Raw genomic sequence first — 461373 nt, forward strand, 5'->3', positions numbered from 1 at the left:
ATTTTATCCTATTGAGAATCTTGTCCTGAATTGGGACGAAATAGGCCATTATGAGTGGGGAGACAACAATATGCCTGTAATGGCAGACGGCACCAAGCCACCTTACTTCACAGCGGGGACTGCTTACCGCATCTTCGGATCACCGGGTGCATGGCAATATTGGTGGGGCAACCTGTCCAACAAAGGCAATTACCCCACAATAACTACAATACCCGCCAATACGCCTATTAGCAGTCTTGTACTGCGCTTTGAATGCTTCCTTAATGAGCCTCTGGAGACGGCGACATTTGACCTACAGCTCAAAGGCAACGGGGATAAAATGGTGTTAGATTATGTGCCACGCGACCGAAACAGCAACAAAACAAATCTTGGAAAATGGATGACCTGTGACATCCTTCTCAATAGGTTTACGACAGTTGCCGACTACGGAAGTTTTGCTGCCATAGCCAGCTCGGAACTGAGCATTTTCACAAAAAATAAAGCAGACAATGCCAATGTCAAGGTAGACATCTATTTCGACAATTTTAGAATTATAGACACAAGCAAAAACTAAACCCATTTACAACAAATACGCACTTTAAAACTAGGCCGGATACACGAGCAATCGTTAATAACGGCCTTTAGTAACCAATCATCTTTCACAAACACACACATGAAATTTAAAAAGTCAATTTACGTCATTATCTCCGCCCTATTTTCCATTGCCTTTCATTATGTCATTGCACAAACTGGCTTTTCAAATCCTATTATCAAAGGGTTCAATCCGGATCCAAGTATCTGTCGTGTAGACGATGACTATTACCTAGTTACTTCGTCCTTTGAATATTTTCCGGGCCTCCCGATTTATCATAGTAAGGATCTTGTCAACTGGGAACAGATAGGTCACTGTCTCACCCGGGATGCCCAGCTACCGCTGGAAAAGGCAGCTGCTTCAGGCGGCTTATTTGCCCCTTCGATCCGCTATCACGATGGCCTGTTTTATGTCATCTGTACCAATGTATCATCAGGCGGCAATTTCTTTTGCACGGCGACTGATCCCACTGGCCCCTGGAGTGATCCGATCTACGTTGCCATCGAGAGTATCGATCCTGATATATTTTGGGACGAGGACGGTAAAACCTATTTTGTCACGCAAGGAAATGAAGGGATTCGGGTGACGGAGATTGATATCAAAACCGGCAAGGTCATAGGCCCCGAACACTTAGTCTGGAGCGGTATCGGTGGGCGTTTTCCCGAAGCTCCACATCTCTATAAAAAAGACGGGTTTTATTACCTGCTTCTGGGGGAGGGCGGTACCGAATACATGCATAGCGCAACAATTGGGCGAAGCAAAAATATCCTTGGGCCCTATGAATCCAGTCCACTGAATCCGATCCTGACGCATGCCAATAGAATTGGACAGGCAAATCCCATTCAAGGTGTAGGGCATGCAGATCTGGTCCAGGCCAAGGATGGCAGCTGGTGGCTGGTTTGCCTCGGTTTCAGGGTTACACAGCCCTACAGCTATTACCACGTCCTGGGGCGTGAAACTTTTCTTGCTCCTGTGGACTGGCCGCAAGGAGGATGGCCACAGGTCAATGGCAATGGAACAATCAGCCTCGACATGAAAACGGCAACTTTGCCGTTGAAACCGTTCAGCAAACCTGCTATTCGAAACGATTTTGACAAGCAACAACTTGGTTTTGAATGGCAATATTTAAGAAATCCGCTACGGGACAATTATTCCCTATCCGAAAAAAAGGGATGGCTCACGATAAAAACTACCCCAAATACGCTAAACGATGCCAAACCGATCTCAGCAATCCTAAGAAGACAAACGGAACACAATTTTACGGCTACTACACTACTGCAATTTGAATCTTCAAAGGAAAATGAAGAAGCTGGAATAACATTAATCCAAAACAACAACCATCATTATGATTTATTGATCATAAAACACAAAAAACAGAATATCATTCAATTACGCGTTAAAGTAGGTTCACTGAGCTACATCGCCGCCGAAAGAATAGTGCAGGGCAATCAACAAAAATTAAGAGTAGAAGGAACTCCACAACAGTATATCTTTTCGGTAGCTAATCCCGATAGTGAAAATTACAGCGAAATCGGCAAACTGGACACACGGTATCTTGCAACCGAAGTTGCTGGCGGCTTTACTGGCGTAATGATAGGGCTTTATAGCACCTCCAATGGCATTCCGACTAACGCAAAAGTATTCTTTGACTGGTTCGACTATAAAACAATATAAAATATGAATCTAAAACATCTCCCAATTTTCATTGCTTTTTTCTTACATGCGTTTCTATTAAAAGCTGAGCTTAGGCTTCCCGCTATATTTGGCGACAACATGATCCTACAACGGGACAATCCCATAAAATTATGGGGATGGGCTGAAAAAAATGAAACGATCCATGTCCAGTTTATGCAGCAAAACCTGAATACAAAGGCCGATAAAAATGGTCAATGGAAACTCACCTTAGCCCCTACTTCACACGGAGGACCGTATCGTTTAAAAATAAAAGGCCGTAAGGAACAGATCCTATTAAAAAATATCTTGGTCGGCGAGGTATGGCTTGCTTCCGGCCAATCTAACATGGAATGGATCGTAAAAAATTCCAATAATGCCACCGGCGAAATCAGGCAGGCAAATTATCCGAACATTCGGGCATTCAATGTCGAAAAGAATATGAGTGATGTGCCCAAACTAGATCTTAACGGGAAATGGGAAATATGTTCCCCAGCCACCGTGGGCGATTTTTCAGCTGTAGGATACTTCTTTGCCCTTAAGCTCTATCAGGAACTAGGTATACCCGTCGGAATAATAAATTCTTCCTGGGGTGGTACAGGTGTCGAGACCTGGACCAGCGGAAACAGCTTTAACAAACTGCCTGCACATTTTAACGCCCCCTACAAACAAGCTTCCACAGGCGATCTAAAGAGTTTTATGAGCGAAAACGAATTAAAGAAACAGGCCTATCAACAGGCTTTAGCGAACGATCCGGGGATAGCCGAGAAATGGTACGAAAACAATACGGGCTTATCAACATGGGGAAAAATGAATGTCCCACAATTATGGGAACCCAAATTGGATAATATCGACGGCATTGTTTGGTTCAAACGTAGCATTCATCTTCCAAAGGGTAGTGCCAGCAAGTCCGCGTCTATACATCTTGGAACCATTGATGACAATGATATCTGTTGGATAAACGGCGTAAAAGTGGGTGAAACAAAAGGATATACCATTCCTAGGAGCTACAATATCCCAAAAACTGTTTTAAAGGATGGTGAAAATATTATTACCCTAAAAATTATGGATACCGGTGGCGGTGGCGGATTTTACGGAAATCCTGCCCAGCTATATCTCGAAATTGAAGGAGAGAAATCCCCCCTTGATGGCGAATGGAACTATAAAGAGGCCATCACAACCAAGCAGCACGGCTATAAAGAAGTTTCGCCAAATATGTTTCCATCTTTGCTCTTTAACGCCATGATCAATCCCATTATCCCGTATACCATTCGGGGTGTCATCTGGTACCAAGGCGAACATAATGCCGGCCAGGCTTATGATTACCGTACCCTCTTCCCCAATCTAATACAGGATTGGCGATCACTTTGGAAATTTGATTTCCCTTTCTATTGGGTGCAATTGGCCAATTATATGGCCAAAGATAAAACCCCTGAAGATAGTGACTGGGCAAAGCTGAGAGATGCACAGACTCGGACCCTCCGTCTTGTACATACTGGTCAGGCTGTAATTACCGATATTGGTGAAGCAGATGATATCCATCCGCGCAACAAGCAGGAAGTCGGCCGACGACTCGCTTTAATTGCATTGGCCAAAGATTATGGCAAAAAAGAGCTTGTCTATTCGGGGCCGATGTTCAAATCGATGGTAAAGGAAGGCAATAAACTGGTTATATCTTTTGATGCTACCGGAGGAGGACTCGTGGTTGACAACAAATACGGTTATGTGGAAGGTTTTGCCATCGCTGGAGCAGATAAAAAATTTGTATGGGCCAAAGCGCATATAGAAGGCAACAAATTAATTGTCTATGCCGATCAGGTTTTAAATCCTGAGTTTGTTCGCTATGCATGGAGTAATAACCCAGATGTCAATTTATTCAATAAGGAGGGCTTACCTGCTGTGCCTTTCAGTAATGAGTGACTAAAACGTTAGACCATAAGTTGCATAATTTAATCAAAAAATAAATATAAGAATTGATCCAATGAAAAAGTTATTGAGTTACATCATCATGCTGTTGATACTTCCAGCATGCTCTAATAAAGAGATTAAGGCCAATACAGAGTTGCATACACCTGAACAGAAAGAGGAACTAAAACCTGCTTACAGTAAATTCGCAATTCGTGAAAATTTCAGTACCAGGCAATTGGTTGATGAAATGGGTTTAGGGATCAATCTAGGCAATGCCTTGGATGCGACAGGCAGCTGGATCAACCCAAGCAATATCTCCAATTACGAAACGGCATGGGGCAGCCCGCTCATTACAAAAGAAATGATTGAAGGGTATGCTGAAGCCGGTTATTCTTCACTGAGAATTCCAGTCACCTGGAGCAACATGATGATAAACGAGGAAAATTACAGGATCCATCCGGATCTGCTGAACAGAGTCGAATCGATCTTAAATTGGACACTTGATTGCGGTTTGGTAGCTATTATAAATGTGCACCATGAGAATGAATGGGTCAAAAAAGTCCCAACAGACAATGAAGCCAAGAAAAAGTTCACTTCCATCTGGGAACAACTCTGTAACCGATTTGAGAAATATGGTGATCACCTGATCTTTGAACCCATGAATGAAATCGGCTATGATGAGATATGGACTCCTTGGAATGGAGGACAGACCGAAAAAGCAAAAGCATTCGGCTATGTAAATGAACTTAATCAACTTTTTGTGGACATCGTCAGAAAATCGGGCGGTAACAATGCAAAACGCCATCTTCTGGTCGAAATTTACAATACTGGTCTGGAGTATGCTTTTGACCCACTCACCAAAATTCCTACCGATCCGGCAAAACATCTTGCGTTAACCGTACATTATTATACTCCGCCATTATTTGCCATATTAGGCAATGGTGAAGATGCAGGATGGGGAGTTGGTGTCCCTTCTTGGGGTACGCCGCAAGAATTTAAGGAACTTAACGACAACATGGATCTGCTAAAGAAAAATTGTGTCGACAAAGGGATACCGGTCGTCATTGGCGAATATGCCTGTTCCTCCAAGAATAGAACGCAGGAAGTGGTGAGATTGTTTAACGTTTCTGTTACTGAAGCCATCTATTCTCGTGGCATGTGTCCGATGCTTTGGGATGTTCAGGGAGCAGGGCAATATGATCGGACAACCAGTACATTTAAAGATCCCGTCTTTTTGGAACAAATGATGACAATACCTACTAAATACCCGCGCAATAAAAAATAAAGTTTGCCTTTCGCAACTTATGGATCACGCACAACAATGAGCTTTTGAATACATTGACCCATAGAGACGTACAATGTGCGTCTCTAACTTTTAACATAATCAGATACTAAAACCAATGACACCAAAAAACATTTTACTTTTTTGCCTGATGTTTCTGACAGCCCTACTTGTGGAGGCACAATATAAGTTTGATCGCCCCCTTTACGGTGCGGCCTACTATCACGAGTATATGCCGAGCGAGCGACTGGAGGAAGATATCCGTTTAATGAAAAATGCAGGGCTCAACGTCATACGTATAGGCGAATCTGCCTGGGGTCTATTTGAACCACGGGAAGGCATATTTGAATTTGAATGGATGGACCGCATCATCGACAAAATGCATCAGGCCGGTATCAGCATCATACTGGGAACACCGACTTATTCGATTCCCGCCTGGCTAGCCCACGCACATCCCGAAGTATTGGCAGAATATCAGCGCGGTAATAAAGCTTATTATGGTATCAGACAGAATATAGATTTTACCAATCCCACTTTTAAATATTACAGCGAACGCATCATCCGCAAGTTAATAGAAAGATATGCAAAGCATCCTGGGGTAATTGGCTATCAGGTAGACAATGAAACAGAAGCGCGTGGTGTAAATAATCAGGATTATTTTATCGGATTTCGAAATTACATAAAGAACCGTTTTAACAATGACCTCAATTTACTCAACAAAGCATGGGGTATGAACTACTGGGGAATGAATATTCGGACTTGGGAAGAATTCTATACCCGCGATGGCGTCACCAATCCCTCCTATAAAAACGAATGGGAGCGGTACAACCGCAAACAGGTCGCTGACTTTCTCAACTGGCAATGCGACATTGTCAATGAATATAAGCGCAAAGATCAGTTTATAACCCACTGCTTTATGCCTGATTTTCACAATATAGATCAGGTGGAAAGTTTTCGTCAGATGCAATATCCTGCCATCAATATTTACCATGACGTACAGGATAAACAAGATGGGCAGCGCATCGCTTATGCAGGTGATTTTGTACGCACTGTCGGCAAGAATAATTACATCGTGATGGAAACCAACGCTCAGGGAATAGGTTGGGACGCGCGCACCCAGTATCCACCCTACGACAGACAGTTACGGCAAAACGTGTATGCCCATTATGCCTCAGGTGCCAATATGGTGGAATACTGGCATTGGTCTACCCTACATTATGGACAGGAAACCTATTGGCGCGGCATATTGGGACACGATCTGCAGCCGAATCGAATATACAATGAGTTTAAAACTACTGCAGAAGAGCTGGCAAAAATCGGGGATCATATTATCGACTTGAAAAAGAAAAATAAAGTAGCAATCTTGTATAGCCACGATTCATACCACGCACTGAACTTTATGCCTTATACCTATAAAAACAATTACCCCATCGACATGGTCCACAAATCACTATACTTTCAAAATATTGAAGCAGATATTATCCCATGCGATAAAATTTATGATTTTAACGGCTATGCAATGTTGGTTATCCCTCCGCTTTATGTCGCTACGGATGAACTGCTTCAGGCGATTGATAAATTTGTAAAAGAGGGCGGCCATGTCGTCATGATGCACAAAAGCGGCTATTGCGACGAGCACTCGGCCGTTAGGGCCACGGCAGCACCCGGACCATTGCGGAAAGCCTGTGGATTCTACTATCAAGAGTTCTCCACAATCGGCGATATGCAGCTGAAAGATAATCCTTTTCAATTGACCAGCAAGAACCAAATAGGCGACTGGTACGAGTTTTTACAAACTGAGACTGCCAAACCCTTGGCCTATGCCGAACACCCCTTCTTTGGAAAGAGGCCCGTGATCACAGAAAATACATACGGCAAAGGAAAGCTAACCTATATCGGAACCTATCCTTCACAGGAATTGCTCAATGCGATTATCCGAGAAACGGCTACGGCGGCCAAGGTTACCGCCGTCAACAGCTACACTTTCCCAATCATTCAGCGTTCGGGAACGAATAAATGGGGCAAGGCGATACATTACCTATTTAATTATAGTGCTCAACCAAAACAGATTACATATACAGGTGCTCCAACGAAAGAACTTATTTCGGGCAATGTGGTGCAAGCAGGTCAACAGATCTTATTAGGCCCTTGGGACGTGTATATCATGGAAGAAAAGTAATTCACATTCCCTTATCAACATATTCACTAATTATCATGAGAGCATTTATCATCATTCTATTTCTCGCAATATCGTTGGGCCTCTCGGCACAGACTTACACAATAAAATCCCCTGACGGAAAAATTTGTTTGGACATTGACCTATCCGATGGGCTCTCCTACTCCGTATCCTACAGGGACAAGCAAGTCATACACCCTTCGCCAATGGGTTTTCAACTACAGGATGAACCTGCCATGCATAGAGGCTTTACCTTGCTAAGCACTCCTAAAACCAGCAGTCAACGCGATTCTTGGAGACCAGTCGTAAAGAATAAACACGCCCATATCGACATGCAGTGGAACGAAACTCATCTTGCCCTGATCGAAAAGGAAGGCGAGAAACGACGGATGGACCTCTTCTTTCGGGCCTATAACAATGGGGTAGCCTTTCGCTATCAATTGTACAGCAGCCCGAAAATAGGCAACAGAGCCATCACCAGCGAAATGACCGGCTTTTCAGTCGCTGGTCAGGCTCACGCTTGGGCAGCAACATATAAGCTACGTTATACCTCTAGCCAGGAAAGCGAATTCAATAAAGTTCCCTTGGCCGGATTCAGCGATCAGACCCTGACCGGACTTCCTTTATTGATTGAAGTTGACAGGGAAAACTATCTGGCTATCACCGAAGCGAACATAGACAATTATCCCGGATTTTATATCGGTAGCAGCTCCGCTGATGCTAAAGGACAGGCACTGCTCACAACCAAACTTTCTCCGTTGCCGGGTGAAAAAGAAGATGGTATCAAAGCCCGTTTTGCAGACAAAATAAAGACTCCTTGGCGTGTGGTAATGATTGGCGATAACCCTGGACGATTTATCGAATCCGAAATTGTTCAATCGCTCAACCCACCCTGCGCAATCGAAGACCCCACATGGATAAAACCGGGACTTTGCGCATGGGACCACTGGTGGAGCGGCGAAGTGAAAATGGAGACCGCCGTTATCAAAGAATATATAGATTTTGCTGCTGCACAGGGATGGCCTTATATGCTGATCGACTGGCAGTGGTATGGGCCGTTCAACCAAGCCCAGGCCGATATTACCAAACCGGCATCCCAAATCAATATGCCCGAAATACTCGATTATGCCCGAAAGAAAAATGTGCGTCTCTGGTTGTGGCTGTACAGCACCGATGCCAACCGCAACAACGCCTTCGAAAAAGCCTTTGAACTATACGAGCGCTGGGGGATCGCCGGCGTAAAAATAGATTTTATGGACCGCGACGATCAGGAGATGGTAAACTGGTACCATAAAGTGATCAAAAAAGCAGCCGAGCACCGACTCATGGTCAACTTCCATGGTGCCTACAAACCCGATGGCATCGAACGTACCTACCCCAATATGATCACACGTGAAGGTGTGCTGGGTGAAGAGTACGCCAAATTTTCTGACCGTATCATCCCTACACATAACGTTACTTTACCTTTTACGCGCATGCTGGCAGGGCCTATGGATTATACGCCAGGGGGTTTTCTCAATGTGAGCGCAGCCCAGTTTAAGAAGCAGTCACCAACCATGATAATGAACACCCGTTGTGCCGAACTCGCCAAATTTATACTATATGAAAGTCCCTTGACTGTGTTCTGCGACCACCCCAAGCATGTTTTAGGCCAACCTGGAAGTGATTTTTTGCAGATCGTACCCACAGTATGGGATGATACACGTTTCATAGACGGTTACCCCGGGGAATTTATTGTGATGGCCAAACGTTCGGAAACAAACTGGTTTATCGGTGCCATGACCAACAACATGGCCCGCACCATTACGATACCGACCAATTTCCTGCCTACAGGCAAATATGTGCTGGAATATTGGCAGGATGCAAAAGATGCGGCAACAACACCTACAAAGCTTGATAAAGAAACACTGGTATTCGAGGCTGGAAAGTCAATAAAAATATCAATGGTCAATGGTGGCGGATATGCCGCGGTTATCAAACCACAGTAACATTAACAGATTAAATACACTATTCAACATAAAAATACAGCATACGATGAACAAGAATATTTTTAAAACACTATTACTTTTTACAGTCCTCGGAACGGCGTTAAATGCGTCCGCCCAACAAAAAAGAGAAACGGCCTCCTCTTCGGATAAATTTCAGCCTACCTGGGAATCCCTGGCGCAATATGAAGCGCCTGAATGGTTTCGCAATGCCAAGTTCGGAATCTGGGCACACTGGGGACCTCAATGTCAGCCCGAACAGGGTGATTGGTATGCCCGCGGCATGTATGATGAAGGCAGCTGGCAGCATAATTCGCATCTAAAAAATTATGGACATCCTTCTGTGGCTGGATTTAAAGATGTTATCAATACCTGGAAAGCTGAAAAATGGGATCCTGAAAGACTTGTCGCATTGTACAAAAAGGTCGGGGCACAATATTTCTTTGCAATGGGAAACCATCACGACAATTTCGATCTGTGGGATAGCAAATATCAAAAATGGAATTCGGTCAATATGGGGCCCAAACGTGATATCCTCGCCGCCTGGTCAAAGGCCGCGAAGAAAAATAGCCTTCCCTTCGGTGTAAGCATTCATTCCTCCCATGCATGGACATGGTATGAAACAGCTCAACGAGCGGATCAATCTGGTCCACTCAAAGGCGTTCCCTATGATGGTAACATGACAAAAGAAGATGGAAAAGGTAAATGGTGGGAAGGCTATGACCCCAAAGAACTCTACCGTCAAAATCATCCCCTTAGCAAGGGAAGTGAGGATGTGAAATCTTTATGGGCGCAGTGGGATTGGCATAATGGAGCCTCCATACCGACGCAGGAGTATATCGATAATTTCTATCAACGAACAGTCGACATGATCGACACCTATCAACCCGACCTGCTCTATTTTGATGATACGACACTCCCTTTGTGGCCTATCAGTAATGTTGGACTCGATATTGCCGCCCATTTTTATAATAGTAACGCCAAGAAAAACAAAGGAAAGGTCGATGCAGTACTGTTTGGAAAAATTTTGTCCGAACAACAAAAAGAGTGTTTGGTATGGGATGTCGAACGTGGCGTGCCCGATCAAGTTCAAGAAAAAGCCTGGCAGACATGTACCTGTCTGGGTAGCTGGCACTATAATAAAGCTGACTACGAAAACAACACTTACAAGTCCAGTAAAAAGGTCATTCATATGCTTATTGATATTGTCAGTAAAAATGGTAACCTCCTGCTTAACGTTCCGATCAAGGGAGATGGCAGCATAGACGATAAAGAAGAGAAAATTCTACATGAGATAGGCGACTGGATGCAAATCAATAAAGAAGGAATCTTTGATACCCGCCCCTGGAAAATATATGGTGAGGGACCAAGTACAGTAGAAAAGAGCCCTTTGAACGCGGCTGGATTCAATGAAGATAAGGACAATGCCTATACCGCAGAAGATATCCGTTTTGTACAGAAAGGAGACGCCATTTATGCCCATATCATGGCTTGGCCAACCGATGGAAGAATTTTGATAAAGTCTTTGGGAAAGAAAAATAAAACAGTTCCTTCACTGCGCGTTAAAACCGTATCACTATTGGGCCATAAGAAAAAACTGATATTCCATCAAAATGAAGAGGCACTTTCCGTCACCTTGCCGGTGGAGATGCCAAATCAAATTTCGCTGGTTTTGAAGATTTACTAAACCGTTTCTTCGGACTATAAAAATAATACAGCAAGGCTTTCTCCGGACATCGGCTAAGAAATTAGAAAATTAAAACTATGTGCAACATGAAAATTATATTAGCATTATTACAGTTATTCCCGCTCCTATCGTTTGCTCAATCCGCAATGATCCATATCGAAGGGCGGCAAAGCAGCAGCCTAAATGGTTTATGGAATGTCATTATAGATCCCTTCGATGCCGGGTCTGGAGATTGGGCTGCCTATTATAAAGATCGAAAGCCTTTAAAAAACACCGATTTTGTCGAATCCGCATTTGAAGGTGGTCCTCAGCTTTATGTGCCCGGAGATTTCAACTCCCAACTTCCTGAGCTCAACTATTATGAAAGTAGCATCTGGTACAAACGCTCGTTTAACGTACAAAAAACTGAAGATCGCCGATTTTTTCTCCATTTCGCCGCAATAAACTATAAGGCAGAAGTTTATTTGAATGGCAGCAAAATCGGTGAACATGAAGGTGGTTTTACACCTTTCCAATTTGAAGTAACAGACCTGCTAAAAGGTGGGGAAAATAGTCTTATTGTGAAAGTAAATAATCAGCGCATGAAGGATGGTATACCCGGACTTGGCTTCGACTGGTTCAATTACGGTGGGATAACACGTGATGTCGACCTCGTACAGACTCCAAAAACCTATATTAAGGATTACTTTATTCAACTGGCACAGCATAATGAAAATACCATTGACGGATACGTCTCCCTTGATGGCCCTTCAAAAGAACAAGATATAGAAATAAACATTCCAGAATTACATGTCAGGTTTAAAACCAGAACAGATAAAGAGGGAAAAGCTATACTCAAATTTCCTTTTCGGAAGAAGACCTTGTGGACACCGGAAAATCCAAAGTTATATGAAGTACGTGTCTCCGCAGAAACGGATCACATAAAGGAGCAAATTGGATTTCGAACAATAAAAGTTGATGGAACAAATATTTTATTGAACGGCAAAGCAATCTTTTTAAAAGGGATTAATATTCATGAAGAAGTTCCGCAACGTCGCTCCCGTGCCTATAGCGAAAGCGACTATCAAATGCTTTTGGAATGGGCCAAGGATTTAGGCTGTAATTATGTGCGTCTGGTACATTATCCACATCATGAAAAGATGGTAAAAATGGCGGAGAAAATGGGCCTGATGGTTTGGGAAGAACTGCCTATTTACCAGGGAATAGACTTTACAAATGCAGACATGAAAGAAAAAATGAACTTGATGCTTAAAGAGATGATTGCCCGGGATAAAAACCGGGCTGCAACCATCATATGGAGTCTCTCGAATGAAACATACTCCTCGCCGCCAAGAGACAGTTCGCTCACAGCATTGTATTACCTAGCAAAATCGTTGGACAATACGCGTCTCGTGACTTCAGCGTTTAATAATATGCGCTTTGAGGGCAACAAGGCCTATATTGAAGATAAACTCAATAGTTTGATGGACGTCATGGCGATCAATCAATACCTCGGCTGGTATAAACCATGGCCCGAAACAGATAAAGAAGTCGAATGGATATCCAAATTCAATAAACCGCTAATCTTTTCGGAATTTGGAGGTGAAGCAGTTTTCGGAAACAATATCGATCCAAATCGAGCAAGCAGCTGGAGTGACGATTACCTGGCGGATATTTATATGCGCCAATTTAAAATGTTCAAGAACATACCTTTTCTAAGTGGAGCAACGCCATGGCTCCTAGTAGATTTCCGTTCTCCGGGGAGAGCCCATCCCATTTATCAAAAGGGCTGGAACAGAAAAGGATTGTTATCTGATCGGGGAGAAAAAAAGAAGGCTTGGTACATTGTAGCAGATCAATTCATAAACAATTTCAATTAGTTAAATCGGAGCGTAAAAGCAAATCTTCCCAATTCATCGGGAAGATTTGCTTTTATGCAAAGTGAAATAGTCAAATTTAGCCATAATTGACTTCCATCCTCTGATCTTACTAAATGTGGAAAGCAAAATAAAACTATTGGCAAGAAGAAGCGCAAGCGCATGATATAGGTCATTCGCGAATTCAACAAAATCATTATTTAGGAGGATAAACCATTTATAGGTTTGATATGTCCGTTTTCATCATATTCAATTTCAACAACTTTCATACTTCTTAGCCAAGTTTTTCCGCCCGACGGAACGGAATCATGGTAAAAAAGGTACCATTTGCCCTTGAACTCCAAAATACTGTGGTGAGTCGTCCAGCCTACAACTGGGGATAGAATAACGCCCTGATAGGTGAACGGTCCATAAGGATTATCTCCTATTGCGTAACAAATTAAATGGCTATCACCCGTGGAATAAGAAAAATAGTACCTTCCCTTATATTTATGCATCCAGGACGCTTCAAAAAATCGTTTTTCGGTATCCCCTTGTCTTAAGGCCGTACCATTTTTATCCAAGATGACAAGATCACGCGGTTGCTCGGAAAATTCAAGCATATCGGCAGATATCTTAACGACCTTTGGCGTTAATGCCGGTTCATCTGCCTTAGGCAATTCATTTGGTACAACAATTTTATTATTTCGATAAAATTGAAGCTGCCCACCCCAGATACCGCCGAAATAGAGATAATAGCATCCATTCTCATCTTTAAACGCACAGGGATCGATGCTGTAACTTCCCTTGATCGGATCAGACTGCGGTATAAATGGCCCGTAGGGTTTGTCCGCTAATGCAACACCAAGTCTAAAAATATCGTTTTTGTCTTTCATGGAAAAATACATGTAGTACTTGCCATCTTTCTCAGTAACATCTGAATCCCAAAGTTGCCGGCCGGACCAAGGAATATCTTTTACATCCAATACTTTCCCGTGGTCAACGACTTCGTCCTGCACATCTTCCAGTGAAAAAACATGGTAATCTCGCATGTCGAAATGATCGCCATTGTCATTTTCAGGAATACCACTCTCGCGGTCATGAGATGGATAAATATAGATTTTATTTTCAAAAACATGGGCCGATGGATCAGCCATATAGTCACTTGGATATAAGTATTTACTTTTGTTCATTTTCTTTATTACTTTTTTTTGAGTCAATCCTATAATATCTTTTACAAATGGTTTGGGCTGATAATGACGGTCAAACAAAAGTGGGTAATCCGTACGTCCCGGAATAGGCCAGCCGTTCTTCCATGAATCGCCATCACCAACGCCCCATAAGGTCACACGGGATATTTTATCTTGATGCTTGAGATATAGGTTAAAAAAGTCAACATATCTTTTGCCAAGTTCCGCCATCTTGCCCGGAGGCAATCCTTTTTCATAGGGGTCTGTTTCTTTACTGTAGGCATAGCGTTCTCCAATTTCTGCGCCCATGTTGGGTCGAATATGTGGAAGCACAGAAATATCCATCTCAGTCACCATAACTTTCACACCGAGGCCTGCAAACCCCAAAATGGTCTTTTCAACCTCTTCCAGTGGCGGATTGTCCAGCGCATTATGCTCCTGCATACCAATCCCACTTATATGTCCGCCGGCTACCTTCACCTGTTGTACCATAGCCATAATTCCTTTTCGCTTTTCGGGAATGGCCGTTGAATAGTCATTATAATACAATTCAGCGTTGGGGTCCGCCTCATGGGCAAATTGAAAAGCCAATTGTATAAATTCTGGCCCAATAATCTGATAAAATTTGCTTTTACGCCATTCGCCATTATCCAATATAGCTTCATTCACGACATCCCAGCCAAAAACGCGACCTTTATAGCGGGAAACGACAGTTTGTATATGCTTACGCATACGTTCAATCAACACCTCGCGAGATACATCTTTTCCTTTTTTATCAACAAAAAACCAAGCTGGTGTCTGTGAATGCCAGATTAATGTATGGCCAATAACTTGCATTTTGTTCTGTTCTCCAAATGCAACAAAACGATCCGCGTCTTTAAAATAAAACCGCCCTTCCTGAGGCTGCAAAAACATACTTTTCATGCAGTTCTCAGCGACAATGGAATTGAATTGTTTTTTGACGACAGCTACAGCTTTAGTGTCTCGCTCCCATATCTGATCAAGGTTGAGTGCCGTGCCTATAAAAAATTTATCTTTAAAAACCTCTTTCAACGTCAGTGAATCAGGCTCCCGATTCATACCTTGCATAGCTGGGGAGACAGGGTTAAAGCCCATTAAGGCTACTACGGCCAAAACTATAGTTTTTAGCATATTCATGATTTATTTTTGATTAGTAATTAACTTTGGATTCTATCTCTCGATTGATCTTATCTATAGTAGCATCATCCAACTCATATTTGGAAATCACATACATCGCCAACAATAAAAGTATCGCAGGAATAACAGCTAACAGCCATTGAATTCCCTTTTCCGCCATGTCCGATTGTGTCACTACATTATCTTTATCAAATGCCACATAAGCCAATACCAATCCCGGAACGATCCCAACCAATGCCATCCCGGTTTTGTAAAAAATACCTGTCAATGCATTGACAATTCCGGATATGCGTTTGCCGATTTTATATTCACCATAGGATATTACCTCAGGAACAAGGGAATATAGATCCCATCTCCTTACACGGAACTTCAAGTTCGACAAATTACCATTGATCTATTTATTCTGTAACATATTTTATCAGATAGCTTTTCATCTGTCCTTTGTAAACACAGTCAACTTGGGCATAATCTGCCAATGAATTCGCCTGTCTGACCGTAATTTTCACTTCAGGATTAACTGATGATGCTCTCACAATAGGGATATTTTTACCTTTAACTTGAATAGGAGAAGCGACCTCGTAAGTATTGTAACCAATGATACCATTCTCATCGGTGGACCGAATTGGTAGAGAAGGCAATTCAAGTTTTTTGCCATTTACAATAATATCTACCGTTGGCGATATTGGACGTACAATTTTCTTATCTTTCGAACTGAACCCCAATCCGATAAAATCAAAGAGTGGTTTGCCTTCCTCTCCTTCGGCCACCAGATATAGCGCATGCTTGCCCTCCAGATGATCAACGTATTTTGAAACATCAACTGTTACTTGTGTTACTTCAGGTTTGGAATTAGCCGAAATGACTATTTGGGCAATCTTTTTTCCTTTCCAGACATCATTATCCCAAGGACCATCCAACCACACATTTACTTTAAACGCACTTGATGTTTTTGGAGCGATAAACAGATCGAAAGCGGTGCGATTTCCTACTTTCGTACCACTAAAAGCTTTCAATCCAAACTTATCCTGATCAAGACCACCGAAGCCAAAATATTTAAAACCGACAATATTTCCATTTTTCATATTAGTCACTGGCATATGATTGTCCCAGATATCCCATGAATCCTGCTGTAGGCTGATATCTGAAAGATAACAGGCATATCCGGCAGAATAGTACTTGTAAGGATCTAACCCATAAAAATGGAATCCTTCGGATGTAACCTCTGCGCCTTTATATTCCTTTCCTTGCGCATCCTTAACGGTCGTGTTTGCATGGTAAGGGTTAAAGGCACGAATGGAAACCATCCCTCCTTCTTTTACAGACTTTTCATCCCATTCCACTTTAATAGGCTCTACCACAGCCTGTCTGGCAAAACCAAATCCCCTTGGCGGTCTATGATAAAAGACATACCATTGTCCATTGATCAATTCAATACTGCCATGTGTATTGTGACCTGCATTACTGGTTTCAATCCCCGAACCTTCTCGATTCAATACTGGAGCTCGGGAGTCTACCAATACGCCACCGCTCTTCCACGGCCCTAATGGTGAATCTGCGACGGCATAGCGTAAAGTCGAGTTGGAGCTACCGACGCCATATTCTGGCCCAGAATAGCCACTGTATACTGTGACAAATTTATTACCGACCTTACGAATCGAAGAGGCTTCAAAGAAATTAAAAGTACCCAAATCTTCTCCAGAAAAAATGTTGGGATAAGAAGTTCCTTTGGGATCACGTAACTCACCATATCGCGCACTTGCCGGCAATAGATAATTAATAATCTCAGTTCCCGGTCGCAGCGAAAACATTGTTTTCTGATCCAGCTGCGCTGCCATGGATCGTTGAAATCCCCAAAACCCATAAGCTCTGAAGCCTATTTCGAAATCGGGATCGTTCGGATCGGTAACATACTCAATGTATACTGCGGGATCAAATCCCAAGATACTTCCTGGCAGAGTACGTCTACCGTCCGCAGTCAGATTCACCGGTTTAAATGGACCATTGGGTCTATCTCCTTTAACGACCATGGCTTCACGATGTTCGCCCCGACTATGTGGGAATAAATAATATTCTTTCTTTCCATCTTTTCGTTTGACCTCCACAAGATCCGGAGCATACATGACGTCCCATTTACCGTCCATCGGGTAGGTAAAAATCGCCCCTTCATCACGCCAGCTTGTCAAATCCTCAATAGGTGCCGACCACATCCGAATGTCGGGTCCACAATAACTTGTAAAACGCAGATCGTGTGAACCAATGATATAAACGCGGTATTTTCCGGGCCGATCCGGATCTTCAAAAACACGGGGTTCGCCATCAGGAAGATGCTCCCAAAGTGGCAAGTAGGGATTACCGATAGATTGATGTACAAAACCTTTACTTAAATCCTTCACGACATTTTGTTGTTGTTGTCCTACCACTATTGTCGTCGACAGAATTCCTACGACGGATAATACAAATACCATTGTCCTTTTTTTTAAGACAATATTTAGTCCTTTCATAAAATTGAATAAATTAGTTACTTAAATTGCTGAATTATAAATTGTTCGTTACTCTTTCGAATTGACGTATCTGATTAAATTAGATTTATCCTACCAATTATCGGTACGGAAAGATGTTGCCAATAGCCCCTTTTTATTGATCAGATTTGCGTCTACAGGATTACGACGTGCCGCTATGAATATTCGCCTTGTATCGTCAACCTGCAACCGATACATTTTATCTGACGTGAAACCACCGTCCGGCCCATCCTTCCGCAAGCGGATCGTTACCGTGTTGTCCCCTTTATGGAGGATACCTGCTGGTACATCATACGCCCGCGGAGGATAGCGATAGCTGGTTGCCCCAACAAAATGGCCATTGATGTAGACTGAATCGCTATCAATAAGGGTCTCCAGAACACTATTTTGTGTCGGGACTTTAAAATAACGGATCATATGATTATTCGAGACGGCGATTTCCGGAAATCGCTCTACAAGTCGCTGGATCGGTGTTTCCATATTGGACTGACCTGAGCAGAGCCATACATCGCCGATCAGAATATCCCTGATGACCAGTTCGTTGATCTCCATGACGTAGCGGCCAACATAATGCTGTTGCGGAATGGTCACCTTCCACTTGCCATCACTGCCGGTCTCAGTATAGTAATATACCCCCCGAAAACGGTGGGTTACCTTTTCTCCTTTTGTAGCCCAACCCCAAATATCGAGTTCAGTACCTCTTTGGAGCACCATTTGGTCGCTAACAAATGAAGGGAGACGTATTTTACCAAAACTTGGCAGTAATACCAGTAACAAAACAATGAACAGCGTCACAGGGCGCCAACAGTGAGGCATAAAAAAGAAAGTTCCAGCGCTATCAGTCATATAATTTTTCCTTTATTTTCCAAACTTCCAACAATCGAAAAAAAGAATATTGGATGGAGCCTTACCTTTAAAGACAAAGTACAGGTCGTGAACTCCTGTCACCTTGTTGGCAAGCAGAGTGTCTACCGTAGTCCATCTGTCATCTCCACCCGTCATTGGAACTTCTATCGTCGTTAGAATGGCACCATCCACTGCGTTTGACCTCACCTCCATACTGACACCACCATTATGTGTTGTGCCTACCCGCGCGAAGAAACTCGTCGCTCCCTCATCGCCAAAGTCAACATTCTTCACACAGGTGAAAGCGCCATCTTTTTTTGCCTTTACAAAAACACCCACCTTTTTATTTTGGTAGGATGTAACGTGTTCGGACCAGGCAATCGTTTCAGCCTGATGAAGTTCATAGGGATTCACTTTGCCGGTTGCTTGAGTAATTCCAGTCGTCATTTTCATTGGATCTATGCTGCCGTCTGGATTAAAGTTCAGTTCCTGAACAGCGACAGATCGCGTAAAGCCACCCCCTCCAGGTAAGGCCCCATTATGGTAAAAGAAATAGGTTTTCTCTTTAAAATCGACAACGCCGGGGTGATTTGTGAATGCTTTTCCTTCCGCGGGCATGATTATACCACCGTACTTCCAAGGTCCCTCGGCTTTATCGCTTGTGGAATAACCAATAAATTCAGGCAAAGGACCTCCCGGCCAAAAAAGATAATACAAGCTATTTCTTTTATACAACCAAGGCCCTTCCTCATAGGTCGTAGGCCGCTTCGGGTCGCCCTCCCTCTTTCCAAACGATGCTGCAGTCATCGGGACCTCAACAATATCACCTTTATAGGAGATCATATCTTCATTCAGCTTAACATATTTCAGCTGAGGATTACCCCAATACATATGAGCTTGGCCGTCATCATCAATAAACACAGTAGGATCGATATCTCCCCATTCGCTTTGCAGTAATGGTTTTCCCAAAGGATCATAAAATGGTCCCAATGGGCTATCTCCGACAGCAACGCCGATCGCACCTCGATTGTTCACTTTGGAAATAACAGGTACATAAAGATAAAATTTACCATTTTTTTCAACACATTGCGCCGCCCAAGCATCCCCTTTTGCCCATTCAAAATCTGTATAAGAAAGAATCGCACCATGATCGGTCCAATTCAGCATATCATCGGTTGAATACACACGCCAATTGTTCATGTTAAACCAGGTGGATTCTTCTTCATCCTGTGTAGTATACAGATAAAGTCGGTTGTTATACACCAAAGGTGCCGGATCCGCAGTATAAGCAGTCTGCACAATGGGATTTTGTGCCTTTAATGAACCTATCATAACCAAGAATAGGAGCAACAATCCGAATAGGGATTGTATAAAAAATCGTTTCATCATATCATCTTAATTTGCGGTCAAATGGAAATAATCAAAATCTACATAGCCACCAGCGGCTTTAGCCGCATAGTTGAAGAGTCCGAACCGATAGCCCATAAAATGAGGGATGGTATAACTCATTTTTAAATCATTACCTATCCTGTTCCAATTTCTCCCATCGGTACTATAAAAAAATTGAGCGAGATCTCTTTTGTTTGTAAAATCACAGCTTGCTTTAAGATAGATACGCTGCTGTTTGAGGCCGACCTTGGCCACCTCCTGTGGTACGCCTGTCGTCGCATTGATCATCACCAATGATTTCGCATTTCCTTCCATACGGACCCCAACTAACCCATAGTTTTTTTGCAATAGCGATAGGCCTGCAAAATCACCATCTTTCATGTTAGAAACCTCTATCGCGATAGCGGCACTGCAAGTCGGCCCGACGGTACGCTGGGTAAGGGTGTTTTTGGCCGAGAGAAAATCATCGGTACGATCGCCAGTATGCATTCTCAAAAAACCCGCTCGCGCTGTTACAGACCATAAATTGTTGTCTGGATTATGGTTCCATTGCCACACCAGAGGAAGAGCCTCATCTCCGGGTTTCCGGTCAAAATCATCGGAGTTAACGATTCCGGGCATTAAACTTTTATTTGCAGGTAGATTTAAGGTAGCCGGCACTTTTCCGCCAATACCGAGCACGGGCCATCCATCTTCCCATGTGACAGGGACCAAAAACGGAATACGTCCTACAGCACCATAATCCTGAAAAAGATACGCATACCATTTTCCTTCGGGCATCTCAATCAGCCCCCCTTGGGCCACACCTTGATCCTGCAAAACCACTTTCCCTTCATACGGACCTTCCAGTTGACTTGCCCGATGGACAATCACCGTGCGCATTCCTCCAGCGGGCCATGAAATATTAAAAAGGTAATAAAAGCCATTGATCTTAAACATTTGGGACCCCTCAGCCGGCAAACCCACTTTACCTTCTTTAGGCTTAGCAGGTAAAGAAGCATCATCTAATAACACGCGTTCTGTCCCTGCTTTAATACCTGAAAAGTCGGGCGACAATTCGGCAATATGGATACGTCCGCTACCCCAGATCATATAAATTTTTCCTTGGTCAAAGAATAAACTATGATCGTGCATCATCGGGCTAAACTCGGTAGAAACCCAAGTTCCTCTCTCAATATCTGCCGTGCGATAGATATGTGTTTTACCTGTATTGGAAGAAAATGTACTTACATAGTACTGCCCCTCATGAAAGCGTAAACTGCTCGCCCAGGAACCGTGCCCATACGCATTCTTCTGATTCGACAAATTGAGTTCATCCTGATCTCCAAGGCGATCATACACATAATTAACCAAAGTCCAATTGACGAGATCTTTGGATTTCATTATCGGAACCCCGGGGCTCATATGCATGGTGGTGCTGCTCATGTAATAGGTATCACCAACACGTATCATGGACATATCGGGTACATCGGCAAAGATGATTGGATTACGGGCTTGCTGCGCTAATGAATCCAAAAATAGGATCATAAAGCAGCAGACAAAAGCACTAATTTTAATTCTTAACATAGTAAAATGATTAAATGATCACATGAATTCAGTAAGCCGTCAAAGTGTAGTATTTCCCGGGTACGGTCAGCACATCGTATTCGTAATAGTGTGGTAATTTAATTCCTTTCAAATGTGATTCAGCCGACTGGATAGGTTTTGGTGTTCGTATTGAAGCGAGAAGAGCATTGCTCAGATGACCTTTTGCGAGCTGAATTCCAGGCCCTTCCAATGCCGAAGCTGCACGAAGCCGCAACTTACCACCTAAGGCAGAAAATACCCTAACTTCCTTTATCTTTCCTTTTTCCCACTGCATTTCAATTTCAAATCCCCCACGTGCCCTTATGCCTTTTACCCATCCCTCGCTCCATCGGTCGGGAATTGCTGGCAGGAGATGCACAGCACCATCGTGACTTTGGACCAGCATTTCTGCCACACCTGCTGTTAGCCCAAAATTACCATCTATCTGAAATGGAGGATGTGCTGTAAAAAGATTAGGATAGGTACGACCCTCTGGATGCTTTTCATCAGAAAGGGTCAGCATATTTTTTATAATTTCGTACGCATGGTTTCCATCCAAAAGACGGGCCCATAGGTTTATTTTCCAGCCGATCGACCATCCTGTCGCGAAATCCCCTCGATAAATCAATGAATTACGAGCTGCTTCAAACAATTCAGGTGTGCCAAAAGGTGAAATTTGGCTCCCTGGAAATAAGCCATATAGGTGTGAAATATGCCGATGTTGATTTTGGGGATCATCCACATCTTCCATCCATTCTTGTAGCTGGTTATATCGACCAATATGCATCGGTGGAATACGGCGAGCCGTACTTAGCAATGTATCCCTGTAGCTAGAATCGATACCCAGAACGTCTGCAGCCAAAGCGGTACGAGTGAGCATGTCATAACACAGCTGGTTATCCATCGTCACCCCTGCAGAGAGTGGGCCTTGTTCGGGCGAAATCGAAGGGCTCAAGACAAGCCATTGCTGATCTGGATATCCACGATGTACTATAAGTGTAGACAAAAGAAAATCACAAGCGCCCTTCATAGTGGGGTAATATTGCTTCAAAAATAAACGATCTCCCGTAAAAAGGTAATGCTCCCATACATGTTGCGACAACCACAGCCCCCCACTGGGCCACATTCCAGCTGCTGCAAAATCAATAGGACTCGTCACACGCCAAATATCTGTATTATGGTGAGCTACCCAACCGGATGCATTATACATTGTTTTTGCCGTTTCTCTTCCACTTTCACTGAGTTCTTTAATCATAGAAAATAATGGCTGAAGGGTCCCGGAAAGGTTAGTTACATTCGCAGGCCAATAGTTCATTTCCGTGTTGATATTGATCGTATATTTACTGTCCCAAGCGGGCTGCATGGAGCGGTTCCAGATGCCCTGTAGGTTAGCAGGTTGGCCACCTGGCTGCGAAGAACAGATAAGCAAATATCGGCCGAATTGAGCCAATAGGGTCACTAGCGCTGGATCCTGTGTACGGGCAAAATTTTCAATTCGTGTTGAAATAGGCTGTTGCTGTTCATTGTTGACGCTGCCCAAATGCAGCTGAAAACGGTTGAACTGCTTATTGTAAGCGGTTTTATGCTGCTGAAAAGCGAGCTGATAATCCTTACTCATTGCCTTTTGCAACCTTTCCGTGGCCTCCTTGAAGGGATCCGATCCCAACTGTTTATAATTTTTGAAATTACTCGCAATTGAAATATAAAGACGAATGGAAGTAGCATCCTCTATAGTAATCGATTGGTCCTCGACAACTAGCTCTCCATCCGTAAGGTTTACGCCAGCATGGATCTGATAAACAACCTTGCCTTCAACCCCCTCATGATCAGTCCCCCGTCCTTCTAAAACAAGTCGATCACCGCTTTTAAAAATAGTATGCTTCGACTCATTCTCATACGCCAAGGTACAGCTGAGTTTCCCTTTCTTGCTCGATCGGATCTGCATTACGATCACATCATCAGCAAATGAAGTGAAAACCTCCCTGGTATATGTTACCCCATCTACTGTATAATGAGAACGCGCTACAGCGTGCTCGATATCCAGTTCACGATAATAGTCCTGATAGTTGTCATGCCCCGGAAATCGGAGCAGAATATTACCGGCAGTTTGATAAGGCATGCCATGGGTCTTTGTAAAGAAAGTTTCATTTGCAAGCTTTTCAGCTTCAGCTGATTTCCCGTCAAATATATAATCCTGAATAGTTTTTAATGCCCTACCGCCTTTGGGATTATCGTTCCGATAAGGTCCACCCGCCCAGATAGTTTCCTCATTGAGCTGCATGCGTTCACACGATGGAATTCCATAAAACATAGCACCCAACCGACCATTTCCTAACGGTAAGGCCTGCTCCCATATCTTCTCATCAGCTGGCCGATCATACCATAGGGTTAAAGCCGACTGCTTTTGCGCAAACAAAAGTGTAGTATGCAATGTTATGATTCCAATGAATGTGATAATATGCTTCCAAATAAGCTGTTTAATCATTTCTCTTCATCCTATTTTTTACCGTTTCGACCTAAACCACCGACTTATCCACGTTAAACCCAGCCCGGCAAAATGTGTACTATTTTATTCCTAATTAAAAAGTGTTTATTTTTTATCCTTAAATAGCAATTGCGAAACATTATACAGGTCATTTTTCCACACATTGAAATCATGTCCTCCAGGCTCAAGATAATAAATATGAGGTACCCCATTTTGCAAAAGGTATTCATGCGTACGCTTACTTATATGAAGCAAGCCGTCCTGGTCGCCGCAGGATATCCAAAGTAGTTTTAGCTTGTCTTTAGCATCTTGCGGATCAGGGAGCAATTCTTGCGGCATCTTCGTATTGGGCGCAGAAGAAAAGCCCCCTACCCAGGCGAACGTGTCGAGATGATCCAGTCCAAAATTCAGCGCCTGACCGCCCCCCATCGATAATCCAAAAATCGCACGGTGTTCGCGATCTTTGATAACGGGAAACTGATTTTCAACATAGGGAATAAGGTCATTGAGAAGATCTTGTTCAAAAGTCGAAAACGCTGCAACCCGATCAGGTGCCATCACATTACCACCAGCACGATCATCCTTCATGGCGCGGCCATTCGGCATAATCACCAGCATGGGTTCCATCTTTCCCTCGGCATATAGATTATCAAAAATAACCTGCGGGTTTCCATGTCTGAACCATTCCCTTTCATCCCCACCTATTCCATGCAGCAAGTACACTACAGGATATTTTTTTGCGGCATGATATCCAGGCGGCGTATAGATTAAAGCTTTTCTCGTTACTCCAACAGTTTTTGAAGGATACACTAGTGAATCTATTTTTCCAGTTGAGGCCAATGCTCGCTCAAGATCAAATCCTTGTGGAGCAGCCTGCTGCGCTTGAGCGATTAAGCTGACGGAGAAAACACACCATAGTGTGCAGATTATCTTTTTCATATTATAAATAGTTTACACCTCTTTCCTTTTAAGTACCCGCAACGCCGCTGCTACGATCGCGTCTGCATTCAGGCCATATTTATCCATCAATGCACTCGGTGGCCCCGATTCTCCGAAGCTATCATTCACAGCCACATATTCCTGCGGCCTAGGCATTTTCTTTGTCAGCAATTGTGCGACACTATCGCCAAGTCCACCGATACGATTATGTTCTTCAGCGGTAACGACACAACCGGTTTTAGCAATAGAATTCAGTATGGCATGTTCATCCAAAGGTTTGATGGTATGGATGTTAATGATCTCGGCGTCAATACCCAAAGCTTCCAACTCTTCGCCCGCACGGATGGCTTCCCACACCAGATGCCCTGTCGCCAATATAGTCACTGCGGTGCCTGGATTCAGCATCACGGCTTCACCAATCACAAATTCCTGATCTTCTGGCGTAAAAACCGGCACCACGGGACGACCAAATCGAAGGTAAACTGGCCCCTTGTATTTAGCAGCAGCTAGTGTTGCGGCCTTCGTCTGGTTATAATCGCAAGGATTGATAACAGTCATTCCAGGAAGCATTTTCATCAATCCGATATCTTCCAATATTTGATGGGTCGCTCCATCTTCACCCAAGGTCAGACCAGCATGCGAAGCTGCTATTTTTACATTTTTATCCGAATAAGCAATTGATTGCCGAATTTGGTCGTATACTCGCCCAGTCGAAAAATTAGCGAATGTTCCTGTGAAAGGTATTTTTCCACCGATGGTAAGTCCAGCTGCGATTCCCATCATATTTGCCTCTGCAATCCCAATCTGAAAAAAGCGTTCAGGAAAGGCTTTAATAAAATCGTTCATTTTTAGCGAACCGATCAGGTCAGCACATAGTGCGACCACATTTTCATCCTGCTTTCCTGCTTCAAGCAAACCGGCTCCAAATCCCGAACGCGTGTCTTTTGACTCTGTATATGTATATTTTTTCATGATAATCTATTTCAAAATCCTTTGCGTATTAGCCGATATAATCCCCCAATGTTTCTGCATTCTGATTTAAGGCCAAGCTTAGTTGCTCATCGCTGGGAGCAATGCCATGCCATTTATGTGAACCCATCATAAAGTCAACGCCATTACCCATTTCTGTATGTAGCAACACCATTACTGGCATGCCTACGCCAGTTGAAGCTTGAGCTTTTCGAAGTCCCGAAATCACTGATTCAATATCATTTCCTCGCATAATTTCAATAACGTTCCAACCAAATGCCATCCATTTTCGCGGTAGATCGCCCAACGAGAGCACATCATTGGTAGCGCCATCAATCTGAGCGCCATTGTAATCTACAATGGCAATCAAATTGTCCATTTTGTTGTGGGCGGCATACATAGCCGCTTCCCATACTTGGCCTTCCTGTAATTCGCCATCCCCCATCAATACATACACTAAATGATTGTCATGGTTTAGCTTTTTAGCCTGTGCAGCACCAATAGCAACAGAAAGTCCCTGTCCTAAAGACCCTGAAGCAACACGAATACCAGGAAGTCCTTCGTGCGTTGTGGGATGCCCCTGAAGGCGCGAATTAAGTTTTCTGAAGGTAGATAGTTCATCGACCGGAAAATAATCTGCCCGTGCAAGAACGCTGTAAAACACCGGAGATATATGTCCATTGGAAAGGAAAAATAGATCCTCTCCTATACCGTCCAGGTCAAAATGGTCGTTTCGCCGCATCAATTCGAAGTATAAACACACCAACAATTCGGTACAACCCAACGATCCTCCGGGATGTCCTGACTGGCATGCATGCACCATCCGGATTATATCTCTCCGAACTTGCTTAACAATAGCTTCTAAATTATGTATACTATTTTTTGTCATGACCATCTCAATTGTTACTTTGCGCAGCAACGCGTTTATGATCAGCTAAAAATTGCGCTAGTCCACTATCCGTCAACGGGTGTTTTAATAGTGAAAAGATCGCCTGCAAGGGCCCTGTCATCACATCGGCGCCTATTTTGGCACAACCCAGGATATGTGCACTGTGGCGTACAGAAGCTGCAAGAATCTGGGTTGGGAAAGCGTAATTGTCAAATATTGTCCGTATTTCGCGGATCAGCGCCAGACCATCGACAGATATATCATCCAGTCTGCCCACAAAAGGCGATACATAGGTTGCTCCGGCTTTAGCGGCTAAGAGCGCCTGACCCGCTGAAAACACCAAGGTACAGTTGGTCTTAATTCCCTTGGTACTAAAATATTTGATCGCTTTAATACCATCTTCGGTCATCGGAACCTTGACCACAATCTTATTGTCTAGAGCCGCCAGGAGCATACCCTCTTCAATCATCGAACTGTAATCAGTTGAGATCACCTCAGCACTTACATCACCGTCCACAATATCACAGATAGCTTTGTAATGTGCGTGAACATGAACCGTTCCTGCAATCCCCTCTTTTGCCATCAACGAAGGATTGGTCGTTACACCATCTAGAACACCTAAATTCTGAGCCAAGCGAATCTCACTGAGACTTGCTGTATCGATAAAAAATTTCATTTTTTTTTAGTTGATTAGTTTTGTATTCGCTAGCTCTCTAGCGATTGGTTATAAGACAAAACTATTGTTTTCAGCTAGATAGGATTGCAACAAATAAAAAAAAGAAGGGTAAAAATGTTTAAAACAGCATACCCTTCTAAAAAAATGATCTAAAACGACCTTTTAAACAACTATCATATACCGCTCACACAGACGGGCTTTTCTGCGATTGAATATATTCACTCGGTGTCATCTGATACTTAGCTTTGAAGACTTTTGTAAAATAGTTTGGATTGGCAAATCCTGTTTCATAGGCAATTTCAGAAATGGACTTATCACTTCTTTCTAACAAGCTCGCAGCCTTTTCTAATTTTACTGAACGGATAAAATCTACGGGTGACATACCCGTAAGTTCCAATAATTTGTTATACAGGGAGGCTCTGCTCATCAACGTATGGGCACTTAACGCTTCCACCGATAATTGTGGATTATCAACATTATCGTGGACATACTTGAGTACTTTTTGTAAAAATTTATCCTTTTCGGATTCTATAGTGACTTCGGGAGCCAAAATAGATACCTGTTTACTATAGACTTCCTTGAACGCCTGATTTAGCTGCAACAAGCTGTTAACCTTAGCAACTAGTACATCCATATCAAAGGGCTTAGTCAGGTAACCGACTGCTCCCGACTCAAGGCCGCAGACAAGTCCATTATCGACATGTGAAGCAGTCAGTAAAACGACGGGGATGTGCTTGGTCCGTTTATCCTGCGCAAGCTTTTGTGAAAATTCCATACCATTGAGGTAAGGCATCTGTACATCGCTCACGACAAGATCGGGATGATGAAAAAGTGCCTTTTGCCAACCATCTTTTCCATTGGTGGCCTCGATGATCTGATAGTATTCTTTTAAGGATTCCTTAAGATAATACCTAAAATCTTCGTCATCTTCTATAATAAGGACAAGTGGGGTCTGCCTAGGTTCCGACAATTGATCGGAAGTTATTATTTCCTGTTCAGGCAACATGTCATCATCTGGCTCCGCGGGATCTAACCACAGATCAAATTTAAAAACGCTGCCCCTTTCCGGTTGGCTAGCGACTGAAATCTCGCCATTATACATCTCAACAAATGACTGCGCAATCGACAATCCGATGCCAGAGCCTTGGCTAGCAACCTTACGATCGTTGTCGTATTGGAAAAAGCTTTCGAATATGGATTTTTGCAATTGTTCGGGAATTCCAACTCCCGTATCCCTTACTTCAAAGCACACATGTAGCTTCTTGTCCATCATGCTGACGGATATTATACTCACCGCTATATCCCCATCTTTCTTTGTGAATTTAAAGGCATTATAGATTAGATTAAATAGAATACGTTCGATTTTATTACGGTCGAAACGGCAATATAATTTTTCCTGACAAGGTAAAAAAGAATAGTCGATTCCCTTTTGCAAGGCCATATCCTGAAATGACCGATAGACTTCCTCCACAAATGAAACCAATTCGCCATCTTCATCCTGCAACTTCAATTCATGGTATTCCATCTTTCTAAAGTCAAGCAATTGGTTGACCAAATTTAACAGCCTTCGTGCGTTACGCCCGATTAAATTCAGCTGATCTCCCAGTTTGCTATCTTTATTTTTTGCAAGTAAGGTATCAATAGGCCCCATAATCAATGAAATTGGCGTACGGAATTCATGGCTTAAATTTGTTAAGAACCGAATTTTCATCGCATCCAATTGATGCTTCGTTTCCGCATCCCTTTTTTGTTGCTCGATAAACTGCTTCGCTTGGATACGTTCCTGTTCCAGTGCAAATTTTTGTTTTAATTTTTGGATTCCGCGATGTCTGATCCATAACAATCCTCCAGCAACTGCAATGACGTAAAATATATAAGCATAGATCGTTCGCCAAAAAGGTGGTGCAACGTGAATAGCTATCGATTTTATTTCCTTGTTCCAAATTCCGTCATTATTACTTGCACGTACCTGAAAGGTGTAATCTCCGGGATCTAAATTTGTATAATAAGCACTATTCTCTTTTCCGTTCCTGATCCAGTCTTTATCAAAGCCGACAAGCCTATACTCATATTGGTTATCTTCCGGCACCGTAAGATTTAATGCTGCAAAAGAAATGGAGAAATTTTGTTTATACTTTAAATGGATACGATCCGCTGTCAACAAGGACTGCTGTATTGGTCCTTTCTCTGTCGGTTGAATAATGACATTGTCAATTTTTAGGTCGGTCAGTACTACTTTAGCAGGGTTACCATTTGTTTTTAGGTGTGCCGGATTAAAATGATTAAAACCTTTCTGTCCTCCAAAATATATTTCACCATCAGCAGTTTTTAGAGACGCGCCGAGCATAAAAGCCCCCTCCTGTAATCCTACAGCTGTCGAATAGTTCTTAAATTTGCCTTCTGATGGAGAATAGCAGCTTAACCCCTTATTGGTTGAAAACCACATCCGTCCTTTATCGTCCTCGACAATACTTTGTATGGCACCATTAACCAGACCATCTTTCTCAGAAAGGATTTCAAATTGTGTTGTTCCTTTTCGAAGTATTCCTACTCCATTGCCATTGGTTCCAACCCATAAATTCCCATTTTTATCACTATGAATGGACAGTACATAATTGCTAGGTAGTTTATTGTTTGCTTTATCAAAAACCATAGTACCTCTCGTCCGAGGATTATACCTAACAAGCCCCGAACCATACGTGCCTATCCACATCGCCTGTGTGTGATCCTCTTCCAGAGCCCGTATAAAATTTCCTGGCAGCTGGATCCCATCTACTCCCGCCTCATTCTGTCTATATTTCTTTACAATACCGGTCCCTTTTTGAATAATATTTATACCACCCCCATTGGTTCCTACCCAAATATTTCCTTGAAAATCACTTTTTATACAAAATATATCGTTGTTATTTAAATTGTCATACTTATTTCCCGCAGCATATCTTTTTAGATTTCCCGTAAGGAGATCATAACAAAGTAGTCCTTGCTGATAAGTGCCAATCCAAAGTTGCTCAAGCTTTCTCTCCAAGGCCAAAACGGTTAGACCCGAAGGCAGGTTGGTGGATAATTTAACCGAAGACAATTTATCTGACTCCTTATCGTATTGCCAGACACCACCACCATCAACGCCCAGAAAAATCTTATTTTGATAAGCTGCAAAAGAAGTTACTATGGCAGGATCACCTGTCATTCCTTCTAAGAAGTCCAAACTTTTTAACTTAAATTGACTTAAATTCGTATCGTACTTATTCAGCCCCCCCTGAAAAGTACCGATCCAGTAAATACCACTGTTATCTACACAAATAGATCGTATAGACTTATGTGACAAGCTATGTACATTACTCGGATCGGGTTTAAAAGTCCGAATGGTTAAATCCCCGGTGTTGAGCACATCGAGTCCATTATCGGTTCCAACCCATAGGCATTGCTGATGGTTGAAACATAAAGAATAAATTCGCGGACTACTCAGGTTTCCTTTACCCTGCTTTGCTATAAACTTATTGAAATAAGCCTCACCGCTATTGAGGTATTTCAGTCCAAGCATTGAACCTATCCAGATCCGGCCTTTATCATCCTCTACGATAGAAGTCACCTCTATTCCATTACCATAACCCTCCTGTTCGGACAGCACTTCAAAACGTTTTACTGTCTTTAAGTCATTTGAAATCCGAAAAACATTCTTCTCCGAAGAAACCCACATGTTGTTTTGTTTGTCGCGAAATACGCAACTCGTCACTTTACCGGCAAAAGCCTCAATGATATGTCTATATTTGGGGTCTGTTTTCTTTCGCAGATCGTTGACATCGAGAATATCTAGCGCACCATAGGAGGCGATCCAAATATTTCCATCAGCATCTTTATCAATTGCATTAATTGCCGTACTGAGCCACTTGCCATCCGGAGTAAGATTGTACGAACGAATACGGTCAGTCTCCCGGTCGTAGTAGCTTAGTCCTCCTCCGTTTGTGCCAATCCATATTCGCCCCTTTTTATCTTCGCAAAGTGCCGAAATATGATTTGCCATCAAACTATTCTCTTGGTTGGCATCATAACGATAGACATTGTAATGGCGACCATCAAATCGATTAAGTCCATCTTCCGTTCCCAGCCAAAGAAAACCGTTGCTATCTCGATAAATGCTATAAATCGTATTGGAGGAAAGCCCATCTTTCGAGGAGTAACGTTGGAACGTGACAGGCTCATTTTGCCCGTAAGAAAAAAACGCCAACATCGTCCAAGTTAATATCAGTGAAATCCGTATCATATATTCAGGTGTAATCTTCGCTATTTTAAAACAGCACTGTGAACAGTCGACTAATTTATTAAATTAATCCTGACCAAACCAATATCGTTATAATTTATACTTCATATTCGATCGTATTTGACATTCTTATCCTTCATTTAAACATTCTTGCTATCATTACATCCATGCATTGGCTAGTTTTGGTTTACAATTATAAACTGCTTTGAAAGGCATCTCCATTCGTGGAGAAACTACATCCTAATTGTGCAACCGGTTGCGATGTTTTTACAATCAGAAATTTTAACCAATTATTAATGCAAAACATGACAACACTTGATGATCCATGACGGCGATTCATTTTATTAAAATGAATAAAGGGAAATACAAATACAATCGTATTTAGCCAATTAAAGAAAATTTAACCAATAATTCTTAAACCTATTTATTAATCCACAAATGCTATGATGATTACATTTACAATCACACTAGTAAGGCATTGGAAAAAGCTATGGGGTATAGCTAGGCCATTCACCTTACTGCTATTCCTAATCTGCTTTGGACAGTCAACGCTACTTGCTCAGGCCAAAAGGCAAATAAAAGGCAGCGTCGTTGATAGCAACCATAAGCGAATAAGCGGTGCTTCGATCAAAATAAAGGGTACATCTTTGGCTACGGCCAGCGATGAAAACGGAAGTTTCACACTTCAAATACCCGAGGGTAAAAGTTTACTGACCATTTCCAAATTAGGTTATAATCAGGTCGAGGTTGATGTTGCTCAGAAAATTACGATAGAAATTCAATTAACCGACAAATCTATTGAAATAGAAGAAACCATCGTTGTAGGATACGGCCGTCAGAAAAAAGAGACTGTCGTGGGGGCTATTGCCCAGACTTCAGGAAAAATTCTGGAACGTGCAGGGGGTGTCTCCAGTGTGGGTGCCGCTTTAACAGGCAATGTTCCTGGGGTAATCACGACAGCCAGTACAGGTATGCCCGGAGAAGAAGACCCTCGTATTGTCATCCGGGGTCGTAGTACTTGGAATAATACTGATCCCTTAGTCATGGTCGACGGTGTGGAAAGGCCATTATCTGCGGTTGATATCAGTTCCATTGAAACGATCTCTGTACTCAAAGATGCGTCGGCAACCGCTGTCTATGGTGTCAGAGGGGCCAACGGCGTTATTTTAATCACTACTAAACGGGGTAAAGAAGGGCAAATGCTGATACGCGGGACCGTTAACAACATTATAAAGACCGTTTCCCAACTTCCAGGTAAAATGGATTCGTACGACGCGCTGATGCTACGCAATAAGGTGATTGAATATGAATTGGGCATCAATCCTGCAAGTTGGGCCGATTATTCACCGCAGGACATCATCAATAAATACCGTTTCCCTGCTGACCAAACTGAACGGGAGCGCTATGTGAATACCGATTGGGCGAAAGAGCTCTTTAGGAGCCAAGCATTTTCGCAAAACAGCAGTGTGAATATTGCCGGCGGTACCCCATTTGTCAAATACTTTGCCAATGCGGATTATCTCTATGAAGGCGATATGTTCCGCCAATTTGAAAATGCGAGGGGTTATAAAACGGGCTATGGATTTAACCGGCTCAATGTCCGTTCCAACCTAGATTTCCAACTGACACCAACAACAAAATTTTCAACGAATCTATCGGGCTCACGTGGCGTCCGAAAAAGTCCATTTGGCGGTGGAAATCATTATTCCTATTGGATTGCAGCGTACACCGTAGCACCGGATGCTATTTATCCACGTTATTCAGATGGCACCTGGGGATTTAATGCGCTAAACCCAAATGCTGGCATAAACTCTGCTCGTGTGCTGGCCATCAGTGGAACGGAGTATACGACTACAAGTCGCATTACGAGCGATTTTACACTCGAACAAGACCTTAAATTTTTAGCAAAGGGACTTAATGTACGCGGGACGCTCTCCCTAGACAACACTTTTGTTGAAGCCAATCGCGGTATCAACGACGCGAATAACAACACCCAAACCAAATGGATAAATCCCGAAACCGGACTTCCGACTTACCAGATCACTTCTGATGCTACCAATAGATTTGATTTTGTCGAAGGTATTGACTGGACAACAGGAGGAGGTGTTGTCGATAACAGACTTACTTATCGAAGATTATTCTACCAATTACAACTGAATTACGCAACTACAATTGCTCAAAACCACAATATTTCGGCGATGGGATTAGTCAACCGAAATCAATACGGAACAGGAAACACCGTTCCTTCCTATCGGGAAGACTGGGTATTCCGCACCACCTACAACTATAAAAACAGATACATGCTCGAGTATAATGGCGCCTATACGGGATCGGAGAAATTCGCACCTGAAAATAGATTTGCCTTTTTTAATTCGGGTGGTATAGGCTGGCTAGTTTCGGAAGAAGAATTTATAAAACCTCTGTCCTTTTTGAGCATGTTAAAGTTACGCGCCTCCTATGGGGATATTGGCGATGACAGTGGCGGTGGACAGTTTCTTTATCTCACGCAATGGGCCTACGGCGGTACGTCAGGAATGGGTGTCGACGGTCGGTTTTCCTACTCAGATGGAAACACCAGTCCGTACATCTGGTATAAAGAAAATATACTCGGAAATCCAAATATCCGCTGGGAAAAAGTCAAGAAGCTAAATTTCGGCGTGGATTTCGGTCTGTTCAACGGACAGATTTCCGGAAAGGTGGACTTCTTCAAAGATCATCGGACAAATGTCCTTATTACAGGCGCAGGAAGATCTATTCCCTCCTATTTTGGTGTAGAGGCTCCAACAGCCAATCTCGGAGAAGTAGAAAATAAAGGTTATGAAGTCGAACTGAAATTTAATAAGCAACTCAATCTTGATTGGCGGATATGGGCTGATATCAATTTTACCCATGCCAAGGATAAAGTCATCAATGCTGATGCAGCTGAATTGCTGCCCGAATATCAAAAGCCGGATAACAAACAGGTAAACCAAACCTATTCCTATGTAAGTTCTGGCTATTATAACACCTGGGATGAACTTTATGGCAGTACCATACATGAAAGCAATGACCTTGCGAAGCTTCCCGGCAATTATCACCTATTGGATTACAACGGTGATGGTATTATCGACGCTAAGGACAATATACCATATGCTTTCCCCTCCGTTCCCCAAAACACCTACAATTTGACGATCGGGTTCGACTGGAAGAATTTCAGTGTTATGACGCAGTGGTATGCTGTGAATAATGTTACCCGTCAGGTGGTCTTCAACAGTTTTGCAGGACAGCTTAATCTGGCTTACGATGAAGGCTCCTATTGGGCAAAGGACAATATTAATGCCGATGTGCCACTTCCACGATGGTTATCCCAACCCAGCAGTTATACGCCTGGCAACCGGTATATGTTTGACGGGTCTTACATTCGATTGAAGACAGCTGAGATTGCTTACAATTTCAATCGTGAATCCAGCGTGATCAAACGCCTGGGTCTCCAAAATCTCCGTCTGTTTCTAAATGGCAATAACTTGGTCTTCTGGTCGAAAATGCCGGATGACCGAGAATCAAATTACGCCGGTACAGGTTGGGCTTCCCAAGGAGCTTATCCTACGGTAAAGCGGTTTAACCTAGGAGCAAACATTACTTTTTAAAGCAATTAGAAAGATGAAAAAATATTTCAAGGTAATTTTTATAACGGGTGTACTCTGGTCGTCTACATCATTACTCTCCTGCAATAAATATCTCGATAAAGAAGAGCAGTCCAACGTGTCATCCAAAGAAGCATTTAAAAATTTTATAAACTTCCAGGGGTACACCGAAGAGCTGTATAACTGTGTAGTCAATTTCAGCAACAACTACTGGACCAACTCCTGGAACTGGGGCGAGGATGAAATCACCTCGACAGCCAACAATTTTCATTTCGTAAACAAGATTGACCAGGGCAATTTTTGGGGCTGGCAAAGGGAGTTTGATGGCTGGGGCGCCGGTTGGATGGATCAGGGTGATTTTACCACCAGAAACGACGATGTATTCGCCAACCGCGCCTTCCGCGATCTATGGAGCGCCGCATGGTTCGGCTTGCGGAAAATAAGTCTTGGTTTAGAAAATATCGATAAACTGACCGAAGCCACCCAAGAAGAAAAGAATCTAATCAAGGGGCAATTGTTATTTTTCAGAGGTTGGTTTCACCACCGATTGATGGAATATTTTGGTGGAATGCCATACATTAATTATGTACTTCCGAGCGACGAAAAGCTTCGACTACCCCGACTTAGCTATCATGCCTGTGCGGATCTTGCCGCAGCCGATTTTAGAGAAGCGGCCGACCTCTTGCCAATTGATTGGGATAATACAACCGCTGGAAAACGTACACTGGGCAAAAATCAGCTGCGTATCAATAAAATCATGGCACTGGCCTACCTCGGCAAAAACTACCTTTGGGCAGGAAGTCCGCTAATGAATTTTCAATCTACAGGAAGTAAAGCCTATCATGCGGACTACTGTAAAAAAGCTACCCAAGCGTTTGGCGAATTGCTATCCCTTGTAGAGAGCGGTCAGACAAATTATACGCTATTACCAATGGCGAACATTCATTTAAACTTTTATACAACGGGACAAAACTGGGCTATGCCAGGAAGTACGGAGGCGATCTTCAGGGGACCTTATATTGATGCCTGGGTATCTAATTGGGGGACCAGCAAACAGTACATCCCATTAGAGGTTGGCGACGGCGACCTTAAGTTTAACCCAACCGCAAATTATGTCGACTACTATGGCATGAAAAGTGGCTTACCGATCAAGGACATCACCCAGTCCGATGTGGAGTCCGGGTACAATGCCGAATACCCATGGAAAGATCGTGACCCACGCTTTTATAAGGACATTATTTTTGACGGTGTAAAGGTCGTTCAGGGAAACATGCCGGAAAAAGAAGAAGTAGACCGCCACGCCAATCTGTACACAGGAGGAAGCTATCGAGATATCCGCACCGGTAGTCAGACAGGCTACGTCTTACGCAAATTTATCCCTCTAACATCCAATAAATATGATCAAGCCTATAGTTACGGTACCAATCTTCATATTTACGTTCCTTACATGCGCCTTGCTGATGTCTATTTGATGTATGCAGAAGCTGCTATGATGGCTTCCAATTCGGCCACAGGTAAAGCAGACAATTATAGCAGAACAGCTGTCGACGCAATCAATATTGTACGCGACCGGGCTGGCGTGGGACATGTAGACAGCAAATTTCTCAGCTCCGCGGCCGCTTTGCTTCCCGAGTTACGTCGCGAACGTGCTGTGGAACTATCATTCGAAGGGCACCGCTTTAATGATCTGCGCCGCTGGTTGTTATTGACCGAAGCGCCTTACACAGTGAAGAAAGCGGTTTCATTTGATCGAGTAGGCGTATTTAACAACCAGGACCCGTCTCAAAATCGCGTTGTCAATATCCAAGAGAACATCATTTTGGAACGCAAATTTACGAACAAACACTACTGGTTGCCACTAAAGGTCAGAGATGTTAGTATGTATCCCGAGTTCTATCAGAACCCAGGTTGGTAACAAGTTTTCATTTAATCATTCAAAAAATGAAGTACAAAAAATTAACGATAGCACTATGTCTTGGATTAAGCTGGACTGCCACCACAAAAGGATTGGCCAAAGCATCACATGATCCAAGTGTTATACTACATAAAAATATATTCCAGGAATTTTTGACAACAACAATTCCAGACAGTAGCAGCACAGATAGTACGACTCTTGTGCAAGTGGCATTTCGCAAAGTCCAAAAAAATGATCTTATGGGCAATGTCCAAGCCATCAATATCCCTCAATTGCTTGATAAGAGCTACAACACCTACAGTTTGGAGAATTTGGAGGCCTTCATTCCTGGCTATAATGGAAATATCTGGGGGATGAGCGGTTATCTGGTCTTAGTGGATGGATTTCCGCGCGATGCCAACAATGTTATGCCCACGGAGATTGAGCAGATCAGTGTGCTAAAAGGAGTCAATGCCATTGCACTTTATGGAAGCCGTGCGGCTAAAGGCGTCATCAGCATTAGCACAAAACGTGGAATGGCTGGGGGTCAGAAGGTAAAAATCAGGGCCAATGCTGGTCTCAATGCGCGGATAAGCTATCCGAAATACCTGGGGTCAGCAGAATATATGACTTTGTATAACGAAGCTCGCCAAAATGATGGGCTTACACCACTTTACAATGCCGAAACGATCTATCAGCACGCAGCAGGAAGCAATCCTTTTCGTTACCCCAATGTCGATTACTATTCACCGGACTATATCAAAGATCATTATAACAGCTACGATGCAACCGCCGAAATTTCTGGTGGCAATCAGCGCGCGCAGTATTATACCAACTTTGGATTTTGGTCCGAAGGCTCTATGCTGAACTTTGGGCAGGCGAAAAAAAATGGTGGCGCCAATAGATTTAATATGCGTGGTAATATCGATGTCAAAGTAAACGATATGATCTCATTAAATGTAGATGCCGCTGCCAGCTTCTATGTTTTAAAGGGGGTGAATGCGAACTATTGGGAGGCAGCGGCTAACATACGGCCTCATCGCTTCTCTCCCCTCATCCCGATTGATATGATCGAAGAAGGCGACGTCAATTCGATGGTGTATGTCAACAACAGTAATTTTCTTATCGATGGCAAATACCTACTGGGGGGAAGTCAACTAGACCAAACCAATGCCTTTGCAAACATCTATGCCGGTGGTACCAACCGTTATCTCAATCGGCAGTTTCAATTCAATACAGGATTGAATTTTGACTTGAAAAACATCTTGCAAGGCCTGGTTTTCAAAACCAACCTCGCGGTAGACTATCAGTCAAATTACAATCAGTCCTACAACAACAATTATGCGGTGTATCAGGCATCATGGAACAATTACGACGGAAAAGATCGGATCAGCAGCCTCACAAAATATGGTGATGATCGCATATCGGGCATCCAAAATATCAGCAACAGCACCTATCGGCAGACCATCGGACTAAATAGCTCTTTAAACTTTAACCGCACTTACGATAACAATCACCACGTTTCGGCAATCCTATTGGCCAACGCTTTTCAGATTGCTGAATCCGGCAGTTATCATAAAGTTAGCAATGCCAATCTAGGGCTTCAGCTAGGCTACAACTATTCTGGTAAATATTACGTTGATTTTAGTAGCGCCTATAGCCATTCGGCTAAATTGCCAGCGGGAAACAGACAGGCCCTTTCGCCGACATTAGCCCTTTCCTGGCGTCTATCAAAAGAAAATTTTCTAGCAAACAGTAATGTTGTCAATGATTTAAGATTATCTGCTTCGGCCGGCATTTTAAATACCGATCTGGATATTAGCGACTATTTCCTTTATCAGGGTTATTATACCTACAACGATGGAGCCTGGTATAGCTGGGCGGATGGCGCATTGGTGCATTCTTTTGATCGACGTAGAGGCGACAATCCAAACATGAAATTCCCTAAACGTAAGGAATTTAACGTCAGCCTTGCAGGGGGATTTTACAATAACCTAATCACCTTCAATACCGCTTACTTTTTAAATCGGATGAGCGGTGGCTTGGTACAAGCGACAACGCAATATCCTATGTATTTCATGACAGGTTGGCCTGTTTACTCGGATCTTCCCTACATCAATTACAACAGTGACCAACGTCAGGGCGTTGACTTTGGTGTCAATCTGAACAAACAGCTAAACCAAACTTTTGTATCGCTGGGATTCAACGGGATGTACTATACGACAAAGGCAGTAAAAAGAGACGAATTATACCAGTTCAACTATCAAAACAGAGCCGGAAAACCGCTAGACGCCATCTGGGGCTTACAGCACGATGGTTTTTATATGAGCCAGTCTGATATTGACAATTCGGCCTTCTCCTCATTTGGGGAAGTAAAGCCCGGAGATATTAAGTATAAAGATCAAAATGGAGACGGCACCATTGATACACGAGACGAAGTATATTTGGGCAAAGGCGGATGGGCGGGGTCGCCACTTACACTAGGACTGAACCTGACAGTGAAATGGAACAACTTCACCCTATTTGCAGCTGCTACAGGACAGTTCGGCGCTAACGCCATAAAAAACAGTTCATACTTTTGGGTAGACGCAGAGGATAAATATTCGGTTATTGTACGTGACCGCTGGACCGAGTCTACCAAGGAGACCGCAACATATCCACGCCTTACCACATTCAACAGTGATAACAACTTTCGAAGCTCAGACTTTTGGCTCTATAAGACGGATCGCATTAATCTGTCCAAAGTGCAGCTTTCCTACGATTTTCCCAAGCGTATACTTAGTTCAAAATTTATCCATGAACTGGGAATTTATGCGAATGGATCTAATCTGTTGATGATTGCAAAAGAAAAAGAAACCATGCAACTGAATATTGGACAAGCGCCTCAAACCCGATTTTTCAACGTCGGCCTAAAGGCATTATTTTAATTCTGAATAGTTAAAATGAGAATGATGAAAAAAATACTAATTCTAGCCATGGCGGGCAGCCTGCTATTTTCTTCCTGCGAAGATATGTTTGAGCCCGCTCTCGAGAACAATCTCGAAATTGAAACGGCCAATAGCCGTCCTTTGTATGCCCAGGGACTGCTCCTAAATGGATATAACCGGATTCCGAGCAACAGCTACAGTTTTGACGATGTAGCAACCGACAATGCAGTGAGTAACGATAAGAACAATACTTTTCTAAAAACGGCAACCGGACAATGGACAAGTATAAACAATCCTTTCGATCAATGGCGTAACAGTTACGCAGCTATCCAATATCTAAACAATTTTCTGTCCTTAACCGATCAGGTAGAATGGGCAATGGAACCAAAAGTCAGCGCCCTATTCAACGACCGGATGAAAGGCGAAGCCTACGGTCTTCGTGCGCTATTTATGTTCCATCTTCTACAAGCACATGCCGGCAAGTCAAGTACAGGAGAGATACTGGGCGTACCTATTCGCTTGACTCCTGAGACCGTCAATTCGGATTTCAATCAACCTCGAGCATCATTTGAAGCCTGTATGCAACAGTTATACGATGATATAAAAAATGCAGAGGACCTACTCCCAATGGATTATGAAAATATAACCAGCGATAGCCAAGTTCCAGCCAAGTATGCAGGATCTATAAACGCCAATGATTACAATCGCGTATTTGGCGATACTTTTAAACTACGGATGACCAAACGCATCGCACAAGCTATCCGAGCTAGAGCAGCGCTGCTAGCTGCCAGCCCAGCATACAGTGAAGGGAGCAAAACCACTTGGGAACAAGCCGCAAACTATGCGGGACAGGTCATTCAAGCCAAAGGCGGAGCCAGTGGCATAGATCCTAAAGGATTTACCTGGTACAATAAAGACGTGGTCGATGGCCTGACCTCCGGATCCAATCCAGCCGAAATTATTTGGCGCACTGACAAAGGAAATAGCAATAGCATGGAGCAAGACCATTTTCCGCCCACCTTATTTGGGAGAGGGCGACTCAATCCAACACAGAACCTGGTCGATGCCTTCCCTATGGAGAACGGCTATCCCATTAGCGATGCCAATTCGGCTTACAACACGGCCAACCCTTACGACAAAAGAGATCCCCGATTGAAAACCTATATCATTGTCAATGGAGCAACAGCAGGGGTCAGCAATACAGCGATCAATACAACAGCCAATAGTCCAACAAATGACGGCTTAAACAAAGTGGAAACCTCCACACGGACGGGGTACTACCTGAAAAAGCTCCTACGTCAGGATGTCAATCTCAATCCATCATCTTCAACCCAGCAAATGCATTTCAACGCTCGTATACGCATGACAGAAATGTATCTCGCCTATGCCGAAGCAGCTAATGAAGCTTGGGGACCTACCGGCATGGGAACCTTTGCGTTCTCTGCCTATGATATCATCAAAGCTATCCGCAGGCGTGCAGGTGTAGGCACCAACAATGGCGATCCATACCTGGAGCAAGTAAAAAACAATAAAGATCAAATGCGGCAGCTGATCCGAAACGAACGCCGACTGGAGCTATGCTTTGAAGGATTTCGCTTTTGGGATCTCCGCCGTTGGAAAATGGACATCAATGTCGCCGCCAAGGGAATAAACATCACTAATAATAACTATACCGAAATACCTGTAGAAAATAGAGTCTATGAAAACTATATGAATTACGGTCCAATTCCCTACAGTGAGGTACTTAAATACAGTAATCTTATACAAAATATAGGTTGGAATTAAACTTAACATGCACACGATGAAAAAGATCAATATCCTCTACGCAATGGCCTTAGTTAGCTTGGCGTCTTGCAAAAATAATGATTGGGAGTTCCCAGACTTTGAATTTCAATCGGTGTACTTCGCCTATCAGACACCCGTTAGAACGGTAACACTGGGCGAAGACATCTTTGACAACAGCCTCGACAATCAACATAAGGTGCAAGTCATGGCCACTACGGGCGGCGTGTATAACAACAAGAAAGATATTCGTATTGACTTCGTTGTCGACAACAGCCTCACAAATGGACTCAGCTACCCGAATGGGCAGCCGATCACGCCTTTGCCGACCGCTTACTATCAGCTTGCCAGCAACCAGATCAGCATACCAAATGGTAGCCTCACAGGCGGTGTAGAGGTACAGCTGACAGACGCATTTTTTGACGACCCTAAATCTTTGGAGACCTATTACGTCCTCCCCTTAAGGATGACAAAAGTTGCCAATGCTGATTCTATCCTATCCGGTAAAACTTCTTTACAGGCAGCCAATAGGGCTATCGCATCCGATTGGGATGTCGCGCCAAAAGATTTTATCTTTTATGCACTCAAATATATCAACTCTTGGCACGGCAACTATCTCCGCCGGGGCACCGACCAGATCGTGGGCAAAGGTGCTAACAGCAACTTGACTAAAAATGTTGTCAGGCACCAGGCTTATGTCGAAAAAGATGAAGTCAAAAGCGTCAGCACAGCAGCACTTAAAAAGTCGATTTTGCCGCTATCTTTTAAGGGAGCTGATGATGTTAATATCACTGTCAATCTGAACTTAACTTTTGATGACGATAACAATTGCAGTGTTAGCTCGGGCAGTTCGGGAATATCTGCGTCAGGGACCGGAAAGTTTGTCAAACGGGGCGAAAAAAATAGCTGGGGCAATACAGACAGAGACGCACTTTATCTATCCTACACGATAGATATGGCACAAATGACTGTCACAAGCAAGGATACCCTTGTGATGCGGGACAGATCAGTCAAAATGGAAACTTTTACACCCACTAAAAAGTAGTATTAAATCAATTATGAACCGCGATGAAAAAAATCAATAAAACTATCGTCATCCTACTTTCGCTCGGTGCCGTATGGAGTTCATGTTCCAAATATCATGCCCTGGAATACGCCGTCGACAAACCGGAGAAAGTACTGGCGCAGGAAGATATCAATGCTTACAACCCATTAAAAAGTTATTTGGATAAGCAAGCCAACCCCGGATTTAAGCTGGGTGTGGCGCTCAATATAAACGACTATTTAAATAAAGGGGTGCTTTACCGCTTAGCCAACCGAAATTTTGAAGAAATGGTCATGGGCTATGAAATGAAGCATGGTTCCATTGTGCAGGCCGACGGAAGCCTTAATCTATCACGTGTTGAACAACTGATCACGGCTGCACAGGAAAACAATATGGCTTTATATGGGCATACGCTGTGCTGGCACTCTGGACAGAATGCGGCCTATCTCAATAAATTAATAGCACCTGTGGAAATACCAGGTTCCGACGGGCCAGCCCTAGCCGGACATGCATTAAAAATGAGTAATCCTTCCGTTGTCAACCCTTGGGAAGCACAGACAGCCTATGCCATTAATTCCACCGAGGTGGGGAAAGAGTATGTCTTAAAGATCGTCGCCCGGGGCAATAAAGCAGGTAGCCTAAGCATTGATTTGCAGACTTCTTCCAATTATACTGGTGACAATATGGGCTCATTAGCATTAACGACGAGCTATAAAGAGTACGAACTCAAAGCTACTGCGACTGCTGAAAGAGATCGTTTTATTATCAATTTCGGCCAATACGACGGTACTATATTCATCGACAAGGTTGTGCTTACAAAGACCGGTAGTTCAGCTAATCTGATTGCTAACGGGGATTTTGAAAACAATATCGATGGCTGGGGCGGCTGGGGAAACAACTCCACTAGAGCACAGTCAGCAGATGGTGAGGGCTATGGCAGCCCCGGGGGCTACATTATTGAAAAAACACCGGCAGAGAAAGAAACCATACTCACCAAAGCGCTGGAGACATTTATTGCTGGTATGCTGGAAAAAACCAAAGGTTACATCAAAGCTTGGGATGTCGTCAACGAACCAATGTCCGACTGGCCAGACCAATATGCCTTAAAGACCGGAATCGGAAAGACCGATTTGGCGGATGACGAATTCTACTGGCAAGATTATTTAGGGAAAGATTATGCCGTAAAAGCCTTCCAGCTTGCCCGCAAATATGGCAATGCCAATGACCTCTTATTCATCAATGACTATGGATTGGAAGGCAGTGGCAACAAATGTAAGGGGCTGATCGCCTATGTCAGCTACATCGAAAGTAAAGGTGTTAAAGTAGATGGGATTGGCACCCAGATGCACATCGATATCAACACCAGCAAAGAAAATATCGTCAGTATGTTCAATCTATTGGCCTCCACAGGTAAGATGATTAAAGTATCCGAGCTCGATATTGGCTTAGGAAATGGCATCAAGACTAGCAATGCCACGGCTGAAATGTATCAGCAACAAGCTGACCTATACAGATATGTCGTTGAGAAATATCTGGAAATCATTCCAAAAGATAAACAATACGGCATTACCATATGGAGTCCATTGGATAGCCCCGATCAGGAGAGTTCATTCTGGCGTCGCGGAGAGCCGATTGGTTTATGGACCGAAGGATTTGTCCGAAAGCCAGCCTATCAGGCAGTGGCCGAGGCATTGGTCGTTAAAAAATAAGATCATTAATCACCCTTAAATATTTAAATTATGAGAACAAACAACATGTGGTTACTGGTGGTCTTTTTAATGACCCTCCTTTTCAGCTGTTCGCGGCTGGAAGAAAAAACGCTAACCAGCGAATCCGAAAGAAGTCTTAAATCCAATGTTTCTGCGCAAGCCGTTACAAACTGGCCTCGGCCAACTCCAACATTACACGTAGGAGGAAAGTACCTCAAAGATCCCTGCGACAACAACATCGTCCTTCATGGGGTCGCCATTACTCCGAGCCCTTGGTTCAACGGCTGTCAATACGGTGCCAACTCAGGGTACTGTACCTGGGATAACTACAATGTACAAGGTGCCCTCAACTACAACAAAGCCGTCATCGACAAACTCACCAGCGCAGCCGATGGTTGGTACCTGAATTATATTCGTCTCCACATCGACCCTTATTGGACCAACGATCCAGGAGCGGCTATTCCTGAAAATGACATCTCAAGGTTTAACTATAATCGATTGGTTACCTACACCAACCAGGTTATTATTCCTTTGATCAATCACGCCCGTAGCCGAGGTATGTATGTCATCTTGCGTCCGCCGGGGGTATGCCCGCACCGTATTGCAGTGAATGATGCGTACCATACTTATCTGAAGACGGTATGGACTTTTCTTTCGCAGCACGCTTCACTGAAAAATGCAGACAATGTGATGTTTGAGTTGGCCAACGAGCCCGTAGAAATATTGGGAACAAATGGTACCTGGGGGATGACGGGCAACGAGCATTTCGCTGCGCTGAAAAATTTCTTCCAGCCTTTGGTAAATATTATCCGTAACAACGGTGCCAATAACGTATGTTGGATACCCGGTACCGGTTGGCAGTCCCATTACCAAGGCTATGTCAATAACCAGATTACTGGTGGTAACATCGGCTATGCGGTACATATATATCCGGGATACTGGGGTGGTGTCAATACCTATCAAGCCTTTCAAAATGCCTGGAATACCAATGTGAAACCTATTGCTGACATTGCGCCGATCGCCATTACAGAGACAGACTGGGCTCCACAAGGATATGGTACCTTCGGTACAGGTTACACCGGTACCGCCGGAGGCAATGGCTTTGGTGCAAATTTAAAGTATATTGTGGATCAATCCGGCAATGTGAGCTGGAATCTTCTTGCTCCGGACAATCTGCTCCATAAAGGGGATCCCAATGGTGGCACAGCCTACAACAACGATTGGGAAGCATGTGCTGCACCCAGCAAACAATGGTTTCAGCAATATGCTGCCTCCAATTATCCGATGTCTAACTGCAACGTCACTAGCCTGGTCAATAATGGCATTTACGAAATTGAATTCCAGACCGACGCTAACAAAGTCCTTGATTTAAAGTCAGGTCAGGATGCCGATGGTGCTGTACTCAGACCCTGGACTAGAAATGGTGCAAATGCGCAGCGCTGGGTAGCAATCGATGCCGGTAACGGATACTGGCGGTTTGTATCCAAGGCAAGTGCGAGCAATCGTTGCATTGATCTAGCGAGTAACAGCAATGCACTCGGAACCTCCATCCGCCTCTGGCAGAATTACAGCAATGATGCTCAGACATGGAAGGTAACGACTGTAGCAAATGGATATTACAAAATCGTATCAAAAGTCGATGCCACACGCGGATGGGATATCCCCAGCTGTACAATGGATGGGAACTCCAACCTGCAGCTTTGGGACTACTACGGTACATCCTGTCAATTGTTCAAATTCAAATTTATAGCGATGAACTAAATAATATCTTTTCGCGGTAAGCATAGCTTACCGCGAAATATGTTAATTTTAGAAATATAAAAAACTCCACGATGCATCAAACACCATTTAAAATCTTGCTATTCATCTTCCTGCTGGGGAACGTCTTAGGAACAGCAGCTTTCGCTCAAGACAAAAACTTTCATATATACCTTTGTTTTGGACAATCCAATATGGAGGGGCATGGCCAATTTGAGGCGCAGGACACCATTACTAATAGTCGGTTCCATGTACTTGCGGCAGTAGACTGCCCCGAATTAGGAAGGCAGTATGGCAACTGGTACCCCGCCCGGGCGCCGCTCACACGCTGCCACACCGGACTTACCCCCGCCGATTATTTTGGCAGAACACTTGTAGAAAATCTTCCCCAAAATGTCGAGATCGGTGTCATCAACGTTTCGGTAGGTGGCTGCCATATTCAATTATTTGACCAGGACAGCACCGCTAGCTATGTCGCAAATGCACCGGAGTGGATGAAATCCATGCTTGCTGCTTATGATAATAACCCGTATGAAAGACTTGTAGCATTAGCCAAGATTGCACAGCAGAAAGGTGTGATCAAAGGCATCTTACTTCATCAAGGCGAATCCAACACCGGCGATCGTGAATGGCCTAATAAGGTAAAAAAAGTCTATGGAAATCTATTGCACGATTTGAACTTGAAAGCAGAAGAAGTTCCCCTACTTGCTGGCGAACTCCTATCGGCGGAAGCCGGAGGCAAATGCGCAAGCATGAACAGCATCATCCAAACCTTGCCCACCACTGTACCGACAGCCCATATCATCTCCTCTGCAAGTTGTGAAGGCATAAGCGATGGGTTGCATTTCAGTCCCGCAGGATACCGACAGTTGGGTAAAAACTATGCGGCAAGCATGCTTAAGTTGCTAGCGAAAGCAAAAAAATAAAAAAGCTAGGGAATTAAATCCCTAGCTTTACAAGCTAATCAGCAGTATAGAATACTACATCTCGTTCGCATCATGTTGTCCGTTATGCTTAAAGCGAAGGAAATTACGATACAGTGCCTTTGACCATTAATTCCCAAAAATTTTGGCCAACTCCTGGTGTAAATTTTCACCTTTTATATTGATGGCGACAATGTTTCCTTTAGGATCCACCAGATAATTTTGTGGTACGGCACGTACGCCATACAACACCGCTGCCTCATTGCTCCAGCCCTTTAAATCTGCGACATGGACCCAGGGTAATCCATCATCCTTAATCGCTTTTAACCAAGCATTTTTCCCTTTTGTATCATCTAGCGAAACCGCCAGCACTTCCAGACCCTTACTTTTATATTTGTTGTATGCCTTCAATAAGTTGGGGTTTTCAGCACGGCAGGGACTACACCAGCTTGCCCAAAAGTCGATCAGCACATACTGACCCTTAAAATCGGATACTCTGATCATTTTCCCTTCGGTATCCGGCTGGGAAAAATCGGGTGCCTTATTGCCGATTTTCACACTTCTCTCCGCTAGGAAACGTGCTTCCAACTGTCGCGCATTTGTCATTTGACGCACTTCTTTGGACAGCTTCAAAAACAAAGGTTCGATCTCACTGAGCTTGCGTTTGTTGGCCGCATCAATAAGGGCGTCCACTGCAAAGATTGAATTGGGATTTTTGGCGGCGAACGCCAACTCTTTTACCCGACGGGCTTCAAAACGCGCCTCAAACTTTTCATGGATAGCCTTATACTGCTCGCTGGCATCAGGAGCATCTTGTTTCACAGCCGCGAAAGCCTTATTACCCGCATCAATAATATCCATAAAACCACCACCAATCTCATCTAAATAAGCGACATACGCCTTATGCAACGGCGACCCTTTTATGGAAGCGGTACGCAGCGAATCTCTGATGGTAATGTTATAAGTTTCATTGCCTAAATAGAAGTATAAACGGTCGCCAATATTCTGTGCGACCAATTTACCCTTACCTTCTTGATCAAAAACCATTCTGGAGTAAGCAGGCTCCTCTACTGTTCCTTTGAAACTAAACTTGCCATTCACAATAGCCGTCGAATCCGATGCCGGAAATCCATCTTTTGTATAATCCAAATACACTTTTTTACCATTGAAAGCTTCTGGTGCACTTCCATTGATCTGGAAATTTGCTTGCTGCGCAAATGATGCCATGGGTAAAAATGCCAGTGCCAAAGCCGCTATTTTTAAATTTTTCATGTTTATATGATTAGATTTTATTTTTATTCCTTATTACTTACGCCAAGTCATGTCCACAGGATTTCCTGGAATTCCTTCGATTTTTTTGACAAGTTCTCCATTTTTACCCACTTGGATATCGAGATAATAGAGTGTTCCCGCCGCCCCTACAATCAGGGTATTCTCATCATCCTCCAATTTGAGCATAGTAACCTCACCCTTGATATCTGTTTTTAATACCTGTACTTGTTCACTCAAAGGATTATAGCGAAAAACTTGATTTTGCGCTGCAACGTAAATATAACCACTACGACTTGCAAGCATTTTCGTCTCAGCAGTAATCCACTCTGGACGCACAAAAAGCCGTTTATGCCCCGACGTGAAGTTAAATGGACCGGCAAAATTCGCGTTGAACATCAACTCATAGATCTGACCATTAGCATTCTTAACATAAGCATAGGTATCCGCATTATTGATCTGAACTAGCTGTAACAAATCCATACCGACACTGGTAGGATTAAAAACATCTGAATTAATAGCACTGTACTGCGTGCCAAAATACATCGGTGAACCATAAAGATTAATGCGAACAAATTGTCGCTTATTTTTTTCAAAAGCAATTACAGTATAATTATTATTGGCAGTCGAAAGTACAAATTTCGAAGCCAAATCATACTCACCGTCCGCATAGGTACCGAACATCCCGTAGGTTGCCGATTGGTCCCATGTTGTCGTTGCCCCACCATAGAATTTATCATTGATGACCCCCATAAGTACCCCTTGTGGATGAGCTTGAAGGCTACCTACGTTAATGGTCGGCGGAGCCAAAAAGAAATTATCAAATAACGTCCCTGGCTTTAAACTTTCCTTTTTTAAGGTATTGACATTTAAGCGCACGCCGGCTTGCTTCGTAATAATCCAATAACCCAATGGCGTATTTCCCGTGAATTGATTCTTTACATAGTGCAACTGCAAAGGCTCGGCCGGTAAAGATTGTCCATTGATTACTTCATAAATATTAGGTTGCACACTGTTATCCTGTTTAATAAAAGAAAGTTTACTAACGCCCTGATCCTCTGTCAAGACCAATGTACCTCGAGAAAACTCCGTCACGCCCTGAATTTTAAATGGATAAAAATATTTCATCCCATTGGCTTTGTTTGTTACCGTAAGCCGAGCAGTATAACGTTTTGCTTCTAGCCCAAAAACTATTCTTAGCGCATTTCCTTTATAATGATTGGCTTCTGGCACAACTGCCTCTGGAACATCGATACGCCAGTCACATTCCAAATCTTCGGTAGCTATCCCCGTAATTTTAGGCTGTACAATCAGGCTATCTCCAGTCATTGCTTCATAAAGTGTATCTAAATTTTGTAACACCGGCGACTCAGGCATGTCGATAACATAATTTCCTTTGTCCTTGTAACAGGCCGATAATACCGTCAATACGACGATGCTCATGATCAATTTTTTCATTTTATCTAAGCTCCTTTCCTGATTCATCAATAAAGAAAAATTTACCTACTCCAGTATTTTTTTTCAGCAGAATTGGCCGATTAGGATTGTCTTTATGGTAGAAGATATAGCTTTGACCATTATCCTTGCTTTCCAGCACATAGCCTTTTTCAGGATGATCCGCAACCCATTTAAATGGATCGTTAAGCATTATGGTCAACAAGTTGGCAAAATATAGGTTCTTTGGTGCATCCAATCCATCGGTGGACAGTTGTCGCTGTTCTGTTGCTATGAAAAACAGCTGATGCCTTACCCGGGAATACTCACCCAATGGCGACCAATTATCCCACCAATTTGGCTTTTCAAGTTGTGCGGAAAGAATGATATAGGTTCGTATAAGCCGTGGATCATTAACACCAAAGTCTGGGCTCGCTTTCAATTTTAAGATGAGCGACACTGATTTTTCTTCTAAATCCCTAGTATTGTGAATAATTAAGGGGACATAACCAGTTCCACGATCTGATTCCAAAGGATATTCTGCGGCCAATGCTTCGTAATGCACATTGCTGCGTGCAGTGGATGAATCGTTCTCCACGTAAACCTGAAAATGCCGCTGGTTACCCACCCTATTGCCCATTAGCCGGACAGGTATATATAGCGTATCTGATGCTTTGGTCATTTCATAGGCAAAAGTATATACGATACTATCCCGTGCTTCCGAACTCAGATCGAAATAAACATTAGCAGCTGCGTCGTAGGTTTTTAGTTCTGTTTTCCGACAAGAAAAGAACAGAAAAAAAACAAAAGCAAGCAGTATATAACTATTTTTTTTCATACTATTTCTATATTAGCGTTGTCCATAAGTTATTTCATCACTCGGCAATGGCCATACAAAGATTTTTTGGTTTGCTGGAATGACGGTACCCTTTTCTCCAATAATAGGTGCGTTTAACCGCTTATACGCATAAAAAAGCTGCCCTTCGGCATACATCTCCTTACGGTATTCCTTCAATAATTCAGTACGGAATTTTGTTGCCGTTGATACGTCAGCAGGTTCTCCTATGCCGCGCTGTATACGTACCTGATTCAGATATTCTGCCGCTAAAGTCGGGTTGCCTTCATAGTTACATTCCGCAGCAATATAATAAAGCTCACTCAATCGGATCGCTGGCGCCATCAGATAATGTAGATTGGCCTCAAAATCATCACTGAAAGTGTTTCTATTGTATTTTACTAACGAACTTAAAGCCGTAGTGCCTACACTTACCGAACCGAACCATTGGGTATAACGCAGATCGCCACCACCGTTTCCACCAACTTCATAAATCGTTCGCCCTTCTTCTTTATCCAGATTCATCCGCCCTGTACTAAACCATTCTTGATTATACTCTCGATTCATTCCAGGAATATACCAGGCGAATAATAGCTCTTTGTATAGAATTCGGTCCTTCTTATCCTCCTTAACGGACTGAAAATCAGTATTATTAGTCCAGGGAAACTTTTTAGATGCTATCACCTCCAGGGCATTTGCTAAAGCGTTGGGTTTATCTCCCTTATAGAGATAAACTCGGGCTAGAGCACCACATACCGCATAATAATTCAATCGATGTCTTCTATTTTGCAAAAAGAGACTGCTGTTGCTCAATTCTGAGTTTGCCAAAGTATCCCTTACCGTCGGATACCCAACAACATAAGAAGCTGTGCGTATTGGATCTATCTTTAGTAAATCTTTCGCGATCTTCAGATCCGCAATAACAGAATCCAACACTACTGATACTTTGCTCAAAGGGGTTGTTTTATTCGAATATTTGGTGACATAAGGTATTGCATCTGCCTGCGCATTCACAATAGGCGCTGGAGCAAACAAACGTAAAGCATCGAAATGTAGGAAAGCACGCAGAGCCAGCGCCTCACCTTTGATCAAAGCGTAGTTGTCCCCGACAAACAGATTTTTTTTCCCATCGATTTCGGCTAACAAGAGATTTGCATTCACTATCCCATGATATAAACCTTTCCAGATATTGTCCTTGCGATCTTTAAAGCCACCATCATCGTATAAAAATCGAGCTGTCTTCTGATAATTAAGAGGATCATTGTTTGGAATGGTATAATTCTGCACCAGTACTTCAGGTGTCCCGATTGTTAATTCCTTGCCGTAGAGATCTCCGCCAGCACAGCGGGTATAGATTCCCAATAGCGCCTCCTTAAAACCATCTTCTGTAGTAAAGAGGAGGTCTTTTTCAACTTCACTTTGGGGTTGTATATCAAGCCACTTCTGGCAGGAAAACAAGCAGATACTGCAAAGTAAAACGATAAATATATTTTTCTTTTTCATATGTTAGTTCGTCTGTATGAAATAATGTTCACGAATAAGATTGCTATTAATCTAAATTCTTGATCTTAACAAACCTTATTTAAATCTAGCCTGTAACGTTAAGGTAACAGATCGTGCAAAAGGATAATTTATACCCCGCTCCTCCTTCACATTAGACCAGCGAAATATATCGTTGCCAATCAAGCCCACACGCAAACTTGCCAGCGCCAAGCGATTTGCAAAAGCTTGTTTCGCATCATAAGAAATATTCAGGGATTGCAATGCTAATAGATTGTCTGGCATTACAAAACGAGAAGACAATTCGCTTCGTCCCAAATCTTCAATACTTTTGAAGAACGTGTGATCACCCGGATTTTTCCAGCGTTCTTCAAGCACCCTAGCATCTACATTGTAGCGTGGGTCTGCATTTTCGACGCGATCCACAAGGGTTTGGTTATAGGTCTTCCCTCCCATACGCGTTTGGAAATAGGCTACCAACATCCACTGTTGATAACGTAAGGTACCACCGAAAGATCCCTCCATTTTTGGTGTCGCTACCCCAACTACCGCAATATCGCGTGGATCCCAGGTATATGTGAGGGTGCCATCGCGTTTTACAAAGACCTCCCGTCCGCTTTCAGGATCTACACCCAAAGACGGAACAGCATAAATAGCGTCCATTGACTGTCCTTCCTCATAGCGCAACAAGGGAACAGCTTTATATTCGTCTTTCTGCTGTTCATCATCTGCACGTTCATTGTAACTCTTCAATGCATTGGAAATACGCACGATTTTATTGCGATTCTGTACAAGATTAGCCAGCAAGCTCAAGGTCCATTTCTCAGTTTTAATCGCCTGCCAATTGACGCCCAGCTCGATTCCCTTGTTCTCCATATCGCCTAGATTTTCCTTATACGAACTAAATCCTGTTGAAGGGGCGATATTAATGTCCGCCAAAATATCTTTTGTAATTTTACTATAGTTTCGCAATGAAAACGTCAATCTGTTACTCCAAAAGCCGATATCAACACCTAGGTCCACCGACTGCGTCCTTTGCCAAGCTAGATTCTCGTTGCCATAATTACGTACCGTACTTCCTAATCCCGACGAGTACCAATTGTTTTTATCATAAGAATAGGTAACGCGCGACATATAAGGGTCAAATTGAACAGACCCCGTCAACCCAACAGTAGCACGAAGACGTAGCTGACTGATCACCTTTGTCGCAAACCATTTTTCATTATGTATATTCCAGCCGATTCCTGTTGACCAAAAAGGTGCTGTCCGCTTATTTGCACCAAACTTTGACGAACCGTCGATGCGTAAGGTCGCATCAAAAAGATAGCGGTTGTCATAACTATAATTACCACTTAAGAAAGATCCAAAGAGACGGGAAGCGCCCACATTCGTCTGCGGACTTTTTCCTTCTTCATAACCTTTCGCAAAACCAATATCAGTAAAGCGGTCATTCGGAAAACCAATCGCTTTGAAGTAGCGTTCATCATAACTCTCTGTTCTTATATTGGCACCAGCAATCATATTGAAATAATGCTTCCCTATATTTCGGTCCCAATTCAAACGTATATTTCCATCCCAATACAATTCGTTGTTACTATAACTTCCATAACTTCCTCTTTCATCTGCCCTTGAAGTTTCGTAAGAATAAAACTCGTTGGACAGCGGCGAGCGGAAATCATCCCCCGTATTCATCCGTTTCAGCAAAGAAAGCAATCCCCTAAGGCGCAAGCCCTTACCGAGATCAACGTCAGCAGAAAGGTTATTCAATAATTCGGTATAGCCCGATTTGTTATAGCTGCTCAATGTTGCGTCATATGCAGGATTAAGGACATACTCCTCATTTCTATTTCCTGAAGGATCTACCCTGATCCAACGATCCGATAATTGTGTAATATTACCTTGATCGTCTTTCAGTCTATAGTAAGGATTCATTTTAACAAAGTTCTCAAAACTACCATAAGGAGATTCCCGGCCGTCGACGACGGTAATGGAGAGCTCATTTTGAAAACGAATTTTATTTTTTGGATTGTAACTAAAATTTAATCCGCCGGAATACTGGTTTCTGCCCGAACCTTTCATCACGCCCGGACGCGTCTGATAACGCATGTCCACACCATAGCGAAAAGTTTTCGCACCACCTTCCAAGAAAACGCCATGCTTTTGCCCGACTGCTGTACGTACAGGTTGCGATAGCCAATAGGTATCTATTCCTCCAAGCACATTTGCGAGTTTATGATAGTATAGTTCATCCAATACGTCCTGCGATTGACGTTGTTTCTGCCCATCATACAGCCCGGCAAGCTTCTCATAAGCGAGCTTATCTGGTGCATTCAATAAGTCATAGCCAGACAAATCTGGCATGTTGACATTGGTTTCATGTGTGTATGTGACTTGCAGTTTACCATCTTTGGGAGCTTTAGTAACGATTACCATTACCCCATTGGCTGCACGCGAGCCGTAAATAGCACTTGCAGCCGCATCTTTCAATGTGGTGACACTCTCAATGCGTGTCATATCTAGATCCATTACTTTTTCCAGACTCACTTCAAAACCATCCAAGATAAAAGCAGGCAAATTCATAGTCGTCGTAACATTATCACGTCTCAGAACATCTGTACTTCCACTGGGCAATGCCGAGGACCCACGCACATTAATATTAGGCAGGGCATTTGGGTTGGACCCGGCTAAGTTATTAGGTAATATCTTAAATGATGGATCAAACACCTGCATAGCCTGCAGCACATTCTGCGGATTGACCTGCCGCAGTTCATCGCCACTTTTGGTAATAGCAGTTCCGGTATACGAATCTTTCTTTAGCACCTGATAACCAGTAACAACGACTTGTTCCAGTGCATTCGCCTCTTCTTCCATCACAATGCTATATTCATCTTTGTTTTCGACCAAAGCGAGGGTAAAGTTTTTATAACCAACCCGACTTAATGTAAGCGGTTGCATTGTGCTAACAAAGGAAAAACGTCCCTCTTGGTCGGCTACTGCGATGGTATTGCCCAGCTGTGAAATATTCACTCCGGAAAGAGGCATCCGGTCTTTTCCCAGTACTTGTCCCCGGATCTGTCTTTGGAATGATTTTTCCCCTTGCGGAGGGCTTTTGGGCTCCGATCTCCGTGAGCTTGTTTTTTTTTCCAGGAAAATAGTCTTGGATTCAATCGTGTAGCCGATTTCCTGCGGAATTAGAATTTTATCAAGAAATAATTTAAGGGGCATTTTGTCTGCTTTAATTGAAATTGGCTTTGCCGATTCCAATATCTTTTTGGCTCCGAGCACCTCATAGTTCGTCTGAAGTTTGACAACCTGCAGCACATCCATCAGTGGAATATTGCGCCCGGCATAGGTTACGGTCTGCGCATTTACCTTATGGCCCAGCTGGACTAAGACAGCAAAAAGTAGCCATAAAAAGGGTCTTGTCGCTTGTGAAAAACAACTTAATTTCATTAATTCTAGTTAGTTTAGTTAGGTTAGATTGCAGGATCCATTGCTTAGATGATAGGATTCACTGCCCAATTTGTTAATTCATAATGTATGGTAATGTATAATTTTACGTTTTTTACTGCCCTCCTTTCTGTTCTTTAGGATCACTTTTTTCAATGATGAGTTTACCATCGTCCGTCAAATGGTATGACAGATCCTGGTCTTTCAATATTTTCAGGATAGTTGATAATTTACTCGTTCTGAATGTTCCGCCGAAGAAGGAAACATCGGGTACATCGCCCTTATAGATTACATCAATTGCATACCATCGGGACAGTTCATCCATAACCTGCCGAAGTGATTTCCCGTCAAAGTTAAATTTACCGTATATCCAGGCGATTTCCTGCTGTATGTTGACCGGATGCTTAATCAGCTCCGTTCCCGTATTAACCGACTGATCGCCTGGCAGCAGGGTTACTTTTTGGCCTTTGACAAGCTCCTTTACCTGCACTTTACCCTCCAGCAAAGTTGTTTTTGTCTGTGTTGCTGTCGGATAGGCATTGATATTAAAGTGTGTTCCAAGTACCTGTACCTGCTGATTTTGGGTGTGGACCATAAAAGGTTGATCTTTCCGTTTTTTAACTTCAAAATAGGCCTCGCCCAAGAGACTGACCTCGCGTCTGTCTTTTGCGAATACCGTTGGATAAGAAAGTATTGTTCCGGCATTTAATTTCACCTGAGTACCATCGGGCAAAGTGACATCATAAGTACCGCCACGCGGAGTTTCTATTTTTGCAGACACCGCAGCATTGATCGACGCCACTTTGTGACCATCGTCGTAGCGTATGCCGCTCCCATCGATAACCACTTGTTTTTCGTCCCTATTCAAAACATATTGTCTGCCGTCTGAGAGCGTTATAATCGCCTGACGGGAAGCCGGAAGGCGGTCATTTACAGCGCCGAGATGGGTTTGAACGGGTCGGCTGTTATCCTGGTTCCAATACCACACAACCGAAAGCGCCAACAGCACACTTGCCGCAGCAAGGTAAGGCCATAGACGCTTCATTAGTCCTTGCCTACTCTTTGAAGAACGGAAGGAAAGTTTAGCTTTTATCGACTCAAAATTACGTTGCTTTTCAAATTGCTGCAAACTGGCATATCCTTTACGCCGCTGCGCCTCATCCAGACAGCGTTGATAGATGTGTTTGTTCATTGCGGATTCCTGTAGCCAGCCCTCCAGAAAAAGGCGGTCTTCGTCGCTAAGCGATCCCCGCATTTCATGGAGGACAAGCGAACTGATATGAATAAGTTTTTCTTCTTCTTTAGGATCCATTTCGAACTATTTCATCTATAGATACCACACCAATTAAAAAAAGTACTAAAGGCAATAAAAAAAAATTAAATTTTTCCAAAAAGAACGATTAACGAGAGCAAATAATTAAAGGAATCGCGTGTTAAATGTTGACGTAGAAGGCCTAGGGCACGTAATTTTTGATTTTTTACCGTTTGAATATTTAGCTGTAATAGATCCGCAATTTCCTGATTGCTGTTGCCTGCGAGGTAGCTCAGCTGAATAATTTCACGTGCTTTTGGAGGTAGCTTCTGAATGGCATCGTATAGTTCGGCCATTGTTTCGGCATAAACAAGCTCATGCAAATGGGATTTTTGATCCGGCTCCTGTAGCGCCACATAACTATCGACCCGATTTAATCTTCGCTTCCGGGCGGTCTGGTGATTGATTCCTACATGACGCGTAGCCTGATAAAGGGCTGCCTTCAGATGTGATAAACTTTCAAAGCGCCGCCTGCTCTGCCACAAGCGGATAAATCCCTCTTCGGCAATATCTTCAGCTTCTTTACTTTCATCCACAAAGTTCGATGCATATAAACAAATGCGACTAAAATAACGGTTGTATACATGCGCACAGGCACGCTCCTCTCCATTCAGAAAGTCATCAAGCAGCTCTTTTTCGCTCGTATAATTCATCGGTAGATCGGTTTAGCAAGCAGTTAATCTTTTCGTGGACAAAGATAACTAAAAAGAATGGATACTTCCTATGGCCGACCTATTTCTAGATTTTTCCTATTATTTTTTCTTAATTTTCGTGTATTAAGCCATAAATTTTTCAGCAAACCGCATAAAAAACAAGCCAAGGTCAATAATTTATTCAGAACTGTTTCGTTACCCTTGTTTTTCTGTTAACAAATCCGCTACCTTTGAGCTGTGGCTTTGCAAAGCAAAACCTAATCCAATAAATCAACCTATTTGCAATATGACACCTTATTCCAAAAAATTTCCTGAAAGCACCTTCCTCCAATACCTCATTATTTGGACAATTTTGTGCTTATTCACATGCGACAATTACTGCTTAGCACAGCGCAAGCAGACCGCTGACCGCGAGATACCGAGGTCTATTATTGACCGGGCGCTAGCTGCTTCCATAAAAATGTTCGGTATAGACAGTGTGAGCGGTCAACAAAACAGTGCGCCTTTCAGTGGAGTCATCGTGTGTCCGGATGGTTCGATCCTCACTGTGGCGCATTCTACGAAGCCTGGCAATTTCTATCGTGTGATTTTTCCTGATGGCAAGCAGGGGCTTGCCAAAGCGCTCGGACGTCTGGTCGTCGACCAACAGACCAACTTGCCCGATATTGCCATGATGAAGATGCAGGGCGAAGGCCCCTGGCCTTTTGCCGAAATGGGCTGGTCCTCAACCATCTCTGAAAACCAACGCTGCTTTGGACTATCCTATCCTGAAACGCTGCCCTTCAATACGCCCTTTCTCCGTGCTGGACGCATTCTAAAAAAAATGGATGACTATGGTTTCATTCAAAGCAGCAGTATCATGGAGCCCGGTGATTCCGGCGGTCCATTATTTGACGCCTTAGGCCGCGTAATTGGTCTACATAGCCGTATCGATGCTGCAGAGGGCATCAATTTTGAGGTACCTGTAAACAGCTATCGCATGTATTGGCGCTCCCTGACCCACCCGGTTGCAATTAATAGCTATCCCACTGCTACTGATTCAATCGGTAGCGATCCCTTAGCGAAAAAACTCATGGTATTGGGACTCAAAAAACCGGCACAAGATCCCAAAACAAAGGTTCAGTCTATCCCCATCCGTAGTACATTACATGGCAATAACATGGATATATTAGGCACTGCATTTAACCTGACAAACAATAAGCAGGTGATCTTATCCAAAAGCAGCCAGGTTGGTGCCGCACCAATCGCCGAAATTCACAACAGCACCTATGCCTTGAAAATCTTATTCAGGGATGAAAAAAACGACCTGATAGCACTTGTGAGCAACCATAAATTTCCAGCAGTCACTGCATCGAAGATAATCGGACAAGGCGTTTCTGATTCTTTACTCGGAATAAAGTTGTGGTCGCTCCTTGCCGCCAATCAGCGTAAAAGCGGAGTCCTCGGCATGTCGCCCCAAACGTTCCCACGAATTCCCATCCCGGGAACTTTCGATGCACAGATGCAGGAAATCCAAGGCCTTCCAACCTTAACAAAAGTAGACAGCATGGGTGCTGCAGACCGAGCTGGACTGCGCGCCGGCGATGGAATAATTGCATTAAACGGTCATGATGTAGCGAGCGCCGCTAAAATCAACGCGGCGATGCAACAATTTTATGCAGGTGATACACTCCAAGTTCACTTCCGACGCGGGATGACCGAGTTACATACGAAGATCATTCTTTCCAGATGGAACCTTCGGGAAAATCCACATCCTGCAAACAACATTCCTCAAGGAAAGTCATTGCGAAGGGATAATTTTCCGCGCGTATTTATCCACGATTCTCGTATTCATTCCGACGAATGTGGGAGTCCGATCATCGATGGCAATGGAAACTTCATAGGCATCAACATTGCACGTTTTAGTCATACAGCCTGCCTCGCTATCCCACGAGACACGGTCATGGACTTTTTATCCAGCATACAAAACATGCTTTAGCAGCAGAAGAGATTAAAACTTTACGTGATTTTTAATACCATCGCGATATTGTTTTGAGCCAAACTATCGGGTATGGAGACTTGAAGAGCATTATCGAGTTGCTGATATGAAATCCGAGCATCACATCCGAGCATCTGTATTCGCCTTACTGTTCTCGAATTCGGTGCCGAACGGCCTAATGACTTAATTTTTATTTGTTTTTCGGTCGCTGTTCCCATAATAAAGGCATACAAAACATTTCCCTTTGTTGTAAAACGGACATCATCGCTGGTAAAAGCTTTTCCTTTTCCTTCGTTGAAGCCCTGAACACTCAATGACGGAGCCTCCTCCTGTGCAGGTCCCTCCCCAAAGATAAACCATGGTCTCGTTCCGATAATGGCTTCTTTATGCACCGCCATCCAACTTCCTATTCCCTCGACGACCTCCTTTGCCCGGTCGTCGATAGAACCATCACCGCGTAAGGGTACACTTAACAATAAATTACCATTTTTACTGACCACATCAATCAACATATGAATAACGGTTTTGGCAGATTTATAGTGATTATTATCGTAAATCCGTCGATCATAATGCCATGAACCAATACAGGTACAGGTCTGCCAGGGGTGCGGTTCAATGGTATTGCTCTGTCCGCGTTCGATATCCCATACCAGGCATTTCCGTTGCTGTTCGTTCAGGATTTTACCGTTGATGACCACATTGACCTTACCCTTATTTGCCTGCATGCTCTTATTATAAAAATCGGCTGCTATTTCCAGTCCAACATTGCTTACCGGCCAGAGTGGCAGGACGGTATCATCAAAGTAAACCATGTCGGGTTTGTAGTTGTCCATCAGTTCCAGCGTGCGTGCTTTAAAATTTTCACAGTACGCTTTGTTAGGTACGCTCACGCCGGAGGCGACATCCCAATGCCACTGCCGATGAACCGTGTTGTCGTCTTTGCTATCCAAACTAGGCTCATGATCCTGTGCGTAGAGTTCCTGTGGATCGTAATCCGCCCACCATTTTCCTGCGCCATCTTTCTTTGTCAACTTCCCATCGTAAGGTACTCCGGCAAACTTTCCAGCTTTATCACTTCGTTGCGCTGTTTCGTACCAGGTCCAGGCATGCGCTGCGTGAACGCTCACACCAAATTTGAGCCCTCGCTTTTTAGCAGCACGTTCCCATCCGCCAACAATATCTTTTTTGGGGCCGACATTGACACTATTCCATTGATGATGACTGCTGCGATAAAGATCCAGATTATCATGATGATTAGCCAAAGCCATAAAATATTGGGCTCCGGCATTTTGATACAGTTCCATTAACTCTTCTGGATTCCAATTTTCGGCCTTCCACTGATGAATAATATCCTTAAAGCCAAACACCGAAGGATGTCCATATTTTTCGATGTGGTAATTATACTGATCGGACCCCTCCTGATACATGCCCCGGGCATACCAATCCCCGCGCTCGGGCTGACACTGTGGTCCCCAATGCGCCCAGATACCAAATTTGGCATCCCTGAACCACTCAGGCACCTGATAGTTTTCTAGTGAACGCCAGTTGGGATGAAAAGGAGCTTTTCCCAGATGAACCTGGGCAAGGCTAAATTTACTCAGGAAAAGGCTCGGAATAGTCGCGCCGAGACATTTAATTGCTGTTCTTCTATCCATTGTAATCTGAACTTCGATCGGAATGCTTTGAGCCCAAACTGCTGGACAAAATCATTCGGTTTATAATTTGTTATTTTATCTAAAATCAAAAATAACTGTATTGTTCTAGGAAAGAAACTACATAATCGATCAATACTAGTACAATATCGACACAGGATTCTTTTTGTTCGGTTGATTCCCAAAAAAGGTGCCCTAAAAAGGACACCTCCACCTAACACTAACTATGAATAAATAAAAACATATATTTTCCCAGATCAATTGTTCATGTCATTCCCTTTCAAATTTTTGTTATTGTCCAGTTCTGCCTGCGGGAAAGGATAGTACATGGCTTTTGGCGACCAGCCCCCTTTCTTTAAAGGCTCCAGCCAGGCGGGATCAGCCATACCCCAACGCAGAAGGTCAAAATACCGTTGATATTCACCCAAGAACTCGACGAATCGCTCATGTACGATGATATTTTTGACCGTGTTTAATGAAACACCATTTTTTACTAAACCCTGCGCGAGCAACCCATCCACATCGGGAATTGTCCCATTGGATTTTTGGTACCACAGGTGTGGCTGCTCATCGGGGACGATATTATTGGCGCGTTTACGCACCAGGTTGATGTATTGTTTCGCTCCTGTAACATCCCCCCGTTCATTGAGACACTCAGCATACAGTAGCAACACATCACTATAGCGAAAAATACGATCATTGTTGCCATTATCAAAGTCCGCTATCTGAACATCCGGACAATATTTCCGGGTACCAAAGTAATCTTTATTGGTCGCCAGGTTTTTCATCCAGTCTGTATAGTTCGTGACCTTACCATCCAGTTGTGTAAACTTTGCGCCATTCTCGCACCATAACGTCATATATTTACGAGGGTCTCCATCTTCAAATTCATCATGAGCCATTTTATTGGGCGCCAGATTCCACCAGGCCCCACCTGTTCCGTCAAACATTCCGATTTCCTGCCAGCGCCATGAACTCGAAATATCGTCCCCTAGCCAACCTGGACCATTATAAAGCTGTATTTCAAAAACAGACTCCTGATTATTCTCTTTCGTTTCCAAAAAATTATCTCTGTAAGAAGACATCAATTGATACTCCTTGCTTTCAATAACGCCTTTCAATTGGATCTCGGCATTTGCAAAATCTGCGGTTTGTCCTTTTGCTAGGATGGGTTTATAAAGGTAAGTTTTAGCTAGATAAGCCTGAGCAGCACCTTTGGTTGCCCTACCGATCATTTTACTGTCGGCATAAAGTGCTGCGCGCGTTGGCAACAATTCTGATGCTTTCTTAAAATCATCCACAATCAGCGCAAATACTGCACCCGTGGGTGCGTTGCCTGGATAATAATCTTCATTTGTTTCAACAGGTTTATTCATTAGCGGAATGGTTTCTCCAAACAGCATTCCCAGGTGTAAATAGTTCAGCGCTCTCAAAAAATGCGCTTCTCCCAACAGTCTATTCTTTCTATTCTGGTCTATTTCACCCTCAAACTTCTGAATACGGTCGATGGCTAAATTTGCCGCGAACACCCCGTTCCAAAAATCTCTCCAGGTCTGGGCGGCCATCCCGTCACTTGCAGGGGTATTGTAGCTATCCTGATACATAGGTTCCCATTTGAAGGTATGGTTATAATCGTCCCCAGGAGCCAAAAGTTCGTAATACAAACTACGTGCATATCCCCCCTGCGTACGGCCGATTAGAGCCTGATAGGCAGGTATGACTGAGTTTTCCAATTGATCTGCTGTCTTATAATAGGTGTCTGTCGACAATTCCTGCGGGTTGGAGAGATCCAGATTCGGTTTGCAGCCCGAAAACTGTATCAACAAAACAGCAGCTGCTAGTTTTATATAGTGTCTATTCATGATGTCGATAAAGTGGTTAGAATGTAAATTGAATCCCCATAAAATACTCTCTTGAATTTGGGAAGCTCAGTCCCCATGGTGTTTGTCCATCGATACCACGGCTTAGATTGGAGCGTGTATCACCCGATCCCACCTCAGGATCATAACCCGAGTACTTGGTAAAGGTCAGTAGGTTTTTTGCGCCGACATAAAACCGCAATCGGTCGATCTTCCAGCGTTCAAGTCTCGGACTTGAAAAACTGTAACCAATGTTGACGACTTTCAGCCGCAGATAAGAACCATCCTCCACAAACCTGTTGGATGCCCTTAAATTTTGATTCGGGTCTCCGAGTACAGCACGAGGAATATTGGTATCTGTATTTTTTGGATAAACGGTCGTTTCACCGGATACCGGATTTTTGAAGACAAGTTCTTCTGCGCGGTATCGATCCAACGTTGAGGCAAAATTATTGTAGTAATGATACATTCCCTCGCCCCAGTAGCGGCTATTGTTGTAGATATCGTTTCCTTGGCTTCCCTGCCAGATCATCGACAGGTCAAAGATCCCAATAGTACTGCTGTAGTTGACATCCGCATTGAAACCGTAGCTAAAATCAGGTATTGGACTTCCCAGAAAGTCCTTATCCTGATCATTTAAGACCTTGTCTCCATTTCGGTCATTGAAGCGCACATCACCCAGTGCTGCATTTGGTGCAAAAGCTTTATCGGCATCCAATTGTGCCTGACTGGTATATAAACCGTCGGTGGTATAGCCCCAAAATTCCCCTATCGAACGGCCAACGGCGGTCCTGGTGACATTTTCTCCCCCAGGCGAAATACTTCCCCATAGAATTTCATTATTGTTACCCAGGCTCAGGACGCGGTTTTTCACAAAAGAAATATTGGCACCGATATGATAGCCAAAATTACCGATCTGATCTTTGTAGGATGCCAGGATATCCCAGCCCCGGTTTCGTATGCTGCCGGCATTCAGCACGGGGAAGTTGTTGACATAGCCCGCAGTGAACGAAATGGGTACATTGATCAGCATGTCCTCCGTCTTCTTATTATAGTAATCGACCGTCAAAGCCAATTTGTGATCAAAGAGCTCGAGATCGAGACCTAGGTCAGTTGAATACTGACTTTCCCATTTTACATTCGGGTTGGAAGGCGTCTGTGGCAGCGCTCCCGTCACCATCACATTGTTCAGGTAATACCAGACATGGTCGAAACTAACCGTCCGTTGATATTGATATTGCGCAATATCCGAATTACCCAGGAGCCCATAGCTACCACGGAGCTTCAATTCGCTGATAGCGGGAAATGCTTTCAGAAAGGATTCCTGACTGATCCGCCATCCTGCCGATACCGAAGGAAAATTTCCATAGCGGTATTGATTACTGAAGTTGGCCGATCCATCGCGCCGCATGTTAAAGGTCAGGAGGTAACGATTGTCATAATTATAGTTGACACGTCCCAGCATGGAGTACATGGCCGACTGCCCCACACCTGAGCCCACCAGGCGGGAACTTGCCAAGGAAGCCGAATTGAGTATCAAAACATCTGGACTGGGCAAACCGCGGGCACCTGCGTTTACAGCATTGTATCGCGATTCTTCCGAGGTGATCCCTGCCAAAGCCGAAATCGCATGTTTACCAAAATTATTTTCGTAAGTCAGCGTATTTTCAAATAGCCAACGATTATTCTGACTGCTGGAAATATTGAGTTCATCCGGGCTATGGTTCTGATATTGACCAACGGAGTAGTTACCGATATAGCCTTCATTCCGTACACGGCTAAGATCTACGCCCATATTAAACTTATAAATCAGTCCTTTGATGATCTCATAGGTAGCCCAAGCATTGCCGTTTACCGAAAAATTATCATTGACATTTTTGTTAAGATAAGCATTTGCCAAAGCACTTTGTACATCTGTTCCATTCCCTGCTCCTGCAAATCCGGTGCTACTATTGGCATCATATAACGGTAATGTGGAGGACCACTTTTGCGCATCGATGATATTTTTGTCACTCCAGTTGCGGCGGGTATAGCCTAAGGAAAGTGTTTCGCCTATCTTAAGTTTTCCTTTGGTAAAATCAGAGATGAATTGGGCTCCATAATACTTATTCTTGTCCTGAATAATAATGGATTTATCTGTTGCATAAATACCGCTCAGCCGAAAATTGGCATTTTGAGAACCACCAGAGACCGAGAGATTATGTCTTTGATAATTTCCCGTCTGTAACAGTTCATCCATCATATTATACCCTTGCCCGATGGCTGACGGTTTAGACAGAGCGTCCAAATAGTCTTTACGCGAAGGATCTTTATTATACATTTCCTCATTAATCAATTCGGCCAGTTGCTGTCCGTTCAACAGGGGGACATTGTGGGAAATATTTTTGATGCCGGCGAAAGCATTGTAATCGAGTTTTACATCCCCCGCTTTACCCCGTTTTGTGGTGACCAAAATAACGCCATTGGCTCCACGGGCACCATAGATGGCGCTGGATGCAGCATCTTTCAACACCTGAATGCTGGCAATATTATTTTCATCCGGCATAGCGCCGCCGATCATCCCATCAACCACATAGAGCGGATCCGTGCCGTTAATGGATCCAACACCACGGATGCGGACGGCGCCATTGGTTACCTGCACCCCGGGTACAGCACTCTGAAGCGTGGCAATTGTTCCGCCGGGAACTTTGACAAGATCTTTGGTGTCCACCACGGCAATAGAAGACGTCAGATCAACCTTCTTCTGCTTACCATAGCCCACCACCACAACCTCATCTACTGCAATTTCCGAAGAGACAAGCGGGATACTGATTTCTGAAGAATTGCCGACTACATATTCGACATGATTATACCCTACATTGGATACAATAAGGATTTCGCCCGGATTGAGCTTGAGTACAAATTCGCCTTTCTCGTTGGTTGAGGTACTGAGAGTTTTGTTCTTCACTTTGATCGATGCCCCGATAATCGGTTTTCCCTGATCACTTACGATCTTTCCATGAACGACTTTTTCTTGGGCAGACAGTCGTCCAATGGACATTAACATGGAAGCCATTAACAACCACTTCACTTTCCTGTTCCTTTCTTTAGGAAAACAAAAGAAAGAAGACACATAATTTCTGTTCATAATCTTATCTGAGATAAATGTCTTTTTGCCCCTAGAGGCGCGTACTTGGTTATTTATTTAAACGAATTGGTTATTACTAGCCTGCTGACTGTAGGCAAAAAAATACAAGTTGCATTGCTAAAGATTCATTATTTCCTTTCTCGGAGCATTCCTAGGAATGCGCTAGCCATTCGCCAATTGGTTATAAAGCAAAGCTATAGGTTTCAAAAAAATGACCTTGCAACAAATAATTAAAAGAAGGGTAAAAATGTATAAAACTAGTAAATAACAGATTAATCCCGGTTTCTTCAGACAAGTTCAGATCATTCTCGCAAATTCCGACTCGCAGGAGGTGTAATCAATATAACATCAATAAGACTTACAGCCATATTCCTCTGATAAAATTGCTCCAAATTAAAGGATCAACAGGTTCCTTAATATAGCAACAAAATAAATGTTAAAAAAACATTTAAAAATCGTTTGGTAATTTATATCTTTGATTTAACGACACAATACTTCATATTTTCCAATAACCAACTTGTTGCATACTTTTACATGCAGCTGATTACATACCTTAAATTTGAAATGAAATTAAATAGTAGTCTTTCTCAAATAATCTTTGTATTCGCTTTTTGTTCTTCTTTATTTGCACAGACACCCAAACAGCTAAACTATTTCGATCTAAAGGATATTCGATTATTACCGTGTCCCTTTTATCATGCACAACAACTTGATTTGCAGTACTTATTGGCAATGGATCCTGATCGCCTACTTGCCCCGTTTTTAAGGGAAGCTGGCTTACCGGTCATTAAAGAATCTTACACGAACTGGGAAAACACTGGTTTGGACGGTCATATCGGTGGTCATTACCTTTCTGCACTCTCCCACATGTACGCTTCAACTGACGATCCGCGGATCAAAGAACGACTTGATTATATGATTATAACCTTGCGGCGCTGTCAGCAAGCAAATGGAAATGGCTATATTGGCGGTGTGCCGGGAGGTAAACGCATCTGGGAAGAAATTCATATGGGTAATATCCATTCAAACACTTTTAGTCTAAATGGAAAGTGGGTTCCGCTTTATAATATTCATAAAACCTACGCTGGATTGCGTGATGTCTACTTGCTGACGGCTAATCAAACCGCTAAGACCATGCTTATCGAGATGACTGATTGGGCTGTGAGACTGGTCTCCCAACTATCTGACAATCAAATACAAGACATGTTACGCAGTGAACATGGTGGTCTCAATGAAACTTTTGCAGATGTCGCTGCAATTACTCAAAACCCCAAATATCTGGAGCTTGCGCGAAAATTTTCTCACCAATCCATCTTGGTCCCCTTAAAACAACATCAAGATAAATTAACGGGATTACATGCCAATACACAGATCCCAAAAGTTTTGGGCTTCGCACGAATTGCAGAACTCTCCAACGATATACAATGGGCCGAGGCAGTACGCTATTTCTGGGATAACGTTGTATTGCATAGATCCATTGCCATCGGAGGGAATAGTGTCAGTGAACACTTTAATCCTACAAACGATTTTTCGAAGATGGTTCATAGCATCGAGGGTCCCGAGACCTGTAACACCTACAATATGCTCAGGCTCACAAAAATGCTGTATCGTACAGATCAACAGGCCAAGTATATGGATTTTTATGAAAGGGCATTATATAATCACATTTTATCTACCCAACATCCCGAACACGGTGGATTGGTCTACTTTACGCAAATCCGTCCGGGACATTATCGCGTCTACTCACAACCACAGACGAGTATGTGGTGCTGCGTGGGGTCTGGAATGGAAAACCATGCCAAGTATGGTGAAATGATTTATGCACATACAAAGGATGACTTGTACGTCAATCTCTTTGTTCCCTCTCGACTAAATTGGAAAGAAAAGGGAATCGAGATCATTCAGAACAACAACTTTCCGGAGGATCCATATACCTCGCTGATAATTAATTCAAAAAATAAACATGAATTTACTCTTTATATACGTAAACCTAAATGGCTGAAAACTAAGCCAACTATTTCAATAAACGAAAAATCTTATCCCATTACGGATTCCACGGAAACGCATATCAAAATAAAACGTACTTGGAAGCCCGGAGATCGTCTGCGTATGGAATTGCCAATGGAAATCCAGATTGAACAATTGGCTGATCAGAGTAACTATTACAACATATCCTATGGGCCGGTTGTGCTCGCTGCACGTTCGGGAACAAGTGATCTCACAGGACTAAAGGCCGGCGATAGCCGGATGGGCCATATCGCATCCGGAAGACAGATCCCATTGCGCGATATCCCTATCCTTGTGACTGATCCTAAAGCGATCCCGACACTTATTCATCCGATCCCAGGCAAACCATTGCATTTTACACTCACAGGACTTCGTCAAGGGAAAGACACACTAAACATGGAACTTGAACCTTTCTATGGACTTCATGATAGTAGATATATTCTATATTGGCCACAAACAACTGCCAGCCAACTTCAACTCCTGCAGGATAAAATTGAAAGGGATGAACGCGAAAGCCTTGCCCTCACTGCAATCACGGTGGACAAGGTGATTGCAGGTGAACAACAGCCGGAATCGGATCACTTCTTTCAGGAAGAAAATAGCAAGGCCGGAAGTACAGACGATACGCGTTGGCGTGAAACCACCGGCTGGTTCAGTTACCAGCTAAAAAATACAGACGCTAGTGCACTATACCTGAAATTTATGACAGATACTGCGCTGCGGAGTACCGAAATCATCGTCAATGGAACCCTTGTTGAAACCCTAAAGAGCACCGATAGCAGTGCTATTATTACAACCTCGCGCATAAAGCTTCCCAAAGGAAGTACCGCTATGTCGACAATAGAGGTAAAAATCAAGGGGACATCAAGGTCCCCCAGTCATAAAATTTTAGAAATACGAACACTCCGCTCGGATGAATAAGCCCATCAGTTAACGTTATAGGATACCGTGGCGGCTTTCAGCCAAGGGGAGCTCAACCGAATGGTAATCTGGTCACCCGCTTTGCCCGTTGATTGTACATAAACGATCATTTTGCCTTGATGGACCCGCTGTTTATTATCCGTATAATCGCCCATATCAGCATTATTTCCGGCCTCCATACCCAATAAACGCGCATTCCCGGCAATATCGCAGGTAATTTCATCTTCCGAAAGAACCACGGGAACGCCCTTTTCATCGACAAGCTGCACCGTGAGCTGTAGCAGCTCCCCTGCTTTAATCGACGGATCCCCAACAAGCACCGCCTGAATGGATGCCGGCCGCTGGCTCGATTGAATCGCATGGCGAACAACTTCTTTGCCATTGCCGTCCAGCCCGATCACTTCCAGTTTGCCTTGGGCATAAGGGATATCCCAAAAGACAATTCCTGTTTTCTCATCGTATTTTTTCTCATCACCCACGGTCTGTCCATTCAGTGTTAGCTGGGCTGCAGCACTATTGGTATAGCAGACTACCCGGATAAGCTGCCCGTCCTGATAATTCCAGATCGGCCAGGCATCCATGGAGGGTCTTTCATTCTTTTGTTGTTCCTGCTGAGCTTCCAAAGCGGACCACACATCTGTCGTACCAGTTGCCCCGGCCAATGGATAGGTTCCCAAATAAGCCATGGGTTTTTCTGCCCACAAAGACTGGCGAAAATATCCCCTGGGTTTGATAAAGCCAGCAAAATCGAGTAAGCCCGAATAAAAACCACGCGAAGGCCAACGGCCCGATTCGCCAAGATAGTCGATTCCCGTCCACAGGAACTGTCCAAATATATGCGCATTGTCGCGTACAGCCAGCCAGGCCGGAAGATCATGCCGATTTTCACTGCCATAGATGACACGCGTTTGGTAACGCTGGTGGTCTTCCTGATATCGGCTCTCCGTATAATTGTAACCCGCAATATCAAGTGCTCCGGGGTAGGCCGTTTCATTAGACATCGCTACCCCCGCCAGGCCTGCTGTTACCGCCCGACTGCGATCGTATTTTTTTACCACAGCAACCAGACGTTTGGCAATATCCCCCAAACGCATGGCGTCCGGTGCATCTTTCTTATAACCGCCATAAGAGGCCTGGGTAAAGCCACCTTCTTTTTTCTCGCCATTCAAAATCGGATGGGAATAGGGATCATTGGGATAATCCACTTCATTGCCTATGCTCCAGGCAAATATCGACAGGTGATTCCGGTCTCTTTGGACTATGTCGGCCAAATCCCGCTCCCCCCATTCTTCAAAAAAATCATAAGCGCCTTCAAAACCCGGTGTGCCGACGTTCCAGCCCTGTAGCCACTTGCGCTTCGGAAATTCCCATTCGTCAAATGCTTCATCCATGACCAATAGCCCCAGCTCATCACATAAATTATAAAGTGAGGTTGCCTGTGGATTATGGCTCGTACGCACGGCGTTAACACCAAGCGATTTCAGTGTGAGCAGCCGCCGCCGCCACACCTCAGGGTACACCTCGGCACCGAGTACACCGGCATCGTGATGCAAACAGACACCTTTTACTTTCATCCATTGCTTGTTTAAGGCAAAGCCTTTATCCGGATCAAAGGTAAAAGTCCTAAAGCCTGTCTTTACTTCGGACTGATCGATCTGCTTGCCATTTTGCCATACTGTTGTCCGCAAGGTGTATTGTATGGGCTGCGCTAAGTTCCACAGCTTTGGATTTGATGCTGTCAATTTCAGATCCAGGCGTGCTCTATCAGCAGCAGCGATCGTAAGCTGCCCGGATTTTTTCTCAACAAGCCTACCTTCGGCATCGATGAGCTCCTGCTGCACGGTAACAGCGCTACGCTGGGACGAACTGTTGACCACCGTAGTTTCGGTATTGAGCACGCCTTTCCTGCCCTTGATTTCCGGATAGGCATATACTCCCCATTGATCCAGATGCACCCGATCGGCCTTGACGAGCCAAACATCGCGGTAGATTCCGGATCCTGTGTACCAGCGCGAATCCGCGCTTTTGCTATGGTCGACTTTGACCGCAATGGTATTTTCCTTCCCAAATTCAATGTACGGGCTGATATCATAGGAAAATGATACATAGCCATTGGGGCGCTTGCCGACAGATTTGCCGTTGACAAAAACTTCACTGCGGTTGTAAACACCCTCAAAATAAAGAAAGATCTTCTTTCCTTGGTCTTCAGCAGGTATGGCCAGTTGTTTTCGGTACCAGCCTATCCCCCCGGGTAAATATCCCGTGGCGCTGGCCAGATTTGGACTCAAGGGGTACTTTACGCCCCAGTCATGGGGTAGCCTAACCGATTTCCAGGCCTGCTCGTTTAGTGCTGTTGCGCTTTGCCCTGCTCCTGCGGTTTCTAACTGGAACTGCCAGTCTACATTGATACGCTGCGCGACACCAAAACCCGGCTGGGCGTAAACGGAGCTCAGCCCGGTTAAAACTGACGCCGCAAGGATCGCTATATTTTTAATTATTATACTCATGTTATGTAGTCGTTTAAGTTGATCTGATTGCTATTAATGGGTTGGAATTACAGGTACGATCTGGCCATTCGCATCGAAATAAAGCCGATCCATGCATACTTCCCGATGGAAACCAGCTTCATCCCCCATCCTGATCCCGTTTGGATAATTAAATCGATGATAGACAATATACCATTCGTCGGTTCCGGGAACCTGCAAGATCGAGTTATGACCAGTACCATAGATTCCTTTCGCCGGATCTTTTTGCAAGATCAGATTGTTCTCAGGCACCTGGATTGGCCCATAGGGAGAGGTTGATGTCCCATAGCGAACCCGGTAATTCTCGCTGCGGGTATCATCTTCTGACCAAAGAAAATAGTATATTCCATTGCGAAAGATCACATATACCCCTTCACGAAATGTTTTGTCGGGCGTCAATACCTTTATTGTATTTTTTTTGATGGAGACCATATCTTTATTTAGTTCGGCAACCGCAAGGTAACCATTCCCCCAATACAAATAGCTTTTACCCGACTTGGGATCATTGAACACCGCGGGATCGATCTCCTGACCGCCGGTTACCCCCGGAGGTTTGAAGTCGATCAAGGGCCTACCCGAATCCTTGAAGGGCCCCGTTGGCTGATCCGCTACGGCGACACCGATTTTCTGCGCCGCCGTAAAATAGTAGTAATATTTATAGTCGCCTTTAACTTTTTTCTCGGTGATCGTTGGCGCCCATGCATGACGCGGTCCCCAGGGAACCTCTTTTTTAAGGTCCAGGATGACACCCTCATCCTTCCAATGGATCAGATCGGCGGAAGAAAAAGTCTTAAAATAGAAGCCACCCCAGCCATCAAAGCCATCGCTTGTGGGATAGATATAATATCGTTTGGTCTTTTTGGCATACAAGATGTCGGGGTCTGCATAGTAACCGTCCAGAATAGGGTTCTTTTTGAACGCAAATGGTATATCCTTGGGTTTGCCCCACTTTGCCGTCAACCGAATCAGCTCCTCTCTGGAAAGCGGTATGATGGTTCCGTGACGGGGATGAAAATCCATATCAATCTCTTGGTCGATCACTTTAAAACGATCGAGATCATCGGAAATACAGAATTGGTATTTTCCTTTACCATACACATCATACATCAGGATATATTGGTCCGACTGGTTTCGCTTGAAAACACTTGATCCCTCCACGGCATCCTTTGTTTGCTGCTTATAACCAGGCTGTTCGATCCATTTTCCCGAAGTCAGGGAGTCCGTCATGGCAAGTTTGATCCCATTGCCGTGCCCTTCCGTTTTGTAGAAAAGATAAAAGAGTCCGTTCTTTTCGATAATATCGCCATCAATACAGGATTTGCCATTTTTAGGCATGAAGAGCACTTTTGGCTCTGTTTCAAAATCGGTAAAATCTTTATTCGCGTAGGCGTAATAAATGATATCCGGACCATTCCCATGTTGCATGGACCAATAGACCATATATTTTCCTGCTGCCGCATCAAAAATGGTCTGTGGCGCCCATACGCGCTTCAGATCTTCCTGCCCAGTAAATCGCTGCTGGAAATCGATGGCCCGATGGGACCAGTGCAGCAGATCCTGCGATTTTAGCAGGACCATACCGCGATTGGAATCCCAACCTTTGGCGGAGGTCATATCGGTCAGTACCATATAGAAAGTCTTTCCATCTTCAGCCCGAAGGATGTGCGGATCCCGGACACCTCCGGTTTTACTGATGGTCTTCGAATCCAGTACCGGACGGTTACCGTTCAGCGCACGGTACGTATAACCATCGGTGCTAATGGCAAAACAGACCGCTTCATCGGCCACCGCATTACCCTTAAAATAAGCAAATAAATAACCGGCAAAATCCTTTTCGGTAGGCCCATGGCGATAGGCCTGCGCGTATGCCGATGCCGCAATATTTATCAATAAAAATGCTATAACCGTAAATCGCATGTATAAAATAATTTAGTAAAAGGTTGCTTGATCTGACAACAATGCGCTGGTTCCGAAAGAGGTCCCAGCGCATCGCGTATGTCTTTTTTTGATTGATTAACATTAATAACCTGGATTTTGTTCCAGTTGTCCGTTCGAGGACAAAATATCTGCCCGCGGTATCGGAAGCCAATAATGTTTTTCTTCAAAACGGCGGCCCGATAATGCCTCTTTTCGCGTATAGGTAAGCCCATTGCTTCCTTTTGTTACCGTCATTCCGGCAGCTGGCGCATTCTCTGTTATGTTGGCGATTTTCCATCTCCTTACGTCATAAAAACGGTGTTCCTCGAAGGCCAGCTCTATCCGGCGTTCGTAACGCAACAGTTTTCTAAATTCATCTTTCGATTTTCCAACGGGGATTTCAGGCATCTCGACAGAAGGTCTTGTCCGAACTAAATTTAAGGCCTGTCTAGCGGTAAGAGTACTGCCTTGGGGTAGTACATCCGGGCCGTAGGCCTCATTGGCCGCCTCTGCAAAATTTAGTAGAATTTCGGCATAACGAAAATAATTCCAGGGTTGAAATCCTGCATTTCCCCATGGGTTTTCCAGCGGATATGCATCATTCATAAACTTGCGTAGATAATAACCGGTTTTGGATGTATTCCAATTATCCCTTCCCTCCCTGCTATCCTGTCCACCTGGAGTAAATGTTTCAACAGCGCGTCCTCTGTACATCGAACCATTGTGTAGAATTGTTGCATCAAAGCGTGGATCACGATTGATATAGGGGTTATTGGGATCGTATCCTGAAGCTGTATTTACAGTTCCATCCTCATTAAATGGGGCTTGACCATTTTTCATCTGATAAGCATCCACCAGATTTTGGTAAGGCGTGTTTCCTCCCCAACCACCATAGCCGTTTGGTCCATTGGCAATCTCCAAATGCACATGATTGGCATTTTTGGTATAATAACGGGCGAAAATAGTTTCCGGGTTCCGGTCAACCAAAAATAGCGATTGGTACCCCGCTGTATAGAGGCTGAATTTATTTAGCGAAATCAGGTCTTGTGCTGCCTGGGCCGCTGCGGCCCAGCTTCCCACGTTATACAGTGGGCTCGCTGCATACAGCAGTAATCTTGATTTTAATGCCATGGCAGCGGCTTTCGTTGCCCGGCCTTTCACCCAGATCTGGTCACTATTATCCTGGGGCAGCTTTTCGATCGCCTCGTCCAGCTCTTTTATCACATAATCCATTCCTTCCTGCATAGACTTCCGCTCGAAAAGGCTTACCGTGTTTAAATTATCTTTCAGGCCATACACGGTATCGCCCATCAGGACGACGCGACCAAAGTTCCGGATGAGATCGTGATACCGAAATGCCCTGATAAACTGTAGTTCACCTTCGAGATGCCGTTTGTGTGAAGAGCTTATCTGAATAGTAGACAGCACTTTTTTTGCATAATTACACTCACGGATACTACGGTAACTACGTGCCCAAAGTGATCCAGCGGCACCTAAATTTTCAGGAGACAACTGCCCCCGAATAATTAGCCAGGTGTTATCATCATTGGTATACATGGACTCATCAGATAGTGAGGACCAAAGCGCATATTCAAAACCGCGTCCAAATCCAGGATTCGTCCCATCCGCTTCATTTGATATAATCTTTTCACCGATGTACCTGTTGATAATAAAAGCTTCCAAGACAGCTGTATCTGCCTCAATTGCTTCTGTCGATATCCGATCAGTCGCCGTTACATCCAATAGATTTTTGTTACAGGCCGAAAATACGGTCAATCCCAAGGCCAAAGGCACTATATATTTAGTTATAAATTTCATCGCTGAGGTTCCTCCTTAAAATTTCAAATTTGCACCTATATTAATAATACGTTGTTGCGGATAGAATTGACCGCTACCGCTATTCCCTTCCGGATCATAGTCCTTCACTTTTGTGATGGTCAAGAGATTAAATCCGTTGACATAAAATCGAAGCCCGCCCAATTTCAGCCTCGATAAGACCTCAGTAGGCAAAGTATATCCTATCTCGACATTTTTTAAACGCAAAAAGGACGCATTATTCAACCAAAAGGTGTTATTATATAAGCCACCGCTCACGGCTGAAGAGGCGCGTTCAGAAACTTTCGGATAGATTCCATTCGGGTTATTGACTTCGTTAAAACGATTGTCGGCCCAGGTACTGTAAAAGTTTCCTACAGTTCCTGACTCTGGAAGCACGTGCTGACTTACTTTAGCCTGCCCGGCAAAAAGAATAGATATATCCATATTTTTGTAAGCCGCATTCAAATTGAAACCATAGGTAATCTGGGGAATATTGCCATATTTTGTCCGGATCATATCATCTGCGGTAACCTTACCATCTTGGTTATAATCCTGATAAATCAGATCCCCGACCTGTGCTCCGGGCGCCTGTGGCGACACGCTGAGATCTGCTTCGCTTCGGTTTAGTCCAATCGCATTATAGAGCAGATAGGTTCCCAATGGTCTTCCCGTCTGACGTTGGTAGTCCAACGTGCCGCTGGCCTCATCAATAAAGATAATTTTACTTTTGGCAAAGGTAAAATTTCCGGATACTCCCCAGCTAAAATCGCCTGGCCTTTGATACGATAAGGTTCCTTCAAATCCTTCGCTATTCACCTTACCAATATTCTCCGAAGGAACAAGCGGTTTGGAACTATTCTCTTTGTATGGATTGACAATACCTGAGGTTGCTGGTATCGACGCATTCCTTTCTGTCAGAATATCCGATCTCTTTTGTTTGAAATAAATGGCCTCTATCGTAAAATTCTTAAGAAATTGCGCATTCAATCCGATATCCAGCTTCTTGGACACCTCCCAGGTTATATCAGGATTGGCTAATTTCGCCAATTTGACATTGGGTTCGATCTGGCTTTTTTCATTTAGCAGCGCGACCAGACCATTTCCTACCAGGGTATAGTTATCGTAGAACTGGAATCCATCCACATTATCGTTACCAAGGGTACCATAAGAGGCGCGAAGTTTCAGGTCATCTAAAAATCCGATCTTGTCGGCAAACCACTCTTCTTTGCTGATTCGCCATCCAGCGGATACCGAAGGGAAATAGCCCCAGCGCTTGCCTGCGGGGAAAATCGAAGAACCATCTGCCCTGAGCTGCCCTTCAAACAAGTACTTCTCGTTATAATTGTAAGCTAATCTACTTATGATACTTTGCCGTGTATAATTTGAGCTATAACCTGAATTGAGGTAATCTGTCGCAGCGGAACCACCCTGTGATAATTCAGGCAACTGGTTGGAAAGATAATTAAAACGCTGCGCGTCAAAATATTCCAAATGCCTTTTACTTTGCTCATATCCTACAAAAGCATTGATTGCGTGGGCACCAAAGCTACGTTCAAAATTCAGCTTTATATTGCTTGTAATCAAGGATTCATTGGTATGTGATTCGGTCAATGTAGCCTTATTGTTATTTCCGCCGACAATAGATTCTTCGTAAGTGTTTTTTGCCGGGTCATACGCATTTAACACGTAGGGCACACTGAAGTTTTTGCTAAAATTTGCGGATTTGTCAACCGAAAGAAAACCATCTACGGATAGGCCCTGTACCCAAGGAAGCTGATAGCTCGCTTTGAGTATGCCATTGAACACCTGTTTGGGATTATCTACCGTCCCACCGATATCCGTGACCATTAAGGCGGGGTTGGATCCCTCAATGCCACGCGTCGGTAAGCCATTTGGATAATATGCGCTTACTGTAGGATAAGCTCTATATATGGAACGAAAAATATCTCCGGCAGATGCGATGGGGAATTTACGGTCTTCCTGTCTTCCCGAAAGAGAGAGTCCGACCTTAAAACGATCGGTTACATTGGCTTCGAGATTTGTTCTGAAATTATACTGCTTATATTTTGTGACCCCATTTTTGTATAAACCATCCTGATAGACCGAACCCAAAGACATAAAATATCGCACATCTTCGGTCCCGCCTGCGACAGACAGATTGTGCTGACTTTGTATTGCAGCTTTTTTCAAGGTGACATCTGCCCAATCAGTATTGGGGTATAACAGTGGATCAGATCCGTCTCTAAATTTTTGAATCTGTTCTGCTGAATAAATCTGATTCATTCCTCCGGAAGAACTATTTCCATAAGCAATTTCGTTCCTTAAAATGGCATAAGTTGCGGCATCAGCCATTTTAGGCAACCGTGTCGGCGAACTGACACCGAGATTTCCGCTATAGGTGATTGAAGGTTTGCCACTTTTTCCACGTTTGGTCGTGACTAAAATAACCCCATTTGCTGCCCTGTTACCATAAATTGCCGCTGAAGCATCTTTCAGAACCGAAATACTTTCAATATCGTTTGGATCCAGACGCTCCAGGCCACCTATTTGTCCGGGTACACCATCTACGACAACCAATACATCATTACTTCCTGTAGTTGCCTGTCCACGTACCGTAATGGATGAACCGTCATAACCGGGCTCACCGCTCCGGTTGTTGATTACCACGCCAGAAAAACGTCCGGCGAGCGAATTGGATAAATTAGGTTGTGGACTTTTCACGATATCTTTGCCCTTCACTTCAGATATGGAACCCGTCAACGTCGCTTTTCTTTGCGTGCCATAACCCACCACCACGACATCCTCCAGCACACGGTCATCTTTTTCAAGCCGAATGGTCAGATTTGTAGTTTCGTTCAAGGGGAGTCTATAGGTTTTGTAGCCGATGAAAGAGACAACAAGTACCCCTTTAGCGGCATTCAGTTCAAATTTCCCCGATTTGTCTGTTGAAATCCCCTTACCTCCGCCTTCTATCGTTACAGTTGCACCTACGATAGGCTCATTGGCCTGATTCAAGACCTGTCCCGAAATTTTCCCCTGGGCGTATAACAATGTTGGCGCAACGCTCAACACCGTATACAAAGAAACAATTTTTAGGTTGTTCATAAATTTCTATACGAATTAAACAGTAAATAATACAATCTTGCCAGAATAGACAGTGAAGATGATAAGCGATGGTTTACATAGGTTACATCAGATGCATTGCTACTTCCTGCAAGATTTATAATTGATTATATCGTCAAACTTAGGGGATTTTAAAGCATTAGACCATATACAAATCCGTCAAATACCATATAGTTTTCGGTCAAAAAGCAGCTTTTCAATAAAAATTGACCTGTTTTTCATCTCGCTCCCTCATCAGCTAATGCCGAGGCAGGAACGCTTTTATCGCCAAGGTTGCGTTAGCTATTGTTAGGTATTTAATGGCATAAAGCAAGTAAGATGGTGCGTCGTTCAACTCTTCGCACCCGACTTTTGATATTCCGAAGGAAGCTGACCAAACTCTTCTTTAAAACATTGCCGGAAATAAATAGCGCTATTGATACCGACCATAAACGAAACCTCGGTTACGTTGTATGCGCCCGACCGTAACAGCTCAGCGGCTTTATGTATCCGTATTTTACGTACAAGTTGATTGATATTCTTTCCTGTAATCCCTTTTAATTTACGGTACAAGGTTGATTGGCTCATATTCATCTTTTCCGCGAGGGTAGCCGCATCCAATACCTCATCTTGCATATGCTGTTCTACGATCGCCACAAAATCCTGAACAAATGCGTTTTCACGCCATAACTCATCTTTTTCTGTTTGCCGGTCTTCTACAAAATCCGTTGGCTGATCCAATTTGATTTTCTGTAGAACAGCATTGTTCATGACTTTCTGTTTGCGCAATAGGTTATCAATACGTTTAAGCAATACGGTTGCGCCGATCGGTTTTGTGAGATACGAATCGACTCCGAGGTCATAGCCCCGCTGCCTGTCCAGATCCGTATCCTTCGCCGTCAACAGGATCAATGGGATATGGCTCGTTGAGCGCTCCGCCTTCAATTTTTCGGCCAGCAGAAAACCATCCATATCAGGCATCATAATGTCGCTTATCAGAAGATCAGGTATCCTATTTTGTGCAATGTTCAATCCAACCACTCCATTTTCAGCAAGCAAAACTTCGTAATTTGCGCACAAGGTATCCCCCAGATAGGCGCGTAAGTCAGGATCATCTTCAACCAAAAGAATCAATGGGCGACTGATGTCCATCGCGATATCATCAGATTCGGCGATCAATTCCACTATTTTCGGGCTATCAACGCCGACTTTGTTTGCTAAAAACCGGACTGATACCGTAGTTCCCACCCCTTCCACGCTTTTAATCTCGATCTTGCCCTGATGGATAGCCGTCAGTTCCTTGACCAGGGCCAGGCCTATGCCTGTCCCGTGGATTCCAGCGCCGGGAATCTGATAGAATTTATCGAAAATTCGATCGATATGGTCCGCCGGAATACCGCGCCCCGTGTCTTCAATGGACAATACCGCCCAGTGGGCCAAATTTGATTGCTCGTATTTTAGATCCAACTTAATATATCCCGACTCCGTATACTTATAGGCATTAGACAATACATTATCGACAATCAACTGGATGATCTCGGCATCAAATAGGGTACGATAATCTGTTTGGGGCAGATCTGCAGCAATCTCCAGGTTTGGTTTGTTATTTAAGGTTTTATACTTTTCTACGATGTCGGTAAGCATTTCACTTAGGGTTCCTGCTTCCAATACAAGCGGTTTAAACTGAGATTCCACCTTCCTGAACTCCAAAAGCTGGTTCACCAAAGTAAAAAGCCGGTTGGCACTTTTTTGAACGGTATGCACCAATCCTTTGTTTTTAGGAGATAATTGCTCATCGTGAGACAAATCATCCAGCGGTCCCAATATGAGCGTCAATGGTGTACGGAGTTCATGCGTGATATGGGTATAGAAATTCATGCGCTCGCTATGCAAGCGTTCATCCTGAAGGTGCTGTCGCTCTTTGAGTTTCAGTTCAGACTCGGCTTTTATTCTTTTGATATAAAAGAAAATAAGGGTATAAATGACCAGCAAAAAGATCAGAAAATAAGTGACTTTTGCGGGCAGACTCAGATAAAAGGGTGGTTTAATCTTAATCAGTAAACGTTGGTATGACTGGGCCCATTCCCCATTTTTCATGCGTGTGCGAATCAACAGTTCATGATCTCCATAGGGAATATTCCGAAAATCAAGGTTCGTTTCGTTGCCCAGAAAAATCCAGTCGTTATTCAGTCCCTGAAGCCGGTATCCAAACTCGACCAATCCATCCAGCGCATAGTCCATGACCGCAAGCTCGATACGAAAGCTATTCTCGTTGTGATCAAGCCTGATTTCATCGGATGATGTAAGATATTTGTCTTCCTGTGCATTCGATTCGCCGGAACGGAAAACAATAAAGCGGCTTAGGCGAATCGGAGATTTGGGCAGTTTTGAAGGGATTTCATTCGGGTCAAAATAACATATGCCGTCCTGCATCCCAAAATAGAGCTGTCCTGCCAGATCCCGCCCCACACTTCCGTTTATAAAACCTCCCAATGGCAGGCCGAATGACTGATCGTATTGCAAAAAGCGTTTTTCTTTCGGTAAAAAGCGTAGCATTCCCGACTTGGTCGAACACCAGATATGCCCATTTTGATCTTCCGAAAGGCCATTGACAAATAGCCAGGCGTCATCTCCCGGAGGCATCAAAACTGTTAATTCACCAATTCTGCGTTGCGCTTCCTGCAAAGCTATTCCCTGATTGGTCGCAATCCAGATGTTATTATTTTTATCGCGTAGCAAATGATTGACGGTATTGTTGCGCAATCCATTGCCGCTATCCATTTTCCGGATCAGCTGTCGATTAACATTATACACGTAGAGCCCCTGCCCATAGGTTCCCACCCAGATATTATCCTGCCCGTCCTCGACAAGCGCACGAGGCGCATAGTCGCCCAGCATCGGATCGTTGATCAGTAATTTCTGTACGCTACGATTGTGCGGGTCATAGATAAACAGGCCTTGGTATGCAGCAATCCAGATGGCACCACGGCGATCTTCATAAATCGCGCGAACCTCCGATACGGGTTCACCCAGGTCTATCGTATGCCATGTGGTGGATCCGGCATAGCAAACTGCAACACCACCTTTGCGTAAACCTAACCAGACATGCTGGTTATGATCCTTGAATGAAGCCAATATAAAATCATCAGGACTACCGTTCTTTTGTGTTATCCATTTGCGTAATCTGCCATTTTTCCCCATTTCTACGATTCCGGAGCCTTCGGTCGTCAACCAGACTGCGTCTGCATTCCGAACGACAATATTACTCACTGTTGCCAGCTGATCCGGCAATATAGCTCCTGTCGGGAAAACATTAAAAAAAGGTTTGATATGGCTGATCACGCCGACGCCACCGCCATATACTGCGAGCCAGACATTCCCAAATTTGTCCGGTGTGATATGCTGAACCATTGCATTATTTCCCTTTCCAAGGTCAAAAAGCTGTATTTGCCCGGCTCCTTCGACCCTTTTGTCATATCCATAACCCGGTTGTATGACAAAAAGCTGGGAAGATTCTGCTCCTATCCAAAGTTTACCTCCAATTTCTTTAATGGCATAAATAAAGGGTTCATTTCCATTTTTAGACGAGGTAGCCAAAGGTACGTGCTTTAGCTGACCACTCGAGGTATGGTAGACGGCAAGCCCTTTCCGAGTGCCGATCCAGATATTATCATATTGATCGCAAAACAAAACTTTAACCTCGTTATCAGGCAATTCAGCTCCCGAATTTTGGTAAGTCAAGTGTTTTAAAGATCGACGTACCGGATCCAGGATCGTCAATCCTTCTTTGACATGGCCCACATAGAGCATTCCTTTCCGGTCTTCGGCCAAGGACCATATACTGTTTTCCGGAAGGTCCCGTAAATTGCTTCTATTGAAGTGTTGAAATTCTTTTCTGACCGGATCGAAATGCTGAATCCCCTGATGATAAGTCGCTAGCCATAGACCGCCATCTCTCGCACGGATCATATCCGTAATATCATTTGTAGCAATGGATTTTGGATCAGCCGGATCATGCACATAATAGCTGAATTTATTTGTCTTTAAATCAAGAACATTCAGACCATCAGCGCGTGTGCCGATATACAGTTTTTTATCGTCATGGAGCAGCGTATTGATCTCATTACTATTAACGGTGTGCCCATCTTTCTTTTTAGAAGCATAGTAAGGCTTAAATGACTTGCCAGCAAATCGGTTTAATCCAAGTTCTGTCGCAACCCACATGAAGCCCTCGTCGTCATGTACAATATCCAGCACCTGCTGGTTTGTCAGACCTTCGCGAAGCGAAAAAAAATGAGTCCGATCCACCTGTCCAGATACTGTTAGGCATTGCCCTATTAAGATGAGAACTAGCAACAATTTCTTCATGGGACGACAAAAAAAAGCAAAAAAAGAGAAATAAAAAACTATTTTCCGTACAATACAACCCCGGCACCCGGTTGTAAAGTCAATCTGACCGTTTTCTCCTGGCTTAGGCGGATCGTTTTTTGCTCCGACCTGCCTGACTTGTTGTCGCTGATGCATTGCGCAACCTTTTCAGAAAGCATGGGTAGCGCAACCTCAATTGACTTCTCTTTCCCTTCGGCATTCACTGCGGCGATATACCACTGCTCATTTTGCCGTCGCGCCAGTACTACATATTTTCCGGGATAACCATCCACGAACAGCGTCTCATCCCAAACGGTGGGCACCAGCTTCATGAAGTCAATGACATGCGCGGGCATCTCCAGTAGATTGTTGGGTGTAAGTCCAAAATTCTGTACCGGAGTCTGGAATAATACAGCCGTTGCCAGCTGAAATGTTTCCGTTGTCTTGCGGGTCGTGCCCCCATTGTTTTCCCGATTATGCCTTTTGTTGAGCAGTACTGGACCGAAATCCATGGCCCCTACTGCATTCCGTATAAAGGGATGTAAAGTCGCATTGAAAGCTTCGTTATCATTTGCCTCCTGTGTAAAGATGAGGTTCTCGGATGCCAATACCGCCTCACTTCCCACAAAGTTAGGATACATACGTTCCCAGCCACGGGGCAAGGTACATCCATGGAAGATTACCGTCAGTCCGTATTCATTCGCATCCGTAAGAATATCTTCATACAGCTGCAATGTTTGCTGCTTATCACCGCCAAAGAAATCCACTTTGATTCCCTTGATGCCGACAGATTGCATCCAGGCCATTTCCTTTTTACGTGCGATGGCCGTATTCATCCGATTTTTCGGCGTCTGTGGTGCATCGTTCCAGTATCCGTTGGAGTTGTACCAAAGGCAGAGGCCCACCCCTTTCTCCCGGCCATAGGCCGCGAGTTCCTCGATTTTTTGGTGTCCGATCTGCTTGTCCCACCAGTTGTCCACCAGGACAAATTCGTAGCCCAAGGCAGCAGATAGGTCAATAAATTTCTGCTGATCTTCGAAATTGATACTGCCGTCCTGCCACTCCAGCCAGCTCCAAGTGGCGCGGCCAAAGGTATAAGGCTTACTGGCGGCATACTGCGGTTCGACCACATCGAAAGGGACCGTGGTTTCCACAATCGGTTTTAAGGTACTGCCCACAGTGATGGTGCGCCAGGGCGTAAAGCCCGGTAGTGCCAGTGTTGGAGCCGCGTCGCCAATGCCGTTATTTTCGCCTTGCTCAGGAAAGGCAATTTTATAAAAACCTGTTTTTGTGCCTTCACTGAGCTTTGTCCCGCAGTAACTTCCATTTGATCCGGTTTCCGAAAGCAATACCCAACCTCTGGACCCTACATGAAAAAGCGCCGGAAAAGTGTAACCAACGCCGTATTTCGAAGGTGTTCCCATCGCCTGATCCGGTACATAGGATTCTTCATAGCTCGGTTTTGTTTTCTTCCAGCCGATCATTGGTGTAGCCTGCGCAGTCAGAAAGGTCGTGGTTGAATCCGGAAATTTAAAGCCGCTCATTTCTTCCTCGACACGAAAATTCGCGGGCTCAGCCACCTGCGGGATACCATAGCGAAAAGCAATATTATTATCGCTGACCCTAAAAATCACAACAAGCCGTTGTTTCAAGTTATTCTCCAATGTACACAACAATTCGTTTGCCTGATAATGTACCAGTCTACGTTTGATTTTAGGTTCCTCATACTTTTGGTCAATTGTCTTTGTTTCAGAAGCTATCAAATGAAGATTACTGGCAAGATCCACCTTTTCGCCTACCAAGCCCAAGGGCGAATTTTCTAACATCTCCTGTCCAGCCAGGTTCACGCGATAATAAAGTTTGCCCTTCTCTAACGATAAGTTTACTTCCAATTTCCCGTCTGGTCCGGTTACCCGCAGTTCCTGTGCACGCAGCCCCGAAAATAGCATTATCAACAATGCGTTAAGGGCCATTCGCTTCGTTATGGTTAATAAATTAATCTTATATTTCATACATTTTATCAATCTATGTCATTAAAAAGAACCTTCCGTCATTGCATTAATCTATTTTACAATACCATCTGAGCGATACTCCAGATTGTTAATACAGAACGATCGGCTATAACTCTTCCCATTTGTATTAATGCTTTCATTACGGTAGATTAAATTAATTAGTGTCAAATTAACGTTTATTTTTTAGAATATAAAAGAATGTTTTAAAAATTGCACTATCTCCCTCTCATCCAATAGCGATAAATGCAATATGGATATGCTGGTGTGAAGAATGCATCGTAACAAACGGATGTTTCAGTAAGATATGAATGCTTAATATCTTCTTCTGTTCCTTCCTTAAACCGGATCTTTCCTGCATGAGATGAAATCAGAACGGCTTCTGCCCCTTCCCTTTCAAGTGCAGTTTTCATTTTATCTATGAAGGATTTGCTAGCTCCATTATCAACAAGGAAAGCAACCTTTCTGGTCTTGATTATTCCCCCGCTATCTTTTACTTTCATGCTCAAAGCTGCAGACTTTTCAACTTCTGGCCTGAGCGGTTTAAGAGGATATTCGGGGTGGCTCTGGCGTGCAAACTTGAGAGTTAAAGGATATAATATGAAATAATACTTCTATATTAGTGCAAGAATGAAATCACAACAATATAACTTACTGCAAATCATCCTGTGACAAATCAAGTTTTTGATTAATCGCATGCGGTAAAAAAATATTTGTTCAATAATTTCATATTGAAAACAAATGGTATCTTAAAAACGTTGGAATTTTGCTTAAAAAAGATCAATAAGAGTATAATTTGTTAGTGTATAAAAACATGATAAAACGTATTGGATTAACAAAAGATTCAGGATGGCAGTTCGGAGTCAGAAAAACATTCCCATCAGATTTAGAAAGTATATGGAAACTCTTCTTTTCAAAAGAGGGCTTAAAATATTGGTCTAAAGGAGTTGAACAGGATTTTACAACTTTTAAAGAATACTCTCATATACGTACAAAATGGAAACACGTTGGGTTCAAGGAAAGCGCAAGCTTGCAAATCAGGTTTATTCCTTCCCAGAAGAGTGATAAAACGACAATTTCGATTCATGTTGATCAATTAGAAAATGAAAATCAACGTGAGGAGGCTAAGAAATATTGGACAAAAATAATTGGAAATATTCCGCTATTGCTAACACCAAATGTCTTAAAAGATTAGAGTCTGGCAGGTAAACTTTTTGTTTACCTGTTAGGTAGCTATTGATATAATCATTGGGAATTTGAAAACAATCAATGCATAAAAGCTACTTTTCTATCCACAGCCGAACTATCACCGCTACATTAAAAGTGAGAGCAGCTTTGGAATCAGTCAGTTCAACAAGCCGACTTTGTACACATATATCGCCAAATGTTTTGATGGCTCTTGCATTGCTCGATCTGACAAGGTCGGCAATGTATGTAACATTTTACATTTGGCTCGCCATTTTGATGATTTAAAGATGTTCTAAAAACAATCATACAAAGTAGCGATCCCACAAGCAAACCAGGCAGGAGATAGAACTCTAGATGCATATCCTGAAAGCCAATACCGGGCATATCGCCATACACAGTCAACTCCACTCTTCTCAACAGGTTTCTTGTTTGAGCAATTTCATATTTTAGATAAATCACTCTCATAAAACAGCCTATAACTCCAAAAGCGATGATCGTTAGCAATGAAAGCAGTTGCTTTTATCGAGATTACAATAATTTTTGACAAACAGGTAAAGAAAAGGAATCATTCCAAACGAGAAAACAAAATTGGATCGTAAGTTATTCCTTTTTATATGTTAAAATACTTTTTCGCGGTTTTGTTTCTCGTAATATGCACTAGCGTCGGACACTCATTTGTAGTATTCGATTCTTGTCAGTTCCGTATTCAGAAGTTTACCATTTTTAAACTCTCTCTTTTCGATCTTATTATCAAATTCATCATACACGTATTCATTGGAATATATATTCTCACCCTCAAATAAGATGAATTCCGATAGTTGACCTTTAACAGTATATTTTCGGGTTTTTATGTATTGGGGCTTCTTCTGATCAGGTAAGAATTGTTTTTCCTCCAGCCGTTTTCCATCGACATATGTGTATTCCTCCCTGTATTCCAGCTGTCCGCTTTTGTAAAACCGCTGTTCCTTCAATTCCTTTTTATCGTCATAGACAACTTCAATCTTTAAAAGTTCCTGGTTATTTCCATCAAGATGGGTTTCAGCTATCAATTTGTCATCATTGTTAAACTGATATTTTTTTACCAGATGTACTTGATCGGGTTCACTTTTACTTCCTTTATTGAACGTTATGCTTCCGCCCGCAGTCGGCATATTGAAAAATGTCTTCTGGATAATGTTATTTGTGCCAGAGAACTGAGTTATCGTTTTCTCTCTATAAACATCATATCTTGGACTGTATTCTAGATAAGTTAACGTATTTTTTTCGTCATCGTATTTGTAAATTTCAACTTTGTCAGGTTTTTCTCCCTCATAAGTGAAACTCCGCTCAACAACTCTTCCTTTTGAGTCATAGGTCACATTGGTGATGTTTGTCGTCCCTCTACCAGTTTCAGTTTCAGATATAATTCTGCATTCGTCATCAAATAGATAACTGACCTGATAATTTCCATTGGGCGACTTAATGCTTGTAGCCTCGCTGCATCTATCGTTATACTTATAGTATGTAGTATCATTATTTTTTTCAACCTCGTCCGAACTTAAAGATGGAATTCTTTGGTATTTTATTTTGGATATAATTTGATTTTTGGTGTTGTACGTATTAATAATACTGTCAATTCTCGAATATTCTGAAAGATCGATAAATCTCAAATTCATCCCATTTTCATTGTAATAATCTTTACTGAAAAAAATCGTGTCCGTTTTATCGCCATAACTCACTTTATAGGAATGGATACTTTTTACTTTTCCGGACAATTTACTTTTTTCAAGGTCAGTTTTGTTCTGTCCGAATACAGGAGAACTAAATAACACTAACAAATAAAATAAAGCTGTATATTTTTTCATCATATAAATATACTACCGCTTTTTTGATATATAAGGATGATTTATAATTCGTTGAGCAGTATTTATTATCCGTTAATAAACCAGTCAACAAAGATCGAACAGTTAAATCAATAAGATCTTTAGCAATAATGAAGGCCTGAAAACCATTTCTCAAATAACTATCACCTAAATTATAAACACCCCTGTGGCCACATCGACGAATCCAATCATTGAATGTCTATGAAGCCAACCTAGAGATTGACGTCCTTTCCAAAACATTTTCACTGTGGAGATGTTACTTCAAGAAATACCAAGGATAATCTGGCAGAAAGGCAAATTGAGTCAGATTGTAACTGATAGAAAACCCCAAGAGATGGCCTATAATAATGAACTTGTCAATCGTGTCCGTGAAAGACTTTCACTAGAAGACAATATGGAAGTTGAGGAAAAGAAGATGTTCAGTGGATTATCTTTTCTTGTTAACGGGAAAATGTGTATCAATATTAGTCACGATAATCTGATGTGCCGTTATAACGCTGAACTAGAAGATGAGGTTTCCGGAAAAAAAGGCTTCTTGCCAATGATGATGAAGGGAAAGCAGCTCAAGGGGTATTGCTATGTAGAGCCTAGCGGATTTCAGAAATCTGATGATTTTGAATACTGGATCAAAACATGTCTTGATTATAATCCGTCAGCAAAAGCGTCGAAAAAAAAAATGTAGTATCTCGTTCCACAGGAACAAAAAATACATTATAATGTCAGATTGTTTATTCATTGTACTTCCGTTTAGGATTTATCTTAATCAGCAGAGGTTCGAAAAGAATGCACTTCAGGAGAAGTACTGTACGTCATGATTTCCGTACCGTTAGACTTTTTTACAATTTCTTTTGTATTTCTAAGTATTAAAGTATGATCACCAAGTTTGCTATAGGATACAAATTCTCCATCTGGAGTCTGTTGGCAGATGATAAACATATGCCAGCCCGCGTCTGCCGGAAGTGAAATAATCACTTTTCTCCCAGACTTCAATTCATTTTCTACTGTTTGAAAAAGGCTGTCTATCGGAAAGTTCTCATCCCGAGGCAAAACAAATTTTTGGGAGAAAGTAATGCCGTATAATTTCTTATTGTCAAAGTCACGGAAAGAACCATCAGTTTTATTCTGCCATTCATTTTGTAAGTCATAAAAATCAAAATCTACCAGGTTATAATACTTCAGTACCATTTCGACAGCCGATGGGATGCAGGACATTTGAAAGATTTGATGATGGTTATTTACCACAGTATCAAAAAAATCGCCATTATCATTTTCTTGTGTCTGAGCATTTGCATGAAAAATAACCGAAGTGAATATTAACATGACTAAATTGAAGAGAATCTTTTTCATGATTTAAATTCTTTGTTTATAACTAAAGCCAACAGTACAGTGTTTTGACCGTCGGAACCTTGCTACCGAAAGATGCTTACATTCCGCTACAAACGAGACAGAATACTATACGTCATGATTTCTGTACCGTTAGACTTTTTCACAATTTCTTTTGTATTTCTAAGTATCGTTGTATGGCTTCCTAGCTTACTGTAAGAAACAAATTCTCCATCCGGAGTTTGTTTATAGACGACAAAAATAGACCAGCCTGTTTCGACCTGAAGTGCAATAATTACCTTTTTACCAGATGTCAACTCATTTTGTATCGTTTGAAAAAGACTATCCATTGGAAAACTTTCATCCCGAGGCAAGTTAAATTTCTGGAAAAAAGTAATTCCGTACAATTCCTTCTTGTCGAAGTCACGGAAAGAACCATCCGTTTTGTTTTGCCATTTAATTTGTAAGTCATAAAAATTAAAATCCACTGCTTTGCAATACTTCAGCACCATTTCGATAGCTGAAGGAATACCAGAAGGTGGAAAAATCTGGTTATGGTTGTTTACCACAGTATCAAAAAAATCATAATTATTGTTTTTTTGTGCTTGAGCCTTCGCATGAAAAATAACCAATGTGGATATGAACATAACCAAACTAGAGAGCGCCTTTTTCATCATTAACTTATTTTCGATCATTCATTATATTTTCTTTAAAAGAGGCATCCCAAAACCTGCTGCCGGCGATGGGATCAGTTTACCGTCCTGAATCTTATAACCTGAAAGATCGACCTCCTCCGACGTGCTCGTTACCCCTTCTATGGTAACCGTATTGCCCAGCCCTCCTGCCAAATGCGCCGTATAGTAAGACTTCAGCAGTGAGCCCCAGGCATGTGGGGAAGCTTGGACCCCAAGTTTCTTCAACTCTGGCATCAATCCTCTCCAATTCGTGAAACCCAGCCCTTCGATATCTGTCAGATGTACGTCCAGTAGTTTCTTTTCAAAGAGTTCCTTAAGCAGCACTGGATCAGGATCAGCTTCGCCATCTGCCAATAAAGTGCCAATACCTGCTGTTTTTATGTAATTTCTCAATTTTTCATAATCGGAAACGGTTTCATGAAAAGGTTCTTCTATCCAGAATAAGTTGACCGACGGAATACCTTTTAGATATTGGATGAATTGATCCGCTGTAAAGCCGTTATTCCCATCAACTAAAATGCCACAGTCAGGGAAGGCATTGGCCACGGCATTGGTTACATCAATATCACGCTGGAGTCCTTCCTTGAAAGGCATCCATTTATGTCCCCTACCGATCTTAAGCTTAAATTGCCTGTACCCTACCTCATAATCATATCGACATTCTTCCAGAATCCGGGCTATCCCTGATGGTTTTTCTGATGGCTCCAAATCGTCGAAATAGATCATACCGCTATAATAGTCAGTGGTATAAGGTTTTTTACGACCAAGTAGTTCATAAACCGGTTTCTGCAGGATTACTCCTGCAAGGTCATGAAGAGCAATATCAAAAGCAATGTACCTGTCATTCAAAGTACCAAAATTGGATGCAAAAAGTTCAGATACTTTTTTACCGATGAGTTCCACTTCAATCTGCTCTGCATCTTTTCTGGATCCTCGCAACGAAGCCCAGCCCATGGCACCTTTGTCCGTTTTGATCGCACAGATTTCGACATTGGGCCCATAGCCGTGCAGGTTCAGTCGGGCATTTTTCCCCACAAGTCGGGGATATTTCATCTGAACGGTTGAATACTTTATTTCCTGTATCCGGTGATACGAGAGTTCCCTGTCCGGAAGGCTGCCGCCCAAGATAGCTGTTAAGGACATTGCATTTCCCACACCATGATATAATGTTGCTGATGCTATACCTAAATTTAAGGCCTGTAAGAATGTTCTTCTTTTCATTTTCGGCTTATATTGATCCTAGTTGATTATTAATGATTTTCTTTTTTTTATTGCCAGGACGGGTTCTTGCTTACCCATCAACCTTTCGCAAAATGATCTGCTCAATCCAAAAAACTGAATTGCCTATTTTTAAATCTTTAACGATTATTAATGCTTTTCTTAAACACTTTGGAATATGATTTAAAGGTTTACACTAGTTCTCGAAAAGTACATTAAAAACAGAAAAAACACTAGCATTTCTGTTTCAATTTACTGTCAAATTTTATCATTATGCAAAAAAGTATCGGCTGCTTCGCCCCTCTTATAATCGTAACCAGACGAATACCTTCGAGCAGCAAGCCATACAATATTATGGCCTAAAGGAAGCGGCAGTTATGACATAAGAATTTGCCCTTTACGATATACTTTAGTAATTTCACAAATAATGATCTGCAGCATGATTACCGCGCCTGACGAATCAATTGTAATAATAGATGGAATACAAAAAAAGTAAACCTTACAAAGAATTAGAACCCTTCATCCATTTTTACTGGGAACTGAAAGGAAGTGAACTGGGCAAACAATGTGAGCGGGTCTTTCCCGATGGCTGTGCAGGTATTTTCTTAAATTTGGGAGATAACTGTCTAACAGACAACGGCTCAGTTTCGATGGAATTTGGAAAAACCTATGTGGTGGGTGCGATGACTTCTTTCAAAGACAGCTTCATCGAAAGCGACAGCTATTTAGTCGGTGTTTGCTTTAAACCGGCCACTTTTGGCAACTTCTATAAATATGAGACACAACAGGTATTAACCAATAATACCATTGAATTTGAAAAATCCAGTTCATTTGACGTTGATAAGATACTCCATAATCCCTTCGATTACCTTAACCGTTTTTATTTGGATAGAATAATAAATAAGAATAATGAATTACAACCCATCATCAATGATATACATGCAACAAACGGACGAATTACCGTGCCTGACCTATCCAGACGCAATTTTACTACTGTTAGGCAACTGGAAAGAAGTTTTAAGAAGCATATTGGATTATCACCGAAAGAATATTCAAATATTATTCGTTTTCAACATGCCTTGTGCATGATCAGAAATTCAGATGAAAATCGAAGTTTATCGGATATCGCTTTTGAATGTGGGTATTGTGACCATTCACATCTCAGCAATGAAATCAAGAGGAATACAGGAATTCCGCCCTCACAAATTTAATTTTGTCGCATTTTTACAAGGAACGGGTGTCTGTTTCACGCTACTTTTGTAGTATCATTAAAATTTAGACAAATGCGAAAAATATCAATTTTCATTGCAATGAGCTTGGACGGTTACATTGCAAAGCCCAATGATGACCTCAGTTTTTTAAACCTTGTGGAAAAAGAAGGTGAAGATTATGGCTATGCCGAATTTACCGATTCAATTGACACGTTAATCGTCGGTCGGAAAACCTATGAATATGTCCTTAACAATATCGGCTCATCTCACTATGACAACGGAAATCGTGATGTGTATGTCATTACAGGAACTGAAAGACCAAACGTGGGTAGAACCGTCTTTTATACGGGAGATCTGACAAAATTGATCGAAAGGCTAAAATCCGAAAATGGAAAAGATATTTATTGTGACGGCGGAGCAGAAGTAATAAATGAATTGTTAAAGCAGGATTTAATAGATGAATTTGTGATTTCTGTCATACCAATCTTATTAGGTAATGGAACAAAGCTATTCAAAGACGGCCGACCTGAACAAACACTTAAGCTAATAACAGCAAAAACTTTTGAAACAGGACTTACACAATTACATTACAGTAAAGAAAAATAAACAATACAAAATTAATCTAGAAAAAAGCATTAAAAACATCCATTTTATCGAACATATTCTGTTGGTAATGGATGTTTACTCCTGCTCTACTATTTACTTCAGAATAAATCGAATAATAAACTGGATCTATCGAATATAAATCAATAAAGAAAAGTTATAGAAAAAAATCTGACCTTCATACCAGCATTAAGACATGTTCAATATCAGATTCAGTTCTACAGTGCTTTTACCGGATTCTCTAACTGAGAAAATAATTAAACAAAAAATATGAAAAATATCACTCTATTTTTATTGCTATTGAATTTATCCGGAAGCATGTACGCTCAATCAGAACACAAAGTAATTGTAGAAAGCGACAGTTTAAAAAAGCAGGGGTCGTTGGATAAAAATGGTCTAAAAACGGGCAAATGGGTGTATTATCATGATAACGGCAATGTAAAGTATGTAGGGAGATATAAAAAAGGGGAATTGCAGGGAGAATGGAAAGGATTTTATAGAAACGGTAATACGCAGATTATTTCTACTTATAAAAAAGGAAAACGAGATGGACGGTCTAAAGAATTCCATCGGAATGGCCAATTGTTAGCAACAGGAAAATACAAAGATGATCAGGAAACAGGCCAATGGCGGTCTTATTATGAAAACGGACAATTAAGCAAAATTGGAAATTTGATCAACGGCAAAGCGATTGGAGAATGGAAATATTACTACGAAAATGGTCATTCGGAAGCAGTAGGAATGATCCATCACGGTGTTAAAACCGGGGAATGGAAATTCTACCATGAAAATGGGCAACTCCGGTCTACAGGAGAATATAAAATGGCTGCAAAAACAGGAGAATGGAAATGGTATACTGAAGATGGCGCCTTACAAGGTATTCGAAACTATCTCAACAACAAAGAAGATGGTCTTTATATCTATTATAACTCAAATGGATCACCATCCGTTACCGGAAACAGCAGCAATGGAGAAAAAATAGGGGAATGGAAATGGTATACTGAAAACGGAGAAATCAAAGCCGTTAAAAACTTTGCGGCAAATAAAGAAAATGGCTTGTTGATGGAATATTATGATAACGGCCAATTACGCTGTGTCGGAGAAATGAAAGACAGTTTAAAAACTGGGGAATGGAAATGGTATTATCACAATAAGAACCTGATGAATCTCGCTCACTATAAAGCGGGAAAATTATTTGGCGAATGGAATTTTTATTATGAAAACGGTCAACTGGAAGCCACCGGAATTATGGATAATGGCGTTAAAATTGGAGAATGGAAATACTATCACGAAAATGGACTGCTAAAAAATCAGGGAACCACCAAAGAAAATAAAAGTGTTGGCAAATGGTTATGGTATTACGAGAATGGTCAATTGCAGGCGGAGGCAAATTACGATAATAATGGACAGCAAATTGATCAATGGAAATGGTACCACAACAATGGGCAAATAGAAATCACCGGACAATATGCCAACGGCGATAAGACCGATCAATGGAATTGGTACGGTAAAAATGGAAAATTATTAAAAACAGGTCGGTATACACGCGGAAAAAAAGCCGGTAAATGGCGCGTCTACCGCATCGAAACGGGACAGTTAAAAAGCATTGATAATTATAAAACAAACAAACGGACCTATTATAACGAAAAAGGCGAGCCTGAAAATACAATAAACATAGATCCGTTCGAAGAAGATGGATCATAATCAATACAGATCTATGTCTGAAAATTTAAAATCCTGTATTTTGGGCAAAGGTCTTATTAAAACTCTTTTCTTCCTTAATTTCAACACCTTAGCTAAGCCTAATCTCTCATCGGTTTCAGTTCTAATCCCTGTAATCAGGTCAAATTTAGTTTCTGTCAATATGGTATTTTCATTCATATAACCTTTAGTCGTGTCGTATGTGAGCTTATTGATATAGATCAATTCAAAACTGCCCTTGTTATATTTGAAGTGGCAGGTAATATTTCCGTGTTTAATTTCGCTCCGCATTTTTAAAATTCCTTTTTCTATAAAAAAATCAGGAATTTGAAAACCATTAAAATTGCCCCTGTTTTCAGCAGGATACTGCGGTTCGATGATTTTATCTGAGGATACCGCCAATGTTAACTTTCCACTTGGTTGAGACAGGAAAATTTGCAATCGTAACGGCCTTGTTTCAGCTACAGTATCCATTTTCACGGTTACTTTGTCCATTTTGCCATCATGATTTAGATCCCCACTTTCTTCTCTGACCTGATAAGTATAATTGTTTTTATTTTTAATACGCTGAGAGAATAGCATCATTGGGCCTGAAATTAAAATGAATATAAAGCAGTGACAAAAATATTTATTAATTCTATTCATTTTATTTGGTTTTGATTTGCTTTCCCATTGCACTATACAGACTGTCAAGAAACTTTTGCTGCCTATCATCTTCCTTAAAATAACGCTGATAGTTCACGCTGCAATCGGCAATATCTGTAATGTTTTTCGTATCAAAACTCCAGTCATCTGCATCTTTGACCAGCACGCCCAACTCTCCTCCGCAATGCCGCCATAATTCGGAAAATTTGTTTCTTTGTTCATCACTCAATTGGCTAAAATCTGCGAACACCGAGTATCCAGTCATTTCAGGATTGAAAAATTTAGTAATCATGTAAACGGGCACCCCTCCCCAATCTATTGTTTTTCCTTCGGCTAAATGGATATCGGTAAGTTTTTTTTCATTCATTATTTTGTCCTGTTGTCCTTTCTTAAAAAACTGTTCCTCGTATATCAGCTTTGTTCCTTTAGGAACAACAATTTTTTTAACCGTTACTGGCTCGGTCGTAATAAAATAAGGATAATCAGGCCCTCGTCCTCCGGTCGGGTTTCCAATTCCGCTCAAAGCACTGAGAAAAATGAGATATCCTATTACTAATGCAGCGATAGATGCTAAAACTCCTATAACAATTATGTATTTTTTCTTCATTAAATTTTATGATGTGCCTGACACTCTTTCTATTCTATTATCAATTAACAGCTGAAATCTCCCTGATTACGGCTTTACGAATTTAATTTATTTTTATGATACAGCAGGCCTATGCTGGAAATTCTGGGATCGATCGTTAAGCATAATACCATCGGGCAGAATATCTCCTTCCATGCGGAGCAATTAAATATCACTCCATATTATCTCTCCCAGATAACAGAAAGCTCCATGAGATATCAACACAAACATATGATTTACCAATATTTAACACCTATAAATAAAAAGGGAGGGGTATTACATAACACGGACTTACCGATCAAGCGATTGCATACCGCCTAAACTTTGAATACATATCATATATGGCAAGATACTTCAAAAGACAAACGAGCATCACGCTAACAACATATAGAAAATAATTACCGGTACAAACAGCAAAACTATATCCATTTTAAAACAGGGGCTTAACTGATATCCTAAGCTTCAGATCATCGCCCGTAACGATCCGAAAAAAGGTGAGGCTGTAAAAATCCTAGAAAATTTAGAACGTCTTTATAGCAATATCCCTACAGAAGATCTATGGTTTGCTTTTCGTTTGATTAAATAATTCCTCCAAAACCCGATAACGATAGTCAAAAATGCGCTCTAACTTCCTTTTGACAAAGATCTCATGGGCAACTGTTCCTAGAATTCCCATAGGTAGCTCATAATCGACCGTATCTATCATCAATACTCCCTTTCCATTTGGAATAAATTCATGAAAATGGTTCCAGTACTTATAAGGACCTTGAACTTGAAAATCCGTAAAACTTTTATTTTTTTCAACCTGTGTAATTTTTGTCTTCCATTTCAACCGAATTCCGAGGATCGGTGATACAAAATAATCAATGATCAGACCTTCAACAATTTCATCCCGACCAAGGTCGGAAACAACAACAAAGCCCATCTCTTTTGGCGTTATTTCAGAAAGGTTCATCGGGGAAGAAAAAAAATCCCATGCAGTTTGGATATCACACTTCAGTTGCTGCTCCCTATATAGTTTATATCTCATCTTAATAATCTAAGCTTAGACCAATTTGGCCATCTGATTTGATAACAGCTTCACTATAGTTTTGGTTTATTAAATACGCAAAAACAGCAATTACTTTACGAAACAACTATAAAACGGTATGTTTATTTAACAGAATAACAATTTATCCCACATACTTTTCTGAAGATCGAACCGCAACAGATCACCATAACCATCATCGTTTATATATCAATTCTGATAAGAAAACTGGACTTACCAGTATCTATTTATTCAGGACAAAATAACAATCGGCTCATACCATATCTTATAATAATAAGGTAATTACTTGGATTTAACAGGGGGTTAACAGGGGTATAACAGGGGTAAATCCCTGTTAAATCCCTGATATATCTCTACTAAATAACTCTTATAGCTAATTTAATATCGAATCTGCTATTCAGTTAGTAGGAAGTTGGCTAGTAGCATCCCTAAACAATACTACCCAACCCTGATAATGAGGGGCTACTGTAACCTACTTGTCGAATCTTGAAAAATTAAAGCAAAAGGAAAAGACCAATTTTTATAGTCTTGCACGTTATTCAAACAATCAGGTGTATAAATGTCCTTTATCTAAACGGATACATATCCGGATCTCGTCACCATGAAAAAAACCGGATTCAAAACGATGGAACTCTTAGGATTATCATCGTTACTACACCTGCGCAATAATTGCGGATAATATGTTCAGTTTTTGATTAATCCTGAAATTCGCGTTTTTCCAACCGTCCTTCCCGGTATACTTCAGTATAGATCAATTGTCCTTTTTGGCGAGTTTCTAATATAGGCATTCCGGTTTCTTCGTTATATTTCTGCAATAATTTATAAAATTTCCATTTCCCAACCGGCAAACCGTTTTTATAGGTTGCTTCCAAATAGCTATACGGGTCCGTAAATGTTGGATAATTCTGTAAATCGATACAGCTGTTTAATTTAAATTCGATCCACTTCCCTTCTCTATTATGATTTTTCACCATTCCCTGTTCTTCGTCATTTTTATAGAAACCATCATGATCATAGTATCTGGAAAATTTTCCTGAGGGTAGAAGCCGGTATTTATGTAATGGTTTTATGCGAAACGGATCTTCACTAAATTCATAATCCCGAAGAGAAATAATATAATTCTTGTCTATATTAAATAATGTATAGTTTGTATTTCCCATTTCTCCTTCATGATGTAGATAGATTCTCTTCATATCAATAAGTTGACCTTTCTTGGTTGAGATTAAATACATTTTTTCAATAAATGGGTGAGCGTAACGAACTGTATTATAAACAGCCATAAAATACATTGAATATGCCCCATAACATAAAAAACGGGATGAAATTTTTATATCACTATATTTTTCATTGACATCTCTACTAAATGGCAGAAAAATATCGTATTCTTCCGGAAGTAATACAAGATCTTTTTTGACTGGCTGATCAAATCTTAATGCATTCATGTCCTTTATCATACCATCATTTTCCACCATCGGCAGCATGGAGTCGATGCCTAGCTCTTTTGAAATTGCTGAATACCCAAATGGCAACGTTACACGATCTGTTTTATTTGTATTAAAGTAAATTGGTTCGTTAACTGCAGCATGTACCACAGAATCTATTACCTTCCTATTTGTCTGAGCTTTACTGTAGCTAGAAAAAAGGAAAAGCACAACAACAAACCAAGCGATATTAATTTTATGCATATACCCTAAAATAATATTCTGTATTACACTAATTGCAATCATGACATTTACATTGATTTTGATTCCCGCGGAGATAACCTTATTACCGTCTTTTAGCAAGTCGTCTATTTATTAAAATTAAAAGTAATCCGATAAACACAAAAACCAAAGCTACGATCAGGCTATTTGTCAGTACTTGGTTCATTCCCAACATGGAAACATCAATGAAGGGATAGGGGTAAAATCCAGAAATTGCGCCGTGCCACAAAGTATATAGCAGGTAAAGGAACGGATAAAGTAACCAGCTAAAAACAGATCGCCATTGTAGGGCAGCTTTATCCAGCGAGCACCACCAATGAATTAACACCAATATAGGAACAATGGAATGAAGCATTTCGTCAACAACCCTGGTTATCCCTACCGGTTGCCACAAGTAGCGCAAAACTGTATTATAGATGAGTCCGACAATCAGAATATATAATGTTATCGCTGTAACTACTGCTGGTTTGACAAAAAATCGTCCGATGACATTCTGCGGAAAAAGTACGGCACTGCTGCAGCAAATTGCGACCATTAAATTCGTCAAAATGGTAAAGTAACTAAAAAATCGAACGACCAGATCACCAGTTGAAATCGTAGCATTACTCATACTAATCAAAAACTGCGCAATAATTGCAATCCAACTTAACAGCGCAATAAAAACTACGAGGCTTTTCTTGGTTAAAATCATCATATCCATTTACTATAATAAAAATAAACAATTTATCAAATAAAGTCCAGCCTATTCTACCAAAGCATGTTTCTCGAACATCAAAGCATTCTATTCATTTCTTCGAAAGAAAATATAGCCATGATGCTTCATTTCCCAAGACAATGTTGTAAATTCAATGTTATAAAAGATCAATTCATAGCGTACCCTGGATTAATGCGACCTATGTTCAAAATAAGCCTAGCAATAACGATCATTTTTCTCTTTTTAATAAGGACAGCTTTGGGTCAGGCAAATAAGGAATTTGCCGTTGGCTATGCTGACAGTTATGATAATCTTCCTACGATTTATTTTAAAAAAGCTACGGAACAAGATTATAAAAAGGCAAGTGCAGTAAATCAGCTTACCCACTCTATTCCAATTATTAATGGGAAAAATATTATTATTCCTACAGGGAAAGGAAAGATCAAGCTACACAAATACAACGATTCTCCGGATCAGCCGGAAGGGTTCCGGGGCTGGGAGTACAAAGGCTATTTTCCCATTCTAAAAAGTTACGCCCTGATCAGCCATAGTGTTTCGGAACATTTAGGTTTCAGTGACTTGGTATTGATAGACAGCAATAGTGCGGTAAAAAATACCATTATTTCAGTCGGCGATGCCGCAGTAGAGCTCCCTATTCCTTCACCTAGCGGCCGTTTTTTGACTTACTACTACAATTATGACTATGAGCGCAATAGCTGTTTTATAGGGCTTCTTAAAATACAGGATGGAGGGAACCGAAAAAAGGGACGTCTTTCAGAGCTCATGAGCTTTCAAACCAAGGATTGGGCTGTCGAGGATATCAGATGGTTAGATGATAATTCCTTTATCGTAAAAGCCTATGCCATGCAGGGCCAAGGCAGTCAAAAAAAGAAGCAGTTTATTTACTTCCTGACAAAGCTAGATACTGTCGTAAGACAAACCGATTGAACCAGGAATTACGCGTTGGAAAGCTTGTCTATTTTTTCTATTTTGCTTTCTCATATTTGTAGCTCGACGTATTATCTGCCCCCGCCAGGAAAACGAATACCCAGCCCCACCTGTTTTGTAATCTATCGAGATGTAGCTGATTATCCTGACCCAGCCATAATTGGAACTGATTATTTTTGATCTGTCCGTATATAAGTGGTATGGGTATGATAATCCGATTATGCCGGGAAACAAAATAATTGTCCTTCAGTTTTCCGTCAAGCAGAATACTCTTCTTTGCTGTATCCCCCAGCAGCCAGGTCGCCTTGATCTGGTTATTTCCAATTGTGCTAAGTCTGATTTTGGCATTTCTGAAATCTAGCAGATCAATTTTATCCCTTAAGATCAGCTGGTTCCAAAGAGAAGAAAATTCAGCATCTTCCTCTTGACTGCTCACATTATTATAGATACCGTCGAAAGCCTTTAATTCAGAAATTTCAAGCATCCCCTCCTTTCTGGTCTGCTTCAATGAAGCGCATCCACATACACTAAAAAAAGTACAAAGGAGCACAACTCCTACAGCTGTCTTTCCTGCCGGTATGCTTCGTCTCAATGTCATTGTTGTACAGTTTATATCCACTTAAATATAATCATAATTCTCCATATATTATTTTTTCGGACAGCCGTACAGTGCGCGTAGTATAGCATCATTTGGTTGACTTATTGTGTAACTCTCTTAAGCTTATAAGTCCACTCGTATTAAATTGTAAATCGCACTTGACATAAAGATACGTAGTTCAAAATAGAGTTTTTCCAATGTGGCAAGCCCTCATTAGTTATCAACTCGCATTTGCGTTTTTTAAGATATGCAAAAATAAATTCGCGGACAAAAAGCGAGCTTCATTTCTCCGATATACTATATTTTTTGAATTTAGTCTTTTAATGTATCTAAATGTTTTCTAAATTTGCATAACTGGTTATATAATTACTTATACTATTATGGAACTATTTGAAAAAACGGGAAAAATAGCCTTAGGTAGCAGATTACGCTATATGGCATCAAATGTAACCGATGAGGCAGCAAGGTTACACGAACTCTATCAGATTGATTTTGCTCCGAAGTGGTTCCCTGTTTTCTTTGTTCTTTCGGAAGGTGATTGCAAAACCATCACGGATATCGCGAACGAAATAGGTCACTCTCAGCCTTCGGTGACTAAAATTGTCAAAGAGATGATCAATGCCGGCCTGGTCGAGGACAATCTACGTTCCCAGGACAAACGAAGAAATATGGTTGGATTGACCAAGCAAGGCAAAGCGCTTTGGGAACGAATGCGAATCCAATGCATTGATATCGATCATGCCATTGATGGTATCATCCAGGAAGCTACCCATAATCTTTGGGAAGCTTTAGCGGAATGGGAGTTCCTTTTGGAACAAAAATCGTTATTGAAACGTGTACAGGAACAGAAGAAAATTCGTGAAAGTAAGGATGTGAGGATTGTCCCCTATCAGGCTGAATATCGTCAAGCATTTAAATCCTTAAACGAGGAATGGATCTCGACCTATTTTGAAATGGAAGAAACCGATCACAAAGCGCTTGACAACCCTGAAGAATATATTTTAGCAAAAGGAGGAAAAATTCTGGTTGCTCTTTATAATAATGAGCCGTTGGGTGTTTGTTCACTCATCAAAATGGATCACCCCGAATTTGATTACGAATTGGCAAAAATGGCAGTTTCCCCGAAAGCACAAGGTAAAAGTGTAGGCACTATACTGGGGCGCGCGATTATTGAGGAAGCGAAAACTCTGGGCGCGTCGAAATTATATCTGGAGAGCAATACCATACTAAAACCGGCGATCAATCTATATCATAAATTGGGTTTTCAGAAAATTACCGGCTACCCTAGCCCTTATCAGCGCTGTAATATCCAAATGGAACTTGACCTTAGAAACAGCTAGCCAAGAAAAACATTGCTAAGGCTAAAGCCTCCAAAGCTTCCCTTTACAGGAAGCTTTTATTATATTAATTATTTTTGAAAATAAAAGGTGATACTTTGATCATAATTGGTACATTGATATAAAAGATAATATGCAAGGTGTTAATAATTCAAATCAAGCAATGAGGCGACAGGCACTTTTTATGGATCTCTATAAAAGTGCGTTTCCTAAGGTGGCTAAATATGTAAGCCGCATGGGAGGCAACTTTGACGAAGCGAAAGATGTATTTCAGGACGCTTTGGTCATTTATTATGAAAAGGTTATCTTAACCCCAACGGCATTGAAAAATGATATTGGTTACCTTATCGGTACGGCGCGGAATCTGTGGTTAAAACGTTATTACCAAACAAGCCAACATCTGCCATTGGACAACCTGGAGATCTCTTTAACAGATGAAGAGTCTCCGTCCCACGGACGGCTGTTGCGCTTTCTGGAAACTGCAGGGCGTAAATGTATGAATTTATTAAAAAGCTTTTATTATGACCGACTATCGCTCCAAGAAATCGCAGATGAATTTGGCTATTCAGGAACACGGAGTGCCACAGTTCAGAAGTATAAATGCCTGGAGAAAGTAAGAGAGTCCATCAGAGAAAAATCGCCAGTTTATGACGACTTCATGGAATGAGACCCAACAGATAGAAACTCATCTGTTGGGGACAGCGAATCCTGGCGAAGCACTGTTATTTGATGCACATTTGTTGCTAGACAATGAATTGGCTGATAAAGTAATCGCACAGCAAAAAGCTTACGAAATCGTAAAACAGTTTGGTCGCAGACAATTGAAACAAGAAATTGAAGCAATACATCAAATACTGTTTACACAGCCCCAACATATCCGTTTTAGCCAAAAAATAAGGCGGCTATTCAAAAAAACATAAATCAAAAAAATCATGAATATTGATAAAAATGAGTTCCGCAAATTTGCGGTCGGGCACTGCTATGTCTCAAAAGATCGGGTAGATAATTATTTAAGCAGCGTTGAACGCAATAGCATCCCTTTAGCGATGACGCCCTACATTACCGAAGAACGCGAATTAAGGGTATCGCAAATGGATGTATTTTCCAGGTTAATGATGGATCGTATTATATTTGTGGGAGCACCTGTCGAATCCAATATCGCCAACATTGTACAGGCTCAATTATTATTTCTGCAATCCGTCGATGCCAAAAAAGATATACACATGTATATCAATTCCCCGGGAGGCGAAGTTTATGCGGGGCTGGGCATTTATGATACCATGCAATTAATCAGTCCTGACGTCGCGACCATCTGTACGGGTATGGCACTCTCGTTTGGCGCCATCTTATTATGTGGTGGTGCTGCGGGCAAGCGGAGTGCCCTGGCACACGCACGGGTCATGTTACATCAGCCTTTAGGTGGTGTCCAAGGACAAGCCTCCGACATTGAAATTACAGCCAATCAAGTTTTAAAAATAAAAAAAGAACTTTATGACATTATCGTCAAACATAGTGGACAAGCTTATCAGAAGGTACATGATGTCAGCGATAGAGACCATTGGATGGTTGCGGCTGAAGCAAAAGAATTCGGCATAATCGACGAAGTGCTGACCTAAGCGCCAATATGCTACCGGCAGTGAACAATCGCTATTGATAACGTGATATCAATAGCGATTTGTTGGTTTGTTTTGAAAAAAACATCAGCTATATATCTTTTCTACTTTTTTCCTGAATAACAAAAATTCGACAAATGTACATATTAAATAAACTATTGAAAAGAGCAGCAGCAGCCTTAGCGGCGGAAGCACGATATCATATCGGTAATAGTCGATCAAAACCTCGGCTCCCAGAACAAGAACGCAGATGAAGGGTATCCCTGAAAATGTCAAAAACGACAAAAAATAATTATACCTGATTTTTTCTATTTGATTGAGAAATAATGATAGGGAACTAAAAACGATCGCAACAAGGTACACCGTTGATAGCCCCAGATTTATCAATATATTCAATATACTGATAAACCTTTCAAAAAGGGTATTATCAGCCGAGTTCAGATCACTAATAACCATTCTATACAGAACGGATAGGGTTATGCTTATCAGAATATTGACCAGCCAAAATTGAAAGATAGTTTTTTTCATAACGTATAAATGCGCGACCTTTTATTATTTAACATATTAATTTTAGCTCGGTTCCTTTTCGTTTCTTACCCAAAAGATCTTATCTCGCAAAAATGATAAATTCCAATCTTCAATATAGATATTTCCTTCAAGGTCAGTCGACCCCTATTTTTATTCTTTCTTCTATTGAGAAGTTTATAAAATCACCTATCAACTTATGTATATTTCTTAATCTTATATCCAGGGCATAAGAACATCTTAAAACTATGTTTTTTCCTCATATAAATAAACTCCATTTTATATTCGAAAGCCTTTGCTTACAATTCGTTTGAAAAGAATACTTATTCGACATGTTGAAATGCTCATTAAAATTACCCAGGATTTCCTTCCCTATCAGCAACAGGTTATTTAGTCTTAAAAGATATTCAAATGTTGACAACAGGCTTGCTTATTGCCTCCACTAGCACGAATGCTCTACTGTCAGAAAGAAAAAAGCCCAGCGAAACGATAGCTGGGCCTGTAAAGCCGGTGACAAACAATTTATACTATATAATGGCTTAGTTAAAATTTATAGGCCAAGTTTAGTCGAAAGCCTTGGGGGTTGACTACCCGCCATCCATAATGGGTATATCCCCAGGCTCCGGGGTAGAACCCAACATAATTATATCGGTTGGTCACATTATTTACCAACAATGCAATGTGATAATTATTTTTTTGATAAGATGCGCCCAAATCTATAGAGAACAAATCATCAGGAAGGTATTTTTGATCTTGGACAACTGGCCAAGTTGCACGTTTGGCCTGATATTCGTAACCAGCTGAAAATCCCAGTCCCTCTAAATTACCTGCTGTCACCGTATATTTGATCCACGCATTGCTAATATGTCGGGCAGTACCGTATAACATGCCGCCTATTTTCTTTGGATCTTTATCTTTTGTTACTTTGGCATCAGTGTAAGCGTAATTGAAGACGACGTTCCAGTTTTTGTTAATCAGTCCATTGACGTCCAATTCGATTCCTTTGGATGTTGCTTCACCTGACTGTTCAAATTTACCGGGATTGTCGATACCAGCAGCGGTGAGCAGATTGGTTTTTGTTAAGTGATAGGCCGTTAAATTGATCATCAACCTATTCTGAAACCAAGTTTTCTTCACGCCAATCTCCTTATTCTTTCCATAGGACGGATCTGCTGCTCCCCCGTTCAAGAGCAATCCAGCTTGTTCCTGAAATGTTTCATCATACAAAGCATAGACCGTAAAGGTAGGTGTTAACAAGCCAGTTACACTAAAACGCGGGGTAAACGCTTCGTTCTTCACTTCGTTGCCATTATTGGCAATAGATACCTTTTTTGTTGCTGTATAACGTAGGCCGGCAGCGAGCCTGAGTCTATCCTGCAGAAAACGAACTTCATCCTGTATGTGTACAGAGCTGTACGAATAATCCGATAGATAATTCGCCCCACGTTCCCGTAAGGATTTGGAGCGATCATACACCGGTAACATATTTTTGGTTAAATTGCCGTAAACGGGATTATAGATATTAAAGACCACCTCTCCCATGGCATTGACCGGCAGCTTTTTGCTTGTGTCAGTAATACTGCCTGCAACAGACCAATCTGCCACGTAGAACTTCTTACCCATGTCCAAACCTGCAAGAATATTGTGACTGACTTCGCCAGTTTTGAACTTTCCGCGTGTAAATACCTGTCCCACCGTTGATGTATTTAAGGCATCATTGATGCTAACATTACGGGTTACATCACCTTTTTTAATTCCATCAGATCCATCTTTTAATGCAATTGTATTGTAATTCGCATACAAAGAGGCTCCTTTCATTTCAGAGCGGACATAACCAAACTGTGCCGTCAGCAGCCAATCCTCATTCAAATTATGGCTGATCGTTCCATAAACATTGTGCTCCCAAGATTTGGTCGGATCCATAATCGGATCACTAAATGAAAAATTCTTCTTTAGCTCCTTAAAACCGTCTGTCCCATAGACATATTTCGAAAAACCACCTTCAAAATTATTTTGAGAGAGGATATATTCAACGATTACATTGGTATTTTCACTCGCATTGTACTTAAAAGATGGATTCAGAACAAACTGTTCGTGATTGACATTTTGTTGAAAATTACCTTTCTTGGTTCCCATTACATTAAACCTTCCCAAAAACTTTCCATCGTTGCTCAATCTTTGGTCAATGTCAACCGCGGCACGCAATAGATTATAGCTACCCAAAGTCATTTGTGCGATTTTTTGATTCGTTCCCGACGGCTTTTTGGTCACTATATTATAGAAACCTCCAGGCTGTGTATTTCCCATCATAAATCCTGCTGGGCCCTTCACGAATTCAACACGTTCCACAAAGGCCATATCCTCACGTAGCGGCCCAAAACTACCGCTTACATCCATTCCATTACGCAGGTTAGAGGCTTGAAATCCCCGTACAGCGATACCGACACTCCCCTCTTCCTGATGTGTAATGGTCCGCACGCCACTTACATTCCGGGATAGCCCTTCCGCTGTGGTCAAGATCATTTGATCATTAAGTAAACGCTGGTCGATTACCTGAATGTTCTGCGGAGTCACCAAAAGATTTTCACCGAGACGCAAGGTCGAAGATGGTATAGTCGTTTTATTGGCCACAACATTTGCTGTCGATAACACATAGGACTTTGTACTGTCCACCTTTGTGGAGTCAACTGCAAGCTTTATTTTACTTTTCAATTTTTCTGGTTTGCCGCTCTGTGCCAATACAGCAGTCGGCAAAACCAGGACGCTCCAGAGAGTACTTTTCTTTAACATACATTATTTAGAATTAATATAATTAAATTTACACCACAAATTTAGAGTAGATAGACCCAATCGAATTTCGAATTCGGGAGAAAAACATTAGAATATGGGAGTAATTAAAACAAATCACGAACTGATGGCGGATGTACTACGCTTTTATGATCAGGATGAAGATGACCAAACTGTAAAGCGGCTGGATTCGCCCTTGGGCAGCTTTACAACAACCTATATTTATAATAGTCCTGAGTTTATCATTAGAGATTACGCCTATAGTTTTGCACAAGACATTACGCTGGCGTACAAAACCGCCACAAAAAATTACATTCAAATTGCCTTTTTCCTGAATCAACAGGTGCTAAAAGATCGTATTAACAACAAATGCAATAACTATTTACCTCAGCACAATTATATCTATTTCACGCCTTCGGAATCCGATGTAGAGATATTCTTCGAGAAAAATATAGCCTATCGCAATTTTGATATCTATGTTGAGTCAGACTATTTTCATCAGTTTATTGCAGAAACACAACTTGTAGATTCCTTTATAGATGAAGTTGATCAGAATAACTTTGTCCGTTTGGTTGAAGCGGGTATTCCTCTGAGTCCGCAAATGCTTCACATTCTCCAAGAGATGAAATCCTATAGTAAAACGGGTATTCTGCGGCAGTACTTTATGAAAGGCAGAATAATGATCCTCCTGCAATTGCTATTTGAATCGATCAATCATGAAAATAAGCAAATGGATACGGAGAGCTGTTATCGAGAGGCTGACGCCAATGTATTTTATGCAATTCAAGATTTTATTACACAAAATACCAGAGAATTCTATACGATCGAGCAGCTAGCTATTAAATTCGGCATCAATCAATACAAACTGAAAAAGGGATTTAAGGAGATATCAGGCATGGGGTTATTCCAGTTTGCGACGAAAGTACATATTCAGAAAGCAATCTCTCTGTTAAAAACAACTGATCTATCTATTAAAGAAATAGCATTCAGAACGGGATATTCTTCTCCATCATCCTTTTCTGTGGCCTTCAAGAAGCAATGTGGCGTAGCGCCAATTCAACTTCGAAAAAAATCGGAAGCGCTACTTACACCACGAGGTCTCTCCGTCAAACAAACTGAGTCGTTAAAAGATAGAGCTTATCTACAATCTGATTAGGATTTATTTACATTACCTGCATCAAAAAATAGCCGCTATTTGCTCAAGGAAAGAAATCTGCTGCACATTGATTTTCCTCTTGGCCTCTTCCATTGTAAACCATGCGCCACTGTCTATTTCCGGATATGTCTGTATCCTACCGGATTTTGGTGGCCATTCCATCTGAAAATTATTACTGACAAGACTGTCGGTATCAATGTCGCCCTCAACAGCCCAGCAATGTACAATTTTTCCGCCTTTTTGCTTAATAGGATTTAATTGTATAAAATTCCCGCGAGGCAAATAGCCAGTTTCCTCCTGAAACTCCCTCTTAGCTGTCAACAGTTCACTTTCATTGTCTTCAACCTCCCCCTTGGGCACAGTCCACCATCCTTCGTCTCTTTTTGCGAAGAAGGGACCGCCGGGATGAACCAGAAAAAAAGAAATTTCTGCTCCCTGGAATTTATACAGTAATATCCCTGCACTGAATCTCGTTTTTGTCATCTGATAAACGCATTGAAAGCAAAGCTTTACAATTATTACTAATTTTCAATTTTCAGAACGCCGTTTCTTATTTTACACAAATATTCGACTTAATCTTCTTCTAGGTAGATCTTGTGAACGACAAACCTAACATTTTTACTAAATAATAGCATATCATCCACATCCTCGGAATCTATCGCATAAAGCGTATCTACCTCACCGCCATCCAAAAGTTCAGCATCGGGTATCAGCTCAAAAAAAGTGATCCCCTCTATTGTAGATAGTTCCTCAACCTTAATATAGGATATTCCTTGATTTTTCCAGATGGACAGAATCCCATCGGAAAATAATTGATACATATTAGCTTGCATTGACATGTTGCAAATTAGGAAAAAATTGGCTTATTACAGTTCCCTTATAATGTACATAATATCTTAATTGCTATTTTGCTTCCAGGATTGGTTTTGGGCATCTTTTTATAAGGCTGCTTCGCCTTGTCTTTTTGGCCGGCTTTCAGATAAGCTTCTGTTAGCCTATCATATAGATTTCCGCTCGTCGGATATAAAATCGTATTGACACTAAAAATATCGGTAGCCTGAGCCAATTTTAATAGAGCAGCTCATAATCCGTTCCGTTCAAAAAATCTTCAGCCAGCAATCTATTCGTACTGCCTGTTTTGTCTGTTGATATGTTTTTACTCCAGCTTCAAGGCCAATAGATTATGGCTATCAGAACGGGTTGAACAACATTTAGGATCGGCCTAAATTATAGAAGGCCCTACGTGTTTTTAAAAATTTAATATATATTTATGTATCTAAAACTTATACATGTTAGAAAATTTCGCATTCTATCTTTTTTTGGTTCTATTGATCACCATGCTTATTATGCTGGCAAAAAAAATTCAGGTCGCCTATCCTGTTTTGCTTGTGGTAGCTGGGCTTTTAATAAGTTTTATTCCGGGAGTACCACCCATAAAGATAGAACCTGAATTAATATTTATTATTTTTCTGCCACCTCTACTGTATGAAGCCGCTTGGTCAACCTCCTGGAAGGAGCTTTGGCGATGGCGCAGGATTATTTTCAGCTTTGCTTTTGTCGTCGTGTTTTTTACAGCATTATCGGTAGCGATTTTCGCAAACTATTTTATCCCCGGATTTTCTTTGGCCCTGGGCTTTTTATTGGGCGGAATTGTTTCTCCTCCCGACGCAGTAAGTGCAGGTGCAATTTTGAAATTTGTAAAAGTGCCGAAAAGATTGGCTTCCATTCTTGAAGGAGAAAGTTTGCTGAATGATGCTTCTTCGTTAATAATTTTCCGTTTTGCGATGATTGCAGCCGCAACTGGACAATTTGTATGGTATGAAGCCGCAGGAAACTTTGTGTGGATGTGTGTAGGTGGCGTAGGTATAGGAATCTCAATGGCCTATATTTTCCTTAAAATGCACAAGATTTTACCTACCGATCCAAATACAGATATATTATTGACTTTCATTGCGCCCTTCTCCATGTATTTGGTCACGGAAGAATTTCACGCTTCTGGGGTCTTGGCGGTAGTAAGCGGTGGCTTGTTTCTCTCTTATCGAAGTCACGACTTTTTGAGTAGCGCCTCCAGAATACGTACTGTAACGGTTTGGGAAAGCTTTTGTTTTCTACTTAACGGAATTGTTTTCATGCTTATCGGATTGGATCTACCCGAAATTGTTAATGGATTGGGCGACACCGATATTTATACGGCGATCGGTTATGGTCTGGCGGTTACCGCTGTACTCATTATTGTACGAATTCTCGCTGGTTATGCGGCGGTAATTACTACATTAATTATGAGAAATTTCATCACTGTGGCGGATGCGCAGTCTCCCGGATGGAAAACTCCCATGATCATTGGCTGGACCGGAATGCGGGGTGTGGTTTCTTTGGCGGCGGCACTTTCAATACCCTTGACTTTGGCTGACGGTACACCTTTTCCACAACGAAATCTGATCCTCTTTATCACATTTGTCACCATTCTTTTAACATTACTTGTCCAAGGACTTACCCTTCCCTTTCTATTGAAAAAATTCCCACTTGTAGACCGGGATTTTGTGAGAACGGAGAAGGAAATAGATTATGAAATTCAAAACAAGCTTGCTCAGGTAGCAGTGGATAAAATCCGTCAGGATTATGCAGACAAAATAGATAGTTTTCCCACATTGAAAGACCAATTGCAGAAATATGAAAATCAATTGATGAGTTCGGAAATCATCATTAATTACGCTGAATATCGAAAAATCTATATTGACATTCTGGAAACTCAACGGATATGGCTTATCAATAAAAATCGTGAAGAGCTTTTGCTTGATGAGGAAATTATCCGAAAACACTTACGTCTGCTTGACCTTCAAGAAGAAAGAATGAATATGAAAAGCTAGTAAGTTGAGGCAAAGCTTGCACTATATTTACTATTTTACCAAAAATATCGCGAAAGAAACCTGACGAAGGCTAAAATCTATTTCCTGATTTTATAAAAAGCGACATCAATCCGTTAGATTAAGATGCAAATAAGAAAAGAGAACGACACTATTGGAACAAAGATTTTATAGACTATCTATCAAATGCCAGCCCAGTAGCAGGCCAATAATGAGAAAGCAGGCTGACATCAAAGCAATGCCATAGGACCCATAAGTAAAACGTTCCTCTTCAATCTGTTTAACCACTCTCCTATACTTGATGTAAGCCAATACTACAGTAACAGAACCGATAATAACAATCGAAATACCAACAACCCCAGAATACTCATGTTCAATATTCATCGTTTTTTTTGAATTGAGCATTAATGTTACCTGTTGGATAAATAAGGAAAACTTAACAACGACAAAACCAAAGCCCATGATACCCAAACTCGTGGTTATCCAGGCTAAGAATGTACGCTCGTTGGCCAAATGATCATTGATTTTTTTAGAGTTATTCTTTTCCATCATATTTAATAAAATACATTTTCAAGGCTCTTCATAAGACCTTTGTTGTAATTCCGTAGATAAACCATCAGCCGGTGCAAATTGTTTAAATGAACGCAAAAATAAATAGCTGTGACAAATACTTTTTTGGGCGATGGAATAAATTTCTTTACTCGGGGAAAAATACCTGGTCAAAAAGTTTTTTTGCGGCAAATACACCATACTATACGGATTACACATTTGAAAACTACGGATATGTCATAAATACGGTCTTTTGGGTACAGCTTTTGAGTTACGAAAGGAAAAAAATATAACACCTTAATCATAATACTTAACATGGAAAATATAGATCAAAAAGCAAAAAAAATGGGATTAGAAAAGGGATATTATCTATTATTGATGGCTATTTTGGATATCCCTGTTGATAACGAAAATGAAGACAGCAAAAAGGCCTAAGTGTATGAGAAGAGTCGTTATTATAAGTACCTATCCACCCCAGGAATGTGGATTGGCAACTTTCACAAAAGATCTTAAACAAGGCATGAGTGCTGACGGGAATACCATCGTCGATGTGATTGCGGTATCCAGATCCAGCGTTGAAGAGTTCGATCCATCTGTTCGCTTTGTTATTGACAAGGAAAGATTGGATAGCTATATTCAAGCCGCTCATATTATCAATGAAGAATATAACTATTGTATTATTCAGCATGAGTATGGTATATTTGGCGGCGCTGATGGTCTATTTATTAATCAGCTTGCCAATAGTTTAAATATACCTTTGCTAACGATCTTTCATACCATATTGCAATCTCCCTCATTACGTCAAAAGGAAATTATGGAATCGCTCCTCATAAAATCGCAAGCTGTGGTATCCTTATCACCAAAAGGAAGCGAATTGTTAATGGAACTGTTCCCTATGGTTGACGATAAAAAAATTAAAGTGATTCCTCACGGTGTGCCACAATTTGATTACAACCAAGGGTTAGCAAAATACAGATTAGGTTTTCAAGATAATTTTGTGATGATGACTTTCGGCTTAATTGGTCGAAGCAAAGGACTTGAATATGCGATCCGCTCCTTGGAAGGATTGGATTTAGCAAATTTCAAATACTTGATCGTGGGCAAAACGCATCCGAATGTTCTGGCTCACGAAGGTGAATCCTATCGTTTTGAATTACAAAGCCTAGTGGCTCAGTTGAAATTACAAGATAAAGTAGTTTTTGTAGATGAATTTTTAAGTGATGAGCAACTGAAAGAATACTTAACAGCTTGTGATATCTATTTATCCCCCTATCAACATGAACAACAAATCAGTAGCGGGACATTATCTTTTGCTGTCGGTGCAGGTGCTGCGGTCATTTCGACACCCTATTGGCATGCAACAGATCTCTTGACAGACGAGCGGGGAATTCTCACTCCCTTCAGCGATATTCAAACAATGAGCGAGAATATCCAATTGCTTTATCAATCTCGAAGACTGCTGGCTTGGCATCGTTTCAAAGCGCGTAGTTACGGCGAACAGACAACCTGGAAAATGGTTGCAAAGGTCTATCTTGAGGTACTATCCAACTTATCAACGCCGATACGGTCCTTAGCACATTACAAAAATTACCATTCGTTTGATTTAAAACAGGAAGCATAAGAAATAGCGTCTCTCCAATTAGAGAGACGTTTCTATTTATAGGCTGATATCCGATCTACGCTGATTTTTTAGAGCCAAGTTAAATGCACGAAGTGCCCTAATGACATAAACCCTTTGCGCTTCCTCAGCTCCGGTGTTTGCTTCTAGTTCCACTTTTTCAGTATGTACAATCTGCTCTTGGTAAGCGATTGAAAAAAATGCGTATAATTTCCCCTTTGATTCGGGCACGATAGTCGCATAACCCGTCGTCGCAATACCCCATTCCGTATGAAATAAAGTCGCTATCCTCACCGCCATTTGTTCAGCGATAAGCGGTGATACACAGTCACACTTTTGGGCTTCCTCTACATCGACATCCAATAGACGGATTTTTTCTTCTAGGGTGTATGCTGTCATTCCTCCCCCATAGACATCCATCGCACTTTCCATTTGTGCACAGGCAAACTGTAGCAGGCCTGCAGTAACACTCTCTGCTACTGCTAAACGCTCATGGTGAGCTAGGAGCGAGTTTCTAATTTCCTTAAGTTGTGCCTTGAAAAATTGTATTTTGTTCATATCCTTTAGATTTGCGCTCACTGAAATACAGATCCTATTTCGTTGTTTCCTTAAAACCGTTACTATAAGACAGAATATATACTAACCCGAGGTGTATCGACCATTAGGGATTTCAGGGCGAAAAGAATGTTATTATTATACAACTCCGTTGATAAAAATGCCTGTGCGTCTTCGGCCGTATCAAAAACATGTAATAATTGGATATAACCATCCCCAATTAGCAACTCTATCGAAGTTGCGCCTTTTATCTGATCAATAAACGAGTCCCGAAATTTTTCATATATGCCTGATACGGCACCTTTATCGCTATTATTAATTTTTAAGGTTACTTGTAAATAAGCTTTTGCCATGGCATTAGTTTTTATAATGATTAAACTTTCTCATAATGGTGATCTTTAACAGGCTAACAAAAGCCAACAGAACATTGTTTGTTTTTATTCCAAAACAATCATTAAACAGCTATTGTTATTAATGAAAAATACATCAAAATTATGGGAAATTTATTATACATTATCGCCGTTATTTTAGTAATTATTTGGGCAATTAGTTTTTTAGGAGGGTACGCAACAGGAAATATCATCCACACATTGTTGGTTATTGCAATTATAGTGGTATTGTTGCGAGTTATCCGCGGTGCGGCATAAATGATTGTTTTTTACAAAAGTTTATTCTTTCTATTAAAAGAATAAGAAAAATAGCACAGATCAGGAATATTTCAATAAAATAGAACATTCCTGGTCTGTGTTATCAAGACGCTAAATAATAATTTTAAAATTTTTGTCTGTTGCCAGTAAAACAACGCTAAGAATACACATCATTAATGAATTATAAAAATGATGGTATTCTCCATAAGCCATATGTGCCGTAAAAGCACCTATTGCAAATGGAAACAAAAGTAAAACCCCCAGCAACTCGCCTACTCCGATGCCCAGTGTCCAGGTTTTATTAAAACCTAAAGAATCCATGCTTTGCATCATGGACTGCTTCTGAAAAACTTTGAATAATGAGGCATATCCAAATACATAGAGGTAATAGGCATAACTCAACCAATGAACGACAAATTTTATAGTTTCCATTTTATACTAAAACTCCACCAACACGATCAACGAAAGCTACTGGAAGGATCACTGTGGTATTGCTTTCACTTTATCTACGATTGGAGGAAGATGGAAAATAAATATTCTTTCTTATCTCTTGCATGAGGGCAAATTACGTTATGGTGAACTGCGAAAAAGACTCGTCGGCATTTCAGAACGTATGCTCATTGCTAAACTGAAAGAACTTGAACAGGACAAACTGGTCAATCGTATTGTCTATCAACAAGTTCCCCCGAAGGTTGAATATGAACTAACAGCATTGGGACGCTCATTGGAAAATATTTTAATCCTTATGGATGAATGGGGAGAGACAAATATGTAAAATAGAGTCCCTGTGTTTGAATATACAGGGACTCTATTTTATTGTTGATACCCTAGGCCTCGGTTCACAGCTTTCATGTGATTGTGGGCATTAATTTTTGGAAAGTGCATAAAGCGCAAAAGTACCCAGCCAATGTGAGCCCATATAGTCGTCTTTGGAAGTAATATTGGGCAACGAATATTTCAGATGTTTATTGGCTAAACCATGCAGATGATTTAGCTCAGGAAGTGCCTTTGCAATACCGTTTAGACAAGTCGCCCGGCTAAAATTTAATCCATCCAAATGAACCAAATGCCCGTCTGTACGGTCTTTCACAATGCCGGGTTCCAAGTTAAAATCCGGATTGAAAAGATCAGGCAGAAAATCTTTCAGCCATTTTCGATATTCATCCTGTCTTAAAACCACACTCATGCAAAGTGCCTCCTCAAGACAGGGCGAAAGAAAGTCGCTTCCGCTGGGCTCAAAGGAGATATTACAATTTTTGTCATGGCTATATAGCCTTACAGCATTTGTCATCAATGATTTTTCGAAAGCAACCTGATTTGTTCCCCGTGCAAAATCCAATACCAGCGATAGGCCAAAAGCAGAATTATCATGATAGCCGGTTCGAATCGGATAAACCAATTTTGGCAAATATTCCTGATAGGCTTTCATGATATGTTTTACCATCGGATCGAGAATTTTTGCCCAGCGTTCCGCATCTGGATCTTTCCAGGTTAATAGTTCTTTTTGCAATTGTAATAACCAGGCCCAACCATAGGTGCGCTCAAAGTTTTTATTATTCTTATCCTGAAAAAAAGCTAATTCAGTTGCTGCATTTTCTGCAGTGATATTCCTGTTCAGCTGTTTCCGGATTGTGCCGGACTTATCCAAATCGGGAAATTGCTTTAAAATTCGTACGATTGACCAATAACCATGGACTGAGGAATGCCAGTCAAAGCAACCATAAAAAATTGGATGTAATGTACGCGGTCCCTTCAAATCTTGGTCACTTCCGAGTACTTGTCCCAATTTGTTCGGATATTCTATCTCAATACAATGCAATGGCAATGTAAGCAAATGTCTTGCTTGGGCACTATCCAATTGTATCGGGACATTATTTGTGCTATTATTTACCTTGATCTCTGAATTATTGTGGCAGGAAATAGCCAGTATTGAGCTACAGATCAGTCCTATTATTCTTTTCATTTCTTTAAGTTTTAGTTTCATTTTTCAGGATGAGGTTTATTTGAAGTTGATAATCCACTGCTACATTAATCTTTACCTGAAGCCTCCTGAAGCAACTGTTTAACCAAGATTGGAACCGCTACGGTTGCTGCTTCTTCAAAACATTTTATCCGACCTAATGTTGTATTGTTCGGAATTTGCTTGTCGATCAAAAAAGACCGGCAATAATGAGGCGCAAATTGCCGCAACCCAGCAGCTGGATAAACCTGTAAGGAGGTTCCGATAATAATGAGGATATCCGCCCTTGAAACATAGGACATTGCGCGTTCAATCTCCGGAACAGCTTCACCAAACCACACGATATTCGGTCGCAGTTGACTTCCTTTTTCACAGAGATCTCCCATTTTTATTTCTTCGCCTTCTATCTGGTAAATCAAACGATCGTCAATGGATGACTTGGATTGATCCAACCGACCATGTAAATGTATAATCTTTGTAGAGCCGGCCTGCTCGTGCAACAAATCGACATTTTGTGTGACGATCGTGACCTGATAGGCCGATTCCAACTGACGTAACGCGAGATGCGCAGCATTTGGCCTTGCGGCCAGCGCAGCCTTCCGTCTAAGGTTGTAAAATTCCTGAACAAGCGCCGGATTTTTTTTCCAGCCTTCAATAGAGGCTACAGCCATTACATCATGACCCTCCCATAGTCCATTTGCATCCCTAAAAGTAGGTATCCCACTTTCGGCAGAAATCCCCGCTCCTGTTAATACAACGATATTTTTCTTTTCCATGTGCTTGCTTAATCCTTTAAAAATAAATAAATCTTATGAATCTATTGAGTTTGAAAGGATAACTTTTTTAACAAGAGACGAGTTCATTACTCGTTTATCAATTTAGTAGCGTAGTTATCAGGAAGCTCAAGCCGAATAGAATCTTTGCTGGCGGCGGCTTTTCGGTTCATTTCATCGAAAGAACGCTGGTAATAAACGAAGGCCTTATTGGGTATACACAGATCTTTAGCCTGTTTTACAGAAAAATGATAACGGTTATCCGACAGCTTGACATGCTTATAAATACGATAGGTTACAATTTGAATCTGTACCTTGTCAAGCTTCGGTATCGTTTCCAAATCAGCCGGTTCGTGAAAGTATTTCTCATTGAAATACATGAATTCATCTGAATTGGCGAGCCATTCCAGATTTATTTTTCCCTCCACCACTTTATTCGCTAGCGAATCCGCACGTTGTCGTTCCATCTTATTTCCATCTCCGGCAGTACAGGAAACCCATAGTGCGATCCCAGACAGGGATGCAAGAAAAGTATGCAATAGACTCATCCGCCTAATTTAGTATAAAAATAATACCCGTCATAACGGCGACATCAAAAAATATTTTTAATCAAAAAAGTCCGGGATGCTGGCATCCCGGACCAAATAATTTATTTAGTTACTATTAAAGATTGTTTTCAATGGCGCCAACTTTCTCACGATGCAATGCCAAAGGTGAATCCAATAATACCGCAATAACAGTCATATTTTTATCCAAGCGTTCCTTTGGTACCTGAATATAAACAATCCCCGGAATACTGCTCCAGTAAAGTTTATTGAAGATCTCATGGTTGATCATGGATCCTTCACCCACCAGCCTAATCCGGGCAATACCGTTTTTTATTCCTTTGAGCGCGATAGGCCCTGTTGGTACCCCTTCGACAAAAAGGTAAAGGGTCTGACGATCCTTTGAAAGCGCACTTAAACCTTCATAATGTCCCTCAGGTAGTCCCTTTCCAGTCTCATAAAGTGCTTCTGCATGCTTCTTAACCCAGTCTAAAACAGCTGGATTTGTCAAATTTTCCACAGGTAGCTTTGACTCCATGCCATCTATAGTTAAACCGGAATGATCAAAGATATTTTTTCCACTATGGAGCAGTGATGCGATTTGATTTAATGCGGTATTGGTTTGCTTGTTGTCGAGTACAGCTTGTAATGTAATAGCTTCTTCCCGAGGTGCGTGCCACTGCACCTTGTCTTTGAATGTCAAGGCCAATACTGTGACGTCCTGATCAAAGTTAACTTTTGTCAGGTCCAATTGGACCTTTTCATCCAACAATACCGCAGTTACCTTAGAAGCAGCATCTCCAACAACAGAAACCGCCTGAATAGCATCATTCAGCAAACCCTTTAACTGCAATTGTTTTTTTTGTTCATATACATAGAGATAGAGGGTTCTTCCATCTTTTGACAAAGCGGACTTACCGTTGTAATTTTCGAATGGAATGCCTGCTCTTGTGCCATATATTGCCGAAGCGTGTTTATTCGTCCATCTTCCCAATTGCTTCAAAATATTCATCTGCTCTTGGGGAATGCTGCCGTCTGCTTTTGGGCCGATATCCAGGAGGAGGTTTCCACCCATGGAAATACAATCTACCAAAGTACGGATAATCATATTGGGTGACTTGTATTTCTTGTCAAAAGGCTGATAGCCCCAAGAGTCATTCATGGTATAGCAGAGCTCCCAGAATTTAGCATCCGGCCGGCTTACAGGAATCCCCTGTTCAGGAGTCTCGTAATCGCCATGGTTATTCAACCGCGAATTAATAATGATATTGGGGTTATACTTGCGCAAAAGTGATAACGTTTCCTTAGATTTCCACTCCTCAGCACTATGTTCCCAGTCCCCATCAAACCAAATCAATTCAGGTTTATATTGCTGTGATAATTCGCTTAATTGTTTTTGATAATATTCAACATAATGGTTCCAACGATTGGGCTCCTTAGCTAGTTCGTAGCGCTTTCTTGCACGTGTAAAGACATCGTAATAAGGATGGCTCCAATCCGGCAGAGAATAATAGAGACCTGTATGTAATCCCTCCTGCTGAATAGCCTGAACAAATGGCGTAATAACATCCTGTTTGGCAGCAGCATCTTTTAGAGTGCTAATCGCTTTATCCGCCTGAGTATTCCACAAGGAAATCCCATCATGATGTTTCGTGGTAATCACAGTATATTTTGCGCCTGCTTGTTTGATCAGCTTAGCCCACTCCTTTGGCTTATAATTTTTGGCCGTAAAACCATCAAGCTGTTTGATGTAATTATCGTGGTTAATATAATTATTGAAGAATGACCAGGACTCAGAGATCCCTTCAACGGAGTAGATCCCCCAATGAATAAAAATCCCTAGTTTGGCATCTTCAAACCAATCCATTTTTTGTGCTGAAATAGTGTCCTGAGCGCTGACGTTGAAGCACGCCGACGCCAAAAGAACAAAAAGAGAAACCTTTTGAAACTTCATAAAGTTAAATTATCGATTACATAACGAGTTTAAGCCAGCAAAATACATATAAAACATTATAATTTCATTGTGTAAGCGATAAATTACAGCGATGACGCTCTTGCTAAACCGAATAACTCCTTAATATGATCGGCAGATTCTCAGGACGTAGCATTGCTGCGCACAATTATAATTGTATTTCAACGCAAATTTATCTAAGTTTGGCGGGTATGATCGAATTATATACAGACGGGGCATCTAGTGGAAATCCAGGCCCAGGAGGGTATGGAACTATCTTAAGGACTATCTATACAGGCGACAATGAATCGTTCAAGGGAAAATTAATTGAAAAGGAATTTTCAGGAGGGTATAGAAAAACAACAAATAACCGTATGGAGCTGATGGCCGTCATCATAGGGCTCGAAGCATTAAAAAACTTAAATCAGGCCGTTACGGTATATTCCGACTCTAAATATGTCATTGATGCCATTGACAAAAAATGGGTATACGGATGGATCCAGAAAGGCTTTGCCGGCAAAAAAAATAAAGACCTTTGGATGCGTTTAATGAATGTTTATAAACTACATAAAGTGAAATTGGTTTGGGTAAAAGGCCATGCTGGCCACCCTTTGAATGAACGTTGTGACCGCTTAGCTGTGGCCGCATCCAAAGATATGGCCAATTGGAAAATCGACACGGTATTTGAAGTCGAAGAAAACAAATAGCAGGATACAAATTCAACGGTCGACTTTGAGAAATGAGGCAGGTAAATTTGGATATTGCACAAATTAGCGAAAAGGCACCCGATCCATTGGAACTAAGTGCCTTTTTTTAAATAATGTAAGGTGAAAAGGTCTAACTGGAATCAGTCCGATATCTAGAAATTCTGTTTCATTGAAAAAGAGTTTGCTTCTTAAAAACGAAATGCTGGTGCGGCGATCTCCTGAACCTTACTTTCCCGAAACTCCTTCATACTGCTCGGCTCCTTGCTTTCTAATTCAGCAAAGTCCACCACCCCGTTATCCTTGGCCCACCGAAAGTAAGCGGTAGATAGGCGCGATACCACATCGTGATGTTGTGCCGCAATATCTTTTCGTTCGCTCGGATCTTGTTCCAGATCATATAGTTCCCATTTGTAGGATGGCCAGCTGGAAACCAACTTCCACTTCCCTATCCGCGCAGCACGGTTTCCGGCCCGCTCCCAAAAAAGACCTTCTTCACGCGTTACCGTATCCTGCTGATTGAACAGCACCGGAAGTAAGCTTTTTCCGGGAAGTTTATTAACCTGATGCCCTTGATATTCCTTGGGATAATTGGCTCCGGCAAGTTCATAAAAGGTTGGCGCCAGGTCGATGATATGGCCAGTTCCTTTTTTGATGCCACTGGCGATTTTCCCCGGAAACCAAGCGATAAATGGGGCATTGATCCCGCCCTCGTAGGTGTAATCTTTAAATGCCTTGAATGGAGTATTTGATGCGTAAGACCAATTTTTACTTTGTGATTCAAATGAACCTACCGTACCCACTGGTCCACTGTTTGCCCGAGCGCCATGGAACCAACGGACGAGGTCCTCTGCAGGTGCACCATTATCCGACAGGAACACAATTAAGGTGTTGTCTAACTGGTCATTTTCTTTGAGTTTTTGCAACAATTTACCGATGGTCTGATCCAAGCGGTCGACCATTGCAGCGAACACTTCCATTTTCCTGGCCCACAACTGTCTTTGGTCAAAGGATAAACGTTCCCAGTCGTAGATATCTTCGTCGGCAATGGAAAGTTTGTACGTATTATCAACTATCCCCAGTTCTTTTTGGCGCTTAAACCGTTCCCTACGGATGCTCTCCCAACCTTTATCATAGTAACCCTTATACTTGGCGATATCCTGTGGTAGAGCTACTAAAGGCCAATGCGGTGCCGTATGCGCTAAATATAGGAAGAACGGTTTATCCTGATCCTTGATCTGATCCAGAAAACCTTCAGCCTCCCGATTGATCACTTCTGTAGAAAAAGAGCTTTCCAAGGGATAGCCTGCAGCATCTGTCGCTCCTTTAAATGTCGGGGCACCTGAATCTGAATTCTTTTCTTCTCTTGGAAAAACAAAATCAAAACCACGGTCCCAAGGCAGGCTCTTTCCTTTACCAGACACATGCCATTTGCCTGATGTCGCAGTGACGTAGCCATTGGCACGAAGAACTTCGGCAATCGTCAATGATTCCGCATTGAGGTAACCTTGGTAAGCCGGTAAGCCCAAATCATTGGAAAAATATCCCACGCCAGCTTTGTGCTGGTACTGACCCGTAATCAGGGATGCACGTGTTGGCGCGCAGATGGAGTTATTATAAAATTGTTTTAACCGTATTCCCTCGCTGGCCAGACGATCCAGATTGGGAGTTGCGATCTCCGATCCGTAAGCGCCCAAATCGGAGTATCCGAGGTCATCGGCAAGAATCAAGATAATATTCGGCTTGTTGCTTTGTGCCACAAGAGCACTTGCTCCACCAAAAATAAGGGCAATACATAGTGTTAGTTTTTTCATTTGATAAGAATTTTTATATGTTTTTAGTGTCCATGATAAAAATGATTCTTTTCACTCGGTTCGAGTATATCATCAGGGTTTTCATAAGCCTATCTTTTATACCTAGCGCAACTGACTGTTTATTTTCAGCAGTTTATAGTCCACTACCCCATTCTCTTTTGCCCAAAGCTTATAACGCGCTTCGAGATCTTCAACAATTTTCGGGTATTGATCTGCGACATTATTGTTTTCCCCCCTGTCTACATCGATATTGTACAGCTGAGGTTTATTCCCCTCTTTGAATAAAGACACTAGTTTCCATTTACCATAGCGTACGGCTCTGTTGCCGGCTCGTTCCCAAAACAATGGATCAGGACGCTCAACCTGACTTTTATCGGTATGCAATAAGGCTCTCAGGCTAATCCCCGGTAAAGGATTGATGGGTAAGTTGCCCTCTACTGAGGGATATTTTGCTTGGGCAAAATCATATAATGTCGGGGCGATATCAATCAGGTGTCCCGTACCTTTCTTGACGACGTTGGCTTTCACTTCCTTTGGAAACCAGACAATAAACGGCGCACCGATACCGCCTTCATAAGGATTATCTTTATAGCTCCTCAAGGGCGAGTTACCCGTTTGTGACCAATTGCTATTTTGCATATCATAAGAACCCGGCAGCCCCACAGTCTCCGTATTCCGCGAGGTATAAATGCGGTTTCGATCACCGCCTTGTGCACCGTTATCGGATAAAAAGATGATAATGGTATTCTTGTCTTTTTTCAGTTCCTTCAAGGTTTGTCGCACTTTTCCGATACTCTGGTCAATGCGATCGACCATAGCAGCGAACACCTGCTGTCGACGTTGCCAGTATTGCTGTTCATCATAGGTGAGCCTGTTCCATTCCTGTACACTTGGATCCTTTGTCGAAATAGGCTGTCCTTTCGGAAAAACTCCGCTTTGAACCGCATTTTCATAACGTTTCATACGCAGACTATCCCAGCCCTGCCGGTATACGCCCTTGTATTTTTGGGTTTCTTCTTCCGGAGCCTGCAAAGGCCAATGTGGTGCATTAAAAGCGAGATACAGAAAAAACGGTTTTTTATCCTGCTCTTGTTCACGCAGAAAGCCAATTGCCTGATCAGTAATCTCGTCCGTGAGGTAACGTCCTTGTGGTAGATAGAAAGGTTTATTATTTCGATACAAAGGCACGGTAGGATTTTCAGGTCCATTGATTTCATAAAAATTGGAAGCCCCACCCACAAAATTAAAGGAGCGTTCAAAACCACGTTGCGCAGGCCATTGGTCATAATCATCGCCTACATGCCATTTTCCGGAGATAATGGTAGAATAGCCTGCCCCTTTTAGCACTTCCGCCAGCGTGAGCGACTCGTGGTTTAAAAAGCCCTGGTATGCTGGCAGGCCAAGGTTAACGTTAAAATACCCCATACCCGCGCGATGAGCATATTGTCCTGTCAATAATGTTGCTCGCGTCGGCGCACAGATCGAATTATTATAAAACTCCTGGAAACGTGTGCCCTGTTTTGCCAATTCCGTCAAATTTGGTGTATGGAAATCTGTTCCGCCATAAGGCGCTATATCTGAAAAGCCCAAATCGTCAACGAGAATCAAGACAATATTTGGTCGCTTATCCTGCGCTGTACTTCTATTCAGCAAGCAACTTAGACAGGTCAATAAAAGAATAAATACTGTTTTCATAATTTATCTTGTTTTGTTTTATAGTACGAATAAAAATAGATTGCTCCATTACAGCAATACCATTCGTTATTTAACCAACCAATCTGAATGTTGAACCAATTTTGGATTCAAATTCAGCTCCCGTTGCGGTGTTGGAAAATGAAGATGTCGCGCTGCAGCATTTGTTTTTCCCGCAGTTTTTAGTTTTGTGATGTAATAGTTTGCTCCACGACGTACCAAGTCAAACCAACGTTGGTACTCATAGACAAATTCCTTGCGTCGTTCCTCAAGTACCAGTTCCCGAAAGCTATCTTTGTTTTCCGTATCGGAAAGCTTTTCAACGCCAGCACGTATACGGACGGCATTGATCGCATCACGCGCTTCCTGCGTTGGCCCATTTAGCTCATTTTCCGCTTCTGCCAAAATGAGAAGGACTTCAGCATATCGTATGATGGGTGTATTCTTTGAAGACTGCGCCTGGTTGCCGACTACGGTCTGGTCATAATACTTATTGAATTGTGGTTTGACTAATGCATAGTATTTTCCATCTGTGGGTGATGTCATGCCAGTTGTAAATGTTACGGAAAGGCGTTTATCAGTCGCTGCAAAGCTCTTGTACAGGCCACCTTCGGCATGTAGGGCATCGGCATAGTCCCCATTGATACCGGGTATATCTGCTGGAGCGGAACGACTGGCCAATGAATTCCCTTGGTAGCCGCTGTTTCCTTTAAACTGCGCTGAAAAAATATGTTCAATACCATTTTTTTTATCTATATCGAAGACATCTGAAAAATCCGAAAAAAGTGCATACCCCTCTTTGTCAATCACATCCTTGGCTAACAATTTGGCATTAGTCCAATCCGATCTGGTTAGGTATACCTTGGCCAGGAGGCTTTTAGCCGCGCCGGATGTAGCACGCCCTTTGTCCGCATCGCCATAATTCTTATAATTCGGGAGACTGGAGGCAGCTTTTAGATCGTTTATAATCTGTGCATAGACTTCGTCTTCTGAAGCTTTTGCCACGTATAACTCTTGTGCTGATAAGCCTTCTGTAGGACGTAAGACAAGCGGAACAGGGCCAAACCAACGCACTAGATTGAAGTAATGTAATGCACGCAGAAATTTGGCTTCGTTGACCAGGCGTTGTTGCACCATGACATCTATCTGATTTTGATTCATCGCTTCGATGTTAACGATATTTAGATTTGACGCGTTGATGGCATCATAGCTTTGTTTCCAGAGTTGTTCCATCCGATCGTTTGAGGCGTCGTGTGTTAAATTACTGATGGCGCGCACATGGGCATTTCGCGCCCGAGGCCCTGCTTCATAGTCATCTGTTGCCATCTCCACGCCAATCTGAAATAAGCTGTTGTACAACGATTGCCCCGTCTCATACAGTTTACGATAAGTGCCTGTTACTGCGGCCACTGCTTGTCCCTGGTTCAGATAAAACTGTTCGGAAACCAATGCACTTTCGGGCTTCTCGGTCAATTTTGAACAGGAGATTCCTGTTAACAAAACGGACAATAAAGGAATAGAATAATATATTTTTTTCATTGGATCTGTAAAAATTAGAAGGTTAAGGATATACCAACAGAAACAGATTTAGCAGCTGGATAAACTCCAGCATCCGTACCAATCTGAACATTACTACCTGAGGTTACCTCAGGGTCAAATCCCCTGTAGCTAGTCCATGTAAATAGATTTTGTGCAGCGAGGTATAGGTTTAAATTCGTAATATGTGCATTTTTCAGCCATTCTTTTGGAAAGCTGTAACCAAGTTGCAGCGACTTCAGTCGTGCAAATGATCCACTTTCGACAAATTGGTTCGAAAATACCGGTGCGGGATCCAGCTTAGCTCTTGGGTATAGCTGACTTGGATTGTTTGTTGTCCAGCGGTTAAGTGCATCAATCGATGCATTCTGCTGACCGGTAAACATCTCGAGGTTTTGGCGGTTGATATTCAGCAGATCGTTGCCAACGGTTCCCTGAATCAGAAAAGACAAATCAAATCCTTTGTAAGAAAGCGTATTACTGATACCAAATATAAAATCAGGCTGTGCGTTGCCGATCATAGTCCGGTCGTTGGCGGTGGTAAACTGACCATCGCCATTAATATCTTTATACAAGCGATCGCCGGCTTTTGGGTTTGCATTTCCAGTCAAGGCTCCTTTACTATTCTCTTCGCCCAATTGTAAAATACCATCGGTTACGGTTCCATAAAAAGTACCCAAAGGTTCTCCAACTTTAATAATATAATTTCCAGTGATATAAGATGTGACGCCTTCACCGATAGTTAACACTTTATTTCGGTTAAAAGAGACATTTAGATCTGTATTCCAACTAAAGTTTCCCTGTAGATTTTTTGATTTCAGACCGAACTCTAAACCTTTATTTGAAACAGAACCGAAGTTTTGCAATGAAGTGGCATAACCTGAGGTCCAGGGAATCTCCACATTCAATAAGAGGTCTTTTGTCTTTTTATAATAATAGTCGACGGTAAACTGTAATCGATTTCTAAAAAGTGAAAGGTCAAAACCTACGTCATATTGAAAAGTAGTTTCCCAGCCCAGGTTCTTATTCGGCACCCGTTGTGACGCAAATCCTGTGATCACATTATTCCCAAAGAGGTAATTTAAACTATACAAGGTCGAAAGAGATTGATATTGTCCTATCTCCTGATTTCCGGTTGTGCCAAAGCTCGTGCGTATTTTAAAATCATCAACACCGGAGAAAACCTGTTTGAAAAAGGGCTCGTTTATTATACGCCATGAAAATGCCAATGAGGGGAAATTTCCCCATTTATTGTCAGCACCAAATCTGGAACTGCCGTCACGACGTACACTCGCCGAAATATAATATTTATTTGCATAATTATAGTTGACCCGCGCCAAATAAGAATGCAACACCCAATTATAGGTATCCGAGGTAGGTCTTGTGAGGATAGAGCCACTCTGCAGGTTATTGAAAAGCAAGTCGTCTGTGACAAAATGCTGTGCACCGGCACTGAACACTTCATTTTTATTTTCCTGCTGTGTAAAACCCAGCAACGCATTGAAATTATGTTGTCCGATAACTCCGGTATAGGTTAAGGTATTCTCGTTCAGCCAAGAAGTGCCATTTAAATTTCCCAAACTTGCCTCCCCCTTTGATCCCGCACCTTCATAGATATAGGACGGAAGATAGAATTTGTCATTGCGATTATTGAGATCAATCCCAAGAAGTACTTTCGCCTGTAGCCCTTTTAAAATACGATACTGTGCAAAGGAAGTACCTAAAACACGTAAAGCATTTGATGTGTTTTTGGTTTCTTTCAATGTCGCAATAGGATTAGCAAAGATGTTCTCAAAGGGATTTCGTAGGGTATAATCACCGTTGGGCTCGTATATTGTAGCTGTAGGCGGCATAATCAGCAGTGCATTCACGATACCTGCTGGAGCGATTTGGGCATTTGTTTTATTAATGGATAAATTGGCTCCTACCTGCAAACGATCGAAGGGATTTGCATTGATGTTCGAACGGAATCCCAAACGTCTGAAATCTGTATTTATAATGACGCCTTCCTGATCGAAGTAATTTGCCCCCAGAAAATACTGCACTTTCTCAGCTCCTCCTGACAATGACAATTGATGGTTTTGTAATTTCCCAGTCCGAAAGGCCTCCTTTTGCCAATTTGTTCCTTCGCCTAATTGATCCAGCTCTGTCTGTTTCCGATATTGATTTTGACCTAAGCCAGGGTTGGCATCATACAATGCCTCGTTTCGAAGAACGGCAAAATCATGGGCATTCAAGACGTCAATTTTCTTGAGCACACTTTGTGCACCTATACTACCATCATAGTTCAACTGTAAATGTCCTGCTTTCCCCTTTTTGGTGGTCACCAAAATAACACCGTTTGCCCCACGTGAGCCATATATTGCTGTCGCAGCAGCGTCTTTTAATACTTCAATACCTTCAATATCCGCAGGATTAATACTTGCCAGGGGATTCATGGGGGCTCCGCTCCCGACGCCTGTGCTTTCCGCCTGATTATAGACAGGAAAGCCATCGATAACATATAGCGGTTCGTTTCCGCCCTGTACGGATGCACCGCCACGTATACGGATACTCACGCCGCCTCCGGGCTGCCCCGAAGTTTGCGTAACCTGAACACCAGAAATCCCGCCCTTCAGGGTCTGATCGAGAGAAGACACAGGCTGCTTGAGCAGATTTTCCGGCAAGGATGCCACCGCTCCTGTCAAATCACGGCGTTTTTGGGTTCCGTATCCAACTACCACGACTTCCTCCAGATCCTCTGAAGTTGGAGAAAGCTCAATAACAGCCGGAGATGTATTTACGACGACCCTTTTCTTCTGATAACCAACAAAGGTTAGGATAAGGGTAAAAGGAAGTTTCTGTCCCGTGACAAATTGGAACTTGCCATGACGGTCTGTTTTTACACGATGTGTTACGGCCTCTAGTTGTATGGTCACCCCTTCAATGGGCTCTTTGGTCGTGCCATCAATTACTGTTCCTATTAAGGAGGCATTGATGATCGGTTGGGGCTGCTGTGCCAGGACCGGTACAAAGGTATACAGTACAAGCAGGACTAATATAGCATACGAAAGTACGCTGAAATTTTTCATTGTCAGTTCTATTTAAAGTGAATACGCAAACAAGTGCCAACGCCATTGGTACCCTTGTTATTAAAACTCAAATTACTTACTTAATGAAGTATAAATAAGAAAAAGGGAGTGCTCAACGGCACATTCGCATTCGACAAATGAAAAGGAAGGAGTTAAAAATTGGAGTAATTTCTCCATTGCTTCTAAAAGCGATTAGATAGTCGTTTTTCATACTTGTTCAAAATTTGTAGTCTAGATTTTATGTTCGTTGCCAACGCCAATTGTTAACGACAGTACAAATATAAAAATAGTTTTCAAAAAGACTACCAAATAAGTAGTCTTTTTGAAAACTATTTTTACAAGATGAATCCATCTAATCGCATGCGCCTTATGCCAAAAAATAAGCCCGATATTAAATCGGGCTTATTACTACGGATACGTTAATCCGCTTATTTTAGTGGGAACATATACCATTCGGAATTCCCTATTTTCGCTGTGCTATTCTCCGCTTTCTTTGGCAGCAAGATATCTTTCTGCTTCAAGCGCTGCCATACAACCGGTACCGGCCGCAGTAATTGCTTGACGGAATATATTATCCTGTACATCTCCGCAGGCAAATACTCCCGGTATATTCGTTGCCGTACTATCTGGCTTAGTAATCAGATATCCTGTCTCGTCCATATCCAATACTCCTGTAAATAATTCAGTATTTGGTTTATGACCGATCGCCACGAAGAAGCCTGTTACGTCCAGATCTTTTTCAGATTGGTCTTTGTTGTTGATAACACGGATTCCAGTCACTACCTGACCGTCACCTAAAACTTCTTTTACTTCCGAGTTATAATGTACTTCGATATTTGGCGTGTTCATTACACGGTGTACCATCGCTTTGGAAGCGCGGAATTCATCACGACGCACCAACATATGTACCTTAGAACATAATTTCGCCAGATAAGTAGCCTCCTCTGCAGCAGTATCGCCTGCACCTACGATCGCAACTTCCTGATTTTTAAAGAAGAAACCATCACAGACAGCACAAGCTGATACTCCAAAACCGTTATATTTCTGTTCAGATTCCAGGCCCAGCCACTTTGCTGTCGCTCCTGTAGCAATGATCACGGTGTCTGCTGTAACTTGTACTGTTCCGTCTATTTCTACACGATGTACATCGCCTGTGAAGTCCACTTTTGTCACATAACCAAAGCGCACGGAAGTTCCAAAGCGTTCAGCTTGCTCCCGTAAATCTTCCATCATAACTGGACCGGTAATCCCTTTTGGGTATCCCGGAAAATTGTCCACTTCTGTTGTTTGTGTCAACTGTCCCCCCGGTACAATACCTGTATAAACTACTGGCTTCATATCCGCACGAGCTGCATAAATTGCTGCAGTATATCCCGCCGGACCTGAACCAATAATCAAACATTGTACATGCTCCACTTCTTGTTTGAATTCCATAATCCTTTTTCTAAGCTATTAATAAAGTTATTTTTTAAATTTATCTTGCAATCCTTTCAGCATGTCCAGTGAGATACTTTGAGGTGCCTCTTCTTTTTGCTGATTGAACTCCTTTTTAGCAGTTTTTTTATCCTCTACCGAATGAGTAGATGCCGCTTTCGCTTTTTGCTCACTTTTTTCTTTCTTATATCTTATCCAGATATTTTCCAGTACTTTTTTGGTATATAAAGGGAAATCACCATTCTGCATCCAGGCATAATAACTAGGTTCCTGCTCAAATACGTCCACAATGGCCTTACCTTTGTGTTTACCAAAATTAATGGTTTCCAATCCGTCTTCGTTATATACAATACGTCCTGCAAAATCCACAGGCTTACTTAAGTTGGTAAACTCATGTAATGCAGCCACATCATTGACGACGGGATATGAAACCACACCATGACGGTCTTCGAACGCAGCCCCCTCATATTTGGTCAGCTGCGCTTTCAACACTTCATAGGTAGCGCGCACATCTGCTTCGGCGGTATGCGCATTTTCTAAGTTCTCATCACAATAGAACTTATAGGCTGCCTTTAACGTACGTTGTTCCATTTGATGGAAGATGTTCTGTACATCAACAAAGGCACGTCCCTCCAAAGAAAAATCTACGCCTGCACGTAAAAACTCTTCCATGAGCATGGGCACGTCAAACTTATTTGAATTATATCCAGCCAGGTCCGACTCGCCAATAAAAGCAGCCAATTCTACTGCAATTGCTTTAAATGTTGGTGCATCTTTAATGTCTTCGTCGCGAATGCCATGAAAAAAAGTTGATTCCGCAGGAATCGGTCTTTCTGGATTAATTTTCTTCGTATATACTGTTTCCTCACCACTGGGCATCACTTTCAAAAATGATACTTCAACAATCCGATCGGTCGCAACATTAACTCCTGTCGTCTCCAAATCGAAAAATACCAATGGTCTTTTTAATTTTAATTCCATGCTGGATCGTATGCTTTTTTTAACAAAAACCAAAAATACAAAGTTGGATTTGATTTTTGCAGTCTGTGAAATTTAATTTACAACCGCTTGATGAATCGGTTCGAATTGATTGAATCTACCCACAACAACCTTTACCATTTGCTCAAAATCAAGGTATTTGTCAGCAATATCACGAACTTTTTCGGGTGTCATATTTTTAATTTGCTCCATGTAATAAGAATAATACGTTAGGCTCATGTCGTTCAACAAAACACTTTTGAATTTATCAGCATGAGAAAATATACTCTCCAATGATCCCAATAGTGATCCCTCCATATACGTTTTCACCAAATCAACTTCCTCTTCCGAAGCCAGTGTGGTCTTCAGCAGATTAATCTCCTTTTCTATCTCGGCTAAGGTTGCATTGGTTACATCTACCCCCACTTCTGTGGCAATGGTTAAGAAACCGGTATGTTTTAACGTGGCCACAGCCGATCCGATACTATAGGTATAACCTTTTTCCTCGCGTATATTGCGCATCAGCCTTGAACCAAAAAAACCGCCTAACAGTGTATTAACAAACTGTAGTGCTGGGTAATCCGGATGCGTTCTCGAAATTGTCTGACTCCCCAAACGAATAGCCGATTGTAGCGCATTTTCCTTTTCTTCGTAAGCTAAACCTTTTGACTGTTGAGTTAATATGGGACTCCCAGCAAGAGCTGCTGCCTCAGGCCTTTGCCACTCAAAGCCAAAGATCTGCTCCAGCTCGTTGATGAGGTCATTAGAAACATTGCCTGAAACAATCAAAGTACAATTATTAGGTGCGATTTCTTTACGATACAGTGTCGTCAATTGCTCACGGTTAATGGCGTCATAATCGTCAAGTTTTGGTGTACGTCCATAACGATTATTTTCACCGAAGATCAGGTTGTAGAACTTGCGTCGCGCCAGGTAATCATTTTTTTGAATGGATACCTGGAACTTTTGCTTATTATTACGAAGGTAAGTATTAAGCTCCTCCTGCGGAATCGATGCTTCCGTTAAAATATCTTTTACTAACGGCAACAATACTTTGCTATGTCGATTCAACGTATATAACGACAAAGACGTCACGTCAAAAGAATATTCGGGAACAAGAAATGCACCATAAAAATCGACCTTATCAGCAATCTCCGCACTTGACATCGTTGTTGTCCCCTCTTTGAGCAATGCACATAATGCACTATTTAGTAGCGGATTTTCATTTTGTTCATCTAGATACTTATTCTCAAAAATCCATTCAATACGGACAAGCTCTTGTTCAGGGGAATGAAACACATATACAGGTAAGCCATTTGCAAACTGTTTTTTGACCGGTTCCTTCAAGCTTATATGAGCGATTTCCCGGAATTCGGGCGCTTTTGTTCTATCCAACATGACGTATCTCCTCCTCTTGTGCTTTATACATTAATATTGATGCGTTTTCAGGGTTAAAAATAGCTCTTGCTTGTCGCTGCACTTCCTCAGCCGTTACAGCCAGATATCTTGATACTTCTGTATTGATACCATTGGCGTCACCGAGCAATTCATGGAACGCCAAATTCATTGCCTTATCCAAGATGGACAACTCAGCAAACACATTTGTCGACTCGATTTTATTTTTTACTTTTTCCAGTTCCGTCTCAGACACCAATTCTTTTTTCAATAAATCGAGTTCTCCCCATATGGCACGTTCCGCTTCTTCCAGTGTTATTCCTTCGGATGGTTTACCTTCGATCACAAACAAGTTATTGTCAATACTACCCATGACATAGGCATTTAATTCGCTAAAAACCTGCTCCCCTTTCACCAGTCTGCGATACAGTCTCGATGAAGAGCCTCTGGACAGGATATCCGAAAGTAAATCCATGGCAAAATAGCCTTCTTCCAATCGTGCTGGACCATGAAAAGCCATATAGAGCGCATCTAAGGGTACCGGAGCAAAAGCAGTCTCCCTTCTTAATTCCTGTTGTACAGGCTCCTGTGGCAACTGGCGATGATATTTTTGACCGGGTTCGATATCAGCAAACCATTTTTCAACCAGAGATTTTACTTCATCATAATAAACATCTCCCGAAATCACCATAATCGCACTCTGTGGATTATAGTGTAATTTAAAGAAGGCCTTGACATCTGCCATGGTTGCATCTTCGATATGTTTTAGTTCTTTTCCAATGGTAGCCCAACGGTACGGATGCACCTTATAAGCCAGAGGCCGCAGCTTGAGCCAGGCATCACCATAAGGCTGGTTGAGATAGCGTTGTTTAAATTCTTCGCTTACCACATTTCGCTGCACTTCAAGACTCTGTGGTGAGAATGCCAGACTTAGCATACGATCGGATTCTAGCCACAGTGCAGTCTCCAAATTGGAAGAAGGCAACGTAATATAATAATTGGTGATATCATTGCTGGTGAAGGCATTATTCTCTCCCCCGACCTTCTGCAGCTCTGTATCAAAATTAGGGATATTGACGCTACCACCAAACATGAGATGCTCAAACAAGTGGGCAAATCCCGTCTGTTCCGGAGACTCATCGCGCGCGCCTACATCGTATAATATATTCACACAGGCCATTGCCGTGTTGTGATCTTCGTGCACTAATACACGAAGTCCATTTTCTAATGTAAATTTTTGGTATGAAACCATGTAATTTTTTTTCGATTTTATGAAATCCAGTTAATTCCTTTTCGCAATAAGGATAAGGTCTTGGCTTCTTCGGAGCCTTCTTCAGGTCGATGGTCATATACCCAATTGGCCTGGGCAGGTAGACTCATCAATATGGACTCTATGCGGCCATTTGTTTCGAGCCCAAATTTAGTACCAGAATCCCAGACTAAATTAAACTCAACGTAACGCCCGCGGCGGATCAATTGCCAATTTTTCTGCGCCTCATTATATGTTTTACTTCTATTTTTTTCGACCAGCGCAGTATAGGTCGGCGCAAAGCTACGGCCTAAATCACAGGAAAATGCAAAGATATCTTCCATAGGCATTCCAGTCTTGGCCGTATTTAGCTTATCGTAGAAAACGCCACCTATTCCACGTGTTTCCTGTCGATGGCGAATGAAAAAATAGTCATCGGCCCATTTTTTAAATTCATTGTAAAAGTCCGGATTATGCATATCACAGACCGATTTCAATTGCTGATGAAAAAACCGGGCGTCCGCTTCATTCACATAATGCGGTGTCAGGTCTATCCCCCCTCCAAACCAACGCATCTCCTCGTTCAATTCAAAATACCGGATATTCATATGAATAATTGGTACCCATGGATTATTAGGATGAATAACAATGGAAACTCCGGTGGCAAAGAAATCATCTTCATCTACACCAAAAGCCTTCTTTATACTCTCCGGCAGTTTACCATGCACGGCAGAAAAGTTAACTCCACCTTTTTCCAGGATGTTTCCGTTCTGAATAATCCGCGTACGGCCGCCACCACCACCTTCTCTTTCCCATAGTTCTTCCTCAAATCGGGCCGAACCATCCAGCCGCTCCAGCGCCTGGCATATTTCATCTTGAATTTCTTTATAAGCTAAAGCAATTGCTTCTTTTGTTATCATCGACTTTATCGCTACGTTTAAGTTAATTTTTCACTCAAAGCTTGAATAATTTTGGATGCAGGTTGATGTGCATATAAAATCTGGTATACGGCATCACAAATAGGTAACTCAACAGCATACTTCTCCGCATATTCCTGAATGCAGGCCGAAGCATAATAACCTTCAGCCACCATGTTCATTTCGAGTTGGGCAGATTGCACACTATATCCTTTTCCGATCATATTCCCAAATGTTCTGTTGCGGCTGAATTGTGAATATGCTGTGACCAACAAGTCGCCCAAGTAAGCAGAGGTATTGACATCCCGGGATGTGTCCCCATCTACTTTAGCGACAAACCGGCGCATCTCCCGAATGGCATTGGAAACCAGTACCGCCTGAAAGTTATCGCCATAGCCCAAGCCATGGCATATACCGCCTGCAAGAGCATAAATATTCTTTAATACCGCTCCAAACTCTATTCCTATAATATCTTCCGAAAGGATCGTTTTTATAACCCGAGAAGATAAAAGCGAAGCAACCAAGGCAGCATTATCAAGATTTTTGCAACCAAATGTCAGGTAAGACAGCTTGCCCAGCGCCACTTCTTCGGCATGACAAGGACCACCTACCACACAGATCTGCCTTATATCGATGTCATAGCGCTGTTCCAAAAATTCACCGATAATCAAGTTATCCTTAGGAATAATCCCTTTGATGGCTGATACTACTATTTTATCTTTGAAATCTTCCTTGGTGATACCACTCAATGCATCTTTTAAATAGGCTGCCGGCGTATTTAAAATAACAATATCTGAATTGGCAACTACATTTTTTGCATTGGTATCAATGCTGGTAATACTCAAATCGACAGCAACGCCACTCAAATAGGTCGGGTTGTGTTTAAACTTTTGAATATATTCTGCATCTTCCTCTTTTCTAATCCACCAAAAAATATGTTTGTCTTGGTCATTTTCGCATAGCATCTTGATCATCGCCGTCGCCCAGCTCCCGCTACCTATTATACCAATCTTTTTCCCCTGCATGTTTTTAATTTGTTTTCGAAAGCAAATATACTTATTTACTGCTTAGATATGCGATTACATCGGGAGATATGATACTTTAGTTACTTTTAGAAGCGAGAAAATTTTGCCAAAAACCTTTCTCAATGCCTACAAAATAGGCACCGTCCTCCTCTTTAGTGGGATAAATATGAATAAAGTCATGTTGAGCAGGGGACCCTTTTCCCGTCACGAGATCAAATTCATGCCGATGAAACGGACAGATTACTTTGCCCCGCTCACACCAGCCATTTTTTAAAGGAGCTCCCGCATGCGGACATTTTCTGGAAAAGGCATGCAATTGCTCTTCAAACCAAGTCAGACAAATTGTTTTCCCGCCAAGCTTATGCTCGGTTATCCCCTTATCCTTTAAAAATTGGGCGTCATCAATTTTGTACCACTGAAGCATACCACAAGATAGTTAAAAATTACAGTGAATTTTCTATCTTTGTGCAATTTCAAAAATTTGCACTATATATGGCTTTACAATGCGGTATCGTAGGTTTACCAAACGTTGGTAAATCAACATTATTTAACTGTCTGTCGAATGCGAAAGCACAGGCAGCAAACTTTCCATTTTGTACAATTGAACCAAATGTTGGGGTAATTACCGTACCGGATGCCCGTCTAAATAAATTAGCTGAGTTAGTCAATCCACAACGAATCGTTCCCAACACCATTGAAATCGTCGATATCGCGGGATTGGTTAAGGGAGCGTCAAAAGGAGAAGGATTAGGGAACCAGTTCTTAGGAAATATTCGTACCACCAATGCGATCATTCACGTTTTGAGATGTTTTGATGATGGAAATGTCATCCATGTGGATGGTTCTGTAGATCCGATCAGAGATAAAGAAATCATCGATACAGAATTGCAGCTAAAGGATTTGGATACCGTGGTAAAACGTATCCAAAAAGTGGAGAAAATGGCAAAAACGGGTGGAGATAAAGATGCAAAAAAGACTTTTGATATACTTTCCGTTATCAAAGAACATTTGGAATCAGGTAAATCAGCCCGTACAGCTCCGATTGAAGCCGAAGATTTTGAATTTATTCAAGACTTGGCTTTATTAACAGCGAAACCTGTACTGTATGTATGTAATGTCGACGAAGGATCTGTCAATACAGGCAATGCTTATGTGGAGCGTGTAAAAGAAGCGGTCAAAGATGAAAAAGCCGAAGTCCTGATTATTTCAGCGCAAATTGAATCCGAAATTGCGCAATTAGAAAGCTATGAAGAACGCAAGATGTTTTTGGATGATCTTGGTCTGGAAGAATCCGGTGTCCACAAATTGATTAGAGCGGCCTATTCCCTATTGAATTTAGCTACCTACTTTACTGCGGGTGTTCAGGAAGTACGCGCTTGGACGATTGAAAACGGTTTTACCGCCCCTCAGGCAGCGGGTGTTATTCACACGGACTTCGAGAAAGGATTTATTCGCGCTGAGGTGATCAAATACGACGACTTTGTTACTTTAGGTTCAGAAAGTGCTGTAAAAGAGGCCGGAAAATTAGCCGTAGAGGGAAAAACTTATATTGTGCAGGATGGGGACATTATGCACTTCCGTTTTAACGTATAATAGCTGATTAATTCATCAGACCGGAAAAACCGGAGTTCGAAATGCTCTTTTCGACTCCGGTTTTTTCCTTCATATCTGGCATTCCTGCTATCGTTGAGCTGTAACAAAGGTGCATCCATGTTCATTGCTACTTGACAAAATAACGATGTTCGATTACTTCCACCTTTTTAACATCCTTCTCTTCCAGCATTTTTTTTACGTCACAATGCCCCGTCACGCCACGATAAATTAGTGTACCACCGAGTGTCAAACCCGAAAGCCCCGTCAGTGGTGATTTAAAAAGCTTTTTAACACCCAATCCCAAAATAAAGCCACCGGCGATTACGGATAATACACGTTCGGAAGCTCCGATATTCTCTTCGATACAGTCATCCTTTATCTTAGCTTTAATCTTGTCAAATGCAAATGTCAATAGGTTACTCATAATTATCTGTATTTATTTAAGTATTTGTTTCTTAATGTAAACAAATGATGAACCAAAAAAGTTTAAATATAGAATAATAGTTTTTTATGTGATTTCTCCGATCACATCGCTTATATTCGCATTTATCAAATTCAATGTCCATGCAAGTCAAAAAATATTCTGGTGAATTAGTGCCTTTTAACGGTGAGGCCTTAAAGCATTCGCTTTCCCGTTCGGGAGCAAATATGGAGCAGGTAAACCAAGTATACGCTCGTGTTATCAGTGAGATATATGATGGTATTTCTACGAGGGAGTTGTATCAACTGGCCTTCGATACGCTGAAAACAGTTCGTAACTCATTTGCTGCACGCTACAGCCTAAAGCAAGCGCTACGCGATCTGGGGCCAGAGGGGTTTTATTTTGAAAAATATATTGCACATCTGCTTCGTTCAATCGGTTACGAAAGCACCACCGGACAGACGGTGCAGGGGCATGCCGTTTGCCACGAGTTGGATGTCGTCGCTTATAAGGACGGTAAATTAATGACAGCAGAATGTAAATTTAGAAATGATATTGATGCTAAGATTTCCGTCACCACAGCAATGTATTACCTGTCAAGATTTAAAGATATCAGCGGGATTGATTACGAGTTTTTCGGTAAAAAATTACAATTTCAGGAAGGCTGGTTGATTACGAACGCCTATTTCACAACAGATTCCATTAATTTTGCGAAATATTATGGCATCAATCTGCTGTCCTGGGATTATCCGAAGGAAAATAGCATCAAAAGAAGAGTCGATAAGGCGGTCTTTTACCCTGTCACCTGTTTGACAACGCTTTCGGACCTGGAGGAACAGCAGCTATTAAAAAATCAGGTGATCCTCGTAAAAGATATTGTAAGTGTTCCTAAAAATCTAGATTTTCTAGGACTCAACAAAGACAGAAAAGAAAAAGTTCTTAAAGAAGCTCGTGAATTATTAGACTATAAGGTAGAAGAAGAATATTAATAGCATCTAGCTGAAAAGTAATAAGCCATACATTTCGCTAGGTATGGCTTATTTTTCTTTAAAATGATATTATTGAGTTAGCGCAACAGGATAATAAATTTTTCCATAGCGGGAAAACTCACTTAGATCTGTTTTTTTCCAGAAAATACCATAAATGGCAGCACCGGAGCCGGACATGGAGGCATATATCGCCCCTTTCTGATACAGTGCTTCTTTAATCTCTTTCAATAAAGGATGGTTATCAAAAATATTATCTTCAAAATCATTTCGAATCAGGAACTTCCACTCCTGAATGGGTAAACGGATGGCTTCCTCCAGGTTGACATCCGAAGCCTTTGGTTTCACACCTTTGTACGCCTCAGCAGTTGAGACATGAATATCGGGCATGATAACCGCGATATAATATTCACTTAGATCAAGCGATACCGTCTTAAAATCTGTCCCGATTCCAGTCGCAAATACAGGCGTATTTCCAATAAAGAATGGGCAATCCGCTCCTAATTGTGCTGCATATTCTTTTAATTGTAGGTCTGTTAAGTTTAATTTAAACAACTCATTAAGCCCTTTCAAGACAAAAGACGCATCTGCAGATCCTCCTCCAAGCCCAGCTCCGATCGGAATCTGTTTGATTAAATCAATCGTGACAGAAGGAATATCAAATTCTTTTTTTAACAGCGCATGAGCCCGTAAGCAAAGATTATCGGCCTGATCTCCGGGGATACGTTCCCCCTGAACTGTCAATGTAGATTGTTCCTTATCTGTCTCCAACAGCTCTATGATGTCATAGAGCGGTAGCGGATAGAATACACTATTCAATTCATGGTAACCGTCTGTCCGCTTGGCGATCACTTGTAGTCCAATATTTATTTTAGCATTTGCGAAGAGTATCATGTGATATCGTCTAAATCAACAGTTATATTCTGTATTAATAGCTCACTAGTGAACAGATTGTATCACTAAAGCGAGATAACCGGCCTTTTGCTTTGAGAAAGTCCAATGAGATAATAAAGCTATAGGCCGCGATCACTCCGCCCAATTTTTCAATAAGCTTACTCGCCGCCACAACAGTTCCCCCTGTTGCCAAAAGATCATCATGGATCAAAATACGACTCCCCTGCTCAAAGGCATCTTCATGAATCTCAATGGTCGCCTGACCATATTCCAGAGCATAAGATTCAGCAATCGTTTTAAAAGGTAATTTTCCTTGTTTACGGATCGGAATAAAGGGCAAGCCCAATCGGTTGGCCAGTAAAAATCCAAAAAGAAATCCGCGGCTTTCAATACCCGCAATGGCATCAATTTCTATTCCTTGAAGTTGGTCAATAATCGCGTCAATCATTTCATTGCATAGCGCAGCATCTTTCAACAAGGGGGTAATATCTTTAAAGACAATACCCGGTTTAGGAAAATCCACTATATCCCGGATTTCCAATTTCAATTTATCTTGAATCATTCTCAAATATTAAATACGGTGCGATTTTAGCAATAGCAAGATCTGAAAGTGTACCTATCTTGGTAAGATCCTCTATATTCGTATAATTACCATGTTGATCACGGTAATTGACTATTAATTTCGCATCCTTTGGGCTAAGATACGGATGTTTGCCCAATGAATTCGCATCAATCTGGTTAATATTGATTTTTTTGATTCCTTCTAAATTAGACACCATAACGTTATCCTTAATCAGGTCGTATGTTTCGGAAGTAACACCATACACTTCTTTCAATTGCTCTATACGACAAAAACCGCCAAGTACTTCCTTATATTTTAATATACGCTTAGCAAGGATTGCCCCGATCCCCTTCAAACTCATCAATGCGTTTGTATCACAGATATTGATATCTATTTGTTCAGCTTTACTGGTTTCAAATTTATCATACAATAAAGTCGTTTTATCTGTTCTACTTGCTGTTGCGATTTCCTTTTTTATACTAATATATGGTTCAAGTTTGCTATACAGTTTTTCATTGATCGAGTACATCTTTTTGACATCGCTTTTCTCTTTAAAACGACCGCCTTTTCTTTCGTAATTCTTGATCACTGCAATTTGCTTGGCAGACAGTCCAAGTTTCTGCCAATCATCCGTAGGTAGATTATTGGGGTCAAAATAGAATAGCTTCGTCCCCTCTTTTTTACTTTCGGCTCCCGGTTGTACTGCAACAACTTTCTCTTCCGAATCAACATCAGCACCAGAAAATTTCTTATTTGGATAATCAACAAGACCGGTTGAGTCATGAAAGGACTGTTCAAAAACCCGCACCTGATGCGCTATTGGATCCTTTTTATCGTTCCGACGAACCAAAGAATACACAATACTAAACAAAATGATTATCACCAATATAACAAAAAAACCATTTTGCTCTGTTTTATTAAATCTCAAATAAGTCCATAGCCTTTTCATAAGCCGTTAATGGTTTGGTTTTATAAACTTAATAAATTAGAAGGAAAATAAAAAGGGAGATGTTTAAAAAACACCTCCCTTTGTTAAATATTAATACCGTTACAATTTTATAGTGCCGATTTATCTACCTTTTCCACTTTACTTCCATCTTTTAAAGTTTTGGAAATAGCGTCAAATGGTCGAGAAACAACCTGATCTCCCTTTTTCAGCCCCGTGAGGATAATAATATTTTTATCATCTTGAATCCCCGTTTTAATTGGCACTTGCTTGACAGCTTCACCGTTTAAGATAAATACGTATTCTTGTATTTTCTTATTTGTACTGGTCGAATCTTTATCATCGGATCTTACAGTAACAGACTGTATGGGCACGACCAGACCTTTCGCATGTTTTGTGAAAATCTGTACAGTAGCAGATAAGCCCGGCTTAAAAGGAGAAGCGACGTTTTCTTTAACCAAATCTTGATAAGACTCTGCGCTAATGCGAACCTTTACATTAAAATTTGTGACTTGATCAGTAGAGGATGTTGCAGCAGTCGTCGTTGCTATATTTTTGGATGAACTTGCGATTTCTGTAACAATACCTTTGAATTTTCTATCTTGAAAAGCATCCACTTCGATTTCGGCTTGATTTCCCACTCTCACGTTATTGATGTCATTCTCGTTGACATCCACATTTACCTCCATCGAAGACATATTGGCAATACGCATAATTTCAGTACCCGCCATCTGTGCCGTTCCAACGACACGCTCTCCCTGTTCAATGGATAATAAAGAGATAATACCATCTGTAGGAGCGTAAATGGTTGTCCTATTCAGATTATCTTGGGCTTCTTTGACAGAGGCTTGAGATTGATCGATACCATATCTGGTCGACCGGACAGTCTCCCTTTGTGCCTGAATGGCAGCAAGAGTCGAAAAGTATTCAGAAGAACTCTTATCCATTTCAGCTGCGGAAATAACCCGTTTTTCAAAAAGCTCCTGGTTTCTCTTGTAAGTTGCTGCTACATTTTTGAAATTCTCCTCCTGTTGTTTTAGTTGTTGTTGTGCAGCCGCTAGATTGGCACGCTGCGAATTCATCGCAGCTACAGAGCGATCATAGCCGGACTGTAGGATATCGGGTTTGATCCGACAGAGTACCTGCCCTTTTTTTACAAAGTCGCCTTCCTTGATATTTAACTCAACAACCTCACCCGAAACCTCTGAGCTCAGCTTAACTTCTATTTCCGGTTGTATTTTTCCACTAGCAGACACCAATTCATCTACATCCATTTCTTTCACCACATCTACAGCGACTTTGGTAATATCCCCTTTCCCAAACCAGCCGGCCTTAAAGCCGATAAAAACAAAAATTGCCAGAAGCGCTACTACTATTAATAGAATCTTTACTACACTACGTTTTTTCTTTGCCATTGCCTTTGTTAATCAAATAGGTTAATTGTTGTCGAATTGAATTGGATTTCCCAAGTAATAATCAATAATCTTAGATCTGAATATTACGTTATATTTTGCTTGAATTAAATCAAATTCAGCTTTATTACGTTCGGTCTGTGCGGTGAATAGTTCCAACGAATTTGCCATACCGATATCGTATCGTTCTTTGGTTGCTTTGTAAGCCGTTTCAGCACTTTCGAATGCTGCAGTTGCCGAAGTGTATTTTTGCTTGGCGGCATTGACGTCCAATACTGCTTGGTTAACAGCTTTATTCAAATTGTTTTTTGCCAATTGTTCTGCTGCTTCAGCCTGTTTTAAGCCAATCTTAGCTTTTGCAACATTGACCTTATTCTGGTTTTTGGAAAAAATTGGAACAGTAAGTGATAAACCGGTAAAAAATGATTTGTTTTCCGATATTTGTGTGCTAAAAGGCACACGATATCTCGTTTTGATATCTAATGGATCTGTTTGCCTAGTTGTTGCCGAAGAATAATTTGTACCATAGCTCACACTCAAATTGAGTGCTGGATAATACCCCCCTTTGGCGATATCAATTTGTTTTAATGCTGCATCCTTATCCAGAGCAGATTTATGGATATCTGGTTGTCTCGTTAATGCTTTTTGATATACATCCATGGCATTTTTATCTTCTGCGTTTACCAAGACAGCTTCTAAACTTGGACGTTCGAGAGAAATAACAGTTTCAGAAGGCATTTCCATCAATTGTTTCAAAGTTAACAGTGACATTTCATATGAATTCTTTAAATTGACTTTATTCAATTCGTTTGAAGCAACCTGATTCTTTGATTTTGCGAGATCAGCGATAGTCTTATTCCCAACCGAAAATTGAATAGAATCTAACAAAAATTGTTGTTTCGATAAGGTAATCTGATCCTCACTAGCCACCATCAACTCATGATTTGTAATCGCTTCCAAATAATTCACTAAGACATTTAAAACAAGGTCATTTTTAATCTTATCCACCTGTGTAGCAGCAGACTCCAGCTTCAATTTATTAGCCTTTATCTGATTGACCTGTTGAAAACCTTGAAATATGTTCACTTGGGATCCTATGGATCCATTGGTTGTTCTGGTCCAAGCATTGTTGACAATTTGCGCCGAAGTCAAATCGAAGGCAAAGCCGTAACGGAAATTTTGATCAACAGAAGCACCTAAGTCTGGTAATAAATTACTTTTTGCTTGAAATAAGTCCTGAGCAGCGAGATCTTTGCTCAACTCAGCTTGCTTTATTTGGACATTACGTTCCAATGTCATGCGTATAGCCTCTGCTACCCCAACGACCTGCTGGGCTTGGATCAGGTTGTTCGTTCCCAGAAAAAAACCAGTAAATATTACTGCAGAATAATAAAATCTTTTCATGTTCATATGTAGAACCATACAATTTTTATAGATTTGAACTTCATTTATCGGTTATGTATTTTGTCAAATCCCCTTTTTTCCTGCGTTGGCTTTATCCCAGATCGATCTGGCATATGCCGAGGTCGGAAAAAAAAGTCTATCTCACGTTTGATGATGGTCCAATTCCTGAAATTACACCTTTTATACTCGATATCCTAAAAAAATATCAGGTCAAGGCAACATTTTTTTGTGTTGGTGAAAATATTAAAAAAAATCCACATTTGTTCCAACGAATTTTACAAGAAGGACATCAAGTAGGTAATCACACCTACAATCACCTCAAAGGCTGGGATACAAATGATGAGATCTACATCGACAATGTAACTCAATGTCAGGAGCTAACGCAAACCGATCTCTTTCGGCCACCTTATGCCAAAGCAACAAAATCACAGCTTAAAAAGTTATATAGAAATTATCGTGTAGTAATGTGGGATATCATGTCTGGAGACTTCGATCAAAACCTAAGTCCCGAAAAATGTCTTCAAAACGTACTTCCTAATATTCAAAATGGTTCTATTATTATTTTTCATGACAATATCAAAGCCATTCCCCGTGTTGAATATGCTTTACCTAAAACGATCGAATTTCTACAGGCAAATCAATATCAAATAGCAAAGCTAGAGTAGGCGTTAAGGTCTACTTCTTGACAAGACCACTTCAGATTCATAATACTTTCCGACACTCACACTAAAGTATCCCAAAACATTATTAGACAGATTCGAAATCGGATTAGAGGGCGATGCTGCTCCGGGATTAATCATCTGGAAGCTATTCCAATAGGTATATGCGCCCAGATCAATACACTGACGCAAAACCCGTACCCGATCTCCGATCTTAAGGTCTCTGTCGCGGTCGATAATATCATGTTGTACTTGTAGCCCATTATTATACTTATCATTAAATACATCGATAAAGCGTAATTCTCCTCCGTTTACGGACATCTTATACTTATAATAATTCCCCTTCTCGGGTGGATCATTAAATACCAATGTTGGGTAATAAATGGTATCTGTAAATATGATGCGCTCCGATAGACCGATCGAATCAACATCAACATAGCTCGGCACCGTCGAAGTTCCTTCAATTTCCTTTCCGTCGGCCGTCTTTACATACAGTTGATAACTAGCCTTTTCCTGTAATCGCAATGTCTTATTGGTATACACGCCATTTGCACCTGGCGAAAAGGTATAAATCCGATTATTTTGCAGGCTTCTTACGGAGACTTCCGCGTCTGTTATGGGAGCCAACATGGATTCCTTTAGACCGACTACTTTTTGTATGCTGATCTCATGTTGTTGGTCAGACACCATCAGGTCTGCCGTAATTACAATCTGCCCCGTATTTTCAGGCAGGTTAAGGTCAATTTTATCTTCACAACTGACCAAGGTTATCCAGGTTAAGGCTATTAATGCCAATATCTTTCTCATGTTGTGCTAAAATTTAAAGTTCCAGGTGACTGACGGTATCGTGCCAAATAATGCAATCCTATAAATTTCGGTTATATTGGATTGACCTTCTTTCTCCCTAAAATCAATCAAATAAGCGTTTTTGCGATTATAGGCGTTATAAATCCCGAAAGATAAACTGGAATAAGTATTTTTTGTACGTTTGATATCATAGGTCGCTGCAAGGTCTAAACGATGATATGCAGGCATGCGTTGGCCATTTCGCTTATCATAGTAGAAGATCGTCCTATCGTCAACAAAATATTTTCCGGCAGGCATTGTTACGGCATCACCGGTATAATAGACAAAGTTTGCACTTAGATTCCATTTGGGATTCAATTGATACTGTGCCACGACAGCGATGTTATGAGTTTTATCCTGACGCGCGTTAAACCATTGCCCATCATTGATCTGTTCAAACTGTCTTTCACTTTTGGATAGTGTATAGCTGATCCATCCATTCAACCGCCCCAGTCGTTTCTTTATAAACCACTCGACACCATACGCCCTGCCTTTTCCAAATAAGAGCTCCCCGTCCAAAAGTTCATTGGCCTGAAGATCGGCCCCATTTCTATAGTCAATCTGATTTTTAAGATCCCTGTAATAACCTTCTACAGAAAATTCATATCGATTGGACATGAAATTTCTGAAATAACCCAGCGAATACTGGTTGGACAACTGTGGCTTGATGGTATTATTGCTCAATACATATTGATCTGTCGGCAGACTACTTGTTGTATTGCTCAGCTGATGTAAATACTGAACATTCGTATTATACGAAGCTTTGAATGTTGCCGATTCATTCAAGGCGTAGTTAAGGGAAATACGAGGTTCCAGATAGATATATTTTTTTCCCATTTCCCCACGCCCAACATAAGTGGAATCGACGGCTTCTCCGGCATTGTCAAATGTATAGAAGGTACCGGGTCCTAAAGTTGCATAGGCCGTTGCTCTAACACCGTAATTCAATTTAAGCTTATCATTTATCGACCAGTCATCAGAGATATAAGCAGCAATGTCCAGCCCCTTGCGATGCTGAATACGCAATGAATTTACCTTAGAATCTTCTCCGGCTTCAATACTTGCCGGGCGGATTTCCTGTAACGCTGCCTGCAGACCAAATTTTAAATTGTGACGGTCCGAAAGGCTGTACTGAAAATCCTGTTTAAAATTATAGTTGAATATATCGGAACGAATCTTAAAGTTATTGTCGTCTTCAATCTTCACTTGATAATTAAATTTACTGAATATCAGTGTAGTATTACTAAACAAGCGATTGCTCCACACGTGATTCCAACGCATGGTTCCCGTCGCATTTCCCCAATTGAAATCAAATAAATCATGATAGGCCATTGCATCTTTACCAAAATATCCCGATAAGTAAAGGGTATTTTTATCGTCGATCCGATAATTTAGCTTGGCATTGAGATCATAGAAAAATAAAGCACTCTTTTTTATATTTTCATCGCTGGAAAGTTTCAGGAATAAATCAGCGTAGGTACGTCTGCCAGAGATCATAAAAGAGCTTTTTCCTTTCTCTATAGGGCCCTCCACCTTAAGTCGCGACGCGATCAGCCCTAATCCTCCTTCCACATTAAAATGCTGATTATTCCCGTCCAGTGTTGTTATCTCCATGACTGAGGAGATTTTGCCACCATACTGCGCCGGCACACCGCCCTTATAAAAATTGACATCTTTGATGGCATCCGAATTAAATGTTGAAAAGAAACCAAAAAGATGCGAACTGTTGTAAACCGGAGCCTCATCCAACAAGATCAGATTTTGGTCCCCTCCCCCTCCACGAACATAAAAGTTACTACTTCCTTCTCCGCCGCTAGTCACCCCCGGAAACAATTGAATCGTCTTTAAAATATCTTTCTCACCAAACAATACAGGCACTTTTTCAATCTCCTTCGGGCTAAACTGTGTCAGACCCGGCGTCAGGTCTTTGATTGATTTTCTCCGATTCCCGGTGACAACAACCTCAGCCAATTGGCTTTCTTCCGGCACCAGTTGCACAATATAAGTGGAGTCCTTTCCCATCTGAACGGGCAAAACTTTTGTTCGGTATCCCATGGAAGAAACCTCCAGAAAAGTATCCTGTCCACGTAAGGATAAACTAAAGAATCCATATTTATTGGAAGCCGTAGATCTTTTTTCGGCTTCATTACGGACCAAAGCACCGATGATGTTTTCACCACTGATACTATCTCTGATAAATCCTGATATAGATTTAGATTGTTGACCATAGGATTGCTGTGCGCAAAACAAAATAGAAGAAAAATAAAAAACAACCTTTATAGGTTTAAGCATAGCAGACTGAATTCAAAAATTTGTTGAAAATAATAAAAAAGCCTTACAATTCGTAAGGCTTAATAATAAGTTTATAATTTGTTAGTCAAGATCTTCTAGAAACAAAAATAGTATTTTATTCATTTAAGCCAAATATTTATCTATTTTTCTTTTTATTTTTTTTCTGGCTGACTGAAAAAATCATTAAAAAAGGCCATTTGATAGATAATGGAGCGTGACCAATACGCCCAGTTATGCCCTCCTTCACTTGTAACAAAGGTATGATTAATGTTGTGGTACATGAGTTTATCGTGAAGTGCAATATTAACAGGATAGAAAAAATCTTCCTTTCCACAATCAATAATCAGACGAAGTTGATTGTTCACTAATTTGGGAATCATATTGATCACCACGCGATCATCCCAGGCCCGGGGCGAATCGGCGTAATTCCCGATACGATCCTTAATTTCCCAGTTTAGAGGAAAGGGTCTAAAATCCACTCCGCCGGCGGTACTGCCTGCAGCACCATAAAGCGCCTGATGCCTAATTGCAAGTGACAAGGCTCCATGTCCCCCCATGCTAAGTCCTGTAATCGCCCTTCCTCTTCGATCCTGAACAGTAGCGTAATGTCCATCTATATAATCAATCAGTTCTTTGGAAATAAATGTCTCGTATTGATAATTTCGATCATTTTCGATATCCCAATACCAACTTCCAAATCCCCCATCGGGACAAACAACCATATATCCATATTGGTCAGCCAGGGCAGCAACAGTAGAGTTCTTCACCCAATTGCTATAATTGCCCGAGTATCCATGAAGTAAATAGAGCACCGGATATCTGGTACGTTCCGAGTATCCCTTCGGAAGAATAACGACCGTTTTAATAACTTTGTCCATTCGCTGACTCCGGATAGCTAAAGTATCGACTTTCGCAGCTTTACTGGCTATACAAAAACAAAATAAGGCAATTGATAAAAGTAATAATTGCTTTAAATTCATGAAATAATGAACTGGATTGTTCTTTTTATTCCATCTATTCAGTGCTGTGGCACCCATCTGTCTCGTTAAAAAAAGATTGTTATTTATCATTTGATTTAGGATTTTTTTCGTAGTAATAAAGATAGGATTTTAAACCGAATGGGCGCTCACTGATAGTATAAAAACCTTCCCCATCCTTATCGAATGCGATGGCCTCCCCTTGAGGTTCCACCGAATAAGGCACTTCAATCGGTTTCGATTGAAGCGTTTCGCCCCATGATCTACCCAGTTTCCTTTTCCAATAAAAAATAGTTGTAATATTCTTGATAAGCAGCTCTTTTCCTGTAGGGTCTATCGCCGCTGCTGTAGCGAAAGTAAAAGGGAGTTCAGCCACTTTACTTAACGTGAAATACTGTTGTTTTCTATTTCTGAAAACTGGTGCGCTATATACAGTCGATTGAAATTCGCGCTTCGAAACCACATACAAGGTATTATCTGTTGGATCAACCATGATAGATTCCGCATCCAACCGTTTCTGTCCCGGAAATTTAACAAATATGGTTTTGATATATTTCTTTGATATCAGTGAAGAATCGCCAACTGAAGGTTCAGGAAACACATAAAGGCACCCCCAAACCCGCTTCCCGAGATTATTTCCAATATCTGCTAAAACAAGGTAATTTTTATCTGCAATTTTGACACGGTCTATATCTTCACAATCAACCACATCTATTCCTTCCAGCGCAAACCTTTTGATTAACTTTGCTTGACGATCGATCAAATAGATGTTTGCACTATCTCCACTGTCGTTATGAACCCAAAACGTTCCCTCCTCATGGGCGGCTACGATACCAGACACTTCTTTGAGCCCGGGATCCGTCAATTCACCTAGAGGGACTTGTGTTTTAAAATAATCCTTGTTATTTTGGGCATATATCCGTAAGCCGGACAGAAAAAGTACCATGACTAAGAGTACTTTTGTTCGTGCAATATTCATGTTTAAAGATACGTTTTTATTGATATTTAATGCCCATTATGAAGAAATCCCTGAAATCCAGCTTATTTTTTATCTCCTTATTTCTATTCCCGTACGGATTATATGCACAAATCAGCTCGTTTCGGATAAAAGTTAAATCCGGGCTCGAAAGTACACCTCCCTATCTCGTAAAGTATTACAATAGTAGAAACTGGGAAAAATTCTATGCAGAAATACAACAGTTTAACTACAATGCCAACTTTGAATACACGATTCGGGTAAAAAAAACGCAGACTGCACAAACATCAATCTATGCACTGGCGGAAATAATCAACAAATCCCAGACCAAAAACACGGAAATTGCCATCTGGGATGTTGCCGAGAATTATGTAAATAATCCAACATCGGGAAAATTGAACTGCCTCCAGGTGAAATCCAGTAAAAAAAACAAATGGGAATATATTTCTAATCCGATCCTCGGTTTCGATTACCAAGAACAATATCGTTATCGTATAAAAGTAAAGCAAACGAAAGCAAAAGACACCGACAGCATTCAATATGAATTACTTGACATTATTTCCAAAGAAAGGGTCACCGATCTACCCAGTGTGGCTTCATTTCTTGCCAGATTCAAGTGGAATTTACTGCAGTTAAATGGTAAAGATGTTTCAAGTAATAAGGCCAATATCGGTTTCGATGCAAAAAATGGCACCATTGCCGGATCGACAGGATGTAATAATTTCTGGGGTAATTTTGGCATTAAAGGCAATGTGATCAGTTTTCCGCGTCTCGCCAGTACGATGAAATCCTGTAACGGAGCCAATATTGAAAATGATTTCTTTGCAGTACTGGAGCAAAAGCAGCTTCAATTTGACATTGCCGAGCAGACTTTAAACTTTTATATTGATGGGAAATTAGTTATGATCTTCGGGTTGGAGCGTGAATAAGAAAATACCCGAAGCCTGGGGAACTTCGGGTATTTTAGCCATATTATTAACCTATTTTATGAAAAGTATTTATGCCATTTGGAAATGACATAAACAAATATGTGAAATAAAGCGGAAAGATTCGAAAGCTCAGCCATATTTTAACATAATTTTAACATTTTAAAAATATTGAGAAAAATCAGCATAAAAATGATATTTTATCAGCTATATGCTCCTATAGAAAGTATTATCTTAAGCCTTTAAACCATAACGATGATCAAGACATTTTTTACGACAACATCTTTGTTTCTGGCGACGACACTTATTGCGCAAAAGAATCCAGTTTTAAATGGTAATTATGCCGATCCCGAGGGAATTATTTATAATGACAAATATTGGATTTTCCCGACCTATTCTGCCCCGTATGAAGAACAACTATTTTTTGATGCATTTTCTTCTTCGGATTTAGCACATTGGGAAAAACATCCGCGGGTACTCCAAAATACCCAGGTAAAATGGGCCGAAAAAGCGATGTGGGCGCCAGCCGTACTTGAAAATAACGGTAAATATTATTTGTTCTTTAGTGCTAACGACGTGCATGAAGGGGAAATCGGCGGAATTGGCGTGGCTGTAGCGGACAAACCTGAAGGCCCTTATACAGATCTTCTAGGCAAACCATTGATAAATGATATTATCAACGGCGCGCAACCCATAGATCAATTTGTTTTTAAAGATAAAGACGGTACATTCTATATGTATTATGGCGGCTGGAAACATTGCAATATGGTCAAACTCAAACCGGATTTTACGGGTTTGCTTCCTTTTGATGACGGAACTTTTTACAAAGAAATTACGCCAAAGGATTATGTCGAGGGCCCATTTATGTTTATCAAAGAGGGCAAATACTACTTTATGTGGTCAGAGGGCGGCTGGACAGGTCCCGACTATAAGGTCGCTTATGCAATTGCCGACTCTCCGTTTGGGCCATTTGAGCGCATTGGAACTATCCTCGAACGTGATCCGGAAGTTGCCGTCGGTGCCGGGCACCATTCAGTCATCAAGGTTCCTAATAAAGATAAATATTTCATTGTTTATCATCGCAGACCATTGGGCAAGGAAGGCGCGAATGAACGTGTCACTTGCATAGACGAAATGAAATTTGACAAAAAGGGTCGTATTCAACCTGTCAAGATGACATTTAAAGGTGTAAAATATCCGTTAAAATAGATTATTCCTTTCGATAAAGTAAGAGCATATAACAACTAGACCCAAAAATTAGAGCCCCGATCATTGAACGGGGCTCTTCTTATTTTATCGCAACATCAGGTAACTTTTAAATACGCGCTATGGCATTGTTTAGTGTCACAGAAGGACGCATTGCTTTCGTCGCTAATTCGTCATTCGGGAAGTAATAACCACCGATGTTCTGTTCCTGACCTTGTGCGCCGATCAATTCATCATTAATTTTCGCTTCATTATCTGTCAATTCTTTTGCTACCGCGGCAAAACGGTTCGCCAGTTCAGCATCTTTCGTTTGAGCAGCCAAGGCCTGCGCCCAGTACAATGTCAAATAAAAGTGAGATCCACGGTTATCAATCTGACCTACCCGACGTGCTGGAGACTTGTCATTTGCAAGGAATTTCTCCGTTGCTTCATCCAAGGTTTCAGCCAAAACCAATGCTTTTGGATTATTCTGTGTCTGCGACAAATGTTCCAATGACGCTCCTAAAGCCAAAAATTCACCTAATGAATCCCAACGCAAGTAACCTTCTTGCAGGAATTGCTCCACATGTTTTGGAGCAGAACCACCAGCACCAGTTTCGAACAAACCACCGCCGTTCATCAATGGTACAATAGACAACATCTTAGCCGAGGTACCAACCTCTAAGATAGGGAACAAATCTGTCAGATAATCACGTAGTACGTTACCTGTTACAGAAATAGTATCTTCCCCTTTACGGATACGTTCCAATGAAAACTTAGTTGCCTCAATCGGAGATAGGATTCGAATATCTAAACCCGTCGTATCAAAATCAGGCAAATATTTCTCTACCTTCTTAATGATCTCTCTGTCATGCGCACGGTTTTTGTCCAACCAGAATATTGCCGGCGTATCTGACAAACGCGCACGATTTACAGCTAATTTTACCCAGTCTTGGATCGGTGCGTCTTTTGTTTGACACATACGGAAAATATCCCCTTCTTCAACGTTCTGTTCCATGTACACATGACCATCGGCGTCCACCACACGGATAACACCGTTACCCGCAGCCTGGAAAGTTTTATCGTGAGAACCATACTCTTCCGCTTTTTGAGCCATCAAACCAACGTTTGGAACAGAACCCATTGTCTTGGGATCTAAAGCACCATGCGCTTTACAGTCCTCTATTGTTGCTTCATAAACACCTGCGTATGAACGATCAGGAACCATGGCGATCGTATCTTCTTCCTGACCATCTTTATTCCACATTTTACCGCCAATACGGATCATCGCCGGCATAGATGCGTCAATAATAACGTCAGAAGGAACGTGGAAGTTTGTAATACCTTTATCCGAGTTAACCATCGCCAAAGCCGGACCTTGCGCAATAGCAGCATCGATGGCAGCTTTCACTTCCGCCTCTTTTGGATGACCCGCAATTTTAGCGTATACTTCCCCTAAACCATTATTTTTATTGATACCTAATTCTTTGAATAACTCACCATAGGTAGCAAATACATCTGCGAAATAAGTTTCAACAACAGCGCCAAAGATAATAGGGTCAGAAACTTTCATCATCGTTGCTTTCAAATGCGCCGACAATAACACGCCCGCCGCTTTCGCCTCAGCGATCGCGTCAGCAACAAAACCTTTTAATGCATTTAAGCTCAATGTCGATGAGTCAATTACTTCGCCCGCTTTTAATGGAGAAAGCCCTTTTAATTCGGTAACGCTCCCTTGTGCATCTACAAATTCAATTTTGAATTGACCAGCGTTTTCTACTGTTACAGATTTTTCTGAACCATAGAAATCACCGGAAGTCATTGATGCTACCTTTGTTTTAGAATCTTTTGCCCAAGCACCCATTTTATGTGGATTTGCTTTCGCGTAGTTCTTAACCGCCTTAGGTGCGCGACGATCCGAGTTACCTTCACGTAATACTGGGTTTACAGCAGAGCCCAGTACTTTTGCATATTTAGCTTTGATTGTTTTTTCTTCCTCCGTGGTTGCTTCATCCGGATAGTTAGGGATAGCGTAACCCGCTTTTTGCAACTCAGCAATAGCGCCTTTTAATTGTGGAATAGATGCTGAAATATTCGGTAACTTAATGATGTTCGCTTCTGGCGTTGTCGCCATTTGCCCCAACTCTGCCAAAGCATCGGCAATTTTTTGATCTTCTTTTAAAAATTCGGGAAAGCTTGCAAGAACACGACCTGCTAAAGAGATATCTCTCAATTCAACATCGATACCAGCTGTAGCTGTAATCGCTTGTACAATAGGCAAAAACGAGTAAGTCGCCAACAAAGGTGCTTCGTCTGTTTTTGTCCAAACAATTTTTGATTTGTTTGACATAGTAATCTATTAGAAATATGTTTAATTTTTAATGCTATGTGAAATCAATGAAAATCTAATTTTTTCAAAATTTCGCCTAAAGATAAGAATTAATGCCATAAACCCTGCGTTAATCCGACCTTTTTGACAATAAAATTGTGAAAATAAATATATTTTGGCAATCCAGAATAAGTTTGGGTTCTTCTCTCGAAAAGACAACCCTCTTTACATTTCAATGACGGGATAATACAATCGAAACCCTAATTTAGTCAAACAATAAATACGATTAAGCATGAAATCATTCAAATTGAACAATGGAATTGATATTCCAGCAATTGGATTTGGAACTTGGCAAATTCCCGAAGGTGAAGAGGCATATCAGGCCGTTACGGAAGCATTGAAAGTCGGGTATACACATATTGATACCGCCGCCATATATGGTAACGAAAAAAGTGTAGGCCGCGCGATCAAAGACAGCGGAATAGCGCGTGATACATTATTCATAACGACCAAACTATGGAATACCGAGCGTGGCTATGATAAAACAATTGCTGCATTCGAAAAATCCCTAGCAGACTTGGGTTTGGAGTACATTGATCTTTATTTGATTCACTGGCCGGCGAATGAATCACAATTCGAAAACTGGGCAACGATCAACGCTGAAACATGGAAAGCCCTTGAATATTTATATCAACAAGGAAAGGTAAAAGCTATCGGGATTAGCAATTTCCCGAAAGAATATCTCGCCAAATTATTGGAAACAGCAACGATCATCCCGGCTGTCAATCAAATTGAATTTCACCCCGGTTATCTGCAAGAGGAAACTGTCGAGCTTTGCAAATCAAATGATATTTTAGTGCAGGCATGGTCCCCACTCGGCTCAGGAAGAATATTGCAGGATGAGACCCTGATCGCTTTAGCGGAGCAGAAGTCTACCAGTGTGGGACAGATCTGTATTAAATTTTCACTCTCGCAGGGCATTTTACCACTACCAAAATCCACCAATCCGGCAAATATTAAACGAAACTTGGATATTGATAGCTTCCACCTTACGGAGGAAGATATCAAGATAATTCGGACATTACCAGCAATGGGTTTCTCTGGATCGGATCCTAAAAAAGTAGCATTCTAAATCATCGATAATCTTTCAAATCACATAGAAAGAGTCCTCAAATCGAATATGCTTTGGAAGACTCTTTTTTTTGACCTTGAATCCCAACGGTAAGTTCCCCAACTACATGCTGTCCGTCAAAAAATTGACAGTTTCCTGTTATTGATGTAACAAATTCCATTCTTTTTAGCCCTACCCCACGCTTGCAAAACGATTTGCAAATTCCCAAAAACAAGAAATATGAGCTTGCCTGAAACAAAAGTTTAGCGTAACTGTTAATACCGCATACATTAAATACAATAAGGCCTACCCACGACGTAATGTGCCGATATACAACAAAACGTTTGCGGCTAGGCCGTAGCATATTATTGGAAAAAGTATTTGAACCAATTGGCACCAACAGTTGATAACATTAGTTGCTTCCATTTCTAGATTAGAAACAGAATTGAAGTATACAAATGCTGAAATCAATGTTATGTATGCACCTTACACTATTTTAAAAGAGACCGGAAAGATTTAAATTTAAAAACACTATTATGGCAAATTCATTTTTAAAAACAATCAGATCCTCCATCAAGCATTGGTATATTCCGCTTATCATAGGAATTCTCTTAATTTTATTGGGTTTCTATACGATATCCACTCCCGTCACGTCCTTTCTCGCATTGAGCATGTTGTTTTCCTGGTCATTCATTGTTTCTGGGGTACTGGAAATTATTTTTGCCTTACAAAACAAAAATGAGGTTGACGGTTGGGGCTGGTACCTTACTGGGGGCATTCTTTACGTCTTATTTGGAATTTTACTCATGACCAATCCCCTATTATCTGCGGGCACTTTGTCTTTTATTGTCGGATTTTATGCTTTGTTCAGGTCATTTCAACTGTTGTCCTTCTCCTTTGATCTCAAAAATTATGGCAGTAAATCTTGGGGCTGGATTACGTTATTTGCGGTACTAGGCATTGTTTTTAGCTTTATTTTACTTTGGAACCCGCTCTTTGCAGGGCTATCTCTTGTGATATGGACGGGGATGGCAATTAGCACCGCCGGTTTTGCGGCCTGTGTATTTGCTTTTCAATTGAAAAGTCTAAAAAATATCCCCGACAAACTTCCTCATGAATGGAAAGAACGTTACGAAAAATTAAAGGAAGAATTTGAACAATACAACAGATAAAAGAAGGCTTATAAAAAGACAAATGCCCGACTAAAGAATAGAACCATCTTGAAGGATGGTTTTATTCCTTTATTTCCACAATGGTGAAAGGTACTTTTTCTAATGGAAAGTCTTGTTGATCTGTTTTAACCTGACTAATCTTCAAGATCACATCAAGACCCTGATAAATTTCGCCAAAGACTGTAAAATCATGATCAAGCCTAGGTTGCCCACCATACGCTAAATATTCCTTACGCTGTTCTTTACTGTATTTTATACCCTTTTTTGCTTCCAAGCTATCGAGATCTGCGGAGCTGATCTTTTTTCCAACGACAAAATAAATCTGATCAAGGAAGGAAGCTTTTTCCGGGTTGCCGTCTCGTCCCGCTCCTAATGCCCCCATTTTATGAAAAGCACGTTCGTCAAATTCCGCCGCCAGTCTAGGTTTCCGGTGTAAGGGATCTGCTGCCTCCTTCTTTTCTATATCTATATCATGTTCTCCCCCTTGTACAACAAAATTTTCAATAATGCGATTGAAAAGGGCATTCTGATAAACACTATCTTTAATCGACCTTAACATCAAATCACGATGATGTGGTGTAAAATCATAAAGTATGACCTTAAACTCCCCAAATGCGGTTTTAAATAATAGGTGTTTCGACTGTGCATGGGCACCGCCTGCCCAGAACAAAAACAACCCTACGATCCAAGTGATTTTCTTCATCTTTTTTTACAGCTTCAACTTATTCAAAATTTGATATAAAAATACATTAAATTTCAATTCGGGGAAATTTGTTTATTACTTATATTTGGAATAAAACAATTCAATTTTATGCAATACACTCCCCATCCCGATCGCTATCAACAGATGATTTATAACCGTTGTGGCAAATCCGGCCTTCAGTTACCAGCGATCTCCTTAGGTTTATGGCACAATTTTGGGAATGACACGGCACATCAAACCAAAGTTGACATCTGCACAACGGCTTTTGATCTCGGAATCACGCATTTCGATCTAGCCAATAACTATGGACCGCCTCCGGGTAGCGCGGAAATTGCATTCGGACAAATTCTTAAGCAACAGTTTGCGGGATATCGCGATGAGCTGATCATTTCAACAAAAGCAGGTTATCACATGTGGGACGGCCCTTATGGCGAATGGGGCAGCCGAAAATATATTATTTCCAGTTGTGATCAATCCTTAAAACGTTTAGGAACAGATTACGTTGACATTTTCTATTCACATCGCTTCGATCCAAACACGCCATTAGAGGAATCCATGATGGCCCTGGATCAGCTCGTGCGAAACGGGAAAGCTCTTTATGTCGGTATTTCGTCCTACAACTCACAACGTACCAAGGAAGCCTATACAATACTGAAATCTTTGGGAACACCATTTGTTATCCATCAACCGAGCTATTCCATGCTGAATCGATGGGTTGAGTCGGATGGTCTATTAGACACTCTGGGCGAGATTGGTATTGGTTCAATTGTTTTCTCTCCACTTGCCCAGGGCATGTTAACCGATAAATATTTACATGATATTCCTGAAAATAGCAGGGCTTCACAATCAAAATCCTTGCAGACCAAGTTTCTTAGTGAAGAAAACCGAAAAAATATTCAGGCGCTACATGCGATTGCACAACGTAGAGGGCAGTCCTTAGCACAAATGGCCATTGCATGGGTTTTTCGAAAACAACAGGTGACTTCTGCACTTATTGGGGCGTCGAGACCGCAACAGGTCATTGATTGTGTCGGATCACTCAAAAACCTATCATTCACGGCAGAAGAAATCCATGAGATTGATCTCTATGCAAAAGATGGACATATTAATATATGGGCTCAATCCGCAGAAATTGAGAAAAGCTGATCAATGTGTAAATTACTTAAATATCAAAGGCGTACTGGCTATTATCCGATAATCATTACGCCTTTTTTAATGTTAGCCTGCAATAACAATAATAGCCTATTGCATTATCTTCAGAATTTTTTCAAATGTGTTCACATTGCGGCTGGTGAACTTATCCTTCAGACTTTTCTTACCCAATATTTTTCCGAACGTTGAATCCAGTGTATTACCTTTGGGCACCTGCCAATAAAATACACCATTAATCACTTCGGCTCTTTCATCAGCTGCTTTGGTACTGATATTGAATTCTTGCATGAGCAGTTCTTCTACGCCCAGCAAACCTACAAAAGCATAAATATGAAAATCGGGACGAATGTCAAAAGGAATATTACGTCTGAATAGCGCAATTTCTTCCTCCGATTTAATGAACAAAAAAGCTTCGTAGGAAAAAGACTTAGACATAGCAGCTTCCAAAACGATTTTAAGTTCGTCCACAGGGCTATCCGATGAAAAAACAATGTTTCCGGAAGCCAACACTGAACTTACATGATCCATGCCGGTATCTTTAAATACCCGACATACATCGGCCATCTTCATATTAGTTCCCCTTACATTTACCCCCCGTAAAAACGCACAATATTTTACCATTTATCCAGTTTTTAAAGTTCATTTATCGGATTCCAGAACAATTTCTTAAAATCCCTGACCCTAAGATTATTTATCACAATACCTTCGCCCTCCAGTTTGGTCTGAAATTCCGGAACGGACAATACGCCACCACTGGAAATCACCCGATGAGCAGGCACATCTCCTGGACAGCCGCTCATTGCTTTTCCAACATGACGAGCGTGATTCGGATATCCCAACGCTTTTGCAATAGCACCATAAGTTGAAACACGCCCTTTTGGGATCAGTCTCGTTAATTCGTATACCTGTTTTTTAAATATTTCATCCATCATAGATGCTATCACACCATTTAACTCCATGTAGCTAACCACAAAGTATTGCTAATTCTTTTGTTGATAAGCTAAATAAACTACCATTCAACGTTTTTTAAAGGTACAAAAATCAAGTATAATAGACGATTTCCAATGAAGCAAAATTCATATACCATAGTTGGACAAACGGTCCCTTCCTCTATTTTGCGATTAAAAAATAGTAACCTTAATTTCTATGCGTTTAACCAAAATACATAGAGAAACCCTTTGAATATTTTAGAGCGAACGCTATTTGTCGCCAACTTTTTGTGTTGGACCAGTTAGATAACAGATGGGAAAAACTGAGAACAGTATAAGAAAAAAGCCCCTCTGTGTCGAACAAAGGGGCTTTTTGGTACGCCAATCAGGATTCGAACCTGAGACCGTCGGTTTAGAAAACCGATGCTCTATCCAGCTGAGCTATTGGCGCGTCGCTTTCGGTAATGCAAAAGTAGACATTTGTTCAACAATTCCAAAATATCACCTGCTTTTTTTTATGGTTTTTCAATAACTGATTGCTTTTCAACAAGATTATTTTATTGATCTAGGTCAAACAAAAAGACAAATAACGCTGTTACCTTTGTGTTATTAAACAAATAAGAAAAAACATAAAATTATGGCACAAGGAAAATGGGAATTGGACGCTGCACATAGCGAAATAGAATTCAAAGTAAAACACATGATGATCACAAACGTTAAAGGAAACTTTGACAGTTTTAAAATAGATCTTGATGCAGAAGATGATACTTTTGAGAACGCACTTGCAAAAGTATCTATTGATACTGCTTCCATCAACACCAGAAATGAGCAACGTGACGGACATTTAAAGAGCGCTGACTTTTTCGATGTAGAAAAATATCCTGCGATAACATTTGAAGCAACAAGCTTAGAAAATGATCAAATTAAAGGAAATCTAACCATCCGTGATGTGACCAGACCTGTAGTTTTTGATCTGGAATTTGCGGGTATCCAAAAAGATCCTTGGGGAAACACTAAAGCTGGCTTTATCGTCGAAGGAAAGATCAAACGCTCAGATTTTGGACTTAACTGGAATGCAGCTTTGGAAACAGGTGGCGTGATGGTAAGTGACGATGTAAAATTTAGCGCTGATATACAGTTTATAAAAGCTAAATAGGAACTATTTCTAAAATAAAATTTGGCAGGAGAGCAAAAATTCGTACTTTTGTCGCGGAGAGTTGGCAGAGTGGTCGAATGCGGCGGTCTTGAAAACCGTTAACTGTCACAGGTTCGGGGGTTCGAATCCCTCACTCTCCGCATAAGAAACCTTTCAGAAATGAAAGGTTTTTTTATGCTATATGGATTCGAACCAGACGGGCTGGCCGGGGTTCCCACACTATCATCGTTCAATATACTTATTAACAATATCATCCAGATCATCCAGATCAAAGGGCTTGGATAAGAAATCATCTGCACCAGCGCGTACAGCCAACGATTCGATGTCATTATTGGCAGACACATAAATAACCGGAATATGTTTAAACCTATCATCGGCTTTTAAGAGACGGGTAGCCTCTACCCCGCCAATATTTGGAATCCAGTTATCCATTAAAATAAGGTCAGGTTCCGTAGCTTCTACTTTTTGAATGATATCATGTGATGTTTCGGAGACTTCAACATGAAACCCCAAATCTGTCAGCACCACTGTTATGACCTCCAATATAATGGTATCGTCTTCAAATATCAGTACAGTTTTTCTTTTGCTCATATAGCTTAATTTATCTCCCATACATGGATCTATTAAGGTTTGAATATCGCGCCCAATAAAACCATCTTATTGTGGGTAGAGTTTTTTCCAAATTTTTTGATCACCTACTGCGGTGAAGTTCTGTTGAATACTTGAGAAACGTAAGGTTTCCTTACTACCTAAGCCCAAAAAACCCAGGTTTTCCAGGCTTGCATCAAATAATCGAAATACACGATCCTGCAGCTCTTTATTGAAATAAATCAATACATTGCGACACAAAATCAGCTGAAAACTATTAAAAGAAGTATCGGACACCAAATTATGGGTTGATAGGATCATTTTTTGCTTCAATTCCGGATCAAATTTAGCCCAGTCGTAATTTGCCGTATAGTAACTCGAAAAGTCCTGTTTTCCTCCGGATTCGATGTAGTTTTCCGAAAAAGATTTGATCTGACTCAGTGGATAGACACCATTGCGGGCTATTTCCAGTACACGTGGATTGATATCCGTTGCATAAATTAACGATTTATGATGGAGATTGGCTTCCTTAAGTAAAATAGCCAAAGAATAAGCTTCCTCACCACTGGCGCAGCCTGCCACCCAGATCCGGATCAATGGATAGGTCCCCAGCTGCGGCAAGATCTCCTCACGCAGCTGTCGGAAAAATAAAGGATCCCTAAACATCTCCGTCAAATTCACCGTAATTTCCTCCACAAAATGCTGCAGAAACTCCGGATCGTCTTTCAATGCGAATCGGAGCTCCGCAAAACTCACCAATCGGTCATTCGTCATGATCCGGTTGATCCTTCTTTTAATCGATGCCCGGCTATACTGTATAAAATCGTAGCCATAGCGCTGATAGATATCTTCCAATAAAATATCGATCTCCTCGTCTTTAATTATATTATGGTCCAACATCACTATATCAATCGTTCTATTTCGGTCAACAGCACATCGACATCAATCGGCTTTGAAACATAAGCTTTCGCCCCGGATGCCAGACATTTCTCCCGGTCCCCGGGCATTGCCTGAGCAGTTACAGCTATGATGGGAATATCTTTGATAACCGTGGAAGCCCGAATCAAACGAATCGCTTCATAACCATCAATCTCGGGCATCATCATATCCATGAGCACCAATGAAATACCATTTCCCTCTTCCAAAAGTTGAATTGCATCCTTTGCTAAAGTACAACTGACAACTTCGTATCCTCTTGCTCTCAAGGTCAAACCGAGTGCAAAAATATTCCTGCTGTCATCATCAACAATTAATATCACTTTATTTCGATTCATTAACCGCCTTAATTAATTTTCATATAACCATACTCGCAACAACGACAACAGCTGGTCTATATCCACAGGTTTAGAGATATAGTCCGAAGCACCGGCCCGTATACATTTTTCGCGATCACCAATCATTGATTTGGCAGTGACCGCAATAATGGGCAATGTCGCAAATTGAGGCATTTGCCTGATATTCCTGATTGTTTCATACCCATCCATTTCGGGCATCATCATATCCATTAGCACGATATCAATCGACTCTCCCGAACGCAGTACGTCCAGTGCTTCCTTACCATCCATTGCTGGAATCACCTCTACCTGAAATTTCTCCAATGCTTTTGTCATTGAGAATATATTACGCACATCATCATCGGCCACCAGCACCTTTTTTCCTTTCAGCACATCCGCTAATGCGCCAAGCCCGTTGTTTTTTCGTCGCACATCATCTGAACTGTTTATCTCGATCAGATGTAGAAATAACCCTACCTCATCCAAAATCCGCTGATAAGAATGTGCAGTCTTAACAACCACAGAATCTGCATATTTTTTGATTTTCAGTTCTTCTGACTTTGACAGATTTTTACCCGTAAATATGATAATCGGTAAATTTTCAAGTCCCTCATGCTGTTTGATGGCCTCCAAGGTATTATAGCCCATTTCATCGGGAACACCCATATCCAAGATTACGCAGTCTACCTCAGCAGTTCCCAACGCTACGATACTGTCTTCAACATTATCTTTTACTTCAAGTGAGATATTAAAACTACTTAAAAAATAAGCCAATGCGCTAGCATGCTTAGGATTCTCTTCGACAATGAGCACCTTTTTTGGAGACCTGCTCAAAGCAGATTCTATCTTTTGAAAAACAGATGTCATCTGTTCCAAAGCCACAGGTTTATTGATAAAATCAATTGCGCCTTTTAACAGACTTTCCTTCTTCACTTCAAGTGAAGACATGATATGTACCGGAATATGTCTTGTGCTCTTATCCCCCTTTAACTCATCCATCACAGCCCATCCATCCATGACTGGCAATTGAATATCCAATAAAACCGCCTGTGGATGATATTTCTTGGCCGCCGGCAATGCATGATCCCCGCGTACAACAACAACACCCTTATAGTGCTGACTATGCGTGTATTTCAATAGTGCTTTCGCAAAATTGATATCATCTTCGACAATCAGAATAACCTTATCACCTTCAACAATACTATCCCGATCATCAGGTAACTCCTCGGGAATACGTATTGTAGCGGGATTATAGACGTCATCCGCCACAAGCTCACGCACCTCCTCTATTTCAGAATGGATTTCTTCTACAAGCAACTCTTCTTTCGTACGCAGCTCCCCGGGCTCTACCGCATGGTTCGGAATGATAAATAAGAACGTACTTCCCTTTCCTTCCTCGCTCTCCAGTCTGATTTCACCGCCCAGCAAGCGTGCAATCTCTCTGCTGATCGACAACCCTAGCCCTGTCCCTCCGAATTTTCGTCTTGTCGAACCGTCTGCCTGCTGGAAAGCCTCGAAAATTATCTTCTGTTTGTCCAACGGAATCCCTATACCCGAATCAATCACGGCAAAAACAAGCTTATCCTTATCGGAACTGTCTTCGTAAATATCCAGTCTCACCTCACCGGCTGCTGTAAATTTAACCGCATTTGAAATCAGATTCCGCAGCACCTGATCAATTCTAAGCCGATCCCCCTGAAAATTTTTATTGACGCCGGGATCAATATTGATTGTGAAAGCCAGGCCTTTCTCATTGACAATCGGAAGAAATAAATTATTCAGATCTGCCGAGATATCATTTAAATTCAGTGTCGCATACTCCAATGTCATTTTACCCGACTCAATCTTTGAAAGATCCAATATCTCGTCGATCAAGGTTAACAGGCTCGTTCCCGAGCTTTGAATCACTTTAGCCGATTCGATCTGGTCAGCGCTAAGATTGTGTTCATTATTCTCCGATAGCAAACGCGAAAGTAGCAGGATGGAATTTAACGGTGTACGCAGCTCATGGGACATATTTGCCAAAAATTCAGACTTATATTTAGTACTTAAAGCGAGTTCCTCTGCTTTCTGCTGAATTTCCAGGTTACGTTCAGCAATCAATAGATTTTTGTCTTCCAATAGTTTAGAACGTTGTTCCAGTTCTTGGTTTGATTGCATCAATTCCTCATGCTGCACCTTCAGTTCCTCCTCGGACGACTGCAGACGCAAAGTCTGCGCCTCCAATTCCGTATTCAGATTCTCCAGCTCCGCATGCTGCGTCAACAATTCTTCAGACTGTACTTGAGTTTCTTCCAAAAGTGACTGAATTTTAGCCCGGCCCCTCGCCGAAGCGATAGCGATACCAAGTTGTCGGGCACATTCCGTCAGAAATGTTGATTCAATTTCCGCAAACGGTTGACGGTGCCCGATCTCCAGCACACCCAATACCTGATCAGCCAATACAATAGGTACAAAAATAAGGTGCTGTACATTGACCTTTCCACTGGCAAAACTTACGATATAGTCTTCCGTGTTTATATTATTTATAATTTTCGTTTCCCGATCAACAAAGACCTGTCCAACATAACCTTCATTTGGAAGAAAATATTGCTGTGCCCTGGGATCCAATCCGTAAGCGCCGGATAGTTCAAGTTTTTCCTCATTAAAAACATAGATCGCTCCGGTAATAGCGCCTATATAATTGACCAATCCCCTTACTGAATCTGTGGTAAGTATACGTTCGGTTTTGTTACCGACCAATCCGGTATAAAGGTCGGCATATCCCATGTGCAGCCAGTCATTATCTTTAAGCTGATCGAATGATTTCTTTAAGGCTTTTGACATCCGGTTAACGGATTTTGCTATCGCACCGAGGTCGTCTTCCTCAATGTCCTCGGCTTTGACATCATAATCTCCCAAAGCAATGCGATTAGTGATCTTTTGAACCATATTTAACCTGCGGGCAATCCCTTCATCCTTCTCACGGAGAGACTTTTCCAGTGCTAATCGTCTAAGAAAGTCTGCCCTTAGCCGAAAATAAAAGTACGCCGTAATCACCAGCGATAGCAATGCACTGATCACAATAAATAAGGTCGTTATAAACGAAGAATTATCTAAATTAATGGATTTCTGATCGATACCATCATCTTCGTAATGAATAATATCTTTAATAATGCTACGGCATTTGTCCATCGCGGATTTGCTCTCGTCCAGCTGTGTCAGACTAACAGTCCCTCCGTTTCTTTTAACGTTCACGAACTCCTTTAATACAGCTAACCTTTGCCGAGCCGCTGTAAATAAGCTGTCTACGCGAACATTTTGCTCCGGATCTGCTTTCGTAAGTTCCTTTATTTCCTTCAGCTCAACCGGCAGGCTCTCTATAGCCTGGTTGAATGGCTCCAGGTAATTCTCCTTCCCCGTGAGTAGATACCCCCTGTTTCCCGTTTCTGCACCTTGTAGAGAATTAAGGATAATATTTGATAAACTGATTATTTTTCGGGTAACGGCGAGCTCCTGACGATGCTTATTCTGTTCTTTAATCCCCAGATAAGATGCTGTGGAACTCACCAGCAGCGCCAGTAGTGAAAAACCGATTCCTATAGATAAGTTACTAAGTGTTTTATTCGGCATCTGTGGGTAGATTTAATGGTAATGTAAAATAAAATGTGGCCCCCTTACCGGCTGCACTTTCCACGGCAATGGTACCTTGATGACTACGGATAATTTCCGAACAAATATAAAGGCCTATTCCCAGTCCCTGGAAATCAAAGGAAGTTTCTTCTACACGGTAAAACTTGTCAAAAACCTCCGACAGTTTGTTTTCAGGTATACCGATTCCAAAATCTATCACGCTGACTTTTACGACATCTGTCATTACATTACAATCGACGATCACCTTCTCTGTTCCGGCGGCATACTTATAAGCATTGGTTAAAAAATTAACAAGAACCTGCTCCAGACGTATTTCATCACCGTAGACCATGAGTCCCGAGATATCTCCCTGTCTATATAATTCCATATTGCTCTGATCATGGGTCTGCACAATGGAATCAATGGCATTTTGTACCATGCGTTCAAGCGAGAATACCTTTTTATTGATCCGCAGTTTACCATTGTCGATTTTTGACAGATCAAGCAAATCCGTGATCAAACTGTTGAGCTTTCCAACCTGATCCTGAACCCGGCCAACATACTTGGCCTCCGCGCAGTTTTTGTCAAGACTTAACTTACGGTCAAGTAGCTGCATATAAGCTTTGATGCTTGTCAGCGGTGTCTTCAGTTCATGGCTCGCAATACTCAAAAACTCATCCTTTTCCTTCTCTGCTTTCTTTTGTGCATCAATGTCGGTAAATGTGCCCACCCAATTGTTTTCACCATTCTCCAAAATTGGCCAGACCCTTAATAATTGATACGAATACCCCGATTCTTCCCGCTTTTTAACCCGCACCTCCATTTCCAAAGGTTTACCGGATTCAAGACTTTCCTGCAATTCGGTCATGATCGACCGGTCATCAGGATGCGTCTGCGGGAAAGTGTTCTCACTGTCCGAAAACTGGAACCAACGGCCATTGACAAAGCCAATATTACCAAGATGGTCACAGGTAAAAGCAATTTGTGGTAATGATTCCAATAAAGTATGTAAATAGTCCACCTTCGAACGAAGTTCCAATTGCGCCTGTTTCCGTCTTTCCACTTCCATTTCCAAAGTCTGCTGGATATCCTTGAGGGCCTGAGTCTGCTCATAAAGCCGATAAAATGTTTTGACTTTGAGCATCAGAATATCCGGATCGACGGGTTTAGTGACGTAATCCAGTCCTCCTGAATCATAACCTTTCGTAATAAAACGTTTATCTGTATTGACAGCAGATAAAAATATAATCGGCGTCTCCTTAGTCTTACTGAATCCAGCAATGTTTTCAGCAACTTCAAAACCGTCCATATCGGGCATCTGCACATCCAATATGATTAAAGCATAATTATATTTTAAAATTTTCTTTAAAGCTTCTTCACCGGAATGGGCTGTATCGACTTTAAAATTTTTGGATTCCAATAACTTTTGTAACGAATAAATATTATCTGGGTTGTCATCGACTATCAATATCATAGAGCGCTTAAACTAAGAATCAAAAGTAAACAAATGTAAAAAAATTAACCGGATCCGTTCTTCAGGCAAAAAATTTCCTTACTCCCGCAATTTAATCACTAGGATCGACTTTCACTAAAAAATAAACAAAACTTTAACTTATCCCTGCCTGTTTGAATACATAACATGCTCCATACGGAAGTCATGTTTTCAAAAACAAGGATTCGATATGATTCAATTCACATCAAAAGGCATTTATTGTATTCCTGGAAAATTTTACCTGGACCCATGGCAACCCGTTGATCTTGCCATCATTACACATGGACATGCAGACCACGCGCGCCCGGGCATGAAAAAGTATCTTTGTCACCATTTTACCGTTGGCATATTGAAAAGTCGCATCGGGCCCGATATCCGGGTTGAAGGTTTAGCCTACAATCAGCCGATTCAGATCAACGGTGTAAAAATTTCTTTACATCCTGCAGGGCATATCATTGGCTCAGCGCAGATACGCTTGGAATACAAAGGTAAAGTCACTGTTTTTACGGGAGATTACAAAATCCAGGATGATGGCCTCTCTACCCCTTTTGAACCTGTAAAATGTCATGAACTAATTACCGAAAGTACGTTTGGACTGCCGATCTATCGCTGGGAAAGTGTTGAAATCCAAAATCAACGACTGAAATCATGGATCACACACAATCAGGGATACAAAAAGACATCCGTATTTATTGGATACTCATTGGGCAAATCCCAAAGGATATTAAATGCGGTAAAGGACATGGGTGAAATATATGTGCATTACAGCATCGCAAAATTAAATATGGCGTACGGTGATGCAGGTTTAAAATTGCCGTCCTACCAGATTATCGATCCGATGAAAGACATGAAACAGCTCGACGGCAAGATCGTATTGCTACCACCGGCATTACTCGATACGCAACTGCTCCAAAAGATACCACATGTTGCCTATGCGATCTGCTCCGGTTGGATGCAAATCCGTGGTGCACGAAGATGGCGCAGTGCAGATGCAGGTTTCGCCATCAGCGATCATGCGGACTGGAACGGATTGCTGCAGGCCGTGAAGGAAAGTGGCGCCGAAAAAGTGTATGTCACGCATGGACAGACAGCCTCATTCAGCAAATATCTGAATGAAATAGGTATTGAAGCCGAAGAAGTAAATACAAATTACGGAGAAGAATTAAGCGTATGATAGAATTTGCAACATTGATCAATGCGCTGGATAGTTCCAATAAAGCCAGCTTAAAAAAAGAAGCGATCATCCGCTTTCTAAGCTTTGCGCCTGAAAAAGATAAACGCTGGTTTCTCGCTTTAATGACCGGCAAAAGGCCAAAGCGTGCGATTTCGACCAAAGAACTCAAAACCTGGGTAATGGAAATTACCAATATCCCGGAATGGTTGTTTGTCGAATGTTACGCCGCAGTCGGTGATCTCTCCGAAACCTTAGCTTTGTTACTGCCTCCCGCATCCGAAAAAATAGACAAAAGTCTCAGTGAATGGATGGAAGACATCTTACTGTTGGCAAATGCTTCAATGGAAGAAAAAAAAGCATTTGTACTCACTTCCTGGAACAGGCTCAACACTGTTGAACGCTTTATTTTCAACAAATTGCTGGGTGGGAGCTTTCGTTTGGGAATATCCTCCAAAGGGCTGATAAACACAATTGCAGCACATTTCCAGATCGAGCCGAGCATTGTCACCCACAGTATTATGGGCGAGTGGAATCCCCACGACTACGCTTTTGACAAACTCGTTCGCGGCGAATATAGCAATACCAATCTCTCAAAACCTTATCCCTTTTGTCTGGCTTACCCCATTGAAAAGGAAGTGGAAGAACTTGGCCCGATAACGGAATGGCAATGCGAATATAAATGGGACGGTATACGCGGACAGCTGATCAAACGAAGCGACGAAATCTTTATCTGGTCAAGAGGTGAGGAACTTGTCACTGAACAGTTCCCTGAAATCACCGATGCGCTCAGACAATGGCAAGGAAGCTTTGTCTTGGACGGTGAGATTCTGGCGGCGAAAGAGGGGCAGATATTGAATTTTAATGAACTACAAAAAAGGATCAATCGCAAGGTAATTTCCAGGACCCTACGTGAAGAAGTCCCTATTGTTGTATACCTTTATGATTTATTGGAGCTGGATGGTAAAGACCTCCGATCGGAGCCACTGCAGGACAGGCGCAAGTTATTGGAACAGCTGTGCCAAGGTCATGTTGGCCCCGCAATACAGCTGTCTCCACTTATTCATGGCGAAAATTGGGCCGACCTACGGAAATTACAAGCGGCCTCGCGTGCCTTGAACAGTGAGGGCATTATGCTTAAAAAGAAAGATTCCGTTTATTATGTTGGCCGAAAAAAGGGCGGTTGGTGGAAATGGAAAGTCAATCCCATGACCATCGATGCCGTGTTAATATATGCGCAAAAAGGTAGTGGGCGCAGAAGCGCGCATTATACGGACTATACCTTTGCCGTCAAAGACGGTGACCACTTAGTAAGCATTGCAAAAGCATATTCGGGACTTACAGATAAAGAAATACTTGAGGTCAGCCGCTATGTCCGTCAGAATGCAGTGGAGAAATTCGGACCGGTCAGAACTGTTAAACCCGAACTTGTATTTGAAATTGCCTTCGAAGGAATAGGCTATAGCCAGCGCCACAAATCGGGTGTCGCCCTGCGCTTCCCCCGCATTTTGCGCTGGCGCAGGGATAAAAAAGCGGCCGATATAGACACATTGGAAAACATCAAAAAATTAATACCATAAGTTGAGTCAAAAGATAACACACAGTGAGGGGTTCAAGATCGTCAATCGTTACTTTGAATCCTTGGGCAATACCCCTTTTGGCTTTCAGGTTAAAACCTGGGAGCAGTACATGCTGGGATACAGTGGAATGGTCATTGCCCCGACAGGATTTGGCAAAACATTTTCGGTGTTTATGGCGGTCCTGATCGATTACATGAATTATCCCGAACGCTACCAAAAAGGACTAAAATTACTATGGATCACGCCTTTGCGCTCCTTGGCAAAGGATTTGGCCAGAGCAATGCAGACCGCCATAGACGATATCGGATTAGATTGGATCGTACAGGTACGGAATGGGGACACCGATCCAAAGATCAGAGCGCAACAGACCAAAGCGATGCCTGATATTCTTTTGGTGACTCCGGAAAGCCTTCATCTCCTGCTCGCTCAAAAACAACGTGATAAATATTTCAGGAATATCCGATGCATTACTGTAGATGAGTGGCACGAACTTATTGGAAATAAACGTGGAGTCATGGTAGAATTGGCATTATCGTACTTAAAATATAAATATAACGATCTCCAGATCTGGGGTATCACTGCTACCATAGGCAATCTGGACCAAGCAATGGATGTACTGCTGCCAGGAGAAGAAAAGAGCGTACAGATAATCGCAAAGGAGAAAAAGAAAATTGCGATCAGATCTATCTACCCAGACAAAGTGGAGCTCCTTCCCTGGGCCGGGCATCTAGGTGGCAACCTCGTGAATCAGGTTGTCCCCATTATACTGGAAAGCAAGAGTACGATCCTTTTCACCAATACCCGTAGCCAGAGTGAACTCTGGTATCAGCTATTACTACAGGCGCATCCCGATTTTGCAGGACAGATTGCGCTGCATCACAGCTCAGTAGATGCCCACATCCGCGAATGGATCGAAGAAAATCTGAGCAGTGGAAAGCTAAAAGCAGTGGTATCTACTTCATCCCTGGATCTGGGCGTGGATTTTAAGCCCGTGGACACCGTGATTCAAATCGGATCAAGCAAAGGGGTAGCCAGATTTATGCAACGCGCCGGAAGAAGTGGCCACAGTCCTTTTGAAACATCAATTATCTACTTCGTTCCGACACATTCCCTGGAGCTCATCGAAGTCGCCGCTTTAAAGGAAGCTGTCAAAACCCGGACCATAGAAAACCGCGACCCCATGGTCCAGAGTTTCGATGTGTTGGTGCAGTTTATGGTCACGATCGCACTCGGAGGCGGCTTCCGATCGACAGAACTCCATCATATCGTTGCCCGGACTCACGCGTTCAACTATATGGCAGATGAGGAATGGCAGTGGTGTATGTACTTTATTACCGCAGGTGGCAAAATCGGCAAACGCTATGAGGAATTTCACAAAGTAGTACAGGACAATGACGGCAACTGGGTAATAAAAAATAGACGAATCGCCCTGCTCCATCGGCTGAATATCGGTGCTATCGTTGGCGATGCCATGATGCGCGTTAAATTCCTTTCGGGAGGATATATTGGAATGATCGAGGAATATTTTATCAGCAAACTGAAGAAAGGCGAACGATTTAACCTTGCCGGCCGTATTCTCGAGCTTGTTATGGTCAAGGATATGACTGTATTTGTCAAGAATTCATCCGGTAAAGCCATTACGCCGAGCTGGCTGGGAGGCAGACTACCGCTTTCATCCAACCTGAGCCATTTTTTGCGTAAAAAACTTGCAGAAGCAATAAGTCCCGGCAACACTGAAAAAGAACTGCGCTTCCTGGCACCGTTGATCCAGAAGCAGCAAAGTCTTTCGGCTGTGCCCAATGAATCACAATTTCTTGTCGAACACATCAAGACCAGAGAAGGACACCATCTATTTTTCTATCCGCTGGAAGGGCGATTGATCCACGAAGTCATGGCCGCCCTCGTCGCTTACCGCATCAGCAAACGCTATCCCATTAGTTTTTCCATGGCCATGAATGACTATGGTTTCGAACTTTATTCCGACAAAGAAATTCAATTGGATCACGCACAATTAACCGAGATACTGAGCCGGGAAAATCTCATGCAGGACGTGATCAGTAGCATCAACTCCGCAGAAATGGCAAGCCGCAAATTCCGCGATATTGCTGTAATTTCCGGATTGGTGATACAAAACTATCCCGGAACCCAACAAAACAACAAATCCCTGCAAGCTTCATCGGGTATTATATTTCGTGTTTTAATGGATCATGATCCGGACAATCTATTGTTAAAGCAGGCTTTCACCGAAGTATTCAACCAACAACTGGAGGAATACCGTCTGATAAAAGCATTTGAAAGAATAAACAATAGCCAAATCATCTATACCTTTGCAGAGGAATACACACCGCTGAGTTTCCCGATCAAAGTGGACAGTTTACGCCAGTCTCTTTCAAGTGAAGCGTTGATCGAGCGGATCCAACGCATGGAGCATGCAAATAAATCAAAACGTGGGCAAAGAAAATGAATATACAGGAACAGCACATTACATTCAACAAACAAACACTTATCCTTAATAATCAGCGCACGGTCTTTTGGCCGAAGCAGAATACCCTTATTCTATCCGACCTTCATCTTGGTAAAGCTGCACATTTCCGCAAACATGGAATTCCTATCCCTTCAGATATAGCTAGCCGCGATCTCCAAAGACTAGCTGCGCTAATTGATCACTATAGGGCAGAGAACATTTTGGTTGTCGGCGACCTTATTCATGCAGAAATCAATCAGGAAGTCCTTTTGCTTGCAGCGTTTAAACAAAAATATGCTGATCTAAATTTTCATCTGGTCCCCGGTAACCATGATAGAAAAGTGGAGAAATTAGCTGAGCAGGTTGATTTGATCTATCACGGCGGCAAGTTCGAGCTGGAGCAGATCTCCTTTGTACATGAACCGACCATAGATCCGTCGGCTTTCACCATCAGCGGACATATTCATCCCGGCGTCAGTATCAAACTCCCGCCCAACAAACATCTCCGTCTGCCCTGCTTCTGGGTCTCCGTACAGCAGATTATTCTACCGGCATTTAGCAAGTTTACAGGACTCGATAGCCGAAGAATGCCACAGGAGTACGATTGCTATGCCTTGCACGACGAAATAATCCTGCCACTAAAAAATAGCTAATTACATTTTAAGTTCAATAGGTGAGATTCCATAGTATTTTTTAAACGCACTGCTAAAGTTATTCTGATGACCATATCCGGTCAGCAAAGCAACCTCATAAACTGTCATCTTATCATCCAATAGATAACTTTTGGCCTTTTCCATGCGGATTCGGGTGAGATAATCGTGGATTGTCACCGAAAAATATTCTTTAAAATCCTTTCGCAGCTTACTTTCACTTGTCAATACCTCTGCCGCCAGTTCTTTTTGTGTCGGCGGATTGGCAATACGCTGTTCGAGAATCTGCCGTGCCTGTTCCAGCCGCTGCACGTCTTCGTCATGAAATAACGAAACGGCCTGATCATTTTTCTCGTTATACTGCTCAAATTGGTACATCAGCAATTCAACAATGCGCGACTCAGTATGCAGCCGCCGTATCTCACCTTTTTTCTTCGATTCGATAAGTTCGGCTATGGTGTGCTGCATCTCATAGGTTGCCATCAGATCTTCTTCTGCAAACGATGTATACTCCCCTTTTTCGATTTCATGCACAAACTGCTGGTGCAACAACGAATCCCGCTTAATCAGGTTCAGGTAATATTCTTTGGATATAACGGCAATAAAATACGTATACTCAATACCGGGTTCCACCTGATGCACCGATTTAACCGAAGGTATATAGCGGATATTATGTCTGCTCATCCCGTAGGGCAATTTACTGGCCGCAGGTTTAAAGAATATAAATTGACTGGTAATGGTCTCCCCTTCGATCTCGGTCAATATCTGTACAGGCCGATCAAATTGCATTTTCGAATGCAATATAAATAAGCCCGATGTGGAGAGCTGAAAATTCTCCATATGAACAGGCTCTGTATGGATTGTGATTTTATTTTCTACCAAAGGTTTGTCAGGCACATAGCCGTCTGGTATTTCTTCTTCAAAAAGCCAATCAGCCAACTCAACTATTTTACTTTTCACCAACATGATTTCAATCCAAATAAGCCCACAGCAGTTAAAATTAACAAATTAGAGCGGTAATTAAAAATTATTTATAATCTATCTAAATAATTCAAGATCAATCTCCATCTCCTCCAATTGTACATACGGTTTCAATGTACGTGGATTCATGATCACATTGGATTCAACCGAAAAAATGGTGTAGATTTCTTTCTGGGCCAACACCTCCACAGGTGTACCATGAAAAAGCTTGCGCCCATGTTTGAGCATCAAAATCCGATCGGCATACATTGCGGCAAAATTGACATCGTGCACAATCAAAACAACCATAAATCCTTTACGGGCCAGCGCTCTGGCTATAGCAAGCACCTTTTGCTGATAATGCAGATCTAAGGCTGAAATAGGTTCGTCAAGTAACAGGAGCGCATCGGGACTATCCCAGATCTGTGCTAAAACACGCGCGAGATGAACCCGTTGTTGTTCCCCTCCCGAGAGGCTCAGAAAATCCCGATCGGCAAAAGCGGTCACACCACAGAGTTCCATCGTTTCGGCCACTACCTTATAGTCGTGCGCTGTGGGAGTATTTTTATAATGGGGGTATCTGCCCATTAAAACAATCTCTTCCACCTTAAAACTCAATGTCATCTGTTGCTGCTGACTTAACAGCGCCCTGCATTTGGATAATGTTGCCGCATCATACGCAGATAGTAGTTTTCCATTGAAATGGATCTGCCCAGAATCAGGTTTTTTCTCTCCACATAATACCCCCATCAAGGTGGACTTTCCTGCGCCATTGGCTCCGAGCACAGCTAAAATCTCCCCTTTACGAACCTGAAAGGTAATGTCTTTCAGCAGTTTCCGGCCTTTCACCTCATAGTTGATTTTCTCTACACGCAACATAAAAAATAGTATTTAAACGTCCGAACGAAGACTATTTATCCTTGATTAAAATATACAAAAATATAGGCGTCCCCAACAGGGCCGTAATCACTCCGATAGGCAATTCTATCGGTGCTACCGATACCCTGGCGATAACATCTGCCAGCGTCAGCACCAAAGCGCCTAAAAGCAATGAGCCCGGAAGTACAAAACGATGATCCGGTCCTCCCATCAGGCGTACGGTATGCGGGACAATAAGTCCTACAAAACCGATAATTCCCGATACGGCCACCGAGGCACCGACAGCAAGAGTCGATAAAATAACCACCCACCTTTTTACACGATCAGTACGCATTCCCAATAAATCAGCCTGAAGTTCGCCCAGGGCAAATGCATTCAAAGACTTCCCAAAAAACGGAAGAATAAACAGGGAAATACATATAAAAGGGCCTATCGCCAATAAATTGTCCCAGGTTGCTCCCCCTAGACTGCCCAGCATCCAAAACGTAATGGTGCGGAGCTGCTGCTCTGTGGACATGTAGGTCATTAACCCTGTAAGTGCGCCCGCGAATGCATTGATGGCTATACCCGCCAACAGCATCGTCGTCACATTGGGGCGACCATTTTTACGGGCTATACGATACACCAGAAAGGCCGTCAGCCCAGCGCCGACGAAAGCACCGAAAGCCAAAATATAATAACCTAGCCACGCTGAAAGCGAGGTCAGCAGAAACGTTTCAAATGCGATAATCAATACGGCGAACAAGGACGCTCCGGAAGAAATACCGATTAACCCGGGCTCAGCGAGCGGATTTCGAAAAATTCCCTGAATGGTAGCGCCCGAGATACCCAAGGCGGCTCCGACCAACAGCCCCAACAATAAACGCGGCATGCGGATCTCAAATAAAACGTTGGCCTGCATGCTGTTTTGATCAGTAGATTCCGCGTGATCTATCTTCCCCATTAACATGGATAAGATATCTCCGGGAGGTATGTGATAAGCCCCCATACCTAATGCAATAATACATGTAACGATCAATATCAGGCTCAATGCCAGCAATATTACTTTCTGCTTCTTCTGCACCTGATCTATTTTGAGTCCATTACTTTTTCAAATCCACGGTGCAGTTCCAAGATCGCATCCGGCAGCCGGTTACTGAAGTTGACCAGCAGGGAAGCATTCATCACCAGTATACGTTTATTTTTACCGGCATTCGTAATACGCATCCCCGGCAATTTAAGAATAGCTTCTTCTCCACCCATGCTACTGGCACCAAAATCAAACAGTAATATAATATCCGGATTGGCCTGCACCAAGGCCTCTGTCGTATATGGCTTAAAATCCGAGAATTCCTGTACAGCATTCTTTCCTCCGGCTAAATTGATCATGGCATCCAGACTGCTACCCTTTCCTGCCACACTCATCGTCCCTGTTCCGCGTGCATACAAAAACAATACTTTCGGCACCGCTTTACCCTGATTCTCTTTTTTAACCAATTCAAGGGTACGATTTAGACTTAGTTTTGTTCGTGATGCCAAAGATTTCCCTAAGGATGGCTCTCCGACCGCATCCGCCACTTCCTGTATATAACGTAAAGCCCCGGCAGCAGAATAATTCGGCTTGACCGCAATAAACTTTACACCGGCGGCACGGATCTGCTGAATGACCGCATTGGCCACATCCCCCTCATTTGCCAGAACAAGCGTAGGGTCAAAAGACAATAAACCCTCGGCAGACACAGAACGGTTTTTACTCACCCGTGGCAACGCCGCTGCAGCTTTTGGAGAGATACTGGTCACATCTGTTGCAATCATGCGATCGCCTAAACCAAGCGCATAAATTGTTTCCGTCAGCGAACTGTTCAATGTAATAATCCGTTGCTGTGCGTTTGCCCATCCGACAGTATGCAGCAAACAACATAGCATAAATAAGTAAATTCTACGCATCTCTTTCTTTAACTTCTTTAAAACTGCACAGGATTTTGGTTCCAATTTCCGGCACAGCAACTGTTAGTTGACTACAAAACAAATCAATAATCAGTCTAAATACAAATTATTTTCAATCCTTATAAAGGAAGACAAACCGCAAGAAAAATAAGATATACAACTGTAAGACAGGCAAATAAAACGCAATACCGCCCCCTTTACGGATAAGAAAAATCGAATTAAATAGAATTTATGACAATTTGCATATAGAAAAATCCAATAGTATTGCCTTTTTTTGTAACATTATTTAGAATGATTAAAAATAAAAATAGTGTTTAAAAGCCTCTCTTCTATTCGAACAAGCACCCTGATTGCCCTATGCGCATGCCAGATCTACACTGTGCAAGCACAGGAAAAATGGAAGATTTCAGGAACTCTAAAAAACGAGTCAAACAAGGCAATAGCCAGTGCGACCGTCTATTTGTATCCGGATAAATATGCTTTCAAGACCGATACAGCAGGGAGATTTCAATTTAACAAACTCTATGCGGGCCGTTATGAACTTGTCGCACAGGCATTAGGCTATAAGGAGCTGCGCCAATTTGTAGACTTAACCGATAAAAACCAGCAACTCACAATCACTTTACAAACAGATAACCGTCAGATCGATGAAGTCGAGGTCAACCGCAAAATGGAGGCCGTTGATAATCTGATCAAAGCCGAAAACGCCGCTATGCCGGTCAAGGTTATCACAAAAAGAGAGATTGAGCTTATGGGGAGCCGGAGGCTAGACGAAGTTCTGAAAGAACAGACCGGTATTGCGATCGTGAATGATATTGCTGGAGGTTCTCGAGCTGTTGGCGTTCAAATTCAAGGGTTTAGCAGCAACTATGTCATGGTATTGGTGGATGGGCAACCTATGCTTGGTCGTAATAGCGGTAATTTTGATCTTTCCCGTATTTCAGTAACCAATATTGAACGTATCGAGATTATCAAGGGAGCATCTTCCTGTTTATACGGCAGTGATGCACTTGGTGGCGCCATCAATATTATTACCCGCCATGGTGCCATTACCCCACAGGCACATGCATCCTTTCTCTATGGCAGCCTGAATACAGTCGATGCAACTCTGGAGGCCGAAACACCATTTTCCAATCAACGGGGCAGCGCCGTTGTTTCCGGAAATTACTACCGCACCGATGGGTTCAATACAGACAAGCAATATCTGGATTCAAAGAGTACGACGTTCCCGCCCTATACCAATTACAGTTTTCAGGGCCGTGTACGCTATCGTACAAGCAAAAATGGTACAGTGGGGATGACGGGCCGGTTTGCTGCCCGCGAATCCGAAATGATCAACGCCTGGTCTGAAGACCGCACCTTGCAGGACAAGCAAAAAGATCAGGACATCAATCTGTCAGCCAGCTACGACCATAATTTCGAATCAGGTCTACGCAGCATGACACGTTATTATTTTTCCAGATTTCATTCACAGATTGCAGCCCAATGGTTGCGGCAAGGGGTTTTGGCAAGCGCTGAAGAGTTCGGACAGAATGTACACCGTATCGAGCAGCAGTTTGCCTATAGTCCGATACAACGGATTAAGTTCACAGGTGGAATTGGCGGTAGCCTAGAGCAGATGGATAATCAGGACCTGGATGCCAAGCGTTCGTTGAACAGTGCATTTGCGTACCTCCAGACCGAATGGAAGCCGATAGACCGCTTATTAACGACACTGGGGCTTCGTTATGACCAGACCAATGTGTACAATGGGCATTTGAGTCCAAGTTTAGGTTTGCAGTATCATATCAGCCCTAGTTTATTGATTAAAGGTGGTGTTGGCGCAGGATTCAAAGCACCGGACTACAAGATGCGCTATCAGGTATTTTTCAATCCAGCAGCCAATTATCTGGTCGTGGGAAGCGAACGGGTGGCCGATGTGATTGCCGCCATGGACCAGGCGGGCGAATTGAGTTATAAAAACAGCTATATGCTGAATTTGGTGGCGGGTAATCTGAAGGCCGAAACCAGTCTCTCCAACAATATCGGACTGACCTGGAATCCTTCCAACAAGCTTCAGGCAGATCTCTCCCTTTTCTATCATCGCATCAACAATCAGATCAACACCGTCAGTGTAGGCAATGGTACCAGTATCGCACAGATCTATAGCTACCGTAATCTACCGAAAGCGATGAATAAGGGTTTTGAAGTCTCATTGAGTTACCAAGCGACTAAAGACTTACAACTATCCATGGGCTATCAATACCTGATTGCAAAGGACCTCAGTGTACTGGATAGCATCGCAGCGGGGAACTATCCTTATAATCAGATCAATGATGCTGCAAGCGATCTCTATCGACAGAGCAAAAAATCAGACTATTGGGGCATTGAGGACCGTTCGCGCCATATGGCTAATTTCAAAGCGCAATACGAATATAAACCCTGGGGAGTCAATATCAATGCACGCGTCAATTTCCGCGGCAAGACGCCATTTCAGGAGAATAACGGCAATCAGTTTATTGACCAATATGACATCTTTATTCCCTATCATACACTGGTGAATATGACAGTCGAAAAAAGTCTAATGAACCGGAGATTAACCCTCCGTCTGATTGGTGATAACCTATTTAATTTTACCAGCCGTTATCTCTTAGGACAGCCCGGACGGGTCATTATGGGCGGCGTGAGTTACCGATGGATGAAGGATTAGAGATTAAAGTTAATGACAAGTATCATAAAGTGGAAAAACAATGAGAACAATTAACATCATTATAGCAGAATGTAGCATATGGCTTTCTTTTCATAAGCTTGGACGCTGTATTTTTTCAGGCTTTCTGGCGCTTATGCTCCTATCCTGTGGAAAGGACAAAGACTATACGATTGGATTGGAAGATGGCAAAAGCATCGTGATTAAAGATCTGGCGGGCGATACCGACGCTGCCATGGGGGACGGAGCCGAGGGCAAGGAAAAACGGCCATTCTACACCTTTCTATTTCGCTTTAAAGATAAAAAGCAGATCTGGATCAAGACAAAGGCCGATTCCATTCAATGGTTGAAGACAAAGGACTGGGATATCGCATTTACAGGTCCATATAATTCCGAGGTGTTCGTTAACAATGCTATGGATGAGTTTAATCCGGGTTATCAGGGCGAAGCCAACAATACAGCTGTTATGCTCTTAAAACAGTCTTACCAAAGCCTTACTGTCGCTCCATCAGACGAGGAATTTAACAAGAGCGGAACCGGTAAAATTGGCTGGGCATCCAATTCCGAATCGCTCGGCTGGTTTCAGTATAGCCTGAGCACGCATATTATGCAGGCTTTACCCAACCGAACCTATGCCATTCGCCTGCCTGATGGTAAATATGCCAAATTACAATTGATCAATGCCTATAAGGGAAATCCGTCAGCAGTGACCAATATGAACTGGCCTGCCCCCTACTACACCTTTAAATATTACGTACAGGAAGACGGCGGTAAAAACTTGAACACAAACATATTATAATAAGGAAAAATTACACAATTAAATTTAAAGATGAACAAATTATTTACAACAGCAGCACTTGTATGTGCATTGAGTTTGGGTTTTACTTCTTGTAGCAAGGATGATGGTAAGGTTGAAGAAAACGAACTGAGTGATGCCACAGCTGTCACGGCTACTGCCACGATTGAAATTCCCGCAGGCGCAAAAGTTTTCTATGATTTTAAAACAAATACTGTTCAGGAAGAAGGCAAAGGTATGATCAACCTCTCAAGTTTATATGGATCAACCCTACAAAACATCTCGCCTACAAATTATAAAATGGGATATTTTGACAAAGAAAATACTTCGATCGAAAAATTGACACTTTCCTCAGTATTAAGCGCGGATATTAAATTAACAGATAAATTAGGTATTGATGCATCTAGCGCACCAGGTGGAAAGCCTTCTACTGACCCAACATGGATAATCTACGATTATAATAACAATCATGCTGTATACCCTACTCCTAACCGCTACATTGTAATGTACAAAGGTGAAAAATTAAGTACTACAACAGACGAGCTTTATGTTATTCAAGCAGGTGGAATCACCGCAGTAAAACAGGATGCATCATATAAAATCAACTTCAAAAAGTTTGTAAAATAATCCTAATAGAATTATAAACCCAGCTAAAAATCCCAACCATTATAATATTGAATTCGTATTCTTAGCTGGGTTTAGCAAACATTACCCAATTTTTTAGTATTCAGAGAAATGAATAATCTAGAATTTCATATTCTGGAAATATGGGAAACAGCTAAAACCAAAATTAATAGATAAAATATCATTTTTCATACACAAGTAATAGGCTAAACTCTTTACCTTTATTATTATTTAGAATGATTTTAAATAAAAACAAATACACATGAATATATTAAGACAGCTCACCAGAACAAAGTATATTGCATTGCTCTGCATCGGTCTGGCAATCAATACCGCTTGTAGCAAATCGGATCCAGTAACAGAACCTGTTGTTGAACCACCCAAAGAAGAAGAAAGCAATACAAGCCTTTACAATAAATTGGTTACCGTACGCGATTTTGCCGCTACGGATAAAAACGATGGACAGAACGCTGCCCCTACCGTCTATTATAGCTTAGAGACAAATAAACCTATACCGGAGACACATCGCCAGACACGGAATTGGGACGTTGCCTTTAGCAATATCTTCAATAGCCATGTGTCTGGAAACAATGGGTCCAATAACACAAATTTCGGATATGGCAACAACGCAACCGGTGGTATCCTGATTGTCGAGAAAGCATTTGATGAAGTGACCGAAATCCCAGCTGATTCAGAGTTTAAACTTATTGGTGATGCGATCGGTATGGACCAAAATGGTGACGAAGGAAATGGGGTTGGTTGGTGTTTATACGATTTTTTTGGAACCTTAGTTAAGCAACATACACCAAACAAAGAAACTGAACATGTTGCTTATGCGCTAGGAAATGAGCTGAGACTACTCAATGGAAAAGTCGTCAAACCTAGGACGTTAATTGTCCGGACTGCAAAAGGCAACTATGCAAAGATTAAACCGGTTTCCATGTACAAAGGCCTGTATAAGCCTGAAGAATGGTTCAAAAGTTCTCCCCACGTATTTATCTCCTTTGATTATGTCCTTGTGCCCAAAGGCAGCAAAAAATTTGAGATAAAACCTTAGATAGTACAATTCTTATTCAAAAAAAACCGGATATACGGTCGAGGTACATCCGGTAACAAATTGACTAATTAACATATATTTATTAACTAGCCCACTGTAGAAGTGGCAAAATTACGAAAAAGAAATGAAAATCAGATTCACAACTTTATCAATTGCTTTAGGTCTTGCCGCGATTGGCATGACAACATCATGTAGCAAAGACAATTCACTTGCACCTAATGTAGAAGAGCAATCAATTAGCAAACGCGCTGTCACACCTTCACCAACAATTGGTGGTACAGTAAACTTTACCGCAACAGGCACAAAAGGATATTTAAAAACCATTGCTACTGGCACTTATGGTGCACGCAATTTCCACCAAGGCACTGTACCTGATTTAGTGGATACAACGCAATGGAAAAACCCGGCAAGCACCTATTACTACAACTTGATTACAAACGATGGGGGTACATCCACTAGCTACGATTTTCAATTTAGTGGTACAGCGAATGCAAGTTTGGTGGTAAATACGACGAAATACAAGTTGTACTACCTAAACACCGCTTTTGAATCCGTGACAACATTGCCAGTTGGTGCAAATTTAATTTCAGACGGCATAGCAGCCTCTAATAGTACAAATGGAACGGGTAATCCAAATAGTACGGGCTGGTACATCTATAACATTAGCAATCATATCATGAGCAGCTACGGCCCAAGGACATATATTCTGGAAGACAAAACAACTGGGGATAAATGGAAATTGCGTTTAAATAGTGTGTACAAAGATGAAACTCCAAATTCGGGTTTCGCAGCAACAAACTTTCCGTTTATGAGCTTTGATTATAAGAAATTATAATAAGCCTTGACACCCTTATTTTTTTAATAAGAATTGTAAATTTTAAATCCGGTGCCAGCCCTGCTGGTACCGGTTATTTTCCCAACTAAAATGAAAAATCAGTTATTAACCACCCAAAAATTTAAGATCTCTATAGGCCTTTTATTGAGCAGCTTATATTTAAGTTCCTGTACCAAAACAGAAATCCAGCCCTACGAGCCGGAGAGCATGGCCCGGATCAGCAGCTTTAAGATTGTCAACACCAGCAAAGAAATCATCGGCGCCATAGACAACGAGACCAAGACCATTACCGTCACCCTACCAGAGGGACTTTATATGACCAGTTTAGAACCCGAAATAAAAGTTGCCACAGGCGCAACCCTAAAACAGGGTTCAGATACACTGATCACTAATATGGTCGATTATTTTACCAAAGGGCGTACCATTCAATACCCTGTTACCGCTACGGATGGCAGTACAGCCACCTATACGCTAACTGTCAAAAGCGACCAACCAGCACTTCATATGCAAGAGGTTAGTTCAGATCCAAACGCACCTGTTGTGTACGATCAGACACACGGTTATGTCTTTAATTTTATCCATATCAATACCGTCCAACCCAATTATCCTTTTATTGGAAATTATGAAATAGATTTAACTATAGCGCATGCAAGTCTGGTCGATAAGGATGGGAAAGAATATTTTTTTAAACAAATAACTTCGGGCACTCCGCCAAGCATTAGCAATTCTTACATCGAACTACCATTAAATTCAATTGAGGGACGGATGACAGGAAGCGGCAGTTCGTTACAGTACAATAAAGTGCCAGCAGCGGGTGATTATTATGTCAAATTGCGGTACTACAGCCGCGAGGTAACTTTAAAGAATCCCATTCGAATTATTTACAACAACTAATCATTGTTTTCAACAGCGAGATCATGACTGCATTCGCTTTCAGTTATTGACGGAAACAATCCCCGGCGATAGAAATTTACCCCAAATATGAAAAAAACAACCACATTATATCGCATTCCTACCCTATTGTTAGCAGTAGGAATCACACTATTCTCCGCTTGTAAAAAAGAGTACGAAACTGCGCTAACGCCTTACACAGAAATCACTTCTTTTAAAATCCCTTACAACGCGGGCAAAGATACCATTGTAGCAGCTGTGGATGGTGAAAACATTTATGTCTCCTGGCCCGGATCAACCGAATGGCCTATTCCGGAGACTGTTGCTCCGATTATTAATATTTCAAAAAATGCAAGCATTAGCCCTGCCTCAGGAACGGCAATCGCACTCAAAGATGGATTGCAATATCAGGTAAAAGCCCAGGATGGCACCATAAAGACCTATACGATAAAATTGTCAAATGGGGCGCTATTACCTTCCTTTCGAGACGAAGAAACGCAGATTACTGCTATCGTGGGTCAATGCAATTTCAGTATCCCAATAAATAATCTTGCGCTGGATGGAAGTGATAGTCTGTACCTCGTTAACGATCAGAATAAAAGCTATAAACTCCTATTGGATAAAGTAGAGAATGGGCTTATTATTTTCTATGTGGATCAGCAAGATGGTTCAGGTATTCCTGCCGGTGATTACTACGCACAAGTGATCAACAAATTCGGCATCCCGGTTAAAAGTAGTAAAAAGTTTATAACCGTTCCTGCCGACCAATCCCTTCCGTACGTATATTTTAACCATACCAAAGAATGGCAGGTCAAAAGAGGTGAAATTATCAATCTGCCCGCAAGGCATTTGACCAAAGCATCTGACATTCGCGTTGTGGATTTAAAATACACCGAAGAAGGTTATCCCAACAGCTTGCGTTTGACTTTCCTTGGTATTTCTGACGATTTAAAATCCATTAGAGTGCAGATACCCGAGGATGCGCCGGTAGGCCTTACTTCAGATTTAGGCAATGGCATTAGCATACGTGTACGGCTCGATCAATTTTATGAGCAGGCAACACCATATCATGCCTATCCAATCAAAATCGTGGAGTAAAATCCTATCGTTTTTCATAGATGATAAACCAAAAAACAGCATAAAAAATTGGAAATAAATACGAATCTTTGTATAGAATCGTTATAAATAAAAGAAAGAACATGTTAAGTCAACATATCAAAGAGCAGACGCACGCTGCCCACCAAAACGTAGAAGGAACGATCGTGCGCCAATTGAAAAATATTCGTTCTGAAGCAGATTATGCAGAAGTTTTAAAAGGTTTTTATGCTTATTTTCGTGCAGTGGAAGATAGCATCGCTCCTTTTGTTACTGCAGATGTATTACCGGATCTTGCGGAACGCCGCAACTCATCCTATATTAAAAGTGACATCGAAGCCTTGGGCGGTAACGTGGAAAATCTTCCGGAAGCAACAGCTCCAGCGGTAACAAATGTACAGGAAGCTCTTGCGTCATTATATGTACTGGAAGGATCGATCATGGGGGGTCCCTACATCGTACAGATGCTGAACAAATATGGCGTCAACAAGGGGACTTCCTTCTTTGAAGGGTATGGTGAAAATAGCCGGGAGATGTGGGCTGGATTTACGGCAGTATTGAATAAATATGCCGAGGATCCCGCAACTTATGATCGTTCGGTAGAAATTGCAAACCAAACTTTTTATAACTTTGGTGAGGTATTCACGACTATTGCCAGTGCAAACTAAATAGGCTGAATATTGTTTAACCCTTCAAATGGAGCAAAAAGACAATAATAGAGACAATAAATCAAAATGGTTGAAGCGTGCCGGCATGGGGGCATTTATCTTCTTCCTGGCTAAGGGACTTGTATGGCTTGCGGTATTTTTCTTCGCAGCTAAGTCCTGTAGCGATTTTACTTAATTTTTTAGAAGAAGAAGTCACCATTATTCGTGATGAACGAATACTAGTGACTACTTCTTTTAATTTGAAGCAAACGACCGTTTAGCGATTGCGGATTCCTTTAGCTCTCGCGCCATTCTATTATCATTTTTAGCTTATTCCATTCACGCTCATGTTAGACAGTTCATTGCTAGACAAGTTTATGTTAATATTCCAATGGCTGCTTCCTCCATCTTGCACATCGATAATATCTTGTGAGAACTTCTCGCACCTCATCTTTAAGTCCCTATATAAATAGATACGGATAATAACTTTGCCCTCCTCTGTCAGATAGCCAACATACTGACGGAAATATTTCCCTAGAGTTCTTTTGTTTATGGGGGGCTTTTTATATTGTCTTTGGTGATCTCTGACGTAATCTGTGCCTATGCTGTCCTTTAAGATTTTTTCGGCCATACTAATATCTTCTATACTAGGCGTGTAACGTCCACTTTCGGGAGGGAATCCCCAAATAGGATGTTCTTTTGGAAAGATAAAACCTTCATAGTTTTTTCCTTTCACAAATATTGTCTTTTGCGAATAAGCGTAGCTACTTGTCAAAAATAGTATAATTATAATTAATAGCTGATTTTTCATTTATCGATAATTAATTGGTAAATTTGCTGGTGTCAGTAATCGAGGTCCGATTGGTAAAGGCACACCTGTGGAGATGTCATAGCCATAGTGTGTTCTTAAGGCAATACCAGCCTGTCCTCTAATTATATTTTCTCTATAAACCGCTCTCCATTCAGATTTTAACAAACCATTATGATCATAATAATAAGTGGATACATCTATGATAGCAAACATATACATAAAGCCTTTATACATGGGGATGTACGTGATATCTGCCTGCCATACCTGAGCAGGTCTCTCGATCTTAAGGTTCCTTAGTAGGTACGGAAATTTGTAGTCCGCCTTATTTGCTTTGCTCAAGTTCTTTTTAGGATGTATCGTTTTCAGGTTCATGAGCTTGTACAGCCTACGAACGCGCTTATACCAGACTAAATAACCTAGATCTTGTCTTAAATACTCTGTCATCCGCTCTACTCCGTAAAATGGACAGTCCAGAAATTTACGGCCTATCGCATTCATAACCTGCAGGTTGAATAAGGATTCCCCCTTGGACTTAAAATAATAACTGCTACGGGGTAAATCCATAACCTTGCACTGTCTGTAAACGCTCATTTTCTTATAGGATGGGCAAACAAGCCTGCGTTTCTCTTCTAAGCTCATTTGCCCAATACTTTTTTTAAGAAATCCACCTGTATTTGTAACTCCCCAATCTTGGAACATAGTTCCTTTTCCTTGGAATCGTCTTTTGAAGGAGACTTATCCGTGATAAAAACAGATTCTGCATTATCCAGAAACTCCCGTTTCCAAGTGTTGATCTGGGTTGGGTGTAACTCGTATTTAACCGACAACTCTGGGATAGTCTGCTGCTCTTTGATGGCTTCTATGGCTACCTTAGCCTTAAAACTTGCACTGAATTTCCTGCGTTCTTTTTTTAATTCTCAACTGCTAATTTAAACATTTATGCAGTTGTCCAGTATTTGGGTAGTATGATATTTCTTCAACTGTGATACTAAAAGAGCCTGACCTCACCCAAAGTTCAAGAGTGCTCTCTAAAATAGAAAACTTCGCTATTTTTACCTGTATTTCCGTAAACATTTCAGGTATTCAATCACCTAAATAACTACGAGGTATGAAAATACCGCATTCCTGCTTCCAAACCTCAATTTTTACCTTTGCATCTTTCAATAATTAGAAATAAATATCTTCCAAACAGGATACTACGAAGCTACTACTCATTAGAATCACCGCTACGAAGTCCGTATTCAAACCTAGATACCAAGATTTCAAAGGGGTTCGCCATTGATAAAGCTACCATTACAAGTCCATTCCGAAACAAATATTCTTGTGCCCTGAATAGGTTTTTTCTTCTTCAAAATCACAATAGAATTTCCTTTACTTTTGGTCAATGTATCACCAATACTCCAATTTGGAATAATACTTCCTAAACCACGATCCACCTTGGCTCTTCCACTTCTATTGAGAATAAGATCCTTTGCATTCATTTCATAGTAGTTGGGCTCCGCAGTTGTAGGCCCCTCGATCACTAGGTTAAATTCTATGTTACTATTATAATCCATGATTTATCCGTTTTTCCACCCCATTTACCAACTAATCTGATTTTTTTGGAAACTTGATTAGGTATTGAAGAACAAAACAAAGCACTAATTAAAAACACTAAAATTATACCTTGCGATTTATATTTTGCCATATTAATTTACTTTAAAGGTTTTCTCAACTTCTTCTATTTTTTCTGACCAGCACCCCGTAAGGTCTTGATTATTATATTGTCGTATCCGTCCTAACAATTACATATTGTCCATGAAACTCAAAGATGAGTTTTCCACATGCCTTGCTGAGATCTAAATGATTCCAGGTAAAAACACATAATCATTATTTATCTAAGCCTATGTTAAAGAACTCCTTAAACTGTATACAATCCATTTTAAAATTACCGTTATCAAGGGTTATTATGGCTCCCGTCATCATTGCACCACCTAGCATACCTCCTGATTCTTTTTCAGCTTTTTGTATTGTTGGGAGATCCCACTCTTCAATCATCTTATAAAGTCTTTTGATAAAAAATTTTTGGCCGTATTCTAGGTTATTTTGATAAACTTTGAATTCAACAGTTCCTTTCTTTGTCCATATAGCACTATAATATTCGCCAGTTTCCATATAATAAGATTCAAGGCAATAAACTGTATCATTACTATAATTTATAAAATCAATTCGATCAATCACCTTTTTTCTGCTTTCGAATGATAGTTTTGGATAAACTCCACAATCTTTTTCCACTTTCTGAGCTTTATAAATTTGTTTGGAAAATGTATTGAAGTTTTTAATTGAGCTACACCCTATAAAAACAAAGCTTATAAAAAATAAAACGAAATTCTTCATGCTACTTTAATATTAGCAATAAGTGCGACAAAAACAAACAGTAATATTTTGATAAACTATTTCATCAGAAGCTATCTATGTAAAGAAAAAATCGTCAGAAACATTTACGTTCCACTCTTCGCCATAAGTAACAAGTTCTATAAATTTTATTTTACCATCCGTCACATCTACTTCATAACCGAACCCATATTTTAGCCCTTCAATTTCTATTGTTTCATTAGTACTAAGAGATGCATTATCAATTTCTAAATCCAACATTTTTTCAATTGATTTACGATAAGATAAATTTATATACATTCCCACCCCTGTAACTTCTCGACTTTGCACTTCAAGAAAAGGTATATGAAGCTTAATAGTCGGATATATAGTTGCAAGTCTTTCAAAAATTGACTTCTCAAGTTTATTTAATTTTCCCATACTATAAGCCTTTTCTACTAAATGATGAAAGAATAACTTGTCCATTCTCTACTCGCCCCCCCCAATAAGACGAACATTCATACCACCTACATCGATTATATTGCCCATATCTCCTGAAGGGAGAATACCCTTTGCATTAGGCGTTAATTTACCTACCTTTAATGCTTGATTATCTGCGTTTTGAACAGCATTATAAGCTTTTTCTTGTGAACCAAGTTTTGTAACAAAACTTTCTAAAGCGTGTTCTGATTTTCCGAATATATGATTTAGACGATTTAAAGGTACCCCCTGAGCAGCAAATGAATGAACATTTTCAATGATCTTAACTTCTTCAACCGTGTTGATTTAATTTATTTATTTCTGAAATGTTTATCGAAAAACAGAGCACCCAGCGCTTCCGCTTATTGAACTCCCGGCCGATTCGGCAAACGATTTTGTCGTGTCCTATTTTACCAAAAACATTTTATACATCATTCACAGTCAATTTTTATCCACTGACCAAAGATGCATCCGAACCAGCAAACCAAATAAATAGAATAATCAGCCATTGAATAGCGATACAGACCCAGAAAGGTCTATTGTCAGCATCAGTCAGCATTTCCAATACAGCAATAAATTTGGACTTCACAATATCATAAAAGTTATTATTATTGTCGAGATCTAGGCTGTCAAAGCTTATCTTGTTCAAGCCAAATACCACAATACGCTTGATCCATGGATTTTCAATCTTTGTGTTTTTCACTTCGTTGATCAACTTGAGTTTCGCAAAAGTATAATCGCCAGCGTTTTGAATAAGATCGGGCTGATTGGATTGGAAAACCAATAGAATTTTGTCCAATGCTGGTATGATAAGATCATCCTGCCTTTCCTCTACAACCTTGCCGGCCACTGTCGAGAAAACATATTTATTGCTAAATAAGAAAATGAGTATCGGTAAAAGGATCAATCCGGTCAACCACAGGAACTTTCCGACGGTCTGTAAGGATCCGGTCATTGAAAAGAACGCGCCATCTGCATTGCTCCTGAGCAGTAGGTATCCGACTATAAGATACAATACAGTTGACAGAATAGCTAACAAATAGCACTTAAATAAGGTTTTTGTTGCCAGGACAGTTAACTTTTTGATATAAGACAAATTTGCATTCATAATATTATTGTATAATTTACCGCTCTAAATTAGAATTAATCTCTTCAAATTTCCGCTTGAATTCCAATTCGCCCATTACCATTTTAAATTCGTTGTAGTTTAAGTTCTATTCGTATTTCAACTACCTATTTTCAAGTGAACCTCTGGACATTTCATTGTTATTGATTTTATAATTGACAAATAAGTCGCATAAGAATCATATAAAAAAATTTCAGGAAATACTTGCGTAGTTAAATAGCGACACATATATTTGTAGTCAAATAACTTCATAATGAATTTAAGACGAGATGTTTTCCAGGCTATAGCGGACCCCACTAGAAGGGCTATACTTCTTTTGTTAGCCTCACAATCCATGACGGCAGGGGCTATTGCCGCAAACTTTAACACCGCCAGACCGACTGTCTCCAAGCACCTACAGATTCTCAGTGAATGTGAGCTGCTTAAATCTGAACAAAATGGCCGTGAAATTTACTACCAGCTCAACGCGCCTAAAATGAAAGAAATAGCAGATTTTATCGAGCCGTTCCGTAGCATGTGGGATGACCGTTTTAATAAATTGGAGGAAATTATGAAAAATTATAAAGACAAATAAAATGGAAAAGAAAACTAAGATCCATGCCGAAGATGGTAAACAGGAAATTTTGATTACCAGAGAATTTGACTTACCCCTTCATTTGCTATTCAAGGCTTATGAAGAAGCTGAAATCTTCGAGCAATGGATGGGTACCAAGGTGTTAAAATGGGAGAACAAACGACATGGCTCTTTTGCTTTTGAAACCTTCCACAACAATATGGTCGCTTTCAAGGCGAACGGAACAATACATGAATTTGTATCCAACGAGAAAATCACAAGAACTTTTGAAATGGAAGGTACTCCATTCCCCGTCCAATTAGAATACCTAAACTTCGAAAAGATAACCGACACGAGCAGCAAACTGAACATGCATATTGTATTTCAATCCATTGAGTTTCGTGACCAGCTCCTCCGGATGCCTTTCGCTCAGGGTATCAATATGGCGCATAACAGACTTCAGGATATGGTGTCCAAACTCGCATAAACCTAAAATTCTCACTAAACGAAAGCAACAAAATGAACTTAAAAGCAGCACATTTCTTCGAAAATGCCTCGAGATGGAACGAAGAGTTTAATTTATTACGGAAAATTGTCATCGAAAACAAGGCACTCGTGGAAGACTACAAATGGATGCACCCTTGCTATACCTTTGAAGGAAAGAATGTTGTCCTGATCCATGGATTCAAAGATTACTGCGCCTTATTATTTCACAAAGGCGTGCTGCTAAAAGATCCCAAACGGCTGTTAATTCAACAAACTGAAAACGTTCAATCCGGCAGGCAGCTGAGATTTACCAGTATCGAACAAATTATAAACCTGAGCGAGACAATAGCTGATTATATCCAGGAGGCCATAAGCGTTGAAAAATCCGGAGTAAAAGTTAATATGCGAAAGACCGAAGATTATCCGATTCCAGACGAATTCGCAAGAGCCTTAAATGAGGATAAAGAACTTAAAGCTGCTTTTTCATCTTTAACCCCGGGCCGTCAAAAAGGATATTTATTTTATTTCAATCAGGCTAAACAAGCAAAAACACGTGAATCAAGAATAGAAAAGTATTATCAACATATTTTGGATGGAAAAGGTATAGACGATTAAAAATGCCATACCCTGGGCAACCAATGTAATTATTGCAGGTGACGGCATAGATTCTGTCCAAAAAGATGGGCTCAACATGGGAAGTGAACTTATGGTGATTGCAGCATATAGTATGAGTAAAATTTGATAACTTTGATCTTCGTTGTGTAACGGCGTCTAAACCACTAGGCGTGCTATCGGCACATCCCGTACAACTGCATTAAAACACTTAATTTTACACAAGGAGCGTAACATGAATAAAAAATTTTTCCTGTTCATCTGTGGCCTACTGCCATTCCTGACACAGGCCCAGCAACAAATCAATAGCAAAACACGTCCAAATATTGTCTTTATACTGACCGACGACTTTACGGCGCAAGCATGGGGTGTCTATGGGGGAATTTTAAAAGATATCGTGAAAAATCCAAATATCGAAAGCCTTGCCAGGCAAGGTGCCATACTGAACAATGCTTTCTGCACAAACTCCATTTGCACGCCGAGCCGGGCAGCTATTCTTACCGGACAGTACAGCAACAAAAACAAGGTATATACCCTTGATGATGCATTGGACCCTAACAAAGAAAATATCGCCAAAGACTTGCAACGTGCAGGTTATCAAACGGCTGTTTTTGGAAAATGGCATCTCAAAAACAGACCGTCAGGATTTGATGAGTACAACGTATTACCAGGACATGGTGTCTATCACAACCCTACATTTCTATCCAAAGATAACTGGAACGACAATGAAGAGGCTGGCACTCCCTATCAGGGCTATGTCGATGACATCACGACAGACCTGAGTCTTGACTGGTTATCCAAACGCAATCCGGAAAAGCGTTTCTTTTTGCTTTGCCATTACAAAGCAACACATGAGCCCTTCGACTTTGCTGACAGGTTCAAGGATTTATACCAGGATATTGAATTTCCTTATCCGGCAACTTTTTTGGATTCTGGCGCAACAACCACAGGGAGGTCCTTTGAAGGCCAGCCACTTGAAGAACTTGGCCATCGTTATGAACTAGCCTCAACAGGACCTTTCTGGACCTCCTATCCTGATCTTCCCTTCTCTACCAAGGGGATGAGTGCAATCGACGCACGAAAAAAAATCTATCAAAAACTGATGAAGGATTACCTGCGTTGTGTGGCGGGCATAGATGACAATCTCGGAAAAATAATGCGCTATCTCAAAGCGGCCAAACTAGACGAAAATACGGTTGTCATCCTTTCCTCTGACCAAGGGTATTTTTTGGGCGAACATAATTTTATGGACAAACGCCTCATGTACGAAGAGTCGCTGCGCATGCCTTTCATCATCAGTTATCCAAAAGAAATTAAGGCCGGCAGTGAGCTGAATGATATGGTTTTAAATATTGACTTCGCTGCATTATTCGCAGATTATGCCGGCATAAAAAAGCCATCTTACATACAAGGAGAAAGCTTTCGTAAAAATCTGAAAGGGAATACGCCTGGTAATTGGCGCTCTTCCATGTATTACCGTTATTGGCAACATGACCCGATACGCCCCGCACACCTGGGGGTGCGTGATGAACGTTACAAACTGATTTATTTTTATGGCCAGCCGCTGGAAATGACCGGCAGCGACAAAAAGACCACCGCAGCAGCATGGGAGTTTTATGACCTGCAAAAAGACCCGATGGAAACACATAATGCAATCCGTGACAAGCAATATGCTAAAGAAATTAGTCGCTTAAAAAAGAAACTCGTTGAACTGAAAGCCGAAGCGGGGGACGATGATGAAAATCGGCCGGTATTTCAACAACAATTACGCAAAGAAAATCTGATCGAAAAATAGGTTCTTTATCAAGAAGCGGAACTGTCTCCATGGACAATTCCGCTTCCTAGCGTATCTATCGGGTAATTAAACAGCAGTATAACCGCCATCAACCAAATAATAACAACCGGTCATAAAAGATGACTTTTCGGAGCTCAGAAACAGCACCAGTTCCGCCACCTCTTCAGCCTTCCCTAAACGACCAATAGGGTGTTTGCTGATCAATGCGTGAACGTGCTCCTCATCCAAATTTTTGAGCAATGGTGTATCAATATATCCTGGGCCTACTGCGTTGCAGCGAATATTTTTCTGACCATATTCTGCTCCTATATTTTTAGTCAGACCTACCACAGCATGTTTTGCAGCCGTATAAGCACTTGACATAGGAGCAGCAACTGTACCATGAATCGAAGCCATATTGACAATAACGCCAGCACCATTTGCCTCCATGGCCTCAAGCTGGTATTTACAGCCATAGAATACTCCATTGAAATTAATATCAATTACCCTTTTCCAACCGTCCAAACTATAGTCTCCCGTAATTGCTGCCTCGCCTCCGATACCCGCATTATTACAGGCAATGTCCAATTTCCCATAGGTGCTTACTACAAAATGCACCAAAGCTTCATTATCTTCCGCCAATGAACTGTCTGCTTTATAAAAAGCCGCCTCAGCTCCTAATGCCTTAATCTGCTGCACCGCATCCAGACCAGCCTGCTCATTGATATCCGATACCACAACTTTCGCTCCTTCTTTCGCGTATGCCAAAGCAACCGCTAACCCTATGCCGGAGCCGGCCCCTGTCACCAAAGCAACTTTATCTGCTAAAATATCCATAGTATATAAATTTATGTTTATGACATAACCAATTTACCAAAATCCTAACGCAATCTGTCGAAATTGCGCCCCAAAAAAAACAAAAAAAGAAACTCAAATGACATTCCCGCAGCATCCAGTCCAGGCAAAAAAATAGCTCCACTGCTACGGACAATGGAGCTATACTACCTAAGGGATAAGTGTTTTTAATCTTGGAGCTGCGGGTATTTTTGATAAAGTCGGTTAAGAAAAAAACGACCCATCAACTGAAGTTTTGACTGCGTTTCAAACATACCCGGACCCGGAGATATAATGCCATCTGGCATTCGCTGCACAGCACCATAATAGATGATGTCAAGCCCATTTCCATTGACGTCAAGATGCATCTTTTTAGGTTTCAACCCCATAATAGATCCCATCCGGGTAACTTTCTCCGAATTACTGATCTGGGCGGGCCGGGCATTCAATAACGTTTCATGGTCAAAGACCAGATGATCCCTTGCTTCGCCGTCATCAAAAAAGACATAATGTAATTCATTATTGCTAAGGACAAGAAAAGACGCATTGTCACGCTCGGTGTATCTCGCCTTTACCCCTACAGCCGCCCAGGCCACTGTCTTAGCGGCCGTTGCCGCGGCAGAAGCTACTTTATCCCCGACCGTCGCAATGTAGGCACACTGCGTAAACGCCTCAATCGGTGCCCCATTCATCTGCTTGCTTAGTTCTTGAAACTCCTGGCGCAACAACTCTTCCTTAACCCCGTAGGCCAAAGCAATCCCTGCCTCTCCTTCATACTTTCGGGCGGTCTCTTTTTGTTTTTTCATCATGATGATAGAGATAAAAACACAGGCCGCCACAATCACAACAAAAATACCGATGTATAAAATCATATAATTTAGAAATTGGTTATTAATTCACAAATAAATTGAGCGTCAAAAAAGAGGATATTGATTTTCAGTATCCTCTTGCCGGAAAAGTTCATAACAAAAATTTTGCCAAATCAGCGTATCTGATCCGGATAACAAATATTACTTAATGCTCCCTTTCTTTAAGTTCAAGCTGTAACAGAATATCCCGTTTCTTGCCCTCAATCAAAGATAAATTACCGGCCACAAAAACGCCTTTTTCCCCGGAATTTCTACTTATGCCATATACGGTAGACTCATCATCCGGATCCGAGGCCCCTTCATAACGAAACAAATAATCAATTTTAAACTGGTCTGCATCTGCCAATAGCTCATCAAATTCAATGTTGTAATCTATTGTATAACCCATATCACTTAACTTTGCCAATGCTACACTAGCTGAGGAATACCCATGCATTCTTTCCATAACTGAATCTTCTTTGTTTAACCGTTATCACTTTTTTATTATAAAACGATTATTTAACCGTTTTTGTTTTCCTCAATTTCAAATAGTTTATTCAAGATCATATTTCTATTTTTGTGGAACGAAAACGAAATATGATATGGCAAATCTAGCAGCTCCGGCTTATCAACATACACCCCAACTTGCTTTCCAGCGTTTACTTGATGTACTGTACACCTTGAGACTAGAATGTCCCTGGGATAAGAAACAGACAATGGAATCGCTACGCCATCTAACGATGGAAGAACTTTACGAGCTGACGGATGCCATCCTGGAACAGGATTATCCCGAAATAAAAAAAGAACTCGGCGATGTCTTAATGCACCTCCTATTTTATGCCCGCATAGCAGAAGAAGAAGGACAATTTAATATCGTTGATGTCCTGAATGCAATCTGTGATAAACTCATTACGCGCCATCCTCATATCTATGCCGACACAAGTGCTAACACGGAAGATCAAGTCAAATCCAACTGGGAGGCGATCAAGCTTAAAGAGGGCAATAAGTCTGTTCTTTCAGGTGTCCCAAAAGGACTACCAGCCCTTGTCAAAGCCTATCGCATTCAGGATAAAGTAAGAGGTGTGGGGTTTGACTGGGAAGATAAAAGACAAGTATGGGAAAAAGTTGAAGAAGAACTTGCTGAATTTAAAACAGAATTCAACATCGAAACAACAGAGGCCATTGACCGGGAAAAAGCTGAAGGCGAATTTGGAGATCTCTTATTTTCGTTAATTAATTATGCCAGACATATCGGTATTAATCCTGAAAATGCATTGGAACGCACCAATAAGAAGTTCATCGCAAGGTTTACCTATTTGGAGCAGAGGGCTGCTGAAAACGATCAAAAACTTCAGGATATGAGTCTCGAAGAAATGGACGTTTATTGGAATGAGGCAAAAAAATTAAAAAAATAACAACTATCCATTAAAAGGTGGACGACTCATGGAATTTAATTCTACTTTGTCAAATTTATCCGTAAATTCGCAGCAATATGGAAACAGTTGTTAGTGGTATCAGAAGTACCGGAAAATTACATTTAGGAAATTACTATGGCGCATTGAGCAATTTTGTGAAAATGCAAAATGAATATAATTGCTTTTTTTTTATTGCGGATCTACATTCGTTGACGACACACCCTACACCACATGGCCTTCAGGGAACTGTACGTCAAGTTATCGTTGAATATTTAGCTGCTGGAATCGACCCTGAAAAATCAACTATCTACGTCCAGTCTGATGTCCCGGAAGTTGCCGAACTTTACCTTTACATGAATATGAATGCGTATTTAGGCGAGCTTGAACGAGCAACCGCATTTAAAGACAAAGTACGCAGCAATCCGGACAATGTCAATGCCGGCTTACTAACGTACCCGGTATTGATGGCTTGCGACATTCTGATTCACCACGGAACGAAAGTTCCTGTAGGCAAAGATCAGGAACAACACTTAGAGATGACGCGTACATTTGGCAATCGCTTTAATCGTTTATATAATGTTGATTATTTTAAAGAAGCTTTTGCTTTTTCCTATTCAGATAAATTGGTTAAAATACCGGGATTAGCCGGACAGGGAAAAATGGGCAAATCCAATGGTGAAGCCGACTGCATCTACCTTTCAGATAGCGCCGATGCCATTCGCAAAAAGGTAATGCGTGCCGTTTCTGATTCAGGTCCGACTGAAATGAACCAGGCCAAACCTGAGGCAATCCAAAATCTATTTGATTTAATGAAAGTAGTTTCTACGCCTGACACATTACAGCACTTTGATGAGCTCTATAATAAATGTGAGATCCGTTATGGCGATTTCAAGAAGCAATTGGCAGAAGATATGGTATTGGCAACAAATGACGTACGCCTACGTATCGAGGATATATCAAACGATGATGCCTATATCGCAAAAGTTGCAAAATTAGGCGCTGAAAAGGCGGGAGAGTCTGCTCGCAAAACACTGAAAGAAGTGCGTGAGATCATTGGTATCAAAAGATTTTATTAAATAAGGAAAGAGAATATGCATATAGCTATCGTAGGAAATATAGGTGCTGGAAAAACGACACTAACGGAATTATTGGCGAGTCATTTCAAATTTGAGCCTCAATTTGAGGCGGTAGACAATAATCCCTACCTGGAAGATTTTTATTCAGATATGAAACGTTGGGCCTTCAACCTTCAGATTTTCTTCTTAAATAGTCGCTTTAGACACATTGTAAAGCTTCAGGAAACGAAAATAGATATGATTCAGGATCGCACGATCTATGAAGATGCTTATATCTTTGCTGAGAACTTATATGATATGGGCTTAATGAGTGCACGTGACTTTGAAAACTATAGCAACATCTTCCAAAGTATAATTCATTACATTAAACCCCCGGATCTGCTGATCTACCTGAAAGCGTCTGTCCCTACTTTGGTAAACAATATTCAAAAAAGAGGGCGTGATTATGAATCAGCCATCCGATTGGATTATTTATCTAAGCTGAATGATAAATATGACAAATGGATCAACAATTATAAAGAAGGTAAAGTGATGATCCTCGACAAGGATAACCTTGACTTTACTTCTAACCCTGAAGATCTAGGTGGCATTATACAAAAAATAGAAGCTGAATTATTCGGGTTGTTTGAATAATCACAGAGAACAAAAATAGACAAAAGCCTGTAAAATCATCCATTTACAGGCTTTTTAATACGTAAAAATTCGCAAAGTATCATGAAATTTTTAGGCATTATTCCAGCGCGGTTTGCTTCCAGTAGATTTCCCGGCAAACCGTTGGTTGATATTGAAGGTCAGACCATGATCCAACGGGTCTACGAACAGGTAAAAAAATCAAAAAAGATAACCAAGGTAATTGTTGCCACAGACGATCAACGCATCGCATCCGAAGTACGCTCTTTTGGCGGTAATGTAGTTATGACCTCCGAAACGCATCAATCGGGTACAGACCGCTGTGCCGAAGTCATCAGCCATAATCGGGAGTATGATGTTGTCATCAACATTCAGGGGGACGAGCCTTTTATTAACCCCGAACAAATTGATTTACTTGCAGCTTGCTTTGAAAATCCACAGACTAAAATAGCGACTTTAGTAAAAGAGATCGAAACATCGGAAGAATTGTTCAATCTGAATATTCCAAAAGTTGTCCGAAACGTCTGCGGTGAAGCCATCTATTTCAGCAGACAAACGATCCCCTTTTTAAGAGGAGTTAATCAGGAGCAATGGCTTGAGAAGCAGAAGTTCTACAAACATATCGGAATTTATGCCTACCAAGCAGATACTTTAAGAGCATTGACCCGGCTACCCGTCTCGGGTCTTGAGGAAGCTGAAGCACTTGAACAATTACGCTGGATAGAAAACGGATATGCAATACAAACCGCGGTGACCACACATGAAACTGTTGCTGTGGACACGAAAGAAGATCTTGATAAGATTTTAAAGTTATTTTTTAACAAATAATTGCTACCTATCGGTGTTCGGTATACAGCAAAGACCGGACACCGTCAAGTAATTTCTTTTTGTCCTGAGCGCTCAATTGGGCAAGCTGCTGTTTTGTCGCCGTCAATTCATCGAGTTGTAGCTTGGTACTCACCCCTACTACCGCCGTCGCTACGGCAGGATTGGAAAGTACGTAGGATAAGGCTTCAGTCGTTCTGTCTTTTCCCGATTGTTTCACCACCTTGTCCAGGTTACGGAGCAGATGCGATACCTCTCCCGACGTATATTGAAGATAAGGTTCCACGGGTTTATTTACTAAAAGTCCTTTTGCCAGTGTGCCCCGAGCCAGAATACACACATCGTTCGCGGTCAACAATGTATCTATCTCCTCCTCGAGCCTTCTGTCCAGGAGATTATACTGCATCATGACTGACGAAATAGCAGATTTTGACAGAAATTCTTTAATGACATTAGGACGAATAGACGACAATCCGTAGGCACGGATCTTCCCTTGCTTCTTCAGTAATTCAAACGCTTCAATAATTTCATCTGTCGGATCATCAATGGTACCGCCATGCAGCTGATAGAGATCGATGTAATCTGTTTTCAATCGCGAAAGTGACCCTTCAATAGCTTTGACAATATAATCTTTTGATGCTTTCCAGTCCCAGCCCGAACCATCCGCGCGCCAGAGATTACCTACTTTACTGGCCAATACAATCTGTTTGCGAAAAGCCTGTACACTTTCACCCACAGCCATCTCGTTTTGACCTTTGTCATAGAGATCCGCTGTATCAAAAAATGTAATCCCCATATCGAAGGCCTTTTGGATAATATCTTTGGATTGCTTGGGCTGATTGCTTTTTAACGACATACAGCCCAAACCAATTTCCGAAACCATCAGGCCACTGTTACCTAATTTACGTTGTTTCATTTGTGTTGAAATCAAGTAATTCCACCTCAAACACTAAGGTACTATTGGCTGGAATCTCACCCGTAGCTCTTTCACCATAAGCTAGTCGACTTGGTATAAAAAATTTATATTTAGCCCCTTTTGACATCAATGGAATACCAATTTGCCAGCCTTTAATCACTTGTCCCAACGAAAGTTTCAAGGGCTCGTTGCGATCATAGGAACTGTCAAACTGTTTCCCGTTCAATAACGTTCCCTTGTAATGCACGGTAACTTCGTCATTGGTGGTAGGTTTTTCTCCTTCTGCCTGATTTAATACAAGATACTGAATTCCTTCGGCTGTTGTTTTCATGCCGGCTATTTTTGCATTTTCAGCAAAGAACTTATCTTCTTGGGCGCGACTTATGGCCTCTTTCTCCGCGCGTATGTCCATAATGGCTTTCTGGATAACCTCTCTTGTTTGTCCATCTTCCAATAAGGTTTTCTCGTTTTTTAAAGTAGCAGTAATAGCTTTTGCGATAACATCAGCTTTTAAATAAGCTACTTCAGTAGATTTCAGCGATTTGCCGATATCCATACCAAATGCATACGATACGGAGTCAGCTCTGGTAGTTAACACATTGGTTGATCCAGGTTTTGTTGCCGTAGTTTTTTTTCTGACCGAACTGGTCTTTTTTTTCTGCTGGGCAAATCCAGTGGCAGTTGTCAGAGACAATAGGGCTAATGCGATATACTTCATGTTTACTTAACGGTGCTTTTGCACAATTTCTTCAATAATTTCCTGTGTTATATTAGGGTAATCAACTTCAACCCTTGATTTACTGTTTAGCCAAGCCTCTATGGCTAGCATATTTTTTTGTTTTAAACTCGAAATTACCGGTACACCCATTTCTTCCAATGATGCAGCATTCAGATGCTGTTCATATTGATTTTTCATTGGGACGACCAACAGTTTCTTTTTCAAATATAACGCTTCTGCGGGGGTTTCAAAACCCGCACCGCATAAAACTCCTGAAGAAGATGCCATACTATCGATAAAGGCCTGATTATTGATGGGTCTTATGGTCACATTCTTCATTTCAAACGGTCTTGAATTGTGCTTACTGAATACATCCCACTTCACATCAGGAAATTTCATTAAATGTTTCAATAAGTGTGCATCATCGTAGGCCGGTAAATAAACCGTATAATGCCCTTCGTCCGTAACACTTAGATCACGAACAGCATTGCGGATAACTGGCGAAAAAATATTTTTGGCATATCTTTTAAAATGAAAGCCATAAGAATGCGTGGCGGGAGCATAATTTTTCATAATAAACTTCCCTAACATGTCACTTTCTTCTGGTTTAGGGCTTGCGGGATCCAAGGCGCCGATCTGATGGCTCAGTCCAATACATTGTAGATCTTTAGAATGACAAGCCCAGGCCGAAATGGGCTCAAAATCATTAATAACCAGATCATAATCTTCGATCGGCAAACTCTTGATCTCGTTGGTAAATTTACGTATGGTTGAACTCATAAAAGTCTTCCACAGATCCACCCCCCCGGATTTCCCAAATATGAAACTTAAACCATGAAAGCGATACTTGACTTCGAAAGGCAAGGAAAGATCCGCCTGAATCCCACTGACCAAAACATCCACTTCTCCTAAGGCTTTCAAACAGGGAACAATATCCATGGCACGGCTTAGATGTCCGTTACCGGTCCCTTGTACGGCATACAATATCTTCATAACGACTGTATTTTGTGTCGGCAAATTAATGAATTTTAACGAATTTCAATATTATTTTATTGTTTAGTTAGGTTAAGAAAATATAAATTAATACAATAAATCAATCCAGTTAACATACATTTACTTTCTTTTTACGTATATTTAACACCAACAATTATTTAATAACCAATTTACTATGATAAAGTCTCCTCTCCTTTGGACACTTTCCATTGTGATCCTGCTCACGTTTAACTCATGGGGATTTTTTGCGCATAAAAAAATTAACCACTACGCGGTTTTCGCACTCCCCGCAAAGCTGGCAAAGTTTTACAAACCCAACATTGATCTGATTACGGAGAAAGCTGTCGATCCAGATAAGCGTTGTTTTATTGATAGTGCCGAAGGACCGCGGCACTTTATAGACATCGAAGATTACCGCGAAGATCGTCTGGTCGACTCAATTCCCATACATTGGTCGCAAGCAAAAGAAAAATTCCAAGAACGACAGCTACTCAAAAATGGAATCGTCCCCTGGCAAATTAACTTCACTTATCTCAAACTGGTGAAAGCTTTTCAGTCCAAGGACTACCATAAAATCATCAAGCATTCGGCAGATTTAGGTCATTACATCGCTGACGCCCACGTCCCTTTACATACAACCAAAAATTATAACGGACAATTAACAGGTCAGATCGGCATACACGCTTTTTGGGAAAGCCGATTGCCCGAAATGTTCGCAGGAAAATACAATCTTCTTGTCGGAAAAGCAATTTATATCGAAGATCCGCTTAATGAAGCGTGGAATATTGTCCGTGAGAGTAATCGCCTGGTTGATTCTGTGCTCAGTATCGAATCGCTTCTTAATAAACAATTTAAAGCCTCCCAAAAAAACTCTTTTATTGAGCGTAATAATCAATTACTATGGACCTATTCTGATAATTATGCAAAAGCTTATCACCAGGCACTGAATGGAATGGTGGAACGGAGAATGCGCAAAACAATTCTACGTGTAGCCTCTTACTGGTATTCTGCCTGGCTTGAATCCGGACAACCCGACCTTTCTCATGGTACCAAAATAAAAATTGAAAACAAACAAGATAGCATTACTACCCAAGGGAAAAAGCCCATTGGCCGCGAAGAATGGATGTAATCGGAACCGAAAGATAAAAACCGGACTACTCACTATATTGACACCGGACTATTTACATTCTTGATCATCTGCCTTAATTTTGCGGCATAAAACCTATGAATGGCCTGACCGTAATTTTAGAATGACACGAAAACGGTCTGGTGCAGATTAATTAAAAGTAATGATGCGAAATTATATCTCCGCATTATTTTCAATTAGTTCGCATTTAATAGGGCAACTAAATAAATCATGTTGAATAAGAAAACTGCATTAACAAAACTTGCCATCGTGCTGACTGTGGGCACCTCCTTTGCACAGGTAAAAGAGACAAAAGTATTGAATGAGGTTGTTATCAATCAGAATAGACTTCAGATCCCCTTCTCAAAGCAAAGCAAGAATATCCAGATCCTTACACAGGAGGATATTCAGCGTCTTCCAAACCGTTCGATCAACGAACTGCTAACGAATATTCCAGGGGTGGATGTCCGCCAAAGGGGGCCATTCGGTTCGCAGGCTGATATTAGTATAGATGGCGGTTCATTTGAACAAACAGCTATCCTACTGAATGGTGTAAAAATTATGGATCCACAGAGTGCACATCATAACATGAATCTCCCCGTACCTGTGGAAGCGATTGAACGCATTGAAATCATACGGGGGCCGGCTTCCCGTATCTACGGTATAAATGCCCTGACCGGCGCGATCAATATCGTGACCAAAAAAGTGGAATCCAAGCTGATTACTGCACAAGCTTACGGCGGCTCTTCATTTAAAGACAATGAACAGTCCAGCTCGGGAAAATACTACGGAAAAGGAGTCCAACTGGCTGCACAGTTCAACGGTGGACCTACAAGTCAGGGCCTCTATCTTGGCCATGAAGATTCCAATGGCCAGCGTTACAATACAGCCTCCAATAACAACAAACTGTATTATGATGCAACCTATCAGCCCAATGAATCCAATCAAATAAAAGCAAACTTTGGTTACATTGACAATCAGTTTGGTGCCAATGGATATTATGCTGCCCCGACAGATAAAGAAGCTTATGAGCAAGTTAAAACAGCATTTTCATCTATACAGTCGAAACATCAGCTGAGTCCTGCATTTTCAATCAGCCCGAGGCTCAGCAACCGATATAACGAAGACGAATACTGGTATTTGGGAAAGGAAACGACCAAAGGACGTTCAAAACATTATAGCAACGTCTTCGGTGCTGAGGTAAATGCGGTTTTGGAAAAGCATTATGGCTCCTTTGGAATTGGACTGGAAAGCAGATTTGAACGAATCAATAGCACGGCGATTGGCTCTCATAATCGGGAAAATTACGGCGGTTACCTAGAATTCAAAACTGAAGCGATTGCCAAACTCATGGTTAATGCGGGAGCGTATATAAATTACAATTCCAAGTTTGGATGGCAAGTGTTCCCCGGACTCGACTTAGGCTACGCGATAACCGAAAGCTGGAAATTTGTCTTCAGTGCAGGTTCTGCTCAACGCATCCCGTCATTTACGGACCTCTATACCAATCAAACTGCCAATATTGGAAATCCAGAGCTAACATCAGAGAATGCGTATCAGATTGAGGGTGGTATTAAATACCTGTCCAACCGTATCGTTGCTCAGGCGAGCTATTTTCACCGAAATATAAATGATTTCATAGACTGGCAAAAAACCGAGGGCGCTGCTTCTGAGGGAACCGTGGTTCCATGGAAACCCTCCAATATTGGAAAAAATACTGTTGATGGAATCAATGGGTCTTTTCGTTACCAGCTCAATGATCCAATGGCCACCACACGATATTACACGACAATAAGTTACAACTATCTAAATCCAACGATCAAAGTTGAAGATGGCGTCCGCTCCAAGTATGCCATTGAAAATTTAAGACATCAGGTTATTCTCAATTTTACGGTAAATCATAAAAACTGGATGCTGACAACAGCCAATCGTTTTAACGAACGTATTAGCTATAAAAACTATTTTATTGCTGACATAAGAGCTTCCCATCAGTTTGCTGACCTTCTTATTTTTGCCGATATACAAAATATTTTCGACAAGAGTTATATCGAAGCCGCAGCGGTACCAATGCCGGGAAGATGGTTTAGTCTTGGAGCGAAATATAAATTCGAGTACTAGGTCTATCTTAGAAAAAGGAAAACGCTTAAGAACAAATCATGGTACTACCAGCGAAGTAAAAACTCATATGCATAATATGTCCCTTAAAAAACAGCTATTTAAGGGGCATATCTATTTAAATTTCTAAAAGCTAATTGTCGATGGTGACCATACTATTTTTTGGCAAGTACAGATAAGATGCCGCCGATCAAGTGTTTCTGAAATTTGGGCTCATCATAAGATTCTTCCGTATGCCCGAGACCTGTATAAAAAACTTTTCCGCCATCGTAATCCTGACTCCAGGAAATCGGGTGATTATCCCCCATTTTCCCACCATTGTAACTTTTCTCGTCCAGCTTCATCAACACGTGTAGATCATCTTTGACATCCTTAAAATTGTACCATTCATCTTTATGTAACCAGACCGGATCAAGATGTTTGGTAGCCGCATGTTTCCTGTCGAGAACATCTATCTTTGCTTGCTGCACGGCTGGATGAGACGTAAAATAAGCTCCCACCAAACCGTTATACCAAGGCCAATCATATTCGGTATCCGTTGCTGCGTGGATCCCCACAAAGCCTTTGCCCGATTGAATATAACGGACAAATGCATCTTGCTGTGTGTCGTCCAAAATATTACCTGTTGTACTTAAAAAGATGACTGCGTCGTATTTTTTTAATCCTTGATCCGTAAAAAGAGCCGCATCCTCGGAATGATCCGAGGCAATCTTTTCCTTGTCCAACAATTGTTTCAGCACCTGAGCACCTTTTTCGATACTACTGTGTCTAAACCCCTGCGTTTTACTAAAAATCAGCACCCTTTTTTGTGCAATGACGGTCATGCTCACTGCAAAAAAGAAAAACAGAAAAATGAAGAATTTATTCATGATATAGTTGGTTATTATTAAATTTTAGTTTAGGTCCTTTATAAATCAAGATCGCAGCTTCCTGCGATACGTTAAAACTGAGATCGCAATAGAAAAAGCCATGTACTCTCCCCGTACACGGCTTTTTCAAAGTTTTATTGTCCGATTAGTTCTCGGTAGAAATCAAGACTTCCGATAATATCATCCTCAGAGACGAAAATATCATACTGACAGCTACCAATCTTATCAAGTAGAGCAAAGCCAATCTGATTAGACAGGTTTTTCTTATCATTTCGCATCAGGTCCAACAGAGTTGTATCTATGGCCGAACTGAACGTATAATCTTCAAAGTATCTTCTGAAAGTAGCAATCAGGTCATTTAATTCATCCAACGAAAGTCCATTCAGTTTATAAGAAAGGTACCCTTCACAGATCATTCCAACAGCAATTGCTTCCCCATGTAATAAAGGGTTGCGGTCGTTCAACAGCGAATATCCCTCAATGGCATGACCTATGGTATGTCCAAAATTTAGGATTTTACGAAGCCCTTTTTCTTTGGGGTCTTCTAGGACTACTTGATTCTTTATGGAAACAGAATGTTTAACCAGTTCATTATCTAGCTGCGTTATATCCAATATTTTCACACGTTCGTAATACGCATGATCAAAGATCAGCCCATGTTTAATGACTTCAGCAAATCCGGAGATCAGTTGCCTGTTATCCAATGTTTTTAAAAATTGGCTTGAGATAAATACAGCCTGCGGTTGTGTAAACGTTCCGATTATATTTTTCACGCTTCCCATATCTATTCCTGTCTTTCCGCCGACAGAAGCATCTACCTGCGAAAGCAAGGTGGTCGGAATCTGAATAAAGTCCATTCCGCGCTTAAACGTGGATGCGGCAAAACCGCCCATATCGGTGACGACACCACCGCCAAGATTAATCAATAAAGAATGTCTGTCAGCGCCAAAATCAAGCATATTCTGCCACACGCCAATACAAAAATCTATATTTTTATTCTCTTCGCCCGGATCTACTTCTATGACGTCATAGTTCGTTAAATCAGGTAAGGCCTGTTGAAACAAAGGCAAGCAATTGTCTAAGGTATTGGTATCTACCAAAACGATAATTTTTGAATATTTGCGTTCCGATAAAAACGTCTCCAGTGAGGCCAACGTATCATCAAAATATACCTGATAGCCCAAACTTTCTATGACTTCCATTCTACGATTCTTTAAGGTTTAAGTTTTCTATTTACCAATATTGTTTAATATTACACCAATTTTATTTCCATCCCATCAAATTCAACAACATCCCCGGGCTTCAATTTCAGTCTTTTCCGATAATCAACCTGACCGTTATACTTCACATATCCCTCAGCAACAACCCACTGAGCCATAGCGCCATGCTCCACCCAATTTAAAGCTTTAAGTAACTGAATAAGCTGTATATATTCCCCTTCGATTTTAAATTCTTGCATTTCACAAAAATAGTGGTTTAAGCGAGGAATACAAGAATAATCATCGTTTTAATGTTTACTAAATTGCTACATTTGCCTTATTGCAAATAAAGATTATGATTGAGAATTCTGAGCCCAGAACATTGTCCTTTGATAATACAGAGATTGCTTTTAAAAGTAAAAGCGATAAGGATTTAGAAAGAGCGTATTGGTTATTCAAAATAATAGCGAATAACTTTTTGACAAAAGTAGGTCCATCCATGACCAACTTTGCGCTGAATATTGGACTGCCGATCCAAGGTATCATCCGAAGTACAATCTTCAAACATTTTTGTGGAGGAGAAACCATCGAGGGTTGCGAAACAGCGATCAATGAATTGGGTGAAAACGGCGTCGGAACCATTCTGGACTATTCGGTTGAAGGTGAAGAGACAGAAAGTGCATTTGATGCCTGCTGCGACGAAGTGTTACGTACAGTCATTGCTGCAAGCAAAAATAAATACATTCCATTTTCAGTTTTTAAGCCAACAGGATTAGGTAGGTTTGAATTGTTCGAAAAAGTGAATGCAAAAGAAACACTAACAGCATCGGAACAAGCTGAATACCAACGTATGTTGGATCGTACGGACCGTATTTGTAAAGCCTGTCACGAAGCTGGGGTAAAGGTCTTGGTAGATGCCGAGCATTCCTGGATACAGGATGCTATTGACGATATCGCTCGCGAGATGATGGAGAAATACAATAGGGAAAAGCCTATTGTCTATAATACCTATCAACTGTACCGCAGCGATAAATTAGTTTCTTTAAAAGCTGATTTTGAATATGCCAAGGTAAGGGGTTTCCATATGGGAGCAAAAATAGTACGTGGTGCCTATATGGAAATCGAACGTGCCCGTGCCAATCAAATGGGATATGCAGACCCGATCCAGCCAAATAAAGCGGCTTCTGATAGAGACTATAATGAAGCAATTGAGTTTATACTGGACCACTTGGATAGCTTTGGACTGATGGCTGGCACGCACAACGAAGATAGTAGCATGTTATTGGCCAAGGAAATTGACAGACGTGGTATCGACAGATCTTCAGACCGTATTTATTTTGCACAACTTTTAGGAATGTCGGACAATTTGAGTTTCAACTTGGCTGCACATGGTTATAATGTTGCCAAATACATGCCTTACGGACCAGTGAAGGCCGTTATGCCATACCTTTTCCGTAGAGCACAGGAAAATACCTCCGTTGCTGGAGCTACAGGTCGTGAGCTCGGGCTTTTGATCAAGGAAAAACAAAGAAGAAAAGCTAGTCGTCGATAACGACTAGCTTTTCCTTTACTGCTTCCCCTAAATTCCGCTTTTTTTAACCTGCAATAGATCCTCACTTTTTCGCAAATCTGGATATCGTCTCAGCTTCCTTACTCTCAAGGGTACGTGAATAGCTTAAATAGAGCTGCCTTCTAGTCTACCCCTATCGAAGTGTGCTAATTACAACTTGATTCCCAATTATTGAAACAATTATTTATGTTTGCAAACTTTTCCCTTAAAATAAAGTTCATAGGAAAAAGGTGTCCCCACGGGATACGAAAGTATATATATTTGAAATGGAGGAAAAACTTAGATTATTTGATCTTGCCCGTCATCAGATCAGCAAATACCCTGATCTTAACATGTTTGCACATAAACTGAACGGTAAGTGGAGCTATATCAAAACAGCTGATTTTCTTGAAAAAGTAGACAATCTTTCCAAAGGACTGATTGAGCTTGGCGTCAAACCCAACGAAAAGGTTGGTCTTATCGCGGGCAGCAGTATTGAATGGCACATGATGGATTTCGCAATTCAACAAATCGGTGCTGTGGTTGTCGCCATTTATCCCAATATTACCGACGCAGATTATCAGTACATTTTTAATGATGCTGAAATCAGAGTATGTATTGTCAGCAATAAAGGCTTATTTGACCGTTTGATGAACCTGACCACATCTATCTATACCTTAAAATACATCTTCTGTATTTCAGACCAGGAGTCTACCCGAAGCTGGAATGAGCTCAACGACTTGGGAGGCAACTGTCCTGAGGAAAAATTAAGCCAATTACGCGAGCTGATCAAGCCAGACGATTTGGCGACACTGATCTATACCTCCGGCACTACAGGAAAACCAAAAGGTGTCATGCTCTCCCATAATAATATTTTTTCGAACGTACTTGGTGCAGCTGAAATTACTCCATGTAAAGCATACGACCGGGGTCTCACTTTTCTACCTCCCTGTCATGCTTACGAACGAATGGTACTGTATACTTACATGTATTTAGGCTTTACGATCCATATTGCCGAATCTTTTGACAAAATTGGTGATAATTTAAAAGAAGTAAAGCCGCATATCATGACTGTGGTTCCCCGTATTCTTGAGAAGGTTTATGAAAAAATCATGAAAACGGGACATGAACTCACCGGATTCAAAAGAAAAATATTTGATTGGGCAGTAACCGTCGCGGAAGAATATGATCCGAATCCCGCAAAAAGAAGTTTCGCTTATACAATGAAGCTTAAACTGGCCAAACAACTTGTGCTCCATAAATGGTATGAAGCACTGGGTGGCGAACTCTTGACTGTCGCTTCTGGATCAGCATCATTACATAACAGGCTGACAAGAGCCTTTTTGGCGGCAGGTATTCCGCTATACGAAGGATATGGTATGACCGAAGCCTCCCCTTTGATCTCCGTCAACCATTACATTAAAGGAATCCGTATTGGTACAGTCGGGCTCCCCGTGCGCTTTGTAGAAATCAAACTCGCGGAGGACGGCGAGATATTGGTCAAAGGCCCCAATGTGATGATAGGATATTACAAAAATAAAGCAGAGACAGACAAGACAATTATCGATGGTTGGTTACATACTGGGGATATAGGCAAATGGGAAGACGAGAAATTCCTGAAAATCATAGACCGCAAAAAAGAAATGTTTAAAATCTCCGGCGGTAAGTACGTTATCCCGCAACCGATCGAAACAAAACTTGTCGAATCCAAGTTTATTGAACAGGCCATGGTTATCGGTGATGGCATGAAATTCGCCTCTGCCTTTATTGTGCCCAATTACGCTCACCTATTGGATTGGGCCAAAAATGACGCACCTGAACTCGCCGATATGACCAAAGAGGACTTTCTGACAAATCCAGTCATTATCAAAAAGGTGAATCAGGAAGTGCGTCGCGCCAATCAGCATTTCGGCAACTGGGAACAAATCAAAAAACCTATTATTCTAAGGGATGAATTCACGATTGAAAATGGCGAACTGACGCCTACATTAAAAATGAAGCGTAAAGTCATTCTCGAACATCATCAAGAAGAATTCAATAATCTATATCAGATGGAGACCGATTGATCTCAATCACTTCCACATTAATGTATTTTCGTAATTATCAATAAAAAGTATCACATGAAATTATTAAAGGATAGAATCCTTAATGACGGTAAAAGCCTCGCCGGTGGAATACTCAAAGTAGATAACTTCATCAACCACCAGATGGACCCCGTGTTGATGAAGTCTATTGCGGTGGAATTTGTCCGTCGTTTTGCAGATCTACCCATCAACAAGATCATAACGATCGAGGCCAGTGGCATCGCACCGGCTATTATGTTAGGCTATCTCTTGGAACTCCCTGTTGTTTTTGTCAAAAAGGCAAAGCCTAAGACCATGGGCGATATGTATCTTAGTGAAGTACATTCTTTCACTAAAAACCGAACTTACGATATATGTGTAAGCAGAGAGTTTCTCGCAGCGGACGATAAGGTGCTCTTTATTGACGATTTTCTAGCCAATGGCAATGCAGCATTTGGTATATTGGATCTCATCCAACAGTCTGGCGCAACATTATTGGGTATGGGCTTTATCATTGAAAAGTCCTTTCAGGAAGGAGGCAAAAGATTACGGGAGTTATCTGATATCCGAATAGAATCTTTAGCACGCATAAAATCTCTGGAAGTGGATAAAGTCAGCTTCGAAGAAGATTAATAGCACAAATAAAAGCCTCATTTCTGTCAAGAGTGAGGCTTTTAAGCTTAAACAACAAGATAAAATATATTTTTAATCCCAACGGTAGTCATCATAAAAATCTTCGGGGTGTCTGCTGATAGGCACATCTTTTACCACCCGTATATTAGCTGCTCCCAAGTTAACATTCAACATAAAAGAAGGTACACTTGCAGAAAAACTCCATTGTCCATTTCTCATATAAACATATCCATTTCTATAAGGGTCATAAAATGTTTTATAATCCCTAAAGTAAACGTGGTGTCTATTATCATATCGATGTGCTCTTGCCCATGCTGGAGGTCCATGACGGTATTCTTTGCGGTAATACTTGGCTACTTTCTTGTAGTGCTTCCGCTCTTCCTTTTCTCTTTTTTCCCAATATTTTCGTTCTTCCTTATCCCTTTTTTCCTCATATTTCCGGTGCTCTTTTTCATGCTTCCATTCTCTATCATTTCCGCGGTGTTGAGCTGACGATTCTTTTGGAGTTATCAAAGCAAGTCCTCCTATTGCCAATGCGAAGTATAATATCTTTTTCATAACAACACAATTAAATTTGTAAATCAAGTACCCTATCGCCTATTTTTACTTTTTTATAAGCGTTTCTATTGGTATGACTTTCATGTTTGAACAAAGGTTTAATTGATCCCCATAAAATTAATTTGTCCGAATATGAATCCGTTCCCATTCCAGTCAATTTAACGTATCTTTGCAACATGTCCAATACAGGTTATATTACTGAAGATACGATTGTCGCATTGGCGACACCCTCCGGAGCTAATGGTGCGATTGCCGTAATTCGCGTTTCGGGTCAACAAGCGATTAAAATTACCAATGCCATTTTCAAGGGTAAAGACCTAAGTCAGCAAGCCTCCCACACGATTCACTTTGGGACCATCCGTGACGGTGATGAGATTATTGATGAGGTACTGGTGTCCTTATTTGTCGCGCCCAATTCCTACACCAAAGAAAATTCGGTAGAGATATCTACGCATAATTCCAAATACATTATTGAGCGTGTTATTCATTTGCTTATCAAACAAGGCGCCCGGGCAGCCCGAGCTGGCGAATTTACGCTTCGGGCCTTCCTCAATGGCGGAATGGACCTTTCACAAGCCGAAGCTGTCGCTGATTTGATTGCCTCCAATTCCGCAGCATCTCATCAAATAGCCATGCAACAAATGCGGGGCGGATTTTCCAATCAACTTAAATCCCTTCGCGAAGACTTGATTCATTTTGCATCTCTCATTGAGCTCGAATTGGATTTTTCAGAGGAAGATGTAGAATTTGCCAATAGAGAACAGCTAAAGAATTTAATCAATAAAATTAAGGTCATTGTACAAAAATTGATTCTATCTTTTGAACAGGGAAATGTGTTAAAAAATGGCGTTCCCGTGGTCATTGCCGGTAAGCCAAATGTAGGCAAATCAACCCTATTAAATGCTTTCTTAAACGAGGAACGTGCTATTGTTTCGGACATCGCTGGGACTACACGTGATACCATTGAAGATGAAATTAATATCCATGGGGTGACCTTCCGGTTTATAGATACCGCAGGTATTCGCGAGACTGCAGATATTATTGAAGCAAAAGGAGTCGAACGCACCCGTGCAAAAATGAAGCAAGCGAGACTGATTATTTACCTCTTTGATCCGCTGCAGGACAAAGTAGACGAGGTGAAATCACAGTTGCAGGAAATTCAGAATCTTCAAATTCCATTTTTGACCATTATCAATAAAGCTGATCTATTGTCTGAACAGCAAAAAGATGAATATGCCTCACTCAATCCGCTTTATATTTCAGCAAAAGAGCAGATAGGTGTAGAAGAACTGAAGGAGGAACTGATCAATAGAGTACAGCTGGGAAATTTAAATACAGACGATGTCATGGTAACTAACATCCGACATGTAGAAGCCTTGCAAAAAACATCCGATTCTCTGGAGCGTGTATTATTCGGTATTGATAATCCGGTTACTTCGGATTTCTTAGCGATGGATATCCGTCAGGCCTTATATCACCTTGGAGAGATCACAGGCAGTGTGTCTACAGATGATTTACTGGATAATATCTTTTCCAAATTCTGTATCGGAAAGTAAATACGATAGGTAAAACAAATTAAAACAAGACACACATCCGATAATTAACTAATTACAAAACTTAAAGTTTTGTAATTAGTTGTTTGTATTTTGGTTTGTTTTGTTATTTGTTGTCCCCCACTTGTCCCTCAAACTGATAATATTTTATTTTTTGAAACGAAGGAGAGATGCATCTTAATGTACCTTAGTGTATCTAAAGCGATGTTTAAACTCTTCTAAATGAAATGTTATGAGTTCAAATATCAAAATCAAAAAAAACTGCCAGCACTGCGGCCAAGAATTTATTGCTAGAACCACGGTTATCAAATATTGTGGGGATTACTGTGCTAAAAAAGCTTATAAAGCAAAAATGCAGCTATTATGCAACACGTAGTGTCTTTCCTATAAATATACATTATTAAAAATGAGAATAATGTAAGTAACACAGCACTGTTTAAAGATTAAAAACACTGATTATCAATAACTTGTAATTATGTGAAATATGTGTGATATCAAGGTTTTAATGTTTCTTTTTATCCTGGTGTATCTTTACTGCAAGATAAGTGATATCACCCACTATATCAGCGACCTATATTCATTAAACTATATACCAAATAATATAAAACATGAAAAAAAGAACTGAAAAGAAGATCTACGTCAAACCTGTGATCGAGCAATTGCAGATTGAGATGGAACAAGGCGTGGCTGCGGGATCGCAAGGCTCGGCACAACCGGGAGGCGGTTCCGGTGTAACCGAGAATGACTGGAATAATGGCGGAACAGAAACCCAGGATCCAAGTGGCGAATGGTGGAACTAATTACAATCAAAACCTTTAAGATGAAAAAGATTTATACAACAGCAAAACTGACCTTATCCCTAATCGTCTTCCTATCCCTGGCAGTCTCCTGTAATAAGGAAAAAAATGATAATTCTCTTGAAGCGAATCAAGGTGGAATAAAATTGTCTTTAACTGAATCAGACTTTAATGGTGACCTTGCAACATCAACAAAAGCTTCCACGAACGCTACAGCAACAAAACCATTCAATGTCACAAAGGAAGTTCACTCAGGTCCGTTTACAATCACGGCAGAACTTACTGAAAATACACCAACAAGTTCAGTACTCAAAGCATCCAGTACTAAGGCCGCTACAAAATTGCTTTCTTTACGTGGCGCAGTTAAATATAGAATTGTCGCCTTTAAAACAGATGGCACTTATGTTGCCCAGGCTGTTGGTGATGCCTCAGATCCAAACCAGGTATTTTTTGGAGATAAACTGCAAGTAGGACAGAAATATAATTTTTATATTTATTCGCTAGGCTCGACAACAGACGATCCTCCCGCTGTTCCCACATATAAAAATATGTATCCAACAAGTGATCCCGAGACCGGTTTTACTTTAAATTTCCCAACTTTTACGGAAACAAGTGGGGATTACATGTGTGCTGTGGAAAAGGATGTGACAATTCTTGGTGGCGGTGTACCCACACCGTTAACCACCCCTCTTCAGCATATGTTTACGAGGGTAACAATCCAGGTGGATGATAGCGACGCCGTAGGAACTTTTGGTCAGTCGGGATATCAAAAAGGAGGTTATGTTTCTGAAGTACCTGTTAACGGAAGCATTGATTATACACTAGGGTCTGTGTACGCACCCATCATAAACATGAGTACTGGACAGGTGATCCCTGGTACGGGCTTTAACTTACAGCCAAATTACTATCCGCTGCAAAATTTAACAACAACTCCAAAAACTGCCATAGTAAACGCACAGGGACTGACAAATTTCCAACTTAGTATTGTTATAAACGCAGGAAGTATAAAAATTGGTCACGATGTAAACACAAGCGATGCTTATTTTACTTTTTCAAATGCAGGTCAAGGAATGAAACCAGGCTATTCGTATACATTAAAATTGCGCTTTAATAGTGACCGCTATGTAAATGCGGCTAATGAAACCAGAACTGCTAATGCCTCCGATGCCCTGTATGCTGTGATCGGCGGCTACCGCTGGGATCGTTACAATCTTGGTGCAGGTCTGCTAAACCCAGCCTCCGGAAATCTAAATGGCACATCAACGCAGGCACTACACGGTAATTTTTATCAATGGGGACAAAAAGCTGTTGTAGCAAATGCAAGTACAAGTGGAGACGGCGCTATCGCGGGATGGAATAACAACGTTTATTTACCGGCAAATTCATGGAATAGTGGAACTGAGGCCAATCCAACAAAAGTCGTCGCCAATGATCCGTGTTCTGCTGGAGCAAGGTTACCAACAAGGTCAGAATATGATAAACTGATCAGTCTTTCGCTCTCGACACAATCAGGTACCTGGGGCGATTTTACAACCCTTAGTAATATGCCCGGTTATGATGCTGCTATTGTGCTCACCAGCAAAAAAAGTGGAGATATTAACTTGATGTTTCCAGCTTCGGGAAGGCGCGAGCTAAACAGCGGTGTATTATCATATAGAGGACGTGCAGGATATTACGCAACATCTACACAATCACCTACTAATAGTAATCTTAGTAACTATTTTTCATTGAGAGCAGCTCCGTTTACTCTGGGATCAATCAGTGGGGCAGACAAGCCAATAGGCTACAATGTACGCTGTATCCAGGATAAATAAAATATTAGATCATAGCTTCTACCTTTCAATGGTAGAAGCTATATCTTTGGCGTATAAACTGTATAGAAGCTGCGAGAAACAATGGAATAAGAAAATTGAGCGACCGTGATTTAGCAAATCTTATATCAGTAAGGATATTCGAGATCATGCAGTTGAAAAGAAGCTACATGATAATTTTATTACAATTCACCATAAGGAGAATGACTCCAGCTCTTGTGCAACAATCTCTTACACCACCGACTTTAATTATTATTGGGAATAATTTGTTGTCATTTACCCCCATTTAATTACTAATGCAGCAAAAACCGCTGTAGTTTATTTCGTTTCTTGACCGATGGGGCAAGAATGGAATAGTATATTGTCTATTTCTTGCAGCAATAGTGAGGTGTTCCGACTGAGCATATGATTCGGAACGGAACAGGCTCGCTCCTTTTTGAATCAAAATTTGTCAAATGTAATTCTGTCGAATCTCAGTATCACTGCGATGTATGATGAAATAAACTCCTGTTTTCGGGCATGAACGCTCCTATAAGAGATATTTTTGTGATATCAGAACTTTCGGCTCTTCAAATGAAAATCGGTAAATTAAAAAGTGGTTAAAATTAATCATTTGTTCAAATTGTATTTAAAAATTAATGGAACAAGTAAACTTTAATTTTTAACAACGTGAAATGAATAAAACAAAGAACATCTTACTTTTCGGAATGATTTTCTTCCTATATGCATGCTTGTAACTATCCAGGTATAACCACAGATTTATGGATGATTGGTACAACCGGGCAAGGAAATGAATGGTTTATCAGCAAGGCAAATGGAACGATCTGGTTTTATGATCATGACCACGGAGAGTATATTGACCTTCAGTTTTTTATAGATTTTAAGATCTCATTTTTGGAATTTTTGCAATTGGCTTTTTTATCTCGGGATTTAGAAAATTTATTGGATGAACAAGACGAGGAAATAAATGAACAGCAAATTGCTGATTTTAAGAAAGAAATTAATTCTATAAAATCGGATCTGTATGAATTATATCCATTTCAATATTTTTAAATTTTAAGTTGGGTTCTGATCTAAAAATCAAAATCTATTCCTGGGTAAGCACTTAAAAGCTTTAATTTAGCTCGCTTTACAATTTACAAGATCGATCTCTGGAAACGGGTAATTTATTGTAGACCATTCATTAATGGACAATTGCATCAGATTATCATTTAAGGTATACAGTTTCTACTCAAATCCAGCTTTAGGCTATCAACTCTTCACCAATCAACACAACAAGTTATACCTGCGAAATAAGTTCAAATAATAGTATATAGTCACGGCATTATCTATCCAATTCGCTGATCGCCTGTTTTACATATTCATTCTCTAGATCCTCCCCTGTAATCCGATCACCCCAAGACAAATAACCCTCTTTATCTTTGGCAAAACAGCCGGACACCGTACTTTTCACTTTAAAGGTCTTATAGTCTACATGATCTAAAATACCTTGGCGATTTTCATAGATATGCCTTTTGTCTTTAGCATAGCAATCACCAAGTGCTACAAAAGTTGCATGATCAGCTTCTTCAAAAATAGAAAAGCTTCCACCATAAGCCATTGCATAATAGCGATAAATATATTTTTTATCTTTATAGAATGCACTGTTTAGCTTTTGAAAGGTACTAGTATCAATAATTGCATTCAATGGTTCCTCTGTATTAAAGCCCATTCTTGTAAGATAACTATCAACAAAAGTAATACCTTCACTTCCAACAGCGATCATTTCCTTCAATCCGATATTTCCATTTTTGTTAATCCATAGATCATCTTTCAAAAGCCTCCATTTTAAACTCCTATTTGTGCTATCAATAGCTTGTGCAAGCATTTTGTCCCGCTCTTTATCCACCTCATTTGGGCACCTGATATTTTGGATTCCAACAAAGGACAATAGTCCACCAAGTTTATGAAATTCCTTTTCTTTAATAATATCCGTATCTATCTGATAGATTCCCATTCGGTATCTGTATAGATTATCCTCGCCGCAGCTGTTGAAATAAGGTATCGGCTTCAAAAATGAAATAAGGCAAAAAATACATGCAAATAGTATCACCACAACAAATATAAATTTCAATAATTTCATATTAGGAAGTCTTTTGTAAAGAATAAGGCTTCCAGCGTATCAATACCACGAAAACAATCAATATCAATTGCAATACAATTATCAAAAGAGCTAATATTTGTGTTTGAAAAGCCCTCTCCGAAATCTGCCTTTCATCGGAACGTTTCAGATCTATTTGATTTTTCATAATTTGTTTATCGCAGGAATCAATATCACTCCTTTGGTCCACCTCCCACTTTTGCTCACTTGCAAACTGATCATTCTTATTGGACGGAATATCCAAAGAGCTCATCAGACCAAGGATGAGCCAACAACAGGTTAGAATAGTTGCAACAGCCAAAACAATAACAATGCTTTTCTTTATCGTAAAACTGTATCTCCCACTATTTCGAGCTATACCGACTTTGTTTTCATTTTCCATAATCATTAAGATAATACCGTTTAATAATTTTTTTTCAAATAGAGGTCATTCTTCCGCCGTATTAAATCTTCTGGATCTGGCTGGCATATCATCAGCCATTGTATTACTTATTTCCTATGTCACATCTCCCTTTACTGGACTCCGACAAACCATCTTCATTCAAATCCCCCGGTGTTTTATATTGAATCTCAAACACTGTAGGATCGCCAATAAAATCAGAAGCTTTTTTCCCCTGTGGACGGAAATGTAAATGCAGGATCTTCATCTGATTCTATGTAGTCGGGATTGGTTAACGTCAAATTCTTAGGCTTGCTAATTTCTACAAACTTTTCCTTTTCTAAGTCAATACGCCAGATCCTGCTTATTTGAGTAATCACTTCGCAATTATTGTCATAAAACGTTACTAAATAGTTTTCTTCCCGATCACCCTCTATTGCCAATCGGAAATTTCCATAGCAGGTTACAGGATAGTTGGTCTCCACATTCAATTCATCTAAAATCACGAACACAGATTTACCATTCGTATCATAACGTAAAAATCGTTCAATCACAAATTTGGTCCGTCCGCGCTGGCAATGATCGATGATGGCGGAATATTGCGCAAGTGCAAATTTGGCTTTGGATTCAATTACTGGTAACATCACTCCAAGACATGTATGCATTTGTAGTACTTCGATATCTTCGGTCGTCTTACCAATAAAAGAATGAATCGAAGCTCCTATCTTTCTTACTGTATCAATATTGACAATAGCCTCTTTTTTCGTTGGGCCGACCTTTTGTTCGACCTGATCTTGTGGTTTATAATTACACGATTGAAAGACAACGGTAATGGTCAAAATGAATGTAAAAACTTCTTTCATAATCCTCTTTTTTTATTGGGTTCCTAGTCTCAAACCGGGTGTTTGATTTAAAACCGCCACCAAAGAAATAGAGTAACCAATATAATGGATAATCCAACGATGATCAAGGTCGAAAATCAAACAATACCTGGCCATATTCTTTATTGTCTCCAAAACATTGTACAGCATCTACCCAAAAATCAGTCCCCATTGCACCTTCGGGATCACAATCCACAAAGGCGAAATATTCAGGTAAAATAATGCTAAGATAAAACAGTATAAACAGCACATCAAGCCCGCTTACAATGCACGTGTAAAATACTGGCCACCACTATAAAGTAGTAGGCCTTTCCTGTTAAAACCTCCACTGTAATAGTCTCATCAGCCTGGATAACAATCAATGCCAAATACCCACTTCATACCAAATTAATTTATACTAATATACAGTCGATTTTTATGACGTATAGGATTATTTTATATTTCGTCGGAAGTTATTTATTATTCGCTATGACTTCTTAATTATCCGTAAAACCCGATTGTACCAATGAGCACAATCCGTATGGTCTACCAGATTAACAAAACTCCAATAAATAGACACATGTTTTTATCAAAAACAAAACACCAACTGTTCCACAGATCATGGGTGATGTCTGTAAATTCGCAAACAATCGGTGAATCCAAAAAAGCCGAAAGCAAAAACTTTACTACCCCATTACTTCTTTCGGATACCTGACGGCACAAGTAGATTGGCCATCAGTTTTATGGACTTTAAGACCATGCGCGACCCAATGTCTGGCTTGTACGATCTATCATAACTGCCCGGGGCTAGATTTGTCCATAGATGAATCAATGAAATATGAAAAAGCCAAAAATTGCTACCGCACAATTCGAGCAGTTAAAGAATGACTGTTCGATGATCATAGACCCGTTCGGCGATATCCTGACCGAATGCCGTACCTTTTAAGACGATTTTGCCACCACGATTACACCTGAAAAAATAATTCAGGCTGGTGGACATTGTTATATCAACGACCGACGGCCGGAGATATATCGAGAGATTATCGGCCGGCAACATGAATCGGCTCAAAAAGTTATCTAGCTGCAACCAAATATTAACTAATCCCCAGCAACTGACTTAAGGTTTTTCCAGAAGGCTTTAAATCAGTTGAATGATAACAGACATCCGTAGCTGCCCCAGCCATCTGTTAACTAAAGTTTTGAGAACATTTTTTTCGCTAAGCATCACTCTACAACACCTTATTTATGTTAATTTAGCAGATTCATATTCACTAGCAGATTAAATAAAATTATGAGCTATATCCAAAAATATTGGAACATACTTACGAATATCGGTACGCATCCAGATATGTCCTATGTTAACCTCAAAAGGATACAGATGGTCAATCTGATTGCCATGCTCTGTTTATTGCCCACACTCTGTTTTTTTGTCATTAACACCGTGGACCAGCGCTATCTGCTGTCAACCATCAACCTGTCCAATTCAATTTGTTCGATTTCTGTGCTTTTTTTGCAATATGATGGTAAACATAATTTTGCAAAAGCAATGTTATTGGTCAGTAATTTTATTTTTTTCTTCTTAGGCGCTATATTATTTAAAAATGGAGGCGAATATTTTCTGCTGTGTACGTTAATTGCTTCGATGTTACTCTATGACGACCGTCGCATACATATTATTTTCTGCCTTGCAACTGCTATTGCTATCACATTACTCTATTTCTACCCCGCAATTGTCCCTGTGGCTCAACGTGTGCCTAAGTTAAGACTGATCTTCAATATCTGCAATGCGCTGGCGTTTATCGTTATCGCAGTTAATTTCTTCCTTCAGATTATTTATAATAATACAGAGAAGATCGAGGAACAACGTCGCAAACTGGAGTCCATAAACCGTGACAAGGAAAAAATATTTTCCATCGTCGCCCATGACATCAAAAGCCCGTTTGCCAGTCTCGAAGCACTGGTATTGATGTTGCGCGATCAAATACTCAACAATAATATATCCAAAGAATATATACAGCAACTGTATCAACAAATTGTGCATCAAAACCAGGCGCTGGATGATTTTCTTCAATGGGGTAGCAGTAGTATGCGCGGAATTACCAGTCCGGCGACATTGGTGGTAATCGAACCATTGGTTCATGATATTATAAACCTGTTTGCTGATCAGATACAGGCGAAACAGCTCAAGATTGAAATTGACATACCCGAATCAACTCACGTACTCGCGAATAGAGATCATACGATCATTATTCTCCGAAATCTTATTAGCAACGCCATCAAATTCAGCTATGTAGCTGGAAAAATAAGCATCTATTGTACTGTGGATGAAAATTACACCCATATTCATATCCAGGACGAGGGTATTGGAATTAATCCTTCCAAATCCGCACTGCTGTTCAATGTGATCCAGCACAAATCATTCGGTACGGAAGACGAGCCCGGGTCGGGCCTGGGGCTCGTATTATGCAAAGACCTGATCGAACGCAACAAGGGCGTAGTAGATATACAGAGTATCCCCCACAAAGGTTCCATTTTTACCGTTGGCTTGCCCACTTATCCCACAGTGGACAATCCCACAAAAATAACAGCACACACCTGTTACTAAAACCTGCCTGTACTGCTTTAGGTTATATTTTTTAAAAGCAGAGTTTCTATATATTCATCATTTTTACAACGATTTTAAAGGATGAAGACTTATGGCGAAGAATAATACTACCCTACTACTGCTGTGCTCAACCATTGTCTAACAGTGATTAAGGAGGTGGCAGAAAAAACAAAGGCGGCCCCGTTTATAAATTAAGTCAGCTAAGTTGGATCTGAACAATCGAGTCGGGATCTCTACTCCGCGGATATGATCAGATGGGCCGAAATCAAACTCCACATTGAAATCCAACAAAAGGAATGGACTCACCCGTTTTTTGGTAATTCCGTTAACGGGAACCATATTATACACGCGGAATCCATCGCCTACCATACCTGGTTTTGAAGGACGAGGGAATATTTTTTCAATTGATTTTTTCATTTTTAGTACTCCTATTTTATGAATCTATACATCAGAAACAGCGCACTTGCTTGATTTTGTATCATCAAATTTAAGCCATCAAGGAGGTACAAACCAATAACCTAGCTTAAGCGTAAGGCTCAATGTAGATTAAGCATCTGCGGACGTATCATGTCCAACATAACCCAGCCAGTATAACAGCGATAAATGACCAATTAATTTTTGTAATGTAAAGCACATTAAGAATTATTCCAAATAAAATAAATATGTTGCAAAGGAATGCTTAAGCGGATTAATCAGAATCCGCCTTATGGAACAAATTATCCATTGAACGGAGTTTTTTGGCTTTCTGGAATGTTATTTATCAGAAGCAACATTTAGAAAATAATCGTAACTTCATGCAAAAAGCAATTTCTTTTTGACCACTAGACCTTAATTGTTGTAATATGCTCCACCAATACTTAATTAAACCGGCTTCAGCCCTAACTTTTATTTTCCTTTCCTTGCCGGCTTTTTCAGAAGGACAAGTCCTTAAGCCGACAACCGTAAACAACATAAAACAGAACGGGACCATCCAATGGGACGATTCCAGCCGACGTCGAATCTCCTCACCCAATTTCGCCAGATATTCCGGCTATGGTCGAATTATCCAGCTATCGGACGAATCGTTGCTCGCCGTTTATGAAGCTGATGGAAATATTGTTGCTGCCAAAAGTCAGAACCTGGGTGATAGCTGGTCAGAGTCCATCGTTATTTCAGCAGCAAAGGAAGGCTTCAAAATGTGCGTACCAGACCTTATTAAACTGGACGATCAGCGTATTCTCGCATTCTATAATGCACGTCCTTATAACATTTCCCCAAACCGGAAGTTCGGCATCCATCTCAGACAAAGCACGGACGGCGGACAGAGCTGGGGAGCCGAACAGATACTTTACCAAGCTGGGCACCAATTCGAAAATGGATGCTGGGAACCATCGGCCATCCAATTACCAAATGGCGAAATCCAGCTCTTTTTTGCTAATGAAGGCCCCTACACAAAAAGCAATGAGCAAAATATATCTATGCTGCGTTCCATTGACCATGGAGCAAGCTGGAGCAAAACACCATCTATCGTCAGCTTTCGTCCCGGAAAACGGGACGGGATGCCTGTACCGCTATTGCTGAGGAATAAAAAAGAAATCGTTCTAGCCATAGAAGACAATGCGGTTCGTACTTTTAAACCATATATCCTACGCAATACACTTCAAAAAAATTGGGCAAATACCATCTCTGGCAAGAGTGCTGACCGCAGTTATGCATTACATCATCCCATTGCAAATGAAATCTATGCTGGGGCCCCCTATATTAGACAGTTGAGCACAGGTGAGACGATACTGTCTTATCAGAGCACAGAGGGCCGCACGAACAAAATGGATTATGCCGACATGAAAGTGTTGATCGGAAATGAACGGGCAATGAATTTCAAAAACAAATCAGTTCCGTTTGTCATCCCGCAAAATAAATCCTGTCTCTGGAATAGTATCACCGTACTAAGTGATGATACAATTCTAGCGATTACGAGTACGAACGCATATTCAGATCAAACCGAAGTATGGATGGTCAAAGGAAAATTTCTTCGAGATCCAGAAGATCAGGGAACAAAAGATCAGGAAAATACAGAAAAAAAAATCACCATGCTCGCATATTCGGCAAAAAAAGCGCGATAAAGATATTAACAAACACTAAAAATAAAATAAAACAAACAACTCAAAATTAAGCTATTAAAAATACAAAACATCCGTTTTCCCCGCTATAGCAGGAGAAATAAGAATCGCTTGCTCGGCGTACTAGTAAATGATTTTCAGTGCCACGGAGAAAGTTCATTTTTTTTCGAAAATGAAGTACCCCTAAGCGACAGGAATAAACTTCGCACTAAGCCCCTTATTAACACATCTACACCCTTCTATGCGGCACCGCATTGGTTAAGCTATAATAAATTCTGTCATATCTCCATTGCATGTCAGCTGACATCATATTGAAACGCTATATGAATGACCGCATCTGCACAGATATTCCTTAGTCGTTCATACATCTTTGACAAAACAACTTTGTTCACAGCAATAGCCAATTTCTCCCAATGGGAAAAACCGGATTCCAAAACTCAAGAAATTCATAAAAAACGCAGAAAAACCGTTATAACCAATGGTTATACCAAGGTGCTTTTTATAATATACTTTTTATTTATATAAATAGCATAAAAAATTAAATTTCAAACAACTAAAGTATTAAAAATCGTATTTCAACTAAGCGGTAGAATAGTAAAATCCGCCATAATAGATAAAAAATCCGGACTACTTTTCTTATCGTCAAATTGCACACCACGGAGTTTGCCTATCACAGATTCTCTACCAGCCACTGCCACCATTCAGCCGGTGTATGGATACTGATGAACTGTATATCTTTAGTTGTTGTGCGCTATTCATTTCATTTTTTTTACTTCCAGGTCCCGATTATTGGCCATGATTTGCATTTTGCTTCTAAAATAAACACAGCCCCGTATCTTCGCTAATGGTCTAAAAACAACAGAAAATGCGACAACAGTACGTCCGTATGGTTGGCGAGCCATTTCATTCAATGATAGGGCATTTTGACGCATTAAAAAATACGATACACTGGATTAGACGGTAAAAACAACAGCTTTTTATAACTCTTTTACCTAAAATTCAAACTGCTCAGATACAATATGGCGATAGTTACAATTTGCATTAATATCCTGTTAAATTAAATCAAATTCATCATTTAACCTTTCTTCATCGATTGTTTGCAATGCTCCCCAAAAAATATTTAAGTTGTTTTTAAGGTCACGGGAAGGTGTAGTCATTTTTTTTAGTTTCTCATCTGGCAACAAGCGTTTTAATTTTTTCTTTATCTGAGAATTAAGTTTAAGCTCTTCCGGACGATGTAAATATACTCTAAAATACAGCATATTTAAGTAAACCGTTGCGCTGACCTTTACTAACCAAGGATTGGACATCAACACTTTTGTAGTAACCTCTATATAGGAGATTGTACCGTCTTGCATATATACATCTGATTTACGTGGTCCTTTCACAACAATCACTGCCTGATGGCATTTTATCTTTTTTTGATTATACAGCTCAGATTTATAGCTTCTTCGCAAAATATATTCCATTAATGCCGAACAGTCCCGTTCTCTTTTCCAAAGAGTCACCAAAGGCTCCAGCGGGAGTTCTTTATCCATTTGAAAAAAAGACGGTCTTTTCTGAATGTTTGACATCTTATCTGGAGACATTAACACCCTTTTTTCATCAGCTACCGCTTCACTTGTTTCTTCAACTTTATTCATTATTTATTTCATAAGAAAAGTAAAACATAAAAATATCTTCCATTGAAATTTCTCAGACAGATATTGGTATCTTATCAATAACTGGTTTTTACCAAATTTGACGGTATAATAAAGTTTTAGTCACTGTCGAGCAAACATTGATTCGTTTCATTAAGTCAAAAACAAAAATTACCGTCAACCCAAATTTACAAAATTTCTTTTAATTATATATTTATTAACTATTACACTTTCCGTAAAATATTACTGATTCCAACTTTTTATTATTAATCCGTTTGTTTTACCACTTATACTTTATTTTATTTGTCCATACGTTTTAATTCTTACAACAAACCAGTTTTTCTAAATAACCTGAAATATTTCAAAAAAAATCAACAGTTGTATGCAGTCAAAATCATTTCATTTGATAGAAACAAATATGTGTTTACTAGCGGGGAGTACACCAACAAAATCCATAAAGGAAAGACTACCAGGGAGTCGTAAACGACTGTTTTATAACAGTAGCATAAAAATATTTGAAGAATACCTAAGTATCGGCAATCTGGAAAGTTATAGTTATATCGTTGAAGTCGCTACACACACAGCTATCAATTTTCAGGTCCACAATCCTCAAACCCATTTGCTCTACCATATTGACGGGCGTAGGGCTGTTCGATACGGCCAAAGCCAAAGCTGTGAGGAATATCTGTTCCCTCCACATCAGGGTGTATTTCTTTATGTTCCGGAGACGATCATTAACGTATATTTTGAGCCCGGAAATTATCATATACAAGGATTTAATTTGCCTGTCGACCTAATTGAACTCGGTGAGCTGGCCGAATTTGGATTTTTAACCGAAATCATTGCCACGAATAGACTAAAGCCCCGACAATATAAAGCTAGCATAGGTTTTATAGCTTCACAGCACACCCGGCGAATTCTCCGCGATCTTACTATCGAACTTGGCAGTAAGCCACTTATCCCAAAGATCCGCATCTTGCGAAAAATTGAGGATCTACTTTACCTTTGCAAAGATAAATTATTAATAGCCGGAAGACAGTTGTATGATCCTGATCTGATAGTGCAGCAGGCACGTCTGCTCATCTCCAAACGCATTGCCGAAAGTGATGATCTGGTAAGGATCAAAAATATTGCTAACGCGCTAAATATTCAGCCAAGCTACTTAAGTTATCTTCATAAAGAACGATTCGGAATTGCGATTATGAAATACCGCAATCAAGAATTGCTAAAAAAAGCTAAAGTTTGTCTCCGTCAAAACAATTCCATCAAAATGAGCACCATAGTATGCGGTTTTAAAAATGAGTCCAGCTTCTGCAATTTTTTTAAAAAACAAACGGGGCTCACCCCAAGCAGTTATCTCCTTGGCACGACAACACCAGAAGAATAATCGGGACTGTCAATGACAGCTTTGACTGTTGAAATAAGAAGCCTGGTGTAGCAGAAATCCAACGTAGCCCCGCTATTTGACAATGCCAAATTTAAATTTCCGAACATGGGACTCTGGCCCAAAAAACAGGATTTAAAAATATAGGGCAGGGCTTTGTCTGTCCAGTGTAAAAAGGCATTGCTAAAGACCCGAAATAACCAATTTAGCGGCAAAATGCTATGGAAAGGGAATGGTGTTTGCATCAATAAAAAGAGCGGCAATAGATGAATTTGCGCAATTCAAAACGAATTAAAATCAACATGTCCGGATAAAATGACAAGAGAATAAAAAGGAGGTCATATGAAACAGTTATTTGTATTGCTGGCTTTGGGCATCGGCCTATTCATTGTCAGCAAGTTCGGCTTTTCACAAAAAGCCGCAGGATCAAAATCAGCTAAACAACATACTATGGATAATATACACAACAACGATCAGGTCATCTATTTCGCCGGCGGCTGCTTCTGGGGAACCGAACATTTCTTCAAGCAAGTTCGGGGTGTTACTGCAACAGAAGTCGGCTATGCCAACGGCAACGTGCAGGATCCAACCTATACCCAGGTTTCAACTGGAAAAACCGGATTTGCAGAAACGGTCAAAGTAAGTTATGATCCGGAGGTCATTGACCTTAAATTGCTGGTTGACCTATTCCTAAAAACAATAGATCCTACTTCACTCAATAGACAGGGCAATGATATCGGTACACAATACCGTACCGGCATCTATTACACCAATGTAGCTGATATCCCTGTGATCAAGGAAAGTTTAACCGCAATGGCTAAACAATATTCTAAGCAGATCGTGGTCGAATTAGAACCTTTGCAGAACTACTACGATGCAGAAACCTACCATCAAAAATACCTCGACAAAAATCCGGGTGGTTATTGCCACATCGGCCCCGATTTATTTGAAATGGCGCGCAAGGCAAATCCGGAAACGACAAAAGCAGCACCCGCTCCTTCCAGCAGCTATAGAAAGGCCGACAAGGAGACTCTGAAAAAGGAACTTACCCCTCTGCAATATGATGTAACACAAAACAATGCAACCGAGCGTGCCTTTGCCAACGAATACAACGATGAGTTTAGAGAAGGTATCTATGTAGATATCACTACAGGTGAACCCCTATTCGTCTCGACCGATAAATTTGAGTCCGGCTGTGGATGGCCAAGCTTTTCCAAACCGATAAGCGATAGCCTGGTAGAAAAATTATCAGATCATTCTTATGGCATGCGGCGCACGGAAGTACGGAGCAAAACCGGTGACGCACACCTAGGGCACATATTTGACGACGGTCCTGTGGATAAAGGTGGGCTCCGCTACTGCATCAACAGCGCTTCACTCAAGTTTATTCCCAAAGAAGACATGAAGAATAAAGGCTACGAACAATACCTAACATTATTGGTTAAAAAGTAACGGTAAGCACATCAATAAAATTGATTGAGCTGCATGACATTATCAGAGGCCATGGTAGAAAATGACCTGGCCTCATGAAAAATGGCCGAAACTGTCTATTATTTGTCATTGTAGCCATATCCGCATCTTAGTACATTTGTGGCATACAAGTGAGCTATGGAAAACACAAAAAAACAAACAGGAATAAAAACGATTGCACTTTTGATATTACCGGGGGTTCAGTTATTGGATGTTGCCGGCCCCTGTGATGTATTTATGTCGGCCAACTTTTTTACGCCAGTTGGTAGTGCACCGAAATACCGAGTTCAGCTGATATCCAGTACACCGGATCGGATGGTATACTCGAATGCCGGAATACCTCTCACCTGCAGCCATTCCATTTATGATCATGATTGCTCAATAGACACATTACTCATTGCTGGCACTGACCTTAATTTGCTCGATGAAGTAAACCCCGATATTTACCGTTATTTGCAAGGTATTGCGACAAATGTAAGGCGTATAGGCTCAATTTGTGTTGGTGCTTTTGTTTTAGCAAAAGCCGGGCTACTGGCGGGTAAACAAGTCACAACCCATTGGAAATATGCCGCTATCCTCCAACGGATTTATCCTGATCTCAACGTTAATGTCAATCCATTTTTTATCCACGATCAGGGGATCTATACTTCAGGTGGGGTCTCCTCAGGAATAGATCTTGCCTTGGCCTTATTGGAGGAAGATTGTGGAAAACCATTGGCTTCTGAAGTAGCCAAACATCTCGTTTTACATTTAAAAAGACCCGGGTGGCAGTCCCAGTTCGGAGATGCGATTACCGATTATGACCTATTAGCCCCTTTCACTAAAGCGATCAGAGATTTACTTAAAGATAAACTGGGCCAGGCAATCAGTATAGACTATATGGCTGAATCAGTTAATATGAGTGTCCGCAATTTCTCCAGGGTCTTTTTAAAAGAATCAGGCATGACTCCGGGTAAGTTTCTCGAAAAAATGCGGCTGGACCAAGCAAAGAAGATGGTAGAATATACCGATATGAGTTTCGAAATGATCGCACAGAAATGTGGCTTTGGAAACGTAATTTCTCTTCGGCGCTTATTTCTAAAGTACCTTTCCATATCCCCACTCCAATACCGGAAGGCTTGTAAAGGCGCCGAATAATCCATTTCTACAAATTAAAACACAAAAAAATACTGGTGTTCATTCACCGGCAGGGAAAACTATATCTCAATTTAACGATCAATAATAGTATATCGCGATGAATCCGAAACAAAACAACAAGAGCATGAACGTAGCGTTTTTTATTTATGATCAGATAGAGGCACTTGACCTCAATGGTCCGCTAGATGTATTTGTCAAGGCAAATGTTATAGCTCCGGGGAGTTATAATTGTTACACGGTCGGAAAAACCAAAGAAGCCGTACAAATGGAAGCAAATACCATGGCAATTATCCCAATGCACTCAATACAAACTGCCCCCCGACCGGACATGATTGTCGTTCCCGGTGCCAATCCAGACTGTGTTATGGCATATCTGCAGAATGACGATTTCCAGTACACGTTACTAAACTGGTTAAAAGACTACTATGACAAGGGCACAATTATTTTTACCGTTTGTACAGGAAGCATGCTCTTATCCAAAACAGGGATATTGGATCATTATGAAATAACGACCCATGTCATGTTGCTGGATGCCTTAGAAAAGCATAATCCCAAAAGTATTGTTAAACGTGGAGTACGGTTTGTCGACCAGAAACGCTTGATTACTACAGCTGGTATAACCGCAGGAATAGATGCTGCGCTTTATCTGGTGGAGCAACATTATGGGAAGGAACTTACTGAAACCATTATCGAAATCTTTGAATATCGGCAAAACAATTGTAACAGTAAATAAGAGGTTGCTGTTGACGGGATAAGAAAATGCGGGAAGTACTTTTTTAGATGCTGCCCATCACACATAGTTCTGTGAGGGTAGGTACTGGCTTACCACCCTCATCTTCGAGGGTAATGGCAAAGGCTTGTGCTTTAGAAACATCCAGCATCTTGCTCGCCATGGCTTCTTTGGCATTCAGTGGGAACACACCAGCACTCACGGGCTGACCATCGACCATCGCCCAGAGCTGATACTGTTTACCTTTTGGCGCAGCTGGCATCTGTTCGAGACTGAGGTATACCGCCTTTGAAGTCTGATCCCAAAATACGAGTGCGTGTAAATCAGGCTTATTTTCAACACCTTTTAGTGCTATAGTTTTTACCGCCGGGTTCTGCACCAAGCTCCATTTATACTGTAAAATAGCTAATGTAGAATTTTGCGTATCTAGCGTGGTATTTGCCTGGACAAGCATTTCCTTATTTTCCTTTTGCTGTTGATAGAAGAATAAATTTGCACTGACGCTGAGTACGAACAATATGCTGGCAGCTATGGCCCAGCCATAGGGTCTAGCCGGCACGATCCGCTTAGGCACCTCTTGAGTGTTCAATATTGGCGCTTGGACAACAGCATCAGGGGATATGGCTCCCTCCGTCGGCAGACCGTCTGATTGATCATCCTTCAAAACCAGATTTTCAGCTTCAAGTCTATTCCAGATATCCTGTTTTAAGGTATCAGGCATCGCCATCGCTTGGATATCGGCTAATCCCTCGAGCGCTTTTTCGGCCTCGGCGATAGCTCGTTCCACTTCGACATTATTTTTTCGAATACAGTTCAGTATGCTAACTTCCTCTTCGGAAGCAAGCCCCAAAACGTACGATTCAATAATCCCTGACGATATGTATGCTGCGATATCCAAAATTAACGATAGTCCTTTAATAATTGTTTTAACTGTAAAAATGCAGCCTTGGTCCGTGTTTTTACGGTACCCAAAGGAACATCAAGCTGTTCCGCAATTTCCTGTTGCGTATATCCTTCATAGTAGGCCATCTCGATCAAGATACGACATTCAGGCTTTAATTTATCCAAAATATTTCTGAATCCAATAAAATCTGCTTTCGTATGTTGCTCACTGTCGCTCTGATCCTGTTCTTCTTCTGTATTTACGATATTTGAGAGCGGTTGGTTTTTCATTTCGTTGACCACACTCTTGGATTTGCGGTAATCCAGCGCCGTGTTACGTGCAATATTGATCATCCAGGTATATAACCGGCCTTTTTCGGCATCAAAAAGATCAACATGCTTCCAGATTTTGACAAATACATCCTGAATCACTTCCTCGGCATGTTCAGTGGAAGCTACAATACGACACACCACCCCATAGAGGGCATCCGCATAGTTATCGTAAAGATAACTAAAGGCCTGCTCGTTCTTTTTTTTCAATAAAAGAATCAAAGTTTCTTCAGGAAGGTTGTGTAATGGACTCAAATCTTACGTTTATAACGCTTAAAGATGTAGATAAAAAACCGAAAAACAATGCAACCTCCATAAATCACGTAAAAATACTTAAATCTCGATAAATAACCTGGAAAAATACCTGATGCTGGTACCCCTCAAGACTATGCCGGACATCATGAAGCAGAAATCGTCAACCTTTAATTAAAATCATAAATACCGTTCTTCCAGTCCAATATTTTTGAAGAATCCGCATTTAGCCAGTTTTTCAACAGCGTGGCGTACACTTTTCTGAAATCTTCCGAATACACCAGATCAACAGCGTTGAGGTGCTCCAGGAGAGCAGCGGGTCCAGTTCACTGATTTCATGTTTCACATAACTAAAATCTTCGGGTTTTGCTGTAAATGCGGACATCCATTCCGACCGCAGATAAGCGCCCTCCTTCTTCCCTTCCACCCGGCCGACATTATACATTTACCGTTGAGATGCAGCTGAGCTTCGGGCTGTACGGCACGAATCAGCTGCTGTCCTGTGGTTAAGTTGGTAAAATCATAGCAAAAGGCATTCGGCCTGATCCAAAAAGAGCGGTGCACGAGCCCATTCTCCAATACTTGGGCACATAACACCCTCCCATGCTGCGCCAAGTCTGTACCGGCGATGTGTCATCACGGAAACAAATATCCTCTTTGGGAATAATTCCGAATACCATCTCGACGAAATCTCCTTTATAATTTTTGATCGTCGTTATTGATCTGTTTTTCTTTCGATCTGTAGCTACCATATTTTCCCTTTCCGAATTGCCAGGATAAAGAGAGTCCAAAAGAACGAAAAGGTAAAGAAAAGTTGCTTTTTTGCATCATACTGGAGGTCTGAGCGTAGCTGCTTAAATTCTTTATCTTATTGAAAGGGTCAGTCATTGTTATTCCGATTGTCACAGTTTCTTTCAACAGCTTTTTCTTCACTGTGATATTCCATAGATTGAAAGCGGCAAATTCACCCTGAAATGTCCTTTGTGGGGAATCCCAGAAAATATTAGAATCAATGATAAAGCCCTTCCCCGCTGCCACCATTATCCCGACGAAAGTTTTATACAACAGATATACACGATCTTTCGTTAAGCTGGTGTTCAAAAAGTCGTTATCCAAATTATTGGAATAAGTATAGAGGTCTATATTGCCTTTGAAGTCAATTCGTTTGAACAAAGTAAAGGATCCATATATAGAGGTCCCCAAGCTCTTATTGCTACCAATATTGCCAAAGGTCTGCAAGGTCATCGTCCTGTTATTTTCAAAACGGTGCTGAAAGACCTGCTCGATCATATGGTTGATGGTTTTATAATAAATTGACAGACCGACATGCCCATTATTCCGGTTAAAGTTAAAATCGCCCCCGACTCCCAGCTGATGCATGATCTCCGATCGTAGATTTGGATTCCCCTGTATCTGATTAGCTCCATCGGTATTATTTTTAAAAGGGTTTAAGTAATAGAGGCTCGGGCGTTGGATCCGTTTGCCATATGCAATTTTGAAGGCTGTTTTTTTTCCATAGGTATAGGAAAATGCCAAATTCGGGAATAGATCGGTCGAACGGTTCGAAAACTTAGATACACCATTTGTCTCGGCTCCACCCCAGTTTGTTCTTTCCAACCTCAAGCCGGCACTCAGGTTAAATACCTCCCCGATCGGCAGAACCGCCGCCACATAGCCTGCCAAGATATCTTGCCTATATTTAAATAGATAACTACGCTGGGCGTCAGCAACCATTCTATTTGCCAAACGATCCAAGCTGTCTATGGCAATAAGCGCATTGACATTGCGTTTTACCATTTTTACTCCAAAGTCCATTGCTATGGCTCCGACCGGATACTTAAGGTCCAATTGTGCTGTGTATTCATGGCTTGAACCTTGGTTATTTCCAACTTCCCGTCGACTATTGTAATCCGAACGATAAGCCAATCCATTGTTGCCCTTTGCATATTGAGTCGACAGCAGGAGTTCCTTTCCCGGAGCTCCAAGCTTTCTGACATAATCTATACTCATATCCAGGTTGCTTGCCGGCTGTTTGTTGTCAACGGCCCCCAAGATCACGCTGTTTTCACTGGGGTAGGTACTTTCAATATGGTTGTCTGTGATGACTGTAAGCTTGTTAAAATTGAGGTTTGACACCAGTAGATTATTCGAATCTAACTCATAGTCCATCGCAAGCGCCAGTTGCCGGCCATTTCTGCGGTTCCGGCTCTGATTTACCTGGGAGAATATTGCTTCTCCAAAGGCAGATAAACGCTCCGACCGGATGACACTAGCAATGGGATAGCTCCAGGAGCTGCCGATACTGGCTGTAAGGCCGAAGTTCCCCATCCTACCCGCAATATTTCCCGCTATGTTGCTCCGACGTGTTTCAACTGAACTGACCACTCCGCCATTTAGACCGTCGACAAGTCTTTTATTGGTAATAATATTGATAATGCCTGCAGCACCTTCCATATCGTATTTAACAGATGGGTTTGTCATGATTTCAACCGATTTAATCTGATCTGATGGAAACATGCGCAATGCATCAGCGCTATTGCCTGTAAAGATAGCCGATGGCTTGCCGTTGATCAATATTTTTACCTGTTGATTTCCCCGTAGCGCAACTTTCCCATCTGGGCCAAGGGACACCATCGGAAGTTTCCTAAAAACATCTTCTCCTGTGCCACCGCTTAACGATGGCTCACTTGCAACATGGTAAACAATTTTGTCCACCATGTTCTGGATGACCGGAGGCCTCTTTGTGATGTCGACTATTTCCAACCTGTTGCCCGGTACGATAAAAATAGTGCCCAGATCTATGGGTTTCTGATTATTGGACCTTTCCATAAGTTCGAGCCATTTCTCTGTATAGCCTATGGCGCTTATCCTTAGTTTGATAATATAGGCTGAATCTACTTTTACTTCAAATCTTCCGGCATCATTTGCTGCTCGGGCCAAGGTTTCCTTTTCATTCCGAAACACCTCCACATTGGCAAAACTGATGGGCTTATCCGTTATTGAATCTTTGATCTGTCCGTACAGAAGCAGTTGTTTTTGTGGAATTATAGTCCACTGTGCGGACGACCACAATGGCCAAAGAAAAGACCATATAATAAGAAGTATAATTCTGCTAAGCATTTTTTCTTTTAAAAATAGAATCGCCGGATGGAAATGATAAATTCTTTACGTGAATGGTCCCGTATTTTACACAAATCGCTATAACAGGATTAAAATTATGTTCAATTTTGTAGCAGTGAATCTTAAGAACAGGAAAAAGCGATGAACAACTTAACAATTATATCTGCGTAATGAATCGAAAAATCTATGAAATTATAGTGCTCGTATGGTTCCTATCTTCTGTCTACCTGATCGTTGGAGCTATTGTATTTAACAAAGCTTCATTTATGGGAATTGCCCTGATAACGCAATCGCAGGTGATCCTATTGCTCATTATCTTATTGACGGCAGTCTATATTTTTCCTAAAAATTGGGAGAGAAGACGGTGGGGACTGATTATCGCATCGATTGTCGGTTTGAATCTCCTGTGTGTGCTGATCCGTTATTCAATCGAAGAAATTATCTTCGTTCGCTATCTCGGGTTTCCAGAAACAAAAGATTTAAATCCACTATTTTATGTTTATGACAACTTTTATTATTCCCTACCAGGTTTCTTTCTAGGCTTCATTACCTTTCTGATTTTTAAAACCATTGCTATCGAAAAGCGGAACAGTGAGTTGAAAGCTGTAGCGAAAGAAGCTGAATTGAGTTTTTTGAAATCTCAGATCAACCCCCATTTCCTCTATAATATTTTCAATTACATGTATGCTGTTTCGTTGCCCATTTCGGAAAAGCTATCCGAGACCATCAGGAAATTAGCAGGGACAATGCGCTACACCCTGACGCAATCCAACGTTCAGATGGCCCCTTTGATCGATGAAGTCGAATTTATCCAAAATTATATTGATCTTCAGTCCACACAGTTTGAGCAGGGTATATACTATAGCTTTACAAAAAAAATTCAGGACGATAATATCTTATATCCGACTTTGGTGCTCATTACGTTTATTGAAAATACCTTTAAGCATGGAATAGTCAGTGACCCAAAATTTCCCCTAGAAATTGTTTTGGTATCCACAAGGAAAAAGGTGACCTTCCAGGTCAAAAATCACATCAATCAGCAGTTGAAAGATTCCGGTCATGGCATCGGGCTAGCTAATGTAAAACGGAGACTGGAAATTCTATTTCCCTCAAGTCATTCGTTTCATATCTCAAAAGACGAAATGCTTTATTCAGTTCATCTTGATATATATTTAAATGATGGAAAATAAGGAAAACATACGCTGTATCATCGTTGACGACCAATTATTTGCAATGGGAATATTGAAAAACCACCTACAGCATTTTCCTGAAATCACATTGGCGTATGCAGGAACCAACATTTATGAAGCCCTGCACATCATTGAAACAACAGCAATTGATCTTGTTTTTCTGGATATACAAATGCCAACGATGAGCGGTCTGGAATTTATGAAACGTTGCCAGAATCGCTGTAAATTTATATTTACAACAGCCTATCCCAAGTATGCGATCGATGGTTATGAGCATGATATCATTGATTTTCTGCTCAAGCCCATCACGCTTGATCGTTTCAAAAAGTCCATTGTCAAATTTCATCAGCTCAACAAGCTCGCTGATCAAGAAAATAGCCTTCTGGAGACAGGCCATATCTTGATAAAAGGCGATGCCAAACAGAAGTATTTTAAGGTAAAACTGCAGGACATCTATTATGCCAAGGGGCTAGACAACTATATCTGTATCTATACAAGGGCAGGCTCGATCATTACCTATATGAATCTCAAAGATCTGATCGGACAGTTGCCAGCCGATAGTTTTTGCAGAATTCACCGGTCTTATATTGTTTCTCTTCAGCATATTACCTATGTCGAAAAAAGCCTCGTTAAAGTTTCAGCTGATACGATTCCCATCGGGTCCTCCTATAGAAAGCAGTTTTTTCAAGTTTTTCAAAAATCACCCATGAGTAGAAATACATAGTGACAGCCGGAATTTCGATAAAAGGCATAGCAGATAATTTGCGAAGAGAGGCCTATTTACCGAACAACTCCAGTGCTTTTATTATTTTTCGGTCTTTTTTTAAATCTTCCAGGTTATCACCTTCTAGGACTTCAACATCAGGTAAAATATTGGATTTATAAACTTTTAAATTTCGATCCACTACATAGTCCGTTGACAGATTAATTCCTGCATGATCGTTTATTTCAAAGCCCTGTACTGCTGTGGTATAATTGGCTGTTGGTTCCCCTACAATAAATGTGTTATTCCGTCCGATGAAAGAAAGCGCAATCATTTCACCTGCACTTGCTGTATAGCAGCTCGTTAAAATAACCAATGGAACATCCGTTTGTATCGGATGGAACAAAGCTGTTTTTCTGTCCAGCACATTTCCATCAATCAGCAATTTTCCTGCTTTGATCTCCCAATTGCCCGTAGGTTTGTCCCGGGCATCCCTAAACCCACCGAAAATGATGTTATTTCCAATAAATTCCTTCAGGCCCAATAAGATCGGGTACATATTGCCGCCCGTATTTAATCTCAAGTCTATAATCCAGGCCGTGATTTGAGCTGAATTTATGGTATTGACATGTGATACGATATCGTTTGCTAAACTATCTACTTTTTTAAACGCAAAATCACGGTTTCCAACAATCCTGATATACCCTATTTTTTTATCAATGATCTTACTACATGTTTTATTTTCAATTTTTAGCTTGTCCTTTAGATAGACATTTGCCATTGCATGGGGATTGTTCCATCCGTATGTTTTTCCTTTATATTTTAGACCGCCGTGATAATCATAAAGCTGTTTAAATACACCCTCATATAAGGGTGCAGTCTCATCTATCGTGCTTAAGTTTACAGATTTACGGTATAAGTCACGTTTTATGGCTCCGAGGTTTTCCGTATGGATTGAGTTGGCTGCTATCAGTTCAATCGTTTTATCGATAAATGATTTTACGCTGTCATTTTTAAAACCTTGCGAAAACGAAAATGTCGAAGATAATAGCAGCCATAGCAATAAAAAAGATCTGGTCATCATTGAGCTTTGTCGTGATTTTAAAAGTAGCTATTTTATTACTGAATTTAGCATTCTTTTTTTTTCAAAACTAATCGTTTCTGTACGAAAACCGTTCGAATAACAGACGAACTAAACCGTATAACCTACTTGCCGCCGTCTTCCAGCAGCGCATTGACACACCATAGATAAGGAGCCTGTCCATGGTAATCGCCTGTATGGCGGGGACGATCATAATAATACTGTTTATCGTTCTTTTTATTGGTCCCCACACAGACATTGGATACAGCACCTTTATCGTCCACATATTTGGTTAATCCCAACCAGGCATTCCGGGCTACCGGGCTATATTGTTTACTATTTAGCCAGCCCTGTTTAACGCCCGATATCATTGCATAGGCAAACATTGCCGATCCGGAAGTTTCTTCCCAACAATCCGGTTGATCGATCAATTGATTCCATAAACCACTTTTCGACTGGTATTTTTTGAGGCTCTTCATCATCTTCAGATAGCCTTTCAAGATACGGGGCCGATCCCGGTGATCCCGTGGCAGCATCCGCAATAATTCCGTCATCCCTGCTGCCATCCATCCATTGCCCCGCCCCCAGTAGAAAGGGACATCCGGCGCATGATAGAACAAGCCATTGGAACGCTGTAAATCGTCCAGATAAAGCACCATTTCCTTGGCTGCACGATCCAGATATTTCGGATCGGCCGTTGCCCCGAAAGCCTGTGTCTGTAGGATCGTAATCATGTACATATCGTCGATCCAAAGACGCGTCTGCCAGGAATAGCCTTTCTGGGCCCAGTCTTTTTCAGCCTGACTGGCGTTTTGCGGTACTTCCCATTGCGTATCAGCGTAAGGAAGCCCCAGATCCAGGTAACTTTTATCCTTAGTGAGTTGATAAAGCCGTAAAGGGAGACTTCCGAACATATTTAAGTCGACGTGATTTTTGATCGGCAGCAGGTTCTGCTCAACTGACGTTAATTTAGAAAAGCGGTCTTTCATCGCCTGCATCAGCTGCTGATCGTCAGTCAGGTCAGCGTAGTTAATGGCACCCGTCCAGTAAAAAGTCTCGGGATAACTGATCCATTTACCCGCATGGAGCATATGTTTGCCGGCGACGAAACGGTGCGCAATTCGGTAACCTACTTCCTTTGGCCCCGCTCCCGCAGGAAAGTTTGTTAGTTCCGTTTGTCCAAAACAAAATTTAAACGGAAGAAAAAGTAAAAACAAAAACACATTTTTTATCATAACAAAAAGCATTGATTATTAATTCATTGAACTTAAAAAAGGTCAAAACCGATCCGCGTCATTGCAGACCGGTTCCGTCCCATAAGGCATGACTACTCCACTTTGGCTTCATCCGCAACAGCATCCTCCCACTTATCCCATACCGGAGTTGCCGCGTTATAACCATCATAGCCATAATTTTGCTTTAATTGCCCTTTAATATTAGAGGTTATCGCTACATTGGGAATTGGCCAATACATATTCTTTTTATCCATGGTGTACTTGATATCACTTAGACCAGTAGCACTCACATGAATGACACCTTTATTGTACAGGCTGTAATGCACGATACGCTGGTACCAGTAGCTTCCACCGTTAGCATCTGTACCGCTCTGCTTATCGAAATTTTCCAGATTATACACGTTCCCCCATTCATCGGGCTTACCACTGCGGGCCAGACACAGCGATACGCGTTTCAGTTCCACATTCCGCCATTCCTCCCAATAGAGTTCACGTGCCCGTTCATTCATAATATCACCGATAGTTACGGCGCCCCGGTACAGTTCCGTACATTTTGCCCGTTGACGAACGGCATTCAGATCATCTTTTATCGTTCCGTCAGCGGGATTGATATAATATTTTGCTTCAGCACGCAAAAGGTAAGCTTCCGCCAAACGGTACAGATACCAGTCGGCGATACTACCATTCGTTGCGCCCCTTGAACCGTCCGAACCGCTGATATTCGCCTCACTGACGGGATCATCCAGAAAAAACTTATAATGCGGCACATCAAACCAACGACGGATGGAATCTGTACATAATAATTTGCCCGTTTCCGGATCTTTCAGTGTGATCGGTTTTCCAAAATCTTTTGACTCTTTGTTATTTACCTTATAATCTTCCATGCGTACCCAATTTCCTACTTTGGAACTGTGGCGCAAGTCGCCCTCATCCAGTTTACCGTTGACAGACCATACCCCTTTTGACTGGAAAGCCGTAGGCCTGAAAGTCGCAATACCACGGCCAAAGGCCCGCATATAATCGTATTTTGCATTGTAATCCGAACTGTTCCGTTTAATATTCAGCAAGGCCTGCTTCCCATCAGTGGTCTGGATCCGGCTATCGAATACAAAAGGATATAAAATACGCATGGTCAGCATTTTCACAAAAGACTCTGCATCGGCGCCACGATTGGGCATCCCCATGATCACCTCGCGATTGGTTGGGATCAATTTATTTTCAGGGCGGTGCATATCCCAGATGACGTTGCGGCTAATGGACCAGGTCTGCGCCTCCCCTCCATCGTTGAACGTTCCAAAACTTTCGGTCATCAGGGAATACCCCGATTGATCAATCAGGATATCCGTCTGTTCTTTGGCTTTCTGGTATTCCCCTAGGGCCAGGTAACATTTCGTCAGCAACATCCGGCAGGCTCCCTTATTGATCATGCCGATCAGGTTCATATTTTTCTGGTCCGGCACCCATTGTACGGCAAATTCCATGTCTTTGGTGATCATCTGTAAAATGGCGTCACGTTTGGTACTGCGGTAGTTCTGCTTTGGCACATCGATAATGGTCGTCACCAATGGGACGTCACCGTATTCAAATACCAATGCCATATACCGAAAAGCGCGGTGAAAGTAAGCCCGGCCTTTGTAGGCATTTTTATCCTGTTCGCTCAAGGTCTCTACCTGATCCACATACTTGATAATGGTATTGGCATAACTGATGCCTTTATAGGTTTCCTGCCATAAATACCACATACTGTTTGAGCGGTCCAGATTCTGCAGGGTGGAGTTGTCGCTGGTCGGTGTAAGCATGTTGGCGACGTCTGCCATCATACTGCGTTTGTCCGTATTGCTTGCGACCATCAATTCGGAGAAGATGTATTCTGTCCCAAGGGTCAGCATTTCATTATTATCCGTGGCCCAATACCCTTTCAGATGACGGTCGCAGATGGCCATGGCCGACAGCAGTCCCGACTCGGTATTAAAGGTCTCATTGGGTAAATAGATAGACAATGGGTCAGGCTGTAGAAATTCCTTCGAACAGCTGCTTATGGCAAGTATACCGGCAAGCATCATTGCGATACCTCTGCTGATAGATCCGGATGTATTTATTGTATATTTCATAGTTATCAATTCATGAGGTTATAAAGACAGATTCACACCAAAGGTAAACACACGGGAGGCCCATCCCTGGGGATTATTGTCGGGATGAAATGTTTCAGGATCGCCAAATTCCCAGTCTTTGGTCCAGGTAGCCACGTTGCGCACGGTTCCGTATAGCTTCACCCGGTTTAAGTTATACCTGGATGTCAGCGATGCCGGTAGCGTATAGCCCACAGAGATATTGTCCAGACGGATAAAGGAACGGTCGTAAAGCCACCGGGCACCCTCTGCCCCTACGGGTCCTTTGGCTTCGATCCGGCCATAGCGATCCGTTGGGTTGTCCGGCGTCCAGTATTCTTTGGCTGGCAGATTAGCCAGCCCGTACGCCATCCGCCCCCCGTCATCATCATTGTTCAGGTAATTGCCCGACAAGCTTTTATGCCCCATATACGAATAAATATTAAACGAAAAACTGAGGTCTTTCCATAGCGTAAATTCATTGCGCATTGCCCAACGAAAACGAGGGTCGGTCTGTCCTAAGAACACCTTATCATTGTTGTTGTAAACAGGTTTCCTTCCGGCGTCATTTACGACATCATCGGCTGTATAAGGATTCGCTACCTTGGGGTCGCCCGGTGCCTGTCCATATCTGGCCGCTTCCGCAGCTTCATTGGCCTGCCAGATGCCCGTCACCTGATAGTCCCAGATCGCGCCAATGGGCTGACCAATAAACCATCCATTCGAAATCTCGTCCATTTCCTTTCGTCCCACCACGTTTCCATTTGCGTCCAGCACGTCTTCGTAATTCTTATAGAGATGCACAATCTGATTCTTGTTGTATGAGAAACTGAAGGTGGTGGACCATTTCAGGTTGTCCTTTTGCAGGTTGACCGTATTCAAGGTCAGTTCAATCCCTTTGTTGTCCACTTGCCCCAGATTTGTCGTGATGCTGCCAAAGCCCGTAAAGTTCGGCAGCTTCTGCTCCATAATCATATCATGGGTCTGCATCAGGTAATATTCCAAACTACCGGAGATCCGGTTCTTTAAAAATCCAAAGTCCAGACCAAAATTCCATGCTGTGGTCTTTTCCCATTGCAGGTTGGGATTGGCCAGGCGGTCAACCATCAGGTAACGGTACTGGACCAGTTCCCCGGCAGAGTTGAGGTAGCCATGCATTTTTCCACTGCCGGCATAGAGGTTCGCAAGCGCCAGATTGGGATCTGCAAGCTGGCGGTTCCCATTTTTGCCGTAGGAAGCACGCAGTTTACCATAATCCATGACATCCGTCCATTTAAAGAATTTCTCTCTGGTGAAGTTCCAGGCCAGCGCCACGGAGGGAAAAGTAGCATAAGGATTAGACGTTCCGAAAGCCGAATAACCATCTCGCCTGATGGAAGTGGTCAGCATATACCGGTCATCATAAGAGTAAAACAAACGTGCCAACAAGGCATCCGCCGTTTGATGGCTATCATAACTATCGAAGCTGCTATTTTCTTTTGAGCCATTTTTGGTATTGTGGAAACCAAGGGCATCTGAAGGTAAAATGTTACGAGCCTCGATACGGTCTTTCCAGGACTGCTGTTCCTCGGCCTCCTGCACCAAGGTCAACATCAGGCGGTGCTTATCCGCAAAGGTGTGCTCCCAGTTGATGGTATTATTGAGCGACCAGTCAAATCGTTTTGTCTGTTCACGGTTTGCACCCCGATCGGCAGGATTAGATCCCGGGAGCTCCGCCGACATGAAATAACGGTCATGGAAATATTGCAGGCGCGGCGATGCGTTAAAAGAATACGTGATATTGAACGGTAATTTTACCTTCGCATTGAAGATGGAATTCAGCACCGTGTAGCCTTTATCCAGTTCAAGATAGTTCTGCAAAAAATCATAATTATAGCCCCGCTGGCTGAACTGTTCGCTGAGTGGATACTGTAGCGGGTTCCCATTGGCATCGGCATAATCCGCGTAAGGGCTATTACGCAGCGCCTGATCCAGGTCGATGTCTATATTTCCATCAGAGCGATCCTGAAAATTAACATTCGCCCCCAGCTCCAGCCATTTGTTTACATGCGCATTGATTTTCATATTGGCCCGGACGGCCTTGTACGTGTCACTGATAACAGCACCTTCATTTTTAAGGTAGCCCATGGACAGGTAATAGTTCACCTTATCGCTCGCCCCGCTGATACTGGCATTATAATCCTGGTTGAATCCCGTGCGAAAGGTATGGTCTGCCCAGTCCACCGCCTTTCCGTTCAGGAAATTCTGTAAGGCATTTCCCTGCAGTCCCAGACGGCGGCCCCAGATGCTCTGATCGGACTCCCCATTTTCGTTTGTCGAAAGCGCACGCCAGGATTCCAGCGATAAAGATGACGGCAGTTGATCCGGACTCAGGTAAAACCCATAAGGCACCGCTAAGTTTCCGTTGTCGTCGCGCGTCTGATAAGCTTCGTACAGCCCCGTTTCCGGATTAATACCATACGTATTTTTCGTATACCAATCCGCTCGATGTTGCATGTAAGCGGCGGGATTGAATCTTTTGCGGTAGTTGCTCAATTGCGTCGCACCTGCGTTCATGGTCATATTGATTGTCGGCTTGCCCTGTTTGCCTTTTTTTGTGCTGATAATAATCACGCCACTGGCCGCTTTTGAGCCGTAAATTGCCGCGGCCGAGGCATCTTTTAAAATGTCGATCTGTTCAATGTCATCCGGGTTGATTTCCGAAAGTTCACCATAGAATATCATTCCATCGAGCACGAGCAGCGGATTATTATGGCCGCTGTTACTATCGTAAACCGATCGTTTACCGCGTACCTCGATCGATCCACCTCCTTTTGCCGAAGCGTCAAAGCCGATATTCATTCCCGCTGTACCACGCAAGATATCCTGCACCGTTTTGGGGTTTTCATTGGCTATTCGATCCGGTAGGATCTGTGTCACTGAACCCGTCAGGTCTTTTTTACGCATAGTGCCATAGCCCACCACCACGACCTCCTCCAATTCATCTGCCGATGAATTCAGGACGACATTCAGCACCTTAGCCCCGGTAAGGGAAATTTCTTGGCTCTTGTAACCAAGAAGCTTGAAAACAAGCTTTTCTGCACGAGGAGATACCGAAATGGAATAGGAACCATCGGCCCGCGAGGCTGTACTCATTATACTCCCCGGCACACTGATGGTGACACCTGATAACGGCTGGCCCTTGCCATCCGATATTTTACCCGTAATTTCACGGTTTTGAACAATCGGTCGGGTAATTGATTTTAATGCTGCGTTGGCGTTTAATGCAGTAGCCGGACTACCAAAAGCGACCAGACATAACAACCAGGATGAGGATATCCGATGGCTTTGTTTAAGTTTACAATAGTTTCCCATAAAGCAATATTCACTTCGATTGATTTAGAAATTTTACAATTGGTCTCCTTGTAGTAAGGAATTTTAACTGTAAAAGTGAAGATTAGCATTTACAAAAACAGGACCTATTCGTCTCAAAAAAATGCTATTTTGTCTCAATAACACGATATTCAATATACAAAATCAGTATATATCCGAGATCCACGGTCAATTAGTCGTTAAACTCAGAGAAATTCTTGTTAATGAAAATTTAACTACAACGTTTGCGTAATTTAACTACAACGTTTTCGTATTTTTCTTATTACAGACGGATAGGTCGGTATTTTAATAAAACATATGTCGAAATACAGTAAAATAGAATAACTCGACGAAAAAATCTGGCCGGCAGATAGATTTTATATCAGAACGACCGGGTAAAGGCTAAATGGGGCGACAACCTTAGCATTGAATCAGAGTATACCTCAGTGCAACGAAAATATTCATTGCACTGAGGTTTGGAAGAAAATTTACCGGAACTATAGCTTTGTGTTCTGCAAATTTACGCTAATAACTGACCACCTTCTCATGAGTCTGGAAATTGTCCAGGGAGAACATGGTCTTTTTATAATAGCTGACAAAAGAAATACTTCCTTTGGGCTGGATGTCAGCGGGGAACTCCACGGCAAAATCCAATGGCGCCAGGAACAGTGAATCCCGCTTATTGTCTGATCTATCAAAATATACCCGAGTTCCCTGTAATGGTGTGAAACCACTACCGACCGTCTCAACGAAAAATATAGCCTGCTTTCGGCCTCCCGGCGAAGTCGCGAAATTGCTGAATACCCTATTGAGGCTCAAAACCGTCGCACCGTAGCGTTCACCCTCCACAGATGCCGTTGCTGTCATTGCCTTCGAACTGTCTCCTTCGGCACTAAAGCCACGGGCACTGACCGTGTAGCGCGTTTCCTTCAGCTTTTCCAGAAAGATATTTTTTTCCTTTCCGATCTCTGAAGCCGTAATATTATAATACGATGTGTCCCGCAGCGCATTTAAGTCGTTGGTTACCACCAAACGTATCCGCCTTATCTTTGGGTCGGTACTCAAACGCATATGCACCTGGGCCCGCCCGTTTCCGGGATATATTGCCAATGAATCCAGGGCTCCGGGATAATAGCGTTCAGCATTTTCCAAATAGGCCTTATAATAGTGATCTTCCTTCTTACAGGCCGCCAGTCCAACTATAAGTGCACATATATATACTATTTTTCTTTTCATAATTTTCACTCATTACAATTAAACAATCATCTGCTAACGTTGTCCCCAAAGGGTGATCTCGGACATGATAATGGCGGAAGGATTTTTGTCCGAAGCTTCAATACCATTCCATGTACTTAATACCTTGATACGGATATAACGGTTCTTATAACGGGCATCCGTAGGATTTACATCCGGAAAATCCCATTCCTCACCTTGTTTTACATAATTTTTATCATCCGTTGTCGCTGCCTGCCCGAAGGGTAGTCCCGAGGGTCTCACACTTTCAAACGTTCCCAATAAAAACCATTTGTCAAAACTTGGGTCATTCATATCCGGACTGTTAGATCCCCATACCTGGAATTTTTTAACATGGGTAGTCGTGTAGGAACCGTTCAGATCAGACATCCGCGGCCAGGTCTTGATACGGCTCAGAATGGACGGTACCCCAAGATCTATCGAGAAAGAAAAAGGAATCGGTGTCGATGCAAACCAAGCCTCGTCTCCATGTGCCGTCATCTTGTTATCCCATAATGTCTTATATTTCAAACTACGTCCACCATAAGTTCCATTAAACGTATCCCAGTCGCCACCGATGGCACCTACCGCAATCTGGGTCAGCTGCCAGGTATCTTTGGGAATCAATATTTCTTCCAGTGGTGCCAGTTCCTTTGAAATGGTATCCGAATTATTGCGCCATTTATCCTGAATAAATACCCCAAAGGTACTCATGCCTTCGCTTATGCCGCGTACACGCAGGGTCTGCGTTTCCAGGCTCGTATAGGCTGTATCAATATTTTTCCAGTTGTTTTCCGCATCCTTTTTCATGACAATGACCACCAGCGGCTGTTTCTCCTTATTGTCAATGTAAATATTGACTCCACCATAGGTGGAATTAAATTTTGAATCGCTTTTCAGGCTCTCCGAGATCAGTCGGTTATAAGGTGTAGCCACGTCGACTGTCACGACGATTGGCTTGGACGTGACCTCGCCAACACTTACAGAATAAAGTTCGACATCATACCTGCCCGCAACAGAAAAACCTTCCACCCGAAGCGAATCCTTGTACTGTGTAGATTTAGTCTCTACACGACTGCCGTTGTTCAAGACATAGACCGCCTTTACATAGCGAAAATCCTTGTCTGTGGGGAGGTCATATTTGATTACAGCAGCCCCGGCCAATGCATAGGTACGCACATTGGTCACTTGCCCTGCTACAGCACCTTCTTTGATCGGCTGTATCCCCACATCCTCCTTACATCCCTGAAAAAGAGCAATAAATAGCCCCACAAAGATCAGGAGCTGGTGTAATCCTTTCGTGTTATATACTAAGTTCATATTCATTATTTTAAAAACTACCATCCATAATTTTGAACCATTTTGGGATTCCTACGCAACTCCGCGCGGCTGATCGGCCAAAAATAATCCCGCTCTGTAAAACTCGGGGAATAGAATACCATCTGTCTGTAGTAAAGATTGGGGTTTTGCTGATTCACATCATTGCCCACGACCTCCTTGCTCAGTTCCTCCGTCCCATCTTTCCAACGGCGTAGATCCCAGAAACGTTTACCTTCAAAGGCAAGTTCTATCGTCCGCTCATCCTTTATGATTTTCCGCAAACCATCCTTTGTTGCGGGGCGGCTCGGGTAAATGGAGTACTCCTGCCAGGCTGTCTCTACCCCTTTTAACCCTGCTCTGGCACGTACTTTATCAATGTAGGATACCGCTTCCGCCGTGGGGCCGTTCACTTCGTTAAGTGCCTCGGCATAAAGCAGGTAAAGGTCTGCTAAACGGATCACGGGAGCAATGAAAGATACAATACTCATTGAATTGGAAGCTCCGAAGGTATTTTCATAATTCACATATTTTTTAACCCCGTATCCCGTGACATTATAGTAGGTACCATTGTTTATCCCCACATTTCCCCCTAGCCGATAAAAGGTACTGAAGGCCGCTGCTTCTGTCGCATTACTCCGCATAAAATAACGTCCGCCATCGAAAGAGATATTGCCATAGAAACGTGGTTCGCGGTCCAGATGCAAACGAATGGTCTGGTTGTTGAGCGCCACATCATATTGGTACTTGGGATCAGTCACATTGACTACCTCAAAACGCTGGCTATAAGGATACGTTTTGTCCTCGTCTATGGGCACGCCATTGGCGCTATAGTATTTAGCGATCATATTCTGACTAGCCGAAAGAAAGGAACGAATACTTGCATTCGACTGCGTATTGGCATCCCATCCGCGGGGCATATAGGATAGCTGAACGTCGTTGCTGATCAGATTATTGGAGTAAAACCAGAGTCCTTCCGTATTATCTTTATTTTGACAAAAAGCCAATCTTGAGCTCAGCTGGGCGATAGCCTCAGGACGGGTGATGTTAACTCCAGGTGGCGCTTGCCAGACAAATAACGACTTGCCCCCTTGCTCGGCGGCTTCAATAGCTTCCCGGCATGCATTGGCGGCACTGATCCATTTCTCCGCCGAATAAGTGGTATTAAAGAGCTGCTTGCCGTTCTGATTTTTGATCGTAGCCACCAACGATTGGTTGCCATTGAACAGCGGACTTGCGGCGTACACCAGTACCTCTGCTTTGATTGCCTTCGCAGCTATCCGGTTCACACGTCCCATTTCGGCATTCACATCAACCACATTGGGGTCAAGAAACTCCATGGCACCATCAATCGTTTTGATAATATAGGTAAACACCTCATCGACCGGCTGCCGCTCAACGGCATAGTTTTCCAGGTCCGATCCTACCGGGATAAATTTGTCCATGATAGGAATAGGTCCATAACGTTTCAATAATTCATAATGGTAAAAAGCTTTGAGAAATGTTGCCTCTGCTTTCCATTTATCACGTTCTTCGATAGGCATATCCGGTACCTGACCGATACTATCTATAAAGATATTGCAATCCGAGATACCGCGCCAGAGACTGGATGTACCATCCCATTCGTTGAGCAAAGGGCTATCCGCATTCTGTGCACCACGGAGAATATTTTTACCGGCTGACGCGATCTGTTCGTTTGTCCAGATCTCTCCGGCACCCATGATCGCGGGGTTAGCATTATAACCACTAAAATTAGGCATGGCGTTATAACATGTAGCCAGATAGCGTTCGGCCATTACCCTACTTGCAAAAGCATGTTCGAGTATCGGTACATTATCTGGTACGACATCCACATATTTGCTGCAGGATGCGCTTGCAATGACCAATAACACACCAATTAAATATTTTGTAATTTCTCTTTTCATAATTAAAAGCTTGCATTAATACCAAGGTTAAACACCCGTTGTAGCGGATAGCCCAATCCATTACCACCGAGCTCAGGATCCCACATTTTGAAACTGCTGAACTTCAGCAAATTGGTTGCGCTGGCATAGACCCTAAACCGCTGAAATTTATAGCGTTTGGCCACTGCCGGATTTAATTCAAATCCAAGCTCGACCTGTTTGAGGCGAAAAACATTCCCATTACGCATCCAGAAGGTACTTGTCTGCGTATTATTCGCCATTGGCGTACTACTCAATCGCGGCCACAGGGCATAAGGATTCTGGTTACCCTCCGACCAATAGCTGTCTGCCCAGACCTGTAACACGGCATTCGGCGCCGTTACGCTGCCAAATGGAGCTGATCCAGCATAAGTCGGATTGATAAACAGGGAAGTCTGCGCCATACCTGCAAAAAAGAAAGAAAAATCAAGTCGCTTATAGCCGGTACTCAAGCCAAAACCATAATTGATCTCGGGAGTTGTCGGCAATCCAATAGGCACCATATCATTGGAATTAATGACGCCATCTTTATTGATATCCAAATATTTTATGTCCCCGCCGAGTACCTGCTCAGAAAAAGTTTGTGCCGGACTGTTGCGTACTTCATCATCATCAATAAACAACCTTTCGGCAACATATCCTCTTTGCTGTGTGGCGCTTAGACCAATCCTACTTAAGTAAGGATATTCGTATTGCGGTTCTTCGTAATTAACGTATTTACCGGTCGCGTAAGTAAAAGTACCCCGGGCCTGAAACCATAGGTCGGAGTTGACAGATTTTGAATAGTTCATTTCGGCATCAACACCCCGTGAACTATACTTGCCAACATTGGCCAGGATATTCGCCGAATAACCTGCCGTAGATGGAATAGAAGCTCTGGTCTGCACGATATTCGAGCGCTTTTGGTTGAAATAGTCAACAGTCAATTTAAATGCGCTTTTAAAAAGTCCGAGCTCAAGACCAAGATTGGACTGTCTGGAAATCTCCCATGTGATGTCGTTGTTCTGGTGTTGTCTGATATCGATACCATTGATCGTTCGGCGGGTTTCGCCGGGCATCCCCCATGTATAGGACTGATTCCCCGAATTGAGCTCTACATCCGAAAGATAAAAGAAGCGGGAACTTGTCGCAGAAATCACGTCATTTCCCACCAGACCGTGTGTGGCCCTCAATTTAAGGAGTGAAACAACATCTCTATAGGGTTCCATAAAGCTTTCATTCTGTACATTCCAGGCAAGGCCCGCTGATGGGAAAAATCCCCAGCGATGTTTATCTGCGAAGCGTTCTGAGCCGTTATATCCAAAGTTAAATTCTGCGGAATAGCGTTTATCGAACGAATAGGTAAACCGTCCCGAATAGGAAACATTGCGGTATGGTAACGTATTCAATAAAGACGGGGTACGGGTATCAGGCTCCACACGGTCCTGCATTGCTGTTAAAAACATTCCGCTGAGTGCGTGTTTGCCAAATGTACGGTCATAGAGGATCTGATTTTCCAGACGGAAGATAGCAGCGTTGGTACGATCTGCGGGGCTATAATCCAGATATTCTGTTCCCTGCTCAGGATTGAGTGGGTTATAATAGGGTGAATGGCTTGCGTCATAACCCATAAACTCATAATAGAAAGGTTTGTACTGTCTATTTTCGGCGAAATAAGAATTACGCGTCACGTTGAGCATACCACGATAACGGAGACCTTCTGTCAGGAAATCCAACTTTTGGTTCAATTCAACAGAAAGGACAATATTGCTGCGCTTGTAGTTTTGGTACCCCTTTACCACCTCGGCATAGGAGTTTAGATAACGTCCATCCTCTGCATTTCCAAACATAGGATGCCGGATATAGGACTGTTCTATTCCAGGTCTGTATACAGGTTGAAAAAGAACCGGGTTTGAACGCAGGGCATATCTGAATGCATCAGCTCCCCCCACAATCGGACCACTGTAATCCTGAAGATTGGCCAATGCTCTTACCGCAAGAGTGGTCGACTTGGTCACATTGATATTGATGTTGCTCCGAAGGTTATACACCTTGAAATCAACATTGTTATTGAAATTATTCAGGGGATCCACTTTGATCAAGCCAAAGTCTCTGGTCATATTCCCACTGATATTATACTGGGCAATCTGACTTCCTCCGGTAATGGTCAGGTTATAGTTCTGGGTATTGGTTTTTTCTTTGATCAACATACCGAGCCAATCGACAGCAGGATAGGCATAGGGATCATCTCCGATTTCAGTTCGGGCAATTTTTTCCGGAGAATAGAGGTTGCGGCGTTCTGTCAGCGGGTCGCGGGTCATATAGGCTTCGTTCTGCATTTTCATCCAGGTGACCGGATCTGCGATCTTCACCTTTTCCGTTGGTGCCGACAGGCGTTGATCCACGCGAAAATTAAGACGCGCCGGTCCCTCTTTCCCCATTTTTGTCGTCACGAGTAATACACCGTTCGCTCCCCTTGAACCGTATACCGCCGCCGCTGCGGCATCCTTCAGCACCGAAAAACTCTCAATATCATCCACAGGGATCCGGGCGAGGTCGGTCGAGGTGACCTCCATATTGTCCACCAAGATCAGCGGCGAATTATTGACACCGAAGCTCCCCACACCGCGGATAAAGAAGTCTGCATTGTCGAGCCCAGGTTCACCACTGCGCTGAAAGGAGATCATCCCCGCAACCCTACCCTGTAAGGCTGTGGTGAGGTTGCTGCTTCCGGTACGCAACTCCTTTGGAGATACCGTAGTGACTGCACCTACCACACTCTCCCGTAAGGTTTTCTGCCCAAATGCGGTAACCACAACCTCATCCACATAAGCCGAAGACTGCTCTAAAATAATGTCTATTTTAGTCCGTCCGGCTATTGGAGCCTCTTCTGTACGATAACCTACCATTTTGAATACCAGCACTTCCGTGGCAGGTACCTTGAGAATATAGTTACCGTTGAGGTCTGTGGTCGTTCCTACACTAGGTTTGCTTTTGAGATGGATGGTTACACCTGGCAATATGGTACCGAGCGAGTCCTTGACCGTACCTGTCACTTGCACTTCACGCTGGATACCCCCACTTGCTAGGCTTTGCGACTGGTTCTTTTTTTCAGGTTTCGGTACGATAACAACAGTCCCGTCATACATTTGGTAATCTAAAGGCTGGTTCTGCAATAATTGTTTTAGCGCAAGCTCCAGCGGTACTTTTGTCAAATTGATATTGACATTGGAAGCTTTCCTTAGGGTGGCTTCTTTATAAATAAAGCGATAACCTGTCTGTGCTTTAATTGCTCCCAAGGCATTTTCCATCGTTGAATTGTTCAATTTAAGGCTAACTTTCTGGGCCAGACCTTTTGAAGCTGCACTCAACGTCCCCATAATTACGAGAAATACAGTAAGTTTCATGGTTAGTAGTGTTTTGAACAGCATATGGCTACGCCATCTGACAAATAGATTTTGCCATATATACTTAAATTCCATACATTTGATTAGATAAGGTTTTACTTGTAATTGTGTTAGTACTATAGTTCGTTTAGAACCTTATATGCTGACTGGGGGTATTCCAGTACCTCCAGTTTTTTTTAAGATCCTTTGTTGTGTTGCTTGTTGATTATTTTGTCATTGACCTCCTTTTTGATTTTATCACTAATGTTCTATTGTTGATCTGGATATCCAGACCGGTTAGCCCTTCCAGCACCGCGCATACCGCCCGGATAGATTCAGTTCGTTTGATTCCCCCTGTAATTTTGTCTTCACTGACCGCATGTTTATATTCGACATCAACATCATACCAGCGGGCAACCTCGTTCATGATACTCTTGAGGTCTTTTCCGTCAAAATAGAAATAACCTTCCTTCCAGGCGAGGGCTTCTTCTGGATCCGCTTTTACCACAGTGATCCGGCTATTGTCGATCAAGGTAGCGTTGCCTTTGTCTATCAATACAGAATTGTCAGCGACACTTACCTTTATCCTTCCTTCGGTCAGGATTGTCTTGATCTGCCCCTGTTTGAGATGCGTATTGATATTAAAAGCTGTTCCCACAGCCTCAACAGTAGATTCACCCACTGCTACGCGAAATGGCTTGGAAGGATCCTTTGCGACCTCAAAAAAAGCTTCACCCTTAATCGCTACGCGGCGTTCACTGCCCGTAAATACAGAGGGATATTTTATTTCAGAATCGGCGTTTAACCAGACAACCGTTCCATCATTCAATTGAATACGGTAGGTTCCGCCAACAGGTACATTGAGTTTATGGATATGTACCTCGTCTTTGTCTGTCGCTGCATAGTCCAATTGATTATCCGCTATTTTCATCAGATTTCCGCCGTCACGGATTGTCGTACTGTCATCCACGCCCAAGCGTATCGTCTCGCCATTTGACAAAGTCAACACGGCCTGCTGTTTTCCCGGAAGTACATTTTTATTTTTTTGAGCAACGATGTGAACTTTTTCAGCTCCGGAAAAATACGGTACAGCCCAGACTCCAAGACAGAGGGCCGCGACAATAGAGGCTGCCACCAACCGTCTTCTTTTCTTTTGTTGTTTACGAATTAATTGGGCCTTGGCCAAGGTAGACTCCCATCTGAGCTGTATATCGTTGCGCATATGGCGATTGAGCAATTCGCGGATTTCCTCCTGCTTGACCTCCTTATTCTCCAACCAGATCTTTATCCGTGGATATAATGCCTGAAACTGCTGCAACTCCAACAGTTCCTCAGCGGTGATTGTTCCACTGAGGTACCGTTCCATTAATTGAGCTATCCTTAAATAATTTGATTCCATAATTTAAATATATGAGGTCATGTATCCGTTATAGGTACCCGGAAAAAGACGCCATCTATCCACAAGACGCGCGAGCAGGAAGAAAGGATGACAAGAAAATCAAAAAAATTAAAATAGTAGGATTTTGATGGAACGCAATACCGGAAACAAGACTTTTTTAAGTGTTGCCATAGCCCTGCGTTTTTGGGTCTTGACGGTATTGATCGAAATTCCGTAGCTTTCAGCGACCTCCAGATTCGATTTCTCCTCAATGTAAGCCATTTTAAAAATATTCTGACTGGCTTCGGGGAGATTACGGATGGAAGCATAGAGCTGGTTAATGGCTTCCGCGTAAATGATATTTTCCAATAGATCTTCATCGGATATTTCAGTAGCCGGATTGACCTGACGATATTTATGGATTACCTTTACTTTTCGGAGATGACTTAGCGAAGCATTCTTAACCATCGCATAAATATAGGATTTAGCAGCTTGGCTATCCTTTGGAAGGACAGTATCCTTGTCCAGCAATTTAACAAACACATCCTGTACAATATCCTCCCCCGTCTCGTTACTGCCCACCAAACGGCACGAAAGTTCTACGAGCCCGTAATAATTCTGCTCAAATAGTGCTTTTATCTTATTTTCCATTAGGTTCGACGGCATGAAACTGAACTGGTTAAAATCGATTACTTCCGGCAATTAATATAGCAATTTAAAACTATATTCATACAATTTTAACAGGAAAGGCTTTATTATTTTTCAATCTGAAAGAATGTCAAAATAGATCCCGGTACGACGGTAATTAAGGATAGTATATAAACCCAGAAAGCCAAGAATATTCTTGGCTCAATTATTTGTTATGCAAAGCTATGATCTTATGACATCCTGTTGCAGGCCTCCATGCTACCGGATACAGGCAAGAGTCTAGGATCGAAATCACAATGGCGTTGGAATCGTTAAGATAATTCCGCGGTTTCCGTTTCAATGATATAAACGAGTTCATATTCGCCCTCTTTATACGGAAAACGGTTCATCTCATCAAGCTCCCGGGTCATTTCGATACAATCCAAAAAGTTTTGTTTACAGCCTTCGATCGTGTCCCCATAAGAGGTTAATACAACCGGGCAGTTGACCGTTTTGGCCCAGAAGCCTTCATTATGCCTTTCGATTCTAATTTCTAGTTGATTCATATTTCTATTTTATGTTTGGCGCTATTCTGTGAGAAAAATACTTCTTTTTAACATGGTCTCTGCAAGAAAATAGAGGCCTTTTTCGAATTATTTTGCCGAAAAATAGTAAATAAATTGGTTTACCCCGCCCTTGTTCAAGACTAGATTTTATTTTTTTTTGGGCATTAGACCTTATCCTACTTAAACAGAGCAGGATAAATTTTCAACAATTGGACGCTATCCACTCATGGCTTTATAGGATTTATCGCTTGGCCGCTTGATAATTCTTTTTCCGAACCACCAAGCTGATAACCCATACTGCAAGCAAGATCGCCAATATAGCACCGCTTTTAGCATTGATACCCGGAAAAAAATTGTTAAGACAATGAAATGCGCTTATGGCAATAAGGGAACCTGTCGTGTCGGCAACTTTTCCTATTCCCCAACTTCCAAATACCAAAATAACAAAAAAGGATACTTGTATAGGCGTGAAATCAAAATTCAGATGCCATAAAAACCATAGCACAGACAATAAAAGTATATTATATAATGGTTTCAATGCCTTAAATTCCTGGTAGATAAAGCCGCGCCATCCGATTTCTTCCAGCAGACCATAGACGAGCACTGAGAAAACAGCTAAATATGGAATCGTACCTTTTACCAAGTATGATACGGCACTAATTAAAACAACTGGTAATGCCCAATATAGGGCAATCGGGAGGCATCAAATAACTGCTTGATGTTTTCTGGGCTTGGAATTCTCATACAGTTTTCATGCTTTTATAAGAGGTATCGCTTAGCCGCTTAATGATTCTTTTTCCCTGTGTTGTTTGATACAGAAAGGATACACCGCCACTGACGCCGTATAAATCCATCTTATTAAGCGCTTCCACATTCAGGCTCAGCCACATTACATGGAAGATACTTAAGCTATCTCCATGCGAGACGATGATTATATTTTCATCATCACTAGCCATTATTGTTTCATAGAAGGGTGCCATCCTTTGCCATACATCAGATCTGGATTCAGCATCACTAAAGCATTTATCATGGATAGATATTTCTTGCTTCTCCATATTTTCTTTCAGCCATTGTACAGATTGGCCCACCGCTTTCCCCAGATACCTCTCTTTTAATGCATCAGTAAACTGTACCGGTATATTAAACTGATTTCCAATTATTTCAGCAGTCTTCCTTGTTCTGCTAAGCGGTGATGAATACAATAAAAAGTTGGTATCCTGAAACTCAGATTTTAAGTTGTCAGCGATATTTTCTGCCTGTCGGATTCCTGTTTCTGTTAATTTCCAATCAGTCCATGAACCAATCATTCCATTTTTGTGATGCAAGGATTCAGGATGTTGTACGGTAATGATATTTTTCTTTTTAAACATGGATTTTAGTCGATTATTGAATGGAGAGGTTTCACTGATTGAACAGCGACTATAATTAAGAACTTTCGGTCGCCGACAAAAACGCAGCTTTAAAGCCTCTGATCGCTATAAGATTGAGGATGGCTGCTTCATCACGTTTTAAGGTTCGCACGGTAATTGTACACAGCTTATCCTGCAAATCTGCCGAAATGTATTTTAAATCAGCAATATGCCTAGTCAGATAGGTGATTAACTCAGCACGTTTGGCCAGCACTTGGGCCGAAACAGCAAAGGTAAGTAAGTAATATTTCATCTTTCACGTTGTTTTTTGATCCATTACAGAATCGAAATCCATAGCAACAAACTGATTGTTCTGATCAGCTTGGGCCATATACGCACTATTGCGCAGACCAAATATAAAAATTTCTGACCATTAAACAATAATAGTCAGAAGTAAAAAGTGCAAATAAATTCAATTTCGCCAATGTAAATGGATAAACAGCATATTTAAGATAATGCCCGGAATTTCAAAAATTTACCCCAGGGGAATTAAAAGGTCAGAAAAAAGCCTCTTGGGATTGGCTCCTCAGAGGCTTTATTATCTTCTGCTTCATGATAAGCCAGTTATCCAACTTCTTCAATTCAGCAGTCATTTTCCTGTTTTTACCTATTTTTCTTTTGGCAGATCAGCTTCAATTTTCTTCACAAAATCTTCAGACACACTCGCAAGTTTAGCAACCTCCGAAATAGAAAATGTCCCCAAAGACAACAGATTTGTTATTACTTCAGTTTTAGCCATAATCTCGCCCTCAATTTTTCCTTCAATCTTACCCTCGATTTTTCCTTCGATTTTTCCTTTAATTCTACCTTCAGTCAAAGCTCTCTCGAGCGCTATCTCTTGACTTTCACGAATACTTTGGGCATCCCATTTATTTTTTAAACTTACATTGTACATATCCCGTTCCTCCTGATTTAGTTTACTATACTCTGCCAATTTAAACAGCTTCTTGAAAACTGGTTTACACAAATAATGCGGTAATTTGTCCATTGATGACAAATTTTTGAGCACATAAAGCCAACGATATAGATCGTTAACTAACTCTGTTTCAGCCATAGCAAAGTTAACCAATTCGACGTATATAAAACCCAGATTTTCGTAAAATATTTTCCCAGTATCCCGATAACAAAGGCAAATATCATGTAATCGAAAGATTTTAGCCAAAATGAATATTAATAATTTGTTAATATTCCTAAAACACACAGGTATAATTGCCTATTTACATTTGGTCTTTGCTTAACTAACATGGCTAATTGTGAATTTACAGCGCTTACGGATCAGGAACTGCTCGATTTGGTCCAATTGGAAGACAATAAAGCTGCTTTTTCCGAACTCTATAACCGCTATTGGGAACCCTTGATTAATCTGGCAGGAAAAAGAACGCTCTCCCTTGCTATGGCAGAGGAAATCGTTCAGGATGTTTTCGTCAATTTCTATTTACGGCGGAAGGAAATTCAGCTTAATCATTCCCTTTCTGCTTACTTAAAAACGGCAATTAAATTTCAGGTCTTTAAAGCCTATCGGGTAAAAAAAATCCAGGATAAATATATCGAGACTGTAGCCTACATCGGGCATACCGTTCCGGTCCAGCCCGACAATATCCTCGAGTCCAAACAGATCCATGCGGAGATTTTTAAGATCACCGAAAAAATGCCCGCCACCTGCAAAGAGGTCTTTCTATTGAGCCGTTTCGAAAAACGCTCCAATCAGGATATCGCCGACCAACTGAATATTTCTGTGGCCATGGTCCGCAAGCACATTACCAAATCCATGAATATCATGCGCTCTGAAATCAAAGATCATCAAATGGATATTTTCTATCTGGTGCTGCTGCTGTATATGCATAAAAATTAAGCGAAAATATTTTTTTTGAAATTCCTGTTCCCGCTTTCCAATACTTAGGGTACTAGTTAGTATAAAGCAAAGGAAATGGACGATCAAAATCAATACATCCTCGATATACTCGCGAAATACGAAGCCGGAACGATCACGCAAGAGGAACTCCAGATACTCGAAGACTGGTACGCTTCATTTGAAAGCAATCCAGATATCACCGACAGTTTAAGCCCGGAGGAACGTGCCGTCCGGAAAAAACAATTGCAGGAAAAGATCTTCGATCAGATTGACCGGGAGACATCCTCAACGGCAAAGATGTCCAAAAAGCGATTTTTTCTAAATCCGGGCAATAGGTTATGGCAAGCCGCTGCTTCCATAGCTCTCATTTGTGCAGTCTCATTATACATCTTCAAGAAGCAGTCCGACAAGCTTCCCGTCAGCGCAGAAGAGCAAAGCAGCACGATCAGACCCGGAACGGATCAAGCCATCTTAACACTCGGCAATGGCGAAAAGATTCTACTGGATGACTCCAAAAAGGGAGAGCTCACTACCGAAGGAAACATTCATATCAACAAGCTGCAACCGGGCAATCTGGTTTATACAGCGGGTAAAAAGGTCCCTAAGGTATATTCAAATACACTTTCTACCCCGCGGGGCGGCAGGTACCAGCTGACCTTAGCTGACGGTACACAAGTCTGGTTAAATGCCCAATCTTCGATCACCTACCCCTCCGCCTTCCGTGGTTCTACACGGGAAGTGACGATCAGCGGCGAGGTATACTTTGAAGTAGCACACAATGCTGCCATGCCTTTTCGGGTGAAGTCCGAAAACCAAACGATCGAAGTGCTGGGCACCCATTTTAACGTCAATACCTACAAGGCTAAATCCAGGACCAAAACAACCCTCCTGAGCGGTTCCGTCGCCCTGAGCAATGCCGATCAGCGCATCGTCCTCAGGCCCGGTCAGCAAGGTATTGTGGCCGCCCGTTCCCTGTCCGTCAAACAGGTGGACCCGACCGAGGTCATTGCCTGGAAAGAGGGCTATTTTGACTTTACGGATGCGGATATTGGCAGCGTTATCGACGAACTGGGCCGCTGGTACAATGTGGACATTCACTATCAGGGCACCGCAACCCAGGAAACCTTTACGGGAAGGATACCACGCTCCTGGCCTTTTGAAAAAGTATTGAATCTATTAAAAACGTTTAAAAGCATTCAGGTAGAAATGCAAGGAAGGAGGCTTATTGTAGAAACAAGATAATACATCACCAAATGTCCGATTCCAAAAAAAAGCCAATAGTGGTCGTAACACTACTGGCCGATAGCCGGAATAGGCAAATGAATTTCTCGATCCGATTTAACACATATTTCAGCTTAACAAATGTATAAAAAAAATACAAACATACTATTGAAAATGAAGCTAAGCACCTTCATGACCGCTTTTGGTATGCTACAGATCAGCTTGGGGGCAGTAGGACAAAACATCAGCCTCTCCGAGAAGAACAGCTCCCTGGCCAACGTATTCAAAAAAATAAGTACGCAGACAGGCTATGGATTTTTAGTCGAAGGCAGCCTGCTTAAAATGTCCAGACCGGTCACTATAGAAACGCGGAATACCGATATCAATACGGTATTGGCCGCCATTTTCAAAAACCAGCCGCTGAGCTTTGAACTGCGGGATCAATCCGTGCTTGTTTCGGCAAAAAAGACAAGCAGCAGCCTCCTTTCAGCCTCCAGGGGCGCAAGCAACATCGGCGCCCAACAACAGGGCACAATCAGTGGAAGGATTACCAATGAAAACGGCGAAGCGCTCGCAGATGCCAGCATCACCGTGCTCCAGACGGGACTGTCTTTGAAAAGTAAGGCCGACGGAAGTTATACGCTCAAAATCCCCGCCGGAACCTATACCATGGAAGTCCGTTACATATCCCATCAGACAAAAAGGATCACCGACATCCTTGTCCATCCCGGCAAGCAGACACAGCTCAGCATCGTGTTAAAAGATGCCGTAAAAAGCCTGGAACAGGTGGTCGTCACTGGCAGCTATAAACAGGAAAGTATTGCTTCACTCTATGCCAAACAAAAAAATGCAGCAACGATCTCCAACGGGATCAGCCGCGAGCAGATTGCCGTGTTACCTGACAAAAACGTTGGTGAGACCTTGAAGCGCATCGCCGGTGTCAGCACCAATGACAACCGCCGGGTCGTGATCCGCGGTATTGCCGAACGCTATAACCTGGCCATGATGGATGGCGCCACCCTCCCCAGCACCGATGTGCAGGTCCGGGACTTTGAATTTGATATCGTACCGAGCAACCTGATCGAGAATGTTATTATCCACAAGACCGCATCGCCAGACCTGAGCTTTGGTTTTGGCGGCGGACTGGTCCAGATCAACACCCTGGCCATTCCATTGAAAAACTTTACCTCCTTTTCGCTGGGCAGCAAATATATCAATGGCTCTACGGGAAAAGATTTCCTGGGCTATGGCCGTGGCAGCTGGGACTACCTGGCCTTTGACGACGGCACGCGGGGCAAGTTCCCGCGGGATCTGACCGTCTTCAACGGCATCAACTACGATCCTGCCAATCCGTACAAACCGGTACCCGAGGGAGTCACGCCCTTTACCCCCGAAATGATCGCAGCACAGAACAAACGCATTGGCGGACTGGAACGTCTGGGTACACGAAAATATACCGCGCTACCCGGACAAAACTATCAGTTCAGCCTAGGACGGAGCTACAATAGCATGAAGGGCATCTTTGGATTTGTAGGTTCGCTCAGCTACCGCAATGAACAGTCTATTGACCAGATCTCCAATTTCGAACGGGGCAACTGGCAAAAAACAGACGGAGCCAGCTTCGATATCAGTACCGGAAAAGAAATCAATCCGACTAGCGCTAGGCAGTACAACTTCAATTCGAGTCTAAGCGGATTGGTCAACCTGGGCTGGAACAGCAAAAACCATAAAATAACCTCCCGCAACTTTTATTCCCGCATGTTCAACAATCAGTTTTCCGTGATCGAGGGCTGGGGAAACGATATTGGCCATGGCTCCAGACCGGCTATCCGGGAGTATGACCGCCCCAAATTTATCGATATGCTCCAGAACAGGCTGGATGGCGAACATCGCTTGGGCAACTTTAAGCTCGAATGGAATATTGCCCGCAACCAGCTGAACAACCGCGAGAAAGATGCGACCGAAGCCTGGCTCGAACCCCGAGGCACCCTCAATGATACCCTGTACAATGTTGTCCCTTCGCACTATGCCAATGCCGGTGATGGGACCTTTACACGTTCCGAATACCATTATACCGAGACCAACAAAATTGCCGAGGGGGCATTGAGCTACCAGACCAACTGGCTTGGGCAAAAGCAGACCCTGAAAGCCGGCTATCAGTTTATGGATCGGCATGGATTGTTCGAATGGGTCTCCCTGCCGATCGTTTCGGTCGGTGCAAATACTTATTCGCCCGTCAACACCTGGTCGAAGTACCTGGATTTTAAAGATCCCTTACATGGGATGTTCTATTATCCCGCCGCCTTCTCCATCAGTGCCTATGAAGGGAAAAATATCAACCAGGCTGTCTATGGCATGCTGGACAACAGGTTCAACTCCTGGATCAGGCTGGTCTGGGGACTGCGTGCCGAATACTTCAAGTATAAAAGCCTGCAAAACGGCGATAATGACCTGCAGATGGATGCACGCACCATTGCCATGCGCAAGCAGCGCTTTGTCGACCCCAAAACCGGCAAACTGGTGGGTATGACGGCCGATCCCGAGACCGAAGAGAAAACCTGGCGATACCTGCCCTCGGCGAGCCTGACCTTGACACCCGTAGAGGATTTCAATATCCGCATGGCCTATTCGCAGTCGGTAGTCCGCCCCGCATTGATCGAAAACTCCAGAATGGTACGCCAGGATCCTGCACTGGGTGGCGCTTACCGCCGCAATGAAGGCGTGCTGTCTACCGTCATTAATCATTATGATATGCGTTTGGAATGGTACCCTTCCCTAGCGGAAGTCATTTCCATTGGATTTTTCTATAAATATTTTCAGAATCCGATCGAATTGTACCGGCAGATGATGGATTCCTCGCATCGCATCTATGTAACGACGAATAACTCCGAATGGGCCAAAGTCAAGGGGCTGGAGTTTGATATCCGCAAAAACTTAGGATTTATGCTTCCGGGCTCCCTGTTGGAGAACTTTAATTTCAGCGGCAACGTCACACTACAAAGCTCCGAGGTGCAGTCGGCCGAATTCAGGGCCAAGGGCATCGACACCGATAAATATGGGAATACCTTTGAGTACCGCGAAAAACAGTTCCTGAAAAGCAAGCGCCCGCTCTATGGACAGATCCCCGTCGTCTACAATGCCGCCTTACAATATGCCGGAGACCGCCTCGGTGCCAACGTCGCCTTCAATCATATGGGGTACAAAACCTTTATGACCGCCATGAGCGAAGACCTGATCGAATACGAGCGCCCCCGCAATCAGCTCGACGCACAGCTGAGCTACAAATTGCTGAAAAACAAAAATCTGGACCTTAAGCTCAACCTCAGCAATCTGCTGAACAGTCCGTTCCGCTTTTATGTCAACAGGCCCGAAACCTACAAGATACAGGACCGCTGGAAAGGCCTATCAAACTCCGAGTGGCCGACCCAAGAGTGGGACGAGATCTACGAGTGGAAATTCGGGTTTTCCCAAAAATATGAGGAAGGTTACTACGAGACCTCAGCAGATGGAACCAAAAAGATGCGCATAGGCGACAAAGAAACCTTTAACCGCAAAGTAGGCAGTTCCTTTAGCCTATCCATTGGATATACATTTTAAATCAAGCGTTATGAACATAAAAAACATTTTAACAGCCACGGCAATCAGCTTCTTCCTGCTCATCGCCCTCCTGTCCTGCAACAAAGGCGGAGACCAGCTTTTGTATCATTCCAATATACATCTGTTCAATTTAAGTGGGTATAATAACAGCAATGAGAAACTTACGCTGCAACTGGACACCTTTCCCCCTACAGTAACGCCAGCATTTGGCAAAATTGCTTTTGGCGCCACCTATAATTTCAATGACCCCAAAAAGCAAAGCTTAAAATTCACCATGAAGTCCAAAGCCAACGATAAAATTCTGCTGGAGCGGGAAATCAAAGCCACGGATACGGAAGCCGAGACCAACCTCAACCTGATCTATATGGACGGGAAGGTGGGCGATTTCCCGGTGATCCCGGCACCCGAGGAAGGCAAGGTGCAATTGATCTATATGTTCCAGTCCAATATTTTAAATTACCGCGAACCGGTGGATATTGTATTCAAGAAATACTATTTTATCCCCAAAGTATTTGAAGAGGTCGTCCGGATCAAAAACCTAAAGCCCAATGAGTTCTCACAGCCCATCTCTTTTACCCCTTTTCCTTTAGGCATACAGGATTATAATGGGCAGAAAACGCCTGTATTGTTTCGTGCACATATCTATAAAGCCGGGACGGACATCCCCTATAACGCGGGCACATCCTATGAATTCAACCCGCTGACTTCGGTTGCTCCGACGCCCTCACCCGTAAAGGCCAGTTCCAAGTTGCTGATCATCAACGAAGCTCCGGTCAATAATATGATACAGTTTAATAAGGTTTTAGAATTATAATTTATACAGATGAAAAATTTGTTGACAAAGACATTTTTCCCATGCATGGCGCTGCTGCTGATCGGTATTCCTTTCTTTTTCTGTGCCTGCAACAAGGATACTGTTGAAGTAGAGCGCGCGATGCATATCCTGATCAATGGCCACAATGGTGCTGAGCATCCTTTAGTGGTGGCGATCGATACCACTGTGTTCGATCATAAAGACGGCGCTTTTATTATCCAGCCCAAGAGCAATATCCATTTTACCACGGCCTTTAGCTACAAAGTACCAAAAAAACGGCTGGTTACCTTAACAGATACCGTGACCAAGAAAGTAGTTTACAGTGCTGAATTGCCAGAGAATACCATCAGAGTCAATTTCAATTACCTCTATTTTGACGGCAAGGTACAGCAGGTGGTTCCCCCTGCTGCCGACCCCAATGTCAATAAACTAGGCTTTTACATTTATGATAAAAGCATTGATTTCCCGGTTGATATTTCGCTACAGCAGGTCAACGCAACCACGGGCGATGTCCGTAAGGAGTACATTGCAAAGAACGTGCTTCCCGCAAAATGGGTCTACGTCGATTATCTGCCACTCAAGGACTTTGACAAAGAGGTCGACCTGCGGAGTGCTACGGTTCATTTCACCAAGGCGAATACGGATGAATGGGCCTTTGAAGGCGATGAAGCAAAAAGTAAATTGCCCGCCGTTGGGTTCTTTTTCCCAAAATTGAACGATAAAGGAAAGGTGCAACCCTATTTTATTGCACCCAAGGTGCCGAATCAAATATTCAGCCGACTTTTCTTTTATTTGGATTAACGGGATCAACATGTAAATCACAGGCGGGAAAGTATATTTTCACCTAGATTAAGATATACCTTCCCGCCTATTTTTCGGCAAAAAATCCACCACTTCTTTTGTAAATGCATTGTTTCACATGAGCACACAGCAGAAGATTTTCTACGCCATACAACCGATACCAGTTCTCACAAATACCGAAGACTTTTGAGCTTTTCTTAGAGCAAGCCCGGGTTTTGCTGGCGGTAAAATGCGGACCGGCCGGCCTTGACCTCAGTTATCGGATCGCTACTGGCGCTAGGCAAACGCCCCCCGTTCCCATGATACGGAAAATAAAATCCAACTAGGGTCCCCGCAATTGTTGTTCTCTCCCCCTTTTAAGGGAAATAATCGAAATACAGACCTTAAACATCCTGAACAGGTTATATTCAAGGATAAATGCGTATTTTTACCCCTAAGCATTCAATCTTATTTTAAATAATCAAAACGCCCATTCAAGCAGGATATATTTTTTTACAATTGGATGAATACCGTACTGTAACCTTCATGTCTTATGGACGAAAGCAATGATGAAACACTTTAGGCTAAATAGCTTCAACGCACTATTTTTCCTCCTTTGGGGAATGATCACAGCAGTACTATGGGTATTTGATGACTCTGACTATCCAATGGTCATCCAGAAAATACTATCTGGAATATCGCTGCTTGGGACCTTATGTACGACAACTTATTTTCTATGTAACTATATCTTACCCAAAGCGATCGACAGCAATAAGTTGTATTCCATCCTGCCCCACTTTTTGACGTTGTCGGTCTTCCAGGCTATATTATTATGGATTTTTCAAGAAGGATTATACTTCCTTGAGGATCGCAATTACCTGCCCCTATCGGAAGTCGCTCAGGAACGGGAAACCTTTGTGACGACACTGGCGAGTACATTTCCGGTAAGTATCCTTCTTAATCTTGGTTTTGGTGGCTTAAAGGTCTATTTTGAACACGGCAAGTTGCATCAGCAGCACCTGACATTAAAAAAGACTCACCTGGAGATACAGCTCCATGCACTCCAGTCAAAGATCACGCCTCACTTTATGTTCAATGTATTGAACCATATCCATCTTTTGATCCAAAAAGATACCGAGCTTGCCTCCACGCTGCTGATTAAATATGCGGATATTCTACGTTATCAATTGTATGGAGCTGACAAAGAACATATCTCCCTGGCGGAAGAAATTGCCTTTATCAACAATTATATTGAAGTCGAGACTTATCGCTGGGCAAACAATCTGACGGTATCCCGCGACGTTCAGTTGACTGATCCACAGGTCCATATTGCCCCTCATTTATTTATTATATTCATCGAAAATGCGTTCAAACATGTTGGCCGGGCCACTGCGGAGAAAGGTGTTATCGCCATACAAATCAGCCAGGACGCCGCAACAATCAAACTGGATATTCAAAATTCAAAAGGATCCATACAGCCCAAAAAGGCGGATCATACTGGTATAGGGTTGAAAAATGTAAGCGAACGGCTATCGCTGATCTACCCTAACCGACACGAACTGATCATCAATGACACAGCAAATCGCTATCAGGTCACACTCACAATCACTATTCATGAACAGCATGACCATTAAATCCGAAACACCCATGCCGCCACTCAAATGCCTTATTGTCGATGATGAATTAGGGGCTGCGGAAGGAATTAAATTTTATATTGAAAAGTTAGACTTCCTTGAAGTCACACAGATCGGTTTCTCGGCCATAGAAGCCACTCGTGCCTTACGTGAACATGAGATCGACCTGATGTTTCTCGATATCAATATGCCCGAACTGTCGGGGATCGAACTGTTAGAGTCGTTAAAAAAGACACCGTTAACCATCATGACGACTGCTTATTCCGAGTATGCACTGGACGGTTTTAGGTTAAATGTGGTCGATTACCTGCTTAAACCGATCAGTTTTCCACGATTCTTTCAAGCGGTTCAAAAAGCCCATGAAATGTATCGGTCACAGTTAGCCCTTCGCAACATGATGACGACAAGAGATCAGGATATCTATATTAAACAGGGGGATACCTTCATACGATTCGTATGGGCAGACATCCTATACATTGAGGCGATGCAAAATTATGTCAAAATATACCTGAAAGATAAAGTATATCTGGTTCACCAGACCATGCATGTCACCGCAGATATGCTGCCCGACAAAGCATTTTTCAGAATCCATAAGTCATTTCTGGTCAACCTATCTCATATCGAAAAAATCAGTGGCGGAAGGGTCTATGTTAATGGGACAGAACTGCCGCTTTCGAAATATCGGCGTGAAGAGTTATTTAAGACCGTTGTCAGCAGAAAACTTTTGAGCAGGTAATACCTGCCCAAAAATTTCTAAAATCTATAGGTGATGGATAACCTCGCCTGCTTACTCCCTACTACAGGTAAAATGCTTAAGGCGTTTATATTTTCTTTCTTAGACCATAATTTATGCAGTTTCGGCAATAATAGATAGGCAATTTCCGTACTTACTATACCGATCCCTGCACCTGCTACCACATCGCTTAACCAGTGTTTGTTGTTCACGATCCGCAACGCGCCAGTAGCGCCTGCGATCATATAGCCACTGATCCCTATCCAGGGGCTGCTATCCCCATACTCTTTATATAAAATATGAGCACCCACAAATGCTGTGGCAGTATGGCCCGAGGGAAAGGATTTTGTGTTGGAACCATCGGGGCGCGGCACTGTTGTCGTATGTTTCAGCGTTTGAACAGTTAGCCCCATAATGGCGTGTGAAACTGCCATGACCAAGGTCCGGTCAGTTACATCATGCTTTGGCCGCGTGCCCATCAGATCGATGGCATATACGCTGAACGCAGGTAGGTATTGCAGGTAATCGTCTATTGTGGTCCGACTTGCAAAATACTTTTCACGGGCGTTTTTCACCTTCAGGTCCAGTCCTCTCAACGGGGTATTGTATTGGGCGATGACACCATATCCCATGAATGCACCCGCGGCGATCAATGCTGGATCGATTCGATGATTCTTTGTTGATATGTCAGGACCTGTTCGCCCGGAGCCCAACGGCCGGACCACTTGCAGGTTTATTGACTCCGGTGGTTGCTGCACGGTTATTGAATCTGATGAAACCGGATTTTGCGCGAATGTATTCGCATAACTAAAAATGATGGCAATAAGAATTGTAATACGCATAAAATTGTGTCCGTTAATCGTTAACGGACACAAAACTGATGACTTGACGGCGTCTTACAGCAAGTTATTGATGACGGGATCCGGTGTGATGACCTGTAGGCGGAAATGAGGGACGAGTGACTTTCTCGCACCACTGCCCCTTTGAAAAAGGACAGCCGCACTATATGGCCAGTTTAACTGTCGGTCTATTGACATTTTAGACCATTGGACATTGCGGAGGCGGCAGAACAGCCTCCGTAATTGTTATTCAAAGCCTCTTACCTGATTTTTCAAGCTCTTTGACGAAATCCTTACCCCAATAATGGATATCGTAGTGTTCAATATGCTCATACAGCCTACGCGCCCTGACCTGAGCCTCTCCGGGCTCCATGACGAGCGCTTTTAATAGCGCATCTTTCATGCTCTTGCGGTCATAGGGATTGGTCAATATGGCATAAGGCAATTCGACCGAAGCTCCCGCAAATTCCGAAAGCACAAGAATCCCGGGGGTCTCCAATAGGCCATGGGTAGCAATGTATTCCTTGGCGACCAGATTCAGCCCGTCGCGCAAAGGCGTGATCCAGGCAACGTCGCTCAGCGCATAATGCTTGATCACCTCCTCAAAAGGCAGTGCCCTGTAAAAATATTGGATAGGCGTCCAGTTCATTGTGGCATATTTACCATTTATCTCACCCACAGCCTGGTTCACCTGATCCCGGATCTCATCATAGATCGTCATTCCCTGTGATGGCGGTGTACAGACATTGACCAGTTCGATCTTACCCCGAAATTCGGGATACTCGGCAAGAAATTCGCCAAAAGCCTGGATTTTTTCCAACGGCCCCTTGACGTAATCCAGGCGCTCAATGGATATGATACGCGTTATTTCAGATTCCGCTTTGCTTTTTTTGAGGGCATTGATCTCCTCCGGAATGTGATCATCAGTCAAAATATGCTCGATATGATCCCTGTTGACACCGACCGGTTGTGCCCCTAGCCTGATCTGCCGGCCGTCCACCTCAATGATCTTGGTCATCTGATCGACCCCGAGGGCACAGCTATAGGTCAGGAACTGATTGGCGACATCTACCTTTTTGACTACTTTAAACGGCGTATGGCTGCGGATCACATCCACAAAATTCTCCACATAGCGTGGGATATGAAAACTGATAAAATCACAGAGCAACAGGCTGCCGATGATCTCTTTGCGCCAGGGAATAATATTAAAAATATCCGCTGCCGGAAAAGCCGTATGGTGAAAAAAACCAATTTTCAGATCGGGGCGCATGGTCTTTAAAAAAGAAGGCACCATCCACAGATTATACTCATGGATCCACACCAGCGCCTCCTCGTCGGCCTCGCGGGCGATCCGTTCGGCAAAGCGCTTGTTGATCATCAGGTAATGCGCCCAGTCCTCGTGGTTGAACTTGGCCCGGTCCACAAAGGAAAAGATCGTCGGCCAAAATGCCTCTTTGGAAAATACACGATAGAATTTATCAATATCCTCTTTTGACAACGATATGGTGGAGGCGACCAGATTAGGATAGCGGCTTTCATCCACCAGCTGATTTGGAACCAGCTGTCCGTCCTGCTGGATCACTTCCTCACCGATCCAGAGGCCAGACCTTCCCTTTTCGAATAAGCCCAGCAGCGAGGGAATGATGCCATTCGGACTTTTGGGTGCAACCCGTACCGTTTTACCATTGACCGCTTCCTTTTCAAAAGGCAACCGATGGTATACCATCACCAGCTGATCGGATTTCTTGGATTTTCTTTTTTGAGGTATAATTTTTTTTTCCCCACGGATCAGCTGTTGAAACGGGCGGTGCTTGCCCATATATTCCAGTATTCCGCCCGCTCCTGCAGCTTCCGCGTTATAAGCCGTATTCAGCTCAGCAATCGCTTGCAGCAGACTTGGTTCGGATTTTCCGACGGCAACACCCTTAAAACCGATCTGAAATAAGGCCAGATCATTTAAAGTATCACCGGCCACCATCACATCATCCGCATGGACAGCCAGGAATTCGACCAACTTCTTTAATGTTGTTCCCTTATTGACACCTTTAGGTAGCAAATCAAGGTATTTATCAGCCGAAGTTATAATGTCACAGTCATACCTGTCGGCCACCTGCTGCACCAGGCTATGGTCTACCCCAGCTTCATAATAAAAGGAGCTGCGGCGCTGCTGTGGCACATGTTGGTAATTCAGCTGCGGAATTTCCTCCAGCGCAGCGCGGATCGCATAAGTCTGCGGCCATTTTTCCTCAATTTCACTCTGCAGTGGCTCAATCGCTTCCAGGCTATGGCCGTTAACGACCGTGGCACCCACATCCGCGATAATGAAGTCCGGCACCGGAATGAGCGGATCGCTCAGCAGCGGCAATACCGACTCCAGTCCTCTTCCGGTGACAAAAACCAGCTGCAGGTTGGGGCTGGTCTTGATCAGTCTATATAATCTGAGGCGGTCTTCCATCTTTCCGCCTAAAAAAGTTCCGTCTAAATCTGTTGCTAATAGCATATTATCTGATATTCCTTTCTAAAAGTTTAAATTCATCCATTGCAGCCATATGGTTGTATAGCACCCGATAGGCTGTCTGTAACAGGGGTAAATTGAGCCCGAGGCTCTTTACCGTCGCCATCAGCCCCCTTGTTGCAAAGTATCCTTCGGCGACCATGCCCATGAGCTGACGCGCCTCGAAAACCGAATACCCCTGGCCAAGATATTTACCAAACGCCCGGTTGCGGCTATGCGCGGAGTAGCCCGTCACTAATAAATCGCCCAAATAGGCGGAGCTTCCCAACCGGGCATCGGGTGCGCCAACGGCACGCAGCAGCAGCCCCAGTTCGTCGATGGCATTGGAGACCAGCACCGCCATAAAATTGTCACCGTAATGCAGTCCCTCGGCCATGCCACAAACAATACCCACAATATTTTTGTAAATGGCAGCATACTCCACCCCCACCATATCCGGACTGTACTTTACCTGCATATAACTTGAAGCAAACCAGTTTGAGATCTTGCCGATAAAGGTTTCATTAGAACTGCATAGGGTCATATAGGTTTTCTTGTTCCGTGCGATTTCCTCGGCATGGCAAGGGCCCGCAATCATCGCCTGCTGAAAATCTTTCAGCTCAAAAAACCGGGCGAGATAAGAACTTGGAAGCAGATTGTCAGGGCCGACGGTCCCTTTTATGGCGGTGATCACAAATTTTTCGGCGAGGTCCTCTTTGGGAATTGCAGCGCAAACATTGTCCAGATGCGCACTGGGCACGGCGAAAAGAACTACTTTCGACCGGGTCACGATCTCGTCCAGTTGATCGGAGGCAAAAATTTTTGTATTGTCAAGTTTTAAAAACGATAGGTAGTCAGGGTTAATAGCATCCCGGTTTATCGAGCGCACCTGCTCGGAACGCCGCATATACCAGTTGACATGGATGCTATTTTCTGTTAAAATTTTAACCAGGGCCGTAGCCCAACTCCCACCACCTATCACACTAATCTCATTCAAATTGTCGGGGGTTTTAAGACGCAAAAACAGAAAGTTTTCGCTGTCTGGTTATCTATTAATTCACAAATATACGTAAAAATTAATCAATAAGCAAATAAAACATAGAAAAGTTGCTATTAAAGGGTGTTTACCACATAAAAAACCGTTTTTATATTTCTTCGTAAATTTGTCTGTTCATATGAAAAATTTAGACATGCTCAACTTCAGTGAACACCAATCAAGTTCGATTTATCAGTACATCTTCAATCTCTTTACGACATTAGGTTTACCCGAACAGCAGGCCCATATGGGTACGGCAGTCGGATTACTTCTGGCTTTTGCCCTGTTACTCTACGCGCTGGATTACCTGATACGCAACATCCTCTATTCGGCATTGAACAAAATTGCCCGGCGAACCTCCACCCAATGGGATGATTTCCTTTTGGCCAATAAGGTGCATGTGCAGCTAAGCCGGACCATATTAACGCTACTGACACGGCAGCTGCTTCCGGTCGTCTTTCTTGGCTTTCCGGTACTGACAGCCACGATTGTCAAATTTTTGGATTTGTTGGTATTGTTTATGGTGTATCATCTCGTCAACAGCCTGTTAAAAACCTGCAGGGATATTTTTCGGACGTCAAAAGGATTCAAGGACAAGCCCATCGACAGTTACCTGCAGGTGGTACAGATTTTTTTGATTTTTGTCATCAGCACACTGGCCGTGTCGCTGCTGACCGGCAATTCGCCCTGGTCTTTTCTCGTTTCGCTGGGGGCGGCATCCGCCATCCTCATGCTGGTATTTAAAGACACTATTCTAGGCTTTGTCGCCAGTATCCAGGTATCGGCCAATGACTCGGTCCGTGTGGGTGACTGGATAGAGATGCCCAAATATGGTGTTGACGGCGATGTGCTGCAGATCAACCTCAACAATGTGAAGATTCAGAACTGGGACAAGACCATCGTCACCATACCGACCTATACCTTGCTAAGTGATTCATTCAAAAACTATCGCGGGATGCAGGAGACGGGCGGCCGTCGGATAAAACGGGCTTTGAACATTAAAATGTCTTCTGTACGCTATCTCAACACCCAGGAAATTACAGCATTAAAAAAAATCCACTTGCTGGCCCCCTATATCGAAAAGCGGGAGCGTGAGATTGCCGATTACAACAAAACCCGGGATACCGACAGCTCCTCGCCAGTCAATGGCCGGAGAATGACCAATATCGGTCTGTTCAGGGCCTATGTACTTGCCTATGCCAAGCACAATCCCAATATCCATCAGGAACTGACCTTATTGGTGCGTCAGCTCGCGCCCAACGAATACGGCATTCCGCTGGAACTGTACATGTTTACCAAGGGTACTCAATGGGTTTATTTCGAAGATACCATGGCCGATATATTTGACCATTTGCTGGCCGCCATTAAACACTTTCATCTACAGGTGTTTGAACTGCCCGCATCCGATGACCTGCGCATGCTCATGGCCGAACGCAATTTCAGTTAAATTTTAAGGCTCAATCAATCGCAGACAGCAGACCATGGCTGCAAAAGTACTTTTGCAGCCATGGTCTGCTGTATTTGTCATCCACTTTCAAGCGATATCCGAAACATTATTGAAACAAATCGAGTGAGCGACGTATCTTGTTAAAAAAAAAATACTGATTCAATATTTTTTTCATCCCATATTGCACAAATAACCCGAATTAAAATTAAAATAAGCGAATTATTCATAATTCACACAGCCAATTTCAACCAAATCACTACAATCTATACGAAATTTAAGAAAGTATACTATGTTTTACCTCGTTTTTACCTACTTTTAATGCGCCTAAAGATTTAATTTTAAAATATGGACGATATTATCAATAAAATTTATAACATCATCTGGAGTGATGCTCTGGTATACTTATGTCTGTTAACAGGTATCTATTTTACGATACGTTTCCGATGCCCGCAGCTCATGCAAATTCGGGAAATGATACGTTTGCTTTTTAATGGTAGTAGTTCGGACAAAGGAATTTCCTCATTTCAGGCATTCTCGCTCGCTATCTCCGGCCGTGTGGGGACGGGCAACATTGCCGGTGTCGCTACAGCCATAGCCATGGGCGGCCCCGGAGCTATCTTTTGGATGTGGGCCATCGCTTTTTTGGGCAGTGCATCGGCCATCGTGGAGGCTACACTCGGACAGATGTACAAAGAGGTCAATGATGGAGAATACCGCGGCGGGCCAGCATTTTATATTCTGAAAGGGTTGCGTTCCAAAGCCTTTGCCTGGACATTCGCTATCGTCACGATCGTCAGTACCGGATTTTTACTCCCCGGCGTGCAAAGTAATAGCATAGGTGCGGCGGTTGAATCAGCCTTCAACTTGTCGCCGGGCGTCACCGGATTGACCATAGCGGCTTTACTCGCCATCATTATTATCGGCGGTGTCAAGCGGATCAGTACCGTCGCCGAGTATGTCGTTCCATTTATGGCGGGAGCCTATATTCTGATGGCATTAGTCATTATTGGCCTCAATTTTACACAGATACCAGCCGTCATTTCACTGATTGTAAAAGCCGCTTTCAATCTGGAGGCAACCTTTGGTGCTGTGGCGGGCATGGCAATTTCATGGGGCGTAAAACGGGGCATTTACAGCAATGAAGCCGGTCAGGGTACCGCCCCACATGCTGCCGCTGCCGCCGAAGTATCGCACCCGATCAAGCAGGGGCTGGTTCAGGGCTTTTCGGTCTATGTCGATACCATGTTTGTCTGTACAGCAACAGCGTTGATGATCCTATTTACGGGACAATATAATGTGGAAAATCCAAACGGAGGGTTTATCGTACAGCACCTTCCCGCTACGGAAATGGGACCGGGCTTTACGCAACAGGCCGTGTCACATCACTTCCCTGCCATTGGGGACGCTTTTGTCGCTTTAGCTTTAGCGTTTTTCGCGTTCACTACCATCATGGCATATTATTATATTGCCGAAACTAATATCAGCTTTGTAAGCCGCAAAAAACAGCACAAGACCATACTTATCTGGGCTTTGCGCCTGCTTATGTTAGTATCCACCTATGTAGGCTGCATCAGTACGGCAAAGTCTGCCTGGACACTTGGCGATATTGGCGTCGGACTCATGGCCTGGCTCAACCTGATTGCCATACTCCTGCTTCACAAAAAAGTACTAGCCATTTATGATGACTATTGTGAGCAGCAGAAGGCCAAGAAAGATCCGGTTTTTAACAACGATAAGTTTAATTTTCCGAACATGGATCTTTGGACCAAAGAGCAGCCCTAATTTGGCACCGTAACCATTCATATGTTTTCAGCACATCGTATCAGATTGTGCTCGTGTGCATATTTTAGCATTTGGGCAATCGTCTGACAGCCGGCTTTAGCCATCATTTTTCGACGGTGTGTCACTACCGTATGGGGACTTAAAAAGGTTTTTGAAGCCGTTTCGGCCACACTGTAGCCATTCGAGAAATATTGCAGCACTTCGATCTCCCGTGGCGTAAAGGTTTCCGCTCTTTTGTCGTTGCTGGACAAGATATATTCGAATTCCCTGCAGATGAAGGTCTGCCTACTTTTTACTGCTGCCAAACAGGCCTGTATCTCCCCCAGTTCGCAGGATTTGCTCAATAGACCATCTGGACGGTATTGCAACATACTGGCTAACACAGCCGGTGCGGTTGCCCCGGTCAGAAAGATAACCTTTGCGGCTCCATTGATACGCTTTATTTCTGTCAGTATGGAGAGTCCATTTTCATCTTGGAGGTAATAATCCAGAAAAACAAGCAGCTCCTCCTTTCCGAAAGCGCGCAAAAATTGAATTAAGTCGTTACCCCTGTTAAAGGATTGGACCATATCTATCCGACATTCACGTTTGAGCAACAGCTCAAGCGAGAAGGCGACAATCTTTTGATCATCTAATATGACTGCATGCCTGGAGGTCTTCATAATATTGGCTTTTTATTAATCTAGTAAACAAATTTAATCATTTGATATAATCATATCAGCGTGTTATTGTATAGTTGTAGCTTATAAGCTACAGCCATCGCATATTCATGCTATATTGAAGCCAAACAATCGCATAAACAGGTGATATTCCCTTTCACTCTATCGTTTTCAATCCATAAAGCCTTTTTTTTACACCAGAATTTAGTTTATGGCCAAATCACATCCGGTGCGGCTGATTACAATTGAGCCGAAGTTTAAGTTATAATGCTGAGCTAACGATAGTGTATAGTATTTACCCTTGATAAAACATATTATTATGAAAAAGAAACCTATTAAACTCCAGTCACGCAAACTGGACTACCAGGCACCTCAGATACGGGTGACCAAGGTCTTATTGGAACATGGCATCGCCGCAGGGTCCAACGCACAGGTCTCAGGTGACATCCAACAAACATGGGATAACGAAGAATCACAGACTCACAGCCAGAGTGACGGCTGGTGGTAGTCATTCAATTCGCTATTAATTTAACCCACTAAGAAAATGAAAAATCATTTTATTCAAGCATTGGCGCTCTTTACCGTACTGTTTACTGCCTGCAGCAAAAATGAAAGCACGGATCCTGTCGGAACAGAAGGAAAAGTAAGTGTCAAAATCGGAGGCGTGTCCTATTCTGACGAGGGCACGGAACCTAAGTTAAAGCTATCCAATACCAGCAATACAAGCAGTCCTATATCTATCCAGAGAGCTTCTATCCCGTTTGGAGATGAACTAACTGCGCTGGCGACGCTGTCACCAGAGACATCCGATCTATCCGGTACTTTGCGCGCTTCAGCAGGACTTAAAATGGCGACCGGCCCCGAGCCACTGGGCACTGGCGCCAAATATGCGGTTGCCGCCTATAATTCCGCCGGCGATTATATTAAAGATTCTGGTGTACTCACCTATACTGGGAGTGGTACAAACTGGAATCTTACGCTTGCCCCAGGTGCCTACACATTCGTTGCCGTCGCTGTGGCAAACGGCCATACATTTCCGAATATCAATTTCAACCAGAACATTGCCAATATCACATTTGATGTGCCGGGCGCAGACACGGATGTACTTTGGCAAAAACAGACCGCCAGTGTAACCGCAAATCAGACCCTCTCTCTGGATCTTATCCTCAGCCATTTATTTACGCAGGTACAGGCCACCTTGGAGAGCACATCAGCCAATGTGGTGGGCAATATCACCTCTATCGTTGGTAGCAGCATATCCCCGAACTACGGTACGGCCAACGTTCACTTGTCTGACGGCCATTTTACACAGGGAGGCTCTTCCACTGCCCGTAGTATCAGCTTCAGCGGATCAGGACTCCTATGGACAAGCAGCCCTGCGCTGATCATTACCGAGGGAACTAGCGCCGGTAAAGTCAGCTTCGGGACGGTCACCTTAAATGCAGTGCAGAATGGAGTAAGATCCGGACTGATCAACCTGACGGACCTGAGCTTACAAAAAGGCGTCAAATATAACTTAAAACTGCGCCTTGTCCCTAAAGGGGCAATAGATGTACCTAATTCCAATTATTATTGGAGTTCGGCCAATTTGACAGGTACCGCACCCATCACCCTGGCTGCTGCCCAATATTTGAAAGGTAGTGTTTATAATGGTAACGGTTCTGCCTCTTATTGTGAGACGGCCATTGGTACCGGCTGGCGCACGGCAACGCAAACTGAGTATCAATCTTTGATCAACCAAGGTACCGTACGCGGAAGCTACAATGGGCAGACCGGATGGTTTTTAGGAACTTCTATACTGCCGACAAGCAATCTGGACAATTACATGTTCTTGCCTGACAACGATTTTACCCGATCCGGCTCTGGTAACAACAATATTCCAACTAATGCTCTTGGGGTATATTGGGCAAGCCCGACTGTACAGGGTAATTCCAAGCCGGCATTGATATTGACAGCAACCAGCGTCTCGATCGTGAATATTCATCAAAATAATTGGGCTGCCATTCGTTGTGTGAAAAACAAGTAGCCTGACCCTGATGGTCTATATTATAACGAAAAAAGGGATCGTACAGTAGCGCTATGCTGTACGGTCCCTTTTCATTAGCAAGCCAAAGCGATAGTATTAGGGATTTATTCTACGGGATACACTCTTGATATCGAACTTATGTTTTTCTTTTTGCCGATATTTCCTCCGCTTTTGATAACTTCCCTATTTATCCACCTCACTTTGTCCAGGTCGAGCTTTTCCACCTGCCGGTCGTAGGTGACCAAACCGTTGATCTCATGCTCCACATCTGAAGTCTGGGTATAGATAGCACTACTCAATCCCCTATATATCATCCGCTGTTCGATCTCGTTGAGCAGGTAAATATAAGTATCCGTCAATGTTTCCTTGTTAATCAATATTTCGTAGGCATTATTAGGCACCGGCCACATATGATTGCGTACAAATAGTCCCTTACCGCCAAATTCACCCAGGGAAGCTGCCCGCTTCTCGTCGGGAAGCGGAAATGCTTTGTCCTCCATCTTTCCGTAGTGGTGCATATCCACAAAATCGCCGTTGCCTGGATCACCTTGCGCCGGCCGGTAGCCCGGTGCATAGTTGAACCCTGAATTGCCGTTCACCAGCCGTGTAGGATCATACGCTTTGGTCCAGTTGGTGATATCAGGCACCTCAAAGGCACCCCAATTTTCGTTAAAAGGCACCTAGGTGACAATCGAAGGCACGCTGATCAGCTGGTCCATCATCTGTTTGAGCTCATTCCTGAACTCCTGGCGCACAGCTACCGAATCGTTATCATCGGGATACCACAAGTTGGGCATATCCTGCCATACCATCATCCCGAGGCGGTCGCAATGATAGTACCAGCGCATCGGTTCAACTTTGATATGCTTGCGGATCACGTTGAAACCTGCCCTTTTGGCCAGCTGAATGTCGTACAGCAGCGCCTGCTCCGTCGGCGCTGTAAAGATCCCATCCGGCCAGTACCCCTGATCCAGCACGCCGATCTGAAACTCAAACTTGCCATTTAACAGCGTCCTGTTAACACCGTCCACCTTGCCGATGCTGATGGAACGCATAGCGAAGTAGGACTCTACATGATCCACGATACGTCCTTGTTTATCTTGCAGTTGAATCTGCAGATCATATAGAAAAGGGTCATTCGGAGTCCATAGATGCGGATTGCGGACAGGTAGAAAAAATGAGGCGTTGTCCACACCTTCTGCCCTGCCGACCTGTGTTATACCATCATGTGCCGTAGCCACCACTTTTAGCCGTTCTCCAGTGGTCAATGCGGTTATCTGCAACCGGTTATTCTTCAGATCAGGGATCAGCTTTAATTGTGTAACATGCTCTTTCCGTACTGGCTCCATCCACACGGTCTGCCATATGCCCGAACTGAAGGTGTAGTCGCCCTTATCTCCATTCTTGCCCGAAGATGTCTTGCCATCGTTAGCGTCGTAGGCCCCCACCACCAAACTGTTGTCGCCCAGCTTTAGAAAGTCCGAAATATCCACACTAAAGGCATGATATCCACCCTTATGGTCCCCAGCTTTTTTGCCGTTGACAAAAATAACAGCATACTGGTCCACAGCACCAAAATGCAGTAAGACACGGCTGCCTTTCCATGTCGGCGGAATCACGATATTACGCCTATACCACAGAAACTGCTCGCCGCTGCGGGCTATGCCTGACAGTTCCGCCTCAGGAGCAAAGGGTACCCGTATCTTTTCCGTTCTGGCAGGAAAATCCGGAGCCATGGTGGCTGTCCGCGGATCCTGCTGTAACCTGCCGCCCATATAGTCCCAGAGGCCATTGAGATTTTGCCATTCCTTACGCTTCATCTGCGGCCGCGGATATTCGGGCAAAGGTATATTTGCCGTCAGCGCCTCCTGTGTCCAGGGTGTGGGCAGCGTAAAGTCTGCTAACGATTGAGCCTGTGCATGCGCTGTCACCAGCAATGCCATTAAGAGAGCCCAGAAACGAAAATTAGTGCTTGTCATCATTCTATCAGGTTTGGTTTGTTTATATGCTTGTTTGTACCGCTCATCAGCGTGCTAAATTGATTTATTAAATTGACCTGAAGTATCTTCTCGTTAATACTTCGTGTCAATCATGCTTATGGTATCGGGTTTATATATTACAAAGATGTCATTTAAAACTTTTGCAGGACATAAATGAACAATAATATTACAAATTCAGCCGAGATACCCAAACAGGGCAGCTTTAGCCACGTTATGCTTATGAAAACTGTATCCCATATGATCTTCCAGCCCTAACGGTAGTGGAATTTTCGTAAAAGTTGGACAGTTATTTTACGAAAAAGTTATATTTGTGTGATTAAATGATGAACTTTGGTAAAAAAGTGCCTGATTTCACATAGTTCGCCTTTGAAAAACACACCTAAATAAGTATGCAGGACAGCGAATACGCCACACTATCCGACGGGATTCTGGTCGATCTGATTCGCCAGGATGACGAGAGAGCTTTCTCTGTCATCTACAAGCGTTACAGTGTTCCTTTGTACATTCATGCCAATAGATTTATCCGCGACCGTGAGGAAACAAAAGACATCCTGCAAAAAGTCTTCGTTAAAATCTGGGATATCCGCGGCAAGCTGCCGACGGATATTAAGCTGTCTTCCTATCTGTATCAGGTCGTGAAAAATGAATTGATAAATCATATTTCACATAGCAAAGTAGTTGACAGATACCTGGATAGCATGTCATCCTTTGCCGTCAGCTATGTTTCAGACACAGATCATGTAATCCGCGAAAAACAGCTGCAGGCGATCATCGAAAGAGAAATTGAGAATCTTCCTGAAAAGATGCGTGAAATCTTTCAGTTGAGCCGTACACACTATTTGAGTCACAGAGAGATTGCCGAAAAACTTGGCATCAGTGAAAAAACCGTAAAAAATCAGATTTCAAACGCGCTAAAGTTATTGCGCAACAAGCTGCCTCTGCTCTTATTTATTCTTGCATTTTTTCCAGACCGGCCCTAACGGTCAGATTTTTTAAAAAAATTTCACTTTCATCTGGGACCTGCGGCGGACTTAACTGTTATACAGCAAAACAACAACGCAAAAGACGTGAGAGAACCGTTAAAAATAGATAACGACCTACTGAAAAGATACACCAAGGGCCAATGTACCGATAGTGAGGCAGCTTTTGTCGAAGACTGGTACATCGCTCAGGCCGAACAGCTTCCGGAATTCGATCTGAGTACCCCGGAGCTGCAGGCAGATATTGCAGACAGCTGGGGCCGTATCCATTCTCACATACATTCTCCAAAACAACCCCATACTGCATGGCGAAAATGGATTGCCGCAGCAGCCTCCATAGCCATCATCGGATTCGCTTCATACTACCTCTCTATTGAGCAAAAGCCTACTTTTAATTATCAGGACAGTTCGGTCCAAACCACAGCTGACAAACAATCATCAGCCACCCGCGCGAATACTGCGTCCATACACCCGGCGAGCAGCGGTGCGGTCTTACAGTTGTCAAATGGCGAACAAATCGCACTTAATCGCAGTAATGGGTCTTCCAGTCGCAAGGATCACGATATCCTCATCGACTGGAGTGACACCGACCAGCTCGTTTACCAGACAGACGGGTCAAAAAATGGCTCCCACGCGATGTTGAGCAACACGCTCATCGTTCCCAAAGGATATACCTACAAGATCGTGCTGGCAGATGGCACACGGGTAACGCTTAATGCAGACAGCAAGCTGATCTTTCCGATACAGTTTACGGGCAGTACACGCGAAGTGACGCTGGAAGGTGAAGGTTATTTCGAGGTCAGCAAGCGTCAGATCAGCTCGGGTGGCCGAATGATCAAACAGGAATTTATCGTCCATGCAGGCCAAAATGCAGTGCAGGTCCTGGGCACTAAATTCAACGTTAAGGCCTATAAGGAAGACAAACAGAATAGCTTTACTCTGGAAGAGGGATCCATCGCGCTGAACAATCCGGCCAATCCGGCACCGATACTTCTTAAGCCCGGCCAGAAAATTGTACAGACGGGCAAAGAATTCGAACTCCTGGAAGTCGATCTTTCCAAAGATCTTTCCTGGAAAAACGGCGATTTTTACTTTGATTCTGCCTCCGTCCTGGAGATCATGGACCAAATATCCCGTTGGTACAATATTGAAGTAGAATACCTCGGCCCCGTCGGACAGCAGCGCTATATCAGCACCATATCCCGAAAGAAGACTTTACAACAAGTACTCGAAATACTGGAAACCACGACAGGAATCAAATTTGATATCCGCAACAACGAAAAAGAAAGGAGGCTGATGGTCATACCCTAACAAAACAAACACCTGTGGTTTCAAAAAATCTAGAGGCGTTGCACCGCCCCTAGAATTGATTTTTTGAATTCACGCCTAGCATTTATTACGAAAATTATGAACTGCATGACATGTCTCCTTGTCAAGAGGGACATGTATGTCCAAAAATCAACAAACAAATGTATCAATATTTTTTTGCTAACGAAAAGTATAAGGTAAATCAACCGATCCACAGACCGCCTGTCTTTTCCAACTTTATAATCAAATTGCTTATGCGATTTCAATTATTCTGCATTTTGTTTTTGGTTTTGTTTTTACAAACAGCCACAGCCCTGCACGGCCAAAACAAAATTAACCTAAATGTCAAGCGTGCCAGCTTGGAAGAAATCCTTCAACAAGTGCGGTCGCAGACCGGATACGATTACGTGATCCGTCCCGAACACAATAGATCGTTCTCGCCTTTAACCATTAGTTTAAACGAACTGGAGCTTTCGGAAGTGCTCGGACTCTGTTTTCAGGGACAGCCTTTAGGCTTTATCGTCCGCAACAATACGATCATCGTGACGGACAGCCAACAGCAACGGACGATCAATGGTATCGTGACGGATACGCAACAGAAGCCACTTGCGGGCGCCACTGTACGTATAAAAGGCACCCATAATCAGACCCTGACCAACAGCAAAGGAGTGTTCGTCCTGGCCAATGTGCCCAGCAATGCTGTTCTTGAAATCAGCTATCTGGGATACGAACTGCGTCAGATCGACCTCAGCGGCACCCCAGCCAGCAACCTAGGGCCCCTATTTGTCCTCAAGCCGCAGATCGCGGCATTAGATGAGGTATCCGTCATGGCCAACACCGGCTACCAGAAACTTGATCCCGGCAAAACCACAGGCTCGCTTGTGGTCATCGATGAAAAGAAAATTCAGCAAAGTCCTGCGTTGAGCCTAATGGAGCGGCTCGAGGGGCAGATACCGGGCGTTCAGTTTGACACCAAAACCCATAGTATCCTGGTGCGTTCACCCAATACCTTTTCAGGTTCGACGAGTACGCCGCTGATTGTCATCGACGGCTTTCCAGCCATGGAACAACAGCTGACTGCCAATCCAACGGGATCTGGCAACCGTCTTTCAGCCACGGGCAGCAGTGCGGGCATACTCAACAATTTCAATCCCGATGACATCGCCAGCATCACTGTCCTGAAGGATGCAGCGGCAGCTTCCATCTGGGGATCCAGGGCAGCCAATGGGGTTATTGTGATCGAAACGAAAGCTGGTAAAATGGGCAAAAACACTATCAATTTCTCTTCGATTTTCGGGACCTCCGCCCCGCCCAGCCTGCACGATCTGCGCACCATGAACGCCTCTGAATATATCGATTTCGAAAAGGAAATGTTTGACAACAACTTCTACTACGATCCGACTTCAGGCTGGCGGGCCCCCAACAGATCCGACGCCATCATGACCATGTTCCGTGCCAAACGTGGAGAGATCAGCCTCGCCGAGCAAAACAGCATACTCAGCCAGCTGGCACAGACCGACAACCGGCAGCAAATCCGAAACGAACTGCTGCAGGCGGCTCAGAATCAACAGTACAACTTGTCTTTTAATGGAGCCGTACAGGGCGCCCGTTATTATGCCTCTGCGGTATATTCAAAAGACAGACCTATATACCGTGAAAACAATACCAATAATATGTCGTTGACATTCAATGTCGAAAACAGTTATTTTAACCAAAGACTTAAAGTAGCCCTGGGCATCAATCATACCATTCAGAAAAGCAATGTTAACGGTGCTGCGATCCGCGCCATCAGTCCCGGGACTTTTGGCCTTACGCCCTACAATCTGCTGCTGGATCAGAATGGACAGCGCATCAGCCGCTATTATGCTTTCACACCAACCGTTGCGCAAGAGCGCTTCGAAAGCCAGGGTTATCTGCCCTGGTCATATAACCACATCGACGAACTCAAGCAGAGCAACGATCATTATGACAATAACCTGACCCGCTTTACAGGGCAATTGTCCTATCGTGCCTACAGCTGGCTGAACGCAACACTGTCGGGTTCTTACCAGAAAGGGCTCCGCAATATGCAGAGCCTTCGGGACAAAAACAGTTATGAGATGCGCGACCTCATCAATACCGGCACCACAGTAAATAGCGGCGGAAAGCTGATATATGGAGTTCCACTAGGCGGTAAATATGTCACCTCAAACAACAAAATGGATGACTATTCGTTACGTTTCCAGCTCGATGGCTCCAAAACATTCCACGATATTCATCAAGTTGACGTATTTGCAGGTAGTGAAATCCGTCAGAGTCAGGCAATGGGTTATCTGCAGACACGATATGGATTCGACAAAGATACCTACCAGTCCACGGTTATCAATCCAACAGTTCCCTATAAAGATATATATGGAGGCAGCAAAACGCTGAATATACAAGATGCACCGATCAATATTGACCGCATACGTTATCTGAGCTATTACGCCAATGCGGGATACACCCTCCTTTCGAAGTACTTTCTAAGCAGTAGCATACGCTTTGACGATGCTACAATCATCGGCGTAGACCGGTCCAAACGTGCAAAGCCTTTTTGGTCTGCGGGGCTACGCTGGGATCTGCACAAAGAGAACTTCATGAAAACCATCCCCTGGATCAATATGCTGAGCTGGCGCGGTAGTATCGGTACCGGAGGCTCAGTGCCAAAAGACGGCACTTCATTCACCCTGTATTCGGCTTCAATAACCGATTTCTTCACCCAGCTTCCCACCGGCTCCATTGTGATTCCGGCCAATCAGATGCTGGGCTGGGAAACTACACGGGCATTCAACACGGGGCTTGATCTCACCGCCATAAACAACAGGCTCACCATCAACCTCGATTACTACAGCAAAAGGTCTTACGGAATCGTTGCGTCAGTACCCTACAACTCTACCTACGGCTGGTCCAGTCTGTCCTTCAACACCTCCAATATGAAAAGCCATGGTATAGATATCAATATCCAGGGGCAGATCGTGCAGAAGGCCGGCTGGCAGTGGAATAGTGCACTTAATCTCTCGTACAGCGACAATAAAGTTACCGACGATCGTTTTCCGAATACACTCAAGACGCCAGAGCAGACATCTGCACCGATCGAGGGCTACCCCATTGATCAGCTCTTTGCCTACCGCTGGGCAGGCCTTGATAACAAAGGTAGATCGCAAATCCGCGATGGACAGGGCAATATCCTGGATTCAGAAACGTCCACAGACGATTTTAGCCCTGCGGACCTGCTTTATATGGGCCGCATGAGCGCTCCCTACTTTGGCGGCTGGACCAACACCCTGTCCTACAAAAATTTCACATTTACAGCACGTATGACTATGAAATTTGGACACAAAGTCCGCTGGAGGGAGGTCAACTCCACACAATACCCCAGCAATACAGCAGGCTTTGATGGATATCTGCCCAATAGCAAGGCCCTGGTAGACCGTTGGCGCCAGCCCGGAGACGAGGCCAATACCGATATTCCCGGCGTCATCAATACCAATATCAATAGTATACAGCGCTTTGAACTTGCAGATATCAACATGATTGACGCCAGCCACATCCGCCTGCAGATGCTTTCCTTAAATTATAGCTTTCCGGCCAGTATGCTGAGCAACAACAGGACCATCAAATCGCTGAGTATTGGTGCCACGGCAACCAACCTGGGGCTTTTCTGGAAAAAGACCGGCCGCGATGTTGACCCAGAGTATATGTTTGACGGCAGCTACAGCAGCATGCCACCGGTCACAAGTTATGTATTCCGCGTTAATATGGGTTTTTAACTACTATGATGAACATGAAAAAGAGAATTATTGCATTCAGCCTCGCTGCATTGATGACCACCGGTATGGTATCCTGCCGGAAGTTTGTGGAGATTGACCTTGTGGGTAAGCGCGAACTAAAATATACACAGGACTACCAGAGTTTGCTCAACAACAGTACAACAGTGGAGAAATCCTACTACTGGCCCGTGCTGGCAAGCGATGACATCTACGGGTCTGACGAAGCCTACCTCAATACTTTATCGTTAACCGATGCCAACGCCTATAGCTGGAAAAGTGATCTGGTGGGCGACAACAACGAAGATGCCGACTGGGCCGACCAGTACAAACAGATCTACCTCTTCAATCAGATCGCCGCAGAGATCATGGACAGCCAGGGGGGCAGCGAAGCACAGAAGAAAAATATACTGGCCCAGGCAAAGGTGCACCGCGCACTCAACTATTTTCACCTGGTCAATACGTATGCTAAGCAGTATCAAGAGACAAGCGCCGCCACAGACCTTGGGGTTCCTTTATTGACAAGTCCCGACCTCTATGCTAAACTGGACCGTAAATCAGTGGAAACAGTTTACAAGCAGATTATTGAAGACCTCAGTTCGGCCATTCCCGATCTTCCTGAACAGCCCAGTTTCAACATATTGGCGTCGCGCCCGGCAGCCGAGGCCATCCTTGCCCGTGTCTATCTGCAGATGCGCAATTACGGCAAAGCATTGCAGTACGCAGAACTGGTACTGGCCAGACCGCAATACAAGCTGATCGATCTCAATCAGTATAAAGCGGCGCCCAACACCTACCCCAATGTGCTTGACGATACGGAGGAGGTCTTTATCAAAAGTCTGCGCAATACATTTCCCACCCTCTCGCTAAATCCTGCCTTGCTTGCGCTCTTCGAACCGGGCGATCTCCGAAATACATTATTTACGGTAGACGGCAGTGTGTTTACCTGGACACCGTTCCAGGGTAAAGCCTACAACAAACACCGTATTATTTCGGCTAACGCCAAAATTACCAACGGGCCTACCCTTCCGGAGATGATGCTGATCAAAGCGGAAGCCTTAGCGCGCGATGCCGGCCGGTTTGCAGAAGCTCTGGATATACTGAACACCCTGCGCAGCAAGCGGTTTGAACCGGATGCATACCAGCCACTTCATATCACAGACCAGCAGTCGGTGCTCAAAGGGGTTATCAACGAACGGCGGAGAGAACTGATGGGCAAAGGTCTCCGCTGGTTTGACCAGAAGCGCTTAGCTGCCGAACCGGGCTTTATCAGCACGCAGACCCGCGTATATAAAGGTGAGTCATTCACCTTGGAGCCCAACAGCAACCGCTATGTGTTGCCTATCGCATCCAAGTACATTGTTCTCAATCCCGAAATTATTCAGAATCCGAGGTAACAAAGACATTATACATATCATACCCACTGTCAGCGTAAGTATCACCTACTTCGACTGACAGCAGGCAGGGTGTCCGGACAGCAGCGGACACCCTGCCCGGGATCACTCACACCAAATCAAAGATAAAAATGATCACAGCAAGCGACAGTCCTATTGTTCAGGTGGTAGACCTTTCCCACCGTTACAACGTCCAGTGGGCCATCAGAGACATCAATTTTGAAGTACGCAAAAACGGCATTTATGGTCTTTTGGGCGCCAACGGAGCCGGAAAATCCACCACCATGAATATCATGTGCGGGGTGGTTAATCAATCCCACGGGGAAGTTTATATCCGGGGGATCAGCATGGCCCAGAACCCTGTGGAAGCCAAAAAGCACATCGGCTTCCTGCCGCAGCAGCCGCCCCTGCTCCCCGAACTTACGGTAGAGGAATACCTCATTCATACAGCCAATCTACGGCTCATGGAGCCGAACCAAATTCCGGCGGCCATCGAACGTGTGCTGTCCAAGTGCAGCATCGCACATTTTCGCCATCGCTTGCTCAAAAATCTGTCGGGCGGATACCAGCAACGCGTTGGCATAGCGCAGGCCATCATCCATGAACCCGATTTTGTGGTACTGGATGAGCCGACCAATGGCCTTGATCCCAATCAGATCCTTGACATCCGTCACCTGATCCGCGAGATTGCAGCCGAACGTACCGTAGTCCTGTCGACCCATATTCTCCAGGAAGTCCAGGCACTATGCGACCACATCTGGATGATCCATGAAGGCCGAATGATCTTCTCAGGATCGCTTGAAGAATTTGACAACCAGGTAGCACCCAACAGCGTCGTTGTCAGTTTGATATCACCACCTCCTGCAGAAGCTTTTCTACAGCTTCCGGGTTATGTGGATATGGAGCCTCTCGGCAATATCAAATTTCGGATCCGCTCCACGAATACGCAAGAGCTCGTCGAAGCATTGGTCGAAAGGAGCGTACAGGAAAAATGGAACCTGATCGAAATTTATTCCGAAAAGAGCTCTCTGGAAACTGTATTTGCCGAGATGACCCGAAAAAAAAGAAAAGTTTAACTCAATCCAAACATGAAAACGACATTAAAAATAGCAAAAACAGAGCTGCAGGTGCTCTTTTATTCACCCGTCGCATGGCTTATCCTGATGATCTTCACATTCCAGATAGGCTATTTATTCGCCGGATCTTACGCGGGTATGGTACAGGTACAGTCCATGAAAATCGACCTTGTCAATGCGACAGAGAGTTTATTTTCATCTGCCTGGGGGGGCATTTATCCGAAAATACAGTCCTATCTGTACCTCTACATGCCCCTATTGACCATGAGCATCATGAGCAGGGAATACAGCAGCGGCTCAATTAAATTGCTATACTCCTCTCCCGTTACCAACAGCCAGATTATTCTGGGCAAGTATATCGCGCTGCTGCTGTTTGGTCTCGTACTCACACTTCTGGTGTCGCTGCTGATTATCTTTACCATGGGTACCCTGATCAATGCTGATATCGGCCCCATGCTTACCGGCCTATTGGGTCTTTTTCTGCTTTTGTCTGCATACGCAGCAGTCGGCCTCTTTATGTCCTCATTGACCAGTTATAATATCGTAGCTGCAATAGGAACCCTATGCGTATTTGCTATGATGAACTTCGCCAGAGGCCTCTGGCAGGACATCCCTTTTGTGCGCGAGATCACCTACTGGCTGGCGATCAACGGCCGGGCAGATACATTCATTGCCGGTATGGTCACCAGTGAAGATGTGCTTTACTTTCTGCTGGTCAACATCCTGTTTGTCAGCTTCACGATCTTCCGCCTGCAGGCCATACGTAAAAAACAGGCTACGGGCCAGAACCTGCTGAAATTTGGCGGCATCACCCTAGCGGTATTCCTGATCGGGTACCTGACCACATTGCCTTTCGTCAAATTTTATTATGACAGCACCTACCGCAAAAGCAATACCCTACGCCCCAGCAGCCAGGCGATCATGGCCAAACTTCAGGGCGGATTTAAGATTACCACCTATGTCAACATGCTTGACGCCAACAGCTTTATCGGCCTTCCTTCGTCGTATAAAAGCGACGTCGGTTCTTTTGAAAAGTATATCCGGTTTAAGCCGGAGATACAGATGGAATACGTGTACTACTATCATCACACTGAAAACCCGATTCTCGACCGTCAGTTTCCCAAGCTCAATGCCGAACAGCGGATAGATACCCTACGGAAGTTCAACAAGTGGAAATTTGACATCCTGCCTTACGCTGCCATTAAGAATCAGGTCGATCTCTCCACGGAGAATTATCGTTTTGTCCGTGTTCTCGAACGTGAAAATGGCCGCAAGACGTTTCTGCGTGTCTATGACGACATGCAGCGTGTGCCGTTGGAATCAGAGATCAGTGCAGCCATCAAGCGGCTGGTCATGGACGAACTTCCTATTGTGGGATTCGTGTCAGGGCATGGCGAACGCAACAGCAATTCTACACAGGACCGTGGCTACAAAACCATTACTCAGGAAAAGACCTTTCGTTATTCCATGATCAATCAGGGCTTTGATTTTAAAGAAATCGATCTTTCGAGGCCAGTTCCGGAGAATATCAATATCCTGATCATCGCAGAGCCGCGCCAGCCATACAACGAACAGGAACTGACCAACCTGCATAGCTATATCGCCAGTGGCCGCAATATGATGCTGGCCGGAGAACCGGGCCAGGAAGCTATTTTCAACCGGATCGCTGCACCACTCGGTCTGACCCTCGAGCCCGGTGTGCTGGTCAAACAGCAAGAAGCACTTCAGCTGGATCTGCTCACCCTAAAGCCGACGAAAGCCGGTGAGGAATTCTCCTACTACCTGGCGCCCATGAACCGCCGCGAAGAGGTGATCACGATGTCCGGAACAGCGGGCATCATCGTCTCGCCAGCCTCGCCGTTCCAATCCAAAGTACTCTTTGCAACCGATAGTAGCGGAACCTGGAATGAGCTCGAAAACCTCAATTTTATCGACGGTAAGCCGATGGTAAACCCCAGTGCTGGCGAACGTGAAGCCGCTCGTCCCACAGTCGTGGCACTATCCCGTAAAGTCGGAGCCAAGCAACAGAAAATCCTGGTCACCGGCGATGCCGACTGGATCAGCAACAGCGAACTATTTATTAAACGCAATCAGGTCAATGCCTCCAATTTCTCGTTGGTCAGTGCTGCGTTTTCCTGGCTCAGTGACGGTGAGGTACCTGTCGACATGCGACTTCCCGATCCGATCGACAAAACGCTGCGCATCGGCGAAAGCACATGGACCTATTTTGAGTTACTCATCAAATTTATCATACCGCTGACCATGCTGGGTACCGGCATTGTCATCTGGATCAGTAGAAGAGGACGGTAAGCATGGGATTGATTATAGACAAGCAGACCAGAGACGACCTGTCGATCTTTGGGGCCAGAGGTGCAGAGTCCATCTTTGGCATCTTCAACAAGACCACAACATCAGGTGGAGCCGAATTATTGGAAGAATGGTTTAACTACCCCCTATCCGATGCGCTGTCGATCGTCGACCGTACAGCAACGATCCGGTATTTTATGGAACAGTCCATGGCCTTTCCTTTCCAGTCCAGCTGGTTTGACCAGGCCCTGTTCTACCTCGATATGGCAGACGAGCGCAGCCGTCTGCAGGGGGGCAGCCTTTCGCTCAGAGAACGCTTTCAGCAGCTCGTCGGAGGCGACAGCGAGTACAAGAAGATCGTCGGAGGCATCATCGCCTGCAGCCAGATTATCCATTGCTGGAAGGATCTTATCCGACTTTCGCGGGCAGATCACTCCGAGAGCTATCAGAAAGAACTGAAAAAATGGGAATTGAAATTTGCCGACAGTGGTCTGGAACAGATTCCGTTGCTTCAGGACAAACAGCGGCTGCCGCGCGAAATAGTCATCCAATATGACAACATCCTCCGGTTTGAGGAGAAAGAACTGCTGCTGAACATCTTACGCGATATATATACCTTTGATGTCTACAGGACCGTCGCTCAGGTCGCCCATGAGCGCCAATTTGTGGTTCCCATCGTCGACAGCAGCCAGCAGGATCAGCTCATTTTTGAAGGTGTATTCCATCCGCTCGTCGTCAATGCCAGAGGCAATGATCACGCCATGGATCGCCTTCACAATATCACTTTTCTGACGGGAGCGAACATGGCTGGTAAATCCACGTTTATGAAATCCCTGGGAATCGCTCTCTATCTGGCCCACGTAGGATTTCCGGTACCGGCCAAAAAACTGCTGTTCAGCCCACGAGATGGCATATTTACCTCGATCAACCTGCCGGATAACATCGCGATGGGCTATAGTCACTTTTTTGCTGAAGTGCTGCGCATCAAGAAAGTGGCCCAGCAGCTGGCCGAAGGCCGCAAGCTCTTTGTCATTTTCGATGAAATGTTTCGGGGCACCAATGTCAAAGATGCCCTCGAAGGTACCGTGGAGGTTGTCTCCCGTCTATACCAGCACCCCAGATGTCAGTTTGTACTTTCGACCCATATTCTGGAGGCCGGCGAACAGCTGAAGCAATCGCACGGCGACATCAGATTTGTCTTTCTGCCTACAGTCATGCAGCAGGGCCGCCCAAGTTATACCTATCACCTGCAACAGGGGATTTCGGCAGACAGACACGGCATGATCATCATAGAAAACGAAGGCATCATTGATCTATTAACTTCACAAAAACAACTGGACTCATGAGCTTCATTATTGATAAACAGACCCTTCAAGATCTCAATATTTCCGGAAAATATAAAAGGGACTCAATCTTTTCCCTTTACAATAAGACCGAGACCTTCGGCGGGGAGCAGCTGCTGGAAAAACTATTTGAGCAACCCCTCGCCGACAGCGAAGCTATCCGGCGGCGGAGCACACTCATTTCCTTTTTTCGGAGGCTACCCCGCCGGTTCCAAATCCGTCCGGAAGACCTCGATACCGCCCAGAGCTATACCAACAGTTACTCCGGCCGCGGTTTGAATGTCGCCCTGCTCCGTGCCGCCCGTCGGCAGCTGCTCGCTGTGCTCGGGCTGAAAGAAGAAAAAAAACATACCGAATCAGGCATCCGCGCAACATTCCGGATCATGCTTGAGCTCGCCAGCTATCTTTCACTCCTGCAGGAGCACGATACAGATGGTCTGCTTCAGGACAGCATATTCGAACAGTCATGGTTGCACAGCGAACACAGCCTGCTGCAGCAGCTGCAGCAGCAGATTGACTCACATACAGATACATTACCACTTGTTCTCGCTGCACGCTGCGACTATCAGCTGCGGTACAGATGGGCCAGGGAAATTCAGCAGAGTCTTTCCGCTATCTATCATATTGATCTGTATCAGTCCATTGCCGAGGTCGCCAACCAGCGTCATTTTGTACAGGCAGAGGTCCTGCCCCCAGATCAGCAGGCGATTGAACTGCACGAGGTATACCACCCTGCCATCCCCGATGCGGTGGGCAATGATCTTCAATTTAATGGCAGCCACAACCTGATCTTTCTGACCGGGGCCAACATGGCAGGCAAATCCACCTATATGAAGAGCTTTGGCATCGCGATCTACCTTGCCCATCTCGGCCTGCCCGTGGCAGCAGCTAAAATGCGCTTCTCAGTGAAAGACGGATTATATAGCTCCATCAATGTTGCCGACAACATCGATCTAGGCCACAGCCATTACTACGCCGAGGTACTCCGTGTCAAAAAGGTGGCGACCTATGTCAGTCAGGGCAAAAATATGGTCATCATTTTTGATGAACTCTTCAAGGGCACCAACGTCAAAGATGCCTTTGAAGCAACGCTCACGGTGACACGCGCTTTTCAGCAGCATCACAACTGCCAGTATCTGATTTCGACCCATATTGTTGAGGTCGGCGAGCAGCTGCAGCAGGACAACAGCAACATACAATTTGTCTATATGCCCACGACGATGCGTGGACAAGTTCCTTATTACAGCTACCGTTCAGCTGACGGAATCAGCAGCGATAAGCATGGTATGGTACTCATCCATAAAGAAAAAGTACTCGAATTATTAGAACAAAACAGCAAAAACATATAAGATATGCGACATACTACCCTATTTTTTACATTATTGGCCCTTTCTTTCGGATCGGCAGTTCCCCGGCTGAGCTATGCACAGCAGCTAAATACCGCAACGGCCACCGCTCATGAAGCCCGTATCCCGCTCAATCCGGACATTAAGACCGGGAAGCTTCCCAATGGCTTCCAATATTTTATCCTGCGCAATACCGAGCCCAAGGAGAGAGTATTATTTTATCTGGCCAATAAGGTCGGGTCACTGCAGGAAACAGACAAACAGCAGGGCCTCGCCCATTTCCTGGAGCACATGAACTTTAACGGCACTACCCATTTTCCGAAAAATGCCCTCGTTGATTATCTGCAAAAATCGGGCATTCGCTTTGGTGCCGATCTCAACGCGTATACCGGATTTGAGGAGACGGTATATCAATTGCCTCTGCCGACCACCGACCCCGAACTGTTAAAGCAGGGCTTGCTGATCATGCGCGACTGGGCAGACGGTGCCCTACTTGAAGATGATGATATCGATCAGGAGCGTGGTGTTATTCTCGAAGAAAAACGGCAGCGCGGAGGGCTTTCGCAGCGGCTGCAGGAAAAGACATTTCCATTGCTGACCAACCAGTCCCGGTATGCTTACCGCATGCCCATCGGGACAGATGAAGTACTCAACAGCTTCAGATATGACGAAATACGGCAGTTTCACAGAAATTGGTACCGCCCTGAACTGCAGGCACTGATCGTCGTCGGCGATATCGATCCCGACGACATGGAGCGGCAGATTATTGCCCAGTTTTCTGGACTAAAAAATCCAAAAAATGCGCCCGTGTCCAAGAGCTATCCGATTACCCTGACTGGAAAAAAACAGTTTATGAAATTTACCGATCCCGAAGTCACGCAGACCTCCTTGCAGATCCTGTATAAACGGCAGGTCCAAAAGACACGAAAGCTGGCAGACTATAAAAATTCACTGGCCAAAGATTTCTACATTCAACTGACCAATATGCGCCTGGCCGAACAAACACGACGGTCACAGTCACCCTATCTTGCGGCCTCCCTGAGCAACGGTACGCTCGTGGGCAACCTGGAGACCAACAGCATACAGATCATGCCCAAGCCAGATAGCCTACAGTCCAGCATCCATGCCGTCTATCACACGCTGCGACAGATTGCCACATACGGATTTACAGCGACTGAGATTAACCGCCTAAAATCAGACTACCGAAGTATGCTGATCCAGAGCCTCAAAGAATATGACAAGACTGACTCTAAGTCCCATATGGACCAGATCCTGGCACATTACCTCAAAGATGAACCAGCTCCTTCATTCCGTTTCCTGCAGCCGGTACTGCTCAAAGCCATCGATGAAATCAGCCCTTCCGATGTCCTGGCCCATGGCCGAGAATTTGAAGGACAAAGAGATCGCGATATGGTGCTGGTTTACGATGATGACCTCAAACAGATCCCCGGCGAAGCGGTATTGGACGGCTGGATCAATCTCGCGCTACAGCAGGATGTGAGTCCCTATCAGGAAGCGGCACTCGCCGACAAGCTATTGTCAGCGCTGCCGCAGCCGGGCAGCATCATCAGTGAAACGGACAATAAAACGGTGGGCACCCAGACCCTTATGCTCAGCAATGGTGCAAAAGTGATCCTGAAGCCCACAACCCTAAAAAATGACGAGATCCTACTGACTTCTTATAGCCCGGGAGGCTATTCACGCTATTCGCTTAAAGACTTCCAGTCCGCAACCAATGCGGCCAATATTGTGACGAGCAGCGGATTAGGTCCTTTCAACTCACTACAGCTCTCTCATTACCTCAATGGAAAAAACGCATCGGCGAGTCCCTTCATCAATGAGATCGGTGAAGGTATCAAGGCGCAGTCCAGCCGAGAAGATATGCAGACCGCATTTGAACTATTGTATGCTTATTTTACAGTGCCCAGACTCGACCGCGACATCAACAAAGCCAATCTCGAGAAGACAATACTGTCACTGAAAAACCGGCATCAGCAGGCCAGTACATTCTTTACGGATTCGATTGCTGCAGTGCTCTACGACAACGATCCACGTAAGACCGGGCCCACCATTCAAAAAATTGAAGAGATTGATATCGACCGCGCATATGAGATCTACAAGGACCGATTTGCCGACGCTTCAGATTTCACCTTCGTCATCGTCGGCAACTTTGACCGTGCACTCATAGATCCTTATATCAAACAGTATCTGGCCACACTCCCGAGCCTCGGACGCAAAGAAAAATTTGTGGATAACGGTGCATATCCGCCGGCACAGGGGATCAGCCGGTCCATTTACAGAGGAAAAGAAGAAAAGTCCACGGTGGCCATGGCGTACCTGAGTACTTATGATGACTACAGCGAATACAACAACCTGCTGATGGATGCCCTTTCGAGTTGTCTCACCATCAAGCTGACTGAGCGGCTGCGCGAGAAAGAAGGCGGTATCTATTCCATCAGTGTATCTCCGTCACTGGCCAAAAATCCCAGAAAGCGGTTTGGCATGAATATCTCGTTTACAACCGCACCAGGACAGGTCGACAAATTGGTCGCAGCAGCCCTGGAAGAGATTGAGCTGATCCGCCAGCACGGTCCGTCCCAAGAAGATATCGATAAGTACATCGCCGAAAAATTGCTGAGCAGCAGTCAGCAGGTTCAATACAATGGCTTCTGGCTTTCCTACCTGCTCAGCAGCGCCGTTGACCAGCTCGACCCGTCGCGCGTTTTTAAGGAAAGTGATCTGATCCGGTCTATCACCGCCGAACAGGTGAAACAGCTCGCACAAAAATATTTACAGCCTGAGCACCTCTTCAGATTTACATTATATCCCCAAAAAGATTAAGTTGCTGTTGTTTGTTTAATTATATCCAAAAAGCCGTTTGAGTGTTCTCAAACGGCTTGCTTATTAGCGAACGCCATCCCCCCCAAAAAATTAATTCCCTGCCCGAGGCCTTTCCATCACATTTTTGTGTGATTCAATCGTCCAGCATTTCGATTCGGTTACGGCAATGGCCAGCTGTGGGCATGAGCGCTGGCGTCCGATATGCATAAGGTGAAAAACATGTCTGCAATGATTTGTGCATATGGTGCACAATCACCTGAAAATATGATCGCTGTCACCTCTAACCGAAGTGGTTATGCCTACATTCGTATCATGAAAAAATAGATATCATTTAGCAAATTTCACAGCTATGAACAGCATCAGCGATTACGACAACTTTTTTCTTCCGGCAGATAACCTGGAAGAGGCAAAAGAATTTTATGGCAGGCAGCTTGGTCTGGAAGTCAAATTTGATTTTACGGACAAAGGAATGACAGCATTCCGGGTAGGCGCCAACGAGCCGGCGATTATCTTAAGCACCCGACATGCCCAGCCGACGATATGGTTTACGGTGGAAAGTGTAAAAACGGCCTACAAAGACCTTACATCCAAGGGCATATCATTTCTGAGTGAACCATTTGAGATTATGACCGGCTATGCCGTTGAATTCAATGATCCCTTTGGGAACAAACTAGGGCTGACAGATTATAGTAAAATGGGGCCATCGTCTTAAAGCTTATCAAAAAAAGAAACCGCGCCAAAAATGATTTTGACACGGCTTTCTTTAACCACCTAAATAAAATAGATACCTTTTCCTTAAGCACCCATTTAAGTTGTTGTACAGGATAACATCATTTTACTTCAAACTCGTAGATCCCTACGGATACATCTTTGCCCATCCGGAATTTTAACCGGACTTTTTGTGCAGAAACGGGTTCAAAAGTAACCGTATTGGTCTTGTCTTGTTCAAGCGTGTATGCTGTCGTATTTTTTACTTCGGCCCAATTGCCATTTAGATCGAGATATTCTATACGCCAACTATCTGGAATTCTGCTCCCGCCCCAAGGTCGGTCATCCCACCAATAGACACTTGCCCGGGAAATCTGCACCGGTCTTTCAAACTCATAAGCTATCCATTCCTGCGAGCCTTTCGCTGGCCATAATGCATAAAAGGAGACATCACGGTCCGAAGAGCTCTTAGGCCAATAGCCATCGTTCACTTTCGCCAATGAAGCGTTTACACCCTTGGAAGAGGTTACTTTTGCACGCGACGAATTTGTCATAGCAGGCAATGGTTTTGTATATTCCACCGTTCTGGGAATCCAGACTTCCATCTCACCAGCACCACGGTTGGCCCATGCATAATAAGGAATGGCAGTGAGCTGTTTATCCTCTTCGACGATCTTGTTCTGCGGATCGCGGGCAGTACTCTTGCCGTTCATCGTGAGGGTCACGATACCGTTGAGCTTATCAGACTGATAGCTGCTCTCCACGGTCGCATCATCTGTCAGCACGGCGTTGGAAACCTTCCCATTGTTGTCCGGCCATTCCAGGCAGTAAACAATAGGACCCCGCTCCAGGACCACCTTGCCCCTGTCCTCTTTCACCTGATCATTGGCGATCGTACGTTTCACATCCATGGGCAGTACCAAGTCGACCCGGTCGCCTTTTTTCCATTGGCGGCTGAGACTGACATAACCATTTGCCTGAACCGTGAATTCAACCGGCTGACCATTGATCTTGATCTCAACCTCCTTCCGTTCCGGTTTCAGGTACGTGTACAGCTTGCCAGGAACCGGGCGGTCAACAGCCCATCCCGGTATGCGGAGCAGCAGTACAAAGGCGTCCGGTTTTTCGGGGCTGACCTGTATTGCCGTATTGCCTTCCCAGGGATAATTGGACGTTTGGGCAATATGCACCTTATTTCCGGCCAGGTCGATCATGGTTTCGCTTTCGACAAAGAGGTTGACATAGATATGGTTGTCCTTATGCGCATAAGCATATCCCGGGATGGATGGAATAAAGCGGCAGACATTGCTCGGGCAACAGGCACAGCCAAACCATTCACTGCGCGCATGCTGCCCTTCCGATGCCAGGGGATTGGGGTAGAAAAAGCGGTCGCCGGCGAGGCCTACCCCCGAGAGCACACCGTTGTACAGGGTACGTTCGATGACATCATAATATTTGGCATCACCATGCATCAGAAACTGGCGGTGGTTCCAGTATACATTGCCGATGGCGGCACAGGTTTCGCAATAGGCCGACATGTTTGGCAGCTCATAGTTATCGCCAAATGCTTCCCCATGACCACGGGCGCCGATCCCACCGGTGACATAGTATTTTTTATCCACCACATTGTCCCATATCCTGTCTATCGCGTTCAGATATGCCTTGTCGCCCGTGAATGCCGCGACATCGGCCATTCCAGAGTACATGTATACAGCACGTACCGCATGGCCCACGGCCTCCTCCTGCTGGACGACTGGTTTGTGACTCTGGGCATATTCACCGCGGACACCCTTTCCTTTGAGGTCGAGAAAATACTTTGCCAAGTCCAGATAGTCCTTTTTCCCTGTTGCCCGGTACATCTTGGCAAGCCCCATTTCGACGATCTGGTGTCCTGGTTCGTATTTCAGGCCACCCACCAGAAAATCCTTGACCAGCAGATCCGCGTTCCTGATGGCGATATCCAGCAACGAGCGCTTGCCCGTGGCCATATAATGAGCCACTGCCGCCTCGTACAGATGTCCGGCATTGTACAGCTCATGGCTCAGGTCCGGATCCTTCTCCCAGCGCTTGCTTCCAACCCAGCCATGCAGCTTACCGGGTTCAGCAGCGGTCCGCGCAGTAAAGAGATAACCGTCTGGCTCCTGTGCCTTTCCGATATAATAGATCAAAGAATCCATCTGCTGTTCCAGTGCAGCATTGGGGTTGGTCTGCACCGAATAGGCCATTCCCTCAATGATTTTGTAGATATCCGTGTCATCAAAAGGATATTCCGTATTGAAATAGCCCTTCATCATCCCCGCCGCTTTTTTAAAATTGTCTACTCTTCCCGTCGAGTAGCACTGCTGCAGCGCAATCGGAATGGTCACCTGCTGGTTGATCTTGAGCCTCGGCGCCCAAAACCTGTCCGTAAACCTGACATCCACAAACGAAACAGGTTCGATGGGATAATCGTATTGTTTTACCTCTTTAGTCTGCCCCTGACTTTCAGCAAAAAAGGCAATGGCCAACAGCGACGTCATTATTGCATAACATTTTAGTTTTTTCATCTTAACGTTCATTTTCCGTTTCACCTTTATTACTAATAACCGGGGTTTTGAGCCAGGTTTGAATTGGTGTTCAAAGCCGCTCGTGGAATTGGGAACACGTTACGTGTTGCATTCTTGGTAGCCTTATGTGAGAGCCACGATTTAGTGCTGAAAACGCCAAAACGGATCAAGTCTGTGCGCCGGTGTGCTTCCTGGTCGAATTCCCAACCCAATTCATCCAGAAATCGACCATATTTGATATCGGCTCCCCCCTCCTTGGTACTTCCGTCGCTGTCACGCTGACCGTAATCATAAGTACTTCCCCCCTGTAGCTGGCTGCCAGTAACAATTGCTTTGGCAGGCTGATCTGGAAAAGCCCGCTGCCTTACTGTCGTCACAATCTGTGCAGCTTCATCGGCCTTACCTGTTCGCAAGAGTGCCTCCGCTTTCATCATCAAAACCTCGGCATACCGGACGATCGGATAATCATTACTGAGTTGTACCGCCGCCCCTTGCTTAATTTCGAATTTACCCAAACGGAAACCGTGGATGGTTTCGGAGGCATCAATCGAAGGAACCTCGTTGATCAGGTGCAAAGGTTTGTCCTTATATGCACCGAGCCCTACGACAAGAGGTTGTCCGGAAGAAGAATATTGCTGTCCCTGAATCCAGTTACGTTGATTCCGAATGTCATCTTGATCAAAAGAACGAATAAACTGAGGTGTCGCACACATACCGCCCCATGGTGCCGAAAGCAAGTTGTAGGTCGCCTGACTTTCCGAAGGAAGTGACTGCATATGAAGGTCAAATGCATTCCAGTTATTGGTATAATTTTCATCCAACGGCAGGGCAAATACGATCTCCTTCGAATTCTGGTTTTCGGTAACGAATACGTTCTTTTGGTTATTTTCCAGCATATAGCCTGCACCTGAGTTGATAATTGCATCGCAGGTGGCAATTACTTTCTGCCACTGTGCCGTACCGCTATACACCTCGGCATTCAGGTACATACGCGCCAACAACGCATTTGCTGCCCATTTATTCAATTTACCATACGTACTTTTGTCATTCTTTTCGCTGAGCAAACTGCTATTGGATTCGATTTCATTGACAACAAAATCATACACCTCCTTACGGGAATTTTGTTTCGGAAGAAAGCCTTCGGGAAGGTCAAACTGCGTTACAATTGGGACATTGCCAAAGGCGTCGCATAAAATCGCATAATAAGCTGCCCGGAGGACTTTCAGTTCTGCAATGACAGCCTCCTTATTTTCCGCTACGGGAATCATACCGGATTCGATCTGGTAAATGATTCGGTTACAGTTTGTAATTCCGGCAAACGTTCTGTTCCAAGTTTGCACCACTATGCCTTCATCAGCAGTCCAAGTATGTTGATGGATACGTTTATATACTCCGCCATCGACCCATCCATTCGGTCTTGCCGGAATGACTTCCTGATCACCGCTGAGTTCCTGGGCCCGCCATAAGCCATCCCAATCGAGTAGCAAAAAGCGCCAGTTGGAATATGCTGTTCCCAAAAGTGAGGCCAGGTCATCTTGTGTCGGCTGGAATTTATTGGAGATAATAGTTGTATAGGAATCATCTTTTAATTTTGTACAGCTGCTGACCGAAAGAAAAGCACAGCCGACAAATAAGATCTTTGCTAAATTATTTCTTTTCATAATTGACATCTTTAAAGAATTAAAAACTAACGTTAACACCAAAAGTAAAAGTGCGTGTTGTTGGGTATTTATCCCGGTCATCATTACCCGGCGACAATCCCAAGCGATTTACTTCAGGATCGATGCCCTTGTATCCTGTGATGACAAAAGTATTCAGCGAACTTGCATAGATACGGGCATTATTCAACCACTTGCTTTTCATATTTCGGAAAGTATATCCCAGGGTAATATTGTCTATCTTCCAATGGTCTCCATTTTCAATATAATAACTATTGAACTCAAGCGGTGCCGTTAATTTTGCTTTACCAAATACCAAATCCTCTGATGATGCCAAGCGGTTATAATTCTGCAGGCTAGGATTTTCTAGATACATACGTTGGAAATTAAGAATTTGATAGTCAAATGCACCCCGCATGGTGACAGAGAGATCAATATTTTTATAGCGGAAATTGTTGTTCCAGCCCGCATAGTATTTTGGCAGGCCGTTTCCGAGTACTTTTTTATCCTCGAAGGTGTGTCCAAAATCGTTGTATGCTACGCGTGCACCATCGGCACTTTCATAGATCCATTTTCCGCTGTCGTCGACATCTACGACCTTAAATCCGTAGAAATCACCGATCTGCTGACCGATATAGACAATATTCGTGAAGGTCTGTATCGGTTCGCCCGTACCGCCCGTTGTAAAGTAATCATTTGTCGTTTGGTATAATTCATTGGACAGGCTCTTCAGCTTATTGGTATTTGTCGAAAACAGCAAGCTGGTATTCCATTCAAAATTGGGCTTACGCACCGGCGCTATATTGAGCAGCACCTCTATACCGTTGTTGCGCATGGTTCCCACATTAGCCCTTGTTGTCGTAACCAAGTTTGGGGGGCTCGGCACTTGATAATCATATAACAAGCCTTTAATATCCCGGATATAATAGTCAATATTACCACTTACAAGTCCTTTTAACAAGCTGAAATCTAGTCCAAAATTACTTTCCCGTTTTTCTTCCCATCGAATATTGGGGTTAGGGTTAGAAGTTGGACCAAGCGATTGTACCCAATGTCCATTGGAATAAATATATCCACCGTAACCCAATTGAGCCTGTCCCAAAAAGAGGTTAGATGGCGGATTTCCCGTTACCCCATATCCGGCGCGCAATTTTAAGTCATCAAAGACTGTCTGATCTTCCATAAAGGATTCGTTGGAGATCCGCCAACCTCCAGAAATCGCCGAGAATGTACCCCATGGACTTTTTGCACCGACGAGCTGGCTTGCCCCTTCATGGCGGACACTTGCCAGTAACAGGTAGCGATCGTCGTAGCTATAGGTCAGCCGGCCGAAAAAGCTGATCAGGTTGGTCTCAAATTTATCGCTGCCGATGGCACCCTTACCATCTTTTATTGCATTGCCTAGCCCGATATTATTGTAACCAAATACATCGGTCGGAAAATCCCAGTTTTGGATAAAGCTGCTCGAATTTTCATTTTCCTGGTAACCATAACCAGCCAAAATACTACCGCGATGCTTTCCGATGGTCTTGGTATACTCCGCTGTAAGTTCCATCAGACGATCAATGATCAGTCTATTCCCGAGCGCAGCATAACCATTCCGACTATCTCTTAAGTTGGAAATATGGTTTTTGGTCTCGGAATAGCCTGCCGTGATATTATTTCTTGAGTATGAAAAGAGCGAACTTAATTTCAGATCAGCGATCGGATTATAGGTGATCGTACCAGCCATCCTTGAATTTACGCTACGGGTCTGGCCGTCACTCTCATAAAGACGAGCAAGGGGGTTTTCGTAGTTGAAATTACTAGGCTGTTCAAACCAGTCCCCCTTGTCATTGTATACAGGCGATGTTGGATTGAATATCAGTGCCTGCCTATAGGTATACCCATTAAACGTTCCCCCATCTTGTGTCTGCGTAAAGCTATTGGTCTGATTGAGCAGGCTTAGATTGAATTTAAGCTTATTGTCCAGCATCGAATGGTTGACATCAATTCTTCCGCTGAATGTTTCATTATCGGAGCGTTTCAGAATTCCTTCCAGATACCGGTAATTCGCTGATGCCAGGTAATTTGTTTTACTGCTTCCGCCACGAAATGTCAAATTATGGATATGCGTCAAAGGGGTCTGTGAAATTTCTTTTAACCAGTCGGTATCCGAACCTAGATCCCATGATGCATCACGGGTACCTTCTTTGATCTGCCTCCGGTAGTCGGTAGCCGTGAGGAGCTGAGGCTGGCGCAAAATAGACTGTGTACTCGCCGAACCGGCATAGTCAATGACATTTGTTTCCTGGCCTTTTGCCCTTTTTGTTGTAATGATAATGACGCCATTGGTACCCCGGACCCCGTAGATGGCCGCTGCCGAACCATCTTTCAGCACATCGATGGATTCAATATCTTCGGGGGCTACGGTATTTAATGTTCCTGGGATTCCATCAATAATCACTAATGGGTCGCTATTTGCACCAAACAATGTTGTATTTCCGCGTAGTAGGATCTGGCTTCCACCCGTCGGGTTTCCACTTGTTGTCCCTACGCTTAATCCGGCCACTTTACCCTGCAACAACTGGCCGGCATCCTGAACAGGAGCTTTTACAAAATTTTCGGATGTCACCGTCGCAACCGAACTCGTTAAATCTCCTTTTCGCTGTTGGCCATACCCGATAACGACCACTTCGGAGAGCTGTTCGTTGTTAGGAATTAATTTGATCACAAGATTGGATCTTCCTCCGACGCCTACTTTTTGCGTATCATAGCCGATAAAACTAAATGTCAATGTGTCTGCAGCAGCAGATGGAATGGTAAACTCCCCATCATTGCTCGTGACAGCACCCTTGGCTGTGGTCTTCGAATAGATCGTAACCCCAGACAAAGGCTTGCCATTTTGGCCTTCTACCCTACCTTTCAATGCCACTTGCTCCTGCGCATACCCTGGGCAAGGTAACAGTGCCGTGGATAAAACGATCAATCCGCACCAATTGATCCGTTTCTTCGTTAAATTAATTGATCTCATAAAAAGTTTATTTATAAGGTGTAGCTACCAAAGCTTCATTTTAAATGTCAAAACAACACTTATTAGCTTAAAAAAAAATTGTCTTTCGCTAAAACTGAATATAAACATCGTGGCTGCTTTAGTTTACACCATTGGTTATGTAAATCGAAAATAAGAATAAATTAAATGTAAAACAAACATTTAATTTATTCTAGGAGTCAGCGCCAATTTCACTGTTCTTATTCCGCACTCCCTAGTAATCTGCTTGTCTGCTCAGCCCGTCGAGGTAATCGTTCTTGTTGATGTTCGCTCCTGTAGTATCCCACAAAAAGATATCAATACTTATCATTCAGCTGTAAAACTGATGCTAATCTTCTCCAGGTACTCATCCATGAAGGCCCATTCGTAGGTAATTGCTTTCTAACATCGATGGATGTAAAATCACAGTTAGATAAGTATTGTTTTTGATTGCAGACGACCTGCGTAAAGATATGGGTATATATGGACATATAAGGACATTCTTTGGCAAATACGCCCAACTTAAAAGCCTAGCAACAAAGAGCGTATGGTTCATTTTATAGGATTACAAAGGGTATTCATGCAATAGGAATACCCTTTGTTATTAATACCAAGCCTTTTGTTACTTCTCTGGGCCTTTAGGTCGCCAGCTTCGGAGTAGCCTACTTGCCGCAAAGCTTACGATGATGCCCAGCGTAGCTTCGGCTCGGTCTGCAACTCCTTATGGCAATTTATTTCTGGCTGATCGCACGACTTACCTCTATTGGTAAATCAGATTCTAAAACAGAAGCTCCGTCTTCGAATACAGCGCTATAGCTCTCGTAACGTTGCTCTTTTTCTGCTAGTTTATCGTAGCTAGGCGCAGTTGATATCATGCACATCACCCCTTTGTTGTTAAAAAAACGGTACATTTCCTGATTTGCTGGCACAATTTCAGAACCGATATAAACAATCATCCGGTCGTAGGGTAGCCCCGAGGATTCAAATTTAGCTAAAGCTGCCCGGTCTTTAATATGCATGGACAAATACTGATCTTTATTTTGATCAAGGTAATATTTCGCCTGTTCGACATTATGCACCGTCACCCAGACCCAGGCATACGCATTATTTTGGCGTATGATTTCAGCAGTCTTAGCCAATGGCAAGTCTTTCTTATCCAGATTGAGTATGGTCTTACCTTTGGCCCAATCGATCACTTCCTGAAGTGTATTGATTCCATACGGGGTCACCTTGCCCGTCTTGTCCCGCAACCTCAATTTCTGAAGTTCAGCCCAAGTATAATCAGCAACTTTGCCAACTCCGTTTGTTGTCCGCTCCAACGTTGCATCATGCATCAGTATGGCAACACTGTCCTTTGTGTAACGCGGATCTATTTCGAAAATAGCAGGCGTTTTTTTCAGTACTGCTTCAAATGCCGGGATTGAATTTTCAGGCAGTCCATTTTCGATCGTACCACGATGGCCGCTTATTATCTTTTTACCAGGTGAATAGCGAAAATATGCACGCATCGCTTTACAGGTTTTAAAGTCAAGCGTATGAAGCTCCTGCGCTTGCAGTTCCCCCAATGCCATCGTACTCGCTAACAAACTGATAAAAAACCCTATTTTTCTCATCACTAACTTATTTTTAACGGTTAAAAATTTGTGTATATATCGCTTCACACCAAGAGCCTGCGCTATGAATGAATACGTTGTGCTCCTTAATAGACAATTGATCCATTCACAAAAAAGTTCAGGCATTCAATTTTAATAAATTAAAACCAGCCACTTTATCTAAAGTAAATAGTGTCAAAGCAGAATTCTCCTGGACAATTCGTCGATAGTTAGCCAGCGGCATCCCGAGCTGATACGCTAAAAACAGCCGATTGATTCCATTATGACCAACGATCAAAACAGTTTTACCATCGTAGCGCTGTAAGATATCATCATAAAAACTTTTGACACGATCGATCACCTGACGTCCGGTCTCTCCTACTCTTCCTGCTGCATAATCCTCTGGTGACTGCAACCAATTTTCCCAAGCCTGAGGATCCTCGGCAATAAAATCAGGCGAACACTTTCCTTCCCATTGTCCAAAATCAATTTCGATCAATCTATTGTCCACCTGTAATTCATGTACAGCACCCGATGCAATCTCAGCAGTCTGGCGGGCGCGGATCAGCGGAGAACAGAAGACCCCTTCAAAATTATGTCCTTCCAGAAGCTGCTGCATACGCTTGGCCTGATCCACTCCTTTACCAGTCAGCGCGATATCCGTACGTCCACAATACCGATTTCCATTGGCATTATACGCCGTTTCGCCGTGTCTTAAAAGTATAATCGTTACCATCTTAAATATAGCCTAATTGTTTGAGTTTATATTTGAACTGTTGATATTGTCCTTCATAGGAATCTGCTAATTCCATATCGGGAAACACCTGCATTTCTTTATGGGTCATTTTTGAAGCAGCTTCTTCCAAAGAACTATAATAGCTATATGATGCGGCCATAATTGCCGCCCCCAGTGCACCGGTTGCCTCCTTACATTTGAAAATCGGCACGTTCAGCACGGCGCTCCTGATCCTCAACCAGACCTTGCTATTACTTCCACCTCCGGCGGTAAATACGGCATTGACTTTTTCACCAGACAGTTCCTCAATAATCTCATAGGCTAACCGCTCAATAAAAGCCACCCCTTCTAAATTGGCTGCAAACACGAGTTCCCGGGAGACAGATTCGGGTTCAAAACCACGAGCCTGAGGTGCCATAATGGGATAGCGCTCCCCCTTATGTTTGAGCGGCCAGGCTAACAGCCCTGTAGGAATCAATACTGGTACCTGTTCGGTCAATTCCTGAAAATCAGCCCGAAAATCCAGGCTAATCCAGTCCGCCCCTGTATTGCTCGCCCCGCCGGGCATCCAGTGCCCCTCAGGATGGCGATGGCTATATAACCTACCCAAGGGATCAATGACTTGTGACTTGGTCACTCCTTTGATGACTAAAGTAGTCCCAATCGTCGTGTTCCACTCTCCGGGATTTACGGCTCCCGACGCCATCTGAGTCGCACAGCCATCCGTCATACCGACAACCACATCAATACGCGGTAGCTGCCAAGCCATTGCCAGGTCCGCACTCAATTTACCAATGATTGTACCGGACGGGACAACCTGTTGTAACCATTCAGGCTTCATACCCAATACATCAACAATATAAGAAGGCCATTCCAAGGCATTCAGGTCATATCCGCTCTTGAGCGCATTGGTATAGTCAGTCATGTGATAATTCCCCGACAGCTTACCTACGATATAATCCGAGGCATGGATCCATAAAGCGATATCTTTTACTTTATCTGGATAATGCTCTACATACCACAGCATTTTGCTCATTCCACTCGAGGAATTGAATCCGGTATACCCATGTTGTACATGGTCTTTTGCCGCTTGCATACAACGCTCCCCTTGCTTTACAGACCGGCCATCGCTATACATGATCGCATCGTGAAGCGGAAGGTTATTTCGATCAAGAGGTATAACCGTTCCCGAAGTCGACGTTACAGAAATTGCCCGAATGGCCTCTCTATCGATCGTCTGTGACAATCCCGCCAAAATTTTGGTAATAATAGCGGCACAGTCTCGCCACCATATAGCAGGGGACTGCTCCTCTCTAAACTTCTCATCGAGATCGAATTTTACCGATTCTGATCCCACTATATTTCCGAGCTGATCGACCAACAGGGCACGCGCACCCTGTGTGCCAACATCCAATCCAAAGAAATAGGTATCCATCTATGAGGTCACTTGCTTAAATGTTCTGCGTGCATTTTTCCACTCCAAATACAATTGCTCAAATTGTTCGTGATTTTGGGGTTCGACTTCGTCCAACAGCACAGGTTCAAAATTTTCCAAACCAAGTGCTTCGTTACAGACAAGGACTCCGCCCAAAACCGATGCTTGCCGAAAGGTATCCCTGATCTTGATGCTTTTGCCAAATAAATTAGCGATAAATTGTCGTAATTTTCGGCTTTCCATACCACCACCACAGGCCCAGATATAGCTTTCATTGTGCGGCGATACAGCACACAAAAACTTGTAATTCTCGTAAATGCTACATGCTATATCCCAAAGGATAGCGAAAACAAAACTACCTCTGGTCAATTGATGAGAGACCGGGGCATTAAAAATAAATCCCCCTTTGGTAAGCGGTTTGTCCTCGTCTGCGATAAGCGACCCCAGTGAAGCCACACACTGCGAATAGGTCACTTTTTCCAGTTCTTTTTCGATGATATCATAGCCTTCGTTTGGATAGAAGATCTCCTTCAGACGTTGGTAATTGAGCCCCGTCACACCAGCATTGGCTTCTAGGATAAACTCATCGGCTTCAACATGGCGACTGGTCCAAGTACGCCTATCCGAATCCAAAACATAATCCTCAACAATCTTGATAATAGGTGTTGTTGTACCCGAAACGATCACAACGTCGTTAGCTGATGGCGCAATACTTTTGATGGCCAGTTGCGTATCGCCGCCACCAACAATCACCTTAGCCCCAGCATTGATCCCCATTTTTACGGCGAGATCGGGTAGAATATACCCCAAAATGGAACCCGCCTCTTTCAACGGCGGAACAATGGCGGTAGGCAAATTAAACTGCGCAAATAACTCCTGGCTCCAATTTTTTCTGGCAACATCATACAATAAAGTTTCGGAAGCTTGCGAATGCTCATAACCGCAGATTCCTGAAAATTTATATTGGACCCAATCGCTAATACTCATAAAGCAAGCCATATCATTGAAGATATCGGGATATATCTTGCGGAGACCGATCAATTTAAATGCAGAAAAGAGCGAAGTCGGATATCTGCCAGTCAATTGATACACCTGAACTTTAGCTGCCAGTTCGTTCTCCCATGCCCTTCCCCGATGATCTATATTCGGCATCCCCAAAACCGAGTTTCCCTCTTTGTCAATAATAACAATACCTTCGCGCTGGCTGGTTGCCGTGATCGCTTCAATCTGTACCGAACCGGCTTCTGCTATCGCTTCAGCAGACAGACGAAGAATTTCCGCCCAGAGTTTATTGGGATCAAAGTAAATAGATTCTTCGTAACGATTGTCAGATTCATACTGTACATTTTCCCGTTTTATGCTCAATAACTCACCCGCAGGGGATGCTACGCCGACACGCGCATTCCCCGTACCGATATCTACAATCAAATATGCTTTTTTTATCACCTTTTATACATTTAAGTTTTCAAGTACAGCTTTATTTACCAATTGACGAATCGTCTTATTTCCATTCACAAAATACTCCTTCAAGTTATTGTTCATAATAAATGCATGATGGTCCTCTACTTCGTGCGTGGCGCCGGCAATATGCGGTGTGGCGATGACATTCTTGTGGAGGATCATTTTATAGTCAATCTCATCTGGAGGTTCATGATAAAATACATCGAGCACAGCACCACGGATCTGTCCTGCCTCCAAAAGCATAAGTAAGTCTTCACGATTGACCACCGTAGCCCGGGCTGTATTAACAAAAATAGCCTCTTTTTTCAATAAAGAAAGATATTTTGCATCAATCATACCTACGGTCTCCGGAGTTACGGGCAGGTGTATCCCTACAACATCGCAAGAAGTAAAAAGTTCGGTTAATTCCACCTTCTTATACGCGGTATTCTCGTCCGCATAGTAGGGATCGAAGTAATAAATTTCACTAGGAAAGCTGCTCAACATGCGTGCGATATGCTGGCCCACTGCACCAAAACCAACCATTCCTACCTTCTTTCCAGCAAGTTCATTTCCTTTAAATTGCAGATAGGAAGTATGTGCACCCACGCCCCAATTTTTATTTTCCAGCCAGTCAACAGCTGGGAGCGTATTACGCATCAGCGTAATCACATTGGCGATAAACATTTCAGCGACAGCCTGCGCATTGCGGGCCGGCGTATTAAAAACAGGAATCCCCAGCTTGGTGGCTACAGGTAAATCAATATTGGACGGTGTGCCGCGGCAAATACCGACAAACTTTAACGAAGGATTCGCATGAAGCACCTCCGCAGTAATTTCGTCATGTTCAGCGATCAAGGCCTCCGCTCCCGTGTCCCGCAAAAGATCAATGAGCTCCGCTGGGTTATAGGCTCTGCCATGTGGTTTCCATGGCCGATAAATAACTTCGCCAACCAAACCCACCAATTCTCCGAATGCCTTCTCATTCTCATAGGGAGCCGTCAATAATACTTTCATAGTTTTCGTTCTTCTATTTAATTTTATATATTTCTATCAATTTTAATTGAATGCTGCACAGGCAGTCTGATTAAGGCAGTCAAGAAAGCGCTCAACAAATAAAGGACCGCCAGCATCCAAACTACACCCTCACTTCCCAGCGTACCGATGCACAGCCCAACCAGAACCGGACCTACAAATACAGGCAGGCCAGCCCCGAGATTGAGAATCGCCATTGCCGACCCCTTCTCCTCTTTTACCAAAGAAGGTACTAGTGCCGACAGTGGGACGTACCCGGCGAGCAAAGCACCCCATAGTACGCCTGCTGCCAATACAGGCCAATAATTACCGCCAAACCAGGCCGGTGAATAATAAAACAGCAGTGTTGCAACCGCACAGCCTACCCCTCCAAACCACATAATGGTGTTACGCCAGCCAAGCCGATCTCCAACAAATCCAAATAGGAGGTTAAAGACGATATTGCTGGTAAAAATGGTACCCCAAATCTGCAACCAAGCCTTGGTCTCAAAACCATATTGGGCCATATACATGGGCAGAAAGACCGGAAAAGCAAACTGTGCCGTGGTATTGATCACCCTTACGATTCCGCCCAACAAGACCTTAGGTTCGCGCCTCACAATGGTCAGTCCTTTCAGCATATCTTTTAATTTCGATTGCCCGGCATGAGGGACCGCAAATCGGTCACGGTTTAAAACCAAGGCGAAAAACGCGCCGATCAAGACCCATAACAACGAGGACCACAGCGTATTCTGGTAGCCCATGTAATCTAAGGCCCAGCTTGAATAGTAAGCACCGAGTACGTTCAATCCCCCCGTAAAAACAAACCAAAACCAGCCTACAGCACGCCCTAACATCGATTGAGGTGTACGATAGGTAATCCAGACCATAAAGGAATAAGCAAACAGCGGATAACCGAAACCACGAATGGCATAAAATAACAGCATGAAAGTAAAATCAAGCTTTTGCATCCCAAGTCCGACAAAACCGATTGTACCGATCATATAAAGCAGTAAGCCCATCACCATGGATCTGCGCGGGCCGTAATTTTCGGCAAGTACACCCGAAAACCAAGAAGATATGGCAATTGTCACTCCATAAACCGTAAATAAACTAGCTGACTGCTGTATATTCATTCCATGCGCTATTAGATAGGGACTCAACCAGCCCTGTTCAACACCATCGCCCATCATAAAAAGGAGGATACCCAGATAACCCCATTTTAAATTTGAAGGAATTCCCCATTTCCCAAGTATGTGTACCATAATTTAGTTTTTTTGAATATTGGTTACTTTACAGCACTAAATTAACAAAATAAAACAAAATAAAACATAAAATAACATTAAATAAAAAATTATTAAACAAAAAAAAGCAATATTAAACATATTGCTCTTTTAAAATTGCTGTGCCTATTTATAATTCAAGTTCAGCAAACAAAAAATAATGATCACTCGGGTAAATCCCCTTAACATTGTCTTTGATAATGACTGATGCTTTAGGAACAACCGGACCTTTGGTAAATATAAAGTCGATTTTTTTTGCCCGGTCCTTCTTCTCATACTGCTCACCTTTAAATCCATGGGTCGTACCACCAAAATCTTTCGCACCATGCAGTTCAATAAAAGTATCTTTCCAGCCTGCTGACAGCACATTCTGGTGCACCTGGCTGTCGGGGCCAACATTAAAATCGCCGGTCATGACCTGCACAAATCCATCGGCATATTGCGCAGACTCATCCAGTACCACCGCTATCTGCTTCAGTTTTGCTTCGGCATTGACATGATCCAGATGAAGATTCACTAGGCGAAACTCCTTTTTACTATAGCGGTCGTACAACCGTATCCAACAGGCATTACGGGCGCGTGCTGAGCCCCAAGAAACACTTCCACCTATCAACGGTGTCTCGGATAGCCAATATGTACCAGCTGCCAACAGCTCAAACCGCTTTTTGGAAAATAAAACTGGATTTTTTGCAATACCATGATATCCCGTTTTGATGGCGTCCATTTCCGGGCCATCGAATCCCAGCGCAACATATTCCGGCATCGCATCTTTAATAGCTATAAATTGATTATACAGGACTTCCTGAAAACCGATGATATCTGGCCGCTGTCGCTTGATCACTTCCAGACATGCCGCCCGTCGTTGCTGCCAGCCCAATCCCTTTGCCGCGTCCTCTTCGAGATCTACCCGTATATTACAGGTCAAGACACGAAGATTATCTTTTTTGACAAACCCACTGGCAACAGTATCGTCCAAGGGTAGCAGCGACACAAGCGCAGCCGCCCCAAACTTTTGCAAAAAACCTCTTCGACCTAGCAGATCCTTGTTAGTATCCCTTATCATATCAGACGACCGTTTCATTTTCACCAAGATATGCCCCTTCGGCAATCAGTTCCCTACGAAGCTCATCAACATTGATTTCAGCGGGAGAAACACCTTTACGAACCGCGATTTTAGCAGCACGTCCGGCAGCCTCCCCCATGGCCATACAAGGAGCCATTACACGAATCGCAGACATCGCCTCATGCGTCGTAGAAATAGATCGCCCTGCCACCAATAGGTTTTTAATATGTGTAGGCAACAACGAACGATATGGAATATCATAACTGTCCCCACACCAGGTCAAGGTACAGCCTCCCCCTTCAGGATGATGGATATCGAGCGGGTAGCTCGCTACTGCAATAGCATCGTCAAAACGGGTACATGCTAAAATATCATCGGCCGTAAGCACATATTGGCCTACAATACGCCTAGTCTCCCGAATTCCCAGAAAGGGAGCCATTTTAGTAAATTTAGCCTGCTCGAATCCTGGAACGAATTCCACTAAATAGCGCTGAATCTCTTCGACCTGTTTGCGCCCTTCTATTTCTCCAAATGTCAGACTGGCCGGATTTGTGCCGTCCACCCCATTCACGCGGGACATATTGACCCACACCTCTCCTTCTCGGAGCCCTGTGATTAATATCGTGCGCTCAACAGGCAAATGGTACCCCGCCAATCTCGCTTTCTCCATCACGCTGCGTAATCCAACGACGATAAACTGGTTATTCTGCCCAAAATATTCAGCGGGAATAAAATCCGTCAGATACGTCCGGGGTTCTTCGGCAATGGACATACGCAGTTTTTCGGTATCAACACCCCCCATGCAAAACATCAGTGTCGGTGGCTGCGCCCCACCAGTTTCATTCCCCTGCTCACAGGCAACCCCTGCCCTAAAGGCCACATCGGCATCACCTGTACAATCGATGATTGTCTTTGCGAGAATTACTTCCCGGCCGGATTTGCTTTCAATGAACACTCCTTTGAGCACATCGCCCTCCATCACCACGCCTGCCGAAAAAACATACAGCAGGACTTCTACTCCTGCCTCTTCCAGAACTTTTAAACCAATATTTTTAACCGCTTCGGGTTCTACCAACGTAAGACTCATGTGCAATGGACAAGGACGGTGTTCCGATGCCGCATCCACAGCTTTCAACCTATCGATAAAACGCTGTGGAAGACCCTTGATGATCTGATTCCCCTTTTGCCCAAGAAAGCCCAAAATTGGTAGACCGATCGTCATATTGCCACCAACAAAACTTCTGTTGTCAATCAAAGCCACTTTCAGACCATCCGAAGCCGCAGCCTGCGCCGCAATAATACCTGCAGGTCCTGCACCGACAACCAATACATCGACCTCCATTCTTACCGGAACCTCTCTTGCAGGTTCACTAATCTTTTTCATACTGTTCATTTCTATAAAAATTTATTTCACAAACTACATAAATACGTTAAACACAAACAAAGACGAACGTCAAGGAATTTTATACGACCAACGATTCGGCCCGCTGCTGCTCCGCGACCACGGGAAGCTCTTTTTTTACCATTGTCCATAGGATCAATACCGCTAAAGGATGCATAAATGCCATGATTATAAATACGGTGCCCGCACCTACCGAACCCAGCATCTGTCCGACGAAATAATTAAACAGGACCGCCCCCAGGGCACCAAAACCGCCAGCAATACCCAAAACAGAGGCAACATTAGCCACAGGAAATGCCTCAGCAATCACCACACTGACCGTAAACAACCAACTCAGACACGCTATAGCCACTAATCCAAAAATGAGCAACGTAAGATAAGGATTAGCAATATAAGTGGTGAGGCAACAGAGCGGAGCCAGCAGCGCCACTGCGGTTAACATAATCTTGCGTGCCAGAAGTGGGTCTTTCCCTCTCCTTACCAGTCTATCAGACCAAGCCGATGTCCCGATAGCACCTAAATCTGCCAACAGAAATGGTATCCAGCCAAACATTCCAATCTGAGCCAAGGTCAAGCCCGATTCTTCCTGAAGATAACCTGGCAACCAAAACAAACAAAAATACCAAACTGGATCACTTACGAATCGGATCAACAGAATCCCCCACAACGACTTTCTGCCCCACAGTTGCCTCCAGGTAAAGGCCGAGGACGATTGTTTAGGTTCAACCGTATTTTCCTCAGCGATGGCAGCGGGTGGTTCAATGTAAATCACAAACCACAGCAAGGCGATCACCAGGCCAATTACGCCCGCTACAATAAAGACCGTATGAAAATTGTAGGAAATTGCCAGCCAGGCAACCATCGGCGGGGCAATGATAGCCCCTATTGAACTGCCGGCTATGCAAAGGCTATTGGCAGTAGCCCGCATCTTGCCCGAAAACCAGACCGTAATTACCTTTAATTGCGCGGGGAAATTAGCAGGTTCGGAAGCGCCCAGCAATCCACGAAAAAAAAGAAAAGAACCAAAGGTGCGCGAAAATCCACCACCAAAACAAGCAAGAGACCAACCCAGAATACCGATTAACATCACCCGTCGTTCGCCAAACCGATCCACAAGCCAACCGGAGACCGGATACATAAGCGCATAGAACAAAGTAAAAACATTAATAACCAATGCATAGCCATCGTCCCCAAGACCATACTCCGCTTTTAGCATAGGTTTTAAGATAGACACAATCTGGCGATCATAATAATTGAAGACAATTGCCAAAAATATAACGAGAATAATTAACCAACGCCTATACAGCGGAGCAATCGGAAGGACAAACTTGGACATAAATAGATTGTGGTTTTTTTCTTTTATTTTGATTAATCAAATTTATAACAAAAAAAGCAAAATAAAACATTTTTAAATAAAAAAAAAGATAATTTAACATTTAGAAGCTTGAAGTTTAATTTTCAACACAGTATATTTGCCAATAAACTTGTAGCATTATGAAAAGTATAACAGAGCGACACGAATTCATACTCAAGAAACTTAAAGAAAAAGGAAAAATTTCCATCGATTGGTTAAGCAGAGCAATGGAAGTCTCCAGCGTAACGATTCGTAAGGATCTTAAACTTTTAGAAGATAAAAACCTTTTATTTCGCACAAAAGGTGGCGCTTCTGCCTACAATCCCTATGCGGGAGATCGCCATATCATGGAAAAAGAATCCATCAATAGCGATGATAAAGAACGAATAGCCAAAGCTGCGATTAAACTGATCAAAAACAACGACTCGATCATGATCGGCTCCGGCACCACTGCCTATGCCCTGGCAAAAAATCTAGAAGCTACACAGCATCTGACAGTGATCACTCCTGCGCTTAAAGTCGGACTCGAACTTAGCAACAAGAAAAACATCGAAGTCTTACAGCTGGGCGGGCTGATCAGGCCAAATTCATCCTCGGTAGCCGGTCACTATGCATCAAGATTGCTCGACGAAGTAAGCTGCAGTCTTCTTTTTCTTGGCGTGGATGGTATAGATATCGAATTCGGCATTTCAATCAGTAATCTTTCCGAAGCAACCCTTAACCAAAAAATGCTTGAAACATCTCAAACTGTCATTGTACTGGCAGACAGCAGCAAATTTGGAAAGAGAGGGCTCGGAAAGGTATGCAACATTGAAGACATCCATTATATCATCACCGACAATAAAGTCTCCGAAAGTGATGTCAAAAATATAGAGGAACTCGGCGTAAAAGTAATCATTGCTTGACCAGGAAGAAGGCCTTTAGGTTTAAACAGCTAGAGGCCTTCTTTTTGAACAGCGCTTTTAGTATCCAGGATTTTGTTTCAGATTCGGGACCATCACAATTTCGCTTTCGGGTATCGGCCAAAGTTCATCCTTATTTATTTTAAAAATAACATTCTGAACACCAAAAACCTTATTCGCCAACGCTGTATTGTAAACCGGCGAAGCGTTATCGTCGATTTTGGTCAGGACTGCCGAAGTCCACTTATTTGCATCGCGGTTAAGATAAAGATTACCATTCAAAATCTGATTGGCAATTCCCCAGCGGCGCAGATCATACCACCTGAAGCCGTCGCTAGCGAGTTCGACCTTACGCTCATAACGGAGTGCTTTCCTTAATTCGGCCTGACTAAGACCGGCTTTAAGTACCGGCATATGCGCCCGAAGACGTATCTGATTGATGGCATCGTACACCGAATTATCAATCTTATTCGCTTCTATTTTAGCTTCTGCATAGATCAAAAGCAATTCTGCATACCTAAAAAGCCCGATATTCAGATCACTTTGCCCATTGACGGAAGTCGTTGCAAAATCTTTGATATCCACATGTTTCCGCCACAAATAACCGCTATATGACCGGGCAGCATTAGACTGGTCTGCATTAGCCACAACGGCCGGCTTATCGCTGGTCCCGTTTAAAACAGGCCAATAATTTGACACATTTTTAAACGAGCTGTTCATTTCAAATTGATAGCCAAGAAATCGAGATCCGGGCCGCACACAATACATATCCAATCTCGGATCCCTATTCGCAAAAGGATTGGAAGCATCATATTCAGTAGATTCGGTAATCGAAAGACCGTCAGAAGCCTGAAAAGAGTCAATGAAATCTTGCGTTGGACCCCAATAAGCCACCCCTCTACCAAGGCGTGAAGCCGCATAATATTGCTGATTATGCACATTGCCGGGAACATTGATATTATATTCCATGACCCAGATCCACTCTTTACTGCTCTTGAACCCCTCATGTCCAAAAATATTGCTCACATCAGGCTCGCCCGCAACATGGTTCTTGCCAGCATAATTTATGCTTTCATTGAAAGGAGTCAGCTCATGCAATCCGTTTGAAAGCTTAATCGCCTGATCAGCTGACGCTGCGGCAAGATCAAATTTACCCGCATAAAGTGCAACCCGGGCCTTTAACATATAGGCGGCAACACTGCTCGCTCTTACTTTTCCGTAAGCGGACTGGTTAACAGGTAAAGCATCCGCAATAGCGGTCAGCTCCTCAATGATCCATTGCCTAATTTCAGCAGCATCCGTTTTGGCAATATTCGCCTCTCCTAAAGGTACATTTTTAGTCAATAAAGGTACTCCCCCATACAATTCAATCAATTGCGAATACACGTAGGCACGAATAAAACGGAGCTCTGCATCCAATTGCTTCAACTTTTCGGGCGGAATCTTTCCTTGTAATCCCGGCAATTTATCCAACACCAAATGCACCCGAGCAAGTGTTTTATAATGTGCTGTCCAAGGTTTCGTAGCCAAGGCATTATCAGTCGTATAGGAGCTGGTTATGCCAGGCGTATAATTATTACCCGGACGTGCATAACCGATATCCGTAATATTGTCCAGCACATGCAAAAACGGTGTGCTGCTCGCATCCAGGAGGGTCAGCGCCTTGTAAGCCCCCAACAACCCATTCTCAGCTTCCGTTTCATTGCTTGGAAACGTACCCGTGGCCGGACCGTTCAGCGGTTCTTTATCCAAATTACAGCTACTAACCGTTGCAGCCAGCAGCGCTATACCAAAATATATTTTTATGCGATTCTTCATGTTTTCATTAAAATTTAAAATCAACACCAAACGTGTACACTTTTACCTGCGGATAGAAATTACCATCTCCCAATGAAACCCCTTCACTAGCTCCCGCATTGTAATTGATTTCAGGATCATATCCTTTATAGAAATTGGTTTTCGTAAAGAGATTTTGTCCATTAACATACACAAACAGCCCATTCAATTTCAATTTAGCTAATAGATGCTGTGGAATTTCATACCCCAATTGTATATTTTTAAGCCGGAGATAAGCTGCACTCCGCATCCAGAAAGTGGAGTTTTGCGTATTGTTGGTCGAAGAATGCGACAAGCGCGGCAATGCAGCATCCGGATTGTCTACCGTCCAGTAATCGGTCTGCCATTCCTTGACAGCACTTGCCATTGCCAGCGGGACAACATAATGCGAGCTCAGGTAGCCATCCGCTTTGGCCACTCCCTGCACAAATGCATTCAGCCGAAGCCCTTTGTAACTCAGATCCAGATTTACACCATAGGTATAACGTGGAATCGTATTACCAATGATCAGTTTATCACTTTCATTGATTTTGCCATCCGGTATCGGGTTACCAGCCCCATCGAATCCTCCCGCGATATCCTTATAACGAATGTCACCCGGCTGCAGCGTTCCGAACTGGGCAGGACCGTTTTTGATTTCATCCGCATCTTGGTAATAACCATCAGCCACATAGCCATAAATAGAATTAATCGAATATCCAGTCTGCTGACGTAAAAATGTCCCCATCGTTGTATTGCTCATATCCAGGATTTTGTTCTTGACATCAGCTATATTCCCACCTAAACCGAGCTTAAAATCCCCAAATTTCTTATCATAACGAACAGCAAGTTCCCAACCTTTATTCTGCACCTTGCCTGCATTCTGAAACGGTCCGGGAAGTCCATGTACGGCAGGTATATCAAGTTTGAGCAAAATCCCATTGGTCGTCTTGCTATACCAGTCGAAAGTCAGGCTAAAATTCTTAAACAATACCGCATCGAGCCCTGCCCCACTCATCGTCGTAGATTCCCACACCAATCTTTCATTAGCCATTTCATTCTGCGATACCAATGGATACAATTGTCCGCCCATGGATATACTTCCCAAGGCCAGCTGCGAGGCGAAAGGGTAATAAGAATCACCGATATTCTGATTTCCGAGCTTACCCCATGAGCCTCTTAATTTAAGCTGATTGACCGCTCCTTTTAAACTTTCCATAAAGGGCTCCTCGCTGAGGCGCCAGCCCGCAGAGAAAGATGGAAATGTGGACCATCTGTTATTTTTAACAAATCTGGAACTTCCGTCGTGCCTGATGTTCGCTTCAAATAAATAGCGATCTTTGAAGCTGTAATTCAATCGGCCAAACTGAGATATCAGCAGCCACTCATCAATTGTACTGCCATTATTCTTTGTTGCATTGTCAGCCCCGGCATTTAAAACCTCATAAGTGTCATACATAAAGTCCCGGCGGTAACCCATCAAAAACTTTTCATTAAAAGACTCCCGGGAGGTCCCCACCATCATTTTAAAACTATGGTCTCCATAAGATCTGTCGGCCGTTGCCGTCACAAAATAGCTCCCAAAATATTGCCTGTAAGAACGCTCTGTAAGATCTGTTGTCGTATTGGCCGAGCCAGCTGAAGCCCCATTTACATCATATACTTCTACCATTTTGGTAAACTGATGCGTATTTCTCGTTAAATACCTCGGCGCGATTGTCCCCAGGAGGCTAAGCCATTCCGTAGGTTTATAATTCAGGGATAGATTCCCAATAAATTCCAGGTTGTTCGTATTATTATTCCCGCCCTCTTCGATCTGCGCTACAGGATTATTTTTTACCCAACCCTCAGCCCATAGTCCATTGGGATGGCGAATAGGCAAATCCGTCGGCATGCGGCCCAAGTAATTCCATATCGTTCCTTCACCGGCAATCTGCTTTCTATTTTTATTGGTCACTGAGAGATCCATCCGTACCGAAAATTTATCACTTGGCGTAATGTCCATATTATTACGGAAAACATAACGTTTAAACCCCGTGTTCTTGATGAGTCCGTCCTGCGTGGAATAACCAAACGAAGGTGCTACACGAATAATACCGCTATTTGCAGAAAGACTCAAGAAATGGTTTTGTGTAAAGCCAGAGCCCTTTAGAATTGCCTTTTGCCAATCAAAATTATCCGGGTCAGCGGCATATAATTTGCGATATTCCTCCATGGCCTCATCCGTATAAGTAGGCTGATTTCCATCATTGCGGTTCGCCTCGTTAAACATACGCATATACGTGAGTCCGTCGGCTACCTTAGGGATAGCAGTAGGATCCTGCATACCGATATAACCCTTATAGTCTATAGCCAACTTGTCCTTCCCTCTTTTTGTCGTAATCAAAATCACGCCATTGGCAGCCCGCGAACCATAGATAGCAGAAGAAGCAGCATCTTTGAGCACAGAGATACTTTCGATCAGATTGTAGTCAATATTATCTATCGATCCGGCCACACCGTCTATAATCACCAATGGAGAGGAATCAGAACCTCCAAAAGAATTAATTCCCCGGATCCGGATCTGTCCGCCATCGCCACCCGGAGCGCCAGTCTGCGAGGTCACCGTCACACCCGGAGCCAACCCCTGTAAGGCCGATGAAGTCGAAAGATTAGGCCGGCGTTCGAGCTGACCACTTTCGATAACAGAAACAGCCCCCGTTAAATTAACTTTCTTTTGTGTACCATACCCAACCACAACAACCTCTTCGATGTTGGTCGCACTTCCCTCCAGTACAATAGCTAAACTAGCCTGCCCCTGATAAACAACCTCCCGCTGTGCATACCCGAGCATGGTGACAATTATTGTATCCCCATTTTTTACGTTTAAACTAAATTCACCATTGTCCAACACAGCCGAAGGACCGGCAGCACTCCCTTTAACCTTAACGGTCGCCCCTATTAGCGGATGTCCCTGCGCATCAACGACACGACCCTTCATGGCGGCCTGCTGTGCCAAAGCCATGCTTATAGGCATTGCACATAGTAACGCAGCCAAACGAAATGTTTTATTCATTTTGATTATATAAGAATTATAGATTTTACTATTCATACCACTGAGATTATCCCGATCCAATTGGTTATTATGAAACTTAGGTATATGTTATTCAACAATATTAAACATTAAAATTTATTATAAAAAATAAAATACAAACAAATTTAATATATTTAAACATATTTAAACATAAAAATAAACATATTTAAAGATAATTTAATATCAAATTAACATGAATTGCCAATGGAAAATCGCAGCTATTATTCGATAAGGAAGCATAAGACAACAATGTTAGCTCATAAACCGAACTACCATACACCTTTCATCTTGTAGAGAGAAAAAAAGATTTTTAAACAAAAAAATACAAGCTAAATTCAGCTAGGTGTAAATCATATAAAAATTCTAGATTTAATTTTTTTCACAATGAGAACCATCATCAAAAACAGTCTGCTATTCTTTTACCTGGGGTATTTTATAACAGCAGCAAAAAGTCAGTCAACAGGCAATCATTTTCAGCAGCCGACGCTGAGCGACCAAAAATCATGGTCCATGGTACTGCTTCCGGATATACAGAACTATACAAAGTTCAAGCGGAATCAACCTATTTTGGATATCATGATGAACTGGATTGTTGAGCATCAGGAAAGAATGAATATAAAAATCGTGCTCTGTACCGGTGATCTAGTGGAACATGATGATATCATTAATCCTAACCGGGCAAAAATGGACCAAACCGGAAAACAGCAATGGGAAGCCGCAGCAAAAGCTTTTGCTAAATTAGACGGAAAAATACCCTATATTACAGCGACAGGAAACCACGATTATAATATATTCAGCTATACGCACAAGCCAAAAACCACCCATTTTCCACGTTATTTCCCTTCAGACAAAAACAGCAAAAACCTGGAGCTGCTGCGGGATGTCACCGAAAACATATACGGCGATCCGAGTTTAGAAAATGCAAGCTACGAATGGCGCTCGCCACATGGACAAAATTTTCTTTTTCTATCGTTAGAATTTGCTCCAAGAGACACGGTATTGGGATGGGCCAGATCAATAATTAACCGACCAGCATACAGCAATCATCAAGTCGTCCTTTTAACACATTCTTATTTAAATTATAAAAACGAGCATATTGAAAAAGAAAAATATGATCTTGATGACGCCAACTATGGCAAATCCGTCTGGAAAAAACTAGTCCAACCTTCCAAAAACATAGCGCTGGTATTTTCGGGCCATATCGGCGCTGCCAATGATATAAAAAAGCACATCGGTTTTCGCATTGACAAAAATTCCGCTGACAAAAAGGTAAACCAAATGACCTTTAATGCCCAGGCACTGGGCGGCGGACATCAGGGCAGCGGAGGCGATGGCTGGTTACGGGTCCTTGAATTTCTTCCGGATGGCAAAACCGTAAAAGTAAAAACGTTCTCGCCTTTATTTGCACTTTCAACCTCCACACAGGACATGGCCTGGCGCAAAGAATCTTTTGACGAATTCGATATTCAATTGGAATAAATAAAAACTAGAAATAAATACTCAGTATCGCCACTCTATGTGCGCGAAGCCTAAGAAACATAGATCTTTAATAACGTCTCCCTACCTAGGGACACGTTATTTAGTTTCGGCTAGTCGGACACCTTCGCATTGAATTTATCCTCATATACCTTGACGGTATCCGGAAATGCTAAAGCTTCTCATACTCTTTAAAACGTTCAAAGCTTATTCTTCCAATTATTGGATTTTTTCTGACATGCCTTCAATGAAGCTACGGCTTTGTTGTTGTTCAAAGTGCATTAAATTAAATCAAATTTAATTTTATTTAGTTCGAAAACAAAAAACGACAATAAAAGGTTTATTACAAAAATGTCGGTTTTCTTTATTGACAAATAGCGGTTCTTTTTCATAATTATTTATTGCTTATTAACAAAAATAGAGTATACTTTAAAGCCAAAGCCTAACTCTTAATTTGTGTTTAATGAGCCTACGTATATGCCGGTGCATATCACAACGAAAACACACCCGGACCGACAATTGGCCGTGAAGGCAACTATTTATTGAGCGGAACAGATGGCGGTTATCGCGAACTACACCTTACCGGAGCCGCAGGTGACGTTGGCTATGGAATTAATATTGGCCAAGCTGAGGCAAATACAGCATATCAAATACGCTGTGTGAAACAATAAATTATATGAATTACAGAAGGTAAATATTTTTAAACACAAAACTTATAAAAAATGAAAAGATGCTTTATTGTTTTGCTATTTCTGTTTTGCTTTGTATATCGCAAAACCGATGCATGCACAAGGGTTGTATATAAAGGCCCCAATCAAACCGTGCTCACCGCAAGGAGTATGGACTGGCGGGATGAAATACCCGTTAATTTATGGGTATTTCCAAAGGGGATGCAACGGAATGGCGAAGTTGGCCCCAGTTCTGTCAAATGGACTTCGAAATATGGAAGTGTCATTGCTAGCGCCTGGGACATGGCTACAACAGATGGTCTGAATGAGGCCGGTCTTGTTGCCAATGTGCTGTGGCTCGCCGAATCCCAATATCCCAAATTCGATCCAAAAGGACAGAAGCCCGGGCTGAGTATTGCGGCATGGGCACAGTATGTGCTGGACAATTATGGTTCGGTCGCGGAAGCCGTAGCGGCACTTAGAAGAGAATCATTCGCCTTAGTAAGCGACTATATCCCAGGCACTGAACGATTTACAACACTTCATCTGTCACTATCTGATAAATCTGGTGATAATGCCATATTTGAATACATCAATGGCCGGCTCGTGATACACCATGATCCGAAATATGTCGTTATGACGAACTCGCCAGTTTTTGATGAGCAGCTGGCACTCAATAATTATTGGCGGGGAATTCCCGGTACCATCATGCTCCCTGGGACAAACCGTGCTGCAGACCGATTTGTGCGGGCATCCTTTTATATCGATGCGATTCCTCAGACCGATGATGTGAGGACATCGATTGCCAGTGTCTTTAGCGTGATTCGAAATTGTTCTGTTCCCTATGGCATTTCTTCCAAGGAGGAGCCTAATATCTCGTCTACAAGATGGCGTTCTGTAGCGGATCACAAAGATTTGGTATACTATTTTGAAACAGTGACCACTCCAGGAACTTTCTGGATAAATCTAAAAGATCTGGATCTGAGCGAGAAAGGTAAAGTTCTTAAACTTGATGTGGAGCAAAACAAAACCTATACTGGATTGAGCAATGCGCACCTTAAGAAAGTAGAACCTTTTAAGTTCATCGGACTATAATCCAATAAAATCATCCAAGGTTATTTCATCTAAAAACAGTTGGGTTAAATAGCCATTGGATCGATCAGCAAAATAAGGAGTTATTGCATTATATATATTTATTAACTTATTTCAAAAACTATGTCAGAAGAAAAGTTATTACAAACATTAATACGAGCTCAAGACGAAATCTGTGTGACTATTTCTGTGAACACACACCGCACACATCCTGATAATCTGAATGACAGAATAAAGATTAAGAACTTTACCAAAGAAGCAATCGACCGCCTTTTGGAAAAGTATGATAAAAGAACGGTGTCAGAACTGCGAGGCTTCAGTCATATTGGGTTTCATGTTTAGGTCAAAAAAGAAATATTGCCCTTCTTTATTTGCTCTACAATCTATCCTAATAGGAGCCCTAGCACCGACTAATTCAGAGCAGCCTTTAAACAATGAACGCCGTGTATTTCTATTTTCATCGCTAAATGCACAACGAAAAACCTGGCGCATGATTCCGAATTGCTCAATGTAGCTTCCTTGCATGATCTGGGACTGACGCCCCATTATGGCAGCAAAGATCTATATCAAGGCCGATGTCTGCGCTTTTATGATCCCCAATTTTAAAAGAAAAAATTTCTGCGATTGCATTCTGCACTCGTCATGGAATGCGCGGGAAGTCTTGAAGAACTGAAATTAAATCTGCTACTTCTCACTGCAAGCTTTACCTCTTCCAGCAACTTAGGCCTTATATGTAGTTTCTGTCCGTCAGACCGAGAATTTGCCTAGCGCTTCCTTCAGATTCCACCTCGCGAAGGACACCCTTGCATTCGGCTAATATTTCCAACTGTAATGGCATGTCCGGGACTTGCACCCTAGAGTTATCGCCCATGCCGGGCGCACAGCGTTAGGCCTAATTTTGTCTAAAATTAGGCCTAGAACCGAAATTAATATTTGAGAAAGAGATATCTATATTATTTTACTTTTTGCAATTTGCAAAGTAAGGCGTCACGGACATTTACATGAAGTGAAAACGACTGTTCCTTCTCATCTACTTTTCCAATCCTCGTTCCTGTAAAAAAATCTATAATCTCATAATTCCCGCTTTCTAGTCCAATTTTTTTTCGATCAAATACTGCTTCAAACGGCCTCTCCTCATCAAAATTAAAAGCAGAAACAAGCAGGTCTTTATCTTTAAGGTAAAAGCTAAGCTGTTGATCCATGCTCTCACCCACAGATAATTTTAATGGCATAAAAGCTTTCGGAGCTGCAAAAAAATTTGTAACGGCAGAATTATTGAGGTATTTCTTTGCTCTTTCGGAAGACAATTGGTCGCGGTAATCTGAACCATCTCCTAAGATACTTCCCATGGTGATAAGCGAGATCAACCGTGCCTTTACCTCATTCTCATTTAAATCAGGATGTTTTTGAAACTTACGCATGACCAGGTTGTCCATGTTTGTATATGGCCACAATGTTCCCTGCACCCACCCCATATGGGAGGCAGTTATCATCGATGCGGCGGTACTTCCATAATGTGCAAAACCCGGTTGACTATCACGAAGGTGGGAATGGACATCAGTGGAAACAAATCTTGTATGTGCATATTGATGTGGAAACATCGGTGAAATAGCCATACTAATAAAAACATCATTTCCCATGATAGAATCAGCCAGATGCTTAAAGAGTTTCATACCATAATTATACGCCTGCATACCGCTCCTTACCTTGGGGTCATACCATTTTACAGCTTCTAGAGATCCTGCTGTCAGGAAATCAATCTTAATAAATTTCGCACCAATGGTATGTGCTTTTTCTATTTGGTTGATCATCGACATCCTTGTTGCCGGATGAGTAGGGTCCATTGGATACGCCCCCCATTCGCCATCTTTAAATGGAATTGGGCGATTTTTATCATCGCGCAGAATAACTTCTCTTAGTGGAACTTTAGTCCCCGGCAATAAAGCATTCTCAATATTATTACTCCATGTCCAAAGCGAAAATGGGCTACAGTAAAATCCTATTTCCTGTCCTGCACTCCGGGCATAATCTCCTATCTTTTTTAATACTTCAGTCGAATAAATTCCTTGATCATACGAATCGATACTAATAACCGGCCTTCCCTCTTTATTCCATTGATCCATTCCTTTGATAAAGTCAATGGTCTGATAAACGCCCTGCGGCATCATTACGCCCTCATGACCAAGTACGCCCTCGACACTAAAGCTATTCCAGTACATCGGTGCATTCCCCTTCCATTGTAAACTGCCATTCAACTGTACCTCAGCTTTCCCAAAATTTATATTGGATAGCCGAAAATCATTGGACGATTCAATAAAGATTAATGGAGACCGTAACTCTTTAGCCAACATTGTCCCATGGGGCATAACATCATGTGTGCCGTCATTACCACCGAAATTTGCTGGCAATAAGGGATTATCTGGCCTAGCAGCTCCTCCAAATACAATAAAATTATCGAGCTCGCCTTCATCCTTCCCCGTTAGATAACGAATTCCCGTCTTCCAAAATTCATGTTCAAGACTTCCCACAACAAGACCTTTATATGTCTCTGCATCGTAAATCATAGTGAGCTCATGGCTGACCCCATCCAGCACTTTTTCATTACTTGGCCAGATCTGGGGAAGTAATTTGCCCCAGTTATCGTTGTCAAAGGGTAGATCGACTAGCATGGGCTTGGCCCAAGGAAATATTGACTTGCCACCAGATGAACTCATTGTACATAACGGACTAATATTGCGCGTTTCCAATATTTGCCCATTTTTGCTTACTTCCAAGCTGACCTGTAGATGTTGTTTACCTTGATATACTTCAAATATTTGCCTTAGGGACAATCCATCGCTATCACTATGTGTGAAAATTAGACGTCTGCCACTACCCCAGCTATTGCTGATCGCTTGCTGGGAGATTTTATGTACGGGCAATGATGAACTGGTTTTTAATCCTTTAGATAGGAGATCAACATAGGCTATTGTATTTTGTAAACTAACACCATTTTCATAGCTATAATCGACCGTTCCAGTTTTCAAATTAAAAAGCAGTTTTCCATTTGGGATCATCCACGATATCACATCATTTTTAACGTCTTCCGGCATCTTACAATGCACCTTTGCACAAAGGCAAAGTAGCATTAATACTATAATATTCTTTTTCATCTTTAGCTTCTTTCCATCGGTTAAATGGATCGTTCTCTATTTTTATAAATTAATCGATCAAATACTTTTTTCAATTATATTGCTATCATCCGAAGAATTAATTACTCTTTCCTAAATGGGGTAATTTCGAGAATATGCACATAATTAGTTCCGCCCCATGTTTCTAGAACCCTAAATCGGAGATACCTGAAAGGCTGGATTTCATTTGGAAATGTATAGTCATCTCCTTGTTCTGCAACTTTCCTGTCTTCATCACTTACAGAGCCTACAGGAAGACCAGAAGGTTTCCTGGTCATAAAGTCTGCAAGTTTTGTCCAGGATCCCCAGCTTCCATCACTTGACGGATTGTTGCTTCCCCATACTTCAAAGCGTTTGGGATTGCCATAGTTATATAAACCCGAAAGGCGCTGCCAAACTTTCAAACGGGATAACTCATACTGTTCGCCCATATCCAAAGTAAAAGAAAGTGGCAAATCCCTACCCGGCGTGTGATAGCCCGGTTCACCAAAGTTGTTGTCCCAAAGATTGGTAATTACCCATCCCCAATCAGGCCCGGCATCATTAGGAAGATTAAATTCGTGGAATTTCGTTTTATCAATAGCAATCGAACGCCGTATCTCAGGGTAAACTTCACTTGCCAATACGAAAATAGTGTCGATGCCATTATCTTCGGCAAGATAACCGGACTTGTAACTGACACTAGATCCAAACCTAAAATCTGGAAGCTCTATGCTGTTTTGTTTTTGCGAAAGGCGGACAGTTTTCTCTTTCCCAGCATTGTCACTATAGCTTATCTCTGTCACGACATTTAAAGTATCAGGAGCATTAAAATGCAGCAGGACCTTATTGTCTTCGTTTATACTATAGGGATTTTGTCGGTTTGGAGATCTATTTAACAATAAAGACTGAAAATTTGTTCCATATACCCTTACATTCTGAATCTGTTGACCTATGGATGCATTCCCATCACGGTCATATGCGCGAATGGAAAAGCTATAAACATACTCTGTCAAATCAGGTATAACAACCTGAATACTATCTATTGGGTTATGCGTACTGGCCGCTACCTGTACAGATTTATTCCCATTCTCCCAGTTTACAATATAATAGGCAATGTTGGGATCAGGACTTGGATTCCAAACCAGTTTGGTCCTGAAGTGTCCTGCATAATAACGCAGATTACGCGCTTGGCCAGGGTATACGATTTCTTTATTGTCCAAATAATTTTTATAATCATCGGCATATTTATCACAGGACATTTGAACCAAAATGGTCGACAACATCACAAACGACAACAGTAATCTTTTCATGATTTAATTTTTAAGATTATTGATTAATGCCATAGAATGAAATTTCCATCGCATTTGTATAGCCCAATCCGCCCCAGGTCTGGTTCACTAAAAATCGTATATATTTGACGGGAGGTGCAGTGCTAGGCATTCTAAAATTTATTCCGGCAGCAGCAAAAGCATTATCACTCGCATTTGCTTGGCTACCCGGTAAGCCCGAAGGTGGATCTGGATACATAAAATTGCCCATATTTACCCAATCCTCGGCAATGTCACCTGGAGATGAAATTCGAGGTAAATTCACATCTTTTGGCTGATCAACATTGGAACCCCATATTGTAATCGATTTGGGGTTTTGAAATGAATACATACCTGGCAACCTATTCCAGAGGACAAAACGGCTGATTTTTGCAGAGGGACCAATTCCGAATGTGCCTACTGTCACAGGAGCGTCTTGCGTATGCCATCCAGGTTCGTTCAGACTGCCGTCAAAAAAATAACGTAATTCCCAACCCGGCCAAAGCGGTGCGTCAGAGGGTAAGCGATAAACGAAAAATTTACTCTTGTCCAACAAGGTTTCGAAAAGTGGCGTCAGTTTACTGTAGCGAATCTCTGATTTATTGCCAAACCGATCGGTAGTATATACACCAAATTCCTGTGGAACAGCTTCAAAACCGCGTAGTGAGACATCAACAATTCCACCCTTAATATATTCAGGATCCTTTTCCTCAAATTTATTCTTACTCGGATTAAATGCCAGCAAATGCACTGATATCGGAGACTTATCCGGATTTTTCCCATAAAAATTAGCCCCTCCAAAATCTGCCGTTATATCAAGTCCTTCGTTGACCAAAATGTAATTGGGTGTTTTCGGCTGGACCTTTACGACAACCGGATCTGACATTATATTCGCTCGACTTACAGTATGGAGAGTGACATCATATTCACCCGCTTTGGCAAAACCCTCCACCAAAATTGTGTCGGTATAAAAGCTAGTTTTTGATTCGCGCTCATATCCTTCACGAATAGGATACTTTGCCAATACATAAAGAATATTGGGTGATTGGGGCAGTTTGTAAATTATGCGTGCAGCGCCATTTAAGTTTTCTACACGTACATCTGTCACAATGCCGGGCTTGGCCTGATCGTCTGAGATCACCTCAACGGGTGATACACTTTTCTTGCATGACCATACAGTAAGGAATGTTAGGACAATGAACATGCTATATGCTATCATCCCGCTTCTTTTCAATACTTTATTTTTCATCTATTTACATATTTTTAGGTATTCTGTCTCATCGCTTCAATGAGCCCCATTCGCTCGGTTTATATCTTTTTCCAATGTTGTCACATTGACCATAATGTCTCCTTACGAGATCATGAGATTACCAGTAAGGATTTTGTGTTAGGTTTTCATTGACAACAACAGCGGTATTATTGATTGGCCACAGGTAATCACGCAATCCAAAGACAGGCGTTATTACATTTACAGGCCTATAGTAATTCACGGGATTTTCCTCGTTAATGTTCCAACCTTGAAGTGGTCTGCTCAATACAGACTGTAATTCTTTCCATCTTCTCAGATCCCAACCACTCTGACCTTCAAATGCAAGTTCTATTCTCCGCTCTTGATGTATGATTTGACGCATGCCGTCTTTTGATTGCACTTTGCCGGGTAGACGTGAAAAATTGGCCCAGGCCTGCCGAACAGGAGCTAAACCGGCACGCTCACGCACTTTATCAATGTATACATATACTTCCTCAGAAGGTGATGCCCCCACCTCATTAAGCGATTCGGCGTATAACAAATAAAGTCCCGCAAGGCGCATCATCGGCACTTTAAAATCTGCTGGAGTAAAAGTTTCGTCCATGACTGTCATATAATGGACCAGCTTTTTGGGCCAATATCCAGTGATATTACGAGCATTCAGGCTTTTGGGGCCCGCTATACCGGTAATACCCCGAGCCTGAACATAATATGCATTTTCCTCATCAGAAATCCCGTTTCCAAACCATATCCCTCCGTCAAACCCAATAGAAGAGTAAAAGCGTCTTTCCCGGTTAAAATGCGCACTGACCGTCTCATACCCCAAACGGATAACGTGGCGATTTTTATCATCACCCGCTTTTAATGCAAGACGATTAGAATAATCCCAGGTTCGGTCCTCATTTATCGGAACCCCATTCTCCGTGTAGAAAATTTCTGTTGTTGATATTGGCACCGCCCAATTGGATGGATAGCTATTGGACATGCCCACCGAGCGGCCTGTCAATTTAGGCATCGTATATGCTTGGTAAGAAAAACCAAAATTCAATCCCCAGATCAGTTCCGGACTTTCCTCCCAGCGCTGGGTGATTATATTCTGGAGGGCCAAAATCTTTTTCAATTCATCCGACACATTACGAATATTGGAGGTTGGAAGATCCACAGACAGATGCAGTCCGACTTTTTCACATTCGGTAATTGCCTCACGGGATGCAACTACAGCTTTTTCCCATTTTTGAACGTCATAGGTTTGCGGAAATAGAAATCTTCCATCTTTATCTTTGAAACTTGTATAGTCGGGATTACCGTTAAACAATGGACTTGCAGCAGTTGCCAACATTTCAGCCTTGATCGACATGGCCATAAATTTTGTGATACGACCAAACTCCTGTACCCTGTTTTCAATGGTAACCGGTAAATCAGGGATCGCCTCATCCATCAAAGAAATGACGTAGTCAAATGACTCGTCCAATGTTGCACGTTTTCTTTTAGTTTGCGCTATATCTACATCAACCGGATTATTCTCTTTTATCAAGACGATTGGACCATGTGTCCTCATGAGGTAATAATGGTAATAAGCCTTTAGAAATTTAGTTTCAGCTATCCATCGTTTCTTCTCATCGTCTCTTAAGTCAATTGGCTTATCAATATTTTCCAACATGATATTGCAACGTCGAATAGCCTTGTACATGTTATCCCATTCACCTAACACCGGGTTGCCGCTCGTCTGAATGCCTCGAATGAGGTTAAATCCAGCCGAATTAAAATATTGTGTTTCAAGAATGGGATAAACAATCTCTGCTGAAGTGGTAAACCCTGGGTTATAAATAACGTCAGAAAATTTCTGCATGGTTGAGTAGCAGCCGAAAAGATAATTCTCAGCTTCATTCCGGTTGCGAAAAGCATAGTCCAAAGTACCAACATTGTCCGGTACGATATCCAGGTATTTGGAACATGATGTCAACATAGAGGACATCGAAAATGCTATAAATAAAACAGATAGATGTATTTTTTTCATAATATCTGAAGTGATTTAAAAGTTAATATTAATGCCCATATTGAAGACACGCTGTAACGGATAAGCGAAGCCATTTCCTCCCTGTTCTGGATCCCATAGTTTAAATGAGCTGAAGGTATATAGGTTGAGACCACTGATATAGATCCTAAAGCTTTCCATTTTTAATTTCTGCGCAGCTTTAGAAGGTAGCGAATAACCGATCTCCACTGATTTTAGTCGAAGAAAACTAGCGTCACGCAGCCACCAGCTACTGGTCTGTAAATTGTTGGCGATAGAAGTTACATTGGTACCGAGCCTCGGATACTGCGCATATAGGTTTTGATTTTCCTCTGACCAGTGACTATCTGCAAACTCTTGCAATACCTGGGTGTTACCATAAATATACTTTTGTGGACTCTGTACAAACGGGCTCGTACGCCAAGGATCTATAAAAAGGGAAACGCGGGTCTGTCCTTGAAAGAACGCGGAGAAATCAAAGCCCTTATATCCGGTGGAGAAACCAAAACCATACACTACTTCAGGAGTTGTCGGATACCCCATAAAGACCATATCCAAGTTATCAACAACACCATCACCGTTCATATCACGATACTTTATATCACCACCTTGAGGCAAGATCCCCTGAATTGTATTTCCCCACTCATCCTGCACTTTCATGGACTGCAGCGGAGAGCTCGCAGCCTCCTGATCATCAACAAAAAGACGTTCGGCGATATATCCGTACTGCCTGCTTATTGGCTGTCCAATAAATTGGCGCCATTTTTCGGCGTAATTTGGTTCCTCAAGGTAACTGTATTTGTTTCTGGCAAAAGTAAAGTTACCACGGAATGAGGCCCATAGCCCATTACTAAAACTTTTGGAATAATCCGCCGAAATATCAATACCCTTGGAATCTACCTTCCCCAAATTTGTACTTACTGTAGATTCGAGGCCCTCAGTTGATGGGATATAACGGTCCCTCAAAATATCATACCTGTGGTTTTTATAGACTTCCGCAATAATATTCAGCCCCTTAAATAAGCTGGCTTCAACGGCCAAATTTGTCTGACGGGAAGTCTCCCAGGTAATGTTGTTATTTTGGTAGCTCCGGATAAAAACACCTTTTCGTTCATATTGATTGGCGAATCCAAATTGGGCCCAGTTAGGCCCATTTGCAAGCTCAACATCGGATAAGTAAAAGAAACGTTGATTTCCAATGGCATCATTTCCGACCAAGCCGTGGCTCGCCCGAATTTTCAACTTATTGAACAGCCCTTCTTTATTCCAGAAATCTTCATTTGATACCACCCATGAGGCACCAATTGTGGGAAAGAATCCAAATCGATGTTCTTTAGAAAAGCGTTCAGACCCATTATATCCGAAATTGAATTCTGTAAAATATCTGTTTTTATAGGAGTATGTCAAGCGCCCCGCCAGCCCCATATTTCTGAATGGCAGTGAATACGGTAAGGTATATTGACCTGTTTTTGGGTCCTTGGAACTCGAATATACCGTTTCTTGCATTGTCCCTATCAGGGTTGAACTTATTCCATGTGCCCCAAAAGTGCGGCTGTAATCCAAAGCTGTTTGCAGATACATAAATGTATTTGCATTGGGCTCTCCCCTGTTATAATTTAAATATTCCGTAGCAACATTATTACCAGTAGGCCTGGGATTCAACCACAACAGACTATAGGTATTGCTTTGGTCATCATACGTATTAATATTGTAATAGAATGGATTATATGCCAATTGGGAGTCAAAGTAAGAATATCTATTTGTGTTAAATAGCCCCCTAAATTTCAACCCTTCCGTCAAAAATTGCAGATTCTGATTCAATTCAAATTGCGCAGAGAGCCTGGATTCGGAAGATCTTTTTTGACCGCGTAGTAAATGGGCATATGGATTGTTGTACAAGATGCTATTGTCATTGGTACCGCCCGCTGTCCCATTGTTTCCGAATAAGATATGTTTCGTGTTCATATTGGCTTCGTCCGGTTCGTAGAATGCAGGAAACAACACGGGGCTTGTATGCATAGCTACATTATATAAATCCGATGCAAAAGATCCATCGGCAGTAATTGGCCCTTTATATTCACTAAAATTACCAGAAAGACGGACAATTAGTTCTGTCGTTTTCGTGAGGTTTACATTGACATTTGACCGAAGCTGATAATTTTTAAAATTAACATTATTCTTGTTATTGTTTCTTACGTCAGTCTTAAGTACACCATAATCCTGATTATAACTACCAGCTATAAAATATCGGGCGACATTTCCACCGCCGCTCACACTGATATTGTTGCGATGAGTCATTGCGTTTTTCTTAAATAGCATATCCAGCCAATCCACAGCCGGATAAACAAAGGGATTACTTCCCTCAGCACCGCTCATCGTTGCTGCTGTATTACTGATCTTAGTCGGAGTAAAAGGTAAGGGCAATGAAGGATCCCTGGTAAGCGATGCTTCGTTGTAAAGACGCATATAATTCAGAGGATCACTCAATTTAATAGTGCGCGCAGATTGTGATAAGGAAAGCTCCGAACGGAAATTAATCTTCGCGCGACCTTCCTTTCCTTCTTTTGTACTGACTAAAATAACTCCGTTTGCTCCTCTTGCCCCATAAAGTGCAGTTGCACTTGCATCTTTGAGAATGACAAAACTGGCTATATCGTCTACATTAAGGCGTGCCAAATCATTTGTTGATAATTCAACGTTATCAATTAGAATCAGGGGTTCCGTACGGTATCCGAACGTCGTGACACCTCGAATAAAAAATTGCGAATTATCTTGTCCGGGTTGCCCGGACCGTTGGAAACCAATGACTCCCGCAATCTGGCCAGCAAGCGCATTGGTAAGGTTACTTGCTGGGATCTTGAGCTTCCCCGGTTCTACCGACGTTACCGATCCCACAACTGCTTCCTTGCGCTGCTTCTGACTAAAGGCCGTAACAACGACTTCATCAACCTCTCTGGCACTAGCGACCAGCACAACATTCACGGGGTTACGGTCCTTCACTTCCACAGTAACACTTGTGTAGCCGACAAAGGAAAAAGTTAAGGCTGATCCTACGTTTACCTCCAGAACAAAATTACCATTTTGATCGGTTCGGGTCTGTCTCCCGCCAGTTCCTTTGATACTGACACTGACACCTTCTATCTGTCTTCCTAGTGTATCAGAGACGGAACCTGTAAGCGTAAACTTGTTTGTTTGCGCAAACAGATGCCGAGATTGTATCTGAAGTAACATAAGAAGACAAATACAACTCAAATAATAATAAATTGGCTTCATAATTTGTTAATTGGTTATTTCATTGGTCATAAATCCTTCCCATTAAGCTACCTATTGATTGCTCACAGCGCTCAGATGAAAAGCTCAAAATTGGTTATTATCTTGTTATTTCAAATAGGAAATTAACACAATCCTGTTAATTCAAATTTATCCAATTATACTTGCGCCTAGAATGAACGATCTGACGGTATTGATGGATTATTTTATCACTATAGGTACATAGCATATATTTTTCCCCTAGAAAATGCACAAAAAAAGGTCGAATATAATCCGACCTTTTTTTATTCCAAGACAGCTTTTAATTACTGATATCCGGGATTTTGATCTGATTCATTGATCTGATCATTTTGTTTTATTTCTGATTCCGGAATTGGGTAACGATTGTGGAACTCCTTTATAGAACCGCTTTCCTTCGCCCATGGATTGCGTTGTGAAACGTACTTCACTAAGTTTCCTGTTCGGATCAAATCCATCCTCCGCCATCCCTCAAAACCCAGTTCACGCATCCGCTCATCCATAATCGACTCGCGCAATTGTTCCTTCCCTAGCCCTGTCCAACGATATTCCGCAGGTATATTGCCCTTAAATGCACGTTTCCTAACGGTATTGTTAATAAGCTGCACGGCCTCCTCTGTTCGCCCCAGTTCGTTCAGGCATTCGGCCTTACAAAGAATAATGTCAGCCAGTCGAAGATAGTAAATCAACCCACCCGAATACCAAAAATTTTGCATTCCTTGTGTGCGTATATCTTCAAATTTTTTGGTATGTGGCTCCAGCTCATCCTGCTGCCCCGTCCAGGTAATTTTAGGTACTCGTCCATCCGGAAGTGTAAAATCATATCTTATACTACCTAGCTTACGCGTATCACCGGGCTCCCAAATTCCGCCCTTTGACTTATCATTATAATAATATGCTGTAGGCATAATAAGATCGTATCCACCGAAGTAACACTTGCCATCTAAATCAGCAACAGCTCTCGAACCAGCATGATGCTGCGCCATATTGTTATCTGGTGAAATATTGATAAATTGAAAAGCATAGATAGATTCACTATTGTTTTGATTAGTCGTCGTATTAAACAGATCTGAATAGTTTTCTATCAGCTGATATTTCGGGATAACTTGATCAAAGCAATCCATGGCCTTTTCATAGTCACGAAGTCCTGTTGCTGCTGGAGCAGATAAATAAACTTTCCCCAACAAGGCCAAGGCAGCTCCTTTGGTGGGTATCTTTTTATCTGTTTGGCTTTCAGCGAGATTTTTGCTTGCAAATTCAAGGTCTTCAATAATAAGTTCAAACACATCTTTTTCAGGCTGGCGGGCCTCCAGCATTTGATTAAGGTCAATAATGGGGATAGGTCCCCATAGCATCACAAGTTCGAAGTTCAGCGTTGCTCTGATAAAGCGAGCTTGAGCCTGTAAGGATGGTGTTTTGGCGTAAAAGACAGCTTTTGCCGCAGCTGTTATTACTGGCCATCGTTTATTCCACTGTTCGGTCAAGGAAGTATTTGCAGCGTTTAAACCGGAGCTATAGGTATCCAATGATCCTTGGACGCTACTTTCCCGCATTTGCTGACTGCCCTGTTTGGCTTCATCAGTCCCTAAATTGAACATAAATCCGCCACGATCTTGTTTGGTATTTCGCCATTGTGTATATAAACCTGACAGGAGCAGTTTAATGTTTTCTTCGTCTCCATAAACCTGTTCCTCTGTCAGTGCTGTTTTGGGTGTTTCATTTAGCGAACAGCCATTAAGTAACAAAGCCATCAGGGCTAATGATACTGATTTTAATATTTTATTATTCATCGATTTCTTTTTACAGTTATAATTACAGGCCAACATTTAAACCAATGACAAAGGTTCTCGCAGTTGGATACCAATCGCCGTTTTCGGGATCATAGCCTTTATACTTGGTGATATTAAATAAATTATTTCCCGAAACATTCAGTCTAAGACTATTCAAGCCTACCGTTTTTAATAAGACCTTTGGAAAATCATATGCTAGAGAAAGTGTTGCCAAACGCAGGAAGGAAGCGTTCTGTACTCCCCAAGATGTTTCACCACTACCAAATCGCAAGGAATTGTCATAATTTGCTCTCGGGATAGTCGTACTCGGATTATCTGTTGTCCAACGATTTAACATATCCTTATGTGCAGCTCCATAACCTGTTCCCGACATAAGTCCCTCGTAAAATCCGCTTAAGGCTTTGGCGCCATAACTATAGACAAAAACCGCATTCAAAGCAAAATTCTTGTATGCCCAATTCGACGAAAACCCACCATAGAATTTTGGATCTTTTTTGCCCACAATCACGCGATCATTTTGATCGATAATACCATTCCCCGGCAAACCTGCCCCCTGCTGATCTTTCGGTAAAATATCGCCTGGATGCAACTTTTTACCCGGTAGATCTAAACTGTTGACATAAGGCATATCGGATTCCTGAATAATACGGTCAAACTCCAACATATAGATTGTATTTAAAGACTGCCCCAAGAAGAAATTTCCTTCCCTTTGGATATCCGTGCCGGAAAACCCACCAAGATTGTAAACAGCATCTACATCACCAAATAATTTTGTGATCTTATTTTTATCAAAAGAAATATTTGCACCTAAATTCCATCTGAAATCATTTTGGTTGAGTATTTTAGCATCTACTGTAAACTCCATCCCCTTATTTGTCATCTCACCAATGTTGACTATCGCTGAGTTATAACCTGTCAATGTCGACAAAGACCTTCGCATCAATAAGTTAGAATTAACAATATTAAAGTATTCTGCTGTCAGATTAATCCTCTTGTCAAAAAATGAGGCATCAATACCTACATTAAGCTGTTTTTGCTTTTCCCAGGTTAAATCTGTCGTACCCCGTTGACCGTTTGAATTAAAGATGACATTGCCAGATGTGTATGAAGGATAATATAAACTATAGAAAGCATAATCTGGAATTCGCTGATTTCCAACTTGCCCATACCCAAGGCGTAGCTTAAGCAGATTGACTGTGGCATTATCTTTTAAAAATGACTCTTGCGAAATATCCCAGGCTAGTGCTACCGAGGGAAATAATCCCCACTGTTTCCCTTTCGGAAATTTGGAAGACCCGTCGTACCGGCCCGTGACCGTAGCGTAATACTTATTATCATAATTATAATTAAAGCGTGTTACATAGGACATAATCTTGGAAGTAATAAAATCGGATCCCAAGGAGAAATTTAACTTGTCATATGCTGCACCAAGATTATAGTATCCGAAATCATCTATTGGAAAATCACGGGCAGTCACGTTTGTATAATCGCTGGAATTTTGGCTGAAATTGGTCGCAACCATTCCGTCAATATGGTGTACACCAAAATTCTTGCTGTAGGATATTGAATTATCCCATTGGAAATTATTGTTATGATTAAAATTATGGCTTGCTTTTCCCCTGTAAGAATCTCTCTCAGCTTGCTGAATATCACTTGGGATATACTCATAATATTTACTCTGTAGTAAATCCATTGAAAAAGTTGACCGTATATTAAGGCCTGCAATTGGTGAAATATTCACATAGTTTGCTGATAATAGCTTATTTCTAAAACGATCTTTATCTATGCGCATGGTATTCAACGGATTTTCGAGGTTTACATCCCAATTATTACCCCAGGCTAAAATCAACGAATCTTGATTGATGGGCAAAAGCGGATTGGCATTTTGTGCAACCTGAAATACTTTTCCATCTACGTAATCATCCTTGGTGGCCGTAAAAGAAGTGTTGGTTCCGACTTTTAACCAGGGTTTTATTGTCCTTTCAACATTGAGACGGCCGGAATACCTTTTATAATTTGATGTTTTAACCAGACCTTGCTTATTATTGTAGCCAAAGCTCAAATAAAACGATCCCTTGTCGTTACCTCCGGAAAAAGCAAGTGAATGGTTGTTTTCAATTGCGGTACGTGTCACTGCATCAAGCCAATTGTAGGATTTTCCCTGACTGTAACTTTCTTTCTCGTAATCGGCAAACCACATTTTACCCGGGCCGAAAAGTTCTTTATCAATAAAATCCTTTCTACTTGCGCCTGGATTATTTTTGTAAAATTTTCCGCCCACTGATTCGGCATTCTCAAGTGCGTCAATTCGTAATTCATAGATATCCTTGGCTCCCAAAGTGAGATCTGTATTAGAAAAGTTTTGAAAGCCAACCCAAGTATCGTAACTGATCTGTCCTTCCCCCTTGCTACCTTTTTTTGTTGTTATGACGACGACGCCTTGTGCGCCGCGCGAGCCATAAAGTGCGGTGGAAGATGCATCCTTCAAAACATTCACAGAGGTGACATCATTTAAGTTAAGCATATTAAAATCAGACTCCATGATGATCCCATCCACGACATAAATCGGATTTCCGCCATACTGCATTGAATTATTTCCCCTGATCTTTATACTGGCATCTCCGCCGGGTTGTGGATTATTCTGAATAAAAACCCCGGCAGCTTTTCCCTGTAAAGCTTCATTGACACTAGTTACTGGTCTTTCATTCAGCGCAGATTCCCCTAAACTTGCTACTGCGCCAGTAAGATCTTTTTGTTTCATAGAGGTTCCCACGACAACAACCTCATCCAGTCCAATATTTGTAGAGGCCAGCTTTATGTTGAGCAATGATCTATTGGCAACAGAAACCGTCATTTCTTTGTACCCAACACTACTAAACAGTAAACTTGCCTGTGCAGGTACATCTATTGTAAAATTGCCTAACCTATCCGAGGAAGCTGCTATTTTTCCTCCAACAAGTCTTATGCTTACATTTGAAACTGGGTTATCAAGACTGTCTTTGACAGTCCCCTTTACATTAATCGTAGCACCTTGCTGTCCGAGGACCTGCATGGCAAATGAAAAATATAACAGAATAGTTAATAGTGTACCAAGGATACCCCAACTTGGTTTAATTTTGGTTTTAGTCATTTCATTTGGTTTAATAAATTCCCTAGTTATTCAGATTGAAAGGTAGATTGTTTTTGAAACCTGGAAATAGACTATCTTATTGTTAAAATGGAATTATTGATTAGAAAATGAACTCACCCCTTCAATTTTTGTATTCAGGTTCTTTTTTTCTTGCATGGTATCCTATTGTGGGTACATCAGCCAGCAAGAATTTTAGCAGAATATTTCCAAAAACAAAAAAAAAACTCTATTTTCAAAAGCTATTTCAGATTGTTTTTATGGTTTATGGGTCACCTATTAAACTTCGAAAAATTAGTAAACCGAATAGTACTCCGTAATCCATCCAGAATAATTTTTCTATAAATAAGAGGTTTTTACCCAAAATATTGATATATGGAAAGTGTTGAAAAATTAGAAGGTTTTGAAGGTCAGGTTAGGATTGTAATCCCTCCACTGATCATAAAAGAAAATATCAAAGACCAGCAGTTTAATTCGTTCTACCTTACTGATATAGGCTATTATCCCAAGGCTAAAAACCACTATTGTGACCGACCGAACGGTTGTGCTGAGCACATACTCTTACATTGCGTAGGCGGTAGCGGAGTCGTAAAAATTGACAAGAAAGAATACCTTTTAGAAGCAAATGAATTTATCTTGATTCCCGCAAACATTCCTCATTTTTATCATGCAAACATCAATATGCCCTGGACCATATATTGGATGCACTTCTATGGGAGCCATACCTCTTTAATTATTGGAGAAATCTATAAGAAAGTTCAAAATGAACATAACAAATTGACTTTTGAAGGCGAAATGGTGAATATATTCAACCGTTACTGCAGATTATTGCAGAAAGGTTACAGTAAGGAAATTGTCAAATATATTTCTATGAGCCTTCCAAATTTTTTCAGTGGTTACCTTTTTCCTGATTTATTCAAAAACATAGACAATACAGATACGGATGTAGTTGATAAATCTATTTCATTTTTGCAGGATAATATCGGTAATAGGATTGGTCTAAAGGAAATTGCGGACAATAGCAATCTATCTGTTTCTCATTTCAGCAAGCTCTTTAGAAATAGAACAGGTTATTCGCCAATTGAGTACCTGAACCATCTAAAGATTCAAAAGGCCTGCTACCAGCTGCAGTTCACCGAAAAAAGAGTTTCAATCATTTCATTCGAACTGGGATTTGACGACCAATACTATTTTTCCAGGCTATTTAAGGAACATATGGGTGTTTCCCCTGTTCATTATCGAGATAGTGTAAAAACTAATAATAAGAAAGTCCATTAACTAGCTACTATTATACATCTTAATGTAAAATCAAGACAATACCTTTAAAAGGTATTAATACTTAACGCCAATTCAAAAAGCGGCAGTATGGTTTTTATATTTTGTCATAAATTTCCCCATGCCAGCCGCTCAGCGTGAGGTTAATACCAGCATATCTTGAATTTTTAACCATTAATGATGACTATAAATTGTACTATGTCCAATCACAGGATCTTATGTTTTGGAGAACTATTGATACGACTCCAATCCACATCTGAAGGATTTTTTGAACAAAATAATCTGAACGTCTATGCGGGGGGCTCCGAAGCCAACGTGGCTGCGGCCTTAGCACAGCTCAAAATTCCGACCTGCTATGTAACTGCCATGCCAAGAAATCCTATGACCCTTGAAATTCAGCAAATTTTAACTGATTACGGAGTAGATACTTCCCAAATACTTTTTCAGGGAGATCGACTTGGAAGCTATATGCTTCTCTCGGCGAATGGTCTGAGCAATGGTGAAGTGATCTATGACCGAAAGTACTCATCATTTAGTCAGATTCAAGTAGGTAGCATCGATTGGGAAGCCGTATTTGATAATATGACCTGGTTCCATTTCACGGCCTTGACACCAGCATTAAACCCCACATTGGCAGAGGTATGTCTTGAAGCGCTAAAATTTGCCAGCAAAAAAGGAATGAAAATATCCGTTGACCTTAACTATCGGAGTAAATTGTGGCAATATGGAAAAGAACCCATTGAGGTCATGCCCGAACTATTAAAATATGTAGATGTAATAATGGGTAATATTTGGGCTGCCAATAAGATGCTGGGTACAAAAATAGAAGCACACTTTGACAACAACACGCCTAAAGAAGAGTACTTTGCGCATGCAAAAAAAATTTCAAAAGAAATCTTTGCCAATTACCCCCGATGTAAACATATTGCAAATACTTTCCGTTTTATGGAAAACGTCAACCACAACCTCTTTTATGCGACCTATCATACCACTTCCGACCATTTTGTGTCCACAACTTATGAAACAAGATCACTCGTCGACCGAATAGGGAGTGGAGATGCATTTATGGCCGGATTAATTGCGGCGATTTCCAGCGACCAACCGGAACAGCAAGTAATTGATTTTGCCACTAAAATTGGCTTTGATAAATTGTTTGTAAAGGGCGATTTCATTAAATTATAAATATCACATTATGCAAAAAATACTAGATAAAATAACAGAAAATCCAATCATCCCTGTTTTTTATGATGAGGATCCACTGCGATGCCTTGATATTTTACAACAGTGCTACGAGGGCGGTGTCCGGGTTTTTGAATTTGTAAACCGTGGCCCAAAAGCTCTGGAAAATTTCAATAAGTTAAAATCCAATAAAAAAGCGGATATGATTATGGGGATGGGGACAATAAAATCTCCAGAAGAGGCACACATTTTTTTGGAAGAAGGTGCCGATTTTATAGTCAGTCCAATTATTGATCCACAAATTGCTGCCGTGAGCACAGTAAAAGGAAAGCTGTGGATCCCAGGATGCATGACACCGACTGAAATAAACTTAGCCGTGAGATGTGGCGCTCCACTGATCAAACTTTTTCCTGGAGATGTATTAGGCCCTAATTTCCTAAAAGCGGTAAAGCCCCTATTTCCAGGTGTGCAGTTTATGGTCACCGGAGGCGTAAAGCTGGAACCATCAAATCTCAGCAGCTGGTTCAGCAATGGTGCTTCAGCAGTTGGTGTGGGCTCTAGCCTATTTAATATCAATGAAATACATCCTGACATGACTATTGCAAGTCAATTGCGCCATTCGTTTTCATTTATTAACGAAAAACAATAAAAAAGAGAGACTAATAAGTCTCTCTTCACTTGTCAGATAATTGAGCGTGTTGATCAGGTCGAAAGCTGATGAATAATGGTTTTGCTTGCCTCCTGAATAATTCCAACATCGACCGAAAAAGAAATATAATCAACTCCCAGATCGAGCCATCTCTTGGCATCTTGGATCTTATCGGTAAAAACACCCGATTTAATATTTTTAGATTTACATTTTTCAATTACATATTGCATTTTTTCCAGCACAAGTGGATGATTGATCTGGCCGCTCACCCCTAGGGCCTGTGATAGATCATATGGCCCCAGAAAAATCACATCAATACCTTCAACGGAAATAATATCTTCAAAATTCGCTATGGCCTCTTGTCCTTCAAGCTGTAAAATCAGAAATTGCCCGTTTGCTTCCTGAAAATAAGCAAATCGATCTTTATTCGAAAATTCTGCCGCACGTACAAATCGGCATACTCCACGCATCCCCAGCGGTGAGAATTTTGCGTGAGATACAGCGGCACGCGCTTCCTCCGCGGTTGTTATCTGTGGGACCTGCACGCCTTTAGCGCCGATATCCAATGCTTTTCCTATATCAGTCGCGGTATTGTCTGCAACCCTAATTACCGGAAAAGTCCCCGAAACCTCAGCGGCGCGGATAAGATTTTGCGCATTCAGCACAGTATTTGGTCCATGTTCCAGATCGATGATGATAAAGTCGAAACCGGCGTAGCCCATAGCCTCGATCATCGAAGGATCTGATGTCTTGGAGAAAGGTCCCAGTACCGATTCTCCTTTTTTAATTTTTTCTAAAAAACGCATAACTTTATGTTTACCATTCTGCAATTGAATTGTCTCTGTGCCGCCAGACAGGATTATGCCAGTTATGACCAACCTTTTCCATTGCCTGCACATATTCTTCGTTGACCTCTACCCCGAGCCCACTACCCATGGGAATAGATACCATTCCATCTTGATAATTAAAAATCTCCGGATTCTTAATATAGTCGAGCAAATCATTAGATTCATTATAATGAATCCCCAGGCTCTGTTCTTGTATTGCTGCATTATAACTCACTGCATCGATCTGGAGACAGGCCGCCAAAGCAATTGGCCCCAAGGGACAGTGCGGGGCCAAGGCAACATCATATGCTTCGGCCATCGCAGCAATCTTCCTACATTCTGAAATCCCACCTGCATGCGACAGGTCCGGTTGGATAATGTCCACAACCCCAGATTCCAGTACTTTCTTAAAATCCCATCTCGAAAATAGACGTTCTCCTAATGCAATGGGTATAGCGGTGCTTTTAGCAAGCTCAACAATTCCCTCGAAGTTTTCCGAAAGTAAAGGCTCCTCGATAAATAATGGATTAAATTCTTCCAATTTTTTCATCAGAATTTTGGCCATTGGCTTATGTACACGCCCATGGAAATCAATACCTACATTAATCTCATTGCCAAAATATTCACGGATAAGCGACATACGCTCCAGTAGGTTGTCGATTTCAACAAAGGAGTCCAGGTATTGCAATTTCCCAGTACCATTAATCTTCACAGTATGAAAGCCCCTATCAACGACTTTTTTGATCTCTTCAATAATAACCTGTGGCTCATCACCGCCCACCCAGGAATAGACATCCATTTTATCCCTGCATTTGCCGCCGATCAGTTCATGAACAGGTGCATTAAAATATTTTCCCTTCAGATCCCAGAGCGCCTGATCGATTCCGGAAATTGCACTCATCAAAATAGGCCCGCCCCGATAAAATCCTCCCCTATACATCGAGTTCCAGTGATCTTCAATAAGACGTGCATCTTTATACAGAAGCTGTTCCATCAATTCTTTAACGGCGGCCATAACAGTATCTGCCTTGCCCTCGATAATGGGTTCCCCCCAACCGACAATCCCCTGATCAGTCTCTATCTTTAAAAATAGCCATCTAGGTGGCACTTTATACAATCTGAATCCTGTGATTTTCATACTTAAAATTTATCCGAATGATATAGTCTCGCCGTTAATCCTCCATCGATCAAAAAGTCACTACCCGTAATATTCTTACTGCTGTCTGTCACCAGAAAGAATACCAGTTCAGCAATATCTGCAGGTGTAGATATCTTGCCTAGTGCGTGCAGATCAAATATTTCCTTTTCGATCGCTCCTGGATTTTCCTTTTCGGATAACCAGCGTTGATAATGATTTGTATCCGTAAAGCCCGGACAGACCGCATTCACCCGAATTCCGAATTTGCCCAAACTAACTGCCATGCTTCTCGTCATGGCATTAATCCCGCCCTTAGCTGCTGCGTACATCTCTGTATCGGGGAGCGTCCGGTAGGCATGATTAGAAGAAATATTGACAATGCTTCCACCCTCTAAATTCTTGACCATTGCCGCAGCAACATATTTACTGCATAAAAAAACACCTTTCAAATCTGTATCGATAACCTTGTTCCAATCAGACAGCGTGGCTTCCAAAATAGACTTGAAAATTGTAATACCCGCATTGTTGACCAGGACATCAATTTTGCCGGTAATACCAAGAACCTCTTCCACCATATTTTTGACACTTTCCTCGTTGCTGACATCCGTCTGCACATAACGCGCCCAGTACCCCATTTCCATCATATTATTTTCAAGGGCACTCCCCTCATCATCATATTTTGTTGCCAAAATAACCTTCGCCCCTCTTTTTGCCATTAATTCGGCTATTCCTTTGCCAATACCATTTCCCGAACCGGTCACGATAACAACTTTATTATTGATATCTTGCATTATATATTATAGTTTAGATTGTTTAGTTATAAAAATTTTAGACCTTATTATTTTTTGTTTCGGGAACTACTGTTATTAAGAATAAAAAGTAAAACGCACATAATCCTGCAAAAGTCAAAAATGACTGAAAGGCGCTCAATTGATCTATCATAATTGGGAAAATATAAGTAATTCCAAAACAGGCCGCCCAAAGAAATGCGGAGGCGATGGCCATTCCTTGCTCACGTATTTCCATGGGAAATATTTCAGAAATGATTACCCAGGTGACAGGAGCCAATGTAGCTGCATAGGTACCTATAAACAATAATACCAATGCACTGGCCAACGATTGGGGAATATAAGTCCCCTGAAAGGACAAACCTATAAGCACAAGTAAAATTGCCATTAACCCAGCACCGGTGACCATCAGTTTTTTACGCCCTACTCTGTCAACCAAACGTATCGCCAGTAGTGTGAAAACCAAATTAACTGAACCTATAAAGATCTGGACGATAAGCTGATTATTTACATTCATTCCAACTTTATCAAATATGATCGGCGCGTAAAATAAAACAGCATTAGCACCCGAAATCTGTTGAAATATGGCAACAACGATCGCAATGACCAATAACAGGAGATACGACTTTTTTGAAAAGATCAACAACACAGACTTTCTTATGTCCCTTTTTTGCTCAGGTTCTCGCAGAGATTGCATTGCCTGAATCTCCTCATCAACATTACCATTCCCCATAATTTTTATCAGCTCTTCCCTTCCCTTTTCGATTTTACCTTTATATATCAACCATTTAGGACTTTCTGGAAGAAAAAATGCGCCGATAATAAAAAGCCCCGCAGGTAAACAGCCGCTTATAAACATCAGCCGCCAGTTGAGCTCAAGATGTGATAAAAAATAATTCGAATTGTAAGCCATCAATATGCCGATTACGATGGCCAGCTGGTTTAAAGTAACCATCTTTCCCCTAATTTGTTGCGGGCTTATTTCTGCTATATATAATGGTGACAGTATGGACGCTCCCCCGACACTGATACCCGCAATAATACGCCAAAGGATCAACTCGCCGACGGTATTTGCCATACCCATCAAAATCGAGGAAACAATAAAAACAATGGAGACCAGCACAAGAGAATTCTTTCGGCCTATGTGTTCGGTAATTTTTCCAAAACCGATCGAACCGACGGCACAGCCTACATATAAGCAACTGGCCACCCAGCCCAGCTCCCCCGGGGAAAGATTAAAAAAGGGTGTGATAAACGGAATCGTGCCCGAAAAGATGGCAATATCAAATCCAAAGAGAAGACCGCCTAATGATGCGATCAGACTGTAAATAAAAATATTCCTGTATTTAGCTTCTATCATAATATTGGTTTTTCAATGGTGCTAAGTTAGCTTCCAACACCATTTTATTAAATGTACTAAACAGGCGTATTAATGGACTTTATTATTCTATTGGAAATCCTTCTCGGCAGACTTACAGGAAAATAATAATATAATCCATTTAAATGAAAATTAACTCTATCACAAAACACCTCCCCTTCTAGTAAATTTGTACGGTAATGACCAATAGCAAAATGCTGCATTAATAAACCATCATCAAAAATCAAATTATCAATCGGAGCTATAAAAAAGAGCATATACATATGAAAAGTTTTTTGATAAAAAACAAACGTAATATGCGTGTTGAGATATTGGACTGGGGCTGTAGAATTGTCTCCATCCGTGTTCCTGACAGGAATGGAAAACTCATTGACACCGTGTTACAATATAAAAACATAGCTGACTATAAAAAGGATAAACATTACCTGGGCAGTACCGTAGGGCGTTATGCTAACAGAATTGAAAACGGGAAGTTCAATCTGCACGATTCTGGGATCCAACTCTCCCAGAATGAGTCGGGGAAAAATCACCTTCATGGTGGATTTATAGGTTTCGACAAGAAGTATTGGAACTTAACCAGCCACACAGAAAATAGTATTGAAATGCAGATACTGAGTCCCGCAGGTGATGAGGGATATCCCGGAAATCTCACGGTGGATGTCCGTTATGAGGTTTCTGAGGATAATATCTTGACAATAGATTATCATGCTAAGGCTGACGAAGCTACCCTTGTCAATATCACAAACCATAGTTACTTCAACCTCTCTGACAATAGAGATTCCATCGATAGCCATGAGCTACAGGTAAATGCTGAATACTATACGCCGTTAAGTGATGGCCATCTTCCTGTCCCTCCCTACAGGAAAAAAGTCAAAGATACGATTTACGACCTCACTGAACTTCGACCTATAGATACACTGAAAGAAGAAATAGGAAATATAAACTATTGCATGGATCCCAGCGACGAAATCAGGCGGGTAGCAACCATAAAGGACATTGAAAGCGGCCGTAGAATGACAATCTCCTCAGATTATCCGGGTATACAGGTTTATTTCGGGAACTACCTGTCCGGGGATTTTAAACCCTTTCAGGGAATGTGCTGTGAGCCCCATTACTTCCCCAATTCTCCAAACATAAACATATATCCTTCAGCACTTTTACTACCTGGAGATCATTATGAACATCGCATAAAATATAGTTTTGAAAATTTCTAATCCAAATGACATGAAAAAATACACGCTCTTATTAGTCGTCGTCCTATTCGCAGAAATAGTCAAGGGACAACAAACACAACTTATGTTAAAAACAATGGAAAACATCGTAGTGGAAACAAAAGATTTGTCGTTGGTATTGACAGTTGAAGAAAACAAAGACGTCAATATGGTCTATCTGGGAAAAAAACTGCAGGACCCTAATGAATATAGGCAATTGAACGGTCAGTACAAACAAGGTCATGATTATACCAACATGTACCAATCGGCCTACACCGCATCAGGCACAAGAAATCTTCTTGAACCTGCCATTAGCGTCGAGCATGCTGATGGTAATCAGGCGTTGGATCTAAAATTTGTAGGCCAAGAGTTAAAAACAATCGATAATAACCGAAAAGAGCTTATCATTAAGCTCAAAGATGAGCTATATCCTTTCCATGTTGAACTTCATTACCTAAGTAACTTTCAGGAGAATGTCATTGAACAATGGGCAGTGATAAAGCACAACGAGAAAAAAAATGTAAAGCTCATCAAATATGCTTCAGCCAATATTAATCTTAAAGGTGAAGATTACTATCTAAGAAGTTACCACGGTGACTGGATCGCTGAAATGCAACGTGAAGACGAAAAGCTTACCCACGGGATAAAGACCCTTGACAGTAAACTGGGTACAAGGACAAACCTATTTAGATCCTCCTATTTTGCCCTTGGCCTCAATAATAGAATAACTGAAAACCAAGGAACTGTGCTTTTGGGTGGACTGGAGTGGAGCGGCAACTTTCGCGTGGACTTTGAAAAGGATCCACAGGATAACTTAAGGATCATGGCCGGCGTAAACAATTATGCATCCCATTATTCGCTTGCCGCGGGCACAGCGTTTGTCACGCCAAAATTCAGTTTTACGGTATCTACAAATGGACTTGGCGAAGGAAGTAGAAATCTGCACGACTGGGCCAGGAAACAAAGGTTAATTGATGGCTATGGAGAGAGATATACCTTGCTGAATAACTGGGAAAGTACCTATTTTAATTTTGACGAGCAAAAAATATCCCATTTACTGGACAACACAAAAAAACTTGGTGTTGACCTTTTCTTATTAGACGATGGTTGGTTTGGTAATAAATACCCGCGAAATGCAGATACCTCAGCGCTTGGCGATTGGGAAGAAAATAAATCAAAGCTACCTAACGGACTGCTATCGATCGTTAAGGAAGCGAATAAAAAAGATGTCAAATTCGGTATTTGGGTTGAACCCGAAATGGTTAGCCCAAAAAGCGAGCTGTATGAGAAAAAACCACAATGGGTGGTAAAACAGCCAAAACGGGATGAATACTATTTCAGAAATCAGCTCGTTTTAGACCTCTCCAATCCCGAGGTACAAGATTTTGTATTCAATATCTTGGATAACCTTTTTCAAAAAAATCCAGGATTAGCCTACATAAAATGGGATTGCAACGCGGTGATCTATAACGCGTATTCATACTTCCAGAAAGATCAAAATAACTTTTATGTAGATTACACCAAGGGACTGTATCGGGTATTGGATCGCTTCCGCGAAAAATATCCAACAGTCCCAATGATGCTGTGCTCAGGCGGAGGTGGCCGCATTGACTACGGATCCCTACAATATTTTACAGAGTATTGGCCCAGTGATAACACTGACCCTTTTGACAGGATCTTTATGCAATATGAAAACTCTTTGTTCTTTCCCTCTATCGCAAGCGTAAATCATGTGACAACTTTCGGGAAACAAGATTTAAAATTCAAGATAGATGTTGCCATGATGGGAAAAATGGGATTCGATTTAAACCTGGAGGAGCTGTCTGCAGACGAACTGAGCTTTGCACAACAGGCCGTAAAAACCTATGATCAATATAAGCACATTATTTGGCATGGAGATCTATTTCGGCTTGCGGATCCAAGAAAAGACAATCATGCCAGCCTCGCTTATGTCAGCAAAGACAAATCGCAAGCGCTGATGCTAAACTATCTTGTCCAATACAGCCAGGTTTCCAGTACATCAGCTCCCATACAGTGGTTGGGCCTAGATCCAAATAAAAAGTATAAAATACAGGAAATCAACTTACATGGAACAAACAGTTGGATACCATCGGAACTTATCCTCTCAGGTGACTTCTTGATGAAAGTAGGCTTGAACCCCATACTGAACAACAATAGAAAAAGTGTCATACTGGCATTAAAAGCCATCAATTAAAAACGAATAAAAATCAAGTAAGAAAGTGGAAAACATACTAGAATTACGCACGGTGCATACCGGTTCACTGACGTTGGGTGAGGGACCGATCTGGGACGAAAGAATCCAAACATTATACTTCGTTGATATTCTCCAGAAAACACTATACCGCTGGAACTATGCTTCCAAAGAAACAAGGGTAAAAATATTTGAAGAATATATCAGCTGCATCGCTTTATCAGAAGATGAGGGGCTGATCCTAATAGCGCTTGAAAGTGGCGTTTTTAGTTATGCGCTAGACACAGAGTCACTTTCATTTATATGTAAGCCTGAATCACAAAATAACTTTAGATATAATGATGGCCGTGTAGATTGGAAGGGAAGCTGGCTACTTGGGAGCATGAACAATCTCAATAATGGCCCGGATGCCCCTCTACTTCCCGATGCGACGCTCTATAAGGTCGAGGGAACAACTGTAACTTCTTTATTAAAGGGCGTCACTATTTCAAATGGAATCGCATTTCGCAAACCCTATATCTATTTTATCGATTCCAAACTAAACTGCATCCGTAAGTTTGTTTATGACAAGGAACAATTTACATTAATCAAGGAGATTTTTAAACTTGAAGACGGAACAACTTTGGACGGTATGTGCATCTCAGCGGACAACAAGCTTTTTATTGCTAATTGGGCCGGATCTAAAATAATCGTGTTCGATCTTTTGAACGAACATGTCATAAGTACAATACCCTTACCATGCCTAAACCCCACATCCTGTACTTTTGGAGGACCAGACATGAATGAGCTGTTTATCACTACCGCATCGATAAACGAGAACAATACCGCTGTAGCGGGAGTTTATGTCATCAGGCTAAATGAACATGGTGTCCCAGAAAATAAAATAAAACTAAAGAACCTAAAAAATGAAAATTAAAAAACGGTTAAGTTATATCTTTTTTGCATTCATATTTCTCCCATTGGCTGCGATATGTCAAAAAGGGGATCCGAACTTGAGATTGTGGTATAACCAGCCCGCTTCTCAGTGGGAAGAGTACCTACCCCTGGGAAACGGTAAAATGGGCATGATGCCAAATGGAGGGATCCATAAAGAGAATATCACCCTGAACGATATCACTTTATGGTCTGGCTCCCCCCAGGATGCTAATAATTATCAGGCAAACGAACATCTACAGGAAATCCGTTCATTGCTGCTCGCTGGCAAAAATGAAATCGCACAGGAGCTGATCAATAAGCATTTTATATGTACGGGACCAGGATCTGGAGGGGGCCAATGGGGCTGTTTTCAGACTATGGGCGATTTAAATATCGACTATACCCTGAATAAAAATGTAAAACCTTTAAATTATAAACGCGAACTTGATATCCAGACAGCAAAGGCTTCGACATCATTTGTAATTGATGGGACAAAATACACGCGGGAATATTTTACTAGTTTCAATACCGATGCCGGCTATATACGCCTAAGTGCAGATAAAGCAAAAAGTATATCCGTAGCAATCAGCCTAAACCGACAGGAGAAAGCCTCATACCAGATCCAGGGCAGCCAATTGACCATGTATGGTCAGCTGGACAACGGTACAGACGGAAAGGGCATGAAATTTATTACGCGGGTATCGGCCAAAGTCAAAGGAGGCACTGTGTCCTACCTAAATGACCGAATCATAATTAAATCTGCGAACGAGGCCATAATTCAAGTGGTTACGGATACGGATTATAAACAAAATGACCATTTGACCAATAGCGACCGCGTATTGAAAAAAGCAATATCGACCAACTGGAATCAGGAATTAACTTTGCATGGGAAAAAATATGCAGCCTTGTTTAATCGCTTATCTTTATCATTTGGAGCCTTTAAGCAGCTACGGACTCCGACCAATGAAAGACTAAAAAACTACCAACACAATCCGTCGGCAGACCCCGAACTGGCTGCATTATTTTTCCAGTACGGACGATATCTGAGTATAAGCAGTACCAGATTGGGATTGCTTCCTCCAAATTTACAGGGGCTTTGGGCCAACCAGATACGTACACCTTGGAATGGTGATTATCATCTTGATGTAAACGTACAAATGAACCACTGGCATCTTGGGCCAGCCAATTTGAGCGAACTTGAGCTGCCTTTGGCTGATCTGGTAGCAGGCTTGACTAAAAACGGTGCGAAAACAGCCAAAGCATACTATAATGCTCCGGGATGGGTAGCACATGTTATAACCAATATCTGGGGCTATACCGAACCCGGTGAGGCAGCCTCCTGGGGAATTGCCAATGCAGGATCTGGGTGGCTTTGTAACAACCTATGGAATCATTTTGCATACACACAAGATCTTAATTATCTGAAAAGTATATATCCTGTTTTACGAGGTGCAGCACAATTTTACAATGCAGCACTCATGTCCCATCCAACAAAAGGTTGGTTGGTGACCGGTCCATCGGTTTCGCCTGAAAATGCTTTTTATCTTCCAAATGGAACACATGCAAATGTTTGTATGGGACCTACCATAGATAACCAAATTACAAATGAGCTATTTAAAAATCTAATTACAGCGAATGAGCTTCTGGGATTGGGAGATTCATTCTGCGATACTTTACAACAAAAAATACCGCTGCTCGCTCCAATTGCCCAAGTCAGTACAGATGGCCGGATAATGGAATGGCTCGAAGATTATAAAGAAACAGATCCCCAACACAGACATATTTCCCATCTATATGGCTTATATCCAGCTAATCAGATTACAGTTAACGGTACACCGGAACTTGCCGCTGCCGCAAAGAAAACCCTTGAAGTCCGTGGTGACGATGGTCCAAGCTGGGCAATTGCGTACAAAATGATTTTCTGGGCAAAACTGAAAGACAGTGAGAGGGCTTATAAATTGTTCCGGCAACTGGTTATCCCCCGAACAGATACGCATATCAATTATGGTGCAGGTGGAGGTTCTTATGCAAATCTTTTAACAGCAGGACCACCATTTCAGATCGACGGTAATTTTGGCGGCACCGCAGCAATAGCCGAAATGCTCGTTCAAAATCATAAAGATTATATAGAACTACTACCCTCTCTACCCAAAGACTGGTCACATAAAGGCTACATCAACGGTTTAAAAGCAAAGGGAGATTTGACAATAGACATGCAATGGCAAGATGGGCAAATTACAGTAGCGAAAGTATATAGCAAAAAGAAAAAAGCAATAAATGTAGTATATAACGGAAAGTTACATAAACTAAACACCATTTTGTTAAAATAAAGGCTTATCTACCATACCAAAATTAATGTATGGCCTATAACCAATACCAAAAGTGATAAAATTTTTGCCATCTCCTGCGGAGTGTAAAGATCACGCACCATGGCACGTGCCGCTACCATACTCAATTTTGACTATCCAAATTATTTTGCCCGTTTTTTTAGGCTTCATACTGGATCTTCGCCAAAGGCATTTCGCTCCAGAAAAACGAAATAAAAATACGTTTTCTAAAAAGTCCCGCAATACCCACTGCGGGACTTTAATTTATTTCCGGACAATGCCTTTATGAAACCGATCCGAAGTATTATACAACAGGAAGTGCACCTCCATCAATCCTATAATTTGCTCCCGTGATGTATTTTGCCTGGGGTGAAACCAAAAAGCTGACAAGAGCTGCTACCTCCTCAGGTTCTGCCATTCTGCCCATTGGAAGATCGCCAATTTCATTTTTGATAGCATGAAATGTTTCCTCAACAGAGCTGCCGTTTTTTGCTGCAATATCAGCGATAAAAGCTTCCATCAGCGGCGTTTTGACCAATCCCGGAGACACGGCATTCACACTGATCCCTTGCGGCCCCAATTCGCTTGCCAAAGCTTTGGTATAGGCATTCAACGCTGCCTTTGAAGCCGAATAGGACATGGTCATTTTCCACAGAGGCTGTAGTGCAGCGCCGGTAGAGATGTTGATGATTACACCCTCCTTCCGAGCCACCATACTCGGAATCAACGCCTTATTGACCCTAACGGCAGACATCAGATTCAGTTGTATCTCGTTATTCCAGTCCTCATCCGTTAGTGTACTGTATCCCCCGCCAGGGCTGGTATTGGCACCGGCATTATTGACCACAATATCCACTTTACCGAATTTTTCCAAAAGTTCGTCCGCAATGATCTGGCCAGCATCGGGTCTGCTCATGTCACCTGCTATAAAGTAATGTTCAGTTTCCACAGCTGGTTTAGTTCGAGCTGTTATGATAACCTTTGCCCCCTCGAGTGCGAGCTTATCGGCGATTGCCTTTCCGATACCTTTTGTTCCGCCCGTAACGAGCGCAATTTTTCCTTCTAATGAATTTGCCATAATGTTAAATTGAAATATGATGTTGTAAATCTAAATCCAATACTTTACATTTGAAAGTAGTTACACAAATGTAAAGTAATACCAAAAAGTACAGTCTTGCAGCAAATCAAAACGTTATGAGCGAAAAAAATTCTGAAAAAGTTTCAGGTAAATGTGTTATTCAGGAAATTTTGGATATAATCGGAGGAAAATGGTCCATGTCAATTATTTTTGCTCTTCTACATGGCACCAAAAGATTCAACGAGCTTCAGAAATTAGTCACCAACATCAATACGCGCATGTTGGTGAAAGAATTAAAGAATATGGAGGAAAATGGGATTGTTATCCGGGAAGTATTTGCTACTGTACCTCCAACGGTACAGTATACACTGACAGAAAAAGGAAGAAAGCTGGAACCCAGCCTTACAGAACTCTTTAAATGGGGTGAAGAGTTTGTAAATTAAAATGATCCGTCAAAAAAAGATATATCCGCCCCTATTTGCCAGTTTTTCCACTGCTCAGCTGGATAAGGAACGATCTTTCCATTTGTTAAAATTTCAACTATTCTCATTCCTACTTCACCTTCTATCCTCAGGAAATTTACAAAGATCCTGCCTTCAGGGCCAGTTGTTATTCCGTTCCAAACGACCTTGGAACTTACCACTGGAATAAACTGCGCTTTTACGGATGACAGAGCTGCCACGAATGCTATCAATCCCATTACTGTCTTCATAACTTACTTTTTTTGTTTTTGATATCGCAAAGTTATGGCGCAATACAGCGGACAAATAATTCATTTTTCGGAAAGAATAGCACATACATACGTTTTGAAATTATAACCAATTATTAGCGATATAATAATTAAATTTGTTCTTGGATGAAATAAATGTTCGACATTTCCCAAAGATACCATCAAAAAACACAATTTTCCTACAAGGAATTAAAATAAATCAAATCTATTTACAAACAAAAAAAACTCTGCAAGAAACATTTTCTTTGTCAGGAAGGAGCTATTTGGCATTGTAACACTTTTATCTACAGAGGTTTAGTGAAAACCTTTTCCATCGCTAAAAACAGAACAGAACATACCCTTAACTTCGCAGCCGAAAATTATTGGACAGGCGACAGAGACAAATGTTAAGAAAGAGGTCGAATCCCTGAAATCACCATTTACCCTATTTCCAAGCTACTTTTGGATAGTTCTATTGAAATCCCATTGTCTAATGAGATACATAAGTGTTAATATTGTGATATACCAGATACTTAATTTAACTAAGAGTATTACCGATATTTGATTAGGACATCAACCGACAATACTAACAGCCTTAATATAAACACTATGAAAATGAAAAAACAAAAGTTAAAAGGTGAAATCACGCCACTCAAGAAATTATCCTACGAAAAGCCCCTAATGACTACTTCGCAAATTATTATGGAATATTCTATTGCAAGTGGATCCGGACCGACGTCTGTACAACAGGGCACAATCAAAGACGACTGGGATGGGTCATCTTCAGAAGAAAAAGAAATCTACTTTTAATTAACACTAAACCATAAGAAAATTATATCATTAAATATGAAAAGAATATTTAATTCAGCTCTGCCGGCCCTGTTTCTGGGGATGGTATATATATTTTGCTTGGTAGGCTGTTCCAAGGAAACAGCTCCCGTTTCGGATAATATGGCTAAAGTACAGGTCGTATTGGGCGGGATAGATAATAAAGAAGTTGCAACTTTAAAGGCTTCATCAGCAACTTCAAACGGCGCGGCCAAAACACAGGTACAAACGATCCGTCTGGATGATGGCATGTATCTTCAGGCAAACCTGACAAGGTTGGACGGAAATGAACAGCTCAGGTCCGTTGCTGGCAGCTCGATAGCATTAAAAGCAGGTCTTCAAAAGACAAAGGCTGCTGCTACACCCGTAGCCAATGGCGTGGTCTATAGAGTCCTCGTATTTGATGACGCCGGCAATTACGTAGACCAGGCAGACTATACGGTTGGCGGAGATATGTCCAGGCAATTCATTGTAAATCCGGGCAAAACTTACACATTTATCTGTTATTCGTTAAATGGGTCCAGTGCTCTCGCTCCTTTGACAGTTGCGGCTGGACAAAATTTATCCACTTTGACAGCCTCATTTAATATTCCCTGGTCAAGTCAGGTTGACAATGACCTTATGTATCAGCGGATAGAATTACCCGTGGTACCTGGCCTGAATACACTTGACGTGGTTTTCAAACATAAATTTACGGAACTGACCGCTACACTAGACGGGACAGCATTTGGAAATATAACACAAAGTGAGGTTTACTTTGCTTCAAGCTATCCGACAATAGATTTATATCTTAATACTGGAGCAATTGATTACACAGGTTGGTCTGGATGGGTAAAACCGGTGATTTTTCCAACAATAAATACACCTGTTATCATTAGTAACCCAACGATTATTGCCTGTCCTGCCGACGATGAATATCGTAAAATATATGGTGGTTTCACCATAGGCGGAACGTATAAATCTTTTGACATTCCGGGCTTGACAATTGTACCAGGTGAACGATATGCATTGAACCTGGTTATCAAAAAAGATCCAAGCCAGCTGGGTAACCTCATCTGGGCACCGGGATATCTAAAATATGATGGAACCTCCAACCAGTATTCCTTCTCCAGCAAGACCGGACTAGGAGATTATTTTCCATTTGGACAGCTTTATCCTTATGGTGACCCGCGCGTTTACGACCGCTCATCACAAAACCTGGGCGATCCCTGCCGAGGCATCTTTGATGGCTATCTTTGGCGCACCCCTACCAAAGCAGATTATGAGACTTTGGAGGCACTCGGCCCAGTGGAGAACAGGGTTGTCAGTGGCGTAAATGGAGCCTGGTATCCAACTTCTGCGACAACAGGCGTGTTTTTTCCGGCGGCAGGATATAAAGATAATCAAAGTACCCCTTCCAATCCGATCTGGGAGCCTACGAATGTATGGTTGTGGTCTCAAACAAGTGAAGGTGACCTCTATGAAGGATCTACAGGTGGTATGTATGCCTTTAATATGTTTCCTCCAGACGCCGGCAATATGAGAGAAACACAGGTTGAACGACGAGAGTTGAATACGCTTCCTGTCGGAACAAGTGATTTTTCACGTTTCAGAGGATCACAAATACGCTGCGTCAGAAATTATTAATAATTCTATTATTTATTTGGTGTTAGTATAGAGCGGAGGTCATCTTGTAAAAGATGGCCTTCTTTGCTTTTAGAGATTAGTCCACTGATAACATCCACCGCACAATGAAAACTAGCTGAATTTTCTGAAAATGTTCTGTATTGAGATTGAAGAAGGATTTTTTTTTAATATTGAACCGGGGTCACCCCCACAACTTTTTTAAATAGTCTAGTGAAATAAGACGAACTTTCAAAACCTAAATCATAGGCTATCCCCGCGACATTGGCCGCTGAACTGAGTAAAAGATTTTTAGCTTCCTTTATCAAATAAATATGAACATGCTCCAAGGCCGTCTTACCGGTCTCCAGCTTCAGAATGTTGCTAAGGTAGCGGGGAGAAACGGTCAACTCACCAGCCATAAAATTAACAGTTGGCAGGCCATCCTTATGATGCCTACCCTTCTTAAAATAATCATCCACCTGTGATAAAAATTATCTTTTCCATTTTTTATTTTTTTTGTTTGTTTTAATCGTGATATGACAAAGTTAGTCCACATTGATGCTCTCCCTGTAGCTCAAATCAGCGGAAGAATAGCACAGAATTACGAAAATCATTCCCAATAGCCTATAATGTTGCCTTAGCCTATGCGTATAAAGATCTTGGCTTTAAGATCAATTGTATTATTCCGGAATGGACCTCTGCAGACTTAAACGGAAACAGTGGCGGAAAATCCGCGGCAGAAAACTGTGTCAATCTTGCCAAATGTGTCAATCTTGCCAAATATGCCATGCTTGATGAGAACGGGCCTACCAGAAAGTTCTTTGCAAAAGATGGTAAATTACCTGGGTAATGAGCGCAAAAATACGGCACATTAGTATAATTTAAAATATGAGGCAAATCAATCTGTTTAAAGGAAAAGAATATAGCTATAGTCCAAGGTTTTGTCTTGAAAAATCTGCCAATAAATTTTAAGCCATACCTGCAAAAGAGATTAATTATTATATTCGCCCCTGTTAAATCTCCTCGAGCAGGGCTATATGAAATATTAATTTACTGCAACCTACTAATGTGATGAAAAAGCAATTCTTGTTTTTTATTTTATGCTTGTTTACATTTACGGCCCTAGCTAGCGATGAAAATAAGAAAGAAGTTGATGCACTTGTAAACGAAGCAAAAGACTTCCAGGCCTCGGTCAACCTAATACAACAGCTTGATTGTGCAATGAAGGCTCGGGACTTGGCCACTAAATATGAATATGATGAAGGAAAAGCAAAGGCGCAATTCTGGATCGCTGATGCCCTTCTTTACATAGGATTATTCAAAGAATCATTTAGGTCCATTGAAAGCCTACAGGCGACTAAATACTACCACAAGGATGCGCAGATGCAAGGCGAAACTCATGGCATGAAAGGGAAATGCTATATGTACCTCGGGCTAACCCATCAGGCAATTCAGGAGTTTCAGCTACAGTTAGCCGCGGCAAAGAAACTTGAAGATGAAAAACAAAAAAAACTTTCCGTTTTTGCTTATGGGAATCTAAGCACTATTTTCAACAGGACGGATAAACTGGACTCCCTGATGAAATATAACCAGCTGCAGCTGGAAACCTTAAAGGGGCTCAATGAAAAGGAAAATGCACTTCTTTTCATTGGTGTTTATGACGACATGGGAAGCTTTTATACTAAAAAGCTAGATTTTCCCAAAGCTGCGTACTATCTTAAAGAATCGCTAAAACTGGTGGAGAAATATAAAGTTCCAGTCTATTATAATACCATGACTTATTTAGGGAATCTGGAGCAAGAGAAAGAGAATTACAAAGAAGGGTTGGTTTTCTTTGAGAAAAGTCTTGCAAATAAAAAAGCAGTGGGAAACAGAGAGGCTATAAGAAGCAGTTACAGATTTTTAGCTGATTACTATGCGTATTACAAACTAGGAGATGCGAAAGCGCAGGAATATGAGTTCGCCTTCAGCCGGCTCAATGATTCCTTGGAAAAAGAAAATAGACAGGTCATGGATATGGTATTAGCCCGTATTCTGAATTCGAAAGAAAAGGAGGCAGCAAAAAAAGTTTCGCAATCATCAAGGATCTCAATGATTGTCCTTGTGCTGTTTATATTATCAAGCGTCTTCTTCACATGGCGTGTAAGGCAAAATCGAAAAATTATTGTACAGAAAGAAGAGGCACTTCAGGAAACCGAGGTAATAAATAGAGAGCTCGTTGAGCAGATCGGTGAAAACAAATTCAACAACCTGATCGACCTGGCCAAAAGTAACAACCCGGAATTCCTGACCTTGTTTACAGAGCTGTATCCACAGTTTATACAGGAACTAAAAACTTATGACCCCAATCTGCGAAGCACAGAATTAGAATTTTGTGCCATGGCTTTCCTGAACTTTTCAACGAAAAATATATCCGAATATACATACGTTACTGTTAGAGCTGTACAGGTAAGAAAAAATCGTTTACGTAAAAAATTTGATATCCCTTCTGATGCGGATTTCAATACTTGGATGCGTGAGCTAGGTGAAAAAAGTGTACGCTAAAGGCTAAATTCCACGTTATAAAAAATCCTTAATTCATCATTTTATTTAGCGCATCGGAATATGTTGCGGAAAGCTTTCCTTTGTTTTCCTCAAAATTTTTCTTCGCCTCAGCCAACACAGGTAACCGCTCCCAGATCCCGTTCATCTTAAGGTTGAGTTTGTTTTTCGATTTCAGTTCCTCCATTACTGGTATTGCTTTGTCGAAATTGCTAGCTATCAGGTAACAATACAAGAGATCTGTCTGTAAAGCAATCTTGATATCCTCATTGGCAACTCCTGTCAGTTCCTTTTCAAGGTATTCGGCGATCTGAGCGACTGCCGCAAAACTGGACTTGTCAACTTTGTTTTTATCGTAGGCAGATTTATTGATATCGTCAGCAAGTAAGATCAACTTATCGATCTGCTCATTATATTCAAGCTGCTTGGGATCATTCTTATCCTTAAATCTTGTAAAGAAAAGACTTCCTGTACTTTGGAATCGCATTTGTTTTTTGGTCATGTTCCGGTTCCAGAAGCCTGCAATCTGGTTATGGCCGATTAAATTATCGAAAATACTAAGCGTCATGCTTGTATAATTCTGTTTCAGGAACGCCAGCGACTGTAGCATCGCATCCTTTTTATTTGGAAAAGTAGTCGCTATTTGAGCCATTAACTGATCTCTTTCAACAATCAGATCCGCGAGTCCTCTATCAACATATTGAGCCACAATTGTATCCTCTTCAATAACTTTGTTATCAAAGGAATTGCTATAGGTTACTTTTAACGGAACATTTAGCACGAAAGAATTTTTAAAAATGTTCTCCCAGGCGTTCCCGCTTTTCGTCGTAATGCCCTCTAGTGTCATCGGTAAAAACTCCACCTGGCACAAAAGGATACCCGCTCCTATTTTCTGCGTCATCTGGAGATTACCAACTACCAAACGATTATTTTTTGCATCTGTCCGTATTTTCTCCGTACGCATTGCCGTAATATCCACCGATGTCAGCTCTTTACCTTCCATCACAAAATTGATTTTTGTGTTGTCAGGATTGATCTGGAGCTTGTACTCCAAAAACTCATAGGAAAATGGTTCTTCGGGATAACTGACGAAGGAACTGGTCTTCGTTTTATTTTCGACCTTAATCTTTTGCGCATGGACAGCTATACATCCAAAAAGTGAAAAAAGTGAAAATAGCATTGTAGTGATACTTTTCATAAAAATGCAATCAATAAAATGTGATAAGTAAAAACAATAAAACACAATTCTAATGTTATTTAACAATAATATTTACAATTCGTGACAACAATTTTAAATCCGACAAAAAAACGTCCCCCGGACTGGGAGACGTTCTCACCTTACTTCTGCTATTTTTTCTGGTTCCAGTATCGCCCAAGCAACCTACTGGTCGCGAAACTTACGAGTGTACCCAGCGCAGCCGTCAGCACCGTCTGTAACACATCGCCCAGCGATATACTGGCCCAGATGGAACAGATCGTGCCTCCGAGGGCAGAGATGCGGATATCATTGATTTTCATCCACGTCGCTCCTTTCTGCCGTTAGCTCGGCATCATCAACCAGAGACCCGGTGGATCCGGTAGATTCGCCGCTTGATATATGGCCGGAGCCCTCATCAAAAGACTTTTCAGGCGGCGGCTTATCCTCCTCCAGGACCGTTTCCAGTATTCCCAGGCCCAGTGCAATGTATTTCAGTATATTCGAGGCCTTTCCCGGCAGTTTGAGCGGCGCTGCGAGGACCACCTGTAGCACTGCTCCTATTTTGTTTAAGATTTTTTTCATACCAATTCATTTTTAATAGATTGGATGAACGGTCAAAGCCTAATATTCCGGCTGCAAATTGATGAAGTCCAAAGGCGTTAAAAATGAATTCTTGTCTGAACGAAGTGAGTTTGAATTCATATAGCCATTGGGCAAAAGCAATTGCACCAAGGAATAGAGCGGTAGACCGTCATCCAATCATTTCCCCTTCTTTATTCAAGCAATATAGGAGGACAAAGAATTGAAAACATGGCGTTCCGACTTCAATCCCCCTCCAACAACTCACCTCGATAAGTATGAAGGGCCAGGGATAGAAAATATAGCTTTCTGACTGTCAAGCTTTGACGGGATCTGGTGTAAATATGAATCACTGTCTGAGCACAGCGAGTTTGATTCATATCGCCAGATAACTAAAAAGCTGACATCAAAGAAAGCAATGACCTATTCCGGCCCTTCCTTTATCGAATATTCAAATACACTTCATCCCCCCTATCCCACAGGCTATACACCAATGCCTTCAGCTTCGCCAGCGCTTTACCGCTGTAATCCCCTGTCCCCTCACCGGTTAGCTTAGTTACGGGTGCGATACAGCCATGCAGTTCTTTCAGCGCATTGTTGGCTGCATGGATCAGGATCGCTTCGCGTCCCAGCACATTTGGGATGCCGATCTGCTCCCCATGCTTTGGATAGCGCCGTTTTATTAGTTTATACTGCCCTATCGGGATACAGCTGATCCGGGGAACATTATTTCTATCAGGGAGTTCAATCGTATGGCAGATTTCTTCGCCCTGATACATAATGGTGCCGTTAGTTCCATTTGCTCCATATTTCCGTTGGAGCAGCAGGATATGTTTTGTATTCATTTTGTTGAATAGCCCAAATAATTTGAGCGTGAATATTTTAACCCATTTCTGTTTGAAACCAGCAAATAAAGGTGAAATCCATCATCCCGAAAACCTTCAGGTATCGGAACGATGACTTTCCCTTCGCGACGTTGCCAGATCTGCTCATTGACAAAGGCATAGCCTTTTTCAACCTGGTAGGCGCACAGGGTCAGCCGATCATCCTCTCCAAATGGCGCTGCGTTGTCACTATCGTGTGTTAGCTCAATGCGATCGGCATAGCGCCTTAGTTCGGGCATCCTTACACCGGGCAGGGATCCATCACTTAAGCGTACCAGTGATGGGTCCACCACCGGTCCCTTTGCTTCGTGCTTTATTGCCACCTGCAGCGTATAGCCCAGCGCCAGTCCGGCAGGTAGAGATCTCTTTCGCCTGGCCGTTTCGGCAAATCCTTTTTTAATCAATCCGTGTAAGGGCGCTAAAAATGCCTGTCCGACTTTAAATGCAGCCCGTACCCGCTGCTGAGCAGGACTGATAGTTTTATTAGCCATAATACGTGTTGTAAATATGGGCTGAGCCAGAATGGCCCAACCCTGTATAATTTAGATTAGCTGTATCTCGCCTAGATACACACTTTTGGATACCTTGGTCTTTGACCGGTTTGACAAAAACAGCCAGGTATGCACAGCACCTGTTGCCAGATGCTCGGGCACCGTGAATGACACCGTACCAGCCGCACGGGTACTTGGCGTAGGTGTAGATATAAATTCGTCTTTCTCGGGGTGATACGCCAATACATAGACCATGTCATCTGAGAAAGTCTCGAACGTCTCGCTATCATCTGTGCTCCAAGTGAAAGAGAGGTCTCCCGCGTCATACGACACACCAACAGTTCCGCCGCCGTACAGGCTACCATCCGAGATACTGATCTTGGAATAATCCAAGGTATAGTCCGGATAGATACCCGTGATGGCCTGGTCCAGGTTAAATTGAAACGCCGCATTGATCGGTGTCAATTTTTCGGTATTTTTACGGCCGAAGCCGATCTTCAAAAAGAAGTTGATGGGCAGCAGAAAACGCATTAGCGTTTTGAATTTTTCCTGCTGCATCATCTGTGCTTTTGATGCGGGCTTTGATCTTTTTTTATAGAGCCCTTTAATATAGTTGATACTCTTCCAACTACTTCCGATTATTGAGCCGGCTTTACCCTTAAAGCCTCCATTTGCTCCATTTACAATAGTTCCCATGTATTAAAATCAATCCTTTTTCATACCGGTATACTTGATTGACATAACAAACATAAAACACTTTGAATCAACCACAAATAGATACAAATAGATAGGCCGAAAGTAGACCGATAAACTTCGGAAACTTGACCGATTATAGACCGAAATCGATTACACATAAATTCCATTTCGACATGAAAAAACAAAACACAAGGCTGATTTTGCGCTGTCTATTAGGGCATTCATTACGGTATTAATTTGCTCTTAGCTTTTCACTTTTATCCTCTTTTCATCGGGATTTCATCGGGATCTGATGCTATTTTCCCAATAAAATCCCGATGCCACCTGGATAAAAACGGCTGGAAAGTCAGAAGTTGGCCGGAAGAAATATTGGAAGAGATAGGGACACAAAAAAAGCTGTCTAGGGTTACAGTATTTCCCCCAGACAGCTTTACGTCCAAATAAGTCGTTATATAGAAAGAACTGTTGACTTATTTTTTTGAAAATCCGGCCATGATATTTTTCGTTTTTAGACTTTGGTATTTCACGGCTTCGGGAGCGTCAGATTCTGCAAGTTGCTCACAGGCCTGATAAATAGCGTCACGTTGATAAGATAATGGAAACCAGCTCATTGCTTCAAGTGCGGTTACACGAACATCTTCGGAATTGGTCTTATCAAGCGCGGTTGCGATCAAAGTCGGCACCATACGGTGATACCGGTACAAACGCATGGTGCGGATATCATTAAGGCGCTCTTTTTCCTTTTCCGCTTTATTGATTATTTTTTTCTCGAGTGTCTGGGTAGTCCGCTCTCCAACTGCAACAATTTGATCAAGCTTTTCGGCGAGCATCTTTCCATTGCTCAAATTTGGATTATGGCGGACCTGCCGATCGATTTCTGCTTTCACCAGCGTCGGATCCATAAAACTGATCGACGTACGCAAGCGATAACCAACCCGCTCTGAATGCGGATCACTCAGGTATAGCGCAATCATATCTTTTACAAAATCGTCTCCACCAAACTCTGCTAAATCGTAGACTGCCAAACGGCGGATAAACTCATACGAGTCTGATTTAGCAGCATGGAGCACCTCAAAATAATCCTTATTTTCCAATTGCCGCAATTGTATAAAAGCCTGTGTACGCACAGTTTCAAATGGCGATTGAAAATAATATTGTTTCAATAATGCGCCGATCTCCTTTTCATTCAATAAGCGAGAAAGGTAAACCAAGGCCAAGGCCTGTAGATCTGCATCATTTTCTTTCAATAGGGACTTCCAATAGCCCAGGTTTTTATCATGGCTACCAATTGCCGCATTGATATGGAGACGCTTGTCTGTATTGCTTTCAAAATGATAAGTAGGATCGCCCAGGATATGAGTTTCTAAGTAGGCCATATGTTTCATCCAGTTCCCTATCCGCACGCCGTGCTGCAATAAACCCATCAGTTCCCCGGGCCACAAATCCTGCAATACGCCAACGGAATTGGCCACAGCAGCAATATTATCATTGTCAGAAAATGGGTAATAACCAGCCAAATAGTTGGGCAGATGGAAAGAACCTGTCAGACAGGAGTTGAGGTAGACCAGCGGTGCTTTAATATGGGCATTCTTGACATCATGGATCTGCATATCCATATCCTCATTAAAGAGGGAATCAGCGGCAATGCTCTGCGGGTCAAACGCGTCGCGCATCCACTTGTCATTCACCCCAAGAGATTCCATAAAAGATTTTTTAACGGCTTCTACATCCCGGCCATCTTCCTTTGCCGATCGTAATTTCGAACGGAGATAGCGGGCCACGTTCTCCATGGATGGCTGTGGATTGGACGCCAACGGATAGCCATTAAGCAATTGCAAGGTTGCTGTACCATGTCCCGTCATGTAAGCAAAGTCCAACCCGTCGCGCTTTAGTTCATTCAGCAAGTTGAATTTAATAAAGTTATCGGAACGAAAATTGACAAACTTGACCGAATTTCCCGGCAGAAACAAGGAAGGCATCTGCGAGCGCAACGCCAAAGCCTCACCAATGGTCGAATTGACCGAATTGGAATTATAACCATGACCTGTAGAGACGATCATGTCATTTAGCGGAACGGACTTTGTTTTCTGCTGAACAACCTTTTTCAGATAAGCCCTGATTTTTGCAACCGGATCTTCACCGTTTTCAACCGGCGGTTTAATTCGTGCCGAATAGATATCCATCTGTATATATTGCGGCGAATTAGCATTTAATGTATAGTAGTAATAATTGGAGCGCGATTTGGCAGTATCCTGCTTGATAAAGTCAAACTGCAGGTCAAAATCATCATAGTATCGGTCAGAAGGTACCGACGACTTGTCCCAGCGGATATTTTGGGACATCTTGAACGCAGAAGTCAAAAACTGTGCGTCGCGCAACATAGGAATTGGAATATCCCCAATCAAAACTGTCCCCTCTAAAGGCTCTTTTTTCCCATATAAACTTTTTAATATCGTACGGATCTCATCAGGTTTACTCCACTGACTTGAAATAATATAAGTCCCCAGTCCATCCTTTTCGACTGCAGCACGATAAGCATCGATCTCAGTCTTTGCCTGATCGTATGTGCGCTGATCAACAATGATCGCAAAGGTAGTCGCGCTCTTCACGCTGGGTTCCAATATCGTTTGTGCTCGCAGCGGCTTCACAGCCAGCAGACTCAAAGCAAGGGTTAAACCGGTAAAAGTAGAATGCTTCATATCAAGATGTATTAAAATATGCATAAAGATGCATGCAAATGTACATTAACTTTATTTAAAACGATTAAAAATAAAAAAATTAATCGCAAGGAGCTCAATTATACCCTCCATTAACTCAAATTAACTGAAATAATATTTTAAAATTCACTTATTTATAATAAATCTAAATACATATATTTGCAACATGCTTATATTAACAGGCACAAACAATTAATCATTAACAGCAAAAAGTAATACCTATGAAACATGTTGTCATCGCCCTTGTACTCTCTTGGGGAACGTTAGCCGCATTTGGGCAAAAACAGGAACGCAGCCCGCTGGCCAAGGACCTTCAGATAAAAATTGCCTTACAGGCTGCTCCCGCAGATCAGCGTGAAGGTGCTAAAGTATTAGGATATAATGAAAAAGGTGAGTTTGTCACACTACAGGAAGGTACAGCCACCAACAACCTGATCTGCCTCGCTCCGGATTATAAGTCTTCCGTCCTGTATGCCTATGCCTATCCCAAAAGCCTGGATCCATTTATGGCCCGCGGACGCGAACTAATCGCCGAAGGTAAACGCAAACAACGTGATGAAATTCGCGAGGCTGAGCACAAAGCAGGCAAATTGCCCATTCCACAGACGCCTACGATCCTATACGGTTATTGGGGACCGCTGGCCAAACTAAACAACAGCACCGGAGAAATTGAAGGCGCAATGCGACGTTATGTTATCTATGTTCCTTATGCAAAAGCGGCTGATATCGGATTATCCACTAAACCCGGTCTGCCAGGCATACCTTGGCTAATGGACGAAGGATCCTATAAAGCTCACATCATGATTAACCCCGAAAATATGGGACATAGCCATGGAAAATAACGAAACTGCGTTAATAAGAAAGCGGTCACTCCTATTCTTTGCCTTGTTGACTTTATCAACAGCTTCCTTTGCCGCTAGCCCTGCAAGCACCCAACCCTTCATGGAACGTGCTTTCCAAGATGGCGAGATCCGAGGGCTAATCACGGAAAAAGCAACGGGCAAAGCACTCAAAGGAGCCACCGTACAAATCAGAGAATTGGGCTTGTATTCCAAGACCGATGAGAAGGGAAACTTTAGTTTCAGCCAAACGCCTAACGGACAGTATACGCTTGTTGTTAGCTACTTAGGCATGTTAACGGTAGAGCAATCCGTGACCACCGGAAAACAGCCAATAACAATCGGCATGGCAGAAAACTCCATTGCCCTGGCGGATGTTGTCGTTGTCGCCCAGGAAAACCGTAAAGAGGGCGCCACATCGACCCTGATCAATCGCAAGGCCATTGAACACATGCAGGCAACCAATCTTGGTGAAGTCTTGCAATTGCTGCCCGGCGCGATCACGGTCAATCCAGATTTTACAAACGTCAACAAAGCGGGTATCCGTAATGTCGAAAATAGCAATGGGACCAACCGTTCCTCCGATTATATGAGCTCCTTGGGTACTTCGCTGATCATCAATGGTGCCCCGCTTTCCAACAATGCCAACCTGCAGTCTCTAGGCTCGGCGGCCATATTAACGGGCACTTCGGGCTCGAGCGGCTCTGCCGGCAGTTTTTCTACTTCTCAAGGGTTGGGAGCAGATATGCGGCAGTATACCGCAGACAACGTCGAATCCATTGAGGTGATCCGCGGCATCGCTGGCGTTGAATATGGCGACATGACCTCGGGCGCCATTCTCGTACAGACAAAAGCCGGAAAAGAAGACCTGCAGATCAAAGGCCGGATAAACCCCAAACTAACGCAATTCTGGGCAGGTCAGGGTTTTGATTTCGGCAAAAATAAAGGTACGCTATTTGTCGACCTGGACTACACCCGAGCCAATGACAAGCAGACTTCTGCTTATGCGGCCTATAACCGCGTGACCGGCTCTGCGCAGTACACCAAAACATTTGGACAGCATAAACCGCTATATACCAACACTTATTTTTCCTTTGGCAGCAATCTGGATAATGTCAAAGTTGATCCCGATGCCAATGCAGCACCGCAACTCAACAAGTCGCAGGACTATAGCTACCGCTTCTCTACCAACGGAAAATGGAAACTCAATAAAGCACTGGCCCGACAGTTAAACTATACCGTATCGTTGAATTATGCGCTTCAGAAATCATACCTGGAAAATGCCGGAACTTCTGGTATTTCAGCTGTGGGAAGCTCGTATATCGATGGTACATTTGAGGCTCCCTATCTACCTGCAAGCTATATCAATAAAGCCTGGGTGGAGGGAAAACCGATCAATTTATTCGCCAAACTCTCCGATGAGTTTTACGCCAAAACCGGCCTGTTTACGCACCGTATTCTTGTCGGCGCAGACTACCGAATGGATGCCAATAGCGGAAATGGGAAAACTTTTGACCCCAACTTTCCATACCGTACGAGAGATGTGAATGGCTACCGATCGAGAGCCTATAAAGATATCCCGGCAATAAATCAACTCGGAGCCTATGCTGAAGACCGCATGACCGCCCGATTTGGAAAACGGGAACTCGCTATCCAAGCGGGTCTGCGGATGGATCAGGTACAACCTTTCCGCAGTGACGGTATGTCCGCCCTGTCTCCAAGGATCAATGTCAGCTACGATATCCTACCTGCCCTAACCTTGCGTGGTGGCTATGGTATCGCTACCAAAGCACCAACATTAAATATGCTTTATCCTGAAAATGCTTATTTCGACGTTTTCAGTTTAAATTATTACAAGCAGGATCCCAATGAGGCACTCGCACTCATGACTACACGCGTCTATGGAACAGGCAATGATCAACTCAAGCTGGCCAAATCCCATAAAAAGGAACTGGGCATCGACTGGAAAATTGGACAAGGCCAACGCATGAGCGTAACGGCTTATCACGATAAAATCGACAATGCCTATGACTATCTGACGACATTAAATAGTGTGCGATACGAGCTTATCCCGACCTATACGGTACAGCAGGAAGTTGCAGGCGGCAAACCGATTTTGAGTGATGACGTGACCAATACCCCCTATGTATTTACGTTTGCGACTCCGACCAATGGCAGGCAGATCATCAATAAAGGTGCGGAGTTTGAATTTGACATGGGACGCTTTGATGCGATCCGGACTTCTTTCCAGCTCACTGGTGCTTACCAGTCGACCAAATCGACGACTACAATGCCCTATATTCTCGCACAGGAGGTACCCAATAACCCGATGACACGCATTGGTGTATTTGCTCCGCGCGGAACAGACAGTGAACGGCTGGTCACGACATTAAGGGCCATCCATCATATCCCCGAACTACGGTTTATACTGACCTTAACGGCACAGACCATTTGGATCGATAAAGAACGTAATGTCGACTACTCCAGCCTACCTATAGGTTATATCCCCTTGGGATCGGGCAAACCCCTGGATATCATTTACTTCTCAGAGGCAGAGCGCCAGCAGATCACTTCGGCCGACCGTGATATCTACCTGAGTCTCAATGAAAACGTCTTCCGCACGGAAAGCTGGAAACCCCTTTGGCTTTTCAATATGAAACTGACCAAAGAATTTGCCAAAAACATGGGTTTCTCCTTCTACGCCAACAATTTTATCAACAATAGACCTTTGGTACGCAGCACACGCAATCCCGAACAGTTCACAAAACGCAATATCGATATCTTTTTTGGAACCGAACTGTCTATTAAATTCTAGAAAAATGAAAAAAATTAACTGTTATCTCTCTCTGATAGCGTTACTGTGTGTATTTGTTAGCTGCCGCAAAGATTTTGCGCAGGTAGATACCCTTTCCTATACCCTTGCTGTACGTTATCCGAGCCTTTATCCCCAGGTGTTTGCCGCCGGAGCAACCGTAACCGTTAAGAATACGTTTACAGGTGAAATCTCCAAATTGACCACGAATACCGAGGGAGAGGTCAATTTGCAAGACATTGTTCCGGGTGTGTACACGGTAATGGTAAACCGGGAGATTACCGAAGAAGAAAGCCAGGCAATCACCGGGCGGGTTGGAAAAGCATTTCTCAATGCTTCCATTGCGTCCTTACGCATCCAGGAATCCGGAAAAACTGAAATTCAGCTGAGTGGCGGTGCCATCGGCGGATTTGTAATCAAAGAATTTTACTATACCGGGAGCCGCACCCCGAATAATGCCACCTATCTGTACGATGGATTTGTCGAGATCTACAATAACTCAACAGATACTTTGTTCGCTGGCGGAATTTCTTTTGGAGCGACAAAAGCGGGTTCAACGATAGCTACAAAATTTATCGAGGACCAGCAAAATGTATATCTGGCGTCCTTATGGACCATCCCCGGTACTGCCGGCGTGGACCACCCTGTAGCACCTGGCAAATCAATTGTCATTGCAGTTGATGGAATTAACCATAAAACGGATCCCAAGGGCAATCCAAATGCGCCGACGGACTTAGGGGCAGGAATTGCAGATTTCGAAACCTATTTTAACCCTCCCGGAAACAGCAATGATACGGATTCCCCCGATGTACCCAATGTTACGCTTATCTATAGTTCTTCGCTGACAGTTTTTGACTGGCTACCCGGTGTCAATGGTTCCGGATTGGTGATTCTATCACCTGACGATTATGCAGACTATGAAACCGTGACCGAACCCGGAGCGACTGCATCCACACGTTATGTCAAAGTATCGACAGACAAAGTCATCGACGGTGTAGATTGTGTCGCCAACAGTACCATCACCTTGGACAAAAAACGTCTACCCAATACGATAGACTCAGGGGTGGCCTTTGTAGGTGGTGGAGTGGGTACAGCAAAATCGGTGATCCGGAAAGTCAGGGAGGAAATCAACGGTGTAAAAGTACTGATGGATACCAACAATTCATCGAGCGACTTTACCATAAACGATAGCCCAAGTCCTAAAAGTTATTCCAAATAAGCAGGAGCATCATGAATACAAAATATATCCTTTCCCTGGCATTTACAGCAGCCTTAGCGCAACTGAATGCACAGGAAAATCCGAATATCACCTACTCCAAAGAAAAAGAGAGCGTGCTTACACGCAAGACCAGTGCTTTTTTGGGAGAACTTAATCTACCTGCTGTTGGAAACACCACATTGGGTTATTTCTATGAAGCTGGAGATTATAGACATCCATTTACAGGAAAATCGAAACAGGGGCTCCATTTTTCATCGGAAAAATTTCAGCGGACAGGCGACTGGACTGTATACGGCCGCTTTGATTTTACAACATTGAAAGAAAAACAGCTGGCCTACGCATCGCTCGTGAATCCATTCACGGACAATCCCTACCAAATTGTCGATTCCTTAAAGGGAGACTGGAATAAGCAGTTTTACGATATGGCGCTGAAAATAGCAAGCCCCAGTTTTGCAGGCGGTAGCATGCGGGCCGGACTTGACCTCTCCTATCAGGTAGCTACGGGGGCCCGGCAAATGGACCCACGTTCTGTCGATACCGAGAACAAGATTCAGCTAGCCCCCAACCTGACCTACAAAATCAGCCAGCGGCATCAGCTGGGACTGGCGGCGATCTATAACTATCATAAAAACGACTTGAGGCTTACGCGCGCCAATGAAAATCAGCAATACAATGTGTACAAGCTATTGGGGCTTGCCGAATATGCCGGTGCATCGCCCTTTATTATGACGAGTGACATGTACCGCAATTATATCACCCACGAGTATGGAACCGAAGTGAGTTATCGCTATGCAAGCGACCAGTTCCGCTGGCTGGTATCGGGAAGCTATCTCCGTCACGGTGAAAAAGTAACCGATGGGACCACCTATCCGATGAAAGCGGGTAAGCATACCTTTGATCAGTACGGCTTGTTATCTGCTGTTGATTTGAAACGCGGTCTTTACAACCATCACTTCGACTTAAATATTCTGTACCAGGACATTTCCAATACCGAATACCAGCAATTGCAGCGTACCGATGACCGCAGCTACGAAACGATCTTTGAAGGAACCCTAAACACAGCACTGAGAAGTCAGGCAACATTGGCCTATATTTTGGCCAAAGAAACGAGTTCTTACCGTTCCGACTGGTTTGCAAAAGCTTCTTTAAGCTATTCAGGCTGGGACAACCGCTATGCTTTGCCACAAAGCAAAGAAATTATCGACCGCTTGGATATCGGTGTGCGTTTTAACAAAGCGTTATCCCGATGGGTATTTGATCTGGCATCCAACTACAATTTTGCGGTGAAAAATGAATGGAGTTATACCGACAAAAACTATTCGAGCAATTTCATAGCAAATAACGTTGCACTTCCCATCTATCAGTACCTCGCATCAGATCGAATCGCTAATTCGCTGAGTATACAGTATCGACTGGCGAATTTTGGCAGGAAAAATAACGAACTTTATATCAAGGGCTCTGGCAGTTTGGAAACAGTGCTTTCTTCAGCAATGGGCGCTATTGAAAAGGGCCAATCACGCTATTCAGCCAGTTTGACATTAGGTTTATTGACATTTTAACCTGGAAATACCGATCCAGCTATCCCAGACCATAGCGTTACCGCAATTAGCTGTCTATAAGAACAGTGTAGCCGCTAAAAGATTATATTTTTTTAGCGGCTATTTTAATTATTTTTTGTTGTTGGCCAGCAGCGCCCTACTTTTTACCAGTTAACTCCTCATCAACTCCTGCTTTTCATGATATTTTCATCGGGTCGGCATCGGGTGCTGATGCTATTTTCCCGATGAGATCCCGAAGCCGATTCGAAGAAGACCGCCGGAAAGCTAGAAGTTGGTCAGGAGAAAGTTCGAAGAATATTGGGTGATCGGGTGAATAATCGTAAATTTGAAACCCTTAAAAATTAACGATGGAAATACGACGATACCGCCCCTCCGATCTGGCACAGATCAGCCAATTATTTTACGACACCGTACATACCGTAAATGCAGCGGACTATACGAAAGAACAGCTTAGCGCATGGGCGACCGGTCAGCTGGATCTAACTGCTTGGAATGATTCATTGTTAGCACATGAAAGCTTCGTCGCAGTGATCAATGATCAGCTAGTCGGATTTGGTGATATCACAGTGGATGGCTATCTTGACCGTCTTTACGTGCACAAAGATTATCAGGGACAGGGTATTGCCACCGCCCTGTGCAATGAACTTGAAGCTGCGACCGCTAGCACACATCTTAGTACACATGCCTCCATTACGGCAAAACCATTTTTTGAGCACCGAGGCTATGGCGTTGTCAAAGAACAACAAGTGACCCGAAACGGCGTTCAGTTGACAAATTATGTTATGGAAAAAAAACGCTAGAAAAACGTCTCTCCTGCCAGTGAGACCGCTTCAAGCGTTTTTTCCATTGGATATACAAGCATCCAAGCAACATTTTTATCGGGCGTACATTACCAAGGTATTTCACCAGCACCTGGATTCGTTTCCTCGCTAAAGAATTTGCCGGAGGGGCCATGTTCATCAATCAGTGCATATTTGATGACCCGGCTAGCCGCGAGCCCAACTTCCCCCCCATTATAGCCTGTGAAATCCGTTTTTGTATACCCCGGGCATACGGCATTGATCTTAAAGTTTGTATTACGCAGCTCATAGGCTAGGTGTATGGTATACATGTTTAGTGCAGCTTTGGAGGCAGCATAGACGGCATACTTCGCGTAGTCGTAGGCAGGCCATTCCGGATTGCTTTGCAACGAAAGCGAGCCTACACTGGTACTCACATTCACTATACGGGGTTGATCCGATTGTTGCAGTAAGGGAAGGAAATGCTGGGTAACCCGGGATACGCCAATGACGTTGGTATCAAAAGTCGCCAAAAACTGATCCTCGCTAGCCTCCAAGGCGGTGTAGGGCGCATCCCCATTAATCCCGGCATTGTTGATCAATATGTCAAGTACAGTTGTTTTTTCAGCGATTTGGTCACGTGCCGCCTTTACTGAGCGCAGGCTGGTCACATCCAGTGCAATAGCCTCGACATGTGTAAGTCCTGATGCAGCCAACTTTTTTACAGCATCCAGCCCATTTTGTAAGCTTCTACTCCCCAAATAGACGTAAAACCCCTGCTCCAGTAATTGCCGCGCTGTTTCAAATCCAATGCCTTTGTTGGCACCTGTAATAAGTACTTTTTTCATCTTTTTTATATTTAAAATCTGAAAGCAATATTATAACAGTCCCCAAAAAATTTCTTTACCAAATGGTAAAAAATGCATCAACTGATATTTTTACGTATTCTGCTCAAGGATTGCTGCGTCACCCCCAGATAGGAGGCAATATAGCGTAGCGGAACCCGCAGCACGACCTCTGGATAATTCTTCAAAAATTCAAGATATCTGGAAGAAGCATCTTGCGATACCACGGGGCCTTTTCTTGACTTTTGATACATACATAGCTGAACCATCTTATTTTTTATGATGTCCCATCCGGCTATGCTATGGGATAATCCCTCCCATTGTGCCTTTGAAAAAACAATTAATTTGCAATCCGTACAAGCTTGAATATATTCGGTCGAAATTTGGTACGATTCCAGATTAAGGTAATCCGCTGCCAGGCTATTTTCTGCAATAAAACAGCGCGTGATATCTTCTCCGTCCTGATTATAATACCAGCCCCTTAGCACGCCCTGCACGACAAAGCCCACCTGCCGGGGTATCGCCCCAGCCTCCGAAAAATATACTCCCTTTTTCAATTCTATTTGCGTAACACTTGCTTTGATTAAAGCGATCTCTGACGTATTGAGATGACCAAATCGCAAGATATAATCGATTAAACTATCCATCATTAGCATTTGATTGGTCAATTTACAAAAATATAGTTTATTTGAGAACTGCTATAAGATACCGCCCCCATTGCAGAAAAATATTCATTCCTAGCCCAGCTGTTCACAGGAGAATGCACAGCGATTGTATAATCAAAAAAACGCCTCCCCGAGAAGAGAGACGTCTGAAGAAAGTAATCCGCGTACAGGTAAAAATCATTTGATCGAGCGGTACTACAACCCTCGGTAGCTAAGCCGCAGCCGCTCTACATCCACATCCCGATAATAACGCTTATTGCGCTCCCGTCTGGCCACACAGATATAGCCATCGCGCTGGAGCCGATAGAGTGTCTCGGTCGAGATGCCGACATGCGATTTGACATACTCCGCATCGCGAAGCACGACATTTTCCGCTTCTAGCTGCTCCCGCAGGTCGAGATAGATAGCCAGCTGACGTTTTACCGCCAATAGTTCCAGCAAGATCGTTTTTTGGGCAAAGGATTGCCCGGAGCTTATGGAAAAGCCCCTGAGGTACTGATTTTTACGCATACAGATTTATTTAGGGTTTATAAAAAGTTTTTCATCTTCTTTCCCTTGTCAGACCAGCTATACTCTTCCGTCTAGACCGTCCGATTGGCAATCCCTCAGCTGTACCTTCAGTGAGATATACATATTTACCAGATATTTCACGTACAAAGTTGAGATTCACGATAAATCCTCGATGGATGCGCACACAATAAGAGACTGGCATGTTTTGTTCTATTTCCTCCATAGTGACCCTTGCAGTCAAACGCTCCCCCCTTGTGGTGATCTCTACGTAATTGTCTATGCACTGCATATAGATGATATTTTTAAAGAATAAGATCCGCTTTTTGCGAAGATTTTTAATCTCGAAAGTGTAATAATCGCGTTGGAGTTCCGGAGCGACTATAACCGGCATTCCCAAGCGTTTCAGGCATTTGTTCAATGCATGAAATACTGCTTCAAAACTTACCTCCTTCATCAGGTAGTCACAGGCATCGTACCTGTAGCTCTCCACGGCAAACTGACTATGTGCGGTCACAAATACCAATGCTGGCTGCAGCTCGGCAGGTAAAATGCGATACAGCTCCATGCCTGAAATATCCGGCATCTCAATGTCGAGAAATAAAATATCAACTTTATTGCGCAATAGATAATTGAGTCCCTCTTTTCCTTTATTAAACACCTTAATATCCTCAAAATTACCCATATGATCAACCTCCCTGAGCTTAAGGATCTGCTCAACAACTTTCTGAGAATCGGCTTTATGGTCATCAATGACCACAATACTATACTTCGGCATAATTATTTATCAAATTTCAATTCAACTACAAAACAGGCCTCATCTTCAATGCGATACTGCAGGGTGCACCCTTGGTGCCGGAGCGGCTCATAAAGACGATTTACAAGATCCAGTCCCCGTCCTGTACCTCGGCTTACGCACTCCCTATCCATGCGGTTACATATTCTTAAGATCACCGCATGCTCGATTACGGTCCACTCGAGCAGTATCAGTTGATTTTTGGGACTATACTCTGTTGCATTTTCGATCCAGGTCATCAAAGTAAGTGCCGGTACCGACCTGTTCCAAAGCCAGGCCGGCATATTTTCAACACCTTTAATTTCAAATCTGTGGTGTACCGACATTTCTATCAGCTGTCTGAGGTAACGCCACTCTTCGTCCAGGCTCACCAGAGTGTCACGCAGTGCCATCTTGTTGATTACATATTGAAAAAAGTCCATCACTTTTAGATCAAAAGCTATCTTACCCTGTACGGCCATATCAAATAATCGGCGCAAAAAATGACCAGAGAGCAAATTACTATTCGAAATATTATCTAACGTGCGTTGTAGCAGCTGGGTTTCGGTCCCATTTACCCTGATGCGCGAAATTAAATGATCGACGAGTAGGTAGATAGTGGCAAGTAAAAGTCCCCGAACAATTTTCCGCATTAGCTTCTGCTCGTCCCCCTCTTTCCAAGGATAAAAAAATACAACGTCCCAACGCGGGAGAAGATCATATAAATATAATTTTACAATATCGTATACCGCCAGCAACAAGACCATACATGGTAAAAGCACAAGCCATTTTCCATACCCATGCCGCCAAATGTTGTGAAAAATCAGAAAGCATACGCTGTAATAGAACAAATACGGCAACGCATAAAAAAAGAAGATATAAGCTGGATGATGTATTAACACCCTAAATTCGGCAAACCACAGTATAATAAGCCATACGATGATTCCGACAAACCATCTGACATAGAGACTCCTAAATGAAATAGATTGAAAAGAAAATACACTCATCACGGCAAAGGTTCGTATATTAACTAAATTAATTAAACTTTTCCTTATTAGCAATAATTTCGTAAAATCGCTTATTAAACAAGTCAAAAAGATAGGCTTTATCTGTAAAAGAAAATGGCAACATCCAGCCGCCTTGTCTGGTTAATCCCCGTGTATTTTTGCTGTCAGCTTCCAGATAATGATGTATGAGTGCCCAGTTTTCCCAAGCTGTCCAATCTAGATCGATCATCTCCTGAAAAGTCTGCTGTAAACTTGTAAGAGCCTCCAGCAAAGCCTCCGGAGTTTTGCTGCCACTGTTTAAAATAACCCTTGGTTCGGCTAACTGCCAGCTTTGAGTTGTACCCGCTCCATCGGGTTTGAGATGGAGCGCTTGTACAGGCAGGTCATAACGATGTGCCAGTTTGAGCAGATTGCTACGCCAATAAAAGTAACTACCGCCAAAAGGCACACGCAAACGGCCTGCGCGCTCCTTTTCCTGCATTTTCACTGATGACTCATTGGCATCGAGAAAAACCAGCACTATCCGATCCATTGCCACGGCATGTAACAACTTGCGCAAGACCAGCGGGTCACCCGCATCCAGGCATTCGAAATGTTCAGGCGATAGTCCCATTCGACTAAGCATCAACCGATAGCTTTCCTGCTCGCGCTCCAACACAGTAGCAGAGACCAAAAGCGTTAGGCGGTATCCAGCAGCCACCAATAAGCGCGGCAGCAGCCTATACGGACCAAAATGAAAAGTGAACAAAATCCCGGGGTGCAAGGTTTCCAACTTATCCACCACAATCCCCTTAGTCTCGGGCTGCTGCTCGACATATAGTCGCTGGAAGTTCTGCCTATGCTCCTGCCAACGCTGATATCCTGTTTGGAGTTCGGCCGTCATTTTATCGGGATAGAAGGCCTGCACATTAGCCATCCACATAAGACGCTGCAGTTCGATTTTTTTTTGATTATTCATAAATGAAACTTAGTATCGGCCCATAGATGGTTATTCCGATGGGCCGAGAGATTAATGATTGAGGTTACAGCGATCCGATCCAGCACTTATCGTCTTCAAGGTCGCCAAAAATCGGTTCGTCAGCAAACAGTTCAAAGACTGTATAACCTTCGAAAATCGTTGCTTCATTTACTTGCAATTCATTTTCCATTTTACAATTGATTTTTTTGATTCGAAAGATACAGGTCGAATCTCTCCTGTTCCATCGTACGATCGGGTTATTCATTCATCAGCTGATAAACAAAGATGCCGAATCTCGCCAGCAGAAAAAATTTATGGGAGACAGAGCCAAAAAGAGGGTTCCAAAGTCAATGCGCTTCAGTATCATGGCCACAAGTGTCGTTCACCACCCTATTGTGCATTTCGCCCCTGCATTTAGGTCGTATATCCCAAAGAAAAATATGCCTGTCGAGAATCCGTATATTGCCTATTTCTTTTTTTATAATAAAAATGCCAACATAAACTAAACAATGAAGAGAAGTAAAGAAGACCTACTAAATCCCTTTTTTAAAGAAATTTATCCCGACTGGCAGAAGGAAATTCCAGAACTAAAAACAGCTTTTGAAGAAGAGCGATTTATTAAGGGGGAGCAATTGATCAATGACTGGGGCGACCTGTATCTGATCGTTGACGGAATTTTTGGAAAGTATGAAAAGACCTGCCCTGTGCGCTACGCCATCGGGGGCGAATCGCTGATGATCCCCAACCAAAGGCACGCTTATCAGTTTACCGCACTAAGTGATTGCCGCACCTATCGCACTTCGCTCCGGCAACTCGAGGAAATTAATGCACACAACCCCAAAGTCTTTTACCTCTACGCCAATCTCAAGGAAAAGCAGCAGGTCTATCTCGACTATAGGCACAAGCTGCTTTCGATCCATAATGAGGATAAGTATGATTTTGTTTTTGACAAATACCCTGACATACTTTCGCACATTACACAAAAAGAGCTTGCACGGTTTATGGGGATCAGTATCGAACTGCTGAGACGTATTTTGCGCGAAAGGGAATACTAACGAGCACAATTTATTGGGACTTAAATACCAATTTATTGGAATTGGAATACCAAAATATTGGTATTTCAATTCCAAAACATAGTGCTCCAAATCCCAAAATATAACAGGTATTGCTTTAGAACTTTGTAATAGCGGTTGGATGCAGCAGATCAATGCCATCAAGCTTAATCGAAGAAAGTAACATGTACAGGTGAGGCTGCCATCCGAAAGCTCCAATAAAAAACAAACGTTATGAAACAGTACAAAAGAAAATTTGCCTTATTCCCGCTATGCCGGTAAGCAGCAAGACCAACCAGGAAACCCATCTGTTATGGGCAGGTGGCTCCGCAGAAAACCAAAAAGATACAACAACAATATGTACAAGCTTATGGAAAAGCGCTTCAATATTTCAGCATATCAACAGGATCACCCTGCGGGCTCCACAAAACGCGGTAGTTTAATCCGCCGGATCGCACGCTGGATCTATTTTCGCTTACCTGATCTGATTAGCTATGGTTATGTCTTTATGTATATGTACACGGGTTGGGCCAAGTTTATGAATATGGCCACCTTCATTAAAGGCAATAGTAAGATCCCCCATCTAGGACAGTATGCGAAAGCGATCGGCTATGGCATCCCTTCTTTGGAGATTGCGCTGGCTGTACTGTTAATTATCCCTGTGTATTGGGTAAAGCGCTCCGCACTGTGGGCATCGATAGTATTAATGGGTGTGTTTACCATATACCTTAGTCTGATGGTCATGTTTGCAGAGAAAAAGCTTTGTCATTGTGGTGGTGTTATCGAAGCAATGGGCTGGAAAACTCATATCGCCTTTAATATTATATGGCTGATAGCAGGACTCTACGCCCTCAAAAGAACAAAATTATAAACATTTAAAATTTAATCCCGTGGAAAAAATCAAAAAATATGGGAAAGTGCTACTGGGTGTAGCATTGCTAGGCGGCGCGATATTGACGCAGTCGTTTACAACAGCGGTTAAAGCTGATAAAAAATTGGCAAATCATTTTTATGGGTACGACGAAGTTTCTCAAACTTACCTCGAAATAACCGGGCCATTAGATGAAACTGCCAACTGTGAATCTTTTATGGAACCAAAATGTGTTGTCGGAACAGACAACACAATTCCAGACGGATTTACTTGGGATGATGCACAAAATGATCCCAGCATCAGCAGCCAGATTACTTACGAGAGCAACGATTCCGGTAGCTATACGCGCTAATTTGGTTTAAACGCGAAATTACTGTACGTAATTACGTGACGAAGCCCAGCTTAATGCTGGGCTTTGTTCCGATAATACGATTTTTCATAAAGTATTATTTCAAAAGATTTTCAATTGTCGTTATTAATTCCTCTCTCCTTTCATCTCCGAATGGCCTGGTTGCATTGGTCGTTACCAATTTACCATGTCGGTCCACTATCATCAATTGAGGAAAGGACCGATATTTATAATTCAATAGAAATGGATGATTCTTTCCAAGTCCATTGGTATAAACATTTAGACTATATGGAGAAGTATATATTCCAGTATTTATACCTTTTATCCAATTATTTCTCTTCTTATCAACATTGACGCTCAGAAAAATTACATTTCCCGCATGAAATTTTTCGATTACATCCTCCATTGCTTCTCCTAATTTTGCACAGCCCAAGCATCCATTAAACCAAAAATCGATCACAACAACTTTTCCCTTGAGATCGTCCAACCCTATATTTCGGCCTTTGACATCTTCAAACGCAAAAGGATATATCCTTTTACCTATTGCCCTACTTTCCTTTTGAGCCAATATCATCATTCTACTTACACTGTCTTTCATGAACACGAGCGCGCTATCCAGATAATCAATTGGAAACTGATCATACTGGATTTCCTTAAGTATGCATTCCGTCACTGCACGATCCCTGACGACCCCTATTGTTTTTGCTTTTATCTGATTATAAAGATCCTTAAAGATAAATTTCTGTCCATATAAGCTTCTTTTGAATTTAAGATCATTGACCTCACGGACAAAATTATAATAGCCGATTAAAGCTGGAAAAAATGACTTTTCTTCGTAATGTGTCCCAATGCTGTCTTGCACAATTTGCTGAAACATGTTATATGCATATGCTATTATATCGTTGTCAGAATTTATGTGGCCCAAAAAAGAAAAAAGTGCCAAATCGATACCCGCAGCACAATTTCCCCTTAACATCTCTCTTTCCGCTTCTGAAAGGTATAGCGCGTAGGCACTTAGAATAGAATCCATTCGACTACGGTTATAATTTCTTGCGTCAAGAAGATTGTCTACATCCTTCTTCGTTGCCTTAATATTTTTGGATCTAGGATATTTCGACAGTTGTTCAAATTTTAGTTGGCATTCGACCAATTTAGACTGCCCTTTTGCCAATGATATCCTACCCGTAGAATCAATAGATAGATAAATTTCCAGACCATTTTTGACCAATAATGGTCTGTTCCTATTTGTAAATCTCTCATTTTGGATAACAAGGAAACTGTATTCCTGACCGAGATCCAATGAAAACTTATTCCCTATGGACAATTTCCAGACTTTTTTATTCGACGGTTCCTCGATACCCCGTGTAAGGTAATCGTGAGCAGTATATAAAATGATAGAATCAGAAGCCTGCGTAGATGTAAATTGTGGGATGACAAATTTCACCTGTCCTTTTGCGACAGTCACCGATGCCAATAAAATCAACATGCAGGTATATATATTTAAATTTCTCCTCGTTCTCATGGTTTTTAACGTTCATTTTGGATAATATGACTAAAAGCAATCTCATCGTCAGGAATAGGAAATACGTATCGGCTACTATTGGCCGATAATGTGTAGTTTTTATCCCCCAGTTGTCGCTTGAGCTCGATTCCTCCCCCCTCTTTATTTAAGCGTTTGATGTCAGTCCAGCGCAGCCCACGCCACACCAATTCTTTTCTTCGCTCGTCCAAGATCAGTGCTAACAATAATTTGTTATCCGTGGATTCGATTGCTTTGTATTTGCCTATTGAGTAGCGCTTGACCAAAAGGTCATTCATCACTTCAATTGCAGATTCATCTTTCCCCGACCGCACAAGGCACTCAGCTTTGATGAGATACATTTCATCTGTAGCCAGCCCCGTAAACGGATAGGATCCGCCGCCGAGATAACCACGCTTAACATTATAATTACCGAGGTTGTTTTTCATAAAATAAACCTCTTTTCGCAGGTCATCTGGTTCATACATTCCGATAAGCTGATTGTCCACTCCTATTGCAGTACGGTTGAGATAGCCCGTTGTACCGGCATAATTATTTACCTGCGTTGAAAAGTAGATCACTTCGTCCATGACATAGGTGAATGGCGTTTGGCTACTTAGGCTTACCGTGTTGTAATCCACCAAATTATTATGGATAGAAAGTGTGCTATCCACATATAGTAAGGCCTGTGAGTAATTTCTCATTGCATGCATTATCCGTGCCGCGAGTGCGTAGCACGAGGCTTTTGAAGCATGGTTTCGTTTAGCAATATAATCGTTGGCATCCAATAGCTGAGTTGCTTTTTCAAGATCAGTCAATATCAATTTGTACGTTTCTTCTAGCGTAGATCGTTGTACTACTTCGTCCACATTGGGCGAAAGCTTCAAGGGAAGGCCCAAATCTCCATTTGCTGTATTGACATCGTAATACTTACAGAAATTACGTGAAAGTTCATAGTAAGCATACGACCGAGCGAAGTAAGCCCAACCCAGTAAATTATTGTAGCGCCTAGTATCCTTTACAGAAGACAGCTTACTCATTTGTGTAATAATGTTATTGGCATAAAAAATAGCAGCATAAGGCTTATTCCAATCCATGATATTGATATCACCATTGTAAATATCCTTTTCCCAGACATAGGCCCGTCTTTCGGTTTGTGTCAGCGTGCTTTCCCAAGCTTTTTGATCGACGATAAAATATTCATCGCTAGAGAGCTGTCCCAAAGCTGGAGATATCGTATTCATGACGCCGTAGTTTTCCAGCAGCCCTTCCATATCCTCCAATGTGGCTGGCTGTACGATTGAAGAACTAGGCTTCATATCAAGAAAATCTTTGCGGCAGGATGAAAACATGATCAGGCTAAACAGTAGATATATAAAACGCTTTTTCATAGCATTAAAAGTTAATTTATGTTCAGATTAGCGCCCAATAGAATAATCTTAGGAGCTGGTATAATATTATTAAAGTCAGGGTCTTGCCTTACCTTAGTACGCTTCCACAACAATCCCACATTGGTCACCGTACCAAACAGTTCAAGGCTTTTTATTCCCGCAGGAAGCTGACTAAAACTGTAGCCAATTCGAATATCCTTTAACCGAATATGATCTGCAGGTTCAACCAGCCTTTCCGAAAGATTGAAGAATGTACCGCGATTATTATTCAAAGGATAGCTGAGCGAGGGAATGAAAGTTGCATTTTCGTCCCCTTGCTCCTGCCATCGGTCCGAGAATCCCTCCTGCCGATAACTTACACTGCTTCCGTTAAATACGTTATTCCGTCTAAAATAATAGCCAAACTTATACACCAGATTGAAAGACAGATTAAAGTTGCGATAATTGATGGTATGCAAAAAATTTCCATAACTAGTTGGTGATAGCGAGCCATGATAGATCAGCTGCCCGAGATCATTCGCATTTAGCAATGATGCATAGTCAATACTTGGTTGTCCATCCTTAATACCCTGTGGATTACCCATGCCATCAAGCCCTGCCCATTGAAAAGAAAACAAGGCAAAATAAGGATAGCCTTCTTGTGGATTTTCTCTGTTATTGGAAGCAATGGATGCGTTGGTTCGGTTGCCCACGTAGTTTTTAATCACCTTACTATGCATAAAGCTAGGCTGCAGGCTCATTGTCCATTTCACTTTATTAAAATTCAATATCGACTTCAATATGAGATCCAGCCCCTGCGTCCGTGTGCTGGCCGTATTTCCTCTAAATTGCGTAACACCTGTCTGCGGCGCGAGCAGCGATGTCCCCATCAAATCCAGTCCGTCCTTGATAAAATAGTCCGCTGTCAATTCCAAAACATCATTGTATAAGGCCAGATCGAGTCCCATATTCCAATTTTTAACCTTTTCCCATCTTAGGGAAGGATTTGGTGGATTGACTACGGTCAGATTATTCGCGTTCCAAGGAGTCAGCCCCACCGAGGGCTGAGCCGTTAGATAAGCAGAAAGCGAACGATCGACATTACCGCTATAGCCAAAACTAGACCGGAGCGCCAGTCGGCTCAGCAGTTTTCTTTCACTACGCGAGTGATTGATCGCATTCCACCGTCCACCAACAGACCATAGTGGTACACCCCGCTGATTAGATTTTACGCCGAATAAATTGGATTCATCCTTTCTTGCGCTGACGGAGAGTATATACTTGTTGTCATACGAGTAGCTACCATTAAAGAAATAAGACAGGAAGCGATCTACACTTGCTGTACTATTATCGTTATTTGGAATGCGGCCACTTCCATTTCCATACCAAAAAGGATAGGTAGAAACATAGTCTATGGCTGCATTCTGATTTACTCTTGTCTCTTCATTAAAGCCATAAAAATAATTTCTATACCGTGAGGCATTATCATCCCTGATTTCCCAGCCTAATATCCCATTGATACTGTGCTTTCTACCAATCCACTTATCTACCGTCAATGAAGTCCTAAAACTTTTAGAAACTGTATTCAAGCTAGTCTGATCCAACATATCTCCCCAGGGAACAGGTCTTATCAGGGTATTCTTTAAAGGATCTAAATGACTATAGGTATTAACCATATTTCGTACATAGTATGAATCCTTCCCGTATAAGAGCTCATTCTGGCTATTGCTGCGTTGTAGCATATATTCAGCTTTACCGGTCAGCCAATCAAAAGGTTTTATTTCAAGGCCAGCGCCAATCCGTATACTTTGTGTCGCGGCGCTGTAATTGGTATTATTTTCGTTCCAAGGCCGATATGACCAATCCAATAGTTGGTTACTACCGGGATTGGCAGCATAAGCCATATTTAGTGTGCCGTCGCTTACAGCCAGTGCCTCGCCACTAGCTCCGATCAGATCCAAGTAAGGATAGTTAGGCGTAAATGATTGGCTATTGTTTCTACTCAGTTGATCACTGAATTGGATAAAATTGGTCAAGTTGAGCCAATGATCTGCCAATTTCAATGAACTGTTAAAATTAAAACTATGCCGGCGGTTGTTATCAGTGGACAATGTTTGCTGATCCCGATCGTAGCCATACGAACCAAAATAAGTATAACGATCCGATCCACCACGAAGGTTTAGCGCATATTGCTGCCTTAGTGCTGTCCTATACCAACGTTCCAGATCATTTCGGGTATCGGTTTTGCTCAGATCGAGCAGATTTTGCTCTAAGGTAGACTGCGAAATTTCACCTTTGCGTTCCTTTTCAAGCAGTGTTACTACTGGCGAAATCTCCCCATAGCCGTTATTTATAATTGTATTGTACCGACCTTTCTCATATAGAAAACGTTCGAGCTCAATAAATTCTGAAGAGGTCATCTGTGCAGGATAATAAAGATCAGGCTTCGCTGTTAAAGCTAAATTAGCTACAAAATTAATCTGCGGCACGCTGGATTTAATTCCTTTTTTTGTGGAGATTACAATAACACCATTCCCCGCCCGCGCGCCCCATATCGAAGCAGCACCAGCATCTTTGAGTATAGATATCGATGCTATGTCATTAGGATTGATTGCATTGATATCCCCTGAGTAAGGAAAGTTATCCAAAATGATCAGCGGCTCGTCATTGGAAAATAGTGTACTGCGTCCCCGTATGGATATACCGGCCTGATTGGTATTAGATACAGCACTTTTATCAAAAAGGACGGCACTACTGACACCATTTAACCTATCCAAGAGGTTAGCCGAAAGCTGCCTATTCAATAATTCATTATCTACCTGCACAAAGCTTCCTGTCGCCCGTTCTTTCGGAATCTTTTGGTATCCCGTAGAGACCACCTCCACCTCTTCCAATTGATTCTCCAGCGGTATCAATTTTACATTTATTGATACTCCGGCAGTATATGAAGTTTCTAAACGCCTGAATCCCACATGAGAGAACGAAACTGTACCTTTGGGATTGGCGACTGGCAGTGAAAAGGAACCATCCTTATTAGAAGAGGCTCTCCCCTTTTCACCTTCGACACGGATGGAAACTCCTTGGATCGGCTTACCGTCGACAGACGATACCACAATACCGCTGATGGATAACAACCCATCCGCCCCGCTGTCCTTGCGGGGCGTCTGAGCCGATAAACTAAACATATGAAACAAACATGCCAGAATAAGCAGGGCATGTTTGTTCTTCAATGCCTTTGAAAGACAAATAATAGCATTGAAAACTAAAAAGTATAGATTCAGCGATAACTGTATCACACCCTTTACGCTCCTTGGCATCGGCACAGGGGTACATGCCGACATGATCCGCCTCAAGCTATATACTATACAATCGAAGGGGCACTTTTTATCCCATTCGAATTGAACTTTTTTTAATTTATTTTTTCCAGCGCCATTTATAGGCACCAGATGTGCTACCTTATCCAATAAGGCAGACATCAGATTTGATCTGTTTGTCATCTACTTATTGTTAAGGTTAGTCTACTATTCGTCCAAAAAATTCGTGGATCCGCTTGGTGATCTCCAGCTCATCCAGACTAAAACCTGTTGTTTCAGCGTCTGAAAAATCTAATTTGCTCATGTCCACATAATCTTTATGCACGTGGAAATAAGCAATCAATACCGCTAATAGGTCAAATCCGAACACTTGCTTATGGCAGAGTTCTAATACATTTTCATTAGGCCAGCGGTCTGCTGACTTCTTAAGTAGTAAAGAGATGGTATTCTGGATGGTACGGATATCATACTTTTTCCAAAAATCAGTGATCTTATCCGTAGGATCATAATCTTGATCGTGTACTTGGTATATGGCTAGTTCTAAGGCTAGCACATTTGAATATTTTTGATTCATTTTTAAGGTTCAATAAAGATGACTTGAGCCCCGCTCTATCTAGTGAAAAGAGCATAGCTTCCCCATTTTCGATTTTGTCGAGTTTAAAAAGGGTTGTCATTTGCAGTATTTTTTAAATACTGCTGATACAACAAATAAAAATTAACAAATCCGAAAAGTGCCCAAAAATTGGTTACAAGTCATCTATAGGGGTCATTATGGCACTTCCTCTCGGAAAGAAATAAAAAACCCGACCTTATCAGTATAGAATACCAATACAAAATTATAGTTTTTAATTTTGTTGTTTAAAAATAAAATGCTACTTTTAAGGTGTTAGAAGTCTCGTAAGAGCAATTTATTAATTACACAAAATTAAGGGTGTAGTGTATCGAATACAGATCGGGAAAACCTAGTCTAAGGGCCTTTCTAGTGAATACCTATTCGGCACAAACTATTATGCGGATGCCGCTATCCCCTATTTTGGTTTTATATTTTTAACCGATTATTCTGGCCCTGGAATAATCTTACTTATTAGAATTGAATAGGAAAACCGAATGCTAACCTCCTTGAGGTAAGCCTGGTGTTTTTGGCGGTCTTTGAATCGTTTTGTCATAATCCATTTTGGTTATTTATTAAAACGATGTAACTCAAGGCTAAAATAGACTCGTATTGGTAACAAAACCAATAGGGCGAATCTCAATGCTTTACAAGAGGCACCGCTAAGAGCCCCCACGAAGAATCGTGGTTCCCTAAAGACTTACATGAGACCCGCCCTATTGGAGAATATCTACAAATATAGAAAATTCCAATAGATAGCGAGCTCACGATCTACTCATAGGGAAAAATTAGCGGTTTTCTTGTATGAGTGACATCGTAATGGTAGAAATAAAACCTACCCCTTTTGTCGCTTATGTTACTGATACAAATATAGAAATATTACTTCACAAAACCAACATGTTGGTTTAAAAAAATCAAAATGGCACAAGTAATTGAAATCGTTGAAAAGGAGATGTCTCATCTCGATTATTTATTAATTATTCATATAAAATCGTTACGTGAAAAAAATGGTTGGACACAACAAGAATTAAGTAAGAGAATGGGAGTCGCTGTAAGTTTCGTTGGGAATGTCGAGAATCTTACAGAAAGGCATAAATACTCTATAAGACATCTAGGTCTTTTAAAGAAGGCATTTAATTACACTAATATTTCACAATTATTTGATTTTAAAGGACCTACTCATGACCAAGTGATTTTGACGATTGAAATAACAAGATCTAATAATGAAGATGGTAAAAAGAACCGAATTATAAAGTCTGAATTGAAGTCTATAAAACTTGAAAATCAACTTATTTGAGATTTATTATGGTGCGGATTATTTCAATTTTGTGGTTTCTGATCCCATTTATCTGTATTTCTCAAACAATTAAAGGAAAGGTTGTTCGAATCTCAGATGGAGACACTATAACCGTATTAGATTCAAGTAAAAGGCAAATACGTATTCGACTATATGGAATTGATTGTCCAGAAAATGGGCAGGATTTTGGAAATGTTGCGAAGAAATACACCGCAGAACTATGCTTTGCAAAAATAGTTACAGTAAACTTCAAAGATAAGGATCAATATGAACGAATAGTTGGTGTAGTTTGGACAGAAGATTCTATAAATATAAATCTCGCTCTACTGAGAGAAGGATTGGCATGGCACTATAAACATTTCGATCATTCGGAGGAATTTGCTCAGGCTGAATATCTAGCCAAAATAGAAAAAAGAGGTTTATGGAAGCAGCAAAATGCTATAGCTCCATGGGAATTTAGAAGAGAAAAGAAATCATGGCAACAAGACCTATAATTTTTGGAGATATACCCAATATCCCTGAAGGACATTGGTTCGAAGGACGAAAAGAAATGATGCCTACGAGCTTTCATCGTAACTGGGGAGCGGGAATTGATGGGAATGGCACTACAGGCACTGCAGCAATTGTTCTATCTGGTGGATACGAGGATGATGAAGACAATGGTGAGGAAATCATCTACACTGGTGCTGGTGGAAATGATCAAAATACAGGGAAACAAGTTGAAGACCAATCGTGGAAGAATAGAGGAAATGCGGGTTTACTGAAAAGCCTGGATGAAGGTCTTCCGGTTAGAGTTATTAGAGGATATACTCATAAATCTTCTTACTCTCCTGAAAAAGGATATACCTATGGGGGATTGTATAGTGTCGTCGATGCTTGGGAAGAAGTAGGAAAAAGCGGTTTTAAAATCTGTCGCTTTAAACTCCTTTATATAGGAACAAGCGAACTAAAGAATACAGCTGAAAAGGTCGAGCTAAAGATTTCTAACGAGGCTACCAAAAGAAAAGCAGGTTCTATCGTAAGAATCATAAGAGATACAAAAATAGCTCATGACATTAAAAAGCTATATGATTTTAAATGTCAAGTATGTCAGTTTGCTGTGCCTACTAAATCAGGTCATTACGCCGAAGGCGCACATATTAAACCGCTTGGAACACCTCATAATGGACATGATAGTTCGGACAATCTTCTTTGTCTTTGTCCTAATCATCACGTGATGTTCGATCGTGGTAGCTTTTCAATTCAGGAGGACTTAGAGTTAATTGGAGAAGTTTCAGGCAGATTATTCTTACATCCTTCACACAAAATAAATAATAAGAATCTTAAATATCATAGAGAATCACATGGCTATCATTAAAGTTGTTTGCGGGATTATATTCAAAGACAATCTTGTTTTGATTTGTCGACGGAAGCAAGAAAAATCTTTAGGTGGCTATTGGGAATTTCCGGGAGGAAAGGTTGAGGAAGCTGAGTCTCACGAAGATTCGTTACTGCGTGAACTGATTGAAGAACTCCACTTGAAGGTCGAAATTAAACAGCATTTTTTTGATACTGTACATCATTACGATAAAGTTGCTATCAAATTAATTTCTTTCATCTGCGAGACTAGCGGTACTGTGGTTGCGTCTACAGATCACGATCAGCTTAAATGGGTAAAGGTTATCGATCTATTAAACTGGAAACTCGCTCCTGCTGATATTCCAATTGCGCAAGTATTAATTAAAACGTATTCTCAAGTAAAATAGCATTGGCGACGCAATTTCAGATAAACGACCCCAGTCTCGAATCGCAATGGCGAGCGATCATATTGTTTGGCAAAAACTCGGCGACATATAAGTTTGCCTTTGCCAAGGCAATGATTGAGTTATTGCCTTCTGGCAAATCTTCGTTGTTGCTGGAAGACTTAGCAGGCCCCTTCTCAAGGAATATTGTCGAACATCTGCGGAAAAGTGATAAGCAGGGTAATTCTTCCTCAAGCAAATTCTTAAATGCCTGTCGCGATTTTATTGCTGGCCGGATCAGTGAAGATCAGTTGATCCAAACGACAATTAAATTCGGTTTTGTCAACGTAGTCGATGCATTTCAAAATGTAAATGGCGACATTATCAAAGACCCTTTTTATCAAAAAAACTATGCTGACCGAAGAAAAGAGATCATTCTAACGGACAACATCTTCGAGCTGCAAGAGACACTTCAATTCATTAACTTAGAACAAGAAGTTGACGCGCGATGGCACCTGGTCGAAACCGCCTGGAACTTGCAGATAAATCCTAACCTATTAGAAGTCAAACATGATTCTCTAAAACAGGAATTGTTCGTTGATTCATTAATGCGTCGTATTGATATCACCTCTGTAAGAGACGCATTAAACGGTTACCAAAAAGGCAAATGCTTCTACTCCTACCAAGATATCTTTGTCAACAAAGGATCGGAGAATATCTGCGAAGTGGATCACTTTCTACCGCATCTCAACAAAAAAGCCCATACTGCAGAAGAAGCAAATATTAATGGCGTCTGGAATCTGGTGTTAGCAGACCCAAAGATCAATGGTGATAAAAGTGCAAGGGTACCGCATCGCCGCTACCTAGAGCGACTGTATAATCGAAATGAATTCTATATTGAAAGTAAACATCCATTAGCCGAAACAATTATAAATCAAACAGGCAAGACAAAAGAAAAAAGACGTATCTTTCTACAAGCGCAGTATAATCTAGCACTCTCCTATTCCATTCACGAATGGGAACCCTGGATTGAACTGCCTGGAAATTTTTAGCATAATAAAACGCCATGAGATCCTTTTTATTAATTTTAATCGCCATCATTGTCAATTTTACGCATAGTTATGCGCAAAAAGATCCGGAGCTTAAAAATGCGCTAGCAAAGATGACGGCAGCATCAACTTCCTACAACGCCCAAGCCATTGTAAATCTGATGTCACCAAGGCTAATTAGACCGATGGGCGGAAGGGAAAACGCTTTGAAGCTTATTAAAAATAGTTTAGCAAAGATAAAGAAACAGAATATCACCGTAGATTCAGTAATCAATTACACAGACAGAGATATTGCCAAAGTGAAAAATATTGAATACTGCTTTTTCCCACAGCTAATTGTGTTGGGTATACCAGACAGCACGAAAAAAATGATTCGGTATGCGACTTTAATGGCGATAAAAGAACCTAGGGTTAAAGGTTGGACTTTTATAGATTACACTGACCTAAATGATGAAAAGATAAAAATTCTTCTACCTGAACTCGTCGGTAAATTGGATTTCCCAAGAGCAGAGATAAAACCTTTAGTTATTCCAAATGAGGAAGTGAATTCATCTATCGATTTTTCTATGAAAGTAATTGATGAGTCTATGAAAATGATAAAATCGGGTGCAGCAAAATAGTTTAGCAGTTTCGATCTCTTCACCGACACACTCCTACTCTATTTAATAATGAGAATAATCTCTAGAGAAATTTAAGCTATGAGCAGTATTAAAAACTTTTTAGAACTACCAACCGACAAACAAATCGGAGAAACACAACATTTCTTCCTGATCCGGGATGGATTTCCAGTGAGCCCTGGCCATACATTAATTATTAGCAAAGCACTTCGTACTGATTATTTTGAACTCACTCCTAATGAGAAAGCTGACCTAGATAATGCAATTGGTTTGGCTAGATCCTTAATAGAATCTGAGTTCACTCCTGATGGCTACAATATCGGCATGAACTGCGGTGAATCTGCCGGACAAACAGTCTTTCATTTTCATTGTCATCTAATCCCGCGTTATTCTGGCGACATGGAAAATCCTAGAGGTGGTGTAAGGCATGTGATACCGAGTAAGGGTAGTTATTAGGCATATTAATGTGTGGGATATACACACTGCCAGCTCGGAAAATGGAATACTCCGATAAAGCCGCCCTAGTTCACTCAGGTGAAAACTTGATTCGTACTGTTTGAAAATATCGTATTCGCTGAAGGCTAAAGTTGGCTGAAGTTCGCTGAGTTTTTGTATCTTTCGTATATCTTTTTGATGACCGTTACCCCGATTTTGGCCGCTAACCTTATTATTCGGGGGAATACACGAAGATAATAAACCCCAACTATTTATTTATTAAATAGATGGGGTTTTTCTGAATATCCCTCTCTAATCATTGATATTTAATTCCAATTACCTTGAATTCAGTCAGGTCTTTTGATATTTCGATCTTTACATTTTCTTTTATGTCTTGTAAATGGATAATTTTGTTGCTCTGGTCAAACATTCCAACTTTCAGCTTCTCCTCCTTCACCTCAAATACTTTGATTGTAATTTTCTTGCTATACAGTTCATCATTGATAGAGGGATGATAGCACACTATTTCTTTACTGAGAATCTCATCTATTGAAAAAGGAATTTCTGAGTTGAATAGAATCCACTTATTTTTCAATTCAGCACCTAAATCATCATCCTTTACCATTGTAGCAAATACCGACTCAGGATATTCTGCTTGTTTTACCTCAATCCAACCATTTGGATCAGAGTCTTTTTTCTGTACAAACTTTTTGTAAGCTCTTGAAGCATCATATGCAGGTATGAATTTATTAAATTTGAGCGCATCATCAATCTCCGATTCGGGAATAAGGGATGATTTGGACTGCACTTGTCCAAAGTATGCCTCTGCCTCATTTATAAACTCGTCAAATGATTTAGTAAGGTCCTTTAGCTTTGACATTTGAACCTGAAAGACCACCACACCTTTATAGCCTCCTACCTTACCTATACTAGGTACATTGTTAAGTTCCAAAAGGAGACGATTCTTTTTGGTATTTGAGAATGCCTCACCTTTAATCTCAATTACGTAGATTATTTTATTATAAAAGAAAATGAAATCTGGATAGTATTTATGTGTACCATATTCAAAGAATATGTTGCGTTCATTACGAATCCAAAATGGCTCTCCTTCTGGATTTTTTTCAATTAATTGGTTTATATAATCCGCAAGCTGCTTTTCAGGTAAAGAATCGAATTTGTCATAATCGTAAGCCGAATTTTCATAACCATAGAAATAGTAACCATCCTTGATTCTGCCTATTAGTTCCTTTTTGTCTATTGAGGTTCTTAGTTTATTTTCAATATCTTTTTTACGGACTTTGATTTTGTAAGATTTAAATTCATTTTGAAGTAGCCAAGTGTTTGACTCTGAATCAAGAGTGTCAAGATCAAGTTCAAAATATTCGTTCTCTACATAATGGATGTAAAAGTAAACAAAGCTGTCTTTAAATCTTTGGACTGCTAGCTTATAATCTATTTCATCAAGATTGTAAAAACGCAATCTTGTTTTATTCAGTAATCTGCCGTATTCCTGAAAAATCTTATATGTTTTAGGTACGTCTGGGATAGGCTTTAATCTAGCCAATACACGACCATAGATTTCTTTTATATCCTTGTCAGTAATGACCAGCTTGTCATAACTCCAATTCTGGTCTTCACCCATTTTATGAAAGGTCTTATCGTCAGTAAAAAGATCTACCTCTGTGAAAAAACTTTCTGGAGTATATTTAATGAAGCTGGTTAATTCATCTCCTATTGATCTATTAAAGCAATTTGCAGTAGTGTAGTCTGTGATGATCTTATCATAACTTTGAATCACATCTTTTATTGAAATACCCTGTTTTCGTTTGAAGTCAATTTTAATTCTTGGAATTTGAATACCTTTCAGCTTTTCCTTTTTAACAGGGTTCTCAATTGTGTGCTCTTCGCCTCGTTCCATAGAGAATGTCTTATCGCTAAGACCAAACTCATGTTGGATTTGTAAAACTACTTCCTCAAATGAGGCCCCCTTATCACAAACTATATGTAGCTTTTCAGAGTGTGTTAGTAGGTCATTGTCCTCTACGTTGTCATGTTCACGTTGTTCTTTATTTAATCTTACTCCCCGACCGACAATTTGTTTTACTGAAGTTTTGAAGTCTGTGGCTTTGTCATTGATAACAACCATCGAATAGACGTTTGGCATATCTATTCCTTCATTAAGCATATCAATAAAGATGACTATTTCAACCTTATTCTTTTGAATATCATCAAATGCCTTTTTAACCCACTTGTCTGATTGAGAATGCAGAAGAATAGAATTTGAAGCACACTCCTGAATTGCTTGTTGTATTTTAGACAAGTCCGAACTAAAATCAGTCTCATACATTTGAAGAATTAGATTAGTTGTTTCGGTATCCTCTTTCTTCGCTTTTTCGATTATAACTTCAAGACTGGCAGTGTCTGCTGATAATTCTTCTTTTATATACCTCTCAACTTTCTCAGCGAATGGTATTTCATTTTTGACCTTAACAAAACCAATACACTTTAAATCTCGACATTCTATATCTTGTGTAATAGCCTTCTTTTTAAGTAGATGAACTAAGAAAAAAGTTTGGAGCTTATATTTCTCGATATCTGTTAATTCGTTAGCTTTCCCTTTAGGTTTTGCTTCTTCGCCTGGAAGCGCTAATACCCTGACTCGTTTACCATACTTATCTTCTAAAAATTTTTTGATGTCGTATTTGTAAACAATGGTTTGATTCTTTTTATCTTTGTTAGTTTCTGTTTCAACTGCTGTTGCAGTGAACTCTAAAACGGCCAAAGGTTTAAATTCATTGATAATAGACTTTGACTTCCTACTCTGCGCGTGATGAGCTTCGTCGGTAATAATTATAAGATCCTCGTTCGCTAAAAAGTCTAAAAGACTAATGGTATTTCCCTCCTTATCTTTCCAGATAGAACTTTCCCAATTCTTCTTAGTCTGAGTGGCATTCTTACCAAACTTATCAATATTGAAAATAAAGATATTTGCATCAGTATCAGAATGGTAAAGGTCCTTTTTATCTTTGAAATTATCACCATTAATCAGATTGAATCTGAAAGGCACTTCATCGTGCCAAACTGTTTCTTTGCTGCCTTTTGTGAAATTGCGAATAGTCTTTTTGTAAATCTCGGTAGAGGAAGGCGTTACTATAAGAAAATTCCTAATATTATGCATCTTAAAAAGATAATAAACCGATGCACCCATTAACATAGTTTTTCCTGATCCAGTAGCCATCTCAAAACCAATAAATGGCGCATATCGTCCATTAGATGAGGTTATCTTTTCAAGTAGAGGCTTGATATGTTCATAACGTTTCTGACGAAGGAGATTTTTCTGCACTTCATCTGGTGAGCGACAAACATCAATTGATTGCTTGTAGATGTGGTGAAGTGTATAAATTGCTTCCTTCTGATAGTATCGTAACGGATATTTAGTTACACCTGATTCTAGAGATTTAAGAAATGAAGCGTCTGGAGATATTGATTCAAATAGAACTGTATCACTAGGTTCTATTTGCGATTTTACATCGCCCAATTTTGACAGCAGCGTACGCTGAAACTGCTGATAATATGGTTTCTCTACTTTCTTGGCCATGATTATCTCTCTAATTCAGCAAATACTGCGTGTGGAACTTTAATTATATCTAAGTCTTCAGGAATGTTATCCTGAACTATATCAATCCCTTTATTAGTATAGATCACTAGCCCTTTGAAGTCATCTTGCTTTTTCAGAGAAGTATATATCGTTTTGATCTCTTCATTTGTTATGGTGAGATTTGACTCTTTAGGGTCTGCTAAGAACGCTACACCGTATAACGATTTGCTATTGATCGAAATTTTGCCGAGCGTAGGCATATCCTCTCCCCTTAGAAATAATTGAGATGGAAACAGCTTAATACCGTCTTCAATAATAAAGTCATAGGAAAGTAGAAGTGATTCCTGAATAAACTTCTTACTCAAAGACCAGTTAAATTCTCCTTTACCAGTTTCAGAGTCAATACTTATTATTGATTCGCCAAGATGATAATATTTGAAAGACCCTCCACCTGCCCATTGAGATTCCTGAGATATTCCGCTTTGATCTGTTCCTTTCAAAATTGCCAGAAGTCGAGGAATTATTAGAGTTTCACAATGATCTCCTATTTCAATTCCAATCCATTTCGCCCCCATCTTATGTGCAACAGAAATAGTAGTCCCTGAGCCACTAAAGCTATCCATAACAAGATCGCCAGGCATGACGTTAGCAATTTGAAGGATTCGCTTTATTAATCTTTCTGGTTTTTTACTTTCACTAAAATTGACTCCCCCTTCAGAAGAAATTCCATTATAAGGAATGTCCAGCCATATATTAGTTAATTGCTTTGTGGGAGTTATACGTCCGTCAATATTTTTCACTTTATTAGAATAGAAATAAACTTGGCGACCGTTGTAAGCATATTCGATTGCACCGTTTTCTCGGATGAGCTTAACAAATTCATTAGTTTTGTTTTTAGATTTATTACGTAACTCTATGATGTCTGAACCGGCATCATTTCCTATTGCAGTACCTTGAAATATAGACTTGGCATTTTTTATAGCGAAATCTGAAACTAGAGAATTAAAGACGACTTCACTAAGCGCTTTTTTAGCTGCACGTGTATTTTCATACCCTTCCCGTTCGGCAATAAATTGATTGACTCCAATAACTTCCCATTCTGAATAGTTATTGTCAATATTTTTAATATACTGATTGTATCCGAAATCATGTTCTGAAGGAACATAAATTGTTTCGTATTTATATTCAGACTTCGATTTAGCATACATTAAAATGTACTCTGCCCCATCATAAGGTGATGGGTTAACGGTTTTAAATCCTGATGGATCAGAAGTTTTTACGGTGAAAAAATTAACAAAATTATGGCGACCAAAAACGTCATCAAGAAGGAGTTTTAGATGAAAAATAAATTTCTCATCTAGTTGAATAAATAGGACACCGTCTGATCTCAACAGTTCTCTAAGAATAGAAACTCGGTCACGTATCATAGTTAACCAAGTTGAAGCCTCTAAATTATCCTCATAATGTTCAAATGCCTTACCAGTGTTATACGGAGGATCTATGTAGATGCACTTAACTTTATCAGAATCGGATTTACTACTAAAAAGCTTTTTTAAGCTATTAAGTGCAAGAAGATTATCCCCTTTGATAAGAATGTTATCTATTTCTTTTGTTTCTTTTTCATCGATAATTTCGTCTACTGTAAAGACTTCATTCGCCCCAGAAGTAAAACTTGCTTTGTCATCTACGGAAGAGTAATAGGCTTTTTGAAATGACAATGGCCTAGCTTCTTTTACTCTTATATCATCACGATCTACCCAAAATGGAATATTACCAACACCTTTTTTTTCAGATAACTCATAAAAAAGTGCTTCATCCTTGTTTATCCAATTTATTCTAGGTGAAGTTGTGTCCGAGAAAGATTTAATAGCATTTTCATTTAGGCTAATTATAGCCTTTTGCTTGTTATACCATTCAAGGGTTAATGATCCACTATATTTTTTTGACATATTTGACCTCTAAAATCTTTGTTCTTCTATTTTTTTATCGTAACTGTACCTTTACTATTTGTTATCATCCCCGGACCCAAGGTATTATGGAAACAATTTGAATAATACTTTCCATATCCATTTTAATGCTTTGCTCCTGAGCACAATTTGCGTTGATAGCAAGATGCACAAGCTTTAACATTATAAGTTTTAGCTAATTTGTTCCCTCTAATATCATTGGCGGATTTTATTATTTTGGTTTTGATCTCCGCAATCTTTTCATTAGCTAAAGGCTGTGTATGTTTCCTATGTTGCACTTCGTCGAGTGAAAATATTTGTAGATAATCCGCAACCTCACCAGTAAGCTCTTTATAACCAACAGCATACATAGAAAGCTGTTCCATTGTAATTTCTTTGGTTTGTATATCGTCCTTACTTTTAAAATCAATAATGGTGGTAACGTAAGTACCATCTAAGTCTTTTTTCTTGATTAAGTCCATCCTACCATTAACCATAATCCCATCACCTAAATCAATTTGAATTTCCTTTTCTGCATATTCTATGCTATCAAAATCCTCTCTATTGGCTGTTAAGTACTCAAGGCTTACCTTAATTGAGCTATCGCGAACATCTTGAAAGATTTGATCATGTGCATAGGGCAAATGTAGATGTCTATCTACATACTGTGCAATTTGTGATTCGTCAATAATCTCACCATCTAAATGACGTCTGTGCATTTCCATTAGAATATTATGCAAAGATTTACCGTAGCCAACCTGCGCAGAAATCGGCTGATTGAAACCGTATAGTGAAATCAGTTTGAATCGATATGGACAGTCAAAATATGCTTTAAGCACCGAAAAATTTAAAAGGATTGAATTCGTCTCCTTTTTAGATTCTGGTATGGCCATTCGCTTAGTGGAATAATCAAACGCAGTTGTTGATATTAGATAGTCTGAATTGCTTATTTCTTTGCAGAATACCGACTCCTTCTGATATAGTTTATTCTCTTTTGCTCTGGAGATGAAGAGGTATTTCTGAGAGCGGGTGATGGCAACATACATCAACCTTCTTTCGTCATCCACATTAGTTTCATAACGATATTGATCTTTAATTAAATCTTTATCAATAAAGTGCCAAATTTGCTTACCTCCAGGCCTCTTAATAGGTAGATAGTTTTTATTCATCCCCGGAATAAAAACAACCGGGAATTCTAATCCTTTTGATTGGAAGATTGTCATTATCTGAACAGCGTTGGGTGTTTTATAAGAATTATTGAGCCATCCTTCTGGATAATAACCGTCAGCAGAGAACTTTAGAAAATTGAGAAAGCCTTTTAAACGATAAATAGGTTTATCAGTGAAATGAATTGACTCAAAATCATTAATTATTTGACTGAACATACCAAAATTATAGAAGATGACCTCATTAATCTCATTACCAATGATGTCATCATGGGCAGGATCAAAGAACGTTTCTTCTGTCAGTTTTGCATTCTCGATGAAATCCCAAAAAATCCCTTGTATTGAAAAGGTTGCATAGTATGCATTCGTTTTAGGTATTTTTTTTGCTAGGTTTGCTATCGCAAAGTCTAGGCTTGCTTCATCAATATTATTAGATACAGATTCCCAATATAGTTTAAGTGAATCTTCTTCTAATTCACCACTTAGAAACTCATACAAAGCCCTTGCAGCTTTTATTTCTGGTCTCTGAAAAAGCTCATTAACTCCACTGACAACAAAAGGGATACCTTTTTCCTGTAGCGTATGCATTATAGATTCAGCTTTACGCCAAGTGCGGATAAGAATTGCCATGTCGGAATAATCAATACCTCTTGCTTTGGAATCTTGCTTATCTTGAAATGCAACGCTCTCATTTTCTCTTCGTATTTTCCTTATAGTATCAGCAATAAATTGATTCTCTTGGTCTAATTCATCAAATTGATTGTATATAATATCATTCAGTTCAAACCTTTGGTGCCCAGATGCATTCATTATTTTAGGAAGTCTTTCAGTATTGTTTAGGATACACTTTAACGCCGTTTCAATTACCCCCTTTGTACTTCTGAAATTATCTTCAAGTTTTATGTAGCAGACATTTGGGTACCGCTGGCTAAATGTTTGAATGTACCTGACATCGCCACCACGCCATTGATATATGGTCTGATCATCATCACCAACAACACAAATATTGGCCCCTAATTCCGTAAGATTGAAGATGAGTTCTTCCTGAATTGGATTGACATCCTGATATTCGTCTACAATGAGATATCTAAGCTTAGACTGAATTTTATCCCTAAAAACTGAATTGCTTCTGAGGTTTAGAATAGCTTCAGTCATAATCATGGTAAAATCAAAATAGGCACTTGATTTTAAGGTGGATTCATATCTTGATTGTGCATCCATCCATTCCTGACTAATCTCTTTTCCTTCCGTAATTTCAGTCTCCCGAAGTATACTCATTATTGCTATGAAACGACCTGTATCGTTATACCTTTCCATACCGACCTCTCCCATTCCCATTTTATGATAATACTTATCTACAAATAGTTTTAGCTTGATCTCATCAAGTACAGTAAATTTCTGATATTCATAAATATTGTTTTGAATAGCTTGTAGGCACCAAGAGTGGATAGTTCCGATATACATTTCTGATAGACCTTTAATATTTCCCAATTGCTCTCGGCATAATTTGAGCACCCTTGTTTTTAATTCTGCGGCAGCTTTCTCTGTATAAGTAAATGCGATAATATTTGAAGGATGAACATCTTCCTTTGATTTAAGAATGTTAACTATCCTCTGAGAAATAACTTGAGTTTTTCCTGAACCTGCACAAGCAATGACCTGGAGATTTTGGTCGATTGTGTTAATAGCTTTTTCCTGATTTTTAGTATATTGAATCATTGCTTTTTACCTTCAATTAGTTCTAGCCCTTTCTAGCCAAAAGCTCACTTATAATTGCACCATTTATTTTATCAACCCCAAGTATTACCATCTAATCCTATTTAGCGGAAAGTGGTATCTATACCTTTTTCACCAAAATAAGCTTAGATCATCTATCATTTCTTTCTATTTTAATCAGTAAAAACAGTGTAAATTCTCCAGGTTTTTACTATTTATCTCACTATAAGAAGCTTACCTTATTCTATATCTACGAACTTATCAAATATTGTCTAAAGATAAGGATAAGGAAGGAAATAGGAAACGAAATCCCATATGTATATTAAGTTATTTAAGAATAATAAGGATCTAACAATATTGGAAAAACTAAGGACGATTAATCATTAGATTGCAAACAGCTACCCCAAAATTTTGAATGTTATTCCAAAATTTCTTCATACTTTCTAAAAAGCTCAATAAATATATAATCTATCAAAATAAGTAATCCAAATCGAACAAAATAATTATCATCCCTAAGATTTATAGTAAAAAGTGTTTTTAGGGTAGGTAAATTTTCCTGATATGACAAAGTGTTATGAGCACAGCGATTTCTATGATTATATAACAAAGAATATTTATCCTGTAAGACATTTACGAACAACTCATTTTGCGTTGCGAATTGAGCGTTTGTAAAAAATGCACCACCACTAACAAAATCAAAAAAAGATCTTTCTGACCAAGTGGATAAATTTGAATTAATCAACAAATCCCTAATATCAGAGAAAGTTTTTCGCCTCAAGTCACTTTTGTTTAGGTCAATTTCGGGGTTGTAATCTGGCATTAGCTGCTTTATAGCACTGAGTAAGTCCATATAAATTTCTCTTTTTTCTTTATAAGTAGAGCATTCCCCTAAAGGTTTCTTTGTATATCTATCATATCTATAATAATAATCATTGGTAGCTAACTCCCAGCAAATACATTTCATTTTTTGCTCTTGGAAACCTGAAGTTGCTACATTTGAATGGACATTAAGTTAAGAGAATTTAATAACTTAACAGACTTATGTCAAGAGAAAGAAAAGTTTATACCAAAGAGTTCAAACTGATGAGTGTTGAACTGAGCAACACACGTAGTGACCTTAGTGCGCTGGCTAGGGAATTGGATATTAGTCCGGCATTGTTGTATAGGTGGCGAAAGGAACATTCTGTAAAACAAGGGAGTAGTTTCCCCGGTAATGGAAAAGTTATCCTGAATGAAGGCGAACAGGAGTTAGCACGATTAAGAAAAGAACTTCGGGATACACAGATAGAACGGGATATATTAAAGAAGGCTGTAAGCATCTTCTCCAAGAGCGACACCAAATATTCAGGTTCATAAGGGACAATAGTGAAATATTTACAGTCGAGAAGATGTGTCAGGTGTTCAAGGTGAGCAGAGCCGGCTATTACAACTTTTTAAAGGGCATCCCTTCAAAGAGAAGTGTTGAAAACCAAAAGCTTGCTATGGAAATCCAGGATGCATTTGTAAATAGTAAGAAAACTTACGGCAGTCCACGTATTACCCGGGAACTGCACAAAAAGAATATCAAAGTATCCAGAGTGAGGGTTGCCAAACTGATGAGAAAGGTAGGCTTAAGAAGTATTGTCAAGAAAAAGTTTAAGGTGACCACAGATTCTACCCACAAGTTTTCGGTACCGGATAATATATTGGACCGTGATTTTAAACCGGGAATACTTGGTGTGGTTTGGGTATCAGACATCACCTACATCAAAACGCAGCAGGGATGGCTGTATCTGACAACAGTAATCGATCTGGGAGATCGAAAAGTAATCGGATGGGCTTTAAGTGAGACTATGAATGCGGTAGATACGGTGATTTCAGCTTTTAAAATGGCACAAAAAGCAAGGCCAATCACCCGGAAACTAATCTTCCATTCTGACCGAGGAGTACAGTATGCCTGTCATGAGTTCAGCTCTATACTGGAAAAAAATCCACTCATCATAAGAAGTATGAGTAGAAAGGGGAATTGCTGGGATAATGCTGTGGCCGAAAGTTTTTTCAAGACACTTAAGGCGGAATGTGTATATCAGCATAAATTCGCTCACAGAGAGCAAGCTGCGCTTATTGTCTTTGAATATATTGAGACATGGTACAACCGAAAAAGACAACATTCTGCCTTAGGATACTTATCACCAGAGGAGTTTGCTAGAAAAATAAATAAACAAAATATTGCAGCTTAACTAAGTGTCCATTTTATTGTTGCAATTCCAACCTGGAGTTGCTAACTTAGTCGGCAGATCAAGTTAAGAACTCCACTATGCTTATGCAAGATGGGATGCGCTATCAGCATATTTATATGACGGTAATCTGCTTATTGATAATAATCTTGTGGAAAATGCTATTCGTCCTGTTGCCCTAGGTTATGCATAGCTTACGGTTATGCAAAGTAACCTTTCAAAAGGCGGGTATAAGTTTTGTAATGGCAGAAATCATTTTACATAATCATATGTTGTTTTTAATGGTCACAATGTCGTGGCCGTTAAAAACAACCAGTCATGAGAAATCTGAGTAGGATAAGCCACTCTTTCAATCAACTGATCTTTGATGCCGGCGAAGTCCTGAAAAACAAATTGCTGAGGGCAGACGGTACCGTTAAGTGGTATCGGTACCACTGGCGGCGAATGCACCTGCATTTAACAAGCAAGGGTATCACTGAGTTTAACTCGAACATCGGCAAGCAATACCTGCTCGATCTGTTTGGCGGGTTTGATTATGCGACTCTTCCCAAGCGGGACAAAGATGTGGTGAAGATCATCAACGTACTATGCGAGTTTTACGACACCGGTACCTTAGTAAGTTACAAAGAGCGCATCGTGCTCGATGGGACCATTGGCAAGCAGATGAAGCACTTTATCAGGCATCAGGAATCCATGAGATTAAAGCCATCTACCACCAAAGAGTATGAGCATTATCTGAGCAGGTTTTTATTATACCTGAAGGACCAGAACATTAACGCTATGGGCAAGGTCAACAAGGTCATCATTCTGGAGTATCTAAAGACATTGGACAGGCATAAACCAAGTGTAGCCCATATGACCTTACGGGCGATCCGTGGCTTTTTGAAGTATTTGTTTGGCCAGGGACGGCTAAAGGTCGATTCTTCGATGTTCGTTCCGAAAGACAAATATGTCAAGCAAGCACGTCTGCCATCCACCTATAAAGTGGATGAAATACAGCGCATGATCTCGGTGACCGATCGTTCAAGGCCATGTGGTAAACGCAATTACGCAATGGTTTTATTGGCTTGCAGGCTCGGTCTGCGGGCATCCGATATTGCTGGGCTTAAGTTTGAAAATATCCTTTGGGAACAAAGCCTTATCTCATTCAATCAGCATAAAACGGGCCGGTTGCTACAGCTGCCGCTCCTTGCCGATGTCGGTGAAGCGATCATCGACTACCTCAAATACGCCAGGCCGGCTTCAGGTGAGCCTTTCGTGTTCTTAACGGGCCGTTCACCGGTTGGTCGGATTTACGGCACTTCGGTCACTGGTGTCGTTCAGAGAGCATTTATTGCTTCTGGCATTAACATCGAACACAGGCGTCACGGCCCTCACGCACTTCGGCACAGTTTGGCAAGCCTGCTTTTAGAACAAAGCACAGTTATGCCGGTGATCACTGAAGTACTGGGCCACGAGGATTCTGCGTCAACGCGATATTATCTGCGCATAGACCTGACGTCGATGAAGCAGTGTATGTTAGATGCACCACCGGTACCCAGTTCCTTTTACGAACAGAAAGGAGGCCATTTTTATGCGTAAGCAATTCGCAGGTATCTATGCGCCCTATCTGGAGCAATACCTGGCCGACAAACGGCAACTGGGCTTTAAGCAAGGAACAGAAGAGACCATACTGGGCATTTTTGACCGATTTACGATAAAGCGCGGCGAAACGCAAGTGGGCATAACCGCCGAGCTTTCACAGGCCTGGTTAAAAGCAGGCGCAAACTTATCCGGTTCCTACAATTACCACCGGGCTGTGCTGATCAACCTGCTTGCGACATTCCTTAATGAAAAGGGTATTCGTTCATATGTTATGCGCCCGCCAGTCTTCAAACCGGATTTCGCGCCACATATATATACTCAAGCCGAACTGAAAACACTTTTTGATGCCGCAGACGACTACCGGATCTCGAAAGGGACACGCCAAACCATGTTCGCCATGCCTGCCCTGTTAAGGTTGCTGTACGCCACCGGATTAAGAGGCGGCGAAGCTTTAGCCTTATCGGTCAAGGATGTTGACCTGGAGGACCAGTATATCATTGTACGCGACAGTAAGAATGGGCAGGAACGGGCTATCCCCTTTTCAGATTCAATGGCAACTGTGTTGAAGCAATATGCTTTCTACAGAGACAAACTACCGGCCAGACTGATAAAAGATGACCGTTTTTTCATCGCACCTGACGGCAGAAGGATATCACGCGATATGCTCGGAAAATGGTTTAGCAGGTTGTTAACCCGCGCGGGTATCCCTGCAGGCCGCGGCGTAACGCCGCATGCCCTGCGGCATACCTTTAGTGTCCACTCGCTGGCGATGATGGCAGAACAAGGTAAAGACATCTACTGTACGTTACCTGTGTTGGCCACCTATCTGGGACATAAAGCAATAGCGTCTACCAATCACTACGTCAGGCTCGTGTCCACCATGTATCCAGGCCTGTTAAAGGACATCGATAAGATCTGCATCAACGTTTTTCCAAATACCACCGGCTATGACACCTACTGACTTTTCGAAATACCTGTCAGGATTTCTGACCGGGTATTTGGTACACGAACGGGGTGCCAGCAAGAATACGATCTGTGCTTACCGGGACACTTTCGTTCTGTTCATCGGCTACATGTCCGCACAAGGGATACCGGTAAATAGGCTTACCCTAAGCGCCATCAGCCAAAGCGCTGTGGTCGGTTTCCTGGACTGGCTACAGGTGGAACGGAACAATGGTAATGCAACCAGGAATGCAAGGTTAGCTGCCATACACTCTTTTTTCAGTTATATCCAGTATCAGCAACCTGAGCATTTGTATGAATGCCAGAAAATACTGTCCATACCGATGAAGCATAAAGCGACTGTTCCGATGAACTACTTGACGGTCGAGGGAATAAAAGCATTATTAGAGCAACCTGATATCCGCACCGCCCGGGGCAGACGTGACCTAGCTTTGCTTTCACTGATGTATGACACCGGCGCACGGGTACAGGAGGTTATCGATCTTACTCCGTCCAGCTTGAGGCTTGACGTATTGAATACGATCCGTATTACCGGAAAAGGCAACAAGACACGCATTGTTCCCATGCTGGAAGAACAGGTCAGGCTGTTAAAGCCTTACATCGCCGAACACCGGCTTGATCTGGATGGCAATAATGAACACCCCCTGTTCTTTAACAGCCGCGGAGATAAACTCACCCGGGCCGGCGTAAACCATATCTTATTCAAGTATGCCGATATGGCCAAGAAAAAAACCGACGTTTACTGGCCCGAAAAGATCAGCTGTCATGTATTACGGCATTCCAAAGCTATGCACATGCTACAGGCCGGGGTCAATCTGGTATATATCCGTGATATACTTGGGCATGTTTCAGTCCAGACGACAGAGGTTTATGCCAGGGCTGATTCGCGGGCTAAACGAGAGGCGATCGAGAAAGCCTACAAATCAGTAGCACCGCAAGGGGAACCGGTTTGGCTGTCAAATGACAACCTGTTGGATTGGCTTAAACACTTTTGATCCGATGATTATCAATAAAACAACCCCAGTTATTATGCAAAGTAGGCCACCATAAAAAGGTCGACTGCAGTAAATACGAGCGGAATATCACGCTGCACTTTACATAATCACCAGCTATGCATAACCCAGCTTATGTAAAACTTTGCATAAGCTCGGCCGTAAAAACTACCTCTTTGCAGGAAGCCATGAGGCAGCACAGCGGGCTGCAATGATATATTCTTTCTTTGCTATCTGTAAAAAACACAAGATAAATCCTTTTCAGTGGATAAAATATGCCCTGCAGAATATAGCTTCCATAAACCATAAAAACCTAAACAATCTTTATCCCCAAAACTTCAAGAAATCAGAAGGTATGTAGTTCATAGGCCGGATACGTTGGTGTGAGATTCCCAAGTCCTTCATGGGGTCTATTCTCTTACTTCTGCTAAGTTGAAAAATAAATAAGCAAGTTCAAAATCCTGATATTTTTTGTAATTTTAATATATAATCATTATTAACCTTACATATGGAGTTAAAACAAGTGCGAGATATAATTACTCAGTCGCCAAAAATTGATGATTTGAATAATTTTGAGTTGAATTTGACTTTCAATGTCGGAAATTACAATCTATCTTTAAAAGGCATATATAATATCTACAAATTTTTTAGAGATGAAAGCGGAAATTGGGATAATTTAAAATCTGAAATTGGTAGTAATTTCAATGATTCTGTAGTTTACTTTAAAAATGGATTAAGGAACTTTGAGAGTTTTCTTAATAATAATGTTTTATCGGATAACTACCAGGGCTATGAAATTTCAACGTTTTTAAAGCGAAATTATCAGGCTTCCCTACAACCAAATCAATTTGTGTTTATCGCAGAATTTCCAGAAGTGCGCTTTCTAATAGAGTTGGAAAAAAGAAATAGAGATAGCTTCTTAGCTGCCTTTAACTATCTAACTAACCAATCTCTTTCAGTTAGTACTAAAAATGCTCTAGAAGGCTACTTAAATGCATACGAATTTCAAAATCAGACAAATTCCCATATTTTCAAGCGCAGAGAACAAGAGAAAAAATCTTTCAATAAACTTCGAAACGATTTTCAAAATTTAGTCAACAATTGTGAAAATGAAGTAATAGAAAAACTAAAGGATACAGAAGAAAATTATCAAGAACATCTAAAAGCACTTACAAAGTATCAAAAAAACTCAGAAGATTCAATGAATCAATGGATGATAAGCCATAAAGGCGATTTTGAAAATTTCTGCGTTAAATCAGAGGAAAAGGTAAAGTCTCTAGAAAAGCAATACGCAGAATTATTAAAACTTCAAGAACCTGTAAAATATTGGAAGGATAAAGCTAAAGACTTGAAATCGTCTGCAAATAAACTCATGATATGGTTAGGGTCAATTTCTATTGCATTTGCATTGGGCATTTATTCATTGTTATGGTTAACACCTGCTGATTTAATGGAATCTATTTTCACGGGAGACAAGGGGCGAGCTATCAGATGGTCCATAATCTTTGTAATTTTCATATCTATCTATTTTATCATCGCAAAATCTTTAATGAAGTATATTTTTAGTAATCTTCACCTAGCAAGAGATGCTGAGGAAAGGGAGAAGCTTACTTATCTATATATATCGTTAATAAACCAAAGTGAGTTTTCAGAAGACGAAAGGAAAATTGTGATGCAAGCGCTTTTTAGTCGTTCCGATACTGGTTTATTAAAAGAAGATTCTTCTCCTACAATGCCTGGAATAGGTGGGATTATTGAGAAAATAAAATAGAATTCTAGACTTTTGGGGATACAGGATAATAAAGTATAAAATGCGAATTACAAACACCAATAAGTTAATCGAGGAAAAAGTTAACTACTTTATTTCGAGTTTCAATTATTTTCTCAGTAACGCAGGCAGTACAGTTCTGTTTGAGCTGGAAAGTCAACTATCGCTATTAAAAAAGATCGATTTTCATTTAACAAATGATAAAGAGTATAGACTTCCAAATATGGATATATATTTTAAAAATCCCTTGTTTAATGAAGAGATTATATGGAATGAGTATAAAGAATTTGAGAAGACGAAGAAAAATATTGATCTCTATAATAAGCTAACTGAAAAAGAAAAAAAAGAAAAATTTTCAATTATTGATAGCTCAAAATTCCAGCAGGCTGTCAAAGACCTTATAATTGAGATTGAACATTATATGCCTAATAGACTACACAAGTGTCTAATGACTATCTTTCAATGCGAAAAGTCTTTGCAAGATCATAATCATATTTCCCAATTGGATCTTTTAGCCCGATTAATTATTTCTGGAGGGTTTTATTCTGGTAAGACCCTGAATGAGATTCATTCTTTAATGGTGAACACCTTTGATAGAAGGTATGCTTTCCCTTATCCCGAACACATCAAGACATTACGTGACAGGAAGAAATTTGATCAAGAAAAGTCGCTTTCAAACCAAATTTTGGGTATTATCAGTATAGTCAGGAAAGATATAGAAAGTGGAATTGTAATAATGCGATTATCTGGAGGTGATTTTCCTGACGATTTTGACTTTTCTTATAATGGTGTACATTTTTTAGGAAAGTCACATCCGAAAATCTTGAAAATACGGGAGAGAGTAAACAATAAATTTCAAGAAAGCTTATTTCAAGGAGATAATTTCATTTTTATCTGTTCCAAATTAACCTGGTGGAAACGGGATTCTATTTCTCAAAGGATGAAACTAAAGACAGCTGAGCATGTTAATTTTTTGTCTTCTGTTTGCAAAAGAGAACTTAATATTGACATAACCGGAAATTTATTTATTACAAATTTGAGATGGAAATATATAGGTGGGCTGTGGAGTTCCAAATTACATAGGGAACTTCCCGATGATATTTTAGAACAGTTAAAATATAACCCGTTTAATTTACTAGCTAAAGTTAAAGATAGTAATGCGAAATTTTGGTTTTTAAGTTTAGAACCGCTTTTCGTAAATGCAAGCAAAAATTCCTCAATGGTAGATTATTGGATATATCTTGAGGCATTATTTTCTTGCAAGCAGCAAAATAAAAGAATTAAAGACATTACTTCCTCAATTATACTTTTAAATGAAAGACAATTTCAATTGGATAGGATTTTCCATTCGTTACAATACATGTTTTCGCTTTTCAATAGTTCAGTTGATAAATCATTATTCTCACATGAGCTGGAATTTAAGATTTACAAAATGTTAAATAGAAGAAAGATTCCAAAAGAAATAAAAACGATTCCCGATGAATTTCTCCAAGCTCTCTTGAGAGAATATAAGATTGATTTAGATAAACAATTCTATTCTATAGCTAAAGAATACTACTATAATATTCTAGTTGAGGCCTATAGCCACAGAAATTTTTATGTACATTCTGGTATAATAAATGAGGATCAAAACATAAAACTAGAAAAAATCCTTCCATTGTTATGTAGAAGAATAAGATATATAATAATTCAGGAAATTTCAAAGAATCCAAGATTACCATTTAACATATTAATAGATAATTTAGAAAATAGGGCCAAAGAATTGTTTCAATAGATTGCCAGTCCTAGTGTAATATATTTAAATTAACCTTGATTTGTGTGGAACACTTTTTTTGTATATTCGGCAATCATTTATTAGGCCATTTTTAAGCTAAACAATATTTCAACAGGGATCGAGAAACATATATGAAAACTTATTGTTGGAAGTCCTCAGTATTTGAAGTCAAGTGGTTTGGACATTATTATTTCTTTTGAGATGTCTGCAATAACAAATCAAACTAATAATTATTTTTTAATAAAATTATGACAGCAAAGCCGCGAGATACGCAACAATCGAACAAAATTGAGAATAGTGCGTTCTCAACTGGAGTAAAAGAATGTTTTATTATCACACCAATAGGGTCAGTTGGTTCAGAAATTTTTAATAAAACCGAAGGATTGATCCAATCGGTACTTTCGCCTGTTTTAAAGAAATTTGGTTTCATACCTATTCCGGCTCATTATATTAATAAATCCGGCTCTATTAATAAGCAAATTATTGACAAAATAGTGAATTGCGATCTTGTTATAGCAAATTTAACTGGCGTGAACCCAAATGTTATGTATGAATTAGCTATTCGACACTCTTTTGGGAAAAGTGTAATTACAATGGCCGAAAGAGGTACAAAACTCCCTTTCGACATCGTAGATCAAAGAACATTATTTTATGATGACTCAATGAAAGGAGTAGATGAAATAAAACCTATGCTGGAAAATGCGATCGAAGTTTGTTTATCTAATGACGAAGTAGAGCAAAAGATCAGTAATCCTATTTATGATGCATTGAATCAATTTGCTCAAATCAAGAGTTTGCCCAAGGAGCAACAAGATGGTTTCGAAATTATTTTGAACAAGCTGGATAAATTAGAAAATGATTTATATAATAATTCTAAAATGACTACTAACCAAAGTCAAAAAATATCAGATACGGAACGAGACTATATTATATTTACTTTAGAAATAATTGTAAATAAAAAAAGCTCTATAGAAAGCTCATTGAGCAAAGCCATAAGAACATTGGGTAATAAAATTAAGAAAAATTTAGATCCTAGATTTACGTATCCTGTAAATCAGGAATTAATGGAGGTGTGTATAAATAACCCTGGGATTGAATTTACTACAGCTTTCATCAATATTTTAGAAGCTATTGATGGAGTAACTGGCTATCATTACGATTATAGTGAATTGCCGTTTTAATTATAATATTAAAGAAAAATGAACGAAAATAATAACACCTTTATTTCTAAAAATATAGAAAAATTTACTGATATATTTATTGAACCAGTAAGACAGCGTACCGCACACCCATTTATAAGTTCATATTTTATATCAGCTATTTTCGTAAATTGGAAGGCCTTCACTTGTCTGATCTTTTCTTCTAAAATAATTGAAGAAAAAATAAATTATATTGAAGCAACATTTTATCCAGATGACAATTCCAAAACATTTGCATTACTTATTCCATTCCTCATTGCCCTCTTGTATACTACAGTATTAAAATGGTTCGATATATTTATTGATGCAGTAAATAATGTTCCAATACACTATCGCATAGTGAATCAAGCAAAAATTAAAGCTAGCACTTTAGAAGCCCAAATTGATATAGTAAGAGCTCAAATCAAATTGAACAATGCTCGTGCTGAAAATAAGGAGCTGCAAGAATTAAACGACAGAATTAAAGCGTTGCAAACCGATGTTGAAGCAAAAGAAGATATAATAAAACAACGTGTTTCAGAAGTCGAACGATTTAGTGGATTGGTTAGTGATCTTTCAAAGGAAGTAAGCTTGCTTAAAGTTGAACAAAATGATATGGCTCTAGCAAGTATGCACGCGTTGAGTGTAAAAACTGATTATGAGTCGGTTATTAATCTTTTATTAACTGAAATTAATGAAACAACGTTAAATACTCTATTAGATAAAGTGCGTTCCGCAAAATACCCCGCATCTGTAAAAAATCTTATTGATTCTGTCTCCAAAAAAACTAGGTATAAAGACATGTTTGATTACAAAATCGTATTAATTGATAAATTGACGCAAAAAGACGAGGAAATGTTAAAGATGGAGCTATTGAGAGTTGATAATCGCATTGCAATTGAGAAAACAATCGATATCAGGGGCGGAAAAGAAGTATTTAGCCTTGAGGTATATTATCCTTTACGAGAACAGGAAAAGGAGGTCAAAATAATTGTTGATAAATATGTTACCAGGTCATTGTAATAGAGAACTATGGTTTACTTAATTTAATTATTTGAAGTAGTCAAGACTTAATCTGACAGTTACAATAAATTAACAACTGTAAAATAGATTAGAGTTATGACGACACAAGAAAAAATCATCAAGAACAAACTGGGTGTTTTAGAACTTGCCCAGCATTTAGGAAATGTATCAAGAGCCTGTAAAGTAATGGGCTATTCCAGAGACAGCTTTTATAGATTCAAAGAATTGTATGATCAAGGAGGCGAGCTTGCACTTCAGGAACTTTCTAGAAGAAAGCCTATATTAAAGAACCGAGTAGAAGAGCATATTGAAAAAGCTGTTGTGGATTTGGCCATAGACCAACCCGCTTTAGGTCAATTAAGGGTATCTAATGAGTTAAAAAAGCAAGGGATATTGATATCACCTGGAGGAGTTAGGAGTATATGGATGCGCCATGATTTGCAAACTTTTAAGCTTCGATTAAAGGCCTTAGAAGCAAAATCGGCACAGGAAGGTATTGTTTTGACGGAAGCCCAGCTTATCGTACTGGAGAAAGCTAAAGAAGAAAAAAAGGCACACGGCGAAATAGAAACGTATCATCCTGGATATTTAGGAGCTCAGGACACTTATTATGTTGGGAATATTAAAGGAGTCGGACATATATATCAGCAAACTTTCATAGATACCTATTCCAAAGTCGCTTTTACAAAACTGTATGATCGCAAGAATGCATTAGTTGCCGCAGATATATTAAACGACCAAGTGGTGCCATTTTTCGAGCAACACGATATAAGATTGTTAAGGATATTAACAGACCGCGGAACAGAATACTGTGGTGTAAGAGATCAGCACGAGTATCAGCTCTATTTAGCAATCGAAGATATAGATCACACGAAAACCAAAGCAAAAAGCCCCCAAACAAATGGCATTTGTGAACGTTTCCATCGCACTATTCAAGATGAGTTTTATGCAGTTGCATTCAGAAAGAAGGTATATCGTAGCATTCAGGAACTCCAAAATGATCTAGATCGTTGGATGGCTTACTATAATCAGGATCGTACCCATACTGGAAAGTACTGCTTTGGGAAGACACCTATGCAGACCTTTGACGATACAATTCATTTGGCAAAGCAAAAGATGCTGGAGACACTAAAAGAAGATCAACTTGTTACTTATCCAATACAGGAGAATAAGCAACAAGTCAAATCTTTAGATTTTGAAGAAACATCACTATATTCGAATTGGCAATCTGACAATTTTTAAGAACACCCAACTGTCAGATTAAGTCTTGACTACTTCAGCTAGTTAAGCAGCTTTTTTAATTTTTTGCTCTTTGTTATTAAATTGCTCAATTGTAAGATTTCCCAATGTGGAGTGACGACGTTCTCGATTATACCAGATTTCTATGTATTCGAATAGTTCTGCTTTCATCTGATCCCTGGTAATCAACTTATTACCGTAAATCTGCTCGGATTTTAGCGTTTTGAAGAAGCTTTCTGCTACTGCATTATCCCAGCAATTACCTTTTCTACTCATACTTCTTGTTATGATTTTATAGGAATCTAACGTGTTACTAAATTTTTCACATGCATATTGTACGCCACGGTCCGAATGAAAAATTAGACCAGGAGACAGTTTACGGTGCTTAATTGCCATTTTCCAAGCTGCCAATTGTAAATGGTAAATAAAAATGCAGCATAATTGGTAAGTTGGAGTGCAGCATTTTCGGCACTAATAAATACACAATCCATTCCAAAAGTATGCTATAAAATTTACTTGTCCAAGAACGTTTTTCTATTCTGCATTCTATAGCTTTCCCCTGTGAGGTTTATCACTTCGCATCGGAACAATATCCGATCTAAAAGTGCCGTTGCAATAACTTCATCCTCCAGCATTTTAGCCCATTCTGTCGGCTTCTTGTTTGTCGTTACAATGATGGAGGTAGATTCGTAGATCTGGTTGATGAAATTGAAGAAAGCGACCGCGACATTTTTTTCCAGAGGGAACAGCATGACATCATCAATAACGATGAGGCTCGCCCGCAGCATTTTTTTGTATTCAGCAGCCTGTGAACGTACAAAGTCCCTGGTCTTTAAGGTAGAAACGATCTCTTCCATCGTCCTGAAATACACATGATAGCCTGCCTTGACAGCGTCTCTTGCCAGGCCTGCTGCAAGCATTGTTTTTCCAGTTCCACTGGGTCCCATCAGCACGAGATTAAACAGCTGGTCGATCCAGTTAAGTTCCCGTAGTGCAGCGAGCCGTTTGTCGGTAAGCCCGTTACGTTTGGCTTCGTAGAGCGAGAGGTCGTTGTTTTTTGGCAGAGAAGCAGATTTCATCCGTCTGCTCTCATCCCTTTGCCGGCGGTGCTGCTGCTCGGCCCTGAAAAGACGGGAGAGTAATTCCAGATAGCCTATCTGCTCATTTTCTGCCCCCGATAGGATATCATCCAGGCCGGCAGCTATCGCTGAAAGCCTGAAGTCGGCGCAAAGTTGTTTTACCTGTTGTTTTTGATTGTCCATAGTTATTGCCTGATAAGATTTATATATCCCTGTCGAAGCAACGACAGGGAGCGATTGTTTTAGTTGCAGCCGAAAAGCGCCTCGTAATCATCTAAGTCACTTTTCTGGGGTTCAATATCCAATGGTGTACTGCTGTTTCCATCCAGAGGGTTGAGCCGTATGATCTTGGTATCCAGCTCAGGCTCCTGCTTTTTTTCCGAGCGGATGTATTCCAGATAGGCTTTAAAATCCGTAGCGCTCAGGATGTTGTTGGCATGTACATAATCCAGTGCGCGCGATATATGTGCAGCACTGTTATCCTTTACAGTACGCTCGACCATCTGCAACTGATCCCGTATATACCGCTTTTTGTGAAGTTTTATGGCCAGTATCCACTGCTTTGCCTTACCCGGATCTTCAAACAGATCAGAGATCCGATCTACTATTTCTGCTATTTTAGGCTCCATGTCCCGGCCATGGCTGCGCAGTATGATCTTTTTGCCCTTAAGGCTGCATATATCGTGCGTGCATATTTCTTTTCCACAGAGATCCCGGATGAGCAGCTTACCCGCAAGTTCGCCCAGCTGCACTTTAATGGTTCCCGCGTTGTAGGTGCCGATGGGGACACTATAGAAATTGCCTTTATACGACACTTTGTTGTCTTTATGGACAGCGTAAAGCTTTTTTACCGGAGTCTGCGGGGCTATTTCATACCACATTTCCAGCAATAGCTGTTCGCGGTGCAGTTCTTCCAGTGGGATAAGTTTCGTGGTACCATGGGGCAGATTGTTGGCCGTACGGAAAAGCCAGGCCCGGCATTCATCGTTGAGCGTATCCAGGTCACGGTAAGGCCTATTGTAGAGAAAGTTCTGCTTTACGTATTTGACCACATTCTCCACTTTCCCTTTGCTCTGGGGGTCGGCTTTACGGCAGAAATGAAGTTTGATGCCACGATCGCGTACATAGCTGGAAAACTCGGAGGTCAGGACGATGTCACCGAGGTTTTCCGATACCATAAATAACCTGTCCTGATCATAGACGATCTCACGGGGCACTCCGCCGATAAACCGAAAGGCCTCTTCATGGGCAGCGATCACCATAGCCGTGGTAAAGGGCACATCGCTGAAAACAACAAACTTATAGCGGCTCCGGGAGAGGATGAAGGTAAAAAACTGTACTTTTTTCTGCTTACCGCGCGTAGTGGTCATGTTGTAAAAACCAAAGTCAACCTGCGCCTGCTCACCATAGGGAAGCTCCGCGACCATCTGGAAATCGCGGCCGCTCACTTCTTTGGGGATGTTGAACTCCGCCCGGATACCCTGAACAAAGTTGAATACGGTCTTGGGGCTGACTTGCGGAAAGTCAGGGTAATGCTCCCTGAGCCAGTCATGCATCTGGGCCGCTGAGGTATCGTTATACAGCGACAGCTTTTCCTTTACGAAATCACGGTAGGGATCCAATAACTTTTTCTTGGAAGGGGGCGCTTCCAGTTCTTTTTGGTAACTTCGGTCGTCTTTGCTCAGAAGCTTTTTTACAGTACGCCAGTTCAGACCGAGATGTTCGGAAATCCTGCGAATCGAACTGCCTTCCCGATGCATTCTGTGAACCTCATGATAGGTCATAAGTTTACTTAAATAATAGTTCATAAATAACTTTGTCTTTTTGCTCCGACAAAGCTTGTTTTTTCTTTTGGGACACCGCGTCCCAAAAGATGAACTATGTATTGATTAGTGCCAATTATGCTGCATTCCTTATTGCCAAAAACGCTGCACCGTTATTGCCAAAAACGCTGCACCGTTATTGCCATTTTTGCTGCACGCTAAATTGCCAAAAGTTGTGTATTCTGATTTACCGATTACACCAATGAAGTTTCTTCAGTTTTCATCCCATCACTGATACTCCAACCAATACATTTGCGGTCATATAAATCCAGAATGGTGGTTAGATATAAAAAACCTTCTTTGGTATGGATGTAAGTAATATCAGATACCCAGACTTTTGAAGGCTCTGAAGCTTTGAAATTTCGGTCTAATACATTGTCCATTATTTTATGTGCGTGTTTTGAATCGGTTGTAGCTTTAAATTTCTTGCCTATTTTACTCCGTAGCCCCATATTTTTCATATACTTAGCGACTGTATTTCTAGAAACTTTAATTCCATCATCCAACAGCTCCGCAGTTATTCTAGGACTGCCATACCGTTGTTTCTTATCGAAATAAATAGCCTTTATCTTGTCCTCCAGATTGCTACATTTCCTGCTTTTTGTCTGTTGGGACCGTTTTTGCCAAGCATAATAGCTTCTAGATCCAACGCCCATAACTTTACACATCTTTTCAATCGAATATAGCCCCTGATGTTGCTTGATAAAACTATATATTACCGATCGCTCTTGGAAAAGATGCCTATGGCCTTTTTTAGTATTTCTAGTTCCAGTTCTGAGTCTTTAAGTTTTTTTTCCAAGAAACTAATCCGCTCTTGTTCTGGCATTTGCTTCATATTTCCATTCCCGGGGAAACTTCCTGATCCAAACTCTTCTGACTCTTTACGCCACTTATATAATTGGGCAGCAGAGATTCCCAACTCACGAGCTAGCTCAGAAAGATTTTTCCTGTTTTTACTTAATTCAACTGCTCGCTCTTTAAAAATGCGATCGTACTTTTTACGGACTTTAATCATTATTTCAAAATTAAGATATTTTATTGTTCTTAACTTGATCTGCCGACTAAGTTAGCAACTCCACTGCACAACAAATCCCTTCCCGGCACTCCCGATATCGTAATAAAAAAATACAAACTCGCGATATTCGTCGATGGTGAATTCTGGCATGGGTTCGACTGGAAAAGAATAAGGAACGGATTAAATCAAACCGTCTTTTATGGATTCCCAAGATCGAACGGAATATGCACAAGGATGTCCGTGTCATTAAAGCCCTACGCGATATGGATTATGTGGTATTTCGGTTCTGGACGCAGGATATTCTGAAAAACCTACCTAAAGTACTGAATCAGGTTGAGCTATTCTTAGAAACCAGAAAACTCTGGAAATAGTTATATCATCCTTTAAAAACATTTTCACGATGCCAAGCTAGGTTTTCCTGCGATGGATAATACCTGTTTACCTGAGGGAGCAAAATTGTCCTTCCTTTCAATTTCGATAAACTATAGGGATGGTCTACCAGCTCGTCAATATGAGCGGAAACAATAATGGTATAATCCTCTCCAACACTGACCAGTCCCCTATCAAATGCACGATGCAGGTTTGGGCATAGTGCTAACCCATTCGTCACCTTGTCATCATGCGTCACCGCAAAAGGCACAATATGGCACGCATCAATAAAATTGTATTTGAAAGTAGACCGCATCCGCATGCCTGTCATGGCGCAGGTATCCTGATAGAGCTGCGGGATATAGCGTTTGAACAACCCCGATCTGACAAACACATCTTCCTCGGTCTGAATGGAAATATGTTTGTACTGTGCCTCGGGCTCATTCAGCACCAAAGATTGTACTTCATGGTAAAAGCCGTCATTCAGTTCCTTATGGTGATAGTATGCTAGCCGCTCCTCTGGAAAGTAAACAGAAAGTAGCTGATCACGAACTGCAGCGCGATTCAATGGATCACTGAGCAAAATAGCCAGCTTATCGTCGAATGCACCATAGGCTATTACCTCCGAAAGGATCCTTACACTTTTGATATGCGCATTGATCTGAAAGCCGGGATTTGGATACAGAGCCCAGAAGCCCTGCCCTGCTGCTTTGTCAGACTGCAAATAATAAAAGGGCTGCGTGAAGTCGGGCTGATTTGATGTACGTACCAGCAGGCGCCAGTTTTCCTGAAACAATCCCACAAGATCGACATTGACTTCAAAGCGGTTGTTAAGTACAATACCTTTCTCGATCAGTTCGACCAAAGTCAGGAACAGTATCGGCTTATGTGGTGCCAATCCATATTTTGTATTTGCCCTTTTCACACGGGCGAAAGCATTGAGATAAACTTGCAGATCCTCGTTCATAAGGAGACAAAATAGAAAATCATTTTCAAATCATCAACATATCAGGATTGATGAAATCTAATTTCTAAAGCCGGGTATCGACGTTTCATCGTTAAAATAGCAAAATCCCTGTTCTCAAATTTACCTTCGTCCCATTTCCAATAAACTGGATATAACTTCTCCTTAGGATCAATGAGCACTCGCCAGGCCTCAAAACGGGTGCCGTAAGCTTCTCTAATAATTTCGATATGCTCTTTATATGCTTTCATCACAATATGGTATGTCCAAACTTACATAAAAACAGCTAATTATAGAAGTAATTAAAAATGGGTATTCTTTACGACCGATTGCTTCATACAAGATAATCATTAACTTTGAGCCACTATGCTGCAAGTAACCTGTGCGATTATACAACACGCCAACAAAATACTGATATGCCAACGATCAGCTTCGATGAAGCTTCCATTGAAATGGGAATTTCCGGGTGGCAAGATCGAAACCGGAGAATCTAAAGAAGAATGCCTACGCCGAGAAATTAAAGAGGAACTCCAGATTGATATTAGCATACATAGCGCACTTACGATGGTAGAGCATCACTATGCTGACTTTTCGCTGCAGCTCTACCCTTTTGTATGCAGCCTAAAATCAGGAGAAATAAAAGCGCTGGAACATGCCCAGGCGATATGGGTAGATGCTGCTCAATTAAGAAACTACGACTGGGCAGAAGCTGACCTGCCTATTGTAGATGAATATTTAAAGCGGTGACCTGACATTGTACAAAACGACAACACTATGCCTCGGTTGTTGCAGTCCTAAAACAAAAGAGCTTCCCCCTAACCGGCAGAGGGAAGCAATTTGGCTAACGAGTTGGTCTGCATAGCCCGCAAACTATATGTCATTTGTCTTGACATAAAGATAAGCACGTTATCTGAAATAGCTATTGTTCATTTTATCGAAAATGTTGTTCAAAACATCACTTTTAAGAAAGAGTTCCCTAAGTAAGCTCGCACACTGTATATTTATTTTTTTCTATTTAACTCTTTTCAACTCAATATTATTGGGAACATGAAGTTTATATTGACCACCTTTTCCATCTATACTTATCATTCCCCCACCTTCTGACAACACGAGTTTAAAGATTAATTTATCAGGCTTCCCTTTCACATAGGTCAAGGTTCCCCGGGCATTGACACGATTTTTAGTTTCTCTAAATCGAAAAGACAATATATTTTCATTATTTACTTTTTTATCAAAAGATCCTGTAGTGATGGTATTATTACCACCAACATCATAACCATCAATCATTACACCATCTCTTTTATAGGAATGGTAACCTACTGCGAAATCCAATTTATCACCACTATTCTTGTTATAATATTCGTCTTTTGTTAAAACTATGGTAAACACATCACCGTGCCCCTCATACTTCCATGTACCGTAAAATTTGTTTAATCCAGCTGGCTTTAGGTGCCTACCTGATTCATCTCTATTATCCTTAGATTGTGAGAAACCAAAGCTTGTGATTAAAACCATCATAAATAAAATTGCTCCTTTTTTCATTTTTATCTTTTTTATTGAATTTAACATGGATCGGGTATGATAACTCCATTGGACACTTTGATAGGATCATAATTCCCATCTGAAAAATCCTTTTTAAATAATTGCATTCCATTACCCTGAATACTTTCAAGAAATGATCTTTCATAAGCGTTCACTTCACTCATCCCATTAATTGTTTGATAATTTTGCGCGTTATTAAAATAGCTATTAGACCAATTATTAAAATATGTGGCGTCATTTAAATTTGACATAAAGCTTGAAAATTGACTTTGATTAGAAATTTTCAATAAATATTCCGTTCCCTGATTAGTAGTAACACCTAAAGTAAATACATCTACATTATTAATTTTATTATTATCATAAAGAACTTTTAATAGCTCAATATCCCCATCTGAAAAATTGGGGATGCCCCCAGAAAAATGGTTATGAATATATCCATCGATTGGATTGGTTACACCCATAGAAACAAAATGTTGCCCATTAGCTCCCTGCGCATAATTAAAGGAGCCATCCATTTTAAAAGAATAAGCAGCTTCAAAATTTGCACTTGTGTTTGTTCTTAAATTAGTCATAAAGGTATTAAAAAATGCCATGGAATTCAATGCCCTGACTTCATCACATGGATCTTCCGGACATTCATATATACCAGTATTTCCTCCCATACATCCACAAGGTCCATAGTACGCAGTCCCAAAACGATCACCATTGCAATCATACACTTCATCTTCTGGCGGATAAGGGTTTTCAGGATTACATAAATAAAATTGATCGGGATCATCACAAGGATCTTCACAATCGGGATAACAGGGTGGATATGGATCATCGGTACCATCAGGAGGGCAATCCACCGAAAAGCACTCTTCGCCCATTTCCACCCAATCTCCACAAACCTCATCTTCACTACCTTCCTCTACATCCCCCAAACAGGCCTGTTGATAAATTGGAGTACATTCTTCACATTCCTGTTCTCCAATTCCGGCCATTAGAGTATTTTTAGCAGAAGGCATGGTTTTTGGCGTGTTAGACTTTACAACTGGCACACTATTGTTTTCAGAAGAGACCTGACTGGATTCGTACAATCGCTGTTTATTATGCAAGAATACTTTTCTCTTCTCAACTTTGCCGTTTTTCAATTGGAACACAAATAGCTTTCTTCCATCCAATCTCTTATATTCAATATAACCTGAAAATCCCTTTGTTCGAACAGATTTTAATTGAATGCTTTTCCGGGAATACCCGTCAGAGTTACTTTCCAAATACTGATAATCAGGAACATAAGTTAAGACAAGATTTATTTTCCTCCCACTTCTAGTTTTGTAAAACAGCAACCTATTAAAGCTATTCTGCACTCTTATTTTGTCAGATTTCTTGTCCGATTTTATATTATCAAAGTTATATAACGCAATTTGATTTTTAGATTTAGCTATTGGAACTTCTATAGCATTATAAGTTTTGGTATTTGCATTTTTCGACAGCTGCCAAGCTGGGGTCAGTTTAATTTTTTCAACTAGACCTATTTTATTGTTGGCGGAACTCGACAATTTATTAACGTCTGTCAGATTATACTCACTTTCAAAGCTTTCCCTTGCTTCTTTTACAAAAGGATCTTCAGAATCCAATTTATTTGCCAAATACTCTAAGAACGAATCTCTTGTACAGGCTGCTAGTAATAAAATGGGAATAAATAATAGAATAAAGCTTCGATAAAATTTTCTTTTCATAAATTTGAGATTTTTGATTTTACATATTTCTTTATTTTTATAACATCTACAGAATTAACTTTAACTGGCAAATTCAAGAGTTCTAATCCAGTTTTTTTTGCTAGCTCAATTTCATTATTTTCTACATAAAAATTAAACAGTTCTAATCTAGTTGAAAATCGATTTGGCACGGAATATACTGCTAACTTATAGTATCTCTCTGCTTCTGCCTTATTTCCTAAATGAGTGCAAATCATACCCAACCTTGAATATATTACATTGAAAGGTTTTGCATTAGAAAGCTTGAGAGTCGCTTCAAAGGCTTTTTCCCACTCCATACTTTCTGTGTAATAAATAGAAATAATTTTTAATTTTTCCACCTCAAAATCAGTGCTTAAAAAATTTGATTTACTCTTCATTAATTCAACATCAGCATTGCTCAACTCTCCACTCTGCGCTTGTTGTTTAAGGTTTAAAAAATATTTTTCGGTTAAATTATGATTGATTGATAAACAAATTACCATTAAAAGTAATAAAATATTAAATGATATCACACATCCCCTTGAATTTTTTTTGATTGTAATTAAATTTAAGTATAACTGTATAACCAATACCGACCAAATAAGATCTCGACTAATAGTATTGGTAAAAAATGATGCAACAATAATGGAGATATAGGTACTAGAAAAAAAATGCGTCAAAAAACTGTTATTTCTGTCCAATGCACAGTTTACCGCTTTTAAACTAAAAAAAAAGAAAAAAAATAGAGGTATTAACGTTAATATTCCGTTTTCTATTACTATACGATAATATTCATTAAAAACGTAATGGGTATTATCCGCAAGTAATAATTCCTTTTCATAAAAGGGTGTTTCAGCAAAATAACAACTTTGTAGATATAAATATTTACTATATACACCATTCCAGCCTATTCCTTCAAATGGATTAGCACAAAAAGCCTTAAACGAAACTTTATAAATCAATATCCTACCCAAAGAGGAGTCAAGTTTCAATATAAATGCGATACAAAATGAAGCTATTGTTATCAATATTGATAACCACAACTTAGGTTTCAATTTGGCCTTACTCCGAAATAAAACAAAGAAAAAAGAGATCATAGCTCCTAAAGAAAATGCTCGACTACTAAAAATCACAGCCAACAAGAATATAATCGCTGGAAATAGAGCTATCTTTAAAATTTCGATCCAATTTTTTTTAGAAATCATAAAATTTACTTATACTAGAAGTATTCCGTTATAGGATTTCGTTAATTTTTTGGCAACCTAATTAACTTTACAATTACTTAGGTTTAACTATTGACTTTTCAATTATGTAATAATAGTGATAATAATTTTAAAAACAAAAGTGCTATTCCTGTTAAACATTTGTTTTTCAGCAGATAGATCAAATTAACGAAGACTGCAAGTAACCTGTGCGATTATAGAACACGCCAACAAAATACTGATATGCCAACGATCAGCTTCGATGAAGCTTCCATTGAAATGGGAATTTCCGGGAGGAAAGATCGAAACCGGAGAATCTAAAGAAGAATGCCTACACAGAGAAATCAAAGACGAACTCCATATTGATATTAGCATACATAGTGCCCTTACCATAATAGAGCACCACTATGCTGACTTTTCGCTGCAGCTCTCCCCTTTTGTATGCAGCCTAAAATCAGGAGAAGTGAAAGCGCTGGAACATGCTCAGGCAATATGGGTAGATGCTGCTCAATTAAGGAACTACGACTGGGCGGAAGCTGACCCGCCGATTGTAGATGAATATCTAAAGCGATGACCTGACATTGTACAAAACGACAACACTATGCCTCGATTGTTGCAGCCCTAAAACAAAAAAGCTTCCCCCGAACCGGCAGAGGGAAGCAATTTGGCTACTATGTTGGTCTGTCTAGCCGTGAAACCAACAATTGGTTTTCATTACATAAAGATAGACATGTCATCCGAAATAGTTATGATCATTTCATCGAAAGTATTGATCAAAACACAACTTTGCTAAAAGACTTCCATATACCAAAACCTCTCCCTACGCTAATTTTGACTACCATAGAAAGATTTCCAGAGATATCGTAAAAGTTACAAACAGCAAATATGCTAGCATTTTACAGAAATTCTCCTAATTAAAATTTAATTCGTTAAAATTTGCTAGCATATCCCAAGCAAAGTCGACTTTCAGGTCTAATTGAGCTATTCAAATAGTTTGCTTATTACAGTTTCTTTTGGCCCACAATCGTAACAAAAAAATCAATTAAGTAACTTAGAAGATAAATCAAAAACTTGAATATGAATATGTCAAAAGACTTTATCTCAAACGTAGCCGCAACCGTAATTGGCGGTTTGATTCTAGCAATAATCCTATCAGAAAAAAATCATTGGAAAGGGTTTCTTTCTGATTTGAAATTTGCTATTGTGATTTCTCTTACTTTATTATCAAATGAAATAAGAACAATTCTTCTTTCTGAGAGTTTTAACTCTGTCTTTAACCCCCTCTCCAAGATCATTATGGCATGGACAGTCCGATTTTCGTACATTATTTGCGGCGCGATCATCGTTATTGGCCTGTTATTGGGAGTAAACCCTTTTGTTACTGTTCTATTGGGAGGGTCTATTGTAGCAGCAGTTGAAGTTCCTTACCGTTTATTATGAGCATCCCAAAAGCAGATACTCGATAATCAATAGCATCTATTTAAGGGGTCTAGCATTTGATTCTAAGCCCCTTAAAACACCAATTATAAGGGCTGTTATAAGACCTTTTTAATATCCGTAAAGATAGCCGAGCGGACTGGTTGTCACATTTCCAATTTGTTTAGCCAAATTTTAGACAATAACCTTCCCAAACTATTGATAATTTTGGATTCGCAAACGAGATCTTATCGGCACTCGTTCTATCAGTACAAAAGCGAAATTGTAAGTACCCCAATAACTGGACACCTACATATATAGGATTGTTCCCTTTCAATCCGTCTATATCAGTTACGGATAGATTCCGCAAAGCTTCATCGTCTCCTTAATTAAAAATTGATTTGCCATATTATTATGTTTTTATGTGTATAGCAAAAGTATGGCTGCTACCGAGGCTATCCGAGGAAATTAAGGTGTATTTAAGCGGTATGGGAGAGATACCGAAAAGTCCGTGTTTTCACCGTTTAAGCGGTACAATATTGAACAAAAAAAGCGGTATTCTGGTCGAATACTGCTTTTTCATTTTGGTTTAATCAGTCGCAACTAGGTCGCCAAAACCCCTGCATTCCTTAACTTTGTTTTCAGATCCCGAAGTTCAAGCAAGATTCCTTCTACTTCACTTTGAGTGTAAGTGGTACTAGGTACAGTTGCTGAATCCGTACTAACTGTTGCCTGCTTCACCAATCCCGCGGTCGAGGTATTTGCTAGAACTGGTATTTTCGCGATTGTATGCCATCGGTTCTCTTTAAATATAACTTCTAATAACTGCCCTTCAGCACTCAACGTAACAGCAGTGGCCCCATCTATCGTATGACCTGTGGCTGGACTTATAACTACTGTATTTGATGAACTATCAATCTTTTTAATCAGAAGCGAACGTCCATCCTTACTTGTTGTCGGCAAATTAATGGTTCTATTTCCTAATGTGGCGTCCAATAAAATTACATCCAGGTTGTCTGTAAAAGTTGGGATATTTGCGCTGACTACCGCAATGTTTCGTTTGATATTGGTCGTAAATAACGCATTGGACCATGATGTATCATTTGTTTGGTACCAAACGCCATTATAACACAAAAATTCCAATTCCATGAGACTTCCTGAAGTATTGGCAGACAAAGCAGTAATTGTATTTTGAGATAGTTTATAAGCAGATTCTGAAAATGCGACGGTTTTATAGTTAGGTATCCCAGCTGTTAATAACACGATTCTCATCTTCGTGTTATTAATATTGCTTACAGGTGCATTGATCACTGTAGGCGAATCAACAACCCGAAGAAAGATTGCTTCATTATCACCTTTGCTATTATCTGGTGTTATATTATTACCGCTAATATAATTTAAGGGCATATTTCTCTTGTATTTATCAGCCAGCCCTCCTCCTACGCAAGCCACCCTTCCGTTGCCGATAGAAGCAACAAACTGTGCGTCAAAAGCTTTCGGGGAATTATTTAAAATAGTGGGATTCACTATTGTGCAAGCAGGTGGTGTTGCAGATGGTTCATAATATCGAAATGCCGCTCCAGATTTATTATTAACGACAGTATTTATAAATTGTACATTATCCACATCGGTAGCATAATGCGCGGATAGACTATTGCAGTAAACAATTTCAAAAGTATCGTTAATAGAGGTAAAACTTGGTGTATGACCTGCATAGGTACTCGATGTGCTATATTGCAGTATATTGCCTTTGTTATTTATCGAATAAGAATTTTCTACTCCAGTGAATCTCGCCCAGCCTGTAGTTCCAAAATCGCAGTCTTTCACTGTGATTCGCTTGAGAGGTCTTCTATTTGAAGCTGCTGGGGCTTCAGCTACCAAATCCATACCTTTACCACTTATCCACCGACATCCTTCTACTAGAATATCTTCCATTTTATCAAAACTATCTTTTATCAGATCGTCTTTTTTGTCTTGAAGGGAATATTTGACTTCCAAATTGTACGAATTGGGATCGATAGCAGTGTCAAACGTAATATTTCTGAAAACACCATTCGAACTATTGATTAAATAAACGTCGTGAGTATCTCCATTTACCAAATAACCATTGTCTTTAAAAAGGATATTATCAAGCTCAAAATTATTAACAAAGCCGCTCACTCCTGTTAAAATATTATTATGTATCGTTCCATTCGTTACCTTTAATCCGGTGCAATAATAGATTCTCAGTCCTGATGTCATCTTTGATAAATTGAATTCATCTATGGTAATATCTGTGCAGCTGTCAAACCGTAAAGAAGAAGAAATATCTGAATAACCAATCGAACCGTTGCTAGTTAACGATCCCTCCGCTATTAATCCATTAATCGTAATGTTCGCCGAATTGACTGAAGCAAATATTGCGTCCTTATCGGTTTGAACGGTTTTTTGTACAATGGACTTATTAAAGTATAAAGTTGTGTTGGATGGTAGATTGATAACCGCCTTTGTGATATACGTCGTCTTCTCAGCAAACAGCAATGGTATTTTTCTAGTAGCTGAATAATTCACTGCTTTTTGGATACCTTCCGTGGCGTCCGCCAACCCTTGTCCTGTCGCGCCAAAATACGATACATGTACATGGTCCATAAAATGGTGGATAAGTTTGATTCCCCCCAATTCAATAATGCTTCCACCGTTATCCGAACCGGGGTCAAGAATCGTTGGGGTGAGATAATAAATAATCGGTGCCGGGGTATCCCCTTTTGCATAATACCCCAATAGTTGTACACCGTCATAAGTTCCGTTTTGTAAAGCTGTGTTTTCAGCAGCAGATAAGCCTCGCATAGCTGCCATCGTTTCCTTAACTAAAAATTGATTTGCCATATTCTTTTGTTTTTATATGTATAGCAAAAGTATGGCTGCTGATGTGGCTATCGGAGGGAAACGAGCGGTATGTAAGCGGTATGGGAGAGATACCGAAAAGTCGAGGTTTGCAATTCTTTGAAGGGATCGGAATAAACTTCCGTTAACCCAAAGAAGAAAAATCACTTGTCTTTACTAACGAGCAGATTAAGCAAACCACAATACCTTATTCAAATCTTCTGGTTTTGAATAGATTAAATTCATCGGGTATTTCATTCGAAATAATTGAATATAAATCCGAAAAACGGGATGAATATCTCTGAACATCATAATAAAGTGAATCATTTAAATAAATTTTGGTCCGAGTGTAACTCTTTGCATGATCAAATTGCTGTTATTTAAGTTCACCTAGTTTTTTGAAAAAGCGCTGGTTACTCATTTTATAGTTGTTTTAAATATTAGAGATGTTTTTCAAGGAAAGCTTAATAATTCATTAATATTTAATTAATTACTCTAGTTTATATTTGCGATATAAGTTTTGCGACGGAAATTTATACATATAGAGTTTTATTATTTCTGAACTGAATTTTTGAAACTTTTATTCAATAATTATTCTTATTGAGGATTTGTATAAGCATTCTATTTTTCTCTGACCAAAATAAATTAGCCTTTATTAATTATAAATAGAATTAAATATTATGAACTTTTTGAAAAAACTAGGTGTATTATCAGTTCTTACGAGCTGTTTAATTGTTGGGACAAGCTTTTCGGATGACCCCCCAGCCGGTACTATTAACTGCTCGATAACAAAAGTCGAATACAATCAGTATTCTCGAGTAGCAGAAACATTTGACGTAGATTGCCCAACATGCGAATTGACAGGGTCGCAAGAAATGTATGATGAAAAGGGCCGTCTGATAGGAACATTATATTCTTATGAACTTGGCTCAGAGCCAGTAGTTACAAAAGATATCACCTGTAGCGATTCAAAAGACAAGTTACAAAGTTGTACTCAAACAAGGGTTCGAGTTAATGGTTCGACCTGTATCGACCAATTTGTACCTTGTCGAGCAGAAGATAACCCTGAATGTTTTGAAACGAGATAATTATTCTAAATGAAATATTTATCTGTTACAGCGATTATTTTGTTTTTTATTTTTTTAGGGTGGGGATGTTCAAATTCTGTAAATCGGAATGCTGTTAATCAGCGTTCCGATTTACGTCTCCTAAAAATACAGCCAGATCAGCTTTTATCTCTAAGAACAAGTGATTTTTTAGATTCTGTAAAATTTATTCCATTGGAAACAACTCCTGAGTCGGAGTTCGCAGAAATATCACAGATCGAGATTATTGATAGCCTATATCTGATTCTGGACAGAATGTCTAATCAAATTTTATTTTTCAAAAAAGACGGAAAATTTGTTAGAAGAATTAGTCCAAAAAATCGGGACATACCTGTTCCGTATCATAGCATTGCAAAATTTTCATTAGATCCTAATCGCAAAATTTTATCCTTTTTAGACCAACAGAAGCCGAATGTTTATGAGTTTGATTTTTTTGGAAATTTTTTAAAAATGCGAGATAAAAAGCCGATTGATTATAACATTCGAGAATTTTATCATTTAGGTAAGTATACAATCAATTATTTTTCATATGAAAGTAGAAATTCGAATACAAATAGTTCGCCAACTATCGTCGTCAACGAAGGCGAAAAGGAAATAGATTCCTATTTATTTTTTGATCCTTCTACAATCTATTATAATGATATGTATGATGCTCGAAAGTATTTTTTTAGATCCAAGGAAAATTTGTTGTTTTCCCGCCCAGGTGACTATACTGTTTATGAATTCGACAAGAAGGGAAAAATAAATCGATATGTAGATATATGTTTACCAGAAAAGTTCAAACTACCAGAGGATTTTTTAACAAACAAGCAGTATAGTAACAAAAGACGTAAATATTTAGATTCCAGCAGATCTAAGGTGTATTTAATAACAGATTTTTATAAAGCGGGAGATATGCTCTCGTGTAGATTGATTGGTTCTAGGTATAAGAGTACATTTCTTTACTCCCTTAGATCTGAAGTTGCAATTGATTTCAGGAATTATCTTTCTGATTCCTCTACTTTTTTTCTACCTATTGCAAATAACACTGTTTTAGGAGTTGATTGTGATAGTTATATTTCGTCGGTTTCAGCTAGTCAAATTATACAAGCAATAACCCGTAATATAAAAATTCAAGGGTACTTATCCTCATTACCTGACCATTTGAATACATTGTATAAAAAAGGGAATAACCAAAATCCTATTCTAACGTTAATAAAACCCAAAAGTATAATTGTATATGACGATAAAAAGTAAAAAAGATACTTACTGTATTCTATTCGCTATATTGATTTCCTTTTTTCAAGTCTTAATATGCAGAGCCGACAGTAGATTCATGACGGATTCAGCAACAAAAACGCTCGAAATTCGAATAGATCCTGCATCAGCCAGTGCAGGAGCAGACGCAAAACTATTTGATTCTATTCGATATGTTCCTCTTGAAACGAATCGAAAATCCCAATTTTTAGCAATATCACAATTGGAGGTATCTAAAAATTACTATATTATTTTAGATGGAAATTTAAACACACTCTTCTTCTTTAGAAAAGACGGAAGCTTCAGTCATAAATTAGATAAAGACAATACTAATATGCCATTTAAGTCTATTTCTCGCTTTGCTATTGAAAAGACGAATGACATTCTTTCGTTTGATGATCATATGCTTTCACGGACATACACCTTGGATCTAAAAAGTAATGTTTTAGTGTACGCAGTACGGAATAGAAACTATAGAGATTATGTAACTTTCAATGGCTATCGACTATACTATCATCTTGATGATGATTTTAATTTTGTTAGTCTTGTTCGCTATGAAGAACAAACGGGGAAAAGACTTAATTCTTATTTACCAGCTGACACTGCGCGGAAAAATGTTTCATTGAGTGAAAGTAGGCTTCATTTCTATCATTCTGACAGAGGTAATATGCTTTTTACCAGACCATATGATTATTCAGTTTATGGATTAGACAGCGTTGCTGTGCCGTATTTAAGGTATAGATTCATATTACCATTGTCAAATATGCTTCCTATTGACTTTCTAAGTAATGCAGCATATCACAATCGGTGGAATGAATACTTACGGTTAAATAGGTCTATAATTTATTCAATACAAGGAGTCTACCAATCAGGAAGCTGGCTTACGTTCAATCTATTTCCCAATGCGAAAGGGGGTACTTTTTTGTACCATCTGTCGACAGGAGATTTATTCGATATGAGAAAAACAGAAGATCTGTCAACAGGCCTGCCTATTGTGGAGCGATTAAGCCCTGTAATAGGTATAGACCAGGGAGCATTGATCTCTGAACTACCTTTTCTTTCGTTAAAACGGAGATATGAAGAACTCTCAATGTCAGAACGGGAGAGCTTACTCCCTACTCATTTAAGAGCACTAATGAGTAGAAAATCACACAATATTATTCTAAGACTATCATACCTGAAACAAAACTATTCACCATATTAACTATCATGTTAAAGTACAAAATTCATATTTTCATACTTTATTTTATCATAATTACAGCTTTTGCCTATATAGGGGCCTCGTGGCTTCCACAATCCAAAGCAAAAAATAAGAATACGATAACAGCAAGCGACAATGGTAATTTTTTTTGGGATATCTATCCTGAGTTAGTCATTCCTAATACTGGGAAAACGGTAGAAGAACAGCTCAATATTGTGGATATAAATAATAATAAGATATCGATTAAGAAACTCTCTTCAAAACAACCTTTATTAGTATTCAGGTATTCTCAATATGATTGCCATCTTTGTATTAATCAGGTATTAAACAAGTTACAGACTTTTTTCGCAGGCAGTGAACATCATGTGTGCATGATCATAGATGGAATGAATCCAAGAGATTTTAGAATTAAATATAAAGATTTAGGACTAAAAATACAACCCTACTTTATTGAAGAACAAAATTTAGGATTGAGTTTGGAAAATAAGAATTTACCTTTCCTTTTTGTTCTGTCTCCTGATCCATTGAGAGTAGATAAAATATTTATACCTTTTAAAGAGTATCCTCATCAAACAGACGCCTATTTGAAAAATGTAAAAAGCATATTAAATGATTAGGTCTCTAATTATTTTATTTTTATTAGGTACACACATCATGGCCCTTTGCCAAACCACTTCCGACAGGAAGTTGGCTATATTGGGCTATGTTATTGACAGCGTGGCTAAGAAACCTATTGCTGCTGCTACGGTAAGCATATACCAAAAGAAAAATGGCAAAATATTACACTATGGATTTACGAATAATACCGGTTTTTTTACTCTTGCCAAGCTATCTTTCGTAGATTCCACTTTCCAAATCCGAATATCGCATATTGGATTTGACAAAGCTGAGATAGATATATCAGTGCCGGTTGGAAAGACAGAGATCAATATAGGTAACATCTACCTTAACAGGACTTCGAGGAGGATGGAAGAGGTCGTTATCAATCGCCCACCGATACTAATGAATAGCGATACCTTGGAAATAAATCCGGAAGCCTTTTTACTGCAGCCAAACGCTGTTGTAGAGGATCTCTTAACTAAAGTACCTGGAATTATCGTTTGGGGAGATGGTAAGATTACAGTCAATGGAAAGAACGTGGCTAAAGTTCTTGTTGAAGGCAAGCCTTTCTTTGGCCGAGACCCAGCTATCGCGACCAGAAATCTACCTTCTGATGCCATTGAAAAAGTGAAAGTCTATGAAAGCCCGCAAAATGCAGCCCATCAAGAAGAGCAATTCGAAATTGATATTATCCTTAAGAATAAGAAGAAAAGAGGTTTATTCGGAAAGGTTTCATTCAGTGAAGGCACTGAAGCACATAAAGAGGGAACATTTTTAGTCAATGTTTTTAACCCGAAAAATCAAATTAGTCTTTTTGCGGGCGGTAACAATACCAACAAAATTGCTCGTAATTTGAGCGATTTTCTGGCAGCAAATGTTTATAAGCGAGGGGGTGAGAATATTGAATCCAATACGCCATTGTTTGGGCAAACAGGTTTGAATAAATTTTTAATTGGAGGTGCTAAATTTGAACGAAATTGGAACAAGAAATTAAACACTGATATCCACTTGCTTTTGAATGACAGAAAATCAGAGAACATAACGGATATTCAGGAAATTCGAATCCTTGAGGGAGATCAGAAACAATATATAGCTGAAAAGCAGCAACACAATAGTGATGGAATCAACCAGTCTTACCTAGGTGTAATAAAGTACAAAAATAATAAATGGGATCTTCGTATCAATACAGAAGCTCAAAAGAACAAGACAAGTGGTAAGCAACGTTATAATCGGAATGTGATCGACCAGGGAAATCAACTGTTATCAAATTTAGATAAAAGCATTTATAGAGACGAAGACCGCCATAAAGGAAAACTGGATTTTAACTTAAGGCGGAATGATTCTATTGCCTCGAAGTTTGAACTGTATTATAAATTTGAAACGCAAAATAACCAACTTGGACAGCAAGAGGATATTTTTTTCAATAATGAAATCCCTCTCAGTCATCTAAAGCAAACAGACCAAAGCAATAATCGACATGAACTGGACGCCAATCTAGGACTTAATAATTTCGTAAAACGTGCGTTTAATTGGTACCCCAGCCTTATATTAGATATACGCAGTAATTTGATTCTAAATCAAATGAATGAAAATCAGCTTGACCTTTTTCTTGATACGTTAAAAGAAGCCTATACGATCAAAAACGAGGCAATTTCCTATAAAGACAACTTAAAGGAAGTCATATGGACGCCAGAGCTAAGCGTATCTAAAGGAGTTATCAAATCGACTGGGAAAGGTGTAAATAGCTTGTTTGTTACCACAGCGTTGGGCTTGCAGGCCTTGTCCCGAAAAAATGTTTCAAGCCATACGCTTCGGTCACTGGACCAATATTTTCTATCTACATTGCCATCAGCAACTGTAAGGTATGAGCGGGCACTTCAACTCTCAAATAAATCTTTAACCTTTGCTTATCGTTCACTGTTGAAACAGCCAGGGATTTATCAGTTGATCGCCTTAATAGATAGTACTCAGAAAGACTATAATCGTACTGGAAATAAGACCTTACGCGCTGAAGCACAATATCAATTTTCATTTGATTATATCGACTTGCGTTACGATAAGAATATGTCGCAACGTCTTCACATAGCCTATTCACTTCGGAAAAATGCGCTAACAGACAATATAAGCTATCTGTCAAACGGTGCAATACTTACCCAGACCGTTAATGCCACAGGACTACCCCTCATTGAGGGCAATTATCAATTTAAGATAGGCAAAAAAATATGGAATAAGCCCTTTAACATTGAATTGACAAGCCGACTCAATGCTAACCAATATTATTTTTTCAGCAATGGAGCGCGTTACAAAAGTTTGTCAACGGATTTGCAGCTCGAAACAAGGACTCAATATGGCCTACTTGAACAGCTGAAAATAGGATTGTCAGGTGCATTTAGCACAAACTGGAATAAAATAGGAATGACCAGGGTTCGGACAGGGGGGCATAATCTGAGTCTGGATGCTGTGTTGAACTGGCCTAGCCGAACGACCTTAATTAGTAGGTTGGCTGCTAAAAATTTTTATACTGTAGGATTGCCCTCAAACCAGCAGTATCTCTGGAATATCGAACTCTACTATCGGATGCTGAAAAAAGAGCAGCTCGAAATCAAGCTTTCTGCTTATGATATCTTAAAAAACAATCGAACAATCCGTAATATCTTAGAAGACAATGTTATTAGACAAGTCAATGTAAATAATATCCAGCAATTTTTTCTTTTCAGCCTCTCCTATTATCCCAGAATATTTTAAAGATCTGTGTTTTCTCCTTCTGTATATTCGTAACCAGCAGAAAGTATATCCAAGTGAATAGTATTGGAATTGTAATCCAATTGACGACGCTCGTCCCGCAGTTGCGGAAAGGTCTTTTTGATAATCTCAATATCGGTATGGAGGCTAATATCCCAGCACATGATGGTGTCCTTTCTTGTTTGGCTTTGATACGAATATACACAATTTACGCTGTAAATAGTGATCGATCTATGGCAAGAAAACAGGGCTTCTCGGTTCAGGCTGGATGGGGTTACCGAAGGATGTCTATAGCAAATACTTTCTTTTGGGTCTGCCCATCGCTAATGGTAACCACTACCCGGCCATATTCTAGAGAGAACAGAATGTCAATGGGATTTTTGCGCTGAAACCTGGTCTTGGTACGCAGGTAATTAACAATATTTTTTTCGTAGAGCTTGTGCATACGCTTATCCCAGTTTTTTTCCTTGATACGATTGAGAAAAATCCGATAGCCTGATCCTGTCTCCAGTAGACTTTCGATCTTATCGCCATCCTCGGGCAGCTGCATGGCTCTTCCCTCCTTTGCGCCCAGTTGATGGGCATGCTGATCGGCGCTTTCCTTATCATCGTAGGGCGTGAGCAGGAAGCCTGTTCTTTCCTTGACATCGGGCCACTCAAAGCGCTGCAGCACAAAGTCGGTATAACCGGACTCGACGAGCTCGCGAAAGGAGCTTTTGGTGACTTGTTCAAAGGGATTGTACAACATAGGACTAAGATAGGATTAATTATTCACTCCGCGGATCGGGCTTTAGCGACATCTTAGCACAGCGTATCACCTCGATCGATGGACAAGCATATTCCACAACAACTTTACCCTCGATCAGATAGATTCCAGCTCCTCTTAGCGGATATTTTACCAGTGTCTGTGGAAAGTGCACCGTATCAAAGAAACGTCCCTCGGCATCGAGGAAAGTGCCGAATTTCATTAGGTCGCCCCGCTTGGTCTTGACAAATTTCTCGCAGACAAAATCCCCTACCAGACGAACTATTTTTCCTTCATGCAGATGGAGTTCCCGAGCTGGCATATCGCCCCGATAATCGCTCTTGGCCAGATCAAACAAGGTACCAGTCACGCAAAAGCCGATCAGCTCGATCTCATCGTAATAGTCCTCCAGGATATCCTCCTCCAAAGGCGGAAGAATAGGTCGGCGGCTCTCGGTCTCAAATAGCGCCATGCCGACAGTGGCAGGTCTGTGCTTGCTCATTAGCAAATGAGCTTCCCAGAGCAATTGCTTCTTGCCTATCCCGGTAAACCGCAGGGCACCGACACGGATCAAGATAATGACCTGCTCGAGCCCCGTCTGCGTCCGCTTGATAAAGTCCTGCAAGCTTTGATAATGACCATTAGCATCCCGTTCTGCGATGATGCGATGGGCCAGTTTCCCTTCAAAATTGAGCAAGCAATCAAAGCCCAGATAAATATCCTTTTCCCGGATGGAGGTATTAAAGACCGACTGATTCACACAGGGCAAGCAGATATTGCCTCCCGATATCCGTGCCTCATTGACATAGACTTTGCGGTTGTAAAACCCACCATAATTGTTGAGCACCGCAACCATAAACTCCAGCGGATAATAGGTCTTGAGGAAAAGACTCTGATAACTCTCTACCGTAAAGGATGCTGAATGGGCCTTGTTAAAGGAATAGCCGGCAAAGCTTTCCATCTGCCGCCAGATCTCCCTGCTGACTTGCTCGTCATAGCCCTTGGTCTTGCAGTTGGCAAAAAACTTATCTTCGATCTCGATCAGATGGTCTTTGCTGCGATATTTGCCCGACATCATGCGCCTGAGCACATCAGCATCGGCCATATCGAGTCCACCGTAGGCATTGGCGATCTTCATCACATCTTCCTGATAGACCATCACACCGTAGGTCTCTTCGAGCTGTTCTTTAAACACCGGATGGGGATGGATAACCGTTGTGGGGTCATGATGCCGACGGATGTATTCGCCCATCATACCTGAACTGGCTACGCCCGGACGGATAATGGACGAGGCTGCCACCAGGGTCAGGTAGTCATCACAGCGCAGCTTGGTCAGCAGCTGCCGCATCGCCGGACTCTCGATATAGAAACAACCGATGGTATTGGCCGACTTGAGCTGTGCAGCGATCTGGGGATCCTCAAAAAACCGCTTTGGATTGTCGGTATCGATAACTACACCGAGATTTTCCCGCACAATGGAACGGCAATCTTTGATATGGCCGATACCGCGCTGCGAAAGGATATCAAATTTTTCAAAGCCAATATCTTCGGCCACATACATATCAAACTGCATGGTGGGCAATCCCTTTGGCGGATTGTCCATGGCGGAATAACAGGTCAGCGGTTCCTCGGAAATCAGTACGCCACTGGCGTGGATGGTGCGCTGATTGGGGAAATCGGCCATGCGGTTGTACACGCTTAAGATGGTGTTGGTCACCTCATTTTTGTTGAGCATATGCTCGGGCTCATGCACCAGGCGATCGATCTCGGCCTTGGGCAACCCGTATACTTTGCCCAGTTCACGCAGGATACTCCTGGAGCGAAAGGTACTCATGGCGCCCATCAAAGCGGTATGTCCTGTCTGATAGCGGTTGAAGATAAAATCATAGATCTCGTCACGCTCGTTCCAGCTAAAATCAATATCAAAGTCGGGTGGGCTTTTGCGCTTGGGGTTGAGGAAACGCTCAAAGGGCAGGTTGAGGGCAATGGGATCGACATCGGTGATGCCCAGGCAATAAGCAACGGCGGAATTGGCTCCAGATCCGCGGCCTACATAGTGGAAATTGCGCCCCCGGGCATAGCGGCAGATCTCGTCGGTAATCAGGAAATAACTCGAGAAACGGAGGTTTTCGATAATCTCGAGCTCACGTTGAATACGTTCGATAGCCACCCGGTCATTACGACCATAGCGCCTGGAAAAACCGTCCATACAGTACTTGTATAGCAGCTGCTTATCATTGTAGCGATTGCCGGTAAAGGTTGCCTTATTTTTGACGCTGGTAAAATCAAAACCAAAGGAACACTGCCCCAGGATACGGTTTGTATTGGCGAGCAGCTGCGGCAGTTCGGAAAACAGGCGCATCAGTTTGACCCGGGGGATAAATACCTCATCCTCGGCCGCGACCTGATCCGGATTGAGCTGCGAGATCAGCAGGTTGTTGTCAATTGCCCGCAGCTGCCGATGCAAGGTATAGTCGGCTTTGCGAAAACTGACGGTAGCCAGGATCACACAGCGATCGAGCAGTTTTCGATCCATGAGCTGGGCACGCGTACGTTCGCTTGGCCGGACGCCAATGTACTCGAAATCACGCAGTGGAAAGCTGTTGAGCTTGCGAAAGGGATAGATCACAAAGACCTGCTCAAAGTCTGGCGACCGCTCCGGTATGGGACGATTTTCCATATTGAGCTTGGTGCGGTATTCGTTGATCTCACGGAAGCCCTGTTCGTTTTTGGCAATGGCCACGAAACAGAGCTGATCGCCGCTGCGGAATTCCATGCCTGCAAGCAGGTTGAGCCCGGCTGCGCGGCCTAATTTGATAAAGTCGAGCGATCCGGAGCTGTTATTGATATCGGTGAGCACAGCGGTATCATAGCCCCCAGCGAGCATGCCCGAAATAAGATCCTGCAGGCTGAGGGTACCAAAGCGCAGGCTATAATAGCTATGTAGATTTAAGAGCATGCTCCCCCCCTTTCTCCGGCAGCGGTGCGCAGATGGCTTTCATCAAAAATTCAGCACCATAGCGTTTGCGGATCTTGTCCATGGCCTGCATCAGGTTGACCTCCTCGGCGCTATCGTCAAAGAGATCGGTCTGATAGGAACCATAGATCAGCCCCGAGAACTTGATCCCGATAAGACGGATCAGCATCCTGCGGCTATAGAGTTTTTTGAACAGGGAAAGCACCACATCCGTAAGTTTTCTGTCCGAATTGGTATAAGCGATCTGCAGCTGTTGGGTATGGGTATCGAAATTGCTATACCGGATCTTGAGGGTGACGCAGCTGGTTAGTTTTTGATCTTTGCGCAGGTCAAAGGCCAGGGTGTCGACCATACCGATGAGGGTACGGCGTAGCACATCTATATCGATGGTATCCTGCTGAAAGGTATTTTCTTTGGACATGGATTTCTGTTCACGAAAAGGTACCACCAGCGAATCATCCAGCCCATTGGCTTTGCGCCAGATATTGATCCCATTCTCCCCGAGGACCTTCTGCATCGTGAACACCTCCATCTGCTGTAAGGTACCGATTTTGGAGATCCCCATATTGCGGAGCAAGGTAAAGGACTTCTCGCCGACCATGGGGATCTTGCGGATAGATAGCGGTGCGAGGAAGCCTTTTTCAGTACCATTTTGTACCTGCTTTTCGCCACAGGGTTTGGCGGTCCCGGTGGCAATCTTGGACACGGTCTTGTTGACTGATAGACCAAAACTAATGGGGAGCCCAGTTTCTCTGATAATGCGCTGGCGGAGTTCCTGCGTCCATTTCCAGCAGCCAAAGAAGCGGTCCATACCGGAGACATCGAGGTAGTGCTCGTCTATACTGGCTTTTTCGACAATGGGGGTTTCCTCTTCGATAATCTGGGTGACGATACTGGAATACTGACTATAGCGATCGTGATCGCCCCGCACCACAACGGCTTCGGGACACATACGTAGTGCCAGCCGCATCGGCATAGCGGAATGCACGCCATACTTACGGGCTTCATAGGAACAAGATGCAACTACCCCACGGTCACTACTTCCTCCTATGAGCACAGGTACTCCGATGAGCTTGCTATTCTGCAAGCGCTCGACAGATACAAAAAATGTATCGAGATCACAATGTACTATACTCCTTTCCATGTCTTTCAATTGCCTAAAAAGCCCTGTATTGTGGCTTTTGATTTTTGGTAGTTGCTGCGCTCAAAAATACTAATATTATTAGCAAACAAACAAGAAGATGTTTTGGTTTAGTTTTTATCATATTCACAGTCAGCGATATAATTTGTGATGGGCGTCGCGTTAACTTTAGCTACTTTACAGAAGATTACACATTTTTTAAACATAAATTATTACTTTCGTTTAAAACATAGTTGACCAAACGATGAAAAGTCTAGCGCAAAATGGTCTAAAATGGTCTTATATTTTTAAGCATTGGATAGGTACTCTGCTGTTGGGTAATATACTTGTGTCTATATTCCCGGTATTTAATCGGTTAAATTCTGTAGATATCGGTCTGACAATACTAGTTTCGATACTTTGGCTTTGCTACAGCGCAATTTATTCTATTCCTACGTTGGTATGCTGTATATTGGCATTCAGCTGGTTTGAAGACAATATGCTCAATGTAAATTGGATCAAAATGACTTTAATACTGGTTATATTGGCTGGAATTACAATGACAGTAGCCTTAACAGTTGGCTCAATGGAAGTGGCGATATATTATTCGATCGCAGCAATAGTTACCGGGATATTATTTAAGATTGAGAAGGTATAATTAATTCGATTGCTATGTTAAAGAGAACAACTCATATCTTATTCTCAAAGGTGTTGTTTGCAGGCTGGGTGCTAAAACTTCCTCCACCGCTGTACGGACAGCAAAGTAATTTAGGGCTTTGTGTGAGCTGTAAGAGATACAGCGTAATGGGGATTATTCGTCTTTTAAATGAACAGGTCATATATTTTTAAGCATTGGCTATCAACTCTATTGATAGCTGCCGTCTTTTTACCTATCTATGGAGGATATGAAAATCATGCTATCCTTGGCGAGCTTTGGTTAGTCCCATATTTTTTGATCGGCGGGGCACTTTTTTCTTTACCCACATTATTCGCCAATGTGTTCGCATTGTTTTTATTGGGACGTTATAAAGTCAATGTAAAATGGGTAAGACCAATTCTTATATCACTTACAGTTATTGGTATCTGCTCGACATGCTATATATTATCTAAAACTATGGCCCTGGAATTGGTACTGTCTTATTGCGTTATCGCGGTAATTTGTGGATTGGTGTTTCAGGTTGAAAAGAAGTAATATGAATATCATCGGTCTGCCCAAGTAGATCTTTCATATCTATTTTGAATCCAGGAATATGACAGTATAAACATTGAATATCTTTAGCTTAATTTCAAATCTGGACTCCAAAGACAAAATAGCCTCCCTCAATCGGCAAAGCGAGGCAGTTTTGACTAGATGACAACCGAGGCCGAATATTAAAGCGGCCTCGGCCATTGATAACTTCCATTTTTCATTAAACTATTGCAAATTCTGCGGGGTAAGTCTATTAGGAATGAGATTTCCATCTATCGGTAAATTAAGAATTTTGCTTTGCAGAAATTGAATTAGAGTGCCTACCTTTTGCCATTCAGTATATTTTAAATTATATGCTTTATTCGGAATTGAGACAAATTTAGAATTTTCAGATTTAAATGCATAAGCTGCACTTGCCGTAAAAACAGAAGCAATTGCTGCATTTCCATCTGTATTAATCTTAGTACCATTTGTGACAGAAAAAATACCGCTTTCAATAACATCAAATTCCCTTAGAAGCCATACACCTAATGAACTATCGTTGATCTTTAATTTATTTATCAAAGACTGTTTACTAGGTGCGTCCATAGCAATTATAAAATCCGAAAAACTAGTATTATTAAAGAATGGATAATACAAAATTTCCCATTTAACCTGATTTAAGTCGCTATTAGACATCATTGCCTCAACACTTCCGTAAATCGGAACAGAAATTTTCAACTGCGACATTACCGATTTTTCGATCACACTGGTTTCCTCAAGTTTCGAAGTCTTATCATATGGTATCTCAACGTCTTTTAAATGAATTATATCTGATATTATAAGTTTTTCACCTTCTTTTTTCCCGACTACCAAACTTCCTAACTGACGTTTTACATCAACAATTCTTGATAACTGAGTGGCAGAATCAAATTTCAATTCTGTGCCAAGTGTAATTAATCGATTTTTATTATCATTTACATCATGAAGGGTCAGGCCATTTAGAGTAACAGCTTGGTTAAAGTCCGAACTATTTTTGGGTACTGCAATAGGATCTAAAGAAAATCTGCTACTGGACTCTGCAGGACTATACTTTATTTTTATATTTCCCTCCTTGTAACCTTTAGCAACATAAAGTTTTTGTGTTGGAGTTAACGCTTCTTTTGCGCCAGTACTTTTATTGACTAAAAATGATTCATTTGCTTTTAGTATACCATTTTTGTCATAAGATTCTACAAATACTAACACATCAGTTTTAATGTAATTAAGGATAGTGAGAGTCGCTTTTACCTGCGCAAAAAGGTTTGTTGAGGTTAAGCAAACGATGATGAAGAAAATTCCAATTCTTTTCATGTCTTTTAGGTTTAATTGTAATTAATATTGGCTCTTGACTAATACAAATATATTACAATCAACCATATATGCAATAAGATAATATGCATATTTTATTATTGTACCTTTTCGTCTACTGCAGGGCGTATTATTTTAGATCGAATTGCTGAATTAGGTGATAGATTGGGAAAACTCGTTTCAAATAGCGAAATTTGGTCAACACTAAAATCGAAGTATAACAATGAACAATAAGGTAAATATTGAAAATATCAACCTTGCTGAACGAATTCGTTTAGGAGTACAGAAAGCTTTACGAAAATTGGCAGAAGAAAGTGCAGCAAAGGGTGAAAGTTTGGTTGTAAAAGTTGACGGAAAAATAAAAGAAGTCCCTGCGGAGGAGCTGCTCATGAATTTACCCAAATAGGTCGTTCATATACATGCTTATCACTAGCCTTTTTGCTTATCTATTATTTCGGTTTAAATAATAGCGAAACAGTAATAATTCCCAAAAGCATAGATTTCATTGCACAAGCACGTCAGCCAGTTTTGTTTTACCTTATTCAAATCTCCTGGTTTTGAATAGATTAAATTCATCGGGTATTTCATTCGAAATAATTGAATATAAATCCGAAAAATGGGATGAATATCTCTGAACATCATAATAAAGTGAATCATTTAAATAAATTTGGGTCCGAGTGTAACTCCTTGCATGGTCAAATTGCTGTTCTTTAAGTTCACCTAGTTTTTTGAAAAAGCGTCTACTATTTTTAATATAAAATTCTAGGCTATCTGTTGTAGATTCTGCTACAAAATGGTCTTCGTCCATGGAATTTCCTCTCCCTGCTCTAGCGTTAGCATTCCCAGATTCGTCAAACGACAATCTGATATATCCAAAACCTATGCGGTAAATAATATGTACCTCTTTTTTATCCTCATTTGCACAAGAAAAAAAGACCAAAAAAAACAACGGTATTAAAAACAGCCTTTTCATCTTGAAAGTTGATTTTTCATTAGTTATTCACCAATTTAAAATTAATAATTCAGGTCCAAATTTTCTAATTTTTAAATAGCTCTGAGGTCAGTCGGCCTCATTTCTTCGCTCGCGGCTGGACTTGCTAACTTAATCGGCATATCAAGTTGAGAACAATAATATAACGACATTCATAGAATGACAGATAGATAATCAGTTTAAACCATCAACACATCTGGATTGATGAAGTCTAATTTCTAAATCCGGATAACGACGTTTCATCTATTGTAAACGAGTATATCGCTTACGCAAAAACAATCGAATAATAGCAGCTATCTGCTTATATAAAATCCCTAAAACAAAAAGAGCTTCCCTCTATCCGGCAAAGGGAAGCAATTTGGCTAATGAACTGATTAACTTAGCCGCAAACTATATATAGTTTGTCTTTACATAAAGAAAAGCATGTATCTGAAATAGCTATTGTTCATTTCATAGGCCACAGCTCAGCCATCCAATTGCATAAAAAAAGGAAAATGTTAAATCGAAAATTTATCTTGACAAAATTACTAATATTATTAGTAATTTTGTTTTATGAAACCACTTGAAGTTCACTGTAGAAATCGTGTCCTATATGTTCGTATGACCATAGATGATAAGAGTATGGGCATGCGGGATTACTATTTGTATGACAAAAACGGAAAGTCATTCTACATATTCAGGCGATCACAGGGTGAGTGGGAATTAGCATACGGTGTACTGGCATACGATATTCGGGAGGCTTGTATCGACGCTCTTATTCGTCGGTTTGACCACGATTCGCCAGAGCTATTCTACAGCAATGGCAAACGCAATGTTGTCCGTATTAGCGTAAAGAAAGGTGGTATCTGGCATATTTATGTCAACAATGTTTATGTAGCATCTATTCAATATGACCTGTTTGCAAAGAAATTTGAATATCACCTGGATGATAATACACCACTGACGAAGGATCATATTGAAAAATATATCGGAATGATTGAGCGTGGCGAAATTCAGTGGAAGAAAGAACAATGAAAAGTATATTATTCCGCTACTTGGTATGTCCAAACTTACATAAAAACCGCTAATTACATAGATAGAGTTAACAAGGGTCAATTCTTTACGCGGTTGCTTCAAACAAGATAATTATTAACTTTGAACCACTATGCTGCAAGTAACCTGTGCGATTAATCTTCTATTTATAATCTCGATATATTCTGGACAAAAATCAAGTAGATTACTTATCCACCTATCGGCCTGATCAAAATTGCCATAAGTATCTGAGTATTTCCCCGAAACAGCGATCACTGCCATTCCCGCATTTATAGCGGCCATAACTCCTCCCTGGGAATCTTCAAACACTAGGCATTTGGAAGGGCTTACAGAAAGGGACGACGCGGACTTGAGGTATATCTGGGGATCAGGTTTTCCTATATCAACAGAATCTGCTGTGAGAATACTGCTAAAATAGCCCTCAATTCCTATTTTTTTGAGAATTCTGGACACCAAAATTCCCGGTGAATTTGTCGCAAGACCAATTTTGTATCCTTCCTGTTTAAAGTATTTCAGAGTCTGTTCAACCCCGGGCATTATTTCACCATATAGATCAACAAACTCTGCAACCCTCATGATAACATGGTGTTCGACATCAGCCAAACTTCTCTCCAGCCAGGGTTGTATGTCAAACCAGTATTGGGTAACTTCTCTGGTGGTCATTCGGCTTGTTATTGATGAATGCTCCTCAGTAACAATAATCCCAAGGGATCCAAAAACTTCCCGTTCTGCTGCCAGCCAGAATGGCTCCGAATCGATCAACACCCCATCCATATCAAAGATCACTGCTTCAATCATCTCACTTTTTTAATGTGATCTATTTTTTAAAGATCAGACAGCTTGACGGTAGACCGATATCGTCCAGTTCATACATTCCGGGTTCCTTTATAAAGCCTTTACTTTCAAAAAATTCGATGAACGGATTATCAATGTATTCGTTGATCCAGATCGCATCCACATACCTGCACAATGAAATGCACTTATCATATAAAGACTCTATGATCTGGGAATCTTTAAATTTTTCAAGGATTGAAAAATCACCTATACGTACCGCGCGCATTTTATCGATTGCCGGCGGAACTTTCCCCCTAGATGTAACACGCGCATAACCCACAGCCTGATTGTCGACATATACCATAATCCACTGGTTGGACATATTGTTCATCTCACTAACAAAATACTTCCGGTTATAATACTTCTCGATAAAATCGTTCAATTGCTGGGTTTCCAGTTTCGGACCAAATTTTTCGGATGCCAATTGAATGATCAGATTCAACAGAGTATCTGTAGACTCATCTGTTGCTAAAGCAAATTTTGAAATTATATTCATTTTTAAAAATTTAGACAAATTTATGGTCTGCTAATTAAGCTTTAAACCTATGATGGATGCGAACAGCAACAGCAGAAAAAATATCTTGCTTGCAGTAATAGGTTCTTTAAACACAAATACCCCAAGCAATACAGTACCTGCTGTTCCGATTCCTGTCCATACAGCATAAGCAGTGCTTAAAGGAAATATCTTTATTGCCTCAAACAAAAGCAATAAACTTAAGGACATACAGATTAGAAAGGCTCCTATCCACAAATAGAAATGGACACCGGCAACAAGACGGACTTTACCCAGACAGAAAGCAAAAAGAATCTCGAAGATTCCAGCCGTAATTAAAATTATCCATCTCATAGTCACAATATTTTTCACAAAAATACTGAAGCCAGCCAGTACTGGACAGTACAGTTCCCTCAAATAAAACCAGTACAGGATCTATCTTAAACGCTGACCGAGTAAGCGGATAGCCTCTATCCGTTTCGGGGAAAACGTATCGGCAAAAACAAGCCTGAAATATTGGTCAAAGGCTGAAGAAAACGAAAAGGTATACCCCGGTGTAAAACGAATACCGATCTTTTCACATTGCTCATAAAAAAATTTCATGTCTGTATTTTCGGGCATTCTAATCCAGAGATTATAGCCCCCTTGCGGTGCTGCCATACAAATATTTTCTGAAAAGTGGGTAGATAGCAGATTAATGGCAAAGTGGGCGTTTTTTGCCAATAGCATGCGAAATGATCGCACATGACGGTCGTAACTGCTGCCCTGAATCAGCCGGCTGACTGTTTCCTGATACAGGGGGGAAACGGAACTTCCAAGGGCAAACTTTATCTGTTCGGCACGCTCCATAAATTTTCCCGAACTCAGCCACCCAAGCCTGATCCCGGGCGCCAGTGTTTTCGCGTAGGATGAATAAGTCAACACTAATCCGCTATCATCAAAACTCTTGATCGTAGAGGGTCTCTGCCCCTGAAAATAAATATCTCCGTAGATATCATTCTCCACTACAGCTACATTGTGTTTCTGAGCAATATTGAGCAGCATCCTTTTCTGCTCCGTGCATAATAGTGTTCCGGTAGGATTATGAAAATTCGGCGTGACGACGACTGCTTTTATCCTATTTTTTTCACAGGCTTTCTTGAAAAAGTCTACATCAAAGCCAATAAACGGATCGACGGGAATCTCGACAACCCTAAGTTTCAGCACTCTGACAACTTCAAGTACGGAAAAAACGCAGGGACTTTCCAGAGCAATCACCTCCCCAGGTTCACATGTTGAGGCCAGTGCGATATACAGCGCCTGCAGCGCACCATCAGTGATAACCAGTTCTTCAGAGTTTAACCTGGTCTGATAAGATACTGCGCGTGCAACAATATTTTCCTTTAATGAACTCAGCCCACTGGCAGGATAATAACGTAATAAACCTGCCCCATGCTCCCTGATTACCTGCTGCATGGTCCGAAGCAATAACTTTTGCGGAATGATAAGATCTCCGGGAGCAGCTACGTTAAATTCAGAAATTTTCCGCCCTGCCCGCAGCGAAGTGGTAAGTGCCAGATGATTGCTGAATATCGCATCTCTGGGTACGGGATTATGGCCGGTTTTAACAGGTTTACTCCCAGACTGTTTATTGCCGCTGACATAATAGCCGGATTTTGGAATACTTTCCACAGATCCACTAAGTATCAAATGTTCATAGCCCATTTGCACAGTACTGGAGCTGAGCTGATATTTTTCCTTGATTTCCCTGACTGAGGGTAGCTTGTGACCCGGCTTGAAAATACCTTCGCGAATATTCTTTTCAATCTCATTGGTGAACAACTCAAACTTATAGGCTTTCATCTGTATTGATTATTTTAATTTAAACTGTACCTGTACTGCAAATGTAACTTTTTTAATTTTGATGCACAGATTTAATGTGGCTATCAGGATGATAGCACATTGACAGAAAGATCAAAAAATCAACTCTATTTAACATTTTATACAATCATTATGAAGACAGTACTTATCAGTGGCGCGAACAGGGGAATCGGACTGGAAACAGCAAAACAGTTTTCCAGACGTGGCTATACAGTTTTCCTGGGGATCCGCAATTATGACAATGGTCTAAAAGCCGCCGAAGATTTACGAAATGCTGGTTATGAAAACATTATACCGGTTTCACTTGATATAAGGGACCCGCAGAGTTTAAACGATGCTTACCGGAACATTCTGCAGTACAGTCCATCTTTAGATGCGCTGATAAACAATGCCGGTATACGTGGTCAACAGCCACAACCGCCCGCTACAGTAGATATCGATATCATAAAGGATATTTTTGATACCAATCTTTTTGGTGCCATTCGTCTGACGCAGGCAATGATGCCGCTACTTGAAAAGTCAAAAAATCCACGGATCGTAAATGTATCCAGCGAACTGGCCTCCCTCACCTTACACGATAATCAGGATTGGGAATTCTATGAATTTAAGGATGCCGGTTATGGTCCTTCAAAAACAGCACTGAATGCCTACACGGTCATGCTTGCCTACCAATTGAGGGACTCTCTCTTCAAGGTTAACGCCGTTGATCCCGGATACACAGCCACTGAATTCAATGGGTACAAAGGTGCCGGAGATGTGTCGGATGCAGCACAGCTTATCTTAAAATATGCCACGCTCGATAAATCCGGTCCTACAGGACAGTTTGTAAGCAACCATGGACAGCTACCGTGGTAGATTGACACTTAATGCTCTTTAGAAAGATTAAACAGGTGAAAAGCTGTTCCAAATTGCCTAAATAAATTATACACACTTTTTCCCGCTCAAACAAACAACACAATGAACACATGTCATAATATCAGCAAAAATGCTACATCAACATCCTTAGAGATCCCTTCCTTTACATTAGTAGCGATACTTTCTTTGGGCACATTCATTATTTTCTTTCAAGGATTCATGGTGGCTCCGATACTTCCCCATCTTTCAGGACTCTTTCGGGTATCGGTGCGGCACGTCAGTTTTATCGAACCTGCATACCTGCTGAGCTATGGGATTTCAACCCTGATCTACGCACCTCTTTCAGATCGATATGGGCGCTTTAAGGTCATAATTTTTTCATTGTCGGGGTTTATATTAATTACTGCCTCTACGGGTCTGGCAGAAAGTATTGATCAGCTGATCTTTCTAAGGCTGCTCACAGGGCTGATGGCCGGAGGGGTGGCACCAACGACAATTGGTTGGATCGGAGACTGCTTTCCGTACGAGAAAAGGGGACATGCCTTAGGTTTGTTTTTTGGATTCATGGCGGCAGGAACAGCATTTGGATCTAGCACAGGTGCGTTGCTGACTGCCTTTGTCGGATGGCGGGCACTTTTTTGGATAGTTGCCGGAATGGGACTGCTGATCCTTATCGTACTGCTTTTCAACCGAAGAAGTTTCCTTCAGAAAAAACAAACCGCAGCAAAGCTCAAAAATATGATTACCGAGTACTACAACATCCTAAAGTTGCCCAGAGGACAACGGACATACAGTTTTGTATTGCTCAATTCTATGTTTCATAGTGGAATATTTGCATGGACCGGATATTACTTTTTCAGCAATTACCACCTGGACGAAAAAAGCGTCGGATTAGCATTATTGGGATATGGGATTCCTGGTCTGCTCTTGGGACCAATGATAGGAAAGATGGCAGACAGGTACGGCAGAAATAAAATCATTCCTACAGGAATAACAATTGGAGCACTTTCCACCCTTTTACTGGCCATGCACTTACCATTGCCTCTCTCCTGTCTTTTAGTCGCTACCCTGTCGCTAGCCTTTGACATGACCCATCCCCTTTTCGCTGCAATAATCACGACCTTATCTGAGCGAAAGGGCGTTGCTATTGGTCTTTTTGCATTTGTGATGTTCATGGGTTACGGATTGGGGAGCCTGATCTTAAGCCTCATCATAAATATCGGCATCAATGAAAGCTTCCAGGTCTTTGGCTTATGTGCTGTTTTGGGGGCTGTGATATCTATCTTTGCCTTCAAAAATGAAAAATAACTCATCATGCACAAGCTACCTGGTCACAATTTACAAGAAACCCACATGTAACTATGTGGCTTCTTTTACTTACAGTCTCCTGTACAGCGCATTGCGAAAAGCAGCCTGCTATCATTTTAGATAAGACAGAACTGTGAAAAATGATATAAGAAATGGTATGCTTGAAAATTGTAAACTTTAGCTAATAGGCACATTAATTATTTTTTCAAAAAAAAGACCGATCGTTTTATTTTTTTTATATTTTTATGCCGTATTAAAATTCATGCTTGATGAAAACGATTAAATCTGAAAATACCAAACGTTTAATTATCGAAAAAACAGCATCGGTTTTTAATGTGAATGGCTATGCTGGCACATCCATAAATGATGTCATGAGCGCTACCGGCCTTTCCAAAGGTTGCATCTATGGCAATTTTGAGAATAAGGATGAGATTGCATTAAGTGTATTTGATTACAATTTTGGTAAGGTAACCCAGCATATGAAAGATCGTATTTTAGCAACTGAAGATTCTATCGAAAGATTGCTGGTTTATCCCCATACCTATAAAAACTATTTCAGGTATCCCTATTTACAGGCGGGCTGCCCTATTTTAAATACTGCTACTGAGGCTGATGATACACATCCGGCACTCCGGAAACGTGTACAAAAAGCCCTTGATTTTTGGAAGACTTCCATAGAAAATCAAATCAAACGCGGTATCGATAGAAACGAAATAAAAGCAGATACCGATCCGGCCGAAATTGCAATAGTGATGATTTCAATGATCGAAGGTGCGTTTATGCAGGCAAAGGTCAACAATCATATGACAGAGCTGAATATAGCGATGTCTTTTTTAGAAAAACTGATCAGGAATTTGAAAGCATAATTTTTTTTGACCACAAAAAGACCAATCGGTTTATTTTTTTTTAGACAATTAAAAATATATAAACAATAAAATGGAAACATTTGATATTACCGTAATAGGCTCAGGTCCCGGCGGATATGTGGCAGCCATCAGAAGCGCTCAATTAGGTTATAAAACAGCCATCATTGAAAAGTATAATACGCTGGGTGGCACTTGTACCAACGTAGGTTGCATTCCTACAAAAGCATTGCTGGACAGCACGCATCATTATGCAGATGCGCTCAGCAGTTTCCGGGCACATGGCATTGAATATTCGGATCTCCGGCTCAATGTTGAACAGCTTTTTAAACGAAAAAGCGAGGTAGTGACCAAAAACACACAAGGTCTGAAAACTTGGCGTACTCAGCTACGAGGAATGGCAAAAAAACAATTCACCTCATTAGAAAAATAGATATGAATACAGAAGATAATTATTTGGAAATAAACAGGGAATCTTGGAATACCAGAACAGAAACTCATATCAATTCTGAGTTTTATAACCTAGATGCCTTTTTGAAGGGGAAAAATTCATTAAAAGATATAGAGCTTGCTTTACTTGGAGATTTGACAGGCAAATCAATATTACATTTGCAGTGCCATTTCGGACAGGATAGCATCTCTTTAAGTCGCTTGGGAGCGGACGTAGTCGGCGTTGACCTTTCGGATGTAGCGATAGATTGTGCACGGGAACTGGCAGAACAGAGTAATTTTTCAACAACTTTTATCTGCAGCGATGTTTATGATCTGCCTAATCATCTGGATCGTGAGTTTGATATTGTCTTTACCAGTTATGGAACTATCGGCTGGCTTCCGGATGTGGATCGGTGGGCAAAGATCATTTCGAAATTCCTGAAACCCTGCGGCACATTTGTTTTTGTAGAATTTCATCCGGTTGTTTGGATGTTTGATTCGGCGTTTAAAAAGATTGAATACAGGTATTTTAATTCCGGAGCCATTATGGAAACTGAAAAAGGAACTTATGCAGATAGAGAAGCAGAATTTGAAGTCAAATCAATTGGCTGGAACCACGGCTTAGCCGAAGTAATAAGTAGTCTGATGCAAAATGGTTTAGAAATAAATTCCATTGAAGAATTTGATTATTCGCCATACAATAATTTCAATAATTCAGCGGAATTTGAACCCGGTAAGTTCAGAATTGCTCATCTGGGAGACAAAATCCCTATGGTGTATGCATTGACAGCCTCAAAAAAGTATCTTGTAGATACGGAACAATAAAATTTTATATTGCTCTAAAATTAAAATACGCTGTTTATTCAAATTATATGTTTTTTAGATTAATAATTCTTTATCTGTCTTTTCTTCCGTTTGCTGTTAATGCTCAAAATAGGTATGTATTTTTTTTGCATAATAAATTTTTGGAAGGACATCTGTTAAATGAATCCCATCCTAAATACGGACCAGCAGCATATACAGCTATTTTAGAAAAACTTCAATCTACAAATTCTGTCATACTATCTGAAAAAAGAAAGCCCGGTACTGATCCCAAGATGTATGCAAAAAAGGTGATCCTTACAATTGACAGCTTACATAGCTATGGAATTCCTTATAACCATATCTCAATTGTTGGGACGTCCCAAGGAGGTTATATAGCTCAATACATCTCCTATTATGCTAGAAATCCAGATTTGAAATTTGTTTTTATTGGCTCAAGCTTTAAAAACGATTCGATGAACGAAGATCGAAAGTTCCGGCTGTACGGGAAGATTTTATCGATTAATGAAAAAACCGACGTCGGCGTTGAGTTATTATCAAGGCAACTTAGGTTTAAAAATTCTGATTTAAAATCTTTTAAAGAGATTACCCTCAACACAGGTCTGGAACACGGTTTTCTGTTCAGGGCATTAGACGAGTGGATAATACCTGCCAAAGCATGGATCAATAGTAATAACCTATAAATTGATATTAATGAAAAAAGTAAAGTCACAATCATTTGTCAGATGGTTCGATCGACAATTTGATTCAAACACAGGTTCGAAATATTTTGACGAATTTCTAAAACGACTTGAAAATTTTCCGGCTGTTCTAAATGAGCTCCTGAAAAGTTGTCCTATAGAGGTTTCAACCCGCAAAATAGGAGATAAATGGTCTGTCAATGAGAATATAGGACATTTAATCCTTTTAGAAGATCTATGGCGAATCCGTTTTAGAGATATAAAGGAAGGAAAACCGGATATATCCCCTGCCGATTTAAACAATACAGCAACCGACGAGTCTTCTTTCAACAATATGTTGGTTGAAAAGCTTATTAAGAGCCTAGTCAGCGAAAGAAACAAAACAATTGCAATGCTTCAAAAATTAAGTGAAGAAGATTTATTGAAGGCAAGTATGCATCCGAGGTTACAACAGCCAATGAATATCATTGACCTGATGCATTTTGTTGCAGAGCATGATTTGCATCATTTGCACGCCATACAGTCTATAATAGGCAGCATGGAAACCATATAATTTTTTTTATCAATAAAAAGACCGATTGATTTATTTTATATAAATATAACAACTCCGTATATGACAAAACTATCAATACTAGATTTCCTAAATAAATTGATAAAAAATGAAACTACCGACGACATGCATACACATATGCATTACCCGACACCAATATCAAAAACATTGGGCATGAACGTCATGGAAGTCGGTTTAGGTACAGCTACTGTACAGATCAATACAACAAAAAAACTGCACAGTAACCAACAGGGAACTATTCACGGAGGTCTGCTTTGTGAACTGGCAGACGCAGCCATCGGAACCGCGCATTCGACCTTTATTCAGGAAGGTGAAACTTTTACATCCGTAGAATTGAAAATCAATTTTTACCGACCCGTTTTCGAGGATATACTCACTGCCAAAGCATCATCCCTACATAGTGGAAAAAACTTAAGTCATTATCAATGCGATATTTTTCGCAGTGATGGTAAAAAAGCCGCTATGATAACAAGTACGGTCATGACTTTAAGAGGTGTTAAAGCGACAGGACGTTAATCCAATTCTCAATTACAACTTTATACAAACCATTCATGAATAAATCAATCTTTAAAAGCCCTGAAGGAAAAAACAAAATTATCCGTGCCTACGACAATGCAATAAAAAATGCTTCATTGAATTTGAAAACCGGCGTGCTGAAAACAACTTATGGGGACACCCATTTTTTGGAGGATGGAAGTCAACACCAAGAAATTGTCATCTTATTGCATGGCGCGTCTTCTAATGCAACGTCATGGTTAGCCGACATAGCCGAATATTCAAAACACTATAAAGTCATAGCAGTAGATATTATCGGAGAGGCAGGAAAGAGTGCAGAAACCAGACCTTCTTATCAAACAAAAGATTTCGCAGAATGGCTAAAAGAGGTTTTCGACAAGCTCAATATCAGGAAGGCAAATATAATCGGATTATCACAAGGAGGATGGTTGGCATTACGATTTGCAACAAGCTATCCTGAATTAGTCGACCGGCTGATTTTGCTGACACCTGCAGGAGTAGTTCCTAGCAAAACATCATTTATCATGAAAGCACTGCTCTATTCCCTTTTGGGAGCAACTGGACGTATCAAGATTAATAGATTGGTCTTGGGAAACCAGCGTGTGGATCAAAGAATTGTAGCATTTATGGATTTAATACAAACCAATTTTAATGCGAGGATAGAAAAAGAATATATTTTTACAGATGATGAGCTCAGCCGTTTGACAATGCCTGTGTTATTCATCGGCGGAGAACAGGATGTAATCCGCTCTACTCAGGAAATTGCCGCTAGATTGCAAAATATTGTCGACGACTTTACCATAATAACCATTCCGGAAATGGGACATGTTTTGGCTGGATTAGCACCACGAATATTTCCTTTTTTAAACAAGACCAAATGCTAATTAAATCGCAGTATTCTAATGAAAATGCAAACAAACTACAGTCACCTCAAGATTCCATTTGATAACCTGGAAATCTATATTCTTTCCGATGGATATTTTGATATAGGATCATATCAACCCATTATTGCAACGGATGCAGCACCTGCAGATCTTCAAAAAGAGCTAATCCGACTGCATTTACCTGCCGATATCTACGAAGCTCCTATTAATGTAATGCTTATCCGAAAGGATGAACAATTAATACTTGTAGATACAGGAGAAGGCTTTTATGATAAAAAAAATGCAGGAAAATTATTACACAGTCTGAAAAGTGCCGGATTCGGAGCCAGTGATATTTCCGATATATTGATAACCCATGCTCATCGTGATCATATTGGCGGCATCTTAACCGAAAATGGTAATCTGATATTTCCAAATGCAAGATTCTATATTTCACGGGCTGAACTGGAATTCTGGTTTGCACAGGAGCCGAATTTCCCCAACAGCCGGAGGCCTGAGTTTGGTCATGGTTCTGTTTCACTAGTTAAGCAGATATTAGGAGCCATTACCCACCGTTTAGAAATATTTGATGCAGGTGATGAATTATTCTCCTGTATTAAAACGCAGGCAGCTCCCGGACATACTCCCGGACACATCATATTTACGGTTTATTCGGGTAAGCTATCCATTACGCATCTGGTTGATCTCGTTCATAGTCCCGTGCTGATCTCTAATCCGGTTTGGGGTACACAATGGGATGTTGATTTTTCTTTGGGGATCAACACCCGAAAAAATATACTGGAACAATGTCATGAGCAAAAATTGCTAGTTTGCGCCTCCCATCTTCCTTGGCCAGGAATAGGTTTTATTGACAGATATCATGATCAATGGCAATGGACTCCAAAACCATATATCTCACCGTTGCTACTTACATTTTGATAATGATGTTTCATTCAGTTTTAGCAATAAAATCTGAAATGTCTTCTACCAGTGACGGATAAAGTGAATCTGGAATAGCGTGTCCCATTCCGTTTTTTATGATCAACTCACAGTAAGGAATAGTGTTTTTTAAATCAAACGCGTGTTCCATATTAAATAATGGATCTTCGTCTCCGTGAATCGTCAATGTGGGCACATGGAGACTACTAAGAACATATGAATTATACTGATAACTCAGCAGGGCGACGATCTGACGAAAAGGCCTAACTAATGGAGACTTTCGGTTTTCGTCCTCAATAATCAGCCCACGCTCCTTTTCTTCATTGAAATAATATTTATTTCCATAAATAGCTCTCATAAAGTCAACTTTTTCGTTTATATAAGTTTGCCTGTCATCCTGAAAATTTGCAGTGCTGTTTGTCATTTTACCTATTAATGCATCATTTGCCTTCGGTAGAATCGGATTAAAGCTTGAAGACATCAATAAAGTCAGTGTCTGAGTCATTGGCGGATACCGTGATGCAAATAACTGTGCAATGATGCCACCCATTGAACGTCCGACAACATGTACTCTTTCTATATCCAGCGATAGCAGCAGGTCTCTTATATCATCTGCCATATCCAATAAAGAATAAGGGGCAGGAAATTTTTCCGGATAATCTAGAAAATCGTTCAAGGAAGAACTATAGCTGTCATTCCTATCATATGTGGTAAATGTACTTTTTCCACAGTCTCTGTTGTCAAAGCAGATTACGCGAAATCCTTCTTCTGCAAGCATCTTAAGAAACGGTACTTCCCAACGGGTCATCTGGGTATTCAGCCCACTAACGAGTACAAGGGTCTCCTTATTTTCTAAGCCGAATATTTCATAATAGATGGTAGCATTTTTTAGCTCAATATATCCCATAAATTACAATGCAACTTCTAAAGGTAAAAGTCTGGAATCCAATATAGCAGCTGAGCGATGTCCAGTAATTTTCATGTAATCCGGGTTTTGCTCGAATGCAAAAAAATCTGATACGCTCTTTTGTCTAATCAGCATACAAATATCCCACTGCTCGTCCTGAGGACCTATCAAGAAGCGGTCTCCTTTTCCAATGAAAAGAATTTCTCCGCCCCCTTGCTCTACAAAAGGTTTGGCAAGATCTATATACAGCATAAAAGCTTCGTAGCCCGAAATTTCGGTGGAAGGTGTAATTTCAGGAAATTCAGAATAGTCGGCAATTTCCTTTAAATGTATCAGATTTAAATTTACGATTGAGCCTTGAATATTTTTTAACATAAGATCCCGGCCGGCTTCGTAGGTGGGATATAAATAGGTTTTGCTTTCCATATCAGTATATATTTTTTGTTTTACTTTGCTCCTCCTTCAGATCATTACAAGCCTTCAGCACCTTCTTCTTATAGTCTACGAATTTATCATCCTCCCATGGAAGAATGATTGCATTTTCAAAAACGAAGCTTTCCTCTCCTAGTCGAATCCAATCGTCCTGTAAGCTCCTGTTATCAAATTGTCCGTTGTTCAGTTCAAACCGGATTCTGTTGGAAAGTGCTCTTAAATTTATACTCTCTTTGATAAATATTTTATTTTCTGCATTATTGAGAATAGCCAATACACCCATTAACGGTTTCGTCTCTAAAAACTCAGCGTTTAATTTCTTTCTGTACTTTTGGTCCATATCATTTTAATTTAAAGATCACCCCCTAAGATTTTCAATTGTGCTGCAAAAACATTCAGGTTCTCCGCTACAATTCCGTCTAATAACTTTTTGGATATGTGTGCTGCCGTAGTGGTAGCTTCAGCAAAAATTTTTTCTCCGGCAGAAGTGAGTTTTACATAACTCACCCTGGCATCCCGATCGCTATTTTCTTTCTCTACAAGTCCTATTTTTTCCATTGGTAAAATAATCCGCGTAATGCCAGAGGCGGTTAAACCAGTATTCTCAGCAAGATCAATTCTTTTTAAACGATTACCAGGTGCATTACTTAAAATATACAGGATCATATAGTCAGTAAGGCTAATACCATGCAGACTTAAACCGTCAAACTTTTTTGTAATGACAGATTGAACTTTTAAGATATTCAGAATTGTACTTATTTCTTTCATTTTATATTTGCAATATACTTGAATAGTCAAGTATATTGCAAATATACACTTTTCTAGATATTTGCAAAATATGGAAATTTAATTCTCGTTTCTGAAGCAAGCGAAACTAACAGTTTAGTTAGGAAAATATTGAAAAAACAGATGATGAAACAAAACTTACTCTTAAGAGATAAGTGATGAAATTAGAAATGCAACATTTAGTTTAGAATATTGCATTTCCAAAAAAGAGGTATGCTCATCTTCCATTCTATCTATTGGAAGCAGAGCGAGACTTTCATTTTGATTTACCTATTTTCCCATCGAATCTTTTATTTACATCTATTCGGCCTCCTAGTATACAGGATTTAGTCTTTCTATTTTACATAAAAATTTAGCAGCATATTTTCCCTAAACGCAAATTAATTAAATATATTTAGTATATTAGGCTGCTGAACCAATTGATTTAAATAATGCGTTATTACCTTATTTTAATTTCCGCTCTACTGCTCACTGGTTGCAAGAAAGATATTGATCCTACCGAAGGTAAGGAAGTATTGAAAGCGGGGTTTGTATATGTAAACCCTGAAGGCAAACAGCTAAGAGACTCAATTATTATCGTTCCTCCCAAGCTGTCTGCGGTGCCTGTCGATAGAAGTTACATCCATTATGAAGGGGCAACTTTCAAAAGTAATATAAAAGTAAAAAAAAATAAAATAGAACAGAATTATCCAGGAACTCCTGTTGTAAAATGGGTATTATATGATTTGGATAATAAAAAGATTGTAGAAACGGAATCGACATCAGACATTATTCTCGATATTGCAAGCGTTGGTAGATACCGGCTAACGCAATATATTTTCAAAAATAAAGAAGAAAGTGAAACACTGGATATGGCAGTAGACTCTGCGTCCAAAATGGTAGAGGTCACAGCCTTTAAGTCGATTGACTCAATTGTGATTGATAAGCTCTCATCGCATAGTCCATATCTGACTTATTCTTTTAAAGAAGACGAAGCCTTTGATGCCGTTGTCTCGTTATACAACTCTTTGGAAGACGCTGAGAATAACAAAAAACCAATCGCAGAAACAGATGTATTTAAAGCGTTGAAATTGGGCGCATCCCAAATAGCATTCACCAATACCGATCCAATTTTTATCCCAACATTTGATTTTCCAGAAAAGGATGATTTTTACCTACAATTAATCTACATGCAGAATGGCAAAAAATTCAGGATACTCGATAATCACTTTGGCACAATTTTCAAATATTATAAAACAGGGTATTTGACCGACGATAAATCCACTCTTCAAGAAGAAAGAAAATTAAAATTTGGGGATATGACACTTACAATTAGCTCTTCATTTACGTTTCAACGATAGCCGAGCGTTGATTAGTGCAGCTGAATTATAATTCCCTTATTTATTCACCTTGCGGCCCACCCTTTAACGGCACCTTCACGGGATGAATAACCCCAAAGGAAGGGGGGCCCGCTAGTCATTTATTTAGATGTGTCATAGAATGACTGTAACTCGTCTTTTGAATCCGTGAATTTAAAATATTTTGGCTCGTGTAAAATAGAATTGAAATAAATTTCTTGCATCCTTTTCTTATCGTTTAATTCAGCAGATGCACTGAATTGTGCAATCAATGTACTGTAAAAACTACCAATGTGCCATTCATTATAGGCGACTGTTTTATCGTATCCAATCCAATCAAAATCTGCGTAGTCAAAGTTTTTAAAGTAGAAATATTCCTTGCCATTAAACGTTGGAAGTTTGCCGCAAAACTCAAGTATCTTTTTATTGTTCTTCATCATCTGTAGAACTTTGAAGCGTCCTCCAACCAAAGCATCCATCATATTCAAAAAGAAGATTGCCTTTTCAGTGTCGTCCTTAAATCCTAAACTGTCCATATTGAAATTGTACTTGCTCAAATCAGCTTCGTTAAACAATGAGGCTATACCACCATAGATACGATAGTAGTAGTTATCAAGCAACCATCGACTATCAATCTGCTTGGAAAGAACTTCATTTGCTACCGCTACAACTGGTCTTGCTTTGACTTTTTCGTTTGTCCTATTGTAGTGAATTTCGCGGATGACATACCATAATACCAACTCTTCGTCGTTTGGTCTTGCAAGAAAGTGTGTCTCCAAAATTGTATGGTCACCTTTGCCAACCGCAATTAAAGCATCAACAATATGATTCAGCTTAGGTGTCCGTAATGAGTCAATTGATTTGGCAAATTGATCTCCTCTTGCATTTGTATTATAGGAATAGAGCTCAGCAATAGCTATTAAATTATTGAGGTCTTTTTGATCAAGCTTTATTTGGGCTTTAGTAAAAATCGATGCTGCCAAAAGGATAAGACTTAGAAAGTATTTCATTATTATTCGTCTATGTGTTTGCATATTTGTTCTATCTGCGTCCAATTGATTTCGTGAAGACATTAAATCTTCTGCGCCAACGGTCCATCTTTAGTCACAAGACTAGACCAACCAGGACAGGATCCCTCGGTAAGTTTTGCAATCAATCTGGATCCCACAACTAAATCTTACCTATTACTTCTTCAAAATCAGCTTTAATAAATTCCCAATATTTACCTTTTAAACACACAGGATCGAAGTCATTATCAGCGTTTTCAAAATTAATTAAGTTAATCAAGATCGTTTTCTCATC

Annotated in this window: 370 protein-coding genes, 2 tRNA genes and 4 pseudogenes (2 of these 376 running past the window's edge); 168 read left to right on the plus strand and 208 right to left on the minus strand. The window is 41.7% G+C overall.

The genetic code is table 11. The annotated features are described in order from the left end of the window. The 8 genes from ABTV71_RS15775 to ABTV71_RS15810 form a co-directional block, all read left to right on the plus strand. Nucleotides 1–553, plus strand: the final stretch of a protein-coding gene (locus tag ABTV71_RS15775; RefSeq protein ID WP_433900210.1) for a glycan-binding surface protein. 902 nt of this gene lie to the left of the window's left edge; the window shows 553 of its 1455 coding nt (coding positions 903–1455); the start codon falls outside the window, past its left edge; the stop codon is at nucleotides 551–553. A 99-nt stretch (nucleotides 554–652) separates the two neighbouring features. Next, complete coding sequence (locus tag ABTV71_RS15780) at nucleotides 653–2245, plus strand: glycoside hydrolase family 43 protein (RefSeq protein WP_433900211.1); 1593 nt, start codon at nucleotides 653–655, stop codon at nucleotides 2243–2245. Nucleotides 2246–2248: 3 nt separating this feature from the next. Further along, the gene (locus ABTV71_RS15785; protein WP_433900212.1) at nucleotides 2249–4162 is read left to right on the plus strand and encodes a sialate O-acetylesterase; all 1914 of its coding nucleotides are present in this window, start codon (nucleotides 2249–2251) and stop codon (nucleotides 4160–4162) included. A 61-nt stretch (nucleotides 4163–4223) separates the two neighbouring features. Further along, on the plus strand, nucleotides 4224–5435 hold the full coding sequence (locus ABTV71_RS15790) for a glycoside hydrolase family 5 protein (protein ID WP_433900213.1): 1212 nt from the start codon (nucleotides 4224–4226) through the stop codon (nucleotides 5433–5435). Between the two features lie 115 nt (nucleotides 5436–5550). Next, nucleotides 5551–7611 (plus strand): beta-galactosidase, encoded by a 2061-nt coding sequence (locus tag ABTV71_RS15795; protein ID WP_433900214.1) that lies wholly within the window; start codon nucleotides 5551–5553, stop codon nucleotides 7609–7611. Nucleotides 7612–7646: 35 nt separating this feature from the next. Further along, nucleotides 7647–9596: a glycoside hydrolase family 97 protein gene (locus tag ABTV71_RS15800; RefSeq protein WP_433900215.1), complete on the plus strand. Its 1950-nt coding sequence runs from the start codon at nucleotides 7647–7649 to the stop codon at nucleotides 9594–9596. A gap of 46 nt (nucleotides 9597–9642) precedes the next feature. Further along, on the plus strand, nucleotides 9643–11280 hold the full coding sequence (locus tag ABTV71_RS15805) for an alpha-L-fucosidase (RefSeq protein WP_433900216.1): 1638 nt from the start codon (nucleotides 9643–9645) through the stop codon (nucleotides 11278–11280). 86 nt (nucleotides 11281–11366) lie between these two features. Beyond that, nucleotides 11367–13139, plus strand: a complete 1773-nt coding sequence (locus ABTV71_RS15810; RefSeq protein ID WP_433900217.1) for a glycoside hydrolase family 2 protein — start codon at nucleotides 11367–11369, stop codon at nucleotides 13137–13139. A 197-nt stretch (nucleotides 13140–13336) separates the two neighbouring features. On the opposite strand, the gene ABTV71_RS15815 is transcribed toward ABTV71_RS15810, so the two are convergent. From ABTV71_RS15815 to ABTV71_RS15870, 12 genes are all read right to left on the minus strand, one after another. Then, complete coding sequence (locus ABTV71_RS15815; protein ID WP_245971288.1) at nucleotides 13337–15457, minus strand: endo-1,4-beta-xylanase; 2121 nt, start codon at nucleotides 15455–15457, stop codon at nucleotides 13337–13339. Between the two features lie 19 nt (nucleotides 15458–15476). Continuing rightward, nucleotides 15477–15845, minus strand: a complete 369-nt coding sequence (locus tag ABTV71_RS15820) for an MFS transporter (RefSeq protein ID WP_433900218.1) — start codon at nucleotides 15843–15845, stop codon at nucleotides 15477–15479. A gap of 16 nt (nucleotides 15846–15861) precedes the next feature. After that, nucleotides 15862–17928 (minus strand): hypothetical protein, encoded by a 2067-nt coding sequence (locus tag ABTV71_RS15825; RefSeq protein ID WP_433900219.1) that lies wholly within the window; start codon nucleotides 17926–17928, stop codon nucleotides 15862–15864. 126 nt (nucleotides 17929–18054) lie between these two features. Continuing rightward, complete coding sequence (locus tag ABTV71_RS15830; protein ID WP_433900220.1) at nucleotides 18055–18828, minus strand: hypothetical protein; 774 nt, start codon at nucleotides 18826–18828, stop codon at nucleotides 18055–18057. 12 nt (nucleotides 18829–18840) lie between these two features. Further along, entirely contained in the window at nucleotides 18841–20217 is a 1377-nt protein-coding gene (locus ABTV71_RS15835) for a glycoside hydrolase family 43 protein (RefSeq protein WP_433900221.1), read from the minus strand. A gap of 6 nt (nucleotides 20218–20223) precedes the next feature. Beyond that, complete coding sequence (locus ABTV71_RS15840) at nucleotides 20224–21783, minus strand: glycoside hydrolase family 43 protein (protein ID WP_433900222.1); 1560 nt, start codon at nucleotides 21781–21783, stop codon at nucleotides 20224–20226. 28 nt (nucleotides 21784–21811) lie between these two features. After that, the gene (locus ABTV71_RS15845; RefSeq protein WP_433900223.1) at nucleotides 21812–24268 is read right to left on the minus strand and encodes a glycoside hydrolase family 95 protein; all 2457 of its coding nucleotides are present in this window, start codon (nucleotides 24266–24268) and stop codon (nucleotides 21812–21814) included. A 105-nt stretch (nucleotides 24269–24373) separates the two neighbouring features. Continuing rightward, nucleotides 24374–25207 carry an alpha/beta hydrolase gene (locus tag ABTV71_RS15850; RefSeq protein WP_433900224.1) on the minus strand — a complete coding sequence of 278 codons (834 nt, stop codon included), beginning with the start codon at nucleotides 25205–25207 and terminating at the stop codon, nucleotides 24374–24376. Between the two features lie 12 nt (nucleotides 25208–25219). Continuing rightward, nucleotides 25220–26179 (minus strand): transketolase family protein, encoded by a 960-nt coding sequence (locus tag ABTV71_RS15855; protein WP_121123028.1) that lies wholly within the window; start codon nucleotides 26177–26179, stop codon nucleotides 25220–25222. Nucleotides 26180–26207: 28 nt separating this feature from the next. Then, nucleotides 26208–27065 (minus strand): transketolase, encoded by an 858-nt coding sequence (locus ABTV71_RS15860; protein WP_245971285.1) that lies wholly within the window; start codon nucleotides 27063–27065, stop codon nucleotides 26208–26210. Between the two features lie 7 nt (nucleotides 27066–27072). Continuing rightward, nucleotides 27073–27741, minus strand: coding sequence for a fructose-6-phosphate aldolase (fsa, locus tag ABTV71_RS15865; protein WP_121123024.1), 669 nt, complete (start codon nucleotides 27739–27741; stop codon nucleotides 27073–27075). Nucleotides 27742–27925: 184 nt separating this feature from the next. After that, nucleotides 27926–32002 (minus strand): two-component regulator propeller domain-containing protein, encoded by a 4077-nt coding sequence (locus ABTV71_RS15870; RefSeq protein ID WP_433900225.1) that lies wholly within the window; start codon nucleotides 32000–32002, stop codon nucleotides 27926–27928. A 440-nt stretch (nucleotides 32003–32442) separates the two neighbouring features. On the opposite strand from ABTV71_RS15870, the gene ABTV71_RS15875 reads away from it, so the two are divergent. From ABTV71_RS15875 to ABTV71_RS15910, 8 genes are all read left to right on the plus strand, one after another. Next, nucleotides 32443–35625: a SusC/RagA family TonB-linked outer membrane protein gene (locus ABTV71_RS15875; protein ID WP_433900226.1), complete on the plus strand. Its 3183-nt coding sequence runs from the start codon at nucleotides 32443–32445 to the stop codon at nucleotides 35623–35625. A 13-nt stretch (nucleotides 35626–35638) separates the two neighbouring features. Continuing rightward, a complete protein-coding gene (locus ABTV71_RS15880) occupies nucleotides 35639–37537 on the plus strand; it encodes a RagB/SusD family nutrient uptake outer membrane protein (protein ID WP_433900227.1) in 1899 nt (632 codons plus the stop codon). Between the two features lie 26 nt (nucleotides 37538–37563). Then, the gene (locus tag ABTV71_RS15885; protein WP_433900228.1) at nucleotides 37564–40443 is read left to right on the plus strand and encodes a SusC/RagA family TonB-linked outer membrane protein; all 2880 of its coding nucleotides are present in this window, start codon (nucleotides 37564–37566) and stop codon (nucleotides 40441–40443) included. A 21-nt stretch (nucleotides 40444–40464) separates the two neighbouring features. Next, nucleotides 40465–42228, plus strand: coding sequence for a RagB/SusD family nutrient uptake outer membrane protein (locus ABTV71_RS15890; RefSeq protein ID WP_433900229.1), 1764 nt, complete (start codon nucleotides 40465–40467; stop codon nucleotides 42226–42228). A 16-nt stretch (nucleotides 42229–42244) separates the two neighbouring features. Beyond that, complete coding sequence (locus tag ABTV71_RS15895; protein ID WP_433900230.1) at nucleotides 42245–43270, plus strand: DUF5627 domain-containing protein; 1026 nt, start codon at nucleotides 42245–42247, stop codon at nucleotides 43268–43270. A 23-nt stretch (nucleotides 43271–43293) separates the two neighbouring features. Beyond that, a complete protein-coding gene (locus ABTV71_RS15900; protein WP_433900231.1) occupies nucleotides 43294–44979 on the plus strand; it encodes an endo-1,4-beta-xylanase in 1686 nt (561 codons plus the stop codon). Between the two features lie 30 nt (nucleotides 44980–45009). Then, nucleotides 45010–46740 (plus strand): RICIN domain-containing protein, encoded by a 1731-nt coding sequence (locus ABTV71_RS15905; protein WP_433900232.1) that lies wholly within the window; start codon nucleotides 45010–45012, stop codon nucleotides 46738–46740. Between the two features lie 95 nt (nucleotides 46741–46835). Beyond that, on the plus strand, nucleotides 46836–47663 hold the full coding sequence (locus ABTV71_RS15910; RefSeq protein ID WP_433900233.1) for a sialate O-acetylesterase: 828 nt from the start codon (nucleotides 46836–46838) through the stop codon (nucleotides 47661–47663). A 126-nt stretch (nucleotides 47664–47789) separates the two neighbouring features. Here the strand turns inward: ABTV71_RS15910 and ABTV71_RS15915 are convergent, their stop codons facing one another. From ABTV71_RS15915 to ABTV71_RS15945, 7 genes are all read right to left on the minus strand, one after another. Further along, a complete protein-coding gene (locus ABTV71_RS15915) occupies nucleotides 47790–48932 on the minus strand; it encodes a redoxin domain-containing protein (RefSeq protein WP_433900234.1) in 1143 nt (380 codons plus the stop codon). 33 nt (nucleotides 48933–48965) lie between these two features. Beyond that, nucleotides 48966–50387, minus strand: a complete 1422-nt coding sequence (locus tag ABTV71_RS15920; protein WP_433900235.1) for a PKD-like family lipoprotein — start codon at nucleotides 50385–50387, stop codon at nucleotides 48966–48968. A gap of 1 nt (nucleotide 50388) precedes the next feature. Next, nucleotides 50389–51201, minus strand: a complete 813-nt coding sequence (locus ABTV71_RS15925) for a DUF4843 domain-containing protein (RefSeq protein ID WP_433900236.1) — start codon at nucleotides 51199–51201, stop codon at nucleotides 50389–50391. Between the two features lie 12 nt (nucleotides 51202–51213). After that, the gene (locus ABTV71_RS15930; RefSeq protein ID WP_121123003.1) at nucleotides 51214–52701 is read right to left on the minus strand and encodes a RagB/SusD family nutrient uptake outer membrane protein; all 1488 of its coding nucleotides are present in this window, start codon (nucleotides 52699–52701) and stop codon (nucleotides 51214–51216) included. Nucleotides 52702–52776: 75 nt separating this feature from the next. Further along, nucleotides 52777–56151, minus strand: a complete 3375-nt coding sequence (locus ABTV71_RS15935) for a SusC/RagA family TonB-linked outer membrane protein (RefSeq protein ID WP_121123001.1) — start codon at nucleotides 56149–56151, stop codon at nucleotides 52777–52779. Nucleotides 56152–56263: 112 nt separating this feature from the next. Next, nucleotides 56264–57460: a FecR family protein gene (locus tag ABTV71_RS15940; RefSeq protein WP_433900237.1), complete on the minus strand. Its 1197-nt coding sequence runs from the start codon at nucleotides 57458–57460 to the stop codon at nucleotides 56264–56266. A 65-nt stretch (nucleotides 57461–57525) separates the two neighbouring features. After that, entirely contained in the window at nucleotides 57526–58113 is a 588-nt protein-coding gene (locus tag ABTV71_RS15945; RefSeq protein WP_433900238.1) for an RNA polymerase sigma factor, read from the minus strand. Between the two features lie 286 nt (nucleotides 58114–58399). Between ABTV71_RS15945 and ABTV71_RS15950 the strand changes: the two genes are divergently transcribed. Further along, a complete protein-coding gene (locus ABTV71_RS15950; protein ID WP_433900239.1) occupies nucleotides 58400–60091 on the plus strand; it encodes a trypsin-like peptidase domain-containing protein in 1692 nt (563 codons plus the stop codon). A gap of 20 nt (nucleotides 60092–60111) precedes the next feature. Here the strand turns inward: ABTV71_RS15950 and ABTV71_RS15955 are convergent, their stop codons facing one another. The 3 genes from ABTV71_RS15955 to ABTV71_RS15965 all read right to left on the minus strand — a co-directional run bounded on the left by ABTV71_RS15955 (nucleotide 60112) and on the right by ABTV71_RS15965 (nucleotide 66729). Next, complete coding sequence (locus ABTV71_RS15955; RefSeq protein WP_433900240.1) at nucleotides 60112–61746, minus strand: alpha-L-fucosidase; 1635 nt, start codon at nucleotides 61744–61746, stop codon at nucleotides 60112–60114. 254 nt (nucleotides 61747–62000) lie between these two features. Further along, a complete protein-coding gene (locus ABTV71_RS15960; RefSeq protein ID WP_433900241.1) occupies nucleotides 62001–63605 on the minus strand; it encodes a RagB/SusD family nutrient uptake outer membrane protein in 1605 nt (534 codons plus the stop codon). A 16-nt stretch (nucleotides 63606–63621) separates the two neighbouring features. Then, nucleotides 63622–66729 carry a SusC/RagA family TonB-linked outer membrane protein gene (locus tag ABTV71_RS15965; protein WP_433900242.1) on the minus strand — a complete coding sequence of 1036 codons (3108 nt, stop codon included), beginning with the start codon at nucleotides 66727–66729 and terminating at the stop codon, nucleotides 63622–63624. 564 nt (nucleotides 66730–67293) lie between these two features. Here ABTV71_RS15965 and ABTV71_RS15970 point away from each other — a divergent pair. Beyond that, nucleotides 67294–69657, plus strand: a complete 2364-nt coding sequence (locus tag ABTV71_RS15970; RefSeq protein ID WP_433900243.1) for a beta-L-arabinofuranosidase domain-containing protein — start codon at nucleotides 67294–67296, stop codon at nucleotides 69655–69657. A 5-nt stretch (nucleotides 69658–69662) separates the two neighbouring features. On the opposite strand, the gene ABTV71_RS15975 is transcribed toward ABTV71_RS15970, so the two are convergent. The 7 genes from ABTV71_RS15975 to ABTV71_RS16005 all read right to left on the minus strand — a co-directional run bounded on the left by ABTV71_RS15975 (nucleotide 69663) and on the right by ABTV71_RS16005 (nucleotide 85899). Then, a complete protein-coding gene (locus ABTV71_RS15975; protein WP_433900244.1) occupies nucleotides 69663–72164 on the minus strand; it encodes a sugar-binding domain-containing protein in 2502 nt (833 codons plus the stop codon). A gap of 33 nt (nucleotides 72165–72197) precedes the next feature. Continuing rightward, nucleotides 72198–74099, minus strand: a complete 1902-nt coding sequence (locus ABTV71_RS15980) for a family 43 glycosylhydrolase (protein WP_433900245.1) — start codon at nucleotides 74097–74099, stop codon at nucleotides 72198–72200. A gap of 102 nt (nucleotides 74100–74201) precedes the next feature. After that, entirely contained in the window at nucleotides 74202–75917 is a 1716-nt protein-coding gene (locus ABTV71_RS15985; RefSeq protein WP_121122982.1) for a RagB/SusD family nutrient uptake outer membrane protein, read from the minus strand. Between the two features lie 15 nt (nucleotides 75918–75932). Continuing rightward, nucleotides 75933–79022: a SusC/RagA family TonB-linked outer membrane protein gene (locus ABTV71_RS15990; RefSeq protein WP_433900246.1), complete on the minus strand. Its 3090-nt coding sequence runs from the start codon at nucleotides 79020–79022 to the stop codon at nucleotides 75933–75935. A 348-nt stretch (nucleotides 79023–79370) separates the two neighbouring features. After that, entirely contained in the window at nucleotides 79371–83387 is a 4017-nt protein-coding gene (locus ABTV71_RS15995) for a two-component regulator propeller domain-containing protein (protein WP_433900247.1), read from the minus strand. A 38-nt stretch (nucleotides 83388–83425) separates the two neighbouring features. Beyond that, nucleotides 83426–85399 carry a glycoside hydrolase family 97 catalytic domain-containing protein gene (locus ABTV71_RS16000; protein ID WP_433900248.1) on the minus strand — a complete coding sequence of 658 codons (1974 nt, stop codon included), beginning with the start codon at nucleotides 85397–85399 and terminating at the stop codon, nucleotides 83426–83428. Nucleotides 85400–85614: 215 nt separating this feature from the next. Next, entirely contained in the window at nucleotides 85615–85899 is a 285-nt protein-coding gene (locus tag ABTV71_RS16005; protein ID WP_121122976.1) for a hypothetical protein, read from the minus strand. Nucleotides 85900–86210: 311 nt separating this feature from the next. On the opposite strand from ABTV71_RS16005, the gene ABTV71_RS16010 reads away from it, so the two are divergent. Continuing rightward, entirely contained in the window at nucleotides 86211–86591 is a 381-nt protein-coding gene (locus ABTV71_RS16010; RefSeq protein WP_433900249.1) for a hypothetical protein, read from the plus strand. 664 nt (nucleotides 86592–87255) lie between these two features. On the opposite strand, the gene ABTV71_RS16015 is transcribed toward ABTV71_RS16010, so the two are convergent. Then, nucleotides 87256–88431 (minus strand): hypothetical protein, encoded by a 1176-nt coding sequence (locus tag ABTV71_RS16015; protein ID WP_433900250.1) that lies wholly within the window; start codon nucleotides 88429–88431, stop codon nucleotides 87256–87258. Between the two features lie 268 nt (nucleotides 88432–88699). Here ABTV71_RS16015 and ABTV71_RS16020 point away from each other — a divergent pair, with 268 nt between their 5' ends. Beyond that, complete coding sequence (locus ABTV71_RS16020; RefSeq protein WP_220700033.1) at nucleotides 88700–89128, plus strand: TfoX/Sxy family protein; 429 nt, start codon at nucleotides 88700–88702, stop codon at nucleotides 89126–89128. A gap of 77 nt (nucleotides 89129–89205) precedes the next feature. Here the strand turns inward: ABTV71_RS16020 and ABTV71_RS16025 are convergent, their stop codons facing one another. The 3 genes from ABTV71_RS16025 to ABTV71_RS16035 all read right to left on the minus strand — a co-directional run bounded on the left by ABTV71_RS16025 (nucleotide 89206) and on the right by ABTV71_RS16035 (nucleotide 91685). Next, entirely contained in the window at nucleotides 89206–89793 is a 588-nt protein-coding gene (locus ABTV71_RS16025) for a hypothetical protein (protein WP_121122968.1), read from the minus strand. An 86-nt stretch (nucleotides 89794–89879) separates the two neighbouring features. Continuing rightward, entirely contained in the window at nucleotides 89880–90464 is a 585-nt protein-coding gene (locus ABTV71_RS16030) for a hypothetical protein (protein ID WP_433900251.1), read from the minus strand. Nucleotides 90465–90467: 3 nt separating this feature from the next. Beyond that, on the minus strand, nucleotides 90468–91685 hold the full coding sequence (locus ABTV71_RS16035; protein WP_433900252.1) for an enolase C-terminal domain-like protein: 1218 nt from the start codon (nucleotides 91683–91685) through the stop codon (nucleotides 90468–90470). Between the two features lie 473 nt (nucleotides 91686–92158). On the opposite strand from ABTV71_RS16035, the gene ABTV71_RS16040 reads away from it, so the two are divergent. The 3 genes from ABTV71_RS16040 to ABTV71_RS16050 all read left to right on the plus strand — a co-directional run bounded on the left by ABTV71_RS16040 (nucleotide 92159) and on the right by ABTV71_RS16050 (nucleotide 95200). Then, nucleotides 92159–92893 (plus strand): DUF6597 domain-containing transcriptional factor, encoded by a 735-nt coding sequence (locus ABTV71_RS16040; RefSeq protein ID WP_433900253.1) that lies wholly within the window; start codon nucleotides 92159–92161, stop codon nucleotides 92891–92893. Between the two features lie 72 nt (nucleotides 92894–92965). Next, on the plus strand, nucleotides 92966–93499 hold the full coding sequence (locus ABTV71_RS16045; protein WP_121122959.1) for a dihydrofolate reductase family protein: 534 nt from the start codon (nucleotides 92966–92968) through the stop codon (nucleotides 93497–93499). 267 nt (nucleotides 93500–93766) lie between these two features. Continuing rightward, complete coding sequence (locus ABTV71_RS16050) at nucleotides 93767–95200, plus strand: toxin-antitoxin system YwqK family antitoxin (RefSeq protein WP_433900254.1); 1434 nt, start codon at nucleotides 93767–93769, stop codon at nucleotides 95198–95200. On the opposite strand, the gene ABTV71_RS16055 is transcribed toward ABTV71_RS16050, so the two are convergent. The 5 genes from ABTV71_RS16055 to ABTV71_RS16075 all read right to left on the minus strand — a co-directional run bounded on the left by ABTV71_RS16055 (nucleotide 95201) and on the right by ABTV71_RS16075 (nucleotide 99912). Beyond that, a complete protein-coding gene (locus ABTV71_RS16055; protein ID WP_433900255.1) occupies nucleotides 95201–95842 on the minus strand; it encodes a hypothetical protein in 642 nt (213 codons plus the stop codon). It abuts the gene before it with no gap. A gap of 1 nt (nucleotide 95843) precedes the next feature. Further along, a complete protein-coding gene (locus ABTV71_RS16060; RefSeq protein ID WP_433900256.1) occupies nucleotides 95844–96449 on the minus strand; it encodes a hypothetical protein in 606 nt (201 codons plus the stop codon). 574 nt (nucleotides 96450–97023) lie between these two features. Next, the gene (locus ABTV71_RS16065) at nucleotides 97024–97497 is read right to left on the minus strand and encodes an SRPBCC family protein (RefSeq protein WP_121122945.1); all 474 of its coding nucleotides are present in this window, start codon (nucleotides 97495–97497) and stop codon (nucleotides 97024–97026) included. A 713-nt stretch (nucleotides 97498–98210) separates the two neighbouring features. Beyond that, nucleotides 98211–99200, minus strand: coding sequence for a hypothetical protein (locus ABTV71_RS16070; RefSeq protein WP_433900257.1), 990 nt, complete (start codon nucleotides 99198–99200; stop codon nucleotides 98211–98213). Between the two features lie 82 nt (nucleotides 99201–99282). Continuing rightward, entirely contained in the window at nucleotides 99283–99912 is a 630-nt protein-coding gene (locus ABTV71_RS16075) for a Pr6Pr family membrane protein (protein ID WP_433900258.1), read from the minus strand. Between the two features lie 201 nt (nucleotides 99913–100113). On the opposite strand from ABTV71_RS16075, the gene ABTV71_RS16080 reads away from it, so the two are divergent. Further along, a complete protein-coding gene (locus ABTV71_RS16080) occupies nucleotides 100114–100860 on the plus strand; it encodes a hypothetical protein (protein WP_433900259.1) in 747 nt (248 codons plus the stop codon). Nucleotides 100861–100897: 37 nt separating this feature from the next. On the opposite strand, the gene ABTV71_RS16085 is transcribed toward ABTV71_RS16080, so the two are convergent. After that, nucleotides 100898–101458 (minus strand): hypothetical protein, encoded by a 561-nt coding sequence (locus ABTV71_RS16085; protein ID WP_121122936.1) that lies wholly within the window; start codon nucleotides 101456–101458, stop codon nucleotides 100898–100900. A 380-nt stretch (nucleotides 101459–101838) separates the two neighbouring features. Here ABTV71_RS16085 and ABTV71_RS16090 point away from each other — a divergent pair, with 380 nt between their 5' ends. The 5 genes and pseudogenes from ABTV71_RS16090 to ABTV71_RS16110 form a co-directional block, all read left to right on the plus strand. Further along, nucleotides 101839–102798 carry a bifunctional helix-turn-helix transcriptional regulator/GNAT family N-acetyltransferase gene (locus ABTV71_RS16090; RefSeq protein ID WP_433900260.1) on the plus strand — a complete coding sequence of 320 codons (960 nt, stop codon included), beginning with the start codon at nucleotides 101839–101841 and terminating at the stop codon, nucleotides 102796–102798. Between the two features lie 130 nt (nucleotides 102799–102928). After that, entirely contained in the window at nucleotides 102929–103462 is a 534-nt protein-coding gene (locus tag ABTV71_RS16095; RefSeq protein ID WP_433900261.1) for an RNA polymerase sigma factor, read from the plus strand. Further along, nucleotides 103443–103715 (plus strand): hypothetical protein, encoded by a 273-nt coding sequence (locus tag ABTV71_RS16100; RefSeq protein WP_121122931.1) that lies wholly within the window; start codon nucleotides 103443–103445, stop codon nucleotides 103713–103715. The genes ABTV71_RS16095 and ABTV71_RS16100 overlap by 20 nt, the downstream gene beginning before the upstream one ends. A 12-nt stretch (nucleotides 103716–103727) precedes the next feature. Beyond that, complete coding sequence (locus tag ABTV71_RS16105; protein ID WP_433900262.1) at nucleotides 103728–104411, plus strand: ClpP family protease; 684 nt, start codon at nucleotides 103728–103730, stop codon at nucleotides 104409–104411. Nucleotides 104412–105305: 894 nt separating this feature from the next. Beyond that, nucleotides 105306–105476 (plus strand): annotated as a pseudogene (locus ABTV71_RS16110) (hypothetical protein); the annotation flags it as partial. Here ABTV71_RS16110 and ABTV71_RS16115 read toward each other — a convergent pair. Next, complete coding sequence (locus ABTV71_RS16115; RefSeq protein ID WP_433900263.1) at nucleotides 105477–107723, minus strand: TonB-dependent siderophore receptor; 2247 nt, start codon at nucleotides 107721–107723, stop codon at nucleotides 105477–105479. It lies immediately after the preceding pseudogene. 94 nt (nucleotides 107724–107817) lie between these two features. On the opposite strand from ABTV71_RS16115, the gene ABTV71_RS16120 reads away from it, so the two are divergent. After that, nucleotides 107818–108876, plus strand: a complete 1059-nt coding sequence (locus ABTV71_RS16120) for a helix-turn-helix domain-containing protein (protein WP_433900264.1) — start codon at nucleotides 107818–107820, stop codon at nucleotides 108874–108876. Between the two features lie 21 nt (nucleotides 108877–108897). Here ABTV71_RS16120 and ABTV71_RS16125 read toward each other — a convergent pair whose 3' ends face one another. Together ABTV71_RS16125 and ABTV71_RS16130 are read right to left on the minus strand one after the other, a co-directional pair. Continuing rightward, nucleotides 108898–109359, minus strand: a complete 462-nt coding sequence (locus tag ABTV71_RS16125; protein WP_433900265.1) for an NUDIX hydrolase — start codon at nucleotides 109357–109359, stop codon at nucleotides 108898–108900. A gap of 89 nt (nucleotides 109360–109448) precedes the next feature. Then, nucleotides 109449–109697: a hypothetical protein gene (locus ABTV71_RS16130; RefSeq protein WP_433900266.1), complete on the minus strand. Its 249-nt coding sequence runs from the start codon at nucleotides 109695–109697 to the stop codon at nucleotides 109449–109451. 468 nt (nucleotides 109698–110165) lie between these two features. On the opposite strand from ABTV71_RS16130, the gene ABTV71_RS16135 reads away from it, so the two are divergent. Next, a complete protein-coding gene (locus tag ABTV71_RS16135; protein ID WP_121122915.1) occupies nucleotides 110166–111743 on the plus strand; it encodes a Na+/H+ antiporter in 1578 nt (525 codons plus the stop codon). A 165-nt stretch (nucleotides 111744–111908) separates the two neighbouring features. On the opposite strand, the gene ABTV71_RS16140 is transcribed toward ABTV71_RS16135, so the two are convergent. After that, nucleotides 111909–112292, minus strand: coding sequence for a YidH family protein (locus ABTV71_RS16140; RefSeq protein ID WP_245971280.1), 384 nt, complete (start codon nucleotides 112290–112292; stop codon nucleotides 111909–111911). A 436-nt stretch (nucleotides 112293–112728) separates the two neighbouring features. Here ABTV71_RS16140 and ABTV71_RS16145 point away from each other — a divergent pair, with 436 nt between their 5' ends. After that, a complete protein-coding gene (locus tag ABTV71_RS16145) occupies nucleotides 112729–113910 on the plus strand; it encodes a glycosyltransferase (protein ID WP_433900267.1) in 1182 nt (393 codons plus the stop codon). Between the two features lie 36 nt (nucleotides 113911–113946). Here the strand turns inward: ABTV71_RS16145 and ABTV71_RS16150 are convergent, their stop codons facing one another. Together ABTV71_RS16150 and ABTV71_RS16155 are read right to left on the minus strand one after the other, a co-directional pair. Beyond that, nucleotides 113947–114465, minus strand: coding sequence for a CinA family protein (locus tag ABTV71_RS16150; protein ID WP_433900268.1), 519 nt, complete (start codon nucleotides 114463–114465; stop codon nucleotides 113947–113949). Nucleotides 114466–114527: 62 nt separating this feature from the next. Then, a complete protein-coding gene (locus ABTV71_RS16155; RefSeq protein ID WP_433900269.1) occupies nucleotides 114528–114815 on the minus strand; it encodes a hypothetical protein in 288 nt (95 codons plus the stop codon). Nucleotides 114816–114956: 141 nt separating this feature from the next. Between ABTV71_RS16155 and ABTV71_RS16160 the strand changes: the two genes are divergently transcribed. After that, complete coding sequence (locus ABTV71_RS16160) at nucleotides 114957–115109, plus strand: lmo0937 family membrane protein (protein WP_108633825.1); 153 nt, start codon at nucleotides 114957–114959, stop codon at nucleotides 115107–115109. 111 nt (nucleotides 115110–115220) lie between these two features. Here ABTV71_RS16160 and ABTV71_RS16165 read toward each other — a convergent pair whose 3' ends face one another. Further along, nucleotides 115221–115541, minus strand: a complete 321-nt coding sequence (locus ABTV71_RS16165; protein ID WP_433900270.1) for a DoxX family protein — start codon at nucleotides 115539–115541, stop codon at nucleotides 115221–115223. A gap of 79 nt (nucleotides 115542–115620) precedes the next feature. On the opposite strand from ABTV71_RS16165, the gene ABTV71_RS16170 reads away from it, so the two are divergent. Further along, on the plus strand, nucleotides 115621–115884 hold the full coding sequence (locus ABTV71_RS16170; RefSeq protein ID WP_433903714.1) for a winged helix-turn-helix transcriptional regulator: 264 nt from the start codon (nucleotides 115621–115623) through the stop codon (nucleotides 115882–115884). A gap of 90 nt (nucleotides 115885–115974) precedes the next feature. Here the strand turns inward: ABTV71_RS16170 and ABTV71_RS16175 are convergent, their stop codons facing one another. The 4 genes from ABTV71_RS16175 to ABTV71_RS16190 all read right to left on the minus strand — a co-directional run bounded on the left by ABTV71_RS16175 (nucleotide 115975) and on the right by ABTV71_RS16190 (nucleotide 120341). Next, entirely contained in the window at nucleotides 115975–117072 is a 1098-nt protein-coding gene (locus tag ABTV71_RS16175) for a DUF2891 domain-containing protein (protein ID WP_433900271.1), read from the minus strand. A gap of 65 nt (nucleotides 117073–117137) precedes the next feature. Beyond that, nucleotides 117138–117845: an SIR2 family NAD-dependent protein deacylase gene (locus ABTV71_RS16180; RefSeq protein WP_433900272.1), complete on the minus strand. Its 708-nt coding sequence runs from the start codon at nucleotides 117843–117845 to the stop codon at nucleotides 117138–117140. 86 nt (nucleotides 117846–117931) lie between these two features. After that, nucleotides 117932–118390 carry a hypothetical protein gene (locus tag ABTV71_RS16185; protein ID WP_433900273.1) on the minus strand — a complete coding sequence of 153 codons (459 nt, stop codon included), beginning with the start codon at nucleotides 118388–118390 and terminating at the stop codon, nucleotides 117932–117934. Nucleotides 118391–118505: 115 nt separating this feature from the next. Then, nucleotides 118506–120341: an alpha-L-fucosidase gene (locus ABTV71_RS16190; RefSeq protein ID WP_433900274.1), complete on the minus strand. Its 1836-nt coding sequence runs from the start codon at nucleotides 120339–120341 to the stop codon at nucleotides 118506–118508. 209 nt (nucleotides 120342–120550) lie between these two features. On the opposite strand from ABTV71_RS16190, the gene rnhA reads away from it, so the two are divergent. Continuing rightward, nucleotides 120551–121045, plus strand: a complete 495-nt coding sequence (gene rnhA / locus ABTV71_RS16195) for a ribonuclease HI (RefSeq protein ID WP_121122894.1) — start codon at nucleotides 120551–120553, stop codon at nucleotides 121043–121045. Nucleotides 121046–121233: 188 nt separating this feature from the next. Here rnhA and ABTV71_RS16200 read toward each other — a convergent pair whose 3' ends face one another. The 11 genes from ABTV71_RS16200 to ABTV71_RS16250 form a co-directional block, all read right to left on the minus strand. Next, a complete protein-coding gene (locus ABTV71_RS16200; RefSeq protein WP_433900275.1) occupies nucleotides 121234–122856 on the minus strand; it encodes an arylsulfatase in 1623 nt (540 codons plus the stop codon). A 102-nt stretch (nucleotides 122857–122958) separates the two neighbouring features. Beyond that, nucleotides 122959–124551: an arylsulfatase gene (locus tag ABTV71_RS16205; protein ID WP_433900276.1), complete on the minus strand. Its 1593-nt coding sequence runs from the start codon at nucleotides 124549–124551 to the stop codon at nucleotides 122959–122961. Between the two features lie 66 nt (nucleotides 124552–124617). Further along, nucleotides 124618–126087 (minus strand): RagB/SusD family nutrient uptake outer membrane protein, encoded by a 1470-nt coding sequence (locus ABTV71_RS16210; protein ID WP_433900277.1) that lies wholly within the window; start codon nucleotides 126085–126087, stop codon nucleotides 124618–124620. A gap of 14 nt (nucleotides 126088–126101) precedes the next feature. Beyond that, a complete protein-coding gene (locus tag ABTV71_RS16215) occupies nucleotides 126102–129155 on the minus strand; it encodes a SusC/RagA family TonB-linked outer membrane protein (protein ID WP_433900278.1) in 3054 nt (1017 codons plus the stop codon). 477 nt (nucleotides 129156–129632) lie between these two features. After that, the gene (gene trxB, locus ABTV71_RS16220; RefSeq protein WP_121122884.1) at nucleotides 129633–130589 is read right to left on the minus strand and encodes a thioredoxin-disulfide reductase; all 957 of its coding nucleotides are present in this window, start codon (nucleotides 130587–130589) and stop codon (nucleotides 129633–129635) included. A 27-nt stretch (nucleotides 130590–130616) separates the two neighbouring features. Next, nucleotides 130617–131570, minus strand: a complete 954-nt coding sequence (locus ABTV71_RS16225; RefSeq protein WP_121122882.1) for a 3'-5' exonuclease — start codon at nucleotides 131568–131570, stop codon at nucleotides 130617–130619. 72 nt (nucleotides 131571–131642) lie between these two features. Then, a complete protein-coding gene (locus ABTV71_RS16230; RefSeq protein WP_433900279.1) occupies nucleotides 131643–132965 on the minus strand; it encodes a M16 family metallopeptidase in 1323 nt (440 codons plus the stop codon). Further along, nucleotides 132955–134214 carry a M16 family metallopeptidase gene (locus tag ABTV71_RS16235; RefSeq protein ID WP_121122878.1) on the minus strand — a complete coding sequence of 420 codons (1260 nt, stop codon included), beginning with the start codon at nucleotides 134212–134214 and terminating at the stop codon, nucleotides 132955–132957. The genes ABTV71_RS16230 and ABTV71_RS16235 overlap by 11 nt, the downstream gene beginning before the upstream one ends. A gap of 17 nt (nucleotides 134215–134231) precedes the next feature. Next, the gene (hemF, locus tag ABTV71_RS16240) at nucleotides 134232–135131 is read right to left on the minus strand and encodes an oxygen-dependent coproporphyrinogen oxidase (RefSeq protein ID WP_121122876.1); all 900 of its coding nucleotides are present in this window, start codon (nucleotides 135129–135131) and stop codon (nucleotides 134232–134234) included. A gap of 17 nt (nucleotides 135132–135148) precedes the next feature. Then, nucleotides 135149–136153, minus strand: coding sequence for an NAD(P)H-dependent glycerol-3-phosphate dehydrogenase (locus ABTV71_RS16245; protein WP_108633808.1), 1005 nt, complete (start codon nucleotides 136151–136153; stop codon nucleotides 135149–135151). A 76-nt stretch (nucleotides 136154–136229) separates the two neighbouring features. Next, nucleotides 136230–136577 carry a Rieske (2Fe-2S) protein gene (locus tag ABTV71_RS16250; protein WP_433900280.1) on the minus strand — a complete coding sequence of 116 codons (348 nt, stop codon included), beginning with the start codon at nucleotides 136575–136577 and terminating at the stop codon, nucleotides 136230–136232. Nucleotides 136578–136645: 68 nt separating this feature from the next. Between ABTV71_RS16250 and ychF the strand changes: the two genes are divergently transcribed. Beyond that, a complete protein-coding gene (ychF, locus tag ABTV71_RS16255; protein ID WP_121122873.1) occupies nucleotides 136646–137746 on the plus strand; it encodes a redox-regulated ATPase YchF in 1101 nt (366 codons plus the stop codon). 127 nt (nucleotides 137747–137873) lie between these two features. On the opposite strand, the gene ABTV71_RS16260 is transcribed toward ychF, so the two are convergent. Then, nucleotides 137874–138170 carry a YgaP family membrane protein gene (locus tag ABTV71_RS16260; RefSeq protein WP_433900281.1) on the minus strand — a complete coding sequence of 99 codons (297 nt, stop codon included), beginning with the start codon at nucleotides 138168–138170 and terminating at the stop codon, nucleotides 137874–137876. A 140-nt stretch (nucleotides 138171–138310) separates the two neighbouring features. Here ABTV71_RS16260 and ABTV71_RS16265 point away from each other — a divergent pair, with 140 nt between their 5' ends. Further along, the gene (locus ABTV71_RS16265; RefSeq protein WP_121122869.1) at nucleotides 138311–139156 is read left to right on the plus strand and encodes an ATP cone domain-containing protein; all 846 of its coding nucleotides are present in this window, start codon (nucleotides 138311–138313) and stop codon (nucleotides 139154–139156) included. A 69-nt stretch (nucleotides 139157–139225) separates the two neighbouring features. Here ABTV71_RS16265 and ispE read toward each other — a convergent pair whose 3' ends face one another. The 5 genes from ispE to ABTV71_RS16290 all read right to left on the minus strand — a co-directional run bounded on the left by ispE (nucleotide 139226) and on the right by ABTV71_RS16290 (nucleotide 144371). Continuing rightward, nucleotides 139226–140047 (minus strand): 4-(cytidine 5'-diphospho)-2-C-methyl-D-erythritol kinase, encoded by an 822-nt coding sequence (gene ispE, locus ABTV71_RS16270; RefSeq protein WP_433900282.1) that lies wholly within the window; start codon nucleotides 140045–140047, stop codon nucleotides 139226–139228. Between the two features lie 34 nt (nucleotides 140048–140081). Next, a complete protein-coding gene (locus tag ABTV71_RS16275) occupies nucleotides 140082–140609 on the minus strand; it encodes an adenine phosphoribosyltransferase (RefSeq protein WP_121122865.1) in 528 nt (175 codons plus the stop codon). Further along, nucleotides 140596–141558, minus strand: coding sequence for a ComEA family DNA-binding protein (locus ABTV71_RS16280; RefSeq protein WP_433900283.1), 963 nt, complete (start codon nucleotides 141556–141558; stop codon nucleotides 140596–140598). The genes ABTV71_RS16275 and ABTV71_RS16280 overlap by 14 nt, the downstream gene beginning before the upstream one ends. Nucleotides 141559–141665: 107 nt before the next feature. Beyond that, nucleotides 141666–142970: an efflux RND transporter periplasmic adaptor subunit gene (locus tag ABTV71_RS16285; protein ID WP_121122861.1), complete on the minus strand. Its 1305-nt coding sequence runs from the start codon at nucleotides 142968–142970 to the stop codon at nucleotides 141666–141668. Between the two features lie 21 nt (nucleotides 142971–142991). Continuing rightward, on the minus strand, nucleotides 142992–144371 hold the full coding sequence (locus ABTV71_RS16290; protein WP_433900284.1) for a TolC family protein: 1380 nt from the start codon (nucleotides 144369–144371) through the stop codon (nucleotides 142992–142994). 53 nt (nucleotides 144372–144424) lie between these two features. On the opposite strand from ABTV71_RS16290, the gene ABTV71_RS16295 reads away from it, so the two are divergent. Then, nucleotides 144425–145036, plus strand: coding sequence for a polysaccharide deacetylase family protein (locus ABTV71_RS16295; protein WP_121122858.1), 612 nt, complete (start codon nucleotides 144425–144427; stop codon nucleotides 145034–145036). A 3-nt stretch (nucleotides 145037–145039) separates the two neighbouring features. Here the strand turns inward: ABTV71_RS16295 and ABTV71_RS16300 are convergent, their stop codons facing one another. The 4 genes from ABTV71_RS16300 to ABTV71_RS16315 all read right to left on the minus strand — a co-directional run bounded on the left by ABTV71_RS16300 (nucleotide 145040) and on the right by ABTV71_RS16315 (nucleotide 150124). Further along, nucleotides 145040–145837, minus strand: a complete 798-nt coding sequence (locus ABTV71_RS16300) for a DUF4249 family protein (protein ID WP_121122856.1) — start codon at nucleotides 145835–145837, stop codon at nucleotides 145040–145042. Nucleotides 145838–145843: 6 nt separating this feature from the next. After that, nucleotides 145844–148168: a TonB-dependent receptor gene (locus tag ABTV71_RS16305; RefSeq protein WP_121122854.1), complete on the minus strand. Its 2325-nt coding sequence runs from the start codon at nucleotides 148166–148168 to the stop codon at nucleotides 145844–145846. A 152-nt stretch (nucleotides 148169–148320) separates the two neighbouring features. Further along, nucleotides 148321–149238, minus strand: a complete 918-nt coding sequence (locus ABTV71_RS16310) for an alpha/beta hydrolase (RefSeq protein WP_433900285.1) — start codon at nucleotides 149236–149238, stop codon at nucleotides 148321–148323. Next, nucleotides 149228–150124, minus strand: coding sequence for a hypothetical protein (locus ABTV71_RS16315; protein WP_433900286.1), 897 nt, complete (start codon nucleotides 150122–150124; stop codon nucleotides 149228–149230). The genes ABTV71_RS16310 and ABTV71_RS16315 overlap by 11 nt, the downstream gene beginning before the upstream one ends. 38 nt (nucleotides 150125–150162) lie before the next feature. On the opposite strand from ABTV71_RS16315, the gene ABTV71_RS16320 reads away from it, so the two are divergent. Both ABTV71_RS16320 and ABTV71_RS16325 read left to right on the plus strand, forming a co-directional pair. After that, the gene (locus ABTV71_RS16320; protein WP_433900287.1) at nucleotides 150163–151050 is read left to right on the plus strand and encodes a DUF4377 domain-containing protein; all 888 of its coding nucleotides are present in this window, start codon (nucleotides 150163–150165) and stop codon (nucleotides 151048–151050) included. Between the two features lie 252 nt (nucleotides 151051–151302). After that, a complete protein-coding gene (locus tag ABTV71_RS16325) occupies nucleotides 151303–152256 on the plus strand; it encodes a glycoside hydrolase family 43 protein (RefSeq protein WP_433900288.1) in 954 nt (317 codons plus the stop codon). Nucleotides 152257–152362: 106 nt separating this feature from the next. On the opposite strand, the gene ABTV71_RS16330 is transcribed toward ABTV71_RS16325, so the two are convergent. Further along, nucleotides 152363–154582: an NADP-dependent isocitrate dehydrogenase gene (locus tag ABTV71_RS16330; protein WP_121122846.1), complete on the minus strand. Its 2220-nt coding sequence runs from the start codon at nucleotides 154580–154582 to the stop codon at nucleotides 152363–152365. A 271-nt stretch (nucleotides 154583–154853) separates the two neighbouring features. On the opposite strand from ABTV71_RS16330, the gene ABTV71_RS16335 reads away from it, so the two are divergent. Together ABTV71_RS16335 and ABTV71_RS16340 are read left to right on the plus strand one after the other, a co-directional pair. After that, nucleotides 154854–155693 (plus strand): aldo/keto reductase, encoded by an 840-nt coding sequence (locus tag ABTV71_RS16335; protein WP_433900289.1) that lies wholly within the window; start codon nucleotides 154854–154856, stop codon nucleotides 155691–155693. 515 nt (nucleotides 155694–156208) lie between these two features. Then, complete coding sequence (locus ABTV71_RS16340) at nucleotides 156209–156844, plus strand: HdeD family acid-resistance protein (RefSeq protein WP_121122840.1); 636 nt, start codon at nucleotides 156209–156211, stop codon at nucleotides 156842–156844. Nucleotides 156845–156905: 61 nt separating this feature from the next. Here the strand turns inward: ABTV71_RS16340 and ABTV71_RS16345 are convergent, their stop codons facing one another. Beyond that, nucleotides 156906–157547: a peptidylprolyl isomerase gene (locus ABTV71_RS16345; RefSeq protein ID WP_433900290.1), complete on the minus strand. Its 642-nt coding sequence runs from the start codon at nucleotides 157545–157547 to the stop codon at nucleotides 156906–156908. Nucleotides 157548–157655: 108 nt separating this feature from the next. Between ABTV71_RS16345 and mgrA the strand changes: the two genes are divergently transcribed. Then, nucleotides 157656–158693 (plus strand): L-glyceraldehyde 3-phosphate reductase, encoded by a 1038-nt coding sequence (gene mgrA, locus ABTV71_RS16350; RefSeq protein WP_121122837.1) that lies wholly within the window; start codon nucleotides 157656–157658, stop codon nucleotides 158691–158693. 96 nt (nucleotides 158694–158789) lie between these two features. On the opposite strand, the gene ABTV71_RS16355 is transcribed toward mgrA, so the two are convergent. The 3 genes from ABTV71_RS16355 to ABTV71_RS16365 all read right to left on the minus strand — a co-directional run bounded on the left by ABTV71_RS16355 (nucleotide 158790) and on the right by ABTV71_RS16365 (nucleotide 160079). Continuing rightward, the gene (locus ABTV71_RS16355; RefSeq protein WP_121122836.1) at nucleotides 158790–159320 is read right to left on the minus strand and encodes a DUF1697 domain-containing protein; all 531 of its coding nucleotides are present in this window, start codon (nucleotides 159318–159320) and stop codon (nucleotides 158790–158792) included. 11 nt (nucleotides 159321–159331) lie between these two features. Then, nucleotides 159332–159631: an MGMT family protein gene (locus ABTV71_RS16360; protein ID WP_317125722.1), complete on the minus strand. Its 300-nt coding sequence runs from the start codon at nucleotides 159629–159631 to the stop codon at nucleotides 159332–159334. A 371-nt stretch (nucleotides 159632–160002) separates the two neighbouring features. Continuing rightward, nucleotides 160003–160079: transfer RNA gene (locus tag ABTV71_RS16365), tRNA-Arg, on the minus strand. A 186-nt stretch (nucleotides 160080–160265) separates the two neighbouring features. On the opposite strand from ABTV71_RS16365, the gene ABTV71_RS16370 reads away from it, so the two are divergent. After that, nucleotides 160266–160784 (plus strand): YceI family protein, encoded by a 519-nt coding sequence (locus tag ABTV71_RS16370; RefSeq protein WP_121122834.1) that lies wholly within the window; start codon nucleotides 160266–160268, stop codon nucleotides 160782–160784. A 55-nt stretch (nucleotides 160785–160839) separates the two neighbouring features. Continuing rightward, nucleotides 160840–160924: transfer RNA gene (locus ABTV71_RS16375), tRNA-Ser, on the plus strand. 82 nt (nucleotides 160925–161006) lie between these two features. On the opposite strand, the gene ABTV71_RS16380 is transcribed toward ABTV71_RS16375, so the two are convergent. The 5 genes from ABTV71_RS16380 to ABTV71_RS16400 all read right to left on the minus strand — a co-directional run bounded on the left by ABTV71_RS16380 (nucleotide 161007) and on the right by ABTV71_RS16400 (nucleotide 167732). Continuing rightward, nucleotides 161007–161375, minus strand: a complete 369-nt coding sequence (locus ABTV71_RS16380; protein ID WP_121123467.1) for a response regulator — start codon at nucleotides 161373–161375, stop codon at nucleotides 161007–161009. A 66-nt stretch (nucleotides 161376–161441) separates the two neighbouring features. Continuing rightward, complete coding sequence (locus ABTV71_RS16385; RefSeq protein ID WP_121122832.1) at nucleotides 161442–162272, minus strand: CheR family methyltransferase; 831 nt, start codon at nucleotides 162270–162272, stop codon at nucleotides 161442–161444. 2 nt (nucleotides 162273–162274) lie between these two features. After that, on the minus strand, nucleotides 162275–162646 hold the full coding sequence (locus ABTV71_RS16390) for a response regulator (protein ID WP_121122830.1): 372 nt from the start codon (nucleotides 162644–162646) through the stop codon (nucleotides 162275–162277). A gap of 12 nt (nucleotides 162647–162658) precedes the next feature. After that, complete coding sequence (locus tag ABTV71_RS16395) at nucleotides 162659–166258, minus strand: response regulator (RefSeq protein ID WP_433900291.1); 3600 nt, start codon at nucleotides 166256–166258, stop codon at nucleotides 162659–162661. Beyond that, complete coding sequence (locus ABTV71_RS16400; protein ID WP_433900292.1) at nucleotides 166248–167732, minus strand: ATP-binding protein; 1485 nt, start codon at nucleotides 167730–167732, stop codon at nucleotides 166248–166250. The genes ABTV71_RS16395 and ABTV71_RS16400 overlap by 11 nt, the downstream gene beginning before the upstream one ends. A 208-nt stretch (nucleotides 167733–167940) precedes the next feature. Here ABTV71_RS16400 and ABTV71_RS16405 point away from each other — a divergent pair, with 208 nt between their 5' ends. From ABTV71_RS16405 to pdeM, 4 genes are read left to right on the plus strand one after another with little or no spacing between them, the layout of a single operon-like run. Then, a complete protein-coding gene (locus tag ABTV71_RS16405; protein WP_433900293.1) occupies nucleotides 167941–168924 on the plus strand; it encodes a ligase-associated DNA damage response exonuclease in 984 nt (327 codons plus the stop codon). Then, nucleotides 168921–170501: an ATP-dependent DNA ligase gene (locus ABTV71_RS16410; RefSeq protein ID WP_433900294.1), complete on the plus strand. Its 1581-nt coding sequence runs from the start codon at nucleotides 168921–168923 to the stop codon at nucleotides 170499–170501. Before ABTV71_RS16405 ends, ABTV71_RS16410 begins: the two co-directional genes overlap by 4 nt. Nucleotide 170502: 1 nt before the next feature. Then, nucleotides 170503–172965 (plus strand): ligase-associated DNA damage response DEXH box helicase, encoded by a 2463-nt coding sequence (locus ABTV71_RS16415; RefSeq protein WP_433900295.1) that lies wholly within the window; start codon nucleotides 170503–170505, stop codon nucleotides 172963–172965. Next, complete coding sequence (gene pdeM, locus ABTV71_RS16420; protein WP_433900296.1) at nucleotides 172962–173618, plus strand: ligase-associated DNA damage response endonuclease PdeM; 657 nt, start codon at nucleotides 172962–172964, stop codon at nucleotides 173616–173618. The genes ABTV71_RS16415 and pdeM overlap by 4 nt, the downstream gene beginning before the upstream one ends. Here the strand turns inward: pdeM and ABTV71_RS16425 are convergent, their stop codons facing one another. The 4 genes from ABTV71_RS16425 to ABTV71_RS16440 all read right to left on the minus strand — a co-directional run bounded on the left by ABTV71_RS16425 (nucleotide 173619) and on the right by ABTV71_RS16440 (nucleotide 177380). Continuing rightward, a complete protein-coding gene (locus ABTV71_RS16425; protein ID WP_121122818.1) occupies nucleotides 173619–174581 on the minus strand; it encodes a helix-turn-helix transcriptional regulator in 963 nt (320 codons plus the stop codon). Between the two features lie 72 nt (nucleotides 174582–174653). Continuing rightward, nucleotides 174654–175454 (minus strand): heme ABC transporter ATP-binding protein, encoded by an 801-nt coding sequence (locus ABTV71_RS16430; RefSeq protein ID WP_121122816.1) that lies wholly within the window; start codon nucleotides 175452–175454, stop codon nucleotides 174654–174656. Between the two features lie 31 nt (nucleotides 175455–175485). Next, a complete protein-coding gene (locus tag ABTV71_RS16435) occupies nucleotides 175486–176517 on the minus strand; it encodes a FecCD family ABC transporter permease (protein ID WP_433900298.1) in 1032 nt (343 codons plus the stop codon). 5 nt (nucleotides 176518–176522) lie between these two features. Then, nucleotides 176523–177380 carry a heme/hemin ABC transporter substrate-binding protein gene (locus ABTV71_RS16440; RefSeq protein ID WP_433900299.1) on the minus strand — a complete coding sequence of 286 codons (858 nt, stop codon included), beginning with the start codon at nucleotides 177378–177380 and terminating at the stop codon, nucleotides 176523–176525. A gap of 310 nt (nucleotides 177381–177690) precedes the next feature. Here ABTV71_RS16440 and ABTV71_RS16445 point away from each other — a divergent pair, with 310 nt between their 5' ends. From ABTV71_RS16445 to ABTV71_RS16485, 9 genes are all read left to right on the plus strand, one after another. Next, complete coding sequence (locus tag ABTV71_RS16445; protein WP_433900300.1) at nucleotides 177691–180069, plus strand: TonB-dependent receptor; 2379 nt, start codon at nucleotides 177691–177693, stop codon at nucleotides 180067–180069. A gap of 40 nt (nucleotides 180070–180109) precedes the next feature. Next, nucleotides 180110–180865 (plus strand): HmuY family protein, encoded by a 756-nt coding sequence (locus ABTV71_RS16450; RefSeq protein ID WP_433900301.1) that lies wholly within the window; start codon nucleotides 180110–180112, stop codon nucleotides 180863–180865. A gap of 30 nt (nucleotides 180866–180895) precedes the next feature. Beyond that, nucleotides 180896–181489 (plus strand): hypothetical protein, encoded by a 594-nt coding sequence (locus ABTV71_RS16455; protein WP_433900302.1) that lies wholly within the window; start codon nucleotides 180896–180898, stop codon nucleotides 181487–181489. 259 nt (nucleotides 181490–181748) lie between these two features. Continuing rightward, the gene (locus ABTV71_RS16460; RefSeq protein WP_433900303.1) at nucleotides 181749–182543 is read left to right on the plus strand and encodes an HmuY family protein; all 795 of its coding nucleotides are present in this window, start codon (nucleotides 181749–181751) and stop codon (nucleotides 182541–182543) included. 124 nt (nucleotides 182544–182667) lie between these two features. Next, nucleotides 182668–183378: a hypothetical protein gene (locus ABTV71_RS16465; RefSeq protein ID WP_433900304.1), complete on the plus strand. Its 711-nt coding sequence runs from the start codon at nucleotides 182668–182670 to the stop codon at nucleotides 183376–183378. Between the two features lie 90 nt (nucleotides 183379–183468). Next, nucleotides 183469–184272, plus strand: a complete 804-nt coding sequence (locus tag ABTV71_RS16470; RefSeq protein WP_433900305.1) for a hypothetical protein — start codon at nucleotides 183469–183471, stop codon at nucleotides 184270–184272. An 87-nt stretch (nucleotides 184273–184359) separates the two neighbouring features. Beyond that, complete coding sequence (locus tag ABTV71_RS16475) at nucleotides 184360–185367, plus strand: hypothetical protein (RefSeq protein WP_433900306.1); 1008 nt, start codon at nucleotides 184360–184362, stop codon at nucleotides 185365–185367. Nucleotides 185368–185468: 101 nt separating this feature from the next. Next, nucleotides 185469–186032, plus strand: coding sequence for a biliverdin-producing heme oxygenase (locus tag ABTV71_RS16480; protein ID WP_433900307.1), 564 nt, complete (start codon nucleotides 185469–185471; stop codon nucleotides 186030–186032). A gap of 28 nt (nucleotides 186033–186060) precedes the next feature. Continuing rightward, on the plus strand, nucleotides 186061–186207 hold the full coding sequence (locus ABTV71_RS16485; RefSeq protein WP_433900308.1) for a hypothetical protein: 147 nt from the start codon (nucleotides 186061–186063) through the stop codon (nucleotides 186205–186207). A gap of 129 nt (nucleotides 186208–186336) precedes the next feature. Here ABTV71_RS16485 and ABTV71_RS16490 read toward each other — a convergent pair whose 3' ends face one another. The 7 genes and pseudogenes from ABTV71_RS16490 to ABTV71_RS16520 all read right to left on the minus strand — a co-directional run bounded on the left by ABTV71_RS16490 (nucleotide 186337) and on the right by ABTV71_RS16520 (nucleotide 190762). Beyond that, nucleotides 186337–186822, minus strand: a complete 486-nt coding sequence (locus ABTV71_RS16490; protein WP_433900309.1) for a hypothetical protein — start codon at nucleotides 186820–186822, stop codon at nucleotides 186337–186339. Continuing rightward, the gene (locus tag ABTV71_RS16495) at nucleotides 186823–187461 is read right to left on the minus strand and encodes an IS3 family transposase (protein WP_433900310.1); all 639 of its coding nucleotides are present in this window, start codon (nucleotides 187459–187461) and stop codon (nucleotides 186823–186825) included. Beyond that, a pseudogene (locus tag ABTV71_RS16500) lies at nucleotides 187458–187718 on the minus strand (transposase); the annotation flags it as partial. The pseudogene ABTV71_RS16500 and the gene ABTV71_RS16495, both read right to left, overlap by 4 nt. 366 nt (nucleotides 187719–188084) lie before the next feature. After that, entirely contained in the window at nucleotides 188085–188378 is a 294-nt protein-coding gene (locus ABTV71_RS16505; protein WP_433900311.1) for a hypothetical protein, read from the minus strand. 313 nt (nucleotides 188379–188691) lie between these two features. Continuing rightward, a complete protein-coding gene (locus ABTV71_RS16510; protein ID WP_433900312.1) occupies nucleotides 188692–189198 on the minus strand; it encodes a hypothetical protein in 507 nt (168 codons plus the stop codon). Between the two features lie 75 nt (nucleotides 189199–189273). Continuing rightward, the gene (locus tag ABTV71_RS16515; RefSeq protein WP_433900313.1) at nucleotides 189274–189615 is read right to left on the minus strand and encodes a hypothetical protein; all 342 of its coding nucleotides are present in this window, start codon (nucleotides 189613–189615) and stop codon (nucleotides 189274–189276) included. Nucleotides 189616–190102: 487 nt separating this feature from the next. Continuing rightward, nucleotides 190103–190762, minus strand: coding sequence for a hypothetical protein (locus ABTV71_RS16520; protein WP_433900314.1), 660 nt, complete (start codon nucleotides 190760–190762; stop codon nucleotides 190103–190105). A 271-nt stretch (nucleotides 190763–191033) separates the two neighbouring features. Between ABTV71_RS16520 and ABTV71_RS16525 the strand changes: the two genes are divergently transcribed. The 4 genes from ABTV71_RS16525 to ABTV71_RS16540 all read left to right on the plus strand — a co-directional run bounded on the left by ABTV71_RS16525 (nucleotide 191034) and on the right by ABTV71_RS16540 (nucleotide 194226). Then, nucleotides 191034–191354 carry an ArsR/SmtB family transcription factor gene (locus ABTV71_RS16525; protein WP_104381477.1) on the plus strand — a complete coding sequence of 107 codons (321 nt, stop codon included), beginning with the start codon at nucleotides 191034–191036 and terminating at the stop codon, nucleotides 191352–191354. 1 nt (nucleotide 191355) lies between these two features. Beyond that, nucleotides 191356–191820 (plus strand): SRPBCC family protein, encoded by a 465-nt coding sequence (locus tag ABTV71_RS16530; protein WP_433900315.1) that lies wholly within the window; start codon nucleotides 191356–191358, stop codon nucleotides 191818–191820. Between the two features lie 32 nt (nucleotides 191821–191852). Continuing rightward, the gene (locus tag ABTV71_RS16535) at nucleotides 191853–192434 is read left to right on the plus strand and encodes a YdeI/OmpD-associated family protein (RefSeq protein ID WP_121125265.1); all 582 of its coding nucleotides are present in this window, start codon (nucleotides 191853–191855) and stop codon (nucleotides 192432–192434) included. Nucleotides 192435–192666: 232 nt separating this feature from the next. After that, on the plus strand, nucleotides 192667–194226 hold the full coding sequence (locus tag ABTV71_RS16540) for a sulfatase family protein (protein ID WP_433900316.1): 1560 nt from the start codon (nucleotides 192667–192669) through the stop codon (nucleotides 194224–194226). Between the two features lie 66 nt (nucleotides 194227–194292). Here the strand turns inward: ABTV71_RS16540 and ABTV71_RS16545 are convergent, their stop codons facing one another. From ABTV71_RS16545 to ABTV71_RS16555, 3 genes are all read right to left on the minus strand, one after another. Continuing rightward, nucleotides 194293–195042 carry an SDR family NAD(P)-dependent oxidoreductase gene (locus ABTV71_RS16545; protein WP_433900317.1) on the minus strand — a complete coding sequence of 250 codons (750 nt, stop codon included), beginning with the start codon at nucleotides 195040–195042 and terminating at the stop codon, nucleotides 194293–194295. 185 nt (nucleotides 195043–195227) lie between these two features. Next, nucleotides 195228–195848 carry a hypothetical protein gene (locus ABTV71_RS16550; RefSeq protein WP_433900318.1) on the minus strand — a complete coding sequence of 207 codons (621 nt, stop codon included), beginning with the start codon at nucleotides 195846–195848 and terminating at the stop codon, nucleotides 195228–195230. 205 nt (nucleotides 195849–196053) lie between these two features. Beyond that, nucleotides 196054–196353 (minus strand): hypothetical protein, encoded by a 300-nt coding sequence (locus ABTV71_RS16555; RefSeq protein WP_121125261.1) that lies wholly within the window; start codon nucleotides 196351–196353, stop codon nucleotides 196054–196056. Nucleotides 196354–196489: 136 nt separating this feature from the next. Between ABTV71_RS16555 and mazG the strand changes: the two genes are divergently transcribed. The 4 genes from mazG (at nucleotide 196490) to kdsB (ending at nucleotide 199836) form a co-directional block, all read left to right on the plus strand. Further along, on the plus strand, nucleotides 196490–197302 hold the full coding sequence (gene mazG, locus ABTV71_RS16560) for a nucleoside triphosphate pyrophosphohydrolase (protein WP_433900319.1): 813 nt from the start codon (nucleotides 196490–196492) through the stop codon (nucleotides 197300–197302). 77 nt (nucleotides 197303–197379) lie between these two features. Then, on the plus strand, nucleotides 197380–198378 hold the full coding sequence (gene trpS / locus ABTV71_RS16565; RefSeq protein WP_108633667.1) for a tryptophan--tRNA ligase: 999 nt from the start codon (nucleotides 197380–197382) through the stop codon (nucleotides 198376–198378). 15 nt (nucleotides 198379–198393) lie between these two features. Continuing rightward, nucleotides 198394–199011, plus strand: coding sequence for a deoxynucleoside kinase (locus ABTV71_RS16570; protein ID WP_121125259.1), 618 nt, complete (start codon nucleotides 198394–198396; stop codon nucleotides 199009–199011). Between the two features lie 81 nt (nucleotides 199012–199092). Further along, nucleotides 199093–199836 carry a 3-deoxy-manno-octulosonate cytidylyltransferase gene (gene kdsB / locus ABTV71_RS16575; protein WP_433900320.1) on the plus strand — a complete coding sequence of 248 codons (744 nt, stop codon included), beginning with the start codon at nucleotides 199093–199095 and terminating at the stop codon, nucleotides 199834–199836. A gap of 7 nt (nucleotides 199837–199843) precedes the next feature. On the opposite strand, the gene ABTV71_RS16580 is transcribed toward kdsB, so the two are convergent. The 3 genes from ABTV71_RS16580 to ABTV71_RS16590 are packed head-to-tail and all read right to left on the minus strand — an operon-like array spanning nucleotide 199844 to nucleotide 202460. Continuing rightward, a complete protein-coding gene (locus ABTV71_RS16580) occupies nucleotides 199844–200749 on the minus strand; it encodes an aldo/keto reductase (RefSeq protein ID WP_433900321.1) in 906 nt (301 codons plus the stop codon). Beyond that, a complete protein-coding gene (locus ABTV71_RS16585) occupies nucleotides 200736–201467 on the minus strand; it encodes an FKBP-type peptidyl-prolyl cis-trans isomerase (RefSeq protein ID WP_433900322.1) in 732 nt (243 codons plus the stop codon). The genes ABTV71_RS16580 and ABTV71_RS16585 overlap by 14 nt, the downstream gene beginning before the upstream one ends. A 6-nt stretch (nucleotides 201468–201473) precedes the next feature. Beyond that, nucleotides 201474–202460, minus strand: a complete 987-nt coding sequence (locus ABTV71_RS16590) for a glycosyltransferase family protein (RefSeq protein WP_121125255.1) — start codon at nucleotides 202458–202460, stop codon at nucleotides 201474–201476. 175 nt (nucleotides 202461–202635) lie between these two features. Here ABTV71_RS16590 and ABTV71_RS16595 point away from each other — a divergent pair, with 175 nt between their 5' ends. Further along, the gene (locus ABTV71_RS16595) at nucleotides 202636–203589 is read left to right on the plus strand and encodes a zinc dependent phospholipase C family protein (protein ID WP_433900323.1); all 954 of its coding nucleotides are present in this window, start codon (nucleotides 202636–202638) and stop codon (nucleotides 203587–203589) included. Nucleotides 203590–203817: 228 nt separating this feature from the next. After that, nucleotides 203818–205704 (plus strand): TonB-dependent receptor plug domain-containing protein, encoded by a 1887-nt coding sequence (locus ABTV71_RS16600; RefSeq protein WP_433900324.1) that lies wholly within the window; start codon nucleotides 203818–203820, stop codon nucleotides 205702–205704. Between the two features lie 152 nt (nucleotides 205705–205856). On the opposite strand, the gene ABTV71_RS16605 is transcribed toward ABTV71_RS16600, so the two are convergent. From ABTV71_RS16605 to ABTV71_RS16615, 3 genes are all read right to left on the minus strand, one after another. Continuing rightward, nucleotides 205857–206570 carry a ThuA domain-containing protein gene (locus ABTV71_RS16605; RefSeq protein WP_433900325.1) on the minus strand — a complete coding sequence of 238 codons (714 nt, stop codon included), beginning with the start codon at nucleotides 206568–206570 and terminating at the stop codon, nucleotides 205857–205859. Nucleotides 206571–206704: 134 nt separating this feature from the next. Beyond that, entirely contained in the window at nucleotides 206705–207772 is a 1068-nt protein-coding gene (aroB, locus tag ABTV71_RS16610) for a 3-dehydroquinate synthase (RefSeq protein WP_433900326.1), read from the minus strand. A 50-nt stretch (nucleotides 207773–207822) separates the two neighbouring features. Further along, on the minus strand, nucleotides 207823–208029 hold the full coding sequence (locus ABTV71_RS16615) for an RNA-binding S4 domain-containing protein (RefSeq protein ID WP_104381458.1): 207 nt from the start codon (nucleotides 208027–208029) through the stop codon (nucleotides 207823–207825). Between the two features lie 95 nt (nucleotides 208030–208124). Here ABTV71_RS16615 and ABTV71_RS16620 point away from each other — a divergent pair, with 95 nt between their 5' ends. The 3 genes from ABTV71_RS16620 (at nucleotide 208125) to xpt (ending at nucleotide 212014) form a co-directional block, all read left to right on the plus strand. Next, entirely contained in the window at nucleotides 208125–209321 is a 1197-nt protein-coding gene (locus tag ABTV71_RS16620; protein WP_121125250.1) for a proline dehydrogenase family protein, read from the plus strand. Between the two features lie 284 nt (nucleotides 209322–209605). Then, entirely contained in the window at nucleotides 209606–211384 is a 1779-nt protein-coding gene (locus tag ABTV71_RS16625) for an AMP-dependent synthetase/ligase (protein ID WP_121125249.1), read from the plus strand. 54 nt (nucleotides 211385–211438) lie between these two features. After that, nucleotides 211439–212014, plus strand: a complete 576-nt coding sequence (xpt, locus tag ABTV71_RS16630) for a xanthine phosphoribosyltransferase (RefSeq protein WP_121125248.1) — start codon at nucleotides 211439–211441, stop codon at nucleotides 212012–212014. Nucleotides 212015–212086: 72 nt separating this feature from the next. On the opposite strand, the gene ABTV71_RS16635 is transcribed toward xpt, so the two are convergent. Then, nucleotides 212087–212572 (minus strand): hypothetical protein, encoded by a 486-nt coding sequence (locus tag ABTV71_RS16635; RefSeq protein WP_433900327.1) that lies wholly within the window; start codon nucleotides 212570–212572, stop codon nucleotides 212087–212089. 176 nt (nucleotides 212573–212748) lie between these two features. Here ABTV71_RS16635 and mnmE point away from each other — a divergent pair, with 176 nt between their 5' ends. From mnmE to ABTV71_RS16655, 4 genes are all read left to right on the plus strand, one after another. Further along, a complete protein-coding gene (gene mnmE / locus ABTV71_RS16640) occupies nucleotides 212749–214128 on the plus strand; it encodes a tRNA uridine-5-carboxymethylaminomethyl(34) synthesis GTPase MnmE (protein ID WP_121125246.1) in 1380 nt (459 codons plus the stop codon). A 605-nt stretch (nucleotides 214129–214733) separates the two neighbouring features. After that, entirely contained in the window at nucleotides 214734–214925 is a 192-nt protein-coding gene (locus ABTV71_RS16645) for a hypothetical protein (protein WP_121125245.1), read from the plus strand. A 20-nt stretch (nucleotides 214926–214945) separates the two neighbouring features. After that, nucleotides 214946–216736: a hypothetical protein gene (locus ABTV71_RS16650; protein ID WP_433900328.1), complete on the plus strand. Its 1791-nt coding sequence runs from the start codon at nucleotides 214946–214948 to the stop codon at nucleotides 216734–216736. A 762-nt stretch (nucleotides 216737–217498) separates the two neighbouring features. Further along, nucleotides 217499–217786, plus strand: coding sequence for a hypothetical protein (locus tag ABTV71_RS16655; RefSeq protein ID WP_433900329.1), 288 nt, complete (start codon nucleotides 217499–217501; stop codon nucleotides 217784–217786). A 271-nt stretch (nucleotides 217787–218057) separates the two neighbouring features. Here ABTV71_RS16655 and ABTV71_RS16660 read toward each other — a convergent pair whose 3' ends face one another. The 3 genes from ABTV71_RS16660 to ABTV71_RS16670 all read right to left on the minus strand — a co-directional run bounded on the left by ABTV71_RS16660 (nucleotide 218058) and on the right by ABTV71_RS16670 (nucleotide 220115). Then, on the minus strand, nucleotides 218058–218855 hold the full coding sequence (locus ABTV71_RS16660) for a hypothetical protein (protein ID WP_433900330.1): 798 nt from the start codon (nucleotides 218853–218855) through the stop codon (nucleotides 218058–218060). A gap of 1 nt (nucleotide 218856) precedes the next feature. After that, the gene (locus ABTV71_RS16665) at nucleotides 218857–219255 is read right to left on the minus strand and encodes a hypothetical protein (protein ID WP_433900331.1); all 399 of its coding nucleotides are present in this window, start codon (nucleotides 219253–219255) and stop codon (nucleotides 218857–218859) included. A gap of 215 nt (nucleotides 219256–219470) precedes the next feature. Then, a complete protein-coding gene (locus ABTV71_RS16670; RefSeq protein WP_121125240.1) occupies nucleotides 219471–220115 on the minus strand; it encodes a hypothetical protein in 645 nt (214 codons plus the stop codon). Nucleotides 220116–221403: 1288 nt separating this feature from the next. Here ABTV71_RS16670 and ABTV71_RS16675 point away from each other — a divergent pair. Continuing rightward, nucleotides 221404–222717, plus strand: coding sequence for a sensor histidine kinase (locus ABTV71_RS16675; RefSeq protein ID WP_433900332.1), 1314 nt, complete (start codon nucleotides 221404–221406; stop codon nucleotides 222715–222717). A 138-nt stretch (nucleotides 222718–222855) separates the two neighbouring features. Here ABTV71_RS16675 and ABTV71_RS16680 read toward each other — a convergent pair whose 3' ends face one another. Continuing rightward, nucleotides 222856–223134 (minus strand): hypothetical protein, encoded by a 279-nt coding sequence (locus ABTV71_RS16680; RefSeq protein WP_433900333.1) that lies wholly within the window; start codon nucleotides 223132–223134, stop codon nucleotides 222856–222858. Between the two features lie 425 nt (nucleotides 223135–223559). Between ABTV71_RS16680 and ABTV71_RS16685 the strand changes: the two genes are divergently transcribed. Beyond that, a complete protein-coding gene (locus ABTV71_RS16685) occupies nucleotides 223560–224819 on the plus strand; it encodes a sialidase family protein (RefSeq protein ID WP_121125236.1) in 1260 nt (419 codons plus the stop codon). 1049 nt (nucleotides 224820–225868) lie between these two features. Here the strand turns inward: ABTV71_RS16685 and ABTV71_RS16690 are convergent. After that, nucleotides 225869–226459, minus strand: coding sequence for a hypothetical protein (locus tag ABTV71_RS16690; RefSeq protein WP_121125234.1), 591 nt, complete (start codon nucleotides 226457–226459; stop codon nucleotides 225869–225871). A 379-nt stretch (nucleotides 226460–226838) separates the two neighbouring features. On the opposite strand from ABTV71_RS16690, the gene ABTV71_RS16695 reads away from it, so the two are divergent. The 4 genes from ABTV71_RS16695 (at nucleotide 226839) to ABTV71_RS16710 (ending at nucleotide 231180) form a co-directional block, all read left to right on the plus strand. Beyond that, on the plus strand, nucleotides 226839–227843 hold the full coding sequence (locus ABTV71_RS16695; RefSeq protein WP_433900334.1) for a helix-turn-helix domain-containing protein: 1005 nt from the start codon (nucleotides 226839–226841) through the stop codon (nucleotides 227841–227843). Nucleotides 227844–228182: 339 nt separating this feature from the next. Beyond that, nucleotides 228183–229292 (plus strand): peptide-methionine (R)-S-oxide reductase MsrB, encoded by a 1110-nt coding sequence (gene msrB / locus ABTV71_RS16700; protein WP_121125231.1) that lies wholly within the window; start codon nucleotides 228183–228185, stop codon nucleotides 229290–229292. Between the two features lie 156 nt (nucleotides 229293–229448). Then, the gene (locus ABTV71_RS16705; RefSeq protein ID WP_433900335.1) at nucleotides 229449–230447 is read left to right on the plus strand and encodes a GlxA family transcriptional regulator; all 999 of its coding nucleotides are present in this window, start codon (nucleotides 229449–229451) and stop codon (nucleotides 230445–230447) included. Between the two features lie 124 nt (nucleotides 230448–230571). Continuing rightward, entirely contained in the window at nucleotides 230572–231180 is a 609-nt protein-coding gene (locus tag ABTV71_RS16710; RefSeq protein WP_433900336.1) for a DJ-1/PfpI family protein, read from the plus strand. A gap of 43 nt (nucleotides 231181–231223) precedes the next feature. Here ABTV71_RS16710 and ABTV71_RS16715 read toward each other — a convergent pair whose 3' ends face one another. From ABTV71_RS16715 to ABTV71_RS16730, 4 genes are all read right to left on the minus strand, one after another. Then, on the minus strand, nucleotides 231224–232075 hold the full coding sequence (locus ABTV71_RS16715) for an anti-sigma factor (protein ID WP_433900337.1): 852 nt from the start codon (nucleotides 232073–232075) through the stop codon (nucleotides 231224–231226). A 2-nt stretch (nucleotides 232076–232077) separates the two neighbouring features. Further along, nucleotides 232078–232644 carry an RNA polymerase sigma factor gene (locus ABTV71_RS16720; RefSeq protein WP_121125227.1) on the minus strand — a complete coding sequence of 189 codons (567 nt, stop codon included), beginning with the start codon at nucleotides 232642–232644 and terminating at the stop codon, nucleotides 232078–232080. A 235-nt stretch (nucleotides 232645–232879) separates the two neighbouring features. After that, nucleotides 232880–233068 (minus strand): hypothetical protein, encoded by a 189-nt coding sequence (locus ABTV71_RS16725; protein ID WP_433900338.1) that lies wholly within the window; start codon nucleotides 233066–233068, stop codon nucleotides 232880–232882. 269 nt (nucleotides 233069–233337) lie between these two features. After that, nucleotides 233338–235761 (minus strand): TonB-dependent receptor domain-containing protein, encoded by a 2424-nt coding sequence (locus ABTV71_RS16730; RefSeq protein ID WP_433900339.1) that lies wholly within the window; start codon nucleotides 235759–235761, stop codon nucleotides 233338–233340. A gap of 170 nt (nucleotides 235762–235931) precedes the next feature. Here ABTV71_RS16730 and ABTV71_RS16735 point away from each other — a divergent pair, with 170 nt between their 5' ends. Both ABTV71_RS16735 and ABTV71_RS16740 read left to right on the plus strand, forming a co-directional pair. Further along, nucleotides 235932–236951 (plus strand): sensor histidine kinase, encoded by a 1020-nt coding sequence (locus ABTV71_RS16735; protein ID WP_433900340.1) that lies wholly within the window; start codon nucleotides 235932–235934, stop codon nucleotides 236949–236951. Then, the gene (locus tag ABTV71_RS16740) at nucleotides 236938–237675 is read left to right on the plus strand and encodes a LytR/AlgR family response regulator transcription factor (RefSeq protein ID WP_433900341.1); all 738 of its coding nucleotides are present in this window, start codon (nucleotides 236938–236940) and stop codon (nucleotides 237673–237675) included. The genes ABTV71_RS16735 and ABTV71_RS16740 overlap by 14 nt, the downstream gene beginning before the upstream one ends. Before the next feature lie 52 nt (nucleotides 237676–237727). Here ABTV71_RS16740 and ABTV71_RS16745 read toward each other — a convergent pair whose 3' ends face one another. The 15 genes from ABTV71_RS16745 to ABTV71_RS16815 all read right to left on the minus strand — a co-directional run bounded on the left by ABTV71_RS16745 (nucleotide 237728) and on the right by ABTV71_RS16815 (nucleotide 258468). After that, on the minus strand, nucleotides 237728–238738 hold the full coding sequence (locus tag ABTV71_RS16745; RefSeq protein ID WP_433900342.1) for a S41 family peptidase: 1011 nt from the start codon (nucleotides 238736–238738) through the stop codon (nucleotides 237728–237730). 122 nt (nucleotides 238739–238860) lie between these two features. Further along, nucleotides 238861–239958 (minus strand): glycoside hydrolase family 88/105 protein, encoded by a 1098-nt coding sequence (locus tag ABTV71_RS16750; protein WP_433903715.1) that lies wholly within the window; start codon nucleotides 239956–239958, stop codon nucleotides 238861–238863. A 104-nt stretch (nucleotides 239959–240062) separates the two neighbouring features. Continuing rightward, nucleotides 240063–242081 carry a RagB/SusD family nutrient uptake outer membrane protein gene (locus tag ABTV71_RS16755; RefSeq protein ID WP_121125222.1) on the minus strand — a complete coding sequence of 673 codons (2019 nt, stop codon included), beginning with the start codon at nucleotides 242079–242081 and terminating at the stop codon, nucleotides 240063–240065. An 18-nt stretch (nucleotides 242082–242099) separates the two neighbouring features. Then, nucleotides 242100–245432: a SusC/RagA family TonB-linked outer membrane protein gene (locus ABTV71_RS16760; protein ID WP_433900343.1), complete on the minus strand. Its 3333-nt coding sequence runs from the start codon at nucleotides 245430–245432 to the stop codon at nucleotides 242100–242102. A 522-nt stretch (nucleotides 245433–245954) separates the two neighbouring features. Continuing rightward, nucleotides 245955–246665: a DUF4998 domain-containing protein gene (locus tag ABTV71_RS16765; RefSeq protein WP_121125220.1), complete on the minus strand. Its 711-nt coding sequence runs from the start codon at nucleotides 246663–246665 to the stop codon at nucleotides 245955–245957. A 33-nt stretch (nucleotides 246666–246698) separates the two neighbouring features. Beyond that, a complete protein-coding gene (locus ABTV71_RS16770) occupies nucleotides 246699–247982 on the minus strand; it encodes a DUF5000 domain-containing lipoprotein (protein WP_433900344.1) in 1284 nt (427 codons plus the stop codon). 17 nt (nucleotides 247983–247999) lie between these two features. Then, complete coding sequence (locus tag ABTV71_RS16775; protein ID WP_433900345.1) at nucleotides 248000–249904, minus strand: RagB/SusD family nutrient uptake outer membrane protein; 1905 nt, start codon at nucleotides 249902–249904, stop codon at nucleotides 248000–248002. 2 nt (nucleotides 249905–249906) lie between these two features. Continuing rightward, nucleotides 249907–253308 (minus strand): TonB-dependent receptor, encoded by a 3402-nt coding sequence (locus ABTV71_RS16780; protein ID WP_433900346.1) that lies wholly within the window; start codon nucleotides 253306–253308, stop codon nucleotides 249907–249909. A 205-nt stretch (nucleotides 253309–253513) separates the two neighbouring features. Then, nucleotides 253514–254686, minus strand: coding sequence for a FecR family protein (locus ABTV71_RS16785; RefSeq protein ID WP_433900347.1), 1173 nt, complete (start codon nucleotides 254684–254686; stop codon nucleotides 253514–253516). A 108-nt stretch (nucleotides 254687–254794) separates the two neighbouring features. Then, nucleotides 254795–255331, minus strand: a complete 537-nt coding sequence (locus tag ABTV71_RS16790; protein ID WP_433900348.1) for a sigma-70 family RNA polymerase sigma factor — start codon at nucleotides 255329–255331, stop codon at nucleotides 254795–254797. A 293-nt stretch (nucleotides 255332–255624) separates the two neighbouring features. Next, entirely contained in the window at nucleotides 255625–255858 is a 234-nt protein-coding gene (locus ABTV71_RS16795) for a hypothetical protein (RefSeq protein WP_121125214.1), read from the minus strand. Nucleotides 255859–256099: 241 nt separating this feature from the next. After that, on the minus strand, nucleotides 256100–256501 hold the full coding sequence (locus ABTV71_RS16800) for a CPBP family intramembrane glutamic endopeptidase (protein WP_433900349.1): 402 nt from the start codon (nucleotides 256499–256501) through the stop codon (nucleotides 256100–256102). 97 nt (nucleotides 256502–256598) lie between these two features. Further along, nucleotides 256599–257228, minus strand: coding sequence for a histidine phosphatase family protein (locus tag ABTV71_RS16805; protein ID WP_121125212.1), 630 nt, complete (start codon nucleotides 257226–257228; stop codon nucleotides 256599–256601). Nucleotides 257229–257283: 55 nt separating this feature from the next. Continuing rightward, nucleotides 257284–257520 (minus strand): hypothetical protein, encoded by a 237-nt coding sequence (locus ABTV71_RS16810; protein WP_121125211.1) that lies wholly within the window; start codon nucleotides 257518–257520, stop codon nucleotides 257284–257286. 354 nt (nucleotides 257521–257874) lie between these two features. Further along, nucleotides 257875–258468 carry a PD-(D/E)XK nuclease family transposase gene (locus ABTV71_RS16815; RefSeq protein ID WP_433900350.1) on the minus strand — a complete coding sequence of 198 codons (594 nt, stop codon included), beginning with the start codon at nucleotides 258466–258468 and terminating at the stop codon, nucleotides 257875–257877. A 42-nt stretch (nucleotides 258469–258510) separates the two neighbouring features. Between ABTV71_RS16815 and ABTV71_RS16820 the strand changes: the two genes are divergently transcribed. From ABTV71_RS16820 to ABTV71_RS16850, 7 genes are all read left to right on the plus strand, one after another. Beyond that, complete coding sequence (locus tag ABTV71_RS16820) at nucleotides 258511–259119, plus strand: RNA polymerase sigma factor (protein WP_433900351.1); 609 nt, start codon at nucleotides 258511–258513, stop codon at nucleotides 259117–259119. Between the two features lie 75 nt (nucleotides 259120–259194). Further along, nucleotides 259195–260361 (plus strand): FecR family protein, encoded by a 1167-nt coding sequence (locus ABTV71_RS16825; RefSeq protein WP_433900352.1) that lies wholly within the window; start codon nucleotides 259195–259197, stop codon nucleotides 260359–260361. A gap of 153 nt (nucleotides 260362–260514) precedes the next feature. Beyond that, entirely contained in the window at nucleotides 260515–263937 is a 3423-nt protein-coding gene (locus tag ABTV71_RS16830) for a carboxypeptidase regulatory-like domain-containing protein (RefSeq protein ID WP_433900353.1), read from the plus strand. A gap of 10 nt (nucleotides 263938–263947) precedes the next feature. Next, nucleotides 263948–264751 (plus strand): hypothetical protein, encoded by an 804-nt coding sequence (locus tag ABTV71_RS16835; RefSeq protein ID WP_433900354.1) that lies wholly within the window; start codon nucleotides 263948–263950, stop codon nucleotides 264749–264751. 9 nt (nucleotides 264752–264760) lie between these two features. After that, complete coding sequence (locus ABTV71_RS16840; RefSeq protein ID WP_433900355.1) at nucleotides 264761–265552, plus strand: hypothetical protein; 792 nt, start codon at nucleotides 264761–264763, stop codon at nucleotides 265550–265552. 545 nt (nucleotides 265553–266097) lie between these two features. Beyond that, nucleotides 266098–267165, plus strand: coding sequence for a sensor histidine kinase (locus ABTV71_RS16845; RefSeq protein WP_433900356.1), 1068 nt, complete (start codon nucleotides 266098–266100; stop codon nucleotides 267163–267165). After that, nucleotides 267146–267901: a LytR/AlgR family response regulator transcription factor gene (locus tag ABTV71_RS16850; RefSeq protein WP_433900357.1), complete on the plus strand. Its 756-nt coding sequence runs from the start codon at nucleotides 267146–267148 to the stop codon at nucleotides 267899–267901. Before ABTV71_RS16845 ends, ABTV71_RS16850 begins: the two co-directional genes overlap by 20 nt. Before the next feature lie 17 nt (nucleotides 267902–267918). On the opposite strand, the gene ABTV71_RS16855 is transcribed toward ABTV71_RS16850, so the two are convergent. The 3 genes from ABTV71_RS16855 to ABTV71_RS16865 form a co-directional block, all read right to left on the minus strand. Then, nucleotides 267919–268740, minus strand: a complete 822-nt coding sequence (locus ABTV71_RS16855; protein ID WP_433900358.1) for a phosphatase PAP2 family protein — start codon at nucleotides 268738–268740, stop codon at nucleotides 267919–267921. A 247-nt stretch (nucleotides 268741–268987) separates the two neighbouring features. Beyond that, nucleotides 268988–271237 (minus strand): glucosylglycerol-phosphate synthase, encoded by a 2250-nt coding sequence (gene ggpS / locus ABTV71_RS16860; protein WP_433900359.1) that lies wholly within the window; start codon nucleotides 271235–271237, stop codon nucleotides 268988–268990. A gap of 1 nt (nucleotide 271238) precedes the next feature. Then, complete coding sequence (locus ABTV71_RS16865; RefSeq protein ID WP_433900360.1) at nucleotides 271239–272228, minus strand: NAD(P)H-dependent glycerol-3-phosphate dehydrogenase; 990 nt, start codon at nucleotides 272226–272228, stop codon at nucleotides 271239–271241. Nucleotides 272229–272406: 178 nt separating this feature from the next. Between ABTV71_RS16865 and ABTV71_RS16870 the strand changes: the two genes are divergently transcribed. Beyond that, nucleotides 272407–273714 (plus strand): mechanosensitive ion channel family protein, encoded by a 1308-nt coding sequence (locus ABTV71_RS16870; RefSeq protein WP_433900361.1) that lies wholly within the window; start codon nucleotides 272407–272409, stop codon nucleotides 273712–273714. Between the two features lie 345 nt (nucleotides 273715–274059). After that, nucleotides 274060–275496: an alanine/glycine:cation symporter family protein gene (locus tag ABTV71_RS16875; protein ID WP_433900362.1), complete on the plus strand. Its 1437-nt coding sequence runs from the start codon at nucleotides 274060–274062 to the stop codon at nucleotides 275494–275496. A gap of 17 nt (nucleotides 275497–275513) precedes the next feature. On the opposite strand, the gene ABTV71_RS16880 is transcribed toward ABTV71_RS16875, so the two are convergent. Then, nucleotides 275514–276158 carry a response regulator gene (locus tag ABTV71_RS16880; RefSeq protein ID WP_433900363.1) on the minus strand — a complete coding sequence of 215 codons (645 nt, stop codon included), beginning with the start codon at nucleotides 276156–276158 and terminating at the stop codon, nucleotides 275514–275516. Between the two features lie 316 nt (nucleotides 276159–276474). Here ABTV71_RS16880 and ABTV71_RS16885 point away from each other — a divergent pair, with 316 nt between their 5' ends. Both ABTV71_RS16885 and ABTV71_RS16890 read left to right on the plus strand, forming a co-directional pair. Next, complete coding sequence (locus ABTV71_RS16885) at nucleotides 276475–276663, plus strand: hypothetical protein (protein WP_433900364.1); 189 nt, start codon at nucleotides 276475–276477, stop codon at nucleotides 276661–276663. Between the two features lie 36 nt (nucleotides 276664–276699). Continuing rightward, nucleotides 276700–278181 carry a hypothetical protein gene (locus tag ABTV71_RS16890; RefSeq protein ID WP_433900365.1) on the plus strand — a complete coding sequence of 494 codons (1482 nt, stop codon included), beginning with the start codon at nucleotides 276700–276702 and terminating at the stop codon, nucleotides 278179–278181. Between the two features lie 104 nt (nucleotides 278182–278285). Here ABTV71_RS16890 and ABTV71_RS16895 read toward each other — a convergent pair whose 3' ends face one another. Then, a complete protein-coding gene (locus ABTV71_RS16895; protein ID WP_433900366.1) occupies nucleotides 278286–278861 on the minus strand; it encodes a hypothetical protein in 576 nt (191 codons plus the stop codon). Then, nucleotides 278862–280163: a glycoside hydrolase family 2 protein gene (locus ABTV71_RS16900; RefSeq protein ID WP_433900367.1), complete on the minus strand. Its 1302-nt coding sequence runs from the start codon at nucleotides 280161–280163 to the stop codon at nucleotides 278862–278864. Nucleotides 280164–280570: 407 nt separating this feature from the next. Here ABTV71_RS16900 and ABTV71_RS16905 point away from each other — a divergent pair, with 407 nt between their 5' ends. From ABTV71_RS16905 to ABTV71_RS16950, 10 genes are all read left to right on the plus strand, one after another. Then, nucleotides 280571–281161, plus strand: a complete 591-nt coding sequence (locus ABTV71_RS16905) for an RNA polymerase sigma-70 factor (protein WP_121125194.1) — start codon at nucleotides 280571–280573, stop codon at nucleotides 281159–281161. Nucleotides 281162–281248: 87 nt separating this feature from the next. Beyond that, nucleotides 281249–282472, plus strand: coding sequence for a FecR family protein (locus ABTV71_RS16910; RefSeq protein ID WP_433900368.1), 1224 nt, complete (start codon nucleotides 281249–281251; stop codon nucleotides 282470–282472). 251 nt (nucleotides 282473–282723) lie between these two features. Next, nucleotides 282724–286257 (plus strand): SusC/RagA family TonB-linked outer membrane protein, encoded by a 3534-nt coding sequence (locus tag ABTV71_RS16915; RefSeq protein ID WP_433900369.1) that lies wholly within the window; start codon nucleotides 282724–282726, stop codon nucleotides 286255–286257. Nucleotides 286258–286271: 14 nt separating this feature from the next. After that, nucleotides 286272–287651, plus strand: coding sequence for a RagB/SusD family nutrient uptake outer membrane protein (locus tag ABTV71_RS16920; RefSeq protein ID WP_433900370.1), 1380 nt, complete (start codon nucleotides 286272–286274; stop codon nucleotides 287649–287651). Nucleotides 287652–287779: 128 nt separating this feature from the next. After that, complete coding sequence (locus tag ABTV71_RS16925) at nucleotides 287780–288724, plus strand: ABC transporter ATP-binding protein (protein WP_433900371.1); 945 nt, start codon at nucleotides 287780–287782, stop codon at nucleotides 288722–288724. Nucleotides 288725–288736: 12 nt separating this feature from the next. Then, entirely contained in the window at nucleotides 288737–291034 is a 2298-nt protein-coding gene (locus ABTV71_RS16930) for a Gldg family protein (protein ID WP_433900372.1), read from the plus strand. A 2-nt stretch (nucleotides 291035–291036) separates the two neighbouring features. Continuing rightward, nucleotides 291037–292377 (plus strand): MutS-related protein, encoded by a 1341-nt coding sequence (locus tag ABTV71_RS16935; RefSeq protein WP_433900373.1) that lies wholly within the window; start codon nucleotides 291037–291039, stop codon nucleotides 292375–292377. Next, a complete protein-coding gene (locus tag ABTV71_RS16940) occupies nucleotides 292374–293723 on the plus strand; it encodes a MutS-related protein (RefSeq protein ID WP_433900374.1) in 1350 nt (449 codons plus the stop codon). Before ABTV71_RS16935 ends, ABTV71_RS16940 begins: the two co-directional genes overlap by 4 nt. Before the next feature lie 3 nt (nucleotides 293724–293726). After that, nucleotides 293727–296561, plus strand: coding sequence for a M16 family metallopeptidase (locus ABTV71_RS16945; protein ID WP_433900375.1), 2835 nt, complete (start codon nucleotides 293727–293729; stop codon nucleotides 296559–296561). Nucleotides 296562–296910: 349 nt separating this feature from the next. Then, nucleotides 296911–297273: a VOC family protein gene (locus tag ABTV71_RS16950; protein ID WP_433900376.1), complete on the plus strand. Its 363-nt coding sequence runs from the start codon at nucleotides 296911–296913 to the stop codon at nucleotides 297271–297273. A gap of 118 nt (nucleotides 297274–297391) precedes the next feature. Here ABTV71_RS16950 and ABTV71_RS16955 read toward each other — a convergent pair whose 3' ends face one another. The 12 genes from ABTV71_RS16955 to ABTV71_RS17010 form a co-directional block, all read right to left on the minus strand. Beyond that, complete coding sequence (locus tag ABTV71_RS16955; RefSeq protein WP_433900377.1) at nucleotides 297392–299815, minus strand: beta-L-arabinofuranosidase domain-containing protein; 2424 nt, start codon at nucleotides 299813–299815, stop codon at nucleotides 297392–297394. A gap of 32 nt (nucleotides 299816–299847) precedes the next feature. Further along, nucleotides 299848–301476 carry a RagB/SusD family nutrient uptake outer membrane protein gene (locus tag ABTV71_RS16960; protein WP_433900378.1) on the minus strand — a complete coding sequence of 543 codons (1629 nt, stop codon included), beginning with the start codon at nucleotides 301474–301476 and terminating at the stop codon, nucleotides 299848–299850. Nucleotides 301477–301495: 19 nt separating this feature from the next. Beyond that, nucleotides 301496–304486 (minus strand): SusC/RagA family TonB-linked outer membrane protein, encoded by a 2991-nt coding sequence (locus ABTV71_RS16965; RefSeq protein WP_433900379.1) that lies wholly within the window; start codon nucleotides 304484–304486, stop codon nucleotides 301496–301498. A 728-nt stretch (nucleotides 304487–305214) separates the two neighbouring features. Beyond that, the gene (locus ABTV71_RS16970) at nucleotides 305215–306096 is read right to left on the minus strand and encodes a glycerophosphodiester phosphodiesterase family protein (RefSeq protein ID WP_433900380.1); all 882 of its coding nucleotides are present in this window, start codon (nucleotides 306094–306096) and stop codon (nucleotides 305215–305217) included. A gap of 118 nt (nucleotides 306097–306214) precedes the next feature. Beyond that, on the minus strand, nucleotides 306215–306811 hold the full coding sequence (locus ABTV71_RS16975) for a histidine phosphatase family protein (RefSeq protein WP_121125157.1): 597 nt from the start codon (nucleotides 306809–306811) through the stop codon (nucleotides 306215–306217). Between the two features lies 1 nt (nucleotide 306812). Further along, nucleotides 306813–308246 carry an FGGY-family carbohydrate kinase gene (locus tag ABTV71_RS16980; RefSeq protein WP_433900381.1) on the minus strand — a complete coding sequence of 478 codons (1434 nt, stop codon included), beginning with the start codon at nucleotides 308244–308246 and terminating at the stop codon, nucleotides 306813–306815. Then, on the minus strand, nucleotides 308247–309692 hold the full coding sequence (locus ABTV71_RS16985) for an FGGY-family carbohydrate kinase (protein ID WP_433900382.1): 1446 nt from the start codon (nucleotides 309690–309692) through the stop codon (nucleotides 308247–308249). A gap of 3 nt (nucleotides 309693–309695) precedes the next feature. Then, nucleotides 309696–310703 carry an NAD(P)-dependent oxidoreductase gene (locus ABTV71_RS16990; RefSeq protein WP_433900383.1) on the minus strand — a complete coding sequence of 336 codons (1008 nt, stop codon included), beginning with the start codon at nucleotides 310701–310703 and terminating at the stop codon, nucleotides 309696–309698. 23 nt (nucleotides 310704–310726) lie between these two features. Further along, the gene (locus ABTV71_RS16995) at nucleotides 310727–311965 is read right to left on the minus strand and encodes an MFS transporter (RefSeq protein ID WP_433900384.1); all 1239 of its coding nucleotides are present in this window, start codon (nucleotides 311963–311965) and stop codon (nucleotides 310727–310729) included. A gap of 148 nt (nucleotides 311966–312113) precedes the next feature. Next, the gene (locus ABTV71_RS17000) at nucleotides 312114–313046 is read right to left on the minus strand and encodes an endonuclease/exonuclease/phosphatase family protein (RefSeq protein ID WP_433900385.1); all 933 of its coding nucleotides are present in this window, start codon (nucleotides 313044–313046) and stop codon (nucleotides 312114–312116) included. Nucleotide 313047: 1 nt separating this feature from the next. Then, on the minus strand, nucleotides 313048–314430 hold the full coding sequence (locus ABTV71_RS17005; protein ID WP_433900386.1) for an FAD-dependent oxidoreductase: 1383 nt from the start codon (nucleotides 314428–314430) through the stop codon (nucleotides 313048–313050). A gap of 79 nt (nucleotides 314431–314509) precedes the next feature. Beyond that, nucleotides 314510–315784, minus strand: coding sequence for an MFS transporter (locus tag ABTV71_RS17010; protein ID WP_433900387.1), 1275 nt, complete (start codon nucleotides 315782–315784; stop codon nucleotides 314510–314512). A gap of 158 nt (nucleotides 315785–315942) precedes the next feature. Here ABTV71_RS17010 and ABTV71_RS17015 point away from each other — a divergent pair, with 158 nt between their 5' ends. Beyond that, nucleotides 315943–316707, plus strand: a complete 765-nt coding sequence (locus tag ABTV71_RS17015) for a DeoR/GlpR family DNA-binding transcription regulator (protein ID WP_121125150.1) — start codon at nucleotides 315943–315945, stop codon at nucleotides 316705–316707. 57 nt (nucleotides 316708–316764) lie between these two features. On the opposite strand, the gene ABTV71_RS17020 is transcribed toward ABTV71_RS17015, so the two are convergent. Both ABTV71_RS17020 and ABTV71_RS17025 read right to left on the minus strand, forming a co-directional pair. Beyond that, entirely contained in the window at nucleotides 316765–318522 is a 1758-nt protein-coding gene (locus ABTV71_RS17020) for a RagB/SusD family nutrient uptake outer membrane protein (protein WP_433900388.1), read from the minus strand. Between the two features lie 7 nt (nucleotides 318523–318529). Continuing rightward, the gene (locus ABTV71_RS17025; protein ID WP_433900389.1) at nucleotides 318530–321574 is read right to left on the minus strand and encodes a SusC/RagA family TonB-linked outer membrane protein; all 3045 of its coding nucleotides are present in this window, start codon (nucleotides 321572–321574) and stop codon (nucleotides 318530–318532) included. A gap of 402 nt (nucleotides 321575–321976) precedes the next feature. On the opposite strand from ABTV71_RS17025, the gene ABTV71_RS17030 reads away from it, so the two are divergent. Both ABTV71_RS17030 and ABTV71_RS17035 read left to right on the plus strand, forming a co-directional pair. Next, the gene (locus tag ABTV71_RS17030; protein WP_433900390.1) at nucleotides 321977–323071 is read left to right on the plus strand and encodes a metallophosphoesterase; all 1095 of its coding nucleotides are present in this window, start codon (nucleotides 321977–321979) and stop codon (nucleotides 323069–323071) included. A 719-nt stretch (nucleotides 323072–323790) separates the two neighbouring features. After that, complete coding sequence (locus ABTV71_RS17035) at nucleotides 323791–324831, plus strand: linear amide C-N hydrolase (protein ID WP_121125145.1); 1041 nt, start codon at nucleotides 323791–323793, stop codon at nucleotides 324829–324831. A 950-nt stretch (nucleotides 324832–325781) separates the two neighbouring features. On the opposite strand, the gene ABTV71_RS17040 is transcribed toward ABTV71_RS17035, so the two are convergent. From ABTV71_RS17040 to ABTV71_RS17070, 7 genes are all read right to left on the minus strand, one after another. Further along, nucleotides 325782–327980 carry a hypothetical protein gene (locus ABTV71_RS17040; protein WP_433900391.1) on the minus strand — a complete coding sequence of 733 codons (2199 nt, stop codon included), beginning with the start codon at nucleotides 327978–327980 and terminating at the stop codon, nucleotides 325782–325784. Nucleotides 327981–328081: 101 nt separating this feature from the next. Next, nucleotides 328082–329290: a DUF4998 domain-containing protein gene (locus ABTV71_RS17045; protein ID WP_433900392.1), complete on the minus strand. Its 1209-nt coding sequence runs from the start codon at nucleotides 329288–329290 to the stop codon at nucleotides 328082–328084. 16 nt (nucleotides 329291–329306) lie between these two features. Then, entirely contained in the window at nucleotides 329307–330536 is a 1230-nt protein-coding gene (locus ABTV71_RS17050; RefSeq protein ID WP_433900393.1) for a DUF4959 domain-containing protein, read from the minus strand. Nucleotides 330537–330654: 118 nt separating this feature from the next. Next, on the minus strand, nucleotides 330655–332553 hold the full coding sequence (locus ABTV71_RS17055; RefSeq protein WP_433900394.1) for a RagB/SusD family nutrient uptake outer membrane protein: 1899 nt from the start codon (nucleotides 332551–332553) through the stop codon (nucleotides 330655–330657). Between the two features lie 15 nt (nucleotides 332554–332568). Next, nucleotides 332569–335781: a SusC/RagA family TonB-linked outer membrane protein gene (locus ABTV71_RS17060; protein ID WP_433900395.1), complete on the minus strand. Its 3213-nt coding sequence runs from the start codon at nucleotides 335779–335781 to the stop codon at nucleotides 332569–332571. 344 nt (nucleotides 335782–336125) lie between these two features. Continuing rightward, entirely contained in the window at nucleotides 336126–337628 is a 1503-nt protein-coding gene (locus tag ABTV71_RS17065) for a RagB/SusD family nutrient uptake outer membrane protein (RefSeq protein WP_433900396.1), read from the minus strand. Nucleotides 337629–337650: 22 nt separating this feature from the next. After that, nucleotides 337651–340758, minus strand: coding sequence for a SusC/RagA family TonB-linked outer membrane protein (locus ABTV71_RS17070; RefSeq protein WP_433900397.1), 3108 nt, complete (start codon nucleotides 340756–340758; stop codon nucleotides 337651–337653). 372 nt (nucleotides 340759–341130) lie between these two features. On the opposite strand from ABTV71_RS17070, the gene ABTV71_RS17075 reads away from it, so the two are divergent. The 3 genes from ABTV71_RS17075 (at nucleotide 341131) to ABTV71_RS17085 (ending at nucleotide 343858) form a co-directional block, all read left to right on the plus strand. Further along, nucleotides 341131–342033, plus strand: coding sequence for an AraC family transcriptional regulator (locus ABTV71_RS17075; protein ID WP_433900398.1), 903 nt, complete (start codon nucleotides 341131–341133; stop codon nucleotides 342031–342033). 195 nt (nucleotides 342034–342228) lie between these two features. After that, nucleotides 342229–343212: a PfkB family carbohydrate kinase gene (locus tag ABTV71_RS17080; RefSeq protein ID WP_433900399.1), complete on the plus strand. Its 984-nt coding sequence runs from the start codon at nucleotides 342229–342231 to the stop codon at nucleotides 343210–343212. 10 nt (nucleotides 343213–343222) lie between these two features. Continuing rightward, nucleotides 343223–343858 (plus strand): bifunctional 4-hydroxy-2-oxoglutarate aldolase/2-dehydro-3-deoxy-phosphogluconate aldolase, encoded by a 636-nt coding sequence (locus tag ABTV71_RS17085; RefSeq protein ID WP_433900400.1) that lies wholly within the window; start codon nucleotides 343223–343225, stop codon nucleotides 343856–343858. A 53-nt stretch (nucleotides 343859–343911) separates the two neighbouring features. Here ABTV71_RS17085 and ABTV71_RS17090 read toward each other — a convergent pair whose 3' ends face one another. From ABTV71_RS17090 to ABTV71_RS17105, 4 genes are read right to left on the minus strand one after another with little or no spacing between them, the layout of a single operon-like run. Further along, nucleotides 343912–344664 carry an HpcH/HpaI aldolase family protein gene (locus ABTV71_RS17090; RefSeq protein ID WP_433900401.1) on the minus strand — a complete coding sequence of 251 codons (753 nt, stop codon included), beginning with the start codon at nucleotides 344662–344664 and terminating at the stop codon, nucleotides 343912–343914. A gap of 10 nt (nucleotides 344665–344674) precedes the next feature. After that, nucleotides 344675–345823 carry a galactonate dehydratase gene (dgoD, locus tag ABTV71_RS17095; RefSeq protein WP_433900402.1) on the minus strand — a complete coding sequence of 383 codons (1149 nt, stop codon included), beginning with the start codon at nucleotides 345821–345823 and terminating at the stop codon, nucleotides 344675–344677. A gap of 2 nt (nucleotides 345824–345825) precedes the next feature. Then, nucleotides 345826–346614, minus strand: a complete 789-nt coding sequence (locus tag ABTV71_RS17100; RefSeq protein ID WP_433900403.1) for an SDR family NAD(P)-dependent oxidoreductase — start codon at nucleotides 346612–346614, stop codon at nucleotides 345826–345828. A 37-nt stretch (nucleotides 346615–346651) separates the two neighbouring features. Beyond that, nucleotides 346652–347971 carry a sugar porter family MFS transporter gene (locus ABTV71_RS17105; RefSeq protein WP_433900404.1) on the minus strand — a complete coding sequence of 440 codons (1320 nt, stop codon included), beginning with the start codon at nucleotides 347969–347971 and terminating at the stop codon, nucleotides 346652–346654. A gap of 281 nt (nucleotides 347972–348252) precedes the next feature. Between ABTV71_RS17105 and ABTV71_RS17110 the strand changes: the two genes are divergently transcribed. The 4 genes from ABTV71_RS17110 to ABTV71_RS17125 are packed head-to-tail and all read left to right on the plus strand — an operon-like array spanning nucleotide 348253 to nucleotide 354657. Then, nucleotides 348253–349203, plus strand: a complete 951-nt coding sequence (locus ABTV71_RS17110) for an aldose epimerase family protein (protein WP_433900405.1) — start codon at nucleotides 348253–348255, stop codon at nucleotides 349201–349203. A 10-nt stretch (nucleotides 349204–349213) separates the two neighbouring features. Continuing rightward, nucleotides 349214–351415 carry an alpha-galactosidase gene (locus tag ABTV71_RS17115; protein WP_433900406.1) on the plus strand — a complete coding sequence of 734 codons (2202 nt, stop codon included), beginning with the start codon at nucleotides 349214–349216 and terminating at the stop codon, nucleotides 351413–351415. A gap of 25 nt (nucleotides 351416–351440) precedes the next feature. Beyond that, nucleotides 351441–352328, plus strand: coding sequence for an SMP-30/gluconolactonase/LRE family protein (locus ABTV71_RS17120; protein ID WP_433900407.1), 888 nt, complete (start codon nucleotides 351441–351443; stop codon nucleotides 352326–352328). Then, a complete protein-coding gene (locus tag ABTV71_RS17125) occupies nucleotides 352318–354657 on the plus strand; it encodes a glycoside hydrolase family 95 protein (protein ID WP_433900408.1) in 2340 nt (779 codons plus the stop codon). Before ABTV71_RS17120 ends, ABTV71_RS17125 begins: the two co-directional genes overlap by 11 nt. 301 nt (nucleotides 354658–354958) lie before the next feature. Here ABTV71_RS17125 and ABTV71_RS17130 read toward each other — a convergent pair whose 3' ends face one another. Continuing rightward, complete coding sequence (locus ABTV71_RS17130; protein WP_433900409.1) at nucleotides 354959–355732, minus strand: SDR family oxidoreductase; 774 nt, start codon at nucleotides 355730–355732, stop codon at nucleotides 354959–354961. Between the two features lie 116 nt (nucleotides 355733–355848). Here ABTV71_RS17130 and ABTV71_RS17135 point away from each other — a divergent pair, with 116 nt between their 5' ends. Continuing rightward, a complete protein-coding gene (locus tag ABTV71_RS17135; protein WP_165307666.1) occupies nucleotides 355849–356175 on the plus strand; it encodes a winged helix-turn-helix transcriptional regulator in 327 nt (108 codons plus the stop codon). On the opposite strand, the gene ABTV71_RS17140 is transcribed toward ABTV71_RS17135, so the two are convergent. Then, nucleotides 356172–356444, minus strand: a complete 273-nt coding sequence (locus tag ABTV71_RS17140; protein ID WP_433900410.1) for a hypothetical protein — start codon at nucleotides 356442–356444, stop codon at nucleotides 356172–356174. The two genes, ABTV71_RS17135 and ABTV71_RS17140, sit on opposite strands and share 4 nt — an antisense overlap. Before the next feature lie 612 nt (nucleotides 356445–357056). On the opposite strand from ABTV71_RS17140, the gene ABTV71_RS17145 reads away from it, so the two are divergent. Continuing rightward, the gene (locus ABTV71_RS17145; RefSeq protein ID WP_433900411.1) at nucleotides 357057–357251 is read left to right on the plus strand and encodes a hypothetical protein; all 195 of its coding nucleotides are present in this window, start codon (nucleotides 357057–357059) and stop codon (nucleotides 357249–357251) included. Between the two features lie 36 nt (nucleotides 357252–357287). After that, entirely contained in the window at nucleotides 357288–358895 is a 1608-nt protein-coding gene (locus tag ABTV71_RS17150; RefSeq protein WP_433900412.1) for a hypothetical protein, read from the plus strand. 164 nt (nucleotides 358896–359059) lie between these two features. Here the strand turns inward: ABTV71_RS17150 and ABTV71_RS17155 are convergent, their stop codons facing one another. Then, complete coding sequence (locus tag ABTV71_RS17155; RefSeq protein ID WP_433900413.1) at nucleotides 359060–359353, minus strand: helix-turn-helix domain-containing protein; 294 nt, start codon at nucleotides 359351–359353, stop codon at nucleotides 359060–359062. Nucleotides 359354–359945: 592 nt separating this feature from the next. Here ABTV71_RS17155 and ABTV71_RS17160 point away from each other — a divergent pair. Then, the gene (locus ABTV71_RS17160) at nucleotides 359946–361418 is read left to right on the plus strand and encodes a helix-turn-helix transcriptional regulator (protein WP_433900414.1); all 1473 of its coding nucleotides are present in this window, start codon (nucleotides 359946–359948) and stop codon (nucleotides 361416–361418) included. Nucleotides 361419–361446: 28 nt separating this feature from the next. Here ABTV71_RS17160 and ABTV71_RS17165 read toward each other — a convergent pair whose 3' ends face one another. The 6 genes from ABTV71_RS17165 to ABTV71_RS17190 form a co-directional block, all read right to left on the minus strand. Beyond that, on the minus strand, nucleotides 361447–362613 hold the full coding sequence (locus ABTV71_RS17165; RefSeq protein ID WP_433900415.1) for a hypothetical protein: 1167 nt from the start codon (nucleotides 362611–362613) through the stop codon (nucleotides 361447–361449). Between the two features lie 306 nt (nucleotides 362614–362919). Further along, entirely contained in the window at nucleotides 362920–363195 is a 276-nt protein-coding gene (locus ABTV71_RS17170) for a hypothetical protein (protein WP_433900416.1), read from the minus strand. Between the two features lie 437 nt (nucleotides 363196–363632). Next, entirely contained in the window at nucleotides 363633–364037 is a 405-nt protein-coding gene (locus tag ABTV71_RS17175) for a DUF5675 family protein (protein WP_433900417.1), read from the minus strand. Further along, a complete protein-coding gene (locus tag ABTV71_RS17180; RefSeq protein WP_433900418.1) occupies nucleotides 364034–364567 on the minus strand; it encodes a DUF6266 family protein in 534 nt (177 codons plus the stop codon). The genes ABTV71_RS17175 and ABTV71_RS17180 overlap by 4 nt, the downstream gene beginning before the upstream one ends. 51 nt (nucleotides 364568–364618) lie before the next feature. Further along, nucleotides 364619–365263, minus strand: a complete 645-nt coding sequence (locus tag ABTV71_RS17185; protein WP_433900419.1) for a DUF6266 family protein — start codon at nucleotides 365261–365263, stop codon at nucleotides 364619–364621. Between the two features lie 470 nt (nucleotides 365264–365733). Next, nucleotides 365734–367962: a HEAT repeat domain-containing protein gene (locus ABTV71_RS17190; RefSeq protein WP_433900420.1), complete on the minus strand. Its 2229-nt coding sequence runs from the start codon at nucleotides 367960–367962 to the stop codon at nucleotides 365734–365736. Nucleotides 367963–368201: 239 nt separating this feature from the next. On the opposite strand from ABTV71_RS17190, the gene ABTV71_RS17195 reads away from it, so the two are divergent. The 5 genes from ABTV71_RS17195 to ABTV71_RS17215 all read left to right on the plus strand — a co-directional run bounded on the left by ABTV71_RS17195 (nucleotide 368202) and on the right by ABTV71_RS17215 (nucleotide 375209). Continuing rightward, nucleotides 368202–368822, plus strand: coding sequence for a hypothetical protein (locus tag ABTV71_RS17195; protein WP_433900421.1), 621 nt, complete (start codon nucleotides 368202–368204; stop codon nucleotides 368820–368822). Beyond that, complete coding sequence (locus ABTV71_RS17200) at nucleotides 368812–371634, plus strand: TonB-dependent receptor (protein ID WP_433900422.1); 2823 nt, start codon at nucleotides 368812–368814, stop codon at nucleotides 371632–371634. The genes ABTV71_RS17195 and ABTV71_RS17200 overlap by 11 nt, the downstream gene beginning before the upstream one ends. A gap of 4 nt (nucleotides 371635–371638) precedes the next feature. Beyond that, nucleotides 371639–372850 carry a DUF4876 domain-containing protein gene (locus ABTV71_RS17205; protein ID WP_433900423.1) on the plus strand — a complete coding sequence of 404 codons (1212 nt, stop codon included), beginning with the start codon at nucleotides 371639–371641 and terminating at the stop codon, nucleotides 372848–372850. A gap of 11 nt (nucleotides 372851–372861) precedes the next feature. Next, nucleotides 372862–374409 carry a DUF6850 family outer membrane beta-barrel protein gene (locus tag ABTV71_RS17210; protein ID WP_433900424.1) on the plus strand — a complete coding sequence of 516 codons (1548 nt, stop codon included), beginning with the start codon at nucleotides 372862–372864 and terminating at the stop codon, nucleotides 374407–374409. A gap of 347 nt (nucleotides 374410–374756) precedes the next feature. Next, nucleotides 374757–375209 (plus strand): GNAT family N-acetyltransferase, encoded by a 453-nt coding sequence (locus tag ABTV71_RS17215; RefSeq protein WP_433900425.1) that lies wholly within the window; start codon nucleotides 374757–374759, stop codon nucleotides 375207–375209. 89 nt (nucleotides 375210–375298) lie between these two features. On the opposite strand, the gene ABTV71_RS17220 is transcribed toward ABTV71_RS17215, so the two are convergent. From ABTV71_RS17220 to ABTV71_RS17250, 7 genes are all read right to left on the minus strand, one after another. Then, nucleotides 375299–376036 carry an SDR family oxidoreductase gene (locus ABTV71_RS17220; RefSeq protein ID WP_433900426.1) on the minus strand — a complete coding sequence of 246 codons (738 nt, stop codon included), beginning with the start codon at nucleotides 376034–376036 and terminating at the stop codon, nucleotides 375299–375301. A 77-nt stretch (nucleotides 376037–376113) separates the two neighbouring features. Next, nucleotides 376114–376683, minus strand: a complete 570-nt coding sequence (locus ABTV71_RS17225; protein WP_433900427.1) for a Crp/Fnr family transcriptional regulator — start codon at nucleotides 376681–376683, stop codon at nucleotides 376114–376116. A gap of 210 nt (nucleotides 376684–376893) precedes the next feature. After that, the gene (locus tag ABTV71_RS17230) at nucleotides 376894–377208 is read right to left on the minus strand and encodes a MerR family transcriptional regulator (protein WP_433900428.1); all 315 of its coding nucleotides are present in this window, start codon (nucleotides 377206–377208) and stop codon (nucleotides 376894–376896) included. 31 nt (nucleotides 377209–377239) lie between these two features. After that, on the minus strand, nucleotides 377240–377983 hold the full coding sequence (locus tag ABTV71_RS17235; RefSeq protein ID WP_433900429.1) for a LytR/AlgR family response regulator transcription factor: 744 nt from the start codon (nucleotides 377981–377983) through the stop codon (nucleotides 377240–377242). Between the two features lie 2 nt (nucleotides 377984–377985). Continuing rightward, a complete protein-coding gene (locus tag ABTV71_RS17240) occupies nucleotides 377986–378987 on the minus strand; it encodes a hypothetical protein (RefSeq protein WP_433900430.1) in 1002 nt (333 codons plus the stop codon). Between the two features lie 28 nt (nucleotides 378988–379015). Beyond that, nucleotides 379016–379945 carry a hypothetical protein gene (locus tag ABTV71_RS17245; RefSeq protein ID WP_433900431.1) on the minus strand — a complete coding sequence of 310 codons (930 nt, stop codon included), beginning with the start codon at nucleotides 379943–379945 and terminating at the stop codon, nucleotides 379016–379018. A gap of 64 nt (nucleotides 379946–380009) precedes the next feature. After that, nucleotides 380010–380210, minus strand: coding sequence for a hypothetical protein (locus tag ABTV71_RS17250; protein ID WP_147430431.1), 201 nt, complete (start codon nucleotides 380208–380210; stop codon nucleotides 380010–380012). Nucleotides 380211–380454: 244 nt separating this feature from the next. Here ABTV71_RS17250 and ABTV71_RS17255 point away from each other — a divergent pair, with 244 nt between their 5' ends. From ABTV71_RS17255 to ABTV71_RS17265, 3 genes are all read left to right on the plus strand, one after another. Then, on the plus strand, nucleotides 380455–381000 hold the full coding sequence (locus ABTV71_RS17255; protein WP_121125126.1) for a hypothetical protein: 546 nt from the start codon (nucleotides 380455–380457) through the stop codon (nucleotides 380998–381000). Nucleotides 381001–381355: 355 nt separating this feature from the next. Then, the gene (locus ABTV71_RS17260) at nucleotides 381356–381868 is read left to right on the plus strand and encodes a DoxX family protein (RefSeq protein WP_433900432.1); all 513 of its coding nucleotides are present in this window, start codon (nucleotides 381356–381358) and stop codon (nucleotides 381866–381868) included. Between the two features lie 19 nt (nucleotides 381869–381887). Beyond that, nucleotides 381888–382220, plus strand: a complete 333-nt coding sequence (locus ABTV71_RS17265) for a hypothetical protein (protein WP_433900433.1) — start codon at nucleotides 381888–381890, stop codon at nucleotides 382218–382220. A 94-nt stretch (nucleotides 382221–382314) separates the two neighbouring features. Here the strand turns inward: ABTV71_RS17265 and ABTV71_RS17270 are convergent, their stop codons facing one another. The 4 genes from ABTV71_RS17270 to ABTV71_RS17285 are packed head-to-tail and all read right to left on the minus strand — an operon-like array spanning nucleotide 382315 to nucleotide 388994. Further along, on the minus strand, nucleotides 382315–383739 hold the full coding sequence (locus ABTV71_RS17270) for a TlpA family protein disulfide reductase (protein ID WP_433900434.1): 1425 nt from the start codon (nucleotides 383737–383739) through the stop codon (nucleotides 382315–382317). A gap of 5 nt (nucleotides 383740–383744) precedes the next feature. Next, on the minus strand, nucleotides 383745–385127 hold the full coding sequence (locus ABTV71_RS17275) for a RagB/SusD family nutrient uptake outer membrane protein (RefSeq protein WP_433900435.1): 1383 nt from the start codon (nucleotides 385125–385127) through the stop codon (nucleotides 383745–383747). Between the two features lie 11 nt (nucleotides 385128–385138). Continuing rightward, nucleotides 385139–388603 (minus strand): SusC/RagA family TonB-linked outer membrane protein, encoded by a 3465-nt coding sequence (locus tag ABTV71_RS17280; RefSeq protein ID WP_433900436.1) that lies wholly within the window; start codon nucleotides 388601–388603, stop codon nucleotides 385139–385141. A 16-nt stretch (nucleotides 388604–388619) separates the two neighbouring features. Beyond that, nucleotides 388620–388994, minus strand: coding sequence for a hypothetical protein (locus ABTV71_RS17285; protein WP_433900437.1), 375 nt, complete (start codon nucleotides 388992–388994; stop codon nucleotides 388620–388622). 955 nt (nucleotides 388995–389949) lie between these two features. On the opposite strand from ABTV71_RS17285, the gene ABTV71_RS17290 reads away from it, so the two are divergent. The 7 genes from ABTV71_RS17290 to ABTV71_RS17320 all read left to right on the plus strand — a co-directional run bounded on the left by ABTV71_RS17290 (nucleotide 389950) and on the right by ABTV71_RS17320 (nucleotide 394170). Beyond that, nucleotides 389950–390327 (plus strand): helix-turn-helix domain-containing protein, encoded by a 378-nt coding sequence (locus tag ABTV71_RS17290; protein ID WP_288062906.1) that lies wholly within the window; start codon nucleotides 389950–389952, stop codon nucleotides 390325–390327. Then, nucleotides 390324–390821 carry a thermonuclease family protein gene (locus tag ABTV71_RS17295; RefSeq protein WP_433900438.1) on the plus strand — a complete coding sequence of 166 codons (498 nt, stop codon included), beginning with the start codon at nucleotides 390324–390326 and terminating at the stop codon, nucleotides 390819–390821. The genes ABTV71_RS17290 and ABTV71_RS17295 overlap by 4 nt, the downstream gene beginning before the upstream one ends. After that, nucleotides 390803–391684: a YDG/SRA domain-containing protein gene (locus tag ABTV71_RS17300; protein WP_433900439.1), complete on the plus strand. Its 882-nt coding sequence runs from the start codon at nucleotides 390803–390805 to the stop codon at nucleotides 391682–391684. Before ABTV71_RS17295 ends, ABTV71_RS17300 begins: the two co-directional genes overlap by 19 nt. Next, nucleotides 391671–392072 (plus strand): (deoxy)nucleoside triphosphate pyrophosphohydrolase, encoded by a 402-nt coding sequence (locus tag ABTV71_RS17305; RefSeq protein WP_433900440.1) that lies wholly within the window; start codon nucleotides 391671–391673, stop codon nucleotides 392070–392072. Before ABTV71_RS17300 ends, ABTV71_RS17305 begins: the two co-directional genes overlap by 14 nt. Nucleotides 392073–392074: 2 nt before the next feature. Then, complete coding sequence (locus ABTV71_RS17310; protein WP_433900441.1) at nucleotides 392075–393100, plus strand: hypothetical protein; 1026 nt, start codon at nucleotides 392075–392077, stop codon at nucleotides 393098–393100. Nucleotides 393101–393114: 14 nt separating this feature from the next. Beyond that, nucleotides 393115–393717: a hypothetical protein gene (locus ABTV71_RS17315; protein WP_433900442.1), complete on the plus strand. Its 603-nt coding sequence runs from the start codon at nucleotides 393115–393117 to the stop codon at nucleotides 393715–393717. Between the two features lie 78 nt (nucleotides 393718–393795). After that, complete coding sequence (locus tag ABTV71_RS17320; RefSeq protein ID WP_433900443.1) at nucleotides 393796–394170, plus strand: HIT family protein; 375 nt, start codon at nucleotides 393796–393798, stop codon at nucleotides 394168–394170. 295 nt (nucleotides 394171–394465) lie between these two features. Here ABTV71_RS17320 and ABTV71_RS17325 read toward each other — a convergent pair whose 3' ends face one another. The 4 genes from ABTV71_RS17325 to ABTV71_RS17340 all read right to left on the minus strand — a co-directional run bounded on the left by ABTV71_RS17325 (nucleotide 394466) and on the right by ABTV71_RS17340 (nucleotide 403539). After that, nucleotides 394466–397747, minus strand: a complete 3282-nt coding sequence (locus ABTV71_RS17325) for a DEAD/DEAH box helicase family protein (protein ID WP_433900444.1) — start codon at nucleotides 397745–397747, stop codon at nucleotides 394466–394468. A gap of 2 nt (nucleotides 397748–397749) precedes the next feature. Then, nucleotides 397750–399696 (minus strand): site-specific DNA-methyltransferase, encoded by a 1947-nt coding sequence (locus ABTV71_RS17330; protein ID WP_433900445.1) that lies wholly within the window; start codon nucleotides 399694–399696, stop codon nucleotides 397750–397752. Between the two features lie 122 nt (nucleotides 399697–399818). Beyond that, complete coding sequence (locus ABTV71_RS17335) at nucleotides 399819–402578, minus strand: ATP-dependent helicase (protein WP_433900446.1); 2760 nt, start codon at nucleotides 402576–402578, stop codon at nucleotides 399819–399821. Nucleotides 402579–402993: 415 nt separating this feature from the next. Further along, nucleotides 402994–403539, minus strand: coding sequence for a hypothetical protein (locus ABTV71_RS17340; RefSeq protein ID WP_433900447.1), 546 nt, complete (start codon nucleotides 403537–403539; stop codon nucleotides 402994–402996). A gap of 77 nt (nucleotides 403540–403616) precedes the next feature. Here ABTV71_RS17340 and ABTV71_RS17345 point away from each other — a divergent pair. The 11 genes and pseudogenes from ABTV71_RS17345 (at nucleotide 403617) to ABTV71_RS17395 (ending at nucleotide 415315) form a co-directional block, all read left to right on the plus strand. Continuing rightward, a protein-coding gene (locus ABTV71_RS17345; protein ID WP_433900448.1) for an IS3 family transposase occupies nucleotides 403617–404794 on the plus strand; the annotation gives its coding sequence in 2 pieces (ribosomal slippage) (nucleotides 403617–403887 and nucleotides 403887–404794; 1179 coding nt in all). 76 nt (nucleotides 404795–404870) lie between these two features. Beyond that, a pseudogene (locus ABTV71_RS17350) lies at nucleotides 404871–404972 on the plus strand (IS66 family transposase); the annotation flags it as partial. 137 nt (nucleotides 404973–405109) lie between these two features. After that, nucleotides 405110–406372 (plus strand): tyrosine-type recombinase/integrase, encoded by a 1263-nt coding sequence (locus ABTV71_RS17355; RefSeq protein ID WP_433900449.1) that lies wholly within the window; start codon nucleotides 405110–405112, stop codon nucleotides 406370–406372. Continuing rightward, nucleotides 406314–407336 carry a tyrosine-type recombinase/integrase gene (locus tag ABTV71_RS17360; protein WP_433900450.1) on the plus strand — a complete coding sequence of 341 codons (1023 nt, stop codon included), beginning with the start codon at nucleotides 406314–406316 and terminating at the stop codon, nucleotides 407334–407336. Before ABTV71_RS17355 ends, ABTV71_RS17360 begins: the two co-directional genes overlap by 59 nt. Beyond that, nucleotides 407323–408333: a site-specific integrase gene (locus tag ABTV71_RS17365; protein WP_433900451.1), complete on the plus strand. Its 1011-nt coding sequence runs from the start codon at nucleotides 407323–407325 to the stop codon at nucleotides 408331–408333. The genes ABTV71_RS17360 and ABTV71_RS17365 overlap by 14 nt, the downstream gene beginning before the upstream one ends. 151 nt (nucleotides 408334–408484) lie before the next feature. After that, nucleotides 408485–408691, plus strand: a pseudogene (locus ABTV71_RS17370) (IS66 family transposase); the annotation flags it as partial. Nucleotides 408692–408838: 147 nt separating this feature from the next. Further along, a complete protein-coding gene (locus ABTV71_RS17375; protein ID WP_433900452.1) occupies nucleotides 408839–410101 on the plus strand; it encodes a DUF6161 domain-containing protein in 1263 nt (420 codons plus the stop codon). Nucleotides 410102–410141: 40 nt separating this feature from the next. After that, nucleotides 410142–411872, plus strand: coding sequence for a hypothetical protein (locus tag ABTV71_RS17380; protein WP_433900453.1), 1731 nt, complete (start codon nucleotides 410142–410144; stop codon nucleotides 411870–411872). A gap of 248 nt (nucleotides 411873–412120) precedes the next feature. Continuing rightward, nucleotides 412121–413053, plus strand: coding sequence for a hypothetical protein (locus tag ABTV71_RS17385; RefSeq protein WP_433900454.1), 933 nt, complete (start codon nucleotides 412121–412123; stop codon nucleotides 413051–413053). Nucleotides 413054–413071: 18 nt separating this feature from the next. Then, the gene (locus ABTV71_RS17390) at nucleotides 413072–414073 is read left to right on the plus strand and encodes a coiled-coil domain-containing protein (RefSeq protein WP_433900455.1); all 1002 of its coding nucleotides are present in this window, start codon (nucleotides 413072–413074) and stop codon (nucleotides 414071–414073) included. 96 nt (nucleotides 414074–414169) lie between these two features. Beyond that, nucleotides 414170–415315 carry an IS481 family transposase gene (locus ABTV71_RS17395; protein WP_433900456.1) on the plus strand — a complete coding sequence of 382 codons (1146 nt, stop codon included), beginning with the start codon at nucleotides 414170–414172 and terminating at the stop codon, nucleotides 415313–415315. Between the two features lie 42 nt (nucleotides 415316–415357). Here the strand turns inward: ABTV71_RS17395 and ABTV71_RS17400 are convergent, their stop codons facing one another. The 5 genes from ABTV71_RS17400 to ABTV71_RS17420 form a co-directional block, all read right to left on the minus strand. Next, complete coding sequence (locus ABTV71_RS17400) at nucleotides 415358–415588, minus strand: IS3 family transposase (protein ID WP_147430323.1); 231 nt, start codon at nucleotides 415586–415588, stop codon at nucleotides 415358–415360. A 236-nt stretch (nucleotides 415589–415824) separates the two neighbouring features. Next, nucleotides 415825–416574: an IS21-like element helper ATPase IstB gene (gene istB / locus ABTV71_RS17405; RefSeq protein WP_286851113.1), complete on the minus strand. Its 750-nt coding sequence runs from the start codon at nucleotides 416572–416574 to the stop codon at nucleotides 415825–415827. A 59-nt stretch (nucleotides 416575–416633) separates the two neighbouring features. After that, nucleotides 416634–418199 carry an IS21 family transposase gene (gene istA / locus ABTV71_RS17410; RefSeq protein ID WP_433900457.1) on the minus strand — a complete coding sequence of 522 codons (1566 nt, stop codon included), beginning with the start codon at nucleotides 418197–418199 and terminating at the stop codon, nucleotides 416634–416636. A gap of 209 nt (nucleotides 418200–418408) precedes the next feature. Further along, nucleotides 418409–418930, minus strand: a complete 522-nt coding sequence (locus ABTV71_RS17415; RefSeq protein WP_433903716.1) for an IS3 family transposase — start codon at nucleotides 418928–418930, stop codon at nucleotides 418409–418411. After that, a complete protein-coding gene (locus ABTV71_RS17420) occupies nucleotides 418930–419229 on the minus strand; it encodes a transposase (RefSeq protein WP_433900458.1) in 300 nt (99 codons plus the stop codon). The genes ABTV71_RS17415 and ABTV71_RS17420 overlap by 1 nt, the downstream gene beginning before the upstream one ends. A 224-nt stretch (nucleotides 419230–419453) precedes the next feature. Here ABTV71_RS17420 and ABTV71_RS17425 point away from each other — a divergent pair, with 224 nt between their 5' ends. Next, complete coding sequence (locus tag ABTV71_RS17425; RefSeq protein WP_433900459.1) at nucleotides 419454–419600, plus strand: hypothetical protein; 147 nt, start codon at nucleotides 419454–419456, stop codon at nucleotides 419598–419600. 5 nt (nucleotides 419601–419605) lie between these two features. On the opposite strand, the gene ABTV71_RS17430 is transcribed toward ABTV71_RS17425, so the two are convergent. Both ABTV71_RS17430 and ABTV71_RS17435 read right to left on the minus strand, forming a co-directional pair. Continuing rightward, nucleotides 419606–420565 carry an HNH endonuclease gene (locus ABTV71_RS17430; protein ID WP_433900460.1) on the minus strand — a complete coding sequence of 320 codons (960 nt, stop codon included), beginning with the start codon at nucleotides 420563–420565 and terminating at the stop codon, nucleotides 419606–419608. A 41-nt stretch (nucleotides 420566–420606) separates the two neighbouring features. Further along, complete coding sequence (locus ABTV71_RS17435; RefSeq protein WP_433900461.1) at nucleotides 420607–420813, minus strand: hypothetical protein; 207 nt, start codon at nucleotides 420811–420813, stop codon at nucleotides 420607–420609. Nucleotides 420814–420928: 115 nt separating this feature from the next. Between ABTV71_RS17435 and ABTV71_RS17440 the strand changes: the two genes are divergently transcribed. After that, nucleotides 420929–421309: a (deoxy)nucleoside triphosphate pyrophosphohydrolase gene (locus tag ABTV71_RS17440; protein WP_433900462.1), complete on the plus strand. Its 381-nt coding sequence runs from the start codon at nucleotides 420929–420931 to the stop codon at nucleotides 421307–421309. A 264-nt stretch (nucleotides 421310–421573) separates the two neighbouring features. Here ABTV71_RS17440 and ABTV71_RS17445 read toward each other — a convergent pair whose 3' ends face one another. From ABTV71_RS17445 to ABTV71_RS17455, 3 genes are read right to left on the minus strand one after another with little or no spacing between them, the layout of a single operon-like run. Next, nucleotides 421574–422104 carry a DUF6705 family protein gene (locus ABTV71_RS17445; protein ID WP_433900463.1) on the minus strand — a complete coding sequence of 177 codons (531 nt, stop codon included), beginning with the start codon at nucleotides 422102–422104 and terminating at the stop codon, nucleotides 421574–421576. A 20-nt stretch (nucleotides 422105–422124) separates the two neighbouring features. Then, nucleotides 422125–423825: a hypothetical protein gene (locus ABTV71_RS17450; RefSeq protein ID WP_433900464.1), complete on the minus strand. Its 1701-nt coding sequence runs from the start codon at nucleotides 423823–423825 to the stop codon at nucleotides 422125–422127. Further along, a complete protein-coding gene (locus ABTV71_RS17455) occupies nucleotides 423822–425030 on the minus strand; it encodes a hypothetical protein (protein WP_433900465.1) in 1209 nt (402 codons plus the stop codon). Before ABTV71_RS17455 ends, ABTV71_RS17450 begins: the two co-directional genes overlap by 4 nt. 193 nt (nucleotides 425031–425223) lie before the next feature. On the opposite strand from ABTV71_RS17455, the gene ABTV71_RS17460 reads away from it, so the two are divergent. Both ABTV71_RS17460 and ABTV71_RS17465 read left to right on the plus strand, forming a co-directional pair. After that, nucleotides 425224–425601 (plus strand): (deoxy)nucleoside triphosphate pyrophosphohydrolase, encoded by a 378-nt coding sequence (locus tag ABTV71_RS17460; protein ID WP_433903717.1) that lies wholly within the window; start codon nucleotides 425224–425226, stop codon nucleotides 425599–425601. A 509-nt stretch (nucleotides 425602–426110) separates the two neighbouring features. Continuing rightward, on the plus strand, nucleotides 426111–426467 hold the full coding sequence (locus ABTV71_RS17465) for a hypothetical protein (RefSeq protein WP_433900466.1): 357 nt from the start codon (nucleotides 426111–426113) through the stop codon (nucleotides 426465–426467). Between the two features lie 579 nt (nucleotides 426468–427046). Here ABTV71_RS17465 and ABTV71_RS17470 read toward each other — a convergent pair. After that, the gene (locus tag ABTV71_RS17470) at nucleotides 427047–429308 is read right to left on the minus strand and encodes a hypothetical protein (protein ID WP_433900467.1); all 2262 of its coding nucleotides are present in this window, start codon (nucleotides 429306–429308) and stop codon (nucleotides 427047–427049) included. Nucleotides 429309–429985: 677 nt separating this feature from the next. Between ABTV71_RS17470 and ABTV71_RS17475 the strand changes: the two genes are divergently transcribed. From ABTV71_RS17475 to ABTV71_RS17495, 5 genes are all read left to right on the plus strand, one after another. Beyond that, nucleotides 429986–430393 (plus strand): hypothetical protein, encoded by a 408-nt coding sequence (locus tag ABTV71_RS17475; RefSeq protein WP_433900468.1) that lies wholly within the window; start codon nucleotides 429986–429988, stop codon nucleotides 430391–430393. Between the two features lie 9 nt (nucleotides 430394–430402). Continuing rightward, entirely contained in the window at nucleotides 430403–431647 is a 1245-nt protein-coding gene (locus ABTV71_RS17480; RefSeq protein WP_433900469.1) for a 6-bladed beta-propeller, read from the plus strand. 79 nt (nucleotides 431648–431726) lie between these two features. Then, the gene (locus ABTV71_RS17485; RefSeq protein WP_433900470.1) at nucleotides 431727–432851 is read left to right on the plus strand and encodes a 6-bladed beta-propeller; all 1125 of its coding nucleotides are present in this window, start codon (nucleotides 431727–431729) and stop codon (nucleotides 432849–432851) included. A gap of 5 nt (nucleotides 432852–432856) precedes the next feature. Continuing rightward, on the plus strand, nucleotides 432857–433465 hold the full coding sequence (locus tag ABTV71_RS17490; protein WP_433900471.1) for a hypothetical protein: 609 nt from the start codon (nucleotides 432857–432859) through the stop codon (nucleotides 433463–433465). Beyond that, nucleotides 433458–436193, plus strand: coding sequence for a carboxypeptidase-like regulatory domain-containing protein (locus ABTV71_RS17495; protein ID WP_433900472.1), 2736 nt, complete (start codon nucleotides 433458–433460; stop codon nucleotides 436191–436193). Before ABTV71_RS17490 ends, ABTV71_RS17495 begins: the two co-directional genes overlap by 8 nt. Here the strand turns inward: ABTV71_RS17495 and ABTV71_RS17500 are convergent. The 4 genes from ABTV71_RS17500 to dinB form a co-directional block, all read right to left on the minus strand. Then, nucleotides 436190–436354 (minus strand): hypothetical protein, encoded by a 165-nt coding sequence (locus ABTV71_RS17500; RefSeq protein WP_433900473.1) that lies wholly within the window; start codon nucleotides 436352–436354, stop codon nucleotides 436190–436192. The two genes, ABTV71_RS17495 and ABTV71_RS17500, sit on opposite strands and share 4 nt — an antisense overlap. Before the next feature lie 110 nt (nucleotides 436355–436464). After that, a complete protein-coding gene (locus ABTV71_RS17505) occupies nucleotides 436465–436938 on the minus strand; it encodes a hypothetical protein (RefSeq protein ID WP_433900474.1) in 474 nt (157 codons plus the stop codon). Nucleotides 436939–436957: 19 nt separating this feature from the next. After that, entirely contained in the window at nucleotides 436958–439894 is a 2937-nt protein-coding gene (locus ABTV71_RS17510) for a DNA polymerase III subunit alpha (protein ID WP_433900475.1), read from the minus strand. Beyond that, nucleotides 439875–441056 (minus strand): DNA polymerase IV, encoded by a 1182-nt coding sequence (gene dinB / locus ABTV71_RS17515; RefSeq protein ID WP_433900476.1) that lies wholly within the window; start codon nucleotides 441054–441056, stop codon nucleotides 439875–439877. The genes ABTV71_RS17510 and dinB overlap by 20 nt, the downstream gene beginning before the upstream one ends. Before the next feature lie 241 nt (nucleotides 441057–441297). On the opposite strand from dinB, the gene ABTV71_RS17520 reads away from it, so the two are divergent. Beyond that, nucleotides 441298–441690, plus strand: a complete 393-nt coding sequence (locus ABTV71_RS17520) for a hypothetical protein (protein WP_433900477.1) — start codon at nucleotides 441298–441300, stop codon at nucleotides 441688–441690. 168 nt (nucleotides 441691–441858) lie between these two features. Further along, nucleotides 441859–442224, plus strand: a complete 366-nt coding sequence (locus ABTV71_RS17525) for a hypothetical protein (protein WP_433900478.1) — start codon at nucleotides 441859–441861, stop codon at nucleotides 442222–442224. A gap of 222 nt (nucleotides 442225–442446) precedes the next feature. Here ABTV71_RS17525 and ABTV71_RS17530 read toward each other — a convergent pair whose 3' ends face one another. Further along, the gene (locus tag ABTV71_RS17530) at nucleotides 442447–443553 is read right to left on the minus strand and encodes a hypothetical protein (protein ID WP_433900479.1); all 1107 of its coding nucleotides are present in this window, start codon (nucleotides 443551–443553) and stop codon (nucleotides 442447–442449) included. 220 nt (nucleotides 443554–443773) lie between these two features. Between ABTV71_RS17530 and ABTV71_RS17535 the strand changes: the two genes are divergently transcribed. Then, complete coding sequence (locus ABTV71_RS17535) at nucleotides 443774–443956, plus strand: hypothetical protein (protein ID WP_077432832.1); 183 nt, start codon at nucleotides 443774–443776, stop codon at nucleotides 443954–443956. Nucleotides 443957–444088: 132 nt separating this feature from the next. On the opposite strand, the gene ABTV71_RS17540 is transcribed toward ABTV71_RS17535, so the two are convergent. After that, nucleotides 444089–444523, minus strand: a complete 435-nt coding sequence (locus ABTV71_RS17540) for a hypothetical protein (protein ID WP_433900480.1) — start codon at nucleotides 444521–444523, stop codon at nucleotides 444089–444091. A gap of 570 nt (nucleotides 444524–445093) precedes the next feature. Here ABTV71_RS17540 and ABTV71_RS17545 point away from each other — a divergent pair. After that, nucleotides 445094–445555, plus strand: coding sequence for a hypothetical protein (locus tag ABTV71_RS17545; RefSeq protein ID WP_433900481.1), 462 nt, complete (start codon nucleotides 445094–445096; stop codon nucleotides 445553–445555). Nucleotides 445556–445669: 114 nt separating this feature from the next. On the opposite strand, the gene ABTV71_RS17550 is transcribed toward ABTV71_RS17545, so the two are convergent. From ABTV71_RS17550 to ABTV71_RS17565, 4 genes are all read right to left on the minus strand, one after another. Next, nucleotides 445670–446371 (minus strand): HAD family hydrolase, encoded by a 702-nt coding sequence (locus ABTV71_RS17550; protein ID WP_433900482.1) that lies wholly within the window; start codon nucleotides 446369–446371, stop codon nucleotides 445670–445672. Between the two features lie 19 nt (nucleotides 446372–446390). Then, a complete protein-coding gene (locus ABTV71_RS17555) occupies nucleotides 446391–446903 on the minus strand; it encodes an N-acetyltransferase (RefSeq protein ID WP_433900483.1) in 513 nt (170 codons plus the stop codon). 30 nt (nucleotides 446904–446933) lie between these two features. Then, a complete protein-coding gene (locus ABTV71_RS17560) occupies nucleotides 446934–447254 on the minus strand; it encodes a DMT family transporter (RefSeq protein ID WP_433900484.1) in 321 nt (106 codons plus the stop codon). A gap of 81 nt (nucleotides 447255–447335) precedes the next feature. Continuing rightward, nucleotides 447336–448742, minus strand: coding sequence for a PLP-dependent aminotransferase family protein (locus tag ABTV71_RS17565; protein ID WP_433900485.1), 1407 nt, complete (start codon nucleotides 448740–448742; stop codon nucleotides 447336–447338). Nucleotides 448743–448892: 150 nt separating this feature from the next. Between ABTV71_RS17565 and ABTV71_RS17570 the strand changes: the two genes are divergently transcribed. The 10 genes from ABTV71_RS17570 to ABTV71_RS17615 all read left to right on the plus strand — a co-directional run bounded on the left by ABTV71_RS17570 (nucleotide 448893) and on the right by ABTV71_RS17615 (nucleotide 456609). Next, complete coding sequence (locus ABTV71_RS17570) at nucleotides 448893–449615, plus strand: SDR family NAD(P)-dependent oxidoreductase (protein WP_433900486.1); 723 nt, start codon at nucleotides 448893–448895, stop codon at nucleotides 449613–449615. Between the two features lie 102 nt (nucleotides 449616–449717). After that, a complete protein-coding gene (locus ABTV71_RS17575; protein WP_433900487.1) occupies nucleotides 449718–450923 on the plus strand; it encodes an MFS transporter in 1206 nt (401 codons plus the stop codon). Nucleotides 450924–451192: 269 nt separating this feature from the next. Then, nucleotides 451193–451789 carry a TetR/AcrR family transcriptional regulator gene (locus ABTV71_RS17580; RefSeq protein ID WP_433900488.1) on the plus strand — a complete coding sequence of 199 codons (597 nt, stop codon included), beginning with the start codon at nucleotides 451193–451195 and terminating at the stop codon, nucleotides 451787–451789. 70 nt (nucleotides 451790–451859) lie between these two features. Then, on the plus strand, nucleotides 451860–452219 hold the full coding sequence (locus ABTV71_RS17585) for an FAD-dependent oxidoreductase (protein ID WP_433900489.1): 360 nt from the start codon (nucleotides 451860–451862) through the stop codon (nucleotides 452217–452219). Nucleotides 452220–452221: 2 nt separating this feature from the next. After that, nucleotides 452222–453043, plus strand: coding sequence for a class I SAM-dependent methyltransferase (locus ABTV71_RS17590; protein WP_433900490.1), 822 nt, complete (start codon nucleotides 452222–452224; stop codon nucleotides 453041–453043). A gap of 47 nt (nucleotides 453044–453090) precedes the next feature. Beyond that, nucleotides 453091–453723 carry a hypothetical protein gene (locus ABTV71_RS17595; protein ID WP_433900491.1) on the plus strand — a complete coding sequence of 211 codons (633 nt, stop codon included), beginning with the start codon at nucleotides 453091–453093 and terminating at the stop codon, nucleotides 453721–453723. A gap of 10 nt (nucleotides 453724–453733) precedes the next feature. Continuing rightward, nucleotides 453734–454273, plus strand: coding sequence for a DinB family protein (locus ABTV71_RS17600; protein WP_433900492.1), 540 nt, complete (start codon nucleotides 453734–453736; stop codon nucleotides 454271–454273). Between the two features lie 60 nt (nucleotides 454274–454333). Then, the gene (locus tag ABTV71_RS17605; protein ID WP_433900493.1) at nucleotides 454334–454807 is read left to right on the plus strand and encodes a PaaI family thioesterase; all 474 of its coding nucleotides are present in this window, start codon (nucleotides 454334–454336) and stop codon (nucleotides 454805–454807) included. 35 nt (nucleotides 454808–454842) lie between these two features. Further along, complete coding sequence (locus ABTV71_RS17610) at nucleotides 454843–455691, plus strand: alpha/beta fold hydrolase (protein ID WP_433900494.1); 849 nt, start codon at nucleotides 454843–454845, stop codon at nucleotides 455689–455691. Between the two features lie 18 nt (nucleotides 455692–455709). Further along, nucleotides 455710–456609 carry an MBL fold metallo-hydrolase gene (locus ABTV71_RS17615; protein ID WP_433900495.1) on the plus strand — a complete coding sequence of 300 codons (900 nt, stop codon included), beginning with the start codon at nucleotides 455710–455712 and terminating at the stop codon, nucleotides 456607–456609. A 10-nt stretch (nucleotides 456610–456619) separates the two neighbouring features. On the opposite strand, the gene ABTV71_RS17620 is transcribed toward ABTV71_RS17615, so the two are convergent. From ABTV71_RS17620 to ABTV71_RS17635, 4 genes are read right to left on the minus strand one after another with little or no spacing between them, the layout of a single operon-like run. Then, complete coding sequence (locus ABTV71_RS17620; protein ID WP_433900496.1) at nucleotides 456620–457516, minus strand: alpha/beta fold hydrolase; 897 nt, start codon at nucleotides 457514–457516, stop codon at nucleotides 456620–456622. Nucleotides 457517–457519: 3 nt separating this feature from the next. Beyond that, nucleotides 457520–457942, minus strand: coding sequence for a hypothetical protein (locus tag ABTV71_RS17625; RefSeq protein WP_433900497.1), 423 nt, complete (start codon nucleotides 457940–457942; stop codon nucleotides 457520–457522). Between the two features lies 1 nt (nucleotide 457943). Next, nucleotides 457944–458288 (minus strand): GIY-YIG nuclease family protein, encoded by a 345-nt coding sequence (locus tag ABTV71_RS17630; RefSeq protein ID WP_433900498.1) that lies wholly within the window; start codon nucleotides 458286–458288, stop codon nucleotides 457944–457946. Nucleotides 458289–458299: 11 nt separating this feature from the next. Then, entirely contained in the window at nucleotides 458300–458716 is a 417-nt protein-coding gene (locus ABTV71_RS17635) for a MarR family winged helix-turn-helix transcriptional regulator (protein WP_433900499.1), read from the minus strand. A gap of 449 nt (nucleotides 458717–459165) precedes the next feature. Between ABTV71_RS17635 and ABTV71_RS17640 the strand changes: the two genes are divergently transcribed. Then, on the plus strand, nucleotides 459166–460074 hold the full coding sequence (locus ABTV71_RS17640) for a hypothetical protein (RefSeq protein WP_433900500.1): 909 nt from the start codon (nucleotides 459166–459168) through the stop codon (nucleotides 460072–460074). 119 nt (nucleotides 460075–460193) lie between these two features. On the opposite strand, the gene ABTV71_RS17645 is transcribed toward ABTV71_RS17640, so the two are convergent. Beyond that, nucleotides 460194–461081, minus strand: coding sequence for a hypothetical protein (locus ABTV71_RS17645; RefSeq protein WP_433900501.1), 888 nt, complete (start codon nucleotides 461079–461081; stop codon nucleotides 460194–460196). Nucleotides 461082–461241: 160 nt separating this feature from the next. After that, nucleotides 461242–461373, minus strand: the 3' portion of a protein-coding gene (locus ABTV71_RS17650; protein ID WP_433903718.1) for a nucleotidyl transferase AbiEii/AbiGii toxin family protein. The gene runs 243 nt beyond the window's last position; 132 of the gene's 375 nt are visible here — the last part of the coding sequence; its start codon lies beyond the right edge, outside the window — the gene reads right to left on this strand; it ends in the stop codon at nucleotides 461242–461244.

The organism is Sphingobacterium puteale, from assembly GCF_050986225.1.
Classification (GTDB): Bacteria; Bacteroidota; Bacteroidia; order Sphingobacteriales; family Sphingobacteriaceae; genus Sphingobacterium; species Sphingobacterium puteale.

What these genes read in the sequence shown, in the direction of transcription:
- ABTV71_RS16310 (WP_433900285.1), bottom strand. Translation starts at nt 149,238, where the DNA reads ATGATAAATAACAATCTTTTTTTAACGAGACAGATGGGTGCCACAGCA.
- ABTV71_RS16680 (WP_433900333.1), bottom strand. Translation starts at nt 223,134, where the DNA reads ATGAAAAAATCAATTGAAAAAATATTCCCTCGTCCTTCAAAACCAGGT.
- ABTV71_RS17235 (WP_433900429.1), bottom strand. Translation starts at nt 377,983, where the DNA reads ATGCCGAAGTATAGTATTGTGGTCATTGATGACCATAAAGCCGATTCT.
- ABTV71_RS16595 (WP_433900323.1), top strand. Translation starts at nt 202,636, where the DNA reads ATGATAAAGTCTCCTCTCCTTTGGACACTTTCCATTGTGATCCTGCTC.
- ABTV71_RS16840 (WP_433900355.1), top strand. Translation starts at nt 264,761, where the DNA reads ATGAAAAATTTGTTGACAAAGACATTTTTCCCATGCATGGCGCTGCTG.
- ABTV71_RS16045 (WP_121122959.1), top strand. Translation starts at nt 92,966, where the DNA reads ATGCGAAAAATATCAATTTTCATTGCAATGAGCTTGGACGGTTACATT.
- ABTV71_RS16515 (WP_433900313.1), bottom strand. Translation starts at nt 189,615, where the DNA reads ATGGGAAAATTAAATAAACTTGAGAAGTCAATTTTTGAAAGACTTGCA.
- mnmE (WP_121125246.1), top strand. Translation starts at nt 212,749, where the DNA reads ATGTCCAATACAGGTTATATTACTGAAGATACGATTGTCGCATTGGCG.
- ABTV71_RS17020 (WP_433900388.1), bottom strand. Translation starts at nt 318,522, where the DNA reads ATGAAGAATCGCATAAAAATATATTTTGGTATAGCGCTGCTGGCTGCA.
- ABTV71_RS15870 (WP_433900225.1), bottom strand. Translation starts at nt 32,002, where the DNA reads ATGATACGGATTTCACTGATATTAACTTGGACGATGTTGGCGTTTTTT.
- ABTV71_RS17220 (WP_433900426.1), bottom strand. Translation starts at nt 376,036, where the DNA reads ATGAAAAAAGTACTTATTACAGGTGCCAACAAAGGCATTGGATTTGAA.
- ABTV71_RS17630 (WP_433900498.1), bottom strand. Translation starts at nt 458,288, where the DNA reads ATGGACCAAAAGTACAGAAAGAAATTAAACGCTGAGTTTTTAGAGACG.
- ABTV71_RS17555 (WP_433900483.1), bottom strand. Translation starts at nt 446,903, where the DNA reads ATGAATATAATTTCAAAATTTGCTTTAGCAACAGATGAGTCTACAGAT.
- ABTV71_RS17215 (WP_433900425.1), top strand. Translation starts at nt 374,757, where the DNA reads ATGGAAATACGACGATACCGCCCCTCCGATCTGGCACAGATCAGCCAA.
- ABTV71_RS17430 (WP_433900460.1), bottom strand. Translation starts at nt 420,565, where the DNA reads ATGAACGAGGATCTGCAAGTTTATCTCAATGCTTTCGCCCGTGTGAAA.
- ABTV71_RS17535 (WP_077432832.1), top strand. Translation starts at nt 443,774, where the DNA reads ATGAACAATAAGGTAAATATTGAAAATATCAACCTTGCTGAACGAATT.
- ABTV71_RS16965 (WP_433900379.1), bottom strand. Translation starts at nt 304,486, where the DNA reads ATGAGATCAATTAATTTAACGAAGAAACGGATCAATTGGTGCGGATTG.
- ABTV71_RS17390 (WP_433900455.1), top strand. Translation starts at nt 413,072, where the DNA reads ATGAACGAAAATAATAACACCTTTATTTCTAAAAATATAGAAAAATTT.
- kdsB (WP_433900320.1), top strand. Translation starts at nt 199,093, where the DNA reads ATGAAATTTTTAGGCATTATTCCAGCGCGGTTTGCTTCCAGTAGATTT.
- ABTV71_RS16330 (WP_121122846.1), bottom strand. Translation starts at nt 154,582, where the DNA reads ATGTCAAACAAATCAAAAATTGTTTGGACAAAAACAGACGAAGCACCT.
- ABTV71_RS16685 (WP_121125236.1), top strand. Translation starts at nt 223,560, where the DNA reads ATGCTCCACCAATACTTAATTAAACCGGCTTCAGCCCTAACTTTTATT.
- ABTV71_RS16740 (WP_433900341.1), top strand. Translation starts at nt 236,938, where the DNA reads ATGATGGAAAATAAGGAAAACATACGCTGTATCATCGTTGACGACCAA.
- ABTV71_RS16790 (WP_433900348.1), bottom strand. Translation starts at nt 255,331, where the DNA reads ATGCCGTCGAACCTAATGGAAAATAAGATAAAAGCACTATTTGAGCAG.
- ABTV71_RS16625 (WP_121125249.1), top strand. Translation starts at nt 209,606, where the DNA reads ATGGAGGAAAAACTTAGATTATTTGATCTTGCCCGTCATCAGATCAGC.
- ABTV71_RS16970 (WP_433900380.1), bottom strand. Translation starts at nt 306,096, where the DNA reads ATGAGAAAAATAGGGTTTTTTATCAGTTTGTTAGCGAGTACGATGGCA.
- ABTV71_RS16810 (WP_121125211.1), bottom strand. Translation starts at nt 257,520, where the DNA reads ATGAAATATTACTTACTTACCTTTGCTGTTTCGGCCCAAGTGCTGGCC.
- ABTV71_RS16925 (WP_433900371.1), top strand. Translation starts at nt 287,780, where the DNA reads ATGATCACAGCAAGCGACAGTCCTATTGTTCAGGTGGTAGACCTTTCC.
- ABTV71_RS15795 (WP_433900214.1), top strand. Translation starts at nt 5,551, where the DNA reads ATGACACCAAAAAACATTTTACTTTTTTGCCTGATGTTTCTGACAGCC.
- ABTV71_RS16035 (WP_433900252.1), bottom strand. Translation starts at nt 91,685, where the DNA reads ATGAAAAGAAGAACATTCTTACAGGCCTTAAATTTAGGTATAGCATCA.
- ABTV71_RS15915 (WP_433900234.1), bottom strand. Translation starts at nt 48,932, where the DNA reads ATGAAAAATTTAAAAATAGCGGCTTTGGCACTGGCATTTTTACCCATG.
- ABTV71_RS17465 (WP_433900466.1), top strand. Translation starts at nt 426,111, where the DNA reads ATGTCAAAAGACTTTATCTCAAACGTAGCCGCAACCGTAATTGGCGGT.
- ggpS (WP_433900359.1), bottom strand. Translation starts at nt 271,237, where the DNA reads ATGCTATTAGCAACAGATTTAGACGGAACTTTTTTAGGCGGAAAGATG.
- ABTV71_RS16570 (WP_121125259.1), top strand. Translation starts at nt 198,394, where the DNA reads ATGCATATAGCTATCGTAGGAAATATAGGTGCTGGAAAAACGACACTA.
- ABTV71_RS16030 (WP_433900251.1), bottom strand. Translation starts at nt 90,464, where the DNA reads ATGATCGAAAATAAGTTAATGATGAAAAAGGCGCTCTCTAGTTTGGTT.
- ABTV71_RS17180 (WP_433900418.1), bottom strand. Translation starts at nt 364,567, where the DNA reads ATGGCTAATAAAACTATCAGTCCTGCTCAGCAGCGGGTACGGGCTGCA.
- ABTV71_RS17025 (WP_433900389.1), bottom strand. Translation starts at nt 321,574, where the DNA reads ATGAATAAAACATTTCGTTTGGCTGCGTTACTATGTGCAATGCCTATA.
- ABTV71_RS17315 (WP_433900442.1), top strand. Translation starts at nt 393,115, where the DNA reads ATGAGATCCTTTTTATTAATTTTAATCGCCATCATTGTCAATTTTACG.
- ABTV71_RS16370 (WP_121122834.1), top strand. Translation starts at nt 160,266, where the DNA reads ATGGCACAAGGAAAATGGGAATTGGACGCTGCACATAGCGAAATAGAA.
- ABTV71_RS16145 (WP_433900267.1), top strand. Translation starts at nt 112,729, where the DNA reads ATGAGAAGAGTCGTTATTATAAGTACCTATCCACCCCAGGAATGTGGA.
- ABTV71_RS16015 (WP_433900250.1), bottom strand. Translation starts at nt 88,431, where the DNA reads ATGATGAAAAAATATACAGCTTTATTTTATTTGTTAGTGTTATTTAGT.
- ABTV71_RS17355 (WP_433900449.1), top strand. Translation starts at nt 405,110, where the DNA reads ATGAGAAATCTGAGTAGGATAAGCCACTCTTTCAATCAACTGATCTTT.
- ABTV71_RS15925 (WP_433900236.1), bottom strand. Translation starts at nt 51,201, where the DNA reads ATGAAAAAAAATAGTTATATACTGCTTGCTTTTGTTTTTTTTCTGTTC.
- ABTV71_RS16360 (WP_317125722.1), bottom strand. Translation starts at nt 159,631, where the DNA reads ATGATGGATGAAATATTTAAAAAACAGGTATACGAATTAACGAGACTG.
- ABTV71_RS17135 (WP_165307666.1), top strand. Translation starts at nt 355,849, where the DNA reads ATGAGCGAAAAAAATTCTGAAAAAGTTTCAGGTAAATGTGTTATTCAG.
- ABTV71_RS16905 (WP_121125194.1), top strand. Translation starts at nt 280,571, where the DNA reads ATGCAGGACAGCGAATACGCCACACTATCCGACGGGATTCTGGTCGAT.
- ABTV71_RS16770 (WP_433900344.1), bottom strand. Translation starts at nt 247,982, where the DNA reads ATGAACTTAGTATATAACACGAAAGGATTACACCAGCTCCTGATCTTT.
- ABTV71_RS16290 (WP_433900284.1), bottom strand. Translation starts at nt 144,371, where the DNA reads ATGAAAAGATTTTATTATTCTGCAGTAATATTTACTGGTTTTTTTCTG.
- ABTV71_RS15835 (WP_433900221.1), bottom strand. Translation starts at nt 20,217, where the DNA reads ATGATGAAACGATTTTTTATACAATCCCTATTCGGATTGTTGCTCCTA.
- dinB (WP_433900476.1), bottom strand. Translation starts at nt 441,056, where the DNA reads ATGGAAAGGAGTATAGTACATTGTGATCTCGATACATTTTTTGTATCT.
- ABTV71_RS17000 (WP_433900385.1), bottom strand. Translation starts at nt 313,046, where the DNA reads ATGATAAGGGATACTAACAAGGATCTGCTAGGTCGAAGAGGTTTTTTG.
- ABTV71_RS17615 (WP_433900495.1), top strand. Translation starts at nt 455,710, where the DNA reads ATGAAAATGCAAACAAACTACAGTCACCTCAAGATTCCATTTGATAAC.
- ABTV71_RS16535 (WP_121125265.1), top strand. Translation starts at nt 191,853, where the DNA reads ATGAACTTAAAAGCAGCACATTTCTTCGAAAATGCCTCGAGATGGAAC.
- ABTV71_RS16655 (WP_433900329.1), top strand. Translation starts at nt 217,499, where the DNA reads ATGATTGGTACAACCGGGCAAGGAAATGAATGGTTTATCAGCAAGGCA.
- ABTV71_RS16355 (WP_121122836.1), bottom strand. Translation starts at nt 159,320, where the DNA reads ATGGTAAAATATTGTGCGTTTTTACGGGGGGTAAATGTAAGGGGAACT.
- ABTV71_RS16060 (WP_433900256.1), bottom strand. Translation starts at nt 96,449, where the DNA reads ATGAAGAAAAAATACATAATTGTTATAGGAGTTTTAGCATCTATCGCT.
- ABTV71_RS16260 (WP_433900281.1), bottom strand. Translation starts at nt 138,170, where the DNA reads ATGAGTAACCTATTGACATTTGCATTTGACAAGATTAAAGCTAAGATA.
- ABTV71_RS16280 (WP_433900283.1), bottom strand. Translation starts at nt 141,558, where the DNA reads ATGAAAAGGCTATGGACTTATTTGAGATTTAATAAAACAGAGCAAAAT.
- ABTV71_RS16940 (WP_433900374.1), top strand. Translation starts at nt 292,374, where the DNA reads ATGAGCTTCATTATTGATAAACAGACCCTTCAAGATCTCAATATTTCC.
- ABTV71_RS15885 (WP_433900228.1), top strand. Translation starts at nt 37,564, where the DNA reads ATGAAGTACAAAAAATTAACGATAGCACTATGTCTTGGATTAAGCTGG.
- ABTV71_RS16890 (WP_433900365.1), top strand. Translation starts at nt 276,700, where the DNA reads ATGAAAAATCATTTTATTCAAGCATTGGCGCTCTTTACCGTACTGTTT.
- ABTV71_RS16525 (WP_104381477.1), top strand. Translation starts at nt 191,034, where the DNA reads ATGAATTTAAGACGAGATGTTTTCCAGGCTATAGCGGACCCCACTAGA.
- ABTV71_RS15965 (WP_433900242.1), bottom strand. Translation starts at nt 66,729, where the DNA reads ATGAACAGAAATTATGTGTCTTCTTTCTTTTGTTTTCCTAAAGAAAGG.
- ABTV71_RS16000 (WP_433900248.1), bottom strand. Translation starts at nt 85,399, where the DNA reads ATGAAATATAAGATTAATTTATTAACCATAACGAAGCGAATGGCCCTT.
- ABTV71_RS16930 (WP_433900372.1), top strand. Translation starts at nt 288,737, where the DNA reads ATGAAAACGACATTAAAAATAGCAAAAACAGAGCTGCAGGTGCTCTTT.
- ABTV71_RS16455 (WP_433900302.1), top strand. Translation starts at nt 180,896, where the DNA reads ATGAACAAATTATTTACAACAGCAGCACTTGTATGTGCATTGAGTTTG.
- ABTV71_RS17525 (WP_433900478.1), top strand. Translation starts at nt 441,859, where the DNA reads ATGAACAGGTCATATATTTTTAAGCATTGGCTATCAACTCTATTGATA.
- ABTV71_RS17080 (WP_433900399.1), top strand. Translation starts at nt 342,229, where the DNA reads ATGTCCAATCACAGGATCTTATGTTTTGGAGAACTATTGATACGACTC.
- ABTV71_RS17085 (WP_433900400.1), top strand. Translation starts at nt 343,223, where the DNA reads ATGCAAAAAATACTAGATAAAATAACAGAAAATCCAATCATCCCTGTT.
- ABTV71_RS15985 (WP_121122982.1), bottom strand. Translation starts at nt 75,917, where the DNA reads ATGAAATTTATAACTAAATATATAGTGCCTTTGGCCTTGGGATTGACC.
- ABTV71_RS16805 (WP_121125212.1), bottom strand. Translation starts at nt 257,228, where the DNA reads ATGTTTAAAAAGAAAAATATCATTACCGTACAACATCCTGAATCCTTG.
- ABTV71_RS17045 (WP_433900392.1), bottom strand. Translation starts at nt 329,290, where the DNA reads ATGAAAAGATTACTGTTGTCGTTTGTGATGTTGTCGACCATTTTGGTT.
- ABTV71_RS17440 (WP_433900462.1), top strand. Translation starts at nt 420,929, where the DNA reads ATGCTGCAAGTAACCTGTGCGATTATACAACACGCCAACAAAATACTG.
- ABTV71_RS17165 (WP_433900415.1), bottom strand. Translation starts at nt 362,613, where the DNA reads ATGAAAAGTATCACTACAATGCTATTTTCACTTTTTTCACTTTTTGGA.
- ABTV71_RS16795 (WP_121125214.1), bottom strand. Translation starts at nt 255,858, where the DNA reads ATGAATCAACTAGAAATTAGAATCGAAAGGCATAATGAAGGCTTCTGG.
- ABTV71_RS17260 (WP_433900432.1), top strand. Translation starts at nt 381,356, where the DNA reads ATGTACAAGCTTATGGAAAAGCGCTTCAATATTTCAGCATATCAACAG.
- ABTV71_RS17280 (WP_433900436.1), bottom strand. Translation starts at nt 388,603, where the DNA reads ATGACAAACAGATCAAATCTGATGTCTGCCTTATTGGATAAGGTAGCA.
- ABTV71_RS16150 (WP_433900268.1), bottom strand. Translation starts at nt 114,465, where the DNA reads ATGAACAAAATACAATTTTTCAAGGCACAACTTAAGGAAATTAGAAAC.
- ABTV71_RS17225 (WP_433900427.1), bottom strand. Translation starts at nt 376,683, where the DNA reads ATGATGGATAGTTTAATCGATTATATCTTGCGATTTGGTCATCTCAAT.
- ABTV71_RS15825 (WP_433900219.1), bottom strand. Translation starts at nt 17,928, where the DNA reads ATGGTATTTGTATTATCCGTCGTAGGAATTCTGTCGACGACAATAGTG.
- ispE (WP_433900282.1), bottom strand. Translation starts at nt 140,047, where the DNA reads ATGATACTCTTCGCAAATGCTAAAATAAATATTGGACTACAAGTGATC.
- ABTV71_RS16410 (WP_433900294.1), top strand. Translation starts at nt 168,921, where the DNA reads ATGATAGAATTTGCAACATTGATCAATGCGCTGGATAGTTCCAATAAA.
- ABTV71_RS16830 (WP_433900353.1), top strand. Translation starts at nt 260,515, where the DNA reads ATGAAGCTAAGCACCTTCATGACCGCTTTTGGTATGCTACAGATCAGC.
- ABTV71_RS16005 (WP_121122976.1), bottom strand. Translation starts at nt 85,899, where the DNA reads ATGAAAGTAAAAGATAGCGGGGGAATAATCAAGACCAGAAAGGTTGCT.
- ABTV71_RS16775 (WP_433900345.1), bottom strand. Translation starts at nt 249,904, where the DNA reads ATGAAAAGAGAAATTACAAAATATTTAATTGGTGTGTTATTGGTCATT.
- ABTV71_RS16915 (WP_433900369.1), top strand. Translation starts at nt 282,724, where the DNA reads ATGCGATTTCAATTATTCTGCATTTTGTTTTTGGTTTTGTTTTTACAA.
- ABTV71_RS17210 (WP_433900424.1), top strand. Translation starts at nt 372,862, where the DNA reads ATGAATACAAAATATATCCTTTCCCTGGCATTTACAGCAGCCTTAGCG.
- ABTV71_RS16440 (WP_433900299.1), bottom strand. Translation starts at nt 177,380, where the DNA reads ATGCGTAGAATTTACTTATTTATGCTATGTTGTTTGCTGCATACTGTC.
- ABTV71_RS17015 (WP_121125150.1), top strand. Translation starts at nt 315,943, where the DNA reads ATGAAAAGTATAACAGAGCGACACGAATTCATACTCAAGAAACTTAAA.
- fsa (WP_121123024.1), bottom strand. Translation starts at nt 27,741, where the DNA reads ATGAAATTTTTTATCGATACAGCAAGTCTCAGTGAGATTCGCTTGGCT.
- istB (WP_286851113.1), bottom strand. Translation starts at nt 416,574, where the DNA reads ATGGACAATCAAAAACAACAGGTAAAACAACTTTGCGCCGACTTCAGG.
- ABTV71_RS17005 (WP_433900386.1), bottom strand. Translation starts at nt 314,430, where the DNA reads ATGAAAAAGATTAGTGAACCTGCAAGAGAGGTTCCGGTAAGAATGGAG.
- ABTV71_RS15840 (WP_433900222.1), bottom strand. Translation starts at nt 21,783, where the DNA reads ATGTTAAGAATTAAAATTAGTGCTTTTGTCTGCTGCTTTATGATCCTA.
- ABTV71_RS15800 (WP_433900215.1), top strand. Translation starts at nt 7,647, where the DNA reads ATGAGAGCATTTATCATCATTCTATTTCTCGCAATATCGTTGGGCCTC.
- ABTV71_RS16505 (WP_433900311.1), bottom strand. Translation starts at nt 188,378, where the DNA reads ATGGATTATAATAGTAACATAGAATTTAACCTAGTGATCGAGGGGCCT.
- ABTV71_RS17035 (WP_121125145.1), top strand. Translation starts at nt 323,791, where the DNA reads ATGAAAAGATGCTTTATTGTTTTGCTATTTCTGTTTTGCTTTGTATAT.
- ABTV71_RS17140 (WP_433900410.1), bottom strand. Translation starts at nt 356,444, where the DNA reads ATGAAGACAGTAATGGGATTGATAGCATTCGTGGCAGCTCTGTCATCC.
- pdeM (WP_433900296.1), top strand. Translation starts at nt 172,962, where the DNA reads ATGAATATACAGGAACAGCACATTACATTCAACAAACAAACACTTATC.
- ABTV71_RS17195 (WP_433900421.1), top strand. Translation starts at nt 368,202, where the DNA reads ATGAAACATGTTGTCATCGCCCTTGTACTCTCTTGGGGAACGTTAGCC.
- ABTV71_RS16285 (WP_121122861.1), bottom strand. Translation starts at nt 142,970, where the DNA reads ATGGCAAAGAAAAAACGTAGTGTAGTAAAGATTCTATTAATAGTAGTA.
- ABTV71_RS15815 (WP_245971288.1), bottom strand. Translation starts at nt 15,457, where the DNA reads ATGCTAAAAACTATAGTTTTGGCCGTAGTAGCCTTAATGGGCTTTAAC.
- ABTV71_RS15880 (WP_433900227.1), top strand. Translation starts at nt 35,639, where the DNA reads ATGAAAAAATATTTCAAGGTAATTTTTATAACGGGTGTACTCTGGTCG.
- ABTV71_RS15810 (WP_433900217.1), top strand. Translation starts at nt 11,367, where the DNA reads ATGAAAATTATATTAGCATTATTACAGTTATTCCCGCTCCTATCGTTT.
- ABTV71_RS17375 (WP_433900452.1), top strand. Translation starts at nt 408,839, where the DNA reads ATGGAGTTAAAACAAGTGCGAGATATAATTACTCAGTCGCCAAAAATT.
- ABTV71_RS16900 (WP_433900367.1), bottom strand. Translation starts at nt 280,163, where the DNA reads ATGATGACAAGCACTAATTTTCGTTTCTGGGCTCTCTTAATGGCATTG.
- ABTV71_RS15950 (WP_433900239.1), top strand. Translation starts at nt 58,400, where the DNA reads ATGACACCTTATTCCAAAAAATTTCCTGAAAGCACCTTCCTCCAATAC.
- ABTV71_RS15990 (WP_433900246.1), bottom strand. Translation starts at nt 79,022, where the DNA reads ATGAACAACCTAAAAATTGTTTCTTTGTATACGGTGTTGAGCGTTGCG.
- hemF (WP_121122876.1), bottom strand. Translation starts at nt 135,131, where the DNA reads ATGATAACAAAAGAAGCAATTGCTTTAGCTTATAAAGAAATTCAAGAT.
- ABTV71_RS17490 (WP_433900471.1), top strand. Translation starts at nt 432,857, where the DNA reads ATGTTAAAGTACAAAATTCATATTTTCATACTTTATTTTATCATAATT.
- ABTV71_RS16385 (WP_121122832.1), bottom strand. Translation starts at nt 162,272, where the DNA reads ATGTTGGACCATAATATAATTAAAGACGAGGAGATCGATATTTTATTG.
- ABTV71_RS16130 (WP_433900266.1), bottom strand. Translation starts at nt 109,697, where the DNA reads ATGTATCAATTATTTTCCGATGGGATTCTGTCCATCTGGAAAAATCAA.
- ABTV71_RS16705 (WP_433900335.1), top strand. Translation starts at nt 229,449, where the DNA reads ATGGAAAACACAAAAAAACAAACAGGAATAAAAACGATTGCACTTTTG.
- ABTV71_RS16590 (WP_121125255.1), bottom strand. Translation starts at nt 202,460, where the DNA reads ATGAAGATATTGTATGCCGTACAAGGGACCGGTAACGGACATCTAAGC.
- ABTV71_RS16730 (WP_433900339.1), bottom strand. Translation starts at nt 235,761, where the DNA reads ATGCTTAGCAGAATTATACTTCTTATTATATGGTCTTTTCTTTGGCCA.
- ABTV71_RS16190 (WP_433900274.1), bottom strand. Translation starts at nt 120,341, where the DNA reads ATGAAGTTTCAAAAGGTTTCTCTTTTTGTTCTTTTGGCGTCGGCGTGC.
- ABTV71_RS17275 (WP_433900435.1), bottom strand. Translation starts at nt 385,127, where the DNA reads ATGAAAAAGCGTTTTATATATCTACTGTTTAGCCTGATCATGTTTTCA.
- ABTV71_RS16650 (WP_433900328.1), top strand. Translation starts at nt 214,946, where the DNA reads ATGAAAAAGATTTATACAACAGCAAAACTGACCTTATCCCTAATCGTC.
- ABTV71_RS17175 (WP_433900417.1), bottom strand. Translation starts at nt 364,037, where the DNA reads ATGAATACAAAACATATCCTGCTGCTCCAACGGAAATATGGAGCAAAT.
- ABTV71_RS16345 (WP_433900290.1), bottom strand. Translation starts at nt 157,547, where the DNA reads ATGAAGAAAATCACTTGGATCGTAGGGTTGTTTTTGTTCTGGGCAGGC.
- ABTV71_RS17520 (WP_433900477.1), top strand. Translation starts at nt 441,298, where the DNA reads ATGAAAAGTCTAGCGCAAAATGGTCTAAAATGGTCTTATATTTTTAAG.
- ABTV71_RS17055 (WP_433900394.1), bottom strand. Translation starts at nt 332,553, where the DNA reads ATGAAAAAAATACATCTATCTGTTTTATTTATAGCATTTTCGATGTCC.
- ABTV71_RS16510 (WP_433900312.1), bottom strand. Translation starts at nt 189,198, where the DNA reads ATGAAGAATTTCGTTTTATTTTTTATAAGCTTTGTTTTTATAGGGTGT.
- dgoD (WP_433900402.1), bottom strand. Translation starts at nt 345,823, where the DNA reads ATGAAAATCACAGGATTCAGATTGTATAAAGTGCCACCTAGATGGCTA.
- ABTV71_RS15940 (WP_433900237.1), bottom strand. Translation starts at nt 57,460, where the DNA reads ATGGATCCTAAAGAAGAAGAAAAACTTATTCATATCAGTTCGCTTGTC.
- ABTV71_RS17475 (WP_433900468.1), top strand. Translation starts at nt 429,986, where the DNA reads ATGAACTTTTTGAAAAAACTAGGTGTATTATCAGTTCTTACGAGCTGT.
- ABTV71_RS17300 (WP_433900439.1), top strand. Translation starts at nt 390,803, where the DNA reads ATGGCAACAAGACCTATAATTTTTGGAGATATACCCAATATCCCTGAA.
- ABTV71_RS15830 (WP_433900220.1), bottom strand. Translation starts at nt 18,828, where the DNA reads ATGACTGATAGCGCTGGAACTTTCTTTTTTATGCCTCACTGTTGGCGC.
- ABTV71_RS17160 (WP_433900414.1), top strand. Translation starts at nt 359,946, where the DNA reads ATGAAAAAGCAATTCTTGTTTTTTATTTTATGCTTGTTTACATTTACG.
- ABTV71_RS16055 (WP_433900255.1), bottom strand. Translation starts at nt 95,842, where the DNA reads ATGAATAGAATTAATAAATATTTTTGTCACTGCTTTATATTCATTTTA.
- ABTV71_RS16980 (WP_433900381.1), bottom strand. Translation starts at nt 308,246, where the DNA reads ATGGATACCTATTTCTTTGGATTGGATGTTGGCACACAGGGTGCGCGT.
- ABTV71_RS17420 (WP_433900458.1), bottom strand. Translation starts at nt 419,229, where the DNA reads ATGATTAAAGTCCGTAAAAAGTACGATCGCATTTTTAAAGAGCGAGCA.
- ABTV71_RS16600 (WP_433900324.1), top strand. Translation starts at nt 203,818, where the DNA reads ATGTTGAATAAGAAAACTGCATTAACAAAACTTGCCATCGTGCTGACT.
- ABTV71_RS16390 (WP_121122830.1), bottom strand. Translation starts at nt 162,646, where the DNA reads ATGAATCGAAATAAAGTGATATTAATTGTTGATGATGACAGCAGGAAT.
- ABTV71_RS16480 (WP_433900307.1), top strand. Translation starts at nt 185,469, where the DNA reads ATGTTAAGTCAACATATCAAAGAGCAGACGCACGCTGCCCACCAAAAC.
- ABTV71_RS17625 (WP_433900497.1), bottom strand. Translation starts at nt 457,942, where the DNA reads ATGGAAAGCAAAACCTATTTATATCCCACCTACGAAGCCGGCCGGGAT.
- ABTV71_RS16670 (WP_121125240.1), bottom strand. Translation starts at nt 220,115, where the DNA reads ATGAAAGAAGTTTTTACATTCATTTTGACCATTACCGTTGTCTTTCAA.
- ABTV71_RS17380 (WP_433900453.1), top strand. Translation starts at nt 410,142, where the DNA reads ATGCGAATTACAAACACCAATAAGTTAATCGAGGAAAAAGTTAACTAC.
- mazG (WP_433900319.1), top strand. Translation starts at nt 196,490, where the DNA reads ATGGCAAATCTAGCAGCTCCGGCTTATCAACATACACCCCAACTTGCT.
- ABTV71_RS16450 (WP_433900301.1), top strand. Translation starts at nt 180,110, where the DNA reads ATGAGAACAATTAACATCATTATAGCAGAATGTAGCATATGGCTTTCT.
- ABTV71_RS16485 (WP_433900308.1), top strand. Translation starts at nt 186,061, where the DNA reads ATGGAGCAAAAAGACAATAATAGAGACAATAAATCAAAATGGTTGAAG.
- ABTV71_RS16850 (WP_433900357.1), top strand. Translation starts at nt 267,146, where the DNA reads ATGAACAGCATGACCATTAAATCCGAAACACCCATGCCGCCACTCAAA.
- ABTV71_RS16065 (WP_121122945.1), bottom strand. Translation starts at nt 97,497, where the DNA reads ATGAGATATAAACTATATAGGGAGCAGCAACTGAAGTGTGATATCCAA.
- ABTV71_RS16025 (WP_121122968.1), bottom strand. Translation starts at nt 89,793, where the DNA reads ATGAAAAAGATTCTCTTCAATTTAGTCATGTTAATATTCACTTCGGTT.
- ABTV71_RS16135 (WP_121122915.1), top strand. Translation starts at nt 110,166, where the DNA reads ATGTTAGAAAATTTCGCATTCTATCTTTTTTTGGTTCTATTGATCACC.
- ABTV71_RS17270 (WP_433900434.1), bottom strand. Translation starts at nt 383,739, where the DNA reads ATGAGAACGAGGAGAAATTTAAATATATATACCTGCATGTTGATTTTA.
- ABTV71_RS16950 (WP_433900376.1), top strand. Translation starts at nt 296,911, where the DNA reads ATGAACAGCATCAGCGATTACGACAACTTTTTTCTTCCGGCAGATAAC.
- istA (WP_433900457.1), bottom strand. Translation starts at nt 418,199, where the DNA reads ATGAACTATTATTTAAGTAAACTTATGACCTATCATGAGGTTCACAGA.
- ABTV71_RS16490 (WP_433900309.1), bottom strand. Translation starts at nt 186,822, where the DNA reads ATGAAAAATCAGCTATTAATTATAATTATACTATTTTTGACAAGTAGC.
- ABTV71_RS16120 (WP_433900264.1), top strand. Translation starts at nt 107,818, where the DNA reads ATGGGAGTAATTAAAACAAATCACGAACTGATGGCGGATGTACTACGC.
- ABTV71_RS16105 (WP_433900262.1), top strand. Translation starts at nt 103,728, where the DNA reads ATGAATATTGATAAAAATGAGTTCCGCAAATTTGCGGTCGGGCACTGC.
- ABTV71_RS15995 (WP_433900247.1), bottom strand. Translation starts at nt 83,387, where the DNA reads ATGAAGAAATTGTTGCTAGTTCTCATCTTAATAGGGCAATGCCTAACA.
- ABTV71_RS17450 (WP_433900464.1), bottom strand. Translation starts at nt 423,825, where the DNA reads ATGAAAAGAAAATTTTATCGAAGCTTTATTCTATTATTTATTCCCATT.
- ABTV71_RS16115 (WP_433900263.1), bottom strand. Translation starts at nt 107,723, where the DNA reads ATGTTAAAGAAAAGTACTCTCTGGAGCGTCCTGGTTTTGCCGACTGCT.
- ABTV71_RS17605 (WP_433900493.1), top strand. Translation starts at nt 454,334, where the DNA reads ATGACAAAACTATCAATACTAGATTTCCTAAATAAATTGATAAAAAAT.
- ABTV71_RS16160 (WP_108633825.1), top strand. Translation starts at nt 114,957, where the DNA reads ATGGGAAATTTATTATACATTATCGCCGTTATTTTAGTAATTATTTGG.
- ABTV71_RS15780 (WP_433900211.1), top strand. Translation starts at nt 653, where the DNA reads ATGAAATTTAAAAAGTCAATTTACGTCATTATCTCCGCCCTATTTTCC.
- ABTV71_RS16180 (WP_433900272.1), bottom strand. Translation starts at nt 117,845, where the DNA reads ATGGAAAAGAAAAATATCGTTGTATTAACAGGAGCGGGGATTTCTGCC.
- ABTV71_RS16785 (WP_433900347.1), bottom strand. Translation starts at nt 254,686, where the DNA reads ATGGAATCAAATTATTTAAGGATAGCTCAATTAATGGAACGGTACCTC.
- ABTV71_RS15845 (WP_433900223.1), bottom strand. Translation starts at nt 24,268, where the DNA reads ATGATTAAACAGCTTATTTGGAAGCATATTATCACATTCATTGGAATC.
- ABTV71_RS16200 (WP_433900275.1), bottom strand. Translation starts at nt 122,856, where the DNA reads ATGAAAAAACTAACACTATGTATTGCCCTTATTTTTGGTGGAGCAAGT.
- ABTV71_RS16690 (WP_121125234.1), bottom strand. Translation starts at nt 226,459, where the DNA reads ATGAATAAAGTTGAAGAAACAAGTGAAGCGGTAGCTGATGAAAAAAGG.
- ABTV71_RS17115 (WP_433900406.1), top strand. Translation starts at nt 349,214, where the DNA reads ATGAAAAAATACACGCTCTTATTAGTCGTCGTCCTATTCGCAGAAATA.
- ABTV71_RS16085 (WP_121122936.1), bottom strand. Translation starts at nt 101,458, where the DNA reads ATGACATTGAGACGAAGCATACCGGCAGGAAAGACAGCTGTAGGAGTT.
- ABTV71_RS17205 (WP_433900423.1), top strand. Translation starts at nt 371,639, where the DNA reads ATGAAAAAAATTAACTGTTATCTCTCTCTGATAGCGTTACTGTGTGTA.
- ABTV71_RS17530 (WP_433900479.1), bottom strand. Translation starts at nt 443,553, where the DNA reads ATGAAAAGAATTGGAATTTTCTTCATCATCGTTTGCTTAACCTCAACA.
- ABTV71_RS16880 (WP_433900363.1), bottom strand. Translation starts at nt 276,158, where the DNA reads ATGAAGACCTCCAGGCATGCAGTCATATTAGATGATCAAAAGATTGTC.
- ABTV71_RS17130 (WP_433900409.1), bottom strand. Translation starts at nt 355,732, where the DNA reads ATGGCAAATTCATTAGAAGGAAAAATTGCGCTCGTTACGGGCGGAACA.
- ABTV71_RS17495 (WP_433900472.1), top strand. Translation starts at nt 433,458, where the DNA reads ATGATTAGGTCTCTAATTATTTTATTTTTATTAGGTACACACATCATG.
- ABTV71_RS16305 (WP_121122854.1), bottom strand. Translation starts at nt 148,168, where the DNA reads ATGCTTAAACCTATAAAGGTTGTTTTTTATTTTTCTTCTATTTTGTTT.
- ABTV71_RS16430 (WP_121122816.1), bottom strand. Translation starts at nt 175,454, where the DNA reads ATGTTGCGTGTAGAGAAAATCAACTATGAGGTGAAAGGCCGGAAACTG.
- ABTV71_RS17635 (WP_433900499.1), bottom strand. Translation starts at nt 458,716, where the DNA reads ATGAAAGAAATAAGTACAATTCTGAATATCTTAAAAGTTCAATCTGTC.
- ABTV71_RS16100 (WP_121122931.1), top strand. Translation starts at nt 103,443, where the DNA reads ATGACGACTTCATGGAATGAGACCCAACAGATAGAAACTCATCTGTTG.
- ABTV71_RS16975 (WP_121125157.1), bottom strand. Translation starts at nt 306,811, where the DNA reads ATGGTAACGATTATACTTTTAAGACACGGCGAAACGGCGTATAATGCC.
- aroB (WP_433900326.1), bottom strand. Translation starts at nt 207,772, where the DNA reads ATGGAAGTCATAGAAAGTTTGGGCTATCAGGTATATTTTGATGATACG.
- ABTV71_RS16945 (WP_433900375.1), top strand. Translation starts at nt 293,727, where the DNA reads ATGCGACATACTACCCTATTTTTTACATTATTGGCCCTTTCTTTCGGA.
- ABTV71_RS16695 (WP_433900334.1), top strand. Translation starts at nt 226,839, where the DNA reads ATGCAGTCAAAATCATTTCATTTGATAGAAACAAATATGTGTTTACTA.
- ABTV71_RS16660 (WP_433900330.1), bottom strand. Translation starts at nt 218,855, where the DNA reads ATGAAATTATTGAAATTTATATTTGTTGTGGTGATACTATTTGCATGT.
- ABTV71_RS17050 (WP_433900393.1), bottom strand. Translation starts at nt 330,536, where the DNA reads ATGAAAAATAAAGTATTGAAAAGAAGCGGGATGATAGCATATAGCATG.
- ABTV71_RS16425 (WP_121122818.1), bottom strand. Translation starts at nt 174,581, where the DNA reads ATGTTGGTGAAAAGTAAAATAGTTGAGTTGGCTGATTGGCTTTTTGAA.
- ABTV71_RS16205 (WP_433900276.1), bottom strand. Translation starts at nt 124,551, where the DNA reads ATGAAAACAGTATTTATTCTTTTATTGACCTGTCTAAGTTGCTTGCTG.
- ABTV71_RS17145 (WP_433900411.1), top strand. Translation starts at nt 357,057, where the DNA reads ATGAAAAAACAAAAGTTAAAAGGTGAAATCACGCCACTCAAGAAATTA.
- ABTV71_RS15970 (WP_433900243.1), top strand. Translation starts at nt 67,294, where the DNA reads ATGAAATTAAATAGTAGTCTTTCTCAAATAATCTTTGTATTCGCTTTT.
- ABTV71_RS16325 (WP_433900288.1), top strand. Translation starts at nt 151,303, where the DNA reads ATGATCAAGACATTTTTTACGACAACATCTTTGTTTCTGGCGACGACA.
- ABTV71_RS16235 (WP_121122878.1), bottom strand. Translation starts at nt 134,214, where the DNA reads ATGGTTTCATACCAAAAATTTACATTAGAAAATGGACTTCGTGTATTA.
- ABTV71_RS16620 (WP_121125250.1), top strand. Translation starts at nt 208,125, where the DNA reads ATGATTGAGAATTCTGAGCCCAGAACATTGTCCTTTGATAATACAGAG.
- ABTV71_RS17470 (WP_433900467.1), bottom strand. Translation starts at nt 429,308, where the DNA reads ATGGCAAATCAATTTTTAGTTAAGGAAACGATGGCAGCTATGCGAGGC.
- ABTV71_RS15960 (WP_433900241.1), bottom strand. Translation starts at nt 63,605, where the DNA reads ATGAATAGACACTATATAAAACTAGCAGCTGCTGTTTTGTTGATACAG.
- ABTV71_RS17570 (WP_433900486.1), top strand. Translation starts at nt 448,893, where the DNA reads ATGAAGACAGTACTTATCAGTGGCGCGAACAGGGGAATCGGACTGGAA.
- ABTV71_RS17170 (WP_433900416.1), bottom strand. Translation starts at nt 363,195, where the DNA reads ATGAAAAAAATCTTAAACAAAATAGGAGCAGTGCTACAGGTGGTCCTC.
- ABTV71_RS15875 (WP_433900226.1), top strand. Translation starts at nt 32,443, where the DNA reads ATGATGATTACATTTACAATCACACTAGTAAGGCATTGGAAAAAGCTA.
- ABTV71_RS17250 (WP_147430431.1), bottom strand. Translation starts at nt 380,210, where the DNA reads ATGAATAACCCGATCGTACGATGGAACAGGAGAGATTCGACCTGTATC.
- ABTV71_RS16540 (WP_433900316.1), top strand. Translation starts at nt 192,667, where the DNA reads ATGAATAAAAAATTTTTCCTGTTCATCTGTGGCCTACTGCCATTCCTG.
- trxB (WP_121122884.1), bottom strand. Translation starts at nt 130,589, where the DNA reads ATGGAATTCAAACAAGAAGTGGAGCATGTACAATGTTTGATTATTGGT.
- ABTV71_RS16125 (WP_433900265.1), bottom strand. Translation starts at nt 109,359, where the DNA reads ATGACAAAAACGAGATTCAGTGCAGGGATATTACTGTATAAATTCCAG.
- ABTV71_RS16735 (WP_433900340.1), top strand. Translation starts at nt 235,932, where the DNA reads ATGAATCGAAAAATCTATGAAATTATAGTGCTCGTATGGTTCCTATCT.
- ABTV71_RS16245 (WP_108633808.1), bottom strand. Translation starts at nt 136,153, where the DNA reads ATGCAGGGGAAAAAGATTGGTATAATAGGTAGCGGGAGCTGGGCGACG.
- ABTV71_RS16760 (WP_433900343.1), bottom strand. Translation starts at nt 245,432, where the DNA reads ATGGGAAACTATTGTAAACTTAAACAAAGCCATCGGATATCCTCATCC.
- ABTV71_RS16755 (WP_121125222.1), bottom strand. Translation starts at nt 242,081, where the DNA reads ATGAAATATACAATAAATACATCCGGATCTATCAGCAGAGGTATCGCA.
- ABTV71_RS17320 (WP_433900443.1), top strand. Translation starts at nt 393,796, where the DNA reads ATGAGCAGTATTAAAAACTTTTTAGAACTACCAACCGACAAACAAATC.
- ABTV71_RS16140 (WP_245971280.1), bottom strand. Translation starts at nt 112,292, where the DNA reads ATGATGGAAAAGAATAACTCTAAAAAAATCAATGATCATTTGGCCAAC.
- ABTV71_RS16885 (WP_433900364.1), top strand. Translation starts at nt 276,475, where the DNA reads ATGAAAAAGAAACCTATTAAACTCCAGTCACGCAAACTGGACTACCAG.
- ABTV71_RS17125 (WP_433900408.1), top strand. Translation starts at nt 352,318, where the DNA reads ATGAAAATTAAAAAACGGTTAAGTTATATCTTTTTTGCATTCATATTT.
- ABTV71_RS15890 (WP_433900229.1), top strand. Translation starts at nt 40,465, where the DNA reads ATGATGAAAAAAATACTAATTCTAGCCATGGCGGGCAGCCTGCTATTT.
- ABTV71_RS15785 (WP_433900212.1), top strand. Translation starts at nt 2,249, where the DNA reads ATGAATCTAAAACATCTCCCAATTTTCATTGCTTTTTTCTTACATGCG.
- ABTV71_RS16935 (WP_433900373.1), top strand. Translation starts at nt 291,037, where the DNA reads ATGGGATTGATTATAGACAAGCAGACCAGAGACGACCTGTCGATCTTT.
- ABTV71_RS17540 (WP_433900480.1), bottom strand. Translation starts at nt 444,523, where the DNA reads ATGAAAAGGCTGTTTTTAATACCGTTGTTTTTTTTGGTCTTTTTTTCT.
- ABTV71_RS16075 (WP_433900258.1), bottom strand. Translation starts at nt 99,912, where the DNA reads ATGATGATTTTAACCAAGAAAAGCCTCGTAGTTTTTATTGCGCTGTTA.
- ABTV71_RS15905 (WP_433900232.1), top strand. Translation starts at nt 45,010, where the DNA reads ATGAGAACAAACAACATGTGGTTACTGGTGGTCTTTTTAATGACCCTC.
- ABTV71_RS17150 (WP_433900412.1), top strand. Translation starts at nt 357,288, where the DNA reads ATGAAAAGAATATTTAATTCAGCTCTGCCGGCCCTGTTTCTGGGGATG.
- ABTV71_RS17500 (WP_433900473.1), bottom strand. Translation starts at nt 436,354, where the DNA reads ATGTGCTGGGATATTAGCCTCCATACCGATATTGAGATTATCAAAAAG.
- ABTV71_RS17105 (WP_433900404.1), bottom strand. Translation starts at nt 347,971, where the DNA reads ATGATAGAAGCTAAATACAGGAATATTTTTATTTACAGTCTGATCGCA.
- ABTV71_RS17325 (WP_433900444.1), bottom strand. Translation starts at nt 397,747, where the DNA reads ATGGCCAAGAAAGTAGAGAAACCATATTATCAGCAGTTTCAGCGTACG.
- ABTV71_RS16920 (WP_433900370.1), top strand. Translation starts at nt 286,272, where the DNA reads ATGAAAAAGAGAATTATTGCATTCAGCCTCGCTGCATTGATGACCACC.
- trpS (WP_108633667.1), top strand. Translation starts at nt 197,380, where the DNA reads ATGGAAACAGTTGTTAGTGGTATCAGAAGTACCGGAAAATTACATTTA.
- ABTV71_RS17110 (WP_433900405.1), top strand. Translation starts at nt 348,253, where the DNA reads ATGAAAAGTTTTTTGATAAAAAACAAACGTAATATGCGTGTTGAGATA.
- ABTV71_RS16010 (WP_433900249.1), top strand. Translation starts at nt 86,211, where the DNA reads ATGATAAAACGTATTGGATTAACAAAAGATTCAGGATGGCAGTTCGGA.
- ABTV71_RS17065 (WP_433900396.1), bottom strand. Translation starts at nt 337,628, where the DNA reads ATGAATAATAAAATATTAAAATCAGTATCATTAGCCCTGATGGCTTTG.
- ABTV71_RS17445 (WP_433900463.1), bottom strand. Translation starts at nt 422,104, where the DNA reads ATGAAAAAAGGAGCAATTTTATTTATGATGGTTTTAATCACAAGCTTT.
- ABTV71_RS17060 (WP_433900395.1), bottom strand. Translation starts at nt 335,781, where the DNA reads ATGTTACTTCAGATACAATCTCGGCATCTGTTTGCGCAAACAAACAAG.
- ABTV71_RS17030 (WP_433900390.1), top strand. Translation starts at nt 321,977, where the DNA reads ATGAGAACCATCATCAAAAACAGTCTGCTATTCTTTTACCTGGGGTAT.
- ABTV71_RS17190 (WP_433900420.1), bottom strand. Translation starts at nt 367,962, where the DNA reads ATGAAGCATTCTACTTTTACCGGTTTAACCCTTGCTTTGAGTCTGCTG.
- ABTV71_RS17585 (WP_433900489.1), top strand. Translation starts at nt 451,860, where the DNA reads ATGGAAACATTTGATATTACCGTAATAGGCTCAGGTCCCGGCGGATAT.
- ABTV71_RS17090 (WP_433900401.1), bottom strand. Translation starts at nt 344,664, where the DNA reads ATGCGTTTTTTAGAAAAAATTAAAAAAGGAGAATCGGTACTGGGACCT.
- ABTV71_RS16585 (WP_433900322.1), bottom strand. Translation starts at nt 201,467, where the DNA reads ATGAAGTATATCGCATTAGCCCTATTGTCTCTGACAACTGCCACTGGA.
- ABTV71_RS16745 (WP_433900342.1), bottom strand. Translation starts at nt 238,738, where the DNA reads ATGATGACCAGATCTTTTTTATTGCTATGGCTGCTATTATCTTCGACA.
- ABTV71_RS16250 (WP_433900280.1), bottom strand. Translation starts at nt 136,577, where the DNA reads ATGCTTCAGTGGTACAAAATTGATGACGCCCAATTTTTAAAGGATAAG.
- ABTV71_RS17610 (WP_433900494.1), top strand. Translation starts at nt 454,843, where the DNA reads ATGAATAAATCAATCTTTAAAAGCCCTGAAGGAAAAAACAAAATTATC.
- ABTV71_RS16230 (WP_433900279.1), bottom strand. Translation starts at nt 132,965, where the DNA reads ATGTTGGATAGAACAAAAGCGCCCGAATTCCGGGAAATCGCTCATATA.
- ABTV71_RS16175 (WP_433900271.1), bottom strand. Translation starts at nt 117,072, where the DNA reads ATGAAAAGAATAATAGGACTGATCTGTAGCTCAATACTGGCTATTTCC.
- ABTV71_RS16675 (WP_433900332.1), top strand. Translation starts at nt 221,404, where the DNA reads ATGAGCTATATCCAAAAATATTGGAACATACTTACGAATATCGGTACG.
- ABTV71_RS16210 (WP_433900277.1), bottom strand. Translation starts at nt 126,087, where the DNA reads ATGAAAAAAATATATTATTCTATTCCTTTATTGTCCGTTTTGTTAACA.
- ABTV71_RS17070 (WP_433900397.1), bottom strand. Translation starts at nt 340,758, where the DNA reads ATGACTAAAACCAAAATTAAACCAAGTTGGGGTATCCTTGGTACACTA.
- ABTV71_RS16710 (WP_433900336.1), top strand. Translation starts at nt 230,572, where the DNA reads ATGAACGTAGCGTTTTTTATTTATGATCAGATAGAGGCACTTGACCTC.
- ABTV71_RS17305 (WP_433900440.1), top strand. Translation starts at nt 391,671, where the DNA reads ATGGCTATCATTAAAGTTGTTTGCGGGATTATATTCAAAGACAATCTT.
- ABTV71_RS17565 (WP_433900485.1), bottom strand. Translation starts at nt 448,742, where the DNA reads ATGAAAGCCTATAAGTTTGAGTTGTTCACCAATGAGATTGAAAAGAAT.
- ABTV71_RS16400 (WP_433900292.1), bottom strand. Translation starts at nt 167,732, where the DNA reads ATGATATTGATAGTCGATGACAACCCAGATAATATTTATTCGTTACAA.
- ABTV71_RS16820 (WP_433900351.1), top strand. Translation starts at nt 258,511, where the DNA reads ATGGCTAATTGTGAATTTACAGCGCTTACGGATCAGGAACTGCTCGAT.
- ABTV71_RS15975 (WP_433900244.1), bottom strand. Translation starts at nt 72,164, where the DNA reads ATGAGTATAATAATTAAAAATATAGCGATCCTTGCGGCGTCAGTTTTA.
- ABTV71_RS16995 (WP_433900384.1), bottom strand. Translation starts at nt 311,965, where the DNA reads ATGGTACACATACTTGGGAAATGGGGAATTCCTTCAAATTTAAAATGG.
- ABTV71_RS16855 (WP_433900358.1), bottom strand. Translation starts at nt 268,740, where the DNA reads ATGCGTATTACAATTCTTATTGCCATCATTTTTAGTTATGCGAATACA.
- ABTV71_RS17200 (WP_433900422.1), top strand. Translation starts at nt 368,812, where the DNA reads ATGGAAAATAACGAAACTGCGTTAATAAGAAAGCGGTCACTCCTATTC.
- ABTV71_RS15850 (WP_433900224.1), bottom strand. Translation starts at nt 25,207, where the DNA reads ATGAAAAAGATAATCTGCACACTATGGTGTGTTTTCTCCGTCAGCTTA.
- ABTV71_RS15920 (WP_433900235.1), bottom strand. Translation starts at nt 50,387, where the DNA reads ATGAAAAAATTGATCATGAGCATCGTCGTATTGACGGTATTATCGGCC.
- ABTV71_RS15980 (WP_433900245.1), bottom strand. Translation starts at nt 74,099, where the DNA reads ATGCGATTTACGGTTATAGCATTTTTATTGATAAATATTGCGGCATCG.
- ABTV71_RS16215 (WP_433900278.1), bottom strand. Translation starts at nt 129,155, where the DNA reads ATGAAAAATTTCAGCGTACTTTCGTATGCTATATTAGTCCTGCTTGTA.
- ABTV71_RS17400 (WP_147430323.1), bottom strand. Translation starts at nt 415,588, where the DNA reads ATGAGTAGAAAAGGTAATTGCTGGGATAATGCAGTAGCAGAAAGCTTC.
- ABTV71_RS16580 (WP_433900321.1), bottom strand. Translation starts at nt 200,749, where the DNA reads ATGAAACAACGTAAATTAGGTAACAGTGGCCTGATGGTTTCGGAAATT.
- ABTV71_RS15955 (WP_433900240.1), bottom strand. Translation starts at nt 61,746, where the DNA reads ATGGATAGAAGAACAGCAATTAAATGTCTCGGCGCGACTATTCCGAGC.
- ABTV71_RS16300 (WP_121122856.1), bottom strand. Translation starts at nt 145,837, where the DNA reads ATGAGAAAGATATTGGCATTAATAGCCTTAACCTGGATAACCTTGGTC.
- ABTV71_RS17365 (WP_433900451.1), top strand. Translation starts at nt 407,323, where the DNA reads ATGACACCTACTGACTTTTCGAAATACCTGTCAGGATTTCTGACCGGG.
- ABTV71_RS16825 (WP_433900352.1), top strand. Translation starts at nt 259,195, where the DNA reads ATGGACGATCAAAATCAATACATCCTCGATATACTCGCGAAATACGAA.
- ABTV71_RS17645 (WP_433900501.1), bottom strand. Translation starts at nt 461,081, where the DNA reads ATGAAATACTTTCTAAGTCTTATCCTTTTGGCAGCATCGATTTTTACT.
- ABTV71_RS15945 (WP_433900238.1), bottom strand. Translation starts at nt 58,113, where the DNA reads ATGAATTATACGAGCGAAAAAGAGCTGCTTGATGACTTTCTGAATGGA.
- ABTV71_RS16380 (WP_121123467.1), bottom strand. Translation starts at nt 161,375, where the DNA reads ATGAGCAAAAGAAAAACTGTACTGATATTTGAAGACGATACCATTATA.
- ABTV71_RS16320 (WP_433900287.1), top strand. Translation starts at nt 150,163, where the DNA reads ATGAAGAAATCCCTGAAATCCAGCTTATTTTTTATCTCCTTATTTCTA.
- ABTV71_RS17510 (WP_433900475.1), bottom strand. Translation starts at nt 439,894, where the DNA reads ATGCTCTTAAATCTACATAGCTATTATAGCCTGCGCTTTGGTACCCTC.
- ABTV71_RS16165 (WP_433900270.1), bottom strand. Translation starts at nt 115,541, where the DNA reads ATGGAAACTATAAAATTTGTCGTTCATTGGTTGAGTTATGCCTATTAC.
- ABTV71_RS16960 (WP_433900378.1), bottom strand. Translation starts at nt 301,476, where the DNA reads ATGAAAAGAAATAATTTAGCAAAGATCTTATTTGTCGGCTGTGCTTTT.
- ABTV71_RS16550 (WP_433900318.1), bottom strand. Translation starts at nt 195,848, where the DNA reads ATGATGAAAAAACAAAAAGAGACCGCCCGAAAGTATGAAGGAGAGGCA.
- ABTV71_RS17545 (WP_433900481.1), top strand. Translation starts at nt 445,094, where the DNA reads ATGAAACCACTTGAAGTTCACTGTAGAAATCGTGTCCTATATGTTCGT.
- ABTV71_RS17580 (WP_433900488.1), top strand. Translation starts at nt 451,193, where the DNA reads ATGAAAACGATTAAATCTGAAAATACCAAACGTTTAATTATCGAAAAA.
- ABTV71_RS17040 (WP_433900391.1), bottom strand. Translation starts at nt 327,980, where the DNA reads ATGAAAAAGAATATTATAGTATTAATGCTACTTTGCCTTTGTGCAAAG.
- ABTV71_RS17290 (WP_288062906.1), top strand. Translation starts at nt 389,950, where the DNA reads ATGGCACAAGTAATTGAAATCGTTGAAAAGGAGATGTCTCATCTCGAT.
- ABTV71_RS17485 (WP_433900470.1), top strand. Translation starts at nt 431,727, where the DNA reads ATGACGGATTCAGCAACAAAAACGCTCGAAATTCGAATAGATCCTGCA.
- ABTV71_RS16875 (WP_433900362.1), top strand. Translation starts at nt 274,060, where the DNA reads ATGGACGATATTATCAATAAAATTTATAACATCATCTGGAGTGATGCT.
- ABTV71_RS16495 (WP_433900310.1), bottom strand. Translation starts at nt 187,461, where the DNA reads ATGAGCTTAGAAGAGAAACGCAGGCTTGTTTGCCCATCCTATAAGAAA.
- ABTV71_RS16090 (WP_433900260.1), top strand. Translation starts at nt 101,839, where the DNA reads ATGGAACTATTTGAAAAAACGGGAAAAATAGCCTTAGGTAGCAGATTA.
- ABTV71_RS16335 (WP_433900289.1), top strand. Translation starts at nt 154,854, where the DNA reads ATGAAATCATTCAAATTGAACAATGGAATTGATATTCCAGCAATTGGA.
- ABTV71_RS16780 (WP_433900346.1), bottom strand. Translation starts at nt 253,308, where the DNA reads ATGAAACTTACTGTATTTCTCGTAATTATGGGGACGTTGAGTGCAGCT.
- ABTV71_RS16050 (WP_433900254.1), top strand. Translation starts at nt 93,767, where the DNA reads ATGAAAAATATCACTCTATTTTTATTGCTATTGAATTTATCCGGAAGC.
- ABTV71_RS17385 (WP_433900454.1), top strand. Translation starts at nt 412,121, where the DNA reads ATGACAGCAAAGCCGCGAGATACGCAACAATCGAACAAAATTGAGAAT.
- ABTV71_RS17435 (WP_433900461.1), bottom strand. Translation starts at nt 420,813, where the DNA reads ATGAAAGCATATAAAGAGCATATCGAAATTATTAGAGAAGCTTACGGC.
- ABTV71_RS16155 (WP_433900269.1), bottom strand. Translation starts at nt 114,815, where the DNA reads ATGGCAAAAGCTTATTTACAAGTAACCTTAAAAATTAATAATAGCGAT.
- ABTV71_RS16405 (WP_433900293.1), top strand. Translation starts at nt 167,941, where the DNA reads ATGATTCAATTCACATCAAAAGGCATTTATTGTATTCCTGGAAAATTT.
- ABTV71_RS17600 (WP_433900492.1), top strand. Translation starts at nt 453,734, where the DNA reads ATGAAAAAAGTAAAGTCACAATCATTTGTCAGATGGTTCGATCGACAA.
- ABTV71_RS17255 (WP_121125126.1), top strand. Translation starts at nt 380,455, where the DNA reads ATGAAGAGAAGTAAAGAAGACCTACTAAATCCCTTTTTTAAAGAAATT.
- ABTV71_RS16990 (WP_433900383.1), bottom strand. Translation starts at nt 310,703, where the DNA reads ATGAAAGTATTATTGACGGCTCCCTATGAGAATGAGAAGGCATTCGGA.
- ABTV71_RS16460 (WP_433900303.1), top strand. Translation starts at nt 181,749, where the DNA reads ATGAATATATTAAGACAGCTCACCAGAACAAAGTATATTGCATTGCTC.
- ABTV71_RS16645 (WP_121125245.1), top strand. Translation starts at nt 214,734, where the DNA reads ATGAAAAAAAGAACTGAAAAGAAGATCTACGTCAAACCTGTGATCGAG.
- ABTV71_RS16095 (WP_433900261.1), top strand. Translation starts at nt 102,929, where the DNA reads ATGCAAGGTGTTAATAATTCAAATCAAGCAATGAGGCGACAGGCACTT.
- ABTV71_RS16020 (WP_220700033.1), top strand. Translation starts at nt 88,700, where the DNA reads ATGTTACTTCAAGAAATACCAAGGATAATCTGGCAGAAAGGCAAATTG.
- rnhA (WP_121122894.1), top strand. Translation starts at nt 120,551, where the DNA reads ATGATCGAATTATATACAGACGGGGCATCTAGTGGAAATCCAGGCCCA.
- ABTV71_RS17550 (WP_433900482.1), bottom strand. Translation starts at nt 446,371, where the DNA reads ATGATTGAAGCAGTGATCTTTGATATGGATGGGGTGTTGATCGATTCG.
- ABTV71_RS17620 (WP_433900496.1), bottom strand. Translation starts at nt 457,516, where the DNA reads ATGGGATATATTGAGCTAAAAAATGCTACCATCTATTATGAAATATTC.
- ABTV71_RS15790 (WP_433900213.1), top strand. Translation starts at nt 4,224, where the DNA reads ATGAAAAAGTTATTGAGTTACATCATCATGCTGTTGATACTTCCAGCA.
- ABTV71_RS17245 (WP_433900431.1), bottom strand. Translation starts at nt 379,945, where the DNA reads ATGAATAATCAAAAAAAAATCGAACTGCAGCGTCTTATGTGGATGGCT.
- ABTV71_RS17285 (WP_433900437.1), bottom strand. Translation starts at nt 388,994, where the DNA reads ATGAATCAAAAATATTCAAATGTGCTAGCCTTAGAACTAGCCATATAC.
- ABTV71_RS16530 (WP_433900315.1), top strand. Translation starts at nt 191,356, where the DNA reads ATGGAAAAGAAAACTAAGATCCATGCCGAAGATGGTAAACAGGAAATT.
- ABTV71_RS16845 (WP_433900356.1), top strand. Translation starts at nt 266,098, where the DNA reads ATGATGAAACACTTTAGGCTAAATAGCTTCAACGCACTATTTTTCCTC.
- ABTV71_RS17075 (WP_433900398.1), top strand. Translation starts at nt 341,131, where the DNA reads ATGGAAAGTGTTGAAAAATTAGAAGGTTTTGAAGGTCAGGTTAGGATT.
- xpt (WP_121125248.1), top strand. Translation starts at nt 211,439, where the DNA reads ATGAAATTATTAAAGGATAGAATCCTTAATGACGGTAAAAGCCTCGCC.
- ABTV71_RS17010 (WP_433900387.1), bottom strand. Translation starts at nt 315,784, where the DNA reads ATGTCCAAGTTTGTCCTTCCGATTGCTCCGCTGTATAGGCGTTGGTTA.
- ABTV71_RS17455 (WP_433900465.1), bottom strand. Translation starts at nt 425,030, where the DNA reads ATGATTTCTAAAAAAAATTGGATCGAAATTTTAAAGATAGCTCTATTT.
- ABTV71_RS17640 (WP_433900500.1), top strand. Translation starts at nt 459,166, where the DNA reads ATGCGTTATTACCTTATTTTAATTTCCGCTCTACTGCTCACTGGTTGC.
- msrB (WP_121125231.1), top strand. Translation starts at nt 228,183, where the DNA reads ATGAAACAGTTATTTGTATTGCTGGCTTTGGGCATCGGCCTATTCATT.
- ABTV71_RS17560 (WP_433900484.1), bottom strand. Translation starts at nt 447,254, where the DNA reads ATGAGATGGATAATTTTAATTACGGCTGGAATCTTCGAGATTCTTTTT.
- ABTV71_RS16520 (WP_433900314.1), bottom strand. Translation starts at nt 190,762, where the DNA reads ATGAATGCAAATTTGTCTTATATCAAAAAGTTAACTGTCCTGGCAACA.
- ABTV71_RS16295 (WP_121122858.1), top strand. Translation starts at nt 144,425, where the DNA reads ATGTATTTTGTCAAATCCCCTTTTTTCCTGCGTTGGCTTTATCCCAGA.
- ABTV71_RS16070 (WP_433900257.1), bottom strand. Translation starts at nt 99,200, where the DNA reads ATGCATAAAATTAATATCGCTTGGTTTGTTGTTGTGCTTTTCCTTTTT.
- ABTV71_RS16275 (WP_121122865.1), bottom strand. Translation starts at nt 140,609, where the DNA reads ATGATTCAAGATAAATTGAAATTGGAAATCCGGGATATAGTGGATTTT.
- ABTV71_RS17100 (WP_433900403.1), bottom strand. Translation starts at nt 346,614, where the DNA reads ATGCAAGATATCAATAATAAAGTTGTTATCGTGACCGGTTCGGGAAAT.
- ABTV71_RS16470 (WP_433900305.1), top strand. Translation starts at nt 183,469, where the DNA reads ATGAAAAATCAGTTATTAACCACCCAAAAATTTAAGATCTCTATAGGC.
- ABTV71_RS16395 (WP_433900291.1), bottom strand. Translation starts at nt 166,258, where the DNA reads ATGCCGAATAAAACACTTAGTAACTTATCTATAGGAATCGGTTTTTCA.
- ABTV71_RS15860 (WP_245971285.1), bottom strand. Translation starts at nt 27,065, where the DNA reads ATGACAAAAAATAGTATACATAATTTAGAAGCTATTGTTAAGCAAGTT.
- ABTV71_RS17425 (WP_433900459.1), top strand. Translation starts at nt 419,454, where the DNA reads ATGCACAAGGATGTCCGTGTCATTAAAGCCCTACGCGATATGGATTAT.
- ABTV71_RS16315 (WP_433900286.1), bottom strand. Translation starts at nt 150,124, where the DNA reads ATGAATATTGCACGAACAAAAGTACTCTTAGTCATGGTACTTTTTCTG.
- mgrA (WP_121122837.1), top strand. Translation starts at nt 157,656, where the DNA reads ATGCAATACACTCCCCATCCCGATCGCTATCAACAGATGATTTATAAC.
- ABTV71_RS15930 (WP_121123003.1), bottom strand. Translation starts at nt 52,701, where the DNA reads ATGAAAAAGAAAAATATATTTATCGTTTTACTTTGCAGTATCTGCTTG.
- ABTV71_RS16955 (WP_433900377.1), bottom strand. Translation starts at nt 299,815, where the DNA reads ATGAAAAAACTAAAATGTTATGCAATAATGACGTCGCTGTTGGCCATT.
- ABTV71_RS16185 (WP_433900273.1), bottom strand. Translation starts at nt 118,390, where the DNA reads ATGAGTCTATTGCATACTTTTCTTGCATCCCTGTCTGGGATCGCACTA.
- ABTV71_RS17230 (WP_433900428.1), bottom strand. Translation starts at nt 377,208, where the DNA reads ATGCGTAAAAATCAGTACCTCAGGGGCTTTTCCATAAGCTCCGGGCAA.
- ABTV71_RS17505 (WP_433900474.1), bottom strand. Translation starts at nt 436,938, where the DNA reads ATGTTGTACAATCCCTTTGAACAAGTCACCAAAAGCTCCTTTCGCGAG.
- ABTV71_RS17395 (WP_433900456.1), top strand. Translation starts at nt 414,170, where the DNA reads ATGACGACACAAGAAAAAATCATCAAGAACAAACTGGGTGTTTTAGAA.
- ABTV71_RS17595 (WP_433900491.1), top strand. Translation starts at nt 453,091, where the DNA reads ATGTTTTTTAGATTAATAATTCTTTATCTGTCTTTTCTTCCGTTTGCT.
- ABTV71_RS16040 (WP_433900253.1), top strand. Translation starts at nt 92,159, where the DNA reads ATGGAATACAAAAAAAGTAAACCTTACAAAGAATTAGAACCCTTCATC.
- ABTV71_RS17240 (WP_433900430.1), bottom strand. Translation starts at nt 378,987, where the DNA reads ATGAGTGTATTTTCTTTTCAATCTATTTCATTTAGGAGTCTCTATGTC.
- ABTV71_RS17335 (WP_433900446.1), bottom strand. Translation starts at nt 402,578, where the DNA reads ATGATTCAATATACTAAAAATCAGGAAAAAGCTATTAACACAATCGAC.
- ABTV71_RS16225 (WP_121122882.1), bottom strand. Translation starts at nt 131,570, where the DNA reads ATGGAATTAAAATTAAAAAGACCATTGGTATTTTTCGATTTGGAGACG.
- ABTV71_RS16265 (WP_121122869.1), top strand. Translation starts at nt 138,311, where the DNA reads ATGCAAGTCAAAAAATATTCTGGTGAATTAGTGCCTTTTAACGGTGAG.
- ABTV71_RS16635 (WP_433900327.1), bottom strand. Translation starts at nt 212,572, where the DNA reads ATGAAAAAGATATTATACTTCGCATTGGCAATAGGAGGACTTGCTTTG.
- ABTV71_RS16835 (WP_433900354.1), top strand. Translation starts at nt 263,948, where the DNA reads ATGAACATAAAAAACATTTTAACAGCCACGGCAATCAGCTTCTTCCTG.
- ABTV71_RS16545 (WP_433900317.1), bottom strand. Translation starts at nt 195,042, where the DNA reads ATGGATATTTTAGCAGATAAAGTTGCTTTGGTGACAGGGGCCGGCTCC.
- ABTV71_RS16605 (WP_433900325.1), bottom strand. Translation starts at nt 206,570, where the DNA reads ATGAATAAATTCTTCATTTTTCTGTTTTTCTTTTTTGCAGTGAGCATG.
- ychF (WP_121122873.1), top strand. Translation starts at nt 136,646, where the DNA reads ATGGCTTTACAATGCGGTATCGTAGGTTTACCAAACGTTGGTAAATCA.
- ABTV71_RS15900 (WP_433900231.1), top strand. Translation starts at nt 43,294, where the DNA reads ATGAAAAAAATCAATAAAACTATCGTCATCCTACTTTCGCTCGGTGCC.
- ABTV71_RS15855 (WP_121123028.1), bottom strand. Translation starts at nt 26,179, where the DNA reads ATGAAAAAATATACATATACAGAGTCAAAAGACACGCGTTCGGGATTT.
- ABTV71_RS16870 (WP_433900361.1), top strand. Translation starts at nt 272,407, where the DNA reads ATGAAAAATTTAGACATGCTCAACTTCAGTGAACACCAATCAAGTTCG.
- ABTV71_RS15895 (WP_433900230.1), top strand. Translation starts at nt 42,245, where the DNA reads ATGAAAAAGATCAATATCCTCTACGCAATGGCCTTAGTTAGCTTGGCG.
- ABTV71_RS16765 (WP_121125220.1), bottom strand. Translation starts at nt 246,665, where the DNA reads ATGAAAAGAAAAATAGTATATATATGTGCACTTATAGTTGGACTGGCG.
- ABTV71_RS17185 (WP_433900419.1), bottom strand. Translation starts at nt 365,263, where the DNA reads ATGGGAACTATTGTAAATGGAGCAAATGGAGGCTTTAAGGGTAAAGCC.
- ABTV71_RS16080 (WP_433900259.1), top strand. Translation starts at nt 100,114, where the DNA reads ATGTTCAAAATAAGCCTAGCAATAACGATCATTTTTCTCTTTTTAATA.
- ABTV71_RS16465 (WP_433900304.1), top strand. Translation starts at nt 182,668, where the DNA reads ATGAAAATCAGATTCACAACTTTATCAATTGCTTTAGGTCTTGCCGCG.
- ABTV71_RS16615 (WP_104381458.1), bottom strand. Translation starts at nt 208,029, where the DNA reads ATGCAAGAATTTAAAATCGAAGGGGAATATATACAGCTTATTCAGTTA.
- ABTV71_RS16475 (WP_433900306.1), top strand. Translation starts at nt 184,360, where the DNA reads ATGAAAAAAACAACCACATTATATCGCATTCCTACCCTATTGTTAGCA.
- ABTV71_RS16555 (WP_121125261.1), bottom strand. Translation starts at nt 196,353, where the DNA reads ATGGAAAGAATGCATGGGTATTCCTCAGCTAGTGTAGCATTGGCAAAG.
- ABTV71_RS17330 (WP_433900445.1), bottom strand. Translation starts at nt 399,696, where the DNA reads ATGTCAAAAAAATATAGTGGATCATTAACCCTTGAATGGTATAACAAG.
- ABTV71_RS17360 (WP_433900450.1), top strand. Translation starts at nt 406,314, where the DNA reads ATGCACCACCGGTACCCAGTTCCTTTTACGAACAGAAAGGAGGCCATT.
- ABTV71_RS16340 (WP_121122840.1), top strand. Translation starts at nt 156,209, where the DNA reads ATGGCAAATTCATTTTTAAAAACAATCAGATCCTCCATCAAGCATTGG.
- ABTV71_RS16665 (WP_433900331.1), bottom strand. Translation starts at nt 219,255, where the DNA reads ATGGAAAATGAAAACAAAGTCGGTATAGCTCGAAATAGTGGGAGATAC.
- ABTV71_RS17480 (WP_433900469.1), top strand. Translation starts at nt 430,403, where the DNA reads ATGAAATATTTATCTGTTACAGCGATTATTTTGTTTTTTATTTTTTTA.
- ABTV71_RS15935 (WP_121123001.1), bottom strand. Translation starts at nt 56,151, where the DNA reads ATGAAATTAAGTTGTTTTTCACAAGCGACAAGACCCTTTTTATGGCTA.
- ABTV71_RS17340 (WP_433900447.1), bottom strand. Translation starts at nt 403,539, where the DNA reads ATGAAATGTATTTGCTGGGAGTTAGCTACCAATGATTATTATTATAGA.
- ABTV71_RS17575 (WP_433900487.1), top strand. Translation starts at nt 449,718, where the DNA reads ATGAACACATGTCATAATATCAGCAAAAATGCTACATCAACATCCTTA.
- ABTV71_RS15805 (WP_433900216.1), top strand. Translation starts at nt 9,643, where the DNA reads ATGAACAAGAATATTTTTAAAACACTATTACTTTTTACAGTCCTCGGA.
- ABTV71_RS17590 (WP_433900490.1), top strand. Translation starts at nt 452,222, where the DNA reads ATGAATACAGAAGATAATTATTTGGAAATAAACAGGGAATCTTGGAAT.